The organism is Aeromonas sp. S19(2024), from assembly GCF_041402625.1.
GTDB lineage: Bacteria > Pseudomonadota > Gammaproteobacteria > Enterobacterales > Aeromonadaceae > Aeromonas > Aeromonas caviae.
Genome location: NZ_JBGLQU010000001.1, coordinates 229,110 through 684,209 on the forward strand (window position 1 = coordinate 229,110; position 455,100 = coordinate 684,209).

General features: G+C 62.2%; 438 protein-coding genes, 11 tRNA genes, 2 other RNA genes, 5 pseudogenes and 1 riboswitch (2 of these 457 running past the window's edge). Of the genes and pseudogenes, 201 read left to right on the plus strand and 255 right to left on the minus strand.

The window, feature by feature from the left end; translation table 11 throughout:
* Together pepT and ACB037_RS01015 are read left to right on the plus strand one after the other, a co-directional pair.
* A protein-coding gene (gene pepT / locus ACB037_RS01010; protein WP_323943514.1) for a peptidase T crosses the window boundary here: on the plus strand, positions 1-339 show its final stretch. Its footprint begins 888 nt before the window's first position; only the last 339 of its 1,227 coding nucleotides appear in the window; the start codon falls outside the window, past its left edge; it ends in the stop codon at positions 337-339.
* A gap of 105 nt (positions 340-444) precedes the next feature.
* Positions 445-2,169 (plus strand): lysophospholipid acyltransferase family protein, encoded by a 1,725-nt coding sequence (locus ACB037_RS01015; RefSeq protein ID WP_371174786.1) that lies wholly within the window; start codon positions 445-447, stop codon positions 2,167-2,169.
* Between the two features lie 63 nt (positions 2,170-2,232).
* Here the strand turns inward: ACB037_RS01015 and ACB037_RS01020 are convergent, their stop codons facing one another.
* The 4 genes from ACB037_RS01020 to ACB037_RS01035 form a co-directional block, all read right to left on the minus strand.
* Positions 2,233-2,544, minus strand: coding sequence for a SelT/SelW/SelH family protein (locus ACB037_RS01020; RefSeq protein WP_010674179.1), 312 nt, complete (start codon positions 2,542-2,544; stop codon positions 2,233-2,235).
* The gene (locus ACB037_RS01025) at positions 2,541-3,662 is read right to left on the minus strand and encodes an adenosylhomocysteinase (RefSeq protein WP_103259839.1); all 1,122 of its coding nucleotides are present in this window, start codon (positions 3,660-3,662) and stop codon (positions 2,541-2,543) included. The genes ACB037_RS01020 and ACB037_RS01025 overlap by 4 nt, the downstream gene beginning before the upstream one ends.
* Positions 3,663-3,847: 185 nt before the next feature.
* Positions 3,848-4,582 (minus strand): hypothetical protein, encoded by a 735-nt coding sequence (locus ACB037_RS01030; protein ID WP_109112719.1) that lies wholly within the window; start codon positions 4,580-4,582, stop codon positions 3,848-3,850.
* Positions 4,582-5,142: a YceI family protein gene (locus ACB037_RS01035; RefSeq protein ID WP_010674176.1), complete on the minus strand. Its 561-nt coding sequence runs from the start codon at positions 5,140-5,142 to the stop codon at positions 4,582-4,584. The genes ACB037_RS01030 and ACB037_RS01035 overlap by 1 nt, the downstream gene beginning before the upstream one ends.
* A gap of 109 nt (positions 5,143-5,251) precedes the next feature.
* On the opposite strand from ACB037_RS01035, the gene ACB037_RS01040 reads away from it, so the two are divergent.
* A complete protein-coding gene (locus ACB037_RS01040; protein WP_039038856.1) occupies positions 5,252-6,154 on the plus strand; it encodes a LysR family transcriptional regulator in 903 nt (300 codons plus the stop codon).
* Between the two features lie 8 nt (positions 6,155-6,162).
* Here ACB037_RS01040 and ACB037_RS01045 read toward each other — a convergent pair whose 3' ends face one another.
* Entirely contained in the window at positions 6,163-6,564 is a 402-nt protein-coding gene (locus tag ACB037_RS01045; protein ID WP_010674174.1) for a hypothetical protein, read from the minus strand.
* A gap of 66 nt (positions 6,565-6,630) precedes the next feature.
* On the opposite strand from ACB037_RS01045, the gene ACB037_RS01050 reads away from it, so the two are divergent.
* Positions 6,631-8,364, plus strand: coding sequence for a formate--tetrahydrofolate ligase (locus tag ACB037_RS01050; RefSeq protein ID WP_371174787.1), 1,734 nt, complete (start codon positions 6,631-6,633; stop codon positions 8,362-8,364).
* A gap of 210 nt (positions 8,365-8,574) precedes the next feature.
* On the opposite strand, the gene ACB037_RS01055 is transcribed toward ACB037_RS01050, so the two are convergent.
* Positions 8,575-10,224 (minus strand): methyl-accepting chemotaxis protein, encoded by a 1,650-nt coding sequence (locus ACB037_RS01055; RefSeq protein WP_202043949.1) that lies wholly within the window; start codon positions 10,222-10,224, stop codon positions 8,575-8,577.
* A 250-nt stretch (positions 10,225-10,474) separates the two neighbouring features.
* Positions 10,475-11,131 (minus strand): GTP cyclohydrolase I FolE, encoded by a 657-nt coding sequence (gene folE / locus ACB037_RS01060; RefSeq protein ID WP_010674171.1) that lies wholly within the window; start codon positions 11,129-11,131, stop codon positions 10,475-10,477.
* 363 nt (positions 11,132-11,494) lie between these two features.
* Here folE and moeA point away from each other — a divergent pair, with 363 nt between their 5' ends.
* Positions 11,495-12,721 (plus strand): molybdopterin molybdotransferase MoeA, encoded by a 1,227-nt coding sequence (gene moeA / locus ACB037_RS01065; protein WP_371174933.1) that lies wholly within the window; start codon positions 11,495-11,497, stop codon positions 12,719-12,721.
* Complete coding sequence (gene moeB / locus ACB037_RS01070; RefSeq protein ID WP_371174788.1) at positions 12,718-13,473, plus strand: molybdopterin-synthase adenylyltransferase MoeB; 756 nt, start codon at positions 12,718-12,720, stop codon at positions 13,471-13,473. The genes moeA and moeB overlap by 4 nt, the downstream gene beginning before the upstream one ends.
* A gap of 71 nt (positions 13,474-13,544) precedes the next feature.
* Here moeB and ACB037_RS01075 read toward each other — a convergent pair whose 3' ends face one another.
* The 18 genes from ACB037_RS01075 to moaA all read right to left on the minus strand — a co-directional run bounded on the left by ACB037_RS01075 (position 13,545) and on the right by moaA (position 28,442).
* On the minus strand, positions 13,545-14,357 hold the full coding sequence (locus tag ACB037_RS01075; protein ID WP_371174789.1) for a hypothetical protein: 813 nt from the start codon (positions 14,355-14,357) through the stop codon (positions 13,545-13,547).
* Positions 14,350-15,393, minus strand: a complete 1,044-nt coding sequence (gene parM, locus ACB037_RS01080) for a plasmid segregation protein ParM domain-containing protein (protein WP_223302530.1) — start codon at positions 15,391-15,393, stop codon at positions 14,350-14,352. The genes ACB037_RS01075 and parM overlap by 8 nt, the downstream gene beginning before the upstream one ends.
* A 113-nt stretch (positions 15,394-15,506) precedes the next feature.
* On the minus strand, positions 15,507-16,283 hold the full coding sequence (locus ACB037_RS01085) for an alpha/beta fold hydrolase (protein WP_042017457.1): 777 nt from the start codon (positions 16,281-16,283) through the stop codon (positions 15,507-15,509).
* Between the two features lie 66 nt (positions 16,284-16,349).
* Positions 16,350-17,405 carry a molybdenum ABC transporter ATP-binding protein gene (modC, locus tag ACB037_RS01090; protein ID WP_371174790.1) on the minus strand — a complete coding sequence of 352 codons (1,056 nt, stop codon included), beginning with the start codon at positions 17,403-17,405 and terminating at the stop codon, positions 16,350-16,352.
* Positions 17,402-18,082, minus strand: a complete 681-nt coding sequence (modB, locus tag ACB037_RS01095) for a molybdate ABC transporter permease subunit (protein ID WP_010674165.1) — start codon at positions 18,080-18,082, stop codon at positions 17,402-17,404. The genes modC and modB overlap by 4 nt, the downstream gene beginning before the upstream one ends.
* A gap of 116 nt (positions 18,083-18,198) precedes the next feature.
* On the minus strand, positions 18,199-18,921 hold the full coding sequence (gene modA / locus ACB037_RS01100; protein ID WP_371174791.1) for a molybdate ABC transporter substrate-binding protein: 723 nt from the start codon (positions 18,919-18,921) through the stop codon (positions 18,199-18,201).
* 53 nt (positions 18,922-18,974) lie between these two features.
* Positions 18,975-19,439 (minus strand): molybdopterin synthase catalytic subunit MoaE, encoded by a 465-nt coding sequence (gene moaE / locus ACB037_RS01105; RefSeq protein ID WP_371174792.1) that lies wholly within the window; start codon positions 19,437-19,439, stop codon positions 18,975-18,977.
* 100 nt (positions 19,440-19,539) lie between these two features.
* Positions 19,540-19,785 carry a molybdopterin synthase sulfur carrier subunit gene (gene moaD / locus ACB037_RS01110; protein WP_371174793.1) on the minus strand — a complete coding sequence of 82 codons (246 nt, stop codon included), beginning with the start codon at positions 19,783-19,785 and terminating at the stop codon, positions 19,540-19,542.
* Positions 19,782-20,276: a cyclic pyranopterin monophosphate synthase MoaC gene (gene moaC, locus ACB037_RS01115; RefSeq protein ID WP_069652762.1), complete on the minus strand. Its 495-nt coding sequence runs from the start codon at positions 20,274-20,276 to the stop codon at positions 19,782-19,784. Before moaC ends, moaD begins: the two co-directional genes overlap by 4 nt.
* A gap of 50 nt (positions 20,277-20,326) precedes the next feature.
* Positions 20,327-20,833 carry a molybdenum cofactor biosynthesis protein B gene (gene moaB, locus ACB037_RS01120; protein ID WP_039038846.1) on the minus strand — a complete coding sequence of 169 codons (507 nt, stop codon included), beginning with the start codon at positions 20,831-20,833 and terminating at the stop codon, positions 20,327-20,329.
* A gap of 194 nt (positions 20,834-21,027) precedes the next feature.
* On the minus strand, positions 21,028-21,618 hold the full coding sequence (locus ACB037_RS01125) for a cytochrome c3 family protein (protein WP_010674159.1): 591 nt from the start codon (positions 21,616-21,618) through the stop codon (positions 21,028-21,030).
* An 11-nt stretch (positions 21,619-21,629) separates the two neighbouring features.
* Entirely contained in the window at positions 21,630-22,085 is a 456-nt protein-coding gene (locus ACB037_RS01130; RefSeq protein ID WP_029314277.1) for a nitrate reductase cytochrome c-type subunit, read from the minus strand.
* On the minus strand, positions 22,085-22,960 hold the full coding sequence (gene napH / locus ACB037_RS01135) for a quinol dehydrogenase ferredoxin subunit NapH (protein ID WP_319891723.1): 876 nt from the start codon (positions 22,958-22,960) through the stop codon (positions 22,085-22,087). The genes ACB037_RS01130 and napH overlap by 1 nt, the downstream gene beginning before the upstream one ends.
* On the minus strand, positions 22,957-23,691 hold the full coding sequence (gene napG / locus ACB037_RS01140; protein ID WP_069652764.1) for a ferredoxin-type protein NapG: 735 nt from the start codon (positions 23,689-23,691) through the stop codon (positions 22,957-22,959). The genes napH and napG overlap by 4 nt, the downstream gene beginning before the upstream one ends.
* A gap of 16 nt (positions 23,692-23,707) precedes the next feature.
* Positions 23,708-26,197 (minus strand): nitrate reductase catalytic subunit NapA, encoded by a 2,490-nt coding sequence (gene napA, locus ACB037_RS01145; protein WP_010674155.1) that lies wholly within the window; start codon positions 26,195-26,197, stop codon positions 23,708-23,710.
* A gap of 189 nt (positions 26,198-26,386) precedes the next feature.
* Entirely contained in the window at positions 26,387-26,689 is a 303-nt protein-coding gene (locus tag ACB037_RS01150; RefSeq protein ID WP_010674154.1) for a chaperone NapD, read from the minus strand.
* On the minus strand, positions 26,686-27,195 hold the full coding sequence (gene napF / locus ACB037_RS01155; protein ID WP_010674153.1) for a ferredoxin-type protein NapF: 510 nt from the start codon (positions 27,193-27,195) through the stop codon (positions 26,686-26,688). The genes ACB037_RS01150 and napF overlap by 4 nt, the downstream gene beginning before the upstream one ends.
* A gap of 251 nt (positions 27,196-27,446) precedes the next feature.
* Positions 27,447-28,442 (minus strand): GTP 3',8-cyclase MoaA, encoded by a 996-nt coding sequence (gene moaA, locus ACB037_RS01160; protein WP_274449702.1) that lies wholly within the window; start codon positions 28,440-28,442, stop codon positions 27,447-27,449.
* A riboswitch (molybdenum cofactor riboswitch) is annotated at positions 28,430-28,569 on the minus strand. (Overlaps the previous gene by 13 nt.)
* Before the next feature lie 78 nt (positions 28,570-28,647).
* On the opposite strand from moaA, the gene narQ reads away from it, so the two are divergent.
* The 4 genes from narQ to ACB037_RS01180 all read left to right on the plus strand — a co-directional run bounded on the left by narQ (position 28,648) and on the right by ACB037_RS01180 (position 32,448).
* Positions 28,648-30,360: a nitrate/nitrite two-component system sensor histidine kinase NarQ gene (narQ, locus tag ACB037_RS01165; RefSeq protein WP_041215515.1), complete on the plus strand. Its 1,713-nt coding sequence runs from the start codon at positions 28,648-28,650 to the stop codon at positions 30,358-30,360.
* A complete protein-coding gene (gene narL, locus ACB037_RS01170; RefSeq protein ID WP_039038841.1) occupies positions 30,360-30,998 on the plus strand; it encodes a two-component system response regulator NarL in 639 nt (212 codons plus the stop codon). Before narQ ends, narL begins: the two co-directional genes overlap by 1 nt.
* Positions 30,999-31,144: 146 nt before the next feature.
* Complete coding sequence (locus ACB037_RS01175; protein WP_039038868.1) at positions 31,145-31,570, plus strand: globin domain-containing protein; 426 nt, start codon at positions 31,145-31,147, stop codon at positions 31,568-31,570.
* A 302-nt stretch (positions 31,571-31,872) separates the two neighbouring features.
* On the plus strand, positions 31,873-32,448 hold the full coding sequence (locus ACB037_RS01180) for an LON peptidase substrate-binding domain-containing protein (protein ID WP_041212730.1): 576 nt from the start codon (positions 31,873-31,875) through the stop codon (positions 32,446-32,448).
* A gap of 272 nt (positions 32,449-32,720) precedes the next feature.
* On the opposite strand, the gene ACB037_RS01185 is transcribed toward ACB037_RS01180, so the two are convergent.
* Both ACB037_RS01185 and ACB037_RS01190 read right to left on the minus strand, forming a co-directional pair.
* Complete coding sequence (locus ACB037_RS01185; RefSeq protein WP_371174794.1) at positions 32,721-34,796, minus strand: response regulator; 2,076 nt, start codon at positions 34,794-34,796, stop codon at positions 32,721-32,723.
* A gap of 18 nt (positions 34,797-34,814) precedes the next feature.
* Positions 34,815-35,996, minus strand: a complete 1,182-nt coding sequence (locus ACB037_RS01190) for an FIST signal transduction protein (RefSeq protein ID WP_041201554.1) — start codon at positions 35,994-35,996, stop codon at positions 34,815-34,817.
* 113 nt (positions 35,997-36,109) lie between these two features.
* On the opposite strand from ACB037_RS01190, the gene yvcK reads away from it, so the two are divergent.
* The gene (yvcK, locus tag ACB037_RS01195; protein WP_029314269.1) at positions 36,110-37,033 is read left to right on the plus strand and encodes a uridine diphosphate-N-acetylglucosamine-binding protein YvcK; all 924 of its coding nucleotides are present in this window, start codon (positions 36,110-36,112) and stop codon (positions 37,031-37,033) included.
* Positions 37,034-37,045: 12 nt separating this feature from the next.
* On the opposite strand, the gene ACB037_RS01200 is transcribed toward yvcK, so the two are convergent.
* From ACB037_RS01200 to lpcA, 3 genes are all read right to left on the minus strand, one after another.
* A complete protein-coding gene (locus ACB037_RS01200; protein ID WP_039038838.1) occupies positions 37,046-37,381 on the minus strand; it encodes an Hpt domain-containing protein in 336 nt (111 codons plus the stop codon).
* Positions 37,382-37,681: 300 nt separating this feature from the next.
* On the minus strand, positions 37,682-38,479 hold the full coding sequence (locus tag ACB037_RS01205; RefSeq protein ID WP_010674143.1) for a class II glutamine amidotransferase: 798 nt from the start codon (positions 38,477-38,479) through the stop codon (positions 37,682-37,684).
* 111 nt (positions 38,480-38,590) lie between these two features.
* Entirely contained in the window at positions 38,591-39,169 is a 579-nt protein-coding gene (gene lpcA, locus ACB037_RS01210; RefSeq protein ID WP_010674142.1) for a D-sedoheptulose 7-phosphate isomerase, read from the minus strand.
* Between the two features lie 252 nt (positions 39,170-39,421).
* Between lpcA and fadE the strand changes: the two genes are divergently transcribed.
* Together fadE and ACB037_RS01220 are read left to right on the plus strand one after the other, a co-directional pair.
* Entirely contained in the window at positions 39,422-41,878 is a 2,457-nt protein-coding gene (fadE, locus tag ACB037_RS01215; RefSeq protein ID WP_371174795.1) for an acyl-CoA dehydrogenase FadE, read from the plus strand.
* A gap of 174 nt (positions 41,879-42,052) precedes the next feature.
* A complete protein-coding gene (locus tag ACB037_RS01220) occupies positions 42,053-43,570 on the plus strand; it encodes an HD domain-containing phosphohydrolase (protein WP_039038835.1) in 1,518 nt (505 codons plus the stop codon).
* Positions 43,571-43,645: 75 nt separating this feature from the next.
* Here the strand turns inward: ACB037_RS01220 and ACB037_RS01225 are convergent, their stop codons facing one another.
* Both ACB037_RS01225 and dnaQ read right to left on the minus strand, forming a co-directional pair.
* Positions 43,646-44,896 (minus strand): TIGR03503 family protein, encoded by a 1,251-nt coding sequence (locus tag ACB037_RS01225; RefSeq protein WP_371174934.1) that lies wholly within the window; start codon positions 44,894-44,896, stop codon positions 43,646-43,648.
* On the minus strand, positions 44,893-45,627 hold the full coding sequence (gene dnaQ, locus ACB037_RS01230) for a DNA polymerase III subunit epsilon (protein ID WP_041212726.1): 735 nt from the start codon (positions 45,625-45,627) through the stop codon (positions 44,893-44,895). Before dnaQ ends, ACB037_RS01225 begins: the two co-directional genes overlap by 4 nt.
* Before the next feature lie 75 nt (positions 45,628-45,702).
* Between dnaQ and rnhA the strand changes: the two genes are divergently transcribed.
* Positions 45,703-46,167: a ribonuclease HI gene (rnhA, locus tag ACB037_RS01235; protein WP_010674138.1), complete on the plus strand. Its 465-nt coding sequence runs from the start codon at positions 45,703-45,705 to the stop codon at positions 46,165-46,167.
* A 6-nt stretch (positions 46,168-46,173) separates the two neighbouring features.
* Here the strand turns inward: rnhA and ACB037_RS01240 are convergent, their stop codons facing one another.
* A complete protein-coding gene (locus ACB037_RS01240) occupies positions 46,174-46,896 on the minus strand; it encodes a class I SAM-dependent methyltransferase (RefSeq protein ID WP_010674137.1) in 723 nt (240 codons plus the stop codon).
* Positions 46,897-46,975: 79 nt separating this feature from the next.
* On the opposite strand from ACB037_RS01240, the gene gloB reads away from it, so the two are divergent.
* Entirely contained in the window at positions 46,976-47,740 is a 765-nt protein-coding gene (gloB, locus tag ACB037_RS01245; protein WP_039038832.1) for a hydroxyacylglutathione hydrolase, read from the plus strand.
* Positions 47,741-47,827: 87 nt separating this feature from the next.
* Here gloB and ACB037_RS01250 read toward each other — a convergent pair whose 3' ends face one another.
* Positions 47,828-48,100 carry a hypothetical protein gene (locus ACB037_RS01250; protein ID WP_010674135.1) on the minus strand — a complete coding sequence of 91 codons (273 nt, stop codon included), beginning with the start codon at positions 48,098-48,100 and terminating at the stop codon, positions 47,828-47,830.
* Between ACB037_RS01250 and ACB037_RS01255 the strand changes: the two genes are divergently transcribed.
* Positions 48,101-49,351, plus strand: a complete 1,251-nt coding sequence (locus tag ACB037_RS01255; RefSeq protein ID WP_010674134.1) for a LysM peptidoglycan-binding domain-containing protein — start codon at positions 48,101-48,103, stop codon at positions 49,349-49,351. It begins immediately after the preceding gene.
* Between the two features lie 94 nt (positions 49,352-49,445).
* Here ACB037_RS01255 and ACB037_RS01260 read toward each other — a convergent pair whose 3' ends face one another.
* Entirely contained in the window at positions 49,446-50,291 is an 846-nt protein-coding gene (locus ACB037_RS01260; protein ID WP_029314263.1) for an endonuclease/exonuclease/phosphatase family protein, read from the minus strand.
* Positions 50,292-50,402: 111 nt separating this feature from the next.
* Between ACB037_RS01260 and ACB037_RS01265 the strand changes: the two genes are divergently transcribed.
* Positions 50,403-50,627, plus strand: coding sequence for a hypothetical protein (locus ACB037_RS01265; RefSeq protein WP_010674132.1), 225 nt, complete (start codon positions 50,403-50,405; stop codon positions 50,625-50,627).
* Positions 50,628-50,633: 6 nt separating this feature from the next.
* On the opposite strand, the gene yciA is transcribed toward ACB037_RS01265, so the two are convergent.
* The 5 genes from yciA to ACB037_RS01290 form a co-directional block, all read right to left on the minus strand.
* Complete coding sequence (gene yciA / locus ACB037_RS01270; protein WP_029314261.1) at positions 50,634-51,032, minus strand: acyl-CoA thioester hydrolase YciA; 399 nt, start codon at positions 51,030-51,032, stop codon at positions 50,634-50,636.
* A gap of 139 nt (positions 51,033-51,171) precedes the next feature.
* Positions 51,172-51,984: an NAD-dependent epimerase/dehydratase family protein gene (locus tag ACB037_RS01275; protein WP_323950740.1), complete on the minus strand. Its 813-nt coding sequence runs from the start codon at positions 51,982-51,984 to the stop codon at positions 51,172-51,174.
* A gap of 246 nt (positions 51,985-52,230) precedes the next feature.
* Complete coding sequence (locus tag ACB037_RS01280) at positions 52,231-53,229, minus strand: LacI family DNA-binding transcriptional regulator (protein WP_039038828.1); 999 nt, start codon at positions 53,227-53,229, stop codon at positions 52,231-52,233.
* Positions 53,230-53,406: 177 nt separating this feature from the next.
* On the minus strand, positions 53,407-55,323 hold the full coding sequence (locus ACB037_RS01285; RefSeq protein ID WP_323956590.1) for a transglycosylase SLT domain-containing protein: 1,917 nt from the start codon (positions 55,321-55,323) through the stop codon (positions 53,407-53,409).
* Between the two features lie 83 nt (positions 55,324-55,406).
* Positions 55,407-57,926 carry an EAL domain-containing protein gene (locus ACB037_RS01290; RefSeq protein WP_128273554.1) on the minus strand — a complete coding sequence of 840 codons (2,520 nt, stop codon included), beginning with the start codon at positions 57,924-57,926 and terminating at the stop codon, positions 55,407-55,409.
* Between the two features lie 392 nt (positions 57,927-58,318).
* On the opposite strand from ACB037_RS01290, the gene hpf reads away from it, so the two are divergent.
* Positions 58,319-58,651 (plus strand): ribosome hibernation-promoting factor, HPF/YfiA family, encoded by a 333-nt coding sequence (gene hpf, locus ACB037_RS01295; protein WP_010674126.1) that lies wholly within the window; start codon positions 58,319-58,321, stop codon positions 58,649-58,651.
* Between the two features lie 63 nt (positions 58,652-58,714).
* Here the strand turns inward: hpf and ACB037_RS01300 are convergent, their stop codons facing one another.
* On the minus strand, positions 58,715-59,227 hold the full coding sequence (locus ACB037_RS01300; RefSeq protein WP_010674125.1) for a VC2046/SO_2500 family protein: 513 nt from the start codon (positions 59,225-59,227) through the stop codon (positions 58,715-58,717).
* A gap of 126 nt (positions 59,228-59,353) precedes the next feature.
* Between ACB037_RS01300 and ACB037_RS01305 the strand changes: the two genes are divergently transcribed.
* Positions 59,354-59,438 (plus strand) — tRNA-Tyr (locus tag ACB037_RS01305).
* Between the two features lie 31 nt (positions 59,439-59,469).
* Positions 59,470-59,554: transfer RNA gene (locus tag ACB037_RS01310), tRNA-Tyr, on the plus strand.
* A 204-nt stretch (positions 59,555-59,758) separates the two neighbouring features.
* Here the strand turns inward: ACB037_RS01310 and ACB037_RS01315 are convergent.
* Together ACB037_RS01315 and ACB037_RS01320 are read right to left on the minus strand one after the other, a co-directional pair.
* Positions 59,759-63,532: a translocation/assembly module TamB domain-containing protein gene (locus ACB037_RS01315; protein ID WP_371174796.1), complete on the minus strand. Its 3,774-nt coding sequence runs from the start codon at positions 63,530-63,532 to the stop codon at positions 59,759-59,761.
* 76 nt (positions 63,533-63,608) lie between these two features.
* Positions 63,609-65,390 carry an autotransporter assembly complex family protein gene (locus ACB037_RS01320; protein WP_371174797.1) on the minus strand — a complete coding sequence of 594 codons (1,782 nt, stop codon included), beginning with the start codon at positions 65,388-65,390 and terminating at the stop codon, positions 63,609-63,611.
* Positions 65,391-65,926: 536 nt separating this feature from the next.
* On the opposite strand from ACB037_RS01320, the gene ACB037_RS01325 reads away from it, so the two are divergent.
* From ACB037_RS01325 to mltB (ACB037_RS01370), 10 genes are all read left to right on the plus strand, one after another.
* The gene (locus ACB037_RS01325; protein ID WP_010674121.1) at positions 65,927-66,322 is read left to right on the plus strand and encodes a hypothetical protein; all 396 of its coding nucleotides are present in this window, start codon (positions 65,927-65,929) and stop codon (positions 66,320-66,322) included.
* Positions 66,323-66,381: 59 nt separating this feature from the next.
* Positions 66,382-66,660, plus strand: a complete 279-nt coding sequence (locus ACB037_RS01330; RefSeq protein ID WP_039039827.1) for a peptidylprolyl isomerase — start codon at positions 66,382-66,384, stop codon at positions 66,658-66,660.
* 127 nt (positions 66,661-66,787) lie between these two features.
* Positions 66,788-67,498 carry a DUF1499 domain-containing protein gene (locus ACB037_RS01335; RefSeq protein WP_371174798.1) on the plus strand — a complete coding sequence of 237 codons (711 nt, stop codon included), beginning with the start codon at positions 66,788-66,790 and terminating at the stop codon, positions 67,496-67,498.
* Entirely contained in the window at positions 67,488-68,063 is a 576-nt protein-coding gene (locus tag ACB037_RS01340) for a carboxymuconolactone decarboxylase family protein (protein WP_161469597.1), read from the plus strand. Before ACB037_RS01335 ends, ACB037_RS01340 begins: the two co-directional genes overlap by 11 nt.
* Positions 68,060-70,216: an FAD-dependent oxidoreductase gene (locus tag ACB037_RS01345; RefSeq protein WP_319918639.1), complete on the plus strand. Its 2,157-nt coding sequence runs from the start codon at positions 68,060-68,062 to the stop codon at positions 70,214-70,216. Before ACB037_RS01340 ends, ACB037_RS01345 begins: the two co-directional genes overlap by 4 nt.
* 19 nt (positions 70,217-70,235) lie before the next feature.
* Entirely contained in the window at positions 70,236-71,405 is a 1,170-nt protein-coding gene (locus ACB037_RS01350; protein ID WP_371174799.1) for an ABC transporter substrate-binding protein, read from the plus strand.
* A gap of 6 nt (positions 71,406-71,411) precedes the next feature.
* Positions 71,412-73,049, plus strand: coding sequence for an ABC transporter permease (locus ACB037_RS01355; protein ID WP_371174800.1), 1,638 nt, complete (start codon positions 71,412-71,414; stop codon positions 73,047-73,049).
* Positions 73,050-73,053: 4 nt separating this feature from the next.
* The gene (locus ACB037_RS01360) at positions 73,054-73,716 is read left to right on the plus strand and encodes an ATP-binding cassette domain-containing protein (RefSeq protein ID WP_182976453.1); all 663 of its coding nucleotides are present in this window, start codon (positions 73,054-73,056) and stop codon (positions 73,714-73,716) included.
* Entirely contained in the window at positions 73,709-74,311 is a 603-nt protein-coding gene (locus ACB037_RS01365) for a CDP-alcohol phosphatidyltransferase family protein (protein WP_103243434.1), read from the plus strand. The genes ACB037_RS01360 and ACB037_RS01365 overlap by 8 nt, the downstream gene beginning before the upstream one ends.
* A 93-nt stretch (positions 74,312-74,404) precedes the next feature.
* Positions 74,405-75,502, plus strand: coding sequence for a lytic murein transglycosylase B (gene mltB / locus ACB037_RS01370; protein ID WP_371174801.1), 1,098 nt, complete (start codon positions 74,405-74,407; stop codon positions 75,500-75,502).
* 45 nt (positions 75,503-75,547) lie between these two features.
* Here mltB (ACB037_RS01370) and ACB037_RS01375 read toward each other — a convergent pair whose 3' ends face one another.
* Positions 75,548-76,030, minus strand: a complete 483-nt coding sequence (locus tag ACB037_RS01375) for a MarR family winged helix-turn-helix transcriptional regulator (protein ID WP_371174802.1) — start codon at positions 76,028-76,030, stop codon at positions 75,548-75,550.
* Between the two features lie 94 nt (positions 76,031-76,124).
* Between ACB037_RS01375 and ACB037_RS01380 the strand changes: the two genes are divergently transcribed.
* A complete protein-coding gene (locus ACB037_RS01380) occupies positions 76,125-77,006 on the plus strand; it encodes a DMT family transporter (RefSeq protein WP_239053250.1) in 882 nt (293 codons plus the stop codon).
* Between the two features lie 73 nt (positions 77,007-77,079).
* Here ACB037_RS01380 and pgm read toward each other — a convergent pair whose 3' ends face one another.
* Together pgm and seqA are read right to left on the minus strand one after the other, a co-directional pair.
* Positions 77,080-78,729, minus strand: a complete 1,650-nt coding sequence (gene pgm / locus ACB037_RS01385) for a phosphoglucomutase (alpha-D-glucose-1,6-bisphosphate-dependent) (RefSeq protein WP_010674109.1) — start codon at positions 78,727-78,729, stop codon at positions 77,080-77,082.
* Between the two features lie 53 nt (positions 78,730-78,782).
* Positions 78,783-79,292, minus strand: coding sequence for a replication initiation negative regulator SeqA (gene seqA, locus ACB037_RS01390; protein WP_010674108.1), 510 nt, complete (start codon positions 79,290-79,292; stop codon positions 78,783-78,785).
* Positions 79,293-79,582: 290 nt separating this feature from the next.
* Here seqA and ACB037_RS01395 point away from each other — a divergent pair, with 290 nt between their 5' ends.
* Genes ACB037_RS01395 through fldA form a run of 4 tightly spaced genes read left to right on the plus strand, consistent with a single transcriptional unit; the run spans position 79,583 to position 81,506 of the window.
* Positions 79,583-80,347: an alpha/beta fold hydrolase gene (locus ACB037_RS01395; RefSeq protein WP_371174935.1), complete on the plus strand. Its 765-nt coding sequence runs from the start codon at positions 79,583-79,585 to the stop codon at positions 80,345-80,347.
* 55 nt (positions 80,348-80,402) lie between these two features.
* Entirely contained in the window at positions 80,403-80,624 is a 222-nt protein-coding gene (locus ACB037_RS01400; protein ID WP_010674106.1) for a DUF2788 domain-containing protein, read from the plus strand.
* Between the two features lie 20 nt (positions 80,625-80,644).
* Entirely contained in the window at positions 80,645-80,941 is a 297-nt protein-coding gene (ybfE, locus tag ACB037_RS01405; RefSeq protein WP_005325670.1) for a LexA regulated protein, read from the plus strand.
* A gap of 40 nt (positions 80,942-80,981) precedes the next feature.
* Positions 80,982-81,506, plus strand: a complete 525-nt coding sequence (gene fldA / locus ACB037_RS01410) for a flavodoxin FldA (protein ID WP_010674104.1) — start codon at positions 80,982-80,984, stop codon at positions 81,504-81,506.
* Positions 81,507-81,574: 68 nt separating this feature from the next.
* Here fldA and ACB037_RS01415 read toward each other — a convergent pair whose 3' ends face one another.
* Positions 81,575-82,048 carry a DUF4442 domain-containing protein gene (locus ACB037_RS01415; RefSeq protein WP_042878128.1) on the minus strand — a complete coding sequence of 158 codons (474 nt, stop codon included), beginning with the start codon at positions 82,046-82,048 and terminating at the stop codon, positions 81,575-81,577.
* Positions 82,049-82,279: 231 nt separating this feature from the next.
* Here ACB037_RS01415 and fur point away from each other — a divergent pair, with 231 nt between their 5' ends.
* Positions 82,280-82,708 (plus strand): ferric iron uptake transcriptional regulator, encoded by a 429-nt coding sequence (gene fur / locus ACB037_RS01420; protein ID WP_010674102.1) that lies wholly within the window; start codon positions 82,280-82,282, stop codon positions 82,706-82,708.
* 99 nt (positions 82,709-82,807) lie between these two features.
* On the opposite strand, the gene glnS is transcribed toward fur, so the two are convergent.
* The 3 genes from glnS to nagE all read right to left on the minus strand — a co-directional run bounded on the left by glnS (position 82,808) and on the right by nagE (position 89,052).
* Positions 82,808-84,469 (minus strand): glutamine--tRNA ligase, encoded by a 1,662-nt coding sequence (glnS, locus tag ACB037_RS01425; RefSeq protein ID WP_042878130.1) that lies wholly within the window; start codon positions 84,467-84,469, stop codon positions 82,808-82,810.
* A 342-nt stretch (positions 84,470-84,811) separates the two neighbouring features.
* Positions 84,812-87,475, minus strand: coding sequence for a beta-N-acetylhexosaminidase (locus tag ACB037_RS01430; protein WP_371174803.1), 2,664 nt, complete (start codon positions 87,473-87,475; stop codon positions 84,812-84,814).
* A gap of 122 nt (positions 87,476-87,597) precedes the next feature.
* Complete coding sequence (nagE, locus tag ACB037_RS01435; RefSeq protein ID WP_010674099.1) at positions 87,598-89,052, minus strand: N-acetylglucosamine-specific PTS transporter subunit IIBC; 1,455 nt, start codon at positions 89,050-89,052, stop codon at positions 87,598-87,600.
* 272 nt (positions 89,053-89,324) lie between these two features.
* Between nagE and nagB the strand changes: the two genes are divergently transcribed.
* Genes nagB through ACB037_RS01450 form a run of 3 tightly spaced genes read left to right on the plus strand, consistent with a single transcriptional unit; the run spans position 89,325 to position 92,499 of the window.
* Positions 89,325-90,125 carry a glucosamine-6-phosphate deaminase gene (nagB, locus tag ACB037_RS01440; protein ID WP_010674098.1) on the plus strand — a complete coding sequence of 267 codons (801 nt, stop codon included), beginning with the start codon at positions 89,325-89,327 and terminating at the stop codon, positions 90,123-90,125.
* Positions 90,126-90,134: 9 nt separating this feature from the next.
* A complete protein-coding gene (gene nagA / locus ACB037_RS01445; protein WP_039039842.1) occupies positions 90,135-91,280 on the plus strand; it encodes an N-acetylglucosamine-6-phosphate deacetylase in 1,146 nt (381 codons plus the stop codon).
* 4 nt (positions 91,281-91,284) lie between these two features.
* Entirely contained in the window at positions 91,285-92,499 is a 1,215-nt protein-coding gene (locus ACB037_RS01450) for an ROK family protein (RefSeq protein ID WP_010674096.1), read from the plus strand.
* 69 nt (positions 92,500-92,568) lie between these two features.
* Here the strand turns inward: ACB037_RS01450 and ACB037_RS01455 are convergent, their stop codons facing one another.
* The 4 genes from ACB037_RS01455 to aspS all read right to left on the minus strand — a co-directional run bounded on the left by ACB037_RS01455 (position 92,569) and on the right by aspS (position 97,456).
* Entirely contained in the window at positions 92,569-92,736 is a 168-nt protein-coding gene (locus ACB037_RS01455; RefSeq protein ID WP_371174939.1) for a hypothetical protein, read from the minus strand.
* A complete protein-coding gene (locus ACB037_RS01460) occupies positions 92,693-94,318 on the minus strand; it encodes a phosphoethanolamine transferase (protein WP_041212708.1) in 1,626 nt (541 codons plus the stop codon). The genes ACB037_RS01455 and ACB037_RS01460 overlap by 44 nt, the downstream gene beginning before the upstream one ends.
* Before the next feature lie 530 nt (positions 94,319-94,848).
* Positions 94,849-95,589: a YebC/PmpR family DNA-binding transcriptional regulator gene (locus tag ACB037_RS01465; protein ID WP_010674094.1), complete on the minus strand. Its 741-nt coding sequence runs from the start codon at positions 95,587-95,589 to the stop codon at positions 94,849-94,851.
* A gap of 100 nt (positions 95,590-95,689) precedes the next feature.
* The gene (gene aspS / locus ACB037_RS01470; RefSeq protein WP_010674093.1) at positions 95,690-97,456 is read right to left on the minus strand and encodes an aspartate--tRNA ligase; all 1,767 of its coding nucleotides are present in this window, start codon (positions 97,454-97,456) and stop codon (positions 95,690-95,692) included.
* 428 nt (positions 97,457-97,884) lie between these two features.
* On the opposite strand from aspS, the gene ACB037_RS01475 reads away from it, so the two are divergent.
* The 8 genes from ACB037_RS01475 (at position 97,885) to ACB037_RS01510 (ending at position 105,905) form a co-directional block, all read left to right on the plus strand.
* Positions 97,885-98,733, plus strand: a complete 849-nt coding sequence (locus tag ACB037_RS01475) for a DUF72 domain-containing protein (protein ID WP_371174804.1) — start codon at positions 97,885-97,887, stop codon at positions 98,731-98,733.
* Positions 98,734-99,066: 333 nt separating this feature from the next.
* Positions 99,067-99,804 (plus strand): carboxy-S-adenosyl-L-methionine synthase CmoA, encoded by a 738-nt coding sequence (gene cmoA, locus ACB037_RS01480; RefSeq protein ID WP_010674091.1) that lies wholly within the window; start codon positions 99,067-99,069, stop codon positions 99,802-99,804.
* A gap of 3 nt (positions 99,805-99,807) precedes the next feature.
* Positions 99,808-100,785 carry a tRNA 5-methoxyuridine(34)/uridine 5-oxyacetic acid(34) synthase CmoB gene (cmoB, locus tag ACB037_RS01485; protein WP_045525287.1) on the plus strand — a complete coding sequence of 326 codons (978 nt, stop codon included), beginning with the start codon at positions 99,808-99,810 and terminating at the stop codon, positions 100,783-100,785.
* Positions 100,786-100,867: 82 nt separating this feature from the next.
* Positions 100,868-101,626, plus strand: a complete 759-nt coding sequence (locus ACB037_RS01490) for an ATP-dependent zinc protease (protein ID WP_010674089.1) — start codon at positions 100,868-100,870, stop codon at positions 101,624-101,626.
* Between the two features lie 3 nt (positions 101,627-101,629).
* Positions 101,630-103,168 (plus strand): inactive transglutaminase family protein, encoded by a 1,539-nt coding sequence (locus tag ACB037_RS01495; protein ID WP_010674088.1) that lies wholly within the window; start codon positions 101,630-101,632, stop codon positions 103,166-103,168.
* A 3-nt stretch (positions 103,169-103,171) separates the two neighbouring features.
* Positions 103,172-104,137, plus strand: a complete 966-nt coding sequence (locus ACB037_RS01500) for an alpha-L-glutamate ligase-like protein (RefSeq protein ID WP_010674087.1) — start codon at positions 103,172-103,174, stop codon at positions 104,135-104,137.
* Between the two features lie 297 nt (positions 104,138-104,434).
* Positions 104,435-105,349 carry a hydrogen peroxide-inducible genes activator gene (locus ACB037_RS01505; RefSeq protein WP_371174805.1) on the plus strand — a complete coding sequence of 305 codons (915 nt, stop codon included), beginning with the start codon at positions 104,435-104,437 and terminating at the stop codon, positions 105,347-105,349.
* Between the two features lie 106 nt (positions 105,350-105,455).
* Positions 105,456-105,905 carry a C40 family peptidase gene (locus ACB037_RS01510; protein WP_029314241.1) on the plus strand — a complete coding sequence of 150 codons (450 nt, stop codon included), beginning with the start codon at positions 105,456-105,458 and terminating at the stop codon, positions 105,903-105,905.
* 54 nt (positions 105,906-105,959) lie between these two features.
* On the opposite strand, the gene ACB037_RS01515 is transcribed toward ACB037_RS01510, so the two are convergent.
* A complete protein-coding gene (locus ACB037_RS01515) occupies positions 105,960-106,253 on the minus strand; it encodes a hypothetical protein (protein WP_010674084.1) in 294 nt (97 codons plus the stop codon).
* A 212-nt stretch (positions 106,254-106,465) separates the two neighbouring features.
* Between ACB037_RS01515 and ACB037_RS01520 the strand changes: the two genes are divergently transcribed.
* The 4 genes from ACB037_RS01520 to ACB037_RS01535 are packed head-to-tail and all read left to right on the plus strand — an operon-like array spanning position 106,466 to position 110,213.
* A complete protein-coding gene (locus ACB037_RS01520; RefSeq protein WP_371174806.1) occupies positions 106,466-107,896 on the plus strand; it encodes a coniferyl aldehyde dehydrogenase in 1,431 nt (476 codons plus the stop codon).
* A gap of 8 nt (positions 107,897-107,904) precedes the next feature.
* Positions 107,905-108,495 carry a TetR/AcrR family transcriptional regulator gene (locus ACB037_RS01525; protein ID WP_010674082.1) on the plus strand — a complete coding sequence of 197 codons (591 nt, stop codon included), beginning with the start codon at positions 107,905-107,907 and terminating at the stop codon, positions 108,493-108,495.
* Positions 108,485-109,012 (plus strand): hypothetical protein, encoded by a 528-nt coding sequence (locus ACB037_RS01530; RefSeq protein ID WP_371174807.1) that lies wholly within the window; start codon positions 108,485-108,487, stop codon positions 109,010-109,012. Before ACB037_RS01525 ends, ACB037_RS01530 begins: the two co-directional genes overlap by 11 nt.
* A gap of 16 nt (positions 109,013-109,028) precedes the next feature.
* The gene (locus ACB037_RS01535; protein WP_319884367.1) at positions 109,029-110,213 is read left to right on the plus strand and encodes an iron-containing alcohol dehydrogenase; all 1,185 of its coding nucleotides are present in this window, start codon (positions 109,029-109,031) and stop codon (positions 110,211-110,213) included.
* Positions 110,214-110,228: 15 nt separating this feature from the next.
* On the opposite strand, the gene cysM is transcribed toward ACB037_RS01535, so the two are convergent.
* Positions 110,229-111,119 carry a cysteine synthase CysM gene (gene cysM, locus ACB037_RS01540; protein WP_039039854.1) on the minus strand — a complete coding sequence of 297 codons (891 nt, stop codon included), beginning with the start codon at positions 111,117-111,119 and terminating at the stop codon, positions 110,229-110,231.
* A 154-nt stretch (positions 111,120-111,273) separates the two neighbouring features.
* Between cysM and ACB037_RS01545 the strand changes: the two genes are divergently transcribed.
* From ACB037_RS01545 to ACB037_RS01570, 6 genes are all read left to right on the plus strand, one after another.
* Entirely contained in the window at positions 111,274-111,531 is a 258-nt protein-coding gene (locus tag ACB037_RS01545) for a GNAT family N-acetyltransferase (RefSeq protein ID WP_041212700.1), read from the plus strand.
* Positions 111,521-112,105, plus strand: coding sequence for a nucleotidyltransferase family protein (locus ACB037_RS01550; RefSeq protein WP_201871996.1), 585 nt, complete (start codon positions 111,521-111,523; stop codon positions 112,103-112,105). The genes ACB037_RS01545 and ACB037_RS01550 overlap by 11 nt, the downstream gene beginning before the upstream one ends.
* Positions 112,106-112,175: 70 nt before the next feature.
* Complete coding sequence (locus tag ACB037_RS01555) at positions 112,176-113,999, plus strand: SulP family inorganic anion transporter (protein ID WP_182976443.1); 1,824 nt, start codon at positions 112,176-112,178, stop codon at positions 113,997-113,999.
* 122 nt (positions 114,000-114,121) lie between these two features.
* Positions 114,122-115,468 (plus strand): MATE family efflux transporter, encoded by a 1,347-nt coding sequence (locus ACB037_RS01560; RefSeq protein WP_010674075.1) that lies wholly within the window; start codon positions 114,122-114,124, stop codon positions 115,466-115,468.
* An 11-nt stretch (positions 115,469-115,479) separates the two neighbouring features.
* Positions 115,480-116,070, plus strand: coding sequence for a hypothetical protein (locus ACB037_RS01565; RefSeq protein ID WP_039039859.1), 591 nt, complete (start codon positions 115,480-115,482; stop codon positions 116,068-116,070).
* A gap of 276 nt (positions 116,071-116,346) precedes the next feature.
* A complete protein-coding gene (locus ACB037_RS01570) occupies positions 116,347-116,562 on the plus strand; it encodes a YdcH family protein (RefSeq protein WP_005313020.1) in 216 nt (71 codons plus the stop codon).
* A gap of 161 nt (positions 116,563-116,723) precedes the next feature.
* Here the strand turns inward: ACB037_RS01570 and nifJ are convergent, their stop codons facing one another.
* The gene (nifJ, locus tag ACB037_RS01575) at positions 116,724-120,299 is read right to left on the minus strand and encodes a pyruvate:ferredoxin (flavodoxin) oxidoreductase (RefSeq protein ID WP_371174808.1); all 3,576 of its coding nucleotides are present in this window, start codon (positions 120,297-120,299) and stop codon (positions 116,724-116,726) included.
* Positions 120,296-121,957 (minus strand): NAD(P)-binding protein, encoded by a 1,662-nt coding sequence (locus tag ACB037_RS01580; protein WP_371174809.1) that lies wholly within the window; start codon positions 121,955-121,957, stop codon positions 120,296-120,298. Before ACB037_RS01580 ends, nifJ begins: the two co-directional genes overlap by 4 nt.
* 350 nt (positions 121,958-122,307) lie before the next feature.
* On the opposite strand from ACB037_RS01580, the gene ACB037_RS01585 reads away from it, so the two are divergent.
* Positions 122,308-124,110: an MOSC N-terminal beta barrel domain-containing protein gene (locus ACB037_RS01585; RefSeq protein ID WP_371174810.1), complete on the plus strand. Its 1,803-nt coding sequence runs from the start codon at positions 122,308-122,310 to the stop codon at positions 124,108-124,110.
* Positions 124,111-124,190: 80 nt separating this feature from the next.
* Here the strand turns inward: ACB037_RS01585 and htpX are convergent, their stop codons facing one another.
* The 5 genes from htpX to bioB form a co-directional block, all read right to left on the minus strand.
* Complete coding sequence (gene htpX, locus ACB037_RS01590) at positions 124,191-125,063, minus strand: protease HtpX (RefSeq protein ID WP_010674070.1); 873 nt, start codon at positions 125,061-125,063, stop codon at positions 124,191-124,193.
* 113 nt (positions 125,064-125,176) lie between these two features.
* Entirely contained in the window at positions 125,177-125,857 is a 681-nt protein-coding gene (gene bioD, locus ACB037_RS01595) for a dethiobiotin synthase (RefSeq protein ID WP_371174811.1), read from the minus strand.
* A gap of 108 nt (positions 125,858-125,965) precedes the next feature.
* A complete protein-coding gene (bioC, locus tag ACB037_RS01600) occupies positions 125,966-126,769 on the minus strand; it encodes a malonyl-ACP O-methyltransferase BioC (protein ID WP_041212694.1) in 804 nt (267 codons plus the stop codon).
* A complete protein-coding gene (gene bioF / locus ACB037_RS01605; RefSeq protein WP_371174812.1) occupies positions 126,759-127,955 on the minus strand; it encodes an 8-amino-7-oxononanoate synthase in 1,197 nt (398 codons plus the stop codon). Before bioF ends, bioC begins: the two co-directional genes overlap by 11 nt.
* The gene (gene bioB / locus ACB037_RS01610; protein WP_371174813.1) at positions 127,952-129,040 is read right to left on the minus strand and encodes a biotin synthase BioB; all 1,089 of its coding nucleotides are present in this window, start codon (positions 129,038-129,040) and stop codon (positions 127,952-127,954) included. Before bioB ends, bioF begins: the two co-directional genes overlap by 4 nt.
* Before the next feature lie 193 nt (positions 129,041-129,233).
* Here bioB and bioA point away from each other — a divergent pair, with 193 nt between their 5' ends.
* Both bioA and ACB037_RS01620 read left to right on the plus strand, forming a co-directional pair.
* Positions 129,234-130,508: an adenosylmethionine--8-amino-7-oxononanoate transaminase gene (bioA, locus tag ACB037_RS01615; protein ID WP_336566839.1), complete on the plus strand. Its 1,275-nt coding sequence runs from the start codon at positions 129,234-129,236 to the stop codon at positions 130,506-130,508.
* Positions 130,509-130,643: 135 nt separating this feature from the next.
* Entirely contained in the window at positions 130,644-131,465 is an 822-nt protein-coding gene (locus ACB037_RS01620; RefSeq protein WP_371174814.1) for a HAMP domain-containing protein, read from the plus strand.
* Here the strand turns inward: ACB037_RS01620 and ACB037_RS01625 are convergent.
* A complete protein-coding gene (locus tag ACB037_RS01625; RefSeq protein WP_010674063.1) occupies positions 131,453-131,755 on the minus strand; it encodes a hypothetical protein in 303 nt (100 codons plus the stop codon). The genes ACB037_RS01620 and ACB037_RS01625 overlap by 13 nt on opposite strands.
* Before the next feature lie 240 nt (positions 131,756-131,995).
* On the opposite strand from ACB037_RS01625, the gene asnS reads away from it, so the two are divergent.
* The 3 genes from asnS (at position 131,996) to ACB037_RS01640 (ending at position 135,875) form a co-directional block, all read left to right on the plus strand.
* Positions 131,996-133,396 (plus strand): asparagine--tRNA ligase, encoded by a 1,401-nt coding sequence (gene asnS, locus ACB037_RS01630; protein ID WP_039039869.1) that lies wholly within the window; start codon positions 131,996-131,998, stop codon positions 133,394-133,396.
* A 352-nt stretch (positions 133,397-133,748) separates the two neighbouring features.
* Positions 133,749-135,092: an anaerobic C4-dicarboxylate transporter gene (locus ACB037_RS01635; protein ID WP_039039870.1), complete on the plus strand. Its 1,344-nt coding sequence runs from the start codon at positions 133,749-133,751 to the stop codon at positions 135,090-135,092.
* 126 nt (positions 135,093-135,218) lie between these two features.
* Positions 135,219-135,875: an adenine nucleotide alpha hydrolase gene (locus ACB037_RS01640; RefSeq protein ID WP_128342934.1), complete on the plus strand. Its 657-nt coding sequence runs from the start codon at positions 135,219-135,221 to the stop codon at positions 135,873-135,875.
* A 70-nt stretch (positions 135,876-135,945) separates the two neighbouring features.
* On the opposite strand, the gene ACB037_RS01645 is transcribed toward ACB037_RS01640, so the two are convergent.
* Entirely contained in the window at positions 135,946-137,085 is a 1,140-nt protein-coding gene (locus tag ACB037_RS01645) for a M20 family metallopeptidase (RefSeq protein ID WP_371174815.1), read from the minus strand.
* 137 nt (positions 137,086-137,222) lie between these two features.
* On the minus strand, positions 137,223-138,599 hold the full coding sequence (gene dcuC / locus ACB037_RS01650) for a C4-dicarboxylate transporter DcuC (RefSeq protein ID WP_183148764.1): 1,377 nt from the start codon (positions 138,597-138,599) through the stop codon (positions 137,223-137,225).
* Positions 138,600-138,884: 285 nt separating this feature from the next.
* Between dcuC and ACB037_RS01655 the strand changes: the two genes are divergently transcribed.
* From ACB037_RS01655 to ACB037_RS01685, 7 genes are all read left to right on the plus strand, one after another.
* Positions 138,885-139,199: a hypothetical protein gene (locus ACB037_RS01655; RefSeq protein ID WP_010674057.1), complete on the plus strand. Its 315-nt coding sequence runs from the start codon at positions 138,885-138,887 to the stop codon at positions 139,197-139,199.
* Positions 139,200-139,574: 375 nt separating this feature from the next.
* Positions 139,575-139,925, plus strand: coding sequence for an ArsC family reductase (locus tag ACB037_RS01660; RefSeq protein WP_039039874.1), 351 nt, complete (start codon positions 139,575-139,577; stop codon positions 139,923-139,925).
* 22 nt (positions 139,926-139,947) lie between these two features.
* Positions 139,948-141,075 (plus strand): succinyl-diaminopimelate desuccinylase, encoded by a 1,128-nt coding sequence (dapE, locus tag ACB037_RS01665; protein WP_010674050.1) that lies wholly within the window; start codon positions 139,948-139,950, stop codon positions 141,073-141,075.
* 29 nt (positions 141,076-141,104) lie between these two features.
* Complete coding sequence (locus ACB037_RS01670) at positions 141,105-141,791, plus strand: M15 family metallopeptidase (protein ID WP_029314223.1); 687 nt, start codon at positions 141,105-141,107, stop codon at positions 141,789-141,791.
* Entirely contained in the window at positions 141,791-141,937 is a 147-nt protein-coding gene (locus ACB037_RS01675; protein ID WP_010674048.1) for a hypothetical protein, read from the plus strand. Before ACB037_RS01670 ends, ACB037_RS01675 begins: the two co-directional genes overlap by 1 nt.
* Positions 141,938-142,205: 268 nt before the next feature.
* The gene (locus tag ACB037_RS01680; protein ID WP_010674047.1) at positions 142,206-143,933 is read left to right on the plus strand and encodes a potassium/proton antiporter; all 1,728 of its coding nucleotides are present in this window, start codon (positions 142,206-142,208) and stop codon (positions 143,931-143,933) included.
* Between the two features lie 45 nt (positions 143,934-143,978).
* Complete coding sequence (locus ACB037_RS01685; RefSeq protein ID WP_371174816.1) at positions 143,979-145,082, plus strand: beta-N-acetylglucosaminidase domain-containing protein; 1,104 nt, start codon at positions 143,979-143,981, stop codon at positions 145,080-145,082.
* A 142-nt stretch (positions 145,083-145,224) separates the two neighbouring features.
* Here ACB037_RS01685 and ACB037_RS01690 read toward each other — a convergent pair whose 3' ends face one another.
* A complete protein-coding gene (locus ACB037_RS01690; RefSeq protein WP_039039878.1) occupies positions 145,225-145,857 on the minus strand; it encodes a LysE family translocator in 633 nt (210 codons plus the stop codon).
* Between the two features lie 164 nt (positions 145,858-146,021).
* Here ACB037_RS01690 and ACB037_RS01695 point away from each other — a divergent pair, with 164 nt between their 5' ends.
* From ACB037_RS01695 to ACB037_RS01705, 3 genes are all read left to right on the plus strand, one after another.
* On the plus strand, positions 146,022-147,644 hold the full coding sequence (locus ACB037_RS01695) for a methyl-accepting chemotaxis protein (protein ID WP_371174817.1): 1,623 nt from the start codon (positions 146,022-146,024) through the stop codon (positions 147,642-147,644).
* A 178-nt stretch (positions 147,645-147,822) separates the two neighbouring features.
* On the plus strand, positions 147,823-148,353 hold the full coding sequence (locus tag ACB037_RS01700; protein ID WP_039039880.1) for a DUF1523 family protein: 531 nt from the start codon (positions 147,823-147,825) through the stop codon (positions 148,351-148,353).
* A complete protein-coding gene (locus ACB037_RS01705) occupies positions 148,350-148,646 on the plus strand; it encodes a helix-turn-helix domain-containing protein (RefSeq protein WP_039039881.1) in 297 nt (98 codons plus the stop codon). The genes ACB037_RS01700 and ACB037_RS01705 overlap by 4 nt, the downstream gene beginning before the upstream one ends.
* A gap of 98 nt (positions 148,647-148,744) precedes the next feature.
* Here the strand turns inward: ACB037_RS01705 and ACB037_RS01710 are convergent, their stop codons facing one another.
* Complete coding sequence (locus ACB037_RS01710; protein ID WP_045525252.1) at positions 148,745-149,221, minus strand: hypothetical protein; 477 nt, start codon at positions 149,219-149,221, stop codon at positions 148,745-148,747.
* A 29-nt stretch (positions 149,222-149,250) separates the two neighbouring features.
* The gene (gene rihA / locus ACB037_RS01715) at positions 149,251-150,186 is read right to left on the minus strand and encodes a pyrimidine-specific ribonucleoside hydrolase RihA (RefSeq protein ID WP_109112420.1); all 936 of its coding nucleotides are present in this window, start codon (positions 150,184-150,186) and stop codon (positions 149,251-149,253) included.
* A 194-nt stretch (positions 150,187-150,380) separates the two neighbouring features.
* Here rihA and ACB037_RS01720 point away from each other — a divergent pair, with 194 nt between their 5' ends.
* A complete protein-coding gene (locus ACB037_RS01720; protein ID WP_371174936.1) occupies positions 150,381-151,112 on the plus strand; it encodes an RluA family pseudouridine synthase in 732 nt (243 codons plus the stop codon).
* Positions 151,113-151,209: 97 nt separating this feature from the next.
* Here the strand turns inward: ACB037_RS01720 and udp are convergent, their stop codons facing one another.
* Positions 151,210-151,965: a uridine phosphorylase gene (udp, locus tag ACB037_RS01725; RefSeq protein ID WP_324021276.1), complete on the minus strand. Its 756-nt coding sequence runs from the start codon at positions 151,963-151,965 to the stop codon at positions 151,210-151,212.
* Positions 151,966-152,357: 392 nt separating this feature from the next.
* Here udp and ACB037_RS01730 point away from each other — a divergent pair.
* Positions 152,358-152,579, plus strand: a pseudogene (locus ACB037_RS01730) (iron-containing alcohol dehydrogenase); the annotation flags it as partial.
* 120 nt (positions 152,580-152,699) lie between these two features.
* Here the strand turns inward: ACB037_RS01730 and ACB037_RS01735 are convergent.
* From ACB037_RS01735 to ACB037_RS01770, 8 genes are read right to left on the minus strand one after another with little or no spacing between them, the layout of a single operon-like run.
* On the minus strand, positions 152,700-152,924 hold the full coding sequence (locus ACB037_RS01735) for a hypothetical protein (RefSeq protein ID WP_042016781.1): 225 nt from the start codon (positions 152,922-152,924) through the stop codon (positions 152,700-152,702).
* Positions 152,921-154,867, minus strand: coding sequence for a hypothetical protein (locus ACB037_RS01740; protein ID WP_371174818.1), 1,947 nt, complete (start codon positions 154,865-154,867; stop codon positions 152,921-152,923). The genes ACB037_RS01735 and ACB037_RS01740 overlap by 4 nt, the downstream gene beginning before the upstream one ends.
* Before the next feature lie 27 nt (positions 154,868-154,894).
* A complete protein-coding gene (locus tag ACB037_RS01745; RefSeq protein ID WP_239053225.1) occupies positions 154,895-155,299 on the minus strand; it encodes a hypothetical protein in 405 nt (134 codons plus the stop codon).
* A 1-nt stretch (position 155,300) separates the two neighbouring features.
* Complete coding sequence (locus tag ACB037_RS01750; RefSeq protein WP_319864305.1) at positions 155,301-156,470, minus strand: hypothetical protein; 1,170 nt, start codon at positions 156,468-156,470, stop codon at positions 155,301-155,303.
* Between the two features lie 2 nt (positions 156,471-156,472).
* Positions 156,473-157,666: a hypothetical protein gene (locus ACB037_RS01755; RefSeq protein ID WP_323928809.1), complete on the minus strand. Its 1,194-nt coding sequence runs from the start codon at positions 157,664-157,666 to the stop codon at positions 156,473-156,475.
* A 47-nt stretch (positions 157,667-157,713) separates the two neighbouring features.
* Entirely contained in the window at positions 157,714-161,331 is a 3,618-nt protein-coding gene (locus ACB037_RS01760) for a curculin (mannose-binding) lectin protein (RefSeq protein WP_323928810.1), read from the minus strand.
* A complete protein-coding gene (locus ACB037_RS01765) occupies positions 161,328-161,696 on the minus strand; it encodes a hypothetical protein (protein ID WP_216944085.1) in 369 nt (122 codons plus the stop codon). The genes ACB037_RS01760 and ACB037_RS01765 overlap by 4 nt, the downstream gene beginning before the upstream one ends.
* A complete protein-coding gene (locus tag ACB037_RS01770; protein WP_323928811.1) occupies positions 161,693-164,530 on the minus strand; it encodes a tape measure protein in 2,838 nt (945 codons plus the stop codon). Before ACB037_RS01770 ends, ACB037_RS01765 begins: the two co-directional genes overlap by 4 nt.
* 487 nt (positions 164,531-165,017) lie before the next feature.
* Here ACB037_RS01770 and ACB037_RS01775 point away from each other — a divergent pair, with 487 nt between their 5' ends.
* On the plus strand, positions 165,018-165,797 hold the full coding sequence (locus ACB037_RS01775) for a reverse transcriptase domain-containing protein (protein ID WP_371174819.1): 780 nt from the start codon (positions 165,018-165,020) through the stop codon (positions 165,795-165,797).
* 394 nt (positions 165,798-166,191) lie between these two features.
* Here the strand turns inward: ACB037_RS01775 and ACB037_RS01780 are convergent, their stop codons facing one another.
* The 35 genes from ACB037_RS01780 to ACB037_RS01950 all read right to left on the minus strand — a co-directional run bounded on the left by ACB037_RS01780 (position 166,192) and on the right by ACB037_RS01950 (position 189,586).
* A complete protein-coding gene (locus tag ACB037_RS01780) occupies positions 166,192-166,941 on the minus strand; it encodes a hypothetical protein (RefSeq protein WP_323928813.1) in 750 nt (249 codons plus the stop codon).
* Positions 166,938-167,375 carry a hypothetical protein gene (locus ACB037_RS01785; protein ID WP_323928814.1) on the minus strand — a complete coding sequence of 146 codons (438 nt, stop codon included), beginning with the start codon at positions 167,373-167,375 and terminating at the stop codon, positions 166,938-166,940. Before ACB037_RS01785 ends, ACB037_RS01780 begins: the two co-directional genes overlap by 4 nt.
* Positions 167,372-167,785 carry a phage protein Gp36 family protein gene (locus tag ACB037_RS01790; protein WP_323928815.1) on the minus strand — a complete coding sequence of 138 codons (414 nt, stop codon included), beginning with the start codon at positions 167,783-167,785 and terminating at the stop codon, positions 167,372-167,374. Before ACB037_RS01790 ends, ACB037_RS01785 begins: the two co-directional genes overlap by 4 nt.
* 1 nt (position 167,786) lies before the next feature.
* Complete coding sequence (locus ACB037_RS01795; protein ID WP_257710450.1) at positions 167,787-168,269, minus strand: Rho termination factor N-terminal domain-containing protein; 483 nt, start codon at positions 168,267-168,269, stop codon at positions 167,787-167,789.
* 104 nt (positions 168,270-168,373) lie between these two features.
* Complete coding sequence (locus ACB037_RS01800; RefSeq protein ID WP_128296919.1) at positions 168,374-169,282, minus strand: Mu-like prophage major head subunit gpT family protein; 909 nt, start codon at positions 169,280-169,282, stop codon at positions 168,374-168,376.
* Positions 169,283-169,339: 57 nt separating this feature from the next.
* Complete coding sequence (locus ACB037_RS01805) at positions 169,340-170,542, minus strand: phage protease (RefSeq protein ID WP_323928816.1); 1,203 nt, start codon at positions 170,540-170,542, stop codon at positions 169,340-169,342.
* Positions 170,543-170,592: 50 nt separating this feature from the next.
* Positions 170,593-171,552: a DNA-processing protein DprA gene (locus ACB037_RS01810; RefSeq protein WP_227263656.1), complete on the minus strand. Its 960-nt coding sequence runs from the start codon at positions 171,550-171,552 to the stop codon at positions 170,593-170,595.
* A gap of 869 nt (positions 171,553-172,421) precedes the next feature.
* Positions 172,422-172,868 (minus strand): phage virion morphogenesis protein, encoded by a 447-nt coding sequence (locus ACB037_RS01815; RefSeq protein ID WP_227263655.1) that lies wholly within the window; start codon positions 172,866-172,868, stop codon positions 172,422-172,424.
* Positions 172,868-173,068, minus strand: a complete 201-nt coding sequence (locus tag ACB037_RS01820) for a hypothetical protein (RefSeq protein WP_227263654.1) — start codon at positions 173,066-173,068, stop codon at positions 172,868-172,870. The genes ACB037_RS01815 and ACB037_RS01820 overlap by 1 nt, the downstream gene beginning before the upstream one ends.
* Positions 173,065-174,540: a phage minor head protein gene (locus ACB037_RS01825; protein ID WP_371174820.1), complete on the minus strand. Its 1,476-nt coding sequence runs from the start codon at positions 174,538-174,540 to the stop codon at positions 173,065-173,067. The genes ACB037_RS01820 and ACB037_RS01825 overlap by 4 nt, the downstream gene beginning before the upstream one ends.
* Entirely contained in the window at positions 174,540-176,111 is a 1,572-nt protein-coding gene (locus ACB037_RS01830; RefSeq protein WP_227263652.1) for a DUF935 domain-containing protein, read from the minus strand. Before ACB037_RS01830 ends, ACB037_RS01825 begins: the two co-directional genes overlap by 1 nt.
* On the minus strand, positions 176,111-177,697 hold the full coding sequence (locus ACB037_RS01835) for a terminase large subunit domain-containing protein (RefSeq protein ID WP_323928818.1): 1,587 nt from the start codon (positions 177,695-177,697) through the stop codon (positions 176,111-176,113). Before ACB037_RS01835 ends, ACB037_RS01830 begins: the two co-directional genes overlap by 1 nt.
* On the minus strand, positions 177,697-178,272 hold the full coding sequence (locus ACB037_RS01840) for a DUF3486 family protein (RefSeq protein WP_227263650.1): 576 nt from the start codon (positions 178,270-178,272) through the stop codon (positions 177,697-177,699). The genes ACB037_RS01835 and ACB037_RS01840 overlap by 1 nt, the downstream gene beginning before the upstream one ends.
* A 12-nt stretch (positions 178,273-178,284) precedes the next feature.
* Entirely contained in the window at positions 178,285-178,581 is a 297-nt protein-coding gene (locus tag ACB037_RS01845; RefSeq protein WP_010674005.1) for a hypothetical protein, read from the minus strand.
* Positions 178,578-178,880, minus strand: a complete 303-nt coding sequence (locus ACB037_RS01850) for a DUF2730 family protein (RefSeq protein WP_081332095.1) — start codon at positions 178,878-178,880, stop codon at positions 178,578-178,580. The genes ACB037_RS01845 and ACB037_RS01850 overlap by 4 nt, the downstream gene beginning before the upstream one ends.
* Complete coding sequence (locus tag ACB037_RS01855; RefSeq protein WP_042074576.1) at positions 178,861-179,088, minus strand: TraR/DksA C4-type zinc finger protein; 228 nt, start codon at positions 179,086-179,088, stop codon at positions 178,861-178,863. The genes ACB037_RS01850 and ACB037_RS01855 overlap by 20 nt, the downstream gene beginning before the upstream one ends.
* A 26-nt stretch (positions 179,089-179,114) precedes the next feature.
* On the minus strand, positions 179,115-179,336 hold the full coding sequence (locus ACB037_RS01860; RefSeq protein WP_227263648.1) for a hypothetical protein: 222 nt from the start codon (positions 179,334-179,336) through the stop codon (positions 179,115-179,117).
* The gene (locus ACB037_RS01865) at positions 179,329-179,640 is read right to left on the minus strand and encodes a hypothetical protein (protein WP_227263647.1); all 312 of its coding nucleotides are present in this window, start codon (positions 179,638-179,640) and stop codon (positions 179,329-179,331) included. The genes ACB037_RS01860 and ACB037_RS01865 overlap by 8 nt, the downstream gene beginning before the upstream one ends.
* On the minus strand, positions 179,637-180,224 hold the full coding sequence (locus tag ACB037_RS01870; protein WP_180907204.1) for a glycoside hydrolase family 108 protein: 588 nt from the start codon (positions 180,222-180,224) through the stop codon (positions 179,637-179,639). Before ACB037_RS01870 ends, ACB037_RS01865 begins: the two co-directional genes overlap by 4 nt.
* Positions 180,225-180,354: 130 nt before the next feature.
* Positions 180,355-180,939, minus strand: a complete 585-nt coding sequence (locus ACB037_RS01875; protein ID WP_323928819.1) for a hypothetical protein — start codon at positions 180,937-180,939, stop codon at positions 180,355-180,357.
* Between the two features lie 54 nt (positions 180,940-180,993).
* On the minus strand, positions 180,994-181,836 hold the full coding sequence (locus ACB037_RS01880) for a DUF4062 domain-containing protein (protein ID WP_323928820.1): 843 nt from the start codon (positions 181,834-181,836) through the stop codon (positions 180,994-180,996).
* Between the two features lie 199 nt (positions 181,837-182,035).
* Positions 182,036-182,347: a Mor transcription activator family protein gene (locus ACB037_RS01885; RefSeq protein ID WP_323928821.1), complete on the minus strand. Its 312-nt coding sequence runs from the start codon at positions 182,345-182,347 to the stop codon at positions 182,036-182,038.
* Positions 182,256-182,669 (minus strand): hypothetical protein, encoded by a 414-nt coding sequence (locus tag ACB037_RS01890; RefSeq protein ID WP_323928865.1) that lies wholly within the window; start codon positions 182,667-182,669, stop codon positions 182,256-182,258. The genes ACB037_RS01885 and ACB037_RS01890 overlap by 92 nt, the downstream gene beginning before the upstream one ends.
* A gap of 99 nt (positions 182,670-182,768) precedes the next feature.
* Complete coding sequence (locus ACB037_RS01895) at positions 182,769-183,206, minus strand: Mor transcription activator family protein (protein WP_323928822.1); 438 nt, start codon at positions 183,204-183,206, stop codon at positions 182,769-182,771.
* A complete protein-coding gene (locus ACB037_RS01900; protein ID WP_323928823.1) occupies positions 183,199-183,792 on the minus strand; it encodes a regulatory protein GemA in 594 nt (197 codons plus the stop codon). Before ACB037_RS01900 ends, ACB037_RS01895 begins: the two co-directional genes overlap by 8 nt.
* Positions 183,776-183,955, minus strand: coding sequence for a hypothetical protein (locus ACB037_RS01905; protein ID WP_323928824.1), 180 nt, complete (start codon positions 183,953-183,955; stop codon positions 183,776-183,778). The genes ACB037_RS01900 and ACB037_RS01905 overlap by 17 nt, the downstream gene beginning before the upstream one ends.
* Positions 183,942-184,172, minus strand: a complete 231-nt coding sequence (locus ACB037_RS01910; RefSeq protein WP_214004492.1) for a hypothetical protein — start codon at positions 184,170-184,172, stop codon at positions 183,942-183,944. The genes ACB037_RS01905 and ACB037_RS01910 overlap by 14 nt, the downstream gene beginning before the upstream one ends.
* Positions 184,173-184,212: 40 nt before the next feature.
* Positions 184,213-184,282: hammerhead ribozyme type II (locus tag ACB037_RS01915), an RNA gene on the minus strand.
* A 2-nt stretch (positions 184,283-184,284) separates the two neighbouring features.
* Positions 184,285-184,482 carry a hypothetical protein gene (locus ACB037_RS01920; protein ID WP_042074589.1) on the minus strand — a complete coding sequence of 66 codons (198 nt, stop codon included), beginning with the start codon at positions 184,480-184,482 and terminating at the stop codon, positions 184,285-184,287.
* A gap of 14 nt (positions 184,483-184,496) precedes the next feature.
* Positions 184,497-185,117 carry a DUF3164 family protein gene (locus ACB037_RS01925; RefSeq protein ID WP_323928825.1) on the minus strand — a complete coding sequence of 207 codons (621 nt, stop codon included), beginning with the start codon at positions 185,115-185,117 and terminating at the stop codon, positions 184,497-184,499.
* A 32-nt stretch (positions 185,118-185,149) separates the two neighbouring features.
* The gene (locus tag ACB037_RS01930) at positions 185,150-185,380 is read right to left on the minus strand and encodes a hypothetical protein (RefSeq protein WP_124813042.1); all 231 of its coding nucleotides are present in this window, start codon (positions 185,378-185,380) and stop codon (positions 185,150-185,152) included.
* Between the two features lie 55 nt (positions 185,381-185,435).
* Complete coding sequence (locus tag ACB037_RS01935) at positions 185,436-185,996, minus strand: transcriptional regulator (RefSeq protein ID WP_182935435.1); 561 nt, start codon at positions 185,994-185,996, stop codon at positions 185,436-185,438.
* Positions 185,980-186,585 carry a hypothetical protein gene (locus tag ACB037_RS01940; RefSeq protein WP_371174821.1) on the minus strand — a complete coding sequence of 202 codons (606 nt, stop codon included), beginning with the start codon at positions 186,583-186,585 and terminating at the stop codon, positions 185,980-185,982. The genes ACB037_RS01935 and ACB037_RS01940 overlap by 17 nt, the downstream gene beginning before the upstream one ends.
* A 43-nt stretch (positions 186,586-186,628) precedes the next feature.
* Positions 186,629-187,351, minus strand: coding sequence for an ATP-binding protein (locus ACB037_RS01945; protein WP_323928826.1), 723 nt, complete (start codon positions 187,349-187,351; stop codon positions 186,629-186,631).
* A 42-nt stretch (positions 187,352-187,393) separates the two neighbouring features.
* Positions 187,394-189,586, minus strand: a complete 2,193-nt coding sequence (locus tag ACB037_RS01950; RefSeq protein WP_371174822.1) for a DNA-binding protein — start codon at positions 189,584-189,586, stop codon at positions 187,394-187,396.
* Positions 189,587-190,050: 464 nt separating this feature from the next.
* On the opposite strand from ACB037_RS01950, the gene ACB037_RS01955 reads away from it, so the two are divergent.
* From ACB037_RS01955 to ACB037_RS01970, 4 genes and pseudogenes are all read left to right on the plus strand, one after another.
* Entirely contained in the window at positions 190,051-190,734 is a 684-nt protein-coding gene (locus tag ACB037_RS01955) for a helix-turn-helix transcriptional regulator (RefSeq protein ID WP_109421871.1), read from the plus strand.
* A gap of 248 nt (positions 190,735-190,982) precedes the next feature.
* Positions 190,983-191,915 (plus strand): annotated as a pseudogene (locus ACB037_RS01960) (iron-containing alcohol dehydrogenase); the annotation flags it as partial.
* A gap of 132 nt (positions 191,916-192,047) precedes the next feature.
* Positions 192,048-192,386 (plus strand): outer membrane protein assembly factor BamE, encoded by a 339-nt coding sequence (locus ACB037_RS01965; RefSeq protein WP_029314185.1) that lies wholly within the window; start codon positions 192,048-192,050, stop codon positions 192,384-192,386.
* Between the two features lie 100 nt (positions 192,387-192,486).
* Positions 192,487-193,122: an NAD-dependent epimerase/dehydratase family protein gene (locus ACB037_RS01970; RefSeq protein WP_371174823.1), complete on the plus strand. Its 636-nt coding sequence runs from the start codon at positions 192,487-192,489 to the stop codon at positions 193,120-193,122.
* Positions 193,123-193,189: 67 nt separating this feature from the next.
* On the opposite strand, the gene ACB037_RS01975 is transcribed toward ACB037_RS01970, so the two are convergent.
* A complete protein-coding gene (locus tag ACB037_RS01975) occupies positions 193,190-193,546 on the minus strand; it encodes an RnfH family protein (protein ID WP_039039886.1) in 357 nt (118 codons plus the stop codon).
* Positions 193,539-193,973: an SRPBCC family protein gene (locus tag ACB037_RS01980; protein WP_010673974.1), complete on the minus strand. Its 435-nt coding sequence runs from the start codon at positions 193,971-193,973 to the stop codon at positions 193,539-193,541. The genes ACB037_RS01975 and ACB037_RS01980 overlap by 8 nt, the downstream gene beginning before the upstream one ends.
* A 248-nt stretch (positions 193,974-194,221) precedes the next feature.
* Here ACB037_RS01980 and smpB point away from each other — a divergent pair, with 248 nt between their 5' ends.
* Both smpB and ssrA read left to right on the plus strand, forming a co-directional pair.
* A complete protein-coding gene (gene smpB / locus ACB037_RS01985) occupies positions 194,222-194,710 on the plus strand; it encodes an SsrA-binding protein SmpB (RefSeq protein WP_010673973.1) in 489 nt (162 codons plus the stop codon).
* A 122-nt stretch (positions 194,711-194,832) separates the two neighbouring features.
* Positions 194,833-195,192, plus strand: a transfer-messenger RNA (tmRNA) gene (gene ssrA, locus ACB037_RS01990).
* A gap of 283 nt (positions 195,193-195,475) precedes the next feature.
* Here the strand turns inward: ssrA and exuR are convergent.
* The 4 genes from exuR to ACB037_RS02010 all read right to left on the minus strand — a co-directional run bounded on the left by exuR (position 195,476) and on the right by ACB037_RS02010 (position 199,242).
* A complete protein-coding gene (exuR, locus tag ACB037_RS01995) occupies positions 195,476-196,255 on the minus strand; it encodes a transcriptional regulator ExuR (protein WP_045525244.1) in 780 nt (259 codons plus the stop codon).
* A 130-nt stretch (positions 196,256-196,385) separates the two neighbouring features.
* Positions 196,386-197,687, minus strand: a complete 1,302-nt coding sequence (locus tag ACB037_RS02000; RefSeq protein ID WP_214002557.1) for a TRAP transporter large permease — start codon at positions 197,685-197,687, stop codon at positions 196,386-196,388.
* Positions 197,687-198,208 carry a TRAP transporter small permease gene (locus ACB037_RS02005; RefSeq protein WP_043154535.1) on the minus strand — a complete coding sequence of 174 codons (522 nt, stop codon included), beginning with the start codon at positions 198,206-198,208 and terminating at the stop codon, positions 197,687-197,689. Before ACB037_RS02005 ends, ACB037_RS02000 begins: the two co-directional genes overlap by 1 nt.
* Positions 198,209-198,252: 44 nt before the next feature.
* Positions 198,253-199,242: a TRAP transporter substrate-binding protein gene (locus ACB037_RS02010; RefSeq protein WP_045525242.1), complete on the minus strand. Its 990-nt coding sequence runs from the start codon at positions 199,240-199,242 to the stop codon at positions 198,253-198,255.
* 436 nt (positions 199,243-199,678) lie between these two features.
* Here ACB037_RS02010 and uxaC point away from each other — a divergent pair, with 436 nt between their 5' ends.
* The 6 genes from uxaC (at position 199,679) to ACB037_RS02040 (ending at position 206,301) form a co-directional block, all read left to right on the plus strand.
* Positions 199,679-201,091, plus strand: a complete 1,413-nt coding sequence (uxaC, locus tag ACB037_RS02015; RefSeq protein ID WP_371174824.1) for a glucuronate isomerase — start codon at positions 199,679-199,681, stop codon at positions 201,089-201,091.
* Between the two features lie 122 nt (positions 201,092-201,213).
* Entirely contained in the window at positions 201,214-202,677 is a 1,464-nt protein-coding gene (locus ACB037_RS02020) for a tagaturonate reductase (RefSeq protein WP_371174825.1), read from the plus strand.
* A gap of 9 nt (positions 202,678-202,686) precedes the next feature.
* Positions 202,687-204,174: a UxaA family hydrolase gene (locus ACB037_RS02025; protein WP_069652826.1), complete on the plus strand. Its 1,488-nt coding sequence runs from the start codon at positions 202,687-202,689 to the stop codon at positions 204,172-204,174.
* A complete protein-coding gene (locus ACB037_RS02030) occupies positions 204,171-204,719 on the plus strand; it encodes a YgjV family protein (RefSeq protein ID WP_371174826.1) in 549 nt (182 codons plus the stop codon). Before ACB037_RS02025 ends, ACB037_RS02030 begins: the two co-directional genes overlap by 4 nt.
* 21 nt (positions 204,720-204,740) lie before the next feature.
* Positions 204,741-205,688, plus strand: a complete 948-nt coding sequence (locus ACB037_RS02035; protein ID WP_371174827.1) for a sugar kinase — start codon at positions 204,741-204,743, stop codon at positions 205,686-205,688.
* The gene (locus ACB037_RS02040) at positions 205,681-206,301 is read left to right on the plus strand and encodes a bifunctional 4-hydroxy-2-oxoglutarate aldolase/2-dehydro-3-deoxy-phosphogluconate aldolase (protein WP_043154518.1); all 621 of its coding nucleotides are present in this window, start codon (positions 205,681-205,683) and stop codon (positions 206,299-206,301) included. The genes ACB037_RS02035 and ACB037_RS02040 overlap by 8 nt, the downstream gene beginning before the upstream one ends.
* 133 nt (positions 206,302-206,434) lie before the next feature.
* On the opposite strand, the gene ACB037_RS02045 is transcribed toward ACB037_RS02040, so the two are convergent.
* Positions 206,435-206,875 carry a GNAT family N-acetyltransferase gene (locus ACB037_RS02045; protein WP_041212649.1) on the minus strand — a complete coding sequence of 147 codons (441 nt, stop codon included), beginning with the start codon at positions 206,873-206,875 and terminating at the stop codon, positions 206,435-206,437.
* Between the two features lie 182 nt (positions 206,876-207,057).
* Here ACB037_RS02045 and ACB037_RS02050 point away from each other — a divergent pair, with 182 nt between their 5' ends.
* Positions 207,058-207,558, plus strand: a complete 501-nt coding sequence (locus tag ACB037_RS02050; protein ID WP_010673967.1) for an SRPBCC domain-containing protein — start codon at positions 207,058-207,060, stop codon at positions 207,556-207,558.
* Positions 207,559-207,630: 72 nt separating this feature from the next.
* Here the strand turns inward: ACB037_RS02050 and ACB037_RS02055 are convergent, their stop codons facing one another.
* A complete protein-coding gene (locus ACB037_RS02055) occupies positions 207,631-208,137 on the minus strand; it encodes a GNAT family N-acetyltransferase (protein ID WP_010673966.1) in 507 nt (168 codons plus the stop codon).
* A 152-nt stretch (positions 208,138-208,289) separates the two neighbouring features.
* A complete protein-coding gene (locus ACB037_RS02060; RefSeq protein WP_371174828.1) occupies positions 208,290-209,480 on the minus strand; it encodes a GNAT family N-acetyltransferase in 1,191 nt (396 codons plus the stop codon).
* Positions 209,481-209,741: 261 nt separating this feature from the next.
* Here ACB037_RS02060 and ACB037_RS02065 point away from each other — a divergent pair, with 261 nt between their 5' ends.
* From ACB037_RS02065 to ACB037_RS02075, 3 genes are read left to right on the plus strand one after another with little or no spacing between them, the layout of a single operon-like run.
* Positions 209,742-210,560: a DUF3100 domain-containing protein gene (locus tag ACB037_RS02065; protein ID WP_010673963.1), complete on the plus strand. Its 819-nt coding sequence runs from the start codon at positions 209,742-209,744 to the stop codon at positions 210,558-210,560.
* Positions 210,557-211,006, plus strand: coding sequence for a hypothetical protein (locus tag ACB037_RS02070; RefSeq protein ID WP_010673962.1), 450 nt, complete (start codon positions 210,557-210,559; stop codon positions 211,004-211,006). Before ACB037_RS02065 ends, ACB037_RS02070 begins: the two co-directional genes overlap by 4 nt.
* Positions 211,006-212,187 carry a M20 family metallopeptidase gene (locus tag ACB037_RS02075; RefSeq protein ID WP_371174829.1) on the plus strand — a complete coding sequence of 394 codons (1,182 nt, stop codon included), beginning with the start codon at positions 211,006-211,008 and terminating at the stop codon, positions 212,185-212,187. The genes ACB037_RS02070 and ACB037_RS02075 overlap by 1 nt, the downstream gene beginning before the upstream one ends.
* A 66-nt stretch (positions 212,188-212,253) precedes the next feature.
* Here the strand turns inward: ACB037_RS02075 and ACB037_RS02080 are convergent, their stop codons facing one another.
* From ACB037_RS02080 to ACB037_RS02095, 4 genes are all read right to left on the minus strand, one after another.
* A complete protein-coding gene (locus tag ACB037_RS02080; protein ID WP_128296025.1) occupies positions 212,254-213,213 on the minus strand; it encodes a LysR substrate-binding domain-containing protein in 960 nt (319 codons plus the stop codon).
* On the minus strand, positions 213,213-213,851 hold the full coding sequence (pdxH, locus tag ACB037_RS02085; RefSeq protein WP_010673959.1) for a pyridoxamine 5'-phosphate oxidase: 639 nt from the start codon (positions 213,849-213,851) through the stop codon (positions 213,213-213,215). The genes ACB037_RS02080 and pdxH overlap by 1 nt, the downstream gene beginning before the upstream one ends.
* A gap of 157 nt (positions 213,852-214,008) precedes the next feature.
* Positions 214,009-214,332 carry a hypothetical protein gene (locus ACB037_RS02090; RefSeq protein WP_371174830.1) on the minus strand — a complete coding sequence of 108 codons (324 nt, stop codon included), beginning with the start codon at positions 214,330-214,332 and terminating at the stop codon, positions 214,009-214,011.
* Positions 214,329-216,296, minus strand: a complete 1,968-nt coding sequence (locus ACB037_RS02095; RefSeq protein WP_371174831.1) for a reprolysin-like metallopeptidase — start codon at positions 216,294-216,296, stop codon at positions 214,329-214,331. The genes ACB037_RS02090 and ACB037_RS02095 overlap by 4 nt, the downstream gene beginning before the upstream one ends.
* 211 nt (positions 216,297-216,507) lie before the next feature.
* Here ACB037_RS02095 and ACB037_RS02100 point away from each other — a divergent pair, with 211 nt between their 5' ends.
* The gene (locus ACB037_RS02100; protein ID WP_010673956.1) at positions 216,508-217,719 is read left to right on the plus strand and encodes an RsmB/NOP family class I SAM-dependent RNA methyltransferase; all 1,212 of its coding nucleotides are present in this window, start codon (positions 216,508-216,510) and stop codon (positions 217,717-217,719) included.
* A gap of 67 nt (positions 217,720-217,786) precedes the next feature.
* Here ACB037_RS02100 and ACB037_RS02105 read toward each other — a convergent pair whose 3' ends face one another.
* On the minus strand, positions 217,787-218,131 hold the full coding sequence (locus ACB037_RS02105; protein WP_010673955.1) for a Grx4 family monothiol glutaredoxin: 345 nt from the start codon (positions 218,129-218,131) through the stop codon (positions 217,787-217,789).
* Positions 218,132-218,418: 287 nt separating this feature from the next.
* On the opposite strand from ACB037_RS02105, the gene sodB reads away from it, so the two are divergent.
* Complete coding sequence (gene sodB, locus ACB037_RS02110; protein WP_010673954.1) at positions 218,419-219,003, plus strand: superoxide dismutase [Fe]; 585 nt, start codon at positions 218,419-218,421, stop codon at positions 219,001-219,003.
* 110 nt (positions 219,004-219,113) lie between these two features.
* On the opposite strand, the gene ACB037_RS02115 is transcribed toward sodB, so the two are convergent.
* The 44 genes from ACB037_RS02115 to ACB037_RS02330 form a co-directional block, all read right to left on the minus strand.
* The gene (locus ACB037_RS02115; protein ID WP_029314176.1) at positions 219,114-219,926 is read right to left on the minus strand and encodes a VacJ family lipoprotein; all 813 of its coding nucleotides are present in this window, start codon (positions 219,924-219,926) and stop codon (positions 219,114-219,116) included.
* Between the two features lie 78 nt (positions 219,927-220,004).
* Complete coding sequence (ccmI, locus tag ACB037_RS02120) at positions 220,005-221,267, minus strand: c-type cytochrome biogenesis protein CcmI (RefSeq protein WP_371174832.1); 1,263 nt, start codon at positions 221,265-221,267, stop codon at positions 220,005-220,007.
* A complete protein-coding gene (locus tag ACB037_RS02125; protein ID WP_371174833.1) occupies positions 221,264-221,746 on the minus strand; it encodes a cytochrome c-type biogenesis protein in 483 nt (160 codons plus the stop codon). The genes ccmI and ACB037_RS02125 overlap by 4 nt, the downstream gene beginning before the upstream one ends.
* 10 nt (positions 221,747-221,756) lie before the next feature.
* Positions 221,757-222,287 carry a DsbE family thiol:disulfide interchange protein gene (locus tag ACB037_RS02130; RefSeq protein WP_103243522.1) on the minus strand — a complete coding sequence of 177 codons (531 nt, stop codon included), beginning with the start codon at positions 222,285-222,287 and terminating at the stop codon, positions 221,757-221,759.
* Positions 222,284-224,239, minus strand: a complete 1,956-nt coding sequence (locus ACB037_RS02135; RefSeq protein ID WP_041212639.1) for a heme lyase CcmF/NrfE family subunit — start codon at positions 224,237-224,239, stop codon at positions 222,284-222,286. Before ACB037_RS02135 ends, ACB037_RS02130 begins: the two co-directional genes overlap by 4 nt.
* 79 nt (positions 224,240-224,318) lie before the next feature.
* On the minus strand, positions 224,319-224,810 hold the full coding sequence (gene ccmE / locus ACB037_RS02140; RefSeq protein WP_010673948.1) for a cytochrome c maturation protein CcmE: 492 nt from the start codon (positions 224,808-224,810) through the stop codon (positions 224,319-224,321).
* Entirely contained in the window at positions 224,807-225,013 is a 207-nt protein-coding gene (gene ccmD, locus ACB037_RS02145; protein ID WP_039039901.1) for a heme exporter protein CcmD, read from the minus strand. Before ccmD ends, ccmE begins: the two co-directional genes overlap by 4 nt.
* Positions 225,014-225,015: 2 nt before the next feature.
* A complete protein-coding gene (locus ACB037_RS02150; protein WP_010673946.1) occupies positions 225,016-225,756 on the minus strand; it encodes a heme ABC transporter permease in 741 nt (246 codons plus the stop codon).
* 166 nt (positions 225,757-225,922) lie between these two features.
* The gene (gene ccmB / locus ACB037_RS02155; protein ID WP_010673945.1) at positions 225,923-226,591 is read right to left on the minus strand and encodes a heme exporter protein CcmB; all 669 of its coding nucleotides are present in this window, start codon (positions 226,589-226,591) and stop codon (positions 225,923-225,925) included.
* A gap of 3 nt (positions 226,592-226,594) precedes the next feature.
* The gene (gene ccmA, locus ACB037_RS02160; RefSeq protein WP_039039903.1) at positions 226,595-227,230 is read right to left on the minus strand and encodes a cytochrome c biogenesis heme-transporting ATPase CcmA; all 636 of its coding nucleotides are present in this window, start codon (positions 227,228-227,230) and stop codon (positions 226,595-226,597) included.
* 219 nt (positions 227,231-227,449) lie between these two features.
* Positions 227,450-227,836, minus strand: coding sequence for a DUF2802 domain-containing protein (locus tag ACB037_RS02165; RefSeq protein WP_010673943.1), 387 nt, complete (start codon positions 227,834-227,836; stop codon positions 227,450-227,452).
* 71 nt (positions 227,837-227,907) lie between these two features.
* Entirely contained in the window at positions 227,908-228,396 is a 489-nt protein-coding gene (locus ACB037_RS02170) for a chemotaxis protein CheW (protein WP_010673942.1), read from the minus strand.
* A gap of 69 nt (positions 228,397-228,465) precedes the next feature.
* Entirely contained in the window at positions 228,466-229,332 is an 867-nt protein-coding gene (locus ACB037_RS02175) for a chemotaxis protein CheW (RefSeq protein ID WP_134996663.1), read from the minus strand.
* Positions 229,329-230,123 carry a ParA family protein gene (locus ACB037_RS02180; protein ID WP_010673940.1) on the minus strand — a complete coding sequence of 265 codons (795 nt, stop codon included), beginning with the start codon at positions 230,121-230,123 and terminating at the stop codon, positions 229,329-229,331. The genes ACB037_RS02175 and ACB037_RS02180 overlap by 4 nt, the downstream gene beginning before the upstream one ends.
* Positions 230,124-230,127: 4 nt before the next feature.
* Positions 230,128-231,036, minus strand: coding sequence for an OmpA family protein (locus tag ACB037_RS02185; RefSeq protein ID WP_371174834.1), 909 nt, complete (start codon positions 231,034-231,036; stop codon positions 230,128-230,130).
* Positions 231,037-231,038: 2 nt separating this feature from the next.
* The gene (locus ACB037_RS02190) at positions 231,039-231,776 is read right to left on the minus strand and encodes a flagellar motor protein (RefSeq protein ID WP_042016381.1); all 738 of its coding nucleotides are present in this window, start codon (positions 231,774-231,776) and stop codon (positions 231,039-231,041) included.
* 2 nt (positions 231,777-231,778) lie between these two features.
* Positions 231,779-232,894, minus strand: coding sequence for a chemotaxis response regulator protein-glutamate methylesterase (locus tag ACB037_RS02195; RefSeq protein ID WP_128296032.1), 1,116 nt, complete (start codon positions 232,892-232,894; stop codon positions 231,779-231,781).
* Positions 232,895-232,925: 31 nt separating this feature from the next.
* On the minus strand, positions 232,926-235,082 hold the full coding sequence (locus ACB037_RS02200) for a chemotaxis protein CheA (RefSeq protein ID WP_268451758.1): 2,157 nt from the start codon (positions 235,080-235,082) through the stop codon (positions 232,926-232,928).
* 11 nt (positions 235,083-235,093) lie between these two features.
* Positions 235,094-235,834, minus strand: coding sequence for a protein phosphatase CheZ (locus ACB037_RS02205; RefSeq protein WP_041212633.1), 741 nt, complete (start codon positions 235,832-235,834; stop codon positions 235,094-235,096).
* Positions 235,835-235,846: 12 nt separating this feature from the next.
* Positions 235,847-236,230, minus strand: coding sequence for a chemotaxis response regulator CheY (gene cheY / locus ACB037_RS02210; RefSeq protein ID WP_010673934.1), 384 nt, complete (start codon positions 236,228-236,230; stop codon positions 235,847-235,849).
* Between the two features lie 110 nt (positions 236,231-236,340).
* Entirely contained in the window at positions 236,341-237,060 is a 720-nt protein-coding gene (locus tag ACB037_RS02215; protein WP_041212632.1) for an RNA polymerase sigma factor FliA, read from the minus strand.
* Complete coding sequence (locus ACB037_RS02220) at positions 237,053-237,928, minus strand: MinD/ParA family protein (RefSeq protein ID WP_041212631.1); 876 nt, start codon at positions 237,926-237,928, stop codon at positions 237,053-237,055. Before ACB037_RS02220 ends, ACB037_RS02215 begins: the two co-directional genes overlap by 8 nt.
* 1 nt (position 237,929) lies before the next feature.
* On the minus strand, positions 237,930-239,429 hold the full coding sequence (gene flhF / locus ACB037_RS02225; protein WP_045525209.1) for a flagellar biosynthesis protein FlhF: 1,500 nt from the start codon (positions 239,427-239,429) through the stop codon (positions 237,930-237,932).
* Between the two features lie 16 nt (positions 239,430-239,445).
* A complete protein-coding gene (gene flhA / locus ACB037_RS02230) occupies positions 239,446-241,548 on the minus strand; it encodes a flagellar biosynthesis protein FlhA (RefSeq protein ID WP_010673930.1) in 2,103 nt (700 codons plus the stop codon).
* Between the two features lie 329 nt (positions 241,549-241,877).
* Positions 241,878-243,008, minus strand: a complete 1,131-nt coding sequence (flhB, locus tag ACB037_RS02235) for a flagellar biosynthesis protein FlhB (protein WP_041212629.1) — start codon at positions 243,006-243,008, stop codon at positions 241,878-241,880.
* A 74-nt stretch (positions 243,009-243,082) separates the two neighbouring features.
* Entirely contained in the window at positions 243,083-243,880 is a 798-nt protein-coding gene (fliR, locus tag ACB037_RS02240; RefSeq protein ID WP_010673928.1) for a flagellar biosynthetic protein FliR, read from the minus strand.
* 91 nt (positions 243,881-243,971) lie between these two features.
* Positions 243,972-244,241 (minus strand): flagellar biosynthesis protein FliQ, encoded by a 270-nt coding sequence (fliQ, locus tag ACB037_RS02245; protein WP_010673927.1) that lies wholly within the window; start codon positions 244,239-244,241, stop codon positions 243,972-243,974.
* Positions 244,242-244,364: 123 nt separating this feature from the next.
* Positions 244,365-245,123: a flagellar type III secretion system pore protein FliP gene (gene fliP / locus ACB037_RS02250; RefSeq protein ID WP_010673926.1), complete on the minus strand. Its 759-nt coding sequence runs from the start codon at positions 245,121-245,123 to the stop codon at positions 244,365-244,367.
* The gene (gene fliO / locus ACB037_RS02255; RefSeq protein WP_010673925.1) at positions 245,110-245,493 is read right to left on the minus strand and encodes a flagellar biosynthetic protein FliO; all 384 of its coding nucleotides are present in this window, start codon (positions 245,491-245,493) and stop codon (positions 245,110-245,112) included. Before fliO ends, fliP begins: the two co-directional genes overlap by 14 nt.
* On the minus strand, positions 245,490-245,885 hold the full coding sequence (fliN, locus tag ACB037_RS02260) for a flagellar motor switch protein FliN (protein WP_010673924.1): 396 nt from the start codon (positions 245,883-245,885) through the stop codon (positions 245,490-245,492). The genes fliO and fliN overlap by 4 nt, the downstream gene beginning before the upstream one ends.
* A gap of 42 nt (positions 245,886-245,927) precedes the next feature.
* Positions 245,928-247,001 carry a flagellar motor switch protein FliM gene (gene fliM, locus ACB037_RS02265; protein WP_010673923.1) on the minus strand — a complete coding sequence of 358 codons (1,074 nt, stop codon included), beginning with the start codon at positions 246,999-247,001 and terminating at the stop codon, positions 245,928-245,930.
* A gap of 10 nt (positions 247,002-247,011) precedes the next feature.
* Positions 247,012-247,518, minus strand: a complete 507-nt coding sequence (gene fliL, locus ACB037_RS02270) for a flagellar basal body-associated protein FliL (protein ID WP_010673922.1) — start codon at positions 247,516-247,518, stop codon at positions 247,012-247,014.
* A 57-nt stretch (positions 247,519-247,575) separates the two neighbouring features.
* Positions 247,576-249,477 (minus strand): flagellar hook-length control protein FliK, encoded by a 1,902-nt coding sequence (locus tag ACB037_RS02275; protein ID WP_371174835.1) that lies wholly within the window; start codon positions 249,475-249,477, stop codon positions 247,576-247,578.
* A gap of 87 nt (positions 249,478-249,564) precedes the next feature.
* Complete coding sequence (fliJ, locus tag ACB037_RS02280) at positions 249,565-250,005, minus strand: flagellar export protein FliJ (protein ID WP_039039911.1); 441 nt, start codon at positions 250,003-250,005, stop codon at positions 249,565-249,567.
* Positions 250,006-250,021: 16 nt separating this feature from the next.
* Positions 250,022-251,353: a flagellar protein export ATPase FliI gene (fliI, locus tag ACB037_RS02285; RefSeq protein WP_029314163.1), complete on the minus strand. Its 1,332-nt coding sequence runs from the start codon at positions 251,351-251,353 to the stop codon at positions 250,022-250,024.
* Positions 251,354-251,427: 74 nt separating this feature from the next.
* Entirely contained in the window at positions 251,428-252,231 is an 804-nt protein-coding gene (gene fliH / locus ACB037_RS02290) for a flagellar assembly protein FliH (RefSeq protein ID WP_324029351.1), read from the minus strand.
* 70 nt (positions 252,232-252,301) lie between these two features.
* The gene (fliG, locus tag ACB037_RS02295) at positions 252,302-253,363 is read right to left on the minus strand and encodes a flagellar motor switch protein FliG (protein ID WP_010673917.1); all 1,062 of its coding nucleotides are present in this window, start codon (positions 253,361-253,363) and stop codon (positions 252,302-252,304) included.
* Entirely contained in the window at positions 253,356-255,056 is a 1,701-nt protein-coding gene (fliF, locus tag ACB037_RS02300) for a flagellar basal-body MS-ring/collar protein FliF (RefSeq protein ID WP_010673916.1), read from the minus strand. The genes fliG and fliF overlap by 8 nt, the downstream gene beginning before the upstream one ends.
* Positions 255,057-255,111: 55 nt before the next feature.
* Entirely contained in the window at positions 255,112-255,429 is a 318-nt protein-coding gene (gene fliE, locus ACB037_RS02305; protein ID WP_029314161.1) for a flagellar hook-basal body complex protein FliE, read from the minus strand.
* Between the two features lie 378 nt (positions 255,430-255,807).
* Positions 255,808-256,584 (minus strand): lipoprotein, encoded by a 777-nt coding sequence (locus ACB037_RS02310; protein ID WP_041212621.1) that lies wholly within the window; start codon positions 256,582-256,584, stop codon positions 255,808-255,810.
* A gap of 103 nt (positions 256,585-256,687) precedes the next feature.
* Positions 256,688-257,113, minus strand: a complete 426-nt coding sequence (gene arsC / locus ACB037_RS02315) for a glutaredoxin-dependent arsenate reductase (RefSeq protein WP_203762704.1) — start codon at positions 257,111-257,113, stop codon at positions 256,688-256,690.
* Between the two features lie 51 nt (positions 257,114-257,164).
* The gene (arsB, locus tag ACB037_RS02320; RefSeq protein ID WP_203762707.1) at positions 257,165-258,229 is read right to left on the minus strand and encodes an ACR3 family arsenite efflux transporter; all 1,065 of its coding nucleotides are present in this window, start codon (positions 258,227-258,229) and stop codon (positions 257,165-257,167) included.
* Positions 258,230-258,317: 88 nt separating this feature from the next.
* Positions 258,318-258,686 carry a helix-turn-helix transcriptional regulator gene (locus ACB037_RS02325; protein ID WP_039039917.1) on the minus strand — a complete coding sequence of 123 codons (369 nt, stop codon included), beginning with the start codon at positions 258,684-258,686 and terminating at the stop codon, positions 258,318-258,320.
* Between the two features lie 389 nt (positions 258,687-259,075).
* A complete protein-coding gene (locus ACB037_RS02330; RefSeq protein ID WP_039039918.1) occupies positions 259,076-260,167 on the minus strand; it encodes an HD domain-containing phosphohydrolase in 1,092 nt (363 codons plus the stop codon).
* Between the two features lie 266 nt (positions 260,168-260,433).
* On the opposite strand from ACB037_RS02330, the gene rimO reads away from it, so the two are divergent.
* The 11 genes from rimO to ACB037_RS02385 all read left to right on the plus strand — a co-directional run bounded on the left by rimO (position 260,434) and on the right by ACB037_RS02385 (position 274,926).
* Positions 260,434-261,762 (plus strand): 30S ribosomal protein S12 methylthiotransferase RimO, encoded by a 1,329-nt coding sequence (gene rimO / locus ACB037_RS02335; RefSeq protein WP_041215595.1) that lies wholly within the window; start codon positions 260,434-260,436, stop codon positions 261,760-261,762.
* 545 nt (positions 261,763-262,307) lie between these two features.
* Positions 262,308-263,990, plus strand: coding sequence for an ABC transporter substrate-binding protein (locus ACB037_RS02340; protein ID WP_371174836.1), 1,683 nt, complete (start codon positions 262,308-262,310; stop codon positions 263,988-263,990).
* A gap of 117 nt (positions 263,991-264,107) precedes the next feature.
* Positions 264,108-265,091, plus strand: coding sequence for an ABC transporter permease (locus ACB037_RS02345; protein ID WP_010673905.1), 984 nt, complete (start codon positions 264,108-264,110; stop codon positions 265,089-265,091).
* 1 nt (position 265,092) lies between these two features.
* The gene (locus ACB037_RS02350; protein WP_010673904.1) at positions 265,093-265,998 is read left to right on the plus strand and encodes an ABC transporter permease; all 906 of its coding nucleotides are present in this window, start codon (positions 265,093-265,095) and stop codon (positions 265,996-265,998) included.
* Complete coding sequence (locus ACB037_RS02355) at positions 265,995-267,017, plus strand: ABC transporter ATP-binding protein (RefSeq protein WP_371174837.1); 1,023 nt, start codon at positions 265,995-265,997, stop codon at positions 267,015-267,017. Before ACB037_RS02350 ends, ACB037_RS02355 begins: the two co-directional genes overlap by 4 nt.
* An 11-nt stretch (positions 267,018-267,028) precedes the next feature.
* Complete coding sequence (locus tag ACB037_RS02360) at positions 267,029-268,027, plus strand: ABC transporter ATP-binding protein (protein WP_039040529.1); 999 nt, start codon at positions 267,029-267,031, stop codon at positions 268,025-268,027.
* 107 nt (positions 268,028-268,134) lie between these two features.
* Positions 268,135-269,862: a glycoside hydrolase family 9 protein gene (locus tag ACB037_RS02365; RefSeq protein ID WP_371174838.1), complete on the plus strand. Its 1,728-nt coding sequence runs from the start codon at positions 268,135-268,137 to the stop codon at positions 269,860-269,862.
* Positions 269,863-269,966: 104 nt separating this feature from the next.
* Positions 269,967-270,839 carry a BadF/BadG/BcrA/BcrD ATPase family protein gene (locus ACB037_RS02370; protein ID WP_010673900.1) on the plus strand — a complete coding sequence of 291 codons (873 nt, stop codon included), beginning with the start codon at positions 269,967-269,969 and terminating at the stop codon, positions 270,837-270,839.
* 67 nt (positions 270,840-270,906) lie between these two features.
* A complete protein-coding gene (locus ACB037_RS02375) occupies positions 270,907-272,763 on the plus strand; it encodes a beta-N-acetylhexosaminidase (protein WP_371174839.1) in 1,857 nt (618 codons plus the stop codon).
* Positions 272,764-272,955: 192 nt separating this feature from the next.
* Positions 272,956-274,509, plus strand: a complete 1,554-nt coding sequence (locus tag ACB037_RS02380) for a methyl-accepting chemotaxis protein (RefSeq protein ID WP_371174840.1) — start codon at positions 272,956-272,958, stop codon at positions 274,507-274,509.
* Positions 274,510-274,575: 66 nt separating this feature from the next.
* On the plus strand, positions 274,576-274,926 hold the full coding sequence (locus ACB037_RS02385) for an MGMT family protein (RefSeq protein ID WP_045525190.1): 351 nt from the start codon (positions 274,576-274,578) through the stop codon (positions 274,924-274,926).
* A gap of 83 nt (positions 274,927-275,009) precedes the next feature.
* Here the strand turns inward: ACB037_RS02385 and ACB037_RS02390 are convergent, their stop codons facing one another.
* Both ACB037_RS02390 and topA read right to left on the minus strand, forming a co-directional pair.
* Positions 275,010-275,180, minus strand: a complete 171-nt coding sequence (locus ACB037_RS02390) for a hypothetical protein (RefSeq protein ID WP_164882089.1) — start codon at positions 275,178-275,180, stop codon at positions 275,010-275,012.
* A gap of 115 nt (positions 275,181-275,295) precedes the next feature.
* Positions 275,296-277,917 carry a type I DNA topoisomerase gene (topA, locus tag ACB037_RS02395; RefSeq protein ID WP_010673895.1) on the minus strand — a complete coding sequence of 874 codons (2,622 nt, stop codon included), beginning with the start codon at positions 277,915-277,917 and terminating at the stop codon, positions 275,296-275,298.
* Positions 277,918-278,277: 360 nt separating this feature from the next.
* Here topA and astB point away from each other — a divergent pair, with 360 nt between their 5' ends.
* Positions 278,278-279,615 (plus strand): N-succinylarginine dihydrolase, encoded by a 1,338-nt coding sequence (gene astB, locus ACB037_RS02400; protein ID WP_134996646.1) that lies wholly within the window; start codon positions 278,278-278,280, stop codon positions 279,613-279,615.
* Positions 279,616-279,845: 230 nt separating this feature from the next.
* On the opposite strand, the gene sohB is transcribed toward astB, so the two are convergent.
* Positions 279,846-280,853, minus strand: a complete 1,008-nt coding sequence (sohB, locus tag ACB037_RS02405) for a protease SohB (RefSeq protein WP_151027462.1) — start codon at positions 280,851-280,853, stop codon at positions 279,846-279,848.
* Positions 280,854-281,077: 224 nt separating this feature from the next.
* Between sohB and ACB037_RS02410 the strand changes: the two genes are divergently transcribed.
* Both ACB037_RS02410 and ACB037_RS02415 read left to right on the plus strand, forming a co-directional pair.
* Positions 281,078-281,833 carry a YciK family oxidoreductase gene (locus tag ACB037_RS02410; RefSeq protein ID WP_214004451.1) on the plus strand — a complete coding sequence of 252 codons (756 nt, stop codon included), beginning with the start codon at positions 281,078-281,080 and terminating at the stop codon, positions 281,831-281,833.
* Between the two features lie 89 nt (positions 281,834-281,922).
* Positions 281,923-282,807 carry a LysR family transcriptional regulator gene (locus ACB037_RS02415; protein WP_049637266.1) on the plus strand — a complete coding sequence of 295 codons (885 nt, stop codon included), beginning with the start codon at positions 281,923-281,925 and terminating at the stop codon, positions 282,805-282,807.
* Between the two features lie 71 nt (positions 282,808-282,878).
* On the opposite strand, the gene ACB037_RS02420 is transcribed toward ACB037_RS02415, so the two are convergent.
* On the minus strand, positions 282,879-284,051 hold the full coding sequence (locus ACB037_RS02420) for an MFS transporter (protein ID WP_069652864.1): 1,173 nt from the start codon (positions 284,049-284,051) through the stop codon (positions 282,879-282,881).
* 164 nt (positions 284,052-284,215) lie between these two features.
* Here ACB037_RS02420 and ACB037_RS02425 point away from each other — a divergent pair, with 164 nt between their 5' ends.
* Both ACB037_RS02425 and ACB037_RS02430 read left to right on the plus strand, forming a co-directional pair.
* The gene (locus ACB037_RS02425) at positions 284,216-285,355 is read left to right on the plus strand and encodes a MalY/PatB family protein (RefSeq protein WP_010673889.1); all 1,140 of its coding nucleotides are present in this window, start codon (positions 284,216-284,218) and stop codon (positions 285,353-285,355) included.
* Positions 285,356-285,503: 148 nt separating this feature from the next.
* Positions 285,504-286,859 carry a TAXI family TRAP transporter solute-binding subunit gene (locus tag ACB037_RS02430; RefSeq protein ID WP_371174841.1) on the plus strand — a complete coding sequence of 452 codons (1,356 nt, stop codon included), beginning with the start codon at positions 285,504-285,506 and terminating at the stop codon, positions 286,857-286,859.
* A gap of 63 nt (positions 286,860-286,922) precedes the next feature.
* Here ACB037_RS02430 and ACB037_RS02435 read toward each other — a convergent pair whose 3' ends face one another.
* Positions 286,923-287,825 carry a LysR family transcriptional regulator gene (locus ACB037_RS02435; protein WP_151027460.1) on the minus strand — a complete coding sequence of 301 codons (903 nt, stop codon included), beginning with the start codon at positions 287,823-287,825 and terminating at the stop codon, positions 286,923-286,925.
* A gap of 190 nt (positions 287,826-288,015) precedes the next feature.
* Between ACB037_RS02435 and ACB037_RS02440 the strand changes: the two genes are divergently transcribed.
* The 4 genes from ACB037_RS02440 to ygjK all read left to right on the plus strand — a co-directional run bounded on the left by ACB037_RS02440 (position 288,016) and on the right by ygjK (position 293,471).
* Positions 288,016-289,272, plus strand: coding sequence for an adenylosuccinate synthetase (locus ACB037_RS02440; RefSeq protein WP_103243546.1), 1,257 nt, complete (start codon positions 288,016-288,018; stop codon positions 289,270-289,272).
* Positions 289,273-289,449: 177 nt separating this feature from the next.
* Positions 289,450-289,983, plus strand: coding sequence for a YbhB/YbcL family Raf kinase inhibitor-like protein (locus tag ACB037_RS02445; RefSeq protein ID WP_319863166.1), 534 nt, complete (start codon positions 289,450-289,452; stop codon positions 289,981-289,983).
* 11 nt (positions 289,984-289,994) lie between these two features.
* On the plus strand, positions 289,995-290,807 hold the full coding sequence (locus tag ACB037_RS02450) for a helix-turn-helix transcriptional regulator (protein ID WP_371174842.1): 813 nt from the start codon (positions 289,995-289,997) through the stop codon (positions 290,805-290,807).
* 183 nt (positions 290,808-290,990) lie between these two features.
* Positions 290,991-293,471 (plus strand): alpha-glucosidase, encoded by a 2,481-nt coding sequence (gene ygjK, locus ACB037_RS02455; protein ID WP_371174843.1) that lies wholly within the window; start codon positions 290,991-290,993, stop codon positions 293,469-293,471.
* Between the two features lie 78 nt (positions 293,472-293,549).
* Here the strand turns inward: ygjK and tyrS are convergent, their stop codons facing one another.
* Positions 293,550-294,749 (minus strand): tyrosine--tRNA ligase, encoded by a 1,200-nt coding sequence (gene tyrS / locus ACB037_RS02460; RefSeq protein WP_039040151.1) that lies wholly within the window; start codon positions 294,747-294,749, stop codon positions 293,550-293,552.
* A 114-nt stretch (positions 294,750-294,863) separates the two neighbouring features.
* On the opposite strand from tyrS, the gene ACB037_RS02465 reads away from it, so the two are divergent.
* Together ACB037_RS02465 and ACB037_RS02470 are read left to right on the plus strand one after the other, a co-directional pair.
* Complete coding sequence (locus tag ACB037_RS02465; RefSeq protein ID WP_124244872.1) at positions 294,864-296,174, plus strand: peptidoglycan DD-metalloendopeptidase family protein; 1,311 nt, start codon at positions 294,864-294,866, stop codon at positions 296,172-296,174.
* 64 nt (positions 296,175-296,238) lie between these two features.
* Positions 296,239-297,363: an anhydro-N-acetylmuramic acid kinase gene (locus ACB037_RS02470; RefSeq protein ID WP_371174844.1), complete on the plus strand. Its 1,125-nt coding sequence runs from the start codon at positions 296,239-296,241 to the stop codon at positions 297,361-297,363.
* Positions 297,364-297,475: 112 nt separating this feature from the next.
* Here ACB037_RS02470 and ACB037_RS02475 read toward each other — a convergent pair whose 3' ends face one another.
* A complete protein-coding gene (locus tag ACB037_RS02475; protein WP_324029365.1) occupies positions 297,476-297,877 on the minus strand; it encodes a hypothetical protein in 402 nt (133 codons plus the stop codon).
* 375 nt (positions 297,878-298,252) lie between these two features.
* Positions 298,253-299,125, minus strand: a complete 873-nt coding sequence (locus ACB037_RS02480; protein ID WP_371174845.1) for a hypothetical protein — start codon at positions 299,123-299,125, stop codon at positions 298,253-298,255.
* A 1,070-nt stretch (positions 299,126-300,195) separates the two neighbouring features.
* On the opposite strand from ACB037_RS02480, the gene ACB037_RS02485 reads away from it, so the two are divergent.
* Positions 300,196-301,461: a RidA family protein gene (locus ACB037_RS02485; RefSeq protein WP_371174846.1), complete on the plus strand. Its 1,266-nt coding sequence runs from the start codon at positions 300,196-300,198 to the stop codon at positions 301,459-301,461.
* Positions 301,462-301,535: 74 nt separating this feature from the next.
* Here the strand turns inward: ACB037_RS02485 and ACB037_RS02490 are convergent, their stop codons facing one another.
* Together ACB037_RS02490 and tkt are read right to left on the minus strand one after the other, a co-directional pair.
* Positions 301,536-302,135 carry a DUF6680 family protein gene (locus ACB037_RS02490; RefSeq protein ID WP_371174847.1) on the minus strand — a complete coding sequence of 200 codons (600 nt, stop codon included), beginning with the start codon at positions 302,133-302,135 and terminating at the stop codon, positions 301,536-301,538.
* A gap of 302 nt (positions 302,136-302,437) precedes the next feature.
* The gene (gene tkt, locus ACB037_RS02495) at positions 302,438-304,429 is read right to left on the minus strand and encodes a transketolase (protein ID WP_201889865.1); all 1,992 of its coding nucleotides are present in this window, start codon (positions 304,427-304,429) and stop codon (positions 302,438-302,440) included.
* A gap of 340 nt (positions 304,430-304,769) precedes the next feature.
* Here tkt and metK point away from each other — a divergent pair, with 340 nt between their 5' ends.
* From metK to ruvX, 7 genes are all read left to right on the plus strand, one after another.
* Entirely contained in the window at positions 304,770-305,921 is a 1,152-nt protein-coding gene (metK, locus tag ACB037_RS02500) for a methionine adenosyltransferase (protein ID WP_010673869.1), read from the plus strand.
* 68 nt (positions 305,922-305,989) lie between these two features.
* Complete coding sequence (locus ACB037_RS02505; RefSeq protein WP_371174848.1) at positions 305,990-306,529, plus strand: SprT family zinc-dependent metalloprotease; 540 nt, start codon at positions 305,990-305,992, stop codon at positions 306,527-306,529.
* Between the two features lie 73 nt (positions 306,530-306,602).
* The gene (locus ACB037_RS02510; RefSeq protein ID WP_039040144.1) at positions 306,603-307,295 is read left to right on the plus strand and encodes an endonuclease; all 693 of its coding nucleotides are present in this window, start codon (positions 306,603-306,605) and stop codon (positions 307,293-307,295) included.
* Positions 307,296-307,424: 129 nt separating this feature from the next.
* On the plus strand, positions 307,425-308,156 hold the full coding sequence (gene rsmE / locus ACB037_RS02515) for a 16S rRNA (uracil(1498)-N(3))-methyltransferase (RefSeq protein ID WP_041212593.1): 732 nt from the start codon (positions 307,425-307,427) through the stop codon (positions 308,154-308,156).
* A gap of 123 nt (positions 308,157-308,279) precedes the next feature.
* The gene (gshB, locus tag ACB037_RS02520) at positions 308,280-309,230 is read left to right on the plus strand and encodes a glutathione synthase (RefSeq protein WP_371174849.1); all 951 of its coding nucleotides are present in this window, start codon (positions 308,280-308,282) and stop codon (positions 309,228-309,230) included.
* Between the two features lie 154 nt (positions 309,231-309,384).
* A complete protein-coding gene (locus ACB037_RS02525; protein ID WP_010673864.1) occupies positions 309,385-309,939 on the plus strand; it encodes a YqgE/AlgH family protein in 555 nt (184 codons plus the stop codon).
* A gap of 77 nt (positions 309,940-310,016) precedes the next feature.
* Positions 310,017-310,439 (plus strand): Holliday junction resolvase RuvX, encoded by a 423-nt coding sequence (gene ruvX, locus ACB037_RS02530; protein WP_010673863.1) that lies wholly within the window; start codon positions 310,017-310,019, stop codon positions 310,437-310,439.
* Here the strand turns inward: ruvX and yidZ are convergent.
* The 4 genes from yidZ to ACB037_RS02550 all read right to left on the minus strand — a co-directional run bounded on the left by yidZ (position 310,436) and on the right by ACB037_RS02550 (position 315,707).
* On the minus strand, positions 310,436-311,476 hold the full coding sequence (yidZ, locus tag ACB037_RS02535) for an HTH-type transcriptional regulator YidZ (RefSeq protein WP_069651514.1): 1,041 nt from the start codon (positions 311,474-311,476) through the stop codon (positions 310,436-310,438). The genes ruvX and yidZ overlap by 4 nt on opposite strands.
* Before the next feature lie 10 nt (positions 311,477-311,486).
* The gene (locus ACB037_RS02540) at positions 311,487-312,653 is read right to left on the minus strand and encodes an MdtL family multidrug efflux MFS transporter (RefSeq protein WP_371174850.1); all 1,167 of its coding nucleotides are present in this window, start codon (positions 312,651-312,653) and stop codon (positions 311,487-311,489) included.
* A gap of 292 nt (positions 312,654-312,945) precedes the next feature.
* A complete protein-coding gene (gene blaMOX, locus ACB037_RS02545; RefSeq protein WP_371174851.1) occupies positions 312,946-314,097 on the minus strand; it encodes a CMY-1/MOX family class C beta-lactamase in 1,152 nt (383 codons plus the stop codon).
* Positions 314,098-314,276: 179 nt separating this feature from the next.
* Positions 314,277-315,707: a sodium:alanine symporter family protein gene (locus ACB037_RS02550; RefSeq protein WP_043155782.1), complete on the minus strand. Its 1,431-nt coding sequence runs from the start codon at positions 315,705-315,707 to the stop codon at positions 314,277-314,279.
* Positions 315,708-316,431: 724 nt separating this feature from the next.
* On the opposite strand from ACB037_RS02550, the gene tal reads away from it, so the two are divergent.
* Positions 316,432-317,382 (plus strand): transaldolase, encoded by a 951-nt coding sequence (gene tal / locus ACB037_RS02555; protein ID WP_180911465.1) that lies wholly within the window; start codon positions 316,432-316,434, stop codon positions 317,380-317,382.
* A 180-nt stretch (positions 317,383-317,562) separates the two neighbouring features.
* The gene (locus ACB037_RS02560) at positions 317,563-317,742 is read left to right on the plus strand and encodes a DUF3545 family protein (RefSeq protein WP_010673858.1); all 180 of its coding nucleotides are present in this window, start codon (positions 317,563-317,565) and stop codon (positions 317,740-317,742) included.
* Between the two features lie 96 nt (positions 317,743-317,838).
* On the opposite strand, the gene ACB037_RS02565 is transcribed toward ACB037_RS02560, so the two are convergent.
* The gene (locus tag ACB037_RS02565; RefSeq protein ID WP_041212588.1) at positions 317,839-318,384 is read right to left on the minus strand and encodes a hemerythrin domain-containing protein; all 546 of its coding nucleotides are present in this window, start codon (positions 318,382-318,384) and stop codon (positions 317,839-317,841) included.
* Between the two features lie 160 nt (positions 318,385-318,544).
* Positions 318,545-319,225 (minus strand): uracil-DNA glycosylase, encoded by a 681-nt coding sequence (ung, locus tag ACB037_RS02570; RefSeq protein ID WP_010673856.1) that lies wholly within the window; start codon positions 319,223-319,225, stop codon positions 318,545-318,547.
* Between the two features lie 611 nt (positions 319,226-319,836).
* Here ung and grcA point away from each other — a divergent pair.
* Positions 319,837-320,217 carry an autonomous glycyl radical cofactor GrcA gene (gene grcA / locus ACB037_RS02575; RefSeq protein WP_010673855.1) on the plus strand — a complete coding sequence of 127 codons (381 nt, stop codon included), beginning with the start codon at positions 319,837-319,839 and terminating at the stop codon, positions 320,215-320,217.
* 80 nt (positions 320,218-320,297) lie between these two features.
* Here the strand turns inward: grcA and ACB037_RS02580 are convergent, their stop codons facing one another.
* From ACB037_RS02580 to hemA, 7 genes are all read right to left on the minus strand, one after another.
* Complete coding sequence (locus ACB037_RS02580; protein WP_103243557.1) at positions 320,298-321,581, minus strand: dicarboxylate/amino acid:cation symporter; 1,284 nt, start codon at positions 321,579-321,581, stop codon at positions 320,298-320,300.
* 289 nt (positions 321,582-321,870) lie between these two features.
* Positions 321,871-322,725 (minus strand): 3-deoxy-8-phosphooctulonate synthase, encoded by an 855-nt coding sequence (gene kdsA / locus ACB037_RS02585; RefSeq protein WP_039039605.1) that lies wholly within the window; start codon positions 322,723-322,725, stop codon positions 321,871-321,873.
* Between the two features lie 11 nt (positions 322,726-322,736).
* Complete coding sequence (locus tag ACB037_RS02590; protein ID WP_041212584.1) at positions 322,737-323,537, minus strand: SirB1 family protein; 801 nt, start codon at positions 323,535-323,537, stop codon at positions 322,737-322,739.
* An 11-nt stretch (positions 323,538-323,548) separates the two neighbouring features.
* A complete protein-coding gene (locus ACB037_RS02595; protein WP_161470216.1) occupies positions 323,549-323,932 on the minus strand; it encodes a SirB2 family protein in 384 nt (127 codons plus the stop codon).
* A gap of 42 nt (positions 323,933-323,974) precedes the next feature.
* The gene (prmC, locus tag ACB037_RS02600) at positions 323,975-324,808 is read right to left on the minus strand and encodes a peptide chain release factor N(5)-glutamine methyltransferase (RefSeq protein WP_202015418.1); all 834 of its coding nucleotides are present in this window, start codon (positions 324,806-324,808) and stop codon (positions 323,975-323,977) included.
* On the minus strand, positions 324,808-325,896 hold the full coding sequence (prfA, locus tag ACB037_RS02605; protein WP_039039601.1) for a peptide chain release factor 1: 1,089 nt from the start codon (positions 325,894-325,896) through the stop codon (positions 324,808-324,810). Before prfA ends, prmC begins: the two co-directional genes overlap by 1 nt.
* A gap of 50 nt (positions 325,897-325,946) precedes the next feature.
* Positions 325,947-327,206, minus strand: a complete 1,260-nt coding sequence (gene hemA / locus ACB037_RS02610) for a glutamyl-tRNA reductase (protein WP_041212583.1) — start codon at positions 327,204-327,206, stop codon at positions 325,947-325,949.
* A gap of 125 nt (positions 327,207-327,331) precedes the next feature.
* On the opposite strand from hemA, the gene lolB reads away from it, so the two are divergent.
* From lolB to ACB037_RS02680, 14 genes are all read left to right on the plus strand, one after another.
* Positions 327,332-327,910 (plus strand): lipoprotein insertase outer membrane protein LolB, encoded by a 579-nt coding sequence (gene lolB / locus ACB037_RS02615; RefSeq protein ID WP_039039599.1) that lies wholly within the window; start codon positions 327,332-327,334, stop codon positions 327,908-327,910.
* Positions 327,910-328,788, plus strand: coding sequence for a 4-(cytidine 5'-diphospho)-2-C-methyl-D-erythritol kinase (gene ispE / locus ACB037_RS02620; RefSeq protein WP_261999143.1), 879 nt, complete (start codon positions 327,910-327,912; stop codon positions 328,786-328,788). Before lolB ends, ispE begins: the two co-directional genes overlap by 1 nt.
* A tRNA-Gln gene (locus ACB037_RS02625) sits at positions 328,768-328,842 on the plus strand. Before ispE ends, ACB037_RS02625 begins: the two co-directional genes overlap by 21 nt.
* Positions 328,843-329,081: 239 nt before the next feature.
* Positions 329,082-330,029, plus strand: coding sequence for a ribose-phosphate pyrophosphokinase (locus ACB037_RS02630; RefSeq protein ID WP_010673845.1), 948 nt, complete (start codon positions 329,082-329,084; stop codon positions 330,027-330,029).
* A gap of 249 nt (positions 330,030-330,278) precedes the next feature.
* On the plus strand, positions 330,279-330,875 hold the full coding sequence (gene pth / locus ACB037_RS02635; RefSeq protein ID WP_041215615.1) for an aminoacyl-tRNA hydrolase: 597 nt from the start codon (positions 330,279-330,281) through the stop codon (positions 330,873-330,875).
* 132 nt (positions 330,876-331,007) lie between these two features.
* On the plus strand, positions 331,008-332,099 hold the full coding sequence (gene ychF, locus ACB037_RS02640) for a redox-regulated ATPase YchF (RefSeq protein WP_010673843.1): 1,092 nt from the start codon (positions 331,008-331,010) through the stop codon (positions 332,097-332,099).
* Between the two features lie 235 nt (positions 332,100-332,334).
* Positions 332,335-332,411 (plus strand) — tRNA-Met (locus tag ACB037_RS02645).
* 8 nt (positions 332,412-332,419) lie between these two features.
* Positions 332,420-332,494, plus strand: a tRNA-Gln gene (locus ACB037_RS02650).
* A gap of 42 nt (positions 332,495-332,536) precedes the next feature.
* Positions 332,537-332,611, plus strand: a tRNA-Gln gene (locus tag ACB037_RS02655).
* Positions 332,612-332,652: 41 nt separating this feature from the next.
* A tRNA-Gln gene (locus ACB037_RS02660) sits at positions 332,653-332,727 on the plus strand.
* A gap of 39 nt (positions 332,728-332,766) precedes the next feature.
* Positions 332,767-332,843 (plus strand) — tRNA-Met (locus ACB037_RS02665).
* A gap of 46 nt (positions 332,844-332,889) precedes the next feature.
* Positions 332,890-332,964: transfer RNA gene (locus ACB037_RS02670), tRNA-Gln, on the plus strand.
* Positions 332,965-333,000: 36 nt separating this feature from the next.
* Positions 333,001-333,077: transfer RNA gene (locus tag ACB037_RS02675), tRNA-Met, on the plus strand.
* Between the two features lie 8 nt (positions 333,078-333,085).
* Positions 333,086-333,169, plus strand: a tRNA-Leu gene (locus ACB037_RS02680).
* Between the two features lie 211 nt (positions 333,170-333,380).
* Here the strand turns inward: ACB037_RS02680 and ACB037_RS02685 are convergent.
* Complete coding sequence (locus ACB037_RS02685) at positions 333,381-335,213, minus strand: SLC13 family permease (RefSeq protein WP_039039596.1); 1,833 nt, start codon at positions 335,211-335,213, stop codon at positions 333,381-333,383.
* A 270-nt stretch (positions 335,214-335,483) separates the two neighbouring features.
* On the opposite strand from ACB037_RS02685, the gene yqfB reads away from it, so the two are divergent.
* The 3 genes from yqfB to ACB037_RS02700 all read left to right on the plus strand — a co-directional run bounded on the left by yqfB (position 335,484) and on the right by ACB037_RS02700 (position 337,272).
* A complete protein-coding gene (gene yqfB / locus ACB037_RS02690) occupies positions 335,484-335,816 on the plus strand; it encodes a N(4)-acetylcytidine aminohydrolase (RefSeq protein ID WP_042014549.1) in 333 nt (110 codons plus the stop codon).
* 87 nt (positions 335,817-335,903) lie between these two features.
* The gene (locus ACB037_RS02695; protein WP_042014548.1) at positions 335,904-336,824 is read left to right on the plus strand and encodes an alpha/beta hydrolase; all 921 of its coding nucleotides are present in this window, start codon (positions 335,904-335,906) and stop codon (positions 336,822-336,824) included.
* A gap of 61 nt (positions 336,825-336,885) precedes the next feature.
* Positions 336,886-337,272, plus strand: a complete 387-nt coding sequence (locus ACB037_RS02700) for a DUF1622 domain-containing protein (protein WP_010673839.1) — start codon at positions 336,886-336,888, stop codon at positions 337,270-337,272.
* A gap of 104 nt (positions 337,273-337,376) precedes the next feature.
* Here ACB037_RS02700 and ACB037_RS02705 read toward each other — a convergent pair whose 3' ends face one another.
* A complete protein-coding gene (locus ACB037_RS02705; RefSeq protein WP_371174852.1) occupies positions 337,377-338,741 on the minus strand; it encodes an MDR family MFS transporter in 1,365 nt (454 codons plus the stop codon).
* Between the two features lie 164 nt (positions 338,742-338,905).
* Here ACB037_RS02705 and ACB037_RS02710 point away from each other — a divergent pair, with 164 nt between their 5' ends.
* Together ACB037_RS02710 and ACB037_RS02715 are read left to right on the plus strand one after the other, a co-directional pair.
* A complete protein-coding gene (locus ACB037_RS02710) occupies positions 338,906-339,532 on the plus strand; it encodes an HAD family hydrolase (protein WP_371174853.1) in 627 nt (208 codons plus the stop codon).
* Positions 339,533-339,651: 119 nt separating this feature from the next.
* A pseudogene (locus ACB037_RS02715) lies at positions 339,652-339,960 on the plus strand (helix-turn-helix domain-containing protein); the annotation flags it as partial.
* Positions 339,961-339,969: 9 nt separating this feature from the next.
* Here the strand turns inward: ACB037_RS02715 and ACB037_RS02720 are convergent.
* Positions 339,970-341,132, minus strand: a pseudogene (locus tag ACB037_RS02720) (IS3 family transposase).
* Between the two features lie 67 nt (positions 341,133-341,199).
* Between ACB037_RS02720 and ACB037_RS02725 the strand changes: the two are divergent.
* Positions 341,200-341,934 (plus strand): annotated as a pseudogene (locus ACB037_RS02725) (IS481-like element ISAs19 family transposase); the annotation flags it as partial.
* A gap of 510 nt (positions 341,935-342,444) precedes the next feature.
* Here the strand turns inward: ACB037_RS02725 and ACB037_RS02730 are convergent.
* The 26 genes from ACB037_RS02730 to tapM form a co-directional block, all read right to left on the minus strand.
* Entirely contained in the window at positions 342,445-342,795 is a 351-nt protein-coding gene (locus tag ACB037_RS02730; RefSeq protein WP_342040877.1) for a hypothetical protein, read from the minus strand.
* Positions 342,796-343,087: 292 nt separating this feature from the next.
* A complete protein-coding gene (locus ACB037_RS02735) occupies positions 343,088-343,735 on the minus strand; it encodes a hypothetical protein (RefSeq protein ID WP_139737946.1) in 648 nt (215 codons plus the stop codon).
* A gap of 323 nt (positions 343,736-344,058) precedes the next feature.
* The gene (locus tag ACB037_RS02740) at positions 344,059-344,724 is read right to left on the minus strand and encodes a hypothetical protein (RefSeq protein ID WP_319859109.1); all 666 of its coding nucleotides are present in this window, start codon (positions 344,722-344,724) and stop codon (positions 344,059-344,061) included.
* A gap of 570 nt (positions 344,725-345,294) precedes the next feature.
* A complete protein-coding gene (locus tag ACB037_RS02745) occupies positions 345,295-345,540 on the minus strand; it encodes a hypothetical protein (protein WP_139737944.1) in 246 nt (81 codons plus the stop codon).
* 105 nt (positions 345,541-345,645) lie between these two features.
* Entirely contained in the window at positions 345,646-346,014 is a 369-nt protein-coding gene (locus tag ACB037_RS02750) for a hypothetical protein (protein ID WP_139737943.1), read from the minus strand.
* A 140-nt stretch (positions 346,015-346,154) separates the two neighbouring features.
* On the minus strand, positions 346,155-346,814 hold the full coding sequence (locus ACB037_RS02755; protein ID WP_139737942.1) for a hypothetical protein: 660 nt from the start codon (positions 346,812-346,814) through the stop codon (positions 346,155-346,157).
* Positions 346,815-347,359: 545 nt separating this feature from the next.
* The gene (locus tag ACB037_RS02760) at positions 347,360-348,226 is read right to left on the minus strand and encodes a leucine-rich repeat domain-containing protein (RefSeq protein ID WP_319859108.1); all 867 of its coding nucleotides are present in this window, start codon (positions 348,224-348,226) and stop codon (positions 347,360-347,362) included.
* Positions 348,227-348,459: 233 nt separating this feature from the next.
* Entirely contained in the window at positions 348,460-348,882 is a 423-nt protein-coding gene (locus ACB037_RS02765; protein WP_319859107.1) for a hypothetical protein, read from the minus strand.
* Positions 348,883-349,108: 226 nt separating this feature from the next.
* Positions 349,109-349,906 carry a DUF1338 domain-containing protein gene (locus ACB037_RS02770; RefSeq protein WP_371174854.1) on the minus strand — a complete coding sequence of 266 codons (798 nt, stop codon included), beginning with the start codon at positions 349,904-349,906 and terminating at the stop codon, positions 349,109-349,111.
* Positions 349,907-349,975: 69 nt separating this feature from the next.
* Positions 349,976-351,445: a succinylglutamate-semialdehyde dehydrogenase gene (gene astD, locus ACB037_RS02775; protein WP_371174855.1), complete on the minus strand. Its 1,470-nt coding sequence runs from the start codon at positions 351,443-351,445 to the stop codon at positions 349,976-349,978.
* A 67-nt stretch (positions 351,446-351,512) separates the two neighbouring features.
* Complete coding sequence (gene astA, locus ACB037_RS02780) at positions 351,513-352,532, minus strand: arginine N-succinyltransferase (RefSeq protein ID WP_039039587.1); 1,020 nt, start codon at positions 352,530-352,532, stop codon at positions 351,513-351,515.
* A gap of 75 nt (positions 352,533-352,607) precedes the next feature.
* A complete protein-coding gene (locus ACB037_RS02785) occupies positions 352,608-353,825 on the minus strand; it encodes an aspartate aminotransferase family protein (RefSeq protein ID WP_041212571.1) in 1,218 nt (405 codons plus the stop codon).
* Between the two features lie 278 nt (positions 353,826-354,103).
* Complete coding sequence (locus tag ACB037_RS02790) at positions 354,104-354,685, minus strand: aminodeoxychorismate synthase component II (protein WP_041215622.1); 582 nt, start codon at positions 354,683-354,685, stop codon at positions 354,104-354,106.
* A gap of 321 nt (positions 354,686-355,006) precedes the next feature.
* The gene (locus ACB037_RS02795) at positions 355,007-355,222 is read right to left on the minus strand and encodes a hypothetical protein (RefSeq protein ID WP_010673831.1); all 216 of its coding nucleotides are present in this window, start codon (positions 355,220-355,222) and stop codon (positions 355,007-355,009) included.
* 119 nt (positions 355,223-355,341) lie between these two features.
* Complete coding sequence (trpS, locus tag ACB037_RS02800) at positions 355,342-356,346, minus strand: tryptophan--tRNA ligase (RefSeq protein ID WP_010673830.1); 1,005 nt, start codon at positions 356,344-356,346, stop codon at positions 355,342-355,344.
* A 39-nt stretch (positions 356,347-356,385) separates the two neighbouring features.
* The gene (locus tag ACB037_RS02805) at positions 356,386-357,051 is read right to left on the minus strand and encodes a phosphoglycolate phosphatase (RefSeq protein WP_049636543.1); all 666 of its coding nucleotides are present in this window, start codon (positions 357,049-357,051) and stop codon (positions 356,386-356,388) included.
* Positions 357,038-357,712, minus strand: coding sequence for a ribulose-phosphate 3-epimerase (gene rpe / locus ACB037_RS02810; RefSeq protein WP_010673828.1), 675 nt, complete (start codon positions 357,710-357,712; stop codon positions 357,038-357,040). Before rpe ends, ACB037_RS02805 begins: the two co-directional genes overlap by 14 nt.
* A 190-nt stretch (positions 357,713-357,902) precedes the next feature.
* Positions 357,903-358,775: a Dam family site-specific DNA-(adenine-N6)-methyltransferase gene (locus ACB037_RS02815; protein WP_029314124.1), complete on the minus strand. Its 873-nt coding sequence runs from the start codon at positions 358,773-358,775 to the stop codon at positions 357,903-357,905.
* Between the two features lie 70 nt (positions 358,776-358,845).
* Positions 358,846-360,402 carry an SPOR domain-containing protein gene (locus ACB037_RS02820; RefSeq protein WP_371174856.1) on the minus strand — a complete coding sequence of 519 codons (1,557 nt, stop codon included), beginning with the start codon at positions 360,400-360,402 and terminating at the stop codon, positions 358,846-358,848.
* Positions 360,392-361,474, minus strand: a complete 1,083-nt coding sequence (aroB, locus tag ACB037_RS02825; protein ID WP_039039582.1) for a 3-dehydroquinate synthase — start codon at positions 361,472-361,474, stop codon at positions 360,392-360,394. Before aroB ends, ACB037_RS02820 begins: the two co-directional genes overlap by 11 nt.
* 17 nt (positions 361,475-361,491) lie before the next feature.
* Entirely contained in the window at positions 361,492-362,010 is a 519-nt protein-coding gene (gene aroK / locus ACB037_RS02830) for a shikimate kinase AroK (protein ID WP_010673824.1), read from the minus strand.
* 191 nt (positions 362,011-362,201) lie between these two features.
* The gene (locus tag ACB037_RS02835) at positions 362,202-364,427 is read right to left on the minus strand and encodes a type IV pilus secretin PilQ family protein (protein ID WP_323948508.1); all 2,226 of its coding nucleotides are present in this window, start codon (positions 364,425-364,427) and stop codon (positions 362,202-362,204) included.
* A 16-nt stretch (positions 364,428-364,443) separates the two neighbouring features.
* On the minus strand, positions 364,444-364,971 hold the full coding sequence (locus tag ACB037_RS02840; RefSeq protein WP_029314119.1) for a pilus assembly protein PilP: 528 nt from the start codon (positions 364,969-364,971) through the stop codon (positions 364,444-364,446).
* 2 nt (positions 364,972-364,973) lie between these two features.
* Positions 364,974-365,570: a PilO family type IV pilus biogenesis protein TapO gene (gene tapO / locus ACB037_RS02845; protein ID WP_041212566.1), complete on the minus strand. Its 597-nt coding sequence runs from the start codon at positions 365,568-365,570 to the stop codon at positions 364,974-364,976.
* A complete protein-coding gene (gene tapN / locus ACB037_RS02850; RefSeq protein ID WP_010673820.1) occupies positions 365,567-366,136 on the minus strand; it encodes a PilN family type IV pilus biogenesis protein TapN in 570 nt (189 codons plus the stop codon). The genes tapO and tapN overlap by 4 nt, the downstream gene beginning before the upstream one ends.
* Entirely contained in the window at positions 366,124-367,185 is a 1,062-nt protein-coding gene (gene tapM / locus ACB037_RS02855) for a PilM family type IVa pilus assembly protein TapM (protein ID WP_041212565.1), read from the minus strand. Before tapM ends, tapN begins: the two co-directional genes overlap by 13 nt.
* A gap of 298 nt (positions 367,186-367,483) precedes the next feature.
* Between tapM and ACB037_RS02860 the strand changes: the two genes are divergently transcribed.
* On the plus strand, positions 367,484-369,973 hold the full coding sequence (locus tag ACB037_RS02860) for a penicillin-binding protein 1A (protein ID WP_010673818.1): 2,490 nt from the start codon (positions 367,484-367,486) through the stop codon (positions 369,971-369,973).
* A 70-nt stretch (positions 369,974-370,043) separates the two neighbouring features.
* Here the strand turns inward: ACB037_RS02860 and oxyR are convergent, their stop codons facing one another.
* The 3 genes from oxyR to ACB037_RS02875 all read right to left on the minus strand — a co-directional run bounded on the left by oxyR (position 370,044) and on the right by ACB037_RS02875 (position 372,646).
* Positions 370,044-370,940 (minus strand): DNA-binding transcriptional regulator OxyR, encoded by an 897-nt coding sequence (oxyR, locus tag ACB037_RS02865; RefSeq protein WP_010673817.1) that lies wholly within the window; start codon positions 370,938-370,940, stop codon positions 370,044-370,046.
* Positions 370,941-371,069: 129 nt separating this feature from the next.
* Positions 371,070-371,714, minus strand: a complete 645-nt coding sequence (locus ACB037_RS02870; protein WP_371174857.1) for a DsbA family protein — start codon at positions 371,712-371,714, stop codon at positions 371,070-371,072.
* Between the two features lie 74 nt (positions 371,715-371,788).
* Entirely contained in the window at positions 371,789-372,646 is an 858-nt protein-coding gene (locus tag ACB037_RS02875; RefSeq protein WP_270821216.1) for a Vmh family MBL fold metallo-hydrolase, read from the minus strand.
* Positions 372,647-372,766: 120 nt separating this feature from the next.
* On the opposite strand from ACB037_RS02875, the gene ACB037_RS02880 reads away from it, so the two are divergent.
* Positions 372,767-373,681 carry a LysR family transcriptional regulator gene (locus tag ACB037_RS02880; RefSeq protein ID WP_069652134.1) on the plus strand — a complete coding sequence of 305 codons (915 nt, stop codon included), beginning with the start codon at positions 372,767-372,769 and terminating at the stop codon, positions 373,679-373,681.
* A gap of 60 nt (positions 373,682-373,741) precedes the next feature.
* On the opposite strand, the gene ACB037_RS02885 is transcribed toward ACB037_RS02880, so the two are convergent.
* Together ACB037_RS02885 and ACB037_RS02890 are read right to left on the minus strand one after the other, a co-directional pair.
* Complete coding sequence (locus ACB037_RS02885) at positions 373,742-374,524, minus strand: BPSS1780 family membrane protein (protein WP_045525644.1); 783 nt, start codon at positions 374,522-374,524, stop codon at positions 373,742-373,744.
* 40 nt (positions 374,525-374,564) lie between these two features.
* On the minus strand, positions 374,565-374,879 hold the full coding sequence (locus ACB037_RS02890) for a hypothetical protein (RefSeq protein ID WP_191967241.1): 315 nt from the start codon (positions 374,877-374,879) through the stop codon (positions 374,565-374,567).
* Positions 374,880-375,016: 137 nt separating this feature from the next.
* Between ACB037_RS02890 and ACB037_RS02895 the strand changes: the two genes are divergently transcribed.
* On the plus strand, positions 375,017-375,844 hold the full coding sequence (locus tag ACB037_RS02895) for a M23 family metallopeptidase (protein ID WP_010673811.1): 828 nt from the start codon (positions 375,017-375,019) through the stop codon (positions 375,842-375,844).
* 87 nt (positions 375,845-375,931) lie between these two features.
* Here the strand turns inward: ACB037_RS02895 and ACB037_RS02900 are convergent, their stop codons facing one another.
* Positions 375,932-377,266, minus strand: coding sequence for an MATE family efflux transporter (locus ACB037_RS02900; RefSeq protein WP_052814495.1), 1,335 nt, complete (start codon positions 377,264-377,266; stop codon positions 375,932-375,934).
* Positions 377,267-377,419: 153 nt separating this feature from the next.
* On the opposite strand from ACB037_RS02900, the gene mscM reads away from it, so the two are divergent.
* The 7 genes from mscM (at position 377,420) to frdD (ending at position 387,346) form a co-directional block, all read left to right on the plus strand.
* Positions 377,420-380,695, plus strand: coding sequence for a miniconductance mechanosensitive channel MscM (gene mscM / locus ACB037_RS02905; protein ID WP_043156368.1), 3,276 nt, complete (start codon positions 377,420-377,422; stop codon positions 380,693-380,695).
* A 29-nt stretch (positions 380,696-380,724) separates the two neighbouring features.
* Positions 380,725-381,402 (plus strand): glycerophosphodiester phosphodiesterase, encoded by a 678-nt coding sequence (locus ACB037_RS02910; protein ID WP_109111952.1) that lies wholly within the window; start codon positions 380,725-380,727, stop codon positions 381,400-381,402.
* Between the two features lie 156 nt (positions 381,403-381,558).
* Complete coding sequence (locus ACB037_RS02915) at positions 381,559-383,436, plus strand: methyl-accepting chemotaxis protein (protein ID WP_010673807.1); 1,878 nt, start codon at positions 381,559-381,561, stop codon at positions 383,434-383,436.
* Between the two features lie 514 nt (positions 383,437-383,950).
* Complete coding sequence (gene frdA / locus ACB037_RS02920; RefSeq protein ID WP_010673806.1) at positions 383,951-385,735, plus strand: fumarate reductase (quinol) flavoprotein subunit; 1,785 nt, start codon at positions 383,951-383,953, stop codon at positions 385,733-385,735.
* A complete protein-coding gene (locus ACB037_RS02925) occupies positions 385,728-386,462 on the plus strand; it encodes a succinate dehydrogenase/fumarate reductase iron-sulfur subunit (RefSeq protein ID WP_042065016.1) in 735 nt (244 codons plus the stop codon). The genes frdA and ACB037_RS02925 overlap by 8 nt, the downstream gene beginning before the upstream one ends.
* A 16-nt stretch (positions 386,463-386,478) precedes the next feature.
* Positions 386,479-386,877: a fumarate reductase gene (locus ACB037_RS02930; RefSeq protein ID WP_049636550.1), complete on the plus strand. Its 399-nt coding sequence runs from the start codon at positions 386,479-386,481 to the stop codon at positions 386,875-386,877.
* 112 nt (positions 386,878-386,989) lie between these two features.
* On the plus strand, positions 386,990-387,346 hold the full coding sequence (frdD, locus tag ACB037_RS02935) for a fumarate reductase subunit FrdD (RefSeq protein WP_010673803.1): 357 nt from the start codon (positions 386,990-386,992) through the stop codon (positions 387,344-387,346).
* Positions 387,347-387,415: 69 nt separating this feature from the next.
* Here the strand turns inward: frdD and ACB037_RS02940 are convergent, their stop codons facing one another.
* The 3 genes from ACB037_RS02940 to ACB037_RS02950 all read right to left on the minus strand — a co-directional run bounded on the left by ACB037_RS02940 (position 387,416) and on the right by ACB037_RS02950 (position 390,415).
* A complete protein-coding gene (locus ACB037_RS02940) occupies positions 387,416-388,378 on the minus strand; it encodes a hypothetical protein (protein WP_201955593.1) in 963 nt (320 codons plus the stop codon).
* Between the two features lie 94 nt (positions 388,379-388,472).
* Positions 388,473-389,699: a winged helix-turn-helix domain-containing protein gene (locus ACB037_RS02945; protein ID WP_371174858.1), complete on the minus strand. Its 1,227-nt coding sequence runs from the start codon at positions 389,697-389,699 to the stop codon at positions 388,473-388,475.
* A gap of 74 nt (positions 389,700-389,773) precedes the next feature.
* Positions 389,774-390,415, minus strand: a complete 642-nt coding sequence (locus ACB037_RS02950) for a class I SAM-dependent methyltransferase (RefSeq protein ID WP_319859098.1) — start codon at positions 390,413-390,415, stop codon at positions 389,774-389,776.
* A gap of 187 nt (positions 390,416-390,602) precedes the next feature.
* On the opposite strand from ACB037_RS02950, the gene ACB037_RS02955 reads away from it, so the two are divergent.
* The 7 genes from ACB037_RS02955 to ACB037_RS02985 all read left to right on the plus strand — a co-directional run bounded on the left by ACB037_RS02955 (position 390,603) and on the right by ACB037_RS02985 (position 397,133).
* Entirely contained in the window at positions 390,603-391,268 is a 666-nt protein-coding gene (locus tag ACB037_RS02955; RefSeq protein ID WP_042014526.1) for a thermostable hemolysin, read from the plus strand.
* Positions 391,265-392,776, plus strand: coding sequence for an AMP-binding protein (locus ACB037_RS02960; RefSeq protein ID WP_124245117.1), 1,512 nt, complete (start codon positions 391,265-391,267; stop codon positions 392,774-392,776). Before ACB037_RS02955 ends, ACB037_RS02960 begins: the two co-directional genes overlap by 4 nt.
* Positions 392,773-393,429 carry a TenA family transcriptional regulator gene (locus ACB037_RS02965; protein ID WP_371174859.1) on the plus strand — a complete coding sequence of 219 codons (657 nt, stop codon included), beginning with the start codon at positions 392,773-392,775 and terminating at the stop codon, positions 393,427-393,429. The genes ACB037_RS02960 and ACB037_RS02965 overlap by 4 nt, the downstream gene beginning before the upstream one ends.
* Positions 393,426-394,274, plus strand: a complete 849-nt coding sequence (locus tag ACB037_RS02970; protein WP_039039562.1) for an SDR family oxidoreductase — start codon at positions 393,426-393,428, stop codon at positions 394,272-394,274. Before ACB037_RS02965 ends, ACB037_RS02970 begins: the two co-directional genes overlap by 4 nt.
* Position 394,275: 1 nt before the next feature.
* Positions 394,276-394,923 carry a tetratricopeptide repeat protein gene (locus ACB037_RS02975; protein WP_045525602.1) on the plus strand — a complete coding sequence of 216 codons (648 nt, stop codon included), beginning with the start codon at positions 394,276-394,278 and terminating at the stop codon, positions 394,921-394,923.
* 81 nt (positions 394,924-395,004) lie between these two features.
* Positions 395,005-395,697, plus strand: a complete 693-nt coding sequence (locus tag ACB037_RS02980) for a response regulator (RefSeq protein ID WP_041215642.1) — start codon at positions 395,005-395,007, stop codon at positions 395,695-395,697.
* Positions 395,694-397,133 (plus strand): ATP-binding protein, encoded by a 1,440-nt coding sequence (locus ACB037_RS02985; RefSeq protein WP_045525604.1) that lies wholly within the window; start codon positions 395,694-395,696, stop codon positions 397,131-397,133. The genes ACB037_RS02980 and ACB037_RS02985 overlap by 4 nt, the downstream gene beginning before the upstream one ends.
* 67 nt (positions 397,134-397,200) lie before the next feature.
* Here ACB037_RS02985 and ACB037_RS02990 read toward each other — a convergent pair whose 3' ends face one another.
* Positions 397,201-397,662 carry an ATP-dependent zinc protease gene (locus ACB037_RS02990; protein ID WP_370736837.1) on the minus strand — a complete coding sequence of 154 codons (462 nt, stop codon included), beginning with the start codon at positions 397,660-397,662 and terminating at the stop codon, positions 397,201-397,203.
* A 409-nt stretch (positions 397,663-398,071) separates the two neighbouring features.
* On the opposite strand from ACB037_RS02990, the gene ACB037_RS02995 reads away from it, so the two are divergent.
* The 3 genes from ACB037_RS02995 (at position 398,072) to efp (ending at position 401,022) form a co-directional block, all read left to right on the plus strand.
* Positions 398,072-399,115, plus strand: coding sequence for a GMP reductase (locus ACB037_RS02995; protein WP_045525606.1), 1,044 nt, complete (start codon positions 398,072-398,074; stop codon positions 399,113-399,115).
* A gap of 92 nt (positions 399,116-399,207) precedes the next feature.
* On the plus strand, positions 399,208-400,410 hold the full coding sequence (earP, locus tag ACB037_RS03000; RefSeq protein ID WP_045525607.1) for an elongation factor P maturation arginine rhamnosyltransferase EarP: 1,203 nt from the start codon (positions 399,208-399,210) through the stop codon (positions 400,408-400,410).
* 45 nt (positions 400,411-400,455) lie between these two features.
* Positions 400,456-401,022, plus strand: coding sequence for an elongation factor P (gene efp / locus ACB037_RS03005; protein WP_010673788.1), 567 nt, complete (start codon positions 400,456-400,458; stop codon positions 401,020-401,022).
* Positions 401,023-401,116: 94 nt separating this feature from the next.
* Here the strand turns inward: efp and ACB037_RS03010 are convergent, their stop codons facing one another.
* From ACB037_RS03010 to ACB037_RS03025, 4 genes are read right to left on the minus strand one after another with little or no spacing between them, the layout of a single operon-like run.
* A complete protein-coding gene (locus tag ACB037_RS03010) occupies positions 401,117-401,788 on the minus strand; it encodes a methionine ABC transporter permease (RefSeq protein ID WP_010673787.1) in 672 nt (223 codons plus the stop codon).
* A complete protein-coding gene (locus ACB037_RS03015; protein WP_080988624.1) occupies positions 401,773-402,567 on the minus strand; it encodes a methionine ABC transporter ATP-binding protein in 795 nt (264 codons plus the stop codon). The genes ACB037_RS03010 and ACB037_RS03015 overlap by 16 nt, the downstream gene beginning before the upstream one ends.
* Positions 402,564-403,376 (minus strand): MetQ/NlpA family ABC transporter substrate-binding protein, encoded by an 813-nt coding sequence (locus ACB037_RS03020; protein ID WP_010673785.1) that lies wholly within the window; start codon positions 403,374-403,376, stop codon positions 402,564-402,566. The genes ACB037_RS03015 and ACB037_RS03020 overlap by 4 nt, the downstream gene beginning before the upstream one ends.
* Positions 403,377-403,397: 21 nt before the next feature.
* Positions 403,398-404,438, minus strand: coding sequence for an isopenicillin N synthase family oxygenase (locus ACB037_RS03025; RefSeq protein ID WP_039041093.1), 1,041 nt, complete (start codon positions 404,436-404,438; stop codon positions 403,398-403,400).
* A gap of 309 nt (positions 404,439-404,747) precedes the next feature.
* Here ACB037_RS03025 and ACB037_RS03030 point away from each other — a divergent pair, with 309 nt between their 5' ends.
* Positions 404,748-405,518, plus strand: coding sequence for a DUF3530 family protein (locus ACB037_RS03030; protein ID WP_119196916.1), 771 nt, complete (start codon positions 404,748-404,750; stop codon positions 405,516-405,518).
* A gap of 121 nt (positions 405,519-405,639) precedes the next feature.
* The gene (locus ACB037_RS03035; protein ID WP_039041095.1) at positions 405,640-406,596 is read left to right on the plus strand and encodes a D-2-hydroxyacid dehydrogenase; all 957 of its coding nucleotides are present in this window, start codon (positions 405,640-405,642) and stop codon (positions 406,594-406,596) included.
* An 86-nt stretch (positions 406,597-406,682) separates the two neighbouring features.
* Here ACB037_RS03035 and ACB037_RS03040 read toward each other — a convergent pair whose 3' ends face one another.
* Both ACB037_RS03040 and ACB037_RS03045 read right to left on the minus strand, forming a co-directional pair.
* Positions 406,683-407,156 carry a YMGG-like glycine zipper-containing protein gene (locus ACB037_RS03040; RefSeq protein WP_039041096.1) on the minus strand — a complete coding sequence of 158 codons (474 nt, stop codon included), beginning with the start codon at positions 407,154-407,156 and terminating at the stop codon, positions 406,683-406,685.
* Between the two features lie 241 nt (positions 407,157-407,397).
* On the minus strand, positions 407,398-408,942 hold the full coding sequence (locus ACB037_RS03045) for a diguanylate cyclase domain-containing protein (protein WP_371174860.1): 1,545 nt from the start codon (positions 408,940-408,942) through the stop codon (positions 407,398-407,400).
* Between the two features lie 290 nt (positions 408,943-409,232).
* Here ACB037_RS03045 and ACB037_RS03050 point away from each other — a divergent pair, with 290 nt between their 5' ends.
* Positions 409,233-409,835, plus strand: coding sequence for a nitroreductase family protein (locus ACB037_RS03050; protein ID WP_010673779.1), 603 nt, complete (start codon positions 409,233-409,235; stop codon positions 409,833-409,835).
* Positions 409,836-409,942: 107 nt separating this feature from the next.
* Positions 409,943-411,403, plus strand: coding sequence for a GGDEF domain-containing protein (locus tag ACB037_RS03055; RefSeq protein WP_234935826.1), 1,461 nt, complete (start codon positions 409,943-409,945; stop codon positions 411,401-411,403).
* 21 nt (positions 411,404-411,424) lie between these two features.
* Here the strand turns inward: ACB037_RS03055 and ACB037_RS03060 are convergent, their stop codons facing one another.
* A complete protein-coding gene (locus ACB037_RS03060; protein ID WP_111896677.1) occupies positions 411,425-412,096 on the minus strand; it encodes an HAD-IA family hydrolase in 672 nt (223 codons plus the stop codon).
* Positions 412,093-412,317 carry a hypothetical protein gene (locus tag ACB037_RS03065; RefSeq protein WP_010673776.1) on the minus strand — a complete coding sequence of 75 codons (225 nt, stop codon included), beginning with the start codon at positions 412,315-412,317 and terminating at the stop codon, positions 412,093-412,095. Before ACB037_RS03065 ends, ACB037_RS03060 begins: the two co-directional genes overlap by 4 nt.
* 114 nt (positions 412,318-412,431) lie before the next feature.
* Here ACB037_RS03065 and ACB037_RS03070 point away from each other — a divergent pair, with 114 nt between their 5' ends.
* Positions 412,432-413,319, plus strand: coding sequence for a LysR family transcriptional regulator (locus tag ACB037_RS03070; protein ID WP_371174861.1), 888 nt, complete (start codon positions 412,432-412,434; stop codon positions 413,317-413,319).
* Positions 413,320-413,364: 45 nt separating this feature from the next.
* On the opposite strand, the gene ACB037_RS03075 is transcribed toward ACB037_RS03070, so the two are convergent.
* From ACB037_RS03075 to ACB037_RS03085, 3 genes are all read right to left on the minus strand, one after another.
* Entirely contained in the window at positions 413,365-413,892 is a 528-nt protein-coding gene (locus ACB037_RS03075) for an excalibur calcium-binding domain-containing protein (RefSeq protein ID WP_371174862.1), read from the minus strand.
* A gap of 103 nt (positions 413,893-413,995) precedes the next feature.
* Positions 413,996-414,562: a cysteine hydrolase family protein gene (locus ACB037_RS03080; protein WP_371174863.1), complete on the minus strand. Its 567-nt coding sequence runs from the start codon at positions 414,560-414,562 to the stop codon at positions 413,996-413,998.
* 140 nt (positions 414,563-414,702) lie between these two features.
* A complete protein-coding gene (locus ACB037_RS03085; RefSeq protein WP_010673773.1) occupies positions 414,703-415,866 on the minus strand; it encodes an FAD-dependent monooxygenase in 1,164 nt (387 codons plus the stop codon).
* 224 nt (positions 415,867-416,090) lie between these two features.
* Between ACB037_RS03085 and miaB the strand changes: the two genes are divergently transcribed.
* The 5 genes from miaB to lnt all read left to right on the plus strand — a co-directional run bounded on the left by miaB (position 416,091) and on the right by lnt (position 421,792).
* Positions 416,091-417,524, plus strand: a complete 1,434-nt coding sequence (gene miaB, locus ACB037_RS03090) for a tRNA (N6-isopentenyl adenosine(37)-C2)-methylthiotransferase MiaB (protein WP_010673772.1) — start codon at positions 416,091-416,093, stop codon at positions 417,522-417,524.
* Between the two features lie 50 nt (positions 417,525-417,574).
* Positions 417,575-418,633, plus strand: a complete 1,059-nt coding sequence (locus ACB037_RS03095; protein ID WP_010673771.1) for a PhoH family protein — start codon at positions 417,575-417,577, stop codon at positions 418,631-418,633.
* Complete coding sequence (ybeY, locus tag ACB037_RS03100) at positions 418,630-419,094, plus strand: rRNA maturation RNase YbeY (protein ID WP_371174864.1); 465 nt, start codon at positions 418,630-418,632, stop codon at positions 419,092-419,094. Before ACB037_RS03095 ends, ybeY begins: the two co-directional genes overlap by 4 nt.
* A 95-nt stretch (positions 419,095-419,189) precedes the next feature.
* Positions 419,190-420,071, plus strand: coding sequence for a CNNM family magnesium/cobalt transport protein CorC (corC, locus tag ACB037_RS03105; protein ID WP_010673769.1), 882 nt, complete (start codon positions 419,190-419,192; stop codon positions 420,069-420,071).
* A 191-nt stretch (positions 420,072-420,262) separates the two neighbouring features.
* Positions 420,263-421,792 carry an apolipoprotein N-acyltransferase gene (gene lnt, locus ACB037_RS03110; RefSeq protein ID WP_371174865.1) on the plus strand — a complete coding sequence of 510 codons (1,530 nt, stop codon included), beginning with the start codon at positions 420,263-420,265 and terminating at the stop codon, positions 421,790-421,792.
* Between the two features lie 85 nt (positions 421,793-421,877).
* On the opposite strand, the gene ACB037_RS03115 is transcribed toward lnt, so the two are convergent.
* Positions 421,878-422,366, minus strand: a complete 489-nt coding sequence (locus tag ACB037_RS03115; protein WP_103243597.1) for a zinc ribbon-containing protein — start codon at positions 422,364-422,366, stop codon at positions 421,878-421,880.
* A 251-nt stretch (positions 422,367-422,617) separates the two neighbouring features.
* On the opposite strand from ACB037_RS03115, the gene leuS reads away from it, so the two are divergent.
* The 16 genes from leuS to ACB037_RS03195 all read left to right on the plus strand — a co-directional run bounded on the left by leuS (position 422,618) and on the right by ACB037_RS03195 (position 438,035).
* On the plus strand, positions 422,618-425,194 hold the full coding sequence (gene leuS, locus ACB037_RS03120; RefSeq protein ID WP_371174866.1) for a leucine--tRNA ligase: 2,577 nt from the start codon (positions 422,618-422,620) through the stop codon (positions 425,192-425,194).
* A gap of 112 nt (positions 425,195-425,306) precedes the next feature.
* The gene (lptE, locus tag ACB037_RS03125) at positions 425,307-425,789 is read left to right on the plus strand and encodes an LPS assembly lipoprotein LptE (protein ID WP_043153202.1); all 483 of its coding nucleotides are present in this window, start codon (positions 425,307-425,309) and stop codon (positions 425,787-425,789) included.
* A 27-nt stretch (positions 425,790-425,816) separates the two neighbouring features.
* Positions 425,817-425,960 (plus strand): DNA polymerase III subunit delta, encoded by a 144-nt coding sequence (locus ACB037_RS03130; protein ID WP_371174867.1) that lies wholly within the window; start codon positions 425,817-425,819, stop codon positions 425,958-425,960.
* Positions 425,960-426,994 (plus strand): DNA polymerase III subunit delta, encoded by a 1,035-nt coding sequence (gene holA, locus ACB037_RS03135; protein WP_371174868.1) that lies wholly within the window; start codon positions 425,960-425,962, stop codon positions 426,992-426,994. The genes ACB037_RS03130 and holA overlap by 1 nt, the downstream gene beginning before the upstream one ends.
* Positions 426,988-427,641, plus strand: coding sequence for a nicotinate-nucleotide adenylyltransferase (nadD, locus tag ACB037_RS03140; protein WP_319894128.1), 654 nt, complete (start codon positions 426,988-426,990; stop codon positions 427,639-427,641). Before holA ends, nadD begins: the two co-directional genes overlap by 7 nt.
* 212 nt (positions 427,642-427,853) lie before the next feature.
* Positions 427,854-428,195 carry a ribosome silencing factor gene (gene rsfS, locus ACB037_RS03145; RefSeq protein WP_010673762.1) on the plus strand — a complete coding sequence of 114 codons (342 nt, stop codon included), beginning with the start codon at positions 427,854-427,856 and terminating at the stop codon, positions 428,193-428,195.
* A gap of 21 nt (positions 428,196-428,216) precedes the next feature.
* On the plus strand, positions 428,217-428,684 hold the full coding sequence (rlmH, locus tag ACB037_RS03150) for a 23S rRNA (pseudouridine(1915)-N(3))-methyltransferase RlmH (protein ID WP_005298242.1): 468 nt from the start codon (positions 428,217-428,219) through the stop codon (positions 428,682-428,684).
* A 64-nt stretch (positions 428,685-428,748) separates the two neighbouring features.
* The gene (gene mrdA, locus ACB037_RS03155; protein WP_010673761.1) at positions 428,749-430,662 is read left to right on the plus strand and encodes a penicillin-binding protein 2; all 1,914 of its coding nucleotides are present in this window, start codon (positions 428,749-428,751) and stop codon (positions 430,660-430,662) included.
* Positions 430,659-431,762 (plus strand): rod shape-determining protein RodA, encoded by a 1,104-nt coding sequence (rodA, locus tag ACB037_RS03160; protein WP_010673760.1) that lies wholly within the window; start codon positions 430,659-430,661, stop codon positions 431,760-431,762. Before mrdA ends, rodA begins: the two co-directional genes overlap by 4 nt.
* Complete coding sequence (gene mltB, locus ACB037_RS03165; RefSeq protein ID WP_316286411.1) at positions 431,762-432,760, plus strand: lytic murein transglycosylase B; 999 nt, start codon at positions 431,762-431,764, stop codon at positions 432,758-432,760. Before rodA ends, mltB (ACB037_RS03165) begins: the two co-directional genes overlap by 1 nt.
* On the plus strand, positions 432,702-433,625 hold the full coding sequence (locus ACB037_RS03170; RefSeq protein ID WP_371174869.1) for a septal ring lytic transglycosylase RlpA family protein: 924 nt from the start codon (positions 432,702-432,704) through the stop codon (positions 433,623-433,625). The genes mltB (ACB037_RS03165) and ACB037_RS03170 overlap by 59 nt, the downstream gene beginning before the upstream one ends.
* A 165-nt stretch (positions 433,626-433,790) precedes the next feature.
* Complete coding sequence (locus tag ACB037_RS03175) at positions 433,791-435,020, plus strand: serine hydrolase (RefSeq protein WP_371174870.1); 1,230 nt, start codon at positions 433,791-433,793, stop codon at positions 435,018-435,020.
* 279 nt (positions 435,021-435,299) lie between these two features.
* Positions 435,300-435,563 carry a DUF493 family protein YbeD gene (gene ybeD, locus ACB037_RS03180; protein ID WP_010673756.1) on the plus strand — a complete coding sequence of 88 codons (264 nt, stop codon included), beginning with the start codon at positions 435,300-435,302 and terminating at the stop codon, positions 435,561-435,563.
* A gap of 93 nt (positions 435,564-435,656) precedes the next feature.
* The gene (gene lipB / locus ACB037_RS03185) at positions 435,657-436,349 is read left to right on the plus strand and encodes a lipoyl(octanoyl) transferase LipB (protein ID WP_371174871.1); all 693 of its coding nucleotides are present in this window, start codon (positions 435,657-435,659) and stop codon (positions 436,347-436,349) included.
* An 85-nt stretch (positions 436,350-436,434) separates the two neighbouring features.
* Positions 436,435-437,400 carry a lipoyl synthase gene (lipA, locus tag ACB037_RS03190; RefSeq protein WP_010673754.1) on the plus strand — a complete coding sequence of 322 codons (966 nt, stop codon included), beginning with the start codon at positions 436,435-436,437 and terminating at the stop codon, positions 437,398-437,400.
* Between the two features lie 146 nt (positions 437,401-437,546).
* Complete coding sequence (locus ACB037_RS03195; RefSeq protein WP_167824706.1) at positions 437,547-438,035, plus strand: GNAT family N-acetyltransferase; 489 nt, start codon at positions 437,547-437,549, stop codon at positions 438,033-438,035.
* A 33-nt stretch (positions 438,036-438,068) separates the two neighbouring features.
* Here ACB037_RS03195 and nqrE read toward each other — a convergent pair whose 3' ends face one another.
* The 6 genes from nqrE to ACB037_RS03225 all read right to left on the minus strand — a co-directional run bounded on the left by nqrE (position 438,069) and on the right by ACB037_RS03225 (position 443,748).
* The gene (gene nqrE, locus ACB037_RS03200; protein ID WP_371174872.1) at positions 438,069-438,668 is read right to left on the minus strand and encodes an NADH:ubiquinone reductase (Na(+)-transporting) subunit E; all 600 of its coding nucleotides are present in this window, start codon (positions 438,666-438,668) and stop codon (positions 438,069-438,071) included.
* 203 nt (positions 438,669-438,871) lie between these two features.
* Positions 438,872-439,165, minus strand: a complete 294-nt coding sequence (locus tag ACB037_RS03205; protein ID WP_010673751.1) for a hypothetical protein — start codon at positions 439,163-439,165, stop codon at positions 438,872-438,874.
* Between the two features lie 306 nt (positions 439,166-439,471).
* Positions 439,472-439,975, minus strand: coding sequence for a GNAT family N-acetyltransferase (locus ACB037_RS03210; protein WP_371174873.1), 504 nt, complete (start codon positions 439,973-439,975; stop codon positions 439,472-439,474).
* Between the two features lie 39 nt (positions 439,976-440,014).
* On the minus strand, positions 440,015-441,196 hold the full coding sequence (locus ACB037_RS03215; protein WP_371174874.1) for a MerR family transcriptional regulator: 1,182 nt from the start codon (positions 441,194-441,196) through the stop codon (positions 440,015-440,017).
* Between the two features lie 151 nt (positions 441,197-441,347).
* Positions 441,348-443,078 (minus strand): single-stranded-DNA-specific exonuclease RecJ, encoded by a 1,731-nt coding sequence (recJ, locus tag ACB037_RS03220; RefSeq protein ID WP_371174875.1) that lies wholly within the window; start codon positions 443,076-443,078, stop codon positions 441,348-441,350.
* Positions 443,044-443,748 carry a disulfide isomerase DsbC N-terminal domain-containing protein gene (locus ACB037_RS03225; RefSeq protein ID WP_039041117.1) on the minus strand — a complete coding sequence of 235 codons (705 nt, stop codon included), beginning with the start codon at positions 443,746-443,748 and terminating at the stop codon, positions 443,044-443,046. Before ACB037_RS03225 ends, recJ begins: the two co-directional genes overlap by 35 nt.
* A 259-nt stretch (positions 443,749-444,007) precedes the next feature.
* On the opposite strand from ACB037_RS03225, the gene mscL reads away from it, so the two are divergent.
* Positions 444,008-444,418 carry a large-conductance mechanosensitive channel protein MscL gene (gene mscL, locus ACB037_RS03230; protein ID WP_010673746.1) on the plus strand — a complete coding sequence of 137 codons (411 nt, stop codon included), beginning with the start codon at positions 444,008-444,010 and terminating at the stop codon, positions 444,416-444,418.
* A gap of 72 nt (positions 444,419-444,490) precedes the next feature.
* On the opposite strand, the gene xerD is transcribed toward mscL, so the two are convergent.
* A complete protein-coding gene (xerD, locus tag ACB037_RS03235; RefSeq protein ID WP_042014490.1) occupies positions 444,491-445,390 on the minus strand; it encodes a site-specific tyrosine recombinase XerD in 900 nt (299 codons plus the stop codon).
* Positions 445,391-445,573: 183 nt separating this feature from the next.
* Between xerD and fldB the strand changes: the two genes are divergently transcribed.
* The 4 genes from fldB to ACB037_RS03255 all read left to right on the plus strand — a co-directional run bounded on the left by fldB (position 445,574) and on the right by ACB037_RS03255 (position 449,755).
* Entirely contained in the window at positions 445,574-446,092 is a 519-nt protein-coding gene (gene fldB, locus ACB037_RS03240) for a flavodoxin FldB (RefSeq protein ID WP_045525638.1), read from the plus strand.
* A 402-nt stretch (positions 446,093-446,494) separates the two neighbouring features.
* Positions 446,495-447,895 carry a TldD/PmbA family protein gene (locus ACB037_RS03245; protein WP_041212515.1) on the plus strand — a complete coding sequence of 467 codons (1,401 nt, stop codon included), beginning with the start codon at positions 446,495-446,497 and terminating at the stop codon, positions 447,893-447,895.
* Positions 447,895-449,235 carry a TldD/PmbA family protein gene (locus ACB037_RS03250; RefSeq protein ID WP_219596681.1) on the plus strand — a complete coding sequence of 447 codons (1,341 nt, stop codon included), beginning with the start codon at positions 447,895-447,897 and terminating at the stop codon, positions 449,233-449,235. Before ACB037_RS03245 ends, ACB037_RS03250 begins: the two co-directional genes overlap by 1 nt.
* A gap of 142 nt (positions 449,236-449,377) precedes the next feature.
* Positions 449,378-449,755: a VOC family protein gene (locus ACB037_RS03255; RefSeq protein ID WP_010673739.1), complete on the plus strand. Its 378-nt coding sequence runs from the start codon at positions 449,378-449,380 to the stop codon at positions 449,753-449,755.
* Between the two features lie 71 nt (positions 449,756-449,826).
* On the opposite strand, the gene ACB037_RS03260 is transcribed toward ACB037_RS03255, so the two are convergent.
* On the minus strand, positions 449,827-450,753 hold the full coding sequence (locus tag ACB037_RS03260; protein WP_041212511.1) for a L,D-transpeptidase family protein: 927 nt from the start codon (positions 450,751-450,753) through the stop codon (positions 449,827-449,829).
* A 443-nt stretch (positions 450,754-451,196) separates the two neighbouring features.
* Here ACB037_RS03260 and yegQ point away from each other — a divergent pair, with 443 nt between their 5' ends.
* Positions 451,197-452,561, plus strand: a complete 1,365-nt coding sequence (yegQ, locus tag ACB037_RS03265) for a tRNA 5-hydroxyuridine modification protein YegQ (protein WP_010675357.1) — start codon at positions 451,197-451,199, stop codon at positions 452,559-452,561.
* A gap of 1 nt (position 452,562) precedes the next feature.
* A complete protein-coding gene (locus tag ACB037_RS03270) occupies positions 452,563-452,811 on the plus strand; it encodes a YfhL family 4Fe-4S dicluster ferredoxin (protein ID WP_010675358.1) in 249 nt (82 codons plus the stop codon).
* A gap of 302 nt (positions 452,812-453,113) precedes the next feature.
* Here the strand turns inward: ACB037_RS03270 and ACB037_RS03275 are convergent, their stop codons facing one another.
* On the minus strand, positions 453,114-453,506 hold the full coding sequence (locus ACB037_RS03275) for a DUF1090 domain-containing protein (protein ID WP_039041125.1): 393 nt from the start codon (positions 453,504-453,506) through the stop codon (positions 453,114-453,116).
* 160 nt (positions 453,507-453,666) lie between these two features.
* On the opposite strand from ACB037_RS03275, the gene ACB037_RS03280 reads away from it, so the two are divergent.
* Positions 453,667-454,020 (plus strand): DsrE/DsrF/TusD sulfur relay family protein, encoded by a 354-nt coding sequence (locus ACB037_RS03280; protein WP_010675361.1) that lies wholly within the window; start codon positions 453,667-453,669, stop codon positions 454,018-454,020.
* Positions 454,021-454,023: 3 nt separating this feature from the next.
* Here ACB037_RS03280 and ACB037_RS03285 read toward each other — a convergent pair whose 3' ends face one another.
* On the minus strand, positions 454,024-455,100 hold the 3' portion of the coding sequence (locus tag ACB037_RS03285; protein WP_045525802.1) for an MFS transporter. 135 nt of this gene lie beyond the right edge of the window; only the last 1,077 of its 1,212 coding nucleotides appear in the window; its start codon lies beyond the right edge, outside the window; the stop codon is at positions 454,024-454,026.

Here is a 455,100-nt window from a genome sequence, read left to right on the forward strand (position 1 = left end):
GTCGCCTCCCTGCAGCTGGACGCCCCCAAGGCGCGCATCACCCTGGAAATAGCGGACAACTACCGCAACATGCGCAGCCAGATAGCGCCCCATCCCCACATCGTCGAGCTGGCCAAAGCCGCCATGGAGGCCGCCGACGTGGTGCCCAAGATCAAACCCATTCGCGGCGGCACAGACGGCGCCCGGCTCTCCTTCATGGGGCTGCCCTGCCCGAACCTGTTCACCGGCGGCCACAACTTCCACGGCAAGCACGAGTTCATCCCCCTGCAATCCATGGAAAAAGCGGTCGCCACCCTGGTGGCGCTGGTGCGCCTCACCTCTGCCTGGCGGGCTGAGTAAGGGGGCAAGGACGGGGCTCGCCCCGTCATCAAACCGTCACCCAACCGACACACGAAAGGCACGCAGGGACGTCAAGCTGGGGCAAAGTTCAGCGGAGCCTTGCCCATGTTCGACGTCGATACCCTGTTGGGGCAGCACCTGCCCCGCCTCGCCAGCCAGCCCCTCCTCCGTCCCCTGATGAGGCAGGGGCTGCGCTGGTTGCTGCACGAGGAAGCCTTCGCCCAGTTTGCCGCGCGCCATCCCCACCTGCGCGGTCTGGACTTCGTCGAGCAGGCCCTCACCGAGCTCCACTTCGACTACCGGGTGAGCGAGGCCGAGCTCGAGCACATTCCCGCCAGCGGCCGGGTCATTCTTGTCGCCAACCACCCCATCGGCTCCCTGGACGGGCTGGCCCTGCTGCGCCTCATCGGGCGCATCCGCCCCGACGTCAAGATAGTGGCCAACCAGGTGCTGGCCCAGCTCGCGCCGCTGCGCCCTTTGTTATTGCCGGTGGACAACCTGGGGGGCAAGACCGACAGGCAGGCCATCCTCGCCATGAACGAACACCTCGCCGCCGACGGGGCCCTGGTTATCTTCCCCGCAGGCGAGGTCTCCCGCCTCGGCCCCAAGGGGGTGAAGGATGGCCCCTGGCAGGCAGGCTTCATCAAGCTGGCCCAGCGCAGCCGAACGCCCCTGGTGCCCATTCACCTGGGAGGGCGCAACAGCCTCTGGTTCTATCTCGCCTCCTGGCTCAACAAGCCCGCCTCCGCCCTGCTGCTGGTACGCCAACTGTTTCGCCAGCAGGGGCAGACGCTGCCGGTGACCATAGGGGCGCGCATTCCCCTCGCCAGTTTTCAGGAGCTGCCGGCCAAGACGGCGGCCCGGCTGGTGCGCGGCCACCTCTACCGAATCGCTCGGGGCAAGGCGGGACGGTTGCAGACCGAGGCCCCCATCGCCCTGCCGGAGGATCGCCGTCTGCTGAAACAGGCCATCGACGGGTGCGAGCTGCTCGGCCAGACCCCGGACGGCCAGCGCATCCTGCTCTATCGCCGCCACGAGCAGAGCCACTCGGTGATCCTGCGTGAGCTGGGGCGCCTGCGGGAGATTGCCTTTCGGGCGGTGGGGGAAGGCTCGGGCAAGCGGCGGGATCTCGATGCCTTCGACGATGATTATCACCATCTCATCCTCTGGGATCCCGCCCGCCTCGACATCATCGGCGCCTACCGTTTCGCCCCGGTGGCCGAACGGCTGGCCAGCAAGGGGCTGGATGGCCTCTACAGCCACACCCTGTTCGGCTTCGAAGAGAAGCTGCTGCCCCGGCTGGAACAGGCCATCGAGCTTGGCCGCAGCTTCATCCAGCCCGCCTACTGGGGCAAGCGGGGGCTCGATTACCTCTGGTTCGGCATCGGGGCCTATCTGGCCCGCTATCCCCAATACCGCTACCTGTTCGGGCCCGTCACCCTCTCCGGCAGCCTGCCGCCGGCGGCCAAGGATCTGCTGGTGAGCTTCTATCGCCAGCACTTCGCCCCCACCCTTGCCCTCGCCCCTTCCCGCCGCCCCTATCCCGCCACGCCGACGCTGTTCGAGGGGCGCGATTACGGAGACGACCTCAAGGTGCTCAAGGCCGGGCTCGACAACCTGGGCTGCGCCATTCCCACCCTCTACAAGCAGTACGCCGAGCTGTGCGAGCCGGGGGGCGTGCAGTTCATGGACTTTGGCATCGACCCGGACTTCAACCACTGCATCGACGGCCTGGTGTGGGTGGACGTGAGCCGCATCAAGCCCCACAAGCGGGCCCGCTATATCGGCCTCCCCGCCGGGGAAGGGCTGGCCACATCTGGCGACCGTTGACCGGGGGCAGCAATGAAAGAGGGAGGCCTGCGCCTCCCTCTTTCACATCATGGGTGATGCCGCCTACTCGGCTGCGGGTTTGCGATCCGCATGGCCGAGATCCCGCTCCGGGGCGATGACATCCCGCACCCGCTGCTTGATCTCCTTGGCCTCGGGGAAGCCCTCGTCGGCCACCCTGTCCCACACCAGCACCCCGTCCACCAGGATGCGAAACTCCCCCTTGCTGGCGGGCACCAGGGCCACCTCTCCCAGTTCGCCGTCGAAGGTGGAGAGCAGCTCCTGGGCGAGCCAGGCGGCCCGCAGCATCCAGCGGCAGAGGGTGCAGTAACGGATTTCGATGCGCGGTTTCGCGAGGGGCAAATGGGTGTCTGTCATGGGGTGACTCCGTGAAAATCGGTCAACCAGTGGCGAGCAATGCGCTGCATGGTGGCCTGGGGCAGTTCGTGAAGGCCCGGGGTGGATGCCTGATGGGCCAGTTGGTGCACCCCTTCGATGATCTCCGCCAGCACCAGGTAGACATATTCGCCGATGACGGCGCCGTGGACGAAGTTGACCGCCTCCCCCCGGTTGAGCAAAAAGATGGTGCTGCCGTCCGGCCGGGTCAGGGCCAGCACATGGGGACACACCTCCTCGCTCGGCCAGGGCAGCTGGGCGAGGCTGAAGGCGAATTCGTCGTCGGCGGAGGTGACCGAGGCCAGCATGGCGCCGGGGCGCAGGGCCTGCAGATCGGTGATGTCGAGGGAGCCGTTGCCGGTGGAGCAGATCACCAGCTCGGCGCGGCCCAGGGCCTCGGCCTTGTTCACCAGCTTGAAGCCGTGGGAGAGCGCCTCCACCTGGCGCAGGGCATCCGTCTCCACCAGCTCCAGATGCAGGTTGCGACAGCGCAGTTCCCGGGCGATGCTGCGCCCCACCTTGCCATAGCCGAACAGGGCGGCCTGGCAGACATTGAAGGTACGCCTCAGGGTACGCGCGAGGGACTCCGCGGAGTAGACCACGCTCAGGCCGATCTGGATATCTTCCGCCTGCTTGAGGGGGCTGCGGGCCACCGAGATGACGGGGGCCGCCAGGGACTCCTGTTCGTAGCGCTGATGGCCGTTCTCGGTCATCTCCACCACCCCGATGAAGCGGGCGCCAAAGTGCTCGGCCAGTACCGCCTGGCTCTTGGCAAAGTAGCCGCCGATGTCGAGGATGATGAGCCGCTCGTGAGACATCACCAGGGGGGCAATCTGGGCGATCACCTCACCGGGATCCGAGGTCCAGTGGCGATTGAGGGGCAGCACGGGGTAGTGCTGCTGGGCCCAGGCCAGCGTCGGCCCGTGCACGGACTTGGGTTTGGGCAGGATGGCACCGACCCGGCCCACCCGATCGAGCACCTGGATGAAGTCGGGTCTGTCGGGAAGCAGGTGGGTCACCAGCAGGATGCAGAGATCCCCAAGACATCCCTGTTCGGTGAAATGGCGAAAAAACAGATGCTCAGATCCCTGACTGTGCAACTGTGGCCTCCTTAGCGTGCCGCGGGAAAGCAGGCAAACAGAACCCGGCATAGCCGGGTTCTGTGTGTATCCAGATAATTGAAAATCCTTTTTATCCGAAAGCACCATGGGTCTCAATCTTTATCTGTCCAGACTTTGACAAGCCCATCAATTTCTAAGGTAATAGCCTGTTTTTCATGCAGAAATCAGTAAAGTGACGCCTCTGGCCATACCCACCACAGACTCACTCCGGCACCGACGGCCGCCACCAGGATCAAGACCCCCCAGCGAGAGAGTCCCGGGCGCCCGTGCAGGGCACGTTCCAGCAGCGGCAACAGCCAGACCGGCAGCAGCACCAGCAGGGGCACTTCCACGTACTGCCAGGCGAGCATCTGCACGAAGGCGAGTGAAAGCCCCAGGGCAGCCGGGATCACCTTGACCCCTGCAAAGGCGCCGAGCAGGGCACGGAATCCGGCAAACGCGGCCAGGGCCCCCGTCAGCTGGGCGATGAGCAGGCTGCCATCGATGCCGATGACCAGCGCCAGCCAGATGAAGGCCAGGGCGAAGCCGAGCCCCTCCTCGCTGTCACCACGCCAGCTCGTCCAGCCAGACCAGAGGATGGCGGGCAGCAGGGCCAGCCAGATCCCGGGCTCGCTCGCCAGCACGGAGGCCAGCCCCTGCCACCACACCAGGGCGCCCAGCACCCCGAACAGCGCGAGGGCGATCCCCTTGCTGGTACCCTGGGTCAGGGCGGGCACCAGCAGGGTCAGCGGCAGCCACTGCCACGCCTTGACCGGCAGGCCATAGGCACCGCCCAGCAGGCAGCCTACCAGCCAGATCCCCAGGGCGCCCCACAGATAGCCCAGCCGCGGCCAGCGCCACGACAGCAAAGCGGCCCCTAAAGGAGCCGCCAGGGTTTGAAGCAGGAGTGCTGCGCCCATTACTTGCGCACGCCTTCAACGAACAGGTTGATGGTCATCTCGTCAGGGATGTTCGGCACCATGTAGTTCACGCCGAACTCGCTGCGCTTGATGGTGGTGGTGGCGTTGAAGCCGCTGCGGTAGCCGCCCCAGGGATCCTTGCCTTCGCCGATGTGGACCAGGTCGAAGGCCACGTCCTTGGACACGCCGTGCAGGGTCAGGGTGCCCTTGAGTACGCCTTTGTCCTTGGTGCCTTCATAGCCGGTGCTGACGAAGGTCATCTTGGGGTACTGCTTCACGTCCAGGAAGTCGGGGCTGCGCAGGTGCTTGTCGCGGGCCTCGTGGTTGGAATCCACGCTGGCGGCATCGATTTCGAAGCTCGCCTTGGCCGCCGCCGGGTTGGCGTCGTCCATGCTGAAGGTGCCACTGAAGGTGTTGAACCGGCCGACCAGTTCGGAGAAGCCGAGGTGGCCCACCTTGAACTGGACTGTGGTGTGCGCTGCATCGACATCGTAATCGGCAGCCATCAGGGGAGCCGCCATAAACAGGCAAGAGGCCAGCAGGGCCTTGGTCATTTTCATTCCGATCGTTCCTTCATTGGGGGTTCACAACGGTGTCCAAAATGCTAACCTCCTATCGAGAATAGATAATCATCGATTTATTAAAATAATTATCAACCGAGAGTGGAATATGGATCAGATAGCCGCCATGCGCACCTTCATCAAGGTAGTGGAGTGCCAGAGCTTCACCAAGGCCGCCCATCAGCTCGGGATCTCGGTCGCCATGACCTCCAAGCTGATGCAGCAGCTCGAGGAGTCCCTCTCCACCCGGCTGCTGTCGCGCACCACCCGCCAGGTCAATCCCACCGAGGCGGGCCAGTTCTACTACCAGCGCTCCCTGGCCCTGCTGGCGGAGCTGGAAGAGACCCACAGCCAGCTCACCCACAACAACCAGCAGCCCCAGGGCACCCTCAAGCTCTCGGTGCCCATGGATTTCGGCTACCTGCACCTCTCCCCCGCCCTGCCCCTGTTTCGCGAGCGCTACCCGGACTTGAAGCTCGAAATTGAGTACAGCGACCGGCGGGTGGCCCTGGTGGAGGAGGGGTTCGATCTGGCCCTGCGCATCGGCAACCTGCCGGACTCCTCCCTGGTGGCCAAGCCGCTCGCCATGATGAAGATGGTGGTGTGCGCCAGCCCCGACTACCTGGCCCGCCGGGGCAGGCCGAAGACCCCGGAGGATCTCAAGCAGCACGACTGCCTCATCTACACCCTGACCCAGCCGGACTGGGTCTTCAAACGGGATGGGGAGGAGCACAGCATCCGTCCCCAGGGGCCACTTCGCGCCAACAACGGGGTGGCCCTGACCCGGGCCGCCTGCGACCACCAGGGCATCATCTTGCAGCCCACCTTCATCGTGGGGGATGCGCTGCGCTCGGGGGCGCTGGTCCCCTTGTTGCTGGAGTGGGAGAAGGGGCAGGTGGGGCTCTATGCCCTCTATCCGCACCGCCGTTTCGTGTCGGCCAAGGTGCGCTGCTTCATCGAATTCGTGCAGGAGCGCTATCTGGCGCCCCACTACTGGGACAGGGAGACCTGAGCCCGGGCTCAGGGGGTGGGCATCAGCTCGGCCACCAGCAGGTGATCCTGCTGGCTCATCTGCCAGCGTGGCAGACGCTGGCGCAAGGCGGCGAGCTCGGCCTCCCCCAGCGCATAGGGCAGGGTGACGTGCAGGCAGTGGCAATCCAGCATGGCCGCCAACTGCATCATCAGGGCGAGGTTCGCCTCGTCGCTCTTGTGCTTGTTGATGCGCTTGCCGAGCTCGTGGCGAAAGTGGGTCTCGGGATCCTGGGTCATCGCCTGCCAGCCGTAACCAAAGAGCGGGATGAAGGCGCTGACGATGCCAAGGGCGGTGAGGGGCCGTTTGGGCGGGTGATAGAGGGCGTTGAGATCCAGCAGGATGGGGCTTTGATGGGGCTCACGACTGCCGGATAAAATAGTATTGCTCATTGGATTACCCTGTTGATTCCTCTAGACTTCGCCGCATATTTGACCTGACATGCCAACGAGGTGCTGATGCTAAGCGATATCGAGATCTCCCGCCAGTCCCCCCGCCTGCCCATCGCCGAGGTGGCAGCACAGCTCGGCATAGCGGCCGCCCATCTCCACCCCCACGGCCATTACAAGGGCAAACTCGACCTCGCGCTGCTCCATCACGCCCCCGCCCGCGAGCCCGGCAAGCTGGTGCTGGTGAGCGCCATCACGCCCACCCCCCTTGGGGAGGGCAAGACAGTCACCACGATCGGCCTCTCCATGGGGCTCAACCACATCGGCCAGCCCAGCATCGCCACCATTCGCCAACCGAGCCTCGGCCCCGTCTTCGGGGTCAAGGGGGGCGCCGCCGGGGGCGGCATGGCCCAGGTGGTGCCGATGGAGGAGATGAACCTGCACCTCACCGGGGATTTTCACGCTCTCACCGCCGCCCACAACCTGGCCTCTGCCGCCCTCGATGCCCGCCTGTTCCATGAACGCAAACTCGGTGACCAGTTCAGCGCCAGAACCGGTCTGGCGCGGCTCGATATCGACCCGGCCAACATCCTCTGGCCCCGCACCCTGGACATGAACGACCGGGCGCTTCGCCACCTCACCCTCGGCCAGGGCGGTGCTGCCGATGGTGTCGAGCGCCCCGATCGCTTCGTCATCACCGCCGCCTCCGAGCTGATGGCCATTCTGGCGCTGGCCAGGGATCTCAAGGACTTGCGCGCGCGTATCGGCCGCATCCAGCTCGCCCTCGACCATCGCGGCAAGCCCGTGACCGCCGAGCAGCTGGAAGTGGCGGGGGCCATGACGGTGCTGCTCAAAGACGCCCTCAAGCCCACCCTGATGCAGACCACGGAGCAGACCCCTGTGCTGGTCCACGCCGGCCCCTTTGCCAACATCGCCCACGGCAACTCCTCCGTCATCGCCGATCGCATGGCGCTGGGTCTTGCCGACTATGTGGTGACCGAGGCGGGTTTTGGCTCCGACATGGGGCTGGAGAAGTTCTTCAACATCAAGTATCGCCAGTCCGGCCTCGCCCCCGCCTGCGTGGTGCTGGTGGCCACGGTGCGCGGCCTCAAGGCCAACAGCGGCCTGCTCGACATCCGGCCGGGCCAGCCGCTGCCGGCCAGCCTGCAAGGGGAAGATCTGCCCACCCTGACAGCGGGGTGCGCCAACCTCGCCTGGCATATTCACAACGCCCGCCGTTACGGGGTGCCCGTGGTGGTCGCCATCAACCGCTTCCCCACCGACAGCGACGCCGAGCTGGCCCTGCTGGAGGCGGCGGCGCGCCAGGCCGGTGCTTGTGGCGTCGCCCTCTCCCGGGCCTTCACTGACGGTGGCGCGGGTGCGGCGGATCTGGCTCACGCCGTGGTGGCGGCCTGCAAGCAGCCCAGTGAGGTCAGGCTGCTCTACCCCGATGAGATGAGCCTTGCCGCCAAGCTCGCCACCCTGGTGGAGTGCGGCTATGGTGGCCGGGGCATCACCCTCTCGGACAAGGCGCGCCAGCAACTGGCCAGACTCTCGGCAGAGGGCCAGGATCACCTGCCCGTCTGTATGGCCAAGACGCCGCTCTCCCTGAGCCATGACCCGGCCAGGAAGGGCGTACCGACGGACTTCGAGGTCCCCATCGAGGAGGTGAAACTCTGCGCGGGGGCAGGCTTTGTCTATGCCCTGGCAGGCCCCATCATGACCATGCCGGGCCTGGGCAGTCTGCCGGCCTATCGCCATATCGACATCGACGATGACGGCGACATCGTCGGCCTGAGCTGACGTGCAGGCTGGCAGCCTGCCCTCCCTGAGCGCCTATGGACATCGACGACGATGGTGAGATAGTCGGGTTGCGCTACATGATCGGATAAGCAGTCTGCCGTCGGCCGATTACGCGGCGCTAATCGGCCCTGACATCAACAGACCCGCCATAAACAACAAGGCCCCGCCAATCGGCGGGGCCTTCTGCGCTGTGCCGGGTGACAGCAAGACTCAGAGGGTGAAGCGCTGGGTCATATGGTGCAGCGAGGTGGCCAGCCTGCTCAGCTCGACGCAGGCCTGGGCGGTCTGCTGCGCCCCCTGGGCATTCTCGTCGGCGGCGGTGTGGATCTTGACGATGCTGCGATTGAGCTCCTCGGTAACCGCGTTCTGCTGCTCGGTGGCGGTGGCGATCAGGGTGTTCATGTCGGTGATCTGGGTGACGGCACCGTTGATGCTGTCGATGCTGCTCCCCGCCTCCCGCGCCAGCTCCACGCTCTCCTGCATCTGCTGACGGCTCAGTTGCATGGCGCTGCCCGCCTCGGCGGTACGCTCCTGCAACACCTCGATCATCTTGCTGATCTCGGCGGTGGACGCCTGGGTACGCTGGGCCAGACTGCGCACCTCGTCTGCCACCACCGCAAAGCCACGGCCCTGCTCGCCGGCCCGGGCCGCTTCGATGGCCGCGTTGAGGGCCAGCAGGTTGGTCTGCTCGGCGATGCCGCGAATCACGTCCAGCACCATGCTGATGCTGGCGCTGTCGGTCTCCAGTTGCTGCACCACGCTCCCGGCCTGCTCTATCTGGCGGGAAACCTGCTCTATGCTGCCGATGGCGCTGCGCACCACCTGGTTGCCCTGGGTGGAGGTGCGGGAAGCCTGCTTGGCCGCCCCCATGGCGTCCGTGGTGTTGCGAGCCACCTCATTGACGGTGGACTGCATCTCGTTCATGGCGGTGGCGACCTGAGAGACCTCTCCCTGCTGACTTGCCATGCCTTTGGCGGACTGCTCGGAGATGGCGCTCACCTCCTCTACCGCGCTGCTGAGCTGGCTCACCGAACCGGAGATTTCACTCACCAGCTCCGCCAGAGCCCCCTGCATCCGGTCGATGGCCGACCCCAGCTGGCCCAGCTCGTCGCGGTTGAAGCGGTTGCCGCGGATCCACTCCTGCAGCTCGCCCCGACCGAGATCGCCGCTCGCAATGCGCTGGGCCTGACGGGCCAGCATGATGAGCGGGTCACGGATCTGGCGGGTCAGCACCACGGAGAGGGCGACAACCAGGGCCAGGCCGATCACCAGGGCCAGGGTCACACTCAGCTTGGCGCTGTCAAAGGCGGCGATCACCTCGGCGCGGGAGCCCACGGAGTAGCCGTGGTTGATGCGGATGAGATCCCCCACCGACTTGCTCAGGGTGGTGTAGAGGGTGACCCCCTCCCCCATGAAGAGGTGCCGGGCTTCGGCCATCTGTCCCGAGTCCTGCATCTGCCGGATGCGCTGGTGCAAGGCGACATATCGCTCCCAGTCCGCCTTGACGATGTCAAAGGCGCGGCGCTCCTCCCGATCCTCCGCCCAGATGGTGCCATCGTGGGCCACTATCTGGCGCGCAGCCTCTTGCAGGCTCTTCTCGCTCTCGTTGCGATAGCGGGCCTTCTGCTGGGCATCGTCCGCCACCAGGAAGACATCCAGTTCGTAGCGGCGCAGGGCATTGATGGTCTCGCCGAGGGTGCTGGTGCGCACGACGGCGGGCAGGATACTGTCGGTAAAGCCGATGGCGGCGCGGTTCATCTTGCTGAATTCAAACAGCGAGAAGCCGCCGATAAAGGCCATCATCAGGCCGAGTACGGCAAAGCCGGCGGTAAGTTTTTTGCCTATCGTCATGGTGTTCATGGCATGTCCTGCATGGGGAAAACAAGTGGCATTGCTGGGCGCAGGCCTGGCCTGCGCCTTCACTACCCTCCTTGGCAGCACATCTCGTCCCTGTTGGCGCGCACAAGGGCGGGCCCGGGGGTGTCGGCGTCAACCAGACCGTCCGACAACACGGAGAGCCATAGCGACCGGCACGGTCACAACTTTAGGTATTTTTCAAAAAAAGTGAGGGAAAGGAGACGGGGCCTGTCGGCGACAGGCCCCGGGAGCACTACCCTTTCAGACCACCGAGGAACTCGGCGCGGGTGTCGGGCTGGGTCTTGAAGACGCCGCCCAGGGAGGTGGTGGTGGTGTAGGAGGTGGAGTCCATCACGCCACGGGCCTTCACGCAGAAGTGGGTCGCCTTGATGCTGATGGCCACGTCCCTGGTGCCAAGCAGGGTCTGCAACGCCAGCAGGATCTGCTGGGTCAGCCGCTCCTGTACCTGGGGACGGCGGGCGAAGAACTGCACGATGCGGTTGATCTTCGACAGGCCAATCACCTTGCCGCGGGGAATGTAGGCCACGTGGGCAAAGCCGTCTATGGTGACGAAGTGGTGCTCGCAGGTGCTGGTGAGGCTGATGTCCCGCACCATGATCATCTCGTCCACCTTCATCTTGTTCTCGATCACCGTCACCTTGGGGAAGGTGGCATAGTCGAGGCCGGAGAAGATCTCGTTCACGTACATCTTGGCAATGCGGTGCGGGGTCTCGGCCAGACTGTCGTCGGCCAGATCCAGTCCCAGCGTCTCCATGATGGCGCGCATATGACCTTCGATTTTTTCCTTTTTCTGCTGGCCGCTCAATTCATTGGCCACCAGAGGTGTCTCAAGGCCCTCGGCCTCGAGCGCCGCCCTGACCAACAGGGCTTCCTGGCTTAAGCTCGTCATCGTGTTTCTCTCCCACGCTCAGGGACTGTGCTGGCCTGCGGCATGGTGCCGCGGCGCAATCTTACAGGGCGATTATTGTCATAATTCTGTCTAACTCAAGCCCGGTGCCCGACTTTATGCCAAACCACCCCGTTTTGTCCGCACCGGCCTGCCCATTCGGGGGCAAGGCCATGCCGCCTCTTCCCCAGCCACCATCCCGCGCAAGCCTCGCCCTGGTTACCCATCAGGAGGTAATTCAACGGGATAGCGCCCCAGAATCCGATCACACCGGGGCATCTGCCCCCCATTACCGCACCTTCGGCCTGCCCATCGGAGCGGATTTTTGGGATAATCCGCCCCCTACACACCAGAGAGGTCATGATGATGGGATTCGATACCGGTGCACTCCTCCCCTTGGACAAGGCCCTGCAAGGGATGCTGGAACAACTCACCTGCTGCTGCGAGACGGAGCGGTTGCCCCTGCCCCAGGCGCTGGATCGGATCCTGGCCGAGGAGATAAGCTCCCCTCTCTTCGTCCCCCCCTTCGACAACGCCGCCATGGACGGCTATGCCGTGCGCCTGGCGGATCTCGCCGCCGGGGTGCCGCTCCCCGTGGCGGGCAAGGCCTTTGCGGGCCAGCCCTATGAGGGGGAGTGGCCCGCCGGCCACTGCATCCGCATCATGACCGGGGCCCCTGTGCCCCCGGGTGCAGACGCTGTGGTGATGCAGGAAGAAACGCAAGCCGGCGACAACGGGATCACTTTCCTGACCCACCCCGTTGCCGGCCAGAACATCCGTCGCCGCGGCGAGGATCTGGCGCAGGGTGCCCAGGTGCTCGAAAGCGGCCTGCGCCTGAGCCCCAGAGAGCTGCCGCTGCTCGCCTCCCTTGGCATCGCGAACGTCACGGTGCGCCGTCCCCTCAGGGTCGCCATCTTCAGCACAGGGGACGAGCTCAAGCCTCTGGGCACCCCGCTCCAGCACGGGGACATCTACGACTCCAACCGCTACGGGGTCAAGGCGATGCTGAGCCGCATGGGCTGTGAGTGCCTGGACCTTGGCATCATTCCCGATGATCCGGCGGCCCTGCGCGCCGCCTTCTTGCAGGCCGACCGCGAGGCCGATGCCCTTATCACCACCGGGGGAGTCTCGGTGGGGGAAGCGGACTTCACCAAGCAACTGCTCGAAGAGCTCGGGAAAATTGGCTTCTGGAAGCTCGCCATCAAGCCGGGCAAACCCTTCGCCTTTGGCCGGTTGCCAAACGCCTGGTTCTTCGGTCTGCCGGGCAACCCGGTCTCCGCCATGGTCACCTTCGATCAGCTGGTGCAACCGGCTCTGGCCAGGCTGGCCGGTCAGCAGTTTGCACGCCCGCACCCCCTCCAGGCCCTGGCGACAGAGCCGCTCAAGAAGAGCCCGGGGCGCCTGGACTTCCAGCGCGGCATCCTGAGCGTGGGCCCGAATGGCCTCGAGGTACGCAGCACCGGCTCCCAGGACTCCGGGGTGTTCAGCTCCCTCTCCCGGGCCAACTGCTACATCGTGCTCGAGCAGGAGCGCGGCAAGGTAGCCGCCGGTGAGACGGTCACCGTCGAGCCCTTCTCGGGGCTGCTGCTGTGAGCGAGATCCTGAGCGACGCCGAGCTCCTTCGCTACAACCGCCAGATCGTGCTCAAATCCTTCGACTTCGAGGGGCAGGAGGCGCTCAAGCAATCACGCGTGCTGGTCATCGGCGCCGGGGGCCTCGGCTGCGCCGCCAGCCAGTATCTGGCGGTGGCCGGGGTCGGCCACCTCACCCTGGTGGATTTCGATCGGGTGGAGCTCTCCAATTTGCAGCGCCAGGTGCTGCACAGCGACGAGCGCATCGGCCAGCTCAAGGTGGTGTCCGCGGCGACGTCCCTGCGCGCCCTCACCCCCTGGCTCGAGGTGGAGACCCACGCCGCCCTCGCTGACGAGGCGCTGCTCGATGCCCTGCTGCCACGCCATCAGCTGGTGCTCGACTGCACCGACAACGTCGCCATCCGCAACCTCCTCAACCAGCGCGCCCGCCAGCACAAGGTGCCCCTGGTCAGCGGCGCTGCCATCCGGCTGGAAGGGCAGCTCTGCAGCTTCACCTGGCAGGAGGATGAGCCCTGCTACGCCTGTCTCAGCGCCCTCTTTGGCGAGCAGGCCCTCACCTGTGTCGAGGCGGGGGTACTGGCCCCCGTGGTGGGACTGGTGGGCAGTCTGCAGGCGCTCGAAGCCATCAAGCTGCTGGCGGGCATGGGCAAAAGCTACAGCGGCCGCCTGCTGATGATCGACGGTCTGGGTGGCAGCTTTCGCGAGCTGAAGCTTCCCAAGCGCCCCGACTGCCCGGTCTGCTCAAGACCCTGAGCAGCGCCCACAAAAAAGCCGAACCCCGGGGTTCGGCTTTTTTCATTGGGCTGCGGGTCATCACAAAGGGCCTAGAAGATCCCCTTCGCCTTGACCTTCTTCATGCTCGCCACCTGGTTCGAGAGATCCTCGATGAGGGGCTCCGCCAGCTCGGACGAGCCAGCCCCCCGGACGGGCTGGCTGGCCAAGCGCTGGATCAGGCGGTGCTGCTCGCGAATGAGCCGGGACTGCTCCTCCAACTGGCGGGAGAGCAGCTGGATGCTGCCTGCAAGGGGGGCCAGATCCGCCTCTCCCCCCGCCGTCGGCAGCTTGCCCGCGATGGCCTCTGCCAGCAGATCGTGATCGAGCGGGGCCGGCAACCCCTGCTTCAGCTCGTCCCAGAGCCCGGTGGGCTGCTGCTCGCCGATGCGGCTTACAATCTCGTCCACCAGGCTGTCCGGAAGTGGCGCCGCCGCCTGCTGACCCAGACGCTGAACGATTTCATCCGCCAGCCCCCGGTTGTCCCCCTGCCCCAGCTGGGGAGCCAGCCTGGCCACGATTTCATCGATCAGGGTATCGGTCGCTACGGGCGCACTCCCGTCCCCCAGATCGAAGCCGCAACTGGCGAAGACATGGCGTAGGGTCGAGAGGTTCACCTGCTCCGGGCCGAAGGCATTGGCCATCCCCTTGCACAGGCTCGGTGCCAGCACATACAGGAACATGCCGCTGAGGTAGATGTCCTTGTGAAAACGGCTCTTGGAGAAGTCGAACTCCTCCACGTCGTCCTGGATCTTGCGCGCCCGCTGATACCAGCTTTGCAAGATCCCGGCCGCATAGCGATCAGACTCCAGCGCACCCGGATCCATGAAGATGGAGAAGGTCATGCGCTTGAGTTGACTACTCATCTCCGACCTCGGCCATCACGGGCGCCTCACGGTACACCTCTTCCTCTTCCGTGGTGTAGAGGCAGATCTCCCGCGCCAGGGCGGACTGGGCATCGTCCAGCAGCTCCACCCGCTCCCCCAGGGTCGGATAGGCAGCCTTGATGGCATCGACGATCAGGGACGCGCCGCCACCGACCAGATAGATACGGTTCGGGTTCTTGGCGAACTTCTTCGCCTCGTGGGCCACCTGGGAGCCCAGCTCGTCGATCTTGTTCTGCATCTTCTCGAGGATCTTCGGGATCTGGCTCTCGTCGTTGACCACGTCACGCACGAAGCTCATGTCGTGGCGGCGCTTGATGAATTCGTTGGCCACCAGATAGCTCGAATCGCTGTCTGCCGCCGCCAGCGCCTTGCGGGTCGCGTCGGTTACCATGGAGACGCCGATCTCGTTGTTGCCATACACATCGGAAACGTCGTCAAACTCGCCGACGATGATCCCCATGTCCAGGGTGGTGCCACCGCAGTCGATCACCAGCGTCTTGGTGAACTCGTTGCAGCCCGAGCCAATCAGGCGGGAGAGCGCCGCCGGCAGGCTTTCCGGCATCACCTCCACGCTGACGATGTTGAACAGCTCACCCTTGTTGAGGCTGATGGCCCGCATCAGGTTGCGGCGCTTCTTCTCGATCTTCTCCTCGTTGCGCTGACAGTCATCCGGGTTGTAGAACTCGGTGATGGGCAGGGTCACGGTGATGGCCACATCGCAGGGGGTCACGCCGGTCTGCAACAGGGCATGGTGCACGGAGAGCAGGTTGAGATCGTCGTACTGGTACTCCACGTGGGTGGTGGCCAGGGACTTGTCGGAGGTGGCGTCGTAGGTGTACTTGGTGTTGCCTATCTCGTAGTTGTAGATCTTCTTGTCCTTGCGCAAGGCGGCACTCTTCCAATCCTTGCGAAAGGAGTTGGGGGAGATGATGGTCTTGAGCACCTTGTTCTCAATCCAGCTCACCTTGACGTTGGTTGAACCATCATCGATGGCCATTTTCATTACTTCAGACATGAGGAAATACCTGTTCAATAGGGCAAGATGGGTCCGATTGCCTTGCCATCTGCCACTGGCAAGGCGATCGGACCAATACATACACGGGGGATCAAGGTCAAAAGGCGACAAGTCTAATGGGTTTCTAAAATCCGGTGAAGCAAATGATTGAACCCGGCGGGATCTTCCGCCGGCCAGGCGTGGTGACCATCCGGGGTGTGGATGGTGGCATTGGGCAGGGAGGCGAACTGCTCCACCCGCCGCGCCAGGGGCAGATAGTCGTGACTGGTGGAGATGATGGCCACCGGCTGCCAGAGGGTGCCGAGACGAGCCCGCACCGACCAGCCGGGCAGCGCCTCCAGCAGCGCCTTGTAGGTCTTCTTTTTGTTGCGCACGAAGCGCCCCCGGAAGGTGTGGCGCACCTGGGCGAGATCGGGGCCGGGAAAGAGCTCGCGACCGAGCCACCACGCCAGCGGCCGCATGCCGAACCAGCGCAGCCACTTGAGGCGCATGGCATAGCGCTCCTGCTCCTTTGGCGTCTCCAGCAGAAATTCGCTGAAGCCGTTGACCAGCACCAGCCCTTGCACCTTGTGGGGCAGTTGCAGCGCCAGCTCCAGCGCCACCATGGCACCGAGCGACAACCCCACTACCCAGGCAGGCTCGGGCTGCTCGTCGAGCCAGCGGGCCACATCCGCCGCCAGGGTGGGCACGTCAAAGGGCCCCTCCTGCATGCTCTGGCCGTGGCCGCGCAAGTCGATGGCCACCACCCGGTAGCGCTCGGAAAAACGCTCGATCTGCGCCTGCCAGTCGAGGCTGGAAGAACCCAGCCCGTGCAGCAAGAGCAGCAAGGGCCCCTCCCCCGCACTGCGCAGGGCCAAGCCATGGGATTTCATTACCTGATTGCGACGCACCCGTCCCCCTTTCTCGACGCCATGCCGGCCACTCATGGCCAGCCAATCCGTACTCCGGTCCCCTGTCTACCCCTCTCCCACCAGGCTCACCGCCTTGATGTAGGCGTAGAGGCGCATGGCCGGCGTCAGGGCGAGCCGCTGCACGGAGCGGCTGGTGATCCGGGCCAGCAGTATCTGCTGCCCGAGAGCCAACTGCAACAGGGTCTGCCCCGGTCGCACCTCCCGCACCTCCAGCAGCCGGGTCTCGAGGCAGTTGGAGAGGCTGGAGTGCACGATGGGCTCGGTGGCGATCACCAGATCCCGCGCCGCCACCTTGATCTGCAAGGGGCCTGCTTCATCGGGGGCATGCTCCATGGTCACCATCAGGGTCTGCTCCCCGAGTCGCAGGGTCGCCATCTGCTCGTGCTCGTCGTAGTGGGCCAGGGTCGCCGAGAGCATGACCCCGACGTCGTCGCGACTGGCCAGCGACAGGTCGGTGCGGGCGAAGATCTCCTCGGGGGTGCCCTGGGCCTCCACCCGTCCCTCTGCCAGCAGCACCAATCCATCGCAGAGCAGGCTCACCTCCTCCATGGCGTGGCTCACGAAGATCATGGGGATGCCGCTCTCCTGCTGCAAGCCCTTGAGCACGTGGGCCTGATGGATGCGGCTGCGCCTGTCCAGCGCCGAGAAGGGTTCATCCAGCAGCAGCAGATGAGGCTCGGCCAGCAAGGCCCTGGCCAGTGCCACCCGCTGACGCTGACCGCCGGAGAGGCCGTGGGCCGGTTGCCCCAGCAGCTCGGCAAAGCCGAGGCGCGCAGCCAGATCCTCTGGCTGCCAGCGCCCCCTCCCCTTGCGAGCCGCCAGTTGCAGGTTGCCGAGCACGCTCAGGTGGGGGAAGAGACGAGCATCCTGAAACACCAGCCCGATGCGCCGCGCCTCGGGGGGCAGGGCTGCAAGCTCGCGCCCCTGCCAGCGCAGGGCATCGCCCGGGGCCCTGTCGAGCCCGGCGATGATGCGCAGCAGGGTGCTCTTGCCACAGCCCGAAGGACCGAACAGGCCGAGGATGCGGCTGGGGGGCAGTGCCAGATCACACGCCAGGGTGAAGGGGCCGAAATCACGTCTGGCCTTGAGGTAGAGGTTCATCCGAACAGCCTCCGTTGCCGGCGTTGCAGCACGCCGTAGACCAGCACCAGCATCACCAGGGAGAAGCCCATCAGGCCGCCTGCCAGAATATGGGCATTCTGGTAATCCATCGCCTCCACGTGATCAAACAGGGCGATGGAGAGCACCTGGGTCTCCCCGGGAATGTTGCCGCCAATCATCAGCACCACCCCGAACTCCCCCAGGGTGTGGGCAAAGCCCAGCGCCGCCGCCATCACAAAGCTGGGCAGCGTCATGGGCAGGATGATGCGAAAGAAACGCTCAAACGGGCCCATCCCCAGGGTGGCGGCAGCCTCCAGCTCCTTGTTGCCCATGTTGACGAAGGCGGAGGTGAGTGGCTGTACCACGAAGGGGAGCGAATAGATGACGGAGGCGATGAGCAGGCCGAGGAAACTGAAGGCGAGCGGGGCTCCGAAGGTCTCCCGCCACCAGCCACCGAGGCCGTACTCCGGGGAGAAGGCCAGCAGCAGATAGAAACCGAGCACGGTGGGCGGCAGCACCAGCGGCAGGGCCACCATGGCTTCCACCAGAGGGCGCAGCCGGTGCTGGCTGCGAGACAGCCACCAGGCGAGCGGCGGCGACAGCAGCAGCAGGATGGCAGTGGTGCTGGCCGCCAGTTTCAAGGTCAGCCAGACCGCCAGCAGATCCCCTTCACTCATAGGGTCCCCTCTCGGGTGTCGATAAAAAACAGGGCGCCGTCATGACGGGCGCCGCCTTGGGACACGTCAGGCACCGGATCTGGCCAGCACGGGGCTGGCCGGCAGACGCCGGGCGCTTACTGCGGCAGGGCGTAACCCGCCGCCTTGATCTGCGCCTGTCCCGGCCCCTTGAGCCAGGCGACCAGGGCATCCACCGCCGCCCCTTTCTTCAGCACCAGGGCCTGCTGCTCGATGGGGGGATAGAAGCTGGCCGGCACCGCCCAGGCTTCGCCGGTCTTGCCCGCCTCCACCAGATTGGCCCAGGCGACAAAGCCCAGCTTCGCATTGCCGGTGTCGACGAACTGCCAGGTCTGGCTGATGTTGGTGCCGGTCAGCACCCGATACTGCTTGGGATCGATCATGAGATGAGCCAGGGTCGCCATGGCGGCGGCGCCATAGGGCGCTGTCTTGGGGTTGGCGATGGCCAGCTCCCCCTGCCAGTGGCGCAAGGTGGCCTCGTCAGGGGCAGGCCCCCCCTTCTGCCAGAGGCCGAGCTGACCGATGGCATAGGTGAAGAGCTCGCTCCCCTTGCCTTCCGACTCCAGCTTTTGAGGGGTCGCCACGTCGGCCGAGAGGAAGAGATCGAAGGGCGCACCGTGGGTGATCTGGGTATAGAGCACGCCGGTGGCCGCCGAACTGATGACGACGCTGTGGCCGGTCTTGGCGGTGAACTCCTTGCCGATGCGCTCTATGGTGCCCTTGAAGTTGGCCGCCACCGCCACCTTGACCTCGTCAGCCAGCACAGCACCGCTGTACATGGCGCCGGCCCCCAGCACCAACACGGATACCCATCTCTTCATTCCTTTGCTCCTTATGTTCCGGCACGCCGGATCGATTGACACGAGCTCGAGGCTCACTCCCCTTGTTGCCAGCGGGCCAGGGCGGCGTCATCGCTCGCCCTGGCCTCGACCCAGCGTTGCACCCCGCCGGCGGTCAGCTCTTTTTTCCAGAACGGCGCCCGGGTCTTCAAGAAATCCATGATGAAGTGGCAGGCCTCGAAAGCCGCCTCGCGGTGGGCGCTGCTCACCACCACCAGCACGATCTGATCCCCGAGCAGCAGCTCGCCGATGCGGTGAATGAGGGTACACTCCTGCAGCGGCCAGCGGCTGCGGGCCTCGGCCACGATGCCCGCCAGCGCCTTCTCTGTCATGCCGGGGTAGTGCTCGAGGGCCAGCCCCTTCACATGCTCCCCCTGATTGAAGTCGCGCACCTTGCCGACAAAGCTGACAATCGCGCCTGTGTCCTGCCGGGCAGCGAGGCGGGCATATTCGTCGGCCAGCGAGAAGTCAGCCCGCTGCACCAGAATGCGATCGGTCATGGTCAGCCTCCGGTCGTCACTGGAAGGAGAGGGAAGAAGGCGGCCTCACCACAGTCCCACAGCTCAGTGTCGCGATCTACGGTCATTATCTCGTTCATCCTTAACCTCCGGTCACCGGCGGGAAGAAGGCGACCTCATCCCCGTCATGGAGGGGGGTATCCAGCGGCACCAGGGTCTGGTTGACCGCCACCAGGAGCTTGCCGGATTCGAGCGCCAGCGCCCACTTGCCACCCCGCTCGCTCAAGGCGGTGCGAAGGGCATCGGCACTGGCGTAGTCGCAAGGCAGGCTCAGCTCGTCGCAGCCGACCAGCTCGCGCACCTGCGCAAAAAACAGAACCTTGATCATGCCTGCTCTCCTTTGGTCTCACCCAGTTGGAAATGACCGGATTTACCGCCCTTTTTCTCCACCAGACGCACCTGCTCGATAACCATGTCCTTTTGCACCGCCTTGCACATGTCGTAGATGGTCAGGGCCGCCACCGAGGCGGCGGTGAGCGCCTCCATCTCCACCCCGGTCTTGCCCGAGAGCTTGCACAGGGTGCGGATATGGACCCGATTGTGCGCCGCCTGGGGGGCTATCTCTACCTCCACCCGGGTCAGAGCCAGGGGATGGCACAGGGGAATGAGGTCGGCGGTCTTCTTGGCCGCCATGATGCCGGCGATGCGGGCGGTGGCGAACACGTCCCCCTTGTGGTGCTGACCACTCAGGATCAACGCCAGGGTCTCGGGGGCCATGGTCACGAAAGCCTCGGCGCGGGCCTCGCGTTCGGTCACCTGCTTGTCGGTGACATCCACCATGTGGGCCTCGCCGCTCTGGTTGAGATGGGTCAGGTTCATCTATGCCCCTATCGAAAAATAAGATGGATGATCCGGGTTTACTCCCGGGATCACAGATGGGTCACGAAGTTGCACGGCCGGGTACGGGCATCGAGCTGATCCCGGATAAGCTGTTCCCAGCCCAGACGGCAGGCGCCGGTGGAGCCGGGCAGGCAGCAGATCAGGGTGCGATTGGCCAGCCCTGCCAGGGCTCGGCTCTGCATGGCGGAGCCTTTTATCTCGGCAAACGAGAGCTGGCGGAACATCTCGCCAAAACCCTGCACCGTGCGCTCGAACAGCACGCCGACCGCCTCGGGCACCCGGTTCTGCTCGTTGAAGCCGGTGCCGCCGTTGATGAGCACCACCTGGACTCCCTCGTCGGCAATCCAGTCGCTCACCTGGGCGCGGATGCGAAACAGGTTGTCGGGGCAGAGCGCCCGGTCGGCCAGCACGTGGCCAGTCTGGGTCAGAGCCTCGACCAGATAGTCCCCCGAGCTGTCATCGGCGGCGGTGCGACTGTCGGAAACCGTCAGGACGGCGATCTTGAGAGGGATGAATTCGCTGTGTTTGGGTGCCATTGGGGCCATTCCTGTCAATCATTGACCACGAGAGGATGAGGTGAACGCGCCGCACCGTGGTGCCAGCCCTGAAAGGAGCCGGTGGGCGCCGCGTTGCCGGGAAGGGATTCTATCAAAAGATGTCTGGCTGGGGGGGCGTCATTGCCCATTAATCTCGAAGGCCGCCGGATCCCGGGGATCCGGCGGCCTTCCCATCAGAAGCCTGGCACCCCTTTCATGTCAGGCAGTTGGTGTGCAATCCCCTTGTGGCAGTCGATGCAGGTGTTGGCCCCGCTTGCCAGGTTGGTGGAGTGCATCTGGGCGGCCCGACGCCCTTGCAGGGAGAAGTCCATGTACTCGAAGTTGTGGCAGTTGCGGCACTCGCGCGAATCCGTCTCCTTCATCCGCTGCCACTCCCGCTCGGCCATCTCCCGCCGGTGGGATTCAAACTTCTCGCGGGTATCCACCTTGCCAGTGATCATGCCCCACAGCTCCTTGGAGGCCTGTACCTTGCGGATGATCTTGTAGGTCCACTCGTGGGGTACGTGGCAATCCGGGCAGCTGGCCCGCACGCCGGAGCGGTTGGCGTAGTGGATGGTGTCGCGGTACTCCACGAACACGTTGTCCTTCATCTCGTGGCAACCGGTGCAGAAGGCCTCGGTGTTGGACGCTTCCATGGCGGTGTTGAACCCGCCCCAGAAGATGACGCCACCGAAGAAGCCCATCAGCAGGATGACCCAGAGGGCCGCCTTCGACGGTGACTTGAAGGTGGTCCACAGACGCTTCACAAAGCCGGGTAATTTCATCTATGGGCTCCTCAGTTCAGCGCTTCAACCGGTTTGAAGGTATTGTTCACCAGCGGCTTGGCATCCGCTTGCGGCACGTGGCACTGCAGACAGAAGTAGCGGCGCGGAGAGACTTCGCCCAGGGTCATGCCGTCGCGGGTCTCGAAGTGGGTGGGGCTTATCTTGGGGGCCTTCATGGCACTGGCGTTCTTGAAGCTGTGACAGGCCAGGCACTTGTTGACCTTGTTGTCCACTTCATAGTTGCGGGTGTCGTGGGGGATCAGCGGGGGCTGGTGCATGTACTGGCGATCGTAGAGGTCGCCATCCTTGCGAAAGTTCTTCATGGGGGCCGCGTCGGCATCCGTTACCAGATCCGTGCTTCCCCGCTCCGACTTGATGCCCCCCGTGCTGTTGGTGATCTCGGGGACGGCCGCCATCAAGGAACCCGCCATCAGGCAGGCCAGCATTGCTCCAATCAGCTTCTTCATTATGTGTTCTCCGACGTTTTCTCTGCCTTGACGGCAAAACCTACAGTGATTTCAAAAACTTGCTCCGCGCAGACATCGATGCAACGGCCGCAGTTGGTACACTCCTGAGCCGCAATCAAGGGCCCGTGACCACGCCTGGCACCATGAACGGGGCCGCGCAGGATGGGACGCTCCGGGCAGACCGCATAGCAATCCATGCAGTTGCTGCACCGCTCGCGCCCCGAGGCTGCAATCTTGATGAACCCGACCCGGTTGACCAGGGCATAGAAGGCCCCCACCGGACAGAGGTGGCCGCACCAGCCCCGCTCCACCACAAAAAGGTCGAACAGGAACAGCACCGCCAGCAAGGCCCAGCCCGCCCCCATGCCAAACAGCAGGCCGCGCAGGGTGAGCGACACCGGATTGACCAGCTCCCACACCAGCACGCCAGCGATGGCCGGCGCCACCAGCACCATGGCCAGCAGCCAGTAGCGGGTGGTGCGGCTGAACTGACCGTTGCCCTTGAGCCCGAGCAGCCCCCTAAGCCAGGCGGCGGCATCGGTGACCAGGTTGACCGGACAGACCCAGGAGCAGAACACCCGCCCCCCGACCAGCCAGTAACCCGCGAGCACCAGCCCGGCCCCGAGCCACAGGGTGGGGATGGGCCACTGGCCCGCCGCCAACGACTGCAACAGGGTCAGGGGATCCGTGAGGGGCACCGTCTCCAGCAGCAGGGAGCTGGAGAGGTTGCCCTTGAGGATCCAGATGCCCGCGAGCGGCCCCAGCAGGAACAGCCCCAGCACCCCGAACTGGCAAAGCCGGCGCAGCAGCAGGAAGCGGTGTGACCGCCACCAGCCCAGCCTGGCTGTGGCCTCGGCCCCTGGATACCGACTCATAGACCCTCCGGTTTGCGGGTCGGCAGGGTGAGCCTGTCGCCGATGAGCGATTTGCCCGCCTTCGCCTTCTCTTCCCAGCCGAGCCGGTAGTGGTGGCCAATCTCTCCCTTGGCGAGCTGGCGAGGCACCACCTTGATGGCCGCCTCCTCCAGCACGCAGGCGTGCTCGCACTTGCCGCAGCCGGTGCAGAGATCGCTGTGCACCGTGGGCAGGAACATGGCGTGCTTGCCGGTGCGCGGGTTATGTTGCAGCTCCAGGGTAATGGCCTTGTCGATGAGGGGACAGACCCGGTAGCAGACGTCGCAGCGCAGCCCCAGGTAGTTGAGGCAGGTCTCGTGATCGATGAGCACCGCCACTCCCATCCGCGCCTGATCGATGTCGGTCATGGCCCTATCCAGCGCCCCGCTCGGGCAGGCCACCACGCAGGGGATGTCGTCACACATCTCGCACGGGACGGCGCGCGCCTTGAAGTAGGGGGTGCCGGTGGTCACGGGTTCAAACAGCCGGGCGAGCTTGAGGGTGTCGTAGGGGCATGCCTCGACGCAGAGCCCGCAGCGCACGCAGGCGCCGAGGAACTCGGCCTCGTCGAGGGCGGCCGGCGGGCGCAGCGCCTGGGCAGGCAAAGCCTGCACCTGCTGGCGCGCCACTCCGCCGAGCCCCACACCAAGCAGGCCCACACCGCAGGCCCCCTTGGCCATGTCGGCCAGAAACTGGCGCCGACTACGACTCATCTCGCGCTCCCCCGCCTCAGGCCTTCATGACCTTGACGGCGCACTTCTTGTAATCCGTCTCCTTGGAGAGCGGATCGGTAGCGTCCAGGGTCAGCTTGTTGACCAGCTGGCTCGCGTCGAAGAAGGGCATGAACACCAGTCCCTTGGGCGGACGGTTGCGGCCCCGGGTCTCGACCCGGGTCTTCACCTCGCCCCGGCGGGAGGAGACGATCACCTCTTCCCCACGGCGCACACCGCGAGCCTTGGCATCTTCCGGGTGCATGAAGAGCACCGCATCCGGGAAGGCGCGATAGAGCTCGGGCACGCGACGGGTCATGGTGCCGGTGTGCCAGTGCTCCAGCACGCGACCGGTGGAGAGCCACATGTCGTACTCTTTGTCCGGAGCTTCGGCAGCCGGCTCATAGGGCAACGCGAAGATCACCGCCTTGCCATCGGGCTTGCCGTAGAAACGCACCCCCTCCCCCGCTTTCACATAAGGGTCAAACCCTTCGCGGTAGCGCCACAGGGTCTCCTTACCGTCCACCACAGGCCAGCGCAGGCCGCGGGCTTCGTGATACTGATCGAACGGCGCCAGGTCGTGGCCATGGCCGCGACCGAAGGAGGCGTACTCCTCGAACAGCCCCTTCTGGACGTAGAAACCAAAGTGCTCGGCCTCGTCGTTCAGGGCCCCCTTGCTCTGCTCTTTCGGGAACTGGTTCACCTGGCCGTTGGCATAGAGCACGTCGAACAGGGTCTTGCCCTTCACTTCCGGCATCTTGGCAATCAACTCAGCCGGCCACACCTCTTCCACGGTGAAGCGTTTGGAGAATTCCATCAGCTGCCACAGGTCGGACTTGGCCCCTTCCGGTGCCTTCACCTGCTGGTGCCAGAACTGGGTGCGACGTTCGGCGTTGCCATAGGCCCCCTCTTTCTCCACCCACATGGCGGTGGGCAGGATGAGGTCGGCCGCCTGGGCGGTCACAGTCGGATAAGGGTCGGAGACCACGATGAAGTTGGCCGGGTTGCGATAACCGGGCAGCGCCTCTTCGTTCATGTTCGGGCCGGCCTGCATGTTGTTGTTGCACATCACCCAGTAGGCGTTGAGCTTGCCGTCTTTCAGCATGCGGTTTTGCAGCACGGCGTGGTAGCCCACCTGCTCCGGGATGGTGCCTTCCGGCAGCTTCCAGATCTTCTCGGCGATGGCGCGGTGTTTGGGATCAGTGACCACCATGTCCGCCGGCAGACGGTGGGCGAAGGTACCCACTTCACGGGCGGTACCGCAGGCGGAGGGCTGGCCGGTCAGGGAGAAGGGGCCGGAGCCTGGCTGGGAGATCTTGCCGGTCAGCAGGTGGATGTTGTAGCAGAGGTTGTTGGCCCAGACGCCACGGGTGTGCTGGTTGAACCCCATGGTCCAGTAGGAGACCACCTTCTTGTCCGGATCCGCATAGATCTGGGCCAGCTTCTCGAGCTTGTCCTTGGGCACGCCGGAGAGCTTGGAGACGGACTCCAGATCGTAATCCGCCACGAACTTGGCGAAGTCCTCGAAGCTCATGGGGGTGGAGTCGCCACTGTCCGGGTTCTTGGCCTTTTGCTGCAGCGGGTTGGTGGGACGCAGGCCGTAGCCGATGTCGGTCACTCCTTTGCGGAACTGGGTGTGCTTGTTGACGAACTCCCAGTTCACCTTGTCGTTCTGGATGATGTAGTTGGCGATGTAGTTGAGGATCGCCAGATCGGTCTGGGGGGTGAACACCAGTCCGTTGTCCGCCAGCTCGAAGCTGCGGTGCTCGAAGGTGGAGAGCACGTGCACCTGCACATCCTGGTGGGACAGACGGCGATCGGAGATGCGCGACCAGAGGATGGGGTGCATCTCGGCCATGTTGGAGCCCCACAGCACGAAGGCGTCGGCCTGCTCGATGTCGTCGTAGCAGCCCATGGGTTCATCCATGCCGAAAGTACGCATGAAGCCCACTACCGCGGAGGCCATGCAGTGACGGGCATTGGGATCCAGGTTGTTGGAGCGCAGGCCTGCCTTCATCAGCTTGGCGGCGGCATAGCCTTCCCAGACGGTCCACTGGCCGGAGCCGAACATGCCGACGGCGGTCGGGCCCTTCTCTTTCAGGGTCGCCTTGAACTTCTCGGCCATGATGTCGAAGGCCTGATCCCAACTGATGGGGGCGAAGTTGCCGTTCTTGTCGAACTTGCCGTTCGTCATGCGCAGCATGGGCTGGGTCAGGCGATCCTCCCCGTACATGATCTTGGAGAGGAAGTAGCCCTTGATGCAGTTCAGGCCACGGTTGACCGGTGCATCGGGATCCCCCTGGGTCGCCACGACGCGGCCAGCCTGGGAGCCCACCAGCACGGAGCAGCCGGTCCCGCAGAAGCGGCACGGCGCCTTGTCCCAGGTGATGGCGGTCTTGTCGGTACTGGTGATCAGGTTCGCCGCCAGAGTGGGGGCACTGACACCGGCCACGGCAGCGGCTGCCGCCACCGCATTGGCCTTCATAAAGTCGCGTCGACTCAGCTTCATGACATATCCTCGCATTGCTTAATCACATCAATGACAGCCATTGTGACGAGCCGCGCTGGCTCAGCTCCATGGCGCTTTATTCCTTTGCTCTGGGCTTTTCGTTCATCGAACGCAGACAACAGACCCGGCATCCCGTGTATTACTCGTGGCGGTCAGCGAACGACTCTTGCGCTTCTGCCACATGACGCCTTATTCCCCATCTTCGGCGTCCATTTCATCGAACTGGTGGTAGATCAGGGCCGCAGAGAGCACCCCGGGCAACCCCTGAATGGTGTCGATGGCCGCCATGATGGGGCGCTGGCTCGGCCCCTCCAGGGTCACCACCAGCTTGCCCTCCTCGCTGACGGCGTGGATCTCGGCCCCGTCCAGGGTCGCAATCCGCTCTGCCAGGGCGTGGCGCAGATCGGGCTGGGTCAGCACCACCAGGCTGGATACATGGAACTCTTCTCGCGTCATATCACCGTTTTCCAACTTGTTCGTCTCTTGGGTCATCGCGAAGCCTCGCCACGAGACAGACCGATGCTGATGCTGCCCACCGGGCAATCCGCCACGCAGGCCCCGCAGCCGTTGCACGACTCGGCATGGATGCTGGGGGTGGGTACGCGCCCCAGCCGGGGGGAAAAGCGGATGGCCTGCTGCTCGCAGCTGTCCTGACAGCGCTGGCAGAACACCTGGGCCGTGGCCAGACAGCCCGCCTCGATATGGGCCACATACTCCCAGGGTGTCTGGGTTGTCGGCCTGAACACCGGCGCCTGGCAGGCGCTGACGCACTCGGTGCAGAAGGTGCACTCGCCGCGGTGAAAATCCACCGTGGGGAAGCCCCCGTCTCCCTTGATCAGGATCTGCTCCGGACAGGCCGCCAGACAGTCGCCGCAGCGGGTGCAGCCGGCCACGAACTCGTCCCAGGAGACGGACCAGGGCAACTGGATCCCGGCCTTGGGGGCGCTCAGGCGTCCCCGAAACAGGCCTCTGCGTGACAAGTTGACCCCGTCGGTCATATCGACTCCTCTTTTCGGGGGCGGATGCCCCCGCGCGGATCCCGTGACTGGCATTTTCAATACCAATTATAAGCGTGGGTGTATATTGCGGCCCTGACAAGTCAGGGGATATACCACCAGGGAGATAAACAGGGGGGATTCTTGCGCTGGATCAAACCCTTGGCGCAATTAGACACAGCAGGGGCAAGGTAAATTACCCCTATGTGAGGATTGATAATTAATCGAAGGTTATTTGAGGTGCACGGCGGCTGTCAGCCGCCGATGGAGGCCAGGTGAGGGGTCATGCCTGCATTGCCTTCATGGAGGCGATGGGTGGCGGCCTTGCCGGTCAGCGCCTGGCGAATACGCCATTGTAGCGCCTCCTGCTGGCTGTCATCGGTGAGCAGATCCCGCAGTTCCACCCCGTTGTCGCCAAAGAGACACAGGTGCAGCTTGCCCTTGGAGGAGACCCGCAGCCGGTTGCAACCGGCGCAAAAATCCTTGCTGTAGGGCATGATGAGCCCCACCCCGCCCCTCGAGTCCGGGTGCGTGAACACCTGGGCAGGGCCATCATCCAGGCCGCGCAGCTGCTGCACCCAGCCGCTCTTTTGCAGACGCTGCTTGATGAGTTCACCGCTGGTATGGTGATCGCGAAACAGGGCGTCCATCTCGCCGGTCTGCATCAGTTCGATGAAACGAAGCTCGATGGGTTTGTCCCGGATCCAGGCGAGGAATGTCTCGAGCTGATGATCATTGAGCCCCTTGAGCAGCACGGCGTTGATCTTGACCGACCGGAAACCGGCACTCAGGGCGGCGTCTATCCCCGCCATCACCTCCGCCAGCTTGTTCTCGCCGGTGATCTGGTGGAACTGACGGGGATCCAGGCTGTCGACGCTGACGTTCAGGGCCGTCAGCCCCGCATCGAACCACTCGCGGGCACGCTCCTTGAGGCGATACCCGTTGGTGGTCATGGCCACCTTCTCGATGCCGGGGGTATTGGCCACGGTCTCGATGATGGCCGTGAAGTCGCGGCGCAGGGAGGGCTCGCCTCCGGTCAGACGCACCTTGCGCGTCCCCATGGCGGCAAACCCGGAGACGACGCGACGGATCTCCTCCAGGGAGAGGAAGGACTGGCGCCCCTCACCATCTCCTTTCGGCGGCTGATAGCCGTCCGGCAGACAGTAGGTACAGCGGAAATTGCAGACGTCGGTGACCGACAGACGCAAATAGTAAAAGCGACGGGAAAAACCATCTTCAAGTGGCAACATAAACACCTTTCCAAATACGGGAGGCCAGGGCATTTCTTTCCTGACCCTTTCAGCTCGAACATCGGCTGACGGCGATCTCCCCCTATCTCAATGACTTAGGCAAAATCGCTCGGAGTTCATCTAGTTTTTCGATGCTAGCACAACTTGGAGTACACTCCCATGCTACTTTGTGGGGTCTTTGTGGGTGAAAAGGGAGCCGGTCGGCATGGGAAAATGGTTCAGAGTGCAGTCGGTCAGCAGCGCCATCGGTCGCTCCATGGTGCTGATCCTGTTCATGGCCAGCCTGATCGCCGTGGTGGCCATGGTCACCCTCTTCTATTCGGTTCCCGATGCCAAAGCCATCAACCTGTCGGGATCCCTGCGCATGCAGGCCTACCGCATGGCCTATGAAATCGAGAAGGATCAGGTCGTCCTCGGCCGGCTCGCCCAGTTTGAACAGACCCTTCATGCCCCCGAGCTGCAGGAGACCCAGCGCTGGATCACGCCCGCCTCCCTGCGCCGCACCTATGGTGAAGTCCTGCTGCAATGGCAAGTGATGCGCGAACACATCGAGAATGCCACCCCCAGCCGTTATACCGACAATACGGAACAGTTCGTCGCCGCCATCGATGACTTCGTCAACCAGATGCAGTACCACGTGGAGTTCAAGGTGCGCATGCTGGCGCTGGCCGAGGGGCTAGGGCTGCTCGCCATCATCACCATCGCCTGGTGCACGGTGCGCTTCACTCGCCAGCAGGTGGTGGCGCCCCTGAATCAGCTGGTCTATTGCGCACGCCAGATCCAGCGTCAGGAATTCGATCTCACCCTGCCCCCTCACTGTGAAAACGAGCTGGGAGAGCTGTCGGGGGCGTTCGCGACCATGGCCGACGAGCTTGGCAAACTCTACCGGGAGCTGGAGAGCAAGGTGGAGGAGAAAACGGCCAAGCTGCAACAGGCCAACGACACCCTCTCCTTCCTCTATTCCACCGCCCAGAAACTGCACGCGGCGCCACTCAGCCGCCGCACCCTGCAAAAGCTGCTGGAGCGGGCCGCCGCCCACCAGCACATCGAGTACATCCGCCTCACCCGCTTCGAGCACAATGCGATGCCGGTTTACATCACTGGGCGCAAGGGGTGGCCGGGGGATCTGGACGCCGTGGTGAGCTTCTACCTGCAGATGGATGACGAGGAGTACGGCCGGCTCGACATGATAAGCGACCACCCCATCGACGAGCGGCTGATGAAGAACTTCTCCATGCTGCTGGCCCAGGTGCTGCACAAGGATCAGACCCTGCTGCAGCACCAGCGCCTGCTGCTGATGGAAGAACGCGCCGTCATCGCCCGTGAACTGCACGACTCCCTCGCCCAGGCCCTCTCTTACCTGAAGATCCAGGCCACGCTGCTCAAACGCTCCTTCGCCAAGGGGGACAGGGCCAAGACCGAAGCAGCCATGGAGCAGATCGACGAGGGACTCAGCAATGCCTATACCCAGTTGCGCGAACTGCTCGGCACCTTCCGCCTCAGCATCGGCGATGCCAACCTGGGTGAAGCCATCGCGGTCATGCTCGAGCAGCTCAAACCCCAGACGCACGCCGACATCAGACTCCAGTACGGACTGACGGACACCGACCTTGAAGCGGGGCAGCACATCCACATCCTGCAGCTGATCCGTGAGGCAGTGCTCAATGCCATCAAGCATGCCAGCGCGCGGCACATTGACGTTAGCTGTGAGACCCTGGCTGATGGTAACATCCAGGTTCAGATTGCAGACGATGGTGTTGGAATAAGGGGCGCAAGCTCGGCGGTGAATCACTACGGTCTCAGCATCATGAATGAACGCGCCAGCAAATTGCGCGGCCAGTTGACCATCAGTGAACCGCCCTCCGGGGGCACCCGCATACACCTGACCTTTCCCACCAGCCTAACAAGAGACGCCTGATGGACGAGATGAAATACAGTGTTCTGGTCGTGGATGACCACCCCCTGATGCGCAAGGGAATTGTGCAACTGCTGGAGTTGGAAGATAACATCGACGTGGTTGGCGAGGCTTCCAACGGCACCGACGCCGTGGCCATGGCCAAGGAGTCCGAACCGGACCTCATCCTGCTCGACCTCAACATGAAGGGGTTGTCAGGTCTCGATACCCTCAAGGCGCTGCGGGCCGAAGAGGTGACTTCCCGCGTGGTGATCCTGACCGTCTCTGACGCCCGCCAGGATGTGGTTGCCCTGCTCAAGGCAGGCGCGGACGGATATCTGCTCAAGGACACCGAGCCTGACATGCTGCTGGCCCAGCTGGCTGACGTGATGACCGGCAAGCAGATCCTGAGCGAGCCGCTACGTCCCTATCTCGAGAACATCTACGAGCTGGACCACCTGCAGCAGAAGCTGGAGAGCCTGACCCGACGCGAGATGCAGATCATGCGTGAAATCGCCAAGGGGTTGTCCAACAAGCAGGTCGCCTCCGTGCTCCATATCTCCGAGGGAACCGTCAAGGTCCACGTCAAGAGCCTGCTGAAAAAGCTCGAGGCCCAAAGCCGCGTCGAAGCAGCCGTCATGTACCTGGAACAGCGCAACTGAGGTCCCGGCCTCCTACCAGCAAGGGGTCACCATCCGTGCCTCCTTGCTGGCCCCCTCTTCTTTTCCCCAAATGGCGCGGAACCCAGTGCTCTATTGAGTAGATGGATTATTATTTTCATGACATCGCACGGGAAGGAAACATCGACATGACCTTTGAGCAGATAGAGCTGGTCCAGAAAGCCTGGGGCAGGGTGAGCGCCCTGAACAACAGCTATGTCCAGGAGGTGTATGAAGAGCTGTTCAGATTGTCCCCCGAACTCAGGGCCCTCTTTCCCCCACATCAGGAGCTGCCTGTTGCCAAGGTGTCGGACACCCTGAACACCGTCATCACCAGCCTCTCCCAGCTGGATGCACTGGGTTTCATCATTCGCGATCTCGGCAGGCGTCACCAGCGATTCAACGTTCAACCCCACCAGTTTGCGCTGCTCAAACAGGCGCTGACCCAGGTACTGGCACGGCGTCTCGGCAGTGGTTTTACCCCTGCACTGGCACAGGCCTGGTCGCAGATGTATGACGAAATAGCCGCCCTGATGCTGGACGGCATGACACAGCACACCGAATTCACCACCTGATCCCCTGGCCTTTGTCTCCAATCGCTGAATGGGTCTGCAACAGGCATTTTGCATGAATCAAATTTGCAATATGCGAAAATAGACTCATTCTGCACACGGGGTATGTTCGGCGCCCTAACACCTCACCTGAATCCCTTTTACACTGCCTTGCCTGCATTCGTGATACAAAATCACAATAGATTGATTTTAAATGGATATTAAAAATAACCACGGGAAATGGCTCACCCCTTCACCACGCCACCTCTCTCTGGCACGGTCACTGCATTGTCACATTCAGCAATGACTGATTAGGAGGATGGAACATGAAACTTCAACAACTGGCACTGTTCCCCTTGCCGTCCCACATTCTGCCCGGCGGCAAGCTCCCCCTTCGCCTGTTCGAGCCGCGCCACCTGCAGATGCTCAAGGAGTCCTTCCTCGAGGATCGTGGCTTTGGCATCGTGATGGAAGAGACCACCAGTACGGGCACCTGCGGACGGATTCTCCCGGTCGGAACCCGCGTCAAGGTGACTGATTTTTATACCCTCAACGACGGTTTGCTCGGGGTCACCGTGCTCGGCCTTGAACGCTTCTGCATCCACGAGATGGAAACGGATGACGCAGGCCTCAGGCACGCCCAGGTCGAGCCGCTGCCCAACTGGCCGAGTGCGGATTCTGATGTCAGCGACAACCAGCTGGTCAGCCGATTGAGAGAGGTCTTTGCACAATACCCGGAACTGGATGAGCTCTACCCGGACAAGCAGTTCGACGATGCAGCCTGGCTCTGCCAACGCTGGCTCGAGATCCTGCCCATGCCGATCTATGAAAAACAGATGTTGATTGCCAAACAGAACAGTGAAGCGGCGCGCCAGTTCTTGCGCCGACTGATCGCACAGTGAGTCAAAGAGTGAGTCAACGGTTGTTTTGCAAAACGCGAATTCTCGGCACTGCATTCTTATAATGAAAAAATGAGAATTGCATTTTGCAATCACGGTAGCGATAAATAACACACAATTCAGCTACAGGCCGCAAATAACAGGTTTTGAAAAGTTGGCACGACTTTTTCATATAAAACCGTACAACCCGATTTATCCCGTGCTCTCTTCAGTATTTGCTGAAGAATTGGTCAACCACCAGGTTGACCATTTTTTTTACCCAAAATCGGCCGGCATCACCTGCAATGGCGGAGCAGGCAGCTTCGCAGCCTGGCAAGACTGATGGGTTTGGCCAGAAAATCGTTCATGCCCTGGGCAAGGCAGCGGGCCCTGTCCTCCATCATGGCATTGGCCGTCAACGCGACGATGGGCACCTCGTACCCCATGTCCCGCAGGCGCCGGGTCGCCTCCAGCCCATCCATCTGCGGCATCCGCATATCCATCAGGACAAGGTCCGGCTGCTGCTTCGCCACCTGTGCCAGGGCCTCCAGCCCATTGCCTGCCAGCCTCACCCTGCACACCAGCTTCTGCAACATCAGGGATACCACCAGCTGATTGACCGGACTGTCTTCCACCACCAGCACATCCAGCTCCAGTCTGGCGCACTCTTCACTATCGGGGGCGGCGGCCGGAGCACAGGGAGAGGCCATCCCGGGCAGCTCGAACCAGAAGCAGCTTCCCAGCCCAGGCGTGCTCTGCACGCAAATGTCTCCCCCCATCAGCTGCACCAGCCGCCTGCAGATGGCCAGCCCGAGCCCCGAGCCGGAGAAGCGGCGGGTTGCCGAACTGTCGACCTGATAGAAGGGTTCGAACAGCAACGCCTGATCCTCGGTGGAGATGCCGATCCCCGTGTCGCTGACCATGACCCCCAGCTTTTCCTCCTCCCAGGTCAACGCCAGACGCACGCTGCCGACGGAGGTGAACTTCACGGCATTGCCAAGCAGGTTGCCTATCACCTGGGAGAGGCGGACGGCATCCCCTTGAAGGCGTTCGGGGAGCGTCTCATCCAGATGCCAGTGCAGAGTGATGCCCTTGGCACTGGCCTGTGCCTGCAAGGGCTCCACCAGGGCACGGCACAGCTCGGCTGGCTGAAAGGGTTCACAGTGCAGCGTCAGGGTATGTGACTCTATTTTCGAGAAATCGAGCACATCGTCGATGATGGTCTGCAACAGATGCGCAGAGTGGGTGGCATGGCCGATGAGGGTCTGTTGCGGAGTGTCGAGCCGGCCGTGCTGCAGCAGATCCAGCATCCCCAGCACGGCGTTCATGGGAGAGCGGATCTCGTGGGTCATCATGGCGAGGAACTGGGATTTGGCACGGTTGGCCGTCTCGGCATCGTCCCGCGCCCGCGCCAGCTCCTGCTCGCGGCGGATCTGGCTGCCTATCTCCCGCGCCGTGCCCCGATAGCCGAGGAAGCGGCCACCGGCATCATGGCAAGGCTCCGCATTGATCTCCATCCAGCAAGGCCCGCCCGCCAGCATCACCTGGGCCCGCATTCCCCGCACCGGCAGATGGTGGGCGATCAGGTGCCGGTAGTGGCTCCAGGCCGGGTCCTGCTTGTCGTGGGCAAAATCATAGAGGCTTCTCCCCGTCTGGCAGGCCAGCACCTCCCCCTGATAGCCAGGGGCAGAGACATAGCTGAGCCTGTGCTGGGGGTCGGTCTCCCAGAACCAGTCGGAGGCCATGGCGGCAAAACTGCGAAAACGCTGTTCGCTGGCCTGCAGGGCCAGGGTCTTGAGGTCAACCTGTTCTTGCAGGCGAGCCCGATAGGCGATGTTGACCAGGGCCTGGGAGATGAGCGGGCGACAACGCTGCATCGCCGCCTTGCTCTTGAGATCGAAGGTGCCCGCCACGCCGTGCCGGCAGATGAGCACACCGGAAAACCCCGGTCCCTGCAAGCCTGTCATCATGACGCTGGCCCAGCCTGGCGCCCCCGCCAGCGGCGCCAGCTCAGGCAGTTGGGCGGGATCATAGATGACCAGAGTCTCCCCCTCGATGGCCCTGGAGAAGAGCGGTGTCAGCGACCAGGTCCGGCCTACCTCGTCCGGCTGGGTGCTCAGATGGGTGCTGCCCCTCACGGCCTCCCAGGCAACCACGTCCGCCTGTTCGAATCCGATAAAGGGCTTGAGAGCAAGAATGAGACTCTCCAGTACCTGCTCCAGACTCTGGGCCTGTGCCAGGGTCGCCACCCCGCACAGCAGGGCTTGGGACTCCTCCCGATATCTGGCCTCCCGCTCCCGGCAACGCATCAGCTCCACCAGCGTGGTTTGCAGTTTGTCGCCCAGGGTTTCGAGTTCGCTATTGCCTATCATCTTGAATCCAGCACAGTGTCAGCTCTCGAGGAAGATTACGCTCGACACCATGAGGTTGCCGTGCGCCAGCTCACCATGGGGTAATCGTCCCTGTTCACCGAAGGTAAAGGGCGTGATGAAGGGGATCTCACCCAGCCTCTGACTGAATTGACTGACGATGTCCCCCAGCCTGTCCCCCAGTGCCAGCCGACAACCGGCACAAAACACCACCAGGGCGCCAAAGGGGCGCATATTGCTCGCCATGCCATATTCAGGCTCGATATTCACCGCATTCAGGCTGCGCTGCAACAACCCTTCCTGGCTGCTGTACATGAGCAGCAGTCGCTCTCCCAGTCGGGTCTCGGTAAAGAGGCGCAGCCCCTCCCGCGCCGTCACCGCCTCGGGATGGGAGAGCTTGTAGTAGGGCAGGTCATCGAGCATGCCGACCTGACGGGCCAGTGGCGAGAGCGTCGTCTCCCTGAGGATGGGGCCCACCGGCCAGGGCGTCGCACGCTCGGTCCAGCGACCATAGACCCGGGCCGCCGGCTCGTGATCGATGGTCAGCACCTCCCGCCCGTCTATCCCGGTAATGATGCCGCGACACTCGGTGGGTACATAACCTGAATGAAACTGGAACGCCAGTTGGCAATCGGGGTAAAGCACCGCCAACACGCACCCTTGTGATCCCTCCCCTTCGTCCCAGCACAGCTGCCACTGCCCGGCCACGCCGTCGTCTGCCGCCGACCCGCCGACGACGGGAACGGTCGCGCCAAACTCGGCGTCGATCCCCGCGAGCACAACCTCCTCCAGCCCCGGGCTGGTGTGCAGCAACACGAGCTGCGGCAGCTCTCCCGGTCGGCCACCATCGGCGATGGCGCGGCGCAGCAATGCCCGCACATCCGGTTGATCCCCCATCTGGCCAGCCACGCCATAGGCCCCCTTGTCATCATAAAGGGCGGCGACCGACAGGCTCCAGCCATGCCGACCATGATGGCCATCCTGGGTCAGGATACCGCCGCAGGAGCTGCAACCGATCAGCCGGGTATCGGGAAAACGTGCCTTGAGCGCACGGCGCAGTTCCGCCGCCTCGTGTGCTTGGGTAAAATAGACCAGCAACAGCGATGGAACATGGGATGACTGGGCATGCAACCGCTCTGTAACTTGTTGGGCGGCCAGTGGGGTCGTCTCGGCAAGCGAGTGAGCCGTCAGGAAGTTCAACATCGTCTCCTAGGGGTACGGGATGCTGGCATCAAGCAAAAATCATACCCTTATCAAACAATTACCTGGCCATGGAGACTAGAATGGTGCTCACTGGCCTCCCACGGGATCACTGCATGTGGCAGAAAAATATCAATGACTTCGACCGGGTTGTCGCCATCGGCGGCGGGCACGGTATGGGCCGGGTGCTCTCTTCCCTGTCGTTCTTGGGATCCCGGCTGACGGGCATCGTCACCACCACGGATGATGGCGGCTCCACCGGACGCCTGCGCAAAAGCCAGGAGTGCATCGCCTGGGGGGATCTGCGCAACTGCCTCAACCAGCTGGTGACCACCCCCAGCATCGGTAGCCAGCTGTTCGAGCACCGCTTTACCGGCCGCGGCGAGCTCGCGGGCCACAACCTCGGCAACCTGATGCTGCTGGCCCTCGACAACCTCTGCGTGCGCCCCCTGGATGCCATCCGGCTCATCAGCGACATGCTGGAAATTGAACCCAATCTGCTGCCCATGTCCGAGCATCCCACCGATCTGTGCGCCCACACCGTCTGTGGCGATCAGATCCTGGGGGAGGTCTCCATCGATCAGCTCACCACGCCGCCACGGGCCCTGAGCCTGAAACCGGTCGTGCCCGCCACGCGCGAAGCGGTCGAGGCGCTGAGCCAGGCCGACATGATCATCCTGGGGCCGGGCAGCTTCCTCACCTCCATCATGCCTCCTCTGCTGCTGCGCGAAATTGCGGAGGCGATCCGCAGCAGCCGCGCCATCGTCGTGTTCATCAGCAATCTGGTGGACGAAGAGGGTCCGGCAGGCCAGTTGTCACTGTCCAGTCAACATCGTTGGCTGGAAGAGCGGATAGGCAGCGGCCGGATCGATGCCATTCTGGCTCCCGAGGGCCCCCAGGTACCCGAGCTGCAGCACTGCCTCGTTCGGGCCGAGCTGGGTGAAGCGGCCCTCCCCCACCGCCACGACCGCCTCAAGCTGCGGCTCGCACTCGACACCGTGATCCTGAGCAGGCTTGGCGAGCGCGACATGGCGGGCTGATGCCCCTCTGGATCAGTGAAACTGGGCCAGATGGGTGAAGACCTGGGGCAGGGAGTGCTCCAGCTCAGCCAGCAGTCTGCCGGCCTCTTGCTCATCTTCCCGGCGACAGGCGGACTCCAGATCCATCACCTGCTGATAGCTGGGTTTGGCGCCATAGCTGCCACAGGACGATTTCATGCTGTGGGCAACACGCGCTAGGGCTGACCAGTCCCGCTGCTCAAAAAGCGGTCTTAATTGGGCCAACTGCTCGCCTACCTCTTCGACAAACACCGAGATGACGACCGGCATCATCTCGTGACCGATGTCATCTGCCAGTTGTCGCAGCACTTTCTGATCCAGCCACTCCATCTTCTCTTCCCTATGATGGTATTCAAACAGACCACAATATAGCGGACCCACAGCCCCGCTGTCACCCGCCCTTCGGGCATGCCCGTATCGCTCCGGATGCTCTTGGGACACCAGAATGTGAGCAGCTTCAAGTTATCGGTATGTCAGTCAGAATGGAGAGAGATAAAGGTTGTCACAAAATTAACATTAAAGTAACAATGCAACCCATGAGAATGATGCGGCTCAGCAACACCTCTCTCATCCCTTTTTGCCTGTATGGCTGCTGCGAAGAACCAGGGTAGACATCTACCCTGGTATTTTTTATTTCTGGTTCAACAAGTTGGCTGCATTGCCATATTCCAGCTCGCCCAGCCTGAACAGGCAGAACTCCCCGGGCACCATCTTCACCCAATTCTCGTTGCCGGTGAGCGGCCGGGTGGCGATCAGGGTCACCACATCGTTCGGCGTGGTTTCACTCTGAAAGTCGATGGCCACATCCTCATCCAGCAGACGGGCTTCGCCAAAGGGAGCCCTGCGCGTCAACCAGTAAAGATTGTTGCTGCAATAGGTCATCACGAACTCTCCGTCCGACAGCAGCATGTTGAACACCCCGAGCCCGCGCAGCTCGTCGCACAGGGTCGCGAGGTAGCGGAACATGGCGGGGAAATTTGCCGGCCGTTTGGGGTACTTGTGCTCCAGCCTGTCGAGCAGCCAGCAGAAGGCGTGCTCGCTGTCGGTGTCGCCGACCGGACGGTGCCGCCCCGTGGGTAGCCTCTTGTAACCGGTCAACTGGCCATTGTGGGCAAAGGTCCAGTAACGGCCCCACAGTTCTCGGGTAAAGGGGTGGGTGTTTTCCAGGGAGACACACCCCCGGTTCGCCTGCCGGATATGGCTGACCACGGCACGGCTCTTGATGGGCAGTGCCTGGACCAGCTTGGCGATGGGAGACTGGGCGCTGGGTTCGGGATCCTTGAAGGTGCGAAAACCCCGCCCCTCATAGAAGGTGATCCCCCAGCCATCCTTGTGGGGACCGGTCTTGCCGCCCCGCAGCATCAGCCCGGTAAAGCTGAAGCAGATGTCGGTCGGCACATTGGCACTCATGCCGAGCAGTTCGCACATATACCATCCACTCCCTGAATGTCTTGACTCTGGTTTCGTCAATCAACCGTCACGGCTGGATGAGAGGGCCGGTATGGTCACCCATCCCCCCTCTCAATCCCGGATCGTTGATTACTTGGCCATCTCTTTTTCAACCAGCTGGATCAGGATGTGGATCACCTTGATGTGCACTTCCTGGATGCGGTCGGCATAACCGAAGTGCGGCACACGGATCTCCACATCGGCCAGACCAGCCATCTTGCCGCCGTCCTTGCCGGTCAGGGCAATCACCTTCATCCCTTTGGCACGGGCCGCCTCGATGGCTTTGAGGATGTTGCCGGAGTTACCGCTGGTGGAGATGCCGAGCAGCACGTCACCACGGCGGCCGACGGCCTCCACATAGCGGGAGAAGACATAGTCATAGCCAAAGTCGTTGGAGACGCAGGAGAGGTGGCTGGGATCGGAGATGGCGATGCCGGCATAGCCTGGGCGGTTCTCGCGGTACCGACCGGTCAGCTCCTCGGCAAAGTGCATGGCATCGCAGTGGGAGCCGCCGTTGCCGCAGGAGAGTACCTTGCCTTCCTGCTTGAAGGAGTCGGCGAGCAGCCTGGCCGCCGCCTCGATGTTTTTCAGATTTTGCTCATCTGCCAGGAACGCCTGAAGCACGCTGGCAGCTTCGGTCAACTCGTTGCGGATCAGTTCTTGGTACATGGTTCTTGAAATCTCGTCGTCCAACATAGGGTGGCGGCATTGTCGCACAAGCCAGTCCAATCGTCGCCCCCCGCCCGCCAAGATGGGGCGGGCAGCGCGTTATGCCGATCACAGAGCCAAGGTAACAGGCTTGTAAACAGCTTGATAAGTTTGTGCGTATGAATTACAACAGGGGCCACATCCAACAGGTCAGACCTCTGGATCAGTTAACGCCAATTTCCCAACCTCGGCAATTCATGCAAGGAGCAAACAATGACGACGACCCTCACTCTGCTCGGGGTGATCCTGGTGATCGGCGCCATGGCCTATCGCCGTGCGTCCCTGTTCACCGCCACGCTTGCCACGGCCGCCGCCCTGGTCGCCGGCACCTTCTATGGCCATGTGCCCCTGTTGGTGTGGGCGCTGTTCGCGGTGATAGCCCTGCCCCTCAATCTGGTGGAGTTTCGCCGCAACCAGCTGACCAAGCCGCTGTTCAAGATCTACAAGTCCATCATGCCGGAGATGTCCCGAACCGAGAAGGAAGCCATCGAAGCGGGGACGACCTGGTGGGAAGCGGAGCTGTTTGCCGGCAACCCGGACTGGAAGAAGCTGCACGCCATTCCGGTCAGCACGCTGTCTGCCGAAGAGCAGGCCTTCATGGACGGTCCGGTTGAAGAAGTGTGCCGCATGGTCAACGACTGGGAAGTGACCCACGAGCGTGCCGATCTCTCTCCCGAGGTGTGGCAATACCTGAAGGACAACAAGTTCTTCGCCATGATCATCAAGAAGAAATATGGCGGGCTGGAGTTCTCCGCCTACGCCCAGTCCTGCGTGTTGCAAAAGCTGTGCGGCGCCAGCGCCGTGCTCGCCTCCACCGTCGGCGTGCCCAACTCCTTAGGGCCGGGTGAGCTGCTGCAACACTACGGTACTGAGGAGCAGAAGGATTACTACCTGCCCCGTCTGGCTGTCGGCAAGGAGATCCCCTGTTTCGCCCTGACCAGCCCGGAAGCGGGTTCTGATGCGGGCTCGATTCCCGACTTCGGCATCGTCTGCAAAGGCGAGTGGGAAGGGGAAGAGGTGCTCGGCATGCGCCTGACCTGGAACAAGCGCTACATTACCCTGGCTCCCATCGCCACCGTACTCGGCCTCGCCTTCAAGCTGCGTGACCCTGACCACCTGCTGGGTGAGGAAGAAGAGCTCGGCATCACCTGCGCCCTCATTCCGACCCACATCAAGGGGGTCGACATCGGCCGTCGCCACTTCCCGCTCAACGTGCCGTTCCAGAACGGCCCGACCCGCGGCAAGGACGTGTTTGTACCGCTCGACTTCATCATCGGCGGTCCGGCCATGGCCGGTCAGGGCTGGCGCATGCTGGTGGAGTGTCTCTCCGTCGGCCGCGGCATCACCCTGCCCTCCAACAGCACGGGCGGCGTCAAGATGTTGGCCCTGGCCACCGGTGCCTACAGCCGCATCCGTCGCCAGTTCAAGCTGCCGATTGGCAAGATGGAAGGGATTGAAGAGCCGCTGGCACGCCTGGGTGGCAACGCCTACATCATGGGCGCCGCCGCCAAACTGACGGTCACCGGCATCGATCTCGGTGAAAAACCCTCGGTCATCTCCGCCATCGTCAAGTACCACCTCACCGACCGCGCCCAGAAGTGCATCATCGATGCCATGGATATCCATGGCGGCAAGGCCATCTGCATGGGGCCGAACAACTATCTGGCCCGTGGCTATCAGGGGGCGCCCATCGCCGTGACCGTCGAAGGAGCCAATATCCTGACCCGCAGCATGATCATTTACGGTCAGGGAGCCATCCGTTGCCACCCCTACGTGTTGCCGGAGATGCTGGCAGCCAGCCACCCCGACAAAGAGCAGGCGCTGAAAGATTTCGACAAGGCGATGTTCAGCCACGTGGGCTTTGCCATCAGCAACCTGGTGCGCAGCTTCTGGCTGGGGCTGACCGGTGCCCGCTTCGCCGCAGCGCCCTACAAGGATCAGACCAAGGGCTACTATCAGCAGCTCTCTCGCCTCTCCGCCAACCTTGCCTTCCTGTCAGACATGGCGATGGGCACCCTGGGTGGCGAGCTCAAGCGTAAGGAGCGGGTCTCTGCCCGCCTCGGCGATGTGCTGAGCCAGCTCTATCTGGCCTCCAGCGCCCTCAAGCGCTATCAGGATGAAGGACGCCAGCAGGCCGACCTGCCGCTGCTGCACTGGGCACTGCAAGACGCCCTGTTCAAGGCTCAGGAAGCGATCGACGAGTTGCTGCGCAACTTCCCGAACCGCTGGATTGGTCTGGCCCTGCGCGCCATCGTGCTGCCCCTAGGTCGCGACCTGAAGCGTCCCTCCGACAAGCTCGACAGCCAGGTGGCCCGCCTGCTCCAGGTGCCAAGTGCCACTCGCAGCCGTCTGGCCGAGGGCCAATACCTGACGCGCGAGGAGGGCAACCCCTTCGGGCTGCTGGAACAGGCGCTGGACGATGTGCTGACCGCAGAGCCGCTGTTTGACAAGGTGTGCAAAGCCGAAGGGAGCAAACGCCCCTTCACCCAGCTCGACAAGGTGGCAGAGACGGGCCTGAGCCTCGGTGTCATCAACCAGGCCGAAGCGGACCTGCTGCGGCGCGCCGAGGAGAGTCGCCTTCGCACCATCAACGTCGATGACTTCGATCCCGTCGACCTGGTGGCCAACAAGGCACTGTTTGAAGCCTCCGCTTATCACAGGGCAGCTTGATGCCTCTGATGCCAGAACGCCTCCCTTGTGGAGGCGTTTTTCATGAAAGGGCTGGTGGATGGCATTCGATACGAAGAAAGAGAAACCGACTGGATCATATTTTGGATATCAATCCGTTTCCTATATTGAATGAAGCGGTTAAGGTAAGCACAGGATCACACACAGGATTGCATAATGGATGATCAAATCCTGATTATTGATGATGAAGATCTTCCCCAATCAGCACCGCGTCCCGCCGGCTGGAAGGTGATGATAGTGGACGATGAACCCGAAGTGCATCGCATCACCAAAATCACCCTGAACAAGTTTGAATTCGACGGCAAGCCGATCGATTTTCTGCACGCCTACTCTGCGGCTGAAGCCAAAGCCTTGCTCGCCCTCACCCCGGATGTCGCCCTGCTGCTGCTCGACGTCGTCATGGAGGTCGATCATGCCGGTCTCGAGGTGGTCAAGTTCGTGCGCGACGAGCTGCAAAACAAGATGGTGCGCATCGTACTGCGAACCGGTCAGCCCGGTCAGGCCCCGGAAGATGACGTGGTGACCAACTACGACATCAACGACTACAAGGACAAGACCGAACTTACCTCCCAGAAACTGCGCACCCTGTTGCGCGCCAGCCTGCGTTCTTACCGGGACATCCGAACCCTTGAGAGCAATCGACAGGGGCTGGAGAAGGTCATCGAGGCGTCCAAGGGGATCTTCGAGCAGCGTGCCCTGCGCCAGTTCGTCGAAGGAGCCCAGACCCAGCTCAGCGCCCTGCTCAATCTGGAAGAGTCCCAGATTTACGATGTGAAGCACCTGGCGTATGAGGTGCGGGATCAGGTGCTCGAGCCTCTGCTCAGCGATGGTCCCATGCTGCGCCTCGTCGATGCGCCGGAAATCCTGCGCTGTGCCATGGCCAAGGGAGCCAATGTCTACGATGGCAACCAGATGGTGCTCTATTGCCAGAATGCCCGTCATCACCTGCTGTTCCACATCGAGACCACTCGCCCGCTCAGCCAGATGGATACCGGGCTGCTCAGCCTGTTCACCGAAAACATCATAGTGGCGCTGGAGAATATCCGGCTCAACGAGGTGATCGGTGACAACCAGCGAGAGATCATCTATCGCATCGGCGAACTGGTGGAGAGCCGCTCGAAAGAGTCCGGCTTGCACGTCAAGCGGGTGGCCCTCTACACCGAACTGTTCTGCAAGCTGCTCGGCATGAATGAGGACAGGTGCGAGCTCATCAAGCGTGCCTCTCCCCTGCACGACATCGGCAAGGTGGGGATCCCGGACGCCATCTTGCACAAACCGGGCAAACTCACTCCCGAGGAGTGGGAGATCATGAAAACCCACGCCCAGCTTGGTCAGGACATGCTCTCCGGCAGTGATCTGGCCCTGTTCCAGATAGGCGCCACCATCGCGGGCAACCATCACGAGAAGTGGAATGGCAGCGGCTATCCCCGCGGATTGAAGGGAGAGGACATTCCGCTGGAAGGACGCATCGTCGCCCTGGCGGATGTGTTCGATGCCCTGGGCTCGGATCGTTGCTACAAGCAGGCCTGGCCGCTGGATCAGGTGCTGGCGCTGATCAAGGAGGAGAAAGGAGAGCACTTCGACCCCCTCCTGGTGGACCTGATGCTGGCCAATCTGGAGAAGTTCCTCGATATTCGTGAGCAATACAAAGACATCTATATCGGCGCTCACTGATATCGGATTCACCCCATCCACTTGCCACCATGAAGAAGCCGCCCATTGGGCGGCTTCTTTGCAATGTGCGCGGAATTATTGCTCCGGCAGATTGAGATCCAGTTTGGGGGTTGCTGGCGTCTCTTCAAGTTGCGCCTTCTGCGCCGCCATCGCCTTGTGCAGAGTGCGGCGCTTTTGCAGCAGAATGAAACCACCCGCCCCCAGCAAGAGCAGCAACACGCCACCTCCCCCCAACGCCCAGGGCAGCCAGACCGGACTCTCCCGCTCCTCGAACCGGTCGGGGGTGGCGGCGGATGCGGGCATGGCCGCAGAGGGTGCAGGAGGGGGGGGAGGCGGTGCTATGGTGAACGACTTGGCCGGCAATTGCAGTTGCACCTCGCGACCGAGCCGGGTTGTTCCAAAGAGGGTGGCCTCCACCTTGTACTGCCCTGCCGCCTTGAGGGCGGAGAGATCCACGCCAAAACGCGGCGCTGTCGCCACCTCGTTGAACGTCATGCTACTGCCGCCGCCGTCGATGGCCTTGCCCTGGATGACCACGGAGGCGGGATCCAGTTCATCCACATCGATGACCAGAGAGAGCTTGGCTCCCCCCTCCCCGGAGGGGGGATTCAGGGAATAGCTGACCGGCCAGGGGTAGAGCAGCACCTGCTGTGACTGGGCTCGTGAGAAGACCTCATTGCCGGTGCTGAAGAGGGCTCGGTATTTTCCCGCAGGGACGTCCAGTACCGCCTCGGCGGTCAAGATACCGTCCCCCGGCACTTCGTCCACCCCCTTGCCATCATCCATGTAGCGTCCCAGGGTCTCCTCGAACACGGGATCGCCGCTCTGGCTGGCATCGTTGAACTGCTGCAGCTTGACGGTCATGCCCAGATCGGTGAGGTAGTAACCCGCCCCAGGCGCCGCGCCATCGATCAGCAGACGGGATTGCAGTTTGACCCGCTCACCCTGATAGAGGCGGGCCGGCAGCGGCTCGCTCTCGACCTGGATGTCGGTGAGCAGGCGCACCCGATTGTCGGGGTCCACCTCCCCGATCGCCTGCCAGGGGCCGGGCATGGGGTCGCGGATGGTGATGAGATCCTGATCCTTGAGGGGCAACCAGCCCACGTCGGGCGGCTTGACCTTGCCCACATAGAGCTTGCTGCCATCGGGTCGCACCAGGATCACCGAGGGCGTCCCCGGCTTGCGCTTGATGATGAAGGTGATCTCCTTCACGCCGTAATCGATGCGAAAGCGGTTGTCGAGCAGAGGAATGTCGGAAGGCGCAAACACCTCTTTGGCCGCGGCCGGGAGGGAGGCCAGCAGCAGCAGCCCCCAAAGCGATCTCATTGCCGCCACAGGCAGGCACCTCCTTTTTTCTGTACCAGATCCAGCCTCGCTTCATGGACAGCCGCCACCTCGTCGCTGGCGCGCACCACCCTGAGCGGCGGGCGATTGCTCTCCAGACGACGAATGCCGGTATCCTGGCTGGTCTCGCTCTCGCTGGTTTCGCTCGCCAGATTGAGTTTGGTCTGGCCACCCGTCATCAGGAGGTAGACGTCCGCCAGGATCTCCGCATCAAGCAAGGCGCCGTGCAGGGTACGGTGAGAGTTGTCGATGCCGTAGCGATCGCACAATACGTCCAGGTTGTTGCGCTTGCCCGGGAAGAGATCCCGCGCCATCGCCAGGGTATCCGTGATGCCGCAGATATCCGCCGTCTTGAAGTTCAGACCGAGCTTGCTGAACTCATAGTCCATGAAGCTCACGTCAAAGGGGGCGTTGTGGGCGATGAGCTCGGCGCCGCGAATGAACTCGATGAAATCGTCCGCTATCTGGCTAAAAGAGGGCTTGTCCGCCAGGAAGGCATCCGTGATGCCGTGCACGGCGATGGCCTCGGGGTCCACCAGCCGATCCGGCTTGATGTAGACGTGGAAATGGTTGCCGGTGAGTTTGCGGTTGATCACCTCCACACAGCCGATCTCGATGATGCGGTGCCCAAGATAGACAGGGCCGCCCGCGGTGTTCATGCCGGTGGTTTCGGTATCCAGAATGATCTGGCGATTCAGTTGGGGTGTGCTCATGATCAAATCCATGTCAAACTTCGGTTTTACTCGCTAGTTTACCCCAAGCCTCTCGCTAAAACAGATTGATTGCTCATGTTGAAACAGATTGATTTATTCACGGATGGCTCCTGCTTAGGCAACCCGGGCCCCGGCGGCTATGGTGCCGTCATGGTCTATGGCAAGCATCGCAAGGAGATCTCCGCCGGTTTTCGATTGACCACCAATAACCGGATGGAGCTGATGGCTGCCATCATGGGGCTGCGGACCCTGAACGAACCCTGCCAGGTGCGGCTCACCACCGACAGCCAGTATGTGCGCCAGGGGATCACCCAATGGATCATCGGCTGGAAGAAGAAGGGCTGGATGACCGCCAACCGTCAGCCGGTCAAGAACGTCGATCTCTGGCAGGCCCTGGATGCGGAAGTGGCCCGTCACCAGATCGAATGGCTCTGGGTGAAAGGACACTCGGGCCACCCGGAAAACGAACGCTGTGACGAGCTTGCCCGTGAGGCCGCCAGCGGCAAGCAGCTTGCCGAAGACAGCGGCTACCAGCCCTGATGCCCGCTAGCCGCCCTGGCGCGCCATTCCTGGCGCAGCCATCGACTCCGGCAGCCGCCAGCGGCGACGCACCGGTGTCACGGGGAAACGCCGCTTGCGGGCGGCAATCACGTAAACAGACGCCAGGGAACGGCAATAGTCCCGCCCCAGACTCTCCCGCCACCAGCCGATCTTGCTCTGCCTGCCCATGAAGGAGAAACCGAACCGCTCGTCGAACATCACCTCGCAGCCGAGCAGTTGCAGCCAGTCGGTCACCCGTGCGGGCGTGAACATGCGGGCAGACCAGGGCAGATGCCGCCGCATGAAGGGCAGATAGTGGCCCAGCCCCACCAGGCTGAGCGGGTTGTAACCGCTGACAATGAGCCAACCATCGTCGGTCAGCACCCGTTCTGCCTCCCGCAGCACCTGATGAGGATCCGGCGAGAAATCGAGGCAGTGAGCCAGCAGGCAGGCATCCACGCTCCCCGATCGCACCGGCAAGGCGAGCGGATCCCCCTGGATGTCCAGCAGCCGTCCGCCGGGGGCGACACCGATTTGATGACGAATGGTGGAACAGCCGCAGGAGAGTTCGGCGCTCAGGGCACCTATCTTGAGCAAGTGATAGCCAAAGAGGTGGGGGCACCAGTTGTCGAGGCGCTCCTGAAGCTCGGCGGCCACCCAGTCCCCCATGGGCAGTGCGGACCAACTGGTCGGAAGCGCGATCTGTTGTTCGGTACGTGCCAGTTGCATAATGGGACCAACTCGGGGGCGAATGCCATCCAGTTATATAAGATCCCTTCCTTAAAGAGAACACAAGAGACCTCGACCCATGTATACCGTCATCACAGTTCCCGCCTTCAGCGACAACTACATCTGGTTGATCCGTCATGAAAATCACTGTCTGGTCGTCGATCCGGGCGAGGCCGCTCCCGTGCTGGAGCGGCTGGCTGCGCTGGATCTGGTGCTGGATGCCATCCTCCTGACCCATCACCACCGCGATCACGTCGGGGGCGTATCCGAGCTGCTGCAACACTTCCCCCACGCTCGCCTCTATGGTCCCAAGCATGACCCCATGCCGGACCATCACGGCCAGTGGCTCGACGACGGGGATCAGATCAACTGGCATGGCCTGAGTCTGGATGTCCTCCATGTGCCCGGTCATACCCTGGGGCACATCGCCTATTACGGCCAGGGCATGCTGTTTTGTGGCGATACCCTCTTCAGCGCCGGTTGCGGCCGTCTGTTCGAAGGTACCCCGGCACAGATGCACACTTCCCTGCAACGGCTCGCGGCACTGCCCGATGAGACCCTCCTGTATTGTGCCCATGAATACACGCTCTCCAACCTGCGTTTCGCCCATGCGGTCGAGCCCGACAACCTGGCGATCCAGCGGCAGATCGGCGTGATCAGCAAACTGCGTCAGCAGGGCCTCCCGAGTCTCCCCTCCCGGCTGGGAGATGAGCGGAATTTCAATGTTTTTCTGCGCTGCGAGCAGGACTCGGTAAAATTTTCTGCTGAGAAATACGCCCTTAAATGCTTGGAAAATCCAGAGGATACCTTCGCTGTTCTGCGGGCGTGGAAGGACGTTTTTTGAACAAACCTTGATCAGGGGGGCATTGCCCCTTATGATGCGAGCTGTTTTTCCACAGATGACCTGAGCGAGATGAAGCTACGAACGGCCTTATTGGCAGCGCTGTTTCTCAGCGGCTGTCAAAACCTGAGCCATCAGGATGACCGGGCGGTAACGGCAATCGAGCCGATCAAATCCCCCCAAGTCAGCAAGAAAACGTACAAAAAACACTCTTCGCGGATGCTGTTCGGCGACGAACAGATAGAAGAGCTGGATGACACTGATAACCTGTGGGTGCGTATCAGCGATGATATGCAGCTGGACTCGCACGATAATGCCCGGGTTCGCCAACAGCGTGATTGGTTGTTGCGCAATGATAAGCATATGGCGACCATTGCCAGCCGGGCTGAGCCCTACCTGTATCTGATGGTAGAGGAAATCGAACGGCGTGAGCTGCCAATGGAGCTTATTACCATCCCCATGATCGAGAGCATGTTCGATCCCAATGCCCGCTCCCGCAGCAATGCGGTCGGTCTTTGGCAGTTCGTTCCTGCAACCGGCAAGAATTTCGGCCTGCGCCACGACAACTGGTACGACGGTCGACGCGATGTCCTGGCATCCACCAATGCCGCACTGGATTACCTGGAGTACCTGAACCGGTTCTTCGATGGCGACTGGCTGCAGACCCTGGCCGCTTACAATGCCGGTGAAGGTCGGGTGCGCAACGCCATCACCCGCAACGAACGGGCTGGTCGTCCGACCGACTACTGGTCGCTGGACCTGCCCCGCGAAACCCGTATGTATGTGCCCAAGATCCTGGCCATGGCCGACATGATCCGCAATGCGGACAAATACAATGTCACCCTGCCGGTGCTGGCCAACAAGCCGCAATTGAGAACCATCAATACCGGTGGCCAGATTGATTTGAACGTGGCCGCCCAGCTGGCTGGCGTTTCCGCCTCCCAGCTCAAGGCGCTCAATCCTGCGCTCAAGCGTGGCATGACCTCGCCACAGGGCCCTTACAACCTGCTGGTCCCCGTCGAGTACGCCGACACCCTGGAGCTGGCCCTGGCCGATCTGCCCCAGCGTGAACGTACCCGTGGCGTGCGCTCCTATCAGGTCACCAGTGGTGATACGCTGTCACGGATCGCCCAGAATCACGGGGTGACCGTGCAACAGCTCAAACTGGCCAACAACATGCGTGGCAATAACCTGCGCCGTGGCCAGAGCCTGATCATCCCCAATGGCGGGCGCGCAACCCAGGTTGCCCAGAGCAAGCCGCAGCAGCTCGCCAGCCGCAGTGGTGGCAAGGTGAACTATCAGGTGCGCTCCGGTGACAACCTGTGGAGCATCAGCCAGGCACACGGGGTCACCCACGCCGACCTGGCCAAGTGGAACGGCCTGAACGCCAAGTCGGCCCTCAAGCCTGGCATGAAGCTGGTGGTCTGGCCCAAGCAGGGCAAGAGCAGCAACAAGTCCATGGTCTATCAGGTGCGCCGCGGTGATTCCCTCTCCTCCATCGCAGCCCGCTTCCAGGTCGCCGTCAACGATGTGATGCGCTGGAACCAGCTCGGCAAGAGTGACTATCTCAAGCCGGGTCAGGAGTTGACTCTGTTCGTGAAGAACAACAGCTGATCGCTCGTCGCAATCCAAAAAATACCCCGCTTGATGCGGGGTATTTTTTGTCTGCATGAACCAGCGGCGACTCCGCTCTCCCCTGAGGGATGACTCAGGGAGTGATAGCCTGGGCCGCAAAGCGCGCCAGAATGGGGTTGTGGTCAGAGGCATCGGTAGCCGGTGAACTCACCTCCACCAGATCCAGATTGCGATAGTAGAGGTGATCCAGCGGGCGGCCAAAAGCGGTGCGACGCAGATCAGGCACAGGTATGGCCTCCTGCAGGCCAAGCTCGCCCACCAGCTTGTTCAACCAGAACGCGCGCTTGTCGCTCCAGGTGTTGAAATCGCCACCCAGGATGACCGGCCCCTGGTGGCGATGGATCAACGCAGTCAGATCGTTGAGCTGCTCGCGAAAGGTCGCCATGCCCAGCTCGAAATTGACCGCATGGAGATTCACCACCAGCACGCCGTCAGGATCCCCTTGCAAGGGATAGAGACTGACCAGACCTGACTTGGGGATGCGCAGCAAGGGTTCGGGGGAACGGACGCCACAGACAAACGCCTGCGGCGTTTTCGCCACCGTCATCACGCCAAAGGAGACACCTCCCTGGGTGAAGGCCTGCAACTGCTGCCACTGGAAATCGCCTCTCTTCAGCCAGTCCAGCATCTCGGGCCGGGTCGCCGACTCTTGCAGCAACACCAGATCCTGGGACTTGGCATACTCATCCAGCCCTTCCCGCCAGTTCTTGCGTTGTCCCTTGTAGAGGTTCCAGACGGTGATGCCAAACTCCCTCGGCAAGGCCGTGGAGGCGAGCGCCACCAGAGGTGGTCTGTCACAGCTTGCGCCAGGTATGATACCTGCCGCAGTCACCAGATGATCTTGATCCGGTACCTCGAAGCAACCGACCAGCCCCAACGTCAGCAGGGACGTTCCCAGAATCCGATAACTATTTTTCATTGGCTAACAATCACCTGCCTCTGCAAGACGACATGGCCCTCACACAGGCCACGGTCGCCGACTAGTCTCATTATTCGTGTCCGGCCCGACTCATCCAGAAGGAATTCAACGATGGCGAGACAGCACCAGTACCGCGTGACATTTTACGATCAACAGGGAACCTGTCATCAAGTGGAGCTTTCCACCGTCTATCAAATCAGGCGGGATCCCCAATGTGATCTCTGTCTGTTCGACACCCGGCAGTGCGTGGGGTCGGAAGAGATGCTGGAGCGCATGATACGGCAAAAAACCGGGCTTGAGCAGGAAATATCCATCATCAATGCCCGGCTCATCTGAGCAGACTCAGACCGGGACGGGGCGGGATTTGCCCTGATCGTCGATGGCCACATAGGTGAAGACGCCCTCGGTCACGCAGTACCGCTGGGCTTCGTTCTCCCGCAATACCGGCTTGACCCAGACCTCCAGCTTGAGTCGCATGGAGCTGCGACCAATCTTGAGGCAGCGACCGTAACAGCACACCACGTCACCCACCTTGACCGGGCTGTGGAAGGTCATCCCCTCCACCGAGACGGTACAGATGCGCCCTTTTGCCAGCTCCTTGGCCATGATGCCCCCACCTATATCCATCTGGGACATGATCCACCCGCCGAAGATATCGCCATTGGGGTTGGTATCGGCTGGCATTGCCAGGGTTCTCAGCAACAGCTCCCCATCGGGGTGGCGCTTGGTCTCTTCCATCATTACCGCTCTCTTTATCATGGATGGCGGCATGATAGGGGGCGATCCCCCCCTTGGCAAACCTCAATTGTCCCGGAGCGCGCGCCGTATCTGGTTTGCACGCCAGATGACCGACTCCGGGGCCCGGATGACGACGACCCGTTCAACCCTTCAAGGCCGCCCCGTCCGCAAACCAGTGGGCAGGATCCGGCCAGCGATAGACGAAACCAAGCTGCTGGCAGATGCGCTGACCTTCGATGGGAGCAAACTCCCCCGCCGGCTCGACGAACTGCGGCGGCACCAGCCCGAGCAGGCGGCTCGCGAAGGGGTAGAGTTGCTCCCGGCGCGGGTGGACGGGGGCACTCAGATTGTAGGCATCCCCATCCTGCCCCCGGGCCAGCATCAGCTCACAGGCGGCCACCACGTCGTCCAGATGCACCAGGTTCACAGCCTGGCCTCCCCCGGCCAGCGTCTTGCCCGCCAGAAAACGGCCGGGGTGACGGTCAGGACCATAGAGTCCGGCCGGGCGCAAGATCATGGCGCAGTCAACATGTCCTTCCAGCACGGCAAGCTCGGCCGCCCGCATCCGCAAGCCTCTGTCATGGGCTGGAGCGGGCGTATCCTCCTCCCCCTGTCCGGCCCCCCAGACCGAAGTCGCGCTGATAAAAAGAACCCTCTGAACACCCGCCTCCCTCGCCTGTCGGCACAGGCTGGCCACGGACGCCGGGTAATCACCGGTCTTGCTGGGGGGCACACAGATCACCAGGTCATGACAGCGAAAAGGCAGTGACCCCATGTCAGGGGTGAGCAACAGCGGCCAGGCAGCAATACTCTCCCCCCGCAGCCGTTCAGCCTTTTCGGCCGTACTGACCGTCACCGCGACAGATTGCCCCTGCTCTTGCAATGCCCTGGCCAGGGGCAAACCCAGCCAGCCGGCGCCCACGATACCCGTCTGATACTCAAATTCGTTCGTCATACCCGGATCCTGACAAAAAAAAACGGCCATCCAATGATGACCGTCGAAAGTAACGAAGGAAATAGCCGGATTAACCGGTTACCTCCCACAGCGGGAAAATCGGGAGCGCACGCTCCTAATTCGTGGGCCTATCCTAGTGGCAGCGCGGTCAAAAAGCTTTGAAGCGGATCACAGTTGAAAAGGATTTCTGAAAGCGCTTTCACTGTTTTGCAAAAAAGTCGACCCGCACGGGGCCAACTTCATGACTCAGGCCACAGATTCCCGCCGTACCAGTTCGGCTTCGAATTTGAGCGCCAATCCCTCTACCGGCTTGTGATCCAGCAGCCTCAGGGCCAGCTCAGCGGCACGCTCTCCCATCTCCTCGATGGGGTAACGTACCGTGGTGAGCTTGGGATAGATGTATCGGGCATAGGGGATGTCATCAAAACCGACCACAGAGACCTGCTGGGGGATCTTGTAACCCCGCTCCAGCAGACAGGAGATGGCCCCCGCCACCATGGCATCGTTGAAACCAAGCACAGCGCTGAACTCGACGCCGCGCGCCAGCAGCTCGCTCATGGCCACATAGCCACCTTTTTCATCGGCATAGGCACGGCCGATGAGGGCAGGATCCAGCTCGATACCTGCCCGTTGCAGGGCGAAGCGATAGCCGGCCATCCGCTGCTGACCATCCACAAACTCCTCGTCATCGGAGGTGACGAAGGCAATCTTGCGATGTCCCGCGTCCAGCAGATGCTGGCAAGCCGTGGTGATGCCGGCCTGGTTGTCCAGCCAGACGCAGCGATCCTCGCAGCCTGGCACCTGACGGTTGATGAAGACGATGGGGGTCGTGCCCGACGCCAGCTCGCTGAGCTCTTCGTCAGGCAGCGCCTTGCTGTGCAGGATCAGGGCATCGCACTGGCGCTGCAGCAGCGCCTGGATGGCGTGCCGCTCACGGGTCGCGTCGTGGTTTCCGGACACCACGATGGTGAACTTGTTCGCCTTGTCGACCATGCTTTCGATGCCGCGCATCATCTGGGCGAAGAAGGGGCCGCCACACAGATCCCCCACCAGCACACCGATACAGTTGGAGCGTTTGCTCACCAGGGCCTGGGCGAAGCTGTTTGGACGAAAGCTGAGTTCCTTCATGGCCGCGAGGACAGCCTCGCGCTTCTCGGGCGCCACCTGCGCCGTGTTGTTGATCACTCGAGACACTGTCGAAATGGAGACATTCGCCAGCTGAGACACATCTTTGATCGTTGCCACTCTCGATTCCTTTGTTGGAAAAGCCTGTCAGTGATGATCGGGCATTGTATCGAACCTGACAGACCAAGACGCGGCGCCCGATCACCTGGCAGGTTTCCTTTTGTAACAAAGCTTAAGGGATGATAACCATTCTGGGGCAAGAATGGGAGGCAGCCGCGACAACGACTGCCCCCGAACTCAATAGGCGTGATTCAGCTCGCGTTCCGACATGAAACGCAAGGGCTGCTGCAGCTTGTGTTGATAGATGAGATCGAAAGAGAGCACGTTCTGGACATAGTTGCGCGTCTCCCGATAGGGGATGCTCTCCACCCAGACATCCATCGGCTTGTTGTCGCTCTGCTCGCGCCAGCGCTTGACCCGACCAGGACCCGCATTGTAGGCCGCCGCCGCCAGGATCCGGTTGCCGTCATACACATCCAGCAGGCGCTTGAGGTAGGCGCTGCCAAGACGAATGTTCATGGCCGGGTCGAACAGTTGCTGTTCGTTGCGATAGGGCACCCCAAGCTTGCCGGCCGTCTCTTTCGCGGTGGCAGGCATCAGCTGCATCAACCCCCTCGCCCCGACCGGTGACTGGGCCAGGGGATAGAGTGCGCTCTCCTGACGGGAGATGGCGTAGAGCAGACTGGTGTTCATGGTGCGCTCTTGTGCCATCTGGGAGAAGGTGCGCTTGAGGGGCAGTGGGAAGCGCAGGTCCAGCGCATCCCAGGCCTCGGCACGGATGCTGGAGAGGATCGCCAGCTCGTGCCAGCCCTGGTTGAGGGCGATGTGACCAAACTCCAGACGCTGGGCCACGCTGTTGCGATCCATGTTGTGGATCCACTCAGAGCGGGCCGCCGTGATCTCGCTCATCGCCAGCAGTTCACGCACCCGCAGCAGGAAGGGCCAACGGCGACTGGCACTTTGCCAGTCCGGCACCTTGTGCGCCACGCTCTGGTTCTTCATGCGATAGGGCACACCGGTGCGCTGGGCCGCCATGAAGCCGTAGAAGCCGCGCAGGTTCGCAGTCTCGAGATAGAGGTCCCGCGCCGGTTTCTGCCGCCCCTGTTTCTCCAGCGAGCGCGCCATCCAGTAACGCCAGCGATCCTCTTTTTGCAGCCCCATGGGCATCCGCTTGACCCAGCCTTCGAGGCCGCGCCAATCCTGCTCCCAGATGGCAAGACGGGCCCGCAGCTCCACCAGCTCCGGATCCTTGAGCCGCACCAGGGCCGTATCCAGCCAGGCACGCTGGTCAGAAGAGCGGTCCAACAACAGGCGGCGGGCGGCCGCCTTCTCCACCCGATTCACCTCGGCATGGTTCAGGCCGAAGCGACGGGTCATCTCCCCCAGCTGGCGCAGAACCGCGTCGGGCTCCTGATTGGCGTAGCGGGCCAGCCCCAGGGAGAGCAGATGCCGTGACGGGGGCGCCGCCGTGAAGTTGGCCGGATTCATCGCCCGCACGGGTTGGTCATACAGGGCGATCATCTGATCGCCATACCCCTTCATGCCGCTGCCGAGCTGGGCCCCGAGGTGGCGAATGAGGTTGGGGTTCTGGGCCTCGAAAGCCAGGTTCATACGCTCCCAGATCTTCTCCTGAGTGCGCAGACCTGCCTGCTGCCAGAGCTGGAACAGGGGATCGCAGGCATCGGGCCTGGATTGACCGCTCAACCAGAGCTTGCCTGCCTCCTGCAGGGCTTCACTTTTGTGCCCCGTGTAGTAGCGGGCCTGATAGTGCTGACAGAGCAGATCGGTGGAGCTTGGCTTGGCCGGATAGAAACGCAGAAACTGGGACCACTGCTGGCTCTGGGCAAGATAGGTGAGATAGCTGCGCTCGAGCCGGTTGGACTGGGGGGTGTCCCCGTGCTGGCGGATGAAGCGGGTCACATCGTTGTAGTCTGCCGCCCCGGGACGGAACGCAAGCTGGTAGTAATCCAGATAGGGCAGCAGCGGATAGTGGATCAGGCGTGCCCGAAGCTGGCTGAATTTGACCTGATCATTGGCACGCACGGCCTCATGGGCCTGGCGATAGAGAGACTGCTCCATGGTCTGCGCGAAGGCAGGAGCCAACAGCCCCGGCATCCAGAGCGCAGACAAGATGATTCCCTGCACGACTTTCACGAATGGCATTCTCCCCTTGAAGACATAACCACCGCCAAAGTGCGGTGGTGACATACCTTCATTCTACCCGCTAAGCACGGGGGCTACGCCACACTATTTTTATCGGTGCAGACGGGGCGATCACCGCGTACCTGGCGGCTGACATAGCGTTCAAGGTAGGGAACAGGGAGCGGCTTGGAGGCGAGGTATCCCTGGAAGAAATGGCAGCCCTGCGCCTGCAGAAACTCCAGTTGCTGGCGGGACTCCACCCCCTCCGCCGTCACGTTGAACCCCATGTGGCGGGCCATGGCGATCACGGCCTCGACGATGGCCATGTTGTCACCATCCTTGGGAATGTCCTGGATGAAAGAGCGGTCGATCTTGAGCTCGTCCGCCGGCAGCCGCTTGAGGTAGCTCAGGGAAGAGTACCCCGCCCCGAAGTCGTCGATGGCAAAGCTGATGCCCAGGGTCTTGAGTTCCGCCATCTTGCTGATGGTGTCTTCCGCATGACCCAGCACCACCGACTCGGTGATCTCCAGGTTGAGGCAGGCGGGATCCATGCCGGTGGCCGCCAGCACATCGTGAATGCGATCGACGAAGTCGGGAGCATGGAACTGTTTGGCGCTCACGTTGACCGAGAGCTGGGGGACGTGGATCCCGTTCTCCTCCCAGGAGACGTACTGGGTACAGGCTTCGTGCAATACCCAGTTGCCGATGTCGACAATGAGATCCGTCTCCTCGGCAATGGGGATGAACTCGGCGGGCGACACCAGGGCACGCCCGGGGGGTTGCCAGCGGATCAGCGCCTCGACACCGATGATCTCCCCCCCCGCCACCATGTGCTGGGGCTGGTAGTGGAGAGTCAGTTCCCCATTGTCGAGGGCACTGCGCAGCTCGTTGTGAATGTGCAGACGCCGGTCGGCCTGCAACTGCATGGAGGCATCAAAGAAGCGCCGGGTCTTGCGGCCCGCCGATTTCGCCTGATACATGGCGGTGTCAGCCTGCTTGAGCAGATCCCCCGCCTCCTGCTCCCGACCGGGAAAGAGGGTGATGCCGACACTGGCGCCGATGTGCAGCACCTGGCCCCTGAAATCATAGGGGGCGGCGATCTCCCCGATGAGCCGCTCCGCGATGAGATCGGCCTGCATCTCCGCTTGGGGCGGGCTGATGGAGAGCGCTGGCAGCAACAACACGAACTCGTCGCCGCCGAGACGGGCCAGACAATCCCCCTGGCGCACCAGCCGCTTGAGACGGCTGGCCACCTCCTTGAGCAGCCAGTCGCCGGTGGCGTGACCCAGGGAATCATTGATGGTCTTGAAGTGGTCGAGATCGATGAACAGCAGGGCCCCGATGAGGTGACTGCGATTTGCATCGGTGAACGCCTGGGTCAGGGTTTCGTGCAGCTGACGGCGATTGGGCAGGCCGGTCAGCTCGTCATAGAAGGCGAGATCCTGAATGCGGCGCTCCGCCGCCTTGCGCTCGGAAATATCCTCGAAGAAGATGACATAGTGGCTGATCCCCCCCTTCTCATCCTGCACCGGCGTGACGATCTCCCACTGGGGATAGGCGTGACCGTCGGCGTGCAGGCGCAGGGTTTCCCCCTGCCAGCGATCCAGGGCGTTGAGCTCGTAACCCAGCCCTCCCAACCCCGACCAGAGATCGTTGCCAAGATGCAAACCAATCACCCCCTGGTTGTCAAAGCCGGTGATCTGGCTGAAGGCGTAATTGACCCGCAGGATCTTGAACTCGGGATCCGTGATGATGATCCCTTCGTGAGTTTCAAAGGCCACCGCAGACAGCCGCATTAGGGCATCGCTTTGCAGGCGCTCCAGCTCGGCCACCATGCGCACCGAGAAGATGGTCAGGACGGAATCCAGATCCGTGGTCCGGGTCTGGCTCGGGAACAGCAGGGCGAGATGACCCAGGATCTGACCGTTGCGATCGAGCAGCGGCTGGGCGTAATAGTGCTGGCACGGGGGCAGGTCAGGATACCCGGTCAGGGGTTCACTCACGGGGACCGCGCAGGAGGACCCCTGGCGATAGAGCTGCTGGCAGGGCATGTCACAGAGGGCATACTCCTTGACGTCGATGCCGTGGCTCGCCAGCACTCTCAGCCTGTCGAGACCAACCCGCTCCGTCAGCCAGACGGCAGTGGCTCCCAGGATATGGGCCAGCTCGTTGACCAGGGTCTGGCAAAAATCGAGCCCCGTCTTGGCGGAGAGCGCCTGCGCCAGCTTGGCCAGCAAGGGGGCCTGCAACATGGGAAGCGGCGGTGTCACGCCTGCGGGGGAGTTGGCGCGATCCATCTCGCGATGCATCATTTCGAGGGGGGCAAGCCAGCCACAACAGAGCCCCTGTGCAGGCACATACTGACCGTACCAGAGCGCGTGGTGTACCTTGCCGTCCTCATCGCGCAGGTGACCGATGAACTGGCCTGGCTGGCAGGAATCGTGGAGTCTTGCAAGAAAATCGGCGAAACCCGCTTCATCTTCCCGCTCAAGTTGGGTGGCCCAGGGGTGGGTTCCCTCCCCTGCCCAGGGTTCACAAGAGACATGATCAGACAGGCTCCATTGCCCATGCTGCCGATCATAAAACCACATCATCTGGGTGGCTTGCTGCTTCATCTACGACTCCAACCACTACAACCACGTTATCCACCCCGACTCCTGCAGAAAAGCATATCCGTTTGCGCGCATATCTCCACCGGCGCATGGCAATGATTTTGCGATGCGATGAGGCGATGTGGGTGGAGAAAATTCGAGACTATGCGGCAAAAACCAAACATCGGGTCGACACAAGGCGCTGCCGAGGGGGGACAGAAACGATCCTATTTGCTGATACTGCCTGCCTGTTTCACTGAGCTCAAGCGGTTTTTGGCATGAAACGGGAAAAGCTCACAATTTATGGACAGCGGGATTCCCAAGGGGATTTTTCGTGACATAGATCACATTTTGATTTGGCGACATGGGTAATCTGGAGGTGAAGACACAAGCAAGACGACCCGAAGGGGGCCATTATGAAAATCGAAATGACCAGTAAAATCATCGACATCACCCCAGCCATCCGCGAGCGCATTGAATCCCGTTTTGAAAAGCTCGAGCGTCTTCAGGTGCCTCTCATCACACCCCATGTGATCATCTCCAAAGAGCGTTTGATGTATATCGTCGAAGCCACTATCGGCATTCCCAACGGCAAACTGTTTGCGCAGGCAGAGCACGAGGATCTCTATGCTGCCATCACGGACCTGGGCCAGAAGCTGGAACGCCAGCTCAACCGTCACACGGAAAAACCCATCGCCCGTCGTGCCGCTGGCAAGGAAGTGCCCCAACCGGACGAAGCAGACGCCTGACAAGGTTCACCACTCATAAAGCAAAAGGCGGGTTATCCCGCCTTTTTGCATTCTACCGTGCCGTCACCCCAGCCAGCGCAGCCTGGCATCCACCCCTTGCGCAAGCTCATCGAGCAGCGGCAGCATCATCAGCGGAACTTCCTCCCTGGGGTCAGCGCCCATAGGTCGGGCCTGCCATCGCTCGCGACCCAGTGCCGAGAGGTTGTCGTACACCGCGGGATCCAGCGCGGGCGTTCGGCTCACCAGTGGCGGGGAGCGCAGCGCCAGCCAGAGTCTCACATCCGTCATGCACCCGCCCTGTTGCAGACGTTCGTTGAGGCTGGTGGCATCGCTCTCTTCCACCCCGCCTTGCAGGGACGCCCGGGGCATCAGACCGAAACGAGAGCGCCAATCCAGCTCACCCGACGCAGGCTTGGGCGGGGCATCAAACCAGGGCTGCTCTTCCACTGCATCAGTCAGCAGCGCCAGATGCAGCCTGAAGTCGGCACGGTCCCCCGCACGGAGATCCTGGTTGAGCCGTTGGCCCAACTGGGCCTCATCCACGAGCAAGCGGTCACGAATCGCACTGGGCAGCATGAGATAAATCTTGGAAATGAAGGTTTCATTGCTTATCGGCCATCAACCCGATCCTTTAAGCATTAAAAATCCCGGCAGAGGGGTTCACAAGCGCGACAGATCTGTTAGTATGCGCCTCGCACTTGGGGAGGGGTTCCCGAGCGGCCAAAGGGATCAGACTGTAAATCTGACGGCTCTGCCTTCGAAGGTTCGAATCCTTCTCCCTCCACCATTCAAGTGCGCACAATCAGGTCATGCCCCGTGGAGGGGTTCCCGAGCGGCCAAAGGGATCAGACTGTAAATCTGACGGCTCTGCCTTCGAAGGTTCGAATCCTTCTCCCTCCACCATATTTCAGAGAACCCGGCCTTGTGCCGGGTTTTCGCTTTTCTGCCTTCCACAAATCCCCTTCTTCTACAAAAAACGGGAGGCCTGGCCTCCCGTCAATATATGCTCGCTCTCACCCCGAACCTGCTGGCGACAGCTGTCATCAGCAGGTCGGGCAGAGGGGGATAAGCGCCCCCCCAGGCATCTGTCTTGTCATCCGCCCCCCCTTACAGGGTGAAGCGATAGAAGATATCCACCGCCTGGGCCACCCCGCTCATGGCCTGCAGATAGAGCCTTGGCATCAGCTCGTAGCGAAGCTTGAATTCGGCGATGGGGCTGAACACCCCGACCCCGTACTGGAACTGCAAGCCGGGCAGCAGGTAGGCCGACAGGGTCACCTGGGTGTCATCGCCACTGCCTGCTGTATCGAGGGCCACGTCGCTCATGCCGAGGGATTCCCCGATGCTGGAGACCACGCCGCTCGCCTGGCTCACGGCCCCCGCCACCAGCAGGCCGTTGAAGCCGCCATCCTCGCCGCTGGTCTGCAATCCCTTGCCCCGCAACAGATAGGAGAGCTGTTCGGACTGCGCCATCTGCGGCTCGGAATAGACGGTGATCTTCGGCTTGGTAGCCGGCCCCGTCACCCGCACCCCGACGGTCACGTTGTCCTCGATGGTATCCGGATCCCGATAGGTCTCGATGTTGAGATAGGGCTGATCGATGGGGCCGGAGAAGAGGATCCGCCCCTCCTTGATGATGAGGTTCTGGCCATAGGCCTTGAAGCGCCCGTCCCTGAGCTCCAGTTGCCCGTTGCCCGAGAGCGGCTTGGAGGGATCCTGGCGAATGTTGAGGGCCCCTCCCACCTTGGTCTTGAGTCCCATGGCTTCGAGGCGGACGTCGTCCCCGAGCCGGATGGCGAGCCTGATCTCCATGGGCAGCGGTGCCGCCTTGGGGACCGGCGGCAGATCGTCGTAGATGACGGTGACGTCATCGGAGACCGCTACCGCGCTGTCTGGCAGGCTCTTGACCAGGATGCGCGACCAGGGGATGTCCACCTGCCCGGTCACCCTGGTCTCCTCCCCGAGAGAGATGGCGATGTCAGGTGTCACCCTGACCCGGCCCATGCCCGGGTACTGGGCTTCCAACTCCTTGCCCTGAATAGTGAGGCTGCCAGTCACCGGCTGCTGGGCCCAGCTCAGCCAGCCCCCCAGCACCAGGGGGCCCTTGCCCACCATCATGGAGCCGTCGAGTTCGGCCCGGTTGCCTTCTATCTTGAGGCGGGTCACCAGCTTGGAGAGGGTCACCATGTCGGAGTGGGTCTGAACCTCCCCCTCCTTCAGGTTCAGCTCGCCATACAGCAGGGGGGCAGCCAGGGTACCGTCGAAGCGGGCATCCGCCGAGATGACCCCTTGCAGGGAGCGCACTTCGGGAATGAGGGGCGCAAAGGTCGCCAGCTTCAGATCGTCAAACCTGAGTTGACCGCCGAGGTTGCCGCGGCCAGCGGGATCCCGGATCAGCAGATCGGTGTCGATGTTGCCGATCTGCTCGGAAGCGAAATCGACCCGGATGGCGGCCTGCTGGCGCTCGAAATCGATCCCGAGCTCGAGGCGCTGGTAGTCGGTCTTGAGTTCGTCGGCGACGAAGGTCCCAGGCGTGGTACGCACGGTGGCGTGCAGGGTCGGCTGGTTGCCGCGCCAGCTGGCGCGCCCGTCGGCCGACAGCACCGCCTGCCAGCGGAAATTGTCCGGCAACCAGGGGCGCAGCCGCTTGAGATCAAATTCGTTCAGGGCAAATTCCAGATTGCCCTGGGACTGGGCTATCCGGCTCCCCTTGACGCAGAGACTGGCCTTCTGGGACGCGAGGCAGAGATCCCCCATGGTCAACTGCTGTTTCGGCAGATCCAGGTCCAGAGACCAGGGGGCGGTCAGCGCCCAGCGCTTGAGGGGGGTCTTGAGCTTCAGCTCGGCAAGGGCGCCACGCCAGTGGTCACCGCGCAGGCTGCCATTCAGGCTGAGGTCTGCCGCCAGGGGATCCCCCTTCATGGTCAAGGTGAGCCCGTGGCGCTCGAGATCGCCGCTCAGGTTCAGGGCGATTTGCGAGAGCTTGGTCTCCCCCTGTGCCAGGCTCGCCACCGTCACCGCCACCTCACCGGCGGGCTTCTCCCCGACCAGGGCGTTGGCCTTGATGACGGTCTCCTTGAGGACGGTGCCCGCGTAGGCGAGTCGGCCCGACACCAGATCGGCATTCACGCGCGGCGCCTGCTGGTTGCCGGTGACGCGCACCTGGCCCTTGATGTCCCCTCCCAGACCCGGGTAGATACCCCCAAGCTTGGGCGCATCCAGATCCGCATCCAGCTTCCAGGCCTGGGTCGTGAGCGAGCCTTTGGCCTGCAGCCGGTTGGGGCCGCTTTGCAGCGCCAGGGCCGGGATGGTCCACTCCATCTTGTCGTTGCCGCTGAGCCTGCCCTGCAAGGCCAGGGAATACTGGTTGAGCTTGCCATCCACCTTGAGCTCGGGCAGGGCCAGCTGCCAGTGGCCCGCCTCATCCAGATCGAAGCGGCTGGTGATCTTGCCCGCCAGTGCCCCCTTGATCTCGGGCACCAGCTCCGCCGGGTTGATCCCCTTGAATTCGGTCGTCCCCTGCCACTGGACCCCCTTGCTCCAGGCCAGCTTGCCGTCGAGCTTGAGCTCCCCCTTGAGGGCCCCCAGCAGCAGCTCGATACGGCTCAGCTGGTTGAGATCCCCCTTGCCCGAGAGCGCCACCTTGAAGGGGGGCACATCGGTCCCCTTGCCGGCGGTGTTGAGCGCAAACTGGTAACCGGAGAGCTTGCCCTTGGCGCTCAGGGTGCCCTTGTCCAGCCGATAGCTGGGCTCATCCTTGGCGGGCTTGTGCAGGGGCCAGGCGAGGCTCTTCCAGTCCAGCGCCAGATCGAAGGGCAGATCCGGGTCGAGGGCCGCAAGGGATCCTTTGAGATTGGCGTCCACCGGCCCCTTGGCCTTGAGTGCCAGCCCAAGCTTGCCCACAGAACCGTCCAGGACGAGATTGACCTGCTCCCCCTTGAGCTCCCCGTCCAGCAGCCCTTGACGCGCCTTGGCATCCAGAGTCAGGGCGAGGGGGTAATCCTCGTGCAGGCGCACCTGACCACTCAAGGCCAGATCCGCCATGGCATGGCGCAAGGAGAGCTCCCGGATGTCGATGCGCTCCTCCTCGGCGGTGGCCGACAGCAACAGGTTGTCAAGCCCCTCCACCAGCTCACCTTGCTGATAACGGAACGCCGTGGCTTTCAGCCCCTCCAGCTGGATGGGGAAAGGCAGTCGCACCGCCGGCAGCACCATGGGCTCGGGCTTGCTTGCGGCCTGCATCTTGTCACCGGGGGCAACCTTGCCCTCGCCGGCCGCCAGGGTGGCGCTTTTCTCATCCGCCGGTTTGGCGCCCTTGTCACTGGCCGCCTCCACCGGGGACGGTGCCACCACCACGTTCAGGCCATCGAGCACGGGGCCGCGCACGATGAGCCCGGCGCGATCCAGGGCGGCGCCAATGTCAAGATCCTTGAGGGTGATCGTCACGCCGGGCACCGCCACATCGAGATCGGCAACCTTGAGGCTGTCGACCTGGATTTTGAGCGGCAACGGATGCCAGACGAAGGGCTCCGACGGCTCTTCCGGCACCGGCTCGGACTCCGCCACCCGGACAACGGGGCGAGTCACCGCCAGAGACTTGATCCAGAGCTTGCCCTGCAGGAGCTTGCCCAGATCCCAGTCCAGCACGGCCCGCTCCACGGTGACATCCACCAGCTCGTCCCGCCAGCCAACCCCTTCGAAGGTCCAGCCATACCCGAGTTGCCCCGCCACCAGCTCCCCCTTGAGGGAGGGCAGCGCGGCTCTGGCCTGTTGCCACAACCACTTGTTGCCCTGATGGGTGAAGCCCAGCAGGCTGACGCCGATGAGCAGCAGGAAGAAGAGGCCCATGAGCCACAAGAAAATGCGTTTTACCCAGATCACGATGCAGACCCCTGCAAGGAAAGCAGCCGCAGCGGCCAGAAAAGAGAAAGAAGAGGATGTGCGCCTGGTTGCCGGGTCATAGTTCCGGCCCCAGTGCGAAGTGCAGCCGCAGCGGCTTGTCCTCCTCGGAGATGCCCACCGCCAGATCGAGCCTGACCTGACCGATGGGGGTGACCCAGCGCACCCCGACCCCGGTGCCTATCTTCCAGGCCTCGCTGTAGTCGACGGTGGCGGTCCCGGCGTCCACGAACAGGGCGCCGAGCCACTTCTCGCTGAAGCGGTAGTTGTACTCCAGGCTGCCGACGCTGGCGTAGCGTCCGCCGGTCAGCTTGCCATCGTCCCCCCGTGGCGAAATGGTCTCGTAACCGTAGCCCCGGACCGTCTGATCGCCGCCGGTGAAGAAGCGCAGGGAGGGGGGGACCAGGGAGAAATCATCCCCGACGATGGCCCCCTGCTCGGCCCGCATCAGGAAACGGTGATCTTCGCCCAGGGTGCGCAGCCACTTGCTGCGCCCCCACACCCGCATGAAGCTGATGTCGGACCCCCAGTAGGGGCTCGAGAACTCCATCGTCAGTTGCTGGCGATCCCCCCAATCCGGCACCAGACCGCCTCGCACCCGCAGCCGTGACCAGGAGACGCCGGGGATCAGCAGCAGGCTGTTCCCCTCGTCCTGACCCTGGACGTAGCGCTCGTTCTCCAGGCGCACAAAGACGTCTCTGTCCCAGCTCTCCGGTCGGCGTGTCCAGCGGTGCACCCCGAAGGTGGCCAGATCGGAGCGGGTGTCGTTGTTGTCGGTGTATTGATAGCCCGCCTGCAGGGAGTAGTAATCCCGCAGCGGGTTGCCCACCGGGATCTGGTAGTCGAAGCTGAGCTCCGCTTCCGGCGCCGAGATCTTGGCGGTGCTGGAGAGGCGGTGACCATAGCGGTTCACCCAGGGTTTCTCCCAGGTGGCACTCAGGCGCGGCCCCACGTCCGTGGCATAACCGATACCGGTCTCAATTTCGTGATCGACCCGGTTGGAGAGGGTCACCTGCACCGGCACCCGGTTGCCCTCGGCCTGGCTGATCAGGGGTTTGATGTCCACCTGCTTGAACAGCTTGGTGGAGGAGACATCCTGGGACATCTCCGCCAGACGGATCGCCAGATAGGGGTCGCCGCTCTTGATGTTGATGAGCGGGCGGATCAGGTGCAGTGCCTCCGGCGTCGCGTCATAGCGGATCTCGCCGAAATGGTAGCGCGGGCCAGAGCGAAACAGGATGTAGATCTCCGCCTTGCCCTGTTCCGGGAAAACCTTGACCTGGCTCTTGCTGATCTTGGCGTCAAAATAGCCGCGGGCCAGCCCCAGACTGCCGAGATCCGCCTTGATGGATTCATATTTGCCGTGGTTGAGGGGATCTCCCTCCTTCAGGGGCAGCTTGTCCAGCAGCTCGCTGTACACCTCGTCGCTCCCCGCATCCCCTTCCAGCAGGATGTCGAGGCGCGAGATGATCACGGGTTCCCCCCGCTCAATCTCGATCACCACCTTGGCGGGCGTCTTCTTGTCGCGGTTCAGGGTGATCTTGGGCTGGTAGTAGCCATAGACCTGCAGCGCCTTCTGTACGCTCTCGGTGATCTTGGCGCGGGCGGGGCGGTACTGGCGTTCCTGGTAGACGGGCAGGGCGTTGAGGTAGGCCTCGACGTTGTCTTTCTGCTCTCCCCTGACCCCCTTGATCTGGTAGGTCAACTTGGCCGCCATGGCGGGCATCGCCATCAGCCAGAGAGCGAGGGCGAGGGCGAGCAGCAAGAGACCGGGCCCGGGGCGACGGGATCGCCCGGATGAAGTGCTCCCGGTGAGAAAAGTAGGATAGCATCCTGTCAAACGTCATTTTCCCCGAATAACATGATTTAAAGATTGTGTTATTTAGTACGATACCGAGACTCATCCCAGGCGAGTGCCGCTCATCCTAGCATAATCGCGACGGCGAAATCCCACGCTCGGGGCCCCTTTGCGTGCCGCTCTGCCACCCCCGGTGCGGGGATCGCTTCGGCCCTGCAAGGAGCCAGCCGGGTGTGAGGAGCCAAACTGCGCACTATCCGGGCAAGGGGCGAACAAAACGCCACCACCTGCCCCGCCACGCCGGATCTCCCCTGGCGGCCTTGGGCTGGCAGCAGGGTCCGGTTCTTCGCGACAACCCTTGTCGGACACCCCGCATCCGGCGGGTTTCGTCAACCCGTCCCCCTCGACTTGCTCCGTGCCCTCTTCCCCACCCTGCCTGCTATTGAACAGGAAAATAAGTTTAAATCAATCACTTGAATAGATGGCACTAAAGCTTCGTTCAATTCAATCGATTTATCCCGCTGCCCCTGCGCTCCTGCCTGTCCCACACTGATCCCAATCATCGCAGGAGAGACCCCATGCACCTACGTAGCGAACAACTGGCTGACTACATCGCCGACCGACTCGAGTTCATCACCTTCCTGGCCTGCTGCAGCGCCCTGCTGGCCCTGCTGACCGGCATGAACGGCCAGCAGGCTCTCGCCTTCACCGCGCTCAATCTGCCCTTTGGCCTGGCCCTGCTGCTGGGCATGGCCCTGCTCGCCCCCCTGCCTGTCCACTGGCGCCTGCCCGGCATAGTCCTGCTGCTGGTGAGCGCAGCCCTGGCCACCCTGCAGATGGGGGGCAACTGGCTCAATCCCCTGGCCATCTGGAGCCTCTATGCCCTGCTGGGGCTGGAGATCCTCTGGCAATCCCGGGCCAGGGTCCCCCTGGCCACCGGCCCCCGGAGCCGGGTCTCGCGCCCGAGGGGCTGACGCGGAGGCGCAATTGCAGTAATCTTGCGCCCCCTTTCCCCTCGCCGAGGAGCATTCCGATGAAAAAAGCCTGTGCCCAGCACATTCTGGTCAAGACCGAGAAACAGTGTCTGGAGATCAAGGAGAAGCTCGCCAAGGGCGCCGACTTCAGCCAGATGGCCAAGCGTTTCTCCACCTGCCCTTCCGGCAAGCGTGGCGGCGATCTGGGGGAGTTCTCCAAGGGGGACATGGTCAAGTCCTTCGACGATGCCGTGTTCAAGGGGGAGCTGCTGACCGTGCTGGGGCCGGTGCGCACCAAGTTCGGCTTCCACCTCATCAAGGTGCTCTATCGCAACTGATCCAGGGCGACGAGGCCTTCGGCTCTCTGAGCCGCACGCCTGGGATTGGTGATCATTTACTAACGTTATCAGGCAATTAAGTTTATCCTTCTGGGCATAGTTCCATCCTGACCCGTGGATCCCTCTTATGCACAGCTCTTTGTGGTGGCCGCTGCTGACCTGGCTATTGCCCCTTTGCGGGGCCCTTGGCAGCCGCGCCCATCTCTGGCCCTGGTGGCTCGGCTTCATCCTCTGTCTCGCCAGCGCCCTCCTCAGCCTCGTGCTGCTGCTGCGCCTGCCCTGGCGTTATCGCCGCACCACCAACCTCTGGCCGGATATCTGGGGCATTGCTCCCCTGCTGCTGCCCCTGCTGTTTCTCGTCCAGGCGCTGCGCTCCCCCCTCACCAACGACGTCAGCACGGATCCCTACCATCCGCCACGGCTCCAGTGGGCCGAGCAGCTCAGAAGCCCGGAGGATCTCCCGGTCTCCCCCCCGCCCCTGCAAGTATTTCCAGGCAACCCCGGTCCTCTCTATACCCGGGCATCCCCGGTCGAAGTGCTCGCGGAAGCCGAGGAACTGATGACGGAGCTGGGCTGGCAGGTTCGCCCGGGCAGCGAGGGTATCGATGCCGTCGTCACCACCGGCTGGTTCGGGTTTCAGGATGACGTGGCCCTGCGGGTCTTTGCCGGGCCCAAAGAGGTCCGTATCGACATGCGCTCCGCCTCGCGCCAGGGGCGCAGCGATCTGGGGGTCAACCGGGCACGGATCATCGATTTCCTGAATCGGTTGAACGAGCGCCTGGGCGGGGCCTACAAGCCCAAGATGGAGAAGCTCAAAGAGGAACAAGATGCGCATTGAGGTCAAACCGGACCGGGCCTACGCCTGGTTCATCCGCCCCTTCTTCTGGCTGCAGAAACGCAACTACGGTCAGGTGCTGATCCCGGGCAAGTGCTGGGGGCGCTCCCCCAGGCTGTTCGCCGCGGTCGCCACCCTCTACGGCGTCATCAACCGCAAGCGCTCCCCCATCGACCCCGTGCTGCGCTCCCTGGTGACGGTGCGGGTCTCCCAGCTCAACTGGTGTCGTTTCTGTGTCGACATCAACGCCATGACCCTCGTCAAGCGGGCAGGCTCCAGCGACAAGGTGGAGGCGCTAGCCCGGTGGCGCGACAGCCCCTTGTTCGACGAGCGGGAACGGGCCGTGCTGGACTATGCCGAGGCCATGACCGGGCTGGATGGCGTGAGCGACGAACAGGCCGCCCGCCTCAAGCCCTGGTTCGATGACGACGCCCTGGTGGAGCTCACCGGCCTCATCGCCTTCCAGAACATGTCCGCCAAGTTCAATGCCGCTCTCGACATCGCTCCCCAGGGGTTCTGCCAGTTGCCGGTGCAACCCGAGAGCCCCCTCGACAAGGGGCAGGGATGAACAGGGCACGCCTGCTGCTGTTGCTGGCGATGGGGGCCCTGGTCGGCACCTTCTTTGCCCTCGACCTTGACCACTATCTGAGCCTCACCCAGTTGCAGGCTCATCAGGCGCGCCTGGCCCTTTGGGTCGACCGCCATGTTGTCGCAGCCAGCCTGCTGTTTCTGGTGATCTATGTGCTCACCACCGCCCTCTCCCTGCCGGGGGCTGCCCTGCTCACCCTGGCGGGCAGCGCCGTCTTCGGCATCCTGTGGGGGCTCTTGCTGGTCTCCTTTGCCAGCTCCCTCGGCGCCACCCTGGCCTTTCTCAGCGCCCGCTTCCTGCTGCGGGACTGGGTCGAGACACGCTTTGGCGACAAGCTGGCGAGCGTTCAGACCGGCATGCAAAAGGAGGGGGCCTTCTATCTGCTGAGCCTGCGCCTCATCCCCCTCTTCCCCTTCTTTCTGGTCAACCTGGTGATGGGGCTCACCCCCATCAGAGTCAGCACCTACTACTGGGTCAGCCAACTCGGCATGCTGCCGGGCACCCTCGTCTACGTGCTGGCGGGGAGCGAGCTGGCTACCCTCACCAGCACAGGCAACCTCTTCTCCCCCGGCCTGCTGGCCGCCCTGACCCTGCTCGGCCTGATGCCCTGGCTGATGCGTGCCTTGCAGCGCCGTCTCGCCCTCTACCGGTTGCACTCCCCCTACCGCAAGCCGGCGCACTTTGACTACAACCTGCTGGTGATAGGCGCCGGCGCCGGAGGTCTGGTCACCAGCTACATCGCCGCCGCGGTGAAAGCCAGAGTGGCCCTCATCGAGCAGCACAGGATGGGGGGGGATTGCCTCCATACCGGCTGCGTCCCCTCCAAGGCGCTGATCCGAAGCGCCCGCTTCGCCTTTGAACAGCGCAAGGCCGGGGAGCTTGGTTTTACCCCGAGCCAGAGCCGCGCCGACTTTGCCGCCGTGATGGCGCGGGTCGCCCGGGTCATCGAGGAGGTCGAACCCCACGACTCGGTGGCGCGCTATGAAGGACTTGGGGTGGAGTGCATCCAGGGGCGGGCGCGAGTCACCTCTCCCTGGGAGGTGGAGGTCAACGGCAAGCGCCTGACCAGCCGTCATATCGTGATCGCCACCGGCGCCCGACCCCGGGTGCCCGCACTGCCGGGGCTGGACAGGGTTCCCTACCTCACCTCCGACACCCTCTGGCAGCGACTGCGTGAGCCCCCCCGCCATCTGCTGGTGCTGGGAGGGGGCCCCATCGGCTGCGAGCTGGCCCAGAGCCTGGCCTTGCTCGGTATCCCCGTCACCCTGGTGGAGCAAGGCCCTCAGCTGCTGCCCCGGGAAGATAGGGACGTCGCCGGGGCCCTGGCCGCGCAGCTGGAGCACGACGGCGTCACCCTGCACCTCGGCTGGCAGGCTACCTCGGCCGGGTATATGGACGGTAAAGGCGCCAACCTGCCCATCCGGCTGCACCTGCGCCGGGGGGACGAGACGCTGGTGATTGAGGGGGACCAGCTGCTGCTGGCCCTTGGCCGGGAGGCCAACGTGAGCGGTTTCGGGCTGGAAGCGCTGGGGGTTGAACTGGCCCCCGGCGGCACCCTGGCCATCGACGGCTTCCTCGCCACCAACTACCCCAGCATCCTGGCGGTGGGGGACGTTGCCGGCCCCTACCAGTTCACCCATTTTGCCGCCCATCAGGCCTGGTATGCCGCCATCAACGCCCTCTTTGGCCAGTTCAGGCGCTTTCGGGCAGACTACAGGGTCATGCCGGCGGCCACCTATACCAGTCCGGAGATAGCCAGGGTCGGCCTCAACCAGAAAGAGGCTCGGGCCCGAGGCATCCCCTTCGAGTCGACCCGCTTCGAGATGGCCGAGCTGGACAGAGCCATCGCCGACGGCGAGTCAGGGGGCTTTGTCGAGGTGCTGACGGTGCCGGGCCGTGACAGGATACTCGGGGCCACCATAGTGGGTGCTCACGCCGGCGAGCGGATCGCCGAGTTTGCCCTCGCCATGCGCCACCGCCTGGGACTTGGCAAGATCCTCGCCACCGTTCACCCCTACCCCACCCTGATGGAGGGGAACAAGTACGTGGCTGGCGCCTGGCGCCGTGCCCGCCAGCCCGGGCGCCTGCTGGCGCTGCTGGCCCGTTATCACCGCTGGCGCCGCGGCGCCTGACTCTGACGAGGCAACCATCATGTTCAAGACCCGACTTCGCGCCCTGCTCCGTCCCCTGATGGCAGCTGTCCCCCTGCTGCTGGCCTCCCCGCTCCACGCCAATGACGCGTCGTGGCAGCAGACCCTGCTGTCCGCCAAGGGGCAAACTGTCTACTTCAACGCCTGGGGGGGCAGCCCCGAGATCAACGCCTACCTGGTGTGGGCCAGGCAGGAGATCGCTCGCCAGTACCAGGTCGAGCTGGTGCAGGTGAAGGTGGATGACATCGCCCAGAGCGTGAGCCAGTTGCTGGCCGGCAAACAGGCTGGCAAGACGTCGAACGGCCCCATCGACCTGCTCTGGGTCAACGGCGAGAACTTCAAGGCGCTCAAGGAGCAGGGGCTGCTGGGAGCCCCCTTTACCGACGAGCTGCCCAACATGGCCCTGGTGGACACCGCCCTGCCGGTGAGTGAAGACTTCACCGTGCCGGTCGAGGGGCTGGAGGCCCCCTGGGGCATAGGCCAGCTCAATCTGATGGTGGATGGCGACCAGGTAGACGCACCTCCCACCTCGGCGGCCGCCCTGCTGGCCTGGGCCAAGTCTCACCCCGGCCGCTTCACCTACCCCAAGCCTCCCCAGTTTCACGGCTCGAGCTTTCTCAAGCAGATCCTGCTGGAGCTGACACCGGATCCGGCGCCCCTCTACCGGGAGGCGACCGATGCCGACTTCCTTCGCGTCACCGCCCCTCTCTGGGCCTGGCTCGACCAGCTTCACCCCGCGCTCTGGCGCAAGGGCAGGCTCTTCCCCACCGGCGCCGCCGAAACCAGGCAGTTGCTCGATGACGGCGAGCTGGCTATGGCCATCAGCTTCAACCCGGGGGAAGCCCAGAGTTCGGTGCAAAACGGCACCCTGCCCCCCACCGTCCAGGCCATCGCCATGGAGAAAGGGGCGCTCACCAACAGCCATTTCCTCGCCATCCCCTTCAATGCCTCCGCCCGGGCCGGGGCCAAGGTGGTGGTCAACTTCCTGCTGAGCCCCGCCGCCCAGGCGCGCAAGAGCGACCCCGCCTTCTGGGGGGATCCCAGCGTGCTGCGCCAGGAGGCGCTGCCAGGCCAGACCCGTCCGGCATTGCGCTTCAAGGGAGTGGCAGAGCCCCACCCCAGCTGGCAGACGCGGCTGGAAGCGGCCTGGGCCGAGCGCTACGGCCACTGATCCATCATGCAGGCGCGCGCCCCTCTTCTCCTCCTGCTGCCCTTTTTGATGCTGGGGATCCCGCTCGCCGGGGGCCTGCTGTTGCTGGTCATCGAGGGGCTCTCCCCCGCCAATCTATCCCTCTTGCTCCCCCAGCCCGGACTCTGGCACTCCGCAGGGTTGAGCCTCTGGGTGGCGGGGGCCTCCACCCTGGGGGCCCTCGGCGCCACCGCCTTGCTGCTCGCCCAGGGGGACGGGCATCCCTGGATGCGCTGGCTGCGCCGCCTGCTCTCCCCCCTGCTGGCGCTTCCCCACGTCGCCTTTGCCATCGGCATCGCCTTTCTGATCGCTCCCTCTGGCTGGCTGCTGCGCCTCGTCGCCCCCCTGCTTGACCTCACCCATCAACCCCCGGACTGGCAAACCCTCAAGGATCCCTGGGGGCTTGGCCTCATCGTGGTGCTCATCCTCAAGGAGACCCCCTTCCTGCTGCTGATGGCGCTGGCGGCACTGGATCCCGCCAAGGTGGCGCGCCAGCAGTGGCTGGGGGCCAGCCTCGGCTTCAGCGCCCCCCGGATCTGGTGGCGCCTGCTGCTGCCCTCCCTCTGGCCCGCCCTGCGACTGCCCCTCTACGCGGTGGCCGCCTATGGTCTGGCGGTGGTGGATCTCGCCCTGCTGCTGGGGCCTGATGCCCCGCCGCCCCTGGCGGTGCGACTCTGGCTCTGGTATCAGGATGCCGACCCCGCCTGGCGCGGCGCCAGTGCCAGCGGCGCCCTCTTGCTGCTCGCCCTCAACCTGCTGCTGCTTGGCGCCCTCAGGCTGCTGGAGCGGGCCCACCTCACCCTCGGCAAGGCACGCTGGCTGGATGGGCGACGCGCCCCCGCCTCGCCCTGGCCCGCACTCATTGCCCGCATCGGCGTGTGGGGGCTGCTCCTGACCAATCTGCTGGTGCTCGCCGCCCTGCTGCTCTGGTCCCTGACCCGGCGCTGGTCCTTTCCCACCCTCTGGCCGAGCGAATGGAGCAGCCACCACTGGCAGGCTCTGCTGCCGAGCCTGGGCCCGCTGCTCTGGCAGAGTCTGTGGCTGGCCCTGCTCTGCGCCGCGCTCTCCCTGCTGCTGGCGGTGCTCTGCCTCGAGGCGTTGCCTGCGCGCCGCGCCACACGCACCCTCTGGCTTGTCTGCCTGCCTCTGCTGCTGCCCCAGGCCAGCCTGCTGTTTGGATTGCGCCTTCAGACCGACGGGCTGGGATTCACTGGCATAGGCCCAGGCTGGGTACTCTGGAGCCAGTTGATCTTCGTCTTTCCATACGTCTATCTCTGCCTGCACGGCCCCTATCGCCAGTTCGACGAGCGCCTCACCCGGGTGGCCCTCACGCTCGGGGCCAGCCCCTGGGGGGCCTGGTGGCGAGTCAAGGGCCCCCTGCTCGCCCGTCCCCTGTTGTTCGCCTTCGGTGTCGGAGCGGCGGTGAGCCTGGCCCAATACCTGCCGACCCTGCTGTTCGGGGGCGGGCGGGTCGTCACCATCACCACGGAGGCGGTGGCCATCGGCAGCGGCCTCAACCGGCGGCTGGCGGGGCTCTACGGCCTGCTGCAACTCCTGCTGCCCCTTTTCATCTATGCCCTGGCGCTCTGGCTGCCGCGGCGCATCAACCCCGCCCTGAGGTCCTGACCCGATGCTGCACACCTCCGCACTCACCCTCTTCCTCGACGGTGCCCCCCTGCTGACGCTCCCCCCCCTCAGGGTGGCCCCGGGCGAGGTGCTCACCCTGATGGGACCGAGCGGCTGTGGCAAGAGCTCCCTGCTGGCGGCCCTGGCGGGAGTGCTGCCACCCGGGGGCCCCATCCGGCTGACCGGGGACATCCTGCTCGGCGCACATCGCCTCACCCCGCTGCCCCCCCAAGAGAGGGGGGTCGGCATCCTGTTTCAGGATGACCTGCTGTTTGCCCACCTGACGGTGGCCGAAAATCTGATGTTCGGCATGCCGGCGCATCTCAAGGGGATGGCGGCAAGGCAGACCCGGGCCCGCGAGGCGCTGGCCGAGGTCGGGCTGGAGGCTCAGGCGGACAAGCTGCCCGGGGCGCTCTCCGGCGGCCAGAAAGCCCGCGTCAGCCTGCTGCGTGCCCTGCTGGCCGAGCCCAGGGCATTGCTGCTGGACGAACCCTTCTCCCGCCTCGACAAGCCGCTGCGGGCGGCATTCAGAACCCTGGTGTTCGAGCGCCTGCGCACGCAGGCCATCCCCGCGCTGCTGGTGACCCACGACGAAGAGGATGCGCCGGGCACCATCTTGCAGCTGATCCCCCCAGCCATCCCAGAAGAGGAGCACCACCTTGTTTGATCGCCACCTGATCCCGGTTATCCGCCGCCCCCTCGCCGCGCTTGCCCGCCCCCTGTGCCGGGCCGGGGTGAGCGCCAACCAGGTGAGCCTCGCCGGCTTTCTCATCGGCATGCTGGCGCTGCCGCTGCTGGCCTTTGGCTGCTATCAGTGGGCGTTGGCGGCGATTCTGCTCAACCGGCTGCTGGACGGGCTGGATGGCGCCGTGGCGCGGGAAACGGGCATCACCGACTGCGGCGGGTTTCTCGACATCACGCTGGATTTCATCTTCTACGCCGCCGTGGTGCTGGGCTTTGCCCTCGCCGACCCGGCCAACGCCCTGGCCGCCGCCACCCTGCTGTTCGCCTTCATGGGCACGGGATCGAGCTTTCTGGCCTTTGCCATCATGGCGGGCAAACGGGGCATCGAGAGCCCCGTCTACCACCACAAATCCCTCTACTATCTGGGCGGGCTCACCGAGGGGAGCGAAACCATCGCCCTCTTCGTGCTCATGTGCCTCTGGCCCGCCACCTTCGTGCCACTGGCCTACGGTTTCGCCCTGCTCTGCGCCATCACGACCCTGACCCGGATCTGGAGCGGCTACCACACCCTGCGCTGACGGGATCCCGGGGGCGCGCCGGCACGGAGCACTTGCGCCTGCACGCCAATGTTTTACCATGACGGCACTCTTTTTCAGGCTCACGAGAACCCTATGCGTCGCCTTGTCTGTGTCCTCTCCCTGTTTCCCCTGATCTACGGCTGCAGCAGCACGCCGGCGCCCAAGCCCGTGGTCAAACCCCAACCCAACAGCGCCTTCATCAACCAGACACCGCCGAGCAAACCCTTCTACGGACAGGTGAGCCAGCCCGGGGTCAGCAAGGGGGACTTCGCCAATCGTTCCAACGTGGACAACTTCGTGCAGCGGATGGTGCAAAAGCACGGCTTCGACAGCGCCGAGCTGCACCGGGTACTGGCCCAGGCCGAGCGTTATGACTGGATCATCAAGCTGATGGACGCCCAGGCCCCCACCACCAGACCGCCCACCGGCCCGACCGGCGCCTGGAATCGCTACCGCGCCAAGTTCATCACCCCGGACAACGTGCAAAACGGCGTCAACTTCTGGCGTGAATACGAGAGTGAACTCAACCGGGCGCAGCAGATCTACGGGGTGCCACCCGAGATCATCGTTGGCATCATCGGGGTGGAAACCCGCTGGGGTCGGGTGATGGGCAAGACCCGCATTCTCGACGCCCTGGCGACCCTGGCATTTGACTACCCGCGCCGCGCCGACTTCTTCACCGGCGAGCTGGAAGCCTTCCTGGTGATGACCCGGGATGAGGGGATGGATCCCACCGAACCCAAGGGCTCCTATGCCGGGGCCATGGGCTACGGCCAGTTCATGCCGTCGAGTTTTCGCAACTACGCGGTGGACTTCAACGGCAACGGCCACACCAACCTGTGGGATCCGGTGGATGCCATCGGCAGCGTGGCCAACTACTTCAAGGCCCACGGCTGGGAGAAAGGGCAGCCGGTGGCAGTACGCGGCCAGGGACAGCTGCCGGGCTATGAGCACGGCTTCCAGACCCGCTACCCGGTGGCCACCCTGCGCGGAGCTGGTCTGACCCCAATCGGCTCCCTTGGCAATCACAAGGAGGCGAGCCTGCTGCGTCTGGATGTCGGCACCGGTTACCAGTACTGGTACGGCTTGCCGAACTTCTACGCTATCACCCGCTACAACCACAGCACCCACTACGCCATGGCGGTATGGCAGCTTGGCCTTGCCGTCAGGGATGCCAGAGGCGGCTACTGAGTCAGCCTCAATGCCAACAAAAACGGGCCAGATGGGCCCGTTTTGCTATTCGTTCTCCAGCAACCAGCGCTTGAGCAGGGCGGCCAGCTGCTTCTGCTCGGCCAGGCTCAATGGGGCCAGCAGGCGGCGCTCGTTCGCCACGTGCTGTTCCACCGCATGGTCAACCAGCTCCCGCCCCGGCTCCGTCAGGCAGACCAGCAGGCTGCGTCTGTCATCGGGGGAGGCTTCACGTCTTATCAGGCCACGCTGCTCCAGCTTGTCGAGCCGGGCCGTCATGGCCCCTGAACTCAGCATGGCGGACTGGTAGAGCGCGGTCGGGGTCAGCGGCTCACCGGCCCGACGCAGGGTCGCCAGGATATCGAAATCGGACCCCAACAGACCGCACTCTTTGAGGGTCTCGCTCACTTCGCGCCCGGCGATCGCCGCCATGCGCGCCACCCGCCGCAGCACCCCCATGGGGGTGCAGTCGAGGTCCGGGCGCTGCCGGGCCCACTGGGCCAGCAGCTGATCTACATGATCACTCTCCATTCGGGCTCCATTATCTTTACATGAAGATACTTGATAATAAACCAACTCGCGGCTAATGTATCTTTACTTAAAGATACTTTGTTACGAGATAACCATGCCGCTGCTGATCGCCCTGCTCGCCCCCCTGCTCTGGGGCAGCACCTATGCCGTCGTCAGTCTCTACCTGACCGACTACTCCCCCTACTGGGTGGCCGTGTGGCGCGCCCTCCCCGCCGGAGTGCTGCTGCTGTTGCTCCATCCCCGCAGACCGCCTCTCGTCTGGAGCAGGCAGTTCCTGCTGGCATTTTGCAACATCACCGCCTTCTTCGCCCTGCTGTTCGTGGCGGCGTTTCGCCTGCCCGGCGCCGTGGCGGGTACGTTGGGAGCGACGCTGCCCCTCATCCTGATGGGGCTGGCCTGGCTGCAAGACGGTGTCAGACCGACGCTCAAGTGGCTGTTGCTGGGGGTGATGGGGCTCGTCGGGGTGCTCTTGTTGCTCAATCCCTCTGCCAATCTGGATCCCGTCGGCGTGGCGTGCGCCCTGCTCGCCACCCTGCTCATCGGCCAGTCGAGCCGCTGGATGCAACGCTGGCCGGTGGACGATCTGCTGGCCCTGACCGCCTGGCAGCTGCTGCTGGGCGGCCTGATGCTGATCCCGCTGGCCTGGTGGCTGGCCGGCCCCATGCCCCTGCCCAGGGTTGACGCCACTCCCGGGCTTATCTGGCTGGTGATCCTCAACACGGCCCTGGCCTACTGGGCCTGGCTCTGGGGACTCAAACGCCATGGCCCGGAGGTGATGGGGATGCTGGCCCTCACCAACCCCATGGTGGCGGTCTCCTGCGGTGTGCTGATGGTGGGAGAAACCCTGGATGGCCGTCAGTGGCTCGGCATCGGCATCATCCTGCTCTCTCTCTTCCTGATGAAGCTGCCTGCCCGCCCCTTCCTCAAACGCTGGCAGAACCGCAAGGCCGCCACCGGCAGCGTCGACAACGGCTGATCCGCAGTCAACCCGACACAAAAAAAGAGGAGCCACCAGGGCTCCTCTTTCGCATGGGTTGTTGCCGTAAGGGTCAGACCCCGGCCTTGGCCAGGGCGGCGGAGACGATCTGCTGGGCTTCCTGCTGGATGAGGTCCAGGTGCGCCTCCCCCTTGAAGCTCTCCATGTAGATCTTGTAGATGGACTCGGTACCGGAGGGGCGCGCCGCGAACCAGCCGTTCTCGGTCACCACTTTCAGGCCGCCGATGGCGGCATCGTTGCCAGGCGCCTTGGTCAGCTTGGCGAGGATGGGCTCACCAGCCAGGGTGGAGGCTTCCACCAGAGCCGGATCCAGCTTGGAGAGCACCGCCTTCTGGGCGCTGTTGGCCGGGGCATCAATGCGGCGGTAGCTGGAGCGGCCGAATCTGGCTTCGAGCGCATCGTAGTGGGCCTGGGGATCCTTGCCGGTCACCGCCAGGATCTCGGCCGCCAGCAGCGCCAGAATGAAGCCATCCTTGTCGGTGGTCCAGACGGTACCGTCCTTGCGCAGGAAGGAGGCACCCGCGCTCTCCTCGCCGCCAAAGCCGAACTCGCCGCTGTAGAGACCGTCCACGAACCACTTGAAGCCGACCGGCACCTCTTTGAGGGTGCGACCGATCTCGCCGGCCACCCGGTCGATCATGGAAGAGGAGACCAGCGTCTTGCCGACGGCCGCCCCCTTGGGCCAGCCGGTTCTGTGGGTGAACAGATACTGGATGGCCACCGCCAGATAGTGGTTCGGATTCATCAGGCCCGCCTTGGTGACGATGCCGTGACGGTCGTAGTCAGGGTCATTGCCAAGGGCGATGTCGAACTTGTCTTTCAGGGCAATCAGGCTCGCCATGGCGAACGGGCTGGAACAGTCCATCCGGATCTTGCCGTCTTTGTCCAGGGTCATGAAGGAGAAGGTCGGGTCGACCTTGTAGTTCACCACCTCGATGTCCAGACCGTAGCGCCTGGCGATGACGTCCCAGTAGGCGACGCCGGAGCCACCCAGCGGATCCACGCCGATCTTGATGCCTGCCTGCTTGATGGCGGCCAGATCCAGCACGTTTTCGAGATCATCCACATAAGGGGTGACATAGTCGTGTTCCACCACGAACGGGCTCTTGAGGGCCTCGGCAAACGGCATCCGCTTCACGCCGGCCAGGCCCGCTTCCAGGATCGCGTTGGCGCGGTCTTCCACCCACTTGGTGATCTCCCCCTCGGCGGGACCGCCGTGGGGCGGGTTGTACTTGAAGCCACCGTCTTCCGGCGGGTTGTGGGACGGGGTGATCACCACGCCGTCCGCCTGGGCCACGGGTTTGCCTGCGTTGTGGCGCAGGATGGCATGGGAGATGACCGGGGTCGGCGTGAAGCCGAGGCCGGCCTGAATGCGGGTCTCGACACCGTTGGCCGCCAGCACTTCCACCGCGCTGGCAAAGGCGGATTCAGACAGGGCATGGGTATCCATGCCAACGAACAGCGGCCCCGTGATACCGGCCTGCTGGCGGTACTCCACCAGCGCCTGGGTCACCGCCAGAATGTGGGATTCGGTGAAGGCGCTGTGCAGGGCGCTGCCGCGGTGACCGGAGGTGCCGAAGGCGACCCGCTGCTCAGGGCGGCTCATGTCCGGCTTGTTGAGGTAGTAGGCGCTGACCAGACGGGGAATGTTGGTCAGATCGCAAAGACGAGCCGGCTGACCGGCGTGGGAATGCTGTGCCATGGCGTTTTCCTTGAGCTGAGCCTTGCCCGGCAAGGCCTGAAGTCATTGATGGGTTAAACGGCGCCGCACACCCGAGCCGTCAGATCCTCGTCATAACCCATGCTGTTCATGAGCTGGGCCACCATGTTCTGCTTGCGGCTGGTATTGGTATTGGTGATCACCCAGAACGGGGTCTCCGGTACCGGCTTGGGCTTGGTGGTGCTGCCACTGGCACGCAGCGCTTCCGGGTCACGGGAGAAATAGACGCGCTTGCGCCCTTTTATCTCGGTCGCCTGGGTGAAGCCTTCCGGGTTGTCCCGATAGAGGGTGCTCAATACCAGCATGAAGCGGTTGATGGACTTCTCTTCTTTCTGAAGCTCGCCGGAATCCAGCAGTGCCTCCAGCCCCATGGCATCGGCCACGGGTTGCGGTTGCATCGCAGGCGCGGCCGCCACGGTTGCCGTGCCAGCCTGGGCGGGTTGCTCCAGCAGGCGACGCAGGATATCGGACGCACTCTCGCCGATGTGCCGGGTCTGGCTCGCGATAAAGAAGTAGAGATCGTCATCAAGCTCGATGGTTTTCATAGGGATGCGCTGGACTCGTCGAAATTCGGATGCGGCGATTATACATAGGCAGACCCGGCAGCCCAAGCAAGGGGCGGACAGATGTGCATGAATCTCCTTGAGAATACGGCATAATGACGGGCCAAGTGTGTGATCCCCCGCACTGATAGCCGATCCCGGGGAGATATTTTTGAAAAAAAACCACAAAAAAATCCCCCACCAGGAATGAAATCCTTTTCTTTCAGTGTGTTAAAAAGTATGGCGATAGAGCCCACGACCGATAAGGTGTCATTTTGCAACAATATCCACGATTGAACTTCAAGGATCAGGGCGAAGGCCCGACTGTCGTGCTGATCCATGGCCTCTTTGGCAGCCTGGACAACCTCGGCCTGCTGGCACGCCCCCTCAGCGAACAATACCGGGTCATCAGCGTCGATCTGCGCAATCACGGCGCCTCCTTTCACTCGGACGAGATGAGCTACCCGGCCCAGGCGGAGGACATCCTGGCCCTGCTGGACCATCTTGGACTTGAACAGGTGGCCCTGGTGGGTCACTCCATGGGGGGCAAGGTCGCCATGCAGGTCGCCAAGCAGGCCCCTCACAGGGTCAGCAAGCTGGTAGTGGCGGACATCGCCCCGGTGGCCTATCCCCACGCCCGCCACAAGAACGTGTTTGCCGGGCTCAATGCCACGCTGGCCACGCCCCCCCAGAGCCGCAGCGAGGCGGAAGCCATGCTGGCCGAGCACATCGAGATCGCCGGGGTTCGCCAGTTCCTGCTCAAATCCTTCGCCAAAGGGGAGTCTGGATGGGGGTGGCGTTTCAACGTGTCGGCCCTTGAGCGCAACTACGCCAACATCATGGGCTGGCCTGACGATGAACGCCGCTTCGAAGGCGCGACACTCTTCATCAAGGGGGGCGACTCCGACTATATGTTGCCCGAATACACCGGGGCCGCGATGGCCCAGTTCCCGGCCGCCAAGGCCCGCGTCATCGCCGGCACGGGTCACTGGCTGCACGCGGAAAAGCCGGTTTTGTTCAACAAACTGGTTGTGGATTTCCTGTCGACAGGCGGTTAACAGTTTTAAATCCTTTGTGATATAGTGCGCCCGTCTTAAGGAGTGCGCGCAATCCATGCTGAGTGAACACATCGATCTCATCGAGAGTCTGGGCCTGAAACTGTTCTTCGTGGCCATCTTCCTGCTGATTGGTCTGGCCATTCAGGACGTGCTCAAACGGGGCAATGTGCCCCGCTTCGGCCGCTTCATCGTCTGGCTGGTGCTGTTTCTGGGTTGCGCGGGTTTTGTCGCCAAGGGGCTGATCGAAATGGGCTGGGAAGGCTCAGGGATCGGCTAACTACTTTTCATCTGTGATGTATGGCCAAACAGCAAACTGATCGAACAACACTGGATCTGTTCGCAACTGAGAAGCGCCCCGGCAGGCCAAAGACCAATCCACTCCCCCGCGAGACCCAGCTCAAGATCAACAAGCGCAACCAGCTCAAGCGCGATCGTGAGAACGGGCTGAAACGGGTCGAGTTAAAGGTGGAAGCCGAGTTGCTGGAGCGCCTGAACCAACTTGCGCTGCAACAGAACGTCAGCCGAGCCGAGCTGATCCAATCTATCCTGAAGCAACAGATCGAGTCTGCTCATGCAGCAGGCATCGCAATCTGAACCGTCAAGCATCAACACCAGATACGGGTAACGAAACACTATGGCTAGTGTAGGTCTGTTTTTCGGCAGCGATACCGGTAATACCGAAGCTGTCGCCAAGATGATCCAGAAAGAACTGGGCAAACAACTGATTGAAGTCCGTGACATTGCCAAGAGCAGCAAGGCCGACATCGACAGCTTCGATCTGCTGATGTTCGGCATCCCGACTTGGTACTACGGCGAAGCCCAGGCCGATTGGGACGACTTCTTCCCCGAGCTCGAAGAGATCGACTTCAACAACAAGCTGGTGGCCATCTTCGGATGCGGCGATCAGGAAGACTATGCCGAGTACTTCCTCGACGCCATGGGCACCCTGCGTGACATCGTCGAAGCCAAGGGCGCCATCATCATCGGCCACTGGCCGACCGCGAGCTACGAGTTCGAAGCCTCCAAGGCACTGGTGGATGACAAGCACTTCGTGGGCCTGGGCATCGACGAAGATCGCCAACCCGAGCTGACTGCAGAGCGCGTCAAGGGCTGGTGCAAACAGCTGCACGAAGAGATGTGCCTGGGCGAGCTGGAGTGATCTGATCTTCCTCCCTCTTCATGCAACAAGGGCCCCGACGGGGCCCTTGTTGCATCTGCAGCAAGCATTCAGCCCCCCCTGTGCTGGGGCTTGGATCTGACATAGAGGGTGCGCTTCACCTGGGCCACCAGCTCGCCCTGGCCATCCTGCACCTGCACCTCGAACTCGGGAAAGTGCTTGTCTCCCCCCTCGGTCGCCGCCACGATCGATGCCAGCTTGGCGTCGCTCAGGGTGAACTCCGCCACCAGTTTGCCCTTGCCCGGCTTGATGAAATTGATACTGCCCGCCTTGTCCCACACGTAGTAGCGGTTCTTGAAATAGCCCATCAGCATCAACGGGTAGATGGGATCCGTCATGGCGAACATGCTGCCACCGAACTGGGTCCGGTTGGCATTCTTGTTCCACCAGCGGGACTTGAGCGTCACCCGGCAGAAGCGAAAATCGGGGCTCAGGGTTTCTATCTTGATGCCTGCACCCCAGAAGGGGGGCCAGGCGTTGAGGGCGCAGCGCACCCAGGCGGCATTGCCGAAAAGCCAATCCATGGATCTCATCCGACCAGACTATAAAGAAGTCACATAGTATCAACATTCTCTGATCGAGCAAGCGGGTCTGAATATTCCCATGACGGGCTTGATGAGCTAAAGCCCTTGAATTGCTGGGTTTATTTTTAACTTGGCTACGACCTATAATGACAGGCCAAGCGAGTTCGTGGTTGCCATTACAGCGGCAGTCAATCAGAATAACCACACCTTCGAGAATGCGAATAAATAGAAATGGCAGACAACAACCAAGCGTTAAAAAAGGCCGGGCTCAAGATCACCTTGCCCCGTGTCAAGATCCTGGAAATCCTGCAACAGCCGGACTGCCAGCACACCAGTGCGGAAGATCTGTACAAACGGCTGATCGATCAGGGCGAGGAGATTGGTCTCGCTACCGTTTATCGCGTTCTCAACCAGTTTGATGATGCCGGTATCGTCACCCGTCACCATTTCGAAGGGGGCAAGTCGGTGTTCGAGCTCGCCACCCAGGAGCACCACGACCACCTGGTCTGCCTCGACTGCGGCAAGGTGATCGAGTTCTCCGACGAGGTGATCGAACAGCGCCAGCGCGACATCGCCAAGGCGCACAACATCCGCCTGACCAACCACAGTCTTTACCTGTATGGCCACTGCGCCAACGGTGACTGCAAGCACGACGATTGATTCGGCCGGGTCGGCGCAATAAAAAAGCCAGCATCATGCTGGCTTTTTTGTGTCCGCAATCCGGACCAGAAGCGGCAGGGTTTCCCCTGCCCTCTTCTATCAGACCTCGGCCTTGCCCCAGACGTCACGCAGGGCCACGGTGCGGTTGAACACCAGGCGCTCGGCGCTGGAGAGCTTGTTGTCGGCGCAGAAGTAACCTTCACGCTCGAACTGGTAGGCAAACTCCGGCTTGGCATCCTTCAGAGAAGCTTCCACCCGGGCCCCTTCGATGATCACCAGGGATTCCGGATTCAGAGCCGCTTCGAAGTCATCCTCGGCGCCCGGGTTCGGCACCTTGAACAGACGGTCATAGAGACGCACTTCGGCCGGCAGGGAGTGAGTGGCGCTGACCCAGTGGATCACCCCTTTCACCTTGCGACCGTCCGCCGGATCCTTGCCCAGGGTCTCGGGGTCGTAAGAGCAGTAGATGCAGGTGACCTTGCCGTCCGCATCCTTCTCGACCCGTTCGGCCTTGATGACGTAGGCGTTGCGCAGGCGCACTTCCTTGCCCAGCACCAGACGCTTGAACTGCTTGTTGGCTTCCTCTTTGAAGTCCGCCTCGTCGATGAAGATTTCGCGGGAGAAATGCAGCTCACGGGTCCCCATCTCCGGCTTGTTCGGGTGCGCAGGCGCCGTCAGCACCTCGTCCGCCGCCAGGTTCTCGATCACCACCTTCACCGGGTGCAGCACGGCCATGGCGCGCGGGGCGTTCTCGTTGAGATCGTCGCGGATGCAGGCTTCCAGCATGCTCATCTCGACGATGTTGTCCTGCTTGGTCACACCGATGCGCTTGCAGAACTCGCGGATGGAGGCCGGGGTGTAACCACGGCGGCGCAGACCGGAGACGGTCAGCATGCGCGGATCATCCCAGCCGTTCACGTGCCCCTCGGTCACCAGCAGGTTCAGCTTGCGCTTGGACATGACGGTGTATTCGAGGTTCAGACGGGAGAACTCGTACTGACGGGGGTGACAGTCGATGCTGATGTTGTCCAGCACCCAGTCATACAGGCGACGGTTGTCCTGGAACTCCAGGGTACACAGGGAGTGGGTGATCCCCTCCAGGGCGTCCGAGATGCAGTGGGTGAAGTCATACATCGGGTAGATGCACCACTCGTCACCGGTCTGGTGGTGGTGGGCAAACTTGATGCGATAGATGACGGGATCGCGCATCACCATGAAGGGGGATGCCATGTCGATCTTGGCGCGCAGGCAGGCGCTCCCTTCGGCCATCTCACCGTTTTTCATCTTGGCGAACAGGGCAAGGTTCTCTTCCACGCTGCGATCGCGGAACGGGCTGTTCTTGCCAGGGGCAGTCAGGGTGCCGCGGTATTCGCGCATCTGCTCCGGGGAGAGCTCGTCCACATAGGCCAGTCCCTTCTCGATGAGCTCGATGGCGTAGCCGTGCAGCTTGTGGAAATAGTCGGAGGAGTAGCAGATCTCGCCGCTCCACTGAAAGCCCAGCCACTGGACGTCCTGCTTGATGGACTCCACGAACTCGATGTCTTCCTTCGCCGGGTTGGTGTCATCGAAACGCAGGTTGCACTGACCCTGATAGTCGCGGGCGATGCCGAAGTTCAGGCAGATGGATTTGGCGTGGCCGATATGGAGATAACCGTTCGGCTCCGGCGGGAAACGGGTATGCACGCTGCTGTGCTTACCGCTGGCCAGATCTTCATCAATGATCTGACGAATAAAGTTAGTTGGGCTGTTCGCCTGACTCATGGCTCACCTCAAAAATGCGTCACTGGCGGACGTTGTGCCGGCTGGCACCCTCATACCCCCGCCGTCAAGCCGGGTATGATCCCTCATTACGCGCCCTGCCTCAACCTGAATTTGGCCAATTCGGGTCATTGGCGCACCAAAAACGGCGAAACGGGAGAAATTGCAGAGATCCTGGTCAAAAAAAGCCCCGCACGGGGCGGGGTCTCAAGTGATGAAAAACAGACAAAACACACACAACAAAGGTTCACACGCAGAGTCAACCTTTCCCAAACCCGATGGCCATCGCCCTTGGGAAAGGCGGGTCTTGCGACCCACCTTGCGTTATGGATTGAAGGCTAGCTATCAGTTCAGCTCGGTGACGCGGCTGGTGCGCTTGCCATCGAAGCTGGTGGTACGCAGGTAGACCTTGCCATCCACGGTCGGCTTGGCGGCAGCGTCGTAGGCGCTCCAGCTCTTGCCATCCAGGCTGTACTGGATGGGCAGACCCGGCAGATCCACATTCGCTTCCAGCACACCGTTCACCACCTTGGCACCCGGTACGGAGAGGCGATATTCCACCCCGGCCTGGTCCAGCTTGGGCAGCACGCGCTGACCCAGCACGTTGGCAAACTGGTTCCACTCCTTGTTCAGGGTGGCCTTGTTGACATGCTTGGTGGTGCCGGAGAACTCGCGACCCTTCACGTAATCGAGCTCGAAGCCGCCCTTGTGCCAGGCGCGCTCGGCCACGGAGAAGATGCGCGGATAGACCATGTACTCGTACTGGGCATCGGTGCGCACGGTTTCACTCCATTGTTGACCGGAGATCCCCTTGAACTTGACCGGATCCTGGTCACCCTTGGCCACGAAGGCGTTGCCGTCGCGGTCAACCGAGGTCTCGGCGTTCTGCGGCAGGTTTTCCGGGGCGAAGGCGAACACCTTGCGGGTGTCGTTGAAGCGGGTTGCCCAGTAGTAGCCGCGCTCGGCAGGGTGTACCTCGTTCGGGAAGTCGAAGTAGAGGTAATCCGGGTTGGAGAGCACCACGTCATAGCCCTTGTGCGCCCACTTCATCGCCTCGTTGAAACCACCCCAGTAGAGGGTTTCCCAGAAGTTGACCCGGGTCTTGTCGGTGGCGAATACGCTGGCATCCGTGGCGTACTTCAGGCCATCTTCCCACGCCTGCAGGGTGGAGAAGCCGTGGCCCTTGACCATCTCGCTCACTTCCTTGGCAAAGTAGACCGGCAGCTCGGCCACGTCCTTGATCTTGCCATCGTCGATCATCTTCTGGCACATCGGGGACTTGCCGAACGGCTTGTCCTGCTTGCTGGAGTCGACGTTGCCCTTCCAGGCCACCAGATCTTCTTTCTTGGTGACGGCCGGATCCTGGTAACCACCGCCCTGCATGATGTTCTTCGCCTCGTCACCACCGTAGTGCCAGGCGGTCAGCGGCTGGCCGGCGGCCTGGTGCATCTGGGCCACTTCATCCATCACCTTGGCCACGAAGGTGGCGGCGCCCGGCTGGCAGGGGTTGATGAAGGACATCTTGTCGTAGAACTGCACCGAGGTGACGTTGGAGGTATCGGTCGGGTCGGTCAGACGGAACTGGTTCGCCTCGGCTTCTTTGCCCTCGCTCATCAGACGCTTGTAGCGCGCCTCCATGGAGACCACGGCGGCACGGGCGTGGGCCGGCATGTTGATCTCGGGGATCACGGTCACACCACGCGCCTTGGCATAGCGTACCAGGTCGATGTAGTCCGCCTTGCTGTAGAAACCGGAACCCTGGTTGTCGCTGGTGGGGCCGGAGCCGAGCTGCGGCATCAGGCACTTGGTTTCGGACTCGTCGTGGCAACGCTGGCTGCCGACGTCGGTCAGCTCCGACAGGCCCGGGATCTCCAGACGCCAGCCTTCATCGTTAGTCAGCCCCAGGTGCAGCACGTTGAGCTTCATGGCGGACATCTGATCCACCAGCTTCTTCATGGTCTCCGGGCTTCTGAAGTGACGGGCCACGTCGGTCTGCATGCCACGGTATTCAAAGCGCGGCGCATCCTCGACGCTCATCTGGCTCACCAGCTTGTCGTCAACGCCCAGCAGGGAGATCAGGGACTGGGCGCCCCAGAAGGCGCCGTCAACGTCGTGCCCCTGAATGACGGTGCCCTTCTGGCCGATGGTCATGTCGTAGCCTTCGGCCTGCTTGAGCTTGCTGCCGAGCTTGATGGTGACCGGGTAGCCGGTGTCGGAGAGGGTAACACCCAGCTTGGTCAGTTGCGCCTTCAGGGCCTCGGCGCGATCGCTCGGCAGGTCAAGGGCATTGAGCTTGATGGTGGAGAAGTCGACTTGCGGGCCGGCCTTGACCACCTGCTTCATCGGGCTTGGCAGGATGCGGTCGTCAATCTTGCCGGCAGGCAGCAGGGTACTGGTCTGGTTCGCGGCGAAACGGGTCTCGCTGTTCATCAGGATGTTGTTGTCATCCTTGGTGCGCTTCCAGCCATCGGCCGGCATCGGCTTCTCGTAGGTGCTGGCATCGTCGATGTTGCTCATGCTGGCCAGCACTTTCGGCTCGGCCCCTTCACTGGCGACATACCAGTTCGGCATGATGTCAGATTCGAACAATACCCAGTATTCCACCACCAGGGGCACCTCGACCGTGGCGTCCTTGGCAAAGCCCTGGAACTTCTCGGTCGGCGTCAAACGATAGAGGTCGCCGGTCAGGTGGGTGATGGTGAACTGGTCGTTGTCCACCCGCTGGATGCGGCGGATGGAGGAGACATAGATGCTCCAGTCCTTGGAGGTGACGTCGGCCCCGGTATTGGTCAGGTGCAGCTTGGCAACGCCGCAGCTTGCCCACTCGGAGCCCAGCGCCTGGCAGTCAAGACCGGCGCCGGCACCGTCATTGGTGACGACTTCGTACTTGACGACGAGGTTGCTGGCGAGGGCGTCGACCACCGCTTGCCTGGCAGCATCAGCTGCAAGTGCGGGACCGGCGAAAACGGTAGACATGGCAATGGCTAACAGAGAATGTTTCAAGTTCATAACTGCTGCTCTCATTTGAAGTAAAGGTTGGATTTTCTTGGCTTTTTTTATATGGGGCCCCGAGGCGGGGCCCTTAGTTATGTCAACAATGGACTTAGACTTGAGGTGAGCGAGTCGCTCGATTAACGCAGGGCTTTCATCTCACCGGCGATGATCTCGGCCAATGGGCCCAGAATCACCTGCAGGTTCTGCTCACCGAGCTTGACCACACCGGCCGCGCCCAGGGCTTTGAGCTTGCGCTCGTCAACGATGCTGCGGTCTTTCAGGGTCAGACGCAGACGGGTGATGCAGGCATCGATGGTCACCAGGTTGTCCTGACCACCCAGCACTTCCAGATACTGCTTGGCCAGCTCGGTGCGGTCGGTGGTTTGAGCCTGTACCGGCACGGCTTCGTCATCTTCACGACCCGGGGTTTTCAGGTTGAACTTGGCGATCACGGCGCGGAAGACCACGTAGTAGAGGCCGAAGAAGACCAGACCCTGTACCAGCAGCATGTACCACTGGGTCGCCAGCGGGTTGCGGCTGGAGAGCACCATATCCACCAGACCGGCGCTGAAGCCGAAACCGGCGATCCAGTGCATGGAGGCTGCGATGAACACGGAGATACCGGTCAGCAGGGCGTGGATGACGTACAGTACCGGCGCCACGAACATGAAGGAGAACTCGAGCGGCTCGGTCACCCCGGTGAAGAAGGCGGCAAAGGCGGCAGCGATCATGATGGACGCAACCTTCTCTTTGTTCTCTTTCTTCGCGCTGTGGTAGATGGCCAGTGCGGCACCCGGCAGACCGAACATCATGATGGGGAAGAAGCCGGCCTGGTACATGCCGGTCACGCCCACGACGGCCTTGCCGGCGTCGATGGAGGATTGGCCACCCAGGAAGTTCGGGATGTCGTTGATGCCGGCCACGTCGAACCAGAACACGGAGTTCAGGGCGTGGTGCAGACCGACCGGGATCAGCAGACGGTTGAAGAAGGCATAGATGCCGGCACCGGTGGAGCCCATGCTGACGATGGATTCACCGAAGCTCACCAGGCCACCGTAGATGACCGGCCAGACGGCCATCAGGATGAAGGAGACCACGATCATCACCACGGAGGTCACGATCGGCACCAGACGACGACCGGAGAAGAAGGCCAGCGCCTTGTGCAGCTCCACGCTGCTGAAGCGGTTGTACAGCTCAGCGGCGATCACACCACACAGGATGCCGACGAACTGGTTGCTGATCTTGGCAAAGGCTGCCGGCACCTGGTCGGCCGGGATACCCTTGATCTGGGCCACGGCGCCCGGGCTCAGCAGAGTGGTGACCACCAGGAAGCCGACCAGACCGGCCAGCGCGGCGGAACCGTCTTTATCCTTGGACATGCCGTAAGCGACGCCGACGGCGAACAGAATGGGCATACTGTCGATGATGGCGGCGCCCGCCTTGATCAGAAACGCAGCCAGAGGGCTTCCGCCACCCCAACCGTTCGGGTCAATCCAGTAGCCAATCCCCATCAGGATCGCGGCGGCAGGCAATACCGCTACCGGCACCATCAGGGCACGGCCGATCTTTTGCAAATAACCGAGAATGTTCACGGTTCCTCTCCTTAGTTGGTGTTTTTCTAGAAATTAAGTGCTTATCACGTTCGACGCATAAGCCATCAAGGCTTGATTGGCAGTCTATGTGTTTTATTTCGCTGCGCAAATTAATAAACCAGCTTTCGTGATCATTATCACTCAACAGAGATAAAGGTAGCCGATAGATGTGGCTTAGTTCGCAATCTTTATTTACGCTATAAAACAACTTGAATCCGTGTCTGGTCCCTTGCCGTCACTCCCTGTGCGGCAACCGTACTGAGGTATATAGAATGCGCCTGATCCCGTTGAAGTCTGCCAGCCAGGTGGGTCTCTGGTCTGCCCGTTACATCGTTGACCGCATCAATGCGTTCAAACCCACTGCCGAGCGCCCCTTCGTGCTGGGTCTGCCCACTGGCGGCACCCCGCTCAACACCTACAAGCGCCTGATTGAGCTGCATAAAGCCGGCGAGGTGAGCTTCCAGAACGTGGTCACCTTCAACATGGACGAGTACGTGGGGCTGCCCAAGGAACACCCGGAGAGCTACCACAGCTTCATGCACAACAACTTCTTCAATCACGTGGACATTCGCCCGGAAAACATCAACATCCTCAATGGCAACGCCGAGGATCTGGTGGCCGAGTGCCAGCGCTACGAAGACAAGATCAAGTCCTACGGCAAGATCCACCTGTTCATGGGTGGCGTCGGCAATGACGGCCACATCGCCTTCAACGAACCGGCCTCTTCCCTGGCTTCCCGTACCCGGGTCAAGACCCTGACCGAAGACACCCGCATCGCCAACTCCCGCTTCTTTGGCGGCGACATGGAGCAGGTGCCCAAGCTGGCCCTGACCGTGGGTGTCGGCACCCTGATGGACGCCGAAGAGATCCTGATCCTGGTGGTCGGTCACGCCAAGGCCCAGGCCCTGCAGGCCACCGTGGAGGGCAGCGTCAACCACATGTGGACCATCTCCACCCTGCAGCTGCATCCGAAAGGGATAGTGGTGTGCGACGAACCTTCCACCATGGAGTTGAAGGTCAAGACGGTGCGCTACTTCCAGCAACTGGAAGCCGACAATATCAAGCACCTCTGAGGAGCTCCCATGTACGCTCTGACTAATTGCACTCTCTACACCGGCAGCTGCGTGCTGACCGGTTATGGCGTGGTCATCGATGGCGACAAGATTGTCGCCATCTCCCGCCAGGCAGAACTGCCCGCCGGCATCGAGCAGATTGACCTCCAGGGCGCCAACCTCAGCGCCGGCTTTATCGACGTCCAGCTCAACGGCTGCGGTGGCGTCATGTTCAACGGTCACATCACCACGGACACCCTGGCCACCATGCAGGCGGCCAACCTGAAATCCGGGACAACCAGCTTCCTGCCGACCCTGATCACCAGCCCGGATGCGGACATGAAGCAGGCCGTCGCCGTCACCCGCGACTACATGGCCGCCCACCCCAACGAGGTGCTTGGCGTCCATCTGGAAGGGCCCTACACCAACCTCAAGCGCAAGGGGATCCACCCGGCCGAACAGATCCGCCAGCCCGCCGACGAGATGATCGACTTCTTCTGCGACAACGCGGACGCCATCGCCAAGATCACCCTGGCACCCGAGCGCAACAAGCCCGAGCACATCCGCCGTCTGGTGGAGGCCGGCATCCTGGTCTCCGCCGGCCACACCGCCGCCAACTACGACCAGGCCATGGCGGGCTTTGACAACGGCATGCGCTTTGCCACCCACCTCTACAACGCCATGACTCCGACCCTGAACGGTCGCGAGCCCGGCGTGGTCGGTGCCATCTACGATCGCAAGGATGTCTATGCGGGCATCATCGTCGACGGCCACCACGTACACTGGGCCAACGTGCGCCTGGCGCACAGGATGCTGGGGGAGCGGCTGGTGCTGGTCACCGATGCCACCGCGGCGGCAGGCGCACCGGAAGGCTTTGAGAAATTTGATTTTTGCGGCGCAACCGTCTATTTCCGCGATGGTCAGTGCGTCGATGAGAATGGTACACTCGGCGGCTCCGCCCTCACCATGATCGAAGGGGTGGAAAATCTGGTCAAACAGGTCGGATTGCCGCTCGACGAAGCACTGAGAATGGCCACCCTTTACCCCGCTCGCGCCATTGGATGGGACTCGCGTCTCGGTAGTATCCAGGTCGGAAAAATTGCCAACCTCACCGTCTTTGATCAGGCCTTCGCGGTCTGCGGGACCGTGGTTAACGGACACTACACAACACAGTGACACTATGACTGGCGGACAAATAGCAAACGTAGATCTTATCAAGCAGGTAAACAGTGCGGTCGTCTATCGCCTCATTGACCTGCAGGGGCCCATCTCGCGGGTCAAAATTGCCGAGTTGAGTCAGCTGGCCCCGGCCAGCGTGACCAAGATAACCCGGCAACTGATCGAGCACGGTCTCATCAGGGAAACCTCGCCGCAAGCCTCCACTGGCGGGCGCCGCGCCATCTCCCTGACCACCATCAAGCATCGCTTCCAGTTTGTGTCCGCCAAGCTGGGTCGCGGCTACCTGCAGCTCTCCCTGTATGACCTCGACGGCAAGGAGCTCGATCAGCACATCACCCAGGTGACCGAGATCGAGCAGCAACCGGTGGTGGACATGCTGCTGCGGGAGATTGGCGCCTTCATCGACGCCAATCAGGATCGCAGCCGCAACCTCATCAGCATCGCGCTGACCATGCCGGGTCTGGTCAACCCGGAATCCGGCATGGTCATCTACACCCCCACCTACCAGATCCGCAACCTGGGGCTCGCCAAGCTCCTGGAGCACCACTTCAACCTCCCCTGCTACGTGGGCAACGACACCCGTTCGCTGGCGCTGGCCGAACACTTCTTCGGCGAGTCCCGCGACTGCATGGACTCCATCCTGGTGAGTGTCCACCAGGGGACGGGCTCGGGCATCATCACCAAGGGCAAGGTGTTTCTCGGCCAGAACCGCAACGTCGGTGAAATAGGCCACATCCAGGTCGAACCCCTTGGCAAGCGCTGCCACTGCGGCAACTTCGGCTGCCTCGAGACCATCGCCTCCAACGAGGCCATCGTCGACAAGGTGAAGGAGCTCATCAGCCGCGGTCACCTGAGTTCGCTGCAAGAGAAGCACATCACCATCCAGGAGGTGTGCAAGGCGGCGGTGGCCGGTGACGAGCTGGCCCGCAGCGTGATCGAGAACGTGGGGGAGCACCTGGGGCGCGCCATCGCCATCACGGTCAACCTGTTCAACCCCCAGAAGGTGCTCATCGCCGGTGAAATCACCGCCGCCGAAGAGATCCTGATCCCGGCCATCCGCCGCTGTGTCGAGCACCAGTCTCTGCCAAGTTTCCATCGCGGCCTGCCCATCGTGAAGGCGCGCTTTCAGAACCAGCCCACCATCGGCGGCTTCGCCCTGGTCAAGCGCTCCCTGCTGGAAGGGGATCTGCTGCAGATCATCATGGAGCAGAAGTAAGGCCTACCCCTTCGGATACGAAAACGGCAGCCAGTGGCTGCCGTTTTTTTATGGTCTGTTTTCGCCGGTTCACCCCGCCCGGCACGGTTTGAACAGATCCAGCTTGCCGTCATAGACCTGGGTCTGCACGTCCATGATACCGAGCATGGTGCGGGGTAACAGGTTGTCGTGCCGCTCAACCGTTCTGGCCCATTCACCCCGCCCGGCACGGCTTGAACAGATCCAGCTTGCCGTCATAAACCTGGGTCTGCACGTCCATGATGCCGAGCATGGAGTGGAACAGGTTGTCGTGGGAGAAGCGCTTGCTGGCTGCCTCCTGTTGCAGGCAATCCAGATTGAGCTGACGGTCTGCCTGCAACTGGGGAGAGAACCAGGTCAGGAGCGGCACCCGGGTCTGATCGTCCGGTGCGAACTTGTAGGGGGTGCCGTGCAGATAGAGCCCCATGGCACCGAGGGATTCGCCGTGATCCGACAGATAGACCAGCCCCACGTTGTACTGGCTCTCCAGGCTCTTGAGCTTGTCGATGAGCTGGGCCAGCACCTTGTCGGTGTAGCGGATGGTGTTGTCATAGGTGTTCACCAGCTCTTCGTTGCTGCAGTTCTCGATGTCGCTGCGCGGGCAGTCCGGCAGGAAGACGCGATCGGCGGCCGGGTAGCGGCGATAGTAGGTCGGACCGTGGCTGCCCATCAGGTGGAAGGCCACCAGCTTGCTGCCCTGCTTGCCCTGCATGTCGGCGATCTGCTGATCCAGCCCCTGCAACAGCACCTCGTCATGACAGGCATTGCCGGAGCAGTATGCGGGGAATGCCTTGGGCTCAATCTCGATGGTGGGAACGTTTTTGCACACCCCCTTGCAGCCGCCGTCGTTTTCCTTCCAGAGCACCGAGATCCCGGCATGTTGCAGCACGTCCAGCAAGCCATCCTGGGACTGGGCCCTGGCCTCGTCATAGCCGCGCCGGGTCATGTTCGAGAACATGCAGGGCACGGAGAGCGCAGTGGCGGTGCCGCAGGAGCGCACGTTCCTGAACGAGACGACATTGGCCTCCTTCTCGGTGAAGCCGTTGGTCTCCTTCTTGTAGCCGTTGAGGGAGTAGTTCTGGCTGCGGGCCGTCTCCCCCACCACCAGGAACATCAGGGTCGGCTTCTCATGCTGGCCGATCACCCTGGCATCGGTGCCGATCTGCTGGTAGGGAATGGGAGTGGCGAAGACCACATCCCGGGCGTACTTGTAGAGCCCGTGCACATAGTTGGCGGGCACTATCTCCTTGCCGAGGGACTTGTTGTTTCGCCCGACCGAGGCGTAATCCTGGTAATAAAGGGCGGCAGCCCCCATCAGAAACAGCAAGGAGAGGGCGATGGAACCGAGGCGCAGACCCAGTCCCTTGTACCAGGGACGGGGGTACTCAATCTTCACCCACAGCAGGACCAGCACCGGCAGCAGGCCGGTCAGCAGGAACCAGAGCACCACGGAGCCGTTGAGGTAGGAGCCCGCCTCCCCGCTGTTGGTCTCGATGATGTTCTGCATCATGCCCATGTCGAAGATCACCCCGTACTTGAGCATGGCGTAGCTGACCAGGGAGCCGGTCAGGATGAGCAAGGCGAAAAAGGGCTTGAGCAGATAACGGAAGGTAAAGGGCAGGAACACCGCGTTGAGGGCCGCCACCAGTACCAGGGGAATGGAGAGGACAAACCCCGCCTTGACGTGTTCAAGGGCGCTGAGAATTCGATAAAAGTGCAGGAAAATGGGCCAGTTGAAGACCAGTGCAAACAGCAGCACCAGCAACAGATTGACCTTCATCACTCCCAGAGTGAGACGCATAGAGAGACTCCGACAAACCAGTGGAACTAACAACCTGCCAGCAGGCTTCGTGGTGACCATCCCGACACTCGGCCCTGAAAAACAGGACAAGAGCCAGGGAGGTCCAGATACGGGGTCATCCTAGGACGGCAAACTTAAGCGAACATTAAGAGAGGAAATCGAACCACAAGGGGAGGTGCGCGGTCTGGCACATAAAAAAACGGCAGCCCGGGCTGCCGTTCTTGCGAAGGTAAACAAGGTGTCGCACCTGTGTGTTCGCGAACCTGAACAGGGTCGCGGCAATCTCGTCGGAGCCGGGGAAGAGGACCGTTGTGGTCACCCTCCCCTTGCCCTGGGGATTACAGAGTCGCGGCGATCTCGTCGGAGCCGGAGGAGAGGACCGTTGTGGTCGCCCTCCCCCCTGCCCTGGGTTTCACAGCGTTCCCGAGAGACAATTACAGGGTCGCGGCAATCTCGTCGGAGCCGGGGAAGAGGACCGTTGTGGTCGCCCTCCCCTTGCCCTTGGGGATCACAGCGTTCCCGAGAGGCAATCACAGGGTCGCGGCGATCTCGTCGGAGATGGAGCCGTTGTGGTACACCTCCTGCACGTCGTCCAGATCTTCCAGCATGTCGATGAGGCGCATCAGCTTGGGCGCGGTCTCGGCATCCAGTTCCGCCTCGGTGGAGGGGATCATGGTCACTTCGGCGCTCTCGGGCTTGAAGCCGGCAGCTTCCAGACCGTCCAGCACGGTGCCGAAGTCGTTCGGGGTGGTGTAGACCTCGATGGTGCCATCTTCTTCGGTCACCACGTCGTCGGCACCGGCTTCCAGCGCAGCGTCCATCAGGGCGTCTTCATCGGCGCCCACGAAGGTCAGCACCCCCTTCTTGGTGAACAGATAGGCCACGGAGCCGTCGGTCCCCAGGTTGCCGCCGCACTTGCTGAAGGCGTGACGCACTTCGGCCACGGTACGGTTGCGGTTGTCGGTCAGGCACTCCACCATGACGGCGGAACCGGCCGGGCCGTACCCTTCGTACACGATGGTCTCGAGCTGCTCGCCGTCACCGCCGCCGGCCCCACGGGCGATGGCGCGGTTGATGGTGTCGCGGGTCATGTTGCTGGTCAGGGCTGCCGCCACCGCCGCACGCAGGCGGGGGTTGTTGGCAGGATCGGCATCACCCAGACGCGCGGAGGTGGTGATTTCGCGGATCAGCTTGGTGAAGATCTTGCCGCGCTTGGCGTCTTGCGCCGCCTTGCGGTGTTTGATGTTGGCCCATTTACTGTGACCTGCCATAGGGACTCTCCGTTATAGTTGGAAATTTCAGTAACACTGGTTGCGCCCAGGGGGAAACGGGAAAGGCCGCATCGCTGCGGCCTTTGTTGCCGATAACGGCTTATTCGTCACCCTTGACGGTGGTCGCAATCGCCAGCTCGCCCAGTTGGGCCGGGTTGGCAAAGCTCGGGGCGTCTGTCATCAGACAGGCGGCCGCCGTGGTTTTCGGGAAGGCGATGACATCCCGGATGTTGTCGGTGCCGGTCAGCAGCATGCTGAGGCGGTCCAGACCGAAGGCCAGGCCGGCGTGGGGCGGGGTGCCGTATTTCAGGGCATCCAGCAGGAAGCCGAACTTCAGGCGCTGCTCGTCCGGGGTGATCCCCAGGATGTCGAACACGGTGGACTGCATCTCGCTGTTGTGGATACGCACAGAGCCGCCACCCACTTCGTAGCCGTTGATCACCATGTCGTAGGCGTTGGCGTAAGCACCCACCGGGTTCGCTTTCAGCTCGGCCGGGCCCAGGTTGCTCGGGGCGGTGAAGGGGTGGTGCATGGCCGCCAGGCCGCCTTCGCCATCTTCTTCGAACATGGGGAAGTCGATGACCCACAAGGGCTTCCAGACGTTCTCCACCAGGCCCAGATCGCGGCCCACCTTCAGGCGCAGGGCGCCCATGGCATCGCACACCACTTTCTTGGAGTCGGCGCCGAAGAAGATGATGTCGCCATCCATCGCGCCGGTGCGGGCCAGGATCTCGCGCACGATGGCGTCGGAGAGGAACTTGGCCACCGGGGACTGCACCCCTTCGAGGCCGCTCCCGGCGTCGTTGACCTTCATCCAGGCCAGGCCCTTGGCACCGTAGATGCCGACGAACTTGGTGTACTCGTCGATCTGCTTGCGAGACAGCTCCGCGCCACCCGGTACCTTCAGGGCCGCCACACGGCCTTTCGGATCCTTGGCGGGGCCGGCGAACACGGCGAACTCCACCTCGGTCAAGAGATCTGCCACGTCCACCAGCTCCATCGGCAGGCGCAGGTCCGGCTTGTCGGAACCGAAGCGGCGCATGGCTTCGTCGAAGGTCATGATGGGGAAGTCACCCAGGTCCACGTTCAGGATGTGCAGCCAGAGCTTGCGGATCATCTCTTCCATGATTTCACGCACCTGGGGCGCGGTCATGAAGGAGGTCTCCACGTCGATCTGGGTGAATTCCGGCTGGCGGTCGGCACGCAGGTCTTCGTCGCGGAAGCACTTGACGATCTGGTAGTAGCGGTCGAAGCCGGACATCATCAGCAACTGCTTGAACAGCTGGGGGGACTGCGGCAGGGCGTAGAACTTGCCCTTGTGCACGCGGCTCGGCACCAGGTAGTCACGGGCCCCTTCCGGGGTCGCCTTGGTCAGCATCGGGGTCTCGATGTCGAGGAAGCCGTGCTCGTCCATGAAGCGGCGCACGAAGGCACTGGCCTTGGCACGGGTCTTCAGGTACTTGGCCATCTCGGGACGACGCAGGTCCAGGTAGCGGTACTTGAGGCTCACCTCTTCGCTGTTGACCTGGTTGAAGTCAAGGGGTAGCGGCTCGGCACGGTTGATGATGGTGAGCTCGTGGGCGAACACCTCGATGGCACCGGTGGCCATGTCGCTGTTGCGCTGGGAGTCGGGGCGGGTACGCACCACACCGGTCACCTGGATGCAGAACTCGCCGCGCAGCTCGGAGGCCAGGGCAAAGGCGTCCGGCTTGTCCGGATCGAAGAACACCTGCACGATGCCCTCGCGGTCGCGCATGTCGATAAAGATGAGGCCGCCGAGATCACGACGACGATGGACCCAACCGCACAATGTAATGGTCTGCCCGGCATGGGCCTCGTTGACCTGTCCGCAATAGATAGAGCGCATGGACTTCTTCCTTCGAAATGGTAGAGAGACGGTTCATCCTGGGTCGCCGGGCACGACTGGCAAGCACCGTCTGTCTCACAGCTGGCCAGATCCTGCTTCTTGCCCGGTTTGAAATCTGTCTCGGGTCATCCGGCTCCCCGAGCCGGATTCTTGCCGCCGCCCCAGGCATGCCCCCGCTCCCGACCGGGATGACGAGTGGGCGCCGGGGTATCGGCTGGCGTCGTTGTCTGGCCACTGCCGGGCCGCGATCATCGTCACCCGGGGGCTCGGTCGCGCGCATTACGACAATGTGGCAAACAAAAGGGTTGGCATTATAGAGGAAAACCTCCATTTGGGTAAAATGGCCCGCAGCCCCCTTTACCCTGTTTTTTGTTGTTCTGGCGCAAAAAGGAGGGCAAAAGTGCGCCAACCTGCCGACAGGAACCATCATGAGCCTCTATTTGGGCCTGCCCCAGTGGTCACACCCGGCCTGGCCCGGCCAGTTGCTGGGGATGAATGCCAGGCCCGCCGAGCACCTCGCCGACTATGCCCGGGTGTTCAACTCCGTGGAGGGCAACACCACCTTCTACGCCTCGCCGACCCCGGAGACGGTGCAGCGCTGGGCCGATGCGGTCCCCGACCACTTTCGCTTCAGCTTCAAGTTTCCCAAGGAGATCAGCCACCAGAGCGATCTGGTGAGCGCGGACAAACAGGTGACGGCCTTCATCCGCCTGCTGGCCCCCCTGCATGACAAGCTGGGGCTGCTCAAGCTGCAACTGCCCGCCCGCTTCGGGCCAGAGGGGCTGGCCCGTCTGGATGCCTTCTTCGCGCGGCTGCCCCAGGATTTCACCTATGCCCTCGAGGTGCGCCACCCCGATTTCTTCGCCAAGGGGGAGGCGGAACGGGCCCTCAACCGGATGCTGATGGCGCGGGGCATCAATCGCATCATGCTCGACAGCCGCCCGCTCTTCTCGGTGCCAGCCACCACGGCCGCCATGATCGATGCCCAGGGCAAGAAACCCAGGTTGCCGGTCCATCTGCTGGCCACGGGGGGTGCCCCGGTGGTGCGCCTGATTGGTTTGCCTCAAACCGAGGACAATCACCCATTTTTGCCACCATGGTTGCCACATTGGAAACAATGGCTCCAGGAGGGCAAGGATCTCTACCTCTTTGTTCACACCGCCGACAATGCCCGGGCCCCCGAACTCGCACGGCAGATCAGCCGCCTGCTCGGCCAGGAGATGGCCCCCTGGCCGGGAGAAAACGATCGCGCCCGCCAGGGGGTGCTGCCCTTTTGAGCGGCCCCCTCCCCGCCCCTTCTCCATCCCCAAAAAAAGCCGCTTTTTTTGTGGTCCCACCGGGGTTGGCGTCAAGACAAACGCCCGCCTTTCCTCTACACTAGCGCCCCAAGTAAGGTCCCGGGCCTGGGTGCATGGCAATGCGTTGCCCACCCCAGCCCGGCACCCTGAGGGCCCGGACCATGGCCCGTTGCGAACAGGGGCAGCCCGAAGGATCCCGGAGCAAGCCACCCCGTTCGTCAACCGGTGACGACGCCATTTCGATGTCCGTCCACCCAAGATTCAATTGAATAAAACAGCCGCCCACCACACCGGCTGTCAGGTTGCGTCAGCATGCACGATCAGATTTTTGCCGCCCCCATTGCCCGTCTGGGAGACTTCTGCTTTGACGAGCAGGTCGTCGACGTCTTCCCCGACATGATCCAGCGCTCGGTGCCCGGTTACAGCAACATCATCTCCGCCATCGGCATGATGGCCGCCCGCTACGCCCAGCCCCAGAGCCGCCTCTACGATCTCGGCTGCTCCCTCGGCGCCGCGACCCAGGCCATGCGCCGCCACGTCACCCAGCCCGGCTGCCAGATCACGGCGGTGGATCTCTCCCACCCCATGATCGAGCGGGCCCGCGCTCACCTCTCGGGCTTCAAGTCCGAGGTGCCGGTGGAGCTGGTGGAGGCGGACATCTGCGACATCCCCATCGAGAACGCCTCCGTGGTGGTGCTCAACTTCACCCTGCAGTTCGTCGCCCCCGAGAAGCGGGCCGCCCTCATCGCGCGCATCTTTGACGGCCTGCGCCCCGGCGGCATCCTCATCCTGAGCGAGAAGTTCCGCTTCGATGACGAGCAGGTCAACGAGCTGCTCATCGACTTGCACCTCGACTTCAAGCGGGCCAACGGCTACAGCGAGCTGGAAATCAGCCAGAAGCGCACCGCCCTTGAGAACGTGATGCGCACCGACACCCTGGCGGTCCATCAGGCGCGCCTGCGGGACGCCGGCTTCACCCACCTGGACCTCTGGTTCCAGTGCTTCAACTTCGGCTCCATGATTGCCATCAAAGCCAGCGACACCAACTAAGCCATGATCGATTTCGCCCATTTTTATCAACTGATCGCCAAGAACCGGTTGAGCCACTGGCTGCACACCCTGCCCGCCCAGCTGCACGCCTGGCAGCACGACAACCTGCACGGGGATCTGCCGCGCTGGAACCGCGCCCTCGCCAAGCTGCCCGTCGTGGTCCCCGGCCGGATCGAGCTCAAAGAGCGGGTCGCCATCGGCGGCCCCGATAGCCTGGGAGAGGGTGAGCGCAAGAAGACCGAGAGCCTGCTGCGCCAGCTCATGCCCTGGCGCAAGGGCCCCTTCCATGTGCACGGCATCCACATCGACACCGAGTGGCGCTCCGACTGGAAGTGGGATCGGGTGCTGCCCCACATCAGCCCGCTCCAGGGCCGCTACGTGCTGGACGTGGGCTGCGGCAGCGGCTACCACCTCTGGCGCATGGTGGGGGAAGGGGCGAAACTGGCGGTCGGCATCGACCCGAGCCCGCTGTTCCTCTGCCAGTTCGAAGCCATTCGCCACTTCGCAGGCAACGACCAGCGCGCCCACCTGCTGCCGCTCGGTATCCAGGAGCTGCCGGCGCTGCGGGCCTTTGACACCGTCTTCTCCATGGGGGTGCTCTATCATCGCAAGTCCCCCATCGAGCACATCGAGCAGTTGCGCAACCAGCTCAAAGACGATGGGGAGCTGGTGCTCGAGACCCTGGTGGTGGACGGCGACGAAAACCAGGTGCTGATGCCCTCCGATCGCTACGGCAAGATGCGCAACGTCTGGTTCCTCCCCTCGAGCGCGGCCCTCACACGCTGGGTCGAGCGCTGCGGGTTCACCGATGTGCGCATCGTCGACGAGAATATGACCAGCACCGACGAACAGCGTCGTACCGACTGGATGATTAACGAGTCCCTGAGTGACTATCTGGATCCACACAATCCTGCACTCACGGTCGAAGGATACCCGGCACCCAAACGTGCCGTACTGATCGCCAGAAAGGCCAAAGACTAGCCGATGGCGGCTGTGGAAGTTACACTGACCCAATTCCAGGAAGCACAGTTAAATGAATGACATGAAAAGCAAATTAAAAGGAATGACCCTGCTCTCCCTGCTCAGTCTCGGCGGGTGTGTCAGTATGGAAAAAGCCCCCCCGGCCCCGACCCTGACGCTGGCCGAGCTGCGCAACGAGATCTCGTTGAGCGAGCAACGTCTGCAAACATCCATGGAACAGCAACAGAAGCAGTATGTGCAGCAACAGCACCTGCTGGTTCAGCTCAACACCGATGTCACCAACATGAAAGAGTCCGTGAAGAAAGTCGACAGCAAGCTGGCTACCCTGCCTCCCGAGCCGCCCAAGGCCATGCCCATTCCCACCGAGAAGTGCCCGGCGCCGAGCCAGGGCCACACCGTCGATGGCAAGCTGCTGGTGGGTGAAGCGGAGTGGATCTGGGTTGACGCCGCCAACGACGCCTTCCAGGCCCGGGTCGACACCGGCGCCACCACCTCCTCCATCAGCGCCCAGGAGATCACCATCTTCGAGCGCAACGGCAAGAACTGGGTGCGCTTCTTCCTGAGCCACCAGGAGATGGACGACAAGATCCAGATTGAAGCGCCCCTGGTGCGTCACGTGCGGGTCCGTCAGGCTTCCGCCGACGATCTCGACCGTCGCCCCGTGGTCCGCCTCGCCGTGCGCATCGGCGACATGACCGAGAAGGCCGAATTTACCCTGAAGGACCGCAGCGACATGACCTTCCCCGTGCTGCTGGGCCGTGAATTCCTCAAAGACATTGCCGTGGTCGACGTGGCCCGCGAATATATCCAACCCAAACCCAAGCTCAAGGATGTGAAATAATCCATGGTTTCCCGTAAGCCGTTCTATCTGCTGGTCGCCCTGCTCTACATCGTCGGCCTGGGGATGACCTTCTATCATCACATCGCGCTGGACGTCCCGCTCACGCCGGGTGAAAAGCGCCAGATCTGGTCCATCGAAGCCAAGCTCGAATTCGAGGCCACCGGCGAGCCGGTGATCGCCTCCCTGGCCATTCCGGGCACCCAGCCCGGCTTCACCCTGATGAACGAGAACGCCGCGAGCCCGGGCTATGGCCTGTCGTTCGTGGAAAAAGACGGGGATGCCCGCGCCGAGTGGTCCATCCGCACCGCCTCCGGCCGTCAGGAGCTCTACTACCGGGTCGACATGATGGCCGATGCCCATGCCAAGCCCGCCGCCAACCCGCAGCCGCCCGCCATCGAGAAGCAGATCGAGAGCGAGCCCTACGCCACGGCCATGAAGCAGATCCTGGAGCGCGCCCAGGAGCGCTCCGCCGACGGCTACACCCTGACCCGCGAGATCATCAAGGAGATCGAGAAGCAGGAACAGAATGCCGAGCTGCTCAAGTCCCACAAGAGCCGCGCCAATCTGATTGCCGAGCTGCTCAACAACGCGGACGTCCCGGCCCGGGTGGTTCACGCCCTCAGCCTGGAAGATGGCCGTCGCCGTCAGGAGCTGGTGGATTACCTGCAGGTCTTCAACAGCCCGACCGACTACAAGCTGTTCAACCCGCAAAGCGGTGAACAGGGTCAACCGGCCAACCTGCTGCTGTGGGAGTACAACTCCGGCGCCCTCCTGGACGTCACCGGCGGTCACAACTCCCGCGTCACCTTCTCGATGATCGAGCAGGAGCAACCGGTCAACGTGGCCCTGGCCCAGAAGTTCGAAAAATCCGAGATGATGAACTTCTCCATCCACAGCCTGCCCCTGGAAGAGCAAGCCCTGTTCAAGGGTCTGCTGCTCATCCCCATCGGCGTGCTGATGGTGGTGTTCCTGCGGGTCATCGTGGGGATCAAGACCTCCGGCACCTTCATGCCGGTGCTGATCGCGGTCGCCTTCATCCAGACCTCGCTGGTCACCGGCCTCATCGGCTTCCTGCTGATCGTCGGCACCGGCCTGGTGATCCGCTCCTACCTCTCGAGGCTGAACCTGCTGCTGGTCGCCCGAATATCGGCGATCATCATCATGGTGATCTCGATGATCGGCATCTTCTCTGCGTTCGCCTTCAAGCTGGGGCTGACCGACGGCATGAAGATCACCTTCTTCCCGATGATCATCCTCTCCTGGACCATCGAGCGCATGTCCATCCTGTGGGAAGAAGAGGGTCCCAAAGAGGTGTTCCGCCAGGGCGGCGGCTCCCTGCTGGTGGCGGTCATCGCCTACCTGGCCATGGACAACGAGCTCATTCGTCACCTCACCTTCAACTTCCTCGGCCTGCAGCTGGTGCTGATGGCGACCGTGCTGTTGATGGGTAACTACACCGGCTACAAGCTGAGCGAGCTCAAGCGCTTCAAGCCGCTGGTGGACGAGATGAAGTCTGGTGCCACCCCGGGTAAGGACAAGTAACAGATGTGGTTCTGGCAGAAATACACCAGTCCGTGGAGCCTGTCCCAGGCAGGCATCCTCGGCATGAACAAGCGCAACCACTCCTACATCAGCCGCTACAACCCGCGCCGCCTCTATCCGCTGGTGGATGACAAGCTCAAGACCAAGCGCATCGCGCTGGATGCGGGGGTGACGGTGCCTGAACTCATCGGCACCATCCGCGAGCAGCACGACGTGACTCGCATCACCGCGCTGGTGAAGGACTGGCCGGGCTTCTGCATCAAGCCGGCCCGCGGCTCCGGCGGCAAGGGGATCCTGGTGATCCTGCGCCAGGAGGACGGCCTCTTCTACAAGCCCAACGGCAGCGCCGCCAACGGCCAGGATCTGGAGCGCCATGTCTCCAACATCCTGGCGGGACTCTATTCCCTCGGCGGCAAGCCCGACGTGGCGCTGGTGGAAGGGCTCATCAACTTCGACGACGTGTTCGACGGCTACTCCTTCGAAGGGGTCCCCGATGCCCGGGTGATCATCTTCAAGGGGTTCCCGGTGATGGCCATGATGCGCCTCTCGACCTCGGCTTCCGATGGCAAGGCGAACCTGCACCAGGGCGCCGTGGGGGTAGGCCTGTGCCTGCGCACCGGCCGCGCCCTGCGGGCGGTGCAGTTTGGCAACCCGCTGCGCCACCACCCGGACACCGGCCTGGATCTCTACGATCTGAAGGTGCCCCACTGGGACACCCTGCTCAACCTGGCGGCCTCCTGCTACGAGATGTCCGGTCTTGGCTACATCGGGACCGACATGGTGCTGGACAAGTTCCGCGGCCCCATGCTGCTGGAGCTCAACGCCCGTCCGGGCCTTGCCATCCAGATCGCCAACGGTCGCGGCCTGGTGCCCAACCTCAAGACCATCGAGAAGCTGGGTCAGGTCAAGATGAACGTGGAGCAGCGGGTCAACTTCGCCAAGGATCACTTCGGTATCTTCGACGAATAGTCCGCCCCCCTTCTGCAAAAACGCGCCCACCGGCGCGTTTTTTTATGGCCGCTCCTGCGCGCAGGGCGCCCCGCCCGAAGGCCGATCCCCGTCACATCCCATGGCGGCACCCCTTCAATGGCGCGGCACAAGGGGATAAGCTCCTGACCAATGAGGGGTGGCCAGCCCATCGGAGCAGGCCACCCCATTTGCGTGAGGCAGTGCGCCTGCCAGGGGGCACCGATTTGTCGGCGACAACGGGGCTTCTCGATGGTAGATTAATCAAATCAAATAGATAGCATCGATCGGGTTTCTCCTATGCAACGTTGGCCCAGCCTGAAGCAGCTCCAGTATCTGGTCGCTCTGGACGAGCACAAGAATTTCAACCGCGCCGCCAAGGCCTGCCATGTCAGCCAGTCGACCCTGAGTACCGGGATCCAGACCCTGGAGGACATGATGAACCTGCAACTGGTAGAGCGGGATCACAAGAGCTTCATCATGACGCCGGTCGGCATGGAAATCGTGGCGCGGGCGCGCAACCTGCTCTCCGACGCCCGGGATCTGATGGAGCTGGGGCAGCAGCAGGGGGGCGTCATGCACGGCACGGTACGCCTGGGCTGCATCCCCACCATCGCCCCCTTCCTGCTGAGCAAGCTGCTGCAGGTGTGCGGCAAGGCCTATCCGGATCTGGAGCTGCTGCTGCGGGAAGACACCACCACCAATCTGCTCAAGCAGCTGGAGCAGGGGCAGCTCGATCTGCTGATCCTGGCGCTGCCGGTGGAGATCGGCGGCTTCCACAGCAAGACCGTCGGCCAGGATCCCTTCCACATGGTGATGCCCTCCCACATGGCGGCGGGCCTGCACATGCCGTTCGACTACAAGGAGCTGCCCAACCAGAGCATCTTCCTGCTGGAGCGGGAGCACTGCCTGACGGAGCACGCGGTGAGCGCCTGTCGGCTGCGGGACAGGAGCAAGATCAACCCGTTCGCCGCCACCAGCCTGCACACCCTGGTGCAGATGGTGGGGGCCGGTCTTGGCACCACCTTCCTGCCCCAGATGGCCATAGATGCGGGCATCCTCGACAACACGGACCTGGTGGCCATCCCCCTGCCCGGGGAGAAACCCTATCGGGAGATAGGCCTGGTGTGGCGCCCCAGCACCACCCGGGTGCAGACCTTCTACAAGATTGCCGAGCTGCTGACGCCGCTCATTACCCCCAAACCGGCGGGGTGATCCAGTGGCTGCCCCCACAGGCGGCCACTCGTCAATGCCGTTGTCATTCAGGTTCCAGGCAGGATCATCGTCTATGATGAACCCCGTGCCCTATCAAGGAGTTGAGATGTTTCGCACCTTGCTGCTGCCCCTGCTGGCCCTGCTTCTCGCCGCCTGCTCCAGCACGCCGGAGCCTCCCCCTCCCGTGCGCCAGAGCGGCGCATTCGACAACTTCTATCAGCAGTGGCGCGGCGTGCCCTATCGCATGGGCGGTACCAGCCGCGCCGGTCTCGACTGCTCCGCCTTCACCCAGCTCGCCTACAGCCAGGTGCTGGGCTTCACCCTGCCCCGCACCACGGAATCCCAGGCGAGCCTCGGCCGCCCGGTGGACAGATACCGTCTCCAGCACGGGGACCTGGTCTTCTTCAAGACCGGCTGGCAGCAGTACCACGTCGGGGTCTACACCGGGGCAGGTGAGTTCATCCACGCCTCCACCAGCAAGGGCGTGATCCGCTCGCGCCTCGACAACGTCTACTGGAACAGCCGCTACTGGCAGGCCCGCAGGCTGGTCCAGTAGGTGCGACCCCAAACATGAAAAGGCCCCGAGGGGCCTTTTCATGTTGTTGCCGGGTCAGTGCTTGCGGTGCCAGCGGGGCGAGGTGGCGCGCTCTCCCCAGGGGGTCATGCAGGGCAGCAGGGCCCCCTCGATGACGCCCTCATGGCTCGCCAGCGCCAGGGCAATCTTCTCGTGGAGCAGGCGCAGCAGGTTCTTCTCCTGGCCCGCCAGGGAGTGGCCTGCGGCGAAATACTCCTGCTGATGTTGCAGCGCCAGCTTCTGGGCAAACTCATAGGTATTGAAACTGTCCGGCATGCGCGCGATCACGTCATCCAGCCGGGCCAGCAGGCTATGCAATTCCCTGGTCATGTGCGGTTCTCCCTCCGAGTTGGTGACCCACAATTACCCCTTATTAGATAGAAGACCAATCCGGATGCCTCAAAAATGGGAGCCCGGACACAGTTCCGGACAACGCTGCCCACTGGCAGCCACCCTCTGCCCTCGCCCGGTTTACAAGTCGACAACGAATCGCTAGATTTGGACCGACTAATCAGTCGGTCACTTTTCGTGCGGAGCATGCCATGGACACCACCGTCACCCCCGCCTCACCGGACAAGTTCTCCCTCCCCGAGCAACTGCATCGGCTCAGGCAGGCCAGCCAGGCCACCCCCATGCCGGATCTGGCGTCCCGCCGCGCCAGACTTGACGCCCTCAAGCAGGGGCTGCTGCGCCACAAACAGGCACTGTGTCAGGCCCTGGCCCGGGACTACGGCCAGCGCAGCGATTACGACAGCCTGATCGCCGATGTGCTCCCCTGCGTCATGCAGATCAATTACACCCTGAAACGGCTCAAGGGGTGGATGAAACCGGAGCGCCGTCATCCCGGCCTGCTGCTGGCCCCCGCCAGGGTCGAGGTGCACTATCAGCCCCTCGGCGTGGTCGGCATCATGGTGCCCTGGAATTTCCCGGTGATGCTGAGCCTCGGGCCCCTCATCGGCGCCCTCGCCGCCGGCAACCGCGCCATGATCAAGCTCTCCGAGTTCACCCCTCACACCAACGCCGTGCTGCGCTCCCTGCTTGATGAGGCCCTCGGCGGTGACGAGGTGGTGGTCATCGAGGGGGATGCGGAGATCGCGGCCGCCTTCAGCGCCCTCCCCTTCGACCATCTCATCTTCACCGGCTCCACGGCGGTGGGTCGGCTGGTGATGGCCGCGGCCGCCCCCCAGCTCACCCCCCTCACCCTGGAGCTCGGCGGCAAGAGCCCCTGTCTCATCGCCCCCGACATGCCCCTGGCACTGGCGGTGGAGCGGATGATCTTCGGCAAGAGCCTCAACGCCGGCCAGATCTGCGTGGCCCCCGACTACGTGCTGCTGCCGAAGGGGCAGGAGCAGGCCTTCATCGAGGCCTATCAGGCCCATTTTCGCCGCCTCTACCCCAAAGGGCTCGAGAGCCCGGATTATGGCGCCATCATCAACGCCCACCAGTACGAGCGGCTCACCGCCTGGCTGGAGGAGGCGAGGCAGGCCGGCGCCCAGATCCACCCCTGCGTCACGCCCGCCCGGGATGACGCCACCCGCAAGCTGGTGCCCCACCTGCTGACCGAGGTGCCCGGCCACTGCCAGGTGATGCAGCAGGAGATCTTCGGCCCCCTGCTGCCCCTGGTGCCCTATGACGACATCGAGGAGGCCCTAGCCTATGTGGCGGCCCGGCCCCGCCCCCTGGCGCTCTATCTGATGAGCCTGGACGAGACGCTGCAGCGCCGCCTCATCCGGGAGACTCACGCCGGGGGCATGGCCATCAACGAGAGCCTGTTCCAGGTGGCGGCGGACGATGCCCCCTTCGGCGGCATCGGTCCCTCCGGCATGGGCCACTATCACGGCCGCGAGGGGTTTCTCACCTTCTCCAAGGCGAAAACCGTGCTGCGTCGCGGACGCTTCAGCACAGGCTCCCTCATTCATCCCCCCTATCGGCGCTGGTACCAGCGGCTGATGATGGCCCTGTTCCTGCGCTAGGAGGCGAGATGCGAGAAACCATGACCGACAAACGCCGCCAGATCCTGGATGCCGCCCTGGCCCTGTGCGCGGAGGATGGCCTGCAGGGCGCCGCCACCGCCCGCATCGCCAAGGCGGCCGGGGTGGCCAATGGCACCCTGTTTCATCACTTTCCCAGCAAGGAGGTGCTGATCCAGAGCCTCTACCAGGACATCAAGCTGCGCCTTGGCGCCGCCATCACCGAGGCCGATGCCGCCCTGCCGCTCCAGGAGCAGGCCCGCCACTACTGGCACCAGGCCATGGGCTGGATGCAGGCCCACCCCCGTGAGCTCAGGTTCGTGCTGGGCTTTTTCCACTCCCCCCTGCTGGCCCGCCCCCTGCGCAGCCAGATCCTGGCGGAGACCCTGCATTTTCTGCCGAGCCTGCTCGCCCGGGGCCAGGCCAGCGGCGAGCTGATGTCGGCCCCGCCGGCCCTGATGCTGGAGGTGTGCCAGGGCCAGTTTCTGGCCTGCGCCTCCCTCTTTGTCGATCAGCCTGAACTGGGAGAAGACCCCCACTGGCAGGAGAGCGCCTTCACCCTCTTCTGGTCCGCCATCAGCGGAGGTTCCCATGCGCCCTAACGCCCTGCTTGCCACCGGCAGGCGCCTCTGGATTGGCAGCCTGCTCTGGATCATCGGCCGCACTCTGTGCCGCGCCGCCCGGGTCGACGAGGCGGTGCGCCGCGAGCTTGCCCCCCTGCCGGACGGCCTCACCATCAGGCTCGAGGTAAACGGCATGACCCGGGGGCTGAGTCTCTACAAGTTCGCGGGGCGCTGGCACTGCGGTGAGGAGGCTGGCAGGGCGCATTCGACCTGTGCCCATGACGGCCCCCACCCCCTGCGGGTGCGCTTCAAGCACCCCGCCGTCGCCTTTCGCGCCCTCAGTTTTCGCCTCGGCATCAACCAGGCCTTTTGCGAAAACCGGCTGCTGGTGGAGGGGGATCTCGACGCGGCCATGCACCTGGTGCGAGCGCTTGAGCAGTTGCAGAGCCTCATCCTGCCCGCCTTCATCGCGCGGCCCCTGCTTCGCCACTACCCGGACCCGCATCGCAAGCTCGCGCGGGCCTGCCACATCTATCTGGGTCTGCTGACCGGTTGAACACGAGGAGAACGGGATGAGCCGTTATTACGATTTTTTCTGCCCGGTCAAACTGATGGCGGGGGAGCAGGCACTGGAACAGTTGCCGGATGCCTTGAGGGGATTGGGGGCTGGCCGCCCGCTGCTGCTCACCGACAAGGGGGTCAGCGGCAGCGGGCTCGCCACCCTGCTGGCCCATGTGATGGCCGAAGGGGCCTTGCCGGTCGCCGCCATCTGGGACGAGATCCCGGCGGACTCCTCCACCGCCGTGGTGGAGCGGATCGCCCGCCACTACCGGGAGCTGGGCTGTGACAGCCTGCTGGCCCTTGGCGGCGGCTCCGTCATCGACACCGCCAAGGCGGTGAACATACTGGCGACTCTGGGGGGCGAGCGGCTGCTCGACTATGCCGGAGCGGATTGCCTGACCCGTCCCCTCAACCCCCTGGCGGTGGTCCCCACCACGGCGGGGACCGGCTCCGAAGTGACCCTGGTGGCGGTGATCAAGGACGAAGGGAGCGGGCGCAAGGTGCCTTTCACCTCCCCCTTCCTGCTGCCCCGGCTGGCGGTGCTGGATCCCCGCTTCACCCTGGGGCTACCGCTGCCCATCACCGCCGCCACCGCCATGGATGCCATGACCCACGCCATCGAGGCCTTCATCGGCAACGGCAAGAACCCGGTCAGTGACGCCCTGGCCCTGATGGCGGTGGAGAAGATTGCCACCGCCCTGCCCAGGGTGCTGGCCCACCCGACGGACAAGGGCCTGCGGCTGCAACTGGCAGAGGGCTCCACCCTGGCGGGCATGGCGTTTTCCAACTCCATGGTGGGGCTGGTGCACGCCCTCGGCCACAGTCTGGGGGCGCGCTGCCACCTGCCCCATGGCCTCTGCATGAACCTCTTCCTGCCCACCGTGCTCGACTACAACCGGCCCGGCATCGACCCCGAGCTCGCCCGCCTGCTGCTGCCCCTGGTGGGGCCGGAGCGCTTTGCCGCGACCCCGGCCGAGGGGAGACCCCAGGCCACCATCGAGGCGTTGCAGGCACTGCGCGATACCCTGTGGCAGACGGTCAAGCTGCCCCGCACCCTGCGGGAGGCGGGCCTCACCGACAAGGCGCTGCTGCCCGGGATCCGGGATCTCGCCATCAACGACGGCGCCCTGCTCTACAACCGCAAGGATGCGGACAGGGAACAGTTGCTGGCCCTGCTGGAGCGGGCCTGGGAGTAACGGGCCCCTTGCCCGTCAGACATCGGGGGTGAAGACCCCGGTGGAGAGATAGCGATCCCCCCGATCGCAGATGATCGCCACCACCACCCCCTGCCCGATCTCCGCCGCCACCCGCAAGGCCCCGGCCACCGCGCCACCCGAGCTGACACCGCAGCAGATCCCCTCCTCCCGCGCCAGGCGGCGCATCATGACGAGGGACTCTTCCAGTGTCACATCCAGCACCCCATCGACCCGCGCAGGCTCGAAGATGGCGGGCCGGTAGGCCTCGGGCCAGCGGCGAATGCCGGGGATCTGGCTCCCCTCGGCCGGTTGCAGGCCGATCACCGCCACCGCCGGGTTCTGCTCCTTGAGGTAGCGGGAGACCCCCATGATGGTGCCCGTGGTGCCCATGGCCGAGACGAAGTGAGTGACTGCCCCGCCGCTCTGGCGCCAGATCTCGGGGCCGGTGGAGCGGTAGTGGGCATCCGGGTTGGCGGGGTTGTTGAACTGATCGAGCACCAGCCCCTCCCCCCGCGCCTGCATGGCCAGGGCGAGGTCTCGCGCCGCTTCCATGCCCTCTTCCACCAGCACCAGCTCGGCGCCGTAGGCCTGCATGGCGTCGCGCCGCTCCTGGCTCATGTTGCTCGGCATGATGAGTCGCATCCGGTAACCCCGGGACGCCGCCACCATGGCCAGCGCGATGCCGGTATTGCCGGAGGTGGCCTCGATGAGCCGGGCTCCTGGCGCTAAGTGACCACTCGCCTCTGCCTGCCTGATGAGGTTCAGCGCCGCCCTGTCCTTGACGGAGCCGGCGGGGTTGTTGCCCTCCAGCTTCACCAGCAGGGTGACGCCGGGGTGCGGATTGATGCGGCGCAGCGCCAGCAGCGGGGTGTTGCCTATCAGCTCGTCCAGGGTGGCGAAGGCCATGACGGATCCATCCTCTCTCAATGTTCTATACCTTGCCTTGCGACCATTCGCAGGCCGGCCAGTGTAAGCGAGCCCGCCATGGGCGCAAAGAATGGCGTTGGCAAACCCTGTCCGCCATGTTCTGATCTTCCCATTCACCCAGAGAGGACTCCCGATGAGCGACATCCTTCACCAGGCCGATCAGCAGCAGTTTGTCTGCACCGTGGACGGCAAGCTCTCCCGCCTTGCCTATCGCCGGCTGGACGCCACCACGGTGGACGCCTACAGCACCCAGGTTCCCCCCGAGCTGCGCGGACAGGGGATTGCCGACAAGCTGGCCCGCCGCTTCTACGACTGGACCCTCTCTGAGGGGCTCACCATAGTGCCGAGCTGCAGCTACATCGACGTCTGGTTGCGCCGCAATGCAGGTTGAAGCCGGGGCGCTGCGGGAGGCGCACCTGCGGGCCTGCACCGAGGCCCTGCTGCGAGCTGATCACCCGCGCATGGATTGCCTCCGGGCTGCGCGGGAGCTGGCGCTGCCCGACTGGGCTCTGGGGGCGGGGTTTGTGCGCAACCTCATCTGGGATCACCTCCATGACAAGGCCGAGCCCACCCCGCTCAACGACATCGATCTTATCTATCTGGACAGCGCTGATCCGACTGGATTGAAGGAGGCCGATCACGAAGCCTGGCTCGCCGCCAGGATGCCGGGCCAGTTATGGGAGGTGCGCAACCAGGCCCGCATGCATCTGCGCCAGCAGGTGCCTCCTTTTGCCAGCTCGCTCTCGGCCCTCAGCCACTGGGTAGAGGTGCCCACCTGCATCGGGGTCCGCCTGCTGGCAGATGATGCGTTCGAGTGGCTGGCCCCCTACGGCTTTGCCCCCAACTGGTCCCTGGTGGTGAGCCCCAATCCGCGCTGTCGCCAGGAGAGCCGTATCTTTAGCGAACGGGTCAGGGCCAAGGGGTGGCAACGCATCTGGCCTGACCTTGTGGTGAACTGGCCATGAGCGGATTGCAAAGGGTCGACAACCTTGGGCACACTAAGAAAAAGATGTTTGTAACTCAATGGGTTAAATAATGCGCGACTTCTTCTCTCTCGAGCGCTGGCTGCCGGGGCTCGCCGCCTTGCTGCAATACCAGCGGGCCTGGCTGATGCCGGATCTTCGCGCTGGCCTCTCGGTCGCGGCCGTGGCCCTGCCCGTGGCCATCGCCTATTCGGAGCTCGCCGGGGTGGGCGCCATCGTCGGCCTCTACTCCTGCATCCTGCCCATGGTGGTGTACGCCCTCTTTGGCACCTCCCGTCAGCTCATCGTCGGTCCGGATGCCGCCACCTGCGCGGTGATCGCCGCCGTGGTAACGCCGCTCGCCGCCGGGGATCCCACCCGTCACTGGCAACTGGTGATGACCATGACCGCCATGACCGGCTTCTGGTGCCTCATCGCCAGCCGCTTCAAACTGGGGGTGCTGGCAGACTTTCTCTCCCGCCCCATCCTGATGGGGCTGCTCAACGGGGTGGCCATCACCATCATGGTGGGCCAGCTCTCCAAGATCTTCGGTTTCACCTTCAGCGAGCGCTACCTGATAGAGCGGATCCTGAACGGCACCAGCTACATTACCCAGACCCATCTGCCCACCCTGGCCATGAGCCTGACCGCCCTGCTCACCCTGCTGCTGGCCAAGCGCTACAGACCGGCCTGGCCCTCCTCCATGGTGGCCATGGTGGTGACGGCGGCCCTGGTGTGGCTGTTCAATCTCGGCCGTGTCGACATCGCCACCCTGGGGACCATCGGCTCGGGGCTGCCCGCCTTCCAGATGCCGGACTTTCCCCCCGGGCTTATCCGTGAGCTGGTGCTGCCCGCCCTCAACCTTGCCATGGTGAGCTTCGTCTCCATGATGCTCACCGCCCGCAGCTTTGCCGCCAAGAACGGCTACGAGATTGATGCGGACAAGGAGTTTAGGGCGCTGGGCATGGCGAACCTGGCGGCGGCGGCCTCTCAGGGCTTTGCCATCAGCGGGGCGGATTCGCGCACCGCGGTCAACGACGCCAACGGCGGCAAAAGCCAGCTGGTCTCCATCATCGCCGCCGCCGTCATCGCCCTGGTCACCTTCTACCTGACGGCGCCGCTGCAATACATTCCCACCGCCGCCCTCGGCGTGGTGCTGGTGATGGCCTCCCTGTCGCTCACGGATTTTCGCGGCCTCTGGGCCCTGCGCGAATCGGACCGCGCCGCCTTCTGGCTCGCCCTGGTGACCTTTGTCAGCGTGCTCACCATGGGGGTCATTCCGGGCATCACCCTCGCGGTCCTGCTGGGGCTGTTCCAGTTCCTGCGCAACGTGATGCGCCCCACCGACCAGCTGCTCGGCATGGACGACGAGGGCGTGGTGCGCACCCTGGGGGACAACGAGCAGGCCAAGGCGATTCCCGGCATCCTGGTCTACCGCTTCAACTCCCCGCTCACCTACTTCAACGCACCCTACTTCAAGCGGCGGGTGCTGGCGCTCCTGGTGCAGGATCCCCACAATCCCAGGTGCCTGGTGGTGGATGCGGTGGCCTGTTTCACCCATCAGGACATCAGCGTCATGAGCATGGTGGGAGAGCTGCACAAGGAGCTCAAGCGGCGCGGCATCCACATGGTGATGGCCGGTCGGCACGGCCAGATGAGCCAGTGGTTCAAACAGGCGGGGATCCGGGTCGGCGAGGATGGCATCATCCTCTGCCCCGACATGTATCAGGCCCTGCGCATGACCCGCTGCTACCGGGAGCCGGTGTTCCGGGACGACGAGGGGGTGGAGAGCACCACGGATGCCCTGCTCACCCGCTGGCCGCACGATGACGACCTGCCCGACTCGGCGCGCCTCACCCGCCCCAGCGAGCAGGAGGCCGGCGCCACGCCGGTCTGAGACACATCCCCTGGTCACAGGCCCCCTCCTCCTGCGACCAGGATTGCACCCCGCCCCCGCTTGGTGTTAAATGCCCCTCCAGTTGGCCCTGACGAGGGCCATCGCCAGCACCTGGATATCCCATGCAGACTCAATCCCACGCGGGCCCGGGCTCCCTCTTCGCCCTGACCTGGCCACTGTTCATCGATCTGGCCCTCCACTTTCTGACCGGGGCCCTCAACACCTTCATGGTGGGCCACGTCTCCTATCAGGGGGTGGCGGCCCTCGCGGTGGGCAACCAGGTCTTCGATCTCGCCATCACCCTGTTCAGCTTCGTCAGCATCGGCACCAGCGTGGTGATCACCCAGTATCTGGGGGCGGGAGACAAGGAAAAAGCCCGCGTCGTCATCCACACCGCCATCGGCTTCAACCTGCTGGTGGGACTGGTGGCCGCGGTCGGCGTCATGGCGGGGGCCGGCACCATGCTGGCGCTGATGAACCTGCCTGCCCACCTGATGAGCGACGGCAGCCTCTACCTGCAGATCATCGGGCTTTGCCTGCTGCCGGAGGCGGCGGCCCTCTGTCTGGCCGCCACCCTGCGTGCCCACGGACACACCCGCCAGGCCATGTACGTGACCCTCATCGTCAACCTCATCACCTTCGTCGGCAACCTGCTGCTGCTCTATGGCTGGTTCGGCCTGCCCCAGCTCGGGGTCGCCGGGGTCGCCATCAGCACGGTGGCGGGGCGCATCGTCGGGGTGGTGCTGCTGGTATGGCTGGTGGCGCGCAAGACCGGCATCCGGCTGCGTCTGCCCGAGATCGTCCGCCCAAGCCGCGCCATGCTGGACAAGGTGCTGCACATCGGGCTGCCGGCTGCGGGGGAGAACCTCTCCTGGATGCTGCAGTTCATGGTGGTGACCGCCTTCGTCGGCCTGCTCGGCGACAAGGCGCTGGCGACCCAGTCCTACTTCTTCCAGATCTGCCTGTTCATCCTGCTGTTCGGCCTCTCCATCGGCCTTGGCAACGAGATCATCATCGGCCACCTGGCGGGGGCCCGACGCTTCGATCAGGCCTATCGCCAACTGATGAAGAGCCTGAAACTCGGCCTCATCGTCACCGCCGCCATCGCCATCGCCGCCGCCCTCAACGGCCGCGCCATCATCAGCCTGTTCACCGACGACGCCGACATCATCACCCAGGTGGCGCAGCTCTTCCTCATCAGCCTCATCCTCGAACCCGGTCGCACCTTCAATCTGGTGGTGATCAACGCCCTGCGCGCCACCGGGGATGCCCGTTTCCCGCTCTACATGGCGCTCGTCTCCATGTGGGGCATTGCCGTTCCCCTGGCCTATTTCCTTGGTATCATGCAGGGCTATGGCCTGGTAGGCATCTGGCTGGCCCTCGCCTGCGACGAGTGGGTGCGCGGTCTGGCCATGTTCTGGCGCTGGCGCAGTCGTCGCTGGCAAAACAAAATTCTTGTCGAAACATAAGCGGAATCACCATGAAGAAAATCGGACTCTTGTTGACGGCCATCCTGCTCAGCCCGCTCGCCATGGCGCAAACCGCCCCGGCGACCCCCAAGGCGCAGGCTCCCCAGACCTGGTATGTGGCCCCCATCGTCATCGACGAGACCAGCGAAGCCCAGAAGGCCCTGACCAAGGAGTTCACGGCCCAGATGATCAAGACCATCAAGATCAACGAGTACCAGACCGGCAAGGCGGTGGGCAAGACCAAATCGCCCAAGTGGCTGATCCGCACCAAGCTGATGCCCGCAAGCCAAGAGCCTCTGGTTGGCAAGAAGCACCCGCAGGGCCTCACCTATGGCAAGGGCATCCCCACCCAGGAGATCGTCGGCGAGCTCATCATGAACGGCACCCTGGTGGCCCACATCGGTCAGGGCTGGCGCGAACCCATCGTGCCGGGCACACCGGTGGCGGAGAAGATCTCCATCGCCAACTACCAGTACGCCATCGGCAACGAGGCCAAGGCGCCGGATCTGGAAGAGCTGGCGGCGCAGATCGGTTTCGAGGCAGGCAAGGTGATTGCCAGAGACGGCAAGCCCCTGCCCGAGAAGAAAAAGAAAAAAGAGTAAACGGCTCACCCGTTTCCAGTCAGGGGCCTCGCGCCCCTTTCTGTTGCCCGCTCCGTTGCAGACCCCCTCTCCCGAATGTGAAGCGGATCCCGCTTCTTTCCTCTACTGCCCCTGGGTCAGTAGGCAATCATCATGTAATTCAAACAGTTAAAAATCGCCCTTCCCATGCAGCAATTCCGTGGCCCCGAATTGGATCGGGATCACGTTTCTTCCCGGCAGTAAGGGGTACTTTGGTCTTGCAGGCACAATCAAACGACAACAAGGAGGCTTCATTACATGTTTCCGGAGTACAGAGATCTCATCTCGAAACTGAAAAGCAGTGATGTCCATTTCCAGAAGAAGTTTGACTTGCACAACGACCTGGATGCGGAGATCAGAAAGCTGGAAAAACACCACGCCAGCGACTACAGCTCCGAGGTGAAGGATCTGAAAAAACAGAAACTTAAACTGAAAGAGGAGATATACGACATCCTCAAACAACATCCACACTAGACGCCTCGACGAATACCTGGATAAGCAACTTATCCTGCCAGCCCGGCCCGACGCCGGGCTTTTGGTTGACCGCCCCAAGGCGCGGCAACGGCCACTTCCCTTGGCACCGGAAAACGAAGCGGGCCAACGGCCCGCTTTGTCATACCTGTTTCACCCCATGATCACACCGGCGGATGGAAATGGCTGGCTTCGCGGGTGGCCATCTCCTCGTAGGTGGCCCACTTCTGCCACGCCACTTTTTGCGCCACCTGCATCAGCCGCTCGGCCTCCTGTGGATGGCTCTGGGCCAGCACCCGATAACGGGTCTCCTCCTGCCGGTATTCAGCGAGGGGAATGGAGGGGCGCAGGCTGTCGAGGCTGAAGGGGTTCTGCCCGGCGCTGCGCAGTACCGGGTTGTAGCGCATCAGCGGCCAGTGGCCCGAATCGACCGCACGCTTCTGTTGGGCCAATCCCTGCTCCATGTCGATGCCGTGGGCGATGCAGTGGCTGTAGGCGATGATGAGCGACGGGCCCGGATAGGCTTCGGCCTCACGCAAGGCCTGCAGCGCCTGCTGCGGGTTGGCCCCAAAGGCGATGCGGGCAACATAGACGTTGCCGTAGGAGATGGCCTGCAAGGCTACATCCTTCTTGGCCAGGGTCTTGCCCCCTGCCGCGAACTTGGCGACGGCGCCGAGCGGGGTCGATTTCGACATCTGGCCGCCGGTGTTGGAGTAGACCTCGGTATCCATCACCAGCACGTTCACATCGCGGCCGGAGGCGAGCACATGGTCGAGCCCCGATGAGCCGATGTCATAGGCCCAGCCATCGCCGCCGATGATCCAGACCGAGCGCCGCACCAGCTGATCAATCAAGGAGAGCAGCTCGCGGGCCTTGCCGGATTTCACCTCTTCCAGCCGCTCCCGCACTTGGGCGACCCGGGTGCGCTGGGCGCGGATCTCCGACTCCAGCCGCTGCGGGGCGCTAATCAGGGTATCGACCAGCTCGGCGCCCAGCTCCCCCTTCATCGCTTCAAGGGCCGCCACCGCCTGACCGTGATGCTGATCGGCGGTGAGACGGAAGCCAAAGCCAAACTCGGCGTTGTCCTCAAACAATGAGTTCGACCAGGCCGGCCCCTTCCCTTCCCCGTTCTTGGCCCACGGCGTGGTCGGCAGGTTGCCGCCGTAGATGGAGGAGCAGCCGGTGGCGTTGGCCACCAGCATGCGATCCCCAAACAGCTGGGTCAGCAGCTTGAGGTACGGGGTCTCGCCACAACCGGCGCAGGCACCGGAGAACTCGAACAGGGGTTCGAGGAACTGGGTGCCACGCACCGTGGAGAAGTCCACCCGCTCGCGAGCAGGCCAGGGCAGGCTCTCGAACCAGCGCAACGCCTGCTTCTGGCCAGCCCGATGCGGCGCCTTGTCCATCATGGCGATGGCGCGCTCGCCTTGATGGCGGGCATCCGCTCCGGCCCGCACCGGACAGGCCTGCACGCACTGGCCGCAGCCGGTGCAATCCTCCGGATAGAGCTGCAGGGTGTAGCGGCTGTCGGGGAAGCCCTTGGCGGTGACGGGCACCGACTGCGCTGCCTCGGGGGCGGTCGCCAGCCAGTCCTGATGGTAGAACTTGGCTCGCAGCGCCGCGTGGGGGCAGACAAAGACGCAGTTGCCGCACTGGATGCAGATGTCCGAATGCCAGATGGGGATCTCGCGGGCGATATCCCGCTTCTCGAAGCGGCTGGTGGCGGTGGGGTAAGTGCCATCCACCGGCAGCATGGAGACAGGGATCAGATCGCCGCGCCCCGCCAGCATCTCGCCAGTGACCCGCTGGACAAACTCGCAGCCACCCGGTGCCAGCGGCAGCGGATAGTCGCTGATCTGCTCCTCACCGGCCGGAATGGCCACCTGATGGAGATGGGCCAGGGTGTCATCCACCGCCGCGAAGTTGCGCTCGACCACTTCGGGCCCCTTGCGGGCATAGCTCTTCTCGATGCTCTCCTTGATCAGCGCAATCGCTTCATCCCGTGGCAAGACTCCGGCCAGCGCGAAGAAGCAGGTCTGCATAATGGTGTTGATGCGATTGCCCATGCCGTTTTGCTCGGCCACCCGATCCCCATCGATGCAGTAGAGGCGGATATCGAGGGCGCGGATGCGGGCGCGCAGCCGCTCGGGCAGCTCGGCCCAGACACGGTCAGGCTCATAAGGAGCATTGAGCAGCAGAGTCGCCCCTTCCGCGGCGTGCTCCAGCAGATCGACCGATTCGGCGAAGCCCCACTGGTGGCAACCGATAAAGCTCGCCTGCTCGATAAGCCAGGGGGCGTCGATGGGCTCGGGGCCAAAGCGCAGGTGGGAGACGGTGCGCGAGCCCGACTTCTTGGAGTCGTAGACGAAGTAGCCCTGGGCGTGGAACCCCTCCAGCTCGCCGATGATCTTGATGCTGTTCTTGTTGGCGCCCACAGTGCCGTCGGCGCCAAGGCCGAAGAAGAGCGCCCGCACCCGACTGGCGGGCTCCAGATCGCCGATGGGGTGCCAGGCCAGACTGAGGCCCGACACATCATCGACGATCCCCACGGTAAAGCGGGGGCGCGGCGCATCGGATGCCAGCTCCTCGAACACAGCAGCGCACATGGCGGGGGTGAACTCCTTGGAGGAGAGGCCGTAGCGACCACCGCTCAGCCACGGCAACCGCTTGATAAGGCCGCGTTGCAAGCCGTCGATCAGCGCGCTCTGCACATCCAGCAGCAGCGGCTCGCCGCCCGCCCCCGGCTCCTTGGTGCGATCCAGCACCGCCATGCGCCGCACGCTGGCGGGCAGGGCATCGAGCAGCGCCTGTACCGGGAAGGGGCGATAGAGGCGAATGACCAGCACCCCGGTCTTGCGATCCTGCTGGTTGAGCCAATCCACGGTGGTGCGGGCGGTGGCGGCCCCCGAGCCCATCAGCACGATGACGTCGGTGGCATCGGGCGCGCCGTGGTACTCCACCAGCCGGTAGTGACGGCCGGTCAGCTTGCCGAGGCTCTCCATGCACTGCTGCACCCGGGCCGGCACTGCTTCGTAGAAGGGGTTGACGCTCTCGCGGGACTGGAAATAGGTATCCGGGTTCTGGGCGGTGCCACGCATCACCGGATGATCCGGGTTAAGCGCCCGCGCACGGTGGGCGCGCACCCAGTCGTTGTCGATAAGGGCCCGGATCTCATCCCGATGCAGGGCGACTATCTTGTTCACCTCGTGGGAGGTGCGAAAGCCGTCGAAGAAGTGGATAAAGGGCACCCGGCATTGCAGGGTGACGCTGTGGGCGACCAAAGCCAGGTCCTGCGCCTCCTGCACCGAGCCGGAGGCGAGCATGGCAAAGCCGGTGCTGCGCGCCGCCATCACGTCCTGATGGTCGCCAAAAATCGAGAGCCCCTGCGCCGCCAAGGATCGGGCCGCCACATGGAACACCGCCGAGGTCAGCTCGCCTGCGATCTTGTACATGTTGGGCAGCATCAGCATCAGCCCCTGACTGGCGGTGAAGGTGGTGGCGAGCGCCCCCGCCTGCAGGGCGCCGTGCACCGTGCCAGCCGCTCCCCCTTCGCTCTGCATCTCCACCACCGTGGGGATGTTGCCCCACAGGTTGGTCTGCCCTTCTGCCGCCCAGGCGTCGGCCAGTTCGGCCATGGTCGAGCTCGGGGTGATGGGATAGATGGCACACACTTCGCTCAGCTGGTACGCCACCCGGGCCGCGGCTTCGTTGCCGTCAACCATGATCAGTTCATGTTTCATTGGGACTCCTCCGGTTGGCGAAGCTCGATGGCGTGGCAGGGGCACTGGTCGTGGCAGGCACCGCAGCCAGTGCAGCGCTCGGCATCCACCTGATACCCCAGACCCGGCCCCAGCTTGGCGATGGCCTGCTCGGGGCAGCTGCCGTAGCAGCCGTCGCACTCGAAGCAGTTGCCGCAGGAGTAGCAGCGCGCCGCCTCGTAGCGGGCGGCCACCTCATCCAGCCCGCCGATGATCTCGCCAAAGTCGTCCCGCGCCGAAGGCGGTTTGACCGGCTGGCTGCTGGCCGGCGCCTGGGTCTGGAACCAGAGCTGCAACTGCTCCGGCCCCACCAGCGGCTTCCCTGCCTGCAAATGGGAGAGCGGCTTGTGATAGAGGCGACCACGCAGCCAGGCATCCATGTGGCGCGCCGCCTTCTTGCCGTGGCCGGTGGCGATGGTGACGGTGCGCTCGGAGGGCACCATGTCGCCACCGGCAAACAGACCCGGCACGTCCGTCATCAGGTTCTCGCCAACCTGTACCACTCCCTCCTTGTTGACCCGCACGCCGGGGATGCTCTCCAGCACGCTCAAATCAACTTCCTGACCGAGCGCCAGAATAAGGGAGTCCGCTTCGAGGGTTTCAAACTTGCCGGTGGGCACCGGCTTGCCCTCGGCATCCAGCGCCATCACCTCCACCTCGATATTGGCGCTGTCGAGCTGGCGGATGGTGCGCAGCCAGTTGATCTTGATCCCCTCCTCCTCGGCCTCATCGGCTTCGAAGGCGTGGGCCGGCATATGATCGCGGTCGCGGCGGTAGATGATCATCGCCTCTTCCACACCGAGGCGACGGGCGGTACGGGCCGCGTCCATGGCGGTGTTGCCGCCGCCGTAGATGGCTACCCGCCGTCCCAATTTGGGCGGCGGCAAGCCTTTCTCTTCGGCCAGACTGGCCTGTTCGAGAAAACTCACCGCATCGAGGATCTTGCCCGCTTCCCGGGCCGGAATATCGACCCGCTTGGCCAGATGGGCGCCGATGGCCATAAAGACGGCGTCAAAGCCCCCCTCGTCGCGCTCGCGCAGCACATCCTCCACCTTGTGGTTGAGGGTCAGGGTCACCCCGGCCGCCACGATGCGGGCTACCTCCCGATCCAGCACGTCGCGGGGCAGACGATAAGCGGGAATACCAAAGCGCAGCATGCCGCCCGCCAGTGGCCCCGCTTCGCGGATCTCCACCTGATGGCCAAGCCGGTTGAGGTGCCAGGCGCAGGAGAGGCCGGAGGGACCGGCACCGATCACCAGCACCTTCTTGCCGCTGGCGGGCGCGGGTGGCGCAGGCTGCCAACCTTTGGCCAGCGCTTCGTCGCCGAGGAAGCGTTCGATGGCGTGAATGGAGACGGCGTCATCCACCTGACCGCGGTTGCAGGCCGTTTCGCAGGGGTGATAGCAGACCCGGCCATGAATGGCGGGCAAGGGGTTCTCTTCGATCAAGGTCTGCCAGGCCGCCTCAAAACGGCCGGCCTGCGCCAAAGAGAGCCAGGCCTGGATGTTTTCTCCGGCCGGGCAGGCGTGATTGCAGGGTGGCAGGGCCGGCCGCCAGACGGGTAGCCGGGTACGCACCGGGCCTGTTCCCGTTTTCAGGGAGAGATCCGGCAATGGGGTCATGTCCAGTTGTTTGCTCATACATTGCTTTCTTCTTTTTGTGTGACAGGCCCCATCCGAATGCGCTTGATACCGTTTTGCCTGGGCAGACGGTGGCCGGAGAGGGAAGAAGCGAAAGCGTCAGAAACTGGAAGCTGGCCCGATGATGGGCCGTTTTTTGTAAGACATGGTGGATCAGGATCAATAAATGTTGCGCTTTATGGGTCGCCCCCTTCACAACCGGATCCCCGTCACACCCCGCAGCCATTCGGGCCTGTCGCCCGAGCCCCCTCGCCGCCCTCGACATGGGCAGCAGGAGAAGATTGCCGCCCGGGGCAGGAATCGTTATCTTCCCCTCTTCACAGGAATCGCCACAGCACAAGGACCAGGACATGCCGACCCTCGCCAGCATACATCTCTACCCCATCAAATCGACGGCAGGCATGCCGCTGGAGCGCGCCCGGGTGACCCAGGAGGGACTTGCCGGGGATCGCCGCTACATGGTGGTCAAACCGGATGGCACCTTTATCACCGCCCGCACCCATCCCCAGTTGCAGCAGGTGGTGGCCACCCCTGTCGAGGGGGGGCTGCAACTGCGCTATCCAGGTCTGCCCCCCCTTGCCCTCATGGAGGCGGCGTTCAGTCGCGCCCCTCAGCACACCGGTGTCTGGGGGGATCGCTTTACCGCCCTGCACACCGGGCCCGACGCCGATGAGTGGCTGAGCCGGGTGGCGAGGGAGCCGGTGCGCCTGCTCTGGCTCGGGGAGGCATCCGATCGTTTTCGGGAGAAGACCGGCACCCGGGTGAGCTTTGCGGACGGCTACCCCTTGCTGCTCATCAGCCAGGCTTCCCTTGAGGATCTCAACCTGAGATCCGATGCCTTGCACCAGATGAGCCAGTTTCGTACCAACCTGGTGGCGAGCGGCACCCGCCCCTTCGAAGAGGATGGCTGGAAGCGGATCCGCATCGGCGAGGTGGAGTTTCGGGTGGACAAGCCGTGCAGCCGCTGCATCATGACCACGGTGGAGGCAGGCACGGAGCGCTTCAATGCCCTGAAAGAGCCGCTGGCCACCCTCACCCGCTACCGCCGTGGCGAAGATGGTGAGGTCTACTTCGGCCAGAATCTGGTGGCCCTGAACGAGGGGTGGATTGAGGCGGGCAGCGAGATCGAGGTGCTGGAGCGGGCCCGGGCGCCGGTCTACCCCAACGCGGCCCCGAGAAAGCGGGAGCTGGTGTGCGTCGCCCGGGAACCCCTGGCCCGGGATCTGGAAACCTTCTGGTTCGAGGCCGCCGACGGCGAGCCCCTGCCCGACTACCTGCCTGGACAGCACCTGCCCATCAGCCTCGATATCAAAAACACACGGGTTCAACGCCGCTACACCCTGAGCTCCACGCCGGAGCGGCCCGAGCGTTACAGCATCAGCGTCAAGAAGCTGGCCGATGGCCGCCTCTCCCCCTGGCTGCACCATGAGCTGAAAGTGGGCGATCACCTGCTGGCCGCCCCCCCGGCCGGCGAGTTTCACTTAGGGTCCGAGCGCAGGCTGCTGCTGCTCTCGGCGGGATCCGGTGTCACCCCCATGCTCTCCATTGCCCGCACTCTGGCACTACGGGGGGAGCTCGGTGACGTTCACTTCATGCACCTGTGTCGCAGCGAGGCAGACATCCCTGCCGCCAGCGAGCTGCACGCCATGGCGCAGCAGGGAATGACCCTCACCCTGATCCTGAGCCAGCCTGACAAACACTGGCAGGGGCTCAGCGGCCGTCTGAATGACGATCATCTGGGCCGGATCCGGGGTTTGCAGGAGCGGGAGGTGTTCATCTGCGGCCCCCACGGCTTTATGGCCGATGCAGCCAACCGGCTGAGCGCCCTCGGCGTACCGGCCGGGCGCATCCGCCAGGAGAGCTTTGGCGGGGCCCTGCTCTCGGTGGCCCGCCCCCATCAGGCGGTGCAACTGCGTATCGGCGAGCGGGAGTTTGCGGGCAACAACCAGGGCACCGTGCTGGATCAGGCCAACAAGCAGGGGGTAGAGCTGCCCTGGAGCTGCCGTGCCGGCATCTGCGGCAGTTGCAAGCAGACCCTGGTCTCGGGCGAGGTGGATCACCCCGATGCCCCCGCCATCAGCGCCGCCGAGCGTGCCGAGGGCAAGATCCTCGCCTGCTGCGCCGTGCCCCTGACGGATCTGGTGATCAAATAGGGTGATCGGGGGGCAAAACCCCGTCCCCGGAATGCAAAACGGCTGCCCGAGGGCAGCCGTTTTCTTTAGATGACTGGCTATCAGCCACGCAGGGCGGCGATGCGCTGCTCGATGGGCGGGTGGCTCATGAACAGCTCGCTCATGGAGCGCTTGCCGTTGATGCCGAACGCCATCATGGAACCCTCCATCTGCGGCTCGGCACCGCGGGCGAGACGCTGGAGCGCGGCAATCATCTTGTCGCGGCCGGCCAGCTTGGCGGCACCGGCGTCGGCACGGAACTCGCGCTGACGGCTGAACCACATGACGATGATGGAGGCGAGCACGCCGAACACCATCTCCAGCACGAACACGGTGATCATGTAGGCGAAACCGCCGGTGCTGCTGCTCTCTTCCTCGTTGTTGGAGCTGAAGAAGTTGCTGATGACGCCGGCCACGATGCGGGCGAAGAACATCACGAAGGTGTTCACCACCCCCTGGATCAGGGTTAAGGTCACCATGTCGCCGTTGGCCACGTGGCTCACCTCGTGGGCCAGCACGGCTTCCGCCTCGTCGCGGCTCATGCTGTAGAGCAGACCGGAGGAGACGGCGACGAGGGAGTCGTCACGGCGGGCGCCGGTGGCAAAGGCGTTCATCTCGGGGGAGTCGTAGATCCCCACTTCCGGCATCTTGATGCCAGCCTCACGGGCCTGACGGGCAACAGTGCTCACCAGCCAGTGCTCGGTCTCGTTGCGGGGCTGCTCGATGACCTGGACGCCATAGCTGCGCTTGGCCATCCACTTGGACATCAGCAAGGAGATAAAGGAACCCCCAAAACCGAACACGGCACAGAACACCAACAGACCGGAAATGCTGGACTTGTTGATCCCCAGAACCGAGAACAGGATATTGAGTACCACCCCCAGCACCAGCATGACGGCCAGGTTGGTCACCAGGAATAGCATAATTCGCTTCATATTGACTCCTTGTGAGATATGGATGCATGGTTCGGTGCCCCCCAGGGGCGACCGATGCCACACTTGCCCCAGATAATAGACAGACTCGATGAATGTTTGCTGAATGTCTGGCCTCAGAGCAAGGGCGACACATCGAGACAGTGGTGCAAATCCACCTCATTCACCGCGTCCACGAAGGGGAGCTCCCCCAGAAATGGGGCCGGCAACATGGCTTTCAAGGTGTCCAGGTTCTCCTCGTAGCGGCTCATGTGCGGATCCACCCGGTTGATGACCCAGCCCGCCAGGGTCAACCCCTGCTGGCGAATGCCGCTGACGGTGAGCAGGGCATGGTTGAGGCAGCCCAGCCTGGCCCCCACCACCAGGATCACCGGCAGCCGCTCCTGGGCGACCCACTCCGAGAGCAGACGCTGATGATCCAGCGGCAGGAACCAGCCCCCCGCCCCCTCGACAATGACGAGATCGGCCCCAGCTCCCTCAATCTCCCGCAAGCCGGCGGAGAGACCCTCGAAGGGGATGCTCACCCCCCGCTCACGGGCGGCGATATGGGGGGCGATGGGCGGCTCGAAGGCATAGGGATTGACCTGCTCGTAGGGCAGCGCAACCGTGGCCGCCTGCTGCAACAGCAAGGCATCCAGATTGCGAAGCCCCTCCGGGGTGCGGGTGCAGCCCGCCGACACCGGTTTGTACCCGGCGCAGCGAATGCCTCTGGCGGCAAGTGCCAGCAACAGGGTGCGGGCCACCAGGGTCTTGCCCACGTCGGTGTCCGTGCCCGTGATGAAATAGGATGTCCCCATGATGATTCCTCGATGCAGTGCAGGGGCGCAGAGGCGCCCCGATATCCATGGTGAAAGGCAGGCGCGCGTCCTGCCGCTGAAGGGGTGGGTGCGCCGGGTCTTTTTGTGTCAGCGCCGCACCAGGCGCCCGAGGCAGACCTCGTAGCTGGCGGCCAGCAGGCCGTCCGGTTGACGGTGGCGCTCGTAGGCCTCCCCCAGTCGCACCAGGCGCTGGCGATGACCCAGGCCCGCAGACCGCTCGTCGTTGACCTGGCTCGCACCTATCCCCTTGAGGTCGCGCAGCAGTCCGCTGAGCGCCGGGTAGGCGAGGGACCAGGTCAGCGGGCAGAGTGCCGGGGCCTCGAAGCCCCCGTCACGGGCCGCCTGCTGCAACTGGGGCAACGTCAGGAAGCGATTGACATGGTCACGACCATCCACGGCCCGCCAGGCCTCCCGCAGTTGCCACAGTGACCCCGAAAGCAGAGTCGAGAAGAAGACCTGGCCACCGGGTTTGAGCACCCGGTTGAGCTCGGCAAAGGCCTGGGCCGGCCGCTCGCACCACTGCAGGGCCAGGCTGGAGAAAACCCAGTCCAGGCTCTGGTCGGCAAAGGGCAGCCCCTCCGCATCGCCGCACACCAGGCGGGCTCCGCTGCCGCGAAGGGCCGCCTGGGCCAGCATGCCGGGTGCGAGATCCAGCCCGGTCAGCGTCTCGCAGCGCGGCGCCAGGGCAGGCAGAAAGAAACCGGTGCCGCAGCCCAGATCCAGCCCGGCCCCTGAGCGCACCTCTTTCACGCCCCCCTCGTCCATGCGCGCCAGCAGCGACTGCCCCACCTCCTGCTGGAAGCGGGCGTGGGCGTCGTAGTGGCGGGCCGCCGCTCCGAAGCGGCGGGCGAGCTGTGCCTTGTCCACCGACTGGAAACGCTCATGCACCATGGGCGCCCCCTCTCTCGTCAGTGGATGGGCGGGGCCCCAGGGCCTCGAGCAGGCGATCCACGTCATCTTCGCCATGGGCGGCGCACAGGGTGATGCGAAGGCGCGCCGTGCCGACCGGCACCGTGGGCGGGCGGATGGCGCCGGCCCAGACACCGCACTCCCGCAGGCGCTCGGCCAGTTGCAGGGCAGCGACGCTCTCCCCCACCAGCAACGGCTGGATGGGGGTATCACTTGCCCCAAGCCGCCAGCCGAGCGCCTGCGCCCCCTGCCGGAACCGGGCGACAAGGCGAGCCAGGTGGGCACGGGCCTCGTTGGCTACGCGTACCAGCTCGATGCTCTGGCGCACGGCGCACGCCTGGGCGGGGGGCATATGGGTGCTGTAGACATAGTGGCGGGAAAAATTGACCAGGTACTCCACCAGCTCGCGACTGCCCCCCACAAAGGCGCCGGCCACCCCGAGCGCCTTGCCGAAGGTCCCCATCTGGATGTGTACGCTGGCCGGGTTCACCCCCTGGGCCGCCAGGGTGCCGCGCCCCTCGGCACCCAGCACGCCGAGGCCGTGAGCATCGTCAATCATCAGCCAGTTGCCGCTTCGGGATGCGAGTGTTGCCAGCTCAGCCCAGGGGGCCTGATCCCCGTCCATGCTGAAGACCCCTTCCGAGACGATCAGGCCCCGGTTTGGCTCAAGCAGCCGCTCAAGGGCCGCCATGTCGTTGTGGCCGAAGCGCTTCATCTTGCAGGGGAGCTGGCTCCCCATCTCCTGCAGGGAGGCGTGGTTGAGCCTGTCCTGCCACAGCAGGTGATCCTTGCCGAGCAGGGCCTTGAGCACCGCCTGATTGGCGGAGAAGCCGCAGTTGAACAGCAGCACCGCCTCCACGCCGAGCCAGTCGGCAAGCGTCTCTTCCAGCTGCTGGTGAGCGCGGCTGTAACCCGTCACCAGGGGCGAGGCGCCTGCCCCTGCGCCATATTGCGCCACCCCCGCCGTGAAGGCGGCCTTGATGGAGGGGTGACCGGCAAGGCCCAGGTAGTCGTTGCCAGAGACGTTGAGGTAATCGCGCCCCCCGACCCGGATCCGCCCACCGCTCGCCACATCCACCGGGGTGCGTCGGCGCAGCAGGGTGGCCTGTTCACGCTCGGCCAGCGCCTCCCCCAGGGCAAAGGGGCCGGTAACAACGGGCGTCATCATGGACGGAGGACATCTGCGCGGGAACGGGTGGCATCGTAGAAGAGTTCGCTCGGCTCGCTCTGGCGGTTCACCTCGGCCAGCAGCTCCTCCTCTTGAACCTGATCCGGCTTCTGGGCCCGCAGGGCGGGGCGAATGCCAAGGCGCTTGAAGAGCTGCATGTCGCTGTTCTCGTCCGGATTGGGGGTGGTCAGCAGCTTGCAGCCGTAGAAGATGGAGTTGGCCCCGGCCAAAAAGCACATGGCCTGCATCTGCTCGTTCATCTTCTCCCGCCCGGCGGAGAGGCGCACGTGGGAGGCCGGCATCATGATGCGCGCCACGGCGATGGTGCGGATAAATTCGAACGGGTCCAGGTTCTCCTGGTTCTCCAGGGGCGTCCCCTTCACCTTGACCAGCATGTTGATGGGCACGCTCTCGGGATGGCGGGGCAGGTTGGCGAGCGCCATCAGGAGGCCCGCACGGTCTTTCGCCTGCTCCCCCATGCCGACGATGCCGCCGGAGCAGACCTTCATGCCGGCGCCGCGCACATGCTCCAGGGTGTCGAGCCTGTCCTGATAGGTGCGGGTGGTGATGATGTCGCCGTAGAACTCCGGCGAGGTGTCGAGGTTGTGGTTGTAGTAATCGAGCCCCGCCGCCCCGAGACGCGCCGCCTGATCGGCGGTGAGCATCCCCAGGGTCATGCAGGTCTCCATGCCGAGCCCGCGCACCTCTTCAATCATGCGCAGGATGTAGGGCATGTCCTTCTCTTTCGGGTTGCGCCAGGCCGCCCCCATGCAGAAGCGGGACGAGCCGTTGGCCTTGGCCTCCCGGGCCCGCTCCAGCACTTTTTCCACCTCCATCAGCCGCTCGGTCTCGAGCCCGGTGTGGTAGCGAGCGCTCTGGGGACAATATTTGCAATCTTCCGGGCAGGCCCCGGTCTTGATGGAGAGCAGGGTGCTTACCTGCACCTCGTTCGGGTCGAAATGGGCGCGGTGCACCGTCTGGGCCTGGAACAGCAGATCGTTGAATGGCAGGGCAAAGAGATCCTGAACCTCGGACAGGGTCCAGTCGTGACGAAGGGCGTGGGCACCCGCGGTGAGAGCATTCATACATGGCTTCCGGTTGTTATTGGTGGGATCCTGCGCCGCGCTCAAGAGAGCGTTCGCCGCAAGACCCGCCAGCTGGACAGCGCGACGCCAGGGCGTGCGCGAAGCCAAGTGGCTGAAATTGTTGGCTAGTGTAGAGAGCACGCGTAGACTGTCAACACCGACCAGATCAAATCAATTGACAACAGAACACAAAATGACCAATCAAGAATTCGACCTGCACCACGTCTGGCACCCCTATACCTCCCTCACCCATCCCCTGCCCTGCTATGAAGTGGCCAGCGCCAAAGGGGTGACCCTCACCCTGACGGACGGGCGCGAGCTGGTGGATGGCATGAGCTCCTGGTGGGCCTGCGTTCACGGCTATCAGGTGCCGGAACTGGACGCGGCCGCGACCGCCCAGCTCGGCAAGATGTCCCACGTGATGTTTGGCGGCCTGACCCATGCCCCGGCGGTCGAGCTCTGCCGCAAACTGGTGGAGATCACCCCGAAGGGGCTGGATCGGGTCTTTCTGGCGGATTCCGGCTCCGTGGCGGTGGAGGTGGCCCTCAAGATGGCCCAGCAGTACTGGCATGCCAAAGGGACGCCCCGCGCCAAATTCGTTGCCCTTCGGGGCGGCTATCACGGCGACACCTTCGGCGCCATGAGCGTGTGCGATCCCGATGGCGGCATGCACGAGCTCTACCAGGGCTTCCTGCCCGAACACCATTTCGTCGAAGCGCCCAGCTGCCGTTTCCACGCCCAGTGGGACGAGCAGAGCGTGGTGGAGCTGGCCACCCTGGTGGCGGATCATCACGAGGAAATTGCCGCCATCGTGCTCGAACCCATCGTCCAGGGGGCGGGCGGCATGCGCTTCTATCACCCCCGCTACCTGCAGTGGGTGCGCGCCCTGTGCGACGAGTTCGGCCTGCTGCTCATAGCAGATGAAATCGCCACCGGCTTTGGCCGCACAGGCCAGCTCTTTGCCTGCGACTGGGCGGGGATCAGCCCCGACATCATGTGCCTGGGCAAGGCGCTTACCGGCGGCTACCTCACCCTCTCTGCGACCCTGACCACCGAGCATGTCGCCCACACCATCTGTGACGGCAAGGCGGGCGTCTTCATGCACGGCCCCACTTTTATGGGCAACCCGCTCGCCTGCGCGGTGGCCAACGCCTCCATCGATCTGCTGCTCACCTCCCCGTGGCAGGCGCGGGTGCAAGCCATCGAACACCAACTCAAAACCGAACTGGTGGAGCTGACCCTGCAGCCAGCGGTGGCGGATGTGCGGGTGCTCGGCGCCATCGGGGTGGTGGAGATGAAGGAGCGGGTGGACGTGGCGCGCATCCAGCGCAAGTTCGTGGAGCTGGGCGCCTGGATCCGTCCCTTTGGCAAGCTCATCTACCTGATGCCCCCCTTCGTCATCACCCCCGAGGAGCTGCGGGTATTGACCGGCGCCATCCACGAGGCCATCACCATCGGCGAATATTGAGTCCGGATGAACGGGCCCTGCATGAGAACGCAGGGCCTTTCGGCGCTTTTTCATCAGAATGTGAGCAAGACACCAAAACCCGTCCGGCGAGGAGAGTAGACTGCGCGGGTTTTACCCAACAGATGTACCAGTCCCATGCGCCTCTCCATTGCTGCCAAGATCAACTTCTTCCTGCTCTTCATCTTCTCCATGGTGTTGGTGTTTTCTGCGGCCTATCAGGCGGTGCGCGAGCGTGACCTCATCCTGACCCTTATCAAGGAGCAGAGCCGCGAGCAGACCGAGGCCTACTTCGACGGCCTCAACATGCTGATGCTGACCGGCAAGATGGACGCCCGCGATACCCTGCGCGCCAAGTTTCTCCATCACGCCCACGTGGAAGATGCCCGCATCGTGCGCGGGGCGGCGGTCAACAAGCAGTACGGGCCGGGCCGTGACGTCGAGGCCCCGAAGGACAGGTTTGATGCCCTGGCGCTGGCGGGCAAGGGGAGCCTGGAGGTAGAACATGACGGCATGCACAGCCGGCTGGTGGTGACCCGCCCGCTGCTGGCCAGAAAGGATTTTCGCGGTACCGACTGCACCAGCTGCCACCAGGTGCCGGAAAACACCGTACTGGGAGCGGTGCGTTTTGACTACTCCCTCGACACCCTGTTTACCCGGGTGGAGCAGAACATCCTCACCTCGGCCCTGAGCCTCACCCTCATCTTCGGGCTGGGACTCCTGCTCACCCTCTGGGTCATCCGCACCTGGATAGTCCGCCCTCTCAACCAGCTGACCCGCTCCATGGAGGAGGCCACCGATCGCAACGACTTCGGCCACAGGCTGGAGGGGGATGAAGGGGACGAGATTGGCCGGGTGGCGCTCGCCTACAACCAGATGCTCGACAGCGTGGAGCGCCAGATAGGCAAGCGCCCCGCCTCTCAGGGGATGGATGACGGCGACGGCCCTCAGCCCCGGTAGTAAAGCAGCAGGCAGGCCACCAGGATCAGCAGCAGGATGAAGAGATTGACGTGGCGGGCATCTTCCTGCCGGCGGCTGCGGCCACGGGCCAGCACCAGCACCACCAGGGTCAGCAGGCAGCAACCCCAGAGCCCGCGCTCCAGCCAGGGGGTAAGCAGGGGGTCCCAGCTCTGGCGCACCTTGACGCCCCCATAGACCAGAAAGCCGTAAGCCACCTCTGGCCGGGCGAAGTGATAGAGGGAGAGCAGGGCGACAAAGCCGCCCCAGCAGAGGATCACCAGCCCCTGCAACACCCGTATCCAGCCATCCGGCCCCCGCCTGCGCTCCTTCACCCTCACCCCCGTCCAGCCGCCATGATCCATGCACGATGCATGGGGAAATCCCCGCAAGGGTCCGACATTTTTGCTTGTTTATCAAACCTGCGCGGGTAAGATGAACGGCTTAGTCTGCCATGGTGGGCCAACTGCGCCCGGGCCAGACCCCTAGTGTTGCAAATAGCGCTGCAAGAACAAGCTGGAGACAATATTTCGATGACGCACGCATCCGTAGTTGATGTGCTGGCCGGTAAGTATTCGGTCGGCACCACCCTGACTGTGAAAGGGTGGATCCGGACCCGCCGCGATTCCAAGGCGGGGATCTCATTTTTGGCCGTTTCCGATGGCTCCTGCTTCCATCCGGTGCAGGCCGTCGCCCCCAATACCCTGGCCAATTACGAGAATGAAGTGCAACGTCTGACCACAGCTTGCTCCGTCGAAGTGACCGGCACCGTGGTCGAGTCCCAGGGCAGCGGCCAGGCGTTCGAACTGCAGGCCACCGAGGTCAAGGTAGTGGGCTGGGTCGAAGATCCGGACACCTACCCCATGTCTGCCAAGCGCCACAGCATCGAGTACCTGCGCGAGCAGGGCCACCTGCGTGCCCGCACCAACATCGTCGGTGCCGTGACCCGGGTGCGCAACTGCCTCTCCCAGGCCATTCACCGCTTCTTCCACGAACAGGGCTACCTCTGGATCGCGGCGCCCCTCATCACCGCCTCCGACACCGAAGGGGCCGGCGAGATGTTCCGCGTCTCCACCCTGGACATGGAAAACCTGCCGCGCACCCCCGAAGGCAAGGTGGACTACGACAAGGACTTCTTCGGCAAGGAGACCTTCCTGACCGTGTCCGGCCAGCTGAACGTCGAAACCTACGCCTGCGCCCTGTCCAAGGTCTACACCTTCGGCCCGACCTTCCGCGCCGAAAACTCCAACACCAGCCGCCACCTGGCCGAGTTCTGGATGGTGGAGCCGGAAGTGGCCTTCGCCGATCTGGAAGACAACGCCGCCCTGGCCGAAGCCATGCTGAAGTACGTCTTCAACGCCGTGCTGACCGAGCGCCGCGACGATCTGGAGTTCTTCGCCCAGCACGTGGACAAGGACGCCATCGGCCGTCTGGAGCGCTTCGTCGCCTCCGACTTCGCCCAGATTGACTACACCGACGCCATCGACGTGCTGCAAAACTGCGGCAAGAGCTTCGAGTTCCCGGTCTCCTGGGGCATCGATCTCTCCTCCGAGCACGAGCGCTACCTGGCCGAGGAGCACTTCAAGTCCCCGGTGGTGGTGAAGAACTACCCGAAGGACATCAAGGCCTTCTACATGCGCCTCAACGACGACGGCAAGACCGTTGCCGCCATGGACGTACTGGCCCCGGGGATCGGCGAGATCATCGGCGGCTCCCAGCGTGAAGAGCGTCTCGAGGTGCTGGATGCCCGTCTGGCCGAGATGGGTCTGAACAAGGAAGACTACTGGTGGTACCGCGATCTGCGTCGCTACGGCACCGTGCCCCACTCCGGCTTCGGTCTGGGCTTCGAGCGCCTGGTGGTCTACGTGACCGGCATGGGCAACGTGCGCGACGTGATCCCCTTCCCCCGTACTCCCCGCACCGCCGAGTTCTAAGGCGACCCGCCCACTCGCACCGTGCAAAAGCCGACCCCCCGGGGTCGGCTTTTTTATGCCTGCCTCGCTCTTCCCGCCCCCGTTATTCCCGCCTTTTGCATGCCCAACCCTGTGCGCTCCCCCACCTTTCCCGTCATTTATCTGGTGTGCGCCAGGACGCGGCCCCCTGTTCAAGGGCTGAACCGTAGTTTTTATGCACTTAAATCGGAAAAAAGCCGGTTGTTGAAGCAACGCAATTTTTTACCCCTTTAGGGGTGACAAAATATCAATTAACCCTTCAGGGGTAATTAATGACAGCGGATCCCGGGCAGCTGGCCGATGGGGACATGGATAAAACACACGAGGTAATGGAATGATCTTGATGGAATTTTTGGTGGTACTCGGCTGCTTGCTGCTGGGTACCCGCTTCGGGGGCATGGGGCTGGGTCTTATCAGCGGCATTGGTCTGTTCCTGCTGACCTTCGTCTTCGGCCTGGTGCCGGGCGAGCCGCCGGTGCAAGTGATGCTGACCATACTGGCGGTCATTGGCTGCGCCGCCACCCTGCAGACCGCCGGCGGTCTCAACCTGATGATGCAGGTGGCCGAGCGTCTGCTGCGCCGCCACCCCCAGTACATCACCCTGCTGGCGCCGCTCACGACCTGGACCCTCACCTTCCTGTGCGGCACCGGCCACGTGGTCTACACCATGTTCCCCATCATCGCCGACATCGCGCTGCAGAAGAACATCCGCCCGGAGCGCCCCATGGCAGTGGCGTCCGTTGCCTCCCAGATGGCCATCTGCGCCTCGCCGGTCTCGGTGGCCGTGGTCTCCATGGTCTCCATCCTGGCGGCGGCTCACGGCGTGGGTCAGGCCTACGGTCTGCTCGACATCCTGATGGTCGCCATCCCCTCCTCTCTCACGGGGGTCATGATGGCGGCCCTGTGGAGCCTGCGCCGCGGCAAGGATCTGGACAAGGACGAGGAGTTCCAGGCCAAGATCAAGGACCCTGCCCAGCGGGACTTCATCTACGGCGGTGGTGAAACCCTGCTCAACACCAAGTTCCCGAAAGAGGCCTACTGGTCCACCTGGATCTTCTTCGCCGCCATCGCTGCCGTGGTGCTGCTGGGGGCCGATGAGGCGCTGCGCCCCGTCTTCACCATCAAGGAGAAGACAGGCCCCCTCTCCATGAACCTGGTGATCCAGATGATGATGCTGATCGCCGGCGCCATCATCCTGATGCGCTGCAAGGTCAAGCCGGGGGAGATCGCCAACGGCGCCGTCTTCAAGGCGGGCATGGTCGCCATCTTCTCCGTGTTCGGGGTCGCCTGGATGAGCGAAACCTTCTTCCAGGCCCACATGCCGCTGCTCAAGGAGACCCTGGCCCACGTGGTACAGGCCCAGCCCTGGACCTACGCCCTGGTGCTCTTCCTCATCTCCAAGCTGGTGAACAGCCAGGCCGCGGCGCTCACCGCCATCGCCCCCATGGGGCTGGCGCTGGGGGTCGAACCCAAGCTGCTCATCGCCTTCCTGCCGGCGAGCTACGGCTACTTCGTGCTGCCGACCTACCCGAGCGATCTCGCCTGCATCGGCTTCGACCGCTCCGGCACCACCCGCATCGGCAAGTTCATCATCAACCACAGTTTCATCATTCCGGGCCTCATCGGGGTGGTGACCTCCTGTACCCTGGGCTTCATCCTGACCAGCATCCTGCTGTAACAGGCATCCAGTGCGAGCGGCTCCCCCGTGGGAGCCGCTTTTTTATCCCCGCATCTCCGACCCGCGCTTTGCCATCGCCCCCCACTCTGGGTAGCATGAGCCCTCTTTTCTTTGCGGAAATCCCCCATGTCTCGCGTCATCCTGCTCTGGAGCGGCGGCAAAGATGCCATGCAGGCCCTCTGCCACGCCCGGGAGGCGGGCCATCAGGTGGTGGCCCTGATCACCTTTGCCCCGCCAGCGCCCCGCTTTCTCGCCCATCCCCTGTCACAGGTTCGCCGTCAGGCGGCGGCCCTCGCACTGCCCCATCGGCTGGTCACCATCGAAGCGCCCTTCGATCTCGGTTATGAGCGGGCCCTGGCGGCATTGAAAGAGGAGTGGCAACTCGATGGGGTCGTCACCGGCGACATCGACAGCGTGGGGGGCGCGCCGAACTGGATCCGCGAGCGCTGTCGCCCCCTGGGGCTCACCGTTCACACCCCGCTCTGGCAGCAACCCCGCGAGGCGTTGCTGGCGGACATGCTGGCCCGCGGCATCGTCGCCCACCTCTCCTGCGTCGATACCCGGGTACTGGCCCCCGAGTGGGTGGGGCGCAGGCTCGATGCTGGCACCCTCAGCGATCTGCAGCAACTGGCGGATCGGGATGGCTTCGATGCCTGCGGCGAGCGGGGGGAGTACCACACCATGGTGACCGACGGCCCCGGGTTTACGGCGCCGCTGACGCTCGGCCACTGGCAGGTGGCGCGCCAGGAGCACCTCGCCTATCTGCTGGAGGACGAGGAATGACCTCTCACGAGGGCGACACATAAAAAACGGGAGGCGCTGGCCTCCCGTTTTGCTTGTCCTTAACGTTGACCTATTTGGCCAGCTTGCCCAGCACCCGCTTCAGCAGGCGGATGCGCGGTTCGATGCTCTCCAGCAGCAGGAACTCCGCCTCCGAGTGGAAGCCGCCCCCCATGGGGCCGAAGCCATCGAGGGACGGCACCCCGGCCGCCGCGGTGAAGTTGGCATCGGAGCCGCCACCGGCCTCCAGCCAGGTGAAGGGGACTCCCTCCTCCCTGCCTGCCGCCTCCACCAGTGCCATCAGGGCCTCGGTGTCGCCGCTCGGGCGCATCGCGGGCTTGAAGCTCTGGCGCGCCACCTCAACCCGGCAACCGGCGAGGAAGGGGTTGTTGGCCATGAAGGTGAGCCGGTCGTGCACCGCCTGCGCCTCTTCGTTGCGCCAGAAGCGCAGATCCACGATCGCCTCGGCAAAGTCGGGCACCACGTTGACGCCGGTGCCCCCCTGCACCACCCCCACGTTCATGGTGGTGCCGGTCTCCATGTTGACCTGCTCGTTGATGGCAAGCACCCAGTGGGCCAGCTCCGTGATGGCGGAGATCCCTTGTGCCAGGGCCGAGCCCGCATGGGAGGCCTTGCCGTGGAAGGTGATGCGGTACTTGGCGTTGCCCTTGCGGGCGCTGATGAGATCCCCGCTCGGGCGCGCCGCTTCGGCCACCAGCACGCAGCCGCTCTGTCTGGCCCGCTCCACCAGCCAATCTTTGGACCAGGGAGAGCCAATCTCTTCGTCGCAGTTGCAGCAGACCAGCACCTTGAGCCTGGCCAGCACGGCCGGGTCCAGCTCTTTCAAGGCATACCAGGTAGAGAGCAGGCCGCTCTTCATGTCCGACACGCCGGGGCCAAACGCCTGATTGCCTTCGACTTTCAGCGGGCGTTTGGCCGCCGTCCCCTCGGGGAAGACGGTGTCCATGTGGCCCACCAGCATGACATCGTAGTGCTCCGCCCCCGGGGCATTGGTTGCCTCCAGGCAGGGGCCGCACTCGGCGGCGAACTGGTGGCGGGTCACCTGCCAGCCGATGGCCTCATATTTCTCCGTCATGATGTCGGCGACCCGGGCCACCCCGGCCGGGGTGCGGGTGCCGCAGTCGAGGTTGATGAGCGGGGCCAGATCCGCCAGATAGGTATCGAGGGAAAACGGGCGCTTGAGGTCGTTCATTGTCTTCTCCATGGAACAATCTGCGTAAAACACAGACTGTTTTTGCAACGATAAGAGTGGGCGGGCACTCGGCGCCGCCTCGTCAACGGCGGTCGGCCAGCGTGGATCAACTGGCCGCCGCCTCTACACCAGAGCCTTTACATGAACAGCAGATAGTTGAGGAGCAGCGCCGTCACCAGGGCCCCCGCCATGGGCACGCTGGTACGCTTGACCACCACGAAGGGAGAGACCTTGGCGATGCCCGCACAGGCGATGAGCACCGCCGCGATGGGGGAGACGGTGCGGCCGATACTGGAGGCGAGCTGCATCGGCAGCAGCATGGTCACCGCCGGCACGCCAAACTTGGCCGCCACCGCGGGGGCCAGGGAGGAGAAACTGAGGAAGGCCGCGTTGCCCGAGCCCATGATGACCGCCGCCACCATGATGAGCCCCACCATCACCAGGGTCATCAGGCCGCTGCCGATGCCGGCATTGCTGGCAGAGTGCAGCAGGGTGTCGATGGCGCCGATGGCCTTGAGGGATTCGGCGAAGAGCTCGGCACAGACGATCAGCGCCACCACGGGGCCGAACACCTTGCCCATGCCGTCGAGGAAGCTCGACAGCCCCGCGAAGGCGGTGCGCACCGAGCGGGTGCGCAGCAGCTCGCACAGCATGCCGATAAAGACCGACAGCAGCATGGCCACCTCCACACTGACGCTGATGGTGGTCACCAGCAGCTTGGAGAAGGTCATCATCAGCACGAAGGGGATGATGGGCAGCAGGCCGTACCAGGTCGGCGCAGCCACCTCGTCCGCCCCTTTTTCGTCAAGCTCCGCGTGTTCGCCGCGATGCAGGGCCGGATCCCAGCCCTCCTGGCGGTCACAGTGCCGCTGCCAGAAGAAGTGCAGCACCATGGTCACCAGCAGCATGGGGGCCACCAGCCAGATCTGGTAGTCGACGAAGTAGCTGGTGGGATCCATGCCGGATTGGCCGGCGGAGAAGATGGCGTTGGTCTGGGTCGGGCCGATTTCAAACGCCTGGGAGGTGGCGATGACGCCACAGGCGGAGGCCGGGCTGATACCGAGGTTGCGCATCACCGGATACATGGTGACCATCAACAGCAGGCCAAGGCCGGTGGCGGAGGTAACGAACAGGGAGACGAAGACCGCCACCAGGTAGCAGATGGCCAGCATCAGGTAGCTGGACTGGATGCCCGCCACCGGCTTGACCGCCACCCGCACCAGGGCCTGGGAGGCGCCGATATGGGACATGTAGGTGGCAAAGCCGGCCACCGCCATGATGGTGAGGCCGAGCCCGGCCGCCCGGTAGGAGAAGATCCCCTTGAACACCTCAAACAGATCGAACAGGGCGAAGCCGGTGCTCTTGTCGGCGGGCAGAATGGGGTGCAGTCCCAGCCAGTAGGCGACGGTGAAGAGGGCCATGCCCGCCAGCGCCAGCACCGCCTGCGGGTTGTAATCCTTGATGATGCCGTAGACCACGGCGATCAGCACGAGCAAGACGAAGACGAGTTCCAAGGTGCACTCCTGACAAGATTATCGAGAAGCGCAATCTAGTGGTGGATCTCCCCTTTCCTCTTGATCACCATCAATAAAGATGGAAAAAGCAAACGACTGTAGATTTTTATTCCAAAAATAAAACTAAAAACGACATTTAACATCACGAAACTGGATCTAGAATGCTCCCCAGGGTATCCCTGACCGACAACCGCCACTTTGTTTGCGTTGGATCAACATCCCGCCGGGGTGAACTGGCCAAGATGCCCGTCGACACAGAGCGACCATTTCGCACCGGAGAGAGTTATGACAAACCAAGCCACCGCAGGCACCCCGACCTGCGACTGCAAGCTGTGGGACATCCTCGTCGAGTCTGCAAAGGAACGCACCACCATTCGTTACTCCAAACTGGCCAGGCAGGCCGGGCTGGAGCAGTGCCAGGATGAACTGCGCACCCTGCTGCAACGCATCCGCATGTATTGCACCGAAAATCACCTGCCCATTCTCTCCGCCATCGTGATGGATGACGTGGGCAAATACGCCGGCCTCTCCTCCAGCCTGCCGGATGCCCCCTGGGAACGGGCACGGGTCTTCGATCACGAGTGGACCACCCTGCACTGAGTGCCGCCCCCTGAATCCGGAACGCGCCCAGACCAGCAGGCGCGTTCTGGTTTTTGGCCCCCACCGTTTCTTCCCCGGCCCCAGCGGCCCCATCCGGCCAGGTGTGCTTCCCAGTGAGGCGCCCTGCCCCCTGTCGTCCTATCCGGCCAGGCGTGCAGCATAAGGGCCTCCTGCCCCCGGTCTCCCCCTTTGATACCGCAGCGCACCCCGTCCCAGACCAGCGTGTGCTGGCGCGCGGCCCCCTCCCTTCTCCACTCGACCTGACTGGTAAAACCAGCCCATCCGGCCATGAGCGTTGCCATGGGGAGACCACAATGCCAGAATCGGGCCCTTGCACGATTTCAGGGCCGCCGGCCCGCAGACAAAGGATCCCCCATGGCCACCACCCTCTATGGCATCAAGAACTGCGACACCATCAAGAAGGCCCGCAAGTGGCTGGAGGAGGCGGGTATCGATTACCGCTTTCACGATCACCGCGCCGACGGTCTGAGCCCGGAGCAGCTCGATCTCTGGCTCGCCAAGCTGGGCTGGGAAGCCCTGCTCAACACCCGTGGCACCACCTTCCGCGCCCTGCCGGAAGCAGAAAAACAGGGGCTCGACACCGCCAAGGCCCGTGACCTGCTGCTGGCCCACCCGGCCATGATCAAGCGCCCGCTGCTGGACCAGGACGGCACCCTGACCCTGGGCTTCAAGGCAGACCTCTATCAATCCCTCTTCTCCCGTTAACTTTTTCTGTTAAGGAACACCGATGTCGGACGTCATCACACTGGCCAAGGATCTGATCAGCCGCCCCTCCGTGACCCCCCTGGATGAAGGGTGCCAGACCCTGATGGCGGAGCGCCTCGCACGCCTGGGGTTCGTCATCGAACCCATGGTCTTTGAGGACACCACCAACCTCTGGGCACGCCGTGGCAGCGAGGGTCCCCTCTTCTGCTTCGCCGGCCACACCGACGTGGTACCCGCCGGCCCCCTGGAGAAGTGGGACACCCCGCCATTCGAGCCGACCATCAAGGACGGCATGCTCCATGGCCGGGGCGCCGCCGACATGAAGGGGTCTCTGGCCGCCATGGTGGTGGCGACCGAGCGCTTCGTGGCCGAGCACCCGGACCACAAGGGCTCCATCGCGTTTCTCATCACCTCGGATGAAGAGGGGCCCTTCATCAACGGCACGGTACGCGTCATCGACACCCTGGAGGCACGCAACGAGAAGATCCGCTGGTGCATCGTCGGCGAGCCCTCCTCCACCGCCCAGGTCGGGGACGTGGTGAAGAACGGCCGTCGCGGCTCCATCACCGGCGATCTGCTGGTGCGCGGGGTGCAGGGCCACGTCGCCTACCCCCATCTGGCGGACAACCCCATCCACAAGGCGGCCCCGGCGCTGGCGGAGCTCGCCGCCATCGAGTGGGACAAGGGCAACGCCTACTTCCCCCCCACCAGCTTCCAGATCGCCAACATCCAGGGCGGCACCGGCGCCTCCAACGTCATTCCGGGGGAGTTGCAGGTCCAGTTCAACTTCCGCTTCAGCACCGAGCTCACCGATGCGGCTATCCGCGAGCGGGTCGAGGCGCTGCTGACCCGTCACGGCCTGGACTTCGAGCTGAAGTGGACCCTCTCCGGCCAGCCCTTCCTGACGGACACCGGCGCCCTGCTGGACGCCACCGTCGCCGCCGTGGCGGCAGTGAACGGCCAGCAGCCGGCCCTGCTCACCACGGGGGGCACGTCCGATGGGCGCTTCATCGCTCCCACCGGGGCGGAAGTCATCGAGCTCGGCCCGGTCAACGCCACCATCCACAAGGTGAACGAGTGCGTGAAGGCGGACGATCTGGATCTGCTGGCGGACATGTACCAAGGGGTGCTGGCACGACTGCTGGCATGAGCGGTGCTCCGGACAAGAGAGACCAGACCATGAATCAGGATCAACTGCTTGGGCTGGATGAGAGCCACCTCATCCTGGTGGGGCGCGGCCCCCATCGTCTGACCGCCGCCACCGCGGCGGCCTTCAACGACATGCAGGTGGCTGCCGCCCATGCCGGTTTCAACCTGCAGGCGGCCTCCAGCTGGCGCGGCTTCGAGCGCCAGCTCGCCATCTGGAACGGCAAATGGCGCGGGGAGCGCCCTCTGCTGGATGCGCACAACCAGCCCCTCGATGCCCTGCAACTGGGCGAGACCGAACGACTGCACGCCATCCTGCACTGGAGCGCCCTGCCCGGCACCAGCCGCCATCACTGGGGCACGGATCTCGACATCTACGATCCGGACTGCCTCCCCGCCGGCACCCGGCTCGCGCTGGAACCCTGGGAGTACGAGGCGGGCGGCTGGTTTGCCGATTTGCGCGAATGGCTGGACGATCACATGAACGACTTCGGCTTCTTCCTGCCCTATGCAAAAGGGGAGCAACCGGATCAGGGGGTGGCCTACGAGCCCTGGCACCTGAGCTTCGCGCCCGAATCCGACGGGCTGGCCCTGGATCCGGCGGCGCTGGCGCTTTGTCTGGAACGGGCGGATATTGAAGGCAAGGAGTGCATCCTGGCTCATCTCGACGAGATCCTGGCCCGCTATGTCACCCCGGCACACCACGAAAGGAGATTCTGATGAGCTTGTGGTTATGGATAGGCTTGCCGCTGCTGTTTCTGCTCGGCCTGTTTCTCAACGCCATCAAGGACATGAAGCAGCTCGAGAAACAGCTGCCCAAGTACAAGGACAAGATCCGGGAGGTCAAGGACGACGAGGACGACTGACCCCCTCGCAGGAGCCCGTCGGCGCTCCTGCCCCCTTCCCGTCCACGGCATTTTTTCGCCCTCTGCCGCCCCCCTCTGCCTGCACTGAAAGCCCCATCCATTGCCCCCTTTCCCTGCACTTTCCCGCGCGGGCACGCCACCCTCGCCCTGCTTGAAAACTGCGCAACAAACGTAAAAAACTGCAAAACAATGCACAATTAAGCCACACAAAGGGGGTCAATCTGCATATAATGTGCCTGTTTTGCAGCCCGCCATAAGGAGTTCGCCATTGGATGCCACCACCGTCAACAGTTTCTTCTTCATCGGTGCCCTGTTGGTGGGTGCCAGTGTCCTGTTGAGCGCACTCTCCTCCAGAGTCGGCATCCCCATTCTGGTCATCTTCCTCGCCGTCGGCATGCTGGCGGGTGAGGATGGTCCCGGCGGCATCCACTTCGCCGACTACTCGGTCGCCTACCTGGTGGGCAACCTGGCACTGGCCATCATTCTGCTGGACGGCGGCATGCGCACCCGGGTCTCCTCCTTTCGGGTCGCGCTCTGGCCCGCGCTCTCGCTGGCCACGGTCGGGGTGGCCATCACAACCGGCCTCACGGGCCTCGCCGCCGCCTGGCTGTTCGACCTCAACCTGATGCAGGGGATGCTCATCGGTGCCATCGTCGGATCCACCGATGCGGCGGCAGTCTTCTCCCTGCTCGGCGGGCGCAGCCTCAACGAGCGGGTCAGCGCCACCCTGGAGATAGAATCGGGCAGCAACGATCCCATGGCGGTCTTTCTCACCGTCACCCTGATCGAGGTACTGGCCACCGCCCAGCAGGGGCTGGATGCCGGCTTCCTGCTGCTGCAACTCGTCAAGCAGTTTGGTCTGGGCGCTGGCATCGGCCTTGCGGGGGGCTGGCTGCTGTGGAAGCTCATCAACAGTGCCAAACTCGCCCCCGGTCTCTATCCCCTGCTCACCGTGAGCGGCGGCCTGCTCATCTTCGCCCTCACCACGGCGGTGGGGGGCAGCGGCATCCTCGCCATCTACCTCACCGGCCTGCTGCTTGGCAACCTCTCCCTGCGCAGCCGCAGCACCACCCTCTCCGTGCTGGACGGCCTGACCTGGCTCAGCCAGATCGGCATGTTCCTGGTGCTGGGGCTGCTCGCCTCGCCCCACAAGCTGCTGCCCATCGCCCTGCCGGCGCTGGCCCTGGCCATGTGGATGATCCTGTTTGCCCGTCCGGTGTCGGTCTGGATTGGACTGCTGCCGTTCAAGAACTTCGCGCCGCGCGAGCGCTGGTTCATCTCCTGGGTGGGGCTGCGCGGCGCCGTGCCCATCATCCTGGCGGTCTTCCCCATGATGGCAGGGCTGCCCAATGCCCAGCTCTACTTCAATGTCGCCTTCTTCGTGGTGCTGGTTTCGCTGATCCTGCAGGGCAGCTCGCTGCCGCTGGCATCAAAGCTGGCGCGAGTGGAGGTGCCCGCACCGCCCTCTCCCATCAACCGCTCTGGGCTGGAGATCGATCTCGACAGCCAGTGGGAGACCTTCGTCTATCGCCTGAGCGCCGAGAAGTGGTGCATCGGCTCCCCCTTGCGGGAGCTGCGCATGCCTCAGGGCACCCGCATCTGCGCCCTGTTCCGCGGCCAGGAGCTGCTCCACCCCTCGGGCAGTACCTGCCTGCAATCCGATGACATCCTGTGCGTCATCGGCCACGAGCACGACCTGCCCGCCCTCGGTCAGCTCTTCAGCCAGGCGCCGGAGCAGGATCTGGGCCCGCGCTTCTTCGGTGACTTCCTGCTGGAGGCCAACGCCAGGCTGGTGGATCTCGCCCCGCTCTACGGGCTGGATGTGAGCGAGGTGGCGGATCAGAGCCTCGGCGATTTTATTGCCCATCAGTTGGGCGATAATCTGGTGGTCGGTGACCATGTCGCCTGGCAGGGACTGCTCTGGACGGTGGCGGAAATGGAAGAGGGTGAACCCCGCAAGATAGGGGTACGCTTCCTGGAAGAAGACCCCGTCTAGGCGCCGGCCATCGTAGCCCGCATTTGTGTGAGAAGGGAGTGAACCATGCCTTATCAAACCCTGTTGTCCGGTCTGTATCCTCCCTCGCCCAAGCTGGGCCTCATCGAGGGTTTCTTTGGCAAGGGCTGGAGCTGGGAAGCCCGTGCCCGCTACGCCCAGTGGCTGCCCCGCCACGGCTATGGCTTCTACCTCTACGCCCCCAAGGAAGACGGCTACCTGCGCAAGCACTGGGCCACACCCTGGCCCGCCGACCAGCTTGAAGCCCTGTGCCAGCTCGCCCGCCAGTGCCGGGAGAACGGTCTGGCCTTCGGGGTGGGCCTGAGCCCCATGGGGGCCCATCACGACTATGCCCGCCAGCGACCCGCCCTGCTGGAGAAGGTGAGGCTCATCGAGGAGGCGCTCAAGCCCGATATCCTGGCGATCCTGTTTGACGACATGAAGGGGGACACCCCGGATCTCGCCCACTGGCAGCTCACCATCGCCCACGACATCGCGGCCCACACCGGCGCAGGCCGCCTGCTGTTCTGCCCCAGCTACTACAGCACGGATCCCGTGCTGGAGAAGGTGTTCGGTGCCATGCCCCCCCACTATCTGCAGGATCTGGGTCAGGGGCTCGACAAGCGCATCGATGTCTTCTGGACCGGCCCCAAAGTCTGCTCCACCGAGTATCCGGCTGCCCACCTCAAACAGGCCGCAGACTGGCTCCATCGCAAACCCTTCCTGTGGGACAACTATCCGGTCAATGACGGCAGCAAGGCGAGCAGCTTCCTGCACCTGCGCGCCTTCGAAAACCGTCCGGCAGAGCTGGCGGATCTCGTGAGCGGCCATGCGGTCAATCCCATGAAGCAGGCGGCCCTCTCGGCCCTGCCGCTCGCCACCCTGCCCATGAGCTACAAGCTCGGCAAGCAGTACGATCCTGACAAGGCGCTGCACGCCTCCCTCAACGCCACCTGCGGGCCGCAGATCTCCGCCATGATCCAGGCCGACCTGCCGCTCTTCCAGGATATCGGTCTGGCCCAGCTCCCCCCCGAGCAGGTCATCCACCTCAAGAGCCGCTACCTGCCGTTCCAGGATCAGGCCTGCGTGAACGAGATCCTGCGCTGGCTGGCCGGGGAATACGTGTTCGATCCGGACTGCCTGACCGACTGACCTCATGAGTCCATGAAAAGTGGGTTCATGAATAAACGGGCCCATGTAAAAGGCCACCTCCCGGGCAGGGAGGTGGCCTTTTTGCATCATCTCTCTTCAGGTGCCCCATGGCGTCACATAGGGCGGCAGATTGAGCGGGTGTTTAACCGAAGGCCAGCCAGACCCCGACAAACAGCATCAGAGAGCCCGCGATCCGGTTCATCAGAGTGACATTGCCGCTCTTGGCAAGGAAATGGCGCAAGGTGCGGCCACCGCTGGCATAGAGCATCAGGCAGGAGAACTCGATGACCAGGATGAGCGCGACCAGGGCCCCTATCTGGGGTGCCATCGGCTTGGCCGCATTGATGAAGGGGGGCAGCAGGGAGACCATGAAGGCCCACCCCTTGGGGTTGGCGATGGCGGTCACGAAACCCTGCACGGCCAGTCCCATGGGGCTGGTCTGCTGACCCGCCGAGAGATCCGCCGGGATGGCCATCTTGCCCTTGGCCTGCCACATCTGGATGCCAAGCCAGACCAGGTAGGCGCCACCTACATATTTGAATGCAGAGAACAGGGCCGGGTAGTTGAGCATGACTGCCGCCACCCCGACCACCGACAGCACGGAGACCAGGCCGACGCCGACAAGCTCCCCCCACATCATGTGCAGGGTACGGCGCACCCCCAGACTCATGCCCAGGGTCATCGCCAGGGTCATGCACATACCGGGGGTTACTGAGACAAAAAAGAACGTGGGAATAAAGAGCGCCAAGATGGCGGGATCAATCCAGTCGGACACACTACACCTCCAGGGTAACAAGCAGACGATCTTGCCTATCACACTCTTTTAACACAAGAAAAACCTTTTCATTCAGCAAGAATTCAGCATTAAAAACCCTGTGACAAGGATTGTCGCGCCTGTGTAAGATGCCGCCTCACTCCTCTTTCGGGTTAGGATCTTTCATGTCATTGAATAATCTGTCTATTCGTCTTCAAGTGCTTATCCCTCTCCTGCTCGCCAGCCTGTTGATGCTGCTGATGGCCGTGATCAGCAAACAGGAAATCGACGGTGCCATTCAGGACATGAATGAAACCACCGCCAGCGTCACCCGCCACAAGGACGACATTGCGGCCCTGATCCACGCCACCTACCGGCTGCGCACCAACGCCATCTACGGCCTGTACGATGAGGCCCTCTTCGCCCAGTTGCCGGCCCAGCTCTCCGCCGCCGAACAGGAGATTGGCGCCATCCTGACCAGACTGGTTGTCACCGGTGCCGAGCAGGACAACCGTCAGGTCGCGGCCGCCCTGCAGGCCTACCTCGGCCATACCCGCAGCAGCATGCTGCCCCTGCTGACCGCCAAGTACCAAGGCAGTGGCGATCCCGCCGCCTATGAGCAGGCCCGCCTGCACTTTCGCGAGCTGGGGGAGGCGCTCATCAAGCAGATCGATGCCATGTCCCTCCACATCAATCAGCTGACCCAGACTGAGATTGCCGAGGAGCAGGCCCACTACCGCGCGACCCTGCTGCGCACCCTGCTGCTGATGGGGGGCACCCTGATCGCGGCCCTGCTGGGTGGCTGGTGGATCTCCGGGCGCATCGTGCAGCCCATCGGCCAGTTGCAGGAGGTGATGCACGCCGTCGCCCTCGGCCGCTTCAACGTGCGTGCCAATGCCGAAGGCAACAACGAGCTGGGCCAGCTCGCCAGGGATATCAACCGGACCCTGAGCCAGCTTGCCAACACCATCCAGACCCTGACCGGCATCAGCGGCAATGTGGCCTCCGCCGCCACCGAGCTTGCCGCTGTGATGACCCAGGCAGAGGTCAACGCCCAGCAGCAGCGCGGTGAGACCGAACAGGTGGCCTCCGCCGTCACCGAGCTGGCCAGCACCGCCGACAACGTCAACCACAACGCCGCCCTGGCCGACGAGCTGGCCCGGGATGCCAACAGTCGGGTCGAGCAGGGGCTGGCCCTGTTTGCCGAAAGCATCGAGGCCAACGGCCGCATGGCGGGCAGTCTGGAGAACGCCGCGACTGTGGTGGCCAGGCTCAAGTCCCAGTCCGAGCAGATCGGCAAGGTGATCGAAGTCATTCAGAGCATTTCGGAGCAGACCAACCTGCTGGCCCTCAACGCCGCCATCGAGGCGGCCCGCGCCGGTGAAAGCGGCCGCGGCTTTGCGGTGGTGGCCGACGAAGTGCGCCTGCTGGCCGCCCGTACCCAAGACTCCACCAAGGAGATCCAGGCCATCATCGAGCAGTTGCAGAGCCAGTCCCTCTCCGCCAACAGCGGCGTGCAGCAGACCCTGGAGATCCTTGGCCACAACCAGCAGCTCTCCGCCGAGGTACAGGCCTTGCTGGGGGGCATCACGGACGCGGTCAACCAGATCAACGGTGCCAACGCCCAGGTGGCGACCGCGGCAGAACAACAATCCTGCGTCACCGCCGACATCAGCCGCAACCTCACCAACATCCACGAGATCGTGAACCAGAACGCCGCCGGCATCAGCCAGAGTGCCGCCGCCAGTCACGAACTGTCACAGCTCGCCGAGCAGCAGCGCAGGCAGCTCGCCCAGTTCCAGCTCTGATCCCGAGAGGGTCTCTTCGATACCGCGGGGCCCGGCGCTGGCCCCGCACTTGCCCCTCCCCCTTCACGCCTCCTGTTTAAAACGGGTTTTTGCCATCAAGGTGTCATTGGGGGCTGGGCTGCATTCGCAAATGTGGGTATGGTAGAGGCACGTCACTCCCCCTCATCGAGAGATCATCATGAGCCTGAAGTTCAAGAAACCCGCTTTTATCACGCTCGGCCTCATCGCCCTGCTCTCCGCACTCTGGCTCGATTTCTATCTGCCGGAACACACCATCGCCACCATCACCGGGGTGGAGGTGAAGCGCACCGACAAGGATGGCCCCATCAGCCAGAAGAACCCGGCTGACGGCCCCACCACCGACGTCTATTACATCTACACCGAGCGCCCCGGCGAGAAGATCCGGGTGTTTCGCAATGAAGACACCGAATGGGGCTGGCCCTTCTACTTCAAATTCAACGCCGCCGACGTCCAGGCCAAGGCCAAGTCCATGGAGTTCGAAAAACGCCTGGCCATCATTACCTCCTACGGCTGGCGCGTGAACATGTTCTCCATGTTCCCCAACGTCACCAAGATCGCGAGCACCGAGCCCGATGCCTCCACCTGGAGCTTCTTCCGCTGGTTCTGGTTCGGTGTCTGGGCCCTGGTGATGGGCAAGGCGGCCATCGCCACCTGGCGCTACTTCGATCGCCTCGAGGACGAGATATGAGCGAGCCGAGCAAGACCCGCACCAGCTTCTATCGCCGGCTCTACGTGGCTCACCTCATCAGTCAGGGCACGGACACCGTGCCCGCCATCATGGAGGCGACCGGCATGCCGCGCCGCACCGCCCAGGACACCCTCAGCGCCCTGGCGGAGCTCGACATCCAGTGCGCCTTCGAGCAGACCGAGGGGGCTCGCCATCTGCAGGGGCACTACCGCATCAGCGACTGGGGGCCCATCAATCCGGCCTGGATTGCTGCGCAGCTTCCCGTTATCAGGCAGACCCTCGGGTATCCCTGACACCCCGGGCCCTGCTCTGCCTCCCATAGAGAAAGGGGCCAGCCTTGCGGCTGGCCCCTTTCTTGTCTGGCCTGATATCCCGTTGCCCTCCCCCGGACTCACTCCCCTTCGCCGAAAGACGCTTCCGGCAGCGGCTCCGCCGACTCACCCCGGGTGCAGTCGATGATGGAGCGCTTGGGATTGTTGGGGTCGCGCAGCAACAGGGGGGCCATCCCCTCGTCATGCAGCCTCTCGTCGGAAAATTCGCTGCCATAGGCGTTATGTGTCAGCCTGCGGGCATTGGCGATGGGGGTATCCACGAAGAGGGCATGTACCTCGAAGGTGGAGGCCGGCACCAGGAAACCGACGATGGGCAGGCCGTGCAGCTCCTGATGGACCTTGTACCAGGCAAAGCCCTCGCTCACCTTGTCAGGGGTATACATGGCGAGCTGCGGATTGGCCGGGCGCCCGGTCTCGATGTCGAGATGAAGGGTATCCAGCTCGCAGGTCGCCAGCCCCTGCCACATCTTCTCGAACGGGGTCGCGCAACCCGTCAGTTGCATGCATGTCAGCAGCGCCAACGTCCCTTTCCACATTCCCAACCCCTTATCCGATGTCCAGGATGTCAACCAAATGAGCGCAGTCGCTGCACCAGCAACTCGATGAAACCGACCCTGTCGAGCCCCAGCAGCACCAGGGCATTGGCCGGTTTGCCGGTCAGGTCGTAGCGATCCACCACCGTCATGCCCAGGGTATGGGTCCCGCCGGTTTCGATATCGACCCGGCACTCCACCCCGTGAAACAGGGAGGGCGCCAGCAGCCAGGCGATGGTACAGGGGTCATGGAGCGGCGCGCCAGCAAATCCCCACTTGGGATCCCGATGATAGATCATGAAAAAGTCGAGCAGCTGTGCCACGCACTGCGCCACCGGGTTGGGAATGGCGCGTACCCGCTCGATATCCTCGTCCATCACCTGGGCCTCGTGGGTCACGTCCAGCCCGCACATGGTGATGGGCAGCCCCGACTTGAAGACCATATCGGCCGCTTCGGGATCCACATAAATATTGAATTCCGCCGCGGGGGTCCAGTTGCCCGCACCGGCGGCGCCCCCCATCAGCACGATGCGGGCGATCTTCTGCTTGAGCTCGGGGTGGGCCGCCAGCAAGAGGGCAATGTTGGTGAGCGGCCCGGTCGGCACCAGGGTGACCGGCTCCGGGCTCTCGCGCAGACATCTTGCCATCAGTTCAAGGGCGCTCATCGCCCGGGGAGCAAAGGCGGGCTCCGGCAGTTCTGGGCCGTCCAGCCCCGATTCGCCGTGGACGTTGTCGGCGATGATGAGCTCACGGGCCAGAGGCTTGGCAGCCCCCGCCGCCACCGGGATGTCGTCGCGGCCGAGCAGGGTCAGGATGCGCAGGGCATTGTTGAGGGTCTTGTCCGGGGTCTGGTTGCCCGCGCTGGTGGTGACCGCCAGCACCTTCAGCTCGGGGCTCGCCAACGCCAGAATGAGGGCGATGGCATCATCGTGGCCGGGATCGCAATCGAGAATAACGGGCAACGCCATGGACAGACTCCTTACAACATGACAGGGAGCCATACCTTAGCAAGAGATGGCCAGATGAACTCAGGAGGGAGTCACAAAACGCCTCAACCAACGAGATCAAGTACTTGGCGACAGGCCTTGGGAGCGGACATCCAGATTCGCCGCGCCGCCATCGTTCGGGTATGATCCCTCCCCCTTCATCGTCCGGCTGCCCCATGTCCGTCATCGTCGACACCTTCATCGCCCCGCCCTGTGCGGCCACCATCGAGATCCTGTTCGAGGATGCGCATCTGCTGCTCATCAACAAGCCGAGCGGCCTGCTGAGCCTCTCGGGCAAGAACCCGCAGAACCTCGATTCGGTCCATTACCGGCTGGTACAGGATTACCCCGGCTGTACCCTGGTGCACCGCCTCGACTTTGGCACCTCGGGCGTCATGGTGGTGGCCAAAAACAAGAGCATCAACGCCCTGCTCTGCCACCAGTTCAGCCAGCGCACCGTGAGCAAGGCTTACGAGGCACTGCTCTGCGGCCATCTGGCGGTGGATGAGGGCGTCATCGACGCATCCATCGCCAAGGATCCGGCGCTGTTCCCGCTGATGAGCATCTGCGCCGCCAGCGGCAAACCCGCCCGCTCACGCTATCGGGTGATGGAGCGGCTCACCCTGGAGGGGGCAGGCCAGCCGGTGCCATTGACCCGGGTCAGGCTGGTACCGGAAACCGGGCGTACCCACCAGCTGCGCATCCACAGCCAGTGGCTGGGCCATCCCATCCTGGGATGCGATCTCTATGGCGGCCTGCTCCCGCCCGGCTGCGAACGGGCCCCCAGACTGATGCTGCACGCCAGTGAACTCGGTTTTGTGCACCCGGTGAGCGGCGAAGCGGTACAAATCCGCTGTGAAGCGCCCTTTGCGCAGGCACTGGCGGCCATGACGGAGCAACAGGGGTAATGAAGAAGGGGGAAAGCAGGGCCAAGGGGCAAACGGCGGATAAAGATAGGGGCCGCGCTTTCGCAACGGCCCCCACCCCCCACTCGGTGTGGTGCTATCAGATCAGCTTGCGGGCGGCGCCCAGCACGATCTTGATGGCATCAGATTCGGTTTTCGCCATGGTTTCGGCGTTCGGGATTTCCTGCTGGGTACGGTTCACGATGACACCGGCCACCATGCCCGCACGCAGGCCCTGGCTGGTACACATGGTCAGCAGGGTCGCGGACTCCATCTCGTAGTTCAGCACGCCCATGGCTTGCCACTCTTTCATGGAACCCTGGAAACGTTGTACCACGCGGCCGGATACGGTGTCGTAACGCTCCTGACCCGGGTAGAAGGTGTCAGAAGAAGCAGTGACGCCCACATGCAGCCTGGAGCCCAGCTCTTTGGCGGTGTTGACCAGCGCAGTGGTGCAGTCAAAGTCGGCCACTGCCGGGAACTCCATCGGCGCGAAGTGCAGGCTGGCACCGTCGAGGCGCACGGAGCCGGTGGTGACGATCACGTCGCCCACGTTCAGGTGCGGCTGGATGGCGCCGGTGGTGCCGATGCGCAGGAAGGTACGGATACCCAGCTGGGCCAGCTCTTCCACCGCGATGGAGGTGGACGGGCCACCAATACCGGTGGAGCAGATGATCACGGCCTTGCCGTCCATCTCGCCGCGCCAGGTGGTGAATTCACGATGGCTGGCCAGGTGCACCGGGTTGTCCAACAGCTCTGCGATGCGCTTCACGCGCTCGGGGTCACCGGGGACGATCGCCAGGGTGGCGCCTTGCAGATCCGCTTTTTTCAAACCCAAGTGAAATACATCAGACATAGTGGACTCCTGGTTGCGCCCCGCCGCATGGCAGCCGAGTGCAGTTAAGGTGATTCTTTACGGTACTTTCAAGCCGGTGTCCCCTCATCCGGGGAGGCGCCAACTATGGTCGAAAGCGCTTTCCAATTCCTTGATGCGCCTCACATTTCTGCGCTTCAAAGCTGACAAAAATGGCGCGAAACGTTTGCTAAGATGATGAATTTCTTGAAAAACGTTTTTACGTTCCTTTTGCACTCCCGTCCCTTGTCAAGCCTTGATCGACCGTCCATTTAAAGAGCGCGATCGAGTCCACAAAGTTGCAAACGAGATACCATTGACCCCTTCTCATCCCCTCCGACGCTGTTATGTTGGCGCCCGCATACCACTTAATGGCTAATCATACGGAGTCCATCATGGCGACATTCAAGTTCTACATTCCCGCAATCAACCTGATGGGGGCGGGCTGCCTGCAGGAGGCGACAGCGGATATCCAGGGACATGGCTATCGCAAGGCGCTCATCGTCACCGACAAGATCCTGGGCCAGATTGGCGTGGTGGGCCAGCTCGCCGCCCTCCTGGCCGAGCACGGCATCGACGCAGTGGTGTTCGATGAGACCAGACCCAATCCCACCGTGGTGTAGCCCGCCGCGAAAAATGAAAAAATCTTCTGGGTAAAACGACAAACAAAGTTGAGCCGCATTTATCAAACTCGGTGAATCAGGAATCACCCAGTTTGAAAGACGCTTAACAGGGGTTTAAACCTCGATTTCATAGGTTGGTAAATCAGGTGCGGGCCCAATGATGGCGCCTCCCTGATAAAACGCCTTCTGGCCGATGGCCACCCCTCCCCCTCGCACGATCACCACGCCCCCGCCTGGCGTCTCCAGCGTGGTACTGGTACCCGTCGTTGCGGTGACGGTACCGACCAGTAACGGGTCGGCACCGGGTATCAGCTCCCGGAACTGCTTGAACAGGTTCATACAAATCGCTCCACACTCAGTTGCTGGCGCACCGTCATGGCCTTGTTCTGTAGCTCAGCAGAGACCCTGACGCCCCGGTTGTATCCCTTCCAGCCATCCACCGCGAGCAACGCCCCGGGCAGAATAAGCCCCGTATCGGCAGACAACGGCAGCTGGATGGTCTGGGTGCGCTTCGGCATAGTCTTGGCCAGCCCCACCACACCTTGGGCGCGAGCTGCCACCACATCGCACACCAGCGGGTGGGTGATGGCCGGAGCTTGCCGCTCCCCTACCGTGCCTTGGCGCAGCACCCGCGCGTTGATGCCCTGATGGCCACCGCTGACATAGATGCCGTTCGCCGGCTGCCCCGGCTGGAAGTCGCTGCCCAGCGTCGTGATGATGGCTCGGGGGATGGCCACGTCGGCCAGCGCTCCATCGAGCTGCCAGGGCACGCTCGGATAGCGCGGCTTGATGACCAGGTGCCGATCGCGCTGGTGCGGCAACACGAACCCACCTGCCGCCTCGGCCAGGTACTTGATCGCCTCGATGGGTGTCTGACTGTCCAGGCTGAAAAACCCGCCTGGTACCAGCCAATCCGGCGCCTGCCAGTCCAGGGTCCACCCGAACGGTAGCAGCGCCTCTGCGAGCTGGGCCATGGTCGCTGCACCGATCTCGCTCACTGCCTGGGGTAAGACATGGGTCGGTGACAAATAGGCGGTGCGAGATCGCCCGGTGAGGGTCGCCGACTCACGGGCAAAGCTCTGACTTGACTGCCAACCATCGCACACGCAATCCCACTGCTGGCCGTTGACGAAGATGCTTACCTCCTCCTCGTCCGTCATCTCGGCTGCCGCGATGCGGGGGATCTGGGCCGTGAACTGCCAGGCCCAGGAGTCGGTGTCGAGCTCGATGCTCAGCGAGGTGGCGGGAATGTCAAGCCCGTCCCTGACCCGCACAATGCTTGCTGCGTTGCTCACCAGGTAAACCCTCCGGGTTGGAATAACGATGTGGGCTTGTCCGAACCAGACAAACTCAAGAGAGGCATCCCCCCGGGGGCGGCCGAACGCCAGCTTGCGGCTGCGCTTGTCCGGGCGCTCCGGGGTGATGGGGGGCTTGGGGGGCGGCGTGATGCCCCAGGGGGGCTGTATCGCCTCGTCCCACCCATCCCGCCAGCTTTTGCGAAGGGGCAGACCCCACTGCCAGCGCTGGCCGGTCAGGGTGAACCCCAGCCCGATACCCTGGGACCAGCCGCCCTGCCACTCGTTGTCCAGGCGCGGCAGGTCACGATAACCGCTCACCTGCCAGCCCCCCGCCCTGGTGGCCTCACGCCACGGCGAGCGCGGAGTGACATCGCAGCGCGGCAGGCTGGTAAAGCCGGTGCCGTGGGTCGTGCCCAGTGCCGGGCCTTCTTCAAAGCGATCCTGCACCAGGTTATCGCAGCGCGGCATCTGGGCCACGACACCTACCAGAGTGCTCTCCAGCGCCGTGCCCTTTTGCCAGGACTGCTGATGGTGCGCCTGGGCCACCCCGGGGCGCTCCCAGTGGCTGATGACGCTGGCCACTACATCCTGGGCTTGCTGCCACTGAACCTGGCTGGTGTGGCTCGGCCCCCGAAACACGTTGATGTCATAGCCCGCCTCAATCTGGTAGAGCGCGGCCCGCGCCGTCACGGTCAGCGTTGCATCGATCACCACGCTGGCGGTGATGTCCGTGACCGTGGCAGGGGCCGTGCTGGCCAGGGTAGCCGGATGGATGGGCGTGATCGTGACATCTGTCAGCGGTGCCTGCCCCTGCCCCTGCAAGACGGTAGGCAGCACCAGCCCGGGGGAGCTGGCGAAGGTGGGCGGCAGACAGGTGCCCTGCAGCACGGCCACATAGCGCACCACCATGGCCGGGTTCAGCTCCAGGGCAGCGGACGACTTGCGGGCCTTCTGCAGCGCCAGGCGGGCGTCGGTTCTGGCCATGCTGACCTCTTGGCTCACGCAGAGCGGTTAGGGTTCGGTGAAGGTGGCATTGTTGATGCGCACCATGGCGCCCGCATACAGCTCGTTCGCCGGGATCTCGATGTCGGCCCCGCTGCCCGGTGGCCCCACATCCAGGTCTGCGATAAAGACCCCATCGCGGTTGGCCAACCGCCCCCACGTCTGGACTCCGTTACCGGTGACCATCTTCTCGGCAAGCGGCTTGAGGGTCAGCACCCCGCCCGTCACGCTCTGGGCGCAGGGGTGGGTAAACTGCATGGCGACCAGCAGCACCTGACTGGTGACGGCGGCCCCCGGGGCGGGCCGTGGCCCGGTGTAAATGGTGAGGGTCGCCGGCCCAGCACTGCCTGAGTCGATGGCCGTGGCCAGCAGATTGGCGCGAGCGGTGCGCAACGTATCGGAGTAGGTGAACATATCAACCTCCTGACAGGCCGACCCCCTCCCCGGGGGCGTAGGGGGTGGGGAGCTGGTAGTCGGCCGCCACGGCGTTGTAATCGGCCGGGCCGAACGCCGGATCGTCCTGGGCGACCAGCATGTAACGGCGGTTCAGCCACAGCAGATCGAACCGGTACTTGCCATCGCTTTCCCGGCTGTAGGTCTCGCCGATGAGGTTCCCCGCCTGTTCAAAGCACAGCACCCGGCGTCTCACCCCCTCCCCGTTGATGGTGACGGTGCTCTCGATGTAACCCTGCTCGGCGCCTTGTTCGCCATCCCTGATCCAGTTCTGATCCCGCCCCTGGCAAAGCGGCGCCGCCGTCACCGACACGGCAGACATGGGGCCGGCATAGACTGCCCCTGGACTGCCACGCCACTCTACATCCTGCGGCTCGAACTGGCTGCGGGGCTCCTGGTTGGCGGGAACGGCATTGAGCGCGGCGGTCTTGATCATCGGGTCACCCAACCGAAAGGGCTGGCGAGCGGTGATCTCCTCTTGTGTCAGGGGCCGACCATAGATGGCGACATCACAGGTCTGGCAAGAGCCGTTATTTACGGCGTTGTAGTAATAGGCCCCCACCGTCAGGTATTTGCCGGCTGTTTGAGAGAACACATCGAACGGCACCGTCATTGCCGAGTCTTTCACGCCGTCGATGTAAACATCGGTCGCCGTGCCCGCCTCATTGAGCTGCACGACATAGTGATGATTGCCGACTGATAGGTTTTCCCAGAAGTTGGTCAGCGAGGGGTAACTGACAGGCACCGATGGGTTGGTCATATTCTGGTAACTGCACACACCCAGGTTGTCTTGATAGAGCAGCATGTATCGGCCCGCGTTCCCTGTAAGGGGCTGATTCACACCGATGGCGGTGCTGTATGTGCCATTTCCTTTTTCGCCATCCAGTCTGAATATCCCCTCAACGGCCTTGATCTTCGGCAAGCTGTCCTGGGCAATCCGCAGTGACCCACTAAATGGGGGCGTCAGAACCGATGGCACCAGTTGTGTCGTCATCGGTGGGGCTAAAAAACTCACCGAACCGACCGGGGTGAGATGACGGTTATTACCACTGAGATCATTGCCGTTACTGTTCAACGGCCAGTAAGCAAGCAAACCAGCGGTGGCCTGAATGAGATCAGAGAGTGTGGCCATGCTTACCTCCACGGTCCGGTCAGATCAAACGCCACCAATGTGACCAGCCCGGCGGTGGATTGTGTCTCCGAATAGCACGGCTGAATAAAGCGCACAATTTTCCCGGGCACGGCGGGCAAGTCAGCGAAATTCTTGCGATCCCAGCCCGCGATGGTGCCATAGGGCACAATCAGGCCCGGCATGAAGCCACGCAGGTTAGACCCTGTTTCAAAGAGCATGATGGGATCGGTGCTCATGTAAAAACCGTTATCCGGGCCGTTGGGGGTATTCATGCCGGTGCCAAACCGGGAAAAGATGCCTTTCAGCCACCAGTCAGCAGAGCCAAACAGTTGGCTATATGGCCGCGCCATTTTGCGATAGAGAGACACATCAAAGTTGAGGAACTGGTTGCCATAGTTGCTGTTGGATGCCCCCGCGCCTTGAGCCCAGTTTCTGGCCGTTTCTGTCGCCAGCAGGCTGGGATAATGGGCTATGACAGCATGATAGCGATCCCCTGGCCTGACCGACTTCAAATAGCCGAAGAGGTAGAAATGCTGGTAGTTCGAGGCGCCATAGGCGGGCAGAAAATAGAACAGCTGGGGATCACCGATAAGATCCCAACGCTTGTCGCTATAGCGCCCCGTGGCAGGCCAGCGGTGCTCGTAAATGGTGGTGAAGGTGTTGATGTCCACCACATCCTCGACCATGGCCACCTTCGCCAAATAGGCGTTGGCTGCACCGGTCCAGCCGCTGAATGCGGTGTTGTCGATGCGCAAGGAAACGTTGCCCGACTCGCTGACATTGGTGGGGCGATAGATGGCCACCTGGCCGTCACCACTCTCATGGGTCAGGGTCCAGCCGAGGGGTGCCACCTTCATCGACATGGTGCCGCTGCCGGCACTGCCCGGGTTGCCGCCGTCCAGCTCGAACCAGACTTCGGTGCTGCTCACCTTCTTCACTCGATGCTCGCCGTTGTAGGCGGCCGGGCTCGCCCCGCTCACCTCGATCACCGAGTCTTTGAGGTAGGCGTGCCCGCTGGAAAACGTGGCCTTGGCGGCCCCTTCGGCGGCATCCCACACCAGGGCATTGATCGTGAGGTTGCCGAACCCGGTCACCAGCACCGCCTTGAGCAGGGCCGTCAGGGCCCCGGCGGTGGTGTCCCCCAGGCTCGGGGCTCCCTGCATCTGACTCGCAAACCATTTCACCGGAAACGCCATGATGATCTCCTATGGGGTGGGGCAGATTGCCCCACCTGGTTGGTCCCTTATGGGGTGTTGATGTTGCCGCGCAGGGCCAGCTCAAACTTGTCGGTATCCTGTGACGCCACCGACTGCAACACGGTACGGATCGGCCAGAAGGGGGCGCCGGCTGCCTGGGTGGTGAAACGCAGCACGTTGCCACTCGCCCAGCCTGACCCCCAGCCCCGCTTGTCCAGCAGGAAATAGGGCTGGCCGTTGTTGGGGTTGATGGGGGCCAAGTCGGTGTTTACATCCCCCGCCGCGATCTGGCCCACATGCTCCCCGACCAGCACAAAGGTGGTGCTGGAGGTGAAGATCACCGCCCAGCGCTCCTGCAGGGCGCCTCGGTTGGTGACCAGGATCGGGTAAACCGTGTCGTTGTATTGCGCCGTAGACTGATCGCCGATGAGGTAATCAGACCAGACATTGGTCCACGCCTTTTGATCGAACAGGTTGGTATACCTGGCCCACAGGTCGCCGATGATGAGGGCGCTGGAGACATAGGTATCTGCCGGGTCATAGGCATGGGACAGTGCCTTGGTCAGCAGCAGGCGCCCCGAGATCTCCACGTCGCTGACCAGGCTCATGTCCTCAATGCGATGCACGGCATAGAGGGGTTCGACATAGCCGGTCAGGTCTAATGGGGTGCCGAGGGTCACCACGCCGCTATCCAGGTTGACGCTGTAGAGGGTGGTCGCCAGCGCCTTGCCATTCTTGTCCTCCACATGGGCATGCGCCAGGCGGGTGCGGCCGGTGCTGAGCTGCTGCCCTGCACTGACCCCCAGCGGGAACGCCGACTTGCGGGTGCTGTGAACCACCACCGTGGTCCCCTTGCGGATGAAGGGCACCCGGCCATCGGACGGCAACCGCACCGGATCCAGCCCGATGATGTCGGCATCGAGGGGTAGATAGCTGAACACCACACAGTTGAACAGGATGGTGTCGGCCACCACGCTAGTGGGGCGCCAGATCTTGCCGTCCAGCCCCACCTGGTCAACGTCATACCAGGGCTGGCTCTCGTTGCCCGCAGCGGTGACGAACCGACCAAAGCGCACCGTCACCACCCCGGTCTGGTAGTTCACCCGGCCATCCATGTCGGTGGTGGTGAAATAGCCGTCCCCGTCCGCCGTGGCCTCAATGCGCCGCCCGCTCGCGGTGTTGGCGCTGATGTAGAGGCTACCCGGCGCCACCGGCGCCCCCGGGGTGCGGAAGGTCACCTCATCCACCGACTGGGCACTGAACGAGGTGGCCAGGGACTGCAGCGACGGCTGCGCCGTCTGCCCGGCCGCCCAGTCAGACAGCACCGCCAACCCGTTCGAGTAGTCGATGGTCCCTGCCTGGATACCGGATCCCGTCTCCGGGTCCGGGTTGCGGTAGAGCAGTCCCTGCCGATCCACGTAGGTGCTCCCCCCCAGGGTGAAGCGCAGCGACCCTTCCAGAATGGCCTCCGCAAACCCGGGGGTGACATCAATGCGCAGCGCCTGGGCGGTCAGGGTGGCGTTTTGCGCCAGCGCACTGTTGTTGTTGCGGTAGGTCACCTCGACCCAGCCCCCCTCGCCATCGGGGAAGGTGTACGCCGTGTTGTGGTACTCGATGCCGGTCATGGTCCAGCGCTGCACCGCCACCTGGTTGTTGCCCACCCATTTGGTGCCCACGGTCACCCAGGCATAGGTCGGCTTGGGCAAGGGGGCACTGCCATCCGGCATGAAATGCAGGGTGCCGGCGGCGTAGTTAATGGCCCCCAGGGTGTTGCCGCTGGCGTCCTTGAGGTTGCCCTGGCCGTCATCCAGCAGGGTGATCACCGGGTCGCGGGTCTGGATCACCAGCTCCTGATCGTCCACATCGAACTTGTGATAGAGCGCGTTGAATTTGACATGCACCGACCCGGGGGTCAGGTTGGTGGCCCCGCCACCTGCCCCGTCCAGGGTGATAGAGAGGTGCCCCACCTGGCCGGGGGTACTCAGGCGCCCCGGTTCAACGTGGCGCTCGGTCACCGGCTCACCGTACTGGTACTGGGCGATGTACTCCTGGCCCAGCGCCGGCAGGGTGATGTGATCGAGGATGACCACCCCCTCGGCATAGTTGATGGTGCCGGTGATGTCGCCGCGCAGGCGCCCGTCCCCCACCGCATCGTTGGCCGTTTGGCCGCTGCCCCAAGTCAGGATCACGCTCTTGGGGGTGATCCCGGTGTGGGGCAGTTGCCATGCCGATTTGCTGATGCTGATGGGCTGGTTGCTGCGGTTGGTGTAGTTGACCGGGGTCGCCCAGCTGAACAGGATCGCGGTGTCCACGTCCGGCAGGGCCCCCAGGGTCAGCATGACCGACCCGGTGGCCAGGTTGACGATCCCGGTGCCGAACGAGCGATCCGCGCCGAACAGCTCGCCGCGCCCGTTGTCCTTCAAGTCGTACCATTTCCCCTGCGCCATAAACGACACCGTGAGGGTGCCCGGTGCCGGAGTCGGCAGCAGGGTGATGGTGTAGGCATAGCCCCGGTTGTTGGCCTTGATGTCGATCCTGGCCGTGTCAGCGATACGGGACGGGCGAGACGCTGGCCAGAAGCTGATGGTTTTGCTGGCGGCCCCGTAGTTCGGGCACTGGGCGTTGAACTCCAGCTGACCACGGCCATAGTCGATAGCACCCACCACGGACCCGGCCACAACCAGCTCGCCCCCCTTGTCAGTGATGACGGCCGCACCGATGGTGATGGTCAGGGTGCCGGGTTTCACACCCGTGCCGAGGAACAGGCCCCGGCTGGGGGCAATGCTGACCACGGTCGAGAAGCTGACCAGCCCCTTGCCAGAGTCCACCAGGCTGGCCATCTCGCCAGCCGCTGTCAGATCCACCGCTGGGGTCTCGGTGCGGGCAGACGGCACGATCTGGGTAAAGATCGTCTTGGCCCGCACCTGCATGGCGCCCAGGTTCACCGCCTCCGCCAGCTTGGTGGTGGCGAAGTAGTTGGCGGCATCGGCCACCACGGTTTCCCGCAGGGCGGTTTTGACGTTGGTCACCACATCATAGGGGGTCGGCTGCTCCCCCTCGAAGGTGTAACGCAGCGGGTCCGCCAGCTTGCAGGTCACCACGTTGCGCGTGAACTCGGGCACGTTGGGCACCTGGAACTTGGCCAGCTGCTGGGTGACTTCCAGCACCCGCACGTACTGCTCGAACTCCCCCGCCTTGCCCTCGTTGCCGACCAGCACCAGGGTCTCCCCCACTTCCGGCAGGCGCACCTCGACGCGCTGGAAGAAGCGGATCGCCCGCTGGCCTTCGAGCTGGGTGTCGTACAGGAAGCCGCGCCACTTGGGCCCACGGGCCAGATAACGCTCCAGCACGTCGCGGGCATTGGCGCGGGTGTCGTGATGATCCCGGGTGTTGATGAGGCATAGCCCCACGTTCGGGTCAGCCGGGGGCACCTGCACGATGATATGGGCACCCCGATAGGTGTCCGTGTCATCCGTCTGCACCGCCAGAAACGCCTTGCGCATGCTGACCACCCCATAAGTGCGGTCGAGATCGCTGATGTCCTGAAACAGGCCATTGTGCTCGCCGCTCACGATTTCATGACCGGTGATGCGGCCGCCGCCGTCCGTGGTGTCAGTCAACCGCTGACTGGCCATCAGTTTGATGTCGCCGGAATGAATGGTCATCGGATCACCTCGGTGAAGTTAAGAGTCAGGGCATAGGGCTCACCCGCCTCGGGGTCAGCCATCTCGATCACGGGGATGGCCACAACACCAGGCCGCCGCCAGACCACCTCCCGCTGCTGCCCATCGAGCAAAGTGAGGGTCATCAGCTGGGCCACCTGCGCCTCCAGCGCTTTAAGCAAGAGCACCGTGGCGCGGGGGGCATGGCCCACCAGGGTGATGGGGCGTCCCTCCGGCGTGGCCGTTTCCTCGACCAGGAGAGCGCCAGAGAGCGTCGGCGTGACAACCTGCTCGACGGGCGACCAATCGAACTCGTCGCGCCAAACGAGATCATCGGGCAGGAGCAGCCCGTTTAAGGTGACGTTCATGAGCGCAATCCTTGCTGCTTAAGGAGGTTGATAAAGGCGGCAGCATTGGCCTCATCGGCCTGAACTTCGGCTCGGGCGGTGCCTGATCTCAGCTCGATGATGATCCGCTGGGGCTGCCCCTGGGTGAACGAGGTTTGGGAAGATGGCCCGGCTTGACTGGCAGCCGAGGTGGTGGTCTGCGCCTTCTCTGCTTCCTTGGCCTGGGCTTTGCTCAGTTCCTGCTGGAGCTTGGTGCGCATGGCCTCCATCTCCTTCTGGAACTTCTCTGCGTACCACTTGCTCCACTCGCTATAGGCCGGGATGTCCCTGACCTTCTGGCTGTAGCGGGCCAGCTCCTCTTCCACGCCTGCGAGGGTGTTGGCCAGGGCATCGGCATTGCCCCGCAGGTTGTTGATGTCCACTGTCTTGTAGAAGAACGAGCCGGCGCCCACGGTGCGGGTGACGTCCCCTCGGCCCCCACCGGCACCGCCCCCACCACCTGCAGAGGCCACAGCATTACCGGTCTGCTCTGCCTCTTTCTGTACGCCGCGAAGATTGGATCGCATGGCATCGGTGGCACTCTTGGCCTTGGCGGCGGCCGTGTCGAAGCCATCGCCGATCGCCGCCACCGCCTGTTTGGCATCGCCGCTGCCCCCCTTCACCTTGCTCATGGCGTCGGCGGCAATGGCCATGGAGCGGGTGATGCCATCCCCGGTGAGCTGGCCCTGCTTGGCCATCGCCTGCATGCGCTCGATCACCGCATCGATCTCGGCCTTGTTCTTCGCTTGGTTGAACGCCGCCGCCAGGGCTTCTTCACAGGCTGCCGAACTAGATCCGGTGTATTGCACCAGGGTATCCAAGGCGCCAAGCGTATTCTGGAAACTGGCGCCGATACGACCATTAGCCCGCTCGAAGTCCAGCCCCAGCTCATCAAATGCCTTGGCCAGCTTTGCCGGACCATCCGCCGCCGTCTGCTTGGCCACCGTGTTGATTTCGGCAAGATAGTCGCGGGTCTGCTTGGCTTCATCGCCCAACGCCTTAACGGCGGCGGCCCCTGCTCGCCAGCTGCCGGTGGCCTCGTCGTAATGCACCTTGCCTCCGGCGACCAGGCGATCGAGGTCTGCCACGCTGGTGATGGCCAACCCCAGCTCGGCAGAGAGGGCTGCCAGTTGGCCATTGAGCTGGGCCTGGGTTTGCGAGCGCTGGACCTGCGCCTCTCGCAACGCCAGCTCGGCCTGCACCAGCTGGCGCAGTGCGTTGGCGAACTGGGTGATCTGGATGATGGATTCCACCGTCACGGCAGCCAGCACAGCCCTGATGGCCATGCCCAGCGCCCGCACCCCGATCGCCGCCCCGGCCGCTGCCGTGCCTGCCGTGGTCATGCCTCCTGCTGCCGTGGCCGTCGCCGCAGGTAGGGCGATGAACTGGCCGTAGAGGCCGCGCAGATCGGCAATCCAGCCCGCGATTTTCAGGCCATACCAGGCCTGAGCCATCACCAGCAGGGCATCGCGCCAGGCATAGACGGTCTGGATGAAGCTCTTGATGGACTCCCCAAGCCCGACGATGCCGTCGGAGAGGCGCTGAGCCCACGCCTGCAGGCGGCCATCCTGGGCCATCTGGTCGAATTCACGGTTCAGGCTGGCCAGTTGATTCTTGAGCCAAGTCAGCGCCCCGTTCTCCGCCACCATGCGGTAGAACTTGGCCAGGTTGTCCTGGGCGTTGGAGATCAGCCCCGAGAGCAGGCTCATGTTGTTGGCGGCCGCCCCGCTCGACTGGGCGGCGATCTCGTTCATCAGGGCCTGGATGGTGTCCCGGCCGAGCTTGCCCGCTTCCGAGAGCTTCTGCAGCTCGGCGGTGTTCTTGCCGGTGACCTGCTCCAGCAGCTGCCACACCGGCACCCCGCGCTCGATCAGTTGCAGGATCTCTTCGCCCTGCAGCTTCTGCTTGGCCCAGGCCTGGCCCAGCGCTAGGGAGATGCCCTGCACCTCCTCGAAGCCGCCGCCGAGCTTGTAGGCCTGATCGACGATGCCCTGCATGGCGCCGTTCATGGGGTCGATGCCAAAGGCTTTCAGGCGCACGAAGACCTGGGTCACCTCGTCGAGCTGCAGCGGGGTGTTCTTGGCGAAGTCCTGGATCCAGGCGGAGGCCTCTTTGCCGCCGGCAATCGACCCCATCACCGCCTTGAGCTGGACGCCAAGGCGTTCGGCCTGATCGCCGGTCTGGAACATGGCCATCAGCTGGGTGGTGAGGGTCTGGATCCCGAACCAGGTTCCGGCCAGGGCTACGAGGCGCCCGGTCAGACTGCCGATAGCCCCCTGGAATCCGCCAGCGCCTTGGCCCCCCTGCACCAGGGAGCGCCCCAGCCGTTCGGTCTGGGCCACGCTCTCGCGCAGCTCGCGCTGCAGTCTGGCTTGATCCTGGGCAAGGTTGCGGGTATCGATCCCCGCTTGGGATAGGCTCCCACGCAGGCGGCCAACTTCGCGGTGCTGGGCAATCAGCTGGCGCTCCAGCTGCTTGACTTCGGAAGCCAGCAGTCGCTCCTGGTCGGTGAGCTGGCGAGCGCTACCCGCCGCCCCCTGCTGCTCGCGGCGCAGTTCGGCCAAGCGGTCCCGGGAGAGCACGGTGGCCAATTCGAGCTGGGTCAGGGCGCGGCCGCTCGCCTCGAACTGGGTGATGAGGTCACGCTGTTGGCTTAACTCTTCCAGAGTGGTGGCGAGGCGCTCTGTCTCGGCGGCCGTCTCGTCTGAGATAGGACCCAGCTCCTGCACTTCACCCGCCAAGGCGGCCAAGTCTTCCCGGCCGGTGACCTTGGCCGCCAGCTCTAGGGCAAGTTTGAGGGTGGAAGAGGTGGACATGGGCTATCTCGTTAAAGTGCGATAGCTCTCATTTTGAGGATTTGATGAAGAATTCAGGGTTTATGGCGGATTAAAGAGTGTTGTGCTCCAAACGGTACATCCGTATGATTCGGCGGTCACTCGACGTTAGGCCACTTGGGCTCTCCAGGGGGCAGAGCGATCCACTTGTCACGTTGTGATGCCTTGCGACTCGCCACGTGGCCCACTAGTCCCAATGGTTCCATGGGGTCTATGGGGTCCACGAGTTGCCGGTTAGTTTAAGCCATGCGCCTTGCGCTAGGACCCGTCGAGTGCGTGTGTGGAGGGTGTGTTATGAGTAAAAAACATAACCGCCTAGTTAAGGAGCACACTGAGAATACAGCAGCAAAGTATAGCTATCGCACTGCTGTGATCATCTTGATCACAGAAATTGTGAAGCTGTTCAATGAGCACTTCTCAGAACTCGTTAACATGGCTTTTAACTACCTTATAAGAACCCTAAGCCCTCGTGAACGAACCAAGATGGACTGTAAAGTTTGAAGTCAAACCAGGTTCTTGGGTCTATGTCCCCACCAAGCAGGTTGCTGACTTCGGGCGGCAGGTGCACGATGAGTTACTAAAACGTTATTCTTGCCCAAGCTACTATTTTCACCTTCAGTCAGGCGGACATTTAGCGGCATTACACCATCACATTAATGATCATTTTTTCGCCCATCTCGATATCAAAAATTTTTTTGGAAGCATCAGTCGTACACGTATAACTAGGAGCTTAAAAGACATACTCAGCTATCAGATTGCTCGCGACGTAGCCAAACAATCAACCGTTCCCGTATCCAATGGACAACGCCATAGCCACTGCCTACCGTATGGATTTGTTCAATCTCCACTACTAGCTTCCATTTGTTTACATCGTAGTCGTTTCGGTAAAGTGATAGAAAAGTTGCATCAAACTGGTTATGTACGCATCAGCTTATATATGGATGATTTGATCGTATCTGGAATGAATGAATCTATAACAAAAACAGCCTTCGAATTGCTCAAAAAAACCGCATCAAAATCTCACTTCGAATTAAATTCAACGAAGGAAGCGAAACCGCAACCATTGATTGAGTGTTTCAACATCAATCTTTCGCATAGATTATTAGAAATTACACATCGCCGGTTAATTGAATTCTCAGAACGATATAATGAAAATGACAATCGATTCGTTCGAGAGGGAATTATTGCTTACATCAAATCGGTCAATCCAACCCAGCTTTCAGTTTTTAATCATCTCACTTCAATATGAAAAATTGCACATTAACAACATGCCCATCCAACAGATGGATTGACAAACACCTCAATCTGTGAGATGGTATTAGCCGGTGCTTTTAGGCCAGTATTGGGGAAAGTATCTACAAGAAGCTACAGACGTTTTCTACTAGTATCTATGTTTTTGTTTTTGATTTGTATCTACATCAAATATCTTATTTTATCCCCTTACAACTTTATTTATATGATTGCATACATATATCACGGGGGGTTTATTATGAGTGAGACTACGATTGAATTAATTTCCAAAATGTTAGGTTCTATTTCTGACGGTACTATAGGTGTTGTTGTTTCTTGTGTACTGACCTAAGAGCATCCTCTTTTCCTTTTCGTTACGGCGGGTTTCCCCGCCGTTTCTTATTCCACAGCCCTTACACCGTCTCCGGCCGATCCACATAGAAAGGCGCATCCTCGCCGTCCAGGGCCAACAGCTCCCCCTCCAGCTCGATCTCAATAGGCTTGTCGCTCAGGAAATCCACCGCCTTCTTGGGGGACAAGCTGGCGCGGGGTACCGTCAGCAGGATGGATTCCCCACTGATGACACTGCGCCCATCCAGGGTCAGCTTCGCCTTCACCTCCGGCTGCACGTTGCCGGCGATGCGGGTGCCGGTGATGGCGTTATAGCTGGCACTGACGGTCACGGGCCCACCGTCTGCCACCGCCCCCGCCTTGGTGGCCCGCAGCAACCCCAGTGCATAGTTGATCTCAAAATCGGTACCGAGCACCAAAGAGGTGGCCCCCTCCTTCACCACCAGGCCGGTGGCCGAGAGGTTGGCCTTGCCCAGGCTCACCCACTTGGGGTGCGCCAGCAGGGTCACCGGCACCTCGGTCAGCGTCCCCGCCCCCTGGTTGATGGGGCTCTCCAGTCCCATAAAGGCGGCGGCCAGCAGCACTGGCGGGATCTCGCTGGTCTTGATATTGACCGTGGCAGGCTTGGCCACGAAGTAGCTTTCCCGCGCCTGACCCAGCTTGTGCTTGCGCTTACTCGGGATACTGATTTTCTCGCTGTCCGGTTTGACTTCCAGGCTGTTGACGTCCACCGGGCCGATCACCCCGTTCGAGACGTTGTTGGTGAAGGTCTCGATGTAGAGATCCCCTTCCAGGTGCAGTGTTTCGCTCATGACCGTTCTCCCTTGAATTTCACTGTCGTCTTGAAGGCAAGGGGCAGATAGACCACCCCACCCTTGTAACTCGGCTTGACCGGTGCGCTTTCACGCCGAAAGGTGCTGTCACCGCAGGCCCGACCGGCCACGGCCTGCAACATGCGCCCCAGCCACACCCCGGCGCTGGCCTCCTTGGGGGTGGCTCGATGCACCAACACCAGCAGCCAAACCTGATCGAACGTGCTTTGCCGCCCGCTTTGGCTGGTCTCGTTCTCTCGCTCTCCCTGGTAGACGATGTGGATGGCTGGGGTGTGCTGCCCCAGGTTGGCCACCGCCTCCAGGTCGGTGGCCACAAACACCTCCTTGAGCCCTTGCTCTTTCAAGGGCAGCAGCAGCTCGCGCAGCCGCTCCCCCGCCGCCAGGTAGTCGAGTTCAGGCGTGGGGGCACTCATAGGAAGCCCCCAGTTCCCCGGCCAAAGACCCGGCCATCGGACTGCAACTGGGCCAGGTTCTGGCTTTCCACCTGCTCGCCGTCGGCCGCCAGCCCCAGCGCCAGCTCCCCCTTGCCCACCGACTTGAGGAAGGCCAGGGCCGCCTCATTGCGCTTGGCTATCTGCTCCGGCGCCTGCTCGCCATAGAGGCGGTGGCGGGCAATGTCGGCACAGATGGGGACCAGGGCGCTCGGGACATGGGCCAGCGGCAACGGGTAGCGCCCCGCCAGGTAGCCGTCGATCAGGGCGCCGGCGTCCTGCAGGGCGACGGTGATGGCCGCACTGTCCAGCTCGCCGGCCGGGGTCATGGCGAGGCGCAACAGCTCCGCCTCGCCAAAGCGGGTCACCATGTCGTTGACGCTGGCGTACATATCAGGCGCCCTCGGCCACGGGGTCGGCAGGCGGTTCAGTGGTGGCGCCATCCTCGTCCTTGACCGGGTATTGCACCTCGGTCGCCGCAATGGCAGCCACCAGCTCGGCCTTCTTCATGCTGGCGGCGCCCGGAATCGCCATCTCCACGGCCAGTTCGCGCAGCTCATCGACCTTCATCTCGGCCAACGGGGTGACCTTACCATCCAGCGTGGCGACGCCCGCCAGATAGCCCGAGCCAGTCAGGCCGCCCACTGCTGCGTCCAGATCCCCGTTCGTCTGCGGTGCATCAGCCGTCGCAGGGGCGACGTCTTGACCCAGGCGGGTGACCACCAGGCGCGGATCGGCCTCCAGGGCCTCGCACTGCACAGGCGACACAGCCAGCTCAGACTTGCCAGGTGCAATCGCCAGGCCAGCGCGAAAATATACCTGACGAATCGTTGATGTGATGCCAACGCGAATAGCCTGTTCCATCTCGTGTTCCATCTCATGATTCCCTCTGTCTCGTTCAATCCAGGATCCGGTTTAAACGGGGGTTAAACGCCCACACTGCGCTCGCTTCACCCCGCGGTTAAACAGCTCGGTGTCGCTTACAGGTAGTCAGCCACCACCAGTTCCAGCTTGCCCTTGAGCTCGTTGCTGGAGCTGCTTTCCAGCTCGCGCTCCAGCATCTGGGTCGCCAACTTCTCAAGCGACGCCGGCACCACCAGCAGGGTCGGCTTGATGCCGAGCTTGCGGCCACCGTCCGCCTGGAACTCCCGCATCCGGCTGTAGGCATCCCACAGGTTGTCGGGGGTCAGTGCCCGCTTGTTGGCGAACGCCAGTTGCCAGAAGCCAAAGCCAGCGGCATCGCGGCAGTCCACCCCGTAACGGAACTCCTTGCGGGTGAACACCGCCTCGTCGTCGATCTTGGTCATGGCGATGAGCTCGGGGGACTTGCGATCCTGGAAGATGATCGGCTTGAGGGCGCGGCTGGTATCGAGCAGGAACCAGGGCTCGCCGGTATAGGCGCCATCCACCACCAGGTTGGCAACCAGCGCCGGGGTGCCGGTGCCATCGACCTTGGGGTAGACCGGGTGATCGGTATCGAAGAAATACTGGGCGTCGTAGCAGGGGGTGGTGAAACCGGCTCCCAGCAAACCGAAACAGAGCTCGTCGGGATGTACCCCGGCCGAGCGCCCCATCTCGGCGAACAGCGGGGCATAGATGCCCAGCTCGTCGTCCGCGATATCGTTGCGATCGACGGCCACGGTGGCTTCGAAGTCTTCATTGACGATCTGGTAACCGTGGGTCTTCATCGACTCAATCACCCGATCCCCGACCCACTTGCGCAAGCTCGGGAACTTGCCGAGCCAGCCATAGGTGTTGGACTTGGTGGTCGATTTGATCACGGTGGCGATCTTGGTGTACTGGGTCGGCGCCTCGCTCTTGGCGTCTTCAAAGTTCTTCTTGAAGCCGGTGAAGAGGGACTGCAGCAGCGCGGGTGTAATCATGGCCATGGTTTATTCCTTCTCTGGTTAAACGGAACTGCCTTCGCGTGAAATGGGGGGGCTTGCTCAGGCCTTGGCCTTGGCAAAGTCCTCGTGGCTGATGCCGAGCTGGTCAGCGGCGTACTTGTCCTCGGCCGAGAGCACGGCCTCCCCCTTCTTCTCCGGCAGAGTGACGGCAGCAGTCTGGCTCGCCGTGAGCGCGGCGATGGCCGGGCGCGGCTCCAGCAGGGCCTTGAGGGCGGCCACCCCCTTCTGGGCGGCGAAGGCGGTCAGGTACTCCTCTTCGGCCGCCACCACCTTGCCGGCGAGGCGGGCCTCCTTGATGAGGGTGGCGGCATCGGTTGTGTCCACCTGGGCGGTCAGGGCCGCCACCTGGGTGACCAGGGCGTTGTAGGTCGCCACCGGCACGTATTGCGCCAGGTCAACCTGGGCTCCTTGTTGTTCTGACGTCGTCTGTGCCTTGAGGGCGGCCAGAGCGGTCTTCTCGGCCGAGAGCGCGGCCTCCAGCTCCGGTGCCTTCTTGGCACTGGCCTGCAGGCTGTCGAAGGCCGCCAAAGCGGCGGTACCCTGCTCGGCGGTAAGCTGACCATCGGCCCCCAGCTGAATGCCGAGTTTGCCGAGCAGCGCGATCAAGTGTTCATTCATGGTTTTCTCCTTTTGTGCCGCTTGGGCGGGGGTGGCCAACGGGCCGGTTTGGGTAGGCAACGCACTCAGGGCCGCCAGCGCCTGCATGCCCACCACCCCGGGATCGTTGGTGATAGCGGTCATGCGCAGCTCCAGGGGGCGGCCCTGGGCGTCATAGGGGAAGACGGCAGAGAGGAAGCGATACTCTCTGGCGGCGACCAGAGCGGCGGCCCGCTCGGTCCAGCGGGGTTTGATAAAGAGACCCTGGCCCTCGCGCCACTCGATTTCGTCGGCGTTGTACCAACCGGCCGCTGGGGCTGGCTGGCCGTTCTGATCCACCTTGAGGGTCTGGTGGTCGTAGTCGATAAGGATGTCTTGGCCGAGCGCCTTGGCCCGGTTGATCAGGGTGGTGGCGATCGTTTTGTCGAGCAGCCAGTGGCCGCCAGGCACGTCAAAGGGGCGGCCGTCACGGGCCTTGAAGGGGCCGACCGGCAGCAGCTGGTGCCAGCCATCGCCTTGAGGGCTTAATTGCGCATCGAGCACCGCCAGCCGTTCCCCGTTGACGGGGTTGGCATGGAGGATGGCCACGAGGGGCGCTGCGTATGGGGTCTTGGATATGTTCATGCCGCCATAGTGCGGCGGCATGAGAAGAGAGGGGGTTTATGGTGGGTTAGTCAATCACGTTTGACATTGTTTTAAAGAAGAGACGGTGTTGATAAAGAAAAAAATGAATCCCGCTGATTCAGATTCTCCTTCGAAATCAATAACGTTTTAACCAGCCCATCATAATCATCCTTTGTACGTAGTGGAGTGGCATCACCTTTATCCACCAAAGACTGTGTGCCCTCACAGTTCAAATGCAGCGGGTTATCTACTCTATGCGGAACGACAGCAAATAAAGGTCTTTTTTCTTTAATGCAAAACTCTGCCTGGGTCATTGTTCCACTATCTAAGGACGCTTCTATCAGCACCGAACCAGAAGACAACCCAACTTGAATTCTATTCCGCTGGACAAAAGACTGCTTCATAGCTCTTCTACCCATTGGATATTCGGAAACCCATATTCCACCGCGTTCAAGAATTTCAAGGCCAAGTCGAGTGTTTTGTTTAGGCTTTGCCTCTTCTAAGCCATGAGCCAAAACAGCGATGGTCTTACCTCTAGCCTGTAAAGCAGCTCTATGTGCTGTCGCATCGACGCCTATTGCCAGCCCACTAACAATTACAAAGCTATGCTCACATAGCTGAGTTGTAATCCGTCTTGTAATTTCAGTACCAGCTGAGGAAATTTCTCTCGACCCAACGACTGCCACACCAGGAACACTGCGTAAACAATCCAACTCGCCCTTGACGTACAATATTGCAGGCGGTCTAGAAGTGATTTCCAAGCAAATAGGATAATTTTCCTCTCCAATGGGGAGCAATTTTATTCCATCTAATTCGTGTTTATAGATTAACTCCCGTGATACATCAAAAACGTTTCTTTCTAGTTTCCCTTTCAGGAAGTGAGATGCATTAACTGCCTCCAAAAGGTCAATCTCATCGCGGAAGTTTTCAAAAGTAAGATGTTGAAAAAGCTTCAAAAGGGTCGTGTCAGAAGAGAGCCCTTCCGTTTGAACCACAACACCTAACAACTTTTTCATATCTATCGGTTTCACAGTAAACCTCGCTAGTAACTTGCTGTCTCCAAAATGCTCAATGGCACCACAGCATCGGCCCCAACATCTTTGAGCAGATAGTAACATGCACTGAGGCTACTTCCTGTCGTTGTGACGTCATCTAAGACAAGTATGTGTCTTTCCCTATGAGGGTCGTACCCCTGTACTTGGATACTTTGCATGTGAGTGTAAATTGAGCGATCACCATTCTCCTTATGAGCACTCGGTACAGAACGAGTACGGTGAAGTAATGGGTTTACGTGAGCGTTAGGGTAGGCTTCAGCAATCATAGCGGCTATACGCAACAACCCTTCTGAGTGAACTCCTGCTTTTGAAGAAGGTACGACAGCGATCGTGAACGGCAAGCTGACCAGATAGACACTCCGGTTATGTATCGTGACAGTAATTGATGGGAGCTTACGCAACACCATTGCGCCCAATTCCTTCACCGCTTGAGCATGTCTACGGTCAGTGGGTTCTTTGAAGTTCATCATGGTTCTAGTTGTGGCATCCCTATGCGGATTGTGTTCACCACGATAACGCCAAGGGTGGTAGACGCCACAGTTCAACACCTTCACTGGTAACAACAAGTACATACGTAAATCCTATCAGCCGGTCACAGGTTTGATATGAGGCCTATAAGGCTGTATGCAACCCGGAAATGTCGAAAAATGACTCAGCAATTCCCATTTAGTGATGAGCATCACAATAAACTCAAACCAAGAGAGTGAAGCACAACAGCGTTTATGGAGGGACTGATGCACAAAGCTTCAGTGATGTTTAACGCTGTTTAAAGCTGCCTAGGACGCATACAACCTTATGAGGCTTACTATCCTCATAGGCTGAAGGTAGGCGCTGGACCAAGAGCGTTACAAGCGGTCTGGATTCAGATACCCCTCCAGCGTCTCCAACACGCTCTGCTGGTCTGTTTCCGACAGCCCCAGATAGGGGCGCTCAGGCAGGTTGATCTCGGGGCGGCCGAACTGGTGAGCGGCGCCGTATTCCAGCGGGGTGCCGAAGTAGAGGGCCTGGGGATCGGCCTGATAGTTGAGGGTGTCGCGCAGATCGTCGTTGAGGCGCAGCACCTCGTCTGCATGGCGTGGCTTGCGGGCGCGGTACTTGTCCGAGAGGGGGGCCCAGGGCTCCCCTTCCGGGGTCTCCTGCACATCCCAGCGATCCCGGTGGGAGAGCGCCAGCCCCTCGCCGATATCCGCCAGGGGCTCGCTCAAGTTGCCGGTGCGCTGATAGAGCCGGGCCAGCAGCTCATGGGCATCGGCCACCCCGTGGTGGCTGATGGCGATAAAGCTGCCCGCCATCAGACGTCATCCTCAAAGGTGGTCATAAAGTGCAGGGCCTCCTCATCGGCCGCAGCCATGGCGGCGGCCCAGAGATCCCCCAGCAGGTCGGCCTCTTCGCCTTCGGCTTGTTCGCACAAGGCATCCAGCGCCTTGGCCTGTGCCAGGGTAAAGGGGCCATCTTCTGACAGCAGGGCGCTGGCTTGCTCCAACAGGGTCATCCTTTCTCTCCTTTGCGGCTGGCGGTCGTGGCCTGGGCCAGCATGGCCTCCACCCGTTTGGCCAGTTCGGGGAAGTGCGCCACCATGGCATCCCTCGCCAAGACCCAGGCGGCAAACGCCTCGGCGGCAGCTTCCATCCTGGTCTTGCCAGCATACTCCGTCAGCAGCCCCACTCCCGTCAGGTCAGGCTCCCCGGCCCAGAAGTGAACCTGGTGACCGAGTTCATGCAACCAGGTAGAGAGCCGCTGGGCTGATTCTCCCTGCTTGCCGCCGACGTTGGCGGAGATGCTCCAGTGACGGCGCAGGGTCTCCCCGCTGGTACCCCTTGGCTGCCACTGACGGGGCCCGGTGTTGGCATGGGCATCGGTCACCACCTCGGCCGCCGCCGCTTGCACCGCCTGCATGTCCACTGCTTTGAGTGTATCACCCGCCTTCACTTTGATAACCAGATGGCCCCAGCTTTTGGCCGTAAAACCGTTGGTCGCGCTGGCCCGGCGCGTGTAATAGAGGGAGCGAACCAGGTAAGGGTCTGTGCTCAGGTACTCGGCAATAGCCGGCGCAACCTTGAGCCCTGCCGCCCCCTTGCCCATCTCGGTCTGCTTGATAAATAGGGTCTTGATTGGGTGCGCTTTGAGGAAGGCCGCCAAGGACTCGCGCTGGGGGGCGGGTAGCTGGGCCAGCAGATCGCTGACCCCCTGCGCCGTCACCCCCTTGGCCGTCGAAAACGCGCTCTCCACCATCCGCTGCGGCAAGCGCTCGGCCAGCGCGGATTTCGCCGCCTCCCGCTTGGCCATGGCCTCGGTCAAGGCGGCGGGCGTCTTCGGCCGGTAGTCAAATCCCGGGTCGATGCCACGAGGGATCCTGTGTATCTCCCCGGTCCCCTTGTCCACCCACTCATAATTGCCGTCATCCGGTGCCTGGCCCACCGTCAACCCCCGACGCTTGAGATCCGCCTCGGAGAGCAGGAACTTCTTGCACTTGCAGCCGTAGCCGTTGCTGGGGCTGTGGGTATCCCACCAGGGATGGTCCACCGGCAGCACCAGGTTGTTCCACTTGAGGTGCAGATCCCTGGGGAGCTCGGAGTCGCCGTGACGATAGAGCGCATAGGGGCGCTTGTGCTTGATGCGCTCAATCTGCTCATCACGCCCGGCGTTGTAGCTCTGGCGCAGGTTGGTCTCGAAAATGACGCGAGAGCGCCAGGACGCCGGGCCGGTATGCTCCCAACCGTGGCGAGCCACGACCTCCTTGAACGCCTTCTGAAAGGCCCCGATGGATTGCCCTTCGCTTATCGCCTTGTCCACCGCCCCGCGCAGGTCCGCCAGCAGGTCTGTCTTGGTCGCCCCCGCCACCATAAAGGCGCGGTTATGGGCATCCCGCCACACATCGGCCCAACGCTCGCTCGGCATATTCAGCTTCTGGCGAAAGAAGGCGATCGCCTCCTCAAACGGCAGACTGCCGTAACGAACGGGCATCAGTTGCCCTCCTCCATCTCCAGCATGCCGAGCAGTTCGCTGGCTGCAATGGCCTGGGCCAACAGCGCCCCCAGTTCGTCATGACTGAGGTTGGGCTCCAGCGCCAGCAAGCCATCCCGGATCTCCTCCAGAGTAGTGGCCTGCATCACCAGTGCCTGGACGGCATCGGTCATGCTGGCAAGCAAGGGGGCGACCTCCGCCTGCAGCCTCGCCAGTTGGGCGTCGTTGTTATCACCCTGAACAGGATTCTTTGCCGCCAAGGCCGCCAACCCTTGCGCCCTGAGAGCCGCCTCCCCGGCCCCTGCCTGCTTATCGACGATGACCAGCACCTCTTCCCCTTCCTTGGGGGCCGGGATCTGCAGCTTGTCCCGCACCCACTGGGCTGGGATCTGCATCCCCATGCCCACCAGGGCCCGCAGCGGATAGGCCAGATCGCGCATGTCCTCGGGCTCGGTCACGTCAAACTCCAGGCGCGGGCAGCGGCGCGGCCCCTGGAAGCTCTTGCCGTTCAGGGCAAACAGCGGATAGACCAGATCCCGGGTCAGGGTCGCGGCGAGCTGGCGAAGGTCTGCATCCCGTACCTCCTGGCGCACCTCGTTGTGGACGTTGCCGAGCGCATGGGTCGAGCTCTTGCCGTCGGCCTGGCTGGTCAAGGTTCCCCCCAGGATGGCCTTGCTCATGGAGCGTTCGCACCAGTCCATCATCACCACGAAGGGATCGGCCTGACCGTTGGCCGCATTCTGGAACTCGATCTCCATCCCCCGGGGGATGATGCCGCCAGCGTTATGGCCGATGGAGAGCACCGCCTGCAGCAGGGTCGCCTTCTCCTTCTCGGTCGCCCCTTCCGGGTATTTGCCTAGGCGCACCGGCAGGCCATAGATCTCCAGAAACTCGGCGAGATCCCGCACGCTGTAGTTCTTGAACAGGAAGGGCCAGACCAGGGTGCGGATAAGGCCGGTGCGGGCGAGATACCCCGACTTCGACTTGGCCTTGTGCATGACCCAGCCGAACGGATTGAGGGCCGCCCCCTCCTTGCTGCCGTCCCGCAGTCGCAACTGGTTCCAGTCATCCGGGTGGGTCTGGAACCAGGCGGGATCGCGCCAGACGATGCCCTTGGGGAGCTGCAATCCCTCCACCATTTCCCAGCCACTGAACTCCTGGGCACTGAACCCCTTGAGCACCGCATCGGTGGCGTCAAAGATGGCATCATCCAACCAGGTGAAGTCCTCCAGCAGCTCGCGGATCATGTCGCAGTCGCGCTGTTCGGCGAGGGTCGCATTGCGGGGCGGCTCTATGGTCCAGCTCACCCCGAGCAGGGACCGGCGCCGCTTGCCAAGCTCGCTCTGCAGATGGGCGTCCTTCTCTTCCATGTCTTCGGCCAGCTCGCACTGGGCGATGAGGCTCCCCTCCTCCGCCTCTTTGAGCGCAGCGGCCGCCTTGCCCGGGGTGAGCCCCACTGTGGGGTGCTCGCTGTAGTGGCGGCGCAGTTGGGCCAGCTTGGCGTCGTTTTCGGTTTGCGGCTCTTTCTGCAGGCGCAGCGAGTTGCCATGAATGTCGATGAGTCCGGCCATTACCAACCCCCTCTCTCACTTTTGATCAGATCCCTCGTCCCGAGGGATGGGTGATAGTCGTCGTTGCTGTCGCGCCCGTGTTTACCAGGTAAGGGGGTGAACTCGATGGCGCCCCCCTCCATCCAGCTGGCCCGCACGGCCATGGCCAGGGCCACCGCAAAGTCGCCGTGGCGCTGCTGGCCGCCCTGACCGGTGTTCTTGCCCTTGTCGATCTTGGGAATGCCGTTGATGACCTGGATTTTGCCGAGGTCGTCCTGCACGTCTGCATGGCGCGGGATCACCAGGTTGTCGTCCTCGAACTCGGCCTTGAGCTTGGGCATCCACTCCCGGTACCAGGGGTCATTGAGCATCACGCACTCGATCATGCTGGCGCCCCAGCGCAGCCGAGCAGCTTCTGCCAGATAACCGCCGTTACCGGTGGCATCGAAGGCGGCCGCCGTGAAGCGGTGTAGCCCCTGCAGCAGGTAGAACAGGATTTGGCGCTGGGTCTCATAGGGAGCGTTGACCAGTTCCACCACGAAGGGCACGGTCTTGCGCAGGCTGGTCGCGATGGATAGCGGAACAAACACCGAGAGATCCCCCTTGCGGGCGAAGTCCTCCCCCAGTACATGACGGCAATTGCGATCGAGCGCTTCCAGGCAGGGCTTGAGGTTCTCCTCACACCAGATCTCCGCCACCGCCTTGCGGGTCTCCTCGCTTTGCAGCTCGAAGTCCGCAGGGGCGGTGAAGCGCAGGATGGGGATCTCCGGCTGCATGGCCCGCTCGATCAGGGTGCGCTTGATATAGACGCCGCTGCTCTGCTTGGGCACGCAGAAATACTCTTCCAGCGCGTCTTCCTCGGTGGCGGTGGCCTTGAGGAGGCCCGCCTTCCAGCTATCCTCAGCCTCCTGTGTCCAGGGCGTGCCTTTGACCTGGCAGATGCGGCGATAGAGCCCCTGGCGGCAGGCGTCGTCCAGGCTGATGGTGTGAATGGAATAGTCTTTACGACCCGCCCGGCTGTCGTTTATCAGCTGGTTAAACAGGTTATCGACGCCGTTGTGAGTGCTGATAAGGCGTACCTTGGCCCCCCACATGGTCAGCGCCATGGCAGCCTTGAGTACCTCGGCCAACCGGTCATGGAAGGCGGCCTCATCGATGGTCACATTGCCCTGCATCCCCCGCAGGTTGGAGGGGTTGCTGGAGAGCGCCTGCACCTTGAAGCCCGAGGCGAAATAGACCACGAAGGTGAGGATCGCCTTGTCCTCGTCGTCGGTGAACACCTCCTCCTGGATCTCACCGGCTGCCTTGTTGTACGCCTTGGCCCACATGGCCACGGCGTCGATAAACTCGCGGGCCATCTCCTTGTTGCTGCCTACATAGAAGTGGTGGCAACCGCCGGCCGTTTTAGTCTTGGAGGCCTTCAAGGCGGCGTCGGCCGCCTCCGCCCAGGTGATCCCGGTACGGCGGCTCTTCTCGGCGATTTTGAGTGGGCTCTCGTCGGCAATCCAAATCTTCTGATAGGGCAGCAACACCTCGTCGGGGTTGTATTCGGTACCGAGGGTCAGGGCCAACTGCTGGGCGAGAGGGGTCTGTGCGATCGTGGTCATCAGGCAATCCCCAGTATTTCGCGGCGAATGGCGGCGGCGGCTTCACCGCTCAGGCCCGCCTGGGTGACGATGGCCTCGGTCTTGGCAGCCACCTCCTCGGCAAAGGCCTGGCGGATCTCTTTCTCCCGCTTATGGCTCTGCATGGCGGTGGATTCGAGCCGCTGGGCAGCCAGCATGGCGTTTTTCAGCATGTCGATATCCACCGCCTCCTCCGGGTTCTGCACCTGGGCCAGCATCGCCTTGAACAGCTGGGAACGGCCGAGCTCCAGGATGAGCTTGGTGGTCTCCCCCATCGGCTTGTCACCGAGCTGGGAGGTGAGCGCCGCCGTGGTCTCCCGCAAGTCGCGCAGGTGCTGGCCCACCTGCTCCACCTGGCTGGCGTGGCGGCTGAGCCCTGAGCGGGAGAGCTTGAGATCATCGGGTAGCCCTGCGCCCTCAATGAGGCCATTGATCTCGTCCAGGATGGCGGCCTGGCTGTTGCCTTTGTCGCGCAGCATCTCGTTGAGGGCGTTCCGGATAGCTTCGGGCAGCAGCCACACCTTGCTGGCCCGGCCCCGGGTCGGTTTCTCGGCCATGGTCATCCTCCCTCAATCTTCGGCACGGGGCTTCTTGACGCCAGGCACGCTGGATCGCCCTTCGGCCACGTCCTGGCCCCGGCCGGTCAGATGGGCCACCTGCACCTGGGCCAATTTCTCGATGCGCACCAGCCCCTGCTCATCCAGCCAGGCCAGCAGGGTCTTGACCCGATCCCGGGACACCCGGCCGGTACCCAGCTGGTCGAGGCAGTCATTGAGGATCGACTCGTTGGCAGCCCCGCCGATATCGAGCAGAGAGCGCAAGATCACCAGGCGTTGCTGGGCGTCCAATATTCCTTGAATGCTCATGGTCTCTCCTTGAGTTCATTTTCCAGCAGCAGGTCTGCCAGGCGGCGAGCCTGGCGCAGCTCCGGCGCCAGTGCCCGCAGCTCGCCACGCAATTCGCTTATCTCCAGTTGCAGGGTGTGCAACTCCTTCTCGGTCGGCAGATCCGAAAGTTGCTGCTCGACCCTGGCCACCCTGGCGGCCAGGCCGGTGACATCCTCCCGTTTGGCATAGGTCTTGGAGAGCAGGATGATGACAATCAACCCCACCAGACTGGCCAGGGCGTACAGGGGCCCCCAGTTCTTAACGATGAAATCCCACACGGATTGCCTCCTTGCGCTCGAATAGGGTCTGGCACTCGATGCAGCGCGGCGCATCGGGTTCGGCATGCAGCCGCGCAATTGGGATGGGCTCATCACAATCGCAACAGATGCCATCGCCACGGGGTTTGGGCCTTGCCCGGTGGGCGTCAATAAGTCGCCCGGTCCGCTCGGCGTCGAGCTGCTGGGCGCGGTCTATGGGGTCGCTCAAGGGTGTCTCCTGCCCTACTTGATGGCTTATTTGATGACGTGGGTCGCCTTGAGGCGCCCCCAGATGGCCAGCAGGCCGCCGATAGTACTGGCCAGATCCACGGCGGTGGAGACCAAGCTGGCTTGGGTACCGGCATCGATCGCTACGCCGAACAGGCCGGCGATACCGGCCCCCACGGCAATCACACCGCCGATCACGGCGCGGCTTTGGATCGCAGGCTTTGCTTGGGGTAACAGGGAATCAGCCATGATGGGCTTCCTTATGTTGGGTTGGGGTAAGACGGGCACGGGCCCGCAGGCGATCCAACTCGCCCACCGACCGCCAGCCCTGGGCAAACAGGGATTGGCGAGTGGCGTGATGGCTGTAGAGCGGGATCGTCTCCAGGTCCATGGAGGCGGGTTCGGCCAGATAGGCCTTGAGATGGGCGCGGCGCCCATCCTTGAAGCAGGCGAGGTAACGGGGGTTCTTGAGTTCGGGGATGCCGAAATAGCCAGCGGCCTGGATCCCCTGTAACGCCTGGCGGCGCTTGTTGATGAGGCTAGGTTTGCTCATGCCGCCCCCTCCCCGAACCGGGTAGAGAGCAGGTAGCTCTGCAGGCGCAGCAGGCGGTTGCTCCAGCCGTGGGCATTGGCCCACTGGCTCGGGTCTTTGCGCACGATGCCGAGCATGAAGCCGGCGCGGATCTCAAGCAGCGTGAGCAGCAGGGCCCGACCACCGTCTCGGCCGGTCTTGGCGGCCAGCACCCGCAAGGTATGGGAGCCCAATAGCCCATCGGCCAAGACGCCGAGCGCCTGCTGCAACTGGCGCACCGAGCGACCAGGGCCGTGATGCACGGCTCCGTCGAACAGGGCGATGGCAATCAGCGGGCAGACGCTATCAACCCGGTCGCAACGGGCTGGCAGCCAGTAGTTCGCTCGGTAAAACAGCTGGGCGTGGGCAGGGGTCGCATCGCCGACGGCAATATCCGGCCTGCCATCGCGATCGAGATCGAGCATGCCGTCTTTCTTGCCGTCGGCGGCATCGGCCATGCCGAACTTGGTGTGGCCGCCACGGTCGGCCGGGTGGTTGACCTCGCCCCCTTCCACATCGGGACGGAGCAACCAGGCAAGCGCTATGGGATAGGTATCAGGCAACATAAAAGGCCCCTCGATTAACTGCGTTATCGCAGCGTACCGAGGGGCCTTAATGGGGCGGGTTTATGGTGGGTTACATTGTTAATGCTGAAGACTTACTGGCCCACTTCGTATATATTTTGTGCATGATGTATTAAGCATACTCCGCTGGGGGCAAATCTCCGGCAACTGTTTCCGGCGAAAAAGAAAAAATGCTAGTGAATCTTTTCTTGCCACGTAATCTATTTGGCAGTGACAAAAACCAGTTGAGGATTCCCGGTGGGGCATTGTACTCAATAGTGATGCTAAGGGACTCTGATTTAAATCTCCGCCGACCTCCAGCGTCCTCTGGGAACTCATATAGATCAGTGTCTCTAAAGCTAAACAGATGTTGGCTTTGTCCTGGCGCAAACTGGGCAATTGTTGACCTAAAAACACCACCAAAATCTTCCCGTGGGCTATTCCTCTTCAAATCACCTTGTACACGCAGAGTTACATTTTCAGCTCGAACACCACCTATATTAACTAAGGTAAACTGGATGAAGATATCTTGATGTCGAGTCCTGTGAGTCCGCACGTCTTTGCCATGCACGCCAACAGGCATATCGAACTCGTGCTCGGGTCCAAATCGGTTACGCAATTGGTAATACACCTCTAACACAGGCTTCTTATGTGAAGTAACTACCTGTAGCCCAACTCTGAGCGAGCCTGTTACGGCTGATGCTGGAATCTCAATCATCTGTAGCGCCTACACATAGTTGTCCGAAATAGTTAGATCTATATATAAGGCTACTCATAACACGATCATGTCGGCAACTTGATATCCTAAGTTTGTAATCTCAAATACTTCACCACGGTTGCCACGGCCAATCACAAGCTCATGCTCTTTGAGTTGTTGTAGCGCGTTTTCCCATTTCGCTATTTCCCGCCGGTCCATCGAAGGAATCAGATTCTTCCCGTTCGTCTGAATAGCAGTTCCATCAAGATATTGGACATGGAGAATTGCTCCCCCTCGATCTTGACTGGCTTCTTTCAACAAAACTCTCGCTTCCTGAGAAAGGGTTGGAATCTTAGTGCGAGATTCGACAACAACATCATCAAACGCCTCAGAGTCATCTACTTGAAAAATTTGATGTTCATTCACTTTCAATTGCAAATGCCGATAGAATTTTTCTTTAAACTCAGCATGGCTATCATACCCCTCATAAAGGCCACGGTTTTGGCAAGATTGCTTGAACTCTATTAAGCGTTGAACTTGGCCAAGGTCAACAGTATCCATAGCAACTGGTTGACTTGAAAAATACAGCATAACCGGCTTGTCAGACGAGATGTGCTCCTCAATTTCCTCTACTGTGCCACTCAAATGATTTTCAGTGGGTGTGCCAATCCGGGTCCAGAATACCCCCACAAGCAGGTCGCACTTTTTCAACACTTGGCTGTTGATTATTTTCTGTGCAGGAGCACCCATTTCCGGCGAGGAATGAGTTTCCCAACCAACTGGCAAAAGGACTATTTTCCGCACTCCAGAGTTAATAGCATTCCACTCGTAGATGACATCTCGAACGATCGCCCTTTCTGAAGCGACATCACCAGGTGAAGCAATCATAACGTTGAATGTCGTGGCTGTGTAACTCACCTTAAGTTCTCCTTGTGCAGATTGACCATTTACTAGACGGCAGAATATCTTCTACTTATAAAGATATGTTCAACACCGAATGAATCCTTGATTTTGTTTTAGCAATAAAACATAAATATATCAATGGGTTATTTTGTTAACTATTTACTGCTCTCCAAGTGAATGTTAACGAAAGGCTCCACCGAGATGGAGTCTTTCGTTACGACTGGAACCAGTCTGGCTGTATTCGCCGTCTGGTCAACTGCCTCTGCTCTGCCACCACCGCATAGGTCTGCGGCACTGACAGGCCATGCTTACGGGCAAGCTGGTCGATGTTGCGGCCGTTTGTCTCATCCCAGATGGCCCTATCCCACTGCACCAGCTTGCGTACATGAACACGAGCTGAAATCTCGTTGAAATATCCTGAGCATTCAATCTTGTTACTTGTTAAAGCACTGCAATATTTGCTCCCAATTGTCTTGGTATTTCTCTTTCTCTCTCGGCTGAATTTTGAACAAGGGTACTTTGGCATTCCAATCCACTGCGCGGCTGACGTGCTCACTAGGCACCACTAGCATCTCAGGCTCACGATGGAGATCTTCCCAAATATTGCAAAAAACATAAAAGAAATTTGCTGAAGGGCTAGGCTGGTGCTTGCCCACCATCCACTGCCCCGGCTGGCTTTTACCTTGAGATGATTTCACCTGAATGCTGACCACGCTTTTACCATCATCTGTCACCAACATATCCACCCCCTTAGTGCCAGCATTCATTAGCGCCGTAGACAGGCCACGTCGGCTGAGATGAAATGCAACCAAGTATTCCCCAGCATCACCAATCGTTCGGTTATCCATCTTTCACTCTCATCTCATAGATATACCTGACGTTAAATGAGTCCCCCCTAAATGAAAACCCCGCCAGGGCGGGGTTTGTTCGTTACGTGAGGGCCATCGCTATTGATACCCGAACAAGTCAGGCTGGTGGCGGCGCCGTGTCAGCTCTCGCTGCTCTGCCACCACCGCATAGGTCTGGGGCACAGAGAGCCCGTGCTTGCGGGCAAGCTGGTCGATGTTGCGGCCATTGAACTCATCCCAGATGGCTCGGTCCCGCAGCGCCGCCTTGAGATGATCGCCGGTGGGGATGTAATAAGCGCGGCCCCCCATATAGTGGGCCTGCACCAATGCCAGCTTGCGGGCCTGGGCCAAGGCCTTATCTGCCGCCATCCCGCCGCGCCCCAGCTCACAGGCCAGCACATCGACCAGCTCGGCTAGTGCCTTGGGCCACTTGGCGGTCAGCTCGGCCGCCGGGATCTGATCCAGTCGGTCCACCAACTGCCCCAAGGATTCATGGTCATCGGCGAACAGGTCCAGATTCTCTTGGCTGCTATCCATGTTGCACCTCCGCTTGCATCTGCTCGAAGGCCGCCATCACGGCTTGATAGCCTGCCACCCGTCCGGTTCTCTCATTGATGGGGATAGTTTTATTAGCCGCCTGCAATGCCTTGACCATCTCCCGCTTATGCCAGTGCTTGAGGGATTCCAGCACCGAGTAAGCCAACTCACCATCAAGCCAAGCCACCCTGGTCACCCCGACCCCCTTGTTGAGCCGTACCGTCTGGCGCTCCACATAGTGATCGAGTGCCGTCTCGCTGCCATCTCGCAGCAGGCCATTTTTGGCCATGGTGATCCAGATAGCCCGGATCACCCCTATCTCAGCCGTCCGAACCGGGGTACCGCTGACCGGGCTTAAACGCTTCTGCTTGCCTCCTTTTACGCCACGTTTAACAGTCGGTTTAAACCCTGCCCCCTTCATGGCCTGCAGCACCTTGTCCAGCTCATGGATCGACAGCGCTGCCGCAGAGCGCTTGCCACTCTGCTGGACCAGCAGCGCTCGATAGGTCTCCTCATCCAGCCCCAGAGAACGGCGGCCCACCTGCACCAGCCGGATCAAGCGGGTGCGTTCATTGCTTGCTGTCATGACTTCTCCCCACTTTTGCCACCCAGATTTGACCGGCGGGCACATCGTCTCCATTGCGCCACTCAGGGCAATAACTATCGAGCCACTGCTCGGCACCTTGCTGGCTCAATGGGCCGAACTTCATCACATAGGCCAGCAATACCTGCCAATTAGACACCGCCATGGCTGACCTCTGCTGCTCTGGTCTGCTGCAGTTCCGCTACCAGTTGCCAGCGCATCTGGCTGGCCTCCCCTGCCAGGGCAAACAGCCCTTGGGCACGAGCCTCTCTATCAAACTGCTTGAGCTGTCTGCACACAGCCCGTTTATCAGGGGTCGCCTGTGCAATGGCGGCCGCGCTGAAAATCTTGGTAAGCCGAATATCCATCTCTGTTTTGGTCATCGCCGTGCTCCTTGTTCGAGGCGGTGAAGACCTGGGCCCAGGTCGGCTGCTCATCAGTGCCCGGCCACCACGCCGGGCAGACAGGGCGGTGCGGTCGCCCTGTTTCGCATCGTTACTGCTCGAACTGCAGCGGCATCAGATCCTGGTACTCCTCTTCGCTCAGCGGAGCCGGGCCCAGCCCCAGCACCCATAACAACGCGGCCTTGATACCATCCTCATAGGTGTCGTCGGGGTAGCAGGTGCCCTCGGTCTCGCTGATCTGTTCACAGAGCTGCAGCTGCTCTTCGGCTTGTTCTACGTTGATATCCATCGCGCACTCCTCCCTTACAACTTCGCCAGATCCAGGCTCATCTGAACGTAACGGCCCTGGCCGTCCCGCTCGTAGAGGCGCAGATACTGGCTGGTACCGGTCACCTGGATGGCATCGGCGATCGCCTGCATGGCCTGCTCCCAGTCGGCGTCGTCGATGTTGAGCTGGCGCAGGGAGAGCACCTGGTTGACGTCGATATGACCGGCCTTGGAAACCCTAAAGGCGTGGTCCACCAGGGCGCGGATCTCGGGGCTGGCACCATCGCTCCAGCGGGCGATGCACTGGTCGATCAGTACCTTGGCCGCCTGGATCCGTTCATCAAATTTGCGGTGCTCCCCCACGGCCCGGATCAGCTTGTAGCGACCGTCGAAACTGAGCAGGTTCACATTGCCCTTGGTGCCACCCCAAGCCACCCCGTACCGCTCGGCCGAGAGGTCCACAAAATCGGCGATCTGCTGCATGGCGCCGATCTTGAAAGCAGCCAGGCGTGAGCGCTCTTCCTTGGCAGCAGCGATGATGCCCATCACCACCTCATCTCGCAGCTTGTCGGCCGGGGCGATAAGGTTCTCCGGTACCCAATGACCCTGGGCGTTCTGCCGCATCGGAGTCGTGTCTTTGGTCTGTGCTTCTTGCATAAGGCTCTCCTTGATAAATCCCGTTGGTTCTCTTACTGGCGCCAGTGCAGCAGGCAACCGCCAAAGCGCACGATGGCGACATCCCGCACCACACCCGCGAGGCACTCTCGCCCCCACACTGCTCGCTTGGTCATCGCTTCGGGCAAGGGGCCAGTCACCGCCAGCAAGGGGGTATGGCATACACGGCTGGTGCTCACCTTGCACCCTTTCGCTGTCAGCCAGACCCGCAACTGCTCGGCGGTCTTCTGCAGATTTCTGTTCATCCCGTTCTCCTTGTGATATCTCACTGGGCCCACTGCATACCCCGAGCCCGCAGCTTTACTGGCCGTGCTTCTCAACCTTGTCGAGCAGCCGGTTGTATTTGATGCCCAGGATCTTGAGCTCCTCGGCCAACAGCTCAGCCAAGATGCGCAAGCTGCTGCTGGCGTTCTCGCCATCGCTTTTCGCTTGGCGGCGTAACCTGGAGAGAGTCACCTCGGCGTCATAGCGAGCACCCTTCTCCACGCCTCTGCCAACCTGTTCGACGGCCAGACGCATCGGCCGACGCAGTTGCTGATCTTCACTGAGCTGGCTATGGGGGCAGCCACTGTGGCAGGCCTTCCAGAGCTTGATGTCCATCGGTCTGGTCCCAACCTCGTCCGCCCGCCGCCGCTGATGGGCCAGGCATTGATGCACCGGAATCTCCCCCAAAATGGGGCAGGTCACCTTGTGTCCCATCAGGTTCCCCTCCACCAGCTTCTGCACCCGGGCCAGATCTCCTGGGTACTTCTCGTTGCAGACCTGGCTGATCGTGGTGCGGGACAGACCCAGTTTTTCAGCCACCACGGACAACGAACTGGCCCCGACTTCGGCTTGCAGAACCTCAAGCCACGTGTCCATGTTTCTCCTCCTCAACCAGGAACGGATAGAGCCGCTGTTGGTTTTGATCCCAGCAGCCGTTTTTGCGAACAATGGGGGCAAAGCGACCGGTATCTCTCAGCAACTGGTACTTGGCGACCTCTCCACGATGTGGCATGGCTTTGGCCTGAACTTTTACGTAACCAGCCTTGGCCAACGCCTTTGCATAAACGCCGGCATGGTTACTGGTTGAATTCGAGGTCATCGCCAATTCCGTCAACGTGAACACCCGACTGATTTTCATGGTGTTCCACATCTTTTGTTGGCTGGTCTTGCGCCTGCTTTTCCGCTTTTTCCGAGAGATGCAATTTCCTTGATTGGTGCCAAATTTGGGTGGTTCATTCACATTCGAAACTTGATACCGGTTGCAGCCAAACACCTCTCTCTGACGCAATGCCCCTTCAACAACACAACTGAGGTGGCCGCTCGCTAACCAACGACGCATCAGGGCATATAAATTTGCTTGCCTAACGTCTGTCGCTGCGAGTAACTCACTCATATCGAACGAGTCCTGTTTGCACATCCACAACCAAGCCTCTTCCGTCTTGGACTTATCGTTGATATCAACCACTGGTATCCCTCCCGTGCTTTGTTGTTATTTGCTGGTCCTCGGGCTACCGGCTGCGGCGCACGTCATGCAGCAGTTCGCTGGCGTCCACGTCCTCCAGCCGGATAATCCGGGCATCAGAGGCCATGGCCATCTTCTCGATCTTGTCCAGGGCCGAGACGATGGTGCGCACCACCCCGTTCGAGCGTTTGCGGATAAGGTCCAGCAGGGCGTCGTCAATCTCCACGTCAACCTCCAGCATCTCGTTGGCGATGAGGGAGACGTCTTCCAGGTCGGCGGGTTTGAATTCGATCCACTGAGAGATGCGGTTAAACAGCTGCTTGCGCTGGCTGATGCGACGGGCAATCTCCTCCATCCCCACCAGGATCAGCGGCTGTTCGGTGGCATCATAGATATCGCGCAGGGTCTCCATGATGCGGGCATTGCCGACCACGTAATCCGCCTCATCCACGAAGATGGCCAACTCCTCCGCACGTACCGCTTCGACGATGCCATCGACCTGGGCCCGCAGATTGTGGCGCTGGGGAATGCCGATCTCCTTGGCGATCTGCTCCAGCAAACTCGTCACCGTGTCGGCCTTGTAACAGCGCACATAGATGCCGTTCACCTCGTCCTGGTTGAACAGCCACTCCACGGCGGTGGTCTTACCAAAACCCGATGGGCCGTGGATCAAACCGATGCCCGGCACGATGCTGGAACGGTTGAGCAGGTTGTCGAGCAACTGCTCGGTCTTGATCATGTTTTTGACTTCGACGATCTTGTGTTTCATAGTCTTCTTGTCCTTATGTTCATGGTTCTACAGGGCCGCTCGTTAACCTTTTGCCTGGGTGTTACGAGTGGCCCTGATACTTTCCAGATGGCGGATAATCCGTTTCGCCATCAGCTTGTGGCTGTAGAGGTACTTGGTCAGCCACTCCTTCTCCCGCTCGGTCAGCGGGGCATCCAACTCCTTCTCAGCCAGATAGATGGCCTGTTCGTACTCGGTTTTGAGCGCCCTGGATTCCTGCCCGGCCGTCGCCTGGGCACGGGCCGCTTTTTCTTCGCGGCGAGCTTCTATCGCAGCCAGCTCTGCCGCGCTGAATTGGGCCGGTTCACTGGGTGAGGCAATGCCTGAAAGCGCCGCCAATGCCGGGTTATCGAGCCCAAGATCACTGCGCTGGAACTGAGCCACATCACGCGCTTGGTTGACGAAGTGGCGCACCACATCCTGATGCAATTCGTTGATGCCGAAGGTCTTGGCGAGGCTGCGCATCTCACGGCGGAAACTCGCCAGCGCCTTGGCATCGGCACGCTTGGCGGCGCGGAAGGCATCCGGGCTCACCCCGTTCCCCAACAAATCGAGGTTCACGGCCTCGATCCGCTCGTTCCAGTCGCCGGTGCGGTACAAAATGGCCCGGCCCACATCGCTCGGGTCGAGGAACACGCTGACCCGCTGGCTCTTCCAACTGTTCTCCAGCAGCTCCGGGGCGCTGTACTTGAGGCCACCGGCCTTGATGAAGCCCTTGGAGACAGTGGCCTCACCGATATGGTTGAGCAGCAGATCCAGCGCCGACTCATCGACGATCGCGCGGCGCTGATAGCGGGTGCTTTGGTACTTCTCGTTGGGGGTCATCCCGAGCGAACTGTGTTTGCGGTTGTGATAACGGGCATCGAGCCAGTCATCGAGCAGGGTCTGTAACTGGCCGGCTGTCATGGCAAGTTCGTAGATCTCTTTTTCCGCATCCGGCTTGCGCTTCTCCTCCAGCCGCTGGGCAAAGCTCTTGCGAGCCTCTATCACTTGGCGATCGGCCACGCAGTGCCCGATATAGGCAGGCAGCAACTCGATCAGACCGTGGGAAAGAGTGCGGAAGAAGCGCTCGATATGCGGCTTCTCCCATCCCGAATAGGCGTTGGATCGGCTGACGTTCATGCCGAGCAGGGTGCAGATGGACATGACCCGCTGGCTCACGTAATCGGAACCGTTGTCAGTACGCATCACCCCGTTGTCGTTGAGGGTGCCCCAGGTCAGCAGGGTCTTGCGCAGCAGCAGGCAGATCCCCTCGCTCGATGAGGTCTTGGCCACCAGCAACCGCACCCGACGGGTGAACACATCGATCACCGCGATAATGCTGTGGCGGCCTTCCACCAACATGGCATCGACCGGGGTACTGTCGAACTCCCAGACGTCGTTGGGCTGGCCCATCCAGGGGTACATCTCTTCGATGGCTGTGCGGTATTTGTTGTTGTAGGCGTCGGGGTTGGTGGCATAGGTAAAGGCCACCTTGTTCTCTGCCAGCCACTTGACCAGCCAGCGGCGCAAGGAGGACTGGCTCGGGATCTGCCAGCCAAGCTGGTTCATCTCGCTGTACTGGGTCGCCAGCTCATGCAGCGCCCCCCACTTGTTGGCCAAGTGCGGTTTGGCGGTGATTAATGCCGTGAGGAACCGGGCCAGATCGGGGCTTTGCTCGACGCTGGATGGCCGCTCCCGCTGGTAGTTGCCTGCCAGTGCTGCCGGGCCAGCATCGGCCAGGGTGCCTTGCCAGCGCCGCAATGTGATCAGGCTAAACGGCTTTTGTTGCTCATAGACACTTGCTGGCAGTTGCAGGGCTCGGGTGCGGTATGCCTCGATAAAGGCGCGGCGCCCCACCTCCCCTTGCTGACAGGCTTGATAAGGAGCCAAGAAGACATCGGCGGCCTGCAGGATCAACAGCCGGGCATCTACCTTCTTGCGGGCTGCAGCGCCCAGGGTCAGCAATTTTCGGCCCGCATCCGGCTTCACTGGCACTTCACGAGCAAGCAGCTTGGCCATCGCCTTGCCACCGGCCGCATGATCGGTCACCGTTTGTCCCTGCAAGGCAACAGCCTGCTCTGCCAGGTAGCGCCGGGTTTCTGCGGGCAGGGAGCTGATGTGGTACTCGCTGCCTTTGCCATCCGAACATTTGCGCGAATTGAACTGCTCAGATCTTGCGCGGTATCGAACTCCCTGTACCGTAGTAGGCATGCCCGGCAAACTGACAAGTTCCATAGATGTGAACCACTCTTTCATTTGCCATCTCCATACAGAGCTACGCCAAGGGTTTCACTCAATCCCGCCATGATCCTCGATGAGACAGTGCCATCGGCTGGCTGCCGGTGCTTGCAAGGGGCATAAGTGTGAATACACTCCTGTACGGTGCGGGGGCTGAAACCACGTTCAATGGCCCAGTTCCTGACGGAGTAACCACGCTTCCTAAGCTCTCCGTAGATGTGGTTGGCTGTACTTATGCTCATGGGGTCACCGTGATACAATTTGAGAAATCTTTCGCGCATTGCGCGAACAATTGAGAGTATTGATCAACTCAAAAACTCTTGCAATGGAAAGATTCACTCTTTTCTTTTCATGCATTCACTCATTTGAGGTTTCTTGTTCTTTTCCTCATGAATCAATGAGTTAAACAATGGAAAGTGCTCGCGCCAAAAGAAAGCACGCTTTCCTTCTTGAGGGCTTTTATGGAAAGTGAATTCAAGAACAGACTTGAATCGATTATCGGGACGGAAAGCGCGCGCTCATTTGCGTTGAGGGCAGGGATGGCTGATACCACTTTGCGCCAGTATCTGAATGGTCGTTCTGAGCCAAACATGAGCCAGCTCATCAAGATCGCAGACACCGCAGGGGTTAGAATTGACTGGCTCGCAACTGGCCGTGGCCCAAAGGAAGACGTACAAGATGAGAGCCTCAACCCTGATGGGTTGGATAAGGCTCTGTTTGAAGAGGAATATGCGCTGATCGATGGCTACCACATCGCAGTCAGTGCCGGGCACGGAACGTTCAATGACCAGCATGAGGTTAAACGCAAGCTGGCCTTTCGACGCAAGTGGCTCAAGTTCCGCCAGCTGAACCCGGACAACCTGGCAGTCGTCTTCGCCAAGGGCGACAGCATGGAGCCAACGATTCATTCCGGCGATTCCATCCTGGTAGACCTAAGCCGCAACCAGATCCAGGATGGTGGTCTGTTCGTGCTGCGCTTGGGGGATGAGCTCTATGCCAAGCGGCTGCAGAAGCGGGTCGATGGTGGGGTAAACATCATCAGCGATAACAAGGCCGGGTATGAGACGCTTTCCGTGCTCCCTAATGAACTGGAGTCATTGAGCATCATCGGCAAGGTAGTCTGGCTAGGACACGATTTTTTTTAACCTGGGCCGCTTCAAAATGGGGTTTAAACGCCGAGTTAAACCCCAAACTGCATTGCCGACCACCCGCCCTGGGTTTTCATTTTTGGCGCAACGCCCCCGAAGACCGTCCATGAACTTTCATTTTGGGGCCGCTCGCGCCTAGAACCTCCCGATCCCCCTCTAAGCCTTATCAGCCTTGAGTTTGTCCCGCGAGATCCCACTTGCTTTCGGCTGCTCCCGGTTTTTTCATTCTCTGTGGTCGGTTACACGTGGCCAACGTCGAGGCGGGTCTGGCGATGATCCGGGCCCACGGCTGCGACTGCGTCATTTCGCTCGGCGGCGGCTCACCCCACGACTGCGCCAAGGGCATCGCCCTGGTGGCCGCCAATGGGGGCAGCATCAAGGATTACGAGGGGGTGGATCGCTCCGCCAAGCCGCAGTTGCCGCTCATCGCCATCAATACCACCGCCGGCACCGCCTCCGAGATGACCCGTTTTTGCATCATTACCGACGAATCCCGTCAGGTGAAAATGGCCATCATCGACAAGCACGTCACGCCGCTGATGTCGGTCAACGACCCGGAACTGATGCTGGCCAAGCCCGCCGGCCTCACCGCCGCCACCGGCATGGATGCCCTGACCCACGCCATCGAAGCCTATGTCTCCACCGCCGCCACCCCGGTCACCGACGCCAGCGCCGTGATGGCCATCGCACTGATTGCCGAACACCTTCGCACCGCCGTGCATCAGGGGGAGGATCTCCATGCCCGTGAGCAGATGGCCTATGCCCAGTTCCTGGCCGGCATGGCCTTCAACAACGCAAGCCTGGGCTATGTGCACGCCATGGCTCACCAGCTCGGCGGCTTCTACGACCTGCCCCACGGGGTGTGCAATGCGGTGCTGCTGCCCCATGTCCAGGCCTACAACGCCCGGGTGTGCGCCGGCCGGCTCAAGGATGTAGCCCGTCATATGGGGGTGGATGTGAGCGCCATGAGCGATGAGCAGGGTGCGGCGGCAGCCATTGACGCCATCCGGCAACTGGCTCGCGACGTCAAGATCCCCGCCGGTCTGGAGCAGCTCGGGGTCAGGGCCGACGACCTCGACGTGCTGGCCACCAATGCGCTCAAGGATGCCTGTGGTCTCACCAACCCCAGGCAGGCGACTCACGCGGAGATCGTCGCCATCTTCCGCGCCGCCATGTAAGGGGGCAAGATCTGCCAGGGCCGCCACGCGGCCCTTTTTATTGGCTGATGGATCAATGGCTTTTTACTTCCGCACGGGGAGTGGGTATGATTTGCCGAGCTAAAAAGACTGTATGGATGATCTGAACCCGATATGCGGATGAAACACCTGATTGCCGCGGCCCTGACCGCCCTCACCCTGTCCGGTTGCAGCCTGGTCTATCGCATCGATATTCCCCAGGGCAACTATGTGGAACAAAAGCAGGTCGACAAACTGCGCCAGGGCATGACCCGCGAACAGGTCGAGTTCGTGCTGGGTTCTCCCATGTTGCGCGACAGCTTTGACCCCAACACCTGGTACTACCTCTATGAGTTCCAGCCCGGTCGGGGCGACAAGGAGCGCAAGGAGCTGACCCTCAACTTCGTGGGTGACAGGCTGGCCACCGTGACCGGTGATTTCCCTCTCCCTGCCGCCTTCACCACACCGCTCTAGATGACATTACAAAACCGGCTTCTGCCGGTTTTGTTCTCTCTGGCCCCGGTGATGTCGCCGGGCCACACTCTGGATGCCTCATTGCCCCGAGGAGATCATCATGAGTCGATTCCTGATTGCCGGCGCCACCGGTCTGATTGGCAAAGCCTTGCTGCGCGAGCTGGGGACGGAACACGACCTCCTCCTGCTCTGCCGCAAACCGGGCGATCCCGCTCCGGGACGCACCTGGCTGCCCACCTCGTTCGACGCGCTGGACAGATTGACGCTGCCCTCCCCTGTGGACATTGCCTTCTGCTGCCTTGGCACCACCCGCAAGGATGCCGGCTCGGCCGAGGCATTTCGCCGGGTCGATCTCGACTATGTGCTGGCCTTTGCCGCGCTCGCCCGTCGCCACGGCTGCCGCCGCCTGCTGGTGGTCTCCAGTCTGCGCGCCAACCCGGGTTCCCCTGCCCTCTATCCCCGCACCAAGGGCGAGATGGAGCAGGCCCTGCTGGCCCAGGAGTGGCAGCGGCTCGTCATCCTGCGCCCGGCCATGCTGCTCGGCCATCGAGAACCTGCGCGCCGTTCGGAGCAGATCATCCAGGCCATCTATACGCTGGTCAAGCCCCTGCTGCGCGGGTCGCTGCGCCGCTGGCGTGCCATCGAGGCCAGTCAGGTGGCGCACGCCATGGCGCGCCTTGCCATCCAGGAGAGCGGGATAGAGACGGTGGAAAACGAGCGCCTGCTCACCCTGTGATGCCCCGTGCCGGGCGAGACGATCACAAAGAGGCGCCACGGCGCCCCTTGTCACAACCCATCACCCGTCAGGTGCCGGCATCGTCTCGCTTGCGGTGCACATCGGGCCGCCCGCCGGTGACCACATCGGCACGCCCCTCTTCCTTGGCTTTTTCCGCACGCTTCTTGCGCATCTCCTTGGGATCGGCGATGAGAGGGCGGTAGATCTCGATGCGATCCCCCTCCTGCACCGACTCTGTGCCCTTCACCGGACGGCTGTAGATACCGAACTTGTTGACCGACAGGTCGATCTCCGGGTGCTTTTGCAGGATGCCGGACTGTTCGATGGCCGCCAGCACGCTGGTCTCGGGCGCGACCCGGATGCACAGCACCGTCTGCCGCTCGGGCAGGGCATAGGCCACTTCGATATTGAGGAGCTCAGACACCGTAAACCACCTTGGCACGATTGGAGAAGGCAAGCACCATGGAGCTCACCAGCTCGCGGAAGATCTGGCCAAAGGCCAGCTCAATGAGCTTGGAGGTGAACTCGAAGTCGAGATCAAACTCCACCTTGCAGGCATCCACATCCAGGGGCGTGAAGGTCCACCATCCCGCCAGCTTGCTGAAAGGCCCCTCCACCAGCTCCATCTTGATGGTGCGATTGGCATCGAGCTGGTTGCGCGTGGTAAAGGTCTTGGCGATACCCGCCTTGGCCACATCGACCGAGGCCATCATGTAGTCTTCACCCGACTCGTGAACACGGCTGCCGACACAGCCGGGCAGGAACTCAGGATAGGCATCAACATCATTGACCAGCCGGAACATCTGTTCCGCGCTGAACATCACCAGGGCACTGCGAGTAATACGGGGCATGGGTTTTCCTCATCCAATCGGCCCGATTTTATCACCTTGTCAGCCAAAATCACCGCCGAAACTGTTCGCGGGTCACCAAGCAGGGCAATCGCACACTTTCCGGCCAGTGTGGTCCGCTCTCGCCCCGCCCTTCCCTCAAAATCGTCATCGAACTGCTCACAAAGCCGCCACTCGGAGCGCTGTGCGTTTTACAGCCGCCGCCACCCACGTATAATGCGCCTTCCTAAACATTGCCTAAGGCCCCCGTCATGAGCAAAAAGAACAGTAAAAACAAAGCCGGGTCCAGCACCATTGCACTCAACAGAACCGCCCGTCACGAGTACTTCATCGAAGAGCGCGTGGAAGCCGGCCTGTCCCTGCAAGGGTGGGAAGTGAAGTCCCTGCGGGCGGGCAAGGCCAACATCAGCGAAGCCTATGTCATCTTCATGCAGGGGGAAGCCTTCCTGTTCGGCTCCAGCTTCCTGCCGCTGAACGCCGCCTCCAGCCACGTGGTATGCGATCCGACCCGCACCCGCAAATTGCTGCTCAGTCGCCGTGAACTCGACAAGCTCGAGAGCCTGACCGCTCGTCAGGGCTACACCATAGTGCCGCTGGCCCTCTACTGGAAAGCGTGCTGGGTCAAGGTCGAGATCGGCCTGGTGAAGGGCAAGAAAGAACACGACAAGCGGGAAGACACCAAGGCCCGTGAATGGGATCGGGAAAAAGCCCGCATCATGAAAAACAAACACCGCGGTTGATTGTGCGCCACCCGCCATGGCAAGGCGTCCAATAAACCAGCAATCGACCGGCCAAGGCCGGTCGATTGCCATCAACGCCTTGCCATGACAGGATTTTTGCGTACAATCCCTTTTGACAACTTGGGGCTGATTCTGGATTCGACAAGATTCACGAAACCCAAGGTGCATGCCGAGGTGCGGTAGGCCTCGTTAATAAACCGCAAAAAAATAGTCGCAAACGACGAAAACTACGCACTCGCAGCTTAATAACCTGCGCTGAGCCCTTCTCCCCTAGCTTGCCTGTGTCCTAGGGAAATTGAAGGTCATCCTTCACAGGATCGTGTGGAAGTCCTGCTCGGGGCGGAAGCATTAAAACCAATCGAGCTAGTCAATGCGTGGCGTGTCTCTCCGCAGCGTGTTGGCGAATGTAAAGAGTGACTAAGCATGTAGTACCGAGGATGTAGTAATTTTGGACGGGGGTTCAAATCCCCCCAGCTCCACCAAACGTTTGGAAAGGGCCACTTCGCAAGAAGTGGCCCTTTTTGTATCCATTTACTCACCTTCAGAGGTTGTATCCGCCCCGCGAGTGCTGTGCATCTCCAGACCAAGGGCCAAAGGCTCTGCGGGTCGTGACTGCATTTGACATGGGCCAGCATCCAGGTGATGCGGCCAGCAAAAACCGGCGAGTGGAACGGCAATTTGCCCGGGAGCTCTGGGCTACGCCATCAGCCCAGCGCCTCCATGGGGTTGAAACAGCCTCGAGGATTCGCCCCCGAGAACCTTCCACTAGCCGTTGGCAGTGGAATGCTGGGTCAGATGAACGACGGGATTTTCGGAGAAGAGGTAGCGGTCATCCTCCATTTCGTCATCGAAGATGGTGGCCTGGAAGAGCATCTGCTTGGTGTTCTCCAGGTGCTGCCACATGGCCAGCTTGGCCGCCTGCGGATCCTTGCGCATCAGGGCCTTGAGGATCTGGTCGTGATCGTCGCACCAGCTGGAGATAGCCTTGTCGTCGATATGCTCGTGGAGCTTGCGCCAGTAGGGGTTGCGCTCGCGATGCAGCCAGAGCTGCTCGGTCAGGATCACCAGCACGGAGTTCTGGGTCGCCTTGGCCACCTGGATATGGAACTGCTTGTCCCACTCCGAATCGCGGGCACGATCCTCCTTGCGGGCCAGGGCCTGGATCTTCAGCAGCTCCATGATGTCCTGCTTGGTCACCTGGGTCGCGGCAAACTCGGCGATATTGCTCTCCAGCAGTTGCCTGGCTTGCAGCAGCTCGAAGGGGCCCGCCGTCAACAGGGCGTCATCCAGGGTGGGAGTCGCTTCGGCATACTGGCTCTCCCGGGCGATCACGTGGATCCCGGACCCTTTCTGCACCGCCACCAGCCCTTCCACTTCCAGCATGATGATGGCTTCGCGCACCACGGTGCGACTCACGTCCATCTCCTCGGCAATCAGCCGCTCGGCCGGCAGACGCTCGCCAACTTGATAACGCTGGCTGGCAATGCGTTGTTTCAGCTCGGCGGCGACTTTCTGATAGAGACGCTTTGATTCAACCAAGTCCATATTCATCTCACTCACACCCCAGCCTCATACTATTCAAGTGCCGGGACTGTCCCCCGGATACGGTAACTTGTTATACCAATTTACATGAAAATGAACAAGTGAGCCCTGGGCTCACTTGCTCTCTCATGACTCAATGCATGCCAAACAGTCCCGGCAGGAAGAGGCTGAGTGACGGTATGTAGGTCACCGCCATCAGGCTCAGCAGCAAGACGAAGAAGAAGGGCAGCATGGGCCGGATCAGGGCCTGCAGCTTGACCCCCGAGACCGAACACCCCACAAACAACGCACTGCCCACCGGTGGTGTACAGAGCCCGATGCAGAGGTTGAAGATCATCATGATGCCGAAGTGGACCGGATCCATTCCGAGCTCGGTGACGATGGGCAGGAAGATCGGGGTGAAGATCAGCACCGCCGGAGTCATGTCCATGAAGACGCCCACGATGAGCAGGATCACGTTGATGATGAGCAGGATGACCAGAGGGTTATCGGAGACATTCATCAAGGCGTCACTGATGGTGTAGGGGATGTCCGCATTGGTCATGGCCCAGGACATGCCCACCGAGATGCCGATCAGCAGCAGCACGATGGCGGTGGTGATGACCGAGTCCAGCATGATGGCCGGCAGATCCTTGAACTTCACTTCGCGGTAGATGAGCACCGAGAGTACGAAGGTGTAGACCACGGCAATGGCGGAGGCTTCGGTGGCGGTGAAGATGCCCCCCAGGATCCCGCCCATGACCACCACCACCAGCAGCAGGCTGGGGATTGCATCCCAGAAGGCGCGCATCACCATGGCAAAGGAGGGCCGCTCCGCAACCGGGTAGCCACGGCGCTTGGCGATGATGGCTCCCACGGCCATGATGCTGAACCCCATCAGGATGCCGGGGACGTAACCGGCCATGAACAGGGTGGCCACCGAGATGCCGCCGGCGGTCAGGGCATAGATGATGAGCACGTTGGAGGGCGGGATCAGCAGACCCGTGATGCAGGAGGTCACGTTGATGGCCGCCGAATAGGCCGGATCATAGCCGGACTTCTTCTGCATGGGGGCCATGGTGCCACCCACCGCGGCCGCGGCTGCCACCGCCGACCCCGAGATGGAGCCGAACAGCATGTTGGCCATGACATTCACGTGGCCGAGCGAGCCCGGCATGCGGCCCACCAGCACCTGGGAGAAGTTGATGAGCCGCTGGGCGATGCCGCCGCAGTTCATCAGGGTCCCCGCCAGGATGAAGAAGGGGATCGCCAGCAGGGAGAAGCTGTCGAGGCCGGTGGCCATCTTCTGGCCGACCACCGCAAGGATGGTTTCCATCGGCAGCATCATCATGCCGGAGGCCAGGGTCGCCAGGCCGATGGAGAAAGAGATGGGCACGCCCGCGAACACCAACACGAAGAAGGAGCCGAACATGACCAGGGCTATGGTCCAATCCATCAGATGTTCTCCTCTGAGGGGGCAAGATCGGGGGTGGGCGCCAGACTGTCGAGCAGGGTCTCCAGCATGAAGAGCACACAGTAATAACTGATGATGAGGCCGCTCAGGGGCAGCACGGCGTAGACATAGGCCATCGGCAACTGCATGGCCGGGGAGACCTGGCCGGTGCTGTAGACCTTGGTCACCAGGGTCAGGCCGCCCCACACCATGGCGCCGCTGGAAAACAGCAGCACGCAGAGATCCACGAACAGCTGGTTGGCGAGCTTGCGCCCTCCCTTGAGGTCGGAAACGAACAGGTCGATGCTGAGGTGGCGACGCTTGCCGGTGGCGTAGGCCGCTCCCAGCAATCCCACCCAGATCATGCTGAAGCGGGCTATCTCGTCGGTCATGGTGCTCGGCTGTGCCAGCACGTAGCGGCTGAACACCTGCCAGACCACGCAGACTACCAGCATGGCCATCACGGCGACGGTAAACCCGGCGAGCAACCTGTCGATGGGTTGCTTGAACTTTTCAAGACGCATTGCGGTTCTCCCGGGAGGGCGATCTCGTCGCCCTCCCCTCATGATTACTGACCGGCTTCATTCTCGATCTTGGTGAGCCACTCACCGCGTACCGGATCCTTGCGGAAATCGTCATACAGGGGGGCCAGCGCAGTGCGGAAAGCCTCCTTGTCGACCTGGATGAAGGTGGCCCCCGCGTCGGTCGCCTGCTTGCGAGATGCCGCGACCTCCTTGTCCCACAGCTCCTGTTCGTAGGTTTCCGAGTGCTTGGCGGCAGTGGTGAGGATGGCCTTCTGTTCGTCGGAAAGCTTGTCCAGCACCTTGCTCGAGATCACCAGGAAATCGGGCACAGACGTGTGCTGATCTTCGGCGTAGAACTTGGCCACCTCGACATGACGAGTCTGCACGTAGGAGGGCTCGTTGTTCTCGGCGCCGTCGATGACCCCTTGCTGCAGTGCGGTGTAGACCTCACCGAAGGGGATCGGGGCCGGGGCCGCACCCAGCAGTTCGATCAGCTTGATGGTGGTGGGGGTGGCGACCACCCGGATCTTCATCCCCTTCATGTCGGCCGGGGTGTGAATAGGCTTGTTGGCGTAGAAGCTGCGGGTCCCCGCCACGTAGGCGGCGATGGAGACGAAGCCCTTGTCACGGGTCTGGGCCATCATGGATTCGCCCACGGGGCCGTAAATGACCTTGTTGAAGTGGGCCTGATCCTTGAACAGGTAAGGCAGGCTGAAGATGGAGAAGGCGGGCGAGAAGGGTTCCATCTCGCTGGCACTGGCCTTGGTCATGTCCAGGGCGCCGTTTTGCAGCAACTCCAGGGTCTCACGGGGACCGCCCATCTGGCCACCCGGGTAGATGCGCAGCTTCATCTTGCCGTCGGAGGCGGTGCTGATCTCCTTGGCCATCTGGGCCAGCGCCTGGTGTACCACATGGTTGGTGTCCAGGTTATGGGCCAGCTTCAGCGTCACTCTCTCCATGGCATGGGAAGAGAAGGCTGTCAGGGCCAGGGGGGCGGCCATCAGGATAGCGGCGGCGATGGTTTTCATTTTCATTGGAGCGGGACCTCAAGTGTGTGCGTTTATCTGCTAGACCTCTTCCCTGAGGAGTCAGTCTTAATGTCCTACATCTTTGTGATGCACACTGTAATTGGTAGAACATCTATGAATGTTGAGAACCATCACAAAAACGGCATACCCCCACAAATGGGCTGTGATAAACCCAACGCAGGTCACATTTTCCCCATCCACAAGAGTAAAAAGGTGTCATACAAACCTCTCACCCAGCCTCTTCATCCTCTTTCCCGCTCTTTCTCACCCTGTTAGGCACCATTGAAGGCCCTCTTTGAGACTCAAAATGGTTTAATTCGACGATTTTGTGAGCCGACCGGTGTTTTTTCAATATGGTGACTGGACGAGATGTCTGGCAATGAGAATAATTGGTCCAACAACTATCTCCACTTCACCGAGCACTCTCGTAGGGAGCAAGCGAATGACCGCCTTCATGACCGATGACTTTCTGCTGGATACCGAATTCTCGCGCCAGCTTTATCAAGGCTTCGCCGCCGGACAGCCCATCTTCGACTATCACTGCCACCTGCCGCCCCAGCTGATTGCCGAGGATCACCGCTTCACCAACCTGTATGAGATCTGGCTCAAGGGGGATCACTACAAGTGGCGCGCCATGCGCTCAAACGGAGTGGATGAACGCTTCTGCACCGGGGATGCCGACGACTACGCCAAGTTCGAGGCCTGGGCCCGCACCGTGCCCCACACCATCGGCAACCCCCTCTATCACTGGACCCATCTCGAGCTCAAGCGGCCCTTTGGCATCACGGGCCAGCTGCTGGGGCCGCAGACCGCACAGGCCATCTGGCACCAGTGCAACGACAAGCTGGCCCAGCCCGACTTTTCGGCCCGCGGCATCATGAAACAGATGAACGTCAAGATGGTGGGCACCACGGACGATCCCGTCGACGATCTGCGCCACCACGCCGCCATCGCGGCCGACGGCGGCTTCGACATCAAGGTGCTGCCGAGCTGGCGTCCGGACAAGGCGTTCAACATCGACGCCCATGGCTTTGCTGACTATCTGGCCGAACTCGGCCGGGTCAGCGACATCCAGATCCGCACCTTTGCCGATCTGACCCGGGCCCTCGGCGTGCGGCTGGATCACTTCGCCGCCCACGGCTGCAAGATTGCCGACCATGCCCTGGACGAAGTGCCCTTCGGCCAGGCCGGCGAACAGGCGCTCGACGCCATGCTGACTCGACGTCTGGGGGGCGCCGTACTGGAGAGCGCCGATGTGGCCGCCTTCAAGACCGCCGTGCTGCTCTATCTGGCGGGCGAATACCACCGGCGCGGCTGGGTGCAGCAGTACCACATCGGGGCGCTGCGCAACAACAACAGCCGCCGCCTGCTGACCCTGGGGCCGGACACCGGCTTTGACTCCATCCACGACGCTCCCGTGGCCAAGGCGCTCTCCCGCCTGCTCGACGCCCAGGACGCGCAAGGGACGCTGCCCAAGACCATCCTCTACTGCCTGAACCCGAGGGACAACGAGGTGCTCGGCACCATGATCGGCAACTTCCAGGGGGACAACCTTCCCGGCAAGATGCAGTTCGGCTCGGGCTGGTGGTTCAACGATCAGAAGGATGGCATGGAGCGCCAGATGACCCAGCTCGCCCAGCTCGGCCTGCTCAGTCGCTTCGTCGGCATGCTGACCGACAGCCGCAGCTTCCTCTCCTACACCCGTCACGAATACTTCCGCCGCATCCTGTGCCGCATGATCGGGCACTGGGTCGCGGACGGTGAGGCCCCGGCCGATCTCGCGCTGCTGGGCCAGATGGTGGAGAACATCTGCTTCCACAACGCCCGCGACTACTTCGCCATCGAGCTGAACTGACCAGAAATAAAAAATGAGGCGGCGGGCATGTCCCGCCGCCGGAGCGGACCATTCCATGGGTCAAACCGCGCCCATCATCCATATCCGCCACAGGGGCACAGCCCCATGAGGACCACAACAAGATGCAACGCCTGAATCGTGATGCCTTCCCGGGGGCCCAATATCCGGACCGCGTGATCCAGTTTGGCGAGGGGAATTTCCTGCGCGCCTTCATCGACTGGCAGCTGGACCTGCTCAACGAGCACACCCGCCTCGACGCCGGCGTGGTCATAGTGCGCCCCATCGACAGCGACTTTCCCCCCAGCCTGAGCACTCAGGACGGCCTCTACACCACCGTCATCCGCGGGCTGGACGAGTCCGGCAAGGCCATCAGCACCCAGCGCCTGATCCGCAGCGTCAACCGCGAACTGAGCTGCTATCGCCAGTTCGACGAGGTGCTGGCACTGGCGCGCAACCCGGATATCCGCTTCCTCTTCTCCAACACCACGGAAGCCGGGATCAGCTATCACGCCGACGACCAGTTCGACGACACTCCGCCCGCGAGCTTCCCGGCCAAGCTGACCCGCTTGCTGTTCGAGCGCTTCAGTCACTTTGACGGCGCCGCCGACAAGGGCTGGGTGCTGCTGCCGTGCGAGCTCATCGACTACAACGGCGACGCCCTGCGCGAGCTGGTGCTGCGCTACGCCGCCCAGTGGCAGTTGCCAAAGGCCTTCCAGACCTGGCTGCGCGAACACAACACCTTCTGCTCCACCCTGGTGGATCGCATCGTCACCGGCTTCCCCCGGGACGAGCACGCCGAGCTGCAGGCGCAATTTGGCTATCAGGATCAGTTCGTGGTCACCGCCGAGCACTTCTACCTGCTGGTGATCCAGGGGCCTGCATGGCTGGCGAGCGCCCTCTGCCTCGATCAGCTGCCCGCCGGGCAGGCACTCAACATCCTCATCGTCGACGACATCAAGCCCTACAAGGAGCGCAAGGTCGCCATCCTCAACGGCGCCCACACCGCCCTGGTACCGGTCGCCTTCCTGGCCGGGCTCGATACGGTGGGCGAGGCCATGGCCGACGAGGAGATTGGCGAGTTCGTCGAGCGCATCATGCGCGATGAGATAGTGCCGACCTTGAGCCTGCCGCAAGAAGAGCTGCTCTCCTTCGCCCGCGACGTGCAGGGGCGCTTTCGCAACCCCTTCATCAAGCACCAGTTGCTCTCCATCGCCCTGAACGGCATGACCAAGTTCCGCACCCGTTTGCTGCCGCAGTTGCTGACCTATCAACAGCAGCAGGGCACCCTGGCGCCGCGCCTGAGCTTTGCCCTCGCCGCCCTGCTCGCCTTCTATCGCGGGGAGCGCAACGGACACGCCTATCCGCTGCAGGACGATCAACCCTGGCTCGACGCCTACGCCCGCCTCTGGCCTGCGGTGGAGCGCGGCGAGATCCCCCAGCGCGCCCTGGTGCAAGAGGTGCTCGGGCAGGAGGCCCACTGGGGCCAGTCCCTGTGCGAGGTGCCCGGCTTGGTCGAGCGGGTCGATTGTTGCCTGACCCGGATCCGCGAGCAGGGCCTGCGCGCGGCGCTGGCCGCCTGCTGCTAAGGAGTGACCATGCAAGCCGTGATTCGCATCCACCCCGCCGACAATGTGCTGGTGACCCTGAGAGAGCTCGCCGCTGGCGAGCAGATAGCGCACGAAGGTGTTGCCTTCACCCTGAGCGACCCCCTCCCCCGCGGCCACAAGCTGGCGCTGGTGGCCCTCTTTGAAGGTGATCAGATCATCAAGTACGGTCTGCCCATCGGCCACGCCACCCGCGCCATCGCGGCGGGAGAACATATCCATCACCACAACCTGGCCACCAACCTCAGCGATCTCGACGAGTACAGCTACCAGCCGGAGCTCATCGACGTCAGCACCGCGCTGCCGGACCGGGAGATCCAGGTCTACCGCCGCCACGACGGCCAGGTCGGCATTCGCAACGAGCTGTGGATCCTGCCCACCGTGGGCTGCGTCAACGCCCTCGCCAAACAGATGAAGCAACAGCTCGAGCGCGACACCGATCTCGGCGCCATCGACGGGGTGCACCTGTTCAGCCACCAGTACGGCTGCTCCCAACTCGGTCAGGATCACCTCAACACCCGCACCCTGCTGCAAAACCTGGTGCACCACCCCAACTCGGGGGGGGTTCTGGTGGTGGGGCTGGGCTGCGAGAACAACCAGATCGCCGCCTTCAGGGAGACCCTGGGCCCGATCGATGCCGCCCGGGTGCGCTTCATGGTGTGCCAGCAGCACGATGACGAGGTGGAGCACGGGCTGGGGCTGCTGCGCGAGCTGCTCGCGCAGATGCAGCAAGACAGGCGCCAACCCGGTCGGCTCGGCGAGCTCAAATTCGGGCTGGAATGCGGCGGCTCGGACGGCCTCTCCGGGATCACCGCCAACCCGCTGCTCGGCTGCTTCTCCGACTACGTGATCCAGCACGGGGGCAGCTCGGTGCTGACCGAGGTGCCGGAGATGTTTGGCGCCGAGCGCATCCTGATGTCCCGCTGCCAGGACGAGCAGACCTTCGACAAGACAGTGCAGATGGTCAACGACTTCAAGCAGTACTTCATCGACCACCAGCAACCCATCTACGAGAACCCCTCCCCCGGCAACAAGGCGGGCGGCATCTCGACCCTGGAGGAGAAGTCCCTCGGCTGCACCCAGAAGGCGGGGCACAGCCAGGTGGTGGACGTGCTGCCCTACGGCGCCCGCTTGCAGCGCCCCGGGCTGAACCTGCTGAGCGCCCCGGGCAACGACGCCGTCGCCACAAGCGCCCTGGCCGGCGCAGGCTGCCACATGGTGCTGTTCAGTACCGGGCGCGGCACCCCTTACGGTGGCCCGGCCCCCACGGTCAAGCTCGCCACCAACAGCGATCTGGCCAGGCGCAAGCCGCACTGGATCGACTTCAATGCCGGCACCCTGATTGAGGGCACCCCCATGAGCAGCCTGCTCGCCCAGTTCATCGACCTCATCGTCGACATCGCCAACGGCAAGCCGACCTGTAACGAGCGCAACGACTTCCGGGAGCTGGCCATCTTCAAGAGTGGTGTCACCCTGTGAGTCTCGAGCTTGGCTGGCTGCAACCGGTCTGGACCCTGATTGAACAGCAGCCCCTGGCGCAAGGCATCGGCCTTGCCGCCATGCTGGTCGGGGTGAGCGCCTTCCTGCAACGGGACGACAGCCGCTTTCGCTGGCGGCTGTGTCTCTACCAGGGAGCCATCGCGGTCCACTTCCTGCTGATGGGTGCCAGCACGGCGGCTCTCAGCGCCGCCCTCAGCTGTGGTCGCACCATCGCCTCGGGGCGCACCCGCAGCCCCTGGGTGATGCTCTTCTTCCTCGTGCTGGTGTGGGTGCTGGGCATCCCCGGGATCACCAGTGCGGTGCAGTGGCTCCCCACCATCGGCACCACCATCGGCACCTGGGGCCTGTTCCGGGCCCGCGGGCTGGCGCTGCGGCTGTGCATGCTGGCGGGCGGCCTGTGCTGGACCAGCCACAACATACTGATCGGCTCCATCGGCGGCAGCCTGATTGAGACCACCTTCCTGTTCGTCAACTGCCACACCATGTATCGCATGTGGCGTCATCCCCTGGCGAACCCCCTGTAACGATTGCAAGGAGTCGAAACCATGACCCGACAGATAGCCGTCATCGGCGAATGCATGGTGGAGCTGCGCCGAGCCGGGCAAGGCCTGCTGGCACAAGGTTTCGGGGGCGACACCCTCAACACCGCCCTCTATCTCGCCCGCCTGGGGAGCCAGGCGTTCGCGGTGCACTATGTCACAGCCCTCGGCCAGGACGGGTTCAGCAGCCAGATGCTGGCCGCCTGGCAGCAAGAGGGCATCCACACCGACTGGGTGCAGCGCCTGGCAGACAAGGCCCCTGGTCTCTATCTCATCGACACCGCGGCCGACGGCGAGCGCTCGTTCACCTACTGGCGCAGCGACGCCGCCGCTCGCTACTGGCTGGCGCAACCCGAGGGCGAGGCCATTCTCGCCGCCCTGAGCCAGTGCGATCTTATCTACGTGAGCGGCATCAGCCTGGCCATACTGCCGCCCGCCTCGCGCCAGCGCCTGCTGAAAGGACTCGCCGCAGCGCGCGCCCGGGGGGCCAGAATTGCCTTTGACAACAACTACCGCCCCCGCCTCTGGCAAGACAAGGAGACCGCCAAAGAGGCCTACACCGCCATCCTGCGCCTGGCGGACATCGCCCTGCTGACCCTGGATGACGAGCAGGCACTCTGGGGCGACGCGGAGGTCGAAACCTGCCTCGCCCGCAGCCAGGGCTTCGGGGTGGGCGAGATCGTCGTCAAGCGCGGCTCTGAGCCTTGCCTGGTGGTCACGGCAGCGCAGCGGATCGAAATAGCCGCCCTGCGGTTGTCCGCCGAACAGGTGATCGACACCACGGCGGCGGGCGACTCCTTCAGCGCCGGTTATCTCGCCGCACGCCTGCAAGGGGCCGACGTCACCGACGCCGCCCGGGCAGGCCACCGCCTGGCGGCGGCCGTTATCCAGTATCCGGGGGCCATCATTCCCCCCTCCCACATGCCATCACTCAAGGAAACGCACCATGTCTGATCTCATCGCCCGCCTCGAAGCCCTCAAGGTGATCCCCGTCATCGCGCTGAAAGATGCTGCCCAGGCCGTCCCTCTCGCCCGGGTGCTGGTGGAAAATGGCCTGCCCGCCGCCGAGGTGACCTTCCGCACCCCAGCCGCCGCCGAGGCCATCCGCCAGATGCGCGCGGCCTACCCGGATCTGCTGATCGGGGCCGGCACCGTGCTCAACCGCGAGCAGGTGGATGCGGCCGTTGCGGCGGGCGCCGACTTCATCGTCAGCCCCGGCTTCAACCCGACCACGGTGCAGTACTGCCTGGACAAGAACGTCACCATCATCCCCGGGGTCAACAACCCCAGCCTGGTGGAGCAGGCCATGGAGATGGGGCTGCGCCACCTCAAGTTCTTCCCGGCCGAGCAATCTGGCGGCACCGCCATGCTCAAGGCCCTGGGCGCCGTCTATCCGGTGCGCTTCATGCCCACCGGCGGCGTGACGCCGGCCAATCTGAAGGAGTATCTGGGGCTGAATGCCGTGATCGCCTGCGGCGGCACCTGGATGGTGCCGGCCAAGCTCATCGACGAGGGCAGATGGGAAGAGCTGGCCGCCCTGGTAAGAGAGGCCGTGGCGGCCCTGTGATCATCGGTTGAGCGTGGGAAGGTCTGCCCTCCCCCGGATGTGTTGAAGAGCCACTTCCCGCGAAGTGGCTTTTTTATGCCCTGCAAGGGCTGGAGATCAATGTGCGGTGCGGTTGCAGCAGTCTGCCAGCGGCTTATTCCCCTGCGTCATCGGGCGTCAACACCAGCCTGCGCCAGGGCCCCGTGATGTCGCAATGACCCGTCTCTTCGGTGTTCTCCCAGCCCAGGCGATGATAGAAAGCCATCGCCGTGGTGTTGCGCATGGCCACCTTGAGGGAGGCCGGGGAGGGGTATCCGGCCAAGCCGGCGGCAAGCAAGGCCCGCCCCATGCCCTGCCCATGCCAGTCCGCCACCACGTAGAGATGATGCACGAAGCTCTCGGCCCCCCAGATGGAGACGAATCCGCACGGGCTGCCCCCTTTCTCCGCCACCCAGATCTCCTCGCCCCGGGTCTGCTCGGCAAAATCCTCGAGCCGGAACAGGGCGGGATCAACCCAATGGAAGGCCTGGCGCCTTCCCTTGAGGAAGAGCTGCGCCAGCATGGGCTCGTCAGCTTCCGTCATCATTCTGATCATGACACCATCCTTGCGTTGCGTGCTTGTCGCTTCCCACTCTCGATGGATCCCGCCGTGCTGTCAAATCGGCAATGTGGACCCTCTTGAATACGTAACCGTGTGACACAGGGCTGCCTATTTTATCGCCTCAGGGGCTATACTGCCGAGGTCCCGTCCATGACTGGTTTGAGGTTCACTGATTTATGGATAACAAGCAAATTGAAGGCAGTATTCTGGTACCCGCCCACATTGACGATGTCTGGCGGGCCTGGACCACGGAGAGCGGGCTGCGCAGTTTTCTGGCGCCGGAGTGCCTCATGGTCCCGGAACCCAACGGACCGTTCGAGATCTATTTCAGACCCGATGCTCCCCTCGGCGAGCGTGGCAGCGAAGGGTGCCGGGTGATGGCGGTCATGCCCCATGATCTGCTCAGCTTCAGCTGGAATTTCCCTCCCCAGTTTCCCCACATTCGTCAGCAGAAGACCCAGGTCAGCCTGCGCTTCGTGCCGGAGGGCCAGGGCACCCGGCTCCACTTCCTGCAGACCGGCTGGGCGCAGGATCCAGACTGGGACCAGGGCTATGCCTACTTCCGGGAGGAGTGGCTGGAACTGAGTCTGCCGAGGCTTCAGTACCGTTTCACCCACGGCCCCATCGACTGGAACAACCCGCCGGGCAAGCAGCAGCTGAAATCACTGGCCCAGTGACGTCCGTTCAAGCGATGGGCATGGCACGAAAAAGGACCCGCTCAGGGTCCTTTTTCATGGATGGGCAGGCGGTCACTCCACCGGCTCTTCATCGAACAGGGGGTGATAGAGCACCTCGCCCCTTACCCCGTCGAGCCCGCCGGGTTGCAACTCCATCGCCATGAAACACTCCGTCGGCACCTCGTAGATGCAGTGCAGGCCGAAGTCGCTGGCAGGCCGAAAGCCGAAACGGGCGTAGTAGGCGGGATCCCCGAGCACCACCACCGCCTTCCAGTCCATCTCCAGTGCCGTGTCCAGCCCTTCCCGCACCAGATCCGAGCCAATGCCCTGCCCCTGCCAGTCGGGATGCACGGCCACGGGTGCCAGTCCCAGCCAGGGCCCTTCCTGTCCCTCAATGGTGATCGGGCTCAGCATCAGGTGCCCCATGAACTCGTACTCTTCCTCCTCGACCATGGTGACCACGGCGGCCCCACATTCTCGCAGGCGGTTGACCAGTTCGGCCTCGTCGGGACGACCAAAGGCGGCACTCACCAGCTCATAGACTGGCAGCATGTCGCCGGGACGCTCGGTTCTCAACATACAGCGTTACTCCTCGTACAGCAGGGCGGCCATTATTCCACAGAAGTGGGGCGCCTCTTCACTGCCTTTGTCTGAAAATGGGAGGACGGACTCAGGAAAACGCCTGACAGACCCCGCACCAGGCTTCGCGATGACCGCCCTTGCGCAAGCCATCAGCGTCCGTCGTCAGGCTGTCGCAATCGCCGCAGATAGGCGAGGCCCAGCTCCCCACACTCCTTGAGCAGGGCGCCACCACCATGGGCCTGCACCCCGGGTGCCTCTGGCGCCAGCATGGCCAGGGGATAGCGCCGCACCGTCAGCCCGCTGAGTGTCTGCTCGCCCTCTGTCGCCTCCCCCGCCATGAAGAGCGCCACCCCCTCACCGTGCAGTATGGCCACGACCACCTCCTCGTCATCCAGCCAGGGGGCCAGCGCCTCTTTGCGTGCATCCGTCAGGCGCGCCGGGCGATCCAGCCGCCAGTGATCGAGCTCGAGGGTGCCATCGGCCGGATCTGGCCGACGCCCGTCATGGTGCATGCCAGTCTTTTCCATCACCCGGCCTGAGGCGAGGTTGCCCGGCATGTGGCGGGCGGTGAGGGCAGGCAGGTGCCACTGTTCGAAGGCAAACGCCCTGACCAGGCTCGCGGCCCGGGTGGCCAGCCCCCTGTTCTGCCAGGGCACGCCGACCCACCATGCCAGCTCCCCGTGCCAGTGCAGGGAGAGGGTGCCGACCAGGGGAGCGGGCTCGTCTTCACGCCCCTGGGGCAGAGTCAGGGCCCAGGTGCATCCCAGCCCGAGGGCAGCCTTGCGCCCGCTCAGGGCAAGCCACTCCCGCGCCGCCTCCGGCGAATAGGGGTGAGGGATGTTGAGGGTATAGCGGGCGAGCGCCGCATCCGAACAATAACGCAGGATGGCGCTCTCATCGCTGGGCAGCAGAGGGCGCAGCACCAGCGCGTCCTGCCCGCCAGGCTCGAGCAGCACCGGGATCATCAGGCGGCGGGCAAGCAGGCGTTGCAGGGCAACCCCGAGGTCGTCATCGGCACCGAGGCGGTGATCCGCCCCCGCGGGCCCCAGGGTGAGCAGGCCGCTCTCTCTGGCCAGGGTCAGCAGGGAGCCGGAGGCAGCGATCAGGATCTGCCGGTCCGGCTGTGTCACCATCAGCGGGGAGGCGGCCTCCCCCAGCCAGGCGGCAAGCAGGTCGCGGGCAAGGAGAATGCCATCTGGCGGGCTGACCGACCAGGGTGCCATTTCCCTCGCCTCCCCTTTGCCAAGTAGCAGCCACCAGCGGTTTCCCTGGTGCTGCCAGGCCTGCAACGCCGCTTGCCAGGAGGGGCGCCAGAGCGCCCCCTCGATCAACAGATCCATTCCTTCCCCCACATCCGCCCCCCGGATCAGGCACCGGGTGCCCGGGCGGCACCACACTCCTGTCTGAGGCAGCATAAGCCGCTGCCAATGAGTTGTTAAACCATATGTTTACCATGGTTAAACGGCATACCCCATGAAAAAATGCCATATGGCTGACTTGATGGCGGTCACATTCCTTCCCCTCCTCGCTTCCTATCATGCCCCCATCATGGCGCGACCAAAGACGCCCATGAAGGACAACGGATAACAAGAGAACACACTATGCAGCCAACCAGCCCACTCAAAACGGTAGTAGTCAGTACCCTGGCGACCGCCCTGCTGATCTTCGTGGCCCAATCCCTCATCGGGAAGCAGGAGATCAGACTCGGCATCGCCATCATCCCCATCCTGCCCATGCTCTTTGCCGTCATCATCGGCATGATCGTCTCCGCCAAGCCCGTCAAGGATCGCATTCCCGGCTGGAAGAGGCTCTTCACCGAGCGAGAAGAGGGCTTCTGCGGCAAGATGGTGGGTTTCAGCCTGCTGATCCTCGGGACCCAGTATGCGGGGATGATCATCCCCAACCTCAAGATGATCCTGAGCGTCGGCGTACCGCTCTTCCTGCAGGAGATAGGCAACCTCCTGCCCATCCTCATCGCCATTCCGCTGGCGGTGAAGTTCGGCTTTGGCCGCCGCGCCATCGGGGCCTGCTCCTCCATCAGCCGTGAACCCTCGGTCGCGGTGATCCAGGGCAAGTTCGGCACCGGCTCCCAGGAGTACATCGGCGTGCTCGCCATCTACCTGTGCGGCTCCGTCATCGGCACCCTCTGGTTCAGCGTGCTCGGCAGCATCGCCCCCCTCACCGGGCTGCATCCCCTGGCCCTGGCCGCCGGTTCCGGCGTGGGATCCGGCTCCATGCTGAGCGCCGCCTCCGGTGCCCTCATCAACGGTCTCGATGAGGCGATGGCCCAGCAGGTGCTCAGCATCGCCGCCGCCTCGAACCTGCTCTCGTCGGCCCTGGGAGCGCTCTCCCTCACCTATCTGGGTCTGCCGCTCGCTGAAAAAATCTATGCCCTGACCGCCAAAGGAGAGAAAGCATGAAAAGCATCGTGATGGATATGCGCTTCGTCTTCCTGGCGATCCTGCTGGCCATGTTCACCCAGACCCTGACCTCGGGCCTGCCGCTGTGGCAGATGGGGGACAGCTTCATCGCCATGTCCCTGGTGGTGTTCGCCTCCCTGGTGACCAAGCGCTATCTGCCCTCCTCCCTGCCGGCCTTTGCCTATGCCACCATCATCGGCATTCTCATCTGCCTGCCCGAGACCCCGGTGCGCGGCCTCTTCATCGATGCCGTGGCCAAGATCTCCTTCCTCTCCTGCTGCGTGCCGCTCCTGGCCTTCGCCGGCCTCTCGGTGGGCGGTCAGCTGGAGGAGCTCAAGAAGATGTCGTGGAAGGTGATCCTCATCTTCATGATCGTCTCCACCTGCTGCTTCTTTGGCGCCTCCCTGGTTGCCCAGCTCGGTTTCTCCATTCAAGGGATCATCTAATGAACCACTACCATATCGAACCTGACCTGTTGGCCCTGCGCGACTTCAGCTACGAAGTGCGCCACCACCTGCACCGCATCCCGGAGTACTCCGGGGCCGAGTTCAAGACCTCTGCCTACTGCCGTGGGTTGATGGAAGAGTTCGGCTACAGGATCACCCTGTACCCCGGTTTCACCGGTTTTCACGGGGATCTGGCGGTCGACCCCACCCTGCCCACCATTGCCTTTCGTGCCGACATGGATGGCCTGGAGATGCACGACATGAGCGAGGTGGCGTTCAAATCCACCCATGAGGGGATGGCCCACAACTGCGGCCACGACTCCCACATGGCGATCGCTCTGACCGCCGCCAATTTTCTGGCCGCCAACCGCGAGCGCCTGCGGTACAACGTCCGCTTCATCTTCCAGATGGCGGAAGAGGACATGCGTGTCCCCGGGGCCGAAAAGATGGTGGAGCTTGGCTGCATGAAGGGGGTGGACGAGGTCTATGCCCTGCACAACGACGGCGCCATGGAGACGGGTACCATCAAGTTCAACCAGGGGGTCATGTCCTCCTGGGGATCTGCCTGGACGCTCGATGTGCACGGCATCTCCGCCCACGGCTCCACCCCCCACAAGGGGCTGGATGCCATCCGGGAGGCGGTGCGGATCATCGAGGACATGGACTACATCGTCGCCAAGCGCACCAGCCCGTTCAGTCCGGCGGTCTTTGGTTGCGGCATGATCAACGGCGGCACCATTCCCAACGCCATCGCCGATCATGTGCAGGCCCGTGGCACCATCCGCGCCATGGACGCCGAAACCGACCAGATCCTGAAAAACAGCTTCAGGGACATCATCGCCCAGAGCGAACTGCGCGGCTTCAAGACCACCATGGTCCATGCCGGCTACCCGGCGGTGGAGAACCACGGCGCCGCCTGCGCCCGCCTGCTGCAGGCCGCCGCCGACGTGCTGCCAGCCGAGGGTATCAACGCCCGGGGCCAGCCCATGACCGGCAGCGAGGACTTCAGCTACATGATCAACGCCACGCCAAGCCGCATGGGGGCCATGTTCTTCCTCGGCAGCGGCAATCAGGCCAAGGGGATCTGCAACTACCTGCACGCGAACCCCTATTACCTGGACGACGACTGCCTGCTGATCGGTGCCCAGATCTTCGTCAATCTGGCGACCCGAGCCGCCTGAGGGGTCAGTACAAGGGGATAGCAATGCAAAGAGAGGCCAACGGCCTCTCTTTTTTATGTCTCGGCGTCAGAGCCAGGGCAGGGTCGCAGACGGGGCGGGCGTTCCCTGGTTGAGCAGCGCCAGCTGCACCGTCTCCCGGCTCACATGGGGGGCATAGAGGTGGATGAAGTCGTACATGTAGTCCCGCAGGTGGGCGTGCCTGCGCAGGCACACATGGGCCACGCTCGAGGCGATCAGATGATCGATGTTGAGGCAGACCAGGCTCTCCCTGTCCCCTTCGTCGAACGCCGAGGTGGCGATCACCCCGACACCCATCCCCAGGCGCACATAGTGCTTGATGATGTCGCTGTCAGTGGCCGTCAGCACGATGCGGGGGCTGAGGCCATGGCGACCGAACGCCTTGTCCATCTTGGAGCGGCCGGTGAAACCGAACACATAGGTGATGAGGGGATACCGGGCCAGATCCGCCATGGCCAGCGGCTGGCAGTCCAGCAGCGGATGGCCGTGGGGCACCACCACGCTGCGCCCCCAGCGATAGCAGGGCACGGTCGCCAGCTCGTCGAACAGGTGCATGGACTCGGTGGCGATGGCCATCTCCACATCCCCGTTTTGCGCCATCTGCGCCAGTTGGGCAGGGGCTCCCTGATGCAGCTGGATGCTCACCTCAGGGTAGCGGCAGGAGAATTCGGTAATGACCGCCGGCAGCTTGTAGCGGGCCATGGTGTGGGTGGTGGCGATGCGCAGCACCCCGCTGGTGGCCAGCTGATCCCCGAGGGAAAGCTGACCAATCTGCTCCACCTGGGCCACCACTCCCCTGGCCAGCTCCATCACCTGCTCCCCCATGGGGGTCAGGCCCGACAGGTTCTTGCCCTTGCGGGTAAACAGCGCCAGCCCCAGCTCCTCTTCCAGCATCTTCATCTGCTTGCTGAGGGTCGGCTGGGAGGTATAGAGCTTCTCCGCCGTCGCCGAGATGTTGAAGTTGTTCTTCACTATCTCGGTGAAATTCTTGAGCCGGGCGATGTTCATCAGGGCGCCAGGCGCTCAATGTGCCAGCCGTCTCCCTCGCGGGTGTAATAGAAGCGATCGTGCAGACGGTGCTCCCCGCCCTGCCAGAACTCGACGGTGTCGATGCGCACCCGGAAACCACCCCAGAAGCTCGGCAGCGGCACCTCGCCATTGGCAAACTTCTGTTTGAGTTCGAGGAACTTGGCCTCCAGCACGCCACGGGCCGAGATGCGGGTCGACTGTTTGGAGACCCAGGCGGCGATCTGGCTGTCCTTGGGACGGCTGTGGAAATACTTCATCACCTCGAAGGTGCTCATCTTCTCCACCCGACCGGTCACGTGTACCTGTCTGTCCAGGGTGTGCCAGGGGAAGAGCAAGCTGATGCGGGGGTTGCCCTCCAGCTGATGCGCCTTGCGGCTGCCCATGTTGGTGTAGAACACCATGCCTTCGGCATCGTAGTGCTTGAGCAGCACGGTGCGCTGCCAGGGCTGACCATCAGCATCCACGGTGCCCACCACCATGGCGGTGGGATCGGTCAGTTTGGCCTCGCACGCCTGGGCCAGCCACTTCTCGAACAGGGCGAGGGGCTCGGCCGGCAGATCGGCCCGGTGCAGTCCACCCCTGGTGTATTCGCGACGCAGATCAGCCACATCCATCATCTTGATTTTCCTTCTCTCTTTCTCTGCCGCCCGTGCGGCGATGGGTGCAGGCATTGTGCGACGAGCGCGCCATGGGTACAAGCCTCGGGGCGGCCAAATGGCGGAGCAAAAAGAGAGGGAGGCTCATGCCTCCCTCTTTATGCCGATGACCGTCAGCCTACTGCTTGCCGTCAACCGGCAGGCAATGGGCCAGCATGCGCCGGTTGTAGTCCGCCGCATAGGCGCTCAGCCTGGCGTGGGCCTCCTTCTGATCCGGCTTGATGACATCCCCGAATCCGTCGAGATAGCGCACGCCGCAGCGCGCCTTGGCCGCCGCCTGCTGATCCGCCGCGATCCCGGGCGCCACCTCGCCGCGCCCTGCCCGCACGATCAGCCGGTAATCCTGCCTGGCGAGGCTGGCGCTGACCGCCTGCTCCAGGGTGTCTGCATCGACCTGACAACCGCCGAGCAGGGTGAGCAGCAGCACCCCGGCAAGTCTCATGCCCGCCTCCGCTGCCAGCCCAACAACGCCAGGGCCAGGGTCCATAAGCCGAGGGCCCCGCCGCCACCGTTTCCTCCCTCTTCACCGCGCTGGGTGACCGAGAGCTTGAGGGGACTGATGGCGAAGAAGATGTTGTCGCTGCACGCCACCTTCAAGCGGGCAGTGCCGTCCTGGCCCGCCGGGATGGTGACGCTCGCCGAGCCCGAGTTGGGTTTGCCGCTGGCAAGGGAAGTCCAGTTTGCCCCCTCGTCCCGGGTCATGAAGAGATCCACCTTGCTGCAGTTGATGGGGGCGGCATTGGTGCCGGCCACTTCCCAACTGATGGTCTGCGTCTTGCCCGCCCCCAGGGGGGTGACCACCGGGCTGGTCAGGGCAAAGGCCTTGCCGGTGTTGACCACCTGGATCTTCATGTCATCGCTGGCGACACCGCCCTTGCCGTCCCGCGCCGTGAGGCGGAAGTTCAGGTCCCGGTTGGTGGCAGGCCAGGCCTCCCCTATCGCCAGGGTGTTGGTGAGCAGGGAGGTGAGACTCGGCAGGGTGCGCTCCGGCACGCTGGTCGGCGCCACGAAACGGAACAGCGGACGGCTGCCGTCGTCCACCATGGTGGCCGGGCTGCTCGACTCCGTCCCCAGATCGATCTGCTCCCAGGTGTAATTCAGCGGATCGCTGTCAAGATCGGCCCCCGCCCCCTGGAGCACGAAGGGGGTGTTCGCAGGGATGACGTAGTCATTGCCTGCCGCCACCTGGGGCGCATTGTTGACCAGCGCCAACGGGGTGCCGCAATTTGGCACCGTGGCCATGTGGGCCCGCATCTGCTCGATGGACTTGCTGTGGAAATAGGGCTCGCTGTGGGGCTGCAGATCTTCGTCTCCGCAGATCCCCGCATAGGCCATGATGGAGCTGCCGCTGCCCGGCTCCCAGGCCTGGCTTGGTTCCCGGTTGCCGCCGCCACAGCTGCCTGTGGTGCCGTTGAAGGTGTGGTCTGCCCCGAACTGGTGACCAATCTCGTGGGCCACGTAGTCGATGAAGAAGGCATCCCCCACCGGCTCGGAGGAGCCCGTCATCCCCGCCGATTTGTCAGGGGTGCAGAGTACGCCCAGTCCCGCCAGGCCGCCGCCACCGGTGTTGACCACATGGCCGATGTCGAAGGCCCCCAGACCCTTGGTCAGGGCATCGGCCTGCACCTGCATGTTGGCATCCACATCGCCGTCATCATTGTTGAAGGGATCGTTCGCCACGTCGGTGAAGATGATGGTGTCGTTGCCGCTGGCCAGCTGGAATTCGGCCGCCACGTCACGCTGGTAGACCTCGTTGACCCGGTTGAGCAGGGTGGTGATGGCGCCAAGACCCGCCTCCACGGTACCGCCGTGATACTGGGTATACTCCCCCGCCGCCGAGATGGCGATGACATAACGCTTGCGCTCGTTGCCATCCACCAGCACCTGGCGGGCCAGCTTTTTGGCCTCGCCCCCGATCACCTTGTCCGCCTCTTCTTCCAGCCGGCTGTGGGCATCCTGCTGGTAATAGACGGCATAGCCTTCCCCATTGCGAAGGGGATCGACGAACACAATCTTCCCTTCATGGCTGAACATGGCGTGGAATCCCTGGGGACCGAGATCGAAGCGCCCGGTCTCGCCCGGCGCCGCTTCGTTGTACCCCTTGAAGGCCAGGATATCGGGATATTTGGCGGCCAGATCCGCCGGCAGCAGATCATAGGGTTGCAGGCTGAAGGTCACCTCCTTGCCATCCGGCAGAGGCAAGGTCAGGCGGCGCTCGCCCCCCTTCAGGGCAGCCAGGTAATCGGTGGAGACGGTGACGATGCGATACTGGCTGGCCCTCACCTCGTACCCATCGGCGGCGGTGGCCCGCGCCGTGACCGTATGCCACTCGCCGGCCATCAGGTTGCCGGACGTCATCAGACCCGCCACCAGCACCGCCAGCGGAGAATATTTCATCAACTGCATCTTTTTAATTCCTTTTTAAACGGATTCACCTGAACTGCCACGGCATCATTTGCCCGCTGGTCCGATTAGTCCAGCAACATCCTCTGTACATTCCCCGAATGGGGAAGGTTGCACCAATGCAGACTAGCCCCTATCATGGCGCGGATTTGTCCGTTCCAGAACCCCTCTTCGACGGGGCCGGTTCACTCTTTCTTTGGCCAAGGTTAATCTCATGCTCAAGTCCCCACTGTTGCCCCGTTTCGGGGATCTGGTCGTTGCCATCGTTGACGATGTGCTGGGTCAGGGTCTTACCCTCGACCGCGCCTATGCACGTCACTTCTCCGGCATCGAACTCAAACCGCAAGAACAGGCAAGGATTGCCCTGGTCACCGGCGATCTGCTGCGCCGCCTCAGCCTCTACTGCTTCCTCACCGGCATCCAGGTCCGTCAGGCGGAGAAGAATGTCTGGCCGCTGCTGCACAGCTGGCACGCCTTCCACAAGATAGATCAGCCTAACCACCCGACCCTGGATCGCTTCAACGAGGAGGCGTTCCGCCGCCGCCTGACCGAAGCCAAGAAGAACCCGGTGCTGATGGACGGCTGCCCTGCCTGGCTGGAAAAACTCGGCAGCGAGCAACTGGGCGACGCCTGGCCGGCCGAGCGTGCCGCCCTGGCCTGGATGCCCAAGCGTTACCTGCGGGTCAACACCCTCAAGTGCACCCGGGACGAGCTGCAAGCCATGCTGGCCAAAGAGCATGTCACCACAGTGCCCGTCGACGGAGTGGAGACCGCCCTGCAAGTGACCTCGGACGCCGCCCTGTTCCGTACCCAGGCCTTTGCCGATGGCTGCTTCGAGCAGCAGGATGCCGGCTCCCAGCTGGTGGCCGCGGCCCTCGACGTCAAGCCCGGCATGCGGGTCATCGACGCCTGTGCCGGTGCCGGCGGCAAGACCCTGCACCTGGCCGCCATGATGCAGGGCAAGGGCCGTCTGCTGGCCATGGACGTGGAAGAGTGGAAACTGGAGAACCTCAAGCAGCGCGCCCGCCGCGCCGGTGCCCACAACGTGGAGACCCGGGTCATCACCAGCAGCAAGACCGTCAAGCGCCTGAAAGAAAGCGCCGATCGCGTGCTGCTGGACGTCCCCTGCTCCGGCCTTGGCGTGCTCAAGCGCAACCCGGATGCCAAGTGGCGCGACACCGCCGAGCGCCTGCCGGTGCTGGTCGCCCTGCAAGAGGAGATCCTGCAGCGCTACAGCCAGATGGTGAAGGTGGGCGGCCTGCTGGTCTACGCCACCTGCTCCATCCTGCCCGAGGAGAACCGCCAGCAGGTGGACAAGTTCCTCGCCGCCAACGAGCACTTCCGCCTGATCGGCGATCACAACGTCAGCCCGGCCGAGACCGGCTTCGACGGCTTCTACATGGCGCGCCTCGAACGCATCGCCTGATGTCTGTCGTGGGCACAAAGAAAAGGGGAGCCAGTGGCTCCCCTTTTTGCATGGTATGGATGCGGCCTTATTCGGCGGCAGCGTCATCCTGCTTGTGCTTGGCGGCAGTTTCCTTGATCAGGGTCTGCAGCTCGCCGGCCTGGAACATCTCGATCATGATGTCGCAACCACCGACCAGCTCGCCCTCGACCCACAGTTGCGGGAAGGTGGGCCAGTTGGCGAATTTCGGCAGCTCGGCGCGGATGTCCGGGTTCTGCAGGATGTCGACATAGGCGAAAGGCTCGCCGCAGGACATCAGGGCCTGGGAGGCCTGGGCAGAGAAACCGCAGCTGGGCAGCTTGGGGGATCCCTTCATGTAGAGGATGATGGGATTCTCAGCCAACTGCTGTTTGATCTTTTCAATAGTTTCCATAAATGCCTCACTGGAGCGATTTCGGCGGCCATTCTACTGCAATCCGGGCAGACCACAAACTGGCAAACCGTTGCGAATGAAAGAAGTCATGCATCAATACGCCGCAGCTTGATCCGGATCATGGCAAGAATCAAGGGTTGTTCGCCCATCTTTGATACTGCTACAATCGACGGGCTTTGGGCCGTCTGGCCCCCTCATTTCAAGAACAATTCTTTTCAAGATAGAAAAGAGTACGCAATGTCTTGCAACCGTCGCCTTCGCACGGACCAGCCAATGGAGAGTAGAAAATGGCTTTCGAACTTCCCGCTCTGCCCTATGCAATCAATGCTCTGGAACCGCACATCTCCCAGGAAACCCTGGAATACCACCATGGCAAGCACCACAACACCTACGTGGTCAACCTGAACAACCTGGTGCCGGGTACCGAGTTTGAAGGCAAGTCTCTGGAAGAGATCATCAAGACCTCCACTGGTGGCGTCTTCAACAACGCTGCCCAGATCTGGAACCACACCTTCTACTGGCACTGCCTCTCCCCGAACGGCGGTGGCGAGCCCACTGGCGCCCTGGCCGATGCCATCACCAAGGCCTTCGGCTCCTTCGCCGAGTTCAAGGATGCGTTCACCAAGTCTGCCATCGGCAACTTCGGTTCCAGCTGGACCTGGCTGGTGAAAAAGGCTGACGGCTCCCTGGCCATCGTCAACACCTCCAACGCCGGTTGCCCGCTGACCGAAGCCGGTACCACCCCGCTGCTGACCGTCGACCTGTGGGAACACGCCTACTACATCGATTTCCGCAACCTGCGTCCGAAGTACATGGAAACCTTCTGGGCCCTGGTCAACTGGGAATTCGTGGCCAAGAACCTGGCTGCCTGATAAGCCTTTCTTGCCAAAACGCCCCGCACTTGCGGGGCGTTTTTTTATGGTCGAACACCTGCCATCGACAACAAAGGCGCCCGCAGGCGCCTTGTGGAAGATGACCGTGCTTACTGGTCTATCTCGTCCATGTAATCGTCGAGGTTGCCATCATCAGCCGCCTCTGGCTTCTGCTCCTGGAGCTCGGGTTTGCGGCCCGTCACCTTGCCATCGTTGTACTGCAAGTAGAAGTCCTTGGTCAGGGCGTAAGGATCCAGCGCGTTGTCGATGATGCGCTCCTGATCGATCAGCTTGGAGCGGGTACCGAGGCCATCCAGCGCCCAGTGCACCACCTTCAGCGGGAAGGTCAGCAGGGCATAGGGGAAGTAGATGGTATCGATGGTATCCCCCACCAGTTGCCGGGTGGTGGTGGGACCGTAGACCGGCACCATCAGATAGGCGCCATCCCCGATGTCGGCCTTGCCGAGCACGGTGTCCATCTCCAGCGTGTTGCGAGCCAGGCCCGCATGCTTGGCCACATCGAACAGACCGAGCAGGCCCACAGTGGTGTTGAGGGTGAAGCGGCCCAGGTTGGTACCGGCCCCTTTCAGATCACCCACCAGCAGGTGGTTTACCATGCTGCTCGGCTCGTCGAAGTTGTCCACGAAATTCTCGATGCTGTCCCTCACTCCTTGCGGGACATAGCGGGCATAGCCGTGTACCACGGGGCGCGCTACATAGGGCTCCAGCACGTCATAGTTGACGGCCCACATGGCACGGTTGGGCCCCTGGAAGGGGTCGCGAGGATCGCTGGCCGTGCTGGATGCCCCGGGGCGACTCGGGGTCTCGCCGAGATCCAGGCTCTCCGGGCCCGGCTTGGGAGGGCCGCCCGCACAGCCCGCGAGCAGCAATGCCACCGCCAATGCTCCTGAACGCAGATACATATGAAAGTCCTAAGATTTTTTTGGGTATTGATATGAATTATACAGGGGGCCCACCCCAAGGGGTGGGCCAAAAGCGTATTAGAGGGCGTGATCGATGCGGATGTCAATCGGCGCTGTGGGGATGGTGCTGGTCGGCACGGTGACCGAAACCCCTTCAAAGGCGCCTTCCTTGTTCATGACGTTGCCACCTCGGGAGAGGCGCGCCTTGAACTGCAGCTCGGCATGGGCCGCCAGCTTGCTCCCCTCCATCATGGCATCCCCGTCCCCCAGGGAGAGGGTGAGCGGGAGATGCGGGCCAGCAATGCGCTTGACCGCGATGGGCATGGGCGGACCGTTGGGGATCACCGCAAAGACGAACAGATGGGCATCTTCCGGCATCTTGATGCCCGGTGCCAGGGTGATGTGCAGGGGGAACTCCCCCTCTTTCACCGTCAGCACCTCGGCTTGTGCCTGGCCTTCGGCAGACGGGGTGGTCACGGCGATGCCACGCTGGCCAAGCTGCTGCCTGGCGTACTCCATGGAGCGCTCCACCATGGTGTAGCGGGCCGAGCCCGGCTCCAGCAGCGGCAACATCCCCTGCCAGCGGTCGAGGGCGGTCTGGAAATCCTCTTTTTGCAGGGCCATGAAGGCGTGGACGGAGCGGGCCTCAATGTTGGCCGGGTCCTCGGCAATGACCGCCTGCAACAGCTGATCCGCACGGGCTTCCTCCCCCGTCATCATCAGGGCCTGGGCATAGGGCACCGCTACCATGGCCTTCTCGGGAGCGAGGGCATAGGCACGCTCCAGCGCCTCGCGGGCCATCTCGGGATCATTGCCATCCAGGGTCAGGCGCCCCAGCAGCAGCCAGCCACGATAGTCGTTCGGTTCTTCTTTCAGCCGGGTTCGCAGGGCCAGGGTGAAGTCCAGCAGATCCTGCTCGGTCACCCGGGTGTCGCGCTCCACCAGGATGCGATTGCTGAGCTCCCCCAACCGGCTGCTGGCATCCTGCCAGCGGCTCACCTCCTGCCAGGCGCCGAGCTTGGCGTAGAGGCCGATGCTCACCACCGCCAGCACCAGCACACCGGGGATCCAGATCAGGCTCTTGCCGCCACGGGCGGTCTGCTCTACGTCGGGAATGTCGTCCAGGAGGCTGCGCTGCAGCTCCACCAGGGATTCCGGCTCCTCCGCCAGTATCCCCTGCTCCCGCTCTTCCCCTATCTCCAGCAGGCGCTGGCGATAGAGCTGTTTGTTGAGGGCCGAGCGACTGATGCTCTGCCTGCCCTCGCCGCGCCACAGCGGCACGATCAGCGCCAGGCTCGCCAGCACCAGCAGGGCCGCACCCAATATCCAGAATGGGGTCATGGTTTATCTTCCTCTTTGAGCAGGGCGGACAGCCTGGCCTGCTCTTCTGCACTCAGGGTGCCTTCAGGCTGTTGCAAGGGAGCAGGGGCATGGCGGCGGCTTCGCACCACCACGGTGACGACGCCAATCACGATGACCAGCAAGGGGCCAAGCCAGAGGATCAGGGTCGAGGCCATCAGGGGGGGATCATAGAGAATGAAGTTGCCGTAGCGGGCCACCATGTAGTCCACCACTTCCTGCTTCTCCTTGCCCTCGCGCACCATCTGGTAGGTCTTGTCCCGCAGATCCTTGGCGAGCCCGGCGTTGGAATCCGCGATGTCCTGGTTCTGGCACTTGGGGCAGCGCAGCTCCTTAGTCAGCTCGCGAAAGGTCTGCTCCTGGGCGTCGCTCTCGAAGGTGTAGACATCGATGGCGGCGCGGGCCTGTCCGGCGCAGACGAAACCGGCCAGCAGCAACAGGGATGCAATCAGTGTTTTCATCGGGGAGGCCTCACTTCATGGCATCGAAGATGGGTTTGAGGGTACTGGCCCAGACGTCTGGGTTGATGTCCCCCACGTGGCGATAGCGGATGATGCCCTGGCTGTCGATGAAGAAGGTCTCGGGCGCGCCATAGACACCGAGATCCAGCCCCAGCATGCCGTCCGGATCGTAGAGGTTGACCTGGTAGGGATTGCCAAGCTCCGCCAGCCACTTGATGGCCTTGTCACGCTCGTCCTTGTAGTTCATGCCGACGATGTAGATCCCCTGCCCCGCCAGCTCCTTGAGGTAGGTGTGTTCCCCGTAACAGGTCGGGCACCAGGTGGCCCAGACGTTGAGCAGCATGGGGCGCCCCTTGAGGATGCTCCTGTCGTGCTGCTTGCCCAGGTCATAGATGTCCTGCAGGGTGAACACGGGCACCTCCTTGTCCACCATCACGGATTCGAGCTTGGTGGGATCGGAGTAGAGCCCCTTGAACAGAAACACGGCCCCCATCAGGAAGATGATGAAGGGCAGCAGATAGAGCCAGGTCTTCTTGTTCATGCCTTGGCCTCCTCGTCACGACGTCCGAAGCGGTAGCGCTTGTCCAGCATGGCCAGCACGCCGCCGAGGGCCATGAAGACGCCGCCAAACCAGATCCAGCGCACGAAGGGCTTGTAGTAGATCCGTACCGCCCAGGCGCCGTTGTCGAGTTGCTCGCCGAGCGCCGCATAGAGATCCCGGGTAACCCCCGCATCGATGGCCGCCTCGGTCATCGGCATGCGGCTCACGGTGTACATCCGCTTCTCGGGCTTGAGCAGGGCTACCTGCTTGCCATCCCGGTGCACTTCCAGCACGCCCTTGAAACCGTCGTAGTTGGGGCCGTTCTTCTCCTTGATGCCGGTGAAGACGAACTCGTAATCGGCGAACTGGACGCGATCGCCGGCCTGCATCCGCAGGTCCTTCTCGATGCTGTAGTTCTGGGTGCAGGCGATGCCGATGATGCTGACCGCGAGCCCCACGTGCCCCAGGATCATGGCCCAGTGGCTGTTGCCAAGCTTGCGCACGCCGGTGGCAAAACCGTGTTTGTGGGTGGCCCGCGCCCAGGTCTCCTGCACGCTGGTGACGATGATCCAGACGCCAAGCCCGATACCGAGCGCAGCCCAGGGTTTGAACGCCTCGGCAAAGAGTTTGGGCAACAGCAGAGCCGCGGCCAGGCTCAGCACCAGGGCGAGCATCACCTTGCCCTTGAGCTCACCGAGATCCTGGCGGCGCCAGCGGAACAGGGGGCCCACCCCCAGCAGCAGGGCGAAGGGGATGATGAGCCAGCTGTAGATGTGGTTGAAGAAGGGGGTGCCGATGGAGATGCTGCCAAGCCCCAGCTCCTTGTGCACCAGGGGCAACAGGGTGCCGAGCAGCACGGTGAGCAGGCCCGCCACCAGCAGGATGTTGTTGCCAAGGAGCAGGGTCTCCCGGCTCCACAGCTCATGCTTGCCGTGGCTCTTCACCTGGGAGCCCTTGAAGGCGAACAGCAATAGGGAGCTGCCTATCACCGCCAGCAGGAAGCCCAGGATGAACAGACCCCGGGTCGGGTCCGAGGCAAACGCATGGACCGACACCAGCACGCCGGAACGCACCAGGAAGGTGCCTAGCAGGCTCAGGGAGAAGGCCGAGAGCGCCAGCAGCACGGTCCAGGCCTTGAAGGTGGCGCGCTTCTCGCTCACCGCGAGGGAGTGGAGCAGGGCCGTGCCCGCCAGCCAGGGCATGAAGGAGGCGTTTTCCACCGGGTCCCAGAACCACCAGCCGCCCCAGCCGAGTTCATAATAGGCCCACCAGGAACCGAGCACGATGCCCAGCGTCAGGAAGACCCAGGCCGCCATGGTCCAGGGACGGGACCAGCGCGCCCAGGTGGCGTCCAGACGCCCCGTCATCAGGGAGGCGATGGCGAAGGCGAAGGCCACCGAGAAGCCCACGTAGCCCATGTAGAGCATGGGGGGGTGGAAGATGAGACCGGGATCCTGCAGCAGCGGATTGAGATCCCGCCCGTCCACCGGGAAATACGGCAGGGTGCGGGTGAAAGGATCCGAGGTGAACAGCACGAAGGCGGTGAAGCCCACCGAGATAAGGCCGAGCACCCCGAGTACCCGCGCCACTGCATCGAGCGGCAGGCGGCGGCTGAAGAGGGCTACCGCCGCCGTCCAGCCTCCCAGGGTCAGCACCCAGAGCAGCAGCGAGCCTTCATGGGCTCCCCACACCGCCGAGATGCGGTATTGCAGGGGCAGCAGGCTGTTGGAGTTGGTGGCCACGTACTGCACGGTGAAGTCGTTGTCGATAAAGGCCCAGGTGAGGCAGAGAAACGACAGCAGCAGCAGCAGGAACTGGCTGTAGGCGAGCGGGCGGGCCGCCGACATCATGCCAAGACGACCGAGATGGGCCCCGATCAGCGGGTAACTGCCCAGCAGCAGGGCGGTGGCGAAGGCCAGGATCAGTGAGAACTGCCCTAATTCCGGGATCATTGACTATTCCCTCTCGATTGCACGGAGAAACCTGCCGATTTGGCGGTATAAAGAAGTGAATTCTTGGCGCATACCGACATCATTGCTTGGCTCCCTGCAACTGCGCCTCTGTGTATTCGGGCTTGAAGTGCATGCCGTTGGTGGCGTCGGCCACTTCCGGCGGCATGTAGTTCTCGTCGTGCTTGGCCAGCACCTCGAAGGCGGCGACCGTGGTGGCATCCTTGAGGGTGCCCTGGGCGACGATCCCCTGCCCTTCCCGGAAGAGATCCGGCAGGATGCCGTCAAACTCCACCGTCACCAGATGGCCGCCGTTGTCCACCAGCTTGAAGGCTACCTTGAGGCTCTGGGGATCCCGCACCACAGACCCCGGCACCACCAGGCCACCGATGCGAAGGCGCTGCCCCTCCTCGGGCTTGATCTTCTCCGGCCCCTTCCCTTCCACCAGCTCGCTCGGGGTGTAGAAGAGGTCGATGTTCTGGCTCAGGGCATAGAGCACCAGGCCAGTCACGCTGGCAAGGCCCAGGCTGATGGCCAGGATGATGGTGAGGCGTTTCTTGCGGCGCGGGTTCATAGGGTGTTCTCCATCTGCTGGGCCGCCTTGCGGCGTGCCTCCCGAGCCTGCTTGTTGCGCAGTTCGCCGAGCAGGCTGCGGGTCTTCAACCGGGTGGAAATGACGATGCCGACCAGGCAGAGCAGGGTCAGACCGAAGGAGAGCCAGACGTAGAAGGCATAGCCTCCCATGGCCATGAAATCACTGAACGAGGCAAAGTGCATGCTTACTTCTCCTGCCTGGCGATGTCGGCGACCCAGGGGCGGTGCCACTCCCGCATCAGCAGCTCATTGCGAAAACGCATCAGGGTCAGGGCACCGAGAAACGCGGCGAACGCCAGGATCATGATGAGCAGCGGCCACAGCATCTCGGGGGAGATGGAGGGTTTGTCAAACTTGGTGATGGTGGCCCCCTGGTGCAGGGTGTTCCACCACTCCACCGAGTAGTGGATGATGGGCAGGTTGATCACCCCGACCAGCGCCAGGATGCCGGCGGCGCGGCCCGCCACCACCTTGTCGCTGAAGGCGTTGTAGAGGGCGATGACACCCAGATAGAGGAACAGCAGGATGAGCTCGGAGGTGAGCCGGGCATCCCACACCCACCAGGTGCCCCACATGGGTTTGCCCCAGGCGGCGCCGGTAAAGAGGGCAATGAAGGTGAAGACGGCCCCCACCGGGGCGATGGCCGCCACCGTCATGTCTGCCATGCGCAGTTGCCACACCAGGCCAATGAAGGCGGCCACCGCCATGGTGGAGTAGGCGCCCATGGAGAGGATGGCGGAGGGCACATGGATATAGATGATCCTGAAAGAGTCGCCCTGCTGGTAATCGGCGGGTGCGAAAGCCAGCCCCCAGACGGTGCCGATGATGAAGGCGAGCAGGCTTGTCACGGCAAACCAGGGCAGCAGGGTGCCGGCCAGCCCATAGGCGCGCTCGGGTTTGGCATAAGGGTGCAACCATTTCCACATAGCTCACGAAACCTTTCAGTTATTAATTTTTAAGTGGCGAGGGCTACCATACCCATGGGGGAAAAACATCATATCCCCCGAAAGCAATAAGCAGCCATCCCCTTGATCTATCTCAACTATCCCGCCCCTAACAAGGCTTCAAACGAAAATCTTTTCACCAAACCAATCAGTTGACACTCACCCGAAGCGCCGCCGAGATAGCCAGGGGCGTCAGGGTCAATGCCCCCACCAGCATGGCCCCCAGGATGGCGAGCTGACCGGCATAGGGCAGTCCCATGCTCGCCGCGTCGATGGCGGACGTGGCGAAGATAAGCACCGGAATATAGAGCGGCAGCAGCAGCAGGCTGAGCAGCACGCCCCCCTTGCGCAGCCCTGCGGTCAGCGCCACTCCGACCGCCCCGAGCAGGCTCAGCACTGGTGTACCGAGCGCCAGGGTAGCCACCACGGCCAGATAGGTCTTCAGCTCCAGGGAGAGCAGGATGGCGAGCAAGGGGGAGACCAGCAACAGCGGCAGACCGGTCAGCAACCAGTGAGCGATCACTTTGGCCAGGGCCAGCAACCCCAGGGGATGGGGCATCAGCATCATCTGCTCCAGGGCGCCGTCACTGAAGTCGTCACGAAACAGCCGCTCCAGGGAGAGCATGGCCGCCAGCAGGGCCGCCACCCAGATGATGCCGGGAGCGATGCGGGCCAGCAACTGGGGCTCGGGCCCGATCCCCAATGGAAACAGGGTGATGACGATGAGGAAGAACCAGAGCGGGTTGAAGATGTCGGCGCGCTGGCGCAGGGCCATCAGCAACTCGCGGTGAATAAGGTGTATGACGGCGCGCAGCATGGGCTACTCCTGCAACAGCGAGGTCAGGGAGAGGGTCTTGAGCCGCCCCTGCATCAGGGTCAGATCCTGGTGGGTCGTAAGGACCACCATACCCCCCCTGTCCGCGTGGGCGAGGAACAACTGCTCCAGCACCCTGACCCCCTGCTTGTCGATGGCGGTGAAGGGCTCGTCCAGGATCCAGAGCGCCGGTCGCTCGCTCAGCCACAACCTGGCCAGCGCCACCCGTCGCTGCTGCCCGGCGGAGAGCTGCCCCGCGGGATAGTCTTCGAAACCGGCGAGGCCGACCTGGGCCAGCACCCGCCAGAGATCCACACCGTCCCCGGCAGGGCCATGAAGCTTCTGGTAGAAGGAGAGATTCTCAAGGGGGGTCAGGGTCGCCTTGACGCCGGGCTGATGGCCCAGGTAAAGCAGGCTGGCGTGGTATTCATCCCGGCAATGGCGGATATTCTCCCCATTCCAGCACACCTCGCCAGCAAAGGGCTGGGAGAGGCCGGTGAGCAGGCGCAACAGGCTGGTCTTGCCCACCCCGTTGGGACCCTCAATCTGCATCAAATCCCCGGCACGCACCGCGAAGGAGAGATGTTCAAACAGGGTGCGATCTTCACGCACGCAGCTCAGATTGTTCGCTTGAAGCAGCATGGGGATGTAATCGTTGAAAATGAGGCGGCCTGCATCTTAACACAGGATCCGGAGGCGTCTTTTCAAAGATGCCAATAATCAACAGGATTTGTGGGGAAGATCGCGCCCCCACCAAAGAGATTGATGCCAAAGGATTATCCACCGTCCCGGCATCAAGAAAGAGGTGGCCACGGGCCGAACAGAAAGCGGGGAGGCACCGGCCTCCCCGCGACACATCCGTCAGCTGCGTCCCTTTCGCAGGGAAATAAGCAGCTCCGCTTCCGCCTGGGGCAACTCGCACTCGCTCATCACCTCGTCCAGATCGGCACCGAGCTCAACCATCTTGGCGGCGCGGCTGTAGAGGCGGCGCTCCGGATCCTGCAACGTCAGCTCCTGCTGGCTGTCGTGGATCTTCTGCATGGCCCCTTCTGCGGCTTGCAGACGCTGACCCATGCCGATGGCGCCCGTGTGCAACTCCATCATCTGCTTGCGCAGACTCTCGAGCTGCCCCTGCAGCGCTTCCACCCTGGCCTCGGACTCTCGCTGGCGACGACGGTGCCCCAGGATCCCGTAAAGGGCCAGCACCAGTGCGAGCAAGGACAACCCCAAGGCTGCAAATTCAATCATCAAACCATCACCTTACCGTCACAGGGAGGCGGACAGGTGCCATCGCCCCCGTCCGCACGTTCCCGTCCCTGTTACAGGGAACCAATGTCTTCCCACTCTTCGTCGGAGAGCAGCTTGTTGAGATCCACCAGGATCAGCAGTTGGCCGTCACGGTTGCTGACGCCCTGGATGAACTTGGCACTCTCCTCGGTGCCCACCGCCGGGGCGGCATCGATCTCGGAGGAGCGCAAATAGACCACCTCGGCCACGCTGTCCACCATGATGCCGATCACCTGCTTCTCCGCCTCGATGATGACGATGCGGGAGTTCTCGCTCACGTCCCCGGCCGGCAGGCCGAAACGGGAGCGGGTATCGATGACGGTCACCACGTTGCCACGCAGGTTGATGATGCCCAGCACGTAGTCAGGTGCACCCGGGACCGGAGCGATCTCGGTGTAGCGCAACACTTCCTGAACCTGCATCACGTTGATGCCATAGGTCTCGTTTTCCAACTGGAAGGTCACCCACTGCAGCACTTCGTCTTCGGCCAGATTCTGTGCAATATTGCGCTTCTCTGTCATCTTCTTGATCCTTGTATGAACACGTCAACGGGTAAAATTAGCAATAAAACCATGGCGATGCCGATGTTGTCAGCGGCCTTCGATGTTCACGCCCCGGCCAAGCAGCAGCAAGAGCTCCCTGACGTGCAGCAGGGCACACATCTTCTCCTTGACCATGCCGGCCAGCCAGGGGCGCTTGCCCTCCTGATGGCGCCACTTCACCTGGTCCCGGTGCAGCAGTTCTGTGCCCTTCAACTGGTGACAGGCCAATCCCCAGGGTGATTCTCCCAGCATAATCAGATATTTGTAATCGTCCATCTCCAGATGCTGGCCCGGCATGACCCACTGGGCCGTGTCCACCACGTTCATCTTCTGCTCGCGGGAGGTCATGATCCCCTTGTACCAGCCCGGTTGGCCGAAGAGAGAGGTCACCTCCCCCAGTTGATGGATGCCCCCCAACTCGGTCAGAGGCACCGCAAACGTCACCCCGGCCACATCGAAGAAGAGCGCCTGAAACTCGTTGCCGGTATCCAGGTTCTCCCAGGTCGACGGTGCGGGCGCCGCTTCGAGGGCGGGCGCAGGTTCCGCCACCGCGAGGGCGACGGGCTCGACCTCCTCCGCCACGGCTTCCACCACCGGCTCTGCCAGGGCGACCAGAGGCTCACTGTCAACTACCTCCGCCTCGAGCTGGAATGGCTCGACATGCACCTCTTCGTGGCTCAGGGCATCCATCTCGAACTGGACCTGTCCCACCTGGGCAAGCAGCTCGCTCAGCTGGGCCAGTCGGGTATCGGCTTCAAGATAGGGGGTGGCAGCCACCTCCGGCACGGCGACGGTCTGACGTTGCAACGCTGGGGCCGGTGCTTCGTCTTCGGGATCTTCCCGCAGCAGGGCATCGTCCAGCAGCAGGGAGTGGAAATAGTCGTCCATGGCCCGAACCTGGGTGGTCTCTCTCACGGCATCACCTCCTGGGTCCGTTGACGCTCCAGCGCGTCGAGATGGTTGAGCAGGGTCTCATAGGCATAGGTGCCCCGGCTGCCCGGTGCATAGATGGAGGGAGGAATGTGCACCAGACTGGCATCCCTGAATTTGGTGTCGATGGGAATGACCGCATTCCACACCGCCTCCCCATACTGCTCCTTGATGGACTGCAATGTCATCAGGGAGGCGCGGGTACGCTTGTCAAACATGGTCGGAATGATGGTGTAGCGGAACTTCTCCCGCTTGGAGCGCTGCATGATCTCGAAGGTCTTCATCATCCGCTCCAGCCCCTTGAGGGCCAGGAATTCGGTCTGCACCGGCACCAGGATGCGATCGCAGGCCGCCAGCGCGTTCACCATCATGACCCCCAGCACCGGCGGACAGTCGATGAGCACGTAGTCGAACTGATCCTGCACCCGCAGCAGAGCGCGCTTGAGCACCAGCCCCATCCCTTCCCGGTTGCCCATCACCCGATCCAGCGTGGCCAGGGTAATCGAGGCGGGCAGCAGGCTGATGTTCTCGAATCGGGTCTTGAGGGTCATCCGGTTGACCAGCTCGGCGCTGGGTTTGGCCGCCTGGAACAACTCGTACAGGGTGCCTTCCAGCCTGTCCGAGTCGAAATCGAGATAGGAGGTCAGGGAGGCGTGGGGGTCGGTGTCGATCAGCAGTACCCGCTGGCCACGCTGGGCCAGAATGCCCGCCAGGGAGACGACCGTGGTGGTTTTACCGACTCCACCTTTCTGATTGGCAACCGTCCAAACAATCACTGTATCAATCCTGCCTTGTTGTTATGCGTATGCCACCACCGGGCAGCGCGATCACCCTGATCTTTTCACTGTCGACACTCTGCGGTGCGTCCTGCACCGGTGCCCCCGTCAGCGGTTTGACGGGGGCTGGCGGCACCCAGGCGAACCTGGATATGGCGACCACCACCTTGCGATTCTGTAATCGTCCCTGCTCGGTGCCATTGTCGACGAAGGGGGAAAACTCTCCGTACGCCTCGTAGGCGAGCCGACCGGGAGCCACCCCCTTGCCCACCAGGGCATTGAGCACTGCCTCGGCGCGGGCCGCTGACAATGTCCAGTTGGAGCGGAAAATTTCGTTGTTTATCGGTTGGTTATCCGTGTAGCCCCGCACCCTGACATAGTTATCGACCGGTTTGAGAATACCTGAAAGCGTATCGAGCACAGGGGCGGCATTGTTACCCAGAAAAGCGCTGCCACTGTTGAACAGGAGACCTGAACTCAGCTCCACCGTCAGCCAGTTGTCATCCTGCGCAAGCTTCACCACCCCCGCATCGACCAGGGCGCCCATGGACTCCTGGATCTGCATGTCGATCTGCGCAAGAGCCGTGCCATCTTGCGAGACGGGCGTACCCGTGATGGGGGCACGCGAGGGGGACGCAGAGGCCTGGCTCTCCAGCAGGCTGGGGGCGGTCGAGACCGGGTTGTCCAGCAAGGAATTACCCCGCCCTTCCAGCAGGCCATCGCTGCGCGGCGCCTGGTTGAAGGCCTGGGTCATGCCCTCGATGACGGCGCGGTACTCCTCCTTGTTGACGATGGCAACGGAGTAGAGCACCACGAAAAGGGCGAAGATGAGCGTCATGTAATCGGCATAGGAGACCAGCCAGCGATCGAGATGCTCTCGCCCTTGCAGGTGCAAACGATAGCGCTTGCGCATGGCTACTCCCCTTTCAGATAAGCCCGTAACCGCCTTTCAACCTGCGGGCCGTTCTCCCCGTGGGCGATGGCCAGAAGCCCCTCCAGGGTCATCTCCTGATAGAGGCCGTAATGGTAGTGGAAGGCGCGCAGCCGATTCGCAATCGGCAGATAGAGCAAGTTGGCAAAGCCCACCCCGTAGATGGTGGCGACGAAGGCCACGGCAATGCCCGCCCCCAGAGTGCCTGGCTCCTCCAGATGAAACATGGCCTGGATGAGGCCAATCACGGCCCCGATGATGCCGATGGTGGGGCTGTACCCCCCCATGGACTCGAACACCCTGGCCGAGTGCTCGTTGCGCTCCTGCTCGATGTCGATGTCCGCCTCCAGCAGGCTGCGAATATCCTCGATGGAGACGCCATCCACAATCATGGAAAGCCCCTGGCGGGTGAAGGGATCGGGCTCGGCCTCGGCCTGGTTTTCCAGCGCCAGCAAGCCTTGCTGGCGGGCGAACTGGGCCCACGCCTTCAGGCGCTCGGCCTGCTCCGCAAGATCCAGCTGCGGCGGAAACAGCATCCAGGTTGCCTGCCTCAGGGCACTGAGCAGGTACCTGCGGGGAGTCTGCAAGATCACCGCCCCCCAGGTTCCCCCGACGACGATGACAAAGGCCGGGCCATCCAGCAGGGTCAGCAGGCTCCCGCCATGCCACCACTGGGCGATGGCGACGGCCCCCAGCGCCAGCACCAGGCCGAGCATGCCCATGGTCAGCGACCCAACTCGACCAGAATGCGCTGGGCCACCCGATCCAGCGGCAGGGATTCGCTTGCTATGCCCGCCTTGGCAACGGCCTGGGGCATGCCATAGACCACGCAGGAGGCTTCATCCTGCGCCCAGATGGTCGCCCCCTGCTCCTTGAGCAGACGGGCACCGTCGCGGCCATCCGCACCCATGCCGGTCAGGACGATGGCCAGCACCTTGTCGCCATAGGTCTTGGCAGCGGAGGCGAAGGTGATGTCCACGCAGGGTTTGTAGTTGACCTTGTCATTGCCATCGATAATGCGAAGACGGGCACCGGGCCCGCGCCCTTCCAGCAGCATCTGCTTGCCACCGGGGGCAAGATAGGCCTGACCCGGCTTGAGCACGTCGCCGTCCTGCGCCTCCTTGACGCCTATCTGGCACAGCCCGTTGAGGCGGGCGGCAAAGGCAGCGGTGAAGGTGGCCGGCATGTGCTGGATCAGCAGGATGGGATGAGGGAAATCCCCCGGCAGCTTGGTCAGCACGTTCTGCAGTGCCACCGGTCCGCCGGTGGAGGTACCGATGGCAACCAGCTGGTAACTCTTGCCACTGCGCTTGAACGCGGCGGGAGCCGCCGCTGCCCGCGCAGGCTCGGGCTGGCGTTCGGCCAAGGGACGATTCAGGTTCCCCGTGACGGCGGGCCGGACGGCAGGCTCGGGGACACGGGGCCGGGTGGCCATCAGGAAGCGTTTGCGAGCGATCTCCTTGACCCGCTGCTGCAGCAGGTTGACGGCTTCGTCCTTGTCCCGGGCGATGTCTTCAAACTTCTTGGGCAGAAAATCGAGGGCGCCCGCATCCAGCGCATCCAGTGTTGCCTTGGCTCCCTCGTGGGTCAGGGAGGAGAACATCAGGATGGGGGTCGGACACTTGGCCATGATCTCGCGCACGGCGCTGATGCCGTCGAGCACCGGCATTTCAATGTCCATGGTAATGACGTCGGGCCGCAACTGCTGCGCCTTGTCTACCGCCTCCCGCCCGTTCTGGGCCGTGTCGATCACCGTCATCAGGGGATCCTGATTGATGATTTCGCTGACCCGACGGCGGAAGAAACTCGAATCGTCGACCACTAATACCTTGACTGCCATTGTTATTCTTTTAACTCCTTGAGCCTGGCGCTCAGTGGCGACGGGCATAGGCCTTGAGCAGGCTGGGCACATCCAGAATGAGGGCGATGCCGCCGTCGCTGGTAATCGTGGCGCCGGCCATGCCGGGGGTACCTTGCAGCAGGTTGTCCAGGGGCTTTATCACCACCTCTTCCTGACCGATGAGGTTGTCTACCACGAAGCCCACCTGCTGGGTCCCTATCTGGACGATGACCACGTGACCCTGGTCCTGGCGGGCCGTCTTGCCGGCACCGCGTACCAGCCACTTGTGCAGGTAGAACAGCGGAATCGCCTTGTCACGGACGATGATGGTGAGCTGGCCATCCACCACGTTGGCCTTTTTCAGATCCAGGTGGAAAATTTCATTCACGCAACCGAGGGGAAGAGCGAAGGTCTGTTGACCCACCTCCACCATCAGGGTCGGCAGAATGGCCAGGGTCAGGGGAACCTTGATCTCGAGACGGGTGCCCTTGCCCCAGGTGGAATCGATGTGCACCGAGCCATTGAGGCTGACGATGCTGGTCTTCACCACGTCCATGCCCACTCCACGGCCGGAGATGTCGGAGATCTCCGACTTGGTGGAGAAGCCGGGGGCGAAGATCAGGTTGTAGGCATCGTTGTCGCTCATGCGCGCCGCGCTGTCAGCATCGAGCACGCCACGGCTGATGGCGATGGACTTGAGCTTCTCCGGGTCCATCCCTGCGCCGTCATCCTCGATGCAGAGCAGAATGTGGTCCCCTTGCTGGGAGGCGCTCAGGGTGATGGTGCCCTGGCGGGGCTTGCCCGCCTTCTCGCGCACGTCCGGCATCTCGACGCCATGGTCGCAGGAGTTGCGCACCAGGTGAACCAGGGGGTCGGCCAGGGCCTCCACCAGGTTCTTGTCCAGATCCGTGTCCTCACCCACCATCACCAGCTCGATCTCCTTCTTGAGGGTACGAGCCAGATCGCGCACCACGCGCGGGAAGCGGCCGAATACTTTCTTGATAGGCTGCATGCGGGTCTTCATGACCGCGCCCTGCAGATCGGCGGTCACGACGTCGAGGTTCGCGACAGCCTTGGACATCTCTTCGTCATTGCTGGCGATGCCGAGGCTCACCAGGCGGTTTCTCACCAGCACCAGTTCGCCCACCATGTTCATGATGACGTCCAGGGTCTTGGTATCCACCCGCACCGTGGTATCGCTCTGTACCGCGCTGCTCTCGGCGGGAGCGGCCTGCTTGGCAGGGGCGGCCCTGGCTGGCGCTGGGGGCTCTGCCGGCGCGGGTTTGGCGGCCACTGGCGCCTTGGGCGGCGTCACCGGGGCTGCGGGGGCAGCGGGTGCCGGGGCCTTGGGTTCGGGAGCGGGCGCAGGAGCAGGTGCCAGACTGTGCTGGGGCGCCTGGCCACGGCCGTGCAGTTCATCCAGCAGGCGCTCGAACTCATCGTCGTCGATGAGCTCGTCCACCTCTTTCTGGACCGACTGCAAAGGTGCCAGATCGGGGGCACCACCGTGCTGACCCTGACCATGGAGCTGGTCGAGCAGGGCTTCGAATTCGTCGTCTGTGATGTCACCTGAACCGCTCAGCACGGGGGCGGCAGAGACCGTCGGCGCTTTGCCGACACCGTGCAGCTCATCGAGCAGGCGTTCAAATTCGTCGGCGGAGATCTCGTCGATGGAGCCACCGCCATTGACGGCGACAGGCGCCACCTCGGCGATGACCTCGGGTTCTGGTGCGGGTTCGGGCTCAGGCTCGGGTTCTGGCTGGGCCGCCACGCTGGCGGTACGCAGCTGCTCCTGCCCTTCCGGCTTGCACAGCTCGTGCAGATCGTGCAGCAGATCGGGAGAAGCGGGGCTTATCTCTTCGCGGTTCTGGACCTGGGCAAACATGACGTTGATGGCATCAAGCGCCTGCAAGATGACATCCATCAGCTCGGCACTGAGGGTCCGCTTGCCGTTGCGCAGCATGTCGAACAGGTTCTCGGCACCGTGACAGACATCCACCAGTTCGGTGAGGGAGAGGAAGCCCGCTCCCCCCTTGACGGTGTGGAAGCCGCGGAAGATGGCGTTCAACAGGTTCTTGTCATCGGGCCGCTTTTCCAAGTCGACCAGTTGTTCAGACAACTGTTCCAATATTTCTGATGCTTCGACCAAAAAGTCTTGCAGTATGTCTTCATCAACTTCGAAGGCCATGCGTCACTCCATTAGAATCCCAGGCTAGACAGCAGATCGTCCACATCATCTTGACCATTGACCACATCTGAGCGGGTCTGCGGGTTCATGATGGGGCCTTCCGCCTCGATGCCGCTCACTGGCAGGCTACGTGCCGAATTGTCACTAACGCCCTCACCGAACATGGTCAGCATCTCTATCAACTTCGTTTCAACTTCCTGCACCAGTTTGATCACCTTGCGGATCATCTGACCGGTCAGGTCCTGGAAATCCTGAGCCATCAGAATTTCCGTCAGCAGTTGTCGTAACTTATCGGCATCCGTCTCAGAAGCCTTAATAAAATCATTCAGTTGATGGCATAGCGCCTTGAATTGACCCAGCTCGAGATCCCGGCTCATCAGGGCATTCCAGTTGGGCATGACCAGCTGAATGTTGTCGTTGAGTCGATCGGCGATGGGAAGGCTTGCCTCGACCGCATCCATGGTGCGATTGGCCGCCTTGTCCGTCATGTCGATGACATAGCTCAGACGCTCCCGGGCATCCGGGATCTCATGGGTGGCCAGGTCGGGGATCCTGGGATCCAGGCGAAAATCCTGCAATGAGTTGTGCAATTGGCGGGTCAGCTGCCCCACCTTGTCAAACAGGGCCGCCGCATTGGGGGCGCACACATCGGCGAGGATGGTATCGGCCTGTTCAAACTCTTCCCGCTCCAGGTGGGCAACCAGCATCCTTGCCTGGTCAAGCGAGATCATGGCACTCGTTTTGGCCTTCATCCCTGCCGCTCCTTAGCCGATACGTTCAAAGATTTTGTCGAGCTTCTCTTTGAGGGTGGCAGCGGTGAACGGCTTGACGATATAGCCATTGACCCCGGCCTGGGCGGCTTCGATGATCTGCTCGCGTTTGGCTTCGGCAGTCACCATCAGAACCGGCAGGTGCTTGAGCTTGTCGTCGAGGCGAATCGCCTTGAGCAGGTCGATGCCCTGCATGCCGGGCATGTTCCAGTCGGTGACCACGAACTGGAAGTCGCCATTTTTCAGCATCGGCAACGCCGTGTTGCCATCGTCTGCTTCATGGGTATTGTTGTATCCCAGGTCACGCAGCAAGTTCTTGATAATCCGGCGCATCGTTGAAAAGTCATCGACGATGAGGATTTTCATGTTCTTGTCCAAAGTTCCTCCTAAATAGCCGCCAAGACGGCTCACTTACATGATGCAGATCGCAGGTTTTATGGTGCGGATTATGCCTTAGAGTTGTGCTCCAGTGTAGCCAGTACAACCACTTATAAATTCCAATCTCGCAAACGGGCGCGCAGCCTGTGCATGGCCTGACTATGAATCTGGCTCACCCGAGACTCACTCACACTCAATACTTCACCGATCTCGCGCAGATTCAGCTCTTCATCGTAATAAAGGGACAGCACCAGCGCCTCCCGCTCCGGCAGGCGGGCGATGTGCTCCGCCAGGGCCCCCTGGAAGCGCTCGGCCGCCAGATCGTCGAATCCTCCCTGACCGTTGCCGTCATCGGGATGACCGATGACATCTTCGCTGACCCCCAGATCCTCTATGCCGATGATCTTGCCGCAGGAAACATCCTGCAGCATGGCATGGTACTCCCCGAGGGACACCCCCATATTGGCGGCCACCTCGGTGTCTCTGGCATCCCGGCCATGGGCCTGCTCCACGTTCTCGATCGCTTCTGCGATGGCACGGCTGTTGCGGTGCACCGAGCGGGGCACCCAGTCTCCGCGGCGGATCTCGTCGAGCATGGCACCACGGATGCGGATGCCGGCATAGGTTTCAAAGCTGGCGCCCTTGCTGCCGTCAAAGTTGCGGGAAGCTTCGAGCAGCCCAATCATACCTGCCTGGATCAGGTCATCCAGCAAGACACTGCTTGGCAGGCGAGCCAATAAATGCTGGGCAATCCGCTTGACCAGCGGAGCGTGTCGCTCAACCAGCACGTAGGAATCCTGATGACGCAAGTATGCTTGGGCTTTATTCACGGGAGTCTTCCTGTGTTATGACCGGCTTTTGCAACAAGTTTTCCAGGAAAAATTCGAGGTGGCCGCCCGGCTGATTCGGGATGGGCCAGCTCGCCGCCTTGTTCGCCAGGGCACGAAATGCCAGGGCGGCAGGGGATTTTGGAAACGCCTCAACTATCAGTTTCTGCTTGCGCACCGCGGCCCGCAGGTTGGTGTCGTAAGGCACGCAGGCCACCAGCTCCAGGGAGGTATCCAGGAAGCGGTCGGTGACCCGGGTCAGCTTGGCGAACAGCTCCTGCCCCTCGCGCAGGGAGCGGACCATGTTGGCCACCACCTTGAAGCGGAACACACCGTGATCCTTGGAGAGGATCTTGATGAGCGCGTAGGCATCCGTGATGGAGGTGGGTTCATCGCACACCACCACCATGATGTCCTGGGCGGCACGGGTGAAACTCAGCACCATGTCGGAAATCCCCGCCGCCGTGTCCACCAGCAACACGTCCACCTGGGTCTTCATCTCGCTGAAGGCGCGGATGAGCTCGGCATGTTGTACCGGGGAGAGCTCGACCATGGACTGAGTGCCCGAGGTGGCCGGCACTATCATCATGCCGTAGGGCCCCTCGACGATGATGTCGTCTATGGTGCACTCCCCGGCCAGCACATGGGAGAGGTTGCGATGCACCCTCAGCCCCAGCATGACGTCGACGTTGGCCAGACCAAGGTCGGCGTCCAGCACCAACACCCGCTTGCCCTGGGCGGCCATGGCTCCCGCCACATTCAGGGTCACGTTGGTCTTGCCGACGCCCCCCTTGCCTCCGGACACGGCGATCACTTTCACTCGATTGTTTTGACGCATTTTGCGCAGACCACTCGCCTGATCCATATACATGTTACTCATAAAACTCCGAATCTTCGGATTCGCCAAAACCCGATCCCCAGAAATAGGGATCTTCTGCTTCCCGTTCCAGCGACCCCATGGCGGCACCGACCAGCAGCGCCGCGTTGGCAACTTGAATATCTTCCGGCACCCGTTGCCCGTCGGTGATGTAACTGATGGGCAGGGCGTTTTGAATGCACACGTTGATCACTTCACCCAGATTCAGGCTCTCATCTAGCTTGGTCAGAATGCAGCCGGAGAGCGGAATGCGCCGGAAGTGATCCACCGCCTCCTGCATCACCCGTCGCTGGGAGGTGGCCGACATGACCAGATAACTGCGGATGCGCACCTTGGCATTCTTCACCAGAGTGTCGAGCTGTTCGGTCAGGCGGATATCCCGCTGACCCACCCCGGCGGTGTCGATGAGCACCAGCCGGCGATGGCGGAACTGATAGAGGGCACTGGCCAGCTCTTCGGCGTCCCGCACCTGACGCACCGGGCAACCCATGATGCGACCATAGGTCTGTAGCTGTTCGTGGGCCCCGATCCGGTAGTTGTCCGTAGTAATGAGCGCCACCTGCTCGGCGCCATACTTCATGGCAAAGCGGGCCGCCAGCTTGGCGATGGTGGTAGTCTTGCCCACCCCGGTCGGTCCGAGCAGGGCCACCGCCCCCCCCTGACGCAGGATCTCGTCCTCGCTGATCTTGAGCTGGGCCGTCAGCACCTCGGCCAGCTGGGCCATGGCCTGATGGATCGGCATGTCTTCGGGGATGAGGCCCGCCAGCTGATCGGCGAAGGCATCGTCGAACCCCATCTTCTTGAGTTCCTTGATGAGCAGGGCGCGCATGGGTTCGCGGCGCTCCACCTCCTGCCACATCAGGCCGGAGATCTGGTGCTCCAGCAACTTGCGGATGCTGGCCATCTCCTTGCGCATCCCCTCCATCTCCTGATCCCGCTGGGCGGACTGAGCCTGGCGCGGGGCAGCGGCAGGACGGGCCTTGGGCTTGGCGGGCTCGGGAGCGGCGCCCCACTGGCCCTGTTCGGCCAGGGTTCTGGGAGCACTGGCCGCGCCCGCCAGTCCGGCGGACTGGGTGCCGGCAGCGCCATTGGCGGGCCAGGAGGCCGAGGCTGGCTGACCGTTGCCCGCTCCGCTGCCAGACCATGATCCCGGGGCGCCATTGCCACCCGCCGGGTTGGCCGGATTGAGCTTCTGCTGGCGTGCCAGCAGGGCCGCCAGGGTATCGGCGTAGTATTCGTTCTGTTCCTTGGGTGGCGCCGACCTCGTCATCTGTTTGCCCGCAGACGAGATATTGACGCTCTCTTCATTCAACTGACGGCGAACCGGCGCGTCTTTGGGCCCCGGTACCTGGGATTGATAATCGACGGCCGCGACTATCTCCACCCCACCGGTGACCTTTTTGTTGGACATGATGACGGCATCGGGTCCGAGAGTCTCCTTGACCTCGGCCAGCGCCGTGCGCATGTCTTTGGCAAAAAACCGCTTAATCTTCACCCGTCATCTCCGCTAACTAGCCCTGTCCCACCGCACTGACGATGCGGATCTGCTTGTCGTCAGGCACTTCCTGATAGGACAGCACGCGTAATCCAGGAATGGCATTCTTGACAAATTTCGCCAGGGTATTGCGCAATATCCCCGATGTCAGAAGCACGGCCGGCTGGCCTTCCAGTTCTTGTCGTTGAGTGGCTTCCACCAGGGAGCGTTGCATCCGCTCCGCCAGTCCCGGTTCGATACCGGCGCCATCTCCCCCACCTGCTTGCAGTGATTGATGCAATATACGTTCCAGTTCTGGTGACAAGGTGATCACCGGCAGCTCGGGCTCGGGGCCGGCAATCTCCTGCACAATCAATCTGCGCAGGGCTATCCGGCAGGCTGCGGTCAGCACTTCCGGGTCCGGGCTGCGGGGCGCATATTCCACGAGGGTCTGCAGGATAGTGCGCATATCGCGAATTGGCACGCCTTCATTGAGCAAATTCTGCAATACCTTCACCAGGTTGCCCATGCTGATCACCTCGGGAACCAGTCCTTCCACCAGCTTGCTCTGATGCTTCCCTATCATGTCGAGCAGTTGTTGCACCTCGTCATGACCCAGCAGCAGCGCCGCATGGTTGGAGAGGATCTGGCTCAGGTGGGTAGCCACCACGGTGGCCGCATCGACCACGGTGTAGCCAAGGGTCTGGGCCTGGGAGACCTGCTCCTTGGCGACCCAGACCGCCTCCAGCCCGAACGCCGGGTCCTGGGTGGCGATACCGTGGATCTGGCCGAACACCTGCCCCGGGTTGATGGCCATCTCCTTGTCGTGATAGACGGTGGCTTCCCCCGTGCTCACGCCCATCAGGGTGATGCGGTACTGGTTGGGGGCAAGATCCAGGTTGTCACGAATGTGGACGGCAGGCACCAGAAAGCCCAGCTCCTGGGAGAGCTTCTTGCGCACCCCCTTGATCCGGTTGAGCAGCTCGCCCCCCTGATTCTTGTCCACCAGAGGTATCAGCTGATAACCCACCTCCAGGCCGATGATGTCCACCGGCATGACGTCGTCCCAGCTGAGATCCTTCTGCTCCACCGGGGCATCCCCCTGGGCCGGCATGAGTTCGCCGCTCGCCGCCTTCGCCTTGTTCTGCTTCTCGCGGCGCAGCAGCCACCAGGCGCCCGCCGCCGCCACCGCCCCCAGGCTCAGGAAAGCCAGGTGCGGCATGCCGGGCACGCTGCCCATCATCAACAGGATGCCGGCGGAGATCACCAGCGCCTTGGGATTTTCGAACAGTTGGCCGAGTACCGCTGTCCCCATGTCCTGGTCGGTATTCTGACGGGTAACGATGATGGCCGCGGCAATGGAGAGCAGGAGCGAGGGGATCTGGGCGACCAGACCGTCACCGATGGCGAGCAGGGTATAGACCTGGGCCGCTTCGCCGAAGGTGAGCTGGTGCTGCATCATGCCGATGATGAAGCCGCCGATGATGTTGATGAAGAGGATCATGATGCCGGCGATGGCATCCCCCTTCACGAATTTGGAGGCACCGTCCATGGAGCCGTAGAAGTCCGCTTCCTGAGTCACGTCCTGACGGCGCTTCTTGGCCTCTTCCTGGTTGATGAGACCGGCGTTCAGGTCCGCATCGATGGCCATCTGCTTGCCGGGCATGGCGTCAAGGGTGAAGCGGGCGCTCACCTCGGAGATCCGGCCCGCACCCTTGGTGACCACCACGAAGTTGATGATCACCAGGATCATGAAGACGATGATGCCCACGGCATAGTTGCCGCCGATCACCACGTTGCCGAACGCCTCGATCACATGGCCTGCCGCCGCGCTGCCGTTGTGGCCTTCCAGCAACACCACCCGGGTGGAGGCAACGTTGAGGGCGAGCCGCAACAGGGTGGCGATCAGCAAGACGGTGGGGAAGGCGGCAAATTCCAGGGGGCGGCGGGTATAGACCGCCACCAGCAGCACCACGATGGAGAGGGCGATGTTGAAGGAGAAGAGGATATCCAGCATCAGGGGCGGAATGGGGAGTACCACCATCCCCAGAGAGGCCAATACCAGCAGCGGCGTCCCTACCCCTCTGCTGAGCAGCCACTTGTACTCTTTGAAACGGCCCAGTCCCGCTTTGAATCCCATCGTGCATCTCAATGATAAACTGCCAATAGTGGATTAAAGCAAATATCAAGCCAAGGATTCAATATATTGATTTATATGGTTTTTATTTTAACGCTGTCAGAAGTCCGTCGTTGGCGTCACGGGGAATGGTGAAAGGGGGGAAGCTGCCTTCACCAAGCAGGCCAAAGGCCAGCCCAGGCCATGGGGCGAGGCGACGCGCCTCGACAAGGAGATAGCGGCCTTGTTTGCGACACAAGGGAGAGACCGGATGGTGGGGCCATCCCACCGCTTTATTTGCGAAACGCGGGGGCGCAAGGGAGAGCACCCGGGATCAGGCTGCCTCCACTGCGTTATTTGCGAAACTCGGGTGGAATGGGCAGATCCTTGGCGATGGGGGTCGGGCGCCGGCCGCGGCCACGGCGGAACTTCTTGAGCTGATAGACATAGGCCAGCACCTGGGCGACGGCGGCGAAGAGCCCCTCCGGGATCTCCTGGCCAATCTCGGTGGCGTGGTAAAGGGCCCGGGTGAGCGGCGGGGAGGACATGACGGGGATGTCGTATTCGCGCCCGATCTCCCGGATCTTCATCGCCACCTCGTCGACCCCCTTGGCCAGTACCTTGGGCGCCGCCCCCGGCTTGCCCGCATCGTATTTGAGCGCCACCGAGTAGTGGGTCGGGTTGGTGATGATCACATCGGCCTTGGGGACATCCCCCATCATGCGGCGCATGGCCATCTGCATCTGCAACTGGCGTATCCGCCCCTTGACCTCGGGCTTGCCTTCGCTGTCCTTGAACTCGTCCTTGATCTCCTGCTTGGTCATCTTGAGCTGGCGATTGTGGTTCCAGCTCTGGAACGGCACATCGATGGCGACAATGGGGATCAGGGCGCAGCAGAGGATGATCAGCATCCAGAGCAGCAGGTCCAGGGCATCGACGATGCCGCCGGGAAAACCCTCAAGAGAGAGATTCAGCAGATGGTTGAACTGGCTCGACAGCATCCACCAGGCGAACAGACTAATAAACACCACTTTTGCGATGGATTTGACAAGTTCCACCAGAGATTGCACCCCGAACATCCTTTTGATGCCGCTCAGGGGGCTCAGCTTGCTCCACTTGGGCAGCATGGCTTCGGAGGAGAAGTTCATCCCGCCGAGCAGGGTGTTGCCGACGAAGGCGGCGATGATCACCAGCATGAACAGCAGTCCCAGAGGCTGGATCAGCTCCCCCAGCAGGGCGGGCACCATGGCCCCCATGGCATTGGGGTCGAACGCCTGATCCCGGTCCAGGGTAAAGCCCATGGTGAGTACCTTGATCATGGCCCCTGCCAGACTCTCCTTGATCATCAGGAGGCCGAACACGGTCGCCAGCAGGACGCTGGCGGTACCCAGCTCCTTGGAACGTGCAATCTGCCCTTTTTCCCGGGCTTGTTGCAGTCGTTTGCCCGTGGGTTGTTCTGTGCGTTCCTGATCGGTATCAGCCATGCTGGCCTCCTGCCGGCATCAGCCGACTGGCGGCCCGCCAGACTGGCAGCAAAAGGGCCGCAACCCGGAGGGCCTCAGTCATGCTGGCCCCCGAAGCACTGGACGTTGATGAGCTCGCAGCTGGTCTCCTGCACCCGCTCCCAGAGCGCGTCGAAGTGCCCCATGAAGCCACCTATGGTGAGCCAGAGGATGAACAGGCCCGACATCATGCTGACCGCAAAGCCGATGCTGAAGATGTTGAGCTGGGGGGCCGCACGGGTCATCACCCCGAACGCGAAGTTGATCAGCAGCAGGGCGATGATGGCCGAAAGCGCCATCACCAGAGAAGCCTGATACATGACCCCGAGAAAGCTCACCAGGCTGCGGATGGCAGGCAGGGTGAGCCCGCTGTCAGATACCGGCAGGGTTTCGAAACTCAGCACCACCATGCGCAGCATCAGCAGGTGGCCGTCCACCGCGAGAAACACCAGGGTCGCCAGCATCAGGTAGAACTGGCCCACCACGGGAGCCGACTGGCCATTCATGGGGTCCACCAGGGTGGCAAAGCCCAGGCTGGTCTGCATGGCGATGACCTGACCCGCCATCACGAAGGTCTCCAGCAGGAACTGGGTCATGAGGCCGAGCGCGATGCCGATGAGCAGTTGCTGCCCCAGCACCAGGAAGCTGCCGAGGGAAAAGAGCTCGATCTTCGGCATCGGGGGCAGCAGGGGGGCGATGATGAGGGTGATCGCCAGCGCCAGGCCGATGCGGATATGGGCCGGGGCGAGCCGGCTGCCAAAGACCGCCATCACCATCAGGAGACTGCTCACCCGGGCCAGGGGCCAGAGGATGGAGGAGAGCCACTCCATGATGAGCGCCGTGGTGTAGGTCATGACAGCAACACTCCCGGCACGGGCAGGCCAACGGGAGGACGCAGGCCCCGGTCTGCCTCGGCCAGAGCGAAAGGGTGGCCCTTGGCTGGCATCAGCCCACCACCTCGGGGATCTGGCTCACCATCAGCTGGAAGAAGTCCATCAGACTCTGCAATCCCCAGTGAGCCCCCGCCCCCAAGGCCAGCAGGGTGACCACCAGACGGGGCAGGAAGCTCAAAGTCTGTTCGTTGATGGAGGTGGCGGCCTGGAAGATGGCGACCACCAACCCCACCATCAGGCTCGGCAAAATCACGGCACACACCATGATGGTCACCAGCCAAAGCGCCTCGCGAAAGACGTCGACGAAGGTTTCAGGACTCATTGCTCGCTCCTTGTGATGGGTTTGCCCAGGGCCGCATCCTCCCGGCCTCCTCCTTCGAGAGGAAGAGAGGCCTCGCGCCCTCCCCGAGTGAAGGGGAGAGCCGGGGGGAGGGTCTGCCCTCCCCTAACCACCCGAGCCCAGCCCGAAGCTGGTGGCCAGGGAGCCCAGAATGAGGTTCCAGCCATCCACCATGACGAACAGCATCAGCTTGAACGGCAGGGAGACCAGCATGGGGGAGAGCATCATCATCCCCATGGCCATCAGGATACTGGCGACCACCAGATCGATGACCAGGAAAGGCAGAAACAGCATGAAGCCTATCTGGAAGGCGGTCTTGAGCTCGCTGGTGACAAAGGCCGGGATCAGCACCCGCAGCGGCACGTCCGCAGGCTCGGCCACCTGCACGTTCGCTATCTCCATGAAAGTATTGAGATCCTTGACCCGGGTCTGGGCCAGCATGAACTGGTGAATGGGCAGCTCCGCCTTCTCCAGGGCCTCCTTGGCCCCGATGGTCTCGGCCAGATAGGGCTGCAACGCCTCGTTGTTGATGCGATCCAGCACTGGCGACATGATGAAAAACGACATGAAGAGGGCGATGCCGATCAGCACCTGGTTGGAGGGGCTCTGCTGCAGACCGATGGCCTGGCGCAGGATGCCGAGCACCACGATGATCCGGGTGAAGGAGGTCATCATGATCACCATGGCCGGCAGGAAGGAGAGCGCGGTCATCAGCGCCAGCACCTGCAGGGTCAGGCTGTACTCCTGACTGCCATCCGCCATGGTCTTGACGGTGAGTGCAGACATGCCGTCCTGGGCCATCGCCAGGGGCGAGAGCACCAGGGAGAGCAGTGCCAGCCACCGGGTCCAGTTAACGTTTTTCATGCTTGCCCATCAGTTTGCCCAGTTGCTCGGAGAACGCCTGAGGCTGGCTCTCGTCCAGCGGCTCCTCCAGGCGATAGAGGAAGTTGACCTGCTGCGGCGTCACCCCGACCAGCAGTTGCTGGCCGCCCACCTTGACCACCATCAGCTTCTCCTTGTAGCCAAGGGGCAGGGTGGCGATGACCTTCATCTGGCCCCCTCCCATCACCTGGGAAAGCTTGCTCTTCTTGAGCAGGAAGCCGAGCACCAGGATGAGGCCGATCACCATCAGGCTGGAGAGCAGCCAGGAGGTGAGGCTGGGGGGATTCGCCCCTACCCCCGGGTTGGCCAGGGCTGGCAGGGAAAACAGCCACAACGGGAGCACACGGATCATTTGAGCTTCTTGATCCTTTCAATCTGGCTGATGACGTCGGTGAGACGGATACCGAACTTGTCGTTCACCACCACCACCTCGCCGTGGGCGATCAGGGTGCCGTTGACCAGCACGTCCAGGGGTTCACCCGCCACCCGATCCAGCTCCACCACCGAGCCCTGGTTCAGTTGCAGCAGGTTGCGAATGCTGATCTGGCTGCGGCCCACTTCCATGGCGATGGTCACCGGGATGTCCAGAATGGTGTCCAGCTTGCGCCGCTCTTCGGCGCTGATGGGGGCTTCGTCCTTCAACTCCTCCAGGGGGGCAGGCTTGGCTTCGGCCGTGACCTGCTCCTCCAGTGCGGCCGCCCAGGCGTCAGCCATCAAATCCTGCTCGTCATCGGTTCCGCTCATCTTCAATTCCTCAGTGTTGCAACACCTCCCCCGAGGGGAGGATCAATCAGGGTGTTTGTCAGAGATGCTTCGCTCGAGCTCTTCCAGCTCGGCTTCGCCATCAATGCGCACGCCCCCGCGGGTCACCAGATGCATCTCTGTCTTGACCCCGTCAGGGCGCTTGATTTTGTCGGTGATCTTGAGCGCCACGTTCTCCTTGGTGCGCCCCATCTTGGCGTGGAAGGTAGGCAGATCCTCCACAAAGACCAGCAGGTTCTCCGGCATCTCCACCGGGATGATGTCCCCGGGTCTGAGCTCCATCAGCTCACGCAAGGAGAGCTCGGTCTCCAGCAGCTTGGCCTTGAGCTCCACCTTGACGTCCATGATCTCGTCGCGCAGGGCCTTGCTCCAGCGCACGTCGGTATCCCCCTTGTCGCTCTGCACCCCCGCATCCAGCAGTTCGCGGATGGGTTCCAGCATGGAGTAGGGCATGGCCACGTGGAAGTCGCCGCCACCGCCGTCCAGCTCGATGTGGAAGGAGCTCACCACGATCACCTCGGTGGGGCTGACGATGTTCGCCATGGCCGGGTTCACTTCGGAGTCGAGGTATTCAAAGCCCACGTCCATCACCGGCGCCCAGGCATCCTTGTAGTCCTCGAACACCAGCTTGAGCAGCATCTGGATGATGCGCCGCTCGGTGGGGGTGAATTCCCGCCCCTCGATCTTGGCGTGGTAGCGGCCATCACCGCCAAAGAAGTTCTCCACCAGGATGAAGACGAGCCGCGCCTCCATGGTGATCAGCGCCGTCCCCTTGAGGGGGCGGAAACGCACCATGTTCAGGCTGGTGGGCACGAACAGGGTGTGGACATATTCGCCAAACTTGAGCATCTGCACGCCGTTGATGGAGACCTCGGCGGTGCGCCGCATCATGTTGAACAGGCTGATGCGCATGTGGCGGGCAAACCGTTCGTTCACCAGCTCCAGGGTCGGCATGCGGCCGCGGACGATGCGGTCCTGGGAGGAGAAGTCGAACTGGGCGATACCGGGATCCCCGGCAGCTCCCAGCTCCTCCTCCTCGACATCGTCGACGCCGTGCAGCAGGGCATCAATCTCGTCCTGACTTAACAGATCGCTCACGCTTCACCTTTCATTGCATGACAAAGCCGGTAAACAGCACTTGTTCGATTACGGGAGAAGAGACCAGGTCGTTCAGCACCCGGCGGCACTCTTCCAGCGAATCCTGACGCAGCTTCTCCTTGCCCTCGAAGGTCATCAGCTGTTCGGCGGTCGCCGAGCTGAAGACCCGCAGCAAGGTGCCTTCGATCAGGGGAATGTTCTGTTTGGCCAGGGTTTCGTCAGCGGTGCCGCGCACCATCAGCTGGATCTTGATCTGCACCAGCCGATCCCGCTGGCCTCCCGCCACGTTGAACACGAAGGGACGGGGCATGCCCACATAGAGCGAGGGCTGGGGCGTGTTCGCCTCCGGCTTGGCCTCGCTCTTTTCGGCGGCGGGCTCATCCCCACCGGCGAGCATGAACCAGGCGCCGGCGCCGCCCCCGCCAAGGAGCACGACGGCCAGGGCGACTATCATGATCAGCTTCTTTTTCTTGCCTGCCGCCGGATCCTTCAGCGTCAGTTCGTTATCGTCTGCCATCCCTTGTCCACCCTAGTCTCAAACTTGTTCGGTATCATAAACTTACTTAAGAATGCATCAAGCATAGAAATCGATTCCGGCATCGTTTGCCGATTCCACCAGCAGCGTGAGGTTGCGAGCGCTCCCCTCGGCCTCTCTGCCATCGCTGCCGCCGCCATTTCCCCCCTGTCGCCCCTGGTCACCGAAACTGGACTGACCCTGGGAGGATGACTGCCCCTGCTGCTGGAAGGCTTGCTGCTGCGCCTGTTGTTGCACAACGGTCTGGCCGAGCTGGATCCCCTGCCCTGCCAGCATGTCGCGCAGGCGCGGCATGGCCTGCTCCAGCATCTCACGGGTCTGGCCATGCTGCACCACGAAGTGCACGCTGGCCTGGCTGGAGGCATCCATCTGGATTTGGATCTTCATCTTGCCAAGCCCCAGGGGGTCTAGCTGGATCTCCGCCTGTTGCAGCTTGTCCGCCAGCATCAGGTTCACCTTGTGGTGCAGCTGCTCGGGGGCCTCAGGGGTCGCCAGCTTGAGGTGGGGCAGGCTCTGGGGCTCTCGTCTGACGGTCGCCTCGGCCAGCGGTCGGTTCTCGCCGACCTGGCTCTGTGCCTGATGCAAAGGCTGGCTCCCCTCGGCGGGTTCACTGCCCTTGACCTCCATCCCCGACTGTTTGCCCAGCTCATCGAGCCGGGACTTGTCCACCGCGGGCTTCACCGACACGGCAGCGCCGGCGGCCACCACGGGGGCGCTCTCCATCTGGTCCAGGCCCGCCGAGAGGGCCGTCAGGGGGGCCTGTGCCCCCTGGGATTCATGACGAGCCAGGATCTGCGGCGCCACCTGCACGGGGGCCGGGTCCTCCGTCGTCACGGGCTGGCTGCTCCCTGCATTCACCGCAGGCTCGGCCCCTGCACGGGCTCCCTGCCCGCTCGCGGCCTCGGCCTGTCTGGCCTCACCGGCGACAGGGGCGTCCTTCTCTGCCCCTGCCGCCGTCGCGGGCGGGGCGGACTCCGGTGTGGCTGCAGAGGCCGGCCCCTGCGCCACCGTCCGGATCACGCCATCGCCATAGGCGCTGGTGGCACGGGAAGCGATTGCCCCCTGTCCGGCCGACGTCAGGGGATTGGCCACCTGTGCCTCTTGCGATGAGTCAGCCCGGGTGACAGTGGGAGCCAGGGCGTTTTCTCCTGCCACCACTTTGGCGAGCAGGGCGGCACGCTCCTGACCCGAGAGAGGGGGTTCGACCCCCTTGGCATCCGGCTCCGCTCCCTTGCCTGCCATGGGCTGGCGGGTCGCCCCGCCCTGGTCGGTCACGGCAGTGTCATCGGCCAAGGCGGGCTCTTCGGCCCCCAGCGGCAGAGCACCCTGACCGCTCGGCACGGCGCTGGCGCCTTGGGCCGCACCGGGAGCTGCCTTCGTTTTGTTCTCTTCATGCTGACGCTCTGGCGTCATCTGCGGCAGGGAGGCGCTCCCCTCTGCCACCTCAACGCCCTCTGTCATTCCCACATCCTCTGCCACCCCAGGCGCAGCGGCGCCAGGCGGCAAGGGGTTGCCGTCCACAGGCGCCGCCGCCTCACCGGCCATGGCGAGCGATGTCGGGGGCATCACCAGGCTCACATCCTGGCGCAGGGAGGCTTGCAACTGTTGCAGGAAGTCGTCGGGAGGCAGCTCGCCCTCGTCGTCCGCCCCCTTCGAGGAAGACGCGGACTCGGTGGCGGGCTCGTCAGACGCCAAAGATTTGGCAGCCGGGGCAAGCCCCTCCCGGGCGCCCTCGGCGGGCCCCTGGAGCGCTGGATTTCCCTGACTGGCTGGCGCCTTGCCCATCAGCTGGGCCATGGCCATGGCTTGCGAGAAGGCGGCCTTGCCCTCGCCTGACGGCTGCACGCCTCCTTCGCCCCCAACGGTGGGAGCCAGCAGGGTGGCGCTGCCATCGGCAGAAGGCGCCTGGGAGAGAGTGCTAATCAAGGGGGTCTGTATCATGCTGGGATCCCTGACGACGATTCGGTGACGGCCGCACGTGCGGTCATGGCTTGGCCCATCGGCCTCGCATGACCGGAAGAAAGCAAATTACAGGCCAGATTGGTGATAACGACGCAGGATGGCGTAGTCATCCAGCATCTTCTGCTCCTGGCGCTGGGCCTTCTGGCGCACCTTGTCCGCCTTCTTCTCCAGCAGCAGCTCGACCGCCTTGCGCCGCTGCTGGGCTTCGAGCCACTGGGTGCGGCACTCGGCCAGCGCCTCGCGCACCTGCAACACCCCTTGGTACTGCTGGGTCGCCGCGTTTTCGAGCTTGTTGATGAAGGCGTGATACTGGCTGTTCTGCTGGGGGCTGATCCCCTGCAGACCGCGCTCCGTCCACTGCTGGTGGTAGATCTGGCGGTACTGGTTGAGGGCGTTTTGCTGATCCATGAACAGCTTGAGATCCTGCTGGGCCTTGGCCAGCGCCATGGCGGCCTGCTGTTCGGCCTCCTCCAGCCGACTCGCCAGCAACGTCAATCCTTTACTCATAAGGGCTCTCCACCGGTCAACGCATCAGGGGCATGGCCACCAGTTGCAGGGATTGCAGGCCTTCATCGTAGTGAATGACCTCGCGCATTTTCTGCTGCAAGAACTGATCCAGATAGGGTTTCTGGATGATGGCCCGGTCGATGCGCGGATCCGATCCCTGGCTGTAGGCGCCGATGGTGATGAGATCCCGGTTCTGCTGGTAGAGGGAGTAGAACTGCTTGAAGGTGCGCGCCAGCTCCATGTGCTCCGGTGAGGTCACCATGGGCATGACCCGGCTGATGGATTTTTCGATGTCGATGGCCGGATAGTGGCCCGCATCCGCCAGCTCCCGCGCCAGCACGATGTGGCCATCGAGGATGGCCCGGGCCGCGTCGGCGATGGGATCCTGCAGATCGTCCCCCTCCGTCAGCACGGTGAAAAAGGCGGTGATGGAGCCCTGGCCGTCGCTGCCGTTGCCGGCCCGCTCCACCAGCGCCGGCAATTTGGCAAACACCGAGGGGGGATAGCCCTTGGTGGCCGGCGGCTCCCCCACCGCCAGTGCAATTTCCCGCTGTGCCTGGGCGTAGCGGGTGAGGGAGTCCATCAGCAGCAGCACGTTGAGCCCCTGCTCGCGGAAATACTCGGCGATGGCGAGCGCCGTCTCGCACCCCTTGAGGCGCATCAGCGGCGAGGCATCGGCAGGGGCGGCCACCACCACGGCGCGCTCGCGCCCCTCGGCGCCGAGGATCTCCTCGATGAACTCCTTCACCTCCCGGCCCCGCTCGCCGATGAGGCCCACCACGACGACATCCGCCACCGAGCCCCGGGTCATCATGCCAAGCAGCACGGATTTACCGACACCGGAGCCGGCGAACAGCCCCATGCGCTGACCCCGGCCCACGGTGAGCACGGCATTGATGGCCCGTACCCCCACGTCCATGGGTTGATGGATGGGGCGACGGGCCAGGGGATTGATGCGGTGCTGGGCGAACTGCACCGTCTGGGACGAGAGGATGGGACCGAGCCCGTCCAGGGGCTGGCCGATGCCGTCGATGACCCGGCCAAGCAGACTCATGCCCACCGGAATGCCGTGATCTTCGGTGACGGGCACCACCCGGGCGCCGGGAATGACCCCCTTGAGCTGCTCGCTCGGCATCAAGAACAGGCGATCCCCGGCAAACCCCACCACCTCGGCCTCCAGGGCCCCATCCTGGGTATCGATGCGGCACAGGGAGCCGATGGCAGCGCGGCAGCCAATGGCTTCCAGGGTCAACCCCACCACCCGGGTGAGCTTGCCTGCCACCGGTGGTATGGGGGCCTGCTCGCGAACCCGGTAGCCTTTAAGCCGATCAAGAAGGGGTGCCGTCATGTCGCCTCCGACGATGGGTGCCTGATGATGCCGTCAGCAGGGCGCTGCACGACGGGTTCGAACCGGGCCATGGCTCAGCTCGCGTTGTCACGCAGGAAGTTGCGCAGCAGCTGTTCGATGCGCCCGGAGAGGGTAAGATCGATGCTGGAAAGCTCGGTGGCCAGTTGCAGATCGCCGGGGGAGAAGGTGGGCTCGCTTTGCAGCCGCCAGTGGCGCCTGGCGCACTCCTCGGCGCCAAAGGCGGCCTCCACCCGGGTCACGTCCTCCGGGTGCAGCATCAGGGTGACCCCCTGCTCGGCGGCAGGGAGCAGGGCCAACCCCTGCTTGAGGGCCTCCAGCAGCAGCGTGGGGGAGGTTTGCGCCTCATGGCGGATGAGGGCGCGGGCGAGCTGTTGCACCAGGGCGATGAGCTGCTGCTCCACCGCCTCGTCCATCTCGCCAAGGGGAGTGGCCAGACGTGAGACCAGGGCTTGCCAGCGGGCTATCTCCAGCTCCACCTGCTCCCGTCCCATGGCGAGGCCCTCTTCCCTGCCCTGCTCCAGCCCGGCCTGGTGGCCCTGCTGCAAGCCTTCGAGCTTGCCCTCTTCCAGCCCCTTGGCAAAACCGGCCTCGCGCCCATCGCGCATCCCCTCTTCCCAGGCGGCCTGACGAATCGCCTCCACCTCTTCGGCGGTGATGCTGGGGGCGGGCTCTTCGGGTTGTTCTTCCGGCAGGGCCGCATCGGCCTGCTCCTGACGATACCAGTCAGGAGCCAGCCCCAGGGCATTGGTCTCGACCTCGGCTTCGGTCTCCATCTCTGGCCAGCCCCAGGTCTCAATCTGCGCCGTGTCGGACTCGGGCCTCAGATAGCCGCGCAGTTTGCTGTTCTTGTCTTTCATGTGCCGAAGAGACTCCTATCGAGGGCCGGGTACAGGGGCCGACATCATCGCACATTCCATGGCCCATGGCTTAGAGGAACTCTTCGCCACCACCCGCCCCCAGCATGATCTCGCCCGCATCCGCCAGGCGGCGCGCCGTGGAGAGGATCTCCTTCTGGGCGGCTTCAACCTCGGAGACCCGGATCGGCCCCATGGCCTCGAGGTCGTCCGCCAGCATCTCGGCGGCCCGCTTGGACATGTTCTTGAATACTTTTTCCCGCATCTGGTCGTCCGACCCCTTGAGGGCCCGTTGCAGCAGATCCCCGGGCACTTCCCGCAGCAGGGTCTGGATGCCCCGATCGTCCACGTCGATGAGGTTTTCGAACACGAACATCAGATCCTGGATCTGCTGGCTCATCTCCTCGTCCGACTCGCGGATGGAGTCCATCAGCTGCCCTTCGATGTTGGTATCCAGGTAGTTCATGATGTTGGCCGCCGCCTTCAGGCCGCCCATCTTGGCCGCCTGGGCACCGGCCGCACCGGCGAACTGTTTCTCCATGATGTCGTTGAGCTCCTGCAGCGCCGCCGGTTGTACCTCTTCGAGGTTGGCGATGCGCATCACCAGATCCAGGCGCACCTGCTCCGGGAACTGGCTCAGGATCTCGGCGGACTGCTCCGGCTCCAGATAGGAGAGGACGATGGTCTGGATCTGCGGGTGCTCGTTCTGGATGATGCTGGCCACCTGGCGGGCATCCATCCACTTGAGGGAGTCGAGGCCACGGGCGCCTGAGCCCAGGATGATCTGATCCACCAGGTTGCTGGCCTTGTCCTCCCCGAGCGCCGCCACCAGGGCCTTGCGCACGAAGTCTTCACTGCCGATGCCGATGTTGGTGTACTTCTGGATGTCGTCGATAAATTGACGATGCACCGCCGCCACCCGATCGTGGCTGAAATCCGACATGGAGGCCATGGACATGCCGAGCCGCTGCACCTGCTTGGGCTCGAGGTGGCGGAAGATCTGGGCCGCGTCCTCCTCGTTGAGGCTCAGCATCAGCACCGCCGCCATCTCCATGCCGCCCATCTGATCCAGGATCAGGCGCTGGCTTTCGGTGATGTCGTTGCCGGTGACCTGGCTTTTATTCTCTTCAGGCATCTTTGGTTACCCATTCTTTGATGACCTGGGCGGCCAGGTCAGGTTCGTTCGCTACCAGGGCGCGCACGGCCTTGAGCAGATCCTCGTCACGGTGCAGGTCAGGCAGCTTGAGCTGACCATCCCGCAGACCGAATACCGGCTCCGCCTCGGCCTGGGCGGCCAGCAGGCTCAGTTCGTCGTCGCCACCCAGCACGGTGTGGTTGTCGAAGTCCAGCTCCCCTTCCGGCTTGGCGTCCGGGTAGAGCAGGCGCTTGAGCATGGGCCGCACCACGGTGACGATGAGCACTATGATGACCAGCACGGAGGCGGCGATGCGCACCGCGCGCCAGAACCAGGGCTGCTCGTAGAGGGGGATGTCGGCCACGGTCTCGAGTTCCGGGCGGTTGAACGGAATGGCGACCACCTCCAGGGTATCCCCCCGGGTCACGTCAAAGCCCAGACCGCCGCTCAGCAGACGGCGCAGGGTATCGAGTTCGGCCTGGCTGCGGGCTTCCCGGGTCACGGCACCGTCGGCGCCGGGGATGGCCTTGTAGTCCACCGCCACCGACACCGTCATGCGGCGAATGCCGCCCTGCTGGCGCCGGATGTGGCTGACGGTGGTGTCCAGTTCGAAGTTGCGGGTCGCTTCCTTGCGGGAACGGCCGGAAGAGGCGGTTCCTTCTGCGCCGGCAGCCTGCTCGGGAATGTTGGACGCGGCGGGCGGCTGGTTGGAGAGGGCGCCGGGCACCCCGCCGTTGCTGCCGCTGGCGCTGTTCTCTTCCATGGTCATTTCGGAGCGCACCGCCGGCAGGTCCGGGTTGTAGGTCTTGCGGGTCTGTTCCTGCTGGGAGAAGTCGAGGGAGAGATCCACCTCCGCCGTATAGTTGTCGGCCCCCAGCACCGGGATCAGGATGGCGTCAATTTTTTGTTTGTATTCGAGCTCCTGCTTCTGCTGCATCGCAAACTCCTTGCGGGTCTGGGCAGAGAGGGGATCCTGGGAGCCGGAGTTGAGCAGGCGACCGTTCTGGTCGGTCACGGTGACGCGGGTCGGCTCCAGACCGTGAACGGCGGAGGCGACCATGTCGACGATGGAGTCCACCTCACCCTGGCCCAGGGCGTTGCCCTTGAGGCTCAGGACCACGGTGGCGCTGGGCTTGCGTTCGTTGCGGGCGAACACGTTGTCTTTCGGGATGGCCAGCAGCACCTGGGCCTTGGCGACGTTCTGGAACTGCTCGATGGCGCTCGCCAGCTGACGCTCGCGGCTCAGTTTCAGGCGCTCGCTCTCCATGCGCTGGCTGACGCCGAAGCTGGAGTCCTTGAGCAGGATGGCTTCGCCGTCGTTGCTGGCGTCGCTGTTGTTGGCCAGACCGGCGCGGGTCAGGCGCAACCGGATGTCCGCATAGTTTTCGGCACTGACCAGCACGCTCTTGCCATCCACCTGATAGGGGATCTTCTGCTGATCCAGGTAATCCAGGGTGGAGACCAGCTCCTGGGTGGTGAAGGTGCCGAGGGGACGCATCTCCGGCTCCTTGCCCCACAAGAGGATGAAGACGGCGATGGCCAGACAGATGGTCAGCCCCAGGATCAGGGTGATCTGGCGCAACACATCGGTGTTGGACAGGAAGCCCAGCGCCGAGCTCTTCTGCTCGTGCTCGTCGAGGGCGGCCGCCCCCTCGTTGTTGATCAGCAGATCGCCGTTTTGATCAGTTGCCACGGTTTATGTCCTTGTTGCTGACATGTTCATGATGCTCGGTCGTCATGGGCCCGAGTTACACCGGCATGTTCATGATGGTCTTGTAGGCATCGACCATCTTGTTGCGCACCTGCACCGTCGCCTCGAAGGCGATGGAGGATTTCTGGCCGGCGATCATCACCTGGGAGAGATCCACCGACTTGTCGCCGAGATCGAAGCGGGTACGCAGATCGTTGGCGGTGCCCTGCAACTCGTTGACGTTGTCCAGGGCCTGTTGCAGCATCTGGCCGAAATCCGAGCTGACCGGACGACCGGGCTGGGTCAACGGCGTGGCACCGGCTTCCACCTTGAGGGCCTGCATCTCTTGCATCAGGCTGCTTGCGCTAATTTCCATCTTCCCTTCCCAGACAAATCATTGACACTGACTGGCTTGAAGCAATAAAGGTGCCAACCAGAGCGAGATCTCGAGATCAGGGATAAAAGCGGGGCGCGATCAGGCCGACGGGCACCGGCCATCCGGGGATCAGGTTGCCGATCCGAGGGGATCGCCCAGCAGCAGCCGCAGGTAGATGCTCTGCTTGTCCCACTCCCGGCGCTGGGCAGCCATCCGATCCTGCTCGGCCTCATGGGTCATCTTGCTCTCCTGGTCGCCGGACTCTGTGCGGCGCCCATGAAAAAGAGGGCCTTGGGCCCTCTTTTTACTGCAAATCCCGACAAGTAAACAGGGTGCATCTCTAGCCATCCATGAAATGCCGGGTCAGATTGGCAGGGATCACTTGTTCAGGTCATCATCCAGCCAGTACTTGGAGCCCGAGATGTTGGCGTCAAGCAACAGTCCCTTCTCGCCAATCTGGTAGATAGCCATGCCGCCATTGTATTTGGCGGTGAGCTCGGCGCTCTCCTTGCCCGCCACGGCGCCCACCTCGGAGGTGGCTTCCCACCCCTTGCTGACGAAGGCATCGAACCTCGCCTTGTCTTCGAACAGGATCACCTGCTGGTAGAACTTGCCGCCGATCCCGGCCGCAAGACCGGCACCGAACATCTTCATGTAGGTGTGCTTGCCACTGGTGCGATTGACGGCGACCCCGGCCCCCTGATTGGTGTGGATCATCAGGGAAAACTTGCGCGAGTCGAACACCGCATAGCCATAAGCCTTGTCAAACAGCAACTTGGCCGAGGGCTGCTCGTTGAACAGCCGCACCAGGGCGGTATCGGCCATGGTATCGAGGGCGGTTCTTGCCTCCTCCGGGGTCTTGGGCTCGAGCATGGTGTCGAGCTTCTTGTCGGCGGCGGTCAGCCACTCCTTGCCGGTGGCCGCGCTCTCTGCCGTCCAGGCCCCCGCCTTGTTGTAGGCCTCGGCCCCCCAGCTGGACACCGACTCCCAGGTCTCCTTGGAGAAATCGGTGATCCCCTTCCACGCCTCCTTGCTGGTATCGCTCACCGCGGTACCGAGTTCGGAGGCGGCCTCCTTCAGCTTTGCCCAGTCGGCCAGACCGGGGGTTGAGGCCAGCGCCAGTGCCGTGGCTATCACCAGGAATCGAATCTTCATTGTTTCCACCCTCTGTGATGAGTCGAAGGTCACAGTAGCAGATCTGGCGCCTGCCCGTTAAGGGCATCCCCCCGGCGCGGGTCAGACGCTGACGCGCAGGGGCTCAACGAAGCCGTTTGCCCTGGCCATCCACCACCTGCTCGCCATCCTCCTTGGCAAACTCCCCTTGCTGCGGGTCGGGCAGGATATCGAGCACCACCTCCGACGGGCGGCACAGCCGGGTGCCGAGGGGGGTGACCACGATGGGCCGGTTGATGAGGATGGGATGGGCCAGCATGGCGTCGATAAGCTCATCGTCGCTGAAACGCGCTTCCGCCAGCCCCAGCGCCTCGTAGGGGGGCACGTTCTTTCGCAGCAGATCGCGCACCGGCATGCCCATGGCGGCGATCAGGGCCACCAGCTCGTCGCGGGAGGGGGGCGTCTCCAGATAGTGAATGATGGTGGGCTCCACACCGCTGTTGCGAATCAGCGCGAGGGTGTTGCGGGAGGTGCCGCACTCCGGGTTGTGATAGAGGGTGATTGCACTCATTTGCCTGTCTCTCATGACTCAAGTGAATAGAAATGGGTTAGTGGCCATCCGTTAGCGCTTTAGTCCCGCCTCGTACCAGGGTTTGCTGGCGTTGACCACGCGCACCACCAGCAGCATGACCGGCACCTCGATGAGCACCCCGACCACGGTGGCGAGCGCCGCGCCGGAATGAAAGCCGAACAGGCTGATGGCGGCGGCCACCGCCAGCTCGAAGAAGTTGGAGGCCCCGATCAGGGCGGAAGGGCAGGCCACCGAGTGCTTCTCCCCCACCTTGCGGTTGAGCCAGTAGGCAAGCCCGGAGTTGAACAGCACCTGGATCAGGATGGGCACCGCCAGGAGGGCGATGACCAGCGGCTGCTCCATGATGGCGTTGCCCTGGAAGGCGAACAGCAGCACCAGGGTAAGCAGCAGGGCCGCCACCGACCAGGGCTGGATGCACGTCATGACGCCGTCAAAATGGGCCTGCCCCTTTCTCAGCAAGGCCTTGCGCAGCAGCTGGGCGAGGATGACGGGGATGACGATGTAGAGCACCACCGAGGTGAGCAGGGTATCCCAGGGCACGACTATGCTGGAGACCCCGAGCAGCAGCGCCACCAGCGGGGCAAAGGCAAACACCATGATGAGGTCGTTCACCGCCACCTGCGACAGGGTGAAGTAGGGATCGCCGTTGGTGAGGCGACTCCAGACAAACACCATGGCGGTGCAGGGGGCCGCCGCCAGCAGGATGAGGCCAGCCACGTAGCTGTCCAGCTGATCCGCCGGCAGCCAGTCGGCAAACAGCACGCGGATGAAGAGCCAGCCGAGGAAGGCCATGGAGAAGGGCTTGACCAGCCAGTTGATGAAGAGGGTGACCCCGATTCCCTTGAGGTGCCCCTTCACCTGGTGCAGGGCGCCAAAGTCGATCTTGAGCAGCATGGGGATGATCATCACCCAGATAAGCAGCCCCACCGGCAGGTTGACCCTGGCCACCTCCATGGCGCCGATGGCCTTGAAGAGACTCGGCAACCCCTGCCCCAGACCAATGCCCACCAGGATGCAGAGGGCGACCCAGGCGGTCAGATAACGTTCAAAAAAGCCGATGGCAGGGGCTGCCTTGGCCTCACAGCTTGCAGACATGATGACTCCCGGTGCGATCCACGCTCGCACCCCAGGTTGAATAGATGAATGACACGGCACATGGGCATCGACAGCCCGGCATGGCCTGTTACGACTCGCCGCAGCAGGGCGACGACCCCTCGGCGCGGGAAGCGCTGCCGGGCCCGGCGGGCAGCAGGCCGCACGCCTCGGGATGACCGGCGCAGCACTCCTCGGTGAGGTAGGCGATCACCCCCAGCATCAGGGGGATGTTGGCGCGATAGCGCAGAAAACGCCCCTCCTGCTCCACTGACAGCAACCCGGCGTTGAGCATCCCCTTGAGGTGAAACGAGAGGGTATTGGGGGCGATGTCGAGCTCGCCGGCCAGCTCCCCCGCGACCCGCCCCTCCAGCCCGGCCTTGACCAGCAGCCGCCACACCTCGAGCCGGATCCCGGATGCCAGCGATTCAAAGACCTTGGTGGCCGTCTCTTTGTTCATGGGTCTCCCCCCTTGGATGCTTCATTTCAACTATACAAGAATTATTGAAATGATCAAAGCGTCACCACCGAGCCGACATCGCGACGGGACGGGCCGCCAGAGGCGCCGCCCCGGCCATGTCGTGCCCACTAGCGGCCTCATGTCAGTCATACGGCTAATATCTGGCCTCTCTTTATAAGGCACTCTTATGACCTTACCCCGGATAATCCTCCCGTTGGCCGCCCCGCCCACCGCGGCGCCCTGCCCCGCCCAAAGCCGCAGAGCCCCCCGGCGCCGGATGCGCCTCAAGACGATGAAACGAGAAATGGCCCCAGGCCCCGCCATCAGATGACGGGGCCTGGGGAATCCGGGGGAATCCGGGGGAAGCCGGGGAGGAGAGAGAGGCGCAATCAGGTGATCACGGGATCCCGATATTGCCGATGGATGGCACAAAACGCCTCCCGGCTTTGCAGCGCCGCCGCGACGCAGACAGGGTCGAACTGGCTGCCGGCATGGGTCTTGAGGTATTCGAAGGCCGTTTCGAGGGGCCAGGCCTGCTTGTAGGGGCGCTCGCTGGTGAGGGCGTCAAACACATCTGCCACCGCAACGATGCGGGCCTCCAGGGGGATCGCCTCCCCCGCCAGTCCTTCCGGGTAGCCCTGACCGTCGAAACGCTCGTGGTGGTAGGCAATGATGTTCTTCAGCATGTCGGTGTGATGGATGCCGTCGAGGCCGAACTCGCGGATCATCAGGGCGATCATCTCCCTCCCCTTGAAGGGGTGGGTCTTCATCACCCCGTACTCCTCGGCCGTGAGCTTGCCCGGCTTGAGCAGGATGGCGTCGGGCACCGCAATCTTGCCGATATCGTGCAGCTCGGAAAAAAGGTGAATGAACTCCACCTCCTCGTCACTCAAGGGGTAATGGGCCGCCACCTCCCGGGCGATGAGCCGCGAATAGGCCGACATGCGGTGCAGGTGATTGGCGGTCTCCTCGTCCCGGTAGCGGCTGAACTCCCGCACCGTGGTCAGGGCCCCGTTCAGGGTCTGGATGGAGAAGAACTCCACCGCGATGATGGCCGCCAGGATCTGGGCATAGGCCGCCAGCTCACCGCAAATGGCGCCATCGAAGTAACCGGGCTCTTTGGCATCGCAAAACAGAAAGCCGAACAAGCGACTGTTGAGCAGCAGCGGCTCGGTATAGCTCGACGCGTACCCGGCCGCCAGCACTTTGCGGCTGTGCTCGGAGGGGGAGCCCAGCAGGGAATCCAGGGTGTCGAGCACCCTGGGCTGCTGGTGCTCGGCCAGGTAGCGCAGGGAAGGCACCTCGCTCAGCCTGACCTCGTACTGCAACAGCGGCGAGCCCCCGTCCGTGCTGTGGGCAAAGGTCTTGAGCTGGTCCGTCTGCGGGTCGTAGATGGCGATCGCCACCCGGCTCAACTTGTCAAACCGCTGCCTGAGGGTGGCGTGCACGTTCTGCACTTTCTCACCAAATGAACTCTCCATCCCGCACATCCTTCTGATAGGCCTGTTGGGAGTATAGTGACACCCGTTTTGCCCCTCCTGCCAAATGGTGACGGCGCACAGGGATCGTGATCCCGCCCGCACTGGCGACGGCCCCCTCCCTGCCCGTGGTCATGTCACGCCGCCCCACCCCGCTTCCCCGGGCAAAGAGATTGTTCGCTTCCGACGTGTCGGCTGTATAGTTTTTGGTTAGCCATTCCGGTAAAATCCGCGCCCTTGAATAAGAGCCACCTAAGAGTGATTGAGCGATGTCCAACACAAAACAGGCCCCCAAAGTAGGATTCGTCTCCTTGGGTTGCCCCAAAAACCTGGTCGATTCCGAACGCATCCTGACCCAGCTGCGTACCGAAGGGTACGACGTGGTGCCCAGCTATGACGATGCGGAGCTGGTGGTGGTCAACACCTGCGGCTTCATCGACAGCGCGGTGCAGGAGTCCCTGGAAGCCATCGGCGAGGCCCTGGCCGAGAACGGCAAGGTGATCGTCACCGGCTGTCTGGGTGCCAAAGAGAACCAGATCCGCGAGATCCACCCCAAGGTGCTCGAAATAACCGGTCCCCACGCCTATGAAGAGGTGCTGGGCCACGTCCACAAATACGTGGAAAAACCCACCCACAACCCCTTCACCAGCCTGGTGCCGGCCCACGGCGTCAAGCTGACCCCGCGCCACTACGCCTATCTCAAGATTTCCGAAGGCTGCAACCACCGCTGCACCTTCTGCATCATCCCCTCCATGCGCGGGGATCTGGTGAGCCGCCCCATCGGCGAAGTACTGGCCGAAGCCAAGCGCCTGAAAGAGGCTGGCGTGAAGGAGATCCTGGTGATCTCCCAGGACACCTCCGCCTACGGCGTGGACGTCAAGCACCGCACCGGTTTCTACGACGGCATGCCGGTCAAGACCAGCATGGTGGCCCTGTGCGAAGAGCTGGCCAAGCTCGGCATGTGGGTGCGCCTGCACTACGTTTACCCGTACCCGCACGTGGATGACGTCATTCCCCTGATGCGCGACGGCAAGATCCTCCCCTACCTGGACATCCCGCTGCAGCACGCCAGCCCGCGCATCCTCAAATTGATGAAGCGCCCCGGCTCCGTCGAGCGCACCCTGGAGCGCATCCAGAAGTGGCGCGAGATCTGCCCCGAGATCACCCTGCGCTCCACCTTCATCGTCGGCTTCCCCGGCGAGACCGAGGAAGAGTTCCAGATGCTGCTGGACTTCATCGACAAGGCGGAACTGGACAGGGTTGGCTGCTTCAAATACAGCCCGGTCGAGGGTGCCAAGGCCAACGAGCTGCCGGATCCGGTGCCGGCCGAGGTGCAGGAAGAGCGCTTCCAGCGCTTCATGGAGCTGCAACAGCAGGTCTCCATCCGCAAGCTGGCCCGTAAAGTGGGCAAAGAGATGCTGGTGCTGATCGACGAGGTGGACGAAGAGGGTGCCACCGGCCGCTCCGCCGCCGATGCCCCCGAGATCGACGGCCTGGTCTACCTGAACGGTGAAACCGGCCTCAAGCCCGGCGACATGGTCAAGGTCCGCATCGACGAAGCGGACGAGTACGACCTCTGGGCCAGCCTGGTGGAATAATCACGCCACTCCCCCTCAAAGCCAGTCGGTCTCACCGACTGGCTTTTTTAATGTCCGCCGCCCGTCAGGCTCTTGCATGCCCCCCTGTCATCCCCTGTCCCGCCCCTCGTCACCGATCTCCCTCTCCTTGCTCTTTTCGCACGCGCCCGTGAACCAGCGCACACTTCTCTCCGCCCACATGAGCCGCTTGTTTCCTGCGCAAAAATAAGCCGTGTCAACGGGGAAAAAACGAGCACGATCCAGCTCACATTATCGTTGTAACAGGGAGTGGCAAGGTGACTTTTTACTTTGTGAGAATTAATGCAACTTTATAATTTAAAAGGATTTAAAATGCATTTTGACGATAATGACGTGCGCCGTGCAATTTTTACGATATCGACGAAATGAAGAGTTGTTGTTTTCCTGTTAATTCTGCTTTTCTAAGGGCGTTGGACGACACAACTACAAGGGTGCAAAACCTGACCAACAGCGAGGGCCGGTATCCAAGCATGCGATGTCGGTGCTCCATTCCAAAACCATGGAAGACCAATAAGAAAGGAAAAAATATGCTTGCCAAAGTATCCAAAATCGCAACCTCAGTCATGCTGGGAACTCTGCTTGTCGGTGCCACCGGCACAGCCATGGCCGCCGACAACAAGACGGTGCTGACCCTGGTTGCCCAGCAGGAAACCGCATGGGTCAAGAACTTCAACCCCTTCCTGCAAGCGGGTCTGCTCCACACCACCCGTCACTTCATCTATGAGCCGCTGGTGATCTTCAACGATATGCAGGGTGGCAAACCCGTCTATCGTCTGGCCACCCACTACGCCTTCAGCGATGATCTGAAATCCGTCACCTTCGACCTGCGCGAAGGGGTCAAGTGGTCCGATGGTGAAGCCTTCACCGCCGACGACATCCTCTTCTCCTTCAACCTGGTCAAGGCCAACAAGGCGCTGGACGAGCGCTCCATCTGGACCCAGATCAAGGGTGTCGAGAAGCTGGGTGACCACAAGGTCAAATTCGACCTGGCCGAGATCAACACCAACGTGGTGAACGACCTGGTGCTGGTACCCATCGTGCCGGAGCATCAGTGGAAGTCGGTGAAAGACCCGGTGGCCTTCACCAACGACAAGCCGGTCGGGACCGGTCCCTTCACCGAAGTGGACAACTTCTCCGCCCAGCTCTACACCCAGTGCCGCAACCCGCACTACTGGGACAACGCCAGCCTCTCCATCGACTGCCTGCGCATGCCGCAGATGGCCACCAACGACCAGGTACTGGCCGCCGTGATGAAGGGGGACGTGGACTGGTTCGGCTCCTTCGTGCCGGACATCGAGCGCCTCTACGTCGGCAACGATCCCAAGAACAACAAGTACTGGTTCCCCGCCTCCGGCACAGTGGCGTTCAACGTCAACTTCCAGAGCAAGAACCCGGGCAACCACGAAGCCTTCAACGACATCAACTTCCGCCGCGCCTTCTCCATGGCCATGGACCGCCAGTCCATGGTGGACATCGCGGGCTACGGCTACCCCACCGTCAACGAGTACCCGTCAGGGCTTGGCAAGGCATTCGCCTCCTGGGACAACCCGGACGTCGAGAAGAAGTACGGCAAGTACAACAAGTTCGACCTGGAAGGGGCCAAGGCCCTGCTGAAACAGGCGGGCTACAAGGACTGTGACGGCGACAAGTTCCTCGACACCCCGAGCTGCAAGAAGATCGAGTTCAAGGTGCTGGTGCCAAACGGCTGGACCGACTGGGTCAACACCGTCCAGATCGGGGTCGAAGGCCTGCAGGCCCTGGGCCTGAACGCCAAGACCGCCACCCCGGAAGCCACCGTCTGGACCGAGTCCCTGATCACCGGTGACTTCGACGTCGCCCTGCAGGGTTACTTTGCCGGTGCCAACCCGCACAAGTACTTCGAGACCGCCTTCCACTCCCGCAACATGGGTGAGCGCGGCAACCGCTTCGCGGCGCCCCGCTACAAGGATCCCGAGCTCGACAAGCTGATCGACGACTTCACCCAGACCGCCGATGCGGCCAAGCAGAAGGAGATCATGTTCGCCATCCAGGAGCGTGTCGGGGCCAACCAGACCATCATCCCGGTGTTCAACAACCCGACCTGGTACGAATACAGCACCAAGCGCTTCAATGGCTGGTTCAGTGCCGACAACCCGGTCGCCAAGCCGCAGGTTCACCCGGACACCCCGGAGCGTCTGCTGCACGTGCTGTCACTCAAGCCAAACAGCTAATCACCCCGGCCCCCTGCGGGGGGCCCTCTTCCCCGCCATGTCTTCCATCCCCCGCACCTGCCGGGGTTGGGGGAGCTTTGCCCGGCGCGGGGCAGGCTTGCAGTAAAAGGTATCACCATGGGATTTATACTTAGACGCTTCTCCTTCTATCTGGTCGCCTTCCTGGTGGCCGCCACCATCAACTTCCTGCTACCCAGAGCCATGCCGGGGGACCCCGTCTCCGTCATGTTTGCCCGGGCCGGCGCCATGATGGAACCCGCCGCGCTGGAAGCCCTCAAAGCCACCTTCGGTTTCGTGGACGGCCCCATCGGCACCCAGTTTCTAACCTATGTGAAGAGCGTCTTCACCTGGGATCTCGGCACCTCGGTGCGCTACTACCCCCAACCGGTTGCCGACGTCCTCGGCCGCGCCATCGGCTGGACCCTGTTCCTGGTGGGCACCTCCACCATTCTGAGCTTCTCCATCGGCTCCATCGTCGGCATCTTCGCCGCCTGGTACCGGGGCGGACGCATGGACAGCATCCTCTCCCCGCTCACCCTGGTGATGCAGGCCATCCCCCCCGTGGTGGTCTCCCTGCTCGCCCTCTTCCTGTTCGGTGTGAGCCTCGGCTGGTTGCCCATCGGCTACGCCTACAGCCCCGAGATCCCCGCCGATTTTGGCTGGGAACACATCAAGAGCATCCTGCTGCACGCCATCATGCCGGTGGGCACCCTGGCCGCGGTGCAGGTAGGGGGCTTTCTCATCACCATGCGCAACAACATGATCAACCTCCTGGGCGAGGACTACATCACCATGGCCAAGGCCAAGGGGCTCTCCAGCAACCGGGTGATCTTCAACTACGGCGCCCGCAACGCCGTGCTGCCCAGCGTCACCGCCCTCTCCATGGCGCTCGGTTTCGTCATCGGCGGATCCCTCATCACCGAGGTGATCTTCAACTACCCCGGCCTGGGACTGACCCTCTATCAGGGCATCCTGGCCCGTGACTACCCCCTCATCCAGGGGCAACTGCTCATCATGACCATCACCATGCTCAGCTTCAATTTCCTGGCGGACGTGCTCTACGTCTTCCTGGATCCCCGTCTGCGTACAGGAGGCAAATAAGATGCGTATGCCGACTATCTTGAAAATCCTGCTGGGCAACAAGAAGGCCGCCTTCGGCCTCGCCATCGTGGTCACCTTCGTGCTGATGGCCCTGTTCGCCCCGCTGCTCGCCAGCAACGAACCCACCAAGCGGGTCGCCCGCCCCCACCAGCCCCCCAGCGTGGAGCTGGTGATGGGTTCCAACCGCATGGGCCACGATCTCTGGGCCCAGTTCACCAACGGCGCCCGCATCTCCCTGATGGTGGGCTTCGGTGCAGGCCTGCTGGTGTGCGCCCTGGCCATCACGGTGGGCATCACCGCCGGCTACTTCGGCGGCGTGGTGGACGAGTGCCTCACCTTCTTGATGAACGTGGTGCTGGTGATCCCGAACCTCCCCTTGTTGCTGGTGCTGGCAAGCTTCATCGGAGAGGCCTCCCCCATGGTGATCGCCCTTATCATAGGGTTGACCTCCTGGGCCTATGGCGCCCGGGTCATCCGCGCCCAGACCCTGGCCCTGCGGGAGAAGGAGTTCGTCATCGCCGCCGAGGTACTGGGTGAACCGGCCTGGCGCATCATCCTGGTGGAGATACTGCCGAACCTCATCTCCATCATCGGGGTGAGCTTCATCGGATCCATCATCTACGCCATCGTCACCGAGGCGACCCTGGAGTTCCTGGGCCTTGGCGACCCCACCGTCGTGAGCTGGGGCATCATGCTCTACAACGCCCAGACCTCGAGCGCCATCCTGGTGGGCGCCTGGTGGGAGATCCTGGCCCCCTGCTTCGCCATCGCCACCCTGGGGGCGGGCCTCGCCATGCTCAACTTCGCCATCGACGAAATCGCCAACCCGCAGCTTCGTTCCCACAAGGGCCTGCGTCGCTGGAAGCAGCTTGCCACTCCCATCACAGCTCAGGAGAAGACAGCATGAAGCCGCAACAACCCCTGCTGTCGGTGCGCCAGCTCTGCGTCGACTACATCACCGAGAGCGGCGACGTGCGCGCCGTCAATTCGGTCAGTTTTGACATCATGCCGGGTGAGGTGTTCGGCCTCGCCGGCGAGTCCGGCTGCGGCAAGTCCACGGTCGCCTTCTCGGTGGCCAGGCTGCACAAGCCGCCCGCCTACATCAGCGGCGGCGAGATCCTGTTCAAGGGAGAGAACATCCTCGGCTTCGATGACGAGCGACTGCGCAGCTACCGCTGGCGCCAGGCGAGCGTGGTGTTCCAGTCCGCCATGAATGCGCTCAACCCAGTGCTGCGCATGGAGGAGCAGTTCTGCGACGTGCTCTTGGCCCACAACCCTGGGCTGACCCGCTATGAGGCGATCAAGCGCGCCCAGGAGCTGCTGGAGATCGTCGACATCCACCCGAGCCGGCTCAAGGACTACCCGCACCAGTTCTCCGGCGGCATGCGCCAGCGGCTGGTGATCGCCATCGCCATGGCCCTCAACCCCGAGCTGCTCATCATGGACGAACCCACCACGGCGCTCGACGTGGTGGTGCAGCGGGAGATCCTGCAGAAGGTCTATGCACTGAAAGAGAAGTTCAACTTCTCCATCCTCTTCATCACCCATGACCTCTCGCTCATGGTCGAGTTCTGCGATCGCATCGGCATCATGTACGCGGGGGAACTGGTGGAGGTGGCGCCGGCCAAGGCGATCCTGACCGCGCCCCTGCACCCCTACACCCGGGGCCTTGGCAACTCCTTCCCCCCCCTGCACGGGCCCAAGACCGTGCTGGAGGGGATCCCTGGCAGCCCACTCAATCTGCTGGAGGTGCCGGTGGGCTGCCGCTTCCAGGCACGCTGCGCCAAGGTGCACGAGCGCTGCCGCCAGGAATACACCCGGCTGGCCGAGATCCGGCCCGGCCAACAGGCTGCCTGCCACCTTCATGAGGCAGCAGAGGAACAACCGGATCTTCCGATCCATCTGGACAAGGCCGCTGGCTGTTAAGGATGTCTGTCATGCAAATCGCCCAAACCGACGCGCCCATCATCGAGGTCCAGCACCTCTACAAGGACTTCGCCGTCAACTCCAACGCCATCAAGAGCGGCAAGATGCGGGCGCTGTCCGACATCACCTTCAACCTGCACCGGGGCCGCGCCCTGGCAGTGGTGGGGGAATCCGGCTCCGGCAAGAGCACCATCGCCAAGATCATCGCCAAGATGTACAAGCTCTCCAACGGCCGCATCCTCTACCGTGGCCGGGATCTGGAGGAGTTCAACAAGGGCACCGCCCTGCTGGACTATCGCCAGAGCGTGCAGATGGTGTGGCAGGATCCGTTCGGCTCACTGAATCCGACCCATACCATCTACCACCACATCGCCCGTCCCCTGCTGCTGCACAGCAAGGTGAGCGACAAGCGGGATCTGCCCGACATGGTCTATGGCCTCCTTGAAAAGGTGGGGCTGACCCCCGCCAAGGCGACCGCGGCCAAGTACCCGCACCAGCTCTCCGGCGGCCAGCGCCAGCGGGTCAACATCGCCCGCAACCTGGCGGTGGAGGCGGAAGTGGTGCTGGCGGACGAACCCACCTCCATGCTCGACGTCTCCATTCGCATCGGCATCCTCAACCTGATGGAGCAGATGAAGAACGAGCTCGGCGTCTCCATGCTCTACATCACCCACGACATCGCCACCGCCCGCTACGTGGCGGAAGATCTGGCGGTGATGTACGTGGGTCACATGGTGGAGTGGGGAGAGGTGGACGAGATCCTGCACCACCCCCAGCACCCCTACACCCAGTTGCTCATCTCGGCGGTGCCGGATCCCGAGAAGAGCATCCACGCCGAGCTGGAGGGAGGCCGCAAGGGGGAGATCCCGCTCTGGACCCCGGAATCCCGTGGCTGCCCCTTTGCCGGGCGCTGCCATCAGGCCATGCCCCGCTGCAAGGAGAGCCTGCCCCCGGTGACCCGGCTCGCCGACAACCACTTCGTGCGCTGCTACCTCCACGAACAGGGGTAAGCAGGCCCGCGGCCGGGCACCGTCGCCCGGCCATGCCTCGCGTCGGGGCCGCAAGGCCCCGCAATGAGCCTCGCCCGCCAGGGGCGAGCCTTCGGAGTAAGACCTTGATGGAACTTTTGATCAACCAGGTGGGTTACGAATGTGACGGGGAGAAGAGCGCTCTGCTGCAGTGCGGCGCCGACCTCGATATCCGCGGCCACGTCAGGTTGCTGCGCCAGGAGGACGACCACCTTTTGCTGGAGACGCCGCTGGTGGCGGCGGGATGCGTCCCCGGCTGGCAGGGGCGCCACTACTGGCGGGCCGATTTCTCCGCCTTCACCGAGCCCGGCCACTACCGGCTGGAGGCCGTCGTGACCACGGGAGCGCAGGAGCATCTGGTGCGCTCCACCCCCTTTGCCATCGGCCGGGGGCTGCTGGCACGCCGCTGCCTCTCCGATGTCATCCACTACTTCAAGGGACAACGCGCCAGCGGCACCTTCGACCGGGCGGACCGCAGGGCACGCCTCTTTGGCACCGATCAGCGCCGGGACGTACATGGCGGCTGGTTCGACGCCAGCGGCGACATGAGCAAGTACCTGAGTCACCTCTCCTACGCCAACTACCTCAATCCCCAGCAGACCCCCATGGTGGTCTGGTCCCTGCTCAAGTGCCGGGAACTCCTGGCGACACGTCGTGACATCGACGGGGTGAACCTGTGCAAACGGCTCAATGACGAGGGGTTGCACGGGGCGGATTTTCTCTGCCGGATGCAGGACGAGAGCGGCTTCTTCTACATGACCCTGTTCGACAAGTGGAGCAAGGATCCCGAACAGCGGGAGCTGTGCGCCTATGCGACCCAGCAGGGGATCAAGTCCACCCGCTGGCAGGCGGGTTTTCGCCAGGGGGGTGGCATGGCCATCGCCGCCCTGGCCCGCGCCGCCCGGGAACCGAGTGGCGGCGACCTTGACACAAGCCAGTACGCCGACGCGGCCAGACGCGGCTACCTGCACCTGCGCGAGCACAACCTCGCCTACCTGGACGACGGGGTCGAGAACATCATCGACGACTACTGCGCCCTGCTGGCGGCGGTCGAGCTCACCAGAACGCTGGGCGCCGAGTGGCTCGCCGAGGCGCGGGATCGGGCCGGCCGGCTGTGCGCCCGCCAGCGCGCCCACCCCGATCTCGGCCACCATTGGGCCGCCAACGACGATGGCTCTCGCCCCTACTACCACGCCGCCGAGGCCGGCCTGCCGGTACTGGCACTGCTGGAGTATCTCGCCATCGAGCCGGATCCGGCGCGCCAGTGGGCGGCCCGGACCGTCGCCGAGCAGGCCCTGGCGGCCGAGCTGGCCCTCGCGGCCCGGGCAGGCAATCCCTTCGCCCTCGCCCGCCAGTATGTGAAAGGGGTCGATGAGGCGCCTCGGGTGAGCTTTTTCATGCCCCACCACAACGAATCCGGTTACTGGTGGCAGGGGGAGAACGCCCGGCTGGCGTCGCTCGCCACCATGGCATTTGCTGCCGCACAGCACCTGCCCGGGCAGAGCGCACTGCTCTGCACCTTCGGCAAGCAGCAGCTCGACTGGATCCTGGGGAGAAACCCCTTCAACGCCTGCATGCTGGCGGGTCAGGGCATCAACAACCCGGAATACACCGCCGGCTACCCCAATGCGCAGGGGGGGATCTGCAACGGCATCACCGCCGGCTTCGATGACGAAAATGACGTGGCCTTTATTCCAGAGGCGTACAAGGATCGGCTGGATCAGAACTGGCGCTGGGGGGAGCAATGGATCCCGCACGCCGCCTGGTTCGCCCTGGCCATCACCTGGCAGAGCGCACAAGGAGGCCACCATGATTGAGAGCGGTTCACACATCACTGGCACCGGGGAGAGCCCTGGATCCTCCATACCGCCAGCCAGGTTTACCCTGGCCATCACCTGGCAGAGTGTGCAGGGAGGCTCCCATGATTGAATTCTGGGTCGGGGTGGACGGCGGCGGCACCCACACCCGGGCCCGCATTCGCAACAACGCAGGCAAGCTGCTCGGCGAGGGGCGCGCCGCCGGCTCCAATCTGGAGCTGGGCATCGCCCTCGCCCACGGCCATGTGCTGGCTGCCATCGATCAGGCCCGCATCGACGCGGGTCTGCCCAGGGAGAGCGAACAGCGGATGGGAGTCGGGCTCGCACTCGCCTCCGCCGAGCTCGCCGACTGCTACCACGCCATGCTGACCATGCCCTTCCCGTTTGCGCGGGTGAAGCTCACCTCCGATGCCTTTGGTGCCTGCCTCGGCGCCTTCGACGGCCAGGAGGGGGCCATCCTGATCGCGGGCACCGGCTCGGCGGGGCTCATCTACCGGGAGGGACGCCTTCGCACCTGCTCGGGTCGCGGATTCCCCGTCTCGGATCTCGGCAGCGGCGCCTGGCTCGGGCTGCGCGCCATCCAGCAATCCCTGCTCTGCCACGACGGCATCCTGCCCCCCAGCACCCTGGCGGTGCGCCTGATGGATCACTTCAAGCGGGATCAGGCCGAGGTGGTGCGCTGGGCTGCGCGCGCCATCCCGGCCGACTATGGCCGCTTCGCCCCCTGGGTGTTCGATGCCGCGAGCGACGGGGACGATCTCGCCACCGCCCTGCTGGATGAGACCTGTGCCCAGCTCGGCATGCTGCTGGAGGGCATGACCCAGCTCGGGGCAGACCGGATCGCCCTGCTGGGTGGCATCGGCACGCGCCTCGCCCCCCGTCTGGGCCACTTCCATCTGGTCGCCCCCAAGCGCGACGCGCTGGAGGGGGCCATCCTGTTTGCCAGGACGGAGGCGCTGCCATGTCTGCATCCCTGAGCCTGGTCGGGCCGACAACACCTGCGGGACAGGTTCCCGTTTCCTTCACCCCATCAGAGGAATTCCCATGTCCGCACCCCTGATCCACACCCGGGTCGATCACCGTGACGGTGACGATGTCTGGTTTCGCTTCACCCTGAGCCAACTGCCAGCAGCCCCCTGGAAACTCCACTTCTGCCTCGCCCGCCAGATCGATCCCCACTCGATCGAAGGGGGCGCCCTGGAGCGTCAGAGCGGCAGTTACAAGGTCATGGTGCCCCACGAGGGGGTGAGCGAGCTGCGCTTCTGCTGTCGCAACACCCCGCTCAAGCATGACTCCGATATGCCCAAGGGTTTCTTCCTGAGCCTGGAGAGCAAGGGACAGCTGCAACCCCTGGTGCTGGAGGGGGAAGACCTTGGCCTGACCAACCCGCCCTCCCCGGGACCCGACCTGCCACAGGTGGAGGCCGTCAACGGCCTCGTGCCCCAGCCCGCCCACCTGATTTATACAGAAGGCAACTTCCGGCTGGCCGAGCGGGCCCACGTCGACGGCCCCGTTCCCCTCGCCTCCCTGCTCGCCCATTTCAACGAGCTGACAGGCCTGGCCCTGACCCAGGATCACGATGCGGAGATCCACCTCGTCGAGGCGACACTTCCCCCCGAGGGGTATGAGCTCACCATCACCCCTGAGGAGATCGTCATCCGGGCCGCCGGCGAGGCGGGCTGGCGCCACGGGCTGGTGAGCCTGGCTCAGTGGGCGCTGCAACACGGAGAGAGCCTGCCCTGCCTGACGGTGCGGGATGCACCGCGCTTCGGTTTTCGCGGCATCTTCCTCGACTGTGCCCGCCACTTCCACTCCATCGCCACCCTCAAGCGCCTGCTCAAGCAGATGAGTCTCTACAAGTTCAACCGCTTCCACTGGCACCTGACCGATGACGAGGGGTGGCGCCTGGAGATCAAGGCCTTCCCCCAGCTGACCGCCGTGGGAGCCTGGCGCGGCCATGGCCTGGCGGTGGAGCCCCAGCTGAGCGGCGGCCCCGATCCCTACGGCGGCTACTACACCCAGAGCGAGGTGCGCGAGCTGGTCGCCTACGCCGCCGGGCTTGGCATCACCATCATTCCGGAAATAGACATCCCGGGGCACTGTCACGCCGCCATCAAGGCGCTGCCCGAGATGCTGGTGGAAGAGGCAGACCGCTCCCGCTACCTCTCGGTGCAATATTTCGACGACAACGTGCTTAACCCGGCACTGCCCGGCACCTACCGGTTCCTGGACGCCGTGATGGACGAGGTGTGCGATCTCTTCCCAGGGAGTCAGGTTCACATGGGGGGGGACGAAGTGCCCACCGGCGTCTGGACCGACAGTCCCGCCTGCCAGCAGCTGATGGCCGAGCAAGGGTATCAGGATTGCCGCGAGCTGCAGGGCCACCTGCTGCGCCACTGCCAGCACTACCTGGCTGGCAAGGGCAAGCAGATGCTGGGGTGGGAGGAGATACTTCACGGTGACAAGGTGAGCCGGGAGGCCACCGTCTTCGCCTGGACCAGCTTCCAGGCCGGCCTGGATGCCGCCGCATCCGGTTACCCCGTGGTGATGGCGCCTGCCCAGCACCTCTATCTGGATCTCGCCTGGAGTCAGGACATCCACGAGCCGGGACTCTACTGGGCGGGTACCCTCAACCTGGCGCAGGTGCATGCATGCGATCCTGCCCCGGCCGATTTCCATGCCAACGATAACATCCTGGGGGTGCTGAGCCCCTTGTGGTCGGAACTGATCACCTCTCGCGATCGTCTCGACTACATGTTGTTCCCGCGCATGCTGGCCACGGCAGAGGTGGCCTGGAGCACTCCCGCCCGCAAGGTGTGGGAGCACTTCGTCGCCCGTCTGCCCGGCCAGCTGCACATCCTCGACCAGTTGCAAGTGCGTTACCGGGTGCCACAGAGGTAGTGTTATCTTTTTCTTTTCGGCGACCTTTTGGTCGCCGTTTTTTTACCCGTCGACAACAAAAACCCAACCTAGCCCCTACTTTTCATCTGCCTTTGTTGGCAAAATAAGGCCCCCGATGAAACCAGACAGGGGATGCACCTCCCTGCGGTTCCGCCACAATAACAATCAGCAAACAGATCGGAGCTTACCCTTATGGCCCGCAAACACGCCCAGGTCGTGGACAGTGAAGTGGAATTTCCCGCCGACGTGCAACTCGTTTCCACCACGGATCTGCGCGGCGTCATTACCTACGCCAACCCCGCCTTCTGCCGCATCGCCGGTTACCAGGTCGATGAACTGGTCGGCCACAACCACAACCTGGTTCGCCACCCCGACATGCCCAAGGCCGCCTTCGCCGACCTCTGGGATCGCCTCAAGGAGGGCAACCCCTGGCGGGGAGTGGTGAAAAACCGCTGCAAGGATGGCCGCTATTACTGGGTCGACGCCTACGTCACCCCCATCTACGAGCACGGCAAGATAAGCGGCTACCAGTCGGTGCGCTGCAAGCCCGACCCCCAGCTCAAGCAGGCTGCCGCCCAGGCCTATCGGGCCCTGCTTTCGGCCGAGCAACGGGGCACCCCGGCCCGCCCCTCGCTGCGCCGTTTCAGGCCGCTGATGCTCGGCCTGCCGCTGCTGGCGCTGCTGGTCTGGGCCGCCCTCACCCAGGGCTCCCTCACCGCGCTGCTGATGCTGCTTCCCCCCCTCGCCATTGCGGGCGCCTACTGGCGCGAGCTCATCGCCCTGCCCCGCTATCTCAGGCAGCTCGGTCAGCAATATGACAGCCTGACCCGGCTGGTCTATTCGGGGGATGCCCCGGGTGCCATCGCCGATTTTCACCTGAAGATGCTGCAGGCCCGGATCCGCACCGTGCTGGGGCGGGTCGACGATGCCACCCATCCGCTTCAGGCCCTGGCAACCGATCTGCAGGACTCCTCACACCGCGCCTTCCTCGACATCAACGAGCAGGATGCCCAGACCCAGCAGATGGCGGCCGCCATGACCCAGATGGCCAGCACCGCCCACGAAATCGCCCGCAACATCCAGGACACCAACGGCCAGGTGACCGAGGCGCGCAGCAGTTGCCAGAGCACGGTGGAACAGCTGGACCAGACCCAGCAGCAGATGACCAGGCTGGCCAGCCAGGCGGAGCAGGCCTTCCACTCCGCGGTGGAGCTCGCCAGCGAGTCGGAGCGCATTGGCAGCGTGATGGGTGAAATCCAGGGCATCGCCGAGCAGACCAACCTGCTGGCCCTCAACGCCGCCATCGAAGCCGCCCGTGCCGGCGAGCAGGGGCGCGGCTTTGCGGTGGTGGCGGACGAGGTGCGCACTCTGTCGACCCGTACCCACAAGGCGACCGAGCAGATCCAGGGCAGCATCAGCCAGATCCAGCACACCCTGGAACGCTGGCAGGGCATGATGCAGGACAACCTGGCCCAGACACGGGAATGTGTCGAGATGACCCGCCAGGGATCAGGCAACCTGCACCTGGTGCTGGGGGAAATCGATCAGGTGACCGAATTCTCCACCCAGATCGCCGCCGCCGCGGAGCAGCAGCAGGTGGTGGTGGAGGAGATCAGCCGCAACATCCACCAGATCTCCGAATACTCCCGCGCCAACAGCCAGAAGATCCAGGCGGTGGACGACTCCAGCCAGGAGCTGCTCAGGCGGGCCCGCGAGCTCAGGGGACTGAGCCAGACCTTCGGCTGACAGATTGCAAACCCCATGACAGAAGCGCCACAATGGCGCTTCTGCTGTTTTTGACGAGCCATCATCATGAGAACGAACGCGCCCCCTCTGGACAAGACGGCCCGCATCGAGGCGATCCTCGCCCTGATCCCCCCCGGCCGCGTGGTGAGCTACGGCCAGGTGGCGGACCTCGCGGGCCTGCCCGGACGGGCACGACTGGTGGGAAAAGTCTTGCGGGAGACCGACAAGGTGCTGCCCTGGCACCGGGTGCTGGGGGCGGCAGGCACCATTTCGCTGCCAAAAGGATCCACAGGCTTTGACAAGCAAGCGGGGCTGCTGCAGGAGGAGGGGGTGCCCGTGATTGGCGGGCGGGTCAGGATGCGGGAGTGGCAGTGGCAGCCCGACCTGGCCGAGCTGCTCTTTCTGGTTCCCTTCTGACGGGGCTGGCACGTCCCGAAGGGATGGGGGCTCTTGCAACAAAGGGAGGGCCTCTGTGATCGCCCTCCGTCACGTTCTCTTCCCTAGTCGCTGGCAATGGGTCCCAGAATGTCATCGCTGCGCACCTGTACCGGGATGGTCTCATCTTCCCGTTGCAAGAGCACCAGCAGACTCTGTCTGTCCACCTCCAGCACATAGGCGGTTCCTTCACGGGTCAGGCAGGTCATGCCCGGCCGTATTTCATGTATCTCCATGACAACTCCCTGTCTTGCGCTGCCATCCATGCAGCCATTCCAGTATATCGCCATCCACCAACAAAGAAGCCCCTCGCAAGGGGCCTCTTTCATCATGCTGTGAGCGGCGTCGCCATCAGGCTTTCTTCGCCTTGGGCAGGCTCTCCTGCCATTTTCCGTTGTCGTAATGGGCTGTCCAGCCGGTCGCCTTGCCGTTGACCTCGGTCATCACGTACTGCTCCTTGGTCTTGCGGCTGAAGCGCACCACGGAGGCGTTTCCGTCAGGATCTGACGCCGGGGCGTCCGCCAGGTACTGGTGCTTGGGGGAGAGGCGATCGCGGAAGCGCTTGAGCTCCTCCACCAGGGGCGCACGGGTCTCGCGGGATTTGGGGAAGTTGCTGGCGGCCAGGAAGAGGCCGGCGGCGCCGTCCCGCAGCACGAAGTGGGCGTCGGACTGGGTGCATTTCAGCTCGGGCAGGGGTACCGGATCCTCTTTCGGCGGCGCAATGTCGCCATTTTTCAGGATCTTGCGGGTGTTCTTGCAGCTCTCGTTGGTGCAACCCATGTATTTGCCGAAACGGCCGTTCTTGAGCTGCATCTCGGAGCCGCAGCGATCGCACTCGATGCTCGGCCCTTCGTAGCCCTTGAGCTTGAACTGCCCCTGCTCCACCTCGTAGCCATCGCAATCCGGGTTGCGACCGCAGACGTGCAGCTTGCGGCTGTCGTCGATGATGTAGGCGTCCATGGCGGTGCCGCAGATCCCGCAGCGATGCTTGGCACGCAGGGCATCGGTTTCCGCCTCGTCCCCGTCGGTGGCGGAGACGAACTCGTCCGCACTGACCAGGTTGATGGTCTTCTTGCAGCGCTCCTTGGGCGGCAGGGCATAGCCGGAGCAGCCGAGGAAGACGCCGGTGGTGGCGGTACGGATACCCATCTTGCGGCCACAATCCGGGCAGTCGATGTCGGTCAGCACCATCTGGTTGGCACGCATGCCCCCCTCTTCATGGGGCTTGTCGGCCTGCTCCAGCTCCTGGGTGAACTCGGCGTAGAAGGCGTCGAGCACCTTCTTCCACTCCAGGCTCCCCTCGGCGATGCCGTCGAGCTTGTCTTCCATCTTGGCGGTGAACTCGTAGTTCATCAGCTCGACGAAGTTTTCCACCAGGCGGTCGGTGACGATCTCCCCCATCTTCTCGGCGAAGAAGCGGCGGCTCTCGACCCGCACATACCCACGGTCGACGATGGTGGAGATGATGGAGGCGTAAGTGGACGGACGGCCGATGCCGCGCTTTTCCAGCTCGCGTACCAGGGCCGCTTCGGTGAAGCGGGCGGGCGGCTTGGTGAAGTGCTGGCGCGGATCCAGCTTGACCAGTTTCAGCACCTCGCCGACGGTCACCGCCGGCAGCTGGCTGTCTTCACCCTTGCGGCCCATGGGCGGCAGGGCCTTGGTCCAGCCGGCGAAGCGCAGGGTGCGGCCACGGGCCTTGAGCTCGAACTCCCCTGCCTTGACGGTCAGGGTGGAGGAGTCGTACTGGGCCGGGGTCATCTGGCAGGCGACAAACTGGCGCCAGATGAGGTCATAGAGCCGCATGGCATCGGGCTCCATCCCTTCCAGCATCTCGGCGGTCACCTGGACGCTGGAGGGGCGGATCGCCTCGTGGGCCTCCTGGGCATTGGCCTTGGCGCCGTAGAGGTTCGGCTCGCTCGGCAGGTAGGCGGCACCATACTGCTCGCCGATGTATTCCCGCACCGCGTCCACCGCCTCTTTGCTGAGGTTGGTGGAGTCGGTACGCATATAGGTGATGTAACCCGCTTCATAGAGACGCTGGGCCATCATCATGGTCTTCTTGACCCCGAAGCTCAGACGGGTAGAAGCCGCCTGCTGCAGGGTGGACGTGATGAAGGGAGCGGACGGCTTGGAGCCGGTCGGCTTGTCTTCCCGGTTCACCACCTTGTAGTCGACCCCTTCCAGGGCCGCCACGGCGGCGAAGGTCTCGGCCTGGGTCACCGGCTTGAAGTCGGCTCCGTTGCGGCTGACCACCTCCATGCGCAGCTCGCTCTTCTCGGCGGTGAGCAGGTCGGCGTTGAGATCCCAGAACTCCACCGGCACGAACGCCTTGATCTCGCGCTCCTTGTCGACGATGAGGCGCACCGCGACGGATTGCACCCGACCGGCGGAGAGGCCGCGGGCCAGCTTCTTCCACAAGAGCGGGGAGACCATGTAGCCCACCACCCTGTCGAGGAAACGACGGGCCTGCTGGGCGTTGACGCGATGAATGTTCAGCTCGGACGGCTGGGCGAACGCCTCCTGGATGGCGCTCTTGGTGATCTCGTTGAACACCACGCGCTTGTAGCGGCTGTCGTCGCCACCGATGATCTCGCGCAGGTGCCAGGCGATCGCTTCCCCCTCTCTATCCAAGTCGGTTGCGAGATAGATGGTGTCGGCCTTGGCGGCCAGACTTTGCAACTCGCTGACCACTTTTTCCTTGCCGGGCAAAATCTGGTAGTTGGCCTGCCAGCCTGCGGTCGGGTTGATGCCCATCCTTGAGAACAGGGCGTTGCGATCCTTGGCCGCCTTCTCGGATTCGCTGAGCTTGATGCCGCGAATGACAGGTTTTTTGGGCTCGGTGCTGGCGCTGCCGCTGGTCGGCAGATCGCGCACGTGGCCTACGCTGGATTTCACCACGTAGTCCTTGCCCAAATATTTGTTGATGGTCTTGGCCTTGGCCGGAGACTCCACGATGACCAGTGATTTGCCCATGCTGTAACTATTATCCTCATTGCACCCGACGGGGTTGGCGTGCGGTTTTGTGGGGCTGTATAAGAGATTTGACGGGAAAAAGCAATCTTGCGGGTCAATTTGCCCGACAGCCCGAACCGCCCTGCTTCTTTATTTATTAATGCGAAGCCGGGGCGCGGGAAGCAACCGCTTTTTTGTTTTTATGCTATATCCCCCCCTTTTTTAGATTGGAAATGACATATCCAGCCACCCTTGTGACATAAAAACCCATTCTGGTTATCAGCTTGTTACAAAGGATGAAATCTCTTTATAATGGCCGCACACCGCAGCTTTGTGCGCGGAAGGAACCGCTCCCCATATAAAAATCGAAAGGATGTGATCATGAAGCACTTCGAGGTCAACTTCGACGGCCTGGTCGGCCCCACCCACAACTATGCCGGCCTCTCCTATGGCAACGTCGCCTCCCAGAGCAACGCCAAAGAGGCCTCCAACCCCAAGGAAGCGGCCAAGCAGGGGCTGCGCAAGATGAAGGCGCTGACCGACCTCGGCATGGTGCAGGGCGTGCTGGCCCCCCAGGAGAGGCCGGATCTCGCGACCCTGCGCCGCCTGGGCTTCACCGGCAACGACGCCAGCGTCCTGGCCCAGGCGGCCAGACAGGCCCCCGCCGTGCTGGCCGCCTGCTACTCCGCCTCCAGCATGTGGACCGCCAACGCCGCCACCGTCTCCCCGAGCGCCGACACCCAGGATGGCCGCATCCACTTCACCCCCGCCAACCTGACCAACAAGTTCCACCGCTCCCTGGAGCCCGAGGTGACCGGGCGCATCCTGCGGGCCGTGTTCAACAACGATCGCCACTTCTATCACCACCAGCATCTGCCGGAGAACGACCACTTCGGTGACGAAGGCGCCGCCAACCACACCCGGCTGTGCCGCGCCTATGGCGAAGCGGGGGTCGAGCTGTTCGTCTATGGCCGCAGCGCCTTCGACGTCTCCCAGCCCGCCCCCAAACGCTATCCGGCCCGCCAGACCCTGGAAGCGAGCCAGGCCATCGCCCGCCTGCATGGCCTGGGGGATGAGAGTGCGGTCTTCATTCAGCAGAACCCGGACGTGATCGATCAGGGGGTGTTCCACAACGACGTCATCGCGGTGGGCAACCAGAACGTGCTCTTCTTCCACCAGCAGGCGTTCCTCCATACCGAGGCGGCGCTGGCCGAGGTGCGTACCAAGTTCGGCGACGGGGAACTGCACTTCATCGAGGTGCCGACTGCAGAGGTGTCGGTGCAGGATGCGGTGAAGTCCTACCTGTTCAACACCCAGATCCTCACCCTGCCATCCGGCGAGATGGCGATCATCGCCCCCACCGAATGCCGCGACAACCCGGCGGTGTCCGCCTATCTGGCCAGGCTGGTGACACTGGGCACCCCCATCAAGGACGTCCACTACATGGACGTGAAGCAGAGCATGAGAAACGGCGGCGGCCCCGCCTGTCTGCGTCTGCGGGTTGCCATGAACGACACCGAGCTCGCCGCGGTCAACCCGGCCTGCCTCATCACCGACAGCCAGTTTGCCCGCCTGGATCAGTGGGTCGAGAAGCACTATCGCGACAGCCTGGCGCTGGACGATCTGCGCGACCCCTCCCTGGTGCTGGAGACCCGCACCGCCCTGGACGAGCTGACCCAGATCCTGAAACTGGGTTCCGTCTACCCCTTCCAACGCTGAGGTGCGCCATCGGCCTGCAGAGCCGACGCAATAAAAAAAGAGAGCCGGGCAATGCCCGGCTCTCTTTTTAGTCCTTTGCACTGAGCTATAAAACCTGTTCACGAGCTGTAGCGAGAGATCGTCAGCAAGGTGAAGAGCAGCGCAGGAACCGGAGTGTGTAGATACACATGAGGATTCCGAGCAGCACATGAGCCTTGATCACGACCTCGCAGTAAGCTCGAAACAGGTTCTCAGCGCCAGGGGCTCTGCTGCCACAGCCGGCCAAGGCCGGCCTCCAGCCCCAGTGCCGCCTGCTTGCCAAGCTTCTGGGTCAGGCTCCTGGGTTTGCTGTAGCGGATGCCGACCACCTTGTGATGGCTGGCCTGGGCCAGCAGGTAGTCATCGCTGGTGCAAAGCGCATCCACCAGTCCGAGCTGCTTGGCCTGGCTCGCCAGCCAATGCTCGCCGGTGGTCACCTTGTCGATGTCGAGACCGGGTCTGTGCTCGGCCACGAAGGCCTTGAACTGTTCGTGGATGGCCCCCAGCTCCTCGCGAAACTTCTCCCGCCCCTGATCGTCGTTCTCGCCGAACATGGTGATGGTGCGCTTGTACTGGCCTGCGGTGTGCATCTCGAATTCGATGTCGTGCTTCTTGAGCAGCTTGTTGAAGTTCGGCATCTGGGCAATCACCCCGATGGAGCCGACGATGGCGAACGGCGCCGCCAGGATCTTGTCCGCGACGCAGGCCATCATGTAGCCACCGCTCGCCGCCACCTTGTCGATGGCCACGGTCAGCGTGATGTCCTTGTCCCGCAGCCGCTGCAACTGGGAGGCGGCCAGGCCGTAACCATGCACCACGCCGCCGCCGGATTCGAGACGCAGCAGCACTTCGTCCCCGGGCCGGGCCACGCCTATCACGGCACTCACCTCTTCCCGCAGGGAGGCCACTTCCTTGGCATCCATGCTGCCGTTGAAGTCGATGACGAACAGCCGGCTGCGCTCATCCTCCCCCTTGGCTTTGGCCTTGTGCTCGGCCTTGCGGGTCTTCTCCATCTGCTTGCGCTCGGCCTTGCCCGCCAGGGCTGCCTGCAGTTGATGGCGCCCCTGCTCCAGCTCGCCGGAGAGATCGGTCACCACCAGCTCCCCCTTGCGGGATTTGGGCTGGCGGCTGCTCGCCACCATCAGGATGACGGCGCCGATGGCCAGCAGGAAGGTGAGGGTCTTGGCCAGAAACAGGCCGTATTCGGTCAAAAATGCCACTTGATGCTCCGCGCTATGTCCGGTTTTTTCACATAGTAAGGAGTTTGCCCCCCTCGCGCAAAAACTCTGCCATCTCCCGTGCCAAGGGCGGAGGGATCGACGCTATCGCCCTGTTTTATTCACATTTTTGCCGTCTCATACTGGTCAACTGCCGGGCCGGGTCAGTACACTTGCCCACTCGATTCGTTGCGCCAAGCCACCAGGCATTGTTAACAGGAGTCCACATGCTCGACTATCAGGCCCCCCGTGATCTGCTCAAGGACAAGGTCATTCTGGTGACGGGCGCCGGTGACGGCATCGGCCGCGAAGCGGCCCTCACCTATGCGGCCCACGGTGCCACCGTGATCCTGCTCGGGCGCACCAGTGCCAAGCTGGAGGCGGTCTACGACCAGATTGAAGCGGCCGGTCACCCCCTGCCCGCCATCGTGCCAGTGGACTTGAAAGGGGCTACTGCCGCCCACTACCGCGGCATGGCGGAGACCTTCGCCCAGCAGTTCGGCCGCCTCGACGGCGTGCTGTTCAACGCCGGGCTGCTCGGCACCCTGTCGCCGTTCGAACACATTCAGGAGCAGGAGTGGGACGAGGTGATGCAGGTCAACGTCAAATCCGAATTCCTGCTGACCCAGGCGCTGCTGCCCCTCATTCGCCAGACCGCCAAGGAGCACGGCGAGGCGTCCATCGTCTACACCTCCTCCAGCGTGGGCCGCAAAGGGCGCGCCTACTGGGGCACCTATGCCATTTCCAAGTTCGCCGTCGAAGGCATGATGGAGGTGCTGGCGGACGAGCTGGAGAACACCACGGTGCGGGTCAACACCCTGAACCCGGGCGGCACCCGCACCAGGATGCGGGCCAGCGCCTTCCCGGCGGAAGATCCGCAAACCCTCAAGACCCCGGCCGATCTGATGCCCCTCTATCTCTACCTGATGGGGCGTGACAGTCAGGGCCAGAGCGGCAAGACCTTCGTGGCCCAGCCCAAATAAATCAACAAATCAACCAGATGGGATTACAGTGAAGAGGGGGTGCCAAGGCGCGCCCTGTTGAATCCCATCGGCCCCAGACAGGTTGCACTATGTTTCGTCCCAAGAGCACGTTTGAGCAATGGCGGATCTTTCAGGCAGTGGTGGACTGCGGCGGTTATGCCCAGGCTGCCGAGGCGCTGAACAAGAGCCAATCCTCCCTCAATCATGCGGTTGCCAAGCTGCAACAGAGTCTGGGGGTGGCCCTGCTGGAGGTGCGGGGACGCAAGGCGGTGCTGACGCCGGCGGGGGAGATCTTCCTCAAACGGGCGCGCCAGCTCAGCCAGCAGGTGGAAGAGCTGGAGAACCTGGCCAACAACCTGGAGCGGCAGTGGGAGCCGCAGATCAACCTCTATGTGTCCGTGGTGCAGCCGCGGGAGCGCCTCTACCGGGCGCTGGCCCACTTCTACCCCCGCAGCCGCGGTTGCCGCATCAACCTGCACGAGCGGATCCACTGCCACTTCAATGCGCTGCAGGCGGGAGATCTGATGCTCTCCGAGCACCTGCCCCAGGATCGCACCGGCCTGCCGCTGGACGAAGTCTGTCTGCTTCCTCTGTGCGCAGCGGGCCACCCCCTTGCGGAGCAGGGAGAGCCCATCACCGCCGAGGTGCTGGCCAGCCACAACCAGATAAGCCTGCATCCCCCCATCCACCGCTCGGTGGACTGGAACGATGCGGACGACACCGGCTGGAAGGCGACCCACTATCATGAGGTGCTCAACATGGTGCGCCTTGGCATGGGTTACGCCTGGGTGCCCCGCCACCTGGTGCAGGAGGAGCTCGCCGAGGGCTCGCTGGTGCAGCTCGACCTCACCGGCGGCAGCGAGCGCTATCTCTACACCTACCTGCTCACCCCCTCGGTGGAGGCGCTGGGGCCGGCGGCCGAGCTGCTGCTGCGCTGCCTGCGCATCGAATACCAGGGAGACAACCCCAGGTAAGGCCGCTTCTTCCCCGCACGACCGGGGCACTGGTGCCGGCACATCCGGGCATCGGCTCCCCTTTGCATCCCCTATACGTTGGGGACCCGCCAGCAGGCGGCCAGCGCCATCAGCGCCAGGGCCGCCGCCACCATGAAGACCCCGTGGAAGCTCCAGAGCTCCGCCACCGTCCCCGCGATGGCCCCCGCCATGATGGAGCCGGTGCGGATGCTGTTGGAAAAGAGCGTGGTCGCCACCCCGGCGCGCCCCGGCATCAAGTCCTGGAAATAGGACATGCCGATGCCGGCCACGATGCCGATGAAGATGGCATTGAGCAGTTGCAGCGCAATGAGGGCATGCTGGCTCGACAGGGTCACGAGACCGCCATAGAAACCGACCCCGGCCAGCACTGCCAGCAGCATCATGGGCCGCTTGCCGAAGCGCCGGGTGTAGTAGCCCGCCAGCAGCATGAAGGGGATCTCCAGGGCCGCCGCCGTGCCCATCAGCAAACCGGCCAGCTTCTCCTCCAGCCCCAGCTCGCGAGTGATGTAGAGGGGCATGTTGATGAGGTACATGCTGTTGCAGGTCCACATCAGGGTGGAGGCGATGAAGAGCGCCCGCACCGACGGATCCCGCCAGCTGCTCACCCGCTCCACCTCGCTGTCCATCACCGGCAGCGGCAGGGAGGGAAGCCAGCGCCACACCACGAAGGCGCAGATGACATAGGCCAGCGCCGAGGCCAGATACATCACCTTGAAGCCGTAGCCGATGGCGAGCGCGAAGGCGATGGGTGGCCCTATCACCCAGGCCAGGGAGAACTGGGCCCGCAGCACCGAGCTGAACATGTCGGCCTGTTTGTTGCGGCTGTCGGCGTATTCCCGCGCCAGGGCGAACAGCTGCGGGCTGGCGGTGGCGGTCAGGCTCGCCAGCAGCACCCCCAGGCTCACCAGCAACCAGTACTGCCGGTTCCAGGCAAACAGCAGAGAGAGCACGATGCCGGCGAAGCAGCAGCGCAGGATCAGCTGCTTGCGATCCCCCTTGTTGTCGGAGCGGTGGCCGAGCCACTGGCTGATGAGGATGCCGATCACCGCGTTCACCGTGTAGAAGAGCCCCACCAGGAAGGGGCGCACCTGCACCTCCTCGGCCAGAAACAGGCTCAAGGTCGGCACCTGCAGCGCCACCGCCACCCCGGTCATGAAGGTCACGGCGAGAAACGAGAGAGAGACGGGATCCGGCCTCTTGCGGGCAACAGACAGCAAACTCATAGAGATACCATTGATATGGAAGAAAAAAAGGAGCCAGATGCGGGCGGGCTTGGCGTATGGCGGCGGCTATTTTATGTCATTATCAACAGCCACCTCAAGGGTTGCGGGGGGGCGTCCAAGTCCGTACATTGGAAGCCCATCCAGCGCCAGTACAAGGATTTAACATGTTTGATTTTGACCGGGAAATAGATCGCAGCGGTACCATGAGCCTGAAATGGGACAAATACAAGGGTCAGGATGTCCTGCCCATGTGGGTCGCAGACACCGACTTCGTCTCTCCCCCCGCCGTACTGGAGGCCCTCACCAAACGGGTCGCCCACGGCATCTTCGGCTATTCGCGCCCCTCTCCCCGGCTCATCGAACTGATCGTATCGCGTCTGGCCAGCCGCTATGGCTGGACCATCCAGCCCGAATGGCTCGTCTTCCTGCCCGGGGTGGTGCCGGGCCTCAACCTCGCCTGCAAGGCCTGGAGCCAGCACGGGCGCGGCATCATCACCCCCAAGCCGGTCTACTACCCCTTCCTGCAGGCGCCGGGCTTCAATGACCGCCCTCTGCTCACCGTCCCCGTGGTGGAGGAAGAAGGCCGCTGGGTGCTGGATCTCGAAGAGCTTGAGCGTCAGGCCCCCTCGGCGGATCTGCTGCTGCTGTGCAACCCCCACAACCCGGGTGGCACCGTCTTCACCCGGGAAGAGCTGCTGGCCATCGACGCCATCGCCGAGCGCCACAACCTGGTGATCTGCTCCGACGAAATCCACTGCGACCTGCTGCTGGACAAGGATGCCCGCCACATCCCCTATGGTGCCCTGAGCCCGGAGGCGGCCGAACGCTCCGCCGTCATGATGGCGCCGAGCAAGACCTTCAACATCGCGGGACTGTGCTGCTCCTTCGCCGTGATCCCCAATGCCCGCCTGCGGCTCAAGCTGCAACAGGCGATGCGCGGCATCAGCGCCGACGTCAATCTGCTGGGGTTCGTGGCGGCCGAGGCGGCCTATGAGGGGGGCGAGCAATGGCTGAATGAACAGCTCGACTACCTGGCCGGCAACCTGGCCCTGATCGAGCAGGCCGTGGCCCGCTGGCCCGGCGTCAAGCTGGCCCGCAACCAGGCCACCTACCTCGCCTGGATCGACATGAGCGCCCTGGGCCTGGACGATCCCGTCGCCTTCTTCGAACAGGCGGGCGTGGGTCTCTCCCCCGGTGCCCAGTTCGGCAACGGCCAGTTCGTGCGGCTCAACTTTGGCTGCACCCGGGCCCGTCTCACCGAGGCCCTGGCCCGCATGGAGAAAGCCATTCTCCAGACCCGCTAGCGAACCCTCCCGGGCGGCGGCCCCAGGCCGCCCGGTGCGCGCGAAAGCGGTAAAATCCGTTCAGCTTCCCGTCTGATACGGATAAGATGAGGCTCATCACCGGATGAGCCCGCCTCCTCCTCATGTTCAGCCACGGTTTCGGTCCACTATGCGCCCATTCGCCTTCTCTGCCCTGTTGCGTCTGTCACGTACCGCCCTGCCCTGGCTTGCGGCCGTGCTGGCGCCCTCCCTCTTCGCCTCCCCCGCCTATGTCACCATCGGCACGGGAGCCCTCAACGGCGTCTACTACCCCACAGGGGGGGCCATCTGCCGCCTGCTCAACGAGGAGAGTGCCCGCCACGGCCTGCACTGCACGGTGCAGAGTACCTCGGGCTCCATCGCCAATCTGGCGGCCCTCGCCAAGGGGGAGGTACAGCTCGCCCTGATGCAGTCGGATGTGCTCTACCATGCGGTGCACGGCAGCGGCCCCTTCGCGGGCCAGGCCCCGGACGATCAGCTGCGCAGCCTGTTGCGGCTCCACAAGGAGTCCCTGACCCTGATTGCCAGCGCCACCAGCAACATCACCACCCTGGCCGACATCAAGGGCAAGCGGGTCGATGTCGGCGCCCCCAACTCCGGGGACAGGGTCACCAGCCGGGCCCTGCTCGATGCCATGGGGTGGCGGGTCGCCGACTTCAGCCGCCCGCCCGTGATCTCCCCGGGCAACCGGCTGGAGGGGCTCTGTGACGGCACCCTGGATGCCGCCTTCGTGGTCGCCGGTCACCCCAATCAGGCCATCGGCGATCTCACCGGCCGCTGTCAGGCCCGCCTCATTCCCATCGAGGGGGAACAGGTGGACAAGCTGCTCAAGCAGCACCCCTACTATGATCGCAGCCGCATCGGCGCCAACCTCTATCCGGGGCAGACAAGCGGCGTCAATACCTTCGCCGTCACCGCCGAACTGGTGGCGCTGGCCAGTCTGCCCGAGAGCGAGGTGCGCACCCTGCGGGACGTGCTGAACGAGCGGCTCAAGCAGTTCACCCGGCTGCATCCGGCACTGACCACCCTCACCTGGGAAGGCATGCAGGCGGGCAGCATCGCCCTGCTCCATCCCGGCATGCTGGATGCCGTGCCCATCCTCCCGGCGGACACCCTCACGGCATCCGGGGCAGAGGCCACCTCGGGCGCCCTGCCGACCTTGTCCCCGGCGAGCAGCGCGGCCACACCGACCGATGGGACAGGCCCCCTGGAAGGCACCGCGCCACTGGAGGGGTCCGACACCTTGCCGGAGCAGCCGGCCGCCGCGACCCTCTCAACCAGTTCGGGGGCGGCCTCCACCAACCAGGCCCCGGCACTGACCGAGCCGCCCACACCGGGCAGCACAACCCTGGCACCAGGCCATCCCCTGACCCCGCCTGAGGCGCCCGCCTCGTCGGCAACGCCGCTGGAGGCGCCATCACCGGAGGCCATGCCGGCCAGCCCGCCCAGCCACGCGGTGGAGACCACAGCCCCCGCCGGGCAATGAACACCAACCAAGAGGCCACCCCAGGGGTGGCCTCTTGGTTATCGGGAACGGGCGCCTGGCCTGTCACGGCGCCAGCAGCAGCGCCGGATTCTGGATCTCCTCCTCCACCCAGTGCAGCAGTTGCTTGATGGCCCGGGACAGCACCTGGTTCTGGCGCACCACGTACCCCAGGCTGGTACCGGGAAAATCGGTGAGCCGGGTCACCGGGGCGGTCAGCTTGAGCCTGGGGTGAAGGGAGAAATCCGGCACGATGGCGACGCCAAAGCCCGCCTCGGCCCAGTCGAGCTGGGCATCCACGCTCCCCACTTCCATGATGCGGCAGCTCGGCAGGCCGAGCAGGGGCAGGGAGGGGTCGATCAATGCCCGGGTCCGGGTGTCGTGCCCCAGCAGGATCAGGGTCGGCTCGTCCAGAGGATCGCTCTCCCCCGAGCTGGCCCGCGCCTGCCAGCGGGTCAGGCCGTGCCCCAGGGCACACCAGGTCACCTGCTGCAACTCGGTGTAGAAGAGCGGCTCGCTGCGCTTTTGTGCCATCACGAAGCCCAGATCCGCCTTGCCCGCCCGCACCAGATCCGCCGCCTGATCCGAGGTGGTGTTGAACAGGGTGAGGTCGATGCCGGGGAAGGCCTGCTTGAAGCGCTGGAACGGCTGGATGAGCAGCAGGCGCGAGATGATGTCGCTGGCGGCGATGGCGAGCGTCCCCTGGCTCAACTGGCTCAGGGCATTGAGATCGGACTGGCAGAGCTGCAACTCGTTGATGGCGCGCTCGGCGCTTTGCAGCAGCCGCTCCCCCGCCTGGGTCAGGCGAAACGGGCTGCGCTCCACCAGCTTGACCCGGGTCGCCTGCTCCAGGTTCTTGAGGTGCAGGCTCACATTGGGTTGCGTCATGTGCAGTTCGGTGGCCGTCTGGCCGAAGTGCTGCAACCGGGCCAGGGTGACGAAGGTGTGCAGCCAGTGAATGTCCAGCATGGGGTTCCTCTTCTCCCGGGTCGGTGGCAGGGCCAGCGCCGCTAGGGCACGGGCACCACGCAAGGGAGCGCGGTGTCGATAATTGCACCGGAATTATATGGCTTACTTATCGGAATTATAAAGATAATTAATTTTTCTAATCCTCACGGGGCTCCTAGGATGGACGCCTAACGTCTTAGGAGAAAGAGTCATGTCGTCTATCGTAGTCGTAGGTGCTAACTGGGGTGATGAAGGCAAAGGCCGCATCGTCGATTATCTGGCAGGCCAGGCTGGCGCCAGTATTCGTTTCCAGGGCGGCAACAACGCCGGCCACACCGTGGTCAACGATCTGGGCACCTTCAAGCTGCACCAGGTGCCGAGCGGCGTCTTCAACCCGGATTGCCTGGTCGTGCTGGGCCCCGGCATGGTGATCAGCCCCGAGAAGCTCACCGTCGAGCTGGAAGAGGTCAAGGCCTCCGGCGTCATGCCCAAGCTCGCCATCTCTGACCGTGCCACCCTCTGCCTGCCGCTGCATGCGCTGGAAGACACCCTGGAAGAGCAACGCCTGGGTGACGGCGCCTACGGCTCCACCCGTCAGGGCATCGCCCCGGCTTACGGTGATCGGGTCATGAAAAAGGCGATCCTGGTGGGCTGGCTGAAACAGCCGGACGTGCTGGTCGAGCGCATCCAGTTCATGCTGGACTGGAAACTGCCGCAGATGAAGGCTCTCTATCCGGACTTCGAATTCACCCAGACCGCCCAGGAGATGGCCGACTGGCTGCTGGAAGTGTCCGCTCCCTGGCTGGACGCCGTCTGCAACGTCAGCATGCCCCTCAAGGCACTGCAAGCCGAAGGCAAGACCCTGCTGTTCGAAGCCCAGCTGGGTGCCGGCCGTGATCTCATCTACGGCGAATACCCCTGGGTCACCTCCTCCCACGTTTCCGGCGCCTACGCCGGCATCGGTGGCGGTCTGCCGGGCCTGCGCCCGGAGCGCGTCATCGCCGTGGCCAAGGCCTTCAGCTCCTCCGTCGGTACCGGCACCCTGCTGACCGCCATGGAGAACCAGGACGAGTTCCGCAAGATCACCAACGAGTTCGGCGCCACCACCGGCCGTCCCCGTGACGTGGGTTACTTCGATGCCGTCGCCACCAAGAACGGCGTCGAGCTGCAGGCTGCCACCGAAGTGGCCCTGACCAAGCTGGACTGCCTGACCGGTCTGCCGGATCTGAAGATCTGCGTGGCCTACGAAGGTGCCCACACCGAGAACCCGATCTGGCCGCAGACCGCCGCCCTCACCCCCGTCTACGAGAAGATGGAGAGCTGGAGCGAAGACATCAGCGCCTGCCGCACCTTCGCCGAGCTGCCCAAGGCTGCCCAGGACTATGTGCTGCGCATCGAAGCCCTGCTGGGCGTGCCGGTGCCCATGGTCTCCGTCGGCCCGGGCCGTGACGAGATGATCCTGCGCTAAGGCCCCTCGCCTCTCCCAAAAACCGGCATCCCAGGATGCCGGTTTTTTTATGCCCCTCAAAAGCCCCGAACAGCTCACAAAAGCCACCTCCATGGCATAATTTGAGCCATATGGGCACTCTGTTTTGAGCCAGCCCCCTTAGAGTGAATGCCATATTCACACAAAGGAGTGCCCATCATGAGATCCCCCATTATCCCGCTGCTGCCCCTGTTCTGCCTCGCGGCTCTGCCCGCCGGCGCCATGACCCTCAAGAGTACCGACATCCGCGAGGGTGAACCCATGGACAAGGTCTTCAGCTTCAACGGCTTTGGTTGCAGCGGCGAGAACCGCTCCCCCCAGTTGAGCTGGCAGAGCCTGCCCGCCGGCACCCAGAGCGTCGCCATCACCGCCTATGACCCGGACGCCCCCACCGGCAGCGGCTGGTGGCACTGGCTGGTGGTGAACCTGCCGGCCAGCCAGAGCGAGCTGCCGAGCAATGCCTCCGGCAAGATCAAGCAGGGGCTGGAGCTTGGCACCGACTACGGTACCCAGGGTTATGGCGGCCCCTGCCCACCCGCCGGTCACGGCATGCACCGCTACCAGTTCACCGTCTGGGCCCTGCCCAAGGCGCTGGAGGTGAAGGCAAACACCCCGCCCGCCATGGTAGGCTACATGCTCAACAGCCTGGCCCTTGGCAAGGCCACCCTGACCGCCACTTTCAGCACCCCCTAGGAGCCCGCCCGATGAGCACGCCCCTGCTGCAACTGAATCACTACTTCGGGATCCGCCAGCAGCCCCTGCGCCGGGTGCTCATCTACGCGCCGACCCTCATCTGGGTGCAGCAGGGCCGCAAGCAGCTGTGGTGGCGGGAGCAGCGCCTCTCCTTTGACAAGGAGAGCTGGCTGCTGATCCCGGCGGGTCACCGGCTCACCTTCGTCAACCAGCCGGAGCAGGGCACGTTTCGCTCCCAGGCGCTCACCCTGCTGGCCCCGCCACCGGCCGAGTGGCTGGCAGAGAGCCCCCTCGATCTCCTCAAGCCACCGGCCATCAGGGTGACGTCGGCCCTCGCCTTCTGCTTCGATCTCGTCACCACCATGGCGCAGCGGCAGCTCTGCGAGACGGCCCAGACCCAGCTGCTGCAAGGGTTTTATGGCGAGCTCAGGGAAGCGGGGGGCCTTGGCCTGCTCTTTCCTGCCACCACCATGACCCTGGGGGAACGGCTGGCCCGTTACCTCAGCGTGGAGCCTGGTCTTGATCACCGGCTCGAGACGGTAGCGACCCACTTCGCCATGAGCCGCGCCTCTCTGGTCCGCAAGCTGGCCGCCGAGGGACGCAGCTTTCGCCAGGTGCTGACCCAGATACGCCTGGGGCACGCCCTCACCCTGCTGCAACAGGGGCTCACGCCGCTTCAGACCGCCCTCGCCTGTGGCTACGACTCCCCCGGCCGCTTTGCCGCGCGCTTCAAGGAGGAGTTCGGCCTGACCCCCCACCAATACCTGCGTACCTGCCCCTCCTCTCTCTCACTGACTGCCACCACAAAAGTAAATAATCACTAAAATATAAAGCTATGTAACCTCGTGTAACCGGGTGATCCGGCTCACACTCGCCCCTCCTGCACTGTGACACAGCGCCAATAATCCCGTCAAAATCGCCCTATAATGGCTCTCGCAAACGCTTTCACTAAAACAAATACTAAAAAACACCTTCCTTAACCTACAATACTGTCATTGGAGTGAGAGATGTTTCGTAAAAGTTTACTACCCATCACCCTGAGCGTCGCCCTGTTCGGCCTCACTGCCTGCAACAGCAATGACTCCAGCAGCCCGGCCGCCCCCAGCGCCACCCTGGCGAACCAGTATCAGAACGTGATCGACCGCAGCGGCACCCCGCTCCAGTTCCGTGACTTTGACAGCTACGCCAACCTCAAATACAACCCGCTGCTCGATCTCGGTGCCTGGCACGGCTTCCTGCTGCCCGCCAGCGACAGCGAGTGGGGCGGCTTTACCGGCCCCATGGTCATCGCCGAGGAGTACAGCCTGTTCTTCGCAAGGGAATTGGACAAGCTGACCCTGAGCGACGAGAGCGGCCGCGCCTTTCCGCTCACCAGCGCCAGCAAGCAGGCGCTGTACGCCATCCCAGGGGCGCTGGTGCAACGCTTCGAATTCGACCCCTTCACCCTGGAGCTGGAGCTGCGCTACGGCGATGCCCGTACTGCGCTGGTTCGCACCCGCCTCATCAACCACACTGACGCCCCGCTCACCCTCAAGCTCAACTGGCAGGGGGAGCTGCTCAACCAGTGGGATGCCAACAAGACGGTCGCCGAGCAGTACCCCGCCTGGACCCGCACCATCAGCCAGACCGAGCGCGGCGTAGCATTCCAGTTCGGCAAACTGCGCAGCACCTGGAACATCATGCAAAGCGGCAGCGCCAGCTACCGCATCGATCGCACCCTGCCCAGTCGCACCACCCTCGACGAACAGGGCCTCGGCTACGTGAGCGAGGCCAGCCTCACCCTGGCCGCCAAGGGCCAGCAGGATATCTACACCCTGCAGAGCTATGTCCACAGCAGTGCTGACGCGAGTCGCTTCGAGCAGAGCCGCCAGGCGCTGCTGGCCGACCCAGCCAGCCATTTCGACGACTCCATCCGCCGCTGGGAGGATTACCTGGCGCGCGGCCTCTCCAATCAGGGGATCCCGGAGTCGGAGCGGCGCATCGCGGTCAAGGCGATGGAGACCCTCAACGGCAACTGGCGTTCCCCCGCCGGTGCCATCCTGCACGACGGGGTGACCCCCTCCAACACCGCCCGCTGGTTCGACGGGGTCTGGGCCTGGGACAGCTGGAAGCACGCTTACGCCATGGCCCACTTCAACCCCGAGGTAGCCAAGAACAACGTGCGCGCCATGTATGACTACCAGATCCAGGCCGATGACCCGGTTCGGCCGCAGGATGCCGGCATGGTGATCGACGCCGTCTTCTACAACAAGCTCGCCGATCGCGGTGGCGACGGCGGCAACTGGAACGAGCGCGACACCAAGCCGCCCCTCTCCGCCTGGGCCATCTGGGAGATCTACAGCGCCACCCAGGACAAGGCCTTCATCGCCGAGATGTACCCGAAGATCCAGGCCTATCACGACTGGTGGTACCGGGCGCGGGACAACAACCGCAACGGCATCATCGAATATGGCGCCACCCGCCACGTCGAGCACAACGACGAGTTCGGCAACATCACCTTCAAGGTGCAGTACCCGACGGGGGCACCGGCCGGGCTGGATCTGTCGAGCTGTACCGATGAGGGAGATGGCTGGTATGGCTGCGCCGGCATGGCGCTCTATCAGCAGGTATTGAGCGTTGGCGGCTACGCCGACATGGATATCGGCGCCCAGCACGGCGCCGGCTGGGAGTCCGGCATGGACAACGCCGCCCGCTTCGGCTTTATCGAGCCGGATCAGCTCAAGCGCTATGCCGACAAGACCTATGGCGGCGACATGGCCAAGGCGCGCCAGGACTGGAACGTCTTCTTCTTTGAAAACCATCAGGACGACGGCAGCCTCATCGGCTTCTCCATCGATCAGGAGTCGGTGGAGCTCAACGCCTTCCTCGCCAAGGAGAAGCGCATCCTGGCCGACATGGCCGAGCTGCTCGGCAAGCCGGACGAGGCGAGCCGCTACCGCGAAGGGGCGACCCAGCTGGCCGATTACATCAACAGCTGCCTGTTCGATGAGGCCTCCGGCTTCTATTACGACCGCCAGATAGCCCAGGGGGATCTGCCCGACGCCAACGGCTGCGTCGGCAAGCTGTTGACCGCCCGCGGCCGTGGCCCGGAAGGGTGGAGCCCGCTCTGGGCCGAGGTGGCAGACAAAGATAAGGCGGCGCGGGTGCGCGAGGTGATGCTCAATGCCCAGGAGTTCAACACCAAGGTGCCGCTCGGCACGGCGGCGCTGACCAACCCGGCCTACGACCCCGACATCTACTGGCGCGGCCGGGTCTGGCTGGATCAGTTCTACTTCGGGGTGAAGGGGCTGGAGAACTACGGCTATCGCAGCGATGCCCAACAGCTCGTCAACAAGCTGTTTAGCAATGCCGAGGGGCTGGCGGGCAGCGGCCCCATCCGCGAAAACTACAACCCGGAGACCGGCGCCATGCAGGGGGCCAGCAACTTCAGCTGGAGCTCGGCCCACCTCTACATGCTCTATCGCAACTTCCTGAAAACCGAGGGCTGATCCCTCTTTGCAGGAATGAGCCAACAAAAAGGCCTCCGCAAGGGAGGCCTTTCTTATGGCAGCGCCACAGGTGGCGACTTACTTCACGGTCACCCGGGCAAACTTGCGCTTGCCGACCTGGTAGACGGCGGTACCGGCACCGATGAGGGCCTTGCCATCGTCCAGCTTCTCGCCATCGACCTTCACCGCGCCCTGCTTGATCATGCGCAGCGCTTCGGAGGTGGTGGCCACCAGATCGGCGTCTTTGAGCAGGTTGGCGATGGCCAGCCCTTCCCCTTCCAGTGCCAGTTCGACTTCCGGCATGTCGTCCGGAATGGCGTTCTTGGAGAAGCGCTGGGTGAAGTCTTCGTGGGCCGCTTCGGCCGCCGCTTCATCGTGATAACGGGCGATGATCTCTTTGGCCAGCCAGATCTTCACGTCGCGCGGGTTGAGGGTGCCGGCAGCAATGCCTGCCTTGAACTCTTCAATCTCGGCGAGCGGACGGAAGGAGAGCAGCTCGTAGTAGTTCCACATCAGATCGTCGGTGATGGACATGATCTTGCCGAACATCTCCCCCGGGGCATCGTGCACGCCGATGTAGTTGGCAGCGGACTTGGACATCTTCTTGACACCGTCCAGGCCTACCAGCAGCGGCATCATCAGCACGCACTGGGTCGCCATGCCCGCATCTTTTTGCAGCTCGCGACCCATCAGCAGGTTGAACTTCTGATCGGTACCGCCGAGCTCGACGTCCGCCTTCAGCGCGACCGAGTCATAGCCTTGCAGCAGCGGATAGAGGAATTCGTGAATGGCGATGGACTGGCCGTTGCTGTAGCGCTTCTTGAAGTCGTCGCGCTCCATCATGCGGGCCACGGTCTGCTTGGCCGCCAGCTTGATCATGCCGGTCGCGCCCAGCTCACTCAGCCAGGTGGAGTTGTACTCGATGCGGGTCTTGGCCGGGTCGAGGATCTTGAACGCCTGCTCGGCATAGGTGAGGGCGTTGTGCTTGATGGCCTCTTCGGAGAGCGGCGGACGGGTGGCGTTCTTGCCGGAGGGGTCACCCACCATGGCGGTGAAGTCACCGATCAGCAGGATCACTTCATGGCCCAGATCCTGGAAGGTCTTCAGCTTGTTGAGGATCACGGTATGACCCAGGTGGATGTCCGGCGCGGTCGGGTCCATCCCCAGCTTGATGCGCAGGGGGCGCCCTTCCTTCAACTTGGCGATCAGTTCTTCTTCAACCAGAATTTCTTCCGCTCCGCGCTTGATCTCGGCTAGCGCCACCTCGAGCTGGGACATTTTTTGACTCTCCAATCACGATTCCACAGGGCCAGACATATTACTGGAATGGCGGGCCAATTGGAAAGGCGGTAAACTCCGACCTTCTTCCGGGTTCAACTTTGTCTGCTTCTCATGGTCCTTTGGCACGCCTTCAACTCTCTCCCTCACTGGCACCGCAAGATGGTGCTGATCCTGAGCATCATGGTGATGATGCTGGCGGCCTGGCCGAGCGAACAGGCAGTCGCCACCCGGGTCGATGACAACGACAACGAACTGGCCGTCGAGCAGCAGGTCGACGAGGAGGCGCAGCTGGCACGGGCCGAGCCCGTCACCCCGCCCAAACCGCGCTATGTCACCAGACAGGTGAAGGTGCGCAGCGGCGACAACATGGGGGTCATCTTCCAGCGCCTGGGCCTCAGTACCACGGATCTTCACCTCATCGACCAGCTCGAGGGCACGGATACCCTGCGCCTGCTCAAACCCGGTCAGGAGCTCACCTTCAAGCTCACCAAGGGCGGCGAGCTGCACAGCCTCTATTACCCCCACAGCCTGGAGCAGGCGCTCAAGGTGAACCGCCGGGATGACGGCTTCGTGGCCAGGCCGGTGAAGATCGAGCTCGACACCCGCGAACAGGTGGCCCAAGGGGAAATCCGCTCCAGCTTCTGGGGCGCCGCCGTCGAAGCGGGCATGACGGAAGACCAGATCATGGATCTCGCCGCCATCTTCGGCTGGGACATCGACTTTGCCCAGGACCTGCAACCGGGGGACAGCTTCCGGGTGGTCTACCAGGACAAATACCAGGATGACGAGCGGGTTGCCTCCGGCGACATCTTGGCCGCCGAGTTCATCAACCAGGGGGCCATCTACCGCGCCGTGCTGAACACGGATGGCAACTACTACACCCCGGACGGCAAGGCGATGCGCAAGAGCTTCCTGCGCGCACCTGTCAACTTCAAATACATCAGCTCCAACTTCAATCCGCGCCGCCTTCACCCGGTCACCGGCAAGGTGCGGCCCCACAACGGCATCGACTACGTGGCGCCGGTGGGGACCCCCATCATGGCGGCGGGCGGCGGCAGCGTGGTGGCCGCTGGCTACAACCAGTTCAACGGCAACTACGTCTTCATCAAGCACGCGGGCAACTACGTGACCAAGTACCTGCACCTCTCCAAGCGCACCGTCAACAAGGGGCAGCGAGTGAAGCAGGGCCAGACCATCGGCCTGCTCGGCGGCACCGGCCGGGTCACAGGCCCGCACCTGCACTATGAGTTCGTGGTGGGCGGCGTGCACAAGAACCCGCGCACCCTCAACCTGCCCCAGGCGGAGTCTCTCAGCGGGCGGGCGCTGGCCAGCTTCAAGGCGCAGGCCATGCCCCAGCTGGCCAAGCTGGACAGCCCCGAGCTGCAACTGGCCAGAAACAAGGGCAACGGCGACGACAGCTGACCGCTGTCGACCAAGGCGGAACACGGTATCGGACGGTTCCCCCGCATCATTGAAAGGGGTTGTCATGACTGAACGCTATATAGGCTTGATGTCCGGTACCAGCATGGATGGTATCGACGCCGTGCTGGTGCAGATCGAGGGGGATGCACTGCGGGTCGAGGCGGCCCTCTGCCATCCCTGGCCTGCCGATACGGCTCGCACCCTGCATGCGCTTTGCACCCCGGGGGAGAACGAAATCGACCGCATGGGGGTCGCCGACAACCTGGTGGCCCGCGAATTTGCCGCCGCCACCCAGGCCCTGCTCGCCAAGGCGGCGCTGACTCCCAAGGAGATTCGCGCCATCGGCAGTCACGGCCAGACCATACGCCACCGCCCTGCCCTCGGCTTTACCCTGCAGATTGGCAACGCGGCCCTGCTGGCGGCCCTGACCGGCATCGACGTGGTGGCCGATTTTCGCACCATGGACATGGCCCTCGGCGGTCAAGGGGCCCCCCTGGTGCCCGCCTTCCATCAGGCGCTCTTTGCCCGCCCCGGCGCCCTGCGGGTGGTGCTGAACCTCGGCGGCATTGCCAATATCTCGGTGCTGCCCGGCCAGGCCGACGGGGGGGCGGGTTCAGGGGTATATGGCTTCGATACCGGCCCGGCCAACACCCTGCTCGACGGCTGGTATCGCCGCCACCATCCGCACGGTGACAGCTATGATGCCGGTGGCCAGTGGGCCGCCAGCGGCAAGCCTATCCCTGCGCTGCTGGAGCAGTTGCTGGCTCACCCCTACTTCGCCGCCCCCGCCCCCAAGAGCACGGGGCGTGAGATGTTCACCCTCGACTGGCTCGATGGCGAGCTGGACGGCTGCACATACGCCCCCGCAGATGTGCAGCGTACCCTGCAATCCCTTACCTGCCACAGCATCGCCCGCCAGTTGCCCGCCCACAGCGACACGCCAACCCGGCCCGAGCTGTTTGTCTGCGGCGGCGGCGCCCACAACGCCCCGCTGCTGGCGGAGCTGGCCAGCCTGCTGCCCGACTGGCATCTGACCAGCACTGCCCAGCTCGGCCTTGCACCGGACTGGGTGGAAGGGGCCGCCTTTGCCTGGCTGGCACAACGCTTTATCCAGCGAAAGCCGGGCAACCTGCCTGCGGTGACCGGCGCGAGCCGCCCGGCGGTACTGGGCGCCCTCTATCCCGCCTGAGCCGCTTACCGATCGCCCTCCCCCCTAATGGAACAAGCCCGAACAGGTGCACCTGATCGGGCTTGTTGTTATGCCTGGCGCCAGATGGCGCAGACCCGTCACTCTGTGCTCCCTACCCGAGCCGCTCTTTCAACCTGGCCGCCTGCGCCTTGAAGATCTCATAATCGGCGACATGCCGACTCCTGGCGGCGGTGATCCACTGCACGCCCGTCTCGTCGGCGTGGGAAAATTCGATGCAAAACTCATATTTCGCGCTGGAGAGCAGCCCCATCAGGGCGCCAGACAGAAAACCCACCAGGGGCAGGAAGAGCACGATGAGCCAGTTGCCCGCCTGCTCGTAGGAAGGGGTGAAGTAAAAGAGCACACTGGAGGTGACCATCCCCAGCAACAAGGTCTTCTTGAGCCGATCCATCCAGCCGAGTGCTTTTACCTGCACACCGACGATGCGGCCCAGATCGTAGCGATCCTTGTTGACCCTCAGTGTGTTGTCCGACTGTTCAATGGCAATGGCCATCCTGATACTCCGTCCTGTTGGCTATGGCGATAAGGGGTTGCCGTGGCGGCCCCGGATTGTGCATCCCATGATCATGACGGACCAGCAGCCAGCCACGGGGTGATGGGCGGCACCTCCCCCAACAGGAACACACGCTGCGCATGGTATCGTATGGCGCCAAACATCAAAAGACGTTCACATCAAAAGGCGAGGTGGATCACCTTCTGCCCGCCCCTTGTCCCCCGTGCAGCCGTTGGCTTTTCTGGCCATCCTCTCATGGGCAAGGTAGCCGGGGGATCAGGGGTCAGTGAGATTACAGCCCCGTGATGACCCTCAGGAGGGGCGGGCCGATGGGATGGCGCCATGGGCCCGCCCCTCGAAAGCACTCCCATGGCCCTAGAAGGCCCACTTCAGGAAGCGGTTTACCTGGCGCTTGACCGGTGCACAGAGCGGCGGTTTGGGAGGCTCCAGGTTGATCTGTCTGCGGCCCACCCTGGCTTCGCCCCGCAGCAGGATCTGGAGATAGTGGGGGTGCTGGCGCTGGATGAAACGGGAGATCTCATGGGCCCAGGGTTTGGGCACTCCCCACAGGATCGAGGCCAGTGCGCCGACGATACAGAAGAAGACGGGATCGCGCATGCCCATCCTGACGCCATTCTCCAGCGCCTCTTTGAGGGAGCCCGAATGGGCGATGCAGGTCATCACATTGACCATGAAGGCGGCATAGTCATCTTCCCCGCCGTGGCCCACCCTGGCCACCAACCCGGCCTGTGGCCTGTAGCCGAACTGGTGGCCGATGTGCTCAAGCACTGCATTGCGCTGGCGAATGACCTTGGCATAGAACATCAGCATGGCGGTGCAGTCGAGCGCCTGGCTCAAGGCCGCCTGATGGGGATGGGTCTGGGTGGGACGGGGGGTGGTCAGCAGCGCGATCTCCTCCGAGATGGCGAGCAGACCGATGGGCACCGCCGTGCTGATAAAGGCGAGATCAATGGCGATCGCCAGGTCCTGGCCCTCCTCCATCCGGCCGATGACCACCTGCTCGGCAAAGAGGCGACGCTGGCGCTCGATAAAGGCGCCATAGATCAGGGCCCTGAACTTCTTCTGGGGATAGGGGGTATCGAGCAGGGTCTCCATGGTCAGGATGGCGGCACCGGTGCGACCGCGCAGTTGATAGTCGGGGGCGAGGGGGAAGTGCTTGCCTAGGCGGGGGGGTGGCCGAAACCCGCTGGTGCGGCTGTACATGTCACCCAGAATGAATCCAAGCATAAAACCTCCGAAGTCAGATGACGGGAATCGCGATACGATCGCATGTGCCACTCCCGGGCAGATGAGTGCCGATCCGTACTGCTCGTCGGCAGGGTCCCTGATTTCATTATTAATCATACAGTTAATAATCCACCCAAACCCCGACCCAGGTCGTAATAACGGCAGTTGATGACAAAAAACACAAATAAGAGTGGTGCGGGGAAGATGAGCCGGCTGCATCGCAAGGAGTGCGGGATACGCCAGGGCGGCAAAGCAGGGCGGACTCCGGGGCCCCTCACAGGGAGGGTCATGACAGGAGTGATATGCATCGGGGGGCGGCAAGTCGGGGCAGGCAAGGGGAAGGCCCCCCTCCCCTTGCTTATGAGCCCTGCTGGCGGGCTGTGTTCGCGCCGCTGAAAAGATATGGCATAGGCGGTGTGGCGACCCGTCCATGTCAGCCTCCGCAGCAGGGGCTAAAAAGCGCCCTCTCTTTCTCCCGTATTTATGTCATGACCTGTTGCCATGCAAAGAGGGTGAATGTTATTTCAGTGTGCTCGCCGCAGCATATTTTGGCGGCGCTGAACAGTGCGTCGAGAGAGCGATAAATAGATAGCTATGCAAAACCGGGAGAATAAGCTGCAATTTCGCCAAAAATATTAACGGAGGATTCACAGACTGTAACCCTGTTGCGCGACAATATGGCGCTATCTGGTTCCACTTTCATGGTAAAGCGGGATCATCATCACCTTTATTTGCCATGCCCGTCATGAATTGAATCGCAAAATGAATATATTTCACTCTGTTGAGCCACCTCATAGAAACAGGATCCCGGTTTGCATCTCCGGATAACCGCCCCCTAGAATTCTCCCGTCTGAATCACTAGGCCAACTTCTCTCCCTTGTCTGTTGCACGCGCTGTCTGCATCGAAACAGGGCTCGACACTGTGATGATCGTTCTCCTTTTCTCCGTCGCCCTGCGGCGGGAACGAGCAACTGTTGCCGCAATATCACGAGTCATCAGCGTGCCGTATTCGGTCAGGGAAGAACAATGCGGCCCGGACCCTACATCAAAAACGAAAAAGGAGTATCGCCATGAGTGGTACCATCATCAAATCCGCCAGAAATACCCCCAATGCGCCTCAGGATCTGGGGCCCTATACCCAGAGCGTGGCCTTCTCCCACTACAACAATATTGCCGCCCAGCTCCCCGTCGATCCGAAAACGGGCGCGCTGGTCGCAGGGGATATCCAGGCCCAGGCCAGACAATGTCTCACCAATATCCAGGCCATCGTCCAGAGCATTGGCCACGGCATGGAGGACATGGTGAAGGTGACCCTGTTCCTCGCGGACATCGCCGACCTCGATGCCGTCAACGCCGTCTATCGGGCATTCTTCCCCCACTCGCTGCCGACCCGCACCGTGCTGGCGGTGGCCGGTCTGCCGCTCGGCGCCAGGGTGCAGATGGACGCCCTGCTCTCCAACGGCGAAGGTACCTTCCCCCAGGCTCCCTGCCCGCTGCTGAAGCTCTCCCGCAACAGCGACAAGGCGCCGCAGGATCCGCTCTCCAGCCAGAGCGTCGCCTTCTCCCATTACAACAATATCGGTGCCCAGCTGCCGGTCGATGCCGCATCGGGCCAGCTGGTCGCCGGTGGTATCCAGCAGCAGGCTGGCCAGTGCCTGCGCAACATCAAGCACGTGCTGGAAAGCATCGATGTGCCGTTTGACGATATCGTCAAGGTCACCGTCTATCTGACCAGCCTGGCCGATCTGGACGCCGTCAACGAGGTCTACACCACCTTCTTCCCGGACTCCGCCATTGCCCGTGCCGTCGCCTACCTGCCGGCTCGCAGCGTGATCGTGGCCTCCGCCCTGCCGCTGGGCGCCCGGGTGCAGATGGATGCGGTCATCTCCCACGGTGACGGCACCCCGCCACAGCTGGTGGAAGACAGACACAATCTGGTGATCAGCGCCCGCAACACCGACAAGGCGCCACGCAGCCCCCTGCATACCCAGACCGTCGCCTTCTCCCACTACAACCACATCGCCGGCCAGCTGCCGGTTGATCTCGCTACCGGCAAGATCCTGACCGGTTGTGTCAAGGAGCAGACCGCCCAATGTCTCGGCCATATCAAGACCATCGTCGAGAGCATCGGCCACGTGATGGACGATATCGTCAAGGTCAATATCCAGGTGAAGAACATCGAGGATCTGGCGGACGTGGATGCCATCTACACCCAATACTTCCCGGCCTATCTGCCCGCCCGCACCGTGATTGGTGTGAGCGAGCTGCCCGCCGGCGCCCTGGTGCAGATTGATGCGGTGATGTCCAATGCGGAAAGTACCCCGCCGCAGGTTTAAAGCTCGCTTTAAATAATGAAAAGACACCGGCTTAGGCCGGTGTCAGGTAATAGCTATATCTGTACAAGCTGTGATTACAACTTTCCGTTAACTTCATCCTTTATTGTAACGGGAATTGAACGCTTACCTTCAAAATGCTCCTTCATCAAGCAATGAAGCTCCTTTTGAGTTTTTAGAGCCTCATCATCACTAGGAAAATAAACAATCGACATTGGGATAGACTTCTTACCAAGAAATACATCCACCAATTGACTTCGGATGTATTTTTGCTCAGTCTCTTGATCAGCGTACGCCTTTGGAAAATATCCAGCTTTCTTGATATGAACCTTATCGAAATCAAAACCTAAGGACTCACCCATTTCATACAAGAGATCAGATAGCTGATCATTTCGCTTTTCCTCCCAAATTTTTTGCATGCTTTCATCATCATTTGGATATGAATTCAGATGATCTAAATATGTCTTCCATGCATTTACAACCTTCGAATAATTCCGCCCATTAAACTCTAATCCAACCATATTAAGAGCCGATACATGCTGAAATGCTAAAGTTGAGGCTCTGGTAGTCATAAGATCTCGAAACACCGCCATTTTTTTATTTCTATCTTCTGATCTACGATCAAGAAACTTTTGAATTTGGACAGCTAAGATAGGACCAAGAATTACTGCTAGCATAACAACCAGTCACTCATTGTTATCAGCATACTAAACCTCTGTTGATTACATAACTCATGATAAATTAAAAAACATATCACAATGCTGTTCAGCACCACACTATATTTAACTTTATATCAATTTATAAAATATGATCATACGTATGCTAAAACTTATATTTGATAAAATTACTTATACACTAACCCCATATAAATTACCTTATCAAATAAACAATGACGAACTAACAAAAAACGCCCCCCATCTTGCGATGGAGGGCGTTTTATTTTCCGGCTACTGGGCCAGAGTGGCCCAATGGTCAGCTATTACAGGGACTCTGCGGTCGCAACCACATTTTCCACGGTAAAGCCGAATTCCTTGAACAGCAGCTCGGCCGGCGCGGACTCACCGAAGGTGCGCATGCCGATGATCTTGCCGCCGAAACCGACGTACTTGTACCAGTAGTCGGCGATGCCCGCTTCGATGGCCACACGCTTGGTGACGGCGGCCGGCAGGACGGAGGCCTTGTACTCGGCGGACTGGGCATCGAACACGTCGGTAGACGGGATGGAGACCACGCGCACGGCACGGCCCTTCGCAGTCAGCTGCTCATAGGCGGCAACGGCCAGTTCCACTTCGGAACCGGTGGCGATCAGGATCAGTTCCGGGGTACCGGCGCAATCCTTCAGCACATAACCACCCTTGGCGGCATCGGCCAGTTGCTGGGCGGTGCGGTCCATCTGGGCCAGGTTCTGACGGGAGAAGATCAGGGAGGTCGGGCCGTCGGTACGCTCGATGGCGTGTTTCCAGGCGATGGCGGACTCTACCTGATCACACGGGCGCCAGGTGCTCATGTTCGGGGTCAGACGCAGGGAGGCGATCTGCTCGACCGGCTGGTGAGTCGGGCCATCTTCACCCAGACCGATGGAGTCGTGGGTGTAGACGAAGATGGCGCGCTGCTTCATCAGGGCGGCCATGCGCAGGGCGTTGCGGGCGTACTCCATGAACATCAGGAAGGTGGCGCCGTAGGGGATGAAACCACCGTGCAGGGCGATGCCGTTCATGATGGCGGACATGCCGAACTCGCGCACGCCGTAGTGGATGTAGTTGCCTGCGGCACTCTCGGGAGTCAGGGACTTGGAGCCGGACCACATGGTCAGGTTGGACGGCGCGAGATCCGCGGAGCCGCCCATGAATTCCGGCAGCAGCTTGCCGAAGGCTTCCAGGGAGTTCTGGGACGCTTTACGGGTCGCGATCTTGGCCGGGTTGGCCTGCAGGGTTTCGATGATCTTGGCGGATTCAGCAGCCCAGTTGGCCGGCAGCTCGCCAGTGGTGCGGCGCTTGAATTCGGCAGCCAGGGCCGGATGAGCGGCTTCATAGGCGGCGAACTTGGCAGCCCAGTCGGATTCGAGCTTGGCGCCCTTCTCCTGACCGTTCCACTCGGCGGCGATGTCGGACGGGATGACGAACGGCGCGTGGTCCCACTTCAGGAAGGCACGGGCGGCGGCGATCTCGTCATTGCCCAGCGGTGCGCCGTGGCAGTCGTGGGAGCCGGACTTGTTCGGGGAACCGTAACCGATGATGGTGCGGCAGCAGATCAGGGTCGGCTTGCCGGTCTCGGCCTTGGCGGCTTCGATGGCGGCGTTGATGGCTTCCGGATTGTGACCGTCAACGGCCGGGATGACGTGCCAGCCGTAGGCTTCGAAGCGCTTGGGAGTGTCGTCGGTGAACCAGCCTTCTACGTGACCGTCGATGGAGATGCCGTTGTCATCCCAGAACGCGATCAGCTTGCCCAGACCCAGGGTGCCGGCCAGGGAGCAGGCTTCGTGGGAGATACCTTCCATCAGGCAGCCATCGCCCATGAAGGCGTAGGTGTAGTGGTCAACGATGTCGTGACCCGGCTGGTTGAACTGCTCGGCCATGGCCTTCTCGGCGATCGCCATGCCCACGGCGTTGGTGATGCCCTGACCCAGCGGACCGGTGGTGGTTTCAACGCCCGGCGCATAACCGTACTCCGGGTGACCCGGGGTGCGAGAGTGCAGTTGGCGGAAATTTTTCAGATCGTCGATGGAGAGGTCATAACCGGAGAGGTGCAGCAGGGAGTACAGCAGCATGGAGCCGTGGCCGTTGGAGAGAATGAAACGGTCGCGGTCGGCCCACTTGGGGTTGTTCGGGTTGTGTTTGAGGTGGCTGCGCCACAGCACTTCAGCGATATCCGCCATTCCCATGGGGGCGCCCGGGTGACCGGAGTTGGCTTTTTGAACGGCATCCATACTCAATGCACGAATGGCATTGGCAAGCTCTTTACGAGAAGGCATCTGTATCTCCTGCGATTGCTTCATTTGATGGCCAAGATTAAGGCGCGTTATTGTCCCAGCAGGGGGCGCGGCGTGCAAATATTATCTGGGCGAATAAAGTGGCTTTGGGAGCACAATCGCTTTTCTGGGCGGGGAAAACGATTCAATCCGCCCCCTGCCTTACCTCCATGGAGGTGGATCCCTTCCCCATCCCGCCCCGGGCGGCTCCACCCCCAAATAGTGCTGGCAATCACCGGATGACCTATTTAAAATAGACGTCCAGATGTAGATACCTCTACAGTCATCCTGTCATTATCCGGTTATGGCCAAGGCGATAACCCTTACGAATCGAGAACCAAACATGGCAAAGCTGTTTACTTCCGAGTCGGTCTCCGAAGGCCATCCCGATAAAATCGCCGACCAGATCTCCGATGCGGTGCTGGACGCCATCCTGCAGCAGGACACCAAGGCGCGCGTCGCCTGCGAAACCCTGGTCAAGACCGGCATGGTGATGGTAGCCGGCGAAGTGACCACCTCTGCCTGGGTCGACATCGAACAGATCGTGCGCGACACCGTGCGCGAGATTGGTTACACCCACTCCGACATGGGCTTCGACGCCGACTCCTGCGCCGTGCTGAACGCCATCGGCAAACAGTCTCCGGACATCAACCAGGGCGTCGACCGTACCGACCCGCTGGAGCAAGGTGCCGGTGACCAGGGCCTGATGTTCGGCTACGCCACCAACGAAACCGACGTGCTGATGCCCGCGCCCATCACCTACTCCCACCTGCTGGTGAAGCGTCAGGCAGAAGTGCGCAAGAACGGCACCCTGCCGTGGCTGCGTCCGGACGCCAAGAGCCAGCTGACCTTCGCCTACGACGACGCAGGCAAGATCCTGGGTGTCGATGCCGTGGTGCTCTCCACCCAGCATTGCGACTCCATCAGCCACAGCGATCTGGTGGAAGCGGTGCGCGAAGAGATCATCAAGCCGGTGCTGCCCGCCGAGTGGATCAACAAGGACACCAAGTACTTCATCAACCCGACCGGTCGTTTCGTCATCGGCGGCCCCATGGGTGACTGCGGTCTGACCGGTCGCAAGATCATCGTCGACACCTACGGCGGCATGGCCCGTCACGGTGGTGGCGCCTTCTCCGGCAAGGATCCGTCCAAGGTGGACCGCTCTGCCGCCTATGCCGCCCGCTACGTGGCCAAGAACATCGTGGCCGCAGGTCTCGCGGATCGCTGTGAAGTGCAGGTCTCCTACGCCATCGGCGTGGCCGAGCCCACCTCCATCAGCGTCGAAACTTTCGGCACCGGCAAGGTGGCCGAAGCCCTGCTGGTCAAGCTGGTGCGCGAGTTCTTCGAGCTGCGCCCCTATGGCCTCATCGAGATGCTGGATCTGAAGCGCCCGATCTACCAGGCAACCGCCGCTTACGGCCACTTCGGCCGCGACGAGTTCCCCTGGGAGAAGACCGACAAGGCCGAGCTGCTGCGCGCTGCCGCTGGCCTGTAAGGCTCGAGGTTGTGATAAAAGGGGAGCCTGGCTCCCCTTTTGCTTTTGTGTCCTGTCCCGAGGATCCCATGCCTGCCACTGCCACCCGGTTTGACCCCGCCCTCATCGAGACGCTGCTCGCACGCGTCGATGCCTGCTTTGTGCAGGCCGAAACGCGTCTTGGCCGCACCTTCCCCCGCCCGCAAGTCCATTGCAACATGCGGAGCCGGGCGGCAGGGTCGGCGCGGCTGCAAACCTGGGAGCTGCGTTTCAATCCGGCGCTCTATCAGGCCAATCAGCAGGCGTTTTTAAGGGAAGTGGTGCCCCACGAGGTGGCGCACCTGCTGGTCTATGCGCTCTGGGGAGAGGGGCGCGGCAAGAGCCGGGTACTGCCCCATGGCCGCCAGTGGCAGTCGGTGATGCGGGAGCTGTTCGGCCTCGAACCCAGCACCACCCACAGCTTTGATCTGGGGGTGCTGGCCCAGCGCACCTTCGTGTATGCCTGCGCCTGCCAGCAGCATCCCCTCTCCGTGCGCCGCCACAACAAGGTGATACGCGGCGAGGCCCGCTATCACTGCCGCCGCTGTCGCCAGCCCCTGGTGTGGCAGCGCGACACGACGGCGGATTGAGTCACCCCGTGTCGCGCTCCTGTGATAGGGTGCGCGCTTACTTCATTCAACTGTCTCATTGCCAAGGATATTCATGTTTCGCCCTCTGCTCTCCCTCTGCCTGGCCCTGCTGGTCAGCGCCCCGGCCCATGCCGACAACATCCAGACCTTTCGCGCCGCCAAGCAGGATCTGAACAAGCTCTACCAGAGCCACCCCGTCACCTTCTACTGCGGCTGCAACATCAAGTTCAGCGGCAAGAAGATGGCCCCCGACTGGGAGAGCTGCGGCTACCTGCCGCGCAAGCAGGCCGAGCGGGCCTCCCGCATCGAATGGGAGCACGTGGTGCCCGCCTGGGAGTTCGGCCACCAGCTCCAGTGCTGGCAGGACGGGGGTCGCAAGAATTGCGGCAAGAGCGACGAGTTCAACAGGATGGAGGGAGACATGCACAACCTCTTCCCCGCCATCGGCGAGGTGAACGGCGATCGGGCGAACTTCCGCTTCAGCGACTGGAACGGCAAACCGAACCAGTACGGCAAGTGCCAGATGCTGGTGGACTTCAAGGAGCGCCAGGTGCAGCCGCCCAAGGGGCCGGTGCGTGGCCAGATCGCCCGCGCCTACCTCTACATGAGCCAGCAGTACGGACTGCGTCTGGCGGCACAGCAGCGCAAGCTTTACGAAGCCTGGGACAGGCAGTATCCGGCTGATCGCTGGGAGTGCGAGCGCAACCGCCGTATCGGCAAGCTGCAGGGCAATACCAATCCCTTCATTGAAAAGCAGTGCCAATAACCCCATTTGACCAGGGAGGGGGAGCGTCCCCCTCCTCCTGAATCCCTTCACTCTCTGTCTCGCGAGCCTTGCTCGCCGCCGTGCAGTAGGGTATTGAAGGGTTTCCAAGCAAGAGACTGACTATCAGCCATGCGCATTCCACGTATCTATGAACCGGCCAGCCTGCAGGTTGGCCAGACCCTCGCCCTGTCGGAAGACGGCGCCAATCACATCGGCCGCGTGCTGCGCATGCAGCCGGGCCAGCAGCTCGAGCTGTTCAACGGCGACGGCCACCAGTACCCCGCCACCATCACCAGTGTGGGCAAGAAGTCCGTTGAGGTGACCATCGACAGTTGCGAGACCCGCTCTGTGGAGTCCCCCCTTGCCATCCACCTGGGTCAGGTGATCAGCCGCGGCGACAAGATGGACTTCACCATCCAGAAATCGGTGGAGCTCGGCGTCACCTGCATCACGCCCCTCTTCTCCGAGCGCTGCGGCGTCAAGCTGCCCGCTGATCGGCTGGAGAAAAAGCGCGAACAGTGGCAAAAAGTGGTGATCAGCGCCTGCGAGCAGTGCGGCCGCAATACCGTGCCCGAGGTGCGCATGCCGATGGAGCTCGACGCCTGGCTGGCGGAAGAGACCCAGGAGCTCAAGCTCAACCTGCATCCGCGCGCCCCTTACAGCATCAACACCCTGCCCATCCCCGAGCACGGCGTGCGCCTGCTGATCGGCCCGGAAGGGGGCTTGTCCGGCGACGAGATCGCCCGTACCGTGCAGGAAGATTTCAAGGAGATGCTGCTGGGGCCGCGGGTGCTGCGCACCGAAACCGCCGCCCTGACGGCGATTACTGCGCTTCAGTGCCGCTTTGGCGATCTGGCCTGACAGCCGACCCCACCCCGGCCCTCCCCTTCGCAGGGGAGGGAGCAACAGGCCCCTCCCCCTTGTGAAGGGGGAGGCAGGGAGGGGGTCATCACATCCCATCGAGCCATTAGGAAGGAAACTCGGATGACCATTAAACTCGGCATCGTGATGGACCCCATCTCGGCCATCAACATCAAGAAGGACTCCAGCTTCGCCATGCTCGAAGAGGCGCAAAAGCGCGGCTACGAGCTGTTCTATCTGGAGATGAAGGATCTCTACATGGAGGCCGGTCGCGCCTTCGGTACCATGCGTCCGCTCACCGTCAAATATGACTATGCCGACTGGTACACGCTGGGCGAGGTGGTGGATCAGCCGCTCTCCAGCCTGGATGTGATCCTGATGCGCAAGGATCCCCCCTTCGACACCGAGTTCATCTACGCCACCTACATGCTGGAGCGGGCCGAGGATGAGGGCTGCCTCATCGTCAACAAGCCCCAGAGCCTGCGCGACGCCAACGAGAAGCTCTACACCGCCTGGTTTGCCGAGCACACCCCGACCACACTCGTCACTCGCAGAGCAAACAAGCTGCGTGCCTTCCACGCCAAGCACAAGGACGTCATCCTCAAGCCGCTGGACGGCATGGGCGGCGCCTCCATCTTCCGCATGAAGGAGGATGACGCCAACGTCGGTGTCATCATCGAGACATTAACCTCTCACGGCAGCCAGTACTGCATGGCGCAGACCTATCTGCCCGCCATCAAGGATGGCGACAAGCGGGTGCTGGTGGTGGACGGCGAACCGGTACCTTACTGCCTGGCCCGGATCCCGGCCCAGGGTGAGACCCGTGGCAACCTGGCGGCCGGTGGCCGTGGTGAGGCCCGCCCCCTGAGCGAAGCGGACTGGGCCATCGCCCGCGCGGTGGGCCCGACCCTGAAAGAGAAGGGGCTCATCTTCGTCGGCCTCGACATCATCGGCGATCGCCTGACCGAGATTAACGTCACCAGCCCGACCTGCATCCGCGAGATTGAGGCGGCCTTCGACGTCTCCATTACCGGCATGCTGATGGACGCCATCGAGCGCCGACTGGGCCGCTGACCCCTTCCCCAGCGACCCGTTGCCGCAGCGAGGAAACACACACAAGGGGCCGTGAAGGCCCCTTTGACTGCTGGCAAAAAGCGGTTTTGCCCGCCGCCATCAACTGCCATAATCACCCCAAATACCTTTGCACGCTAAGAGATACATACGCTCCATGCAAACACTGCAAAATCACTTTCTGCTCGCCATGCCGAGCCTCACGGACGCCTATTTCCAGCGCTCCCTGGTCTATCTGTGCGAACACAGCAGCGAAGGCGCCATGGGACTGGTGGTCAACATTCCGGTTGACATGTCCCTGGACGCCATGCTGACCAAGCTCAACCTCAATCCCCCCGCCACCGCCGAGATGAAACAGCCGGTGTTGCAGGGGGGCCCGGTGCACGGGGATCGCGGCTTCGTGCTGCACAGCTTCCGCCCGGGCTTCAACTCCACCCTGCAGGTGAGCGACGAGATGATGGTCACCACCTCCAAGGACATCCTGGAGACCCTGGGCACCGACGAGGCGCCGGACCACTGGCTGGTGGCGCTCGGTTACGCCGGCTGGAGTGCAGGTCAGCTCGAGCAGGAGCTGGTGGATGGCGCCTGGCTGGTGATCCCCCCCAATCCCAAGCTGGTCTTCGATACCCCCATCCACCTGCGCTGGCAGCAAGCCGCCGCGAGCATTGGGGTCAACCCCCTGCACCTCTCCAGCCAGGTGGGCCATAGCTGACACCCCGGACCTCCCCTCCGGGGGAGGCAGGGAGGGGTCTTCCCCCTTCATTTATCCATCCATTTCGAGGAGACCCCATGTCATCACGCAGCATCATGGGCTTTGACTACGGCACCAAGAGCATCGGTGTCGCCATCGGCCAGGAGCTCACGGGCAGCGCCCGCCCCCTTCGCTCCCTCAAGGCCAACGACGGCATCCCCAACTGGGACGAGATAGAGAAGTTAATCAAGGAGTGGCAACCGGATCTGCTGATCGTCGGTCTGCCGCTCAACATGGATGGCACGGACCAGGAGATCACGGTGCGGGCCCGCAAGTTCGGCAATCGCCTGCACGGTCGCTTCGGCAAGCCGGTGGAGTTCAAGGACGAGCGGCTCACCACCACGGATGCCCGCGCCCGCCTGTTTGAACGTGGCGGCTACAAGGCGCTGGACAAGGGGAGCGTGGACGGCGTCTCCGCCCAGCTCATCGTCGAAGCCTGGATGGAAGAGCAGTACGACTAAACCGGGGAGCCTCCTCCCCCTTGCTTCTCTTTCACCGCCCCGCTCCCCATGGGCCCGCCCCAGGCAAAACGCGTCATCCCCGCTGCGGCCAGGCCATAGAGCCGCCGGATCTCCCCCCGCAACCACATCACCTTGGCATCCTGATTGTGGCGCTTGTGCCACAGCAGGATGAAGGCGATCTCCAGCTGGGCATAGAGAGACTCTTCCAGCGGCAACGGCATGGGGATGAGGTCGGGGTGGTGTCTGGCGGCATAGTCCGCGCAATATGAAGGCACCACGGCGATCAGCTCGTGGCTCTTTTGGGCGGCGATATGCAGCGCCTGCTCGAAGCTCGCCACCATGATGGGCACCTGCCGCCTGTGGCCTTCGTCCTCCAGCAGATCGTCCAGTGCCCAGCTGTCGCTGGCCTCCCACACCACGCTCACCTGGGGGCAGGCCAGAAAGCGGGTCAGCGACCACGTCTGCCCGAGCAAGGGGTGATCCTTGCGCAGGAACACCACGGGACGATCGCAGAACAGCACCTCGTGATCGATGTAATAGGGCAGCCGGTTGACCCTGGCATGGGAGCGGCCGTGGGTCTCCCGGGCACAGAAGCCGAGATCCGCCTCCCCGTTGACGATGTCGTTGAGAGAGTGGTGATCCCAGCCCAGCATCCTGACCACGGAGTGGGGGTACTTCTGGTAGATGGTCGTGGGCAGCTCGCTCAGGAAGCTGATGCCGAAGGGGGACTCCATCACCAGACTGAAGCGGGCCCCCTCGGGGATCGCCTCGCTGTTGAGGGTGCTGATGCTCTCGGTGAGCTGGAACCAGGTCTTGAGCTCCTCCGCCAGGGTCAGGGAGAGATTGGTCGGCTGCAAGCCCTGACGCACGCGCACGAAGAGGGGGTCCCCGAACCAGTCCCGCAGCTTGCCGAGCGCCTTGCTCACCGCCGACGGGGTGACACACAGCTTCTTGGCCGCCCCCGCCACGCTGCGCTCCTGCATCAGGTGCCTGAAGACCACCAGCAGGTTCAAATCGAGTTCACCCAGATTGCGCATCGCTTCTCTCCTATCCCCGAGCCCGGACTCGCCGGATCGCACGCCATGGTAGCAGCACCTTCACCACCAGGTAACCGAGCAGCGCCAGCAGGAGTGCCAGGATCAGCATCCAGAGCGCAGGCATCCCCAGATGGCCCATCCCCCAGATGAAGAGCCCGGACAACCCTATCTGCATGATGCAGAGCAGGGCACTGGCCGATGCCACCTGATCCCCGCACATATCCAGCGCCTCCCCCATCGCCACTCCGAACCCGCAGGAAAACCCGATGCAGACCAGGGCAAACCCCGCCAGGAGCCAGGACAGGCCGCCTTCGGGCCCGCTGCTGCACAACAGGGCGAGCAAGGCCAGCAGGTAGGCGAGGTGGGAGAGCGCCAGCACCCTTGCCTTGCCGAGCCAGCGCAGCAGCAAGGGGGTCAGGAAGGAAGCGGACATGCTCACCCCGGCCATCGCCATCATCAGCCGGGTGTACTGCTCGGGAGGCAGGCCGAACGTGGTCATCAGGACGAGGGGCGAGACGCTCACATAGACCAGGATGGCGGTCACGCTGGCGCTGGTCAGCAAGGCGCGCAGCATGAAGGGGGCCGTGCCCAGCAGGGCCAGCGGCGATGCCACTGCAGGCTGGCGGGTGGGGCGGGTCTCCTTGAGCAGTCGCAGGTTGACCAGGGCACTGATGGCGGCCACCAGCGCCATGCCCACGAAGATGCCGCGCCACTCGAAGTGCGACAGGATGAGATAACCGAGTACGGGAGCCAGCACCGGAATGACGCAGATCACGCCGTTGATGAGGGAGAGGGCCATCGCGAGGCGCGCCTGGCTCAGCACATCCCGCAGCACGGTGAAGGTCATGATGTAGAGCGCTCCAGCGCCCACCCCTTGCCAGAAACGCCCCAGATAAAACTGGGCGATGCCGGTCGCCTCCGCCGCCACCAGGGAGGCGACCACGAAGATGAGGGCGCCCCCCAGCACCACGGGGCGCCTGCCATGGCGATCCGCCAGCATGCCCCCCGGCAGCACGGTAGCCGCCATGCCCAGCAGATAGATGGAAAAAGCGGTGTGGATCTGCGCCTCGCTCCCCTGCAGGGTTTGCGCAATGCGGGGGACGGCCACCAGATAGAGATCGATCCCGAGGGGATAGAGGATGATCATCAGAAAAGTACACAGCAGAAACATACCCATGAAGGCTCCATAGCAGCAGGTTTCACCATCACAGGTGCGCTGTCAGCGAGATTGACAACTCAATCCTGCAAAAGCAGAGGAAGATGCCGGGCACTATAGAGCGGGCGGCCTGCCGGGGCCTAGTGACGAGATGGCACTCGGTGGATGCCAATCCGGACATCTCCCGCAGGAGAGGTCCGGACTAGCATGCTCATCGACCCGCCCCCTGCCAGGTCGCCCTTGAGGGGTCGGGTCCGAGGTAACGGGCACGCCGCGATGCGGCGTGCCCTCAAGGCTCAGCGAAGGCGCTCCATTACCTGGCCAGTTGCGTCAGGATGGCGTGGGCCACCTTGATGCGCGCCTCGTTGGGGTAGTTGCGATTGGCCAGCATGACGACGCCGATCCCTTTGGCCGGCACGAAGGCCACATAGGCCCCGAAGCCGTTGGTCGAGCCGGTCTTGTTGAAGAGCACAGGGTGCCCTGTTGCAGCGGGCGCGGGCGCCGCCGGGTTGGCATTGTAAATCATCGCCGGGGAGTTGCCCGCCAGCAGCGTCTGCTCGCTGACGGGATAGGGGTAACGCTCCCAGCCCAGTCCCTGGGTCATCTCCCCCACCGCATACTGGCCCTGGTGAGTCAGATCGATGGCCTGCTGCATGGCCGCATTATCCACCCCGCTGATGTTGGCCTTCACAAAGCGCAGCAGATCCGCCGAGCTGGTCTTGATGCCGTAGGCCTCGTCCGCCAGCATGCCGGGAGTGACGCGGATGGGCTTGTCCTCCTTCGAGTAGCCGTAGGCGTAGTGCCCCATGGCCTGCTCGGGCACAGTGAGGTAGGTATGGTACAGGCCAAGCCCCGGCAGGATCGTCTGCTCCATCAGGCGATCGAACGGCTGCTTCATGCTGCTCGCCGCCAGATAGCCAAAGAGCCCGATGCTGGGGTTGGCGTACTGGCGATGGGAACCCGGCGAGTAGGCTGGGGTCCACTGGCGGTAGTAGGCCTGCATCTTCTCGAGCGAATCCACCTCCTCGGGGAATTGCAGCGGCAAGCCGCCCGCGCTGTAGGTAGCCAGCTCCCCCATGGTGATGTTGTCAAAGGCGGATCCCTTGAGCCAGGGGGCGAACAGACTCGCCTTGTCATCGAGCTCGAAGCCCCCCTGCACCACGGCGTAGGCCCCCAGCGTCGCGGTCAGGGTCTTGCTCACGGAGCCTATCTCGAACAGGGTCTGCTCGCTGACACCGACTGCGCGCTCCCGATCGGCCACACCGTAGTTGAAATAGTGGGCCTTGCCATCCTTGAGCACGGCCACCGCCATGCCCGGGATCCTGTGCTCCTTGAGCAGCGGCCGGATGCTGGCATCCACCACGGGGCGCAGGGGATCGGTCGCCGCCTTGTCACCGGCATGAGCCAGGCCGGCCCACATCAGGGTGGCCAGAGCGCCCCACAGGATGGATTGTCGTTGTTGCATTGCATGTCTCCTGACTGTCGTTAGCAAGGTATCGCCATGGCGGCGAGTGATGAACCCAGCATAGTCCCGCGAGGTGTGCTGCCGATGAGGCTCTGTGAAGTCAGTGTGAAGCCGCCCCCTCTTTTTACCCATGAAAAAGGGGAGCCATGGCTCCCCTTCAATCACCTTGCAACGCAGGCTTATTTCTTGCCCGGGTTGTCCCAGATCCCCTCTTCCAGCTGGCTGCGCAGCTCGGGGTATTTGTTGGCATCGAAGGTCGGCACGCGGCCCACCTTGAGCTGGTCGTTGTAGTCCTTGGCCAGCTTGATGGCGACGCCGGAGAGCAGCAGGATGGCCACCAGGTTGACGATGGCCATCAGCCCCATGGAGACATCCGCCAGAGCCCACACGGTCGGCAGTTCGCCCACGGATCCGAACATCACCATGCCCAGCACGAACATCCGGAACAGCATCAGGCCGCCCTTGTGGTTGTGCTCGAGGAACACCAGGTTGGTCTCCGCATAGGAGTAGTTCGCCACGATGGAGGTGAAGGCGAAGAAGAAGATGGCCGCTGCGATGAAGATGTTGCCACCGCCGCCCACCTGGGAGGAGAGAGCGCGCTGGGTCAGCTCGACACCGGTCACGCCGGAACCCGGCTCGAACTGGCCGGACATCAGGATGATGGCGGCAGTACAGGTACAGATGACGATGGTATCGAGGAAGACACCCAGCATCTGCACATAACCCTGGGAGGCCGGGTGCGGCGGATAGGGGGTGGCGGTGGCGGCAGCGTTGGGAGCAGAGCCCATGCCCGCCTCGTTGGAGAAGAGGCCGCGCTTGATGCCGTTGATCATCGCCTGGGAGATGGCATAGCCCATGGCGCCGGAACCTGCCTGCTCGATGCCGAACGCAGACTTGATGATGAGGGCGAAGATACCCGGCAGCTCGCTGATGTTCATGAACACCACGAACAGCGCCATCAGGATATAGGCGATTGCCATGAAGGGCACCACCAGCTCGGCAAAGCGGGCGATGCCGCGAATGCCGCCGAAGATGATGAGACCGGAGAGCACCACCAGGGCCAGACCGCTCACCCAGTCAGGGATGCCGAAGGCGACGTTCATGGCCAAGCTGATGGAGTTGGCCTGCACCGCGTTGAACACCAGACCGAAGGCCAGCAGCAGGCAGAGGGAGAAGACCACCCCCATCCAGCGCATGCCGAGGCCGCGCTCCATGTAGTAGGCGGGGCCACCCCGATAGTTGCCATCCTCATCCTTGACCTTGTAGAGCTGGGCCAGGGTGCTTTCCACGAAGGCGGTGGCCATGCCGATGAAGGCGATCAGCCACATCCAGAAGACGGCGCCAGGGCCACCCAGATAGATGGCGACGGCCACACCGGCCAGATTGCCCGTCCCGACGCGAGCCGCCAGGCTGGTACACAGAGCCTGGAAGGAGGAGATGCCAGCGCTGTCGGATTTGCGACTGTTGCGCAGGACCGAGAACATGTGGCCGAAGTGGCGGATCTGGATAAAGCCCAGGCGGAAGGTAAAGAAGATACCGACCCCGATCAGCAGGTAAATGAGCACGGCTCCCCACATCAGGTCGTTAATCATTGCAATCAAGGTGTCCATAATTCTCTCGTTGTTATCACATCCATGGCCAGTCTGCGCTGACCGCTCTCTGTCAATTTCCGAACCAGCATTGCGCCGAAGGGGCGGAATCTAGCATAGCGAGGGAATTCAGAATAGTGACAGGGCTCACTGGGGAGACAAAAAACGAGCAATTTGATGCAAAAAAGCTTCATTTAGCACGCAATAAATCAACAAAAATTGATGTGCAACCCAGCCCCTCACAAATTAGAGCCAATAGAGAACCATTTTACAACTCATCCCATGGGGGTAAAAACCGCTGAGTGAAACGACATCAGGGAGACAAGCGTTTGCCTCTCATGCCTCATCGGCAAGGGGTTGTAACGCAAAACGTTTTACACGTAATTAAATTTCAAGTAGCTGACAGAACTATTTATGTGACCTCCCGCACAAAATCATGAATCCACCAAAATAATTGCGCTTTTCCATGTCGGAGCCAGCCGCCACACCATGAATAAAACTCGTTTTTTATCAAACACTTTCACTCGACAGCCGGTACCGCTTTCACCACCTGGCTGATTCGCATACAAGCCCCCCTATTGCAGGATGCGCCACATCCGTATTAATTAGGCAGGCAATGACGATGGGGCCTGCCCATCGCCCCTTTCTGAGCCTGAGCCGCCGGGATCTTGTAATTTAATTTCAGAACTGCCGTCTCATGCCCACCACCCTGGGATTGCTCCCTCATAAAGAGATGATATTTGCCATGGCCGATAAATTGACCCAGCTGAAAGCCCTGACCACAGTGGTTGCCGACACCGGCGACATCGAAGCCATCAAGCGCTACCAGCCCATCGATGCCACCACCAACCCCTCTCTGGTACTCAAGGCCTCCGAGATCCCCGAGTACGCAGCCCTGATCCAGGACGCCATTGCCTGGGCCAAATCCCAGAGCCAGGACAAGGCACAGCAAATCATCGACGCAGGCGACAAGCTGGCGGTCAACATCGGCCTCGAAGTGCTGAAAATCGTTCCGGGCCGCATCTCCACCGAAGTGGACGCCCGCCTCTCCTTCGACACCGACGCCAGCATCGCCAAGGCCCGCAAGCTGATCCGCCTCTACAACGAAGCCGGCATCAGCAATGATCGCATCCTGATCAAGCTGGCCTCCACCTGGGAAGGGATCCGTGCCGCCGAGGTGCTGGAGAAAGAGGGTATCCAGTGCAACCTGACCCTGCTGTTCTCCTTCGCCCAGGCCCGTGCCTGTGCCGAAGCCGGCGCCTTCCTCATCTCCCCCTTCGTGGGCCGCATCCTCGACTGGTACAAGGCCAAGAACGGCCGTGACTACACCGCCAGTGAAGATCCGGGCGTGGTCTCCGTCACCGCCATCTACAACTACTACAAGCAGCACGACTACCCGACCGTGGTCATGGGCGCGAGCTTCCGCAACACCGGCGAAATCCTGGAACTGGCCGGCTGCGACCGCCTGACCATTGGCCCCGCTTTGCTGGAAGAGCTGAGCAAGGCCGAAGGCACCGTGGTGCGCAAGCTGGACTACACCGGCGAGCACACAGCCAAACCGGCCCCGATGACCGAAGCCGAGTTCCGCTGGGAGCTGAACCAGGACGCCATGGCCGTCGAGAAACTGGGGGAAGGCATCCGCCTGTTCGCCATCGACCAGGGCAAGCTGGAAACCATGCTGGCAAGCCACCTGTAAGGCCGCTCGCCACTCGGCTCTCACAGAGCGAAGTGGCGCCGCAAAAACCGGGCTCCCGAAAGGGCAGCCCGGTTTTTTTGTGCCTGTTTCCGGTTGTCACAACTTCGTCATAAAAACGTTTTATTTTCAAAGGCGTCGTGTTATACGGATGGTGAAAACCATAAAACCAAGGAGGGAGCCATGGACATGTTCAACTTCGATTTTGACGAGGTCGTTGAGCTGGGTTCACGTAGCCGCGGGACAACGGGAAAAAAACGCAAATGGCGTGAGATTGAGGCGCTTAAAGACAAGCACCGCCTGCAAAAGGAGCTGCAGGCCATCGACATCGCCTATGAAGGATCGGACGACCTGGAGCTCTGATACGCCCACATCGCCCATATTTCACTCCAACGAGTGGAGCCATAAAAACAGCGCCCCGGATTGACCGGGGCGCTGTTTTTATGGGTGAACCTCCTGTCAGGCTGCAGGCAGCGAGAGCTGTTTGGCCAGCGCCTGGAAGTGCTGGCTTACCTCCGCTCCGAACAGGGGATCATTGATGGCCCGGTTCTGCCAGAGCTGTTCGAGATGACGCCAGTCATCCTCGGTCAGGGAGTCGCGCAGATGGGGGAAGATGACCCCTTCCTCATAGTTCATGTGCGCCTCCTGCTGCTCGATGAACTGCTCCAGACGGGCCACGAACTGATCCAGCGGGATGACCGCATCCATCAGGATCATCTCCACCATCTCCTTGAGCTCGGTCCCTGCATCCAGCAGACGGGCGTGCTCCTCGTGCAGCCGGTTGGCCACCTCTCCCTCCACCACCCTGTATTTCAGGTAGTAGTCATAAATCATGTCTTCCTTCGGGTGGTGGTACTTGTCGGATACCTCGCGCAGATAATCCACCACATCCCGCAGCAGGAAGTAGCTTACCGGCTGCTCATTGCGAATGGCCGCCAGCTTTTGCTTGAGCAGCGTCAGCAACCGGGTGATGTTGAGGTGGTCCTTATGCAGACTGGATAACATGGGCACTCCTTGCACTGAAATGAGAAAACGTCTGTCTCGAGTATACGGTCATTTATTGCCTGAACTTTGCACTCAATCAAGTCGGATGCAGACAGCGGCTGCACCAGCCTCTCACCACAGGAGGCACAGGGGACACCATTTCCCCTGTGCATGCACGGCGTCAGGCCGCCGGATCGGCGCAGACCGAGAGCCAGTCGATGGGACTGCGTCCTTGCTGGACCAGCAGGCGATTGGCCTCGGAGAAGTGGCCGCAACCGATGAAACCGCGATGGGCAGAGAGCGGGCTGGGATGGGGGGCGCTCAGCACATGGTGGCGCGACCGGTCGATGAAGCGCCCTTTCTTCTGGGCATGAGCGCCCCACAGCAGGAAGACAACTCCCTGGCAATGGGCATTGATCCGCTCGATGACCCGATCGGTAAAGGTCTCCCACCCCAGGTGGGCGTGAGAGTGCGCCATGCCCGCCTGTACCGTCAGCACCGTATTGAGCAGCAGCACTCCCTGTCTGGCCCAGGATTCCAGGAATCCGTGATTGGGTGTGACAAAACCCGGCAGATCCCGCTGCATCTCCTTGTAGATGTTGACGAGGGACGGCGGCGTGCGCACTCCGGGCAAGACGGAGAAACAGAGGCCGTGCGCCTGGTCCGGGCCGTGATAGGGATCCTGCCCCAGGATCACCACCTTGACGTCATCCAGCTCGGTCAGTTTGAAGGCATTGAAGACCTCGGTCGCCGGGGGATAGATCACCTTGCCCGCCTCCCGCTCGGCCCTGACGGTGGCCAGGGTGTCCATGAAATACGCCTGCTCTTTCTCCGAACCAATCACATCTTTCCAGGTCAGCACACCCGTCTCCTCTCGTTGCGAATCCACTCCTTCCATCCTGGCTGGCATGCCAACCTCTCCCTCTCCCCATTCCCCGCCTTCTGTCCAGCTTGGCACCGCTATCTCCTCGGTCAATAGAGCAAGGGGCTCAGGATAGGGTCCTCGCCCCCAAGACGCAACCGCATGGAGGTCAGGCTCAGCCTGGCCAGCCTGGGAAGTGGCGGCGTTCACGGGCAATGACCGGGGCTGCGTCGACACAGGAATAACAGGACGTCCTTCGGACAAGCCTCATGGGCAGGCCGGTTTTCGCTGACGCCAGAAATAAACCCTAAAGGTGTAGTTAAATTACTAGATATGAATAATAAAAAATGCATAATTTATATATCTTACAAAAACAGAAAAATGATCTGTTTTTGATTCAACTCAATGATTTAATCCCTTTCAATGCACGCAAAATGGGATTTTATTGATTTAGATCAATTTTCGTAATATTACTGTCGTGGTATATATGGCCCCAACGAAGTAAAGGTGTAAGGCAAGGCCCCGTTAAATCATTCCTTCCAAGAGGTGGTTTAAAAACATCAGGGTAATGTGCTTACCGTTGAATCCGCTTTCCTATGAGGAGTCATACCATGATCAAGGGCATCCAAATCACCCAGTCCGCCAACGCCGCTCTGCTGAACTCTTTCTGGCTGCTGGACGAAGAGAAACAACAGGCTCGCTGCATCTGCGCCAAGGGCGACAGCTTTGCCGCCGATCAGGAAGTCAGCCTCTCCGACCTGGGTCAATTCGAATACCGTGAACTGCCGGTTCAGCAAGAGCCTGTGGTCGAAGGGGGTCAGCACTTGAACGTCAACGTACTGCGCCGCGAAACCCTGGAAGACGCCATCGCCAACCCGGAAAAATACCCGCAGCTCACCATCCGCGTCTCCGGTTACGCTGTGCGTTTCAACGCCCTGACCCCGGAGCAGCAGCGTGACGTGGTAACCCGCACCTTCACCCAGAGCCTGTAAGGCGCCCTGCGTAAAGAGATTAAAAAAACGGCCCCCTCGGGCCGTTTTTTCATGGGTGATGATCGCCGCCGGAACCTGGGTCAGCTTCGCAGGTCCACCGGCATGACCGCCACAGGTTTCGCCAGGGCGTCCTGCATGGTGGCCTCGTCGAGCTGATCGCAGTAACGGGCCACCACCAGGGTCGCCACCCCGTTGCCGATGAGGTTGGTCAGGGCGCGCGCCTCCGACATGAAGCGATCAATCCCGAGGATCAGCGCCAGCCCGGCCAGCGGCAGATGCCCTACCGCCGAGATGGTGGCTGCCAGCACGATGAAGCCACTCCCCGTGACTCCGGCCGCCCCCTTGGAGGAGATAAGCAGCACCACCAGCAGGGTGAGCTGATGGAACAGGTCCAGCGGGGTGTTGGTCGCCTGGGCGATGAAGACGGCAGCCATGGTCAGATAGATGGAGGTGCCGTCCAGGTTGAATGAGTAACCGGTCGGGATCACCAGACCCACCACCGATTTCTTGCAGCCCAGCGCCTCCATTTTCACCAGCATGCGCGGCAATACGGATTCCGACGAGGATGTTCCGAGCACGATCAACAGCTCTTCCCGGATATAGGCAATAAAGCGCACAATGCTGAAGCCATTGGCTTTGGCGATACTGCCGAGCACCAGGAAAATAAACAGCAGGCAGGTCAGATAGAAGCTAGCAATTAATTGCCCCAGCTGAACCAAAGAACCAATACCGTATTTCCCTATGGTGAATGCCATGGCGCCAAATGCCCCGATCGGCGCCAGTTTCATGATCATGTTGATGATGCCGAAAATAACCTGGGAGAAACCATCGATGATATTGAAGATGGGTTTTCCCTTCTCCCCGATATGATGCAGGGAAAATCCGAACAGGACGGCAAACAGCAACACCTGGAGTATATTGCCGCCGGCAAAGGCACCGATGACGCTGGCCGGTATCACATCCAGCAGGAAGGGAATTATCCCCTGGGACTGGGCCTGATCCGCATAGACGGAGATGGCGCTGGCGTCGAGTGAGGAGGGATCCACATTCATACCGGCCCCCGGCTGCAGCACGTTGACCACGCACAGACCGATGATCAGGGCCAGGGTGCTCACCACTTCAAAATAGATCAGCGCAATGGCACCGGTTTTGCCCACCGCCTTCATGCTTTCCATGCCGGCAATGCCGGTGACCACGGTACAGAAAATGACGGGGGCGATGATCATCTTGATTAATTTAACGAAGCCATCACCAAGGGGTTTCATATCTGCGCCCAGACTCGGATAGACATGTCCCAGACATATTCCGATGGTGATTGCCAATATCACCTGAAAATAGAGGCTACTGACAATTTTCTTGTGCATGCTCAACGTCCTGTTAATAAGTGTGACTCCACTGACAGCAAATAACGCATGCAGCAGTCTGCGGCGAGAAATAGGGTTATCTCACCCGCTTCATACCTTTTTGCCATCCTGACGGTCGCTACTTTTGCATGTCATAAGAAGCAAATAAGAGACATCAATCACACAATATATTTAACATCATTAACACCACGGAAACATGGTCGCAATGGACGCCGAAGAGCACCAAATGAAAATGACGGAAATAAAAATGCCCCGCATGGCGGGGCATTTTTGATAGTAAAAATCGCGATCAGGCGGAGGTATCGAGGGGCTCGAAGCCCTTGACGAGATCGTCGATGGCCTTCATCTGCTTGAGGAAGCCTTCCAGCTTCTCCAGCGGCAGAGCGCTCGGGCCGTCGCAGCGGGCAATTTTCGGATCCGGGTGGGATTCGATAAAGAGACCGGCGAGGCCCACCGCCATGCCGGCACGGGCCAGCTCGGTCACCTGCTCGCGGCGACCACCGGAGGCCGCTCCCAGGGGATCACGGCACTGCAGGGAGTGGGTGACGTCAAAGATGACCGGATAGCCGCCGGTGCTCTTCTTCATGACGCCCAGGCCCAGCATGTCCACCACCAGGTTGTCATAGCCGAAGTTGGCACCGCGCTCGCAGAGGATCAGGCGATCGTTGCCACACTCCTCGAACTTGTCGGTGATGTTCTTCATCTGGCTTGGGCTCAGGAATTGCGGCTTCTTGATGTTGATGACGTTGCCGGTGCGGGCCATGGCCTCCACCAGATCGGTCTGGCGCGCCAGGAAGGCGGGCAGCTGGATGACGTCGACCACCTCGGCGACCGGTTTGGCCTGATGGGGCTCATGCAGATCGGAGATCACCGGCATGCCGAAGGTCGCTTTCAGCTCCTGGAAGATCTTCATCCCCTCTTCCAGACCCGGGCCGCGATAGGAGTGGATGGAGGAGCGGTTGGCCTTGTCCCAGCTCGCCTTGAACACGAACGGGATGCCGAGCTTGCTGGTCACTTCCACGTACTTCTCGCACACCGCCATCGCCATGTCGCGGGATTCCAGCACGTTCATGCCGCCGAACAGCACGAAAGGTTTGTCGTTGGCGACGTCGATCTGGTTGACCTTGATATTCTTCTGTTCCATCTCAGGGATCCTTAATGGAGGGGCTTGGGACTGAGGTCCAGGGTGGCCAGCTGGGTTTTCAGCACATCGGCCACGGGATCATCAGGGCATTGTTCAATAAAGTATTCGAAATCGTCGGCGGCAAAGCGCGGGCAATCGAGTTGCTCATAGATGAAGCCCCGATCCCGCGTCTCCAGCGGATCGCCGGGCTTCATGCGCAGCAGCAGCTCGCTGCAGCGCAGCGCCTCCGTCATGCGCTCCTCGCGCAGCAGGGCGCCCTTACTGACATTGAGCAAGCGCTCGATGATCTCCCACTGCCCCGATGGCTGCAGATGATCATCGCTCAGACTCGCCAGGTTGCCGAGGGCACCGCGCAGCAGCAGTTCGATGCGGTGCCGGCTCAGTTCATCACCGTTGAAGGGGTCTACATAGACCTCCCCGTCCAGACCAGCAAAACTCAGAAGGAAATGGCCGGGGAAGCAGATCCCCTCCACATCCAGCCCTATCTTGCGACCCAGCTGGATGAGGAGGATGCCGAGACTGACCGGGATCCCCTTGCGCCTTGCCAGCACCTGGTCCAGATCGCAGTTGGCGGACGAGAAGTAATCCTGCCAGTCGCCACGAAAGCCCAGGGTCTGGTAGAAACCCTGCAACAGCTGACGGCGCACCTCGTCGCAGTCTCCCTCGGCAATCGTCTCGTCCAGCCAGGCATCGAGGCGGGCAAGCTCGGCCTCTCCCGTGCCGCCATGACCCCGGATCTCGTCGCTCACCGACAGCGCCAGCTCGGCCAGATCGTGAGCCTCGAAGTCGGTCCACTCATCCACACGTATCATCGTCATCCTTCCTAGCCGAACAGGCTGGCCTGCTTTTGCACCGCAAGCTTGGCGATAAAGAAGATCCACCCCAGTGCGCCCAGGAAGGCAAACCAGCGGATGCCGTTGCTGCGGGCCAGACGCAGCGCCATCATGGCCAGAAACGCCACCACCAGGATGGCGGTCAGCTTCTCGGCCAGCCAGGGGATGGCGTTGTTGAGGGGGTTGAGACCCAGCACCATGCAGAGCAGCGCACCGGAGAGCACCACCAGGCCGTTGAGCCAGCCGCTGATCTTGAGGGTGCGGGCGCCCCCTGCCAGCGCGGAGCCGGTCTGCAACCAGTAAAAGCGCAGGATAAACATCAGCACGGCACCGGCAATCAGGGTGAGGTGCAGATGCTTGAGAACAACATACATAAGATTTCCTTGAACAGGGGCAGACCGGGCCCGCCCGTCATATCACTGAGCCAGGCGCCCCAGGGTCACCCGCTCGTTATCGCCGTAATCGCGCACGGTTTCCACCTGGACGTAGCCTTGTTGCAGCAGGAGTTGACGCACCGCCTCCCCCTGATCCCAGCCGTGTTCCAGCAACAGCCAACCACCTGGCACCAGATGGGCGGGCGCCTGGGTGACGATGAGGCGGATATCCGCCAGCCCCTGCTCCTCCGCCACCAGGGCGGAGCGCGGCTCGAAGCGCACGTCCCCCTCGTGAAGATGGGGATCCGTCCCGTCGATGTAAGGCGGGTTGGAGACGATCATCGCAAAGCGCGGTGCATCCGAGAGCGGCGCAAACCAGCTACCGTCGCGCACCTCGATGGGCAACCTCAGGGCTGCGCTGTTGGTGCGGGCCAACGCGGCCGCGGCCGGCATCCTGTCCACCGCCCATACATCGGCATCCGGTCGCTCAGACTTGAGCGCAAGGGCGATGGCACCGGTGCCCGTGCCCAGATCCAGCAGGGCGCAGGGGCCACCCGGCAGGCGGGCCAGCGCCTGTTCCACCAGCACCTCGGTATCGGGGCGCGGGATCAGGGTGGCCGGGCTCACTTTCAGCGGCAGCGACCAGAACTCCCGCTCACCGATGAGGTGGGCAATGGGCTCTCCATTGAGGCGACGGGCAAGCCAGCCCGCCAGGGTCGCCTGCTGGGCGGCATCGAGCTCGTGCTCCGGCCAGGTCATCAGATAGCTGCGCCGGCAATCCAGCAGATGACAGAGCAGGGCATCGGCGTCGGCACGGGGGGATTCCCCGGAGGCCAGGGTCGCCATGATATGGGCACGAGCCTGCTGGATCTGCATCAGTTGCTCTCGGCCAGGGAGGCGAGCTGATCCGCCTGATACTCCTGCACCAGGGGGGTGATCACGCAGTCCAGATCCCCTTCCAGGATGTCGCCCAGACGATAGAGGGTGAGGTTGATCCGGTGCTCGGAGAGACGCCCCTGGGGATAGTTGTAGGTGCGGATGCGCTCGGAGCGATCCCCGGAGCCCACCAGGTTGCGGCGGGTACTCTGCTCGGCGGCGCGGTGGCGTTCGTCCTCGGCCGCCTGCAGGCGAGCGGAGAGCACCGACATCGCCTTGGCGCGGTTCTTGTGCTGGGAGCGCTCGTCCTGGCACTCCACCACCAGCCCGGTGGGCAGGTGGGTGATGCGGATGGCGGAGTCGGTCTTGTTGACGTGCTGGCCGCCGGCACCGGAAGCGCGGAAGGTGTCGATCTTCAGCTCGGAGGGGTTGATCTCCACCTGCTCGGCTTCCGGCACTTCCGGCAGCACGGCCACGGTACAGGCGGAGGTGTGCACCCGGCCCTGGGATTCGGTCTCGGGGACTCGCTGCACCCGGTGGCCGCCGGACTCGAACTTGAGGCGGCCGTAGACGTGCTCGCCGTCCACCTTGGCGATCACCTCCTTGTAGCCACCGTGTTCGCCGTCATTGCAGCTGACGATGGAGACACGCCACCCCTGACGCTCGGCGTAGCGGGAGTACATGCGGAACAGATCCCCCGCGAAAATGGCCGCCTCGTCGCCACCGGCACCGGCGCGGATTTCCAGATAGCAGTTGTTGTCATCCTTGGGGTCGCGCGGCAACAGCATCACCTGAAGCGCCTGCTCCTGCTCCTCGAAGGTCGCCTTGGCGAGCGGCAGTTCCTCCTGTGCCATCTCCCGCAGCTCGGCATCCTCTTCCTCCAGCATCAGCCGGGTGGTGTCGAGGTTCTCTTCGGCCTGGCGGAAACGCTGGAAGGCGTGAACGATATCTTCCAGCTGGGCGTATTCCCGGGTCAGGGCGCGGTATCTGTCCTGATCCGAGGCGACCCCGGGCTCCCCGAGCAGGGCCTGTACTTCTTCATGGCGCTCGATGAGGCCTTCCAGCTTTCTGATCAATGAGGGGTTCATGACTCTTGGATTCTCGATGGAGGACGGGACGGCAAAGGGCCGTCCCAACACTATGATTCTTGTGACAATCCCAGCACCTGGCGCAGTTGGGCCAGCTTGTGGCTGTCCCCCTGGGCGGCGGCCTGGCGCAGGGCCTGGGTCGGTGCGTGGATCAGCTTGTTGGTGAGGCGATGGGCCATGGCCTTGAGCGCCTGCTCGGCATTTTCACCCTGTTGCAGGGCCAGCAGGGCCCGCTGCAACTCTTCGTCGGCGACCTGCTGTGACTGATGGCGATAATCGCGAATGAGATCCACCGAGTGCTGGCTGCGATACCAACCCATGAACTCGTCGCGCTCTTCCTGCACGATGAGTTCCGCCTCGGCGGCCGCCCGCTTGCGGGTCTCCAGGTTCTGCTCGATGATGCCCTGCAGATCGTCCACCGTGTAGAGATAGGCATCGGAAAGCTCGTCTACCTCGGCTTCGATGTCGCGGGGCACGGCGATATCCACCAGGAACATGGGCTTGAAGCGACGCGCCTTGAGCGCCCGCTCCACCATGCCCTTGCCGATGATGGGCAGGGGGCTTGCCGTGGAGCTGATGACGATGTCCGCCTCGTGCAGGTAGTCCGGGATCTCCTCCAGGGTCATTACCTGGGCACCGAACTCCTCTGCCAGCAACTGGGCCCGTTGCAGGGTCCGGTTCGCCACCATCATCCGGGTCACGCTCTGCTCGCGCAGGTGGCGGGCCACCAGTTCGATGGTTTCGCCGGCGCCCACCAGCAGCACCTTGGTCTGGGAGAGGTCGGAGAAGATACGGCGGGCCAGGCTCACGGCGGCGAAGGCTACCGACACCGCGCTGGCGCCGATCTCGGTGTCAGTGCGCACCCGTTTGGCCACCGAGAAGGATTTCTGGAACAGGCGCTCCAGGGATCCTTTCACCGCATCCGCCTGCTGGGCGTGGGCGTAGGATTGCTTGATCTGCCCCAGGATCTGCGGCTCCCCGAGCACCAGGGAGTCGAGGCCGCAGGCCACCCGCATCAGGTGTCGCACCGCTTCCTCGTCCTGGTGCCGGTAGATGGCGGAGAGCACCTCGCTCGCCTCCAGCGCGTGGAACCGCTGCAACCAGTTCAGCACCTGCTCCCCCTGCCCCTGCTCCAGGCTGCAATAGAGCTCGGTGCGGTTGCAGGTGGAGACGATCACCGCCTCGCTGACGCCAGGCTGCTCCACCAGCTCACGCAGGGCGCGATCGATGCGGTCCGGGCCAAAGGCGACCCGCTCCCGCAAGGCGACACTGGCGGTGTTGTGGTTGATTCCGAGGGCAAGCAGACTCATGGGTGGGTGATGATCGTTTCATGCACAGGGTGTAGAGGCCGACAATTGTACGAGAAAGGGTAAGTCTTTAAAAGCAATACGGCCGCCCCTTATACTGTCGCAAACCTCATCTGCGGAGCTCCACCTTGTTGTTGCGTATCTTCTCCCTCGCCTGCCTGCTGGTGCTGGCGGGCTGTACCACCACCCAACCCCAGCGGGATCAGGTCAACTGGCAGCAGGAGCGCGCCCGCCTCGAACGCCTCACACACTGGCAGTTGTCGGGCAAGATGGCCATCATCACCGCCCGCCAGAAGGGCAGCGCCCGCCTCAACTGGCAGCAAAACGGCGACGACTATCGCCTCAACCTCACCAGCCTCATCGGCACCCATATTCTGGAACTCTCCCGCACCGGCGGCGAGGTGACTCTGCTCGACAACGACGGAAAACAGCACCAGAGCCAGGATGCCGAGCTCCTGGTCTATCAGCTCACCGGCTGGCACATTCCGGTGGCCGGGCTGCCTGAGTGGATCAAGGGATTGCCGGGGCAGGCCGAATTCGAGCTCAACCCCGATGCCAGCCTCGCCAGCGTGCGCGACGGCCAGTGGCAGATCGTCTACGGGGACTATCGGGATCAGGACGGCTATCGCCTGCCCCACCTGCTCACCATGACCGGGCAGGAGAGCCGTCTCAAGCTGCAGATCAACGAGTGGACCCTGGCACCATGATGCACGACCAGGCGCCGATCCGCTGGCCCGCCCCGGCCAAGCTCAACCTCTTCCTGCACGTCAACGGCCGCCGCCCCGATGGCTACCACGAACTGCAGACCCTCTTCATCTTTCTCAACCACGGCGACTGGCTCGAATTCGAGCCGATCCCCGGCAGCGACCAGCTCACCTTGAGCCCGGCCATTCCCGGCGTGCCCGATGAACAGAACCTCATCATCCGGGCTGCGCGACTGTTGCAGAGCCGGTTGGCCAGTCCGCAGGGAGCCCATATCCGGCTGGAGAAGGTACTGCCCATGGGCGGTGGCATCGGGGGCGGCTCGTCGGACGCGGCCACCACCCTCGTGGCCTTGAACCACCTCTGGCAAGCCGGCTTGAGTGAAGACGAGCTGGCCGAGCTCGGCGTGCAGCTGGGCGCCGACGTGCCGGTGTTCGTGCGGGGCAAGGCCGCCTTCGCCGAAGGCGTGGGGGAGCGGTTGCAACAGATCGAGGTGCCGGATGCCTGGTACCTGGTACTCAAGCCGGATTGCCATGTGGCCACCGCCGCCGTGTTCCAGGATCCCGACCTGCCCCGCAACACCCCCAAGATGACCCTGGACAATCTGCTGGCAGGAGAGTGGAAAAACGATTGCGAGCTGCTGGTGAAAAAGCGCCACCCCGAGGTTGCCAATGCGCTCGGCTGGTTGCTAGAATACGCGCCGTCAAGAATGACGGGCACTGGCGCCTGCGTCTTTGCTCGATTTGAAGACGAAATGGCTGCTCGGAAGGTGTTGGCAAGAGTGCCGAAAGGCTGGGATGGGTTTGTCGCCAAGGGCGAGAACATATCACCACTCTTCGTCACTTTGCAACAAGTGAGTGATTGGGGTATCGCCAAGCGGTAAGGCAGCGGGTTTTGATCTCGCCATTCCTAGGTTCGAATCCTAGTACCCCAGCCAACTCTCTCCTTGTTGAGGCCGCATCGGGAGGTGTTGACCTCGTCGATGTGTCTTGGGCCAATCTGACGCGATGGCGCTCAAGGTGGATTCCCGTCCACCCACCCTGCGGGTGATGAGACGCCATCCTCGACATCGCCCAGAGACCTTGTCCGTCATCTTGCTAAATCGTTTGCCCCCAAACGATACGGGTCTAAAATCAGACTCCCCACATACTGGATGCAACCCCGAGGTTTCAAACCGTGCCTGACATGAAGCTGTTTGCTGGTAACGCAACGCCGGAACTAGCCCAGAAGATCGCAGATCGCCTGTTTATCAAACTCGGCAATGCTGCCGTAGGTCGCTTTAGCGACGGCGAGATCAGCGTACAGATCAACGAGAATGTACGCGGTGGCGATATCTTCATCATTCAATCCACCTGTGCCCCGACCAACGACAATTTGATGGAATTGATCGTCATGGTGGATGCACTGCGTCGTGCTTCAGCTGGCCGTATCACTGCCGTTATCCCCTACTTTGGTTATGCCCGTCAGGACCGCCGCGTCCGCTCCGCCCGTGTGCCCATCACCGCCAAGGTCGTCGCCGACTTCCTCTCCAGCGTGGGTGTGGACCGTGTGCTGACCGTTGACCTGCATGCCGAGCAGATCCAGGGCTTCTTCGACGTCCCCGTCGACAACGTGTTCGGCAGCCCGGTGCTGCTGGAAGACATGAAGGCCAAGAACCTCGAATCCCCCGTGGTCGTGTCACCGGACATCGGCGGCGTGGTCCGTGCCCGTGCCATCGCCAAGCTGCTGGACGACACCGACATCGCCATCATCGACAAGCGTCGTCCCCGTCCGAACGTCTCCCAGGTCATGCACCTGATCGGCGACGTGGCTGGTCGTGACTGCGTCATCGTCGACGACATGATCGACACCGGCGGCACCCTGTGCAAAGCGGCCGAAGCGCTGAAAGAGCGTGGTGCCAAGCGCGTGTTCGCCTATGCGACCCACCCTGTCTTCTCCGGCACCGCCGTTGAAAACATCAAGAATTCGGTCATCGACGAGCTGATCATCACCGACTCCATCCCGCTCACCCCGGAGATGAAGGCAGTCGGCAAGGTCAAGCAGCTGACCCTCTCCTCCGTGCTGGCCGAAGCGATTCGCCGCATCAGCAACGAAGAGTCCATCTCTGCCATGTTCGAGCATTGATAGACCCTGTCGTGACAAAAACCGCCGAATGGCGGTTTTTGTTTTTTTGGGTGCCTGGTGCCAGCCGCCAGCCTCCACTCGGCAAGAGACGAAAACCTCGGACGAGCCACCCCACCCGAGCCCTTCTGTCCTGCTTTTCCCCGACCTTGCCGCACTTTGGTTGAGTGATCGCCACTCGGCGGCTAGAATATTGCGTCCCATTGCCCCGGGTCATCCGCCCATGGCAAGTAGCGAGTGAAGACATCAAGCGTGACAAGTCAAATCAAACTGATTGTCGGGCTGGGTAATCCCGGCCCCGAATATGCCAAGACCCGCCACAATGCAGGCGCCTGGTATGTGGAGCAACTGGCACGCTGGCACAATGTCAGCCTGCGCGAAGAGCCCAAGTTCTTCGGCCACACCGCCCGCTTCCTGGTGGACGGGCAGGATGTGCGGCTGCTCATCCCGAACACCTACATGAATCTCTCCGGCAAGGCCGTGGCGGCGCTCGCGCGCTTCTACCAGATCGCCCCGGAAGAGATCCTGGTGGCCCACGACGAGCTGGACCTGCCTCCCGGCATCGCCAAGTTCAAGCAAGGGGGTGGTCACGGCGGCCATAACGGCCTCAAGGACATCATCGCCAGGATGGGCAACAACAATAACTTCTTCCGGCTGCGCCTTGGCATCGGCCATCCGGGCGCCAAGGAGCTGGTCGCCGGCTTCGTGCTGACCAAGGCGCCCAGCAGTGAGCAGAGTCTGATCGAGGCCGCGCTGGACGAATCCCTGCGCGCCACCGACATCCTGTTCAAGCAGGACATGACCAAGGCCATGAATCGCCTGCACAGTTTCAAGGCCGAGAAAGTCTAGGCCTTCAGCCTGCATCGCCAGGCAGTTCAAGATGACCGGCCCCTGGCGAGATCCCTCGCCTCGGGGTCAAGCAACACGACACGGGCCGCCCGCGCGGCCCCTTGAAGCATCCATCACGTAAGGTAACAATCCATGGGTTTTAAATGCGGTATCGTGGGCCTGCCCAATGTAGGCAAATCCACCCTGTTCAATGCGCTGACCAAGGCCGGCATCGAAGCCGCCAACTTCCCGTTCTGCACCATTGAGCCGAACACGGGTGTGGTCCCCATGCCGGATCCCCGCCTCGACCAGCTGGCGGCCATCATCAATCCGCAGCGTGTCGTGCCGACCACCATGGAGTTCGTGGACATCGCCGGCCTGGTGGCCGGTGCCTCCAAGGGCGAAGGCCTTGGCAACCAGTTCCTGGCCAATATCCGTGAAACCGAAGCCATCGGTCACGTGGTGCGCTGCTTCGAGGACGAGAACATCGTCCACGTGGCGGGCAAGGTCTCCCCGGCCGACGACATCGAGGTCATCAACACCGAGCTGGCCCTCTCCGACCTGGATGCCTGCGAGCGCGCCATCAATCGCCAGTCCAAGCGTGCCAAGGGCGGCGACAAGGATGCCAAGCTGGAAGTGGAAGTGCTGGAGAAGATCAAGGTTGCCCTGGAAAACGGCCAGATGATCCGCGGCATGAAGCTGGACAAGGATGAGCTGGACGCCGTCAGCCACCTCAACTTCCTGACCCTCAAACCCACCATGTACATCGCCAACGTGGCGGAAGATGGCTTCGAGAACAACCCCTACCTGGATCAGGTCCGTGAGATAGCCGCCGCCGAGAACGCCGTTGTCGTGGTCGTCTGCTGCGCCATCGAGGCGGACATCGCCGAGCTGGACGACGAAGACCGCGCCGAGTTCATGGCGGATCTGGGCATCGAGGAGCCGGGCCTGAACCGGGTGATCCGCTCCGGATACGAGCTGCTCAAGTTGCAGACCTACTTCACCGCCGGTGTGAAAGAAGTGCGCGCCTGGACCATTCCGGTAGGCGCCACCGCCCCGCAGGCCGCTGGCAAGATCCACACCGACTTCGAAAAAGGCTTTATTCGCGCCCAGACCATCGCCTTCGACGACTTTATCACCTACAAGGGTGAGCAAGGCGCCAAGGAAGCAGGCAAGATGCGCGCGGAAGGGAAAGACTACATCGTCAAGGATGGCGATATCATGAACTTCCTGTTCAACGTCTAACCCCATGAGAGGCCAGCATTTGCTGGCCTCTTTTTTATCTGGCCAGAGGCGCGATCTGGGTGCGAATGTCGTAAAAAAAACCAGATTGTTGGGCTTTTGCACGACAGCGGCCAATAACTCGCCAAACGCACCCAAATTCGTTTTTTCAAACAAAAAAAGGGTTGACGCCCCAGAGCCAGATACGCATAATTCCGGCCGCACAGTGACGAGGCAACGACTCACTGGAAGCACGGTTGGCTATGTAGCTCAGTTGGTTAGAGCATCGCACTCATAATGCGGGGGTCACAGGTTCGAATCCCGTCATAGCCACCATCTCTAGTTGGGGTATCGCCAAGCGGTAAGGCAGCGGGTTTTGATCTCGCCATCCCTAGGTTCGAATCCTAGTACCCCAGCCATTTTTTGAATGATGTTTGATGGTCTCTGTCAGGCATCGTCGTTGGGGTATCGCCAAGCGGTAAGGCAGCGGGTTTTGATCTCGCCATCCCTAGGTTCGAATCCTAGTACCCCAGCCATTTTTGAATGATGTTTGACAGTCTCTGTCAGGCATCGCTGTTGGGGTATCGCCAAGCGGTAAGGCAGCGGGTTTTGATCTCGCCATCCCTAGGTTCGAATCCTAGTACCCCAGCCATTTTTATGTTCTCTTCCACCTATGTGGTTGACAACAAACGGCTATGTAGCTCAGTTGGTTAGAGCATCGCACTCATAATGCGGGGGTCACAGGTTCGAATCCCGTCATAGCCACCATGTTTGAAAAACGTTCCTTCAATCATCCGATTGCAAAGAACACTGTTGGGGCATCGCCAAGCGGTAAGGCAGCGGGTTTTGATCTCGCCATACCTAGGTTCGAATCCTAGTGCCCCAGCCATTTTTGCTTGTATTCGACGCAAGTCGTGCACAAGACGGCTATGTAGCTCAGTTGGTTAGAGCATCGCACTCATAATGCGGGGGTCACAGGTTCGAATCCCGTCATAGCCACCATTATTCTTGCGGAAGTGGCGAAATTGGTAGACGCACCAGATTTAGGTTCTGGCGCCCTAGGCGTGAGAGTTCGAGTCTCTCCTTCCGCACCATCGAAAGCAGTACCAAACAGACCAGCTCAGGCTGGTTTTTTTGTATCCGGCGTTTGCCGCTCTTCTTCCCCTCTCCACGCCATCGCACGCCTGCAACGCCACCTCATGACGGCGCTATGCCCTCCTCCCGCGTGATGCCGCCCTTTTCATCTCGCAGAGCGCTGCGGGCAATAAAAAGGCGGCCCGCAGGCCGCCATATCGTTTGCTGTCGTCAGAACGGGAAGAACCAGGGGATGGCGATGACGCTCACCACCATCACCAGCAAGGTGAAGGGCACGCCAATGCGCACGAAGTCCATGAACTTGTAGTTGCCCGGGCCCAGCACCAGGGTGTTGACCGGCGACGAGACCGGCGTCATGAAGGCTGCCGAGGCGGCGATGGCGATGGTCATGGCAAAGGGATAAGGCGATACCCCCATCTGATGGGCCGTCCCCAGCGCGATGGGCGCCATCAGCACCGCCGTCGCCGTGTTGGAGATGAAGAGCCCGATGACGGCACAGAGCGCGAAGAGGCTGGCCAGCATCACCCTGGGGCCCATCTCCCCCACCGCCGAGATGAGCGCGCCGACGATGAGATCCACCCCGCCGGTCTGCTGCAATGCAAGGGCAAAGGGCAACATGCCCACGATGAGGATCAGGGTCGGCCAGTGGATGGACTTGTAGGCACTCTCCAGATCGATACAGCGGAACTTGCCCATCAGCAGGCAGGCGATGAGCGCCGCGATGACGTTGGGCACGGGATCCGTCACCATCAGTACTATCATGACCCCGAGGGCAATCAGGGCGTGGATGGCCTGGCTGCGGGCCGGCGCCATCTCGTCCACTTCCGCAGGCAGGCCCAGCAGCAGAAAATCGCGATGATGGGTCTGCAACTGACGAATGAGGCTCCAGTTCCCCACCACCAGCAGGGTATCCCCCATCTGCAGCGCCTCGTCCACCAGCTTGCCGGTCAGCGCCTCTCCATCCCGGCGGATCCCCACCACGCTCAGGCCGTAACGGGAACGGAAGGTCACCTCGCGGATGCTCTTGCCGAGCAGCCGGGAGCCGGGGATGAGGGAGACCTCCGCCATGCCCACCTCCCGCGCCTGGTCGGAGAAATACTCCCCGCGCAATATCATGGGCTCGAGCCGCGCCTCGCTGCAAAACTCCCGCACATCCACCTCGGGATCCGACATGTCGATGAGCAGCACATCCTTGGCCTGGAACTCGGTCACCCCGGTGACACTGACCATCACCCGCCTGAACTTGCGCCAGCGCTCCATCCCGATGACGTTGGCCCCGAAGCGGGCACGCAATTGCAGCTCGTCGAGGGTCTGGCCGATCAGGGGGGAGTCGGGCCGGATCGCCAGTCGGCGTGCTCGCCCGGCCAGCCGGTAGTCACGGATGAGATCCCGCATGGTGCTGCGTCCCATCTGCTTGCCCTTGCCCTCCTCTCCTTCACGCACCAGACGGTTGCGCATCAGCAGCATGTAGAGGATCCCCATCCCCAGAATGATGACCCCCATGGGGGTGAAGCCGAAGAAGCCGAACCCCTGGATGTCGTGCCGCATCAGCTCACTGTTCACCACCATGTTGGGAGGGGTTGCCACCAGCGTCATCATGCCGCTGATAAGGCCGGCAAAGCCGAGCGGCATCATCAGTCTGCCCGCCGGGATCCCCATCCGGTTCGCCACGCTCAGCACCACGGGGATGAAGATGGCCACCACCCCGGTCGAACTCATCACGGCCCCCAGGGTCGCCACCGCCACCATCAGCAGCACCAGCATGCGGGTTTCGCTGCTGCCGGCCACCTTCACCAGGGCATCTCCCACCTGATAGGCGATGCCGGTACGCACCAGCCCCTCCCCCACCACGAACAGGGCGGCAATCAGAATGACGTTGGGATCGCTGAATCCTGCCAGCGCCTGCGGCAGGGTCAGGGTGCCGCTCAACACGAACAGGATGATGATCAACAAGGCGACCACGTCCATGCGGACCTTGTTGGTAATAAACAGGAGAATGGCACCCACCAGCATGCTGAGCACCCAGATCAACTCGGAATTCACACTTGCTCCTTTTGTTCAACGTCAACCACGGCCGGCCTCGGACGCCATCAGACCACAGAGCCCGTCCCCCTGATTTGTTACATATCAAGAAAGAGGAGGCCGCATCATCTCACATTCAGGTTCAGTTGCGGCCATTTTACCGGTCCGTGAACGCAGTCGGTCGCCCTTCACATGTCGGGGTAAAAAGTGCTGCACGCTCCCCTTGCCCCTCCTAAAATGGGCCCGCCGCGGCCTGAGCCGCCCTCTCACCCCTTGCCCTTCGGAGACGACATGACCCAGCACACCCCGGCCTACCCGGCATTCACCTTCTTCAGCCGCTTTGTCGCCGACATCCAGGCTGGCCGAAAGACCATCACCATCCGCGACGAGAGCGAGGCAAACTGGCGGCCCGGCCAGCGCCTGGCCCTGTTCACCAACCCGGAACACCAGCCTTTTGGCACCATTGAGGTCATCTCGGTCAAGGCGGTCGCCTTCGAGGCGCTGAGCGACGAGCACGCCCGTCAGGAGAACATGACCCTCCCCGAGCTTAAAGATGTGATCCGCGATATCTACCCCGCACTGCCGCCCCTCTATGTGATTGAATTCGTGCTGATTGAAGCCTGATTTTGTGAGCTGCCTCAGCTAACGCCGGTTGCGCTCACGGGCCAAAAGCGCACAATGACTGTTTTTATATACAGTCATTGGTGTCTTATGGAAAAACAACTCGAACCGGCCATCGCAGCCATGGTGGCAGACTTCATCGCCGCAGGTCGTCCCAAGGCGAGCCAGCTGAGCTGGCAGGCGCGCCGTGACGGCTACCTAGCCTCTGCCCTGTTGGGCGGTGAGCGGGAAGAGGTGGGCGCCATCGAGGAGTGGCAGGCCGATCACCACGCCATCCGCTGCTATCGGCCCGCAGACAAACCGGACCCCGCGTATCCGGTGCTGATCTATTTTCACGGCGGCTGTTTTGTCAGCGGGGATTTCGAGACCCACGATCGCCAGATGCGGATGCTGTGCAACCGGGCCAGCGCCCTGATCTTCGCCGTACACACCCGCCTCGCCCCGGAACACACCTATCCTGCGGCTCACGACGATGCGCTGGCCGCCACACGGGCCATCATGGCCGAGGTGGAGAAATGGCATGGGGATCCGGCACGTCTCGCCATTGCCGGCGACAGCGCAGGGGGTCATCTCGCCCTGATCACCACCTTGCGGCTCAAGGCTGCCAACGCCCCCTTGCCCAAGGCCCTGCTGCTTCTCTATCCCATGCTGGATGCCCTCTGCGAGAGCCAAAGCTACCGCGATCTCGGTGACGACTACCTCATCACCCGGGACATGCTCGCAAGCGGTTTTCACGCCTACCTGGGCAGCCTGCCCCCCAGCCATCCCGAAGCCAGCCCGCTCCACCATCCCGCCCTGTCAGGATTACCGCCGACCCATATCGTCACGGCGGAATATGATCCGCTGCGCGACGAAGGGGAAGCCCTGTATGGCAAGCTGGTGCAGGCTGGCGTCGATGCCACTTGCCAGCGGCAGCATGGCGTCATTCATGGCTACTTCCAACTGGCGGCCATCAGCCCTGCCGCTCGTCAGCTCATCGACCAGATAGCCATGATGCTCAGAAGACTCTGAGTTGGAACCGGCCCCCAAGCCGTGTTAAAAGTGTCTCTTTTGAATCAGGGAGGTAACCCGAGTGTTCGAGATAGCGAGCCTGAAAGAGGGCATGATGCACGGGGTGGAGCTGTTCCAGCTGCTGCTGGAGATCATCTCCATCGCCTGCGTGGTCATCGGCCTTGGCAAGACCCTCTGGCTGGCGGCCAGAGTGCGGGATCACGAGCCCGGCTTTCCCCGTATCCGCCTCTGCTTCGGCAGCTGGCTCATCCTGGCGCTGGAGTTCCAGCTCGCTGCCGACATCCTGGCCACCACAGTGGCACCGAGCAAGGAGGAGCTGGTGCGCCTCGCCATCATCGCGGTCATCCGCACCTTCCTGAACTACTTCCTCGGCAAGGAGCTCGATGCCCAGGCCGAGCGCCAGCAACCCGAGCCTGTCAGGTCACCTTCCCGCCCCGACGCCCGATGAGCGGGCTGAGTGGCACAAGGCCACGACACGGAAGGAAAGGCACCAGCCTGATCCCATGAAGAGGGCTCCCCACGGGGAGCCCTCTTTGTATCCGATAGTAACCATCAGGCGTGCTTGCTGGCCAGCTCGTGGCGCTTCAATGCCAGCAAGGTGACCAGCAGGGCGGCGGTGGCGATCAGCGCCATGCCGATATAGGTGGCGCTGAAACCGGGTGCCAGTTCGGCCGGGCTCAGGCTGGCCAGATTGGGGCTGCTGCCTGCTGGCAGAGCGGCATGGAACAACACGGCGCAGATGGCGACACCGACCGCCCCACCCAGCTCCCGGCCGAAGTTGAACAGGGACATGCCGATGCCGCGATCTTCCCGCGGCAGGGCATTTTGCACCACCACCGACAGCGCCGGCAGCACCAGACCCAGCCCCAATCCGGCAAACCCCAGTCCCAGTCTGGCCCAGAGGTCGAAGTGGATCTGCCACAGGGCCAGCGCTGCCAGGGCGAACCCCACCACCACGAAACGCTTGTAGTGACCGGTGCGACCGATGAGCTTGCCGCCGACGAAGGCCCCTGCCGTGATGCAGACCATGAAGATCACCATGATCCCGCCACTATCACTGGCGCTCATCCCCTTTTGCCACTGCATCTGCAACGGCAGGTAGACCAGCACGGCAAACATCAGCAGCTGCGAGGCCAGCGCCAGCAGCACGCTCACCAGATAACCCGGCAGGCGCACCAGGTGGGCCGGCAGTATGGGGTCGTGGGCCCGCCGCTCCACCAGGATCAGCAGCAACAAGGCCGCCCCCAGCGCAGCCGCGAGCCAGACGGCGGGCAAGGCCGCCTCCGGCGAGAGCAGCAACAGGGTGAGGGTGGTGACCGTGATGAGCAGTGCCGCTCCCTTCCAGTCGAAGCGGCTGTAGCGGCGCACATTGAGGTGACCCAGATTGCGGTTCACCAGCCAGAGGGCGATAGCGCCGAGCGGCAGATTGATCCAGAAGATCCAGCGCCAGCTGAGCTGCTCGGTAAAATAGCCACCGAGCAGCGGGCCTGCGATGCTGGAGACCGCATAGACCGCCGAGATATACCCCTGATACTTGCCCACCTCCCGTGGCGGAATACAGTCGGCGATCACGGTAAAGGCGAGTGCGATCAGCCCACCGCCCCCCAACCCTTGCAGCACGCGGGCGGCCAGCAGGGTTGGCAGATCCTGGGCCAGGGCGCAGGCCACGGATCCCGCCAGAAACAGGCCGATACCGATGTTGAGCATGCGTACCCGGCCGAACATGTCGCTCAACTTGCCATAGATGGGCAGGGCCGCAGTGGCCGCCAGCAGATAGGCGGTCACGACCCAGGTGAGGGCGGCACCGGCGTTCAGCTCAACCCCTATGATGGGCAAGGGCGTGGTGACGATGCTCTTTTCCAGTGAGCCCAGGGCGATCACCAGGGCCACGCTCGAGAAGACGGTTTTGGGGGACATAGGCAGGCTCGCTTATGTGAGATATCGGCACTGGGGGTGCAAGGCACATTATTGTCTCATAAATCATTAGCCGATGGTCAAAACCACTGCCAACCATGATGAAGGTCGCGACATCTGCGCGCCGGATCTGCTAGGGTGAGTCTTTGCCGAAGAGGACGCCCCCCATGCCCCAGTCATCCCCCTGCGATCATCACCAGAGTGAACAGCCCCGATTCGACGAGTACGACGCCCTGATCTTCGACATGGATGGCACCCTGGTGGACTCCATGCCTCTGCACCTGGATGCCTGGGAAATCACCAGTGCCGAGTTCGGCCTGCCGTTTGATCGGGCACAGCTCAACGAGTACGGCGGCATCCCCACCCGCAAGATAGTGACCATGCTGGCAGAGCAGCACGGGATGACCATCGACGTGGAAGCCTTTGCCCGGCGCAAGGTGGCCCTCTACCTGGCACGGATCGACGACGTCCGGGTGTTTCCCGCCATGTGGGAGCTGGTCAGGCAGTACCACGACAAGGTGCCCATGGGCATAGGTACCGGCTCAACCCGGGAACATGCGGCGCACATCCTGCGTCAGACCGGGCTCGATGCCTTCATCTCCGTGCTGGTGAGTGCCGATGATGTGGTCAATCACAAGCCCCACCCGGACACCTTCCTGAAAGTGGCCGAGCAGCTCGGCGCCAACCCGGCCAACTGCCTGGTGTTTGAAGACACCCGGATAGGCATTCAGGCGGGCAAGGCCGCCGGCATGACCACCTTGCTGGTCGATCAGGGCACACTTTACCCGCGCTAGTATGGGTAAACTGTATGGAGATGGTATTCACCTGACAGTTGCCCACAAAAGGGAGTGGTCATACGGCTTCAAACCGGATAACAAAACGGTACCCCTACCGTGTTATCCGGAGTCACCGTATGACCACCAACGAGAAAGTAGCACGTCGTAAACTCAGTCTGCTAGAGCTCGCCAAAGAGCTCAATAACGTCAGCAAAGCCTGCAAGCTCATCGGCTACAGCCGTCAGCAGTTCTACGAAATTCGCCGTAACTATCAGACCTATGGCGCCGAGGGCTTGCTCGACAAACTACCCGGCTGTAAAGGGGCGCATCCCAACCGGGTCGCTCCCGAGATTGAACAGGCTATCCTCGATTACTCTCTCACCAGACCAACCCATGGCCCGCTGCGGGTCGCGCAAGAACTGGCTCTGCAAGGCATCAACGTCAGTGTGTAGTGGTCAACTAAATCCGGACACACAGTTAAGCCGATTTTCGGCCTCTGCTGGCGGTATCCCATCATTGTGTTGATGCGGGCGCCGCCAGTTGTAGTAATCCATCAGGTAGTAGCTGATATCCCGCTTGGCTTCCCGCAGGCTCATGTACCCCGTGGTCGGAAGCTATTCCGTCTTGAGGCTCCTGAACAGCCGCTCCATCGGCGCGTTATCCCAGCAGTTGCCACGCCGACTCATGCTCTGGGTCATGCGATAGCGCCACAGCCGTTGCCGAAATACCCGGCTGCCGTATTGGCTGCCCTGGTCGGAGTGAAACAGCACGCCAGACGGGCAGCCCCGTTGCTGATACGCCATGTCGAGCGCTTTCACGGCCAACTCAGCATCAGGCCTGCCGGACATCGCCCAGCCCACGACCCGTCGGGTGTGGAGGTCGAGCACCGCGGCCAGGTAATGCCAGCGGCCACCTGCCCATACGTAAGTGATGTCGCCGCACCACACCTGATTGGGTTGCTGGACATCAAATTCACGCGCCAGAAGATTGGGAATATCCGGTCGTTCAGACCGCGCGACCTGATAACGATGAGCTCCCGGTTGTTTGGAGACCAGCCCGGCCTCCTTCATCAGGCGACGCACCTTGAACCGACCAATCTGATGCCCCAGTGCCCGCATCATTGACATCAAGGCCCGGCTGCCAGCTGAGCCTCTACTCTCTTTGAACAAACACCGTAACTCACTTCTCTGCTGCACCCGTTCACGGTTAATTGTGCGCCTGCGAGCCAGATAGTCGTAAAAACAGGCGGTTGGTATACCGAAAGCGCAACAGACCAGGGTGGTGGGGGCTTGCTCCCTTAATCGGTCTATCAGCGCGTACGTTCGAGTTCGTCCGCCATCAAGAGAGCAGTAGCCTTTTTTAGAATGGCCTTTTCGCGTTCAAGCCGGTTGATGCGGGCTTCCAACTCCTGAATTTTTTGCTGCTCAGGGGTCAGCGCCCGGTTAGCAGGTGTAGCGCCACTTCGTTCTGATTGAAGTTGCTGAACCCATCGACGCAGCACGGTTTCGCCGACATCCAGTGAACGGCTGGCTTCGGGGACTGAATAGCCTTGGTCGAGCACCAGGGATGCAGCTTCCAGCTTGAACTCGGCAGTAGATGAGCGACGTAATCTTGTCATTGAACACCTCAGGTCATCGTGGCGACTGTTCCACCTAAAATGGTGTCCGGGATGATTAGACCACTACAGTGCGGGCGGTGTGCGTGGCGTGTGGCAACGTCACGACTTGCTCTCCAAGCATGACCGCTTGTTGCGCCTCGAGAAAACCCACAGGGAACAGACGATTGAGCTCAATGACGAGCAGATCCGCCTGCTCGAGCGCTTCAGCCCCGAGTTTCGCGAACGCCAAATTGAGGTTCACTACACCGGGGAACTGGTGGCGGTCGACACCTTCTTCGTCGGCGCACTCAAGGGGGTGGGCAAGGTGTATCTGCAAACCGTACTGGACTGCTACAGCCGCCACGCCTGGGGACGGCTCTACACCAGCAAGCTGCCGGTGACCTCGGTTCATGTGCTCAATGAAACGGTATTGCCGTTCTTCGAAGCCCATGAGGCGCGGGTCTATACCATCCTGTCGGACAACGGGCGCGAGTTCTGCGGCCGCCCTGACCATCATCCCTACGAGCTGTTCCTGCAACTGGAGGGGATTGAGCACCGGACCACCAAGGTACGCAGGCCGCAGAGCAACGGCTTTATCGAGCGGCTACATCGCACCCTGCTGGATGAACACTTCCGTATCAAGGGGAGGACAACCTGGTATGAGTCGGTAGAGCAGATGCAGACAGACCTGGACAGCTATCTGGATCACTACAACACCCAGCGGCCACATCAAGGCAGGATGATGGAAGGACAGACTCCCTACAGCATGTTCAAAAAGGGTCTGAAATTGATACCGAAGGAAGTGCGCACTAAAGTAGCGTAAACAAGACACCGGTTTGAGGCCGGTGTCAGGTGATAACTAGATCTGTACACACCAATAGAAACGCCTCCACAAAGGAGGCGCTTCTATATCTCGAATCATTAGCTTGATGTTCTCAAGGCCATGTGATGCGGATGATACCTAGACCTGTGCTCATTGTACCCATACAACTTTTATATAGGTCAATCGACATTTTATTTAAGGCCCTGCTTTCGCGATGATATACCAGTCATCTAAACTGTCATATCTAGGTACGTCTTATACCCCATCCTTCTGGCAGTATTAGTGGGTTAGATAAAAAAATCTATCCAGACTAACTTTCTCCATGACATAGTCACGACCAAAAATAACTTCACACCACCACACGCACTATAAAATGCGTCTAAATCCCTGGGAAATAATGAGTATTTTAATGTTCATCAAACCAGATAACCTCAAAACGTTCCCTTACGTTTTCGTCAACCACTCAGAAAACTGCTTCTCGTCATGAAAGGTTGATGGTTCATCATTCCATCACGAAATTCTATAATACCTAAACAACTCTGCAAGCTTACCTTTTGAGTACTCACCTCTCTGACAAAACTGGCTTTCAATTACTTCCCTATTCTCGACAAGAGCATTCGGCACTTCAGTTGTTTGGCTTTTGCTTGCAAGACCAATAATCGTTTGCAATATTTCGCAAGCGGTAGACTCATCATCTTCCCTGATTAAAAATTCGATAGTTTCACTTATAAAACAAAATGCTTCAGATGGACTCATTTTGCAGATGGCATCATCTCTAAACTTTTCAAAAAACCACTCATCCTCTATAGAGCCTGAGTTCCAATGCTGAATAGCCTCATTCAGTGCATCACGATATGACATAATCACCCCCTAATTTTGACACCACCCAAAAATCCTGACATCACATTTAAGAAGAGTTCAAATTTTCCAAGATCATTATCTATACTTATGAAAATATTAAACCATAAATCAATGCACTTCTGCATACTCTCTTCACAAAATCTCGACTACCCACATGGTCAAGATTTTAGATCTGCCCATATCTCTGTATAAAAACTCGCACATCTGGTACCCACAAAGGCGAAGTCCGTCACCATACCTTTCTTATTTATTATATCAGTACACTGCTCTCGTCCTTGACTCTCTTATAAAGTTACGCAACTAACACCTTCACCATCTCTGGCGTCCCTATTCCGACGAACCCTGACTCTGGATCATCAAAGGCACCAACCATTTTAAGAACCAGACCATTACTTTTAACAATCTCGCACAATAACCTTGTATCTATCAATTCACTAGCATTCCACCCTCTGCATATTAACGCATGAACTTCAAACTCTTCTGGCACAGCAATAAGATAGGAGCATGATTCCTCCTCCATCAAACTCACCACTGATTCAATTGACAACTCAGATAATTGAGCAGCACCAAATAACTTCAACTTTCCATCTGATTCTACTAGTTCTTCCAAAAAGTGAGCTGCATGGCTTATCTCTACCCCTCGTTCCTTTAATCTCTTAAAAAGTTTATTGTGTCTTATAATCCGTGTATCACTTTGCCAAACTGAGTCACCAACAACACACCACAACTTAAATCCAGGTATTTTTTTAACAATAAGACTAAAAATAAACCTTAAAACTATAATTCGCGCTTCAAGGCGATTTCGAGAAGAAATCTGCCATCGAACGGCAGCTACCTTCAAATTAACCATTTGAGAAATTTCACTGAGATTGTACGTTTCGTTTTCTCTTGAAACGTCCAACGTGCATACAACATTAATATTAGTCATCAATGTCTTCACCAGCCTTGTCATTCAAGTGGGCCATCTATTTTCATGATCGCCATGGGTCCTGTTCATGACCTACAGTATTATCACTGATTTTACCGTTCTGGTATTTATTCCAGAGCCTAAATCTCATGTTGCAACGCACCTTCTTTGCAACCCTCGTCACCTCCTATGTAATGCTGGCAACGTTAGCAGCACTCGCCGTTGATCCGGTAGCCTTGGTGTTGATTTTGACACTCACATCAACATTAATAGAATATTACTCTATGAGGGATCATATATAAAATCATGATGTATCCGACATTACCAATGTGCACCTATAATATACATAGACCGTATCAAACATTGTTAAATACATCCAGATGATAGTCACCGGTTTCTTCCCAAGCATAAGGGAAAATAGCGTGACTCCCTCGACTCAAAATTACTTTTATGGCATCGACTACATTTAGGTTGAAAGTAGATGTTTTAGTTTCTCTAGATATAAGAGACGACAATTCATCTATCAACAGAGTAAAATCACCATCATGAACGGTCTCTTTAACGATTTCTTTTGAAAACAAAATACCACTTTCACTCTCAGATATAAAATTCAATATGAATTTAGCATTTTCCCGTGTTAGCCTAACGACACCATAAAAGATTACGTAATTATCACTAAAAACTGTTCTCTCGAGAATAAAGCTCAATGGTTGTCCATCAACAAGTTTATTTATCGACCTACTTAGTCCATTGTATCGCACAATACGAGAGTCCAATCTCCAAGAAGGGCTAACGATAAAACAGTATATATCTATTTTTTTAGAAAGATATTTATCCTCTATATAATTAAATATTATAGATGCAGAGTCTTTCCATGCCGAATAACTCTCACCGTTTACATAGATTTTAGTAACACTTACAGTGTCTTTCAGAGACGACTTGTCAAACCGATTAAACTCATAGTCATCATCACTCACCATACAATGATCACAAAAAAGTTTATTCATAGTGTTAATATTCATGATAGTTACTCATTAACCCCTTACCACCATTATTTAAATGCGCTTCTTTATATCCATTTACATCGGATAAATTATGGTCTTCGGGATGATATTGAACTTTATAACTGTCACCAAAGTCATACTCTATCGCCGTTCTTCTCGTACCTAACTTATCCGCGGGAAGACCTTTAAATGGGTTAAATGTGTCTGCGATGTCGGTATTTTTGCACCTCTTTTAGTAGCTCGAAAGGTCTGTCTCTTTGGCTTAAGCCGCTTTACATCCTTGGGATGTCGAATTTTTTCCCCCCGCAGCACCTTCTGTCTTGGTGGCAACTTTAGCAGCACTCGCCGTTGATCCGGTAGTCTTGATATCGATGAAACCAATATGAAGCATCTTGGCTCCTGAATCCAGCCTTGGAAGAGGGAAACTCTGCGATATGGCGATATGGCGATATGGATATGAGATTTACGATCAGGGATTACTTGTATTTTTCCATCCCCTCCCTTTACAACAGGATTTTCAGTGAAGTGTGAGAAAGAGTGATTCAGCAAGCTGCATATTAAAAACATCAAAGATATGAGCTTTAATAACTACAGGTTAATATCATCAAGAATTCTTTGAAGCTTATCGGGATCAGCAGCATTACCAAAATAATACTCTTTTCCTCCGTCAGCTTTAAATTCTTCAGGAGTTTTCATTTCATAAAGGACATCATATTTTCCTGACAATAAATCCTCCAACCCATCGGCATCATTCCAAGTTGATACTCTGATGTATGGACCTGAATCATCGTTGATCAATACAACTATTCGCTCACCTGTTTTTGAATCAATCATAGCCTTACCAATCAATACTCTTAAACCAACCTAGTTCTTCCTGGGCTGGGGCTATTTTCGTACTAAAACATCTTAATTCCGTTTAGGTCTCGTACGATCTGGTTTTTAGGAATTTACTTCCGTTTCTTTAACACGAGTTTTTGTCATATCGAACTCAGAGCCATCTTTGTATGTAATCTTAACTCCAAACTCACCTGGTTGACCACCTAATAGAATTGTATTTTTTGTGGTGCGAGTGGAGATTGTTCCAATTTCGTCTTCCCCCTTTACAACCCCCAGAGTCTCCTCTGCCTTGGTGGTAACTTTAACAGCACTCGCCGTTGATTCGGTAGCCTTTATCGATGAAACCAATATGAAGCATCTTGGCTCCTGAATCCAGCCCTGCGAGAGCGAAGCTCTGCCGATACTACTCAAGAGCAGTGACTCATATATCACGTTGAATGCTATAGAGTCAGGCATCAACCAGATTTTCAACTACACCCAACCAACTCGATTCTCGCTTCCTAGAATAGGAAACGAAGGCATCTTGCCATAATCACAGTGATCTTTCTTTTCGTGAACTACTTTAGTGATAGCTATATCTGCACAATCATCGTAACTCTTTGCAATGTCATTTAATCGGAGGTTACATCTCCAATATCAAACAGACCTAATTCTTTCTTATCCTTTGATTGATACCGAACAGTCGTTTTGTCAACCCATCTAATATCACCAATACGAGCATTAAATAAAAACTCATCCGGTTCTTCAGAGAAAAGGTGTTCATTAAGAAGCTCTTTACCATCATTATCTTTTATCACAATGAAACAGTTAAATGCTTCTTCATCATGACTTCCCACCAACTCAGCTGACATGCTTTTATTCCGACTTAACTTACGTTTTATTGTGTATAAATTCACAAAATTTTCTCGAACAACCATCTCGTACGCTTCATGAAAGGGGCTCTTCGGCCATCCTTCCATATCGCACAATGAAATAAGTGAGCTGTATAGTGCATCAAGAAGAAACCTTTTCTTGGCGATTATATTCAACCCCTCAAAATAGTCAAAATCGAACGTCTTATAATACTTAATCACTGAGCTACTTAACTCAGTGGTACCAACTCTTTCATCTGGCCCACAAAGTTTTACAACAACCCTATAAACACCATCTGTTTCTATAGGATCAAAGTGGCGCTCAAAATGGGCACAAACACATCTGCTGAACAGCGTGAATTTTCGTGCCAAACCAAGTTCAAGTTTAAATGCCCACAAACTAAATTCTGTCAGTTTCATATCCATACAAACCTATATTGTTTGGCCTTTTTTGATATGGCAGTTCATACTCTGGTTGGCGAATGCCTTCTTCAAAGTGGATTTTCCTTCCCTCGATATTGCTCCAAATTCAATTGATGAGCCATCATCTTCAAGTTGATAATTGACTCCATGGGAAGCACTACTTTCATTAAGTCACTGATCGCTGATGTCTTTCTTTTCACTATCGATGTCTGTATCCTGAATCAGATAGAGAAACTGATTTTAAGTACTCATAGTCGCATCTCAGTGTACTTCTTTTCAACTCAGCTGATTTCTCTTCCTTGACTGCAACACTAGTAGCCTCCCCAGCAAGCAGGTACGAAGGGGGCTGGCATCATCACGGTTATTCTTATTTTCCGAACAACGTCATTGACAAGATTTCTGATACCAGTTCGAGTGTTGGCAACATGCTCAGCAGATAATCGGCAAGATAAGATTGTGAGCAATCTTGACATACATAACTTTTCTTCCGGGTTGTAAGCTACCCTCAAAAAAATGCATGAATATCATTCATGATTGATTACTCAAGATAACACTTCCATCACCTGTTCTCGGGTATGGGTGTAGTGACGTTTATTAGCAAACCACATTTTCTTTAGCGTTGGAATATCCAATAAGGAAGTCAGATCTCCATCTTCAATGGTTGTGTCCCCTATAAAGATGATACTTTCTAATGATTGGCTGTGTGCAAGTGGCCTCAAAGATTTAACTGTCCCACAGTCAGTCAATACAATCTCTTTGAGGTTTTTTAGCTCACTCAAAATAGCTATATCATAAACTCTTTTACAGTTTTCAATTTCTATAATCTCTATCTGCTGACACTTATCTATGCCTGAAAGATCTTCTAGCTTAGGACAGTCGGCCAAATCTAGAATGGATAACGAGCTAAGCTCCTCTATTCCTGACAATGATTTTATTTTTTTGGAGGTTAGTTGTAGACGTCTTAATAAAGACATTCTATTAAGTTCTTTCAAGTTTTCTGAAGGATAGTTAACAATATTTAGCAGATTCAATTCATCACAAGCGAAAATCGTCTTCGCTTTAGGCCTCCAAAAAAGCTTAAGTAGTTTTAATTTTTTTAGTTTGGAAAAATCAGGAGCCTTCGTAAACTCACACTGTAATCCTAAATATTCAAGATTACTGATAGACTCTAATGGAGTGATATCCTTGACACCCCAAGAATAAATTTCAACGCCAGAAAGAGAAGGCAAGTAATTTATAAATGAAATGTCATTTCCATTCCAGCCTGCGGATTGACTTAAACGGAGCACTGAAATATTTTCTTTATCGATTATCGATTTAAAACTATCCGACCAAGGAGCTGTCAAGACAAGGCAACGTCCCATTCCATTTTCAACCTCATCGATAAAATATTTTTCATTATTTATCAAAGAATTAGTTCCTGTTTATGACAATGGGGTAAATTTTGTTTGATACGTTTTAGAGAAATGGGCAAGCATACCACTCATGGTTCTTAATTCGATGTTCCTCCACCGACTCTTCATCTATCTTCCAAGTAAAATTCTGTAACATGAACATATTGATTACAGCCTAACTAACTTTACACTTATCTTAATAATCATAGGATTTAACAAATGCTTATCGAAATATCAACTGACTCTAATCAATCATAATAGCCATTTTCAAAGACAATAATACTTTCGGCAGATGATGGTGTATTGTCATCTGCATCAGGAGCGTATGCACCTATACCCAACACATGGGATGTTAGCGATTCAGACTCTACTTCTAGGCCTTTGTCTTTATCTGAAAGATACGTGATCAAGTCCTTGAAATGAATTTTTAGCAAGTCCATTTCTTCGAACTCTGGAACCGCTGGTTCAGTAAACTCTATCGCCTCCAAAACGCCAGAGGCGTTGTAATATGCGAACACACCTAAATTCTCAAAGTAATCACATGGGAACACAGACTCCTCCGTTCTTTTAAAAGAATCAAATACTTCCCCTAATAATAACCTCACTTGGTCAGGAGTCATGCCAAACTTGATTTTCCCTGCCCCCACAAAGGGGGAAATTAAAAATCGCATAAAATACTCTCACTTAAAAATCAGTCACATGCTACAGACACATTTCAGCATTTCGTTTTGGTATCATCTGTTTAATGGAATATTTCAATGATGTATATCAAATGCCTTTATTCATTCTTTTGGGCAAGCGCTTAGCCCGACAGGGCACTACACCACAGCAATAATTTGACCGTATTTAATCCAAAATAAAAACGCCCCAGGCGGGGCGTTGTTTTCATGGCGGCCATTACATGGCGTTGGTGGATTCGAAAATCTTGTCGGCCGACGCCTCGACGAAGCCAGGGTAGAGCACGCCATCCGCCTGCGGGTAGCGCAGGGCGAACTCGTAGAAGCAGCTCGGGATGGTGCGCACACCGTCGCTGAAGGGCACCTCGGCCTTGTCTGCCATGGTGGAGGATTGCTCCAGCATCACCTCGGGATCGCCCTTCACCTCGCCGCCAACGGTGTTGAGCACGAAGCCTGCCGCCTTGAGCGCCGCATTCACCTGCTGGATGGTGTCGAAGTCCTTCAGGCGGTTGATGTTGACGGTGAAGTGGTTGGCACGATAACCCCAGGCGGCCATCCAGGCGGCATACTCGCTCTCTGCCAGCAGGGTCTGGTAGTCGGTGTGAGAGACCTGCCAGGGCGCGCCGGCGTAGAGGAAGGCCGGGGTGTCGGTGAGGTGATCGGGTACCTGATCCACCAGCTTGTGGATGATGGCCTGGGCACCTTCGGAGAGCTCTTCCACCTTCAGCTCGCTGATGAACACCTTGGGCGCATCAGGATCTTTATGCTCGAAGTGTTTGGCATAGAGCTTCTTGGCCTTGAATACATACTCGCCCTTCTCTTCGTACCCCAGGGCGCGGAAGTGGGCCGCCAGTTTCTCGAGATCGAGCTTGGGCAGGTTGTAGGTCCGAAACGCCACGTGATCGTTGATGATGGGGGCACCGCCGCCCAGCAGTTGATGAACCTTGTGAGCACTGGGGGTGACCTGAATGTAGTTGTCCCACAGATGGCCAAACAGGGTGTCGATATCCTTTTGCATCTCTCTTTCCTTTGATTGCGGGTACAGACAGGGGCACCTGTTCAGTGCCCCTCTTTCATTTTCTTGTTATCAGAAGGTCAGACCGGGAGACAGCTGATCCGGCATAGCAGCCTTGCTGTCTTCGACGGAGGCGACCGGGTAAGCACAATAGTCGGCGGCGTAGTAGGCGCTCGCTCTGTGGTTGCCGGAGGCACCGATGCCGCCGAAGGGGGCGGCACTGGAGGCGCCGGTGATGGGCTTGTTCCAGTTGACGATACCGGCACGGATGCGCTTGAAGAAGTGGTTCCAGTCCGCTTCGTTGTCACCGAGCAGGCCGGCCGAGAGACCGAAACTGGTGGCGTTCGCCTTCTCGATGGCCGCATCGAAGTCGTCGTAGCGAATGAGCTGCAGCAGCGGGCCGAAGTACTCTTCATCCGGCAGCACGCTGACCGCGGTCACGTCTATGATGCCCGGGGAGACAAAGCCGGTGCCCGCTTCCAGGTGCTTGAGGGCAAGCAGGCTTTCACCACCGAGGCGCTGCAGGTTGGCTTGCGCCTCGACCATGCCGAGTGCGGCCTTCTCGCTGATCATGGCGCCCATGAACGGCTGCTCGGCGGCGTCATAGAAGCCGACCTTGATCTGGCCGACCACCTCCACCAGGCGCTTGACCAGGGCATCGCCCCGCTCGCCGCGCTCGACAAACAGACGGCGCGAGCAGGTGCAACGCTGGCCGGAGGTAATGAAGGCGGACTGCACGATGGCATGGACGGCGCCGTCGATGTCGCTCACATCTTTCACGATCAGCGGGTTGTTGCCACCCATCTCCAGTGCCAGGATCTTGCCCGGCTGGCCGGCAAACTGCTGATGCAGGAAGTGGCCGGTACGGGAGGAGCCGGTGAAGAAGAGGCCGTCGATGTCCGTATTGCCCGCCAGCGCCTTGCCGGTGTCGACCTCCCCCTGCACCAGGTTGAGCACCCCCTTGGGCAGCCCCGCCTCCTGCCACACCTTGACCATGGCTTCAGCCACCATGGGGGTCAGCTCGGAAGGCTTGAACACGACCGCATTGCCGGCGATGAGCGCTGGCACAATGTGGCCGTTGGGCAGGTGGCCCGGGAAGTTGTAGGGGCCGAACACGGCCACGACGCCATGGGGCTTGTGGCGCACGAACGCCTTGGCGCCCGGCATGGGGTTTTCCACCGTGCCGGTGCGCTCGTCATGGGCACGGATGGAGATGGCAATCTTGCCCTGCATGGCCGCCACTTCGGTGCGGGTCTCCCACAGGGGCTTGCCGGTTTCACGGGCGATGGTCAGGGCCAGCGCCTCCTTGTGCTCGCCGAGCAGGTCGGCATAGCGGCGCACGATGGTAAGGCGCTCTTCAAGGGCCAGATCGGACCAATGGTAGAAGGCCGTGCGGGCCGCCTTGACGGCCGCATCCACCTGGGACTGGCTTGCCGCCTCACCACGCCAGATCACCTCGTTTTTGGCCGGGTCGATGGATTCGAACGGCTTGCCTTCACCGGCCAGCCACTGGCCATCGATAAACTGGACTAAAGACATCATCAATTCACTCCCTGTGGGTACGCAGGCCGCCTCGGCAGCCTGTCTCAATGCTGTGCTGCGGGGCGGGTCAATCCAGATCGACGACGCGCACCATGTCGCCATTTTCCACCTTGAGGGCGGCCGCCATCTTGGGTGGAATGATGGCTTCGTGCTTGTCCAGATCGACCCGGATGTTGCCGTAGCAGGCGCGGTATTGCTCGAACCTGGTGTTGCAGATGAGGTAGGTATGGCCGCCGATGGGCTCACCCACCAGCACCGCCAGCTTCTGGCTGCGGCGCACGCTGCGAATGTTCTTCACCTCGCATTCGACGGTGGGGCCGGCGTCGAAGATGTCGACATAACCGCGATTCACGAACCCCTCATCCTGCAGCATCTTGAGGGCAGGCCGGGTCTTTTCGTGGGTCTTGCCGATGACGGCGCGCGCCTCGTTGCTCAGCAGATTGACGTAGATGGGGTACTTGGGCATCAGCTCGGCGATGAAGCGCTTCTTGCCGATGCCAGTCAGATAGTCGACGGTGGGAAAATCCATCGAGAAGAAATGTTTTTGCAGCCACTCGTAGAAGGGGCTGTGGCCGTTGCCATCGGAGACACCACGCATCTCGGCAAAGACGGTACTGTCAAACAGCTCGGGGTGTTCGGCCATGAATAGGAAACGGTGCTTGGAGAGCAGACGGCCGTTGAGCCCCTCGCGGGCGCATTCACGCAGAAACAGGGTGCAGAGCTCGGAATTGCCGGTGTAGTCGTTGGAGAGGGTGAGGGTTTCCACGACATTGTAGATGCCGAGCTTGGGGGAGGAGTGCACCACCTTGCCGATGTGATAGTTGTAGAACGCCTGGGACAGGCCGACCGCCGCGTCGATGGCGCAGGTACCGACCATCTCCCCGGTCTCCAGATCCTCGGCCACGAAGAAATAGAGGCACTCGCCCTTGCCGGCGGGCTTGTCCAGGAAGGTCTGGGTCGAGGCATCGATCTTGCGTTGCAGCAGCTCATCGTTGACCGGCAAGGATGTCATGCCGGTGCCGGATTCGATGGCACAGGTCTTGAGGCCGGCGAAGTCGCGCTGCTCGATAGGACGGATAACCAACATAAATGACAACTCCCTTTCATTGACGACAGGTGGGGTCCCGGCTCCTGCCGGGAGGGCTCCCCACCTCAATTTGGATCAGGCGTTGACCACCTGAGCGACCGCTTTCTCGAACCGGGCCAGCCCTTCCTTGATGTCCGCTTCCGGGATCACCAGGGAGGGGGCAAAACGCACCACGTTGGTACCGGCAACCAGCGCCATCAGGCCCTGATCGATGGAGGCGAGCAGGAAGTCTCGGGAGCGGCCCTTGAAGTCATCGTTGAGCACGGCGCCCAGCAGCAGGCCCTTGCCGCGCACTTCGCTGAAGCAGTGGTACTTGGCGTTGATGGCTTCCAGCCCTTCGCGGAACAGCTGCTCGCGCTGCTTGATGCCGCTCAGCACTTCCGGGGTGTTGACCACGTCGATCACCGCCTCGGCCACGGCACACGCCAGCGGGTTGCCGCCGTAGGTGGAGCCGTGAGTGCCCACTTTCAGGTGGGAGGCGATCTCGGTGGTGGTCAGCATGGCCCCGATGGGGAAGCCACCGCCCAGCGCCTTGGCGCTGGTGAGGATGTCCGGGGTGATGCCCAGACCCATATAGGCAAACAGCTCGCCGGTACGACCGACACCGGATTGCACCTCGTCATAAACCAGCAGGGCGTTGTGCTTGTCGCACAACTCGCGCACACCCTTGGCAAACTCGTCGGTGGGGCTGATGATGCCACCCTCGCCCTGCAGCGGCTCCATCACCACGGCGCAGGTGTTGTCGGAGATGACGGCAGCCAGCTCCTCCAGGTTGTTGTAGGCGACGTGGGTGATGTCGGCAGGCTTGGGACCGAACCCATCGGAGTAGGCAGCCTGGCCACCCACGCTGACGGTAAAGAAGGTACGGCCGTGGAAGCCCTGGTGGAAGGCGATGATCTGGGTCTTGTGGGCCCCGAACTTCTCGATGGCGTAGCGGCGGGCCAGCTTGAGGGCCGCTTCGTTCGCTTCGGCACCGGAGTTGCAGAAATAGACCTTCTCGGCGAAGGTGGCGGCGACCAGTTTCTTGGCCAGGCGCAGGGCCGGCTCGTTGGTCATCACGTTGGAGAGGTGCCACAGCTTCTCACCCTGGGATTTCAGGGCCTCGACCAGTTTGGGATGGCAATGGCCCAGGCCATTGACCGCGATCCCGCCCGCGAAATCCACATACTCGCGGCCTTCCTGATCCCAGACACGTGACCCCTCGCCGCGCACCGGGATGATTTTGGCCGGCGCATAGTTGGGAACCATCACTTCATCAAACACTTCACGTGTCACTGCCAACAACTCTGACATATTGCTCTCCTGCTATCTCGCGGCAGAATAATCCACCGCCCAAAAGTTAAATCCGTGTAAACGTGGCGGAATTATCACAGAAAAAAAGTAAAAAGTCTGTAACTTAACCGCCTATAAGGAACAATGTTCGATTGCCTTTGAGATTTTAGGCAACCGCATTGCATAACGGCTCAGGGGGTGTTGGCAAGAGATAATTTGGACAGGGAGGAGGGTGAATAAAGTCTCAGGGAAATTTTTTTTTGCCTCATGACGGTTTTGAGACAGACATCGCAATTTTTTCAGGAAACGGCCAAAAAGTTGGCCAGCAACTGGTGCCCCTGTTCGCTCAAGATGCTTTCCGGATGGAACTGCACTCCCTCCAGCGCCAGTGTTTTATGCCGCAGCCCCATGATCTCGTCCTGGCTGCCGTCGGCATGTTCGCTCCAGGCGGTGACCTCGAAACAGTCGGGCAGCGACGCCGCCTCCACCACCAGAGAATGATAGCGGGTCACCCGCAGCGGGTTGTTGAGCCCCTTGAACACCCCCTCCCCTTTGTGACGGATGAGAGATGTCTTGCCGTGCATCACCTGACGGGCACGCACCACCCGGGCACCAAAGGCCTGTGCCAGGGACTGATGGCCGAGACAGACGCCGAGGATGGGGATCTCGCCGGCAAAACGGGAGATGGCGGCCAAAGAGATGCCCGCCTCGTTTGGCGTGCAGGGGCCGGGAGAGATCACCAGATGGCGGGGGGCAAGCCGGGCTATCTCCTCCAGGCTCAGCTCATCGTTGCGCCTGACCACCACCTCTTGCCCCAGAGCGCCGAAGTATTGCACCAGGTTCCAGGTAAAGGAGTCGTAGTTGTCGATGAGTAGCAGCATGCAAACACCCTGGGAATAAGACAGAGACGGTGATCGGACTGCCCGTTGCGAGCGCGGGCAGACAAACGCCGCGCATTCTGGCATGTCTCTTTGCGTTAATAAACCGGCGATCACCTCACCTGCTGTGCAGTCTGTCCACTCTTCAATGGCGATCCGGGCCTGTCGACCCCACCCGGCGGTGGGCCTGTCCCCGACCGGGCAGCATCAACCGCTCCATGTCAGGATGGCAAGGTAAAAGAGACGGGAGGCGACCGGGAAAAGAGCACAGGACGTGACAGGCAGATGGGAAGGAGTCACCTTGGCAAGGGCTGGCAACGGACCTCAGCGGTCCAGATAACGGCCCTGTTCCAGTTCCCGTTCCCGCTGGCACTCGGCCAGATAGATGGCAGCCGCGATGGCCGGGGTCTTGTGGTGCTTGTCGATGGCGTTGGAGACCATCAACTGCAAGGTATTGAGGCTCTTGGCCTTGCGAAACTTGCGCAGCCAGTGACCCTTGTCACCCAACTCTTCACTCAGGGTTTGTGATTCGACAGACATGCTTTCTCTTGGGGCAAAGCCCGTGTTTGACATTGGGGAGGTTGCGACAAACCGGAAGGTGTAAAACAAAGAAAGCCAGGCATCCACCCAGCTCTCTTCTACTACACCTTCCCAGTATGTCAGGCTCGAGGAACGAAGCCGACGACATCATATACGCTGATCAGGGTTTTTTCAGCCCTTTCACGCGCCTTTTGTGCGCCAGCCGCCAAAATGGCCTGCAGATGGGCCTCATCCTGACGCAGCTCGCGGAAGCGCGCCTGGATGGGTTCCAGCAAGGCGACCACGGCATCGGCCGTTTCACTCTTGAGGTGGCCGTACATCTTGCCTTCGAAGTGCTGCTCCAGCTCCGGGATGGAGCGGCCGGTCACACCGGACATCAGGGTCAGCAGATTGGAGACCCCCGGCTTGTTTTCGGGATCAAAACGCACCACGGCCGGCTCGTCCGAGTCGGTCATCGCCCGCTTGATCTTCTTGACGATCTGCTTGGGATCTTCCAGCAAGCCGATGAAGTTGGCCTCGTTGTCGTCGGACTTGGACATCTTCTTGGTCGGGTCCTGCAGGCTCATCACCCGGGCCCCTTCGGTCGGAATGAAGGGTTCCGGCAGGGTGAAGACTTCGCCATAGAGGTTGTTGAAGCGGGTGCAGATGTCGCGGGTCAGCTCCAGATGCTGCTTCTGGTCATTGCCAACCGGCACCTGATTGGCCTGATAAAGCAGAATGTCGGCCGCCATCAGCACCGGATAACCGAACAGGCCGACGTTGACGTTGTTCTCGAAACGGGCGGACTTGTCCTTGAACTGGGTCATACGCGACAGCTCGCCCATCTGGGTGTAGCAGTTCAGGATCCAGCCGAGCTCGGCGTGCTGGGGCACGTGGGACTGGATGAAGACGGTGCTCTTGGCCGGGTCGATGCCCACCGCCAGATAGAGGGCGGCTGCGTCGAGGCACGCCTTGCGCAAGGCGGCCGGATCCTGGCGGGTGGTGATGGCGTGCAAATCGACGATGCAATAGAGGCAGTCGAAGTCATCCTGCATGCTGACCCACTGACGCAGGGCTCCCATGTAGTTGCCGATGGTCAGCTGGCCCGAGGGTTGGGCACCGCTCAATACGATTGGTTTAGTCATCAGAGTAGTAATCCTTGTTATCCGCCAGCCCGGTCTGGATCAGACCAGCAGGGCGTCGAGTTCGGCAAACTGCTCGCAAACCCAGTCGGGGCGGGAGTCTGCGATAGGGCGGCCATAGTTGTAGCCATAGGTGAGCCCCACCACCTTCATGCCGGCGGCCTGGGCGGCCAACACGTCATTTTCGGAATCCCCCACCATCAGGGTGCGGGACGGGCTGACACCCAGCTCGTGGCAGGCGTGCAACAGCGGCTCCGGGCTCGGTTTCTTGACGGGTACGCAGTTGCCCCCGAGCCAGAGTGCGAAACAGTCGCTGATGCCGAGGGCCTCCAGAATGGGCTGCACGAAGTGACTGGGTTTGTTGGTCACCACGGCCTGCTGGTAACCCAGCCCCTGCAGACGGCGCAGGCTCCGGGCCACTCCGTCATACATGGCCAGGCCTTCCAGCAGACAGGCCTGATAGTGACGGTCGAACAGGGGGCGGGCCTTGGCAAACTGCTCCGGGGCGTCGCGGTAATCGAGAGCCCGCTGGATCAGCTTGTCGGCACCGTTGCCGACCCAGGTACGCACCACGGCCTCGTCGGCCTCGGCCAACCCCAGCTCCGCCAAGGTACGGTTGACCGCCAGCGCCAGTTGCGGGGCGCTGTCAATCAGCGTGCCATCCAGATCGAACAGCACCAGGTCAAAGGGGCGATCAGCGACGGACATGGGCAAGCTCCGCGCGCATCTGGTCGATCACCGCCTTGTAATCCGGCTTGCCGAAGATGGCAGAGCCCGCCACGAACATGTCGGCACCCGCCTCGGCAATCTCGCGAATGTTGTCGACCTTGACCCCGCCATCGATTTCCAGGCGAATGTCGCGGCCGCTCTCGTCGATCAGGCGGCGCACCTGGCGCAGCTTGTCGAGGGTGCCGGGGATGAAGCTCTGACCGCCAAAGCCCGGGTTGACCGACATCAGCAGGATCACGTCCAGCTTGTCCATCACGTACTCCAGGCAGGTGAGCGGGGTCGCGGGGTTCAGCACCAGACCGGCCTGGCAACCCTGCTCCTTGATGAGGCCCAGGGTGCGATCCACGTGATCGGAGGCTTCCGGGTGGAAGGTGATCAGGCTGGCACCGGCCTTGGCAAAATCAGGCACGATGCGATCCACCGGCTTGACCATCAGGTGCACGTCGATGAGCGCTTCGATGCCGTAATCGCGCAGCGCCTGACAGACCATGGGGCCTATGGTCAGGTTGGGGACATAATGGTTGTCCATCACATCGAAATGGACCACGTCGGCCCCGGCGGCCAGCACCTTGGCCACATCCTCACCCAGACGGGCAAAGTCGGCGGAGAGGATAGAGGGGGCAATCAGAAAGTCTTTCATCAGCGTCATCCATTGGCAGCGTGGCAGAAAAAACGGCGCAATTTTATCGCAAAAGGGCGATGAAAACGACCCGCATCTACTGAACACGCCGCTCCGGCACCATCGCCGGCAAACGATGCCAGGCGCGGCTCACGGAATGCCAGCGGTAGCATCAGAAATGACAACGGCCCCCTCAGGGACCGTTGTTCACTCAGCCGACGGCAACCAGCTCCGCCTCACCGGGATAATAGCCCTGTTCGGGCTCGATGCCGGGCGGATAGAGCGCCAGCAGCTCGGCCACCTTGTTGCGACCACCGCCGTTGCGGCTGATGGTGCGCTTGACCAGGATCTCGTCGAGCCGGGCGCCACGATAGAGCTCGCGGGTCAACTCGATGTCATGGTTGCTGATGAGCACGGGCACCCCTTTATGGGCGGCGGTGTGGCGAGCCAGCCTGGCCAGCAGCGCCTGATCGTCCAGGGTGAAACCGCCTGCCGAATAGGTGGTGAAACTCGCCGTGGTGGAGAGGGGGGCATAGGGCGGATCGCAGTAGATCACCCAGTCTTCCTCTGCACGGGCCATGGCGTCGGCATAGCTTTCACAAATGAACGTCGCCTTCTGCGCCTTCTCGGCAAAGGCCCACAGCTCTTTCTCCGGGAAGTAGGGTTTCTTGTAGGAACCGAAGGGAACGTTGAACCCCCCCTTCTTGTTGTAACGGCACAAGCCGTTGAAACCATGGCGATTCAAAAACAGGAACAACTGAGCCCGTTCAAACCCGGCCGCGGTCTGGTTGAACTGGGTACGCAGCCGATAATAGGCGGTCTTGTGGTTGTGCTCGGCCACGAACAGCTTGCGGGCCTCACTGATGAAGCTGTCCGGCTGCTGCTTGAGGTGGTTGTAGAGGCCAATGAGATCCGGATTGATGTCGTTGAGCACATAGGCGTCGTAATCCGTGTTGAGAAACACGGATCCCGCCCCGACGAAGGGCTCCAGCAACACACGCCCGGCCGGCAAACGCTCGGCGATCTCTTCGACCAGGGAGTATTTTCCCCCGGCCCATTTTAAAAACGCGCGTGTTTTTTTCATGGAAGTCCGGTGTTGACAAGGCTATGCCCAAAAAAGGGGGGTGATTCTACCCCCTTCTTCGGGTGGCTGGCTATTGCTTCAATTCTTTTTGTATCTGGGCGAATGACTTGGGCCAGGGTTGTCCCTTGAGCAAGGCAGGTGACAGCTTGCGAATGGCCGCCTTGGCCTGGGCACTGCTGGCGTAGTCTCCCTGCACCACCACATACCAGGGACTGCCACGGAAACGGGTCTTGTAAACCCACACCTTGCCCGCCAAGCCATGCTCGGCCACAAAGCTGTCTACCGCCTTGGTGTTGCTCGCCCCCATCAACTGGATGCTGTAGTGATTCTTCGGCTTCTTGTTGAGAGTCGCCACCGGCGTCAACGCCACCTTGGCCGCTGGGGCCGCGACCGGCGCTGTCTGCGCGCCACTGGCCGGTTGAGCCTCTGTCCGGGCCGGGACACTGTTCGGGGCCGGATTCTTGACCTGGGCCGTCGTTCCGGTCGGGACCGCACGGGAACCACTCCCCACCAGCTCATCCACCACGGCCGTGGGCAAGGCGCCGCTGACGTTCGGCTGGTTCATCAATTTCTCGACCACTTCGTCGGAGATGACGACTCGGCGCCCCTCATAGTTGGTTGACTCCGTGGTGACCGTCTCGCTCTCGACCTTCTTGGGCAAGGGCTTGGCATCGGACTGCCAATCGCGGGCAACCTGATTCCCTGACGGGATGGCAGCGGCGCCACTGCTCGCCTGAGTACTCAAGGCCCCGCTCGCCGCACCGACGTTCACAGGATCGCTTGAGACGGGATCGGGCAACGCCGTCCCCTGGGACGGTGCCTGGGCGGGGTACTGGCCTGCACTGTCGAACAGGGGCAGATAGCTCAGGGCCAGCAACCCGCCCGCCACCAGGGCAAGCACGATCGCTATCTTCTTGACGGGCAACTCGGCCTGACGTTTCTTGGGCCTTCTGTCGGTCATGGTATCCTCCAGTAACTGCATGATGGCTGACGGATGTCCGCCCGCCTCATTCAGGATCTCTTCCACTTTCGGCTTGGGCAAGAGGGCTGTCGGGATCTTGAGCTCTTTGGCCTTCTCATACAAGAAGATACGTTGCTCAGGAGCGCTCAGTGGCGCGACTTCCAGCTCGAGGGCTGGCATGGCCCGTCCCTTGAGGAGCGCCTTCTGGTTGCGACACCAGGCGTCATCACCCGAGAGCAGGATGGCCAGTTTATGAGGAGATGCCAGGGTATCGTTGTGACGACAGAGCGCCCACAACTCCCCCACCAGCTCGGCAGGCAAGGTATCGGCACGTTCGATGATGAGCAGCAGTCTGGCAGGCTTGTCACCCACCATGCGAAAGAAGCTGTCCGCCAGGGCATCCTGCGCGTTGAACAGGGGACGTGCCACCACCTGCTGCAACAGCAGCTGGCGCACATCCGCCATCTTCATGGACGGGCTGCCGATGAGGCTGGCCACCCGCACCGCATCGGGCAGTTGGGCAAGCAGCGACTCGCACAGTGTGCCACGGCCACTGCCTGGCTTGCCGGAGAGAAAAACAAAGGGGTGGTTGAACTCGATCAGGTGCAGCAGCCGGTCAACCAACTGCCGCTGAGAAGGCAGCTTGAGCAATTTATTAGTGGTCACGACCAGACTCGATCACCGCCATCAATTGCTCGTCTGTCACATCGGCCACGACCTGGGCCTGTCCGATCCCGATCGGCAGCACCAGCCTCAGTTTGCCTTCCAGCACCTTCTTGTCACGGCGCATATGGCGAATAAAGGCGGCAAAATCCATATCGGACGGTGCCTTGACCGGCAAATCGGCGGCCAACAGCAGATCGCGGACTCGTGCCACCTCTTGCGCCGTCATGTCGCCACGGGCCAGGGCCGTCTCGGCCGCCAGCATGGTTCCCGCCGCCACGGCTTCACCGTGCAGCCAGTTGCCATAACCCTTCTCCGCCTCGATGGCATGGCCGAAGGTATGTCCCAGGTTCAGCAAGGCGCGCACGCCGTGCTCGGTCTCGTCCTGACCGACCACATCGGCCTTGATCTCGCAGCAGCGGCGAATGGCATAGGAGAGTGCATCACCGTCGAGGCGCTGCAGGCGGGTCATGTTGGTTTCAAGCCAGGAGAAGAAGGCGGCATCCCAGATGATGCCGTATTTGATCACCTCGGCCATGCCGGCGGCAAATTCCCGGGCAGGCAGGGTCTTGAGGCAGTCGGTATCGATGATCACATGCTTGGGCTGATAGAAGGCACCCACCATGTTCTTGCCGAGGGGATGGTTGACGGCGGTCTTGCCGCCGACGGAAGAGTCAACCTGGGAGAGCAGCGTGGTAGGCACCTGAATAAACGGAATGCCTCGTTGGTAGCTTGCCGCAGCAAAGCCGACAACATCACCTATCACACCGCCCCCCAGAGCGATCAGAGTGGTATCACGGCCATGGCTGGTTTCCAGCAGAGCAGACATGATCCGCTCGAAGGTCGCCAGGGTTTTGTAGGCCTCGCCATCGGGCAGGATCAGGTGTTCCACCTGAAAACCGGACAGCAACTGAATGATCTGTTCAAGATACAGGGGCGCGACCACGGTATTGGTCACTATCATGACCCGCTTGCCCTTGATCGTCTGCGCCAGTACCTCGGGGCGTTGCAACAGACCGGCAGCTATCTCTATCGGGTAGCTGCGTTCACCCAGTTCGACCTTCAACCTTTCCATGGACGTCCTCTAATGAATTACATACCAATCAACTTGACGATTTGATTAGCGACAACTTTGGCACTCTGGTCATCCGTCTGGATGACAAAATCGGCAACCTCTTCGTACAGGGCGTTGCGCTCTTGCGCAAGACGCTCAAGCACTTCACGGGGCGGCTCTTCGGTTTGCAGCAAGGGACGACGCTTGTCTCTCTGGGTTCGCGCCAATTGCTTTTCAATGGTGGTTTCGAGGTAGACCACGATGCCGCGTGCGGAGAGTTTGTTGCGGGTTTCACGGCTCTTGATGGCACCGCCACCCGTTGCCAGCACGATACCCTGCTGTTCGGCGAGTTCACCGATCACCTTCTCTTCGCGGATCCGGAAGCCTTCTTCGCCTTCAACATCGAACACCCAGCCGATATCGGCACCACTGCGGCGCTCAATCTCATGATCTGAGTCGAAAAACTCCATGTGCAGTTGTTCTGCCAGATGTCTACCTATGGTGCTCTTGCCCGCACCCATGGGACCTATCAGGAAAATATTGCGTTTCTCAGCCATGTCTTTTCGTTAGTAATTACAAACTGTATGGCCCCGGTAAACACTCGACCGGGGTACCTATGAACCTTATCTTGCGATGGATCAGGAGGGGGATTATCTCAGTAGAAACCAGGACTGGCAACCGCAGCCCTTACGCCCCAGCCTCATCGGGGCGTAAGGTTATATGTGTTTTACTCTCACAAGTAAAGGTTTCAGAGGGCGTCGGTCACTATCCTCGGGGTCACGAAGATCAGCAGTTCACGCTTCTTGTTTTCACTGGTGGTTTTCTTGAACAGATAGCCCAACCCGGGGATATCCCCCAGCAGCGGCACCTTGCTGACATCGCTCTTGATGGTCTGTTGATAGATGCCGCCAAGCACCAGAGTTTCACCGTTGTTGACCAACACCTGGGTGGTGATGGACTGGGCGTTGATGGACACCGCATCCCCGGTCCCGGTCGGCACGGTTTCACCCTTGGTATCCTGAGTCACGGTCAAGTCCAGGATCACCCTGTTGTCCGGGGTGATCTGCGGTGTGACCTTGAGGCTCAGCACCGCCTTCTTGAAGGTGACCGAGGTCGCCCCGCTCGAAGAGGACTCCACATAGGGGATCTCGGTCCCCTGCTCGATCAGGGCGGGCTTCTGGTTGGCCGTGGTGACACGCGGACTGGCGATGATCTCGGCCTTGCTCTCCTTTTCCAGAGCCGAAAGCTCAAGATCCAAAAGGGTGCCATTGGCAAGACGGGCAACCTGGAACGCCAGGGTGCCGGCCGCGTTGGTCACCGGCAGGTTGACGTTGAGTCTGTCTTCTACGTTGGGGCGAGTGATGGTGGAACTGCCATCATTGTTTCCGGCGCCATCATTACCCTCTATGGTGCCCGAGGTGCCGTTGCCATGACCGTCTGTCTTGGTCACACCCCAGCGCACCCCCAGTGCCTCATCGAAACCATCATCAATGGTCACCATGCGCGCCTCGATCACCACCTGCTTGACCGGGATATCGAGGATATCCAGCATCCGCTTGACGTTGCTGATGACATCCGCCGTGTCCTTGACCACCAGCACATTGGTACGTTCATCCACGCTGACCGCCCCTCTGGGGGAGAGCAGCTTGGTGCTCTCGGAGGAGAGCAGGGCCGCCACTTCCGATGCCTTGGCATAGTTGATCTGCAGATACTCGGTGTAGAGGGGAGCGAGATCCGCCACCTGGTTGCGGCTCTCCATCTGCTGTTTCTCGCGAGCGGCAATCTCGTCCGCCGGAGCCACCAGCAGGATGTTGTTGTCCAGCCGTTTGTCCAGCCCTCTGACCTTGAGGATGATGTCCAGCGCCTGCTCCCAGGGCACGCCATCGAGACGCAGCGTGATGTTGCCGGAAACCGAGTCCGTGGTCACCAGGTTCAGATTGTTGAAATCGGCGATGATCTGCAACACGGTACGAACAGGAATATCCTGGAAGTTCAATGAGATGGGCTTGCCTTGGTACTGCTTCGCCGCCGTGGTGGCCACCCGTTTTTTCACCTCGATGATGAACATCTTGTCGGCCTGATCGTAACGGTAGTCAAACTGGCCGTTCACCGAGAGCTCGAACAGGGTGTCATTGCCCTGGCGGAACACCTCCACCTGGGAGACCGGGGTAGCAAAGTCCTGCACATTGATGAGGTTGAGCTGATCATCAGGCACCCGGGTACCGTGGAACTTGGCCAGCACTTTCTGACCACGGCTGCTGACATCCACCGCCGCCGAACTGTTGTCCAGCGTCACGAGGAACTCCCCCTGCCCCTCCTTGCCACGGCGAAAATCCACGCCCTTGACCGAGTTGAAGTAGGCGCCCCCCATGTTTGCCTGAGACACGGACAACACCGGCTTGCCGGGGGCAACGGGCGAAGGAGCCACAGTAGGTGTGGAAGCCATGGCCGGCTGAGCCTGATACTGGGACTGGTTCTGGGCAACTCGCTGGGTGTCAATCAATGCAGACTGAGTCACCGGCTGGCTTCTGACGAGCGCAGACTGACCGGCTGCAACAGGCGCCGCCGAGGAAGCGACCGGCTGCCCTGCCTTGTCTCCCAACGCCACCAGCAATTTATTGCCCTGCTGATGGACCTGATAGGGGGTGAGCTGATCGAGGGCGATCTTGATGTCGAGCCCCTGCCCCTTCCCCTCCACCAGGAGGTTGTTCACCCCTTGCTGCTTGATGGGCAGGGGATTGACCGTCAGGGCACCGATGGCCCCGGGTACGTGCAGCAGAAGCTGATTGGGTTCATAGGTCAACCTGTCCGTAAAACCGCTGACCGGTTCGCTGAAGCTGAGCTCCAGCAGGAGTTGATCGGCCAGCAGGGGATTCACCTTGACCTCCTGCAACGCGGGTACTGCCCACACCTGAGTGCATCCGCCCAGCCACAGCAGCGCCACACCGGTCATCCTTCTTATTGTTGTTCTCATCTCTGCTCATCCCTGATCATAGTTTTGCGTCGAGATTGGCCATGGCCAGCTGGGTTTCTCGGGTGACCCAGCATCCTTTGCCATCCGGTACCGTCTCCATCAAGTCAACATGCGTGTTCGTTATCTTGATGACCCTGCCCTGATCCAGCCCCATGTGCTGGTTGAGCCCGACGCGCACGGCTTGCCCGTCCGGGGTTTTGATCAATGCCCACAACTGCCCCTGCTTGCCGATGGAGCCTTTCATGCTCAGGCTGGCAAGCGAGTAGCGTTCCAGCACCTCCTTTTCCCGATTGGCCACTATCTGGGCACAGTCCGGCTTGGCCTTGGCATCCAGCCTGGAACTGGTTTCCGGCTGGGGTGCAATAAACGGACTGCGCTGATCGCTGCGTTGATAGACCATGGGAGAGAAGGGCTTTATCTCCGGCAAAGATTCGATCGGTACCGGCTTTCTGGCCTTGGTCTGTTTGACATACTCATCCATGTCCTCCTGTCCCCCACAGGCCGTCAACAGCAGCGCCGACAAGAGAAGTACGCCCGCTCTCATGCTCATGGCTTTTTCTCCACGGTTTTGCCGTTGTACTTGTAGGTCTTGGCCTGCATGGACATACCGATCAGCTCACCCCCCTTCCCCTGGCTGAGCTGGAAAGAATCCAGGATCACGATGCGCGGCAAAGCAGCCATGTCCGCCGTGAACTTGCCAAGTTCGTGATAGGTGCCCACGACCTCGATGCGCATGGGCAGCTCGGTGGAGAACTCGTGTTTCACCTCTGGCTCCCAGTTGATCCTGTTCAATGTCAAACCGTTGTCGGTGGCAATGAAGCTGATGTCATCCAGCAAACCGGCGACTTCGTGGGTGTTGGGCAGCTGTTTGAGCTGGGTGTCGACCAGATGTTCCAGCTGGACCATCTGCTTTCTGTATGCTTCCAGGTTCGCGGCCAGCATGGCCTTGCTCTCGAATTGTCCCTTGAGCTCGGTCTCTTTTGCGGCTTCACGACCCAGAGCGGCCAGGGAATTGGCAATCACGTAGTAATAGAGTGCCCCGCCAAGCAGAGCACAGCAGAAGAAGACAAAGATGCCCTTGGCGATCGGCGGCCAGCGGGCAATGTCATTGAGATCCAGGTCGTTGAGTTGTTGCAGGTTCATTTTTGCCCCTTAGCCGCGTTGGGTAGCGCCGTGGCAATCTGGAACATCATGGAGAACTGGCTCAGGGCGATGGGGGCCACCTCGGCCGTGAAAATGGTGCTGAGCTGGGATTGTGTCAGCCAGCCGGAACCGTCGATTCGGCGCATCATGCTGGCAACCCTGCCATAGGCTTCGGTCTTTCCCTTCACATCTATCTTGTTGTTTTGCAAGGCAAGGCTATCAAGATACACCCCATTGGGGACCAGCACCGGCAGCTGATTGAACAGACGCACAGGGATGTTGCGGCGCATCTGCAACTGCTCGATGAGTTGCATGCGGTCAATCAACTCCTTGCGCCGCTCCTTGAGAAGCCTGATCTCCCCAAGCTGGGTGTCCAGGGTTGCCATCTCCTGCTGCAACCGCTGATTGCGCTGCTGCTGGTAACCGATCTGCTGCTGCACCAGCCAGTCTGCGGCAAAGGCGATGGCTGCCGTCCCCGCCAGGAACAGACCGAACAGGATGCCGAATTGTTTCTTCTGACGCTGCGCCCGAGCCTGCCGCCAGGGCAGAAGGTTTATATTTGACATGGTGTGAAGCTCCTCAGTGCCAGCCCGAGCGCCGTCATGTACTTGGCCCCATGAGTCAGCCCCCCCTCTCCCTGCGGCTTGCCAAAGAGTGCAAAGGGATCGGGATGCAGCACCTCGCAGTTGAGCTCGCTGCCGATTTGTCCGGCCAACCCCGGCAGCAGGCTCCCCCCTCCGGTCAGCACCAGCCTGGAGAGCTCCTTGTTCCCCGAGGAGCTGCAAAACAGCTGCACGTTGCGCCGTATCTGCAACACCAGGGTGCTGAGGTGAGGCAACAGGACATCCACCTCATGATCCGCAGGCAAGGAGCCCTGGAGCTTGGCCAGTTCCGCCTCTTCCATACTCATGCTGTAAAAAGAGGCCAATGCCTGGCTGTATTGATCACCACCAAAATTCTGCAACCGGGAATAGATGACCTGGCCCCGTAACAGGGCGGCGAAAGTCAGGGCGCTGGCACCGATGTCGACGATGCCAACCGGTTTCTCCGAGGTTTGCAGGTCGGGCAGGCAAGCCAGCACGGCGCGTCCGAGCGCATGGGCCCCCACATCCACCACCATGGTCGTCATGCCTGCCTCCGTCAGGGCACTGACCCGGCCACTGACGCTCTCGGTCCGCGCGGCACTGAGCAGGACCTCCTGACGCCCGTTGTCGCCCGCCATGCCGAGGATTTCAAAATCCAGGCTCACTTCATCAAGGGGAAAGGGGATGAGCTGCTCTGCCTCCAGGTGAACCTGGTTCTCCAGCTCGCTCTCGTTGATGTTGGTATCGACCTGAATGATCTTGGTGATGACGTTGGAACCGGTCACGGCCGTGGCCACGTTCTGGCAATCCCCCTGCACGAGCCGCTTGAGCGACTTGAGGGACTGACTGACCCGTTCAATGTCCTGAAGTTGATAGTCGACCAGAGTTCCTCTTGGCATGGGGATCTCGGCAACCGAACCGAGGTGCACCTTGCCGGGACGTCCGCTGATGGTGACGGCCTTGATGGTTTGACTGCCAAAATCAATGCCCGCCATGGAGACGAGGGATCCCTTACTTAATAGCCCAAACATATACACATCCATGCGTTATTGGGTTTTCGGACTTATTGTAGGACAGCGCGTCATGATGTGACGGCTTAACTCAATATAATGCTCTATCTATCAATGTCATAAAGTTTGTGTCAAAAGTTGACGCCCCTCTCCTTTCGGCCTTGATTGCGGCCCCCTTGGTAATTGTGCCCTGGAGTGCTACCCTCCCGCCTCTTCTCGGGGTCGCCTGTTTGCGGACAGGAAAACCTCGAATCCGCGAGGGTAAAAAGGCTATACTCTGCGCCCGTTGGCTAATTTTAAGACGATTGGTAGTTCTTCCATGCTGAAATGGCTCGTTCGCCTGTTTATTGTCATGATGCTGGGTGCTGTGCTGGGCGTTGCCAGCCTCATCGGCATCTACTTCTACATCAAGCCCCAGTTGCCGGACGTCAGCGCCCTGCGCGATGTCAAACTGGCTACCCCCATGAAGGTCTACAGCCGGGACGGGGAATTGATCTCCCAGTTTGGCGAAATTCGTCGCATCCCCCTGCGGCTGGACGAAATTCCCCAGTCCATGATCGATGCCGTACTCGCCACCGAAGATGCCCGCTTCTATGAGCACCCGGGCATTGACCCCATCGGCATCATCCGTGCCGCCACCGTCTGGGCCGTCTCCGGCCAGGCGCGTCAGGGCGCCAGTACCATTACCCAGCAGGTGGCCCGAAACTTCTTCCTGAGCAACGAGAAGACCCTGGTACGCAAGATCAAGGAAGTGTTCCTCGCCTGGCGCATCGAGCAGAACCTCTCCAAGGACGAGATCCTCACCCTCTATCTCAACAAGATCCCCCTCGGCTACCGGGCATTCGGGGTCGGCGCGGCCGCCCAGGTCTACTTCGGCAAGGAGGTCAAAGATCTGACCCTGGACGAGATCGCCATCATCGCGGGTCTCCCCAAGGCCCCCTCCATGCTGAACCCGATCCGTTCCCCGGAGCGCGCCTTCGCCCGCCGCAACGTGGTGCTGGGTCGCATGCTGGAAACCGGCAAGATCACTCAGGCCCAGTATGACGAAGCCTCCAAGATGCCGGTCAAGGCCCGTTTTCACGGTGCCGAAACCACGCTGAACGCCCCTTATCTGAGCGAGATGGTACGCCAGAAGATGGTGGAGCAGTTTGGTGAAGATGCCTACACCATGGGGCTGCACGTCTACACCACCGTCACCGCCAAGCGTCAGCGCGCCGCCCATCAGGCGCTGCTGGATGGTGTCTTCGACTACGACACCCGCCACGGCTACCGTGGCCCGACCGCCTTGCTGTGGAAAGCCGGTGAAACGGCCTGGGACTACGAGCAGATCATGGCCCATCTGGCCAAGCAGCCGACCTATCAGCCCCTGATGGCCGCCGTGGTCACCCAGCTCGGCGACAAGAGCGCCACCCTGGTGCTCAAGAATGGCAAACAGGCCGAACTGGGCTGGAATGGCATCAAGTGGGCGCGTGCCTTCATCACCGACGATCGCCAGGGCTTTGCCCCGAAATCGGCGCGGGATGTACTCAAAGTCGGCGCCCAGATCTGGGTCAGGGAGAAAGGGGAAGAGTTGCTGCTCTCCCAGATCCCCGACGTCAACGCCGCCCTGGTGGCCATGAACCCGCAAGACGGCGCCATCGAGGCCCTGGTCGGCGGCTTCAGCTTCGAGCTCTCCAAGTTCAACCGGGTCGATCAGGCCCGTCGTCAGGTCGGCTCCAACATCAAACCGTTCCTCTATGCCACCGCGCTGGAGCAGGGCTATACCCTGGCGTCCCTCATCAACGATGCACCGATCAACCAGTGGGATCCTGCCAAGGGCCCCATGTGGCAGCCCAAGAACTCGCCCGCCATCTATGAAGGGCCGACCACCTTGCGCCTCGGCCTTGCCAAGTCCAAGAACGTGATGTCGGTCCGGCTGATGCGCGCCATCGGGCTGGATACCTATATCGACGGCCTGACCCGCTTCGGCTTCGCCCGTGATCACATTTCCGCCAACGAATCCCTGGCGCTGGGTGCGGCGGAGTTCACCCCGCTGGAAGTGGTGCGCGGCTACTCGGTGCTGGCCAATGGCGGCTTCCAGGTCACCCCCTACTTCATCACCGAGGTGACCGACAGCTTCGGCACCCCCCTGTTCGAGGCCAACCCGGCCGCCGCCTGCCGCGACTGCGGCGTGCTGGCCGCCGCCGGTCTCGACAGCGCGGATGCCTATGCCAATACCACGGCAGACTGGAAGGCCCAGTGCCCCATCGATCCTGTCGTGCCCAACAACATGGCACCGCAGACCATCAGTGCCCAGAGCGCCTTCCTCATCACCGACACCCTGACCACCGCCATCTGGGGTGGCAATGGCTGGCGTGGTACCGGCTGGCGGGCAGCCCGTGACCTCAAGCGTCACGACATCTCGGGCAAGACGGGGACCACCAACGAATCCCGGGATGCCTGGTTCTCCGGCTATACCCCAAATCTGGTGGCCACCTCCTGGATCGGTTTTGACAACCACCAGCGCGGTCTGGGCCGGGCCGAGTTTGGCGGTGGTGCCGCCCAGCCCATCTGGATTGACTTCATGAAGACGGCTCTGCAACAGGTGCCCGAGCGCAAGATGCCGGTCCCCGAAGGGATCATGCAGGTCCGCATCGATCGTGAAACCGGTCTGCTGACCAATCGCGCCGATGGCAGTACCACGGAGGAGTTCTTCAAAGAGGGCACAGAGCCCACCCGCTACGCGAGCCAGATCTCCGATGGCAACCAGGTGTATGGCGGTGACGATGCGACCACAGACGGTCCCGTCTCCACCGACGACATCTTCTAGGTCCCCCTGGAAACAACAAAAACCGGCGCCCAGGCGCCGGTTTTTGTTTCGGGATGACGAGCGGGCTGCGTCAGCCCAGCAGGGCTTTCATCAGACTCGAGATGCGGGCCGCCAGCTCATTGAAGCAGGGGCGGCGAACCGAGTAGTGACGATAGAGCAGGGAGATGGTGCGCCCCGGCACGGGGTTGATTACCGGGCGATAACTGACGCCCCCCTCCTCCGGGTTGGCGGGCACGGCGAGCCTGGGCACCAGCGTCATGCCGCTGCCAGCGGCGACCATGTTGCGCAAGGTCTCCAGACTGGTGCCCTTGAAGCGCTGATCCTCACCGATGCCCGCGGCAAAACAGAAACCCATCGCCTGATCCCGCAGGCAGTGACCGTCGGCCAGCATCAGCAATTTCTTGCCCTTGAGATTGTGCAGGGGCACCGCCTTGGCGCTCGCCTCCGGGTGATGCTGGGGCACGGCCAGCCACATGGGCTCCTGATAGAGGGGGATGGCGCCAAACCCCTCCATCCCTTCCAACTCCGCCAGCACGAGGCAATCCAGCTCTCCCTCCTCCAGCCGCTTGAGCAGCACCTGGGTCTGATCTTCGTAGAGGTAGAACTCCAGCTTGGGGAAGTGTTCACGCAGATCCTGGATGATGTGGGGCAGCAGATAGGGGCCCACGGTGGGAATGAAACCGATGTGGATCTCGCCGGACATGGGCTCGGCGAAGTGCTGGCCTATGCTCTTGAGCTCTCGCGCCTCTTTGAGCACCTTGCGCGCCTGACGGGCCATGGCATCGCCGGCGGGCGTGAACAGCACCTTGCGGGAGGTGCGCTCGATGAGGATCACTCCCAGTTCATCTTCCAGCTTGCGCAGCTGGCCACTCAGGGTCGGCTGGCTGACAAAGCAGCGCTCCGCTGCCTTGCGAAAGTGTTTCTCCTCTTCCAGCGCTACCAGATATTCGAGATCGCGAAGGTTCATAGGTACTGCATCCTGCCGTTCAATGAGGCCGATAGCATGCACAAGAACAGTGCGGGGGACAAGGGAGGCGCGCAGACGGGTCTGCCCTCTCCCTCTCCTTTGACAAGCCGCAGGCGATGGGCGAGAGACTCACCCCATCAGAGAGGTGATGTGATCCGCGAACGCCGCTGGCTCTCCCAGATAGGAGGAGACAGGCAGCTCAACGACGCGCACCCCTTGCATCAATCCCAGGGTCGGGAACCCCTGCCCGCCGAGGCGGCGCAGCCACGCCTGGCTTGTGGCCAGATGGCCCACAAGATCGACCCGACCAAAGGCCAGGGCGAATGCTTCCGGTGTCAGCCCCTGCTCCCGCGCGAGCGCCGCCAGCCGTGTCGGGGAACCGACCCATTCCCCATCCCGGTAGTGGGTTTCCTGGATGCGGTGCAACAAGGCAAGGCCGTCGCCGCCAAGCTCGCTCACCGCCAGAACGGCGCGTATGGGCGGCTCGGAGTCGAGGAGCAGTGACTCGTTGAGCAGAAGCTCGTTGAAGTAGCGCTCACCAAAGCGCTGTCCGGTGAGGGCGTGGATGCGCTCGTCATGGGGGCGCACATAGTCCCGCAGGGGCTGTCCCATGGCCTGGCGCCTGGTGCCCATCCAGAGGCCCCCCCCATGCAGTTCGATGCGAAGGCCCGGGATCTCGGCAGCGGCTTTCAGCAGGGGGGCGGCGCCATAGCACCAGCCACAGAGGGGGTCATAGACATAATGGAGGGTTGTTTGCGCTTCGTTCATCATCATTCTCGCTTCAATGCTGGATAAAAAACCGGGCCCTCGGGCCCGGAAAAAAACACAGGGATGTAGGCGTCAGGGAGTTACCACTTCATCTCGCCGGTATTGACCTTGGCACCGATGGCCAGGCCATCATCGACCGGCAGGGAGGGGTAAACCTTCTTCAGCGCTTCAATCAGCTGGCCGGAGTGCTTGGTCTTGGCCAGCGCTTGCTCAAAGCGCTGCACGTAGTCACGGGTGAAGGTCACGGCTTCGGTACCCTTGGGCGCAGTCCCCAGGAAGTGACCCGGCACCACGCGCTCAGGTTTCAGCGCCAGCAGATTGTTCAGCGCCTTGACCCAGTGGCTGCGAGCGGCCTTGGACTGGCTGTCCGCCATCCAGACGTGTACACCGCTGTAGACCGGCACACCACCAAAGGCCGTCTTGATGGAAGGGGCCCAGAGGTAAGCATTCGGGGTGTTCATCTCTTTGATGTCAATCTTCTCGCCATCCAGCGTCAGGTGGCTGGCCGTCATCACTTGCGGCACGGTCAGGCTCTTGGGTGCATCCTTGCCCAGGATCGGGCCCCAGTAGCTCAGCTTGGCATCCTTGGTCTGCTTGATATGGTCGACCACATGCTGGTCGGCCAGCACCTTGACATCCGGGAACGCAGCCATGACGGGTTCCAGACCGAAGTAGAAGTCGGGGTCACCGGCACTGATATAGACAGTGGTCAGCTTCTTGCCGCTCTTCTTGATCATGTCCACCAGCGCCTGACCATGTTGCACATCGAACTGGGCATCGATCAGGATGGCCTCTTTGTCACCGGTTACCAGTGAGGAGGAGACGGGGAAGATGGCCTTCTCGCCGGGGTTGTAGACGGTCACGGTCAGGGGGGCCGCCAGGGCGGAACCCGTCATCAGGAGGCTGGTCAGGGTCAGGGTACGCAGTGTGTTGTTCATCAGATAACGCTCATCGGTGTGGATTAATGGAATGAGCGCAGTTTATTGCATCACCATCGATACAAATACCGCATAATAGGCGCATCACTGTTGCACAAATCGAGCATATAGGGGCACAAGATGGATAGGCTGACCGCATTGCGGGTCTTTGTCTGCGTAGTGGAACAGGGCAGCCTAAGCGGCGCCGGGGAGAAACTGGAGATGTCCCGTGCCATGGTGTCGCGCTACCTGGCCGAGCTGGAACGCTGGATGGGGGCCAGATTGCTGCACCGCACCACCCGCCGGCTGAGCCTGACCGGGCCAGGAGAAGAGGCGCTGAACCGGGCCAGAGCCATGCTGGCCCTGGGGGAAGAGATGGAACACCTGGCCATCCGCCATGACGAGGCCCCCAAGGGGCAACTGCGCATCACCTGCAGCTACTCTCTCTCCGAAGCCCTGCTGGTCGGGGCGGCGAACGACTACCTGGCCCGTTACCCCGGCACGGCGATCGACATCCTGCTGCTGGACCGGACAGTCAATCTGGTGGAGGAGCGAATCGATCTCGCCCTGCGCATCACCAACGACCTCGATCCCAACCTGGTGGCCCGCAGGCTCGGCACCTGCCACTCGGTGGTGTGCGCCAGTCCCGCCTACCTGGCCCGCCATGCTCCGCCGCAGCAGGTGCAGGATCTGGCACTGCACAACTGCCTCACCTACACCTATTTCGGCAAGAGCCTGTGGGAGTTTCTGGGGCCCGATGGTCCCGAATCCGTCCCGGTGAGCGGCAACCTCAGCGCCAACATCTCCAACCTGCTGCTGGCCGCCACCCTGGAAGGGGCGGGGATCAGCCTGCAACCCGCCTACTCGGTTCACCCCCATCTGGCAAGCGGCGCCCTGGTCCCCCTGCTCACCCCGTGGCAGCCCAAGCGCCTCGGCGTCTATGCCGTTTATGGCACCCGCAAACAGATGTCCCCCCTGCTGCGCAGCTTCCTCGACTTTCTCGTGGAGCGGATGGCGGACGATCCCCTGTGGCAGGAAGCCCCTCCCTCTCTCTGATCCCTGCGAGCCGCACAAAAAAGGGGCCTCGCGGCCCCTCTTTGCTCCATCCTGTGCCGGTCAGGCTTCGAAACCGAATGCCTTGACCGGGGTCTCTCCCTCCTCGGCCTCCTGATCCTCCAGATAGATGTCGTGATAGGCGGCATAGATGGAGTAGTTGATGGCAGGCAGCACCACCAGCAGGCCCACCAGCATCAGGAGTGCGCCAAAGAAGATCAGCACGGCCCCGAGCAGCCCCCACCAGAGGAAGGGCCACATGTTGCGCAGACATCCCTTGAAGCTGAGCCTGGCTGCCTGCCAGACCCCGACCTGATGGAAGAGGATAAGGGCGGGGGCGAAGGTGATGGCCATCAGCACGGGAACGAACAGTGCCAATCCCACCAGGGCGCAGACGAGGAAGCCCTGTGCCTGCTCCGGGGTCAGCGCCAGGGAGCCCGGATCCGCGGACAACAGGCCGGTGAGTCCCCACTGGTGCAGCAGGAACACGCAGATCATCAGGATCCCCATGATGAGGCCGAGCACCATCAGGCCCCCCAGCATCAAGGGGGTCAACCGATGGCGGAAACCGGCAAAGAAGTCGCCAAACTGCAGCGCCTCCCCATGGTGCCCCCGCCGCGCCACCGCCACCCAGCCAGCCCCCCACACCATGTAGAGCAACTGGGAGATCAAGCCCCCCGCCGGCAGCTGATCCAGCACGATGCCCACCACAAACCAGAGCACTATCATGGCCACGCTGGCACCCATCCCCTTGTTGAAGATGTCGAATCCGGTGCGGATCCAGATCCAGCCCTGTCCTATGCCATGGCGTTTGGGTTCGTGGCGCAGGGCCCTGTCACTGTTCATCATTGACCTCGTCGAAAAATAGGGGCGAAGCGGCGTCTCCTCAGGGCACGCTCACCGTGACCATGATGGTGCCGGTGTAGGGACCGGTGCGTACTACCTGGCCCGGCAGCCGGGTCGGGTAGAGCCTCACCTTGTAGTCGGTGACCTGGGTCGCCGCCGAGTAGGGTACCGCGATGGCGGTATCGAATGGAATAGGGGTCAGGGCCCCTGTCCGGCCATGCCCACCGCGACCCGGCCTGGCTGGTGGTGAAGCTGTTGTCGCTCGCGAGCGCCCCCAAGATGCGGTAGCGCAGCGGCCCATGCTCAGGCTGGCAAGGTCGAAGGGAAGGCGGGCACCCGCAACCAGAGCATTCACCTCGCTGCAATGGCGTGTCCGTTGCGTCTTTCTGGGCCGCAGCCGACGAGTTTATCGGCCACGGTTGACGGACAGCACCGCCAGAATGTGGCATCATCTCCCCCCTCTTGCTTTCCCCCTGATCCGATGGAGCCATCATGCGCCGCCTCTTCTTTCTTCTCCTGCTGCTCGGCAGCCCTGCGCTTCACGCCGAACCGGGGTTTATCAGCCGCCTGCTCAACCACCCGGTGCCGGGGGGCGTGGCCGTGGTACCACTGGGAAGCGGGGCCAAGGCGCCCGCAGTGCGCTATCAGGACAAGCCTGTGCTGGTGGTACAGGAAGACGGGAAGACGTGGATCGCCATCGTCGGCATCCCGCTCAAGAGCGCGCCCGGCCCCCATCAGGTGACCACCAGCGATGGCCGCACCTTGAGTTTCAAAGTCGGCACCAAGCACTACCGTGAGCAGCACATCAAGCTCAAGAACAGCCGCCAGGTCAATCCGCTGGCCGAAGACATGACCCGCATCAACCGGGAGCTTGCCGAACAGACCCGCGCCTACCAGACCTTCAGCCCGGCTCAGCCGAGCAACCTGCTGTTTGACAAGCCGGTCCAGGGCCCGCTCTCCAGCCCCTTCGGGCTGCGCCGCTTCTTCAACGGCGAGGAGCGCAACCCCCACTCCGGCCTCGACTTCGCGGTCGGAGCCGGCACTCCCATCAAGGCACCAGCCGCTGGCAAGGTCATCCTCATCGGCAACTACTTCTTCAACGGCAATACGGTGTTCGTCGACCACGGCCAGGGCCTCATCAGCATGTTCTGTCACATGTCGAAGGTGGACGTGAAGCTGGGCCAGAGCCTGCCCCGCGGCGGCATCGTCGGCCGGGTCGGCGCCACCGGCCGCGCCACCGGTCCCCACATGCACTGGAACGTCAGCCTCAACGACGCCCGCGTCGACCCCGCCATCTTTATCGGCGCCTTCAAGCCCTGAGGCCGGCGACCTGCCGCCCACAGGCAGGGGCACTCAAAATGAAAAAGGCAGCCGAGGCTGCCTTTTTCATGGACGCATGACCATATCTCAGGCAGCGCTGTGCTGGCGCCCCTCCCTGTTCATCGCCCGCCACATCACCAGGACCAGCAGAGTGCTGCAAGTGGGCAGCGCCAGCCAGACACCGGCCACTCCCCACAGGGAGGAGAAGCCCCACAGGAAACCGCCGATCAGCACCAACTTGCCGCCGGTGAGCAGGGAAGCGATGCGGGCCCGGTTGATGGCCTGGAAATAGGTGGCCCCCACCAGCAGCAAGCCTTCCATGGGCAGCCCCCAGAAGTAGAGCCAGATACCGAGGGTCGCCACCGGCAACAGGGCAGCATTGTCCCCCGCAAACAGATAAACCACTGCCTCCGGCCACAGATACAGCGGGATCATCCCGCACAGTGCCACCGCCATGGTCACTCCCAATGCCAGGTTGCGCACCCGCAGCACTCGCGACCAGTTGCCCGCCCCGGCATTGAAGCTGGCGATAGGCTGGATGCCCATGGCGATCCCCTCGAAGATGAGATAGAAGAAGGCCTCGCTGTAGCTGATGACCCCATAGGCGGCCACATGCAGCGAAGTGCCCACCGAGAGCAGCGCCTTGTTGTGCAGCGCTAGCACCACCGAGAGGTAGAGGTACATCAGAAAACTCGACACCCCGAGTCGCAATGTCTCCCCCATCAGCCGCCAGTCGGGCACCAGGGTATCCCAGCGAATGCGCAACTGGCTGCGGGGGGTAAAGAAGTGCCACAGGCACAGGCCTCCGGTGACCGCCTGGGAGAGCATGGTCGCGATGGCGGCCCCCGCCAGCCCCCAGGGGATCACCGCCATCAGCAGGTAGTCGAGCAGCACGTTGAGCACGCCGCCCCCCACCAGGATCCAGGTGGTGAGGCCGGGTCGCCCGTCGTTGCGCAGCAGGGCGGTAAAGGCCATGGAGAGCACCGCGAACACCCCGAGCCAGGCGTACCACTGCAGATAGGCGAAGCCTGCGTCGAAGATGACCCCCTGCGCCCCCATCCAGACAAGCATGGCCTTGCCGTAACGAATGCCAATGAAGGCGAGCAGCGCGGAAGCGATGAGCACCATCACCAGGGCATTGCCGACGATGTGGCGCGCCCTGGCCTGCTCCCCCTTGCCCAGATAGAAGGAGGCCAGCGACGAAGATCCCATGCCGATCAGGGCCCCCACCGCGTAGAGCACGGCGCAGATGGGGTACGCCAGCATCATGCCGGCCAGCCCGTCCTGGCCCAGGATATGGCCGACGAAGATGCCGTCTATGGTGACATAGATGCCGGTGACCAGCATGGCGGCCACCGTGGGGGTGACGTAACGCAAGAAGAGGCGGGAAAGGGGGGCCGTGCCCAGATCGACGGAGGACATAAATTGCTCAATGAAGGGGAACGGCCAGAATAATAGCCAAACAAGACCCGGATCACCCGTTATTTGTGCCGTGGATCAATCATCTTGAGGGCTTTACCCGCCCCGGCCCCTGCTTTAGGCTAGGGCGACTTCTCCTGAACGGAAACGTGCGCCATGTTGCAACGCCTGCTCTGTCTGATGCTCTGTCTCAGCCTGTTCCCCTTCTCCGCTGTCCAGGCCGATGATGCCATCACTCAGGTAGAGGAGCTGCTGCAAAGCGTCCCCAAGACGGATACCCCGGAAAACCAGCAACTGCGGGAGAGCTACCAGCAGGCGCTGCAATATGCCCGGGATGCCCAGCGCTACCGGGAACAGGGCAAGGCCTACCAACAGATCCTCATCGACTACCCCAAGGAGTCCGCCCGTCTCAAGGAGGGGCTGCACAACTATCAGCCCCAGTCCCGCCCGTCCCTCTCCTCCCTCAAGGAGGATGCCCTGCGCCAGGCCATCAGCCTGAGCAGCAACCGCCAGCTCAACCTGCGCAAGGAGCGTCAGGCTGTGACCGACAGCCTCAACCAGCTGGAGAGCACGGGCCAGGAGTATCACCTGCGGGTCGACGAGTTGCGCAAGCAGTTGCTCCAGACCCGCTCCCTGCTCGATCGCCTGAGCTTCAGCAACGAGTCGGACAGGTTGCAGGAGGCCCAGCAACTGGCCACCCGACTCAAAGAGCAGAGCCTCTCCGACCGGATCCAGATGCTGGAGCTGGAGCAGCTCTCCGCCCAGCAGCGCAACGATCTGGGCAAGCTCAAGCTGCAGGAGCTCAACCTCGCCATCACCGACGAGGATGAGTGGCAGACCAGTCTGCTTGCCCAGCAGAACCAGCTGCGCCGGGACAAGACCGAGCAGGCCCTGGCCGAGAGTGAACGCCTGCGCCGCCAGCTCACCTCTGACCTCCCCCTCTTGCAGGAGCAACAGCAGCAAAACCAGGCCCTCTCCCTCCAACTGGGGGCCCTCGAGGACCAGATTGAACGGGTGCAGGACGAGCAGCGGGGGGTGGACACCTCCCTCTCCGGGCTCAACGAGCTGGTCAATTCGGTGCGCGAACAGCTGGAGTGGTTGCAGATAAGCAACGCCTACGGCGAGAACCTGCGCAGCAAGCTGGCCGATCTGCCCGCCTACTTCCCGCTGGAGCGGCTGGAGTCCGCCATCGTCAAGGCGCGTATGGCCAAATACCAGTACGAGACCGAGCAGGATGCCCTGAAGGATCCGGTCCAGCTGCGCAACAGCCTGCTCAGTGGAGACGGCATCACCCTGGACAGGGCCCAGCGCGCCGTGCTGGACAACCTGCTCAAGGCGAGGCGGCAACTGCTGACCCGGCTCAACGATGCCTCCGACACCCTCATTCAGGAGCAGACCCGCCTCAAGCTGCTCTACAGCCGTCAGAACAGCAAGATCGACGAGATCCGCGAACTCAGCGCCAGCCATCTGTTCTGGATGCCGGACGTGCGCCCCCTGAGCCCGGCGGTGCTGCTCGGCGTCCCGGCCGCCCTCGGCCTTGCCTTCAACCCGGCCAACTGGCTGCAACTGCCCAGGGCCATCGCCGAGAACAACCCCCTGAGCCTGACCCTGGCTGGCCTCGGGCTGCTGGGGCTGGCCTGGTGCTGGCTGAAACTGGCCCGCCACCTCATTCAATACAGCCAGTACATTGCCCCGCGCATCGGCAAGGTAACCCAGGACAAGTTCAGCCTCACCAGCCGGTTGCTGGTGCGCTCCGTGCTCGCCGCCCTGCCGCTGCCCGCCATGGTGCTCATGGTGCACGGCCTGCTGGACGGCGCCTGGCAATATCCCTTCGCGGTGGCGGTGGCCCGGGGCCTGGGTGAAATCTGGTTCCTGCTGCTGGCCCTGCTGGTGGCGCGCCACCTCACCCTGGAGAAGGGGATCCTCATCCTCCACTTCCGCTGGCAGAAGGAGCGGGTGCAGCGAGTATGGGGACAATTTCGTACCTTGCTGCTGGTGCTGATCCCGAGCTTCTTCGTGCAGGGCATGGCGAGCAGCTATCAGGAGCACGCCTTCTACGACTCCCTGGGACGCCTCGCCTTCATCATCGGGGCCCTCTGGCTGCTGCTCTTCTTTGCCCGCCTCAACCGGGAAAAACTGCCCCTCACCTGGGGTCAGGCAGACATGACCAAGCCCCATCTGCTGCACCACTTCATCTGGAACAGCCTGATGCTGGCCCCGCTGCTGGCGGTGCTGGGCGCCCTGTTCGGCTACTTCTACACCTCCCGCACCCTGCTGCGCCAGCTGGAGCTGAGCCTGCTGGCGGGGCTCGGCTGCCTGCTCGTCTACTATCTGGCCCACCGCTGGATGCTGATCCAGCGCCGCCGACTCGCCTTCGATCGCGCCAAGCAGAAGCGGGCCGAGATCCTGGCGCAGCGGGAGCGGGAAGAGGACGATCTCAGCTCCGAGATCCCCGATGTGGTGGAGGAGCCCGAACTGGATCTGGATACCATCAGCGCCCAGTCCCTCGGCCTGGTGCGCACCCTGCTGATGCTGGGCTTCACCATGCTGGTGGTGGTGCAATGGTCGGATCTCAACTCGGCATTCAGCTTCCTCAGCAGCATCGAGGTGTGGCAGGTGAGCAGCAAGGTGGCCGGCATCGAGCAGCTCTCCGCCATCACCCTGCAGGATCTGATGCTGACCGTCTTCGCGTTTATCCTGACGGTGGTCACCGCCCGCAACCTGCCAGGGTTGATGGAGCTCACCCTGCTCCAGCACCTGAGCCTCTCCCCCGGCACCGGCTTCGCCCTCACCACGGTGAGCAAGTACCTGGTGCTGCTGATTGGCGCCCTCACCGGCTTCTCCATGCTCGGCATCGACTGGTCCAAGACCCAGTGGCTGGTGGCAGCACTCTCTGTGGGGCTGGGCTTCGGCTTGCAGGAGATCTTCGCCAACTTCGTCTCCGGCCTCATCATCCTGTTCGAAAAACCGATCCGCCTGGGTGACACCGTCACCATCCGGGATCTCACCGGCACCGTCACCAAGATCAAGACGCGCGCCACCACCATAGTGGACTGGGACAGGAAGGAGATCATCGTCCCCAACAAGGCCTTCATCACCGAGCAGTTCATCAACTGGTCCCTGTCCGATGCCATCACCCGGGTCCGCTTGCGCATTCGCATCGGCCTGACCCAGAATCCCAAGCAGGTACAGCAACTGCTGGAGCAGAGCGTGCGCGAATCCACCCTGGTGCTGGATACGCCCGCCCCGGAGGTGTTCCTCATCGAGTTCACCGACTCGGCCCTCATCTACGAGATCCGGCTCTACGTCAACAACATGGATCACCGGATGCCCATTACGCACGAGGTACATTCCCTGATCCTGGAGAAACTCGGCCAGGTCGGCATGCATCTGCCACATCAGCAGATCGACATCCGGATGAGCCGGGGATGAAGCCCCCAAAGACGACAACAGGAGCCATCATGCAGATCATTGCCCATCGCGGTGCCAGCGGCCTGGCTCCGGAGAATACCCTCAAGGCGATGAGCCTGGCGCTGGATCTGGGTGCCAAAGCCATCGAGCTGGACGTGCAGTGGGCCGACGGAGAGCTCTGGGTCTTCCACGACCGGCGGCTGGAGCGCTGCACCAACGGCCAGGGTGTGCTGACCGGGCAATCCCGGGAGTACCTGGCGAGCCTGGATGCGGGGGACGGGGAGCGGATCCCGACCCTGTGGCAGGTGATGGCACTGGTGGCGGGGCGCTGCGAACTGCACATCGAGCTCAAGGGCGCCCACACCGCCGAGCCGGTGGCCGCCCTGACCAGGCGGGCCGAGGCCGAGCTTGGCTTTACCCAGGCGCACTGGATCGTTTCCTCCTTTCATCATCCCGAGCTGTTACGCTTCAAAGGACTGCGACCGGAAATCAGGATCGGCGCCCTCACGGCCAGCCTGCCCCTCGACGGCGCCGCCTTTGCCGAGACGCTGGGGGCCTGGTCACTGAACTGCGACGTGGATTTCGTCGAAGAGACCCTGGTGGCGGATGCCCATCGCCGGGGGCTCAAGATCCTGGTCTACACGGTCGACGAAGTGAGTGATGGGAGCGCCCTCGCCAGCATGGGTGTCGATGGCATCTTCACCAACCGGCCAGATCGATTCAGCTGAGTATCGGCGCGGCCTGGCAGGCCACAAGGAGGTGAAAAGAATTGAAAAAATGCGGTGCACCGGGATACATAAAGTCCATAGCCAGCCGATACAGAGTTGGCTCATAACAATAACAAACACCATGGATCTCTGACTGACGCTCACAAGGATGTAAACATGAACCTATCCATCAAGAACAAGCTGGTCCTCTCCATCGGGGCCATCATTCTGGTCATCACCGGCCTGCAGGTCTGGTACAACACCTCCCAGTTGCGCAGTGAAACCCAGCGGCTGATCTGGAGCTTCATCGACGACAGCTCGGTCGCCAACGTCAAGGGGATCTCCCGCTGGCTCGACGCCCGCATCAATCTCGTCACCGCCACCAAGGAAGCCTTCGCCAAGGAAGACGAGCCCCTCAGCCACCTGGCCCAGTCCATGAATGCGGGCAACTTCGATCTCGTCTACGTGGGCACCAAGGATGGCCGGATGATCCAGAGCAAGCCGACCGATCTGCCGGCCGGCTATGATCCGCGCCAGCGCCCCTGGTACAAGGACGCCATGGCCGCCGGCAAGCTCGCCATCACGGCTCCCTATGCCGACATCACCACCGGCCAGCTCATCATCACCATCGCCGAGCCCTTCAGTCGTGGCAACACCGACGGCGTCATCGCCGGTGACGTCTCCATCGACGGTCTGGTGAAAGACGTACTCGCCATGAACTCGGAAGGCACCTATGCCATTCTGGTGGACAGCAACGGCACCATCATCGCCCACCCGGACAAGGATCTGACCCTCAAACCCGCCACCGCCATCTCCCCGGAGCTGACGGCAGCCAAGGTCAACGAGCTGGCCCATGACAACACCATCTCCGAGATGGATATCAGCGGCAAGGCAAGCGTATTCGACCTCACCGAGATCCCCAACACCAACTGGTATTTCGGCATCGTGGTGGACGAAGCGGTCGCCTACCAGTCCGTCTCCCGCATGGTCACCTCCGCCCTCATTCAGGGATTGCTGACCATCCTCATCGTGGCGGGCTTCTCCTATGTCGCCATCAACGGCTCCCTGGCGCCGCTGAAAACTTTGGGCGAGGCAATTGCCGATCTCTCCCGCGGCAACGGCGATCTCACCCGTCGCATCAAGATCGAGCGTGAAGACGAGGTCGGTACCGTCGCCAAGCACGTCAACACCTTCATCGAGCGCATCCACGTCATGGTGCAGGACATCTCCAACTCCTCCACCCAGCTCAACCAGCAGGCCAGGTCTTCCCACGACATGGCGGAGAAATCCAACCAGGGGCTGGCCCGCCAGCAAAACGAGATCTCCCAGATTGCGACCGCAGTGCACGAGATGTCCGCCACCGCCGTCGAAGTGGCCAGCAACGCCGAGCAGACCGCGGAAGCGGCCCGCAGCTCCTCCAGCAGTTGCGAGCACGGCAAGCAGGTGATCGCTCGCAACCAGCGCTCCATCACGGATCTGGCCACCCAGGTCAAGCAGGCCTCCGGCATCATCCAGGAGCTGGAGAAGAACGCCCAGGAGATCAACACCATCCTCTCCACCATTCAGGGCATCGCCGAGCAGACCAACCTGCTGGCGCTCAACGCCGCCATCGAGGCCGCCCGGGCTGGCGAGCAGGGACGCGGCTTTGCCGTGGTGGCCGACGAGGTGCGGGTGCTTTCCCAGCGCACCCACAGCTCCACCGTCGAGATCCGCAGCATGATAGAGACCCTGCAGCGCAACACCCAGGGCGCCGTCAGTACCATGCACGAGGGTCAGCTGCTGGCCCAGAACAGCGTGGAAGATGCCAACGATGCAACCCAGGCGCTGGAGCAGATCACCACCTCCATCAACCAGATCTCCGACATGGCGACCCAGATCTCCAGCGCCGCCGAGGAACAGCGTGCCGTCACCGACGAGGTGAGCCGCAACATCCAGGCGGTCAAGGATGTCTCGGACGAGCTGGCAGTGGATGCGGACAGCTCCCGCAATCTGTCGGCCCAGCTTAAAAATATTTCAGGTGAATTGAATAATCAGGTCGGCATGTTCCGCATCTGATCGACCATGGGAAGAAAGGGGCCGTTCAGGCCCCTTTTTTATAAACCCTTTTTGTTTCAACGGTTATAATCCCCTTTCGAGACCCTCAACCCTGTGATCGACATCTCCTTTTGCCCATGTGTGGGAGACGGGCCCAGTCTGTCATGGCTATATTCGCATTACTTTTTTGATGCCTAACCTCGATATGTCATCGTGATAATAGTTATCATTAAACTGTTTTGATAAAAAACTTAAAAACTTTATGGGTAATACCCAAAAAGAGAGGCATTTCTCATTTTTTTGAAAGAAAACTACGTATAATCTTGGAGTTAAAATCACCAGAGTAGCGAGTACGGCTGATCCAGATCACTGATGGATGGCGATAATGACGGCATTTTCATCCAAGGAATGGGGTGGTTGTAATAAAAATCACCGTTGCCAAGCACTAAAACAAAGCAGTTTGACTTGCATCAAGCCTGAATTTTTTTCATAGAGCAAAATCGTGCCCAGCAAATCTATCCCTAAGGAGGCAGATGTGGATATTATCAAGACCGATGTTGCCATCATCGGTGCCGGTGGCGGTGGCCTGCGTGCCGCAATCGCCATTGCAGAAGCCCACCCGGAGCTGGAAATCGCCCTGATTTCCAAGGTCTATCCGATGCGCAGCCACACAGTGGCCGCCGAAGGTGGCGCCGCAGGCGTCGTCCGTGATGACGACTCCCTGGAAAACCACTTCAACGACACCGTCTCCGGTGGTGACTGGTTGTGTGAGCAGGACGTGGTCGAGTACTTCGTCAACAACGCCACCAACGAGATGATCCAGCTGGAGCACTGGGGTTGCCCCTGGAGCCGCAAACCGGACGGCAAGGCCAACGTGCGCCGTTTCGGCGGGATGAAGATCCCCCGCACCTGGTTCGCCGCCGACAAGTCCGGCTTCCACATCCTGCACACCCTGTTCCAGACCTCCATCAAGTACCCGACCATCAAGCGCTTCGACGAGCACTTCTGTCTGGATCTCATCGTGGAAGATGGCCGTGTCCAGGGTGTCGTCACCTTTGACATCCAGAACGGCATCACCCGCTTCATCCAGGCCAAGTCCGTGGTGCTGGCCACCGGCGGCGCAGGTCGTGTCTATCGCTACAACACCAACGGTGGCATCGTCACCGGTGACGGCATGGCCCTGGCCTACCGCCACGGCGTACCGCTGCGGGACATGGAGTTCGTCCAGTATCACCCGACCGGTCTGCCGGGCACCGGCATCCTGATGACCGAAGGTTGTCGTGGTGAGGGTGGCATCCTGCTGAACAAGGATGGCTATCGCTACCTGCAAGATTACGGTCTGGGCCCGGAAACCCCGGTCGGCCAGCCAAAGAACAAGCACATGGAGCTGGGTCCGCGCGACCGTCTCTCCCAGGCCTTCTGGCAGGAGCAGCAAAAAGGCCGCGTGATTCAGGGCCCCATGGGCGACGTGGTTCACCTTGACCTGCGCCATCTTGGCGAGAAGTACCTGAAAGAGCGTCTGCCCTTCATCTGCGAACTGGCCAAGGCCTACGTGGGTGTGGATCCGGTAAAAGAGCCGATTCCGGTACGTCCGACCGCCCACTACACCATGGGTGGCATCGAAACCGACGGCAAGTGCGCCACTCGTCTGGCCGGTCTCTATGCCGCTGGCGAATGTGCCTCCGTCGGTCTGCACGGCGCCAACCGTCTGGGTTCCAACTCCCTGTCCGAGATCGTGGTCTTCGGCAAGGTGGCCGGTGAGCAGGCAGCCGAGTTTGCCGCCACCCAGCAACACGGCAACACCCAGGCGCTGGTCGCCAAGGCCGAGGCGCTCATCAAGCAGCACCTCTCCCTGCTGGACATCGACGGCACCGAAAACCCGGCGGATATCCGCAACGAACTGGGCATGTCCATGGAAGCCGGTGTCGGTATCTACCGTACCGAAGAGCTGATGCAGGGCACCATCGACAAGATCAACGAGCTGAAAGCCCGTTACAAGAAGATCAAGATCAACGACAAGTCCTCGGTCTTCAACACCGACCTGCTGTACGCCATCGAGCTGGGCTACATGCTGGACGTGGCGGAAGCCATGGCGCACTCCGCCATCAACCGCAAAGAGTCCCGCGGTTCCCACCAGCGTCTGGACGGTTACGAGGAGCGCGATGACGTCAACTTCCTCAAGCACACTCTCTCCTTCTACAACGGCGAAGGGGCCCCGACCATCGACTATTCCGATGTGAAGATCACTAAATCCCAACCGGCCAAGCGCGTGTACGGTTCCGAGGGTGAGAAACAAGACGAGGCTAAGAAGAATGGCTGAGATGATCGAAATTGAAATCCTGCGCTACCGTCCCGAGCAGGATAACGAGCCCTGGATGCAGACCTTCCAGGTGCCCTACCTCAAAGAGATGTCCCTGCTGGATGCGCTGCAATACATCAAGGATCATCTGGACTCCACCTTGAGCTTCCGCTGGTCCTGCCGGATGGCGATCTGCGGCTCCTGCGGCATGATGGTCAACGGCATTCCGAAACTCGGTTGCAAGACCTTCCTGCGCGACTACCTGCCTGGCAAGATGACTATCGAACCGCTCAACAACTTCCCCATCGAGCGCGATCTGGTGGTCGACATGTCCGACTTCATCGAGAAGCTGGAGAGCATCAAGCCCTACATCATCCCGTCTGAGCCGCGCAGCCTGTGCGATGGCGAGTACACCCAGACGCCGGCTGACATGGCGAAGTATCACCAGTTCTCCATGTGCATCAACTGCGGTCTGTGCTACGCGGCCTGCCCGCAATATGGCATCAACAAGAAGTTCACCGGTCCGGCAGCACTGGCGCTGGCCTATCGCTACAACGCCGACAACCGCGACAGCGCGTCCAGGGAGCGGATGAAGATCATCAGCCAGGACGAAGGCGTCTGGGGCTGTACCTTCGTGGGCTACTGCTCCGAAGTGTGCCCGAAAGGCGTGGATCCGGCCGCCGCCATCCAGCTTGGCAAGGTCGAGAGCGCCAAGGACTACATGATCGCCATGTTCAAGCCGGATTGAGACCAGGAGTGAGACCATGAACAACACCCAAAGCAAACGTAAGCCTTACGTGCGCGAGATGAAGAAAGACTGGTGGCTGAAGAATGCCTTCTACACCGGTTACATGATCCGCGAAGGCACCAGCATCTTCGTCTCCATCTACGCCGTCGTGCTGATGTGGGGTCTGCTGCGCCTGGTACAGGGTCAGGAGGCATTCAACGGCTGGCTGGAATCCCTGCAAAGCCCCATTGCCATCCTGTTCCACGTCATCGCCCTGGCTGCCTGCCTGTTCCATGCCAAGACCTGGTTCGCCCTGGCTCCGAAAGCCATGCGCATCTTCCGTGGCGAAGACCTGGTGCCGGAGAAGCCGATCGTCATCGCCCAGTATGTGGCGCTGGCGGCGGTATCCCTGCTTGTCCTGATCATCGTGGCCTGAGGAGAAAACCATAAGACGTTCTGACGAACCCGGTTATTGGTGTCTGTTTGGTACCGGGCTCTCACTCAGAAACGTTGGCCACGATCACTCAATCATGATTTGAGGAAAAAATATGAGACGTTCTGACGAGCCAATTTACTGGGGTCTGTTTGGTGCGGGTGGCATGGTGGTTGCCATGCTGCTGCCGGTCATTGTCCTCATCACAGGTCTGCTGGTGCCCATGGGCATCATGGACGTGGAGACCATGAGCTACGAGCGCGTGCTGGCATTCGCCAGCTCCTGGTGGGGTGCCTGCATCCTGCTGGTGATCATCGCCCTGCCCGTCTGGCACGGCATGCACCGCATCTACCACGGCCTGCATGATCTGGGGATCCACACCACCAAGCTGCACCACTATGTGTTCTATGGCTTCGCCTTCCTGGTGTCCGCCATCACCGTCGGCCTGCTGATGGTGCTGGTGCTCCAGTAAGCACATCCTGACTGCATGACAAACCGGGCCCAGTGCCCGGTTTTTTTATTTGCGGTTTAATTCTGGCCTTCATCCACGTAGTTCCAGTGCGTGAATCTCTATAGTATTGACGGAGGTCTTAACATAGCCGACGCCAGGCTTACCAAGAATGGCCACCAGTAACCGACAAACCAATGCTTCCATTTGCAGTAGGGTGTTTTCCTGTTCTGCTGAGCGCAGGTTACCGTCGTAACTAGCAAATCCCAACGGCCCATCAAAGAATATGGCTTCGTGGAAAGTGTCATTACGGGCGACCGATAGCGATGAGGGCTCTGTTTTGCTGTTCTTAGCCCAATCAGGTACTGGCATACCAAATTTTTCACACATCCATTGAACACGTCCAGCATGAGAAATCTGGAGTTTTTTCGCTTCTTTGACTTCAACTAGCCTGAAACAAGCATCCAGTGCCATGTACAGGTACTGAAATCGCTCAAAAGAGAGATTCTGTGGATACTGCGCCAAAAACAAGGCATGGATGACAGCAGTCACCCGCTTAGGCGCACGAGCATCACCACGCTCCGATTCCAGATAGTCCAGCGCCAATTCGATGACATCGGCGATAGTGCTGCGACTCAGGATAAAATCAACGAGCTTTCCCGGCTGGATGGGGGTTGCATCGAGAAAGCCAGCCTCTGTTGTAGTTAGTCTCATACCGGTGAAAAAGGATAAGCACCACACCACAAAATCGAGTTCCTCTCTGTTTCTGCGCTCTGGAAGCGTCAGAACATGGGTTTTGGGAAGCCCAAAAACACGAACGTTATAAGGCATTGAACGAACATGTCCGCTCATGAATTCTCTATATTGCTGCGCCCCCGGATAGATCCAACCTTTGAGGACATTCGGGTCCCCTGATACGAGCGCCACAATGCGTTCATGTTCGGGAAGTGTTCTGATTGAGAATCTATCGGTCTCAATATCACAAAACTCTGGGTAGTAACCGAACTCTGCTGAAAGCCCGCAAAGTGCGGTATTAAGTCGTTGTCCTGTCACCATCCTAATATCTCTCACGATTTGAGCTTGTCGTTGTACGCTAACCAATTAGCGTACCAACACTTGAACAAGTACTTATTAATCCCCGTAAGTTTGACTACAGAGGCGACGATATCTCCTGCCACAGGGCCAGCAAGGGCGCAGGAATGGCGCCGTAGCGCAGGGTCGGTGTCTGGTGCCACTGCGCCAGCTTCTGGATGGCCTTGCCCAGATCCTGGGCCAGGGTCCGGGTCACCCTGACCCCGTCTTCCAGATAGAGGCTCTTGACCTCGAACACTCCCTCCTTGCGATGGGCCTTGGCGTCCATCCTGCCCACCAGCTTGCCGCGATGCAGCAACGGCAGCACGAAATAACCGTACTGGCGCTTGGGGGCCGGGGTATAGCACTCGATGCGATAGTCAAAGCCAAACAACTCGCTGGCCCGCTTGCGATCCCACACCAGCGGGTCAAAGGGCGAGAGCACGGCAGTGTGGCTCGCCTTGAGGGAGCCCGCCTGGGCCCGGACCAGTTCATCGGCCAGGGAGGCGTGAACGAAGGCTCCGTGCTGCCACCCCTCCACTCGTACCGGCAACAGCTCCCCCTCGTCCGCCAGCTGGTGGAGCAGGGCGTCGTATTTCCCCCGTTTAAGGCGATAGTAATCCGCCACCCAGCCGGTCTTGACCAGCCCCAGCGCCCGGCAACTGGCTCGCACCATGTCCCGCCGGGCGAGATCAGGACTCGGCAGATCCCGCTCGTCATTCCACTCCGGCATGACCCGCTCGGCGAGATCGTAGACCCGCTGGAAATTGCGCCGTTCGCGCACCATCAGCTGGCCTGCGGTAAACAGCACCTCCAGGTGGCGCTTTTCGGGCTTCCAGTCCCACCAGCCGTTGCCCTTGTCCCCCTTGCGCTCGAAGTCTGCCGCCCGCACCGGGCCATCCTGGCGTATGCGCTCCACTATCTGCGCTATCTCGCCGCCGTGGGTCTTGAGCCACTGGGCGGAGAACTTCCAGCCCATGGCGGCGGGATCCAGCATGCGATGGCGCAGCAGCCGGTAATCTTCCCGGGGGACGAAACAGGCCTCGTGGGCCCAGTATTCGAAGAGGTCACCATCGGCCAGCAGTTGTTCCAGCCAGCGCGGATCGTAGTGGCCGAGACGGCTGAACAGCACCAGATAGGGGCTGCGGGCCACCACGGAGATGGTGTCTATCTGCAGCAACGCCATGCGGCGAATGCAGGCGAGCAGGTCGGCGGGGGTTGCTCTGGCGCGGCGCGGGGTCAGCAGCCCCTGGGCCGCCAGTTGCAGGTGGCGAGCGTCTTGCAATGAGAGGTGGGGGATCGACATGGAGATAGGGGCATCCGTTCCTGGGTATCAGGCCACCAGCATGCCCAACTCATGGCCAAATGAAAACGCCCGGCTCAGGGTTTGGTGAACACCGCCACATCGGCATGAGGAAACTCGACCTCTGCCTGCCAGCGGACAGCCAGGGCACGGAACGAGGCCTCGGCGAAGAAGACGATATGGGTGGGATCGTGGCGATAGCGCCAGGTCTTGAAGCGCTCGTCCCCCAGCACCCGCTGGGTCTGCAACACCAGCACCCCGCCGGGCTTGAGACAGCCCCAGAGCGTGTCCAGCACGGCGCGGGGGGTGGCGATGTGCTCTATCACCTCGGTGCTGGTGATGAAGTCGTATTGCCTTGTCAGGCACTCTGGGTCGTCGGCATAGAACTTGTCGTAGCCCGCCATCTCGAAGCCCGCCTCCCGCCCCATGGCGATGAGGGCAGGCCCGGGGCCGCAGCCAAAATCGAGGCCGCTGGCAGGAGGCGACACCCGGGCCAGCACCTCGCCAAAGGCACGCATCAGAAAGGTCCGGTAGCGGGGATCGTCCACCCGGTTGTCGTGCCCGTCATAGACCGCCTTCTCGGCCCCCTCGTCCAGGTGGTCCGCCTCGTCCATCCAGACCAGCTCGCACGTCAGGCAGCGGTAATAGCCCTTGCCCGCCACCGGCAGAGCATGGTGCCGAGGGGAGAGACACAGGGGACAGTGAACAGGGGATGACATGGCAGCTCCTCGGGTGGCGACAGCGGGGCAGATTGCCTGCCACGCCCGCTGCTGGCAACTGTTTTGTCTGGTGCCCCCATCGCCCCCCGTTCACCCCCCGTCAGTTTTTTTCGTCTTTTTTTGCGCCTTAAGGGTTTCTTAAGTTTGCCCTTTTACTCTCATCCCATCGCAAGAGAAGGAGCCAACCATGACCATCGAGATCCAAGCCCCCTACCGGTTGATCCTGGCCGAATCCCCGCAGCAGGTCATGGCGCTGCAAACCTATATCCAGGCCGCCTACACCCTCGAGTTCAACGCCCGCATTCCCCATTTCCTGCCCTGCCTGCTCGGGCTCTACCGGGCAGATGGCGTGCTGGTCGGTGCCTGCGGCCTTAACCAGGCCTGCCATGGCGAGCACGAGCAACCGCTCTATCTGGAGCAATATCTGGAGCAGCCTGTCGAGGCCGCCATCGAGACCCGTCTCGGGGTACGTCCGGCCCGCCACCGCATCATCGAAGTGGGCAATCTTGCTTGCAGCGAACCGGGTCACGCCCGCCTGATGTTTGCCGCGCTGTGTCGTCTGCTGTGTGACAACGCCCTGGACTACGTGGTGTTCACCGGTACCGCCAAGCTGCGCAACAGCTTTACCCGCCTGCGTCTCAACCCGGTGGAGCTGGCCCCCGCCCAGGCCCATCAGGTGGGAGAGGATGCCAGTGCCTGGGGCGAATACTACCGCTGCCAGCCCAAGGTGATGGCAGGCGACATCAACCAGGGGCGCGAGGTGCTCGCACAGAGCAGCCTGCTGCTCAACCTGCTGGGGCCCATGCCCCGCCTTTTTAACCATGCCGACATCGACAGGAGGTGCGCGCAATGACGCTGTTCGACACCATCGCCCACCATGCCAGCCAGACCCCGCACCAGCCTGCGCTGCTAGGCAGCCAGAGTGAGCTGGATTACCAGAGCCTGTGGCAGCAGATCCAGCAACTGGCTGGAGTGCTGCAAGGGGCCGGCATCCGCCGCCTGGCCCTGCAACTCGACAACGGCCTGCCCTGGGCACTGATCGATCTCGCCTGCACCTGGGCCGGCATCGTGGTCATCCCGGTTCCCCACTTCTTCAGTCCGGCGCAGCAGACGTGGCTGCTGGAAAGCAGCGGAGCAGACGCCCTGGTCGGCCCGGAGCACCAGGGGTGGCAGGCCGCCTCGCCCCTCGTGCTCATGGCAGGCAGGCCCGATGAGCAGGCCGTGCCCCTGTGGCGCCGCATCCCGGCCCGCCTCCCCGAGCTGCCGGCGGGCACCGCCAAGATCACCTATACCTCGGGCACCACGGGGCAACCCAAGGGCGTCTGCCTGTCGCTGGAACAGATGACGGCGGTCTGCGGATCCCTTGCCCTGCGGGTGGCCCCTGCCCGGGTTGAGAAACACCTGACCCTGCTGCCCCTCACCACCTTGCTGGAGAACCTGACCGGCTTGTATGTACCGCTGCTGACCGGCGCCTGCAGCCGCATCCCTTCCCTGGGGGAACTCGGCTTCTCGGGCTCCAGCAAGCTGGATCCTGCGGCCCTGGCCCATGCACTGCTGCGCTGGCCCAGCCACAGCCTGGTGCTGGTACCCGAGTTGCTGCGCCTGCTGCTGGCCCTGTGCCTCAATACCCCTGCCCTGGCGACACAGCTCGGCACTCTGCGCTTCGTCGCCGTGGGCGGCGGCAAGGTCGCCCCCGAACTCATCGCTCACGCCCGTGCGGCGGGGCTGCCGGTCTACGAGGGATACGGTCTCTCAGAATGCGGCTCCGTGGTCGCCCTGAACGGCCCCCACGGGGATCGTCCCGGCAGCGTCGGCCTGCCCCTGCCCCACTGCCAGGTGACGATCGCCGCAGACGGCGAAGTCATGGTCAGCGGCAGCGCCATGCTGGGCTACCTGGGGGAAGAGGGCGAGACGGGCAGTCAGATCGCCACAGGCACCTCTTCCTTAACACAGATCGCCACAGGGGATCTGGGTCGGCTCGACGAGGAGGGCTATCTCCATATCACGGGGCGCAAGAAGAACGTGCAGATCACCGCCTTTGGTCGCAACTTCTCCCCGGAGTGGGTGGAAGCCCAGGCCCAGCTCTGCCCGGCCATCGCCCGCATCGTCATCTTCGGTGACGGTCAGCCCGCCAACGTGGCCCTTATCCAGCCGCTGCCGGGCAGCCAGTCCCAATTGCCAGAGCAGATTGCCCGGCTCAACCAGCAGTTGCCCGATTACGCCCGCATCCATCACTGGTTGCCGGTCGCCCTGGATCAGCTCCCCGGCCTGCTGACGGCCAACGGGCGCCCCCGTCGCAACGAGATTTATCACCATTTTTCCCGGCAGATCAGCCAATGCCTCACAGGAGAGACCTCATGAGCTTCTACCAGACCCTGCAACAAGCCACCGCCTGCGAGCGCGAACGCCTGTTCAACGCCCCCATCATCGAGGCCTGCCGCCGCGGCGACATCAGCCGTGACACCTACCTCGCCTTCCTGGCACAGGCCTACTACCACGTGCGCCACACGGTGCCGCTCCTGATGGCCACCGGCGGCAAGCTGGGGCAGGAGTACGAATGGGTGCGTGGCGCCATCAGGGAGTACATCGACGAGGAGTACGGCCATCAGGAGTGGATCCTGAACGACATCCGTGCCTGCGGCGGTGATGCCGAGGCGGTGCGCCACGGCCAGCCGGGCCTGCCCATCGAGCTGATGGTGGCCTTCCTCTACGACCAGATCCAGCGCGGCAACCCCATGGGCTTCTTCGGCATGGTGCAGGTGCTGGAAGGCACCAGCGTCGCCATCGCCCTGACCGTCGCCGACCAGCTCAAGAGCTGTCTGGGTCTGCCGCCCCAGGCCATGAGCTACCTGAGCTCCCACGGGGCCCTGGACCAGGAGCACCTCAAGTTCTTCGAATCCCTGATGAACCGGGTGGAAGATGCCGCCGATCAGGCCGCCATCATTCACGCCGCCAAGGTGGTCTACCGCCTCTATGGCGACATGCTCTATCAGCTCACGGGATCATGCCAATGAAGCTTGAAGGCAAACGCATACTGCTGACTGGCGCCAGTGGCGGCATTGGTGAAGCCCTGGCCCATGAACTGGCGGCCCAGGGTGCCCATCTGCTGCTGCACGGTCGTCGGGCCAGCGCCCTGGAGCGCCTGCGCCGGGAGCTGCCTCATCCGGATCGCCACCAGACGGTGACGGCCGATCTCGGCTCTCCCCATGAGCGGGCGCAGCTGCTGCAACACCCGGCCCTGGACGAGGGGCTGGACGTGCTCATCAACAGTGCGGGCTGCAACCAGTTCGCCTGGCTGGAAGATCAGAGCAGCGAGCAGGTGACACGCCAGTTGCTGCTCAACGTCGAGGCGCCCATCCAGCTCACCCGGGCCCTGCTGCCCCGGCTGCGCAAGCCCGCCATCATCATGAACATCGGCTCCAGCCTCGGGGCCATCGGTTTTGCCGGCTACAGCGTCTATTGCGCCAGCAAGTTCGCCATGCGCGGCTTCAGCGAGTCCCTGGGGCGGGAGCTGGAGGGAACCGGCATCAAGGTGCTGCACTTTGCCCCCCGCGCCACCCGCACCCACCTCAACTCCGAGGCGGCCTATGCCATGAATGCCGAGCTCGGCACCCGGACCGACAGCCCACAGGACGTGGCCGAGGAGGCCGTCATCGCCCTGTGCAACGAGACACGCCGCCGCTGGCTCGGCTGGCCGGAAAAGCTCTTTGTGCGGCTCAACGGCCTGCTGCCCGCCTTGGTGGACATGGCCCTGGCCAAGCAGCGCCCGATCATCGAGCGCCACGCCCGCCGCACCGCCTCCCCTGCCCCCGATCACAGGAGCGATCCCGCCTGTGCGACAAACGAGAAGGAACATTGAGATGAAGCACACCACTTTCCGTCCCCGATTTGGTCACGGCCCCCTGTTGCTCGTCCTGGGAGGCCTGCTGGCAAGCGGTCTGGCACAGGCCGCCGATGCCCTGCCCACCATTCAGCAGGAGTGGGCCCACTGCCAGTACCAGCAGACCGGCAACGCCAAGGAGAGCTGCCTGGAGAGCCTGAGTGCCAAGGCCGATGAGGCGAGCGCCAAGGAGGCATTTCGCACCGATCTGCTGATCTGGTCCGCCATCGTCAAGAGCACCTGGGCGGGGGCCAAGGGCGGCCTCGGCGCCCTTGGTCTGGTGAAGGAGGCCAAGGCCAAGCTCGAGATCGCCATCAAGCAGGATCCCAAGGCGCTGGAAGGCTCGGCCTACACCAGCCTGGGCTCCCTCTACTACCAGGTACCGGGCTGGCCGGTGGGCTTTGGTGACGACGAGAAGGCGGAGAAGCTGCTCAAGCAGGCGCTGGCCATCAATCCCACCGGCATCGACCCCAACTTCTTCTACGGCGACTTCCTGCTGGATCAGGGTGACAAGGCACAGGCGAAGGTCTATCTGGACAAGGCCCTGGCCGCCCCGGCGCGCCCTGGCCGCGAGGTGGCGGACGAGGGCCGCAGAATGGAAATTCGCGAGCGTCTCGCCAAGCTGTAAACACAAGCAGCACAGTGTGCTATTTCAACTCTGCCCACCAGCTTGCATACTGGTGGGCAGTGTCGTTTGAGGGAGAGAACAATGCGGATCCTGTTGGTGGAAGATGATGTGATGCTGGGAGACGGCATGGTGGATGCCCTGCGCAGCAGCGGCTACACGGTGGACTGGCTCCAGCAGGGGATGCCGGCCCTCTCGGCACTCAAGAGCGAGGAGTTTGCCGCCCTTGTCCTGGATCTCAACCTGCCGGACATCGACGGCATCAGCCTGCTGCGCAAGTTGCGCCGGGAGGGGCAGACCCTGCCCGTGCTCATCCTGACCGCCCGTGATGCCCTGGACGACCGGGTACTGGGGCTGGATGCAGGCTCCGACGACTACATGGTCAAACCCTTCGCCCTGCAGGAGCTCAACGCCCGGCTGCGCGCCCTGGTGCGGCGCAGCAAGGGGCAGGCCCAGGCGGTGCTGGAGTACGGGGAGCTGCAGCTCTTCCCCGCGTCACAACAGGTCACCTATCGGGGCGAGCCGGTCAAGCTCACCCCCCATGAGTACAAGCTGTTGCAGGAGCTCATCACCCAGAGCGGCCGGGTATTGAGCCGGGATCAACTGCAACAGAGCCTCTACGGCTGGGACGAGGGGGCAGAGAGCAACGCGGTGGAGGTGCACATTCACCACCTGCGCAAGAAATTCTTCCCCGAGCTCATCCGCAACATTCGCGGCGTCGGTTACATCGTGCCCCAGCTCGACGTCCAGGGCGCAAGAGGAGCCTCCGCCCCATGAGCCGTGTCCGTTCCATCCGCCGTTTCCTGCTCTCCGGCATCCTGGCCCTGGTCAGCCTCAGCCTCGCCATCAGCGGCCTTATCGGCTACCTGCAGGCCAACCACGAGATGGAAGAGCTGTTTGATGCCCGTCTCGCCCAGTCCGCCCGCATCACCAACCAGTTGCTCAGCCGCTATCTCAAGCAGAGCGGCGAGCTGCCGCGCAACGGCACCGTGTACCAGGAGTGGGTGCAGGCCGTCCCCGAGACGCCCCACATCGAGAAGGGCGGCTTCTTCCAGTTCGGTCAGGACAACGAGTTCACCCCCTATGGCCATGAATTCGAACACAACCTCTACTTCCAGTTGCTGAGCGAGCAGGGCGCCGTGCTGCTGCGCTCGCCCAATGCCCCGGCCCAACCGTTGACCACCCTGGAGCGGGGCTTCAACAGCGAGACCAAGGATCACCACGAGTGGCGCACCTTTACCCTCTACAACGAAGGTGAACAGACCTGGCTCATCGTGGCGGAGCGGGATGACGAACGCAGCGAGCTGGCCAGCAAGATGGCCACCCTCACCATGCTGCCCCTCTTCATCACCCTGCCCTTCCTGCTCGGTCTGCTGTGGTGGCTGATCACCCGGGGACTGTCACCGCTGCACCAGCTGGCGCAAGCCATCGGCGAGCGTCATCCCGCCAACCTGAGCCCCCTCAATCTCGCCATCAAGGCCGAGGAACTGACGCCGCTGGTGGGGGAGATCAACCGGCTGATGCACGCCCTCGCTGACACCCTGGATCGGGAGAAACAGTTCACCAACGAGGCAGCCCACGAGCTGCGCACGCCCCTCGCGGTGCTGCGCATCCACAGCGAGAACGCCATGACGGCCGAGGATGATCAGAGCCGGGAGCAGGCCCTGCGCAAGATGCTCTTGGCCCTCGATCGCAGCGATCGGCTGATCCGCCAGTTGCTGACCCAGGCCCGCATCGACAACCAGCAGAGCCCGGCCCTCACCGCCCTTCCCTTGTTCCCCTTGTTGCAGGGCACCCTGGCGACCCTGGCCCCCATCGCCCTGAAAAAGGATCAGCAGCTGTCCCTGGAGGGCGCCGAACAGGTGCAGGTAATGGGACAGGCGATGTTGCTGGAGCTGATGTTCGGCAACCTCATCGACAATGCGCTGCGCTACACCCAGGTGGGCGGCGAGGTCGCCGTGGTGGTGAGCCAGGTGGGCAACCGGATCCGGGTGGATGTGCGGGACAACGGCCCCGGCATCCCCACCGCCGCCCTCTCCCGGTTGTGCGAGCGCTTCTTCCGGGTCAATCCCCAGCAGGGGGATGGCGTGGGCCTTGGCATGGCCATCGTCTCGCGCATCGCCCAGCTTCACGGAGCGGATCTCGACATCCACAATCGGCCTGAAGGGGGGCTCGAAGTGAGCGTGCTGCTGCCCGCCTCGCGCCAGGCATGACGGGTCAGCCTTTGCGCACGCCATGAAAAACGGGGGCCAGGCCCCCGTTTTTCATGGCACCACCACCCTAGTCGCAGGTGGGCTGTACCGTGAAGGTCCGGCTCGAATCCACCGGTCCCAGCTCCGCCAGCAGACGGCGCCCCAGCAGCACCGGGTAGATCATCTTGCTGCGATCCCGCAGGGTGAACCACTCCTTGTAGACCTGGTCCCCGACGCAGACGGACATGGTCACCGTCGGGCGCTCCTCCATGCCGCCCGCCCCGCGCACCGTCACGCTGCGCTCCACCGGCCGCTCCACGCTCCGGCGCACCACCTTGTCGGTATTGGCATCGGTCAGCACCAGGTTGAAGCGCACCCAGGGCTTGCCATCCTTCTTGAAATGCTTCAGGTCGCGGGCATCCAGCGACGAAGTGAGGGCACCGGTATCGAGCTTCATCTTGACCGCCACCCCGTAGGGCATCAGCACCCCCTTCTCGATCCAGCCATAGCTGGTCTGGGCCGCCATCGCGCTGCCGCACAGCGCCCACATCATGGCTGCCGCCACCATTCTCTTGCCCATCTTGCTCTCTCGCCTTGTCAGTCTTGCGCCCAGATGTATCACAGCCAACTGCCGGGTCAACCGGATTCTGGCGCGCAGGGGAGCAGGCTCTGGACGCGGTGCCAACAGGCGACAATCCATGCCGGGCACGGCGCGTGAGTGGGGAATGCAGCAGGAAAACGAGGGGAGAACAGGGTGCTGGATGACGCTGGCGGCCATCCTCAGGTTGTGACGCCAAAGGCTACCACAGCGGTGTGTGAATTATCAGTCTTGTTCTGACGGGATTTTTGCCTACACTGCTGTAAACCGGAGGGCCTGAAAACCACCGGTTTTTTTGCGCCTGCCGAAAAGTTGCCACTGCAAAGTGACCTCTCACACAAGGCTCAATAAGGAATTCGCAATGCGTATCGAAGAAGACTTGAAGCTCGGTTTCAAGGATGTCCTGTTTCGCCCCAAGCGCTCTACTCTCAAGAGCCGTTCCCAAGTCAGCCTGACCCGCCAGTTCACCTTCAAGCACACCCAGACCCGATGGCAGGGCGTGCCCGTCATCGCCGCCAACATGGATACCGTCGGCAGCTTCGCCATGGCGCGTACCCTGGCCAGCTTCGAGATGATGACGGCGGTGCACAAGCACTACAGCCTTGCGCAGTGGCAAACCTTCGTCAATGAGACCGACCCGGCCCTGCTGGGCCACGTAATGGTCTCCACCGGCACCTCGGAGGAGGACTTCACCAAGACCCGCCAGATCCTCGCGATGTCCAGCGCCCTGCGCTTCATCTGCGTGGACGTGGCCAACGGTTACTCTCAGCACTTCGTCGAGTTTCTGCGCAAGATCCGCGAGGCCTGCCCGAACCACATCATCCTCGCTGGCAACGTGGTGACCGGCGAGATGGTGGAGGAGCTGATCCTCTCCGGCGCCGACATCGTCAAGGTGGGCATAGGCCCGGGCTCGGTCTGCACCACCCGGGTCAAGACCGGGGTCGGCTACCCGCAGCTCTCCGCCATCATCGAGTGTGCCGATGCGGCCCACGGCCTGGGTGGCCAGATCGTCGGTGACGGCGGCTGCACCTGCCCGGGGGATGTGGCCAAGGCATTTGGCGGCGGCGCCGACTTCGTGATGCTGGGGGGCATGCTGGCCGCTCACGAAGAGTGCGGCGGTGAAATCGTCGAGGTCGATGGCGAGCCCTTCATGAAGTTCTACGGCATGAGCTCGGCCAGCGCCATGGACAAGCACGCCGGCGGTGTCGCCGAGTATCGCGCCTCCGAAGGCAAAACCGTGCTGCTGCCCTACCGCGGCCCGGTGGAGAACACGGTGCGCGACATCCTGGGCGGGGTGCGATCCACCTGCACCTATGTGGGGGCCAGCCAGTTGAAAGAGCTCACCAAACGCACCACCTTCATCCGGGTGCGCGAGCAGGAGAACAACGTCTACGGCAAGGAGTAAGTTCCTCCTTCGGCCCCGAGCCGACCGTTAGAAGCCAGCCAACCGGTGTGCTACCCTGCGCACCGGTTTTTTTGCATCTGGGACCCTGCGCCATGACAAGCCCTCTCCCCCCCTTCGACTGGGACATCTTCTGCTGCGTCGTCGACAACTTCGGTGACATCGGCGTCACCTGGCGGCTCGCCCGCCAGCTCAAACAGGAAAGCGCGCTCCCGGCGCAGAAGAGTGAGGTGCAGGTGCAGGTGCGGCTCTGGGTGGACGATCTGGTTAGCTTCGCCCGCATCTGCCCGGCGCTCGACCCCGCACAGGACGGTCAGTGGGTCGATGGCATCTATGTCCAGCACTGGCACGAGCGCCTCCCCGCCGACATGACCCCGGCCAGGGTGGTCATCGAGGCGTTTGCCTGCGAGCTGCCCGCCCCCTTTATCGAACGCATGGCCGAGCAGACCACGCCCCCCTGCTGGATCAACCTCGAATACCTCTCGGCCGAGAGCTGGGTCGAGGATTGCCATGGCCTCGCCTCGCCCCAGCAGGTCGGCAGCCAGCGCCTCGACAAGTACTTCTTCTTCCCGGGTTTCACGCAGAAAACGGGCGGCCTCTTGTGCGAGCGAGGCCTCATCGTCGAGCGCGAGCGCTGGCAACAGGATGTTGCGGGACTGGCCGCCTACTGGGCCAGCCTCGGCCTGCCACCCCAACGAGAAGACGAGCTGCGGGTCAGCCTCTTTACCTACGAGAGCGAGGCGCTCAGGAGCCTGGCCGAGGGCTGGCGCCAGAGCGTCACCCCCGTCACCCTGCTGCTGCCGCTGGGGCGCTCCCTCGACGACGTGCTCATCGGCGCAGGGCTGGCAGAGGCCATTCCCGGTGCCCGGGCCGGAGATCTGCTCCAGGCGGGCAACCTCACCGTCAAGCTGCTGCCGATGACCGATCAGAGGGGCTACGATCGCCTGCTGTGGAGCTGCGATCTCAACCTGGTGCGCGGGGAGGACTCCTTCGTGCGGGCCCAGTGGGCGGGGCGCCCCTTCCTCTGGCATATCTACCAGCAGGAAGAGGATGCCCACATGGTCAAGCTGGACGGTTTTCTCGACCACTACCTCTCCCCCTTGCCAGCGCCGGCCGGTCAGTGGCTGCGCCGCTTCAACCATGCCCTCAACCGGGGGGAGCATACGGGTGAACTCTGGGCACAATGGCCGCAATACGCGGCCATATGGCAGCAACATGGGCGCACCTGGCCACAGAGGCTGCTGGCGGACGGGGATCTCGTCACGAGGTTGGTGAAATTTTTAGAAAGCCGTATATAATCTGGCAGTTTTTATCCGTCCGTTTCACGAACAGGAATTTTTTACATGAAAACCGCACAGGAAATCCGCGCTGGTAACGTAGTCATGATCGGCACCGAGCCGATGGTGGTCCAGAAGGCTGAATTCAACAAATCCGGCCGTAACTCCGCCGTGGTCAAGATGAAGCTGAAGGGTCTGCTGAACGGCAGCGCCACCGAGACCGTCTTCAAGGCCGACGACAAGCTGGAAGTCGTTCAGCTGGAGCGTAAAGAGTGCACCTACTCCTACTACTCCGACCCGCTGTATGTCTTCATGGACACCGAGTACAACCAGTACGACGTCGAGAAAGACAACCTGGGTGATGCCCTGAACTACCTGGTAGACGGCATGGAAGACCTCTGCGAAGTGACTTTCTACAACGAGAAAGCCATCTCCGTAGAACTGCCGACCACCATCGTGCGTGAAGTCGAGTACACCGAGCCGGCCGCCCGTGGCGACACCTCCGGTAAAGTGACCAAGCCTGCCCGCCTGAAGGGCACCTCCTACGAGCTGGCCGTTGCCGCCTTCGTGGAGATCGGTGACAAGATCGAAATCGACACCCGTACCGGTGAATTCAAGCGTCGCGTCAACTAAGTTGACCCCTTGATGTGATTGCAAAAAAAGCGAGCCAAGGCTCGCTTTTTTATTGGCTGGCACCTCACGGCCGGCCTGATGAGAAGCCGTGCCCCTAGCGGCGATGGGCCAGTGCCCGCACCAGCCTGTCCCCCACCCCCTGTACCAGTTGCACCAGCAGCAGCAACATGACCACTGTCCCTGCCATCACCTTGTCGTCAAAGCGCTGGTAGCCGTAGCGGATCGCCAGATCCCCGAGCCCGCCGCCACCGACCACCCCCGCCATGGAGGAGAAGCCAATGAGCATCACCACCGTCAGGGTGAGTCCGGCCAGCAGCGCCGGCAAGGCCTCGGGCAGCAGCGCCTTGACGACCACGTGCCAGCCGCTGCCTCCCATGGCGAGCACGGCTTCGACGCGCCCCTTGTCCACCTCATCGAGGGCGCTCTCCACCACCCGGGCAAAGAAGGGGAAGGCCCCCAGGGTAATGGGAACGATGGCGGCGGTGCTGCCCAGTGAGGTGCCGACCACCAGCCGGGTCAGGGGGATCAGGGCGATCAGGAGCACCACGAAGGGGAGCGACCGCCCGATGTTGATACCGATCCCCAGCACCATGTTGAGACGGGGCAAGGGCAGCACGCCCCCGGGACGGGTCACCACCAGCAGCACCCCGGTCGGCAGCCCCAGCAGCAGAGTGAACACGGCCGCCACTCCCACCATGTAGAGCGTTTCGAGCGACCCCTGATACATCAGTTCAAGCAAGGCATCGACACTCAGGCGACTCTGCATAAACGCACCTCCTCTGTGACTCCGTGACGCGCCATGAAACGCCCCAGGATCTCGGGATCCGGCAACAGGGCCTGCCGCACGCGGGAGTCGGGGTTGGCCAGCAGGGTGCCCAGAGCGCCGCTTTCCACCAGCTGACCCCGTTCCAGCAATGCCGCGTGATCGCAGATGGCCCTGACCACCTCCAGCTCGTGGGTGATGAGCACTATGGTGATCCCGAGGCGGCGGTTGATGTCGGCAAGCAGCGCCAGCACCGACTCCGTGGTCTCCGGATCCAGGGCACTGGTCGCCTCGTCACAGAGCAAGTGGCGCGGATTGGCGGCCAGGGCGCGGGCGATGCCCACTCGTTGCTTCTGCCCCCCCGACAACTGGGAGGGGAAGGCGCGACGGTGCTCGCCAAGCCCCACCAGTTCCAACAGCTCGCTGACCCGGGCCGCCCGCTCCCGGCGCGCCACTCCGGCGATTTCCAGCGGGACCGCCACGTTCTCCTCTACGCTGCGGGCGTGCAGCAGATTGAAGTGCTGGAAAATCATGCCGGTCCCCTGACGGTGGCGGCGCAAGGCCGCTCCCTCCAGGGCCGTGATGTCGCGGCCATCGAACAGGATGCGGCCCCGGCTTGGCCGCTCCAGCAGATTGAGGCAACGAATGAGCGTGCTCTTGCCCGCGCCGCTGCGCCCGAGAATGCCGTAGATGGCCCCATCCGGAATCTCGAGCGACACCCCCTCCAGAGCGGGTTGCCCGTGCCCCGGGTACTGCTTGCCGAGCCCCTCCAGCACTATCATGACTGCCGCCCGGCCACCGGGATCACCGACCCCTTGTAGCTCTTGCGAATGAAGTCGGCGATCGCCCTGGACTCCAGATCCCGCGCCAACTGGCGGATCCGCGGATCATCCTTGAGCGCCGGGGTGGTCACCAGGATGTTGGCGTAGGGATTGTTCTGGGCGCTCTCCAGCCCCAGAGCATCGCGAGCAGGCTCCAGCCCCGCCTCCAGGGCATAGTTGCCATTGATCACCGCCAGATCCACGTCGTCGAGGGAGCGCGGCAGCTGCGGCGCCTCGATCTCCAGGATCTTGAGCGCCTTGGGGTTGGTGGCGATGTCGTGCACCGTCGCCAGATCCCGCGCCGGATCTTCATGGCCGGCCTTGAGGGTGATGAGCCCCTCGTGCTGCAACAGATAGAGGGCCCGGCTCAGGTTGGTGACATTGTTGGGCAGGGCTATCACCGCCTTTTCCGGTACCTCCCTCAGGTGCTTGAACTTCTTCGAATAGATGCCAAGAGGCTCCACGTGTACGGTCGCGGCCACCACCAGCTCGGTGCCGAGCGCCTTCTCCTGATCCCGCAGGTAAGGGACGTGCTGGAAGTAGTTGGCATCCACATCACCCGCCACCAACAGGGCATTGGCATTGATGCCGCCGCTGAGCTCGATCACCTGCAGATCCAGCGAAGGGTCCTGGCGTTTCACCTCGCCGAGGATATCCGCATGGGGCAGTGGATCCGCGGCAACCCGCAGCGCCTGGGCTGCCTGGGCGGAGAGAGAGAGTCCGAGGGCCAATACCAGGCCGCTCAGGGAAAACAGTCCGTGCTTGTTCATCTTGTGCTCCTTGCCATGCAATCAATGGGTGGTTTCGCCGACCGCCAGCGCCCGGGGCGCCGGCAACAGATCGGCATGGTGGCGCAATGCCACATCAGGGTGGGAACGCAGCCGCCCCTTGAGGTAGTTCCAGCCCACCTCCCGCAGCAGCGGATTGTGCGGGTCGGTGGCAGGCCCCCTGGCTTCACGGGCCAGTGCCTCGGGCAGCGGATAGACGGGCACCACGGCGTCGAGCTGGGCCCCCAGGAAGAAGGCGATGGAGAGACGCTCCTGCCCCGGCGCCGACGGCACCACCCGGTGCACGGTCGCCCGCAGGTAGCCGTTGCTGGCGAGCTCCAGCAGCTCACCGATGTTGACCACGAAGGTGCCGGGGAGCGGGAGCGCGTCGATCCAGTGATCCGGCGCCACCTCCACCTGCAGGCCGGGCTGGTCATCCTGCAGCAGGAAGCTCAGGAAGCCCGAATCCTTGTGGGGACCGACCCCCTGGGTGGCGCCCCGCTCACCGGGATAGCGGATCAGCTTGATATGTTCGTTGGGACGCTCTCCGTGCAGGGCATCGAAGGCATCTGGCGACAGTGCGAGCGCCTCGGCAAAAGCCCCGAGCAGGGTACGGGACATGCGGGTCATCTGCCCACGCCAGCGCGTCAGCACGGGTTGCAGTGTCGGCAGCGCCTCCGGCCACTGATTCGGCCCCTGCAACCGCCACCAGGGCGGGTCGCCCGCCGCGCGCGGCAAGGCTGGGCGATCGGCACCGATATCAAACTGCTCTCGCCAGTCGGGTTGACCCCGGGTCAGCTCCGCCCCCGGTCGGTTGTAGCCACGAAAATGGGGAGAGTGGATCATGGCGACCTGCTGCTTGGCCGCCAGAGGCAGCGCAAAGAAGGCCCGCGACAGCTGCTGCACCTCCTGTTGCAGCTCGGGATCGATGCCGTGGCCGGTCAGATAGAAAAATCCCGTCTCTCTCGCGGCATCGCGCAACGATGCCAGAAAATCGGCCCGGGCGTCGGGCGAGGCATCCAGCTGCCTCAGGTCGAGGATGGGCAAGTGAACCAAGGTGCTCATGGCGATAACGCTCCCTGTCGATGGAAAGTGAGGGTGAATCTCTCGTTCTGACGAGACAGGGGGGAGAATTCTCCGCCTGCGGCCAGTGACGACATGCCCCGGCCCCCTGTCTGCCTGCCCTTACTGAACCATGTATGGGTCACAGGATGGAACAATCAAAACCGGGAATGCTTTGCCATTTGGAACAATCCCGGGCACGTGTCCGGCCCGCCGGTCAGACCCTCTTCGCCACCGCCGATGCCGATGTGCCCCCTTGCCCTAAAGAAACCCCCGGCGAGGCCGCTATGAGGGAGTGCTGGAGGATCCCCCATGACATTTCGCCCCTATCTGCTGCTGACCCTGATTGCTTTTGCCGCCCACGGCGCCGGGCAGGCACCGTCAGGCGCCGCCCCGGATCCAGCCCCCCTGGTTCCCCCCGACTACTGGCAGAGCAGCGACTGGCAGGGAATACCCGACAGCACCAGGGTGGACAAGCAACAGGTACTGTTTGCCAAGCACGACAGCGACAACTACGTGGGTCTGGTCATCCTGCTGCCCGACTGGCAGCGCAGCGGCCAGCTGTGGCAACTGACCCGGGAGCTGGGGCGCCTCGGTTTCGATACCCTGCTGCTGCTCCCCTCGCCGCAGCAGACCGAGCTCGACCCCGCCGCCGAGAAGAAACAGCAGGTCATCGACGATTTTCGCAAGCAGTTTGCCTCCCGCATCAGCAAGCTGGGGGATGCCAAGCTGCAGGAGGGGGGCTTCAAGCTGCTGCTGGCCCAGGGTACCAGCGCCGCCTGGGCCGCCAACCTCATCGCCAGCGAACAGTTGCCCGCCCCCGATGCCTTGGTGCTGCTCGACGGCTTCTTCCCCAACCAGCTGAGCAACCAGACCCTCGCCAAGCAGATAGCCCAGGGCAGTATCCCTACCCTGGATCTCTATCAGGAGGAGGGAGGACGCTGGCCCCTGCTGGCAGCCGAAGCCCGCAGAAGCGAGAGCCGCCGCAGCCACAAGCTCAACTACCGCCCCTATGCCCTGATGGATCTGGAGGAGACGCCGGGGCGCATCCAGGGCTGGCTGACGCACCTGGGCTGGATCTAAGTCCCTCCGAGGCACAGCCACCCGCCTTTTGCCTTCCCCATCGGACTTGACCCGATGCCACCGCGCTGGTCAGCCGCCCTCCATGTTTGGCATCATGTCCGAACCAATGGCAGGAGGCTTCATGCAGCAAATCGTGTTTCTCGACAGCGACACCCTGGACACCGGCATCAATCTGCGCCGCCCCGATTTTCCCCATCACTGGCAAAGCTACCCGACCACGGCGCCGGATCAGGTGGTGGAGCGGCTCAAGTGCGCCAGCATCGCCATCATCAACAAGGTGCGCATCGGGGCCGATGAACTGGCCCAACTGCCCGAACTGCGCCTGATCGCCCTGGCCGCCACCGGCAGCGACAACCTGGATCTGGAGGCGTGCCGCGCCGCCAATGTCGCCGTGTGCAATATCCGCAACTACTCGGGCCCTTCCGTCCCCGAGCACGCCATGGCCCTGATGCTCGCCCTGTCGCGCAACCTGTTCGCCTGGCGCCAGTCCCTGCTGGAGGGGCGCTGGCAACAAAGCGGCCAGTTCTGCTTCTTCGACCACCCCATCACGGATCTGCATGGCAAGCGCCTCGGGATCATCGGCAAGGGAACCCTGGGACAGGCGCTGGGACAGCGGGCCAGCGCCATCGGGATGGAGGTCTACTATGCCCAGAGCCAGGTCGGCTCCCCGGGGGATGACGACAGACTGCCCCTGGATGCCCTGCTGCAAAGTTCGGATGTGATCAGCCTGCACTGCCCGCTCACCCCCTACACCCGCCATCTCATCGGGGAGCGGGAGCTGGCCCTGATGAAACCGGGCGCCCTGCTCATCAACGTGGGCCGTGGCGGCCTGGTGGACGAGCAGGCGCTGCTCGAAGCCCTCGGCAACGGCCGTCTGGGCGGCGCCGGCTTCGATGTGGCGAGTGTCGAGCCGCCGCCTCCGGATCACCCCCTGATGCAGGCCCTGCGTTACCCCAATTTCATCCTGACTCCCCACGTGGCCTGGGCCAGCGAAGAGTCGATGCAGCGCCTCGCGGATCAGCTCATCGACAACATCAACGCCTTCTCCCTTGGCAGGCGCCAGCACCGGCTGGTGTAAGAGGCCGCTCGCCGCCCCTCACGGGCCGGCAGCGGGATCAAAAAAGGGGCCAAAGGCCCCTTTTTGTCGGTCAGCTTGCCGCGGCATCAGTCGTCATGCCATCTGTGCTTGCGGTGCTTTTTGTGTTTCTTGTGGTGCTTGTGATAGCGCCTGTCATCGTAATAGCGATCGCCGCGGCTCTCGTGACCATCCCCGGTCCTGGCTCCGATGGCAGAGCCACCGGCACCACCGATACCGGCACCGATCAGCTGGCCCGTGCTGCCACCGACGCTCTTGCCGATGGCAGCCCCGCCCAGGGCACCGACGGCGCCGCCGAGCGCAGCTTCGTTCTTGTTGCCCCTATTGGCCGTGGCCGCACCACCGGCCGCGCCCCCCAGGGCTGCCCCCACCAGGGCGCCGGTGTCGCCACCCAGCTCCTTGCCGATCATGGTGCCCGCCACCCCGCCGGCTCCGCCGCCGAGAATGGTATTGAGGGTCTCGGATGCCTGCACCTGTCCTGTGCCCAACAGCAACGCCCCCAGCAGCGCCAGTGCGCTCATGCCAAACGGTTTCATTTTCATGGGGTACTCCTGTCAAACCTGATGATTGATTATTTTTCCCTGCACTATACAAAGCCCCCTGACCTGCGCCACTGCCGCAAGGGGCACCTCACGGCCAGCCCTCCCTGTCTCCGGTTCGCGACACGATGCAAGAAAGCAGGCTAACCACCTGAAACCACATCAAAAAAAAAGGTCACACGAGAAATCATCCCCGTCATGACCCTTTTCTAGGCCCAAAGGCCCTTTTTTGCAGCGATCACCGTCAGACAGATACTGTCACAACCTCCCCGTCAACGGGCGACGCCGCCGCCAGATGCCAGCAATCCCGCCCCTGGTGCTTGCTCTCGTACAGGCAGGCATCCGCCCGCTCGAGCAGCGTCAGGGCATCATCCGGATAGCGCGCTCCGCCGGCGCTCAGGGTGATGGCGTCGGCGAACTCCCGCCATTTCAGGGCTTTCACCCGACCGAGCAGGTGGGTCAGGCGGCATTCCACCTCCGCCTGCTCCCAGGGCAGCAAGGCCGCAAATTCATCGCCCCCGATGCGGTAGACCTGCTCATCCCCCAGGGTTCTCGCCATGATGGTGGCCACCCGAAACAGCACCGCATCCCCCACACCGTGTCCCCAGCTGTCGTTGACGCGCTTGAAGTTGTCCACATCGAACAGCACCAGCCAGTAGGGCCTCCCCGCCTGCTCCAGCCCCGCCCGCTGCTGATCGAAGGCTCGCCGGTTCAGGATGCCGGTGAGAGGGTCGTGGAGCAGGGCATCCTGCCCTTGCAGCAGGCTGTTTCGCACCTGTTCTATCTCCCCCAGGCTGCCGTGCACGAACCAGGTTCGCTGACGCCGCTGGATCTCCTTTCGCGCCTCATCCTGGATGAGGCCGCTGAGCGAGCCCTGCACCAGCGCCTGCTCCTGGCGAAAGATCCGCACCAGAAACCACTGGCTGCACAGCCAGATGCAGAGCAATGCCAGGGCGGGCAGCACCACCATCAACAGGGTGTCTTGCAGGTTTTCATGAAAATGGGAGGGGGGGAGATAGACGTTGAGATCCCACTCCATCCCCTCCAGAGCGTGTTGCAGGTGGCGACCTGCCCAGAACCCGTCCAGGGCGGCCGCCTGCGTCTCCCGCTCTAGGCGGGGCGGCAACAGCGACAAATTGTGCCCCACCACCAGCTTGCCGCCCTTGCGCTCGGTGATGTAGAGGGCCACCGGATCCTCACCCACCGCCCGGTGCAACGCCCCCTGCAAGGCGCTGAACGACATGTCCACCATCAGCAGTCCAAGCAGCTGCCCCTCATGATCCTTGACCCGCTTGATGAGGGTCAGTACCTGCCGGACCGAATCGAACTCCGGGTAGGGACCGAACCAGACGAGATCATCGCCCTCGCCGGACAGGGTCTGGTACCAGGGCCGCGCCTGTGCCCGGTAGCCCTCTGGTTGCTGCCAGTCGGGATAGCTGTCGAGCCGATGGGTGCGCGCGTTGTAGAAATAGAGGAAGTGGGCGTCGTACTTGAATTGATGGGCAATGGCCCAGATGGGATTGATGGCCGATGCCCCGGCAGCGATGGCCTGCTTGTCCAGGGACGCCTCCAGTACGCCAAGCTGGCGGCGGTTGTCCTGCGCCATGTCCTGGAGCAGGGTGGCGTCGAGGGCGGCCAGCATGTGACCGTAACCCGCCACCGTCTTGTCGATGCTGCTCAGGTAGCTGGCTGCCGCCAGCAACAGGGTGGCGATCAGCACCAGCCCTCCCAGGAGAAACGACAGCGGAGTCAGTATGTAATAGCGTTCCTTGATCAGCGCCGCCGTCATGTCAATCTCTATAAAATGTCATATTGGATGAATTTTATAGATTAAAAATCTGCAAAAGATATTGATTGAAGTCATTAACATCCACTGCTAATGATAAAAAAGATATCAAGGTGTCTCACGGCCATATTCACATCCGTCATGTGAATATCCATAAAAAGTAGAAACAGTCATTACTCCTCGTTGACGGTTTATTGCCCGCAAGGTGATATAGTCGATGACTCGAGAAATCGGAGCCAGATGACCTTTGTCGGCAACGCTGGCGGTGATGATTCATCAACCAAGGAGATGTTATGAGCAGTCCGTTTATCGAACAGATCAAAGCACGTCGTACCATCTATGCCCTGGGCAACCGGGTGACCCACTCCGAGGCCCAGCTGACCGCCCTCATCAAGGATGCCGTCAAGCACAGCCCCTCTTCGTTCAACTCCCAGAGTTCCCGCGCCGTCATCCTGTTCGGCGAGCAGCACCACAAGCTGTGGGACATCGTCAAGGCGGAGCTCAAGAAGATAGTGCCGCCGGAGGCCTATCCCCAGAGTGAAGCCAAGATCAACGGCAGCTTCCGCGCCGGGGCTGGCACCGTGCTCTTCTTCGAAGACACCGCCGTCATCGAGGATCTTCAGCAGAAATTCGCTCTCTATGCCGACAACTTCCCCATCTGGTCCGAACATGCCACCGGGATCGCCCAGTTCGCGGTCTGGACCACCCTGGCCCAGGAGGGCATCGGCGCCTCCCTGCAACACTACAACCCGCTCATCGACGATGCGGTGCGCAAGGAGTGGGACCTGCCCGCCAGCTGGCTGCTTCGTGCCCAGATGCCTTTTGGCAGCATAGAGCAACCTGCCGGCGACAAGACCTTCATCGACGACGACGTGCGTTTCCGGGTCTTCAAGTAAGCCTTCACGCCCCCTCCACCAGGGGGCGTTTTCTTCTCTCCCCCTCGTTCACCCTTGTCACGTGCCAGCCATACTCTGAACAAACGCTCTCTTGTCAGGAGGTCCCCATGGGGGACATCGCACGCCAACGTACCTCATGCACATTGACGCCCTTGTCCGCTCTGTTGTGTGTCGCCGCCCTGGTACTGCTGTTCTCGCTGATCGGCATCTTCACCCGCCCCCCCAACCTGCTGGCGGCCTTCTGGCCTGCCAATGCGGTCCTGCTCGGCTGCATGGTGCGCTATCCACGCCTGGCCACCCCGGCGGGCTGGGCCGGCGGCATACTGGGCTTTTTTCTTGCCGCCCTCTTCACCGGCGAGCCCCTGTTCAAAACCATCCTGCTGACCTGCGGCAACCTGGCCGGCATCGGCGTCGGGTATCTGCTGATGCATCGGCTCGCGCCTGCCGACAAGCTCCTCAGGCGCCCCACCTCCCTCGTGCTCCTGCTGCGAAACACCCTGGCCGCCTCCCTCGCCGCCGGCGTGGTCGGCGCCATCATCAATCCCATCCTGTCTCTGGGCCCCCCGCTCTACGGGCTGGGCTTCTGGTTTGCCAGCGAGCTGGTGAACTACATGACCATACTGCCGGTGCTCCTGACACTGCCTCCCCATGACAGCGTGCCCCCCTGGCGCACCCTCCTCTACCGCACCGAGTTCTCCTGGGCCAGATTGATGCCGCTGCTGAGCCTGGTGGCCTCCCTGCTGCTCACCCTGCTCGTCGAGGGGCCGGGATCCATCGCCTTCCCGGTACCGGCGCTGCTCTGGTGCGCCGTCACCTACTCCGTCTTCGCCACCAGCCTGCTGACCCTGAGTTACAGCACCCTGATCCTGATCGCCCTCTCAAACGGCCACCTCGTCATCAATCACGATGTCCAGACCCAGTACTGGATGTTCTCCGTCCGGATAGGGGTCATGTTGATCGCTCTCACCCCCCTGACCGCCGCCAGCATCATGGCGGCCCGCAACAGCCTGCTGCGGGAGATGAAACACCTGGCCCACCACGATCACCTGACCGGTGCGCTGAACCGGGCCGGCTTCTGGTCGGCCGCCAATGAACTGCTCCAGCACCTCACGGTGCAGCGCTACCCTGTGGCGATCTGCATGCTGGACATCGATCATTTCAAACGCATCAATGATCGTCACGGCCACGAAGAGGGTGACAACCAGTTGAGCAACTTCGCGGCCCGGGTGCGCGACCAGCTTCGACCGGGGGATCTCTTCTGTCGCCTGGGGGGAGAGGAGTTCGTGGCCATCTGGCCCGGCCTCAGCGAGGAGCAGGCCATGGCAGTTGCCGAGCGGCTGCGAAAAATCGTCGCGCAGCCAGGGGAAGAAAAGGGAGCCGAGCCCGCCGTCTGCATCACAGTCAGCATCGGTATCGCCTCCCAGAGAGAGGGCCCCTTCAATCTGGACGAGCTGCTCTCTCGCGCCGATCAGGCGCTCTATCTGGCCAAGCACAATGGCCGCAACCGGGTGGAACGCTATTCGGCTGAGCAGGCTTCCCCCAGCATCGGGCAATCTTGCGGCGCCTGAATGGCGTGCCCCTTGTCGTCATCATCCTGCCTCTGCCGGCAGCGGGGCGGGCAGATGAAGATGGAGCCCGTCCGGTGCCACCTCGATCTCGATCCCGCGCCAGTCCCGCAGCCAGCCCTTGAGCCTGTCGTCATACCGCCTTGTTCCCCCCATCTGCACCACCTGGCAACCCGCCTGCAGGGCGCTGGCGATGCCCGCTGGCGCATCCTCGAACACCAGGCAATCGGCCGGAGCCAGTCCCAACCGGCTGGCAGCCAGCAAATAAGGCTCGGGATCCGGCTTGCCCCGTACCACATCCCCGGCGCACACCAGGAGACGGGGCAGCGGCAATCCGGCGTGCAGCAGCCGGTGCTCTGCCACCCTCCGGCTTGCGGAAGTCACCAGCGCCCAGCGCGTCGGCGGCAGTTGTGCGAGCCGTCGCCGGGCACCGTCCAGAGGTATCGGCGCCGCAGCGTATGCCATCTCCAGATCGTCGAGCAGGGCCACCTCCACTGCCATGTCCAGCTGGGGAGCCAGGGCCCCTATCACCTCCCGTGAGCGCACGCCGTGACACATGGCGAGCACGGGAGCGGGATCCAGCCCATGGTGCTGACACCAGCGCCGCCACACGACTTCCACGTCGCCGGTGGAGTGGACCAGGGTCCCGTCCATGTCCAGCAGCAGGGCCGCAGCCTTCACGCGCACCGCGCTCACAGGGCTCTCCCCGCCAGCGCATCGGCGAAGACCTGCCGCTGGGCAGCGGCCTCGTAACAGGCGAGCGCCTGCTCCGCATTGCTGGCCCACACCGGCAAGGGGGCGACGACGAACCCCTGCTGCAACAGGCTGGTCAGCAGCTCCCCGGTCTCCGGTGCGGCCAGCGGCTGAGCCATCACCAGGCTCCCCTTGATCAAAAACAGATAGCGTTCGCTCGACATGACATGACTCCTTGTGGCTGAACAGCGGGCAAGCAGGCCCGTTTCGAGACCATTAGAACAAGGAGACTAGATAACTTATAATCAATAAATCGCCACATTGGATAACCAAATGGAATGAGATTCGACCTGAGACAATTGCAGGCCTTCGTCATGCTGGCCGAGAGTGCCAACTACCGGAAAGCGGCCAGCCGGCTTTTTGTGACGCAACCGGCCCTGACCAAGCAGATCCAGGGGCTGGAGCAGGCCCTCGGCAGCACCCTGTTCAACCGGGGCCGCCACGGGGCCGAGCTGACCGCCATCGGCCTCCAGTTGCTGCCCCAGGCCAGGGCTCTGGTGGATCACGGCAAGGGATTCGAGCAGCATGCCCTGGCGCTGGCAAGCGGTGCCGCCGGACGCCTCAACATCGGGTTCGGGCTCTCCAGCTTTGCACTGGCCCCCTCCCTGGTGGCCCGTTTCAAACAGCAGGCCCCCGACGTGCTGGTCCACCTGCGGGACACCACCTCCGCCATCCAGCAGGAGCACTTGCTGGCGGGTCGGCTGCAACTGGGCTTCATGCGACGGCCTGATGCGCCGCAGCTGAGGGAACACAGGTTGCTGACGGACAGGCTGGTGCTGGCCGTCCCCACCCGGGTGGCAGGGCCGGACTTCGACCTGGAGCGGGCGCTGATCCGCGATCCCTTGCTGCAGATGGTGGGCCATCGCTGTCCGGGTCTCAGCCAGCAGATCGCCCGCTTCCTCGGTGCCAACCGGCTGACCGGTCTCATCCAGGAGGCGGAAGACATCCAGACCCTGGTCGCCCTGGTGGCCGCCGGTATCGGCAACGCCATCCTGCCGCGCAGCGTAGGGTTCATCGCGGGCAAGGAGGTGACCCTCTACCCTCTCTCCGGCCCCTGGTCGGAATGGGAAATCAGCCTGGTGTGGAACCCGGAATTTGCCGATCCCATCCGGGATCGCTTTCTGGCCCTGGTCAGGGTGGCATATCCGCAGAGCCACAGCCTCTGAGAGGAGCGCAGCCCAAACCGGAATCCTGAAGTACATAACGGCTGGCTAATGGCCACACCACTGCCGCTCGCAGGGGATGCCGTCTCCTTCCCCATCCATCTTGGTATTGGGGCAATTTTGCAAAAACCAGGTCGCCTCCTCGCAGGAAGTCATCTGGGAGCAATGCTGACGGCCATCGCACTGACGAACAAAAGTCGGAACCTGAACCGTACTGTTCGAAGTACTGTCCTCCTGGCTAAAAGAGGGAAAGGATGGAAGTGAGGCAAACTCGGCCGAGAAGCGGGAATAGAGGGAGAACAACCCCGCCAGCACCAATAGGGGGATTAACTTGCCACCCCAGCTCCCCTTGCGACGAGGAGCATGATACTCCCGGGTTCTATATGTGGTGGCGTGTGGTGCCCGAGGGCTCAAATCCTCCCTGCTCCCACGATCCGGCATGGATGGCATAGGTCCGCCAGCCAGCGAGAGCGGGCGGTCGGGAAAGAACACTTGTACGGCACCGCCCTGCTCCTGCTTGATGAACCCGAAACCGCGTTGTGAATTCCAGCTCGCGATCCTGCCCTGATAACGCATGTCCTCATCCTTGTGGCCAGTACGGTTCCACTCATGTTGCCCGAAATTGGTTCGGTTTCAACAGAGCATTGGCATGAAAAATGAGTGGATTAGATACGAGTGGTCAGAGCAGCTCCGCGACCTTGATGATCTCGGCAATGCGACCGAGCATGCGCAGGGAAGCCTGGTGTTCTGCGGCATCCGCCGCCGCGCAGGCATCCTCCAGGATGGTGATGGCGTAGTCCCGATCGTGGCCATCTCGCACCGCCCCCTGAATGGCCCAGCTGGTGCTCACGCCGCACACATAGAGATGCTCGATGCGATTGGCCCGTAGCGCAGGCTCCAGCGCCGTGCCGTAGAAGGGGCTGACTCTGGGTTTGGTCAGCACCAGATCCCCGGGTTGCACATCCAGATCCGGGTGAAAGTCGGTGCCGCTGTCGCCAAGCGACAGCGCCCCGAACTGCCGGGCACGGCCAAACATGGGGGAGCCCTTGGGTTGCAGCAGATAGCCCTCGTCAAACCCCACCTTGATGAGCACCACCAGCCAGCCGTGAGCGCGGGCATGAGCCAGCGCTTGGTTGGCGTGCGCAATGGCGTCCTGCTCGATCACCTGGGCCGCCGAGGCGGCGATGCGCCCGTCCGGGTGGGCGATGTCGTTGATGAAATCGATCACCAGCAATGCCTTGCTCATGGTGTGCTCCCCCCTTGCCTGAGGCCGTTTTGCCCCTGGGCCGCCTGGATCACTCCTCGCGGCCATATAAAAAACCGGCTGGCACCATCACACGGATTGATATGCCACCCGATTGGCACCTGGCAGTGCCACGCACTGCCTCATACCAGCCCAAGCGCATAGCGTAGCGCCATCTCCTTGAGGGGGCCCGCCTTGTCCGCCAGATTCAGCGCCAGGTTGCGGGCAAGCCTGAGGGGGCCTATCTCGTTGCTGAAGACCCCGTAGAAGAGATCCATCCCCGACTGCATCAGCAGGTTGTCAGGGCGGCGTCGCCCCTCGTAACGCCCGGCCAGCGCCAGCTCATGCCACTGTGCCCCCGCCTTGCCGAGCAACCCGGCCCAGCAGGCCACGTCCTTGAAACCGAGGTTGACCCCCTGCCCCGCCAGCGGGTTGATGGTGTGGGCCGCATCCCCGAGCAGCACCACTCGCCCGGCGTGATAGTCGTTGGCGTGGCGGCGCACCAGGGGGAAGCTCCCCTTGGCCGTCACGGTGAAACCGCCAAGGCGGCTGGGGAAGTGGCGGCGCACCTCGACGGCCAGGGCCTCGTTGCTCATGGCGGCCAGCGCCCGGATGCGGGCCGGGCTGTCATACCAGACCAGGGAGCCATGGCGGCCCGGCAGCGGCAGGAAGGCGCGCGGGCCGCTCGGGGTGAACTGCTGCCAGGTGATGTCTTCCTGGGCAAAATCGGTGTCGATGTTGATCAGCATGCAGTGCTGGCGGTACTCGAAACGCGACACCCCGATGCCGGCCAGTCGCCGGGTGTGGGATTCGGCACCATCGCAGGCCAGCACCCAGCGCGCCTGCAGCTCGGTGCCGTCATCCAGGGTCAGCACGGCGTCATCCGCACTCTGGCGCAGACTCGTCACCGCCGCCGGGGTATGGGTCTGGATGGTCGGGAAATCCTCCATCCTTTTCAGCAGGGCGAGCTGGATCAGCCGGTTCTCGATGATGTAGCCGAGCTGGGGCAGCCCGAGATCCACCGCGTCGAAGCGGGTAGCGAAGCCGTCCAGCTCCCAGGTCTCCAGCCGGCGATAGGGGCACAGCCGCATCTGCTGCAGATATTGCCAGGCACCGGCCCGGGTCAGCAGCGCCACCGAGGCCTGACTGATGGCGGAAACCCGCAGATCCAGCGACTGCTCGGGGGCATAGGGCTCGGGCAACCGGGTCTCGATGACCCGTACCGAGAGCCCCTCTGCCGCCAGCAGGCAGGCGGTGGCGGCGCCCACCATGCCGGCGCCGACGATGGCGATATCACACTGTTCCATAACTTGATTCCTGCAAGGAGTCCCCGCGATAAGGGGCAAGGGCCGAACCGAATGGGGCATGATAACGCAAGGAGGCGGCAGAAACAGTGAGGGGGATGCGCAATTGCCGACGACAAGCCGGCCCTGATGGCGACGGGCGGCCCCAGACTGGTCAGCACCGGGATTGCGGAGTAAAATGGCCGGTCCTTTGACCCTGCCGATTTCAAAACCAGTCACGAGAAGCAATGAGCAAGAAACTTCATATCAAGACCTGGGGCTGCCAGATGAACGAGTACGACTCGTCCAAGATGGCGGACCTGCTGGATGCCAGCAATGGCTACACGCTTACCGAGGAGCCGGAAGAGGCAGATGTGCTGCTGCTCAACACCTGTTCCATCCGCGAGAAGGCCCAGGAGAAGGTGTTCCACCAGCTCGGTCGCTGGAAGAAGCTCAAGGCGAAAAAACCGGGGCTGGTGATCGGGGTGGGCGGCTGCGTCGCCTCCCAGGAAGGGGAGAACCTGCGCAGCCGGGCGCCCTATGTGGACATCGTCTTCGGACCCCAGACCCTGCACCGCCTGCCGACCATGATCAAGCAGGTGCAAGAGGGGCGCGGTGCCCAGGTGGACATCGCCTTCCCCGAAATCGAGAAGTTCGACAACCTGCCCGAACCCCGTGCCGAGGGGGCAACCGCCTTCGTTTCCATCATGGAAGGCTGCTCCAAGTACTGCTCCTTCTGCGTGGTGCCCTACACCCGTGGCGAGGAGGTGAGCCGGCCGCTGGATGACGTGCTCTATGAAATCGCCCAGCTCGCCCAGCAAGGGGTGCGCGAAGTGAACCTGCTCGGCCAGAACGTCAACGCCTACCGGGGACCGACCTTCGACGGGGAGGTCTGCACCTTCGCCGAACTGCTGCGCCTGGTGGCTGCCATCGACGGCATCGACCGCATTCGCTACACCACCAGCCACCCGGTCGAGTTCACCGACGACATCATCGAGGTCTATCGTGATACCCCCGAGGTGGTCAGCTTCCTGCACTTGCCCATCCAGAGCGGCTCGGATCGCATCCTGACCATGATGAAGCGCCCGCACACCGTGCTGGAGTACAAGTCCAAGATCCGCCGCCTGCGCGCCGTGCGTCCCGACATCACCATGAGCTCCGACTTCATCGTCGGCTTCCCGAACGAGACGGACGAAGACTTCGAGGCCACCATGAAACTCATCGAGGAGATCAACTTCGACATGAGCTTCAGCTTCATCTACAGCCCGCGCCCCGGCACCCCGGCCGCGGACCTGCCGGACGACGTCGACATGGAAGTGAAGAAGGCCCGCCTGACCCGACTGCAAAACCGCATCAATCACCAGTCCATGCTCATCGGCCGCGCCATGCTGGGCTCGGTGCAGCGCATCCTGGTGGAGGGGCCCTCCAAGATGGATCCCATGCAGCTCAGTGGCCGTACCGAGAACAACCGGGTGGTCAACTTCGAGGGGCCGCACCGCCTCATCGGCGGCTTCGCCGACGTGGAAATCACCGACGTACGTCCCTACTCCCTGCGCGGCCGCTTCATCCGCGGCGAGGACGAAATGAACCTGCGCATCGCCACGGCCCCGAGCGAGATCCTTGCCCGTCGTCCTGACAACGTGCCCGATGATCTGGGCGTTGCGGCCTTCAGACCCCATTGATGACTCTCTCCCCCGCCCCCTGGCGGGGGAACAACCGATAAGAGGACACCTTGAGCCGACACATCTCCACCCTGAATCTGCACCTTGAACCCGCCGACAACCAGCGCCTCGCCAGCCTGTGCGGACCCTTTGACGACAACCTCAAGCAGCTGGAGCGCCGTCTCGGCATCGAGATAAGCTACCGGGACAACCACTTCCAAGTGATCGGCAAGCAGGCCCAGGTGGAGGCGGCTGCCGTCATCCTCAAGCACCTCTATGTGGAAACCCAACCCCTCAAGGGGAGCAAGGTGAGCGACATCACCCCCGAGATGGTGCACCTGGCGGTGCAGGAGTCCCGCGTGCTGGAGCAGGACGACGAACCCGCCCCTTCCCTGCCCTACGGCAAGGAGGTCACGGTCAAGACCAAGCGCGGTCTCATCAAGCCCCGCAGCCCGAACCAGGCCCAGTACATCGCCAATATCGTGCGCCACGACATCAGCTTCGGCATCGGGCCCGCCGGGACCGGCAAGACCTATCTCGCCGTGGCCGCCGCCGTGGATGCCCTGGAGCGCCAGGAGATCCGCCGCATCCTGCTGACCCGCCCGGCGGTGGAAGCCGGTGAGAAGCTCGGCTTCTTGCCCGGCGATCTTTCCCAGAAGGTGGACCCCTACCTGCGCCCCCTCTACGACGCCCTGTTCGAGATGCTGGGCTTCGAGCGGGTGGAGAAGCTGATGGAGCGCAACGTCATCGAGGTGGCGCCGCTCGCCTACATGCGCGGCCGCACCCTCAACGACGCCTTCATCATCCTGGACGAGGCCCAGAACACCACCACGGAACAGATGAAGATGTTCCTGACCCGCATCGGCTTCAACTCCAAGGCGGTGGTGACCGGCGACATCACCCAGGTGGACTTGCCTCGCAGCACCAAATCCGGTCTGCGCCACGCCCTGGAGGTGTTGCAGGGGGTCGATGGCCTCTCCTTCAACTTCTTCGAGTCCAAGGACGTGGTGCGCCATCCCGTGGTGGCCCGCATCGTGCAGGCCTACGAGGCATTCGATGCCCAGCAGGCGGCCGAGAAGAGCGCAGCCACTCCCCGCAACGAGAACACCAGCAAAGAGAGTGCCCAATGAGCGTGACCCTGGATCTGCAACTGGCCTGCGCCAGCCCGGACGGCCTGCCGACCGAGGCCCAGCTGCAAGGCTGGCTCGACGGCACCATTCTGGGCTTCCAGCCCGAGGCCGAGGTGACGGTGCGTCTGGTGGACGAGGCGGAGAGCCGCGAGCTCAACCACACCTATCGCGGCAAGGACAAGCCCACCAACGTGCTCTCCTTCCCCTTCGAGGCGCCACCGGGTCTCGAGCTGCCCCTGCTCGGGGATCTGGTGATCTGCCGCCAGGTGGTCGAGGCCGAAGCCGTCGAACAGGGCAAGCCCCTGATGGCCCACTGGGCTCACATGGTTGTGCATGGCAGTCTGCATCTGCTAGGTTATGACCATATCGAGGACGAGGAAGCCGAGGAGATGGAGCAGTTCGAGCGCGACATCATGCAGGAACTGGGCTTCGCCGATCCTTATCTGAACGACGAAGAGTAACGAACCGGATGGTCATCGTCTTGAAACAGCCGATGCCCATCCTCATATAGCCACAACGATTTCAAGTGTGTTCATACGAGTAACCAAGAGAGAAAATGACCGACGATCACCCTAGTACCGGCTCGCCGAAGAAAACCTGGCTCGACAAACTCAGCCAACTCTTCCAGGGCGAGCCAAAAGACCGCAACGATCTGGTAGAGGTCATCGCCGATGCCGAAGAGCGGGACCTCATCGATCAGGACACCAAGGACATGATCGAGGGCGTGCTCGAAATTGCCGAGCTGCGCGTGCGTGACATCATGATCCCCCGCTCCCAGATGGTGACCATCGAGAAGTCCCAGCCGGTGGACGAGTTCCTGCCGGTGATCATCGAATCCGGCCACTCCCGCTTCCCGGTGATCAACGAAGACAAGGATCACGTGGAGGGCATCTTGCTCGCCAAGGATCTGTTGCCGTTCGGTTTTGGCGGCCAGCATGCCAGCGAACCGCTCCAGCTGGAGAAGATCCTGCGTCCCACGGTGATCGTGCCGGAGAGCAAGCGGGTCGATCGCCTGCTCAAGGAGTTCCGGGAAGAGCGCTACCACATGGCCATCGTAGTGGACGAATTTGGCGGTGTCTCTGGCCTCGTGACCATCGAGGACATTCTGGAGCTCATCGTCGGCGAGATTGACGACGAGTTCGACGACATCGAGGACGAGCCGGAAGAGATCCGCCGCATCAGCAAGCGGGTCTTCTCGGTGAGCGCGCTGACAGAGATCGAGGACTTCAACGACTTCTTCGGCACCCAGTTCAGCGATGAAGAGGTGGACACCGTCGGCGGTCTGGTGATGCACGCCTTCAGCCACCTGCCCAAGAAGGGTGAGGAGATCGAACTCGACGGCTACCTGTTCAAGGTGATGCACGCCGATCGCCGTCGCCTGCAACAGTTGCAGGTGAAGATCCCCGAGCATCATGCGGCGGCGCAGCCGGAGTCCTGATCCCGCCCAGCCCCACGCACATCCCGCGCCCCTCTCGTCAGGGGCGCTTTTTTTGCCTCCCTCCCGCCTCCCTCCCGCCGCGCTACCGCCACTTGGCCCACGCCGACCGCGAGGCTCGCCGTTGACCCGGTTTGCGGTTAAGATGTCGGCCATTGTGTTTTCATTCAGTCCAATTCGAGCCCCGATCCCCCGTGAAATCGAAACTCCTGACCAGCCTGTTTGCCATTGCCAGCGGCGCCATCGCCGTGCTGGCCTTCTCCCCTTTCGGCTACTGGCCCCTGGTGATCCCCTCCCTGCTCGGCCTTTACGCCCTGCTGGACAAGGCCACCCCCAAACAGGCAGCCTGGCGCGGCTTCGGCTACGCCATGGGTCTGTTCCTGCCCGGGCAGTGGTGGATCCACGTCAGCATGACGGAGTTTGGCGGCATTCCGCTGCCGGCCGCCTTCGTGCTGCTGGCCGGGCTCTGCGCCTATCTCTCCCTCTACCCGACCCTGGCTTGCTGGCTGTTCGCCCGCTTCTTTGTCGGCCGCCACTGGAGCCGCTGGCTGCTCGCCTTCCCGGCGCTCTGGCTGATGGCCGACTGGCTGCGGGGCTGGGTGATGACAGGCTACCCCTGGCTCTGGTTCGGCTACACCCAGATAGACGGCCCCCTCAAGGGCTTCGCTCCCCTTCTCGGGGTGCAGGGCATCACCCTCGCCCTGCTGCTCACCGCCTCCGCCCTCTCGCTGGTATGGCAGCACCGCAAGCCGGCCTGGCTGCTGCTCCCCGTCGCCCTGGTGGGCGCCGCCCAGGGGCTGATGCAGCTCAACTGGGTGACCCGGGGTGAGCCGGTCAAGGTCGCGCTGGTGCAGGGCAACATCGAGCAGTCCCTCAAGTGGGATCCGGAGGCCCTGGTGCCGACGGTGCGCAAGTATCAGGATCTCAGCCGCGAGAACCAGGATGCCGACATCATCGTCTGGCCGGAGTCCGCCATCCCGGCCATCGAGAAGGAGATGGGTACCTATCTGGAGAGCCTGGACAAGGCGATGAAGGTGAACGACACCGGCCTGCTGGCGGGGATCATCCATTACGATCTGAAACAGCAGCGCTTCTTCAATACCGTGCTCGGCATGGGGGTGCAGGATGCAGAAGGCAAGGAATCCTACTACTACGAGCACAAGAACCGCTACTACAAGTACCATCTGCTGCCCATCGGCGAGTTCGTACCCTTTGAAGATCTGCTGCGTCCCATCGCCCCCTTCTTCAACCTCCCCATGTCCTCCTTCAGCCGGGGTGACGAGGTGCAGCCGAACCTGATCGCCAAGGGGCTCAAGTTTGCCGCCGCCATCTGTTACGAGATCATCTTCCCGGACGAGGTGCGCCGCAATGTGCAGCCGGATACCGACTTTCTGCTGACCGTCTCCAACGACGCCTGGTTCGGCACCAGCATCGGCCCCTGGCAGCACATGGAGATCGCCCGCATGCGCGCCCTCGAGCTGGCCCGCCCGCTGCTGCGCGACACCAACACCGGCATCACCATCGTCACCGAGATAGACGGCAGCATCATCGCCCAGATCCCGCAATTCGAGGCTGGAGTATTGCGTGCCGAGGTACGCCCCGCCCACGGCCAGACCCCCTATCTGCGTTTTGGCAGCTGGCCCATGTATGGCCTGGCCGCCGCCCTGCTGGGGCTGGCCCTGTGGCTGCGCCCACGTGCCCACCCCTGGGCACGCAAGGGCTAAGACCACACAACGCCGATAAACAAAAGAGGCGCCCTTGGGCGCCTCTTTTTATGGTTTGGCTTATGGCTTGGCACAGTCTGGCGGCTCAAGGAGACAGCGGCTCGCGATGATATTCATCGGCCCCGCACTCCGGGCAGGTGTCAAGCTGCTCCGGGTGCAGCACGGTATGGCGCCACTCGCAGTGGTCGCACACCAGCACCCCGAGTCCCACCCAGTCCCCCGCCCGGTAGACCCCCTTGTGTTCCAGCTCGTCCGCCAACTCCTGCCACTCCACCTGGGTTCGGTCGGTCACGTCCGCCAGCCAGGACCAGGCGGTGTCCTTGAGCGCCAGCATGAAGGCGGACTCCTCCACCTGCTCATCCTTGCGCCCTTCGTCATAGTTGCCCAGATCCCGCTTCACATACTCGGCGATCAGCGCCAGCTCGTCCTGGGTCAGATCCCCGGCCGCCTCCAGATAGGCCTGCACCTTGGCGATCATCCGGTTGAGGCGCTCTCCCTGAAACGCTTCCGTCTCTTCCCACTGCTTCTTGAGCTGGGCGATAAAGGCTTCATACCCTTGTCGACGTTTGTCCATGGCCATCACTCCTCTGCTGAATCCCGATCGAGCCAGACCCTGACCTCGGGCTCGGCGGATACGGGCGGCGGTTGCCATTCTCACTTCGTTGCGACTCTCGCGGCTCTTGCGGCGCTGCAAATCCTCGCGGGTACCGGACCTGGCCCGAGACCGGGCGGATGCTGGCGGTTGTTGCCGCCGCAGGATATGGGTATTCTATCGGGATTTCCCAGCCGTTTTATCTATTCATTTCACAGATCCGGATGTCACCAATGCAAGAGCAATACGTTCCCCAATCCATAGAACCAGCAGTGCAAAAGCACTGGGATGCCAAGAAAACCTTCAAGGCGGTGGAGAAAGTAGACAAGGAAAAGTTCTACTGCCTCTCCATGTTCCCCTATCCGTCTGGTCGTCTACACATGGGGCACGTTCGCAACTACACCATAGGTGATGTGATCTCCCGTTATCAACGGCTCAATGGCAAGAACGTGCTGCAACCCATCGGTTGGGACGCCTTCGGCCTGCCGGCAGAAAACGCCGCCATCAAGAACAACACGGCGCCGGCGCCCTGGACTTACGAAAACATCGAATACATGAAGAACCAGCTGAAGATGCTGGGTCTGGGTTATGACTGGGATCGGGAGCTGGCCACCTGCAAGCCGGACTACTACCGCTGGGAGCAGTGGTTCTTCACCAAGCTCTACGAAAAGGGCCTGGTCTACAAGAAGACCTCCTCCGTCAACTGGTGCCCGAACGACATGACGGTGCTGGCCAACGAGCAGGTAGTGGACAACTGCTGCTGGCGCTGTGACACCCCGGTGGAACAAAAAGAGATCCCTCAGTGGTTCATCAAGATCACCGACTACGCCGAAGAGCTGTTGAACGACATCGACAATCTGGAAGGCTGGCCGGAGATGGTCAAGACCATGCAGCGCAACTGGATTGGCCGCTCCGAAGGGGTCAACATCAGCTTCAATATCGACGGTCAGACCGAGCACCTCGAGGTCTACACCACCCGTCCGGACACCTTCATGGGTGTGACCTATGTGGGCATCGCCGCCGGTCACCCGCTGGCGCTGCAAGCAGCCCAGAACAATCCGGAGCTGGCCGCCTTCATCGAAGAGTGCAAGAACACCAAGGTAGCCGAAGCTGAACTGGCCACCATGGAGAAGAAGGGCATGGCCACCGGCCTCTACGCCATTCACCCGCTGGATGGCCGCAAGGTGCCGGTCTGGGTCGCCAACTTCGTGCTGATGAACTATGGCACCGGCGCCGTGATGGCGGTTCCGGCCCACGATCAGCGTGACTTCGAATTCGCCACCAAATATGGCCTCGACATCAAGGCGGTGATCAAGCCGGTTGATGGCGGCGTCGACGTGAGCGAAGCGGCTTATACCGAGAAGGGCGTGCTGTTCAACTCCGGCGAGTTCGACGGTCTCGACTTCCAGGGTGCCTTCGATGCCATCGCCAACAAGCTGGAAGGACTCGGCAAGGGCAAGCGCACCGTCAACTACCGTCTGCGCGACTGGGGTGTCTCCCGTCAGCGCTACTGGGGCGCCCCCATCCCCATGCTGACCCTGGCAGACGGTACCGTGGTGCCGACCCCGGAAGATCAACTGCCGGTCCTGCTACCGGAAGACGTGGTGATGGACGGTATCCAGAGCCCCATCAAGGCCAATGCCGAATGGGCCAAGACCACTTACAACGGCCAGGAAGCGTTCCGCGAAACCGATACCTTCGACACCTTCATGGAGTCCTCCTGGTACTACGCCCGCTACTGCTCCCCGGACTACGACAAGGGCATGCTGGATCCGGCGGCTGCCAACCACTGGCTGCCGGTGGATCAATACATCGGCGGCATCGAGCACGCCTGTATGCACCTGCTCTATGCCCGCTTCTTCCACAAGCTGCTGCGTGATGCGGGCCTGGTGAACAGCGACGAGCCGTTCAAGCGCCTGCTCTGCCAGGGCATGGTGCTGGCTGACGCCTTCTACTACAAGGATGAGAAGGGCGGCAACGTCTGGGTCAGCCCCCTCGACGTCAAGGTTGAGCGCGACGACAAGGGCCGCATCACCAAGGCTGTCGACCTTGAGGGTCGTGAAGTGATGCACTCCGGCATGACCAAGATGTCCAAGTCCAAGAACAACGGCATCGATCCGCAGCTGATGGTGGAGCGTTACGGCGCTGATACCGTCCGTCTGTTCATGATGTTCGCCTCTCCGGCCGAGATGACCCTGGAGTGGTCCGACTCCGGCGTGGAAGGTGCCCAGCGCTTCCTGCGTCGCCTGTGGCGCATCACCTTCGAGCACGTATCCGGTGGCGCCGTTGCCGCACTGGACGTCGCCGCCCTCACCAGCGACCAGAAAGCCGTGCGCCGCGAGCTGCACAAGACCATCGCCAAGGTGAGCGACGACGTGGGTCGCCGTCAGACCTTCAACACCGCCATCGCTGCCATCATGGAGCTGATGAACAACCTGGCAAAACTGGGCAGCGACGATCAGGATCGCGCCCTGATGCAGGAAGCGCTGGAAGCGGTCGTGGTCATGCTCTACCCCATCACCCCGCACATCGGCTTCGAGCTGTGGAAGATGCTGGGCAAGGAAGGGGACATCGATGTCGCGGCCTGGCCGGTGGCTGACGAAGCGGCCATGGTCGAGACCGAGAAGCTGGTGGTGGTGCAGATCAACGGCAAGATGCGCGGCAAACTGACCGTACCGGCCGAGATAAGCCAGGCCGACGTCGAGAAGCTGGCCATGGCCGATGCGTCCGTACAGAAGTTCACTGACGGTCTGACCGTGCGCAAAGTCGTGTACGTGCCGGGCAAGCTGCTCAACATCGTGGCCAACTGATGACGCCTCCCCTGGCGGCGGCCGACGGTCCGGGCCAGGGGCTGACGACACACGGATGATGACGGCGGGCCCTGCGCCCGCCGCTCTTCCCTTCATGCAAAGAGGATTTTTTATGGGCACCATCTTCACGCGCTGGATGGCCATCGTGCTGGCAGGACTGCTGCTGCAGGCCTGCGGTTTTCAGATGCGGGGCACCGCCATTCCCCCCGAGCTGATGACCATGAAAGTGGTCGGTGACAACAAGAGCGACTTCTACCGACTGGTCACCACCCGTCTCAAGGCCGCTGGCGTCGAACTCGCCGACAAGGAGGGCATCCCGGTGCTGACCCTGGCCGGGGTACGTAGCCGCAGCCAGGTCGCCTCCGTCGACTCCATAGGCCAGGACCGCGAATACCTGCTCAGTTACAGCACCCAGTTCACCGTGGTCATGCCGGGCAAACCGACCCAGGTCTTCCCCATCACCTTCAACCGCAGCTTCCTGAACAAGCCGGATGCGGCACTCGCCTCCTCCCGCGAGCAGGAGCAGCTGGGCAAGGAGATGCAGGAGCAGGCCGCCAACCTGGTTATTCGCCAGCTCAGTCAGGTCAAGTTCTGATGCGCGTATCTTGATGAGAGGGTGTTGATGAGAGTCTATCCCGAGCAGTTTGCGGATCATCTCAAGGCAGGGCTCAAGCCCTGCTATCTCATTTTTGGGGACGATCCCCTGTTCAAGAATGAGCAAGCCATCGACCGTGAATCCTTCCCCCTCAACCAGGCCAGGTTCTGATGCGGATTTACCCTGAACAACTCGCGGATCATCTCAAGGCAGGGCTCAAGCCCTGCTATCTCATTTTTGGGGACGAGCCCCTGCTCAAGCTGGAAGCCATCGACGCCGTGCGTCAGGTGGCACGCAAACAGGGCTTCGATGAACGCCACTGCTTCGTGGTGGAACAGGGGCTGGACTGGAACCAGGTCTACGATGCCTGCCAGGCCATGAGCCTGTTCTCGGCCCGCCAGATCATCGAGCTGGAGCTGCCCGCAAAGATCGACAAGGATCTCGCCGCCCGCATTAGCGACATTGGCAAGCAGCTCCACCCCGACCTGCTGCTGGTGCTGAGCGGCAATCGCCTCAACCAGACCCAGATGAAGGCGTCCTGGTTCGACAAGCTGAGCCAGAGCGGCACCTATGTACCGGTCAACCACCCCGAGCCCCGTTTCTTCCCGCGCTGGATGAGCGCCCGCTTTCAGCGCTTCGGCCTCAAGGCACTGCCGGATGCGGTCAATTTCATGTGCCACGCCTACGAGGGCAACCTGCTGGCCGCGAGCCAGGAGATCGAGAAGCTGACCCTGCTCTCGCCGCCCCAGCCCATCAGCGTCGCCTATCTGCAGGAGACCATCATCCGCCACGCCCACTTCACCCCCTTCCAGCTCGTCGATACCCTGCTGGAAGGAAAGGTGAACCGGGCCCAGCGCATCCTGCTGGCCCTGCGCGCCGAGGGCACCGAACCCGGCATGCTGGCTTGGACCCTGTGCCGCGAACTGGAGCAGCTCACCGAGCTGGCGCTGGCCGCCCGCGCCGGACAGCCCCTGGTGGAGCATTTCAGCCGCCTGCGCATCTGGCAGAGTCGCCAGCAGCTCATCCAGCAGGCGCTGACCCGGCTTCCCTTCCCCAAGATCCGGCAACTCTGGCAACTGATGGCCCGGCTGGACCATGCCCAGCGCCATTTCGACACCGAGCAGGCCTGGCTGATGCTGCAAACCATCGCCCTCGGCTTTCGTGACGGTACCCCGCTCCCCCTGCTGGAGACGGAATCATGCTGACACCGCCCATCGGGATCCTCGGCGGCACCTTCGATCCCATTCACATCGGCCACCTGAGGCCCGCCATCGAGGCACGGGACGCTCTGGGTCTGGCCGAGGTGCGCCTGCTCCCGAACCATATCCCGCCCCACCGGGCCAATCCGCTCTGCTCCAGCGAGCAGCGGCTCGCCATGGTCGCGCTGGCTGCGGCGGACAACCCGGGATTCGTGGTGGATGAGCGGGAGCTGAAACGCGACACCCCCTCCTGGACCATCGACACCCTTGTCGAGTTGAGGAGCGAGCTGCCGGACACCCCGCTCTGCTTTTTGATGGGGATGGATTCCCTGCTCGGCCTGCCGGGCTGGCACCGCTGGCAGGAGCTGCTCGATTACGCCCATCTGGTGGTGAGCTGCCGCCCAGGCTGGCAACCGGATTATCCCGTCCAGGTTGCCAAGCTGCTGGCCCGCCACCAGACCCGGGACATTCAGGATCTCCATCGCCAGCGCCACGGTCATGTCTGGCTTTGTGACAACCTGCCCGTCGAGCTGTCGGCCACACGGCTGCGTGCCCTGCTCGCGGCAGGCCAGGATCCCAAATACCTGCTGCCCAACCCGGTCGCCGACTATATCCGGCGCCACGGGCTCTACCGCTCATCGGCAACGCAGTAAACGGCGTCACGCAGGCGGGTCAGCCGACACGTCCGGGCGCACCGGGCCCGGCCCTGACTATTGCCAGGCCGGGTTGCACACTATAGTGATCGTCAAGGAGCCCCTCCCCCACGGGACGGCTCCCCGGGCGATGCTCCCTTTGTCAGGCTGGGAAACGGGAGTGACCATGATATAATCCGCCGCCCTCTGGCGCCGGAAGATAGGAGAAGACATTGCAAGGCCAAGAATTGCTCGCCTTTATCGTCGACAAGATCGATGACATGAAAGGCCGCGACATCATCACCCTCGATGTGCGCGGCAAATCCAGCATCACGGACACCATGATCATCTGCTCCGGCAACTCCAATCGGCACGTCAGTGCCATCGCCCACAACCTCGCCAGCGAGGCCCGTCATGCGGGGCTCGACCTGCTGAGCGTGGAAGGGGAACTCACCGGTGAGTGGGTGCTGGTGGACATGGGGTCGGTCATCGTCCACGTGATGCAGGATGAGTACCGCGACTTCTACCAGCTGGAAAAGCTCTGGAGCGGCGCCGCCCAGGTCAATTCGCAATAAAGGGCGACAGCGTAACCAAAGATGAAGATCCAGTTGATTGCCGTGGGCACCAAGATGCCTGCTTGGGTAGAGCATGGCTTCGAAGAGTACCGTCGCCGCTTCCCCAAAGACATGCCGTTCGAGCTGGTCGAGATCGGCGCAGGCAAGCGCGGCAAGAATGCCGACATTCCCCGCATCCTGCAAAAGGAAGGGGAAGCCATGCTGGCCGCCGCCGGCCGCTCCCGCATCGTGACCCTGGACATTCCGGGCAAGCCCTGGACCACGGAGCAGCTCGCCGTGCAACTGGAAGCCTGGAAGCTGGATGGCCGGGATGTGGCGCTGCTGGTGGGTGGCCCGGAGGGGCTTTCCCCCGAGTGCAAGGCTGCCGCGGAACAGAGCTGGTCGCTCTCGCCCCTGACCCTGCCCCATCCCCTGGTGCGGGTACTGGTGGCCGAGAGCCTCTACCGCGCCTGGAGCATCACCACCAATCACCCTTATCACAGAGAGTGACCCATGCCGACCCTGAGCATGCATTTCTCCTCTCTCACCCGCACGTCAGCCACAAGGTAACGGCATGCTGAAGAATCGCATTGAAATGCGCGATCACAGTGCCGAGGGACGTCTGTTCTTCCGGCGCACCCTGGTCGCCTACATCGGCATGGTCACCCTCATGCTGGTGCTGCTGGCTAACCTCTACTACCTGCAAGTAGAGTCTTACGAAACCTACCAGACCCGCTCCAATGACAACCGCATCCGTGTGGTGCCGGTGGCGCCGCCCCGTGGCCTCATCTACGACGCCAACGGTGTCCTGCTGGCGGAAAACCGCCCGGTCTACAGCCTGGAGATCGTGCCCGAAGAGACCGAGAACCTGGAGAAGACCGCGGACGACCTCATCACCCTGCTGGCCCTGCCGGAGGGGACCAAGGAGAAGTTCCTGGCCGAGGTCAAGCGTCAGCGCCGCTTCAAGCCCGTGCCCCTGTTCGAGAAGCTGACCGAATACCAGGTCGCCCTCTTCTCGGTCAACCAGCATAACTACCCGGGGGCCAGCATCGAGGCCTACCTCAAGCGCTACTACCCGTTCGGCGATACCCTCACCCATGCCCTGGGCTACGTGGCCAAGATCAACACCCGTGACGTGGAGCGCCTCGAGAAGGAGGAGAAGCTCGCCAACTATGCCGCCACCAAGGACATCGGCAAACAGGGGGTGGAGAAGTACTACGAGGATCAGCTGCACGGCGTGGCGGGTTATCAGGAGGTCGAGGTGAACAACCGCGGCCGGGTGGTGCGCACCCTGAAATTCCAGCCCCCCGAGCCCGGCAAGGACATCTACCTCAACATCGACATCCGCCTGCAGTTGAAGGCCCAGGAGCTGCTGGCCGGCCGCCGGGGCGCCATCGTGATGATGGAGCCCAACACCGGCGCCATCCTGGCCATGGAGTCGAGCCCGAGCTACGACCCCAACCTGTTCGTGACCGGCATCTCCAGCGCCAACTACTCGGCGCTGCTCAACGATCCCGCCCGGCCGCTGGTGAACCGAACCACCCAGGGCATCTATGCCCCCGCCTCCACCGTCAAGCCCATGATGGCGGTGATGGGGCTCAACGAGGGGGCCATCACCCCCAATTACCGCTACTTCGGCGGGCCCAGCTTCTCCATCCCGGGCACCACCAAGAAGTTCCGGGACTGGCGCCGCTGGGGCCACGGCTGGCTCGACGTCTATCGCGCCATCGAAGTGTCTGCGGACACTTATTTCTACGATCTCGCCTACCGGGTCGGCATCGACAAGATCAACAGCTACATGACCAAGTTCGGCTTCGGCCAGTACAGCGGCGTGGACCTCTATGAAGAGACCCGGGGCGTCATGCCCTCCCGGGACTGGAAGATGGCCCGCTGGCGTCAACCCTGGTATCAGGGGGACACCATCTCCATCGGCATCGGCCAGGGCTACTGGAGCGCCACCCCGATCCAGCTCGCCAAGGCCATCAGCATCCTGACCCAGAACGGTCACGACGTGACGCCGCACCTGCTCAAGAGCACCGCCTCCTCCGATGGCGTGGTCAACGCCCCCATCAACCCGAACGTGGCCATCGCCGCCAAGAGCGATACCTACTGGCAGGTGGCCAAGGACGGCATGTGGCGCGTCATCAACGGCCACGAAGGGACGGGGCGCCGCGCCTTCGCCAATACCCCCTACAAGGCGGCGGGCAAGTCCGGCACCGCCCAGGTGGTGGGCCTCAAGGAGAACCAGGTCTACAACGCGGCCACCACCAAGGTGGAGCACCGCGACAACGCCCTGTTCGTCGCCTTCGCCCCCTTCGAGGCACCCAAGGCAGTGGTCGCCCTGGTGCTGGAGAACGCCGGGGGCGGCAGCGCCATGGCGGCACCGGTCGCCCGCCACATGCTGGATGCCTATCTGCTGCCGCCGGAACCCCAGTTGCCACCGGCACCGGAAAAGCCGTCCCAACCGAGTGAGGTCGTTTCCCAATGAGTAATTCTGCCCGCCAGCAGAGCATCTGGTACAAGCTGCACATCGACCTGCCGCTGCTGCTCGGCCTGCTGACCCTGATGGCCCTCTCCATGGTGGTGCTCTACTCCGCCTCGGGCCAGGATCTCGACTCCATCGTGCGCCAGCTGGTGCGCGGCGCCCTGGCCTTCGGTCTGATGATCGGCATGGCCCAGCTGCCACCCTCCCTCTATGCCCGCTGGTCGGTGCCACTGTTTGCGGTGGTGGTGCTGCTGCTCATCGCGGTGGACGTGTTCGGCCATATCGGCAAGGGGGCCCAGCGCTGGCTCGATCTCGGCTTCATGAAGTTCCAGCCCTCCGAAGTGATGAAACTCTCCATGCCCATCATGGTGGCCGCCTGGCTCAGCCGGCACTCCCTGCCGCCGAAGTTCAGCCATGTGATGATCGCCCTGGTGATGGTGCTGCTGCCCACCCTGCTGATCGCGGCCCAACCCGATCTCGGCACCTCCATCCTGGTGGCCGCTTCCGGCTTCTTCGTCATCTTCCTGGCGGGGATCAGCTGGTGGCTCATCGGGCTCGCGGTCTTGCTCATCTGCGCCTTCATGCCGGTACTCTGGTTCTTCCTGATGCACGACTACCAGCGCCAGCGGGTGCTGATGCTGCTGGACCCGGAGAAGGACCCGCTCGGTCGCGGCTATCACATCATCCAGTCCAAGATTGCGATCGGCTCCGGCGGCGTGTTCGGCAAGGGGTGGCTGCAAGGCACCCAGTCCCAGCTCGAATTCCTGCCAGAGCGCCACACCGACTTCATCTTCGCCGTCTTCAGCGAGGAGTTCGGTCTGGTGGGCGTGGCCCTCTTGCTGGTCATCTACCTCTACATCATCAGCCGCTGCCTGTTTATCTCCATGCAGGCCCAGAACAGCTTCGAACGCCTGCTGGGGGGCGCCCTGACCCTGACCTTCTTCGTCTATGTGTTCGTCAACATGGGCATGGTAAGCGGCATCCTGCCAGTGGTAGGGGTTCCCCTGCCACTGGTGAGCTACGGCGGCACCTCCATGGTGACCCTGATGGCGGGCTTCGGCGTTCTGATGTCCATCCAGACCCACAGGCGGCTGCTCGCCTGATGCGGCTCGGCTGGCTGGCTCTATCTCTGTGCACCCTGACGGCGGGTGCTGCCGTCTCGCCGGCCCGGCTCAGCCTGCTGGCCGAGCAGCAGCAGGTGCCGCTGGCAGAGTTGCAGGCCGCCGCCGCCCAGGCCAGCCTGCGCCAGGAGGTACTGGACACCATCCGCCGCCCCTGGGAAGCCAAGCCCTGGCACCGCTACAGGCCGCTGTTCGTCACCCCGGAGCGCATCCGGGACGGAGTGGGATTCTGGCAGCGCCATGCCGCCACCCTGGCACGGGCCGAGCAGACCTACCAGGTCCCCGCCTCCCTCATCGTCGCCATCATCGGCATCGAGACCTTTTACGGTCGACAGATGGGCCGCCATCCGGTGCTCGACAGCCTTTACACCCTGGGATTCCACTACCCAGAACGGGAGGATTTCTTCGCCAAGGAGTTTGCCCAGCTGGTGCTGCTTGCCCGGGAAGAGAAGTGGCCGCTCGCCAATCTCAAGGGCTCCTATGCCGGCGCCATGGGCATGGGCCAGTTCATGCCCTCCAGCTACCGCCACTACGCGGTCGACTTCGACGGAGACGGCAAGCGGGATCTCTTCGCCAACCCGGCAGATGCCATCGGCAGCGTGGCCAACTACTTCGCCCTGCACCACTGGCGCTGGGGCGAGCCGGTGGTGGAGCCCGCCTTGATCGGATTGGCGCCAGTAGGTACCCTGCTTGCACCCGAGCCCGAGCTAAGACACCGCTGGGCAGAGCTGGCCGCTGCGGGCATTGAAGTCGCCACACCGCCGTCACCCGAGACACCGGTAAAACTGCTGGCGATGGAGCAGGCCGAAGGACCGGAATACTGGGTCGCGCGCCACAATTTTTACGTGATCACCCGCTACAATCGCAGCCCTCTCTATGCGATGGCGGTGCATCAACTCAGTCAAGCAATCCAGGACGCTTATGCATTACAGCCACAAACTTCTTCCCCTCAGCCTGACCTTGTTGCTGGCCGCCTGTAGCAGCCAACCCGAACCCCAGCCGCTGCCCCCGGAGCCCGTCCCCCAGGAGAAGCCCCAGGTCATCGAGATCCCCCAGGCGACCGGCGCCATTCCCCGCCCCGAACCCATGAGCGAGAGCGGCAACCGGGACTACTGGATCGGAAAGCAGAAGTTTGAGGTGTGGCGCGACATCAAGCACTACAGCGAGGAAGGCACTGCCAGCTGGCTCTCCCGGGATCTGGACGGCAACAAGACTGCCAACGGCGACGTGCAGGACAGCACCCTGTTCAGCGCAGCCCACCGCAACCTGCCCCTGCCAAGCTACGTGCGGGTCACCAATCTGGACAACGGTCTGGAGACCATAGTACGCGTCAATGATCGCGGCCCCTTCGGCAGCGATCGCCTCATCGATCTCTCCCACGCCGCCGCCGCGCAGTTGGAGATGGTGGAAGGGGGTGAGGCCCGGGTGCGCCTCGAACTCATCACCGATCAGCCGGATCAGATGGTGGAGATGGTGCCCATGACCCCGATGACGCCCATGGAGCCTGCGGCGCCAGCAGCCAATTCCTTCGTCAACGAGACGTCGGCCCCCACGGCACCGGCCAAGGCCGAGCCTGCTCCTGCCGCCACGGCAACCACCACCGTCTCCCCCCCCAAGGCCGGTGCGACCCAGGGCAAGATGATCCAGGTGCTCGCCAGCGGCTCGCAGGCGCGGGCCGAGGCCATGGGCAAGGTGATGACCCAGCGCTATGGCGTGCCGTACCAGGTGGTGGCACATGGCGCCGTCTTCCGCGTCCTGCTCGGACCCGTGGCCAGAGACAAGCAGGCCCCTCTGCTCGAGCAGATCCGCCAGGGTGGGTTGGAGCAGGCCTTCATCGTGCCCTGATACCCGCCCCGACCTCGCGCCGGGATACGACGCGAGGTCGGGGACCATCCCATAAAATCCCGTCCAGGTCGCATCTCGGACTATGACCGACACGCACATCTGGTATAGTGGGGCCCGCTTTTTTTCAACTTGGGTACATCCCATCCAGGCACCAGGAATTTCAAGATGTCCAAATTTGCCCGCTCCGTTATTCTGGCCTCCCTGTTAAGCGCCACCGCTCAGGCCAACCAGCCTGTTCCGACCCCGGATTCGGCCCTGCCGAGTGCCCAGCCGGTCCCCACTTTGAACAGCGCCCCCATGGTGGTGCCTGCCGCGCCCGAAATCTCCGCCAAGGCCCACATCCTGATCGACTACTTCTCCGGACAGGTGCTGGCCGAGCAGAACGCCGACGAGCGTCTGCCCCCCGCCAGCCTGACCAAGATGATGACCTCCTACATCGTCGGCGACGAGTTGCACAAGGGGAACATCAAGGGCACCGACATGGTGACCATCAGCCAGAACGCCTGGTCCAAGAACTACTCCGATTCCTCCAAGATGTTCATCGAGGTGGGCAAGCAGGTCTCCGTCGATGATCTCAACAAGGGCATCATCATCCAGTCCGGCAACGACGCCTGCGTCGCCATGGCCGAGCACCTGGCAGGCAGCACCGACTCCTTCGCCAGCCTGATGAACGCCTGGGCCTCCAAGCTCGGCATGAAGGACTCCCAGTTCAAGAACCCCCACGGCCTGGATGAAGAGGGCCACTACAGTACCGCCCGCGACATGGCCCGCCTGGGTCAGGCCCTGATCCACGATCAGCCGGAGGAGTACAAGATCTACTCCCAGAAGTCCTTCGTGTTCAACGGCATCACCCAGCACAACCGCAACCGCCTGCTGTGGGACCAATCCCTGCAGGTTGACGGCATCAAGACAGGTCACGTCAGCCAGGTCGGCTACAACCTGGTCTCTTCCGCCACCAACAACGAAGGCATGCGCCTGATCGCCGTGGTCATGGGGGCCAACAGCGAGGCCTCACGCGCTGCCGAGAGCAAGAAGCTGCTCACCTACGGCTTCCGCTTCTTCCAGAGCCTGACCCCCTACAAGGCGGGCACCGAACTGGTCACCCAGAAGATCTGGATGGGCGACAAGCCGGAAGTGAAGCTGGGGGTCGACAAGGACGTCTCCGTGCTGGTCACCCGTGGCCAGGGCAACAACCTCAAGGCGGACTTCCAGCTGGAGAGCGAGCTGAAGGCGCCCCTGGCCAAGGGCCAGCGCGTCGGCACCGTGTACCTCAAGCAAGGGGACAAGGAGATCAAGCAGGTTCCCCTGGTTGCCCTGGAAGAGGTGCAGGAAGGTGGCCTGATGAGCCGCCTGTGGGATTACCTGGTCATGCTGGTCTCCAGCTGGTTCAAGTAACAGACCCTTCCTCAAGCAGCGGCGCCAACAGGCGCCGCTGCTGTCTTTTGCGGTCTGTCCAGTCAATAACCCTGTAATCTGCAGGTTCCGCCGACTGACGATTTGTGGTAAAAAGCAGCATTTCCACGTCTTGCCGCACCGCCGGGTCTTGATCCCGAGGCGGCTCATGCCCATATAGACTGGGAACTGTCCCCTGGGGGCAGATGAGGGGACCGTTTCGGCGGCCCTCAAAGACGTAAAGATGACGTCGCGTCCCGACGACCCAGAAAGGTGAAGTAGATGAATACCAAGTTTGATGAACTGCTGGAGTTCCCCTGCAAGTTCCCGTTCAAGGTGCTTGGCGTGGCCGATCCCGCCCTGCCCGACATGGTGGTGGAAGTGCTGCAGCAACATGCTCCCGGCACCTACAGCCCGACCGTTCAACCGAGCTCCAAGGGCAACTATCACTCGGTACGGGTGACGGTCACCGCTCAGAGCAAGGAACACATCGAGGCCATGTATACCGCCCTTGGCAAGATCGAGCTGGTTCGTTACGTCCTGTAAGTTGCCTCTCTCGCCCCGCCACCGGGGCGACTGATTATTTGCCGCCCGGTCGCAGCGGCGACCGTACCGACACCGCGCCGCCAGTGAGGAAAGATGTCACTCGAAACGCCCGCCGAGCCACAACCGTCAGCCGGCCAACTGCTCGTCAGACAGCTGGGCCGTCGCCCCTACCAGCCGGTGTGGGACGCCATGAAGGCGTTCACCGACAATCGCACCCCCGACACCCCGGACGAGTTCTGGGTGGTGGAGCATGACCCCGTCTACACCCAGGGTCAGGCCGGCAAGGCCGAACACCTGCTCGCCCCCGGCAACATCCCGGTGGTGCAGAGTGATCGCGGTGGCCAGGTGACCTATCACGGCCCGGGCCAGCTGGTGCTCTACGTGCTGGTGGATGTGCGCCGCAGCAAGCTCTCTGTACGGGAGCTGGTGACCTGCCTCGAAACCGCCATCATCAACACGCTCACCAAAAGCAATATCGAGGCCTACGCCAAGGCCGATGCCCCGGGCGTCTACGTGAAGAGCGATCTGGGCATGGAGGCCAAGCTGGCGTCCCTGGGCTTGCGCATTCGCAAGGGGTGCTCGTTCCACGGGTTGGCTCTCAACGTCAACATGGACATGACCCCCTTCCTGCGCATCAATCCGTGCGGCTATGCGGGCATGGCCATGACCCAGACCAGCGCCCTGGGCGGCCCGCAGAGCGTCGCCGAGGCACAGTCGCTGCTGGTGACGGAGCTGGCCCGCCTGATTGGCTACCAAGAGATCACGAATACCGAAGAGGCGGCATGAGCAAGCCCATGCTGCCTGGCCATGAGGGCACAGAGATGACCCTGGTGGCTATCAACCAGACAATAACAAACACCGAGAGTGAATCATGAGCAAACCCGTTCGTATGGAGCCGGGCGTCAAGCTGCGCGATGGCGACAAGATGGCCCTGATCCCGGTGAAATTCATGCCGGATCCCAACGAGGAAGTGCTGCGCAAGCCGGAGTGGATGCGGATCAAGCTGCCGCCGTCGAGCCAGAAGATCGAGCACATCAAGAGCACCCTGCGCAAAAACAAGCTGCACTCTGTGTGTGAAGAGGCTTCCTGCCCCAACCTGGCGGAGTGCTTCAACCACGGCACCGCGACCTTCATGATCATGGGCGCCATCTGTACCCGCCGCTGCCCCTTCTGCGACGTGGCCCACGGCCGTCCATTGCCGCTGGATCCGGAGGAGCCGAAGAAGCTGGCGCTGACCATCAAGGAGATGGGGCTCAAATACGTGGTGATCACCTCGGTGGACCGCGACGATCTGCGGGACGGCGGTGCCCAGCACTTCGCCGACTGCATCAAGCAGATCCGCGAGCACAGCCCGCAGACCCGCATCGAGATCCTGACCCCGGACTTCCGTGGCCGGATGGAGCAGGCGCTGGAGGTGTTCCGCGAGACCCCGCCTGACGTCTTCAACCACAACCTGGAAACCGCCCCGCGCATGTACCGGGTTGCCCGTCCGGGTGCCGACTACAAGTGGTCTCTGGAGCTGCTGCGCCGCATCAAGGAGATGCACCCCCACGTGCCGACCAAGTCCGGCGTCATGATGGGTCTGGGCGAAACCAACGAAGAGATCGTGCAGGTACTCAAGGACTTGCGCGAGCACGGCGTCAACATGCTGACCCTGGGCCAGTACCTGCAACCGAGCCGCCACCACCTGCCGGTGAAGCGTTATGTGCCGCCCGCAGAGTTCGACGAACTCAAGGATGTGGCCATGGATCTCGGCTTCAGCCACGCCGCCTGCGGTCCCTTCGTGCGTTCCTCCTACCACGCAGACCTGCAAGCCAAGGGGGAAGAGGTCAAATAAGCCTCTTTTCCTGCTGGCAGAAAAAAGAGCGCCTCTGGGCGCTCTTTTTTTTATCGCCGTCACCTCGCAGGCAGCGGTTGTCCCTTTGTGATTGGCGCCGTTCTGGCGTAACGTGGCCACTCCCCTTCTCTGGAGTGCTGTGCCGGATGCCGACTCTCACCGTTCGCCTGATCCCCCTGCGTGACGCAGACTTTCCCGCCTATCGCGACTACTTCATCGAGGATTACGCCCAGGATCTTGCCAGCAACCACGGGATGGCGCTGCCTGACGCCCACCGTCAGGCCGACGCCTCGTTGCAGCAGCTCCTGCCACTGGGTGTCGCCACCCCGGGTCATCACCTGCTCGCCATGGTACCTGAAGCCCCGAACGCGCCGGGCGAGCCTCTGGGCTATCTCTGGCACGCCATCGACGGCGCCGCCGGCACCACCTTCATCTACGACTTCTATGTGACACCGCCCCATCGTGGTCGCGGCCTCGGCAAGGCAGCCATGGCCGCCCTGGAAGCGCAGCTCGCCCCCCTAGGCATCCACCAGATCAAGCTGAGGGTGGCCCATGACAACCCGAGGGCACTGGCGCTCTATCAGGCGCTGGGCTTCACCATCACGGGCTACAACATGGCAAAGCGTCTGGATTGAGCACCTTCATTGGGCCACCACCCGGCCCATGGCTCAGAGCGAGATGCCGGAAAAGGACATGAAGCCGAGGGACATCAGCCCGGCCACGATGAAGGTAATGCCGATACCCCGCAGCCCCTCTGGCACATCCGAATACTTCATCTTCTGGCGCAATCCCGCAATGGCGACGATGGCCAGCAGCCAGCCCAGCCCTGAGCCCGCCCCGTAGACCACGGATTCGATGAAGTCGTAATCCCGCTGGGCCATGAACATCACCCCGCCGAAGATGGCGCAGTGCACCGTCAGCAACGGCAGATAGATACCGAGCGCGTGATGGAGCGCCGGGAAATGTTTGTCCAGCACCATCTCCATCACCTGCACCAGCGCCGCCAGCACCCCGATATAGACGATGAAATCGAGAAAGCCCAGATCAAACTCCCCGAGGAAGGTACTCTCGGGACGCAGGATATGGCGGTAGATCAGGTTGTTGAGGGGGATGGCGATCACCATGACCGCCAGCACCGTCATGCCCAAACCGAAGGCGGTGTTGATGTTTTTCGAGACGGTCAGAAAGGTGCACATGCCAAGGAAGAAGGCCAGCGCCAGGTTTTCCACAAAGATCGACTGGATGAAGAGATTGACGTAATAGTCCATGAATGAGTTCACCACTTGGTTGCAATAAGAGCACGTCCGCGCCCGGCCAACGGCCAATCGCGAAGATGACGTCACGGATGACGTTTACAGAGAGAGCTGGCGCAGCACCCGGTAATGACCACGGCAGCCGCCAGACTGCCGAGCAGCCCGGTCAGCGGTACTCAATGACGGGGATCAAACGGGCGGGCGCCCGGCTGGTGAACCTAGTCGCCCTGGCAGAAGCGATATTGCAGGTGGTGGCAGCGAAGCCGCCGTGTGTGCAGAGCGCCGAAGTAGTCGGGCCGCTGCCTGAGGTAGATGAGGGGCAGGAAGAACAGCAGGCCACAGAGCAGGCCGAGGATCTCGTGCTGGAACCAGGCCAGCAGCATCTGGTAGAGCTCGGCATGAGCGGCCCCTTCCAGTCGCCGTCCCTGCTCGAAACCGAGCCGCCACTGGGAGGCGGGCGGCAGGCTGACGTTGTCGGCAAGCCCCGGGTTCGCTGGCTCATGGAACAGCATCGGCCGCTCCTGCCCTTGCGTCTCCATTCCCGGCGTTGCAACGACCCCTGCCGCCGCCGCAGCGGCAAGCCAGAGAAGGCAGGCGATGGCAAGCACCATCGGCCATGACGAGGGGCGGCGAGAGGATGACAAGGGGGCTGTCCGTCAAGAAAAATTACAGGTGGAATATATCACAATACCGTCACTTATTGCATTTTCCACCATGAGATATCAGAAAGGTTGATATTAAACACCGCCCCATTCCCTAAAACCGGCAAGGTTGCACCACCTTGAGAAAGCGACTTGCATCTTCCTCAAGGTGAGGGCTCACCCCTGCTGGAAGGCCGGGTGGTAGCGCACTTCACCACTGGGCATGGCAGCGCCGAACGAGCGTGTCATGAAGTACTCGGGCGGCACGCCGGGCAGCGTCAACCCCGGCTCGGGCACGAAACCGAAACGGCCGTAGAAGCCGGGATCCCCCAGCACCACGCAGCCGGCCGCACTCATCCCCTTGAGCTCGGCCAGACCCGCCTCCATCAGCCGTGACCCCAGCCCCTTGCCGTGCAGCGCAGGGGAGACCGAAATGGGGCCAAGGCCATACCAGTGCGGGCTGCCATCGCTGATGGTCACCGGCGAGAAGCAGAGGTGGCCGACCATCCGTCCCTCCTGCTCCGCCACCAGCGACAGGCTGAGTGCCCCGGCCTGGCGCAAGGCGCGCACGATCAGCTGTTCGTTGTGATCGGTATGGGGGGCATTGAGGAACGCGGCCACGGTCAGCGCTTCAATGGCGTCGTGATCGGCGCCTGTTTCGGGCCGAATGATGATGTTCATAGGTTTTCTCCGTTTGCTCTCTTTCAATGGATGACCTGATCAGACTGCCTGCAGGCAGCAGATCACATAACCGTAGCTGCCCAGGTATTGGCGGTGGATGGCCACTTCCCGGCTCAGATCCTGCCAGGCTGGGCTATCCCCCAGCTCGGCACTGTGGCGCGCCAGATTGCGCTCGATGGGATCCAGATAGTTGTGCCAGGCCCTTTGCGGCAACGGGGTGTGCCACAGGCAGCGATAACCCGCCTCCTTCACCGTTTTGAGCAGGCCCGCCAGGGTCTGCATGGCGGGATAATCCCGCTGCCAGAACGCCAACGCCTCCTCTGGCGGCGTGTCTGTCAGCCACACCAGGTCGCTCAACACCAGGCAGGCAGCAGGACCGGCAAGGTACGGCCGCCATGCCTGCAAGGCGTTGGCCACCCCGATGGTGTAGGCGCTCCCCTCGGCCCAGATGAGATCGGCGGGGGCAAGATCTGCCGGCAGCGCCGCCATGTTGGCGCACAGGGTAGTGACCTGACTCAGCCCCGCCGCACTGGTGCTGCGGGCCACGGCGGCCAGCGCCTCCTCGTCCAGATCGATGGCCACTATGGTGGCGTCCGTCACCTGTGCCAGCGCCAGGGTGGCGGCGCCGCGCCCGCAACCCATGTCGAAGATCCGGCGAGGCTGGCTGGGCAGCGCGGCAAACTGCTGCTGGGTGAAAAGGCTATCACCCGGCCCCCAATAGCTCATGCCGTCCAGCAGCAGCTTGAAATCCCGGATATAACGTTCATGTTCATTCATGTCTTTGCTGAGCCACTGCAGGTGGTAACGCTCTTTTTCACTGAATCCCTGCTTCATCACCCAGGCAAAGTAAGCCTGCGGGGCTTGATGCTGCAGTTGCCGCTGCCAGGCCTTGAACTCGTCGCCGGAGTGCGCACGCAAACCGGCGAGATCCGCCAGCAGATCCCGGGCGCGTTGCATCCGCGCCAGCTCTTCATCCAGCTCCCTGACCCGGGCTGCCAGCGTTGCCTGCTCCAGCTCGCCCGCCAGGCAGGCGAGGCACTGCTTGAGGCTGAGCCCGCCGGCCTGCAGGGCCTGTACCATCCGCAGCCGCTGCAGATCGTCATCGTCGTAGTGGCGATAGCCGTTGGCGCCCCTCGTGCCCGTAATCACCCCCAGCTTCTCGTAATAGAGCAGGGTGGAGCGGGCCAGGCCGCAGCGCCGGGCCAGTTCGGATATTTTCATGACAGCGACTCGCAGTGAGGTCCGTGACCCGATGAAGGGAAGCTTAAACTGTGAAGCAATAGACGGGTCAACGACAACATCCGGGTTAACACCATAAAAAAACGGCCACCCTGAGGTGGCCGTCATCGGCAGCAAAAGAAACTCACGAACGTCAGAGGCCGGCGGCCTCCAGATGCTCCACCAGCAGTTGCACGCTGCGGTTGCCGCGCCACTCGTTGACGTCGAGCCGGTAGACCAGCCGCACCCGCTTCACCGAGGCATCGGGCCAGCGCTGCAAGTCGACGCCAAAGGCGATGGCATCCACCGCGTGGCCGGAATCCGTGGTCAGCATCATCTTGAGGTGCTTCTCCCCCACCAGCCGCTGCTGCACCAGCACGAATTCCCCGTCAAACAGCGGCTCGGGGAAGGCCTGACCCCAGGGGCCGGAGGCGCGAATAAGCTCCGCCAGCTCCAGACTCAGTTCATCGGGCAGCAGCTCGCCATCGGTGAGCAGCACCCCGGTCAAGAGCTCAGGGGTCACCAGCTCGCCGATGACCACCTCGAAGGCCCGACCGAAGGCCTCGATATTGGCCTTGGGCAGGGTCAGCCCGGCCGCCATGGCGTGGCCGCCAAACTTGCCCATCAAGCCGGGGTGGCGGGTGTCGAGCAGCTCCAGCGCATCGCGCAGGTGCACCCCAGGGATGGAGCGCCCGGAGCCCTTGAGCTCGGTCTCGCTGCTCTCGGCAAACGCAATGACCGGGCGGTAGTACTTCTCCTTCACCTTGGAGGCCACCAGCCCCACCACCCCCTGATGCCACTCGTTTCGGTGCAGCACGATGCCGGAGGGCACCTCGCCGTCACGAAAACGGATCTGCTCCAGGGTGGCGAGCGCCTCCTGCTGCATCCCCTGCTCGATCTCCTTGCGCTCCTGGTTGAGGCTGTCCATTTCGGATGCGAACTGGCGCGCCAGGTTGATGTCCTCGCTCAGCAGACAGGCGACCCCGAGGGACATGTCATCGAGCCGGCCCACCGCGTTGAGGCGCGGCCCCAGCGCAAAGCCGAGATCGGCAGCGCACAGGCGACGACCGTCGCGACCCGACACATCCACCAGCGCCTGGATGCCGGGGCGACAACGGCCAGCCCGGATCCGCTGCAACCCCTGATGGACCAGGATGCGGTTGTTGCCATCCAGCGCTACCACGTCGGCCACGGTGCCGAGGGCCACCAGATCCAGGTAATCCGCCACGTTGGGGGCGCGCAGCCCCTGGCGCTCATACCAGCCGCTCTGGCGCAGATGGGTGTTGAGAGCCGCCATCAGATAGAAGGCGACCCCGACCCCGGCCAGGGACTTGGAGGGGAAGTCGCAGCCATGCTGGTTGGGGTTCACTATCGCGTCGGCGTCAGGCAGCTCCTGGCCGGGCAAATGGTGATCGGTAACCAGTACCTGCATGCCGGCCGCCTTGGCCGCAGCCACCCCGGCGATGCTGGAGATGCCGTTGTCCACCGTGATCAGGAACTCGGCGCCGCGGGCCACCGCCAGCTCGACGATCTCCGGGGTGAGGCCATAGCCGAACTCGAAGCGGTTGGGCACCAGAAAATCGATGTGGTGCCCCCCCATGGCGCGCAAGGCCAGCACGCACAGCGCCGAGCTGGTGGCGCCGTCGCAGTCGAAGTCACCGACGATGAGAATGCGTTTTTGCGCCGTCAGCGCCTCGGCCAGCAGCGGCACCGCCTGCGCCATGCCGAACAGACGCTGGGGCGGCAGCAGCTGGTTGGCGCTGCGCTCCAGCAGGGCAGGGTCTTCTACCCCGCGGCTGGCGAAGATCTGGCGAAGCAGCGGGTGCAGGGTGGCGGGCAGATGGGAATCATCAACTCGCGGACGACGACGGATTTGCAGGGGCATTGATGTGATCCAGTATCTTGAGCAGTTGTTCGGGGCTCTGGTAACCGCGCACCAGGTCGCCATTGGGCAGGACCCAGCTCGGTGACGCCTTGATCCCGAGCCATTGGCTCAGGCCGATATGATGGGCAAGGATCGCATTACAACCGCTCTCAGGCAAACGATCGCTGAAGTTGAGTTCGCGCAGCAGCCCGGGATCGCACCAGCTAGCCTGATCCGAGGCGGCGACAGGCGCAGGCAGCAGTTGCACGCTCACGCCCCTCGCCTGCAAGCGGGGCAACTCCTCCAGCGCGATGCGGCAAGGACCGCAGGCGAGATCGGTAAACAGGGTGAGGCGGTGGCGTTCAGGGGTGGCCTTGAGCCAGAGCCGGGCCTCCCCTATCTGGGAGAGCGCCAGCCTGCGTTGCTGCTGCTGGCTGAGCCGGGTGAGGTTTCTCATATCGTGGGCCAGATCCAGCATGGAGCCCTGCAGCACATAGTCTCCCCTGGCATCGCTGTAGAGCAGTCCCTGGGCCGTGCCCAGCAGATAGAGGCCCGGCATGGGGGTCTCGTCCACCAGGTAGACCTGCACACCGAGGCGCTGCTCTATGGTTTGTTTCAACACATGGGGGTCCATCCCCGCGCTGGCCGCAAAAGCGCACAGCAGCATCATTCCCAGCAGTAAATATCGCATCAGCTCATTCACTTGGCATGATTGAAGGGTCTCATAAGGTAACCCAGACAATTCCCTCTCCCAAAGACCTTAATTAGTGATCGATTAATAACGTCCGCAAGAAAAAATCACGGGATGACAGGTTGCCAATCGGGCTTGAGCCCCGCAAGCTAATCAGGACGACGGGAGACATCTTTAGTCATCCCTCTGTTTTGCTGATGTTTTATTATTCAAATCGACGTGCGCTCAGGTGGCACGTCGTCCATTTCTAGGGGGAAAAATGAGTCTGATTCAAGAGTTCAAGGCCTTTGCATCCAGGGGCAATGTCATCGACATGGCGGTCGGTATCATCATAGGTGCCGCCTTTGGCAAGATTGTCTCCTCCTTCGTGGGAGACGTGATCATGCCCCCCATCGGGCTGATCCTGGGGGGCGTGGATTTCAGCGATCTCGCCGTGACCCTGAAGGCCGCCGAAGGGGATGCCCCTGCCGTGGTCATCGCCTATGGCAAGTTCATCCAGACCTGTATCGACTTCCTGATCATCTCCTTCGCCATCTTCATGGGGCTCAAGGCCATCAACACCCTGAAGAAGAAGCAGGAAGAGGAAGCAGCTGCCCCGGCCGGCCCCACCAAGGATCAGGAGCTGCTGACCGAGATCCGCGACTTGCTGAAATCCCAGCAGGGGAAATAACCGTTTCCTCCCTGTCGTGTGCTGAAAAAAACCGCCTTCGGGCGGTTTTTTGTTGCAGGGCAGGTGAGGCGATCAGGCTCTGGGGTGGTGCTGGCCGTGCAGTGCCTTGAGCCGCTCGTTGGCCACGTGGGTATAGATCTGGGTTGTGGAGAGATCCGCGTGGCCCAGCAGCATCTGCACCACTCGCAGATCGGCGCCGTGATTGAGCAGGTGGGTGGCGAAGGCGTGACGCAGGGTGTGGGGAGAGAGTTCCCCCCTGATGCCGGCTCTCAGGGCATAGAGCTTGATGCGGTGCCAGAAGGTCTGGCGGGTCATCATCCGGGCCCGCTTGGAGGGGAACACCACGTCCGAGCTGGTGCCACCCAGCAGCAGGGTGCGCCCCTCCCGGTAGTAGCGCTCCAGCCAGTGCACCGCCTCCTCCCCCATGGGCACCAGGCGCTCCTTGTTGCCCTTGCCCACCACTCGCACCAGCCCCTGGCGCAGGCTGACGTGTTCGGCGGTCAGCCCCACCAGCTCGGACACCCGCAGCCCGGTGGCGTAGAGCAGCTCGAGCATTGCCTTGTCCCGCAGTTCCAGCGGGTCGTCCACCAGGGGCGCTTGCAGCAGCGCCTCCACCTCGGCTTCGCTCAGATCCGAGGGCAGCTTTTTGGGGAGCTTTGGCCCCTCCAGCAGCACGGTGGGATCGTCGCTGCGCAGCTTCTCGCGATTGAGGTACTGGTAGAAGCGGCGCAGGGCCGAGAGGAAACGGGCCGTGCTGCTGGCCGCGAACTGATGGTCCACCCGCCAGGCGAGGTAGTGCTGGATGTCGTCCAGCCCCGCCAGCAGCAGGGAACCGCCTTGCTCATCGAGCCAGAGGGCAAATTTTTCCAGGTCGGTGCGATAGGAGCTGACCGTGTTGTCGGAAAGCCCCCGCTCCAGCCAGAGGGCGTCGAGAAACGGCTCGATCAGGGGATGGGATTCTGCTTTGCTCATGGTGCGCCGCGCTCAGGGAAACAGGTCGCCATTGTAACGTGCCGACCCACCCGGGCCGCAAGGCAAGGCTGCACATCCCCTCAGGCGGTGAAGAGCCCGGCGCAATCTGCTAGACTGGCGCCCTCCCCCCGGGCGCCGCTGTGCCGGTCACGCCCCTTGCCGACTGCGATCAAGAGAAGAGCGATGAAGATAGGTTTGTTTTATGGCTCCACCACCTGCTACACCGAGATGGCCGCCGAGAAGATCCGCGCCCTCATCGGCCCCGAGCTGGTCGATCTCCACAACATCAAGGATGTGCCCCTCGCCCGCATGCAGGAGTACGACATCCTGATCCTGGGCATCTCCACCTGGGACTTCGGCGAGCTGCAGGAGGACTGGGAATCTCGCTGGGAAGACATCGCCGACCTGCATCTGGAGGGACGCATCATCGCCCTGTTTGGCATGGGCGATCAGCTGGGCTATGGGGAGTGGTATCAGGATGCCCTCGGCCTGCTGCACGATCAGCTGGTCCCCAAGGAGGTCAAGCTGGTGGGCTACTGGCCCAACGAGGGGTACGAGTTTGACGCCTCCAAGGCGCTCATCGACGATGGCCGTCACTTCGTCGGGCTTGCCCTCGATGACGCCAACCAGTACGACCAGACCGAGTCCCGCATCGAGCAGTGGGTCGACCAGATCCTGAGCGAGATCCACGAACTGCTCTGATCCTGATCGCCCGGATGTTCGACGACGCCAGCCAATGGACGACCAGACCGACCCCGCATCGAGCAGTGGGTCGACCAGATCCTGAGCGAGATCCACGCACTGCTCTGACCTTGATCGCCTGGATGTTCGACGACGCCAGCCAATGGACGACCAGATCGACCCTGCATCGAGCAGTGGGTCGACCTCATATCAAGCGAGCGCCATGAGCGGCGCCAACCTCCCCTGTCGGTAGCCTGCGCTCGGGCCGCCGGGCGCATAAATCGCACCGATTTTCTCGCTTGGTATCATCGGCTGACGCTATAGCGACTTTTTGCTTCTGGTCTGCAACAATGAGGTCGACACCCCATAACAACACAACGCCGGGTGTCGGAAGCAAACGGACAGACCAGAAAAGGATATTCTATGACTTCATTCTCCCTGTTGGCCCCCGCCATCGCCCGCGACGTGCTCGATCACGCGCTGGCGCTGGGTGCCGACTTCGCCGAGCTGTTTGTGGAGCGCAAGCGCCGCAGCCAGCTCAGCCTGCTCTCCAGCCAGATAGAGAACATCAGCGGTGGTCTCGACTTCGGTATCGGCGTTCGCCTGTGCTACGGCCACAAGGTGCTCTACGGCTACACCAACCTGGCCGATCGCAACGAGCTCTTGCGTATCGTTACCCTGCTGGCGGCCAAGGACAGGCGTGACCCCGTGGTCACCGCCACCGCCTTTGACTTCACCCGCCTGACCGACCGCAACCCGATCGCTCTGCCGCTGTCGGCCGACAAGCTGCTGGAGCAGAAGATCGCCTACCTGCATGCCATGGACGCTGCGGCCCGCGCCGAGAGCGACAAGGTGAGCCAGTTCTCGGGCAACGTGCTCGGCTGGGAGCAGGAGGTGGAGATCTTCAACAGCGAAGGGGTGCAGGTGAGCGATCGCCGCCACTACAACCGCATCATGGCCCAGACCATCGCCCTGGACGGGGGCGAGCAGAGCGTAGGTTATGAAGCCCCCGGTGCCATGAAGGGATGGGAACATGCCGAGAGCATCGATCCCCGCGAGCTGGCTCTCACCGCCACCCGCCAGGCACTGGTGAAGCTGGGAGCCGCCCCCTGCCCGAGCGGCAAGCTGCCGGTCATCATGGAGAGCGGCTTTGGCGGCGTCATCTTCCACGAGGCGTGCGGTCACCTGCTGGAGACCACCTCGGTGGCCAAAAAGGCATCCGTGTTCCACGACAAGATGGGTCAGCTCATCGCCAACCCGGCGGTCAGCGCGGTGGACGAGGGCTTGCAGGGCAACGCCTGGGGCTCCATCAACGTCGATGACGAGGGGATGGCGACCCAGCACACCCAGCTCATCAAGGACGGCGTGCTGACCGGCTTCCTGGTGGACAGAATGGGGGCCCTTCGCACCGGCTACGCCCGCACCGGTTCCGGGCGCCGAGAATCCTACAAGTTCGCCCCCGCCTCCCGCATGCGCAACACCTATATCGAACCGGGCAACTACAGCCTCGACGACATGCTGGCAACCGTGGAACACGGCATCTATGCCAAGCGGATGGGGGGTGGCTCTGTGCAGCCCGGTACCGGCGAGTTCAACTTCAACGTGCAGGAGGCCTACCTCATCGAGGGGGGCAGGATCACCCGGCCCCTCAAGTCGGCCACCCTGATCGGCACCGGCCCGCAGGTATTGAAGGAGATCTCCATGGTGGGGCGCGATCTGGCCCTCTCCGCCGGCATGTGCGGCTCGGTCTCCGGATCCATTCCAGCCTCGGTCGGCCAGCCGCCGCTCAAGGTTGACAATATCCTGGTCGGAGGGAACGCCTGATGAGCCAGCTCGACATGAACCAACTGCTTGCCCGTCTGCTGGACCAGGTCGCCGATCTGGGTGCCGAGGCAGACGTCATCGCCAATCAGGAGAAGGCCTTCTCCCTCAAGGCCGACAAGGGCGAACTCAGTGAATACAAGGTCACCAGCAGCCAGCAGATCGGCATTCGCCTCATCAAGGAAGGCCGGGTCGGCATCGCCTATTCCGAGTCCCTCGACGCGTCGGCCCTGGACGCCATGGTGCAGGATGCGCTCGATGCGAGCCGCTTCGCCAAGGTGGACCCGGATCAGCGCATCACAGTGCAGCAGAGCCGGCTCATCACCGACTGCGCCGAGATACATCAGGCCGACACCACGGCTGTGGAAGAGAAGATCGCCCTGACCCTGCACCTCGAGTCCGACATGCTGGCCCTGCCGGACGTGACCGGCGCCCCCTACAACGGCTTCTTCGAGGGGGAGAGCCGCCTCTGGCTTGCCAACAGCCAGGGCAGTGTCTGCGAACATCAGGAGTTCAGCGTCGGCTGCCACAGCTCCGCTCTCATCGAGCGAGAGGGCCGCCAGTCCATGCACTACCAGGGACAGTACGCACGGCGCTTCGACGAGTTGGAGAGCCAGCCTCTCATCCGCCAGATCCACGCCGTGGCCGATGGCCTGCTGATGGGTGAGGCGGTGCCGAGCGGTCGCTACAGCGTCATCTTCAGCACCCACTGCTTTGCCAGCCTGTTTGGCTGCTTCCAGTCCGCACTGTCTGGCAAGTGGGCCCAGCAGGGTATCAACCCCTGGCGCGACAAGCTGGGCCAAAGCGTGGCTTCTCGCTGGCTCACCCTGGAGAGTCGTGCCTATATGCCGGGGGGCATGAAGATCAAGGCGTTTGACGGCGAAGGGGCCGCCACTTCGGATCTCCTGCTCATCGGCGAGGGGGAGCTCAAGACCCTGCTGCACAACAGCGCCACCGCCCGCCACTTCGGCGTGACGAGCAACGGTGCAGCCGCCCGCAGTGCCCGCAGTGCCCTGGACGTGGCCCCTCGTCACCTGGTGTTCGGGCTCGGCCCCCACGGCGAGGCCGAGGTACAAAGCGGTGAGTACCTGGAGCTGGTCAAGCTGGACGGCCTGCACTCCGGGGCCGATGCGGTAAGCGGTGACTTCTCGTTCGGCGCCTCCGGCTTCCTCTGCCGAAATGGCGAGCGCGTGGCGCCGGTACGCGGCATCACGGTGGCGGGCAACTTCTATCGTCTGCTCGGGGAGCTGGAAGCGGTCGGCAACCAGCTGCACCACGACGATGGCAAGGACTTCTATGCCCCGCTGATCCGCTTTGGCGGGCTCAGCATTGCCGGCAAATAAGAGGGGGAGCCTTACTCGGCTCTTCCCCCTACAAGCGGCGCCATCAGGCGCCGCTTTTTTTATCCATGGCGCCCCCCGACAGCCACTTCTAACCTCAAAGAGCCACCGACCGCGTTGGCCGGGAACTCTGGAGAATACGACGATGGACAACACCCTGGTCTGGGCCGACATTCCGACACGGGATCTGGATCGTGCCATGGACTTCTACTCGGCCCTGCTCGATGTGCAGGTCACCCCCATCCAGGAAGAGACCATGCGCTTTGCCATGCTGCGCCACGACGGCAGCAACGCGGCGGCCTGTCTCGGCCCCATGGACAAATATCACCAGCCCGGCGGTGCCGGTCCCCTCATCTATCTCTCCCTCGGTGACAGGCTGCAGGAAGCGGAACTGCTGGTCCCCCGGCTCGGCGGGCGGGTGCTGGAGCCTCTGCACAGCATCGGCAGTGGTCATGGCTCCCGGGTCATCATCGAGGATACCGAAGGCAACTGGCTGGCCCTCTATGCCCCACCAGCCAGCTGACGTCCGGATACGCAGAAACAACAACGGCGACCTGATGGTCGCCGTTGTTGTTTAACTGCACTTGCCGGCCATTACGCCTCTGGATTGAGGCGGGTCGGGATGCCGGTACGCTGTTCCAGCACCTGCTTGACCACGTTGGAATCGCTGTCAGCATGGGCGATGAAGCGGGTGGTAGCCGGGGTCATGGGCAGCGGCACGGAGGCGGTGGAGTTGAACTCTTCCTCGGTGCGCGACAGCGGCTCGTGCACTTCCATGTAGCGACCGCCATCCGGCTCGACCGTGGTCTTGACCGGCTGGTTGACGAACTGGACGCGGGTGCCGACCGGCACGTGATCGAACAGGTACTTGATGTCGTCGGCGCGCAGGCGAACGCAGCCGCTGCTCACCCGCAAACCGATGCCGAAGGTGGCGTTGGTGCCGTGGATGGCGTACAGGTTGCCGATGTAGAGCGCGTGCAGGCCCATGGGGTTGTCCGGGCCGGCCGGCCAGACCGCGGGCAGGGTCTTGCCCTGGGCGGCGTAGCGGCGACGGATATTCTCGGTCGGGGTCCAAGTCGGGTTGGCACGCTTGCGCTCAACCTTGGTGATCCAGTTCTCCGGGGTGTTGACCCCGAGCTGGCCGATGCCGATGGGCAGCACATGCACCACGTTCTTGCCCTTCGGGTAGTAGTAGAGACGCATCTCCGCCACGTTGATGACGATCCCTTCGCGGGGAGCGTTGGGCAGGATCAGCTGATGGGGAATGATCAGCGTGCTGCCCGCCTTGGGCAGGTAGGGGTCGACGCCGGGGTTGGCTTCCATGATGTTGGTCAGACCCAGCTGGAAGTCGGAGGCGATCTGCTCCAGCGGACGGTTGTCTGCGGGCACCACGTATTCCTGGTTCTCACCGATCAGGCGGCTGTTGGCTGCAGGCAGCTGGTATTCAACGGCGGCGGCCTGCTGGCTGACCAGCGCCAGCGTACATAAAAGAGCCGAAGCGGCAATGCGAAGGGGATTCATAAAATTCCTGTATGGTTTCCTGTTCCTGTGGGCCTTTGCCCTGCTCATCATCGGTCTCTTGTGGGCCCGTCACCGGGGACCAACAACCGAGCGCGCATTCTTTCCCGAGCAGGGCAAAATTTCAACTTGGAGATGGTCTTTTTCGCCGAAAAGATCCATTTCACTGCCAACTCGGGGGCATCTTTCACCCCTTGCACTCTAGCAACCCCAGTCTGAGCGTAAAATGAACATGGCGCAGGCATGCCAAGGCCGTCCCAAATTGCATGACGAGGCGGTCACGAGTACAATCTCGCACCCCGTATATCCGGAGTATCGAGTCACCTCCTGCTCCGATGTACCCCCATCGGATGGCCGAGCGTCGAAGACGGTCGCGCCACCGATGAACCCACACGACGCCATCAGGTGGCGCCGTCCTGATTTGCAATCAGATAAAAGAGTCCAACATGTTCAGACCAGAATTGCTCTCCCCTGCCGGGACCCTCAAGAACATGCGCTACGCCTATGCCTATGGCGCAGACGCCGTCTATGCGGGCCAGCCGCGCTACAGCCTGCGGGTACGCAACAACGAATTCGATCACGAGAATCTGCAGCTCGGCATCAACGAGGCCCATGCCCTCGGCAAGCAGTTCTATGTGGTGGCCAACATCCAGCCCCACAACTCCAAGCTCAAGACATTCATCCGCGACATGCGCCCCGTGGTGGACATGAAGCCGGATGCACTCATCATGTCCGACCCCGGCCTCATCATGATGATGCGCGAAGCCTTCCCCGACATGCCTATCCACCTCTCGGTGCAGGCCAACGCGGTCAACTGGGCCACGGTGAAGTTCTGGCATCAGATGGGCCTGACCCGTGCCATCCTCTCCCGCGAGCTGTCTCTCGACGAGATCGAGGAGATCCGCATGCAGGTGCCGGAGATGGAGCTGGAAGTCTTCGTCCACGGGGCGCTGTGCATGGCCTACTCCGGCCGCTGCCTGCTCTCCGGCTACATCAACAAGCGTGACCCCAATCAGGGCACCTGCACCAACTCCTGCCGCTGGGAGTACAAGGTGCACGAGGGCAAGGAAGATGACGTGGGCCAGATCGTCCACCGCCAGGAGCCCATCGCCGTGCAAAAGGTGGATCCGACCCTGGGCGCAGGAAAGCCGACCGATGCCCTGGTGCTGCTGGAAGAGTCCAACCGCCCGGGCGAGTTCATGACCGCGTTTGAAGACGAGCACGGCACCTACATCATGAACTCCAAGGATCTGCGCGCCGTCGAGCACGTCGAGCGCCTGACCAAAATGGGCGTTCATTCCCTGAAAATCGAAGGCCGTACCAAGTCCTTCTACTACTGCGCCCGTACCGCCCAGGTCTATCGCAAGGCCATCGACGATGCGGTGGCTGGCCGTCCGTTCGATCCGACCCTGATGGGCACCCTCGAGAACCTGGCCCACCGCGGCTACACCGAGGGCTTCCTGCGCCGTCACAACCACAGCGAATACCAGAACTACGACTACGGTTACTCCGTCTCCGACACCCAGCAGTTCGTCGGCGAGATCACCGGTCGCAACGGTGACATGGTCGAGGTCGAGGTGAAGAACAAGTTCCTGCTGGGCAACAGCCTGGAGCTGATGACCCCCCAGGGCAACCTCAGCTTCAACCTGGAGCAGATGCAGAACCGCAAGGGCGAGCTCATCGACACCGCACCGGGCAACGGCCACGTGGTCTACGTGCCTGTACCCAAGGAGATCGACGTGAATTACGGCATCCTGCTGCGCAACCTCGGCGAGCGCGAGGATACCCGTCAACCTCACTCGGCGGCCTGAGATGGCACTGCTCATCACCGACAAGTGCATCAACTGTGACATGTGCGATCCGGAGTGCCCGAACCAGGCCATCACCCTGGGGAGCAAGATCTACGAGATAGACCCGGATCGCTGCACCGAATGCGTCGGCCACTATGAGAAGCCCACCTGCATCAGCGTCTGCCCTATCGACTGCATCATCTGGGATCCCGCCCATGTGGAGACCGAAGATCAGCTGATGGAAAAGTTTGTTCGGATGCACAGGCAGTAAGCCTGTATCAGCGTCTGCACCCCATGGACGGCATCCTCCGGGATCCCGTCCATAGGGTGGAAACCGAAGATCAGTTGATGGAGAAGTTCGTGCGGATGCACAGGCAGTAAGCCTGTATCAGCGTCTGCGCCCTATGGACGGCATCCTTCGAGATGTCCGTCCATAGGGTGGAAACCGAAGATCAGCTGATGGAGAAATTCGTGCGGATGCACAGGCAGTCAGCGTCTGACACTCGCGGGCGCATTATCCAGAAATAGAAAAAGCCGGGCATGCCCGGCTTTTTCTATTGCGCTGCCCTTCCCTCAGGGTTTGACCAGTTTTTGCAGCGCCTCGAGTTCGCGCTGGGCTTCCAGCAACTCGGCCTGGGACTCCTCCAGCTTGGACTGCTTCTTGGCAATCTTGTCCGGCTTGCCCGATACCCGTGCGCTCTGCAACTCGGCCAGCCGCTCTTCCACTTCTTCCCTCTGCTTGACTACCTTGCGTTGCTGCTCCTCAAGGAGCCCGGCATCGGTACAATGGGCCTCCAGGTTGCGCAGTGCCCGCTCAAGGCCGGCTACCTGCTCCTGGTTGTTGTGCGCCCTGGCGAACGCAAGCTGATCCGTCACGGCCTGCTGTCTGGCCTTGCAGCCGATGTTTTCACTACCATAGGCTTGTCCGGCCAACAACAATAAGCCTATTCCGGCGATCTTCCACATAACAACCTCTTTGTTCTGTCATACTGGATGGCCGTCCATGAGACCTGACTCCCTGTGTGAGGTCAAGACACACGGGGCCGGGCTACGACAGAGTGTGCTCTGCATCATGCCGGGCCGCTTTCGCCGAGGCTACAATGGCCCTTTCAATCAGGAGAGCCACATGACCCAACACATTCTCATCATTGCCAACGGCGCCCCCTATGGCAGCGAGTCCCTGTTCAATGCCCTGCGCCTCGGCATCGCCCTCAAAGAGGAGGGAAAGGTAGACCTCAACCTCTTCCTGATGTCGGATGCCGTCACTGCGGCCCTCGCCGGGCAGGCTCCGGCCGAGGGCTACAACCTGCGCCAGATGCTGGAGATACTGCTGGCTCAGGGCACCCGGATCCGGCTTTGCAAGAGCTGCACCGATGCGCGCGGCATCACCCCGCTACCCCTTGTCGAGGGCATAGAGATAGGCACCCTCCCCTTGCTGGCCCAATGGACTCTGGCCGCCGACAAGGTGCTGACCTTCTAGCCGTCAGGGCCCGGCCCGGACCAGCGCAGTGCGCGAGGTCCGGGTACTCAGACCATAGAGCATCAGGATCACCAGGCAGAGCAGCGCCATCAGGGCGTAAAGCCAGCTCCCGCCCCAGTGGGCCAGCACCCAGCCTCCCAGCAAGGCCCCCATGGCCACCCCGAGTCCGGAGATGGAGGCCGCCCCGAAATAGCTCCCCTTCAAATGACCAGGCGCCATCTGATCGATCAGCACATTGAGCAAGGGGAAGAGGATGCACTCCCCGACGCTCAGGAGGATCACCGCCACTATCCAGTGCCACCAGATGGCGGTATCCCCCAGCGCAAACTGCAACTGGGCGCCGAGAAAGAGCGCCACCCCGAGTTGCAGCTTGCGCCGCGTGGACCAGCGGGCAGTCAGGTGCAGCAGGGGGAACTGCAGCATCACTATGGTCAGCGCATTGGTCGTCACCAGCCAGCCGATGAGCCGCTCCACCTCCGGCGTCCCCGCGCGGGTCAGATACTGGATGAGGGGCGACTCGAACTGGGCGTAGACCAGCATCAGCAGCAGATTGGCCATGATCAGCAGCAGAAACCCCCTGTCCTGCCAGAGCACCCGCAGCACGGCACGCATGCCGGGCCCGGCCGCTTGGCTGGTGTGGCAACCTGCCAGCCTGAACCCGATGACAAAGACGATACCAAGCAGCAGATAGCTGGCACTGAGCAACAGGAAGGTCTCCTGACGCGCGCTCAGGCCATAGGTGACGCCGAGCAGAGGACCGATGGCCGCCCCCAGGTTGAGCAGGAAATAACGCAGGTGCAGCGCCAGCTCACGGGCTTTGGGCTCGGCCAGATTGTCGGCCATCAGTGCCTTTCCCGGTGAGTCGATGAGCCCGTAGGAGAGTCCGCTGCCGATCACCCCGAGTGCCAGCCAGCCCACCTGGTGGGAGAGGCCGAGCAGGGCCACACTGGCGGCGGACACCAGGCAGCCGAACAGCAGGATGTTGCGCCGCCCCCATTTGTCCGAGAGCCAGCCGCCATAGAAGCTGACAAGCGTGGAAAGCGCCGCCGTGGCCCCCAGGATCAGGCCTATCAGGGTCGC

Coding starts and splice junctions, on each gene's coding strand:
- ACB037_RS01620 (WP_371174814.1), top strand. CDS start 130,644: ATGCGCCTCTCCATTGCTGCCAAGATCAACTTCTTCCTGCTCTTCATC.
- ACB037_RS02060 (WP_371174828.1), bottom strand. CDS start 209,480: ATGGATCTGTTGATCGAGGGGGCGCTCTGGCGCCCCTCCTGGCAAGCG.
- ACB037_RS03255 (WP_010673739.1), top strand. CDS start 449,378: ATGGACAACACCCTGGTCTGGGCCGACATTCCGACACGGGATCTGGAT.
- lpcA (WP_010674142.1), bottom strand. CDS start 39,169: ATGTACCAAGAACTGATCCGCAACGAGTTGACCGAAGCTGCCAGCGTG.
- ACB037_RS01565 (WP_039039859.1), top strand. CDS start 115,480: ATGAAGAAAATCGGACTCTTGTTGACGGCCATCCTGCTCAGCCCGCTC.
- ACB037_RS03075 (WP_371174862.1), bottom strand. CDS start 413,892: ATGCGTTATCAGGGCAGGATCGCGAGCTGGAATTCACAACGCGGTTTC.
- lipA (WP_010673754.1), top strand. CDS start 436,435: ATGAGCAAACCCGTTCGTATGGAGCCGGGCGTCAAGCTGCGCGATGGC.
- ACB037_RS02045 (WP_041212649.1), bottom strand. CDS start 206,875: ATGATCAGAATGATGACGGAAGCTGACGAGCCCATGCTGGCGCAGCTC.
- dapE (WP_010674050.1), top strand. CDS start 139,948: ATGTCGGACGTCATCACACTGGCCAAGGATCTGATCAGCCGCCCCTCC.
- ACB037_RS02940 (WP_201955593.1), bottom strand. CDS start 388,378: ATGGTGACAGGACAACGACTTAATACCGCACTTTGCGGGCTTTCAGCA.
- ACB037_RS02135 (WP_041212639.1), bottom strand. CDS start 224,239: ATGATCCCGGAATTAGGGCAGTTCTCACTGATCCTGGCCTTCGCCACC.
- ACB037_RS02410 (WP_214004451.1), top strand. CDS start 281,078: ATGCTCGACTATCAGGCCCCCCGTGATCTGCTCAAGGACAAGGTCATT.
- leuS (WP_371174866.1), top strand. CDS start 422,618: ATGCAAGAGCAATACGTTCCCCAATCCATAGAACCAGCAGTGCAAAAG.
- fliN (WP_010673924.1), bottom strand. CDS start 245,885: ATGAGCGGAACCGATGACGAGCAGGATTTGATGGCTGACGCCTGGGCG.
- ACB037_RS02165 (WP_010673943.1), bottom strand. CDS start 227,836: ATGATTGAATTTGCAGCCTTGGGGTTGTCCTTGCTCGCACTGGTGCTG.
- ACB037_RS02815 (WP_029314124.1), bottom strand. CDS start 358,775: ATGAAAAAAACACGCGCGTTTTTAAAATGGGCCGGGGGAAAATACTCC.
- nadD (WP_319894128.1), top strand. CDS start 426,988: ATGCTGACACCGCCCATCGGGATCCTCGGCGGCACCTTCGATCCCATT.
- prfA (WP_039039601.1), bottom strand. CDS start 325,896: ATGAACCCCTCATTGATCAGAAAGCTGGAAGGCCTCATCGAGCGCCAT.
- ACB037_RS02805 (WP_049636543.1), bottom strand. CDS start 357,051: ATGTCCGTCGCTGATCGCCCCTTTGACCTGGTGCTGTTCGATCTGGAT.
- rlmH (WP_005298242.1), top strand. CDS start 428,217: ATGAAGATCCAGTTGATTGCCGTGGGCACCAAGATGCCTGCTTGGGTA.
- ACB037_RS01200 (WP_039038838.1), bottom strand. CDS start 37,381: ATGGAGTGGCTGGATCAGAAAGTGCTGCGACAACTGGCAGATGACATC.
- ACB037_RS03115 (WP_103243597.1), bottom strand. CDS start 422,366: ATGGACAAACGTCGACAAGGGTATGAAGCCTTTATCGCCCAGCTCAAG.
- tapM (WP_041212565.1), bottom strand. CDS start 367,185: ATGTTTGGGCTATTAAGTAAGGGATCCCTCGTCTCCATGGCGGGCATT.
- ACB037_RS01860 (WP_227263648.1), bottom strand. CDS start 179,336: ATGGCTGATTCCCTGTTACCCCAAGCAAAGCCTGCGATCCAAAGCCGC.
- ACB037_RS03245 (WP_041212515.1), top strand. CDS start 446,495: ATGACTTCATTCTCCCTGTTGGCCCCCGCCATCGCCCGCGACGTGCTC.
- ACB037_RS02900 (WP_052814495.1), bottom strand. CDS start 377,266: ATGTCCTCCGTCGATCTGGGCACGGCCCCCCTTTCCCGCCTCTTCTTG.
- metK (WP_010673869.1), top strand. CDS start 304,770: ATGGCAAAGCTGTTTACTTCCGAGTCGGTCTCCGAAGGCCATCCCGAT.
- ACB037_RS02195 (WP_128296032.1), bottom strand. CDS start 232,894: ATGGCAGTCAAGGTATTAGTGGTCGACGATTCGAGTTTCTTCCGCCGT.
- ACB037_RS02765 (WP_319859107.1), bottom strand. CDS start 348,882: ATGCGATTTTTAATTTCCCCCTTTGTGGGGGCAGGGAAAATCAAGTTT.
- rpe (WP_010673828.1), bottom strand. CDS start 357,712: ATGAAAGACTTTCTGATTGCCCCCTCTATCCTCTCCGCCGACTTTGCC.
- ACB037_RS01220 (WP_039038835.1), top strand. CDS start 42,053: ATGGATGATCAAATCCTGATTATTGATGATGAAGATCTTCCCCAATCA.
- ACB037_RS02590 (WP_041212584.1), bottom strand. CDS start 323,537: ATGATACGTGTGGATGAGTGGACCGACTTCGAGGCTCACGATCTGGCC.
- ACB037_RS02965 (WP_371174859.1), top strand. CDS start 392,773: ATGAGCTTCTACCAGACCCTGCAACAAGCCACCGCCTGCGAGCGCGAA.
- ACB037_RS02350 (WP_010673904.1), top strand. CDS start 265,093: ATGCGTATGCCGACTATCTTGAAAATCCTGCTGGGCAACAAGAAGGCC.
- moaC (WP_069652762.1), bottom strand. CDS start 20,276: ATGAACCTGACCCATCTCAACCAGAGCGGCGAGGCCCACATGGTGGAT.
- ACB037_RS02835 (WP_323948508.1), bottom strand. CDS start 364,427: ATGAGAACAACAATAAGAAGGATGACCGGTGTGGCGCTGCTGTGGCTG.
- ACB037_RS02895 (WP_010673811.1), top strand. CDS start 375,017: ATGCGCCGCCTCTTCTTTCTTCTCCTGCTGCTCGGCAGCCCTGCGCTT.
- ACB037_RS01705 (WP_039039881.1), top strand. CDS start 148,350: ATGAGCGAGCCGAGCAAGACCCGCACCAGCTTCTATCGCCGGCTCTAC.
- nagB (WP_010674098.1), top strand. CDS start 89,325: ATGCGCCTGATCCCGTTGAAGTCTGCCAGCCAGGTGGGTCTCTGGTCT.
- moaB (WP_039038846.1), bottom strand. CDS start 20,833: ATGGCACCCAAACACAGCGAATTCATCCCTCTCAAGATCGCCGTCCTG.
- ACB037_RS01745 (WP_239053225.1), bottom strand. CDS start 155,299: ATGTTCACCTACTCCGATACGTTGCGCACCGCTCGCGCCAATCTGCTG.
- ACB037_RS01710 (WP_045525252.1), bottom strand. CDS start 149,221: ATGTGGAAAGGGACGTTGGCGCTGCTGACATGCATGCAACTGACGGGT.
- ACB037_RS02075 (WP_371174829.1), top strand. CDS start 211,006: ATGAACCACTACCATATCGAACCTGACCTGTTGGCCCTGCGCGACTTC.
- topA (WP_010673895.1), bottom strand. CDS start 277,917: ATGGGCAAATCACTGGTCATCGTGGAGTCTCCGGCCAAGGCCAAGACC.
- ACB037_RS02755 (WP_139737942.1), bottom strand. CDS start 346,814: ATGAAACTGACAGAATTTAGTTTGTGGGCATTTAAACTTGAACTTGGT.
- uxaC (WP_371174824.1), top strand. CDS start 199,679: ATGACCGCCTTCATGACCGATGACTTTCTGCTGGATACCGAATTCTCG.
- ACB037_RS01495 (WP_010674088.1), top strand. CDS start 101,630: ATGGTTTCCCGTAAGCCGTTCTATCTGCTGGTCGCCCTGCTCTACATC.
- ACB037_RS01250 (WP_010674135.1), bottom strand. CDS start 48,100: ATGCTTATCATTGCGCAACAACCAATCACGCTGTTGGCGAACCCGGGC.
- ACB037_RS01325 (WP_010674121.1), top strand. CDS start 65,927: ATGCACCTACGTAGCGAACAACTGGCTGACTACATCGCCGACCGACTC.
- ACB037_RS01785 (WP_323928814.1), bottom strand. CDS start 167,375: ATGAGTGCCCCCACGCCTGAACTCGACTACCTGGCGGCGGGGGAGCGG.
- ACB037_RS02090 (WP_371174830.1), bottom strand. CDS start 214,332: ATGAGACTTGCCGGGGTGCTGCTGCTCACCCTGCTCGGCGGTTGTCAG.
- ACB037_RS01965 (WP_029314185.1), top strand. CDS start 192,048: ATGCGGATGAAACACCTGATTGCCGCGGCCCTGACCGCCCTCACCCTG.
- astA (WP_039039587.1), bottom strand. CDS start 352,532: ATGTTGGTTATCCGTCCTATCGAGCAGCGCGACTTCGCCGGCCTCAAG.
- mltB (WP_371174801.1), top strand. CDS start 74,405: ATGCGTCGCCTTGTCTGTGTCCTCTCCCTGTTTCCCCTGATCTACGGC.
- fadE (WP_371174795.1), top strand. CDS start 39,422: ATGACGACGACCCTCACTCTGCTCGGGGTGATCCTGGTGATCGGCGCC.
- bioD (WP_371174811.1), bottom strand. CDS start 125,857: ATGGGGACATCCTATTTCATCACGGGCACGGACACCGACGTGGGCAAG.
- ACB037_RS01935 (WP_182935435.1), bottom strand. CDS start 185,996: ATGGACACGTGGCTTGAGGTTCTGCAAGCCGAAGTCGGGGCCAGTTCG.
- ACB037_RS01190 (WP_041201554.1), bottom strand. CDS start 35,996: ATGTTGAACTTCCTGACGGCTCACTCGCTTGCCGAGACGACCCCACTG.
- mltB (WP_316286411.1), top strand. CDS start 431,762: ATGCGGCTCGGCTGGCTGGCTCTATCTCTGTGCACCCTGACGGCGGGT.
- ACB037_RS02010 (WP_045525242.1), bottom strand. CDS start 199,242: ATGAAAATGAAAACCATCGCCGCCGCTATCCTGATGGCCGCCCCCCTG.
- nagA (WP_039039842.1), top strand. CDS start 90,135: ATGTACGCTCTGACTAATTGCACTCTCTACACCGGCAGCTGCGTGCTG.
- ACB037_RS01660 (WP_039039874.1), top strand. CDS start 139,575: ATGGCCACCACCCTCTATGGCATCAAGAACTGCGACACCATCAAGAAG.
- flhA (WP_010673930.1), bottom strand. CDS start 241,548: ATGGGATTCAAAGCGGGACTGGGCCGTTTCAAAGAGTACAAGTGGCTG.
- ACB037_RS02425 (WP_010673889.1), top strand. CDS start 284,216: ATGTTTGATTTTGACCGGGAAATAGATCGCAGCGGTACCATGAGCCTG.
- ACB037_RS02840 (WP_029314119.1), bottom strand. CDS start 364,971: ATGAGAGCGGGCGTACTTCTCTTGTCGGCGCTGCTGTTGACGGCCTGT.
- kdsA (WP_039039605.1), bottom strand. CDS start 322,725: ATGGAACAGAAGAATATCAAGGTCAACCAGATCGACGTCGCCAACGAC.
- ACB037_RS02930 (WP_049636550.1), top strand. CDS start 386,479: ATGAACAACACCCAAAGCAAACGTAAGCCTTACGTGCGCGAGATGAAG.
- oxyR (WP_010673817.1), bottom strand. CDS start 370,940: ATGAACCTTCGCGATCTCGAATATCTGGTAGCGCTGGAAGAGGAGAAA.
- ACB037_RS01185 (WP_371174794.1), bottom strand. CDS start 34,796: ATGATAGGCAATAGCGAACTCGAAACCCTGGGCGACAAACTGCAAACC.
- ACB037_RS02080 (WP_128296025.1), bottom strand. CDS start 213,213: ATGAACATCGCCCGGCTCAAGAATTTCACCGAGATAGTGAAGAACAAC.
- ybeY (WP_371174864.1), top strand. CDS start 418,630: ATGAGCGTGACCCTGGATCTGCAACTGGCCTGCGCCAGCCCGGACGGC.
- ACB037_RS01035 (WP_010674176.1), bottom strand. CDS start 5,142: ATGAAAATGACCAAGGCCCTGCTGGCCTCTTGCCTGTTTATGGCGGCT.
- ACB037_RS01875 (WP_323928819.1), bottom strand. CDS start 180,939: ATGATTGAGATTCCAGCATCAGCCGTAACAGGCTCGCTCAGAGTTGGG.
- ACB037_RS03275 (WP_039041125.1), bottom strand. CDS start 453,506: ATGTGGAAGATCGCCGGAATAGGCTTATTGTTGTTGGCCGGACAAGCC.
- yciA (WP_029314261.1), bottom strand. CDS start 51,032: ATGATGGAAGAGACCAAGCGCCACCCCGATGGGGAGCTGTTGCTGAGA.
- ACB037_RS02005 (WP_043154535.1), bottom strand. CDS start 198,208: ATGCGTCTTGAAAAGTTCAAGCAACCCATCGACAGGTTGCTCGCCGGG.
- ACB037_RS01735 (WP_042016781.1), bottom strand. CDS start 152,924: ATGAACCTGTTCAAGCAGTTCCGGGAGCTGATACCCGGTGCCGACCCG.
- efp (WP_010673788.1), top strand. CDS start 400,456: ATGAAAACCGCACAGGAAATCCGCGCTGGTAACGTAGTCATGATCGGC.
- trpS (WP_010673830.1), bottom strand. CDS start 356,346: ATGACTAAACCAATCGTATTGAGCGGTGCCCAACCCTCGGGCCAGCTG.
- ACB037_RS01830 (WP_227263652.1), bottom strand. CDS start 176,111: ATGGCCGGACTCATCGACATTCATGGCAACTCGCTGCGCCTGCAGAAA.
- napA (WP_010674155.1), bottom strand. CDS start 26,197: ATGAAGCTGAGTCGACGCGACTTTATGAAGGCCAATGCGGTGGCGGCA.
- dnaQ (WP_041212726.1), bottom strand. CDS start 45,627: ATGAGCACACCCCAACTGAATCGCCAGATCATTCTGGATACCGAAACC.
- ybeD (WP_010673756.1), top strand. CDS start 435,300: ATGAATACCAAGTTTGATGAACTGCTGGAGTTCCCCTGCAAGTTCCCG.
- ybfE (WP_005325670.1), top strand. CDS start 80,645: ATGGCCAAACAGCAAACTGATCGAACAACACTGGATCTGTTCGCAACT.
- ACB037_RS01890 (WP_323928865.1), bottom strand. CDS start 182,669: ATGGATAACCGAACGATTGGTGATGCTGGGGAATACTTGGTTGCATTT.
- ACB037_RS01515 (WP_010674084.1), bottom strand. CDS start 106,253: ATGACCAGGGAATTGCATAGCCTGCTGGCCCGGCTGGATGACGTGATC.
- fliP (WP_010673926.1), bottom strand. CDS start 245,123: ATGAAAAACGTTAACTGGACCCGGTGGCTGGCACTGCTCTCCCTGGTG.
- ACB037_RS01950 (WP_371174822.1), bottom strand. CDS start 189,586: ATGGAACTTGTCAGTTTGCCGGGCATGCCTACTACGGTACAGGGAGTT.
- ccmE (WP_010673948.1), bottom strand. CDS start 224,810: ATGAACCCGCGCCGCAAGAAACGCCTCACCATCATCCTGGCCATCAGC.
- ACB037_RS01125 (WP_010674159.1), bottom strand. CDS start 21,618: ATGAAATTACCCGGCTTTGTGAAGCGTCTGTGGACCACCTTCAAGTCA.
- ccmB (WP_010673945.1), bottom strand. CDS start 226,591: ATGCTGCGCGCCGTCATACACCTTATTCACCGCGAGTTGCTGATGGCC.
- ACB037_RS01505 (WP_371174805.1), top strand. CDS start 104,435: ATGCAACGTTGGCCCAGCCTGAAGCAGCTCCAGTATCTGGTCGCTCTG.
- corC (WP_010673769.1), top strand. CDS start 419,190: ATGACCGACGATCACCCTAGTACCGGCTCGCCGAAGAAAACCTGGCTC.
- prmC (WP_202015418.1), bottom strand. CDS start 324,808: ATGCAGATCCAGCAGGCTCGTGCCCATATCATGGCGACCCTGGCCTCC.
- ACB037_RS02440 (WP_103243546.1), top strand. CDS start 288,016: ATGTCGTCTATCGTAGTCGTAGGTGCTAACTGGGGTGATGAAGGCAAA.
- ACB037_RS01720 (WP_371174936.1), top strand. CDS start 150,381: ATGTCCGTCATCGTCGACACCTTCATCGCCCCGCCCTGTGCGGCCACC.
- grcA (WP_010673855.1), top strand. CDS start 319,837: ATGATCAAGGGCATCCAAATCACCCAGTCCGCCAACGCCGCTCTGCTG.
- ACB037_RS02205 (WP_041212633.1), bottom strand. CDS start 235,834: ATGAAGGCCAAAACGAGTGCCATGATCTCGCTTGACCAGGCAAGGATG.
- blaMOX (WP_371174851.1), bottom strand. CDS start 314,097: ATGCAACAACGACAATCCATCCTGTGGGGCGCTCTGGCCACCCTGATG.
- moaD (WP_371174793.1), bottom strand. CDS start 19,785: ATGATCAAGGTTCTGTTTTTTGCGCAGGTGCGCGAGCTGGTCGGCTGC.
- hemA (WP_041212583.1), bottom strand. CDS start 327,206: ATGAGTCTGCTTGCCCTCGGAATCAACCACAACACCGCCAGTGTCGCC.
- ACB037_RS02430 (WP_371174841.1), top strand. CDS start 285,504: ATGCGCCCATTCGCCTTCTCTGCCCTGTTGCGTCTGTCACGTACCGCC.
- ACB037_RS01905 (WP_323928824.1), bottom strand. CDS start 183,955: ATGGCGGTGTCTAATTGGCAGGTATTGCTGGCCTATGTGATGAAGTTC.
- ACB037_RS02980 (WP_041215642.1), top strand. CDS start 395,005: ATGCGGATCCTGTTGGTGGAAGATGATGTGATGCTGGGAGACGGCATG.
- ACB037_RS02740 (WP_319859109.1), bottom strand. CDS start 344,724: ATGAATATTAACACTATGAATAAACTTTTTTGTGATCATTGTATGGTG.
- ACB037_RS01970 (WP_371174823.1), top strand. CDS start 192,487: ATGAGTCGATTCCTGATTGCCGGCGCCACCGGTCTGATTGGCAAAGCC.
- seqA (WP_010674108.1), bottom strand. CDS start 79,292: ATGAAAACCATCGAGCTTGATGACGATCTCTACTTCTTTATCGCGAGC.
- ACB037_RS01375 (WP_371174802.1), bottom strand. CDS start 76,030: ATGGAGAGTGATCATGTAGATCAGCTGCTGGCCCAGTGGGCCCGGCAG.
- xerD (WP_042014490.1), bottom strand. CDS start 445,390: ATGAGCAAAGCAGAATCCCATCCCCTGATCGAGCCGTTTCTCGACGCC.
- ACB037_RS02510 (WP_039040144.1), top strand. CDS start 306,603: ATGTTTCGCCCTCTGCTCTCCCTCTGCCTGGCCCTGCTGGTCAGCGCC.
- ACB037_RS02055 (WP_010673966.1), bottom strand. CDS start 208,137: ATGTTGAGAACCGAGCGTCCCGGCGACATGCTGCCAGTCTATGAGCTG.
- ACB037_RS03210 (WP_371174873.1), bottom strand. CDS start 439,975: ATGAACATCATCATTCGGCCCGAAACAGGCGCCGATCACGACGCCATT.
- ACB037_RS03175 (WP_371174870.1), top strand. CDS start 433,791: ATGTCCAAATTTGCCCGCTCCGTTATTCTGGCCTCCCTGTTAAGCGCC.
- fliI (WP_029314163.1), bottom strand. CDS start 251,353: ATGACGGCACCCCTTCTTGATCGGCTTAAAGGCTACCGGGTTCGCGAG.
- ACB037_RS03055 (WP_234935826.1), top strand. CDS start 409,943: ATGGGGGACATCGCACGCCAACGTACCTCATGCACATTGACGCCCTTG.
- ACB037_RS02485 (WP_371174846.1), top strand. CDS start 300,196: ATGAGTGGTACCATCATCAAATCCGCCAGAAATACCCCCAATGCGCCT.
- ACB037_RS02200 (WP_268451758.1), bottom strand. CDS start 235,082: ATGGCCTTCGAAGTTGATGAAGACATACTGCAAGACTTTTTGGTCGAA.
- modB (WP_010674165.1), bottom strand. CDS start 18,082: ATGAGTGAAGGGGATCTGCTGGCGGTCTGGCTGACCTTGAAACTGGCG.
- ACB037_RS02960 (WP_124245117.1), top strand. CDS start 391,265: ATGACGCTGTTCGACACCATCGCCCACCATGCCAGCCAGACCCCGCAC.
- aroB (WP_039039582.1), bottom strand. CDS start 361,474: ATGGAAAGGTTGAAGGTCGAACTGGGTGAACGCAGCTACCCGATAGAG.
- ACB037_RS03040 (WP_039041096.1), bottom strand. CDS start 407,156: ATGAAAATGAAACCGTTTGGCATGAGCGCACTGGCGCTGCTGGGGGCG.
- ACB037_RS01945 (WP_323928826.1), bottom strand. CDS start 187,351: ATGAAACACAAGATCGTCGAAGTCAAAAACATGATCAAGACCGAGCAG.
- ACB037_RS01550 (WP_201871996.1), top strand. CDS start 111,521: ATGCAGGTTGAAGCCGGGGCGCTGCGGGAGGCGCACCTGCGGGCCTGC.
- ACB037_RS01585 (WP_371174810.1), top strand. CDS start 122,308: ATGCCGACCCTCGCCAGCATACATCTCTACCCCATCAAATCGACGGCA.
- ACB037_RS02950 (WP_319859098.1), bottom strand. CDS start 390,415: ATGTCATCCCCTGTTCACTGTCCCCTGTGTCTCTCCCCTCGGCACCAT.
- ACB037_RS01130 (WP_029314277.1), bottom strand. CDS start 22,085: ATGAAGAAGCTGATTGGAGCAATGCTGGCCTGCCTGATGGCGGGTTCC.
- arsC (WP_203762704.1), bottom strand. CDS start 257,113: ATGAGTGCAATCACCCTCTATCACAACCCGGAGTGCGGCACCTCCCGC.
- ACB037_RS03195 (WP_167824706.1), top strand. CDS start 437,547: ATGCCGACTCTCACCGTTCGCCTGATCCCCCTGCGTGACGCAGACTTT.
- ACB037_RS03065 (WP_010673776.1), bottom strand. CDS start 412,317: ATGTCGAGCGAACGCTATCTGTTTTTGATCAAGGGGAGCCTGGTGATG.
- ACB037_RS01835 (WP_323928818.1), bottom strand. CDS start 177,697: ATGACCACGATCGCACAGACCCCTCTCGCCCAGCAGTTGGCCCTGACC.
- ACB037_RS01455 (WP_371174939.1), bottom strand. CDS start 92,736: ATGACGGCAAGCTGGATCTGTTCAAGCCGTGCCGGGCGGGGTGAATGG.
- fur (WP_010674102.1), top strand. CDS start 82,280: ATGGCAGACAACAACCAAGCGTTAAAAAAGGCCGGGCTCAAGATCACC.
- ACB037_RS02375 (WP_371174839.1), top strand. CDS start 270,907: ATGTCCGCACCCCTGATCCACACCCGGGTCGATCACCGTGACGGTGAC.
- ACB037_RS02185 (WP_371174834.1), bottom strand. CDS start 231,036: ATGCGCAAGCGCTATCGTTTGCACCTGCAAGGGCGAGAGCATCTCGAT.
- ACB037_RS01920 (WP_042074589.1), bottom strand. CDS start 184,482: ATGGATATCAACGTAGAACAAGCCGAAGAGCAGCTGCAGCTCTGTGAA.
- ACB037_RS02550 (WP_043155782.1), bottom strand. CDS start 315,707: ATGGACACCTTGATTGCAATGATTAACGACCTGATGTGGGGAGCCGTG.
- ACB037_RS02480 (WP_371174845.1), bottom strand. CDS start 299,125: ATGCTTGGATTCATTCTGGGTGACATGTACAGCCGCACCAGCGGGTTT.
- rihA (WP_109112420.1), bottom strand. CDS start 150,186: ATGGCGTTGCCCGTTATTCTCGATTGCGATCCCGGCCACGATGATGCC.
- ACB037_RS01895 (WP_323928822.1), bottom strand. CDS start 183,206: ATGGATAGCAGCCAAGAGAATCTGGACCTGTTCGCCGATGACCATGAA.
- holA (WP_371174868.1), top strand. CDS start 425,960: ATGCGGATTTACCCTGAACAACTCGCGGATCATCTCAAGGCAGGGCTC.
- ACB037_RS01510 (WP_029314241.1), top strand. CDS start 105,456: ATGTTTCGCACCTTGCTGCTGCCCCTGCTGGCCCTGCTTCTCGCCGCC.
- ACB037_RS02450 (WP_371174842.1), top strand. CDS start 289,995: ATGAGCACGCCCCTGCTGCAACTGAATCACTACTTCGGGATCCGCCAG.
- mscL (WP_010673746.1), top strand. CDS start 444,008: ATGAGTCTGATTCAAGAGTTCAAGGCCTTTGCATCCAGGGGCAATGTC.
- hpf (WP_010674126.1), top strand. CDS start 58,319: ATGAAAATCGAAATGACCAGTAAAATCATCGACATCACCCCAGCCATC.
- fliG (WP_010673917.1), bottom strand. CDS start 253,363: ATGCCTGAAGAGAATAAAAGCCAGGTCACCGGCAACGACATCACCGAA.
- rsmE (WP_041212593.1), top strand. CDS start 307,425: ATGCGCATTCCACGTATCTATGAACCGGCCAGCCTGCAGGTTGGCCAG.
- pgm (WP_010674109.1), bottom strand. CDS start 78,729: ATGGCACAGCATTCCCACGCCGGTCAGCCGGCTCGTCTTTGCGATCTG.
- rodA (WP_010673760.1), top strand. CDS start 430,659: ATGAGTAATTCTGCCCGCCAGCAGAGCATCTGGTACAAGCTGCACATC.
- ACB037_RS02355 (WP_371174837.1), top strand. CDS start 265,995: ATGAAGCCGCAACAACCCCTGCTGTCGGTGCGCCAGCTCTGCGTCGAC.
- glnS (WP_042878130.1), bottom strand. CDS start 84,469: ATGAGTCAGGCGAACAGCCCAACTAACTTTATTCGTCAGATCATTGAT.
- bioC (WP_041212694.1), bottom strand. CDS start 126,769: ATGGTGCATGAGCGTTTCCAGTCGGTGGACAAGGCACAGCTCGCCCGC.
- ACB037_RS01870 (WP_180907204.1), bottom strand. CDS start 180,224: ATGTTGCCTGATACCTATCCCATAGCGCTTGCCTGGTTGCTCCGTCCC.
- ispE (WP_261999143.1), top strand. CDS start 327,910: ATGCACGACCAGGCGCCGATCCGCTGGCCCGCCCCGGCCAAGCTCAAC.
- htpX (WP_010674070.1), bottom strand. CDS start 125,063: ATGAAGCGAATTATGCTATTCCTGGTGACCAACCTGGCCGTCATGCTG.
- ACB037_RS01570 (WP_005313020.1), top strand. CDS start 116,347: ATGTTTCCGGAGTACAGAGATCTCATCTCGAAACTGAAAAGCAGTGAT.
- ACB037_RS01640 (WP_128342934.1), top strand. CDS start 135,219: ATGTCTCGCGTCATCCTGCTCTGGAGCGGCGGCAAAGATGCCATGCAG.
- flhB (WP_041212629.1), bottom strand. CDS start 243,008: ATGGCTGATACCGATCAGGAACGCACAGAACAACCCACGGGCAAACGA.
- ACB037_RS03080 (WP_371174863.1), bottom strand. CDS start 414,562: ATGAGCAAGGCATTGCTGGTGATCGATTTCATCAACGACATCGCCCAC.
- ACB037_RS02325 (WP_039039917.1), bottom strand. CDS start 258,686: ATGAACAAAGAGACGGCCACCAAGGTCTTTGAATCGCTGGCATCCGGG.
- napG (WP_069652764.1), bottom strand. CDS start 23,691: ATGAGTCGTAGTCGGCGCCAGTTTCTGGCCGACATGGCCAAGGGGGCC.
- napH (WP_319891723.1), bottom strand. CDS start 22,960: ATGAGTCGGTATCCAGGGGCCGAGGCCACAGCCAGGCTGGGCTGGTGG.
- ACB037_RS02910 (WP_109111952.1), top strand. CDS start 380,725: ATGCAGATCATTGCCCATCGCGGTGCCAGCGGCCTGGCTCCGGAGAAT.
- ACB037_RS03130 (WP_371174867.1), top strand. CDS start 425,817: ATGAGAGTCTATCCCGAGCAGTTTGCGGATCATCTCAAGGCAGGGCTC.
- ACB037_RS02385 (WP_045525190.1), top strand. CDS start 274,576: ATGAGAACGAACGCGCCCCCTCTGGACAAGACGGCCCGCATCGAGGCG.
- ACB037_RS01760 (WP_323928810.1), bottom strand. CDS start 161,331: ATGACCATTCATTCCGGCGACATCAAACTGATGGCCAGTCAGCGGTTG.
- cysM (WP_039039854.1), bottom strand. CDS start 111,119: ATGGCCTTCGCCACCCTGGACGAGCTGATAGGCAACACCCCGCTGCTG.
- fliH (WP_324029351.1), bottom strand. CDS start 252,231: ATGAAAGACAAGAACAGCAAACTGCGCGGCTATCTGAGGCCCGAGTCC.
- aroK (WP_010673824.1), bottom strand. CDS start 362,010: ATGGCTGAGAAACGCAATATTTTCCTGATAGGTCCCATGGGTGCGGGC.
- ACB037_RS02580 (WP_103243557.1), bottom strand. CDS start 321,581: ATGCACAAGAAAATTGTCAGTAGCCTCTATTTTCAGGTGATATTGGCA.
- ACB037_RS02100 (WP_010673956.1), top strand. CDS start 216,508: ATGCTCAAGTCCCCACTGTTGCCCCGTTTCGGGGATCTGGTCGTTGCC.
- ACB037_RS03205 (WP_010673751.1), bottom strand. CDS start 439,165: ATGCTGTTCCATGAGCCAGCGAACCCGGGGCTTGCCGACAACGTCAGC.
- ACB037_RS01300 (WP_010674125.1), bottom strand. CDS start 59,227: ATGCTGCCCAGTGCGATTCGTGACCGCTTGCTCGTGGATGAGGCCCAG.
- ACB037_RS01910 (WP_214004492.1), bottom strand. CDS start 184,172: ATGACCAAAACAGAGATGGATATTCGGCTTACCAAGATTTTCAGCGCG.
- napF (WP_010674153.1), bottom strand. CDS start 27,195: ATGACCGACGGGGTCAACTTGTCACGCAGAGGCCTGTTTCGGGGACGC.
- ACB037_RS02435 (WP_151027460.1), bottom strand. CDS start 287,825: ATGCTGGACATTCACTGGCTGCACACCTTCGTCACCCTGGCCCGGTTG.
- bioA (WP_336566839.1), top strand. CDS start 129,234: ATGACCAATCAAGAATTCGACCTGCACCACGTCTGGCACCCCTATACC.
- ACB037_RS01240 (WP_010674137.1), bottom strand. CDS start 46,896: ATGCAACTGGCACGTACCGAACAACAGATCGCGCTTCCGACCAGTTGG.
- ACB037_RS02065 (WP_010673963.1), top strand. CDS start 209,742: ATGCAGCCAACCAGCCCACTCAAAACGGTAGTAGTCAGTACCCTGGCG.
- ACB037_RS02125 (WP_371174833.1), bottom strand. CDS start 221,746: ATGAAAACACTGATTGCATCCCTGTTGCTGCTGGCCGGTTTCGTCTGC.
- ACB037_RS01020 (WP_010674179.1), bottom strand. CDS start 2,544: ATGACAGACACCCATTTGCCCCTCGCGAAACCGCGCATCGAAATCCGT.
- ACB037_RS03280 (WP_010675361.1), top strand. CDS start 453,667: ATGACCCAACACATTCTCATCATTGCCAACGGCGCCCCCTATGGCAGC.
- ACB037_RS02035 (WP_371174827.1), top strand. CDS start 204,741: ATGACCCGACAGATAGCCGTCATCGGCGAATGCATGGTGGAGCTGCGC.
- ygjK (WP_371174843.1), top strand. CDS start 290,991: ATGTTTCGTAAAAGTTTACTACCCATCACCCTGAGCGTCGCCCTGTTC.
- ACB037_RS02970 (WP_039039562.1), top strand. CDS start 393,426: ATGAAGCTTGAAGGCAAACGCATACTGCTGACTGGCGCCAGTGGCGGC.
- ACB037_RS02380 (WP_371174840.1), top strand. CDS start 272,956: ATGGCCCGCAAACACGCCCAGGTCGTGGACAGTGAAGTGGAATTTCCC.
- ACB037_RS02695 (WP_042014548.1), top strand. CDS start 335,904: ATGGAAAAACAACTCGAACCGGCCATCGCAGCCATGGTGGCAGACTTC.
- frdD (WP_010673803.1), top strand. CDS start 386,990: ATGAGACGTTCTGACGAGCCAATTTACTGGGGTCTGTTTGGTGCGGGT.
- ACB037_RS01360 (WP_182976453.1), top strand. CDS start 73,054: ATGCTGCACACCTCCGCACTCACCCTCTTCCTCGACGGTGCCCCCCTG.
- tapO (WP_041212566.1), bottom strand. CDS start 365,570: ATGAACCTGCAACAACTCAACGACCTGGATCTCAATGACATTGCCCGC.
- ACB037_RS02025 (WP_069652826.1), top strand. CDS start 202,687: ATGCAAGCCGTGATTCGCATCCACCCCGCCGACAATGTGCTGGTGACC.
- ACB037_RS01780 (WP_323928813.1), bottom strand. CDS start 166,941: ATGAGCGAAACACTGCACCTGGAAGGGGATCTCTACATCGAGACCTTC.
- ACB037_RS01955 (WP_109421871.1), top strand. CDS start 190,051: ATGGAAAGTGAATTCAAGAACAGACTTGAATCGATTATCGGGACGGAA.
- moaE (WP_371174792.1), bottom strand. CDS start 19,439: ATGACCGATCGCATTCTGGTGCAGCGGGCTGACTTCTCGCTGGCCGAC.
- ACB037_RS03270 (WP_010675358.1), top strand. CDS start 452,563: ATGGCACTGCTCATCACCGACAAGTGCATCAACTGTGACATGTGCGAT.
- ACB037_RS03250 (WP_219596681.1), top strand. CDS start 447,895: ATGAGCCAGCTCGACATGAACCAACTGCTTGCCCGTCTGCTGGACCAG.
- ACB037_RS02795 (WP_010673831.1), bottom strand. CDS start 355,222: ATGTCTGTCGAATCACAAACCCTGAGTGAAGAGTTGGGTGACAAGGGT.
- ACB037_RS01655 (WP_010674057.1), top strand. CDS start 138,885: ATGACAAACCAAGCCACCGCAGGCACCCCGACCTGCGACTGCAAGCTG.
- ACB037_RS03085 (WP_010673773.1), bottom strand. CDS start 415,866: ATGGAACAGTGTGATATCGCCATCGTCGGCGCCGGCATGGTGGGCGCC.
- ACB037_RS03070 (WP_371174861.1), top strand. CDS start 412,432: ATGAGATTCGACCTGAGACAATTGCAGGCCTTCGTCATGCTGGCCGAG.
- folE (WP_010674171.1), bottom strand. CDS start 11,131: ATGACGAGCTTAAGCCAGGAAGCCCTGTTGGTCAGGGCGGCGCTCGAG.
- ACB037_RS01740 (WP_371174818.1), bottom strand. CDS start 154,867: ATGGCCAGAACCGACGCCCGCCTGGCGCTGCAGAAGGCCCGCAAGTCG.
- ACB037_RS01030 (WP_109112719.1), bottom strand. CDS start 4,582: ATGGGCGCAGCACTCCTGCTTCAAACCCTGGCGGCTCCTTTAGGGGCC.
- ACB037_RS02130 (WP_103243522.1), bottom strand. CDS start 222,287: ATGAACAAGAAGACCTGGCTCTATCTGCTGCCCTTCATCATCTTCCTG.
- astD (WP_371174855.1), bottom strand. CDS start 351,445: ATGATGTCTTTAGTCCAGTTTATCGATGGCCAGTGGCTGGCCGGTGAA.
- ACB037_RS02345 (WP_010673905.1), top strand. CDS start 264,108: ATGGGATTTATACTTAGACGCTTCTCCTTCTATCTGGTCGCCTTCCTG.
- tyrS (WP_039040151.1), bottom strand. CDS start 294,749: ATGTCCCAGCTCGAGGTGGCGCTAGCCGAGATCAAGCGCGGAGCGGAA.
- ACB037_RS02445 (WP_319863166.1), top strand. CDS start 289,450: ATGAGATCCCCCATTATCCCGCTGCTGCCCCTGTTCTGCCTCGCGGCT.
- ACB037_RS03035 (WP_039041095.1), top strand. CDS start 405,640: ATGCAGCAAATCGTGTTTCTCGACAGCGACACCCTGGACACCGGCATC.
- tal (WP_180911465.1), top strand. CDS start 316,432: ATGGCCGATAAATTGACCCAGCTGAAAGCCCTGACCACAGTGGTTGCC.
- modC (WP_371174790.1), bottom strand. CDS start 17,405: ATGAACCTCTACCTCAAGGCCAGACGTGATTTCGGCCCCTTCACCCTG.
- ACB037_RS01265 (WP_010674132.1), top strand. CDS start 50,403: ATGGCGAGACAGCACCAGTACCGCGTGACATTTTACGATCAACAGGGA.
- ACB037_RS02995 (WP_045525606.1), top strand. CDS start 398,072: ATGCGTATCGAAGAAGACTTGAAGCTCGGTTTCAAGGATGTCCTGTTT.
- ACB037_RS02050 (WP_010673967.1), top strand. CDS start 207,058: ATGGATAACAAGCAAATTGAAGGCAGTATTCTGGTACCCGCCCACATT.
- ACB037_RS01555 (WP_182976443.1), top strand. CDS start 112,176: ATGCGCGACTTCTTCTCTCTCGAGCGCTGGCTGCCGGGGCTCGCCGCC.
- yvcK (WP_029314269.1), top strand. CDS start 36,110: ATGTGGCAGAAAAATATCAATGACTTCGACCGGGTTGTCGCCATCGGC.
- ACB037_RS03170 (WP_371174869.1), top strand. CDS start 432,702: ATGCATTACAGCCACAAACTTCTTCCCCTCAGCCTGACCTTGTTGCTG.
- earP (WP_045525607.1), top strand. CDS start 399,208: ATGACAAGCCCTCTCCCCCCCTTCGACTGGGACATCTTCTGCTGCGTC.
- ACB037_RS01330 (WP_039039827.1), top strand. CDS start 66,382: ATGAAAAAAGCCTGTGCCCAGCACATTCTGGTCAAGACCGAGAAACAG.
- ACB037_RS02465 (WP_124244872.1), top strand. CDS start 294,864: ATGGTCCTTTGGCACGCCTTCAACTCTCTCCCTCACTGGCACCGCAAG.
- rnhA (WP_010674138.1), top strand. CDS start 45,703: ATGTTGAAACAGATTGATTTATTCACGGATGGCTCCTGCTTAGGCAAC.
- ACB037_RS01560 (WP_010674075.1), top strand. CDS start 114,122: ATGCAGACTCAATCCCACGCGGGCCCGGGCTCCCTCTTCGCCCTGACC.
- ACB037_RS02955 (WP_042014526.1), top strand. CDS start 390,603: ATGACCATCGAGATCCAAGCCCCCTACCGGTTGATCCTGGCCGAATCC.
- ACB037_RS02150 (WP_010673946.1), bottom strand. CDS start 225,756: ATGTGGAAATGGTTGCACCCTTATGCCAAACCCGAGCGCGCCTATGGG.
- ACB037_RS02420 (WP_069652864.1), bottom strand. CDS start 284,051: ATGAGTTTGCTGTCTGTTGCCCGCAAGAGGCCGGATCCCGTCTCTCTC.
- ACB037_RS01700 (WP_039039880.1), top strand. CDS start 147,823: ATGAGCCTGAAGTTCAAGAAACCCGCTTTTATCACGCTCGGCCTCATC.
- ACB037_RS01475 (WP_371174804.1), top strand. CDS start 97,885: ATGAGCCTCTATTTGGGCCTGCCCCAGTGGTCACACCCGGCCTGGCCC.
- gshB (WP_371174849.1), top strand. CDS start 308,280: ATGACCATTAAACTCGGCATCGTGATGGACCCCATCTCGGCCATCAAC.
- exuR (WP_045525244.1), bottom strand. CDS start 196,255: ATGGACTTGGTTGAATCAAAGCGTCTCTATCAGAAAGTCGCCGCCGAG.
- ACB037_RS02365 (WP_371174838.1), top strand. CDS start 268,135: ATGGAACTTTTGATCAACCAGGTGGGTTACGAATGTGACGGGGAGAAG.
- aspS (WP_010674093.1), bottom strand. CDS start 97,456: ATGCGCTCTATCTATTGCGGACAGGTCAACGAGGCCCATGCCGGGCAG.
- ACB037_RS01460 (WP_041212708.1), bottom strand. CDS start 94,318: ATGCGTCTCACTCTGGGAGTGATGAAGGTCAATCTGTTGCTGGTGCTG.
- ACB037_RS01040 (WP_039038856.1), top strand. CDS start 5,252: ATGGATCAGATAGCCGCCATGCGCACCTTCATCAAGGTAGTGGAGTGC.
- ACB037_RS01015 (WP_371174786.1), top strand. CDS start 445: ATGTTCGACGTCGATACCCTGTTGGGGCAGCACCTGCCCCGCCTCGCC.
- ACB037_RS02490 (WP_371174847.1), bottom strand. CDS start 302,135: ATGCTAGCAGTAATTCTTGGTCCTATCTTAGCTGTCCAAATTCAAAAG.
- parM (WP_223302530.1), bottom strand. CDS start 15,393: ATGTCTGAAGTAATGAAAATGGCCATCGATGATGGTTCAACCAACGTC.
- bioF (WP_371174812.1), bottom strand. CDS start 127,955: ATGATGACGCCCGTTGTTACCGGCCCCTTTGCCCTGGGGGAGGCGCTG.
- ACB037_RS01820 (WP_227263654.1), bottom strand. CDS start 173,068: ATGACCCTGTTGGAGCAAGCCAGCGCCCTGCTGTCAGAAGATGGCCCC.
- ACB037_RS01175 (WP_039038868.1), top strand. CDS start 31,145: ATGACCTTTGAGCAGATAGAGCTGGTCCAGAAAGCCTGGGGCAGGGTG.
- ACB037_RS02095 (WP_371174831.1), bottom strand. CDS start 216,296: ATGCAGTTGATGAAATATTCTCCGCTGGCGGTGCTGGTGGCGGGTCTG.
- ACB037_RS01980 (WP_010673974.1), bottom strand. CDS start 193,973: ATGCCCCGTATTACTCGCAGTGCCCTGGTGATGTTCAGCGCGGAACAG.
- mscM (WP_043156368.1), top strand. CDS start 377,420: ATGTTGCAACGCCTGCTCTGTCTGATGCTCTGTCTCAGCCTGTTCCCC.
- ACB037_RS02730 (WP_342040877.1), bottom strand. CDS start 342,795: ATGTCATATCGTGATGCACTGAATGAGGCTATTCAGCATTGGAACTCA.
- fliJ (WP_039039911.1), bottom strand. CDS start 250,005: ATGAGTAAAGGATTGACGTTGCTGGCGAGTCGGCTGGAGGAGGCCGAA.
- nifJ (WP_371174808.1), bottom strand. CDS start 120,299: ATGAAACATGAACTGATCATGGTTGACGGCAACGAAGCCGCGGCCCGG.
- ACB037_RS02985 (WP_045525604.1), top strand. CDS start 395,694: ATGAGCCGTGTCCGTTCCATCCGCCGTTTCCTGCTCTCCGGCATCCTG.
- gloB (WP_039038832.1), top strand. CDS start 46,976: ATGTATACCGTCATCACAGTTCCCGCCTTCAGCGACAACTACATCTGG.
- ACB037_RS01795 (WP_257710450.1), bottom strand. CDS start 168,269: ATGGAACACGAGATGGAACAGGCTATTCGCGTTGGCATCACATCAACG.
- ACB037_RS02860 (WP_010673818.1), top strand. CDS start 367,484: ATGCTGAAATGGCTCGTTCGCCTGTTTATTGTCATGATGCTGGGTGCT.
- ccmD (WP_039039901.1), bottom strand. CDS start 225,013: ATGCACTTTGCCTCGTTCAGTGATTTCATGGCCATGGGAGGCTATGCC.
- ACB037_RS01790 (WP_323928815.1), bottom strand. CDS start 167,785: ATGTACGCCAGCGTCAACGACATGGTGACCCGCTTTGGCGAGGCGGAG.
- ACB037_RS01340 (WP_161469597.1), top strand. CDS start 67,488: ATGCGCATTGAGGTCAAACCGGACCGGGCCTACGCCTGGTTCATCCGC.
- yidZ (WP_069651514.1), bottom strand. CDS start 311,476: ATGCGCAATCTGGGTGAACTCGATTTGAACCTGCTGGTGGTCTTCAGG.
- ACB037_RS01755 (WP_323928809.1), bottom strand. CDS start 157,666: ATGGCGTTTCCGGTGAAATGGTTTGCGAGTCAGATGCAGGGAGCCCCG.
- yegQ (WP_010675357.1), top strand. CDS start 451,197: ATGTTCAGACCAGAATTGCTCTCCCCTGCCGGGACCCTCAAGAACATG.
- ACB037_RS01695 (WP_371174817.1), top strand. CDS start 146,022: ATGTCATTGAATAATCTGTCTATTCGTCTTCAAGTGCTTATCCCTCTC.
- ccmI (WP_371174832.1), bottom strand. CDS start 221,267: ATGACCCCATTCTGGATATTGGGTGCGGCCCTGCTGGTGCTGGCGAGC.
- ACB037_RS01355 (WP_371174800.1), top strand. CDS start 71,412: ATGCAGGCGCGCGCCCCTCTTCTCCTCCTGCTGCCCTTTTTGATGCTG.
- ACB037_RS02880 (WP_069652134.1), top strand. CDS start 372,767: ATGGATAGGCTGACCGCATTGCGGGTCTTTGTCTGCGTAGTGGAACAG.
- smpB (WP_010673973.1), top strand. CDS start 194,222: ATGAGCAAAAAGAACAGTAAAAACAAAGCCGGGTCCAGCACCATTGCA.
- ACB037_RS03225 (WP_039041117.1), bottom strand. CDS start 443,748: ATGCGATATTTACTGCTGGGAATGATGCTGCTGTGCGCTTTTGCGGCC.
- ACB037_RS01050 (WP_371174787.1), top strand. CDS start 6,631: ATGCTAAGCGATATCGAGATCTCCCGCCAGTCCCCCCGCCTGCCCATC.
- ACB037_RS01255 (WP_010674134.1), top strand. CDS start 48,101: ATGGCGACCATTGCCAGCCGGGCTGAGCCCTACCTGTATCTGATGGTA.
- ychF (WP_010673843.1), top strand. CDS start 331,008: ATGGGTTTTAAATGCGGTATCGTGGGCCTGCCCAATGTAGGCAAATCC.
- ACB037_RS02190 (WP_042016381.1), bottom strand. CDS start 231,776: ATGGGCATGCTCGGCCTGGTGCTGGCGCTGGGGGCCGTCGCCATCGCC.
- fliL (WP_010673922.1), bottom strand. CDS start 247,518: ATGGCAGACGATAACGAACTGACGCTGAAGGATCCGGCGGCAGGCAAG.
- ACB037_RS01180 (WP_041212730.1), top strand. CDS start 31,873: ATGAAACTTCAACAACTGGCACTGTTCCCCTTGCCGTCCCACATTCTG.
- ACB037_RS01685 (WP_371174816.1), top strand. CDS start 143,979: ATGCCTTATCAAACCCTGTTGTCCGGTCTGTATCCTCCCTCGCCCAAG.
- ACB037_RS01530 (WP_371174807.1), top strand. CDS start 108,485: ATGCGCCCTAACGCCCTGCTTGCCACCGGCAGGCGCCTCTGGATTGGC.
- ACB037_RS01825 (WP_371174820.1), bottom strand. CDS start 174,540: ATGCCCGTTCGTTACGGCAGTCTGCCGTTTGAGGAGGCGATCGCCTTC.
- arsB (WP_203762707.1), bottom strand. CDS start 258,229: ATGTCTGCAAGCTGTGAGGCCAAGGCAGCCCCTGCCATCGGCTTTTTT.
- mrdA (WP_010673761.1), top strand. CDS start 428,749: ATGCTGAAGAATCGCATTGAAATGCGCGATCACAGTGCCGAGGGACGT.
- ACB037_RS01885 (WP_323928821.1), bottom strand. CDS start 182,347: ATGCCAAAGTACCCTTGTTCAAAATTCAGCCGAGAGAGAAAGAGAAAT.
- recJ (WP_371174875.1), bottom strand. CDS start 443,078: ATGCCCCTGCAAATCCGTCGTCGTCCGCGAGTTGATGATTCCCATCTG.
- ACB037_RS02745 (WP_139737944.1), bottom strand. CDS start 345,540: ATGATTGATTCAAAAACAGGTGAGCGAATAGTTGTATTGATCAACGAT.
- lptE (WP_043153202.1), top strand. CDS start 425,307: ATGGGCACCATCTTCACGCGCTGGATGGCCATCGTGCTGGCAGGACTG.
- ACB037_RS02170 (WP_010673942.1), bottom strand. CDS start 228,396: ATGACAGAGAAGCGCAATATTGCACAGAATCTGGCCGAAGACGAAGTG.
- ACB037_RS01635 (WP_039039870.1), top strand. CDS start 133,749: ATGATCTTGATGGAATTTTTGGTGGTACTCGGCTGCTTGCTGCTGGGT.
- cmoA (WP_010674091.1), top strand. CDS start 99,067: ATGCACGATCAGATTTTTGCCGCCCCCATTGCCCGTCTGGGAGACTTC.
- ACB037_RS01290 (WP_128273554.1), bottom strand. CDS start 57,926: ATGAAGCAGCAAGCCACCCAGATGATGTGGTTTTATGATCGGCAGCAT.
- ACB037_RS01490 (WP_010674089.1), top strand. CDS start 100,868: ATGACCCTGCTCTCCCTGCTCAGTCTCGGCGGGTGTGTCAGTATGGAA.
- ACB037_RS02975 (WP_045525602.1), top strand. CDS start 394,276: ATGAAGCACACCACTTTCCGTCCCCGATTTGGTCACGGCCCCCTGTTG.
- fliO (WP_010673925.1), bottom strand. CDS start 245,493: ATGATCCGTGTGCTCCCGTTGTGGCTGTTTTCCCTGCCAGCCCTGGCC.
- ACB037_RS01345 (WP_319918639.1), top strand. CDS start 68,060: ATGAACAGGGCACGCCTGCTGCTGTTGCTGGCGATGGGGGCCCTGGTC.
- ACB037_RS01430 (WP_371174803.1), bottom strand. CDS start 87,475: ATGAACTTGAAACATTCTCTGTTAGCCATTGCCATGTCTACCGTTTTC.
- ACB037_RS02360 (WP_039040529.1), top strand. CDS start 267,029: ATGCAAATCGCCCAAACCGACGCGCCCATCATCGAGGTCCAGCACCTC.
- ACB037_RS01580 (WP_371174809.1), bottom strand. CDS start 121,957: ATGAGCAAACAACTGGACATGACCCCATTGCCGGATCTCTCCCTGAAA.
- ACB037_RS01805 (WP_323928816.1), bottom strand. CDS start 170,542: ATGCCGCCGCACTATGGCGGCATGAACATATCCAAGACCCCATACGCA.
- lipB (WP_371174871.1), top strand. CDS start 435,657: ATGTCACTCGAAACGCCCGCCGAGCCACAACCGTCAGCCGGCCAACTG.
- ACB037_RS03025 (WP_039041093.1), bottom strand. CDS start 404,438: ATGAGCACCTTGGTTCACTTGCCCATCCTCGACCTGAGGCAGCTGGAT.
- ACB037_RS03010 (WP_010673787.1), bottom strand. CDS start 401,788: ATGCAGAGTCGCCTGAGTGTCGATGCCTTGCTTGAACTGATGTATCAG.
- ACB037_RS01415 (WP_042878128.1), bottom strand. CDS start 82,048: ATGGATTGGCTTTTCGGCAATGCCGCCTGGGTGCGCTGCGCCCTCAAC.
- ACB037_RS01845 (WP_010674005.1), bottom strand. CDS start 178,581: ATGAGCATTCAAGGAATATTGGACGCCCAGCAACGCCTGGTGATCTTG.
- ACB037_RS02330 (WP_039039918.1), bottom strand. CDS start 260,167: ATGGAGAGTTCATTTGGTGAGAAAGTGCAGAACGTGCACGCCACCCTC.
- ACB037_RS01045 (WP_010674174.1), bottom strand. CDS start 6,564: ATGAGCAATACTATTTTATCCGGCAGTCGTGAGCCCCATCAAAGCCCC.
- ACB037_RS01075 (WP_371174789.1), bottom strand. CDS start 14,357: ATGAGTAGTCAACTCAAGCGCATGACCTTCTCCATCTTCATGGATCCG.
- ACB037_RS01400 (WP_010674106.1), top strand. CDS start 80,403: ATGCTGAGTGAACACATCGATCTCATCGAGAGTCTGGGCCTGAAACTG.
- ACB037_RS02310 (WP_041212621.1), bottom strand. CDS start 256,584: ATGAAGATTCGATTCCTGGTGATAGCCACGGCACTGGCGCTGGCCTCA.
- ACB037_RS02470 (WP_371174844.1), top strand. CDS start 296,239: ATGACTGAACGCTATATAGGCTTGATGTCCGGTACCAGCATGGATGGT.
- ACB037_RS02340 (WP_371174836.1), top strand. CDS start 262,308: ATGCTTGCCAAAGTATCCAAAATCGCAACCTCAGTCATGCTGGGAACT.
- ACB037_RS03030 (WP_119196916.1), top strand. CDS start 404,748: ATGACATTTCGCCCCTATCTGCTGCTGACCCTGATTGCTTTTGCCGCC.
- ACB037_RS02785 (WP_041212571.1), bottom strand. CDS start 353,825: ATGTCAGAGTTGTTGGCAGTGACACGTGAAGTGTTTGATGAAGTGATG.
- ACB037_RS01150 (WP_010674154.1), bottom strand. CDS start 26,689: ATGACCCAAGAGACGAACAAGTTGGAAAACGGTGATATGACGCGAGAA.
- ACB037_RS01675 (WP_010674048.1), top strand. CDS start 141,791: ATGAGCTTGTGGTTATGGATAGGCTTGCCGCTGCTGTTTCTGCTCGGC.
- ACB037_RS01525 (WP_010674082.1), top strand. CDS start 107,905: ATGCGAGAAACCATGACCGACAAACGCCGCCAGATCCTGGATGCCGCC.
- ACB037_RS01260 (WP_029314263.1), bottom strand. CDS start 50,291: ATGAAAAATAGTTATCGGATTCTGGGAACGTCCCTGCTGACGTTGGGG.
- moaA (WP_274449702.1), bottom strand. CDS start 28,442: ATGTTGCCACTTGAAGATGGTTTTTCCCGTCGCTTTTACTATTTGCGT.
- pdxH (WP_010673959.1), bottom strand. CDS start 213,851: ATGATGGATGTGGCTGATCTGCGTCGCGAATACACCAGGGGTGGACTG.
- ACB037_RS03020 (WP_010673785.1), bottom strand. CDS start 403,376: ATGAACAAGCACGGACTGTTTTCCCTGAGCGGCCTGGTATTGGCCCTC.
- ACB037_RS03215 (WP_371174874.1), bottom strand. CDS start 441,196: ATGAAAATATCCGAACTGGCCCGGCGCTGCGGCCTGGCCCGCTCCACC.
- ACB037_RS01520 (WP_371174806.1), top strand. CDS start 106,466: ATGGACACCACCGTCACCCCCGCCTCACCGGACAAGTTCTCCCTCCCC.
- tkt (WP_201889865.1), bottom strand. CDS start 304,429: ATGCCTTCTCGTAAAGAGCTTGCCAATGCCATTCGTGCATTGAGTATG.
- bioB (WP_371174813.1), bottom strand. CDS start 129,040: ATGAATGCTCTCACCGCGGGTGCCCACGCCCTTCGTCACGACTGGACC.
- ACB037_RS02560 (WP_010673858.1), top strand. CDS start 317,563: ATGGACATGTTCAACTTCGATTTTGACGAGGTCGTTGAGCTGGGTTCA.
- ACB037_RS01925 (WP_323928825.1), bottom strand. CDS start 185,117: ATGCAAGAAGCACAGACCAAAGACACGACTCCGATGCGGCAGAACGCC.
- ACB037_RS02115 (WP_029314176.1), bottom strand. CDS start 219,926: ATGTATCTGCGTTCAGGAGCATTGGCGGTGGCATTGCTGCTCGCGGGC.
- ruvX (WP_010673863.1), top strand. CDS start 310,017: ATGTCATCACGCAGCATCATGGGCTTTGACTACGGCACCAAGAGCATC.
- astB (WP_134996646.1), top strand. CDS start 278,278: ATGAAGCACTTCGAGGTCAACTTCGACGGCCTGGTCGGCCCCACCCAC.
- ACB037_RS02915 (WP_010673807.1), top strand. CDS start 381,559: ATGAACCTATCCATCAAGAACAAGCTGGTCCTCTCCATCGGGGCCATC.
- ACB037_RS02540 (WP_371174850.1), bottom strand. CDS start 312,653: ATGGGTATGTTTCTGCTGTGTACTTTTCTGATGATCATCCTCTATCCC.
- ACB037_RS01535 (WP_319884367.1), top strand. CDS start 109,029: ATGAGCCGTTATTACGATTTTTTCTGCCCGGTCAAACTGATGGCGGGG.
- ACB037_RS02790 (WP_041215622.1), bottom strand. CDS start 354,685: ATGCTGCTACTCATCGACAACTACGACTCCTTTACCTGGAACCTGGTG.
- ACB037_RS01205 (WP_010674143.1), bottom strand. CDS start 38,479: ATGTGCGAACTGCTCGGCATGAGTGCCAATGTGCCGACCGACATCTGC.
- ACB037_RS02870 (WP_371174857.1), bottom strand. CDS start 371,714: ATGATGATGAACGAAGCGCAAACAACCCTCCATTATGTCTATGACCCC.
- ACB037_RS02875 (WP_270821216.1), bottom strand. CDS start 372,646: ATGAACAACACACTGCGTACCCTGACCCTGACCAGCCTCCTGATGACG.
- moeA (WP_371174933.1), top strand. CDS start 11,495: ATGGGATTCGATACCGGTGCACTCCTCCCCTTGGACAAGGCCCTGCAA.
- ACB037_RS02040 (WP_043154518.1), top strand. CDS start 205,681: ATGTCTGATCTCATCGCCCGCCTCGAAGCCCTCAAGGTGATCCCCGTC.
- ACB037_RS01545 (WP_041212700.1), top strand. CDS start 111,274: ATGAGCGACATCCTTCACCAGGCCGATCAGCAGCAGTTTGTCTGCACC.
- ACB037_RS02705 (WP_371174852.1), bottom strand. CDS start 338,741: ATGTCCCCCAAAACCGTCTTCTCGAGCGTGGCCCTGGTGATCGCCCTG.
- ACB037_RS02990 (WP_370736837.1), bottom strand. CDS start 397,662: ATGTGGGCGCTGTGCGGCAGCGCGATGGCGGCCCAGACCAGCTATGGC.
- fliE (WP_029314161.1), bottom strand. CDS start 255,429: ATGGAAATTAGCGCAAGCAGCCTGATGCAAGAGATGCAGGCCCTCAAG.
- ACB037_RS02370 (WP_010673900.1), top strand. CDS start 269,967: ATGATTGAATTCTGGGTCGGGGTGGACGGCGGCGGCACCCACACCCGG.
- ACB037_RS01500 (WP_010674087.1), top strand. CDS start 103,172: ATGTGGTTCTGGCAGAAATACACCAGTCCGTGGAGCCTGTCCCAGGCA.
- ACB037_RS01765 (WP_216944085.1), bottom strand. CDS start 161,696: ATGAACGTCACCTTAAACGGGCTGCTCCTGCCCGATGATCTCGTTTGG.
- ACB037_RS01770 (WP_323928811.1), bottom strand. CDS start 164,530: ATGTCCACCTCTTCCACCCTCAAACTTGCCCTAGAGCTGGCGGCCAAG.
- ACB037_RS01350 (WP_371174799.1), top strand. CDS start 70,236: ATGTTCAAGACCCGACTTCGCGCCCTGCTCCGTCCCCTGATGGCAGCT.
- ACB037_RS03045 (WP_371174860.1), bottom strand. CDS start 408,942: ATGACGGCGGCGCTGATCAAGGAACGCTATTACATACTGACTCCGCTG.
- ACB037_RS02070 (WP_010673962.1), top strand. CDS start 210,557: ATGAAAAGCATCGTGATGGATATGCGCTTCGTCTTCCTGGCGATCCTG.
- rimO (WP_041215595.1), top strand. CDS start 260,434: ATGTCCAACACAAAACAGGCCCCCAAAGTAGGATTCGTCTCCTTGGGT.
- ACB037_RS02925 (WP_042065016.1), top strand. CDS start 385,728: ATGGCTGAGATGATCGAAATTGAAATCCTGCGCTACCGTCCCGAGCAG.
- asnS (WP_039039869.1), top strand. CDS start 131,996: ATGACGCACGCATCCGTAGTTGATGTGCTGGCCGGTAAGTATTCGGTC.
- tapN (WP_010673820.1), bottom strand. CDS start 366,136: ATGTCAAATATAAACCTTCTGCCCTGGCGGCAGGCTCGGGCGCAGCGT.
- ACB037_RS03015 (WP_080988624.1), bottom strand. CDS start 402,567: ATGATAGTGCTGGAGGGGCTCGGCAAGCAGTACCCGGGGCACGGGCAA.
- ACB037_RS01930 (WP_124813042.1), bottom strand. CDS start 185,380: ATGAACAGAAATCTGCAGAAGACCGCCGAGCAGTTGCGGGTCTGGCTG.
- ACB037_RS01750 (WP_319864305.1), bottom strand. CDS start 156,470: ATGGCCACACTCTCTGATCTCATTCAGGCCACCGCTGGTTTGCTTGCT.
- ACB037_RS01645 (WP_371174815.1), bottom strand. CDS start 137,085: ATGAACGACCTCAAGCGCCCGTTTTCCCTCGATACCTATCTGGCGGAT.
- ACB037_RS01670 (WP_029314223.1), top strand. CDS start 141,105: ATGAATCAGGATCAACTGCTTGGGCTGGATGAGAGCCACCTCATCCTG.
- ACB037_RS02770 (WP_371174854.1), bottom strand. CDS start 349,906: ATGCAAAAGGATATCGACACCCTGTTTGGCCATCTGTGGGACAACTAC.
- ACB037_RS01800 (WP_128296919.1), bottom strand. CDS start 169,282: ATGGCCATGATTACACCCGCGCTGCTGCAGTCCCTCTTCACCGGCTTC.
- ACB037_RS03050 (WP_010673779.1), top strand. CDS start 409,233: ATGAGCAGTCCGTTTATCGAACAGATCAAAGCACGTCGTACCATCTAT.
- ACB037_RS02390 (WP_164882089.1), bottom strand. CDS start 275,180: ATGGAGATACATGAAATACGGCCGGGCATGACCTGCCTGACCCGTGAA.
- narL (WP_039038841.1), top strand. CDS start 30,360: ATGGACGAGATGAAATACAGTGTTCTGGTCGTGGATGACCACCCCCTG.
- fliQ (WP_010673927.1), bottom strand. CDS start 244,241: ATGAGTCCTGAAACCTTCGTCGACGTCTTTCGCGAGGCGCTTTGGCTG.
- ACB037_RS02525 (WP_010673864.1), top strand. CDS start 309,385: ATGCAAACACTGCAAAATCACTTTCTGCTCGCCATGCCGAGCCTCACG.
- ACB037_RS02105 (WP_010673955.1), bottom strand. CDS start 218,131: ATGGAAACTATTGAAAAGATCAAACAGCAGTTGGCTGAGAATCCCATC.
- ACB037_RS02475 (WP_324029365.1), bottom strand. CDS start 297,877: ATGGCCATTGCCATTGAACAGTCGGACAACACACTGAGGGTCAACAAG.
- miaB (WP_010673772.1), top strand. CDS start 416,091: ATGAGCAAGAAACTTCATATCAAGACCTGGGGCTGCCAGATGAACGAG.
- modA (WP_371174791.1), bottom strand. CDS start 18,921: ATGAAGAGATGGGTATCCGTGTTGGTGCTGGGGGCCGGCGCCATGTAC.
- nqrE (WP_371174872.1), bottom strand. CDS start 438,668: ATGGACTATTACGTCAATCTCTTCATCCAGTCGATCTTTGTGGAAAAC.
- ACB037_RS02220 (WP_041212631.1), bottom strand. CDS start 237,928: ATGTATATGGATCAGGCGAGTGGTCTGCGCAAAATGCGTCAAAACAAT.
- ACB037_RS01225 (WP_371174934.1), bottom strand. CDS start 44,896: ATGAGATCGCTTTGGGGGCTGCTGCTGCTGGCCTCCCTCCCGGCCGCG.
- ACB037_RS03260 (WP_041212511.1), bottom strand. CDS start 450,753: ATGAATCCCCTTCGCATTGCCGCTTCGGCTCTTTTATGTACGCTGGCG.
- ACB037_RS02275 (WP_371174835.1), bottom strand. CDS start 249,477: ATGATACAGACCCCCTTGATTAGCACTCTCTCCCAGGCGCCTTCTGCC.
- ACB037_RS02505 (WP_371174848.1), top strand. CDS start 305,990: ATGCCTGCCACTGCCACCCGGTTTGACCCCGCCCTCATCGAGACGCTG.
- ACB037_RS02415 (WP_049637266.1), top strand. CDS start 281,923: ATGTTTCGTCCCAAGAGCACGTTTGAGCAATGGCGGATCTTTCAGGCA.
- ACB037_RS01055 (WP_202043949.1), bottom strand. CDS start 10,224: ATGAACACCATGACGATAGGCAAAAAACTTACCGCCGGCTTTGCCGTA.
- ACB037_RS01380 (WP_239053250.1), top strand. CDS start 76,125: ATGCCGCTGCTGATCGCCCTGCTCGCCCCCCTGCTCTGGGGCAGCACC.
- fldA (WP_010674104.1), top strand. CDS start 80,982: ATGGCTAGTGTAGGTCTGTTTTTCGGCAGCGATACCGGTAATACCGAA.
- narQ (WP_041215515.1), top strand. CDS start 28,648: ATGGGAAAATGGTTCAGAGTGCAGTCGGTCAGCAGCGCCATCGGTCGC.
- ACB037_RS01815 (WP_227263655.1), bottom strand. CDS start 172,868: ATGGCGGGCAGCTTTATCGCCATCAGCCACCACGGGGTGGCCGATGCC.
- udp (WP_324021276.1), bottom strand. CDS start 151,965: ATGTCTGATGTATTTCACTTGGGTTTGAAAAAAGCGGATCTGCAAGGC.
- ACB037_RS02885 (WP_045525644.1), bottom strand. CDS start 374,524: ATGAACAGTGACAGGGCCCTGCGCCACGAACCCAAACGCCATGGCATA.
- yqfB (WP_042014549.1), top strand. CDS start 335,484: ATGACCCAGCACACCCCGGCCTACCCGGCATTCACCTTCTTCAGCCGC.
- ACB037_RS01335 (WP_371174798.1), top strand. CDS start 66,788: ATGCACAGCTCTTTGTGGTGGCCGCTGCTGACCTGGCTATTGCCCCTT.
- ACB037_RS01900 (WP_323928823.1), bottom strand. CDS start 183,792: ATGACAGCAAGCAATGAACGCACCCGCTTGATCCGGCTGGTGCAGGTG.
- ACB037_RS01865 (WP_227263647.1), bottom strand. CDS start 179,640: ATGAGCAAACCTAGCCTCATCAACAAGCGCCGCCAGGCGTTACAGGGG.
- fldB (WP_045525638.1), top strand. CDS start 445,574: ATGAAGATAGGTTTGTTTTATGGCTCCACCACCTGCTACACCGAGATG.
- fliR (WP_010673928.1), bottom strand. CDS start 243,880: ATGACCTACACCACGGCGCTCATCATGGAGTGGCTCTCCTCCATCCTC.
- ACB037_RS01840 (WP_227263650.1), bottom strand. CDS start 178,272: ATGGCCGAGAAACCGACCCGGGGCCGGGCCAGCAAGGTGTGGCTGCTG.
- ACB037_RS02710 (WP_371174853.1), top strand. CDS start 338,906: ATGCCCCAGTCATCCCCCTGCGATCATCACCAGAGTGAACAGCCCCGA.
- ACB037_RS02595 (WP_161470216.1), bottom strand. CDS start 323,932: ATGTATGTTGTTCTCAAGCATCTGCACCTCACCCTGATTGCCGGTGCC.
- ccmA (WP_039039903.1), bottom strand. CDS start 227,230: ATGCTGCTTCAAGCGAACAATCTGAGCTGCGTGCGTGAAGATCGCACC.
- ACB037_RS01465 (WP_010674094.1), bottom strand. CDS start 95,589: ATGGCAGGTCACAGTAAATGGGCCAACATCAAACACCGCAAGGCGGCG.
- ACB037_RS02945 (WP_371174858.1), bottom strand. CDS start 389,699: ATGTCGATCCCCCACCTCTCATTGCAAGACGCTCGCCACCTGCAACTG.
- sodB (WP_010673954.1), top strand. CDS start 218,419: ATGGCTTTCGAACTTCCCGCTCTGCCCTATGCAATCAATGCTCTGGAA.
- ACB037_RS02565 (WP_041212588.1), bottom strand. CDS start 318,384: ATGTTATCCAGTCTGCATAAGGACCACCTCAACATCACCCGGTTGCTG.
- ACB037_RS02000 (WP_214002557.1), bottom strand. CDS start 197,687: ATGGATTGGACCATAGCCCTGGTCATGTTCGGCTCCTTCTTCGTGTTG.
- ACB037_RS01275 (WP_323950740.1), bottom strand. CDS start 51,984: ATGACGAACGAATTTGAGTATCAGACGGGTATCGTGGGCGCCGGCTGG.
- cmoB (WP_045525287.1), top strand. CDS start 99,808: ATGATCGATTTCGCCCATTTTTATCAACTGATCGCCAAGAACCGGTTG.
- ACB037_RS01450 (WP_010674096.1), top strand. CDS start 91,285: ATGACTGGCGGACAAATAGCAAACGTAGATCTTATCAAGCAGGTAAAC.
- ACB037_RS02020 (WP_371174825.1), top strand. CDS start 201,214: ATGCAACGCCTGAATCGTGATGCCTTCCCGGGGGCCCAATATCCGGAC.